Source organism: Thalassospira marina (genome assembly GCF_002844375.1).
Classification (GTDB): domain Bacteria; phylum Pseudomonadota; class Alphaproteobacteria; order Rhodospirillales; family Thalassospiraceae; genus Thalassospira; species Thalassospira marina.
The window spans coordinates 3809736-4271108 of sequence record NZ_CP024199.1; the positions used below are offsets into that span (position 1 = coordinate 3809736).

At 54.4% G+C, this 461373-nt stretch carries 401 protein-coding genes, 5 tRNA genes and 1 riboswitch (2 of these 407 running past the window's edge); of the genes, 174 read left to right on the forward strand and 232 right to left on the reverse strand.

Annotation, left to right across the window (positions count from 1 at the left end; translation table 11 throughout):
- From CSC3H3_RS25040 to CSC3H3_RS17365, 3 genes are all read right to left on the reverse strand, one after another.
- Positions 1-10298, reverse strand: partial view of a hypothetical protein gene (locus tag CSC3H3_RS25040; protein WP_281262535.1) — the beginning only. It extends 16060 nt beyond the left edge of the window; the window shows 10298 of its 26358 coding nt (coding positions 1-10298); its start codon is at positions 10296-10298; the stop codon falls past the left edge of the window.
- A gap of 244 nt (positions 10299-10542) precedes the next feature.
- Positions 10543-11847: an HlyD family type I secretion periplasmic adaptor subunit gene (locus CSC3H3_RS17360; protein WP_101285637.1), complete on the reverse strand. Its 1305-nt coding sequence runs from the start codon at positions 11845-11847 to the stop codon at positions 10543-10545.
- Entirely contained in the window at positions 11844-14180 is a 2337-nt protein-coding gene (locus CSC3H3_RS17365; RefSeq protein ID WP_101285638.1) for a type I secretion system permease/ATPase, read from the reverse strand. Before CSC3H3_RS17365 ends, CSC3H3_RS17360 begins: the two co-directional genes overlap by 4 nt.
- Before the next feature lie 733 nt (positions 14181-14913).
- Here CSC3H3_RS17365 and CSC3H3_RS17375 point away from each other — a divergent pair.
- Together CSC3H3_RS17375 and CSC3H3_RS17380 are read left to right on the forward strand one after the other, a co-directional pair.
- Positions 14914-15786, forward strand: coding sequence for a M48 family metalloprotease (locus CSC3H3_RS17375; RefSeq protein WP_101285640.1), 873 nt, complete (start codon positions 14914-14916; stop codon positions 15784-15786).
- 350 nt (positions 15787-16136) lie between these two features.
- A complete protein-coding gene (locus CSC3H3_RS17380; protein ID WP_245881165.1) occupies positions 16137-16964 on the forward strand; it encodes a MarC family protein in 828 nt (275 codons plus the stop codon).
- 129 nt (positions 16965-17093) lie between these two features.
- On the opposite strand, the gene CSC3H3_RS17385 is transcribed toward CSC3H3_RS17380, so the two are convergent.
- The gene (locus CSC3H3_RS17385; protein WP_101285641.1) at positions 17094-19454 is read right to left on the reverse strand and encodes a hypothetical protein; all 2361 of its coding nucleotides are present in this window, start codon (positions 19452-19454) and stop codon (positions 17094-17096) included.
- A gap of 491 nt (positions 19455-19945) precedes the next feature.
- On the opposite strand from CSC3H3_RS17385, the gene CSC3H3_RS17390 reads away from it, so the two are divergent.
- Both CSC3H3_RS17390 and CSC3H3_RS17395 read left to right on the forward strand, forming a co-directional pair.
- The gene (locus CSC3H3_RS17390; RefSeq protein ID WP_101285642.1) at positions 19946-21001 is read left to right on the forward strand and encodes a hypothetical protein; all 1056 of its coding nucleotides are present in this window, start codon (positions 19946-19948) and stop codon (positions 20999-21001) included.
- Positions 21002-21203: 202 nt separating this feature from the next.
- The gene (locus CSC3H3_RS17395; RefSeq protein ID WP_157831944.1) at positions 21204-22226 is read left to right on the forward strand and encodes a hypothetical protein; all 1023 of its coding nucleotides are present in this window, start codon (positions 21204-21206) and stop codon (positions 22224-22226) included.
- A 29-nt stretch (positions 22227-22255) separates the two neighbouring features.
- Here CSC3H3_RS17395 and CSC3H3_RS17400 read toward each other — a convergent pair whose 3' ends face one another.
- Positions 22256-23488, reverse strand: a complete 1233-nt coding sequence (locus CSC3H3_RS17400) for a methionine gamma-lyase (protein ID WP_101285644.1) — start codon at positions 23486-23488, stop codon at positions 22256-22258.
- Between the two features lie 222 nt (positions 23489-23710).
- Between CSC3H3_RS17400 and CSC3H3_RS17405 the strand changes: the two genes are divergently transcribed.
- The 4 genes from CSC3H3_RS17405 (at position 23711) to CSC3H3_RS17420 (ending at position 27782) form a co-directional block, all read left to right on the forward strand.
- On the forward strand, positions 23711-25384 hold the full coding sequence (locus tag CSC3H3_RS17405) for a sigma-54-dependent transcriptional regulator (RefSeq protein ID WP_101285645.1): 1674 nt from the start codon (positions 23711-23713) through the stop codon (positions 25382-25384).
- Positions 25385-25611: 227 nt separating this feature from the next.
- On the forward strand, positions 25612-26394 hold the full coding sequence (locus CSC3H3_RS17410) for a 3-hydroxybutyrate dehydrogenase (RefSeq protein WP_101270377.1): 783 nt from the start codon (positions 25612-25614) through the stop codon (positions 26392-26394).
- Positions 26395-26655: 261 nt separating this feature from the next.
- On the forward strand, positions 26656-27081 hold the full coding sequence (locus tag CSC3H3_RS17415; protein ID WP_101285646.1) for an MbcA/ParS/Xre antitoxin family protein: 426 nt from the start codon (positions 26656-26658) through the stop codon (positions 27079-27081).
- On the forward strand, positions 27078-27782 hold the full coding sequence (locus tag CSC3H3_RS17420; RefSeq protein ID WP_215907521.1) for an RES family NAD+ phosphorylase: 705 nt from the start codon (positions 27078-27080) through the stop codon (positions 27780-27782). Before CSC3H3_RS17415 ends, CSC3H3_RS17420 begins: the two co-directional genes overlap by 4 nt.
- 10 nt (positions 27783-27792) lie before the next feature.
- On the opposite strand, the gene CSC3H3_RS17425 is transcribed toward CSC3H3_RS17420, so the two are convergent.
- Positions 27793-28668 (reverse strand): LysR family transcriptional regulator, encoded by an 876-nt coding sequence (locus CSC3H3_RS17425; RefSeq protein WP_101285647.1) that lies wholly within the window; start codon positions 28666-28668, stop codon positions 27793-27795.
- 193 nt (positions 28669-28861) lie between these two features.
- Between CSC3H3_RS17425 and CSC3H3_RS17430 the strand changes: the two genes are divergently transcribed.
- Positions 28862-29986, forward strand: a complete 1125-nt coding sequence (locus tag CSC3H3_RS17430; protein WP_172963472.1) for an S-(hydroxymethyl)glutathione dehydrogenase/class III alcohol dehydrogenase — start codon at positions 28862-28864, stop codon at positions 29984-29986.
- A 60-nt stretch (positions 29987-30046) separates the two neighbouring features.
- Complete coding sequence (gene fghA / locus CSC3H3_RS17435) at positions 30047-30904, forward strand: S-formylglutathione hydrolase (RefSeq protein WP_101285649.1); 858 nt, start codon at positions 30047-30049, stop codon at positions 30902-30904.
- A gap of 58 nt (positions 30905-30962) precedes the next feature.
- Here fghA and CSC3H3_RS17440 read toward each other — a convergent pair whose 3' ends face one another.
- From CSC3H3_RS17440 to CSC3H3_RS17530, 18 genes are all read right to left on the reverse strand, one after another.
- The gene (locus CSC3H3_RS17440) at positions 30963-31580 is read right to left on the reverse strand and encodes an energy-coupling factor transporter transmembrane component T family protein (protein ID WP_101285650.1); all 618 of its coding nucleotides are present in this window, start codon (positions 31578-31580) and stop codon (positions 30963-30965) included.
- Positions 31577-32251 (reverse strand): energy-coupling factor ABC transporter ATP-binding protein, encoded by a 675-nt coding sequence (locus CSC3H3_RS17445; protein WP_101285651.1) that lies wholly within the window; start codon positions 32249-32251, stop codon positions 31577-31579. Before CSC3H3_RS17445 ends, CSC3H3_RS17440 begins: the two co-directional genes overlap by 4 nt.
- A gap of 73 nt (positions 32252-32324) precedes the next feature.
- Positions 32325-32870 (reverse strand): biotin transporter BioY, encoded by a 546-nt coding sequence (locus tag CSC3H3_RS17450; protein ID WP_101285652.1) that lies wholly within the window; start codon positions 32868-32870, stop codon positions 32325-32327.
- 422 nt (positions 32871-33292) lie between these two features.
- Positions 33293-33532 carry a hypothetical protein gene (locus CSC3H3_RS17455; protein ID WP_101285653.1) on the reverse strand — a complete coding sequence of 80 codons (240 nt, stop codon included), beginning with the start codon at positions 33530-33532 and terminating at the stop codon, positions 33293-33295.
- The gene (locus CSC3H3_RS17460) at positions 33529-34836 is read right to left on the reverse strand and encodes a hypothetical protein (protein ID WP_101285654.1); all 1308 of its coding nucleotides are present in this window, start codon (positions 34834-34836) and stop codon (positions 33529-33531) included. Before CSC3H3_RS17460 ends, CSC3H3_RS17455 begins: the two co-directional genes overlap by 4 nt.
- A 333-nt stretch (positions 34837-35169) precedes the next feature.
- Positions 35170-35787, reverse strand: coding sequence for an urease accessory protein UreG (gene ureG, locus CSC3H3_RS17465; protein ID WP_101270401.1), 618 nt, complete (start codon positions 35785-35787; stop codon positions 35170-35172).
- Positions 35784-36506, reverse strand: coding sequence for an urease accessory protein UreF (locus CSC3H3_RS17470; RefSeq protein WP_101285655.1), 723 nt, complete (start codon positions 36504-36506; stop codon positions 35784-35786). Before CSC3H3_RS17470 ends, ureG begins: the two co-directional genes overlap by 4 nt.
- Positions 36496-37179, reverse strand: coding sequence for an urease accessory protein UreE (locus tag CSC3H3_RS17475; RefSeq protein WP_101285656.1), 684 nt, complete (start codon positions 37177-37179; stop codon positions 36496-36498). The genes CSC3H3_RS17470 and CSC3H3_RS17475 overlap by 11 nt, the downstream gene beginning before the upstream one ends.
- A gap of 12 nt (positions 37180-37191) precedes the next feature.
- On the reverse strand, positions 37192-38901 hold the full coding sequence (ureC, locus tag CSC3H3_RS17480) for an urease subunit alpha (RefSeq protein WP_101285657.1): 1710 nt from the start codon (positions 38899-38901) through the stop codon (positions 37192-37194).
- A 2-nt stretch (positions 38902-38903) separates the two neighbouring features.
- A complete protein-coding gene (locus CSC3H3_RS17485) occupies positions 38904-39215 on the reverse strand; it encodes an urease subunit beta (protein WP_101285658.1) in 312 nt (103 codons plus the stop codon).
- Between the two features lie 16 nt (positions 39216-39231).
- Entirely contained in the window at positions 39232-39534 is a 303-nt protein-coding gene (locus CSC3H3_RS17490) for an urease subunit gamma (protein WP_101270409.1), read from the reverse strand.
- A gap of 39 nt (positions 39535-39573) precedes the next feature.
- On the reverse strand, positions 39574-40479 hold the full coding sequence (locus CSC3H3_RS17495; RefSeq protein ID WP_245881166.1) for an urease accessory protein UreD: 906 nt from the start codon (positions 40477-40479) through the stop codon (positions 39574-39576).
- Positions 40480-40694: 215 nt separating this feature from the next.
- The gene (gene urtE / locus CSC3H3_RS17500; protein ID WP_101285659.1) at positions 40695-41390 is read right to left on the reverse strand and encodes an urea ABC transporter ATP-binding subunit UrtE; all 696 of its coding nucleotides are present in this window, start codon (positions 41388-41390) and stop codon (positions 40695-40697) included.
- A gap of 2 nt (positions 41391-41392) precedes the next feature.
- Positions 41393-42148, reverse strand: coding sequence for an urea ABC transporter ATP-binding protein UrtD (gene urtD / locus CSC3H3_RS17505; RefSeq protein ID WP_101270561.1), 756 nt, complete (start codon positions 42146-42148; stop codon positions 41393-41395).
- A gap of 35 nt (positions 42149-42183) precedes the next feature.
- The gene (gene urtC, locus CSC3H3_RS17510) at positions 42184-43371 is read right to left on the reverse strand and encodes an urea ABC transporter permease subunit UrtC (protein WP_101270412.1); all 1188 of its coding nucleotides are present in this window, start codon (positions 43369-43371) and stop codon (positions 42184-42186) included.
- Between the two features lie 3 nt (positions 43372-43374).
- Positions 43375-45069, reverse strand: a complete 1695-nt coding sequence (gene urtB / locus CSC3H3_RS17515; RefSeq protein ID WP_215907523.1) for an urea ABC transporter permease subunit UrtB — start codon at positions 45067-45069, stop codon at positions 43375-43377.
- Between the two features lie 150 nt (positions 45070-45219).
- Positions 45220-46497: an urea ABC transporter substrate-binding protein gene (gene urtA, locus CSC3H3_RS17525; RefSeq protein ID WP_101270415.1), complete on the reverse strand. Its 1278-nt coding sequence runs from the start codon at positions 46495-46497 to the stop codon at positions 45220-45222.
- 382 nt (positions 46498-46879) lie between these two features.
- Complete coding sequence (locus tag CSC3H3_RS17530) at positions 46880-47803, reverse strand: LysR family transcriptional regulator (RefSeq protein WP_245881167.1); 924 nt, start codon at positions 47801-47803, stop codon at positions 46880-46882.
- A gap of 115 nt (positions 47804-47918) precedes the next feature.
- Between CSC3H3_RS17530 and CSC3H3_RS17535 the strand changes: the two genes are divergently transcribed.
- Positions 47919-48887: an MBL fold metallo-hydrolase gene (locus tag CSC3H3_RS17535; RefSeq protein WP_157831945.1), complete on the forward strand. Its 969-nt coding sequence runs from the start codon at positions 47919-47921 to the stop codon at positions 48885-48887.
- 105 nt (positions 48888-48992) lie between these two features.
- Here CSC3H3_RS17535 and CSC3H3_RS17540 read toward each other — a convergent pair whose 3' ends face one another.
- Positions 48993-50183 carry a urate hydroxylase PuuD gene (locus tag CSC3H3_RS17540; protein WP_101285662.1) on the reverse strand — a complete coding sequence of 397 codons (1191 nt, stop codon included), beginning with the start codon at positions 50181-50183 and terminating at the stop codon, positions 48993-48995.
- Between the two features lie 317 nt (positions 50184-50500).
- On the opposite strand from CSC3H3_RS17540, the gene CSC3H3_RS17545 reads away from it, so the two are divergent.
- Positions 50501-51421 (forward strand): LysR family transcriptional regulator, encoded by a 921-nt coding sequence (locus tag CSC3H3_RS17545; protein ID WP_101285663.1) that lies wholly within the window; start codon positions 50501-50503, stop codon positions 51419-51421.
- An 11-nt stretch (positions 51422-51432) separates the two neighbouring features.
- Here CSC3H3_RS17545 and CSC3H3_RS17550 read toward each other — a convergent pair whose 3' ends face one another.
- From CSC3H3_RS17550 to CSC3H3_RS17560, 3 genes are all read right to left on the reverse strand, one after another.
- Complete coding sequence (locus CSC3H3_RS17550; protein WP_101285664.1) at positions 51433-52959, reverse strand: hypothetical protein; 1527 nt, start codon at positions 52957-52959, stop codon at positions 51433-51435.
- Positions 52960-53021: 62 nt separating this feature from the next.
- Positions 53022-53723, reverse strand: a complete 702-nt coding sequence (locus CSC3H3_RS17555) for an LrgB family protein (RefSeq protein WP_101285665.1) — start codon at positions 53721-53723, stop codon at positions 53022-53024.
- Complete coding sequence (locus tag CSC3H3_RS17560; protein WP_245881168.1) at positions 53710-54360, reverse strand: CidA/LrgA family protein; 651 nt, start codon at positions 54358-54360, stop codon at positions 53710-53712. The genes CSC3H3_RS17555 and CSC3H3_RS17560 overlap by 14 nt, the downstream gene beginning before the upstream one ends.
- Positions 54361-54450: 90 nt before the next feature.
- On the opposite strand from CSC3H3_RS17560, the gene CSC3H3_RS17565 reads away from it, so the two are divergent.
- Positions 54451-55350, forward strand: a complete 900-nt coding sequence (locus CSC3H3_RS17565) for a LysR family transcriptional regulator (protein WP_101285666.1) — start codon at positions 54451-54453, stop codon at positions 55348-55350.
- 33 nt (positions 55351-55383) lie between these two features.
- Here CSC3H3_RS17565 and CSC3H3_RS17570 read toward each other — a convergent pair whose 3' ends face one another.
- From CSC3H3_RS17570 to CSC3H3_RS17580, 3 genes are all read right to left on the reverse strand, one after another.
- On the reverse strand, positions 55384-56622 hold the full coding sequence (locus CSC3H3_RS17570; protein WP_101285667.1) for a histone deacetylase family protein: 1239 nt from the start codon (positions 56620-56622) through the stop codon (positions 55384-55386).
- Positions 56623-56691: 69 nt separating this feature from the next.
- Positions 56692-57870 carry a methyl-accepting chemotaxis protein gene (locus CSC3H3_RS17575; RefSeq protein WP_101270431.1) on the reverse strand — a complete coding sequence of 393 codons (1179 nt, stop codon included), beginning with the start codon at positions 57868-57870 and terminating at the stop codon, positions 56692-56694.
- Positions 57871-57895: 25 nt separating this feature from the next.
- Positions 57896-58429 carry a PAS domain-containing protein gene (locus CSC3H3_RS17580; RefSeq protein ID WP_101285668.1) on the reverse strand — a complete coding sequence of 178 codons (534 nt, stop codon included), beginning with the start codon at positions 58427-58429 and terminating at the stop codon, positions 57896-57898.
- Positions 58430-58841: 412 nt separating this feature from the next.
- Between CSC3H3_RS17580 and CSC3H3_RS17585 the strand changes: the two genes are divergently transcribed.
- Positions 58842-59294 carry a hypothetical protein gene (locus tag CSC3H3_RS17585; protein ID WP_215907524.1) on the forward strand — a complete coding sequence of 151 codons (453 nt, stop codon included), beginning with the start codon at positions 58842-58844 and terminating at the stop codon, positions 59292-59294.
- 237 nt (positions 59295-59531) lie between these two features.
- On the opposite strand, the gene CSC3H3_RS17590 is transcribed toward CSC3H3_RS17585, so the two are convergent.
- From CSC3H3_RS17590 to uraH, 9 genes are all read right to left on the reverse strand, one after another.
- Positions 59532-60602, reverse strand: coding sequence for a BMP family ABC transporter substrate-binding protein (locus CSC3H3_RS17590; protein WP_101270567.1), 1071 nt, complete (start codon positions 60600-60602; stop codon positions 59532-59534).
- Between the two features lie 122 nt (positions 60603-60724).
- Complete coding sequence (locus CSC3H3_RS17595; RefSeq protein ID WP_101285669.1) at positions 60725-61645, reverse strand: ABC transporter permease; 921 nt, start codon at positions 61643-61645, stop codon at positions 60725-60727.
- Positions 61645-62724: an ABC transporter permease gene (locus tag CSC3H3_RS17600; protein WP_101285670.1), complete on the reverse strand. Its 1080-nt coding sequence runs from the start codon at positions 62722-62724 to the stop codon at positions 61645-61647. Before CSC3H3_RS17600 ends, CSC3H3_RS17595 begins: the two co-directional genes overlap by 1 nt.
- The gene (locus CSC3H3_RS17605; RefSeq protein WP_101285671.1) at positions 62711-64312 is read right to left on the reverse strand and encodes an ABC transporter ATP-binding protein; all 1602 of its coding nucleotides are present in this window, start codon (positions 64310-64312) and stop codon (positions 62711-62713) included. The genes CSC3H3_RS17600 and CSC3H3_RS17605 overlap by 14 nt, the downstream gene beginning before the upstream one ends.
- 115 nt (positions 64313-64427) lie before the next feature.
- Positions 64428-64880 carry a nucleoside deaminase gene (locus CSC3H3_RS17610; protein ID WP_101286304.1) on the reverse strand — a complete coding sequence of 151 codons (453 nt, stop codon included), beginning with the start codon at positions 64878-64880 and terminating at the stop codon, positions 64428-64430.
- 220 nt (positions 64881-65100) lie between these two features.
- Positions 65101-66231: a xanthine dehydrogenase accessory protein XdhC gene (xdhC, locus tag CSC3H3_RS17615; RefSeq protein WP_101285672.1), complete on the reverse strand. Its 1131-nt coding sequence runs from the start codon at positions 66229-66231 to the stop codon at positions 65101-65103.
- Positions 66232-66236: 5 nt separating this feature from the next.
- Entirely contained in the window at positions 66237-68687 is a 2451-nt protein-coding gene (xdhB, locus tag CSC3H3_RS17620) for a xanthine dehydrogenase molybdopterin binding subunit (RefSeq protein WP_101285673.1), read from the reverse strand.
- Positions 68680-70167 carry a xanthine dehydrogenase small subunit gene (gene xdhA, locus CSC3H3_RS17625; RefSeq protein WP_101285674.1) on the reverse strand — a complete coding sequence of 496 codons (1488 nt, stop codon included), beginning with the start codon at positions 70165-70167 and terminating at the stop codon, positions 68680-68682. The genes xdhB and xdhA overlap by 8 nt, the downstream gene beginning before the upstream one ends.
- 6 nt (positions 70168-70173) lie before the next feature.
- Positions 70174-70527 (reverse strand): hydroxyisourate hydrolase, encoded by a 354-nt coding sequence (gene uraH, locus CSC3H3_RS17630; protein WP_101270446.1) that lies wholly within the window; start codon positions 70525-70527, stop codon positions 70174-70176.
- Positions 70528-70922: 395 nt separating this feature from the next.
- Between uraH and puuE the strand changes: the two genes are divergently transcribed.
- From puuE to CSC3H3_RS17650, 4 genes are all read left to right on the forward strand, one after another.
- On the forward strand, positions 70923-71837 hold the full coding sequence (gene puuE / locus CSC3H3_RS17635; RefSeq protein WP_101285675.1) for an allantoinase PuuE: 915 nt from the start codon (positions 70923-70925) through the stop codon (positions 71835-71837).
- Positions 71838-72030: 193 nt separating this feature from the next.
- The gene (gene uraD, locus CSC3H3_RS17640; RefSeq protein ID WP_101285676.1) at positions 72031-72588 is read left to right on the forward strand and encodes a 2-oxo-4-hydroxy-4-carboxy-5-ureidoimidazoline decarboxylase; all 558 of its coding nucleotides are present in this window, start codon (positions 72031-72033) and stop codon (positions 72586-72588) included.
- A 36-nt stretch (positions 72589-72624) separates the two neighbouring features.
- A complete protein-coding gene (alc, locus tag CSC3H3_RS17645; RefSeq protein WP_101285677.1) occupies positions 72625-73644 on the forward strand; it encodes an allantoicase in 1020 nt (339 codons plus the stop codon).
- 30 nt (positions 73645-73674) lie between these two features.
- Entirely contained in the window at positions 73675-74181 is a 507-nt protein-coding gene (locus CSC3H3_RS17650) for an ureidoglycolate lyase (RefSeq protein ID WP_101285678.1), read from the forward strand.
- Between the two features lie 130 nt (positions 74182-74311).
- Here CSC3H3_RS17650 and CSC3H3_RS17655 read toward each other — a convergent pair whose 3' ends face one another.
- From CSC3H3_RS17655 to CSC3H3_RS17665, 3 genes are all read right to left on the reverse strand, one after another.
- The gene (locus CSC3H3_RS17655; protein ID WP_101285679.1) at positions 74312-75076 is read right to left on the reverse strand and encodes a tetratricopeptide repeat protein; all 765 of its coding nucleotides are present in this window, start codon (positions 75074-75076) and stop codon (positions 74312-74314) included.
- Positions 75077-75163: 87 nt separating this feature from the next.
- The gene (locus CSC3H3_RS17660) at positions 75164-76939 is read right to left on the reverse strand and encodes a DUF4153 domain-containing protein (protein ID WP_101285680.1); all 1776 of its coding nucleotides are present in this window, start codon (positions 76937-76939) and stop codon (positions 75164-75166) included.
- A 342-nt stretch (positions 76940-77281) separates the two neighbouring features.
- Positions 77282-77680 (reverse strand): winged helix-turn-helix transcriptional regulator, encoded by a 399-nt coding sequence (locus CSC3H3_RS17665; protein ID WP_101270460.1) that lies wholly within the window; start codon positions 77678-77680, stop codon positions 77282-77284.
- 196 nt (positions 77681-77876) lie between these two features.
- Here CSC3H3_RS17665 and CSC3H3_RS17670 point away from each other — a divergent pair, with 196 nt between their 5' ends.
- The gene (locus CSC3H3_RS17670; RefSeq protein ID WP_101285681.1) at positions 77877-78428 is read left to right on the forward strand and encodes an NADPH-dependent FMN reductase; all 552 of its coding nucleotides are present in this window, start codon (positions 77877-77879) and stop codon (positions 78426-78428) included.
- Between the two features lie 135 nt (positions 78429-78563).
- Here CSC3H3_RS17670 and CSC3H3_RS17675 read toward each other — a convergent pair whose 3' ends face one another.
- From CSC3H3_RS17675 to CSC3H3_RS17700, 6 genes are all read right to left on the reverse strand, one after another.
- Positions 78564-79346, reverse strand: a complete 783-nt coding sequence (locus CSC3H3_RS17675) for a succinate dehydrogenase iron-sulfur subunit (protein ID WP_101270464.1) — start codon at positions 79344-79346, stop codon at positions 78564-78566.
- A gap of 25 nt (positions 79347-79371) precedes the next feature.
- The gene (gene sdhA / locus CSC3H3_RS17680; RefSeq protein ID WP_101270466.1) at positions 79372-81168 is read right to left on the reverse strand and encodes a succinate dehydrogenase flavoprotein subunit; all 1797 of its coding nucleotides are present in this window, start codon (positions 81166-81168) and stop codon (positions 79372-79374) included.
- Between the two features lie 3 nt (positions 81169-81171).
- Positions 81172-81555, reverse strand: a complete 384-nt coding sequence (sdhD, locus tag CSC3H3_RS17685) for a succinate dehydrogenase, hydrophobic membrane anchor protein (RefSeq protein WP_101270468.1) — start codon at positions 81553-81555, stop codon at positions 81172-81174.
- Positions 81556-81581: 26 nt separating this feature from the next.
- Positions 81582-81962, reverse strand: a complete 381-nt coding sequence (gene sdhC / locus CSC3H3_RS17690; protein ID WP_101270470.1) for a succinate dehydrogenase, cytochrome b556 subunit — start codon at positions 81960-81962, stop codon at positions 81582-81584.
- A gap of 244 nt (positions 81963-82206) precedes the next feature.
- The gene (locus CSC3H3_RS17695) at positions 82207-83265 is read right to left on the reverse strand and encodes a MaoC family dehydratase (protein ID WP_101285682.1); all 1059 of its coding nucleotides are present in this window, start codon (positions 83263-83265) and stop codon (positions 82207-82209) included.
- A 146-nt stretch (positions 83266-83411) separates the two neighbouring features.
- Complete coding sequence (locus tag CSC3H3_RS17700) at positions 83412-84290, reverse strand: HpcH/HpaI aldolase/citrate lyase family protein (protein ID WP_101285683.1); 879 nt, start codon at positions 84288-84290, stop codon at positions 83412-83414.
- A 308-nt stretch (positions 84291-84598) separates the two neighbouring features.
- Here CSC3H3_RS17700 and CSC3H3_RS17705 point away from each other — a divergent pair, with 308 nt between their 5' ends.
- Genes CSC3H3_RS17705 through CSC3H3_RS17715 form a run of 3 tightly spaced genes read left to right on the forward strand, consistent with a single transcriptional unit; the run spans position 84599 to position 88708 of the window.
- Positions 84599-86161, forward strand: coding sequence for an OmpA family protein (locus CSC3H3_RS17705; RefSeq protein WP_101285684.1), 1563 nt, complete (start codon positions 84599-84601; stop codon positions 86159-86161).
- Positions 86162-86178: 17 nt separating this feature from the next.
- A complete protein-coding gene (locus CSC3H3_RS17710; protein WP_101285685.1) occupies positions 86179-87825 on the forward strand; it encodes a hypothetical protein in 1647 nt (548 codons plus the stop codon).
- Positions 87826-87847: 22 nt separating this feature from the next.
- Positions 87848-88708, forward strand: coding sequence for a hypothetical protein (locus tag CSC3H3_RS17715; RefSeq protein WP_157831946.1), 861 nt, complete (start codon positions 87848-87850; stop codon positions 88706-88708).
- A 91-nt stretch (positions 88709-88799) separates the two neighbouring features.
- Here CSC3H3_RS17715 and CSC3H3_RS17720 read toward each other — a convergent pair whose 3' ends face one another.
- From CSC3H3_RS17720 to pspA, 12 genes are all read right to left on the reverse strand, one after another.
- A complete protein-coding gene (locus tag CSC3H3_RS17720; protein WP_101285687.1) occupies positions 88800-89699 on the reverse strand; it encodes an efflux RND transporter periplasmic adaptor subunit in 900 nt (299 codons plus the stop codon).
- A gap of 3 nt (positions 89700-89702) precedes the next feature.
- Entirely contained in the window at positions 89703-89909 is a 207-nt protein-coding gene (locus CSC3H3_RS17725; protein ID WP_101270484.1) for a DUF1656 domain-containing protein, read from the reverse strand.
- Positions 89906-92131: an FUSC family protein gene (locus CSC3H3_RS17730; protein ID WP_101285688.1), complete on the reverse strand. Its 2226-nt coding sequence runs from the start codon at positions 92129-92131 to the stop codon at positions 89906-89908. Before CSC3H3_RS17730 ends, CSC3H3_RS17725 begins: the two co-directional genes overlap by 4 nt.
- An 8-nt stretch (positions 92132-92139) precedes the next feature.
- Positions 92140-92616 carry a MarR family winged helix-turn-helix transcriptional regulator gene (locus tag CSC3H3_RS17735; RefSeq protein WP_101270488.1) on the reverse strand — a complete coding sequence of 159 codons (477 nt, stop codon included), beginning with the start codon at positions 92614-92616 and terminating at the stop codon, positions 92140-92142.
- A gap of 240 nt (positions 92617-92856) precedes the next feature.
- Positions 92857-94014 carry a serine hydrolase domain-containing protein gene (locus tag CSC3H3_RS17740; protein ID WP_245881169.1) on the reverse strand — a complete coding sequence of 386 codons (1158 nt, stop codon included), beginning with the start codon at positions 94012-94014 and terminating at the stop codon, positions 92857-92859.
- 121 nt (positions 94015-94135) lie between these two features.
- A complete protein-coding gene (locus CSC3H3_RS17745; RefSeq protein ID WP_101270492.1) occupies positions 94136-94492 on the reverse strand; it encodes a hypothetical protein in 357 nt (118 codons plus the stop codon).
- A gap of 260 nt (positions 94493-94752) precedes the next feature.
- Complete coding sequence (locus tag CSC3H3_RS17750; RefSeq protein ID WP_157831947.1) at positions 94753-95130, reverse strand: hypothetical protein; 378 nt, start codon at positions 95128-95130, stop codon at positions 94753-94755.
- Between the two features lie 11 nt (positions 95131-95141).
- Positions 95142-95795 (reverse strand): EndoU domain-containing protein, encoded by a 654-nt coding sequence (locus tag CSC3H3_RS17755; protein WP_157831948.1) that lies wholly within the window; start codon positions 95793-95795, stop codon positions 95142-95144.
- Positions 95796-95894: 99 nt separating this feature from the next.
- On the reverse strand, positions 95895-97322 hold the full coding sequence (locus CSC3H3_RS17760; protein WP_245881170.1) for an ATP-binding protein: 1428 nt from the start codon (positions 97320-97322) through the stop codon (positions 95895-95897).
- Positions 97323-97898: 576 nt separating this feature from the next.
- Positions 97899-98525: a PspC domain-containing protein gene (locus tag CSC3H3_RS17765; protein ID WP_101285693.1), complete on the reverse strand. Its 627-nt coding sequence runs from the start codon at positions 98523-98525 to the stop codon at positions 97899-97901.
- Positions 98522-98770, reverse strand: a complete 249-nt coding sequence (gene pspB / locus CSC3H3_RS17770; RefSeq protein ID WP_101270506.1) for an envelope stress response membrane protein PspB — start codon at positions 98768-98770, stop codon at positions 98522-98524. The genes CSC3H3_RS17765 and pspB overlap by 4 nt, the downstream gene beginning before the upstream one ends.
- Positions 98771-98858: 88 nt before the next feature.
- Positions 98859-99524, reverse strand: a complete 666-nt coding sequence (gene pspA, locus CSC3H3_RS17775; RefSeq protein WP_101285694.1) for a phage shock protein PspA — start codon at positions 99522-99524, stop codon at positions 98859-98861.
- 164 nt (positions 99525-99688) lie between these two features.
- On the opposite strand from pspA, the gene pspF reads away from it, so the two are divergent.
- Genes pspF through CSC3H3_RS17790 form a run of 3 tightly spaced genes read left to right on the forward strand, consistent with a single transcriptional unit; the run spans position 99689 to position 102385 of the window.
- Positions 99689-100714, forward strand: coding sequence for a phage shock protein operon transcriptional activator (gene pspF / locus CSC3H3_RS17780; RefSeq protein ID WP_101285695.1), 1026 nt, complete (start codon positions 99689-99691; stop codon positions 100712-100714).
- Positions 100715-100720: 6 nt separating this feature from the next.
- Positions 100721-101182, forward strand: coding sequence for a hypothetical protein (locus CSC3H3_RS17785; RefSeq protein ID WP_101285696.1), 462 nt, complete (start codon positions 100721-100723; stop codon positions 101180-101182).
- Between the two features lie 36 nt (positions 101183-101218).
- On the forward strand, positions 101219-102385 hold the full coding sequence (locus CSC3H3_RS17790) for a 2-methylaconitate cis-trans isomerase PrpF family protein (protein WP_101285697.1): 1167 nt from the start codon (positions 101219-101221) through the stop codon (positions 102383-102385).
- A 90-nt stretch (positions 102386-102475) separates the two neighbouring features.
- Here the strand turns inward: CSC3H3_RS17790 and CSC3H3_RS17795 are convergent, their stop codons facing one another.
- The 10 genes from CSC3H3_RS17795 to CSC3H3_RS17840 form a co-directional block, all read right to left on the reverse strand.
- On the reverse strand, positions 102476-103609 hold the full coding sequence (locus tag CSC3H3_RS17795) for an acyl-CoA dehydrogenase (RefSeq protein ID WP_101286306.1): 1134 nt from the start codon (positions 103607-103609) through the stop codon (positions 102476-102478).
- 87 nt (positions 103610-103696) lie between these two features.
- Positions 103697-104317, reverse strand: coding sequence for a carbonic anhydrase (locus CSC3H3_RS17800; protein ID WP_101270516.1), 621 nt, complete (start codon positions 104315-104317; stop codon positions 103697-103699).
- A 106-nt stretch (positions 104318-104423) separates the two neighbouring features.
- Entirely contained in the window at positions 104424-105608 is a 1185-nt protein-coding gene (locus CSC3H3_RS17805) for an acetyl-CoA C-acyltransferase (protein ID WP_101285698.1), read from the reverse strand.
- Positions 105609-105662: 54 nt separating this feature from the next.
- Positions 105663-106835, reverse strand: coding sequence for an isovaleryl-CoA dehydrogenase (locus tag CSC3H3_RS17810; RefSeq protein WP_101285699.1), 1173 nt, complete (start codon positions 106833-106835; stop codon positions 105663-105665).
- Positions 106836-106923: 88 nt separating this feature from the next.
- The gene (locus tag CSC3H3_RS17815) at positions 106924-107388 is read right to left on the reverse strand and encodes a PaaI family thioesterase (protein ID WP_101286307.1); all 465 of its coding nucleotides are present in this window, start codon (positions 107386-107388) and stop codon (positions 106924-106926) included.
- Positions 107389-107715: 327 nt separating this feature from the next.
- Positions 107716-109011, reverse strand: coding sequence for a TRAP transporter large permease (locus tag CSC3H3_RS17820; RefSeq protein WP_101285700.1), 1296 nt, complete (start codon positions 109009-109011; stop codon positions 107716-107718).
- Positions 109008-109613 carry a TRAP transporter small permease gene (locus CSC3H3_RS17825; RefSeq protein WP_245881171.1) on the reverse strand — a complete coding sequence of 202 codons (606 nt, stop codon included), beginning with the start codon at positions 109611-109613 and terminating at the stop codon, positions 109008-109010. The genes CSC3H3_RS17820 and CSC3H3_RS17825 overlap by 4 nt, the downstream gene beginning before the upstream one ends.
- A 128-nt stretch (positions 109614-109741) precedes the next feature.
- Positions 109742-110764: a DctP family TRAP transporter solute-binding subunit gene (locus CSC3H3_RS17830; protein WP_101270523.1), complete on the reverse strand. Its 1023-nt coding sequence runs from the start codon at positions 110762-110764 to the stop codon at positions 109742-109744.
- Between the two features lie 377 nt (positions 110765-111141).
- Entirely contained in the window at positions 111142-111981 is an 840-nt protein-coding gene (locus tag CSC3H3_RS17835; RefSeq protein ID WP_101285701.1) for a substrate-binding periplasmic protein, read from the reverse strand.
- A gap of 588 nt (positions 111982-112569) precedes the next feature.
- The gene (locus tag CSC3H3_RS17840; protein WP_101285702.1) at positions 112570-114390 is read right to left on the reverse strand and encodes a DEAD/DEAH box helicase; all 1821 of its coding nucleotides are present in this window, start codon (positions 114388-114390) and stop codon (positions 112570-112572) included.
- A 376-nt stretch (positions 114391-114766) separates the two neighbouring features.
- On the opposite strand from CSC3H3_RS17840, the gene CSC3H3_RS17845 reads away from it, so the two are divergent.
- Positions 114767-116437: a methyl-accepting chemotaxis protein gene (locus tag CSC3H3_RS17845; protein WP_101270528.1), complete on the forward strand. Its 1671-nt coding sequence runs from the start codon at positions 114767-114769 to the stop codon at positions 116435-116437.
- 180 nt (positions 116438-116617) lie between these two features.
- Here CSC3H3_RS17845 and CSC3H3_RS17850 read toward each other — a convergent pair whose 3' ends face one another.
- Positions 116618-117478 carry a prephenate dehydratase gene (locus CSC3H3_RS17850; RefSeq protein ID WP_101270530.1) on the reverse strand — a complete coding sequence of 287 codons (861 nt, stop codon included), beginning with the start codon at positions 117476-117478 and terminating at the stop codon, positions 116618-116620.
- Positions 117479-117788: 310 nt separating this feature from the next.
- Complete coding sequence (locus CSC3H3_RS17855) at positions 117789-118535, reverse strand: 3-deoxy-manno-octulosonate cytidylyltransferase (RefSeq protein ID WP_101270534.1); 747 nt, start codon at positions 118533-118535, stop codon at positions 117789-117791.
- Between the two features lie 341 nt (positions 118536-118876).
- Here CSC3H3_RS17855 and CSC3H3_RS17860 point away from each other — a divergent pair, with 341 nt between their 5' ends.
- The 3 genes from CSC3H3_RS17860 to CSC3H3_RS17870 all read left to right on the forward strand — a co-directional run bounded on the left by CSC3H3_RS17860 (position 118877) and on the right by CSC3H3_RS17870 (position 121791).
- Positions 118877-119641 (forward strand): c-type cytochrome, encoded by a 765-nt coding sequence (locus CSC3H3_RS17860; protein ID WP_101285703.1) that lies wholly within the window; start codon positions 118877-118879, stop codon positions 119639-119641.
- A gap of 101 nt (positions 119642-119742) precedes the next feature.
- Positions 119743-120525 (forward strand): histidinol-phosphatase, encoded by a 783-nt coding sequence (gene hisN, locus CSC3H3_RS17865; RefSeq protein WP_101286309.1) that lies wholly within the window; start codon positions 119743-119745, stop codon positions 120523-120525.
- Between the two features lie 24 nt (positions 120526-120549).
- On the forward strand, positions 120550-121791 hold the full coding sequence (locus CSC3H3_RS17870; RefSeq protein ID WP_101285704.1) for a cation:proton antiporter: 1242 nt from the start codon (positions 120550-120552) through the stop codon (positions 121789-121791).
- Between the two features lie 157 nt (positions 121792-121948).
- Here the strand turns inward: CSC3H3_RS17870 and CSC3H3_RS17875 are convergent, their stop codons facing one another.
- From CSC3H3_RS17875 to CSC3H3_RS17895, 5 genes are all read right to left on the reverse strand, one after another.
- Positions 121949-122689, reverse strand: a complete 741-nt coding sequence (locus CSC3H3_RS17875; protein WP_245881172.1) for a LysE family translocator — start codon at positions 122687-122689, stop codon at positions 121949-121951.
- Positions 122686-123189, reverse strand: a complete 504-nt coding sequence (locus tag CSC3H3_RS17880; RefSeq protein WP_101285705.1) for a DinB family protein — start codon at positions 123187-123189, stop codon at positions 122686-122688. The genes CSC3H3_RS17875 and CSC3H3_RS17880 overlap by 4 nt, the downstream gene beginning before the upstream one ends.
- 33 nt (positions 123190-123222) lie before the next feature.
- Positions 123223-124206 carry a DMT family transporter gene (locus tag CSC3H3_RS17885; protein ID WP_101285706.1) on the reverse strand — a complete coding sequence of 328 codons (984 nt, stop codon included), beginning with the start codon at positions 124204-124206 and terminating at the stop codon, positions 123223-123225.
- Between the two features lie 316 nt (positions 124207-124522).
- Positions 124523-125263 carry an SDR family oxidoreductase gene (locus CSC3H3_RS17890; protein ID WP_101285707.1) on the reverse strand — a complete coding sequence of 247 codons (741 nt, stop codon included), beginning with the start codon at positions 125261-125263 and terminating at the stop codon, positions 124523-124525.
- Positions 125264-125555: 292 nt separating this feature from the next.
- On the reverse strand, positions 125556-125960 hold the full coding sequence (locus CSC3H3_RS17895) for a (R)-mandelonitrile lyase (protein WP_101285708.1): 405 nt from the start codon (positions 125958-125960) through the stop codon (positions 125556-125558).
- A 278-nt stretch (positions 125961-126238) separates the two neighbouring features.
- On the opposite strand from CSC3H3_RS17895, the gene CSC3H3_RS17900 reads away from it, so the two are divergent.
- Positions 126239-127153 (forward strand): LysR family transcriptional regulator, encoded by a 915-nt coding sequence (locus tag CSC3H3_RS17900; protein ID WP_101285709.1) that lies wholly within the window; start codon positions 126239-126241, stop codon positions 127151-127153.
- A gap of 59 nt (positions 127154-127212) precedes the next feature.
- Here CSC3H3_RS17900 and CSC3H3_RS17905 read toward each other — a convergent pair whose 3' ends face one another.
- Together CSC3H3_RS17905 and CSC3H3_RS17910 are read right to left on the reverse strand one after the other, a co-directional pair.
- Complete coding sequence (locus tag CSC3H3_RS17905; RefSeq protein WP_245881173.1) at positions 127213-129456, reverse strand: potassium/proton antiporter; 2244 nt, start codon at positions 129454-129456, stop codon at positions 127213-127215.
- Positions 129457-129669: 213 nt separating this feature from the next.
- Positions 129670-130134 carry an Lrp/AsnC family transcriptional regulator gene (locus CSC3H3_RS17910; RefSeq protein ID WP_101270550.1) on the reverse strand — a complete coding sequence of 155 codons (465 nt, stop codon included), beginning with the start codon at positions 130132-130134 and terminating at the stop codon, positions 129670-129672.
- Between the two features lie 413 nt (positions 130135-130547).
- Here CSC3H3_RS17910 and CSC3H3_RS17915 point away from each other — a divergent pair, with 413 nt between their 5' ends.
- The 3 genes from CSC3H3_RS17915 (at position 130548) to CSC3H3_RS17925 (ending at position 133463) form a co-directional block, all read left to right on the forward strand.
- Positions 130548-131546, forward strand: coding sequence for a DMT family transporter (locus CSC3H3_RS17915; protein ID WP_101285710.1), 999 nt, complete (start codon positions 130548-130550; stop codon positions 131544-131546).
- Positions 131547-131659: 113 nt separating this feature from the next.
- Positions 131660-132562: a DMT family transporter gene (locus tag CSC3H3_RS17920; RefSeq protein WP_101285711.1), complete on the forward strand. Its 903-nt coding sequence runs from the start codon at positions 131660-131662 to the stop codon at positions 132560-132562.
- A gap of 139 nt (positions 132563-132701) precedes the next feature.
- Positions 132702-133463 (forward strand): SDR family NAD(P)-dependent oxidoreductase, encoded by a 762-nt coding sequence (locus CSC3H3_RS17925; RefSeq protein WP_101285712.1) that lies wholly within the window; start codon positions 132702-132704, stop codon positions 133461-133463.
- Positions 133464-133572: 109 nt separating this feature from the next.
- Here the strand turns inward: CSC3H3_RS17925 and CSC3H3_RS17930 are convergent, their stop codons facing one another.
- The 4 genes from CSC3H3_RS17930 to CSC3H3_RS24795 form a co-directional block, all read right to left on the reverse strand.
- The gene (locus CSC3H3_RS17930; RefSeq protein ID WP_245881174.1) at positions 133573-133857 is read right to left on the reverse strand and encodes a 4a-hydroxytetrahydrobiopterin dehydratase; all 285 of its coding nucleotides are present in this window, start codon (positions 133855-133857) and stop codon (positions 133573-133575) included.
- 109 nt (positions 133858-133966) lie between these two features.
- A complete protein-coding gene (locus CSC3H3_RS17935) occupies positions 133967-134608 on the reverse strand; it encodes a uracil-DNA glycosylase family protein (RefSeq protein WP_101285713.1) in 642 nt (213 codons plus the stop codon).
- A 75-nt stretch (positions 134609-134683) separates the two neighbouring features.
- Complete coding sequence (locus CSC3H3_RS17940) at positions 134684-135352, reverse strand: glutathione S-transferase family protein (RefSeq protein WP_101286311.1); 669 nt, start codon at positions 135350-135352, stop codon at positions 134684-134686.
- Positions 135318-135743, reverse strand: a complete 426-nt coding sequence (locus CSC3H3_RS24795) for a hypothetical protein (protein ID WP_172963446.1) — start codon at positions 135741-135743, stop codon at positions 135318-135320. The genes CSC3H3_RS17940 and CSC3H3_RS24795 overlap by 35 nt, the downstream gene beginning before the upstream one ends.
- 11 nt (positions 135744-135754) lie before the next feature.
- On the opposite strand from CSC3H3_RS24795, the gene CSC3H3_RS17945 reads away from it, so the two are divergent.
- Together CSC3H3_RS17945 and CSC3H3_RS17950 are read left to right on the forward strand one after the other, a co-directional pair.
- Entirely contained in the window at positions 135755-137146 is a 1392-nt protein-coding gene (locus CSC3H3_RS17945) for a leucyl aminopeptidase family protein (protein WP_101285714.1), read from the forward strand.
- Between the two features lie 86 nt (positions 137147-137232).
- Positions 137233-137580, forward strand: coding sequence for a MarR family transcriptional regulator (locus tag CSC3H3_RS17950; protein ID WP_101269093.1), 348 nt, complete (start codon positions 137233-137235; stop codon positions 137578-137580).
- A gap of 960 nt (positions 137581-138540) precedes the next feature.
- Here the strand turns inward: CSC3H3_RS17950 and CSC3H3_RS17955 are convergent.
- The 7 genes from CSC3H3_RS17955 to CSC3H3_RS17985 all read right to left on the reverse strand — a co-directional run bounded on the left by CSC3H3_RS17955 (position 138541) and on the right by CSC3H3_RS17985 (position 146950).
- Positions 138541-139209 carry a LysE family translocator gene (locus tag CSC3H3_RS17955; protein WP_101285715.1) on the reverse strand — a complete coding sequence of 223 codons (669 nt, stop codon included), beginning with the start codon at positions 139207-139209 and terminating at the stop codon, positions 138541-138543.
- A gap of 206 nt (positions 139210-139415) precedes the next feature.
- Positions 139416-140039 carry a hypothetical protein gene (locus CSC3H3_RS17960; RefSeq protein WP_157831949.1) on the reverse strand — a complete coding sequence of 208 codons (624 nt, stop codon included), beginning with the start codon at positions 140037-140039 and terminating at the stop codon, positions 139416-139418.
- Between the two features lie 80 nt (positions 140040-140119).
- Positions 140120-141754, reverse strand: coding sequence for an ABC transporter ATP-binding protein (locus tag CSC3H3_RS17965; RefSeq protein WP_101285717.1), 1635 nt, complete (start codon positions 141752-141754; stop codon positions 140120-140122).
- Between the two features lie 10 nt (positions 141755-141764).
- Positions 141765-142799, reverse strand: coding sequence for an ABC transporter permease (locus CSC3H3_RS17970; protein ID WP_101269086.1), 1035 nt, complete (start codon positions 142797-142799; stop codon positions 141765-141767).
- A gap of 3 nt (positions 142800-142802) precedes the next feature.
- A complete protein-coding gene (locus tag CSC3H3_RS17975) occupies positions 142803-143915 on the reverse strand; it encodes a microcin C ABC transporter permease YejB (RefSeq protein WP_101285718.1) in 1113 nt (370 codons plus the stop codon).
- Positions 143916-143918: 3 nt separating this feature from the next.
- Positions 143919-145847 (reverse strand): extracellular solute-binding protein, encoded by a 1929-nt coding sequence (locus CSC3H3_RS17980; protein WP_245881175.1) that lies wholly within the window; start codon positions 145845-145847, stop codon positions 143919-143921.
- A 185-nt stretch (positions 145848-146032) separates the two neighbouring features.
- Positions 146033-146950, reverse strand: a complete 918-nt coding sequence (locus CSC3H3_RS17985) for a LysR substrate-binding domain-containing protein (RefSeq protein WP_101285719.1) — start codon at positions 146948-146950, stop codon at positions 146033-146035.
- 151 nt (positions 146951-147101) lie between these two features.
- On the opposite strand from CSC3H3_RS17985, the gene CSC3H3_RS17990 reads away from it, so the two are divergent.
- Positions 147102-147317 carry a DUF1127 domain-containing protein gene (locus tag CSC3H3_RS17990; protein WP_101285720.1) on the forward strand — a complete coding sequence of 72 codons (216 nt, stop codon included), beginning with the start codon at positions 147102-147104 and terminating at the stop codon, positions 147315-147317.
- 273 nt (positions 147318-147590) lie between these two features.
- Here the strand turns inward: CSC3H3_RS17990 and CSC3H3_RS17995 are convergent, their stop codons facing one another.
- From CSC3H3_RS17995 to CSC3H3_RS18010, 3 genes are all read right to left on the reverse strand, one after another.
- Positions 147591-148898: a class I SAM-dependent methyltransferase gene (locus tag CSC3H3_RS17995; RefSeq protein WP_101285721.1), complete on the reverse strand. Its 1308-nt coding sequence runs from the start codon at positions 148896-148898 to the stop codon at positions 147591-147593.
- A 230-nt stretch (positions 148899-149128) separates the two neighbouring features.
- Positions 149129-150124, reverse strand: coding sequence for an NADPH:quinone oxidoreductase family protein (locus tag CSC3H3_RS18005; protein WP_101285723.1), 996 nt, complete (start codon positions 150122-150124; stop codon positions 149129-149131).
- Between the two features lie 200 nt (positions 150125-150324).
- Complete coding sequence (locus tag CSC3H3_RS18010; RefSeq protein ID WP_245881176.1) at positions 150325-150615, reverse strand: hypothetical protein; 291 nt, start codon at positions 150613-150615, stop codon at positions 150325-150327.
- Between the two features lie 335 nt (positions 150616-150950).
- Between CSC3H3_RS18010 and CSC3H3_RS18015 the strand changes: the two genes are divergently transcribed.
- Positions 150951-151040, forward strand: a tRNA-Ser gene (locus CSC3H3_RS18015).
- A 69-nt stretch (positions 151041-151109) separates the two neighbouring features.
- Here CSC3H3_RS18015 and CSC3H3_RS18020 read toward each other — a convergent pair.
- Positions 151110-151454 carry a hypothetical protein gene (locus CSC3H3_RS18020; protein WP_215907525.1) on the reverse strand — a complete coding sequence of 115 codons (345 nt, stop codon included), beginning with the start codon at positions 151452-151454 and terminating at the stop codon, positions 151110-151112.
- A gap of 5 nt (positions 151455-151459) precedes the next feature.
- Positions 151460-152278 (reverse strand): DUF899 domain-containing protein, encoded by an 819-nt coding sequence (locus CSC3H3_RS18025; RefSeq protein WP_101285724.1) that lies wholly within the window; start codon positions 152276-152278, stop codon positions 151460-151462.
- A 122-nt stretch (positions 152279-152400) separates the two neighbouring features.
- Between CSC3H3_RS18025 and CSC3H3_RS18030 the strand changes: the two genes are divergently transcribed.
- The 3 genes from CSC3H3_RS18030 to CSC3H3_RS18040 all read left to right on the forward strand — a co-directional run bounded on the left by CSC3H3_RS18030 (position 152401) and on the right by CSC3H3_RS18040 (position 155010).
- The gene (locus tag CSC3H3_RS18030) at positions 152401-153624 is read left to right on the forward strand and encodes a helix-turn-helix domain-containing protein (protein WP_101285725.1); all 1224 of its coding nucleotides are present in this window, start codon (positions 152401-152403) and stop codon (positions 153622-153624) included.
- Positions 153625-153666: 42 nt separating this feature from the next.
- A complete protein-coding gene (locus CSC3H3_RS18035; protein ID WP_101285726.1) occupies positions 153667-154299 on the forward strand; it encodes an NHL repeat-containing protein in 633 nt (210 codons plus the stop codon).
- A gap of 150 nt (positions 154300-154449) precedes the next feature.
- On the forward strand, positions 154450-155010 hold the full coding sequence (locus CSC3H3_RS18040) for a type 1 glutamine amidotransferase domain-containing protein (protein WP_101269070.1): 561 nt from the start codon (positions 154450-154452) through the stop codon (positions 155008-155010).
- A 274-nt stretch (positions 155011-155284) separates the two neighbouring features.
- Here the strand turns inward: CSC3H3_RS18040 and thpR are convergent, their stop codons facing one another.
- The 7 genes from thpR to CSC3H3_RS18080 form a co-directional block, all read right to left on the reverse strand.
- Entirely contained in the window at positions 155285-155920 is a 636-nt protein-coding gene (thpR, locus tag CSC3H3_RS18045; RefSeq protein ID WP_245881177.1) for an RNA 2',3'-cyclic phosphodiesterase, read from the reverse strand.
- A 95-nt stretch (positions 155921-156015) separates the two neighbouring features.
- A complete protein-coding gene (locus CSC3H3_RS18050) occupies positions 156016-156903 on the reverse strand; it encodes a pirin family protein (protein ID WP_101285727.1) in 888 nt (295 codons plus the stop codon).
- 111 nt (positions 156904-157014) lie between these two features.
- The gene (locus CSC3H3_RS18055; RefSeq protein ID WP_101285728.1) at positions 157015-158055 is read right to left on the reverse strand and encodes an NADP(H)-dependent aldo-keto reductase; all 1041 of its coding nucleotides are present in this window, start codon (positions 158053-158055) and stop codon (positions 157015-157017) included.
- A 125-nt stretch (positions 158056-158180) separates the two neighbouring features.
- Positions 158181-159350, reverse strand: a complete 1170-nt coding sequence (locus CSC3H3_RS18060) for an FIST signal transduction protein (RefSeq protein WP_101285729.1) — start codon at positions 159348-159350, stop codon at positions 158181-158183.
- A gap of 330 nt (positions 159351-159680) precedes the next feature.
- Positions 159681-160382: a J domain-containing protein gene (locus CSC3H3_RS18070; protein WP_101269063.1), complete on the reverse strand. Its 702-nt coding sequence runs from the start codon at positions 160380-160382 to the stop codon at positions 159681-159683.
- A 762-nt stretch (positions 160383-161144) separates the two neighbouring features.
- Positions 161145-161318, reverse strand: a complete 174-nt coding sequence (locus tag CSC3H3_RS18075; protein ID WP_157831950.1) for a hypothetical protein — start codon at positions 161316-161318, stop codon at positions 161145-161147.
- 305 nt (positions 161319-161623) lie between these two features.
- The gene (locus tag CSC3H3_RS18080) at positions 161624-162289 is read right to left on the reverse strand and encodes an arylesterase (protein ID WP_101285732.1); all 666 of its coding nucleotides are present in this window, start codon (positions 162287-162289) and stop codon (positions 161624-161626) included.
- Positions 162290-162523: 234 nt separating this feature from the next.
- Here CSC3H3_RS18080 and CSC3H3_RS18085 point away from each other — a divergent pair, with 234 nt between their 5' ends.
- Both CSC3H3_RS18085 and CSC3H3_RS18090 read left to right on the forward strand, forming a co-directional pair.
- Complete coding sequence (locus tag CSC3H3_RS18085; protein WP_101285733.1) at positions 162524-163279, forward strand: ABC transporter ATP-binding protein; 756 nt, start codon at positions 162524-162526, stop codon at positions 163277-163279.
- A gap of 77 nt (positions 163280-163356) precedes the next feature.
- Positions 163357-165864, forward strand: a complete 2508-nt coding sequence (locus CSC3H3_RS18090) for an ABC transporter permease (RefSeq protein WP_157831951.1) — start codon at positions 163357-163359, stop codon at positions 165862-165864.
- Between the two features lie 179 nt (positions 165865-166043).
- On the opposite strand, the gene CSC3H3_RS18095 is transcribed toward CSC3H3_RS18090, so the two are convergent.
- Both CSC3H3_RS18095 and CSC3H3_RS18100 read right to left on the reverse strand, forming a co-directional pair.
- Positions 166044-167669 (reverse strand): acyl-CoA synthetase, encoded by a 1626-nt coding sequence (locus tag CSC3H3_RS18095; RefSeq protein ID WP_101285735.1) that lies wholly within the window; start codon positions 167667-167669, stop codon positions 166044-166046.
- A 134-nt stretch (positions 167670-167803) separates the two neighbouring features.
- Complete coding sequence (locus tag CSC3H3_RS18100; protein ID WP_101285736.1) at positions 167804-169567, reverse strand: hypothetical protein; 1764 nt, start codon at positions 169565-169567, stop codon at positions 167804-167806.
- Positions 169568-169808: 241 nt separating this feature from the next.
- On the opposite strand from CSC3H3_RS18100, the gene CSC3H3_RS18105 reads away from it, so the two are divergent.
- Positions 169809-170531 (forward strand): Bax inhibitor-1/YccA family protein, encoded by a 723-nt coding sequence (locus CSC3H3_RS18105; protein WP_101269048.1) that lies wholly within the window; start codon positions 169809-169811, stop codon positions 170529-170531.
- A gap of 256 nt (positions 170532-170787) precedes the next feature.
- Here CSC3H3_RS18105 and CSC3H3_RS18110 read toward each other — a convergent pair whose 3' ends face one another.
- The 3 genes from CSC3H3_RS18110 to CSC3H3_RS18120 form a co-directional block, all read right to left on the reverse strand.
- On the reverse strand, positions 170788-172287 hold the full coding sequence (locus tag CSC3H3_RS18110; protein WP_101285737.1) for a hypothetical protein: 1500 nt from the start codon (positions 172285-172287) through the stop codon (positions 170788-170790).
- Positions 172288-172432: 145 nt separating this feature from the next.
- Entirely contained in the window at positions 172433-173326 is an 894-nt protein-coding gene (gene htpX, locus CSC3H3_RS18115; protein ID WP_101285738.1) for a zinc metalloprotease HtpX, read from the reverse strand.
- A 215-nt stretch (positions 173327-173541) separates the two neighbouring features.
- Positions 173542-178377 carry an NAD-glutamate dehydrogenase gene (locus tag CSC3H3_RS18120; protein ID WP_101285739.1) on the reverse strand — a complete coding sequence of 1612 codons (4836 nt, stop codon included), beginning with the start codon at positions 178375-178377 and terminating at the stop codon, positions 173542-173544.
- A gap of 376 nt (positions 178378-178753) precedes the next feature.
- Between CSC3H3_RS18120 and fabI the strand changes: the two genes are divergently transcribed.
- On the forward strand, positions 178754-179512 hold the full coding sequence (gene fabI, locus CSC3H3_RS18125) for an enoyl-ACP reductase FabI (protein WP_101269039.1): 759 nt from the start codon (positions 178754-178756) through the stop codon (positions 179510-179512).
- A 381-nt stretch (positions 179513-179893) separates the two neighbouring features.
- The gene (locus tag CSC3H3_RS18135) at positions 179894-180724 is read left to right on the forward strand and encodes an oxidoreductase (protein WP_101285741.1); all 831 of its coding nucleotides are present in this window, start codon (positions 179894-179896) and stop codon (positions 180722-180724) included.
- A gap of 358 nt (positions 180725-181082) precedes the next feature.
- Here CSC3H3_RS18135 and CSC3H3_RS18140 read toward each other — a convergent pair whose 3' ends face one another.
- The 3 genes from CSC3H3_RS18140 to CSC3H3_RS18150 form a co-directional block, all read right to left on the reverse strand.
- Entirely contained in the window at positions 181083-183221 is a 2139-nt protein-coding gene (locus CSC3H3_RS18140) for a putative bifunctional diguanylate cyclase/phosphodiesterase (protein ID WP_245881178.1), read from the reverse strand.
- Between the two features lie 435 nt (positions 183222-183656).
- Positions 183657-183731: transfer RNA gene (locus tag CSC3H3_RS18145), tRNA-Gly, on the reverse strand.
- Positions 183732-183763: 32 nt separating this feature from the next.
- Positions 183764-183838: transfer RNA gene (locus CSC3H3_RS18150), tRNA-Gly, on the reverse strand.
- A gap of 220 nt (positions 183839-184058) precedes the next feature.
- Here CSC3H3_RS18150 and CSC3H3_RS18155 point away from each other — a divergent pair.
- The 5 genes from CSC3H3_RS18155 (at position 184059) to CSC3H3_RS18175 (ending at position 187026) form a co-directional block, all read left to right on the forward strand.
- Positions 184059-184577: a prolyl-tRNA synthetase associated domain-containing protein gene (locus CSC3H3_RS18155; protein ID WP_101285743.1), complete on the forward strand. Its 519-nt coding sequence runs from the start codon at positions 184059-184061 to the stop codon at positions 184575-184577.
- Positions 184578-184729: 152 nt separating this feature from the next.
- Complete coding sequence (trxA, locus tag CSC3H3_RS18160) at positions 184730-185656, forward strand: thioredoxin (protein WP_101285744.1); 927 nt, start codon at positions 184730-184732, stop codon at positions 185654-185656.
- Positions 185653-186351, forward strand: a complete 699-nt coding sequence (locus CSC3H3_RS18165) for an LON peptidase substrate-binding domain-containing protein (RefSeq protein ID WP_101269029.1) — start codon at positions 185653-185655, stop codon at positions 186349-186351. The genes trxA (CSC3H3_RS18160) and CSC3H3_RS18165 overlap by 4 nt, the downstream gene beginning before the upstream one ends.
- Positions 186352-186431: 80 nt before the next feature.
- Complete coding sequence (locus CSC3H3_RS18170; protein WP_101269027.1) at positions 186432-186623, forward strand: Trm112 family protein; 192 nt, start codon at positions 186432-186434, stop codon at positions 186621-186623.
- Positions 186624-186636: 13 nt separating this feature from the next.
- Complete coding sequence (locus CSC3H3_RS18175; RefSeq protein WP_101285745.1) at positions 186637-187026, forward strand: gamma-butyrobetaine hydroxylase family protein; 390 nt, start codon at positions 186637-186639, stop codon at positions 187024-187026.
- Between the two features lie 210 nt (positions 187027-187236).
- Here the strand turns inward: CSC3H3_RS18175 and CSC3H3_RS18180 are convergent, their stop codons facing one another.
- Both CSC3H3_RS18180 and CSC3H3_RS18185 read right to left on the reverse strand, forming a co-directional pair.
- Complete coding sequence (locus CSC3H3_RS18180; RefSeq protein ID WP_101269023.1) at positions 187237-187902, reverse strand: OmpW/AlkL family protein; 666 nt, start codon at positions 187900-187902, stop codon at positions 187237-187239.
- Positions 187903-188458: 556 nt separating this feature from the next.
- Entirely contained in the window at positions 188459-189682 is a 1224-nt protein-coding gene (locus CSC3H3_RS18185; protein WP_101285746.1) for a UbiH/UbiF/VisC/COQ6 family ubiquinone biosynthesis hydroxylase, read from the reverse strand.
- 534 nt (positions 189683-190216) lie between these two features.
- Here CSC3H3_RS18185 and CSC3H3_RS18190 point away from each other — a divergent pair.
- The 7 genes from CSC3H3_RS18190 to CSC3H3_RS18220 all read left to right on the forward strand — a co-directional run bounded on the left by CSC3H3_RS18190 (position 190217) and on the right by CSC3H3_RS18220 (position 200603).
- The gene (locus tag CSC3H3_RS18190; RefSeq protein ID WP_073955310.1) at positions 190217-190555 is read left to right on the forward strand and encodes a P-II family nitrogen regulator; all 339 of its coding nucleotides are present in this window, start codon (positions 190217-190219) and stop codon (positions 190553-190555) included.
- A 23-nt stretch (positions 190556-190578) separates the two neighbouring features.
- On the forward strand, positions 190579-191922 hold the full coding sequence (locus CSC3H3_RS18195) for an ammonium transporter family protein (RefSeq protein WP_101269019.1): 1344 nt from the start codon (positions 190579-190581) through the stop codon (positions 191920-191922).
- A 298-nt stretch (positions 191923-192220) separates the two neighbouring features.
- Positions 192221-193459 (forward strand): ammonium transporter, encoded by a 1239-nt coding sequence (locus CSC3H3_RS18200; protein ID WP_101285747.1) that lies wholly within the window; start codon positions 192221-192223, stop codon positions 193457-193459.
- Positions 193460-193711: 252 nt separating this feature from the next.
- Positions 193712-194902 carry an aminotransferase class I/II-fold pyridoxal phosphate-dependent enzyme gene (locus CSC3H3_RS18205; RefSeq protein WP_101285748.1) on the forward strand — a complete coding sequence of 397 codons (1191 nt, stop codon included), beginning with the start codon at positions 193712-193714 and terminating at the stop codon, positions 194900-194902.
- Between the two features lie 46 nt (positions 194903-194948).
- Positions 194949-197423: a DNA translocase FtsK gene (locus tag CSC3H3_RS18210; protein WP_101269014.1), complete on the forward strand. Its 2475-nt coding sequence runs from the start codon at positions 194949-194951 to the stop codon at positions 197421-197423.
- 186 nt (positions 197424-197609) lie between these two features.
- On the forward strand, positions 197610-199007 hold the full coding sequence (gene dcuC / locus CSC3H3_RS18215) for a C4-dicarboxylate transporter DcuC (protein WP_101285749.1): 1398 nt from the start codon (positions 197610-197612) through the stop codon (positions 199005-199007).
- A 240-nt stretch (positions 199008-199247) separates the two neighbouring features.
- A complete protein-coding gene (locus tag CSC3H3_RS18220; RefSeq protein WP_101285750.1) occupies positions 199248-200603 on the forward strand; it encodes a lyase family protein in 1356 nt (451 codons plus the stop codon).
- Between the two features lie 125 nt (positions 200604-200728).
- Here the strand turns inward: CSC3H3_RS18220 and CSC3H3_RS18225 are convergent, their stop codons facing one another.
- Positions 200729-201670 (reverse strand): LysR family transcriptional regulator, encoded by a 942-nt coding sequence (locus CSC3H3_RS18225; protein WP_157831952.1) that lies wholly within the window; start codon positions 201668-201670, stop codon positions 200729-200731.
- 513 nt (positions 201671-202183) lie between these two features.
- Here CSC3H3_RS18225 and CSC3H3_RS18230 point away from each other — a divergent pair.
- Both CSC3H3_RS18230 and CSC3H3_RS18235 read left to right on the forward strand, forming a co-directional pair.
- The gene (locus CSC3H3_RS18230; RefSeq protein WP_101285752.1) at positions 202184-203881 is read left to right on the forward strand and encodes a methyl-accepting chemotaxis protein; all 1698 of its coding nucleotides are present in this window, start codon (positions 202184-202186) and stop codon (positions 203879-203881) included.
- Between the two features lie 492 nt (positions 203882-204373).
- Positions 204374-206059 (forward strand): methyl-accepting chemotaxis protein, encoded by a 1686-nt coding sequence (locus CSC3H3_RS18235; RefSeq protein WP_101285753.1) that lies wholly within the window; start codon positions 204374-204376, stop codon positions 206057-206059.
- Between the two features lie 133 nt (positions 206060-206192).
- Here the strand turns inward: CSC3H3_RS18235 and CSC3H3_RS18240 are convergent, their stop codons facing one another.
- The 7 genes from CSC3H3_RS18240 to tsaE all read right to left on the reverse strand — a co-directional run bounded on the left by CSC3H3_RS18240 (position 206193) and on the right by tsaE (position 217006).
- Positions 206193-206873, reverse strand: coding sequence for a dienelactone hydrolase family protein (locus tag CSC3H3_RS18240; RefSeq protein WP_245881390.1), 681 nt, complete (start codon positions 206871-206873; stop codon positions 206193-206195).
- 96 nt (positions 206874-206969) lie between these two features.
- Positions 206970-207290 carry a thioredoxin TrxA gene (trxA, locus tag CSC3H3_RS18245; protein ID WP_101269001.1) on the reverse strand — a complete coding sequence of 107 codons (321 nt, stop codon included), beginning with the start codon at positions 207288-207290 and terminating at the stop codon, positions 206970-206972.
- A gap of 93 nt (positions 207291-207383) precedes the next feature.
- A complete protein-coding gene (gene addA, locus CSC3H3_RS18250; RefSeq protein WP_101286315.1) occupies positions 207384-210881 on the reverse strand; it encodes a double-strand break repair helicase AddA in 3498 nt (1165 codons plus the stop codon).
- A gap of 134 nt (positions 210882-211015) precedes the next feature.
- Entirely contained in the window at positions 211016-214465 is a 3450-nt protein-coding gene (addB, locus tag CSC3H3_RS18255) for a double-strand break repair protein AddB (RefSeq protein ID WP_245881179.1), read from the reverse strand.
- A gap of 200 nt (positions 214466-214665) precedes the next feature.
- Entirely contained in the window at positions 214666-215394 is a 729-nt protein-coding gene (locus CSC3H3_RS18265; protein WP_245881180.1) for a nucleotidyltransferase family protein, read from the reverse strand.
- Entirely contained in the window at positions 215391-216533 is a 1143-nt protein-coding gene (locus CSC3H3_RS18270; protein ID WP_101285755.1) for an aminoglycoside phosphotransferase family protein, read from the reverse strand. Before CSC3H3_RS18270 ends, CSC3H3_RS18265 begins: the two co-directional genes overlap by 4 nt.
- Positions 216530-217006: a tRNA (adenosine(37)-N6)-threonylcarbamoyltransferase complex ATPase subunit type 1 TsaE gene (gene tsaE / locus CSC3H3_RS18275; RefSeq protein WP_101285756.1), complete on the reverse strand. Its 477-nt coding sequence runs from the start codon at positions 217004-217006 to the stop codon at positions 216530-216532. The genes CSC3H3_RS18270 and tsaE overlap by 4 nt, the downstream gene beginning before the upstream one ends.
- A gap of 247 nt (positions 217007-217253) precedes the next feature.
- On the opposite strand from tsaE, the gene CSC3H3_RS18280 reads away from it, so the two are divergent.
- Positions 217254-218282, forward strand: a complete 1029-nt coding sequence (locus CSC3H3_RS18280) for an NAD(P)/FAD-dependent oxidoreductase (protein WP_101285757.1) — start codon at positions 217254-217256, stop codon at positions 218280-218282.
- 31 nt (positions 218283-218313) lie between these two features.
- Positions 218314-218712: a GFA family protein gene (locus tag CSC3H3_RS18285; RefSeq protein ID WP_101285758.1), complete on the forward strand. Its 399-nt coding sequence runs from the start codon at positions 218314-218316 to the stop codon at positions 218710-218712.
- A gap of 120 nt (positions 218713-218832) precedes the next feature.
- On the opposite strand, the gene CSC3H3_RS18290 is transcribed toward CSC3H3_RS18285, so the two are convergent.
- Positions 218833-219291 carry a heme-degrading domain-containing protein gene (locus CSC3H3_RS18290; protein WP_101268993.1) on the reverse strand — a complete coding sequence of 153 codons (459 nt, stop codon included), beginning with the start codon at positions 219289-219291 and terminating at the stop codon, positions 218833-218835.
- A gap of 133 nt (positions 219292-219424) precedes the next feature.
- Complete coding sequence (gene lepA / locus CSC3H3_RS18295; RefSeq protein WP_101268991.1) at positions 219425-221230, reverse strand: translation elongation factor 4; 1806 nt, start codon at positions 221228-221230, stop codon at positions 219425-219427.
- A gap of 299 nt (positions 221231-221529) precedes the next feature.
- On the opposite strand from lepA, the gene CSC3H3_RS18300 reads away from it, so the two are divergent.
- Genes CSC3H3_RS18300 through CSC3H3_RS18310 form a run of 3 tightly spaced genes read left to right on the forward strand, consistent with a single transcriptional unit; the run spans position 221530 to position 224523 of the window.
- A complete protein-coding gene (locus CSC3H3_RS18300) occupies positions 221530-223575 on the forward strand; it encodes a sensor histidine kinase (protein ID WP_101285759.1) in 2046 nt (681 codons plus the stop codon).
- Positions 223576-223577: 2 nt separating this feature from the next.
- The gene (locus CSC3H3_RS18305; protein WP_101285760.1) at positions 223578-224048 is read left to right on the forward strand and encodes a hypothetical protein; all 471 of its coding nucleotides are present in this window, start codon (positions 223578-223580) and stop codon (positions 224046-224048) included.
- Between the two features lie 22 nt (positions 224049-224070).
- Positions 224071-224523, forward strand: coding sequence for a hypothetical protein (locus CSC3H3_RS18310; protein ID WP_245881181.1), 453 nt, complete (start codon positions 224071-224073; stop codon positions 224521-224523).
- On the opposite strand, the gene CSC3H3_RS18315 is transcribed toward CSC3H3_RS18310, so the two are convergent.
- Positions 224517-225413 carry a LysR family transcriptional regulator gene (locus CSC3H3_RS18315; protein WP_101286318.1) on the reverse strand — a complete coding sequence of 299 codons (897 nt, stop codon included), beginning with the start codon at positions 225411-225413 and terminating at the stop codon, positions 224517-224519. The two genes, CSC3H3_RS18310 and CSC3H3_RS18315, sit on opposite strands and share 7 nt — an antisense overlap.
- Positions 225414-225514: 101 nt before the next feature.
- Here CSC3H3_RS18315 and CSC3H3_RS18320 point away from each other — a divergent pair, with 101 nt between their 5' ends.
- A complete protein-coding gene (locus CSC3H3_RS18320) occupies positions 225515-226180 on the forward strand; it encodes a peroxiredoxin-like family protein (RefSeq protein ID WP_101285762.1) in 666 nt (221 codons plus the stop codon).
- Positions 226181-226281: 101 nt separating this feature from the next.
- Here the strand turns inward: CSC3H3_RS18320 and pheT are convergent, their stop codons facing one another.
- The 8 genes from pheT to CSC3H3_RS18360 all read right to left on the reverse strand — a co-directional run bounded on the left by pheT (position 226282) and on the right by CSC3H3_RS18360 (position 234210).
- A complete protein-coding gene (pheT, locus tag CSC3H3_RS18325) occupies positions 226282-228690 on the reverse strand; it encodes a phenylalanine--tRNA ligase subunit beta (protein WP_101285763.1) in 2409 nt (802 codons plus the stop codon).
- Positions 228691-228694: 4 nt separating this feature from the next.
- Positions 228695-229765, reverse strand: a complete 1071-nt coding sequence (pheS, locus tag CSC3H3_RS18330) for a phenylalanine--tRNA ligase subunit alpha (RefSeq protein WP_101269123.1) — start codon at positions 229763-229765, stop codon at positions 228695-228697.
- A 127-nt stretch (positions 229766-229892) separates the two neighbouring features.
- Positions 229893-230249 carry a 50S ribosomal protein L20 gene (gene rplT / locus CSC3H3_RS18335; RefSeq protein WP_073955290.1) on the reverse strand — a complete coding sequence of 119 codons (357 nt, stop codon included), beginning with the start codon at positions 230247-230249 and terminating at the stop codon, positions 229893-229895.
- A 19-nt stretch (positions 230250-230268) separates the two neighbouring features.
- Positions 230269-230466 (reverse strand): 50S ribosomal protein L35, encoded by a 198-nt coding sequence (gene rpmI / locus CSC3H3_RS18340; protein ID WP_101268977.1) that lies wholly within the window; start codon positions 230464-230466, stop codon positions 230269-230271.
- Positions 230467-230804: 338 nt separating this feature from the next.
- Positions 230805-231209 (reverse strand): response regulator, encoded by a 405-nt coding sequence (locus CSC3H3_RS18345; RefSeq protein WP_101268975.1) that lies wholly within the window; start codon positions 231207-231209, stop codon positions 230805-230807.
- 36 nt (positions 231210-231245) lie between these two features.
- Positions 231246-231761, reverse strand: coding sequence for a translation initiation factor IF-3 (gene infC / locus CSC3H3_RS18350; RefSeq protein WP_101268973.1), 516 nt, complete (start codon positions 231759-231761; stop codon positions 231246-231248).
- A gap of 206 nt (positions 231762-231967) precedes the next feature.
- Positions 231968-232978 carry a glycosyltransferase family 9 protein gene (locus CSC3H3_RS18355; protein ID WP_101268971.1) on the reverse strand — a complete coding sequence of 337 codons (1011 nt, stop codon included), beginning with the start codon at positions 232976-232978 and terminating at the stop codon, positions 231968-231970.
- Positions 232975-234210 carry a glycosyltransferase family 4 protein gene (locus CSC3H3_RS18360; RefSeq protein ID WP_101268969.1) on the reverse strand — a complete coding sequence of 412 codons (1236 nt, stop codon included), beginning with the start codon at positions 234208-234210 and terminating at the stop codon, positions 232975-232977. The genes CSC3H3_RS18355 and CSC3H3_RS18360 overlap by 4 nt, the downstream gene beginning before the upstream one ends.
- Positions 234211-234249: 39 nt before the next feature.
- On the opposite strand from CSC3H3_RS18360, the gene CSC3H3_RS18365 reads away from it, so the two are divergent.
- On the forward strand, positions 234250-235044 hold the full coding sequence (locus tag CSC3H3_RS18365; protein WP_101285764.1) for an alpha/beta hydrolase: 795 nt from the start codon (positions 234250-234252) through the stop codon (positions 235042-235044).
- 82 nt (positions 235045-235126) lie between these two features.
- On the opposite strand, the gene CSC3H3_RS18370 is transcribed toward CSC3H3_RS18365, so the two are convergent.
- Genes CSC3H3_RS18370 through CSC3H3_RS18380 form a run of 3 tightly spaced genes read right to left on the reverse strand, consistent with a single transcriptional unit; the run spans position 235127 to position 236166 of the window.
- Entirely contained in the window at positions 235127-235474 is a 348-nt protein-coding gene (locus CSC3H3_RS18370; protein ID WP_101268965.1) for a Rieske (2Fe-2S) protein, read from the reverse strand.
- On the reverse strand, positions 235471-235884 hold the full coding sequence (locus CSC3H3_RS18375; RefSeq protein ID WP_101268963.1) for an EVE domain-containing protein: 414 nt from the start codon (positions 235882-235884) through the stop codon (positions 235471-235473). The genes CSC3H3_RS18370 and CSC3H3_RS18375 overlap by 4 nt, the downstream gene beginning before the upstream one ends.
- Positions 235885-235887: 3 nt before the next feature.
- Positions 235888-236166, reverse strand: coding sequence for a YciI family protein (locus tag CSC3H3_RS18380; RefSeq protein ID WP_101268961.1), 279 nt, complete (start codon positions 236164-236166; stop codon positions 235888-235890).
- 167 nt (positions 236167-236333) lie between these two features.
- On the opposite strand from CSC3H3_RS18380, the gene CSC3H3_RS18385 reads away from it, so the two are divergent.
- On the forward strand, positions 236334-236906 hold the full coding sequence (locus tag CSC3H3_RS18385) for a hypothetical protein (RefSeq protein ID WP_101285765.1): 573 nt from the start codon (positions 236334-236336) through the stop codon (positions 236904-236906).
- 85 nt (positions 236907-236991) lie between these two features.
- On the opposite strand, the gene CSC3H3_RS18390 is transcribed toward CSC3H3_RS18385, so the two are convergent.
- Complete coding sequence (locus CSC3H3_RS18390) at positions 236992-237999, reverse strand: NAD(P)H-dependent glycerol-3-phosphate dehydrogenase (RefSeq protein ID WP_101286319.1); 1008 nt, start codon at positions 237997-237999, stop codon at positions 236992-236994.
- Positions 238000-238103: 104 nt separating this feature from the next.
- Positions 238104-239162, reverse strand: a complete 1059-nt coding sequence (tsaD, locus tag CSC3H3_RS18395; protein WP_101268956.1) for a tRNA (adenosine(37)-N6)-threonylcarbamoyltransferase complex transferase subunit TsaD — start codon at positions 239160-239162, stop codon at positions 238104-238106.
- A 250-nt stretch (positions 239163-239412) separates the two neighbouring features.
- On the opposite strand from tsaD, the gene hemC reads away from it, so the two are divergent.
- The 4 genes from hemC to CSC3H3_RS18415 all read left to right on the forward strand — a co-directional run bounded on the left by hemC (position 239413) and on the right by CSC3H3_RS18415 (position 244434).
- Positions 239413-240357, forward strand: a complete 945-nt coding sequence (hemC, locus tag CSC3H3_RS18400) for a hydroxymethylbilane synthase (RefSeq protein ID WP_101285766.1) — start codon at positions 239413-239415, stop codon at positions 240355-240357.
- Between the two features lie 163 nt (positions 240358-240520).
- Positions 240521-241252, forward strand: coding sequence for a uroporphyrinogen-III synthase (locus CSC3H3_RS18405; RefSeq protein ID WP_101285767.1), 732 nt, complete (start codon positions 240521-240523; stop codon positions 241250-241252).
- A 54-nt stretch (positions 241253-241306) separates the two neighbouring features.
- Positions 241307-243013, forward strand: a complete 1707-nt coding sequence (locus CSC3H3_RS18410) for a mitofilin family membrane protein (RefSeq protein ID WP_101286320.1) — start codon at positions 241307-241309, stop codon at positions 243011-243013.
- On the forward strand, positions 243010-244434 hold the full coding sequence (locus CSC3H3_RS18415) for a heme biosynthesis protein HemY (protein WP_101285768.1): 1425 nt from the start codon (positions 243010-243012) through the stop codon (positions 244432-244434). The genes CSC3H3_RS18410 and CSC3H3_RS18415 overlap by 4 nt, the downstream gene beginning before the upstream one ends.
- Before the next feature lie 101 nt (positions 244435-244535).
- Here CSC3H3_RS18415 and purH read toward each other — a convergent pair whose 3' ends face one another.
- The 3 genes from purH to CSC3H3_RS18430 all read right to left on the reverse strand — a co-directional run bounded on the left by purH (position 244536) and on the right by CSC3H3_RS18430 (position 249726).
- Entirely contained in the window at positions 244536-246113 is a 1578-nt protein-coding gene (gene purH, locus CSC3H3_RS18420) for a bifunctional phosphoribosylaminoimidazolecarboxamide formyltransferase/IMP cyclohydrolase (RefSeq protein WP_101269117.1), read from the reverse strand.
- A 489-nt stretch (positions 246114-246602) separates the two neighbouring features.
- Positions 246603-248561, reverse strand: coding sequence for a polysaccharide biosynthesis protein (locus tag CSC3H3_RS18425; protein WP_101285769.1), 1959 nt, complete (start codon positions 248559-248561; stop codon positions 246603-246605).
- A gap of 121 nt (positions 248562-248682) precedes the next feature.
- A complete protein-coding gene (locus CSC3H3_RS18430; protein WP_101285770.1) occupies positions 248683-249726 on the reverse strand; it encodes an MraY family glycosyltransferase in 1044 nt (347 codons plus the stop codon).
- 184 nt (positions 249727-249910) lie between these two features.
- On the opposite strand from CSC3H3_RS18430, the gene CSC3H3_RS18435 reads away from it, so the two are divergent.
- Both CSC3H3_RS18435 and rpe read left to right on the forward strand, forming a co-directional pair.
- Positions 249911-251275: an RsmB/NOP family class I SAM-dependent RNA methyltransferase gene (locus CSC3H3_RS18435; RefSeq protein ID WP_245881182.1), complete on the forward strand. Its 1365-nt coding sequence runs from the start codon at positions 249911-249913 to the stop codon at positions 251273-251275.
- A 123-nt stretch (positions 251276-251398) separates the two neighbouring features.
- Entirely contained in the window at positions 251399-252064 is a 666-nt protein-coding gene (rpe, locus tag CSC3H3_RS18440; RefSeq protein ID WP_101286322.1) for a ribulose-phosphate 3-epimerase, read from the forward strand.
- Between the two features lie 96 nt (positions 252065-252160).
- On the opposite strand, the gene CSC3H3_RS18445 is transcribed toward rpe, so the two are convergent.
- Positions 252161-253186, reverse strand: coding sequence for an SDR family oxidoreductase (locus CSC3H3_RS18445; protein ID WP_101285771.1), 1026 nt, complete (start codon positions 253184-253186; stop codon positions 252161-252163).
- Positions 253187-253329: 143 nt separating this feature from the next.
- Between CSC3H3_RS18445 and CSC3H3_RS18450 the strand changes: the two genes are divergently transcribed.
- Positions 253330-254256 (forward strand): AraC family transcriptional regulator, encoded by a 927-nt coding sequence (locus tag CSC3H3_RS18450; protein ID WP_101286323.1) that lies wholly within the window; start codon positions 253330-253332, stop codon positions 254254-254256.
- A gap of 115 nt (positions 254257-254371) precedes the next feature.
- Here CSC3H3_RS18450 and CSC3H3_RS25175 read toward each other — a convergent pair whose 3' ends face one another.
- Positions 254372-254716 carry a DUF1674 domain-containing protein gene (locus tag CSC3H3_RS25175; protein WP_425444967.1) on the reverse strand — a complete coding sequence of 115 codons (345 nt, stop codon included), beginning with the start codon at positions 254714-254716 and terminating at the stop codon, positions 254372-254374.
- A 182-nt stretch (positions 254717-254898) separates the two neighbouring features.
- On the opposite strand from CSC3H3_RS25175, the gene CSC3H3_RS18460 reads away from it, so the two are divergent.
- The 7 genes from CSC3H3_RS18460 to CSC3H3_RS18490 all read left to right on the forward strand — a co-directional run bounded on the left by CSC3H3_RS18460 (position 254899) and on the right by CSC3H3_RS18490 (position 263123).
- A complete protein-coding gene (locus CSC3H3_RS18460) occupies positions 254899-257271 on the forward strand; it encodes a Tex family protein (protein ID WP_101285772.1) in 2373 nt (790 codons plus the stop codon).
- 189 nt (positions 257272-257460) lie between these two features.
- Positions 257461-257582: riboswitch (TPP riboswitch) on the forward strand.
- Between the two features lie 66 nt (positions 257583-257648).
- The gene (gene thiM, locus CSC3H3_RS18465) at positions 257649-258461 is read left to right on the forward strand and encodes a hydroxyethylthiazole kinase (protein WP_101286324.1); all 813 of its coding nucleotides are present in this window, start codon (positions 257649-257651) and stop codon (positions 258459-258461) included.
- Positions 258461-259126 (forward strand): thiamine phosphate synthase, encoded by a 666-nt coding sequence (gene thiE / locus CSC3H3_RS18470; RefSeq protein ID WP_101285773.1) that lies wholly within the window; start codon positions 258461-258463, stop codon positions 259124-259126. The genes thiM and thiE overlap by 1 nt, the downstream gene beginning before the upstream one ends.
- Positions 259127-259619: 493 nt before the next feature.
- Positions 259620-259925, forward strand: a complete 306-nt coding sequence (locus CSC3H3_RS18475) for a hypothetical protein (RefSeq protein WP_245881183.1) — start codon at positions 259620-259622, stop codon at positions 259923-259925.
- A 408-nt stretch (positions 259926-260333) separates the two neighbouring features.
- Complete coding sequence (locus tag CSC3H3_RS18480; protein ID WP_101268936.1) at positions 260334-260942, forward strand: superoxide dismutase; 609 nt, start codon at positions 260334-260336, stop codon at positions 260940-260942.
- A 224-nt stretch (positions 260943-261166) separates the two neighbouring features.
- Positions 261167-261775, forward strand: coding sequence for an SLATT domain-containing protein (locus tag CSC3H3_RS25180; protein ID WP_101285774.1), 609 nt, complete (start codon positions 261167-261169; stop codon positions 261773-261775).
- 7 nt (positions 261776-261782) lie between these two features.
- A complete protein-coding gene (locus CSC3H3_RS18490) occupies positions 261783-263123 on the forward strand; it encodes a reverse transcriptase domain-containing protein (RefSeq protein ID WP_101285775.1) in 1341 nt (446 codons plus the stop codon).
- Between the two features lie 57 nt (positions 263124-263180).
- Here the strand turns inward: CSC3H3_RS18490 and amaB are convergent, their stop codons facing one another.
- The 3 genes from amaB to CSC3H3_RS18505 form a co-directional block, all read right to left on the reverse strand.
- Positions 263181-264680, reverse strand: a complete 1500-nt coding sequence (gene amaB / locus CSC3H3_RS18495; RefSeq protein ID WP_101268934.1) for an L-piperidine-6-carboxylate dehydrogenase — start codon at positions 264678-264680, stop codon at positions 263181-263183.
- A gap of 72 nt (positions 264681-264752) precedes the next feature.
- Complete coding sequence (locus CSC3H3_RS18500) at positions 264753-266054, reverse strand: aspartate aminotransferase family protein (RefSeq protein ID WP_101285776.1); 1302 nt, start codon at positions 266052-266054, stop codon at positions 264753-264755.
- 121 nt (positions 266055-266175) lie between these two features.
- Positions 266176-267363, reverse strand: coding sequence for an NAD(P)/FAD-dependent oxidoreductase (locus CSC3H3_RS18505; RefSeq protein ID WP_101285777.1), 1188 nt, complete (start codon positions 267361-267363; stop codon positions 266176-266178).
- Between the two features lie 431 nt (positions 267364-267794).
- On the opposite strand from CSC3H3_RS18505, the gene gcvA reads away from it, so the two are divergent.
- Positions 267795-268745 (forward strand): transcriptional regulator GcvA, encoded by a 951-nt coding sequence (gcvA, locus tag CSC3H3_RS18515; protein ID WP_101268928.1) that lies wholly within the window; start codon positions 267795-267797, stop codon positions 268743-268745.
- Positions 268746-268922: 177 nt separating this feature from the next.
- Positions 268923-270638, forward strand: a complete 1716-nt coding sequence (locus CSC3H3_RS18520) for a methyl-accepting chemotaxis protein (RefSeq protein WP_101285779.1) — start codon at positions 268923-268925, stop codon at positions 270636-270638.
- A gap of 87 nt (positions 270639-270725) precedes the next feature.
- On the opposite strand, the gene CSC3H3_RS18525 is transcribed toward CSC3H3_RS18520, so the two are convergent.
- From CSC3H3_RS18525 to CSC3H3_RS18550, 6 genes are all read right to left on the reverse strand, one after another.
- Positions 270726-271631, reverse strand: a complete 906-nt coding sequence (locus tag CSC3H3_RS18525; RefSeq protein WP_101285780.1) for a heme ABC transporter ATP-binding protein — start codon at positions 271629-271631, stop codon at positions 270726-270728.
- On the reverse strand, positions 271628-272755 hold the full coding sequence (locus CSC3H3_RS18530; RefSeq protein ID WP_101285781.1) for a FecCD family ABC transporter permease: 1128 nt from the start codon (positions 272753-272755) through the stop codon (positions 271628-271630). Before CSC3H3_RS18530 ends, CSC3H3_RS18525 begins: the two co-directional genes overlap by 4 nt.
- A complete protein-coding gene (locus CSC3H3_RS18535) occupies positions 272752-273666 on the reverse strand; it encodes a heme/hemin ABC transporter substrate-binding protein (RefSeq protein WP_101285782.1) in 915 nt (304 codons plus the stop codon). Before CSC3H3_RS18535 ends, CSC3H3_RS18530 begins: the two co-directional genes overlap by 4 nt.
- Positions 273667-273669: 3 nt before the next feature.
- Positions 273670-273804: a hypothetical protein gene (locus tag CSC3H3_RS25120; protein ID WP_281262536.1), complete on the reverse strand. Its 135-nt coding sequence runs from the start codon at positions 273802-273804 to the stop codon at positions 273670-273672.
- 342 nt (positions 273805-274146) lie between these two features.
- Positions 274147-275388: a CynX/NimT family MFS transporter gene (locus tag CSC3H3_RS18540; RefSeq protein ID WP_101285783.1), complete on the reverse strand. Its 1242-nt coding sequence runs from the start codon at positions 275386-275388 to the stop codon at positions 274147-274149.
- Between the two features lie 229 nt (positions 275389-275617).
- Positions 275618-276262 (reverse strand): LysE family translocator, encoded by a 645-nt coding sequence (locus tag CSC3H3_RS18550; RefSeq protein ID WP_101268916.1) that lies wholly within the window; start codon positions 276260-276262, stop codon positions 275618-275620.
- Positions 276263-276694: 432 nt separating this feature from the next.
- On the opposite strand from CSC3H3_RS18550, the gene CSC3H3_RS24725 reads away from it, so the two are divergent.
- The 14 genes from CSC3H3_RS24725 (at position 276695) to CSC3H3_RS18620 (ending at position 291459) form a co-directional block, all read left to right on the forward strand.
- Positions 276695-276847: a hypothetical protein gene (locus CSC3H3_RS24725; protein ID WP_157831953.1), complete on the forward strand. Its 153-nt coding sequence runs from the start codon at positions 276695-276697 to the stop codon at positions 276845-276847.
- A 57-nt stretch (positions 276848-276904) separates the two neighbouring features.
- Positions 276905-277792, forward strand: coding sequence for a LysR substrate-binding domain-containing protein (locus CSC3H3_RS18560; protein WP_165791888.1), 888 nt, complete (start codon positions 276905-276907; stop codon positions 277790-277792).
- Between the two features lie 419 nt (positions 277793-278211).
- Positions 278212-278817, forward strand: a complete 606-nt coding sequence (locus CSC3H3_RS18565; RefSeq protein WP_101268910.1) for an RT0821/Lpp0805 family surface protein — start codon at positions 278212-278214, stop codon at positions 278815-278817.
- Between the two features lie 214 nt (positions 278818-279031).
- The gene (locus CSC3H3_RS18570) at positions 279032-279331 is read left to right on the forward strand and encodes an SCP2 sterol-binding domain-containing protein (RefSeq protein ID WP_101268908.1); all 300 of its coding nucleotides are present in this window, start codon (positions 279032-279034) and stop codon (positions 279329-279331) included.
- 36 nt (positions 279332-279367) lie between these two features.
- Entirely contained in the window at positions 279368-280021 is a 654-nt protein-coding gene (locus CSC3H3_RS18575) for a DUF6134 family protein (RefSeq protein ID WP_101285787.1), read from the forward strand.
- 55 nt (positions 280022-280076) lie between these two features.
- Positions 280077-281363: an OmpP1/FadL family transporter gene (locus tag CSC3H3_RS18580; protein WP_101285788.1), complete on the forward strand. Its 1287-nt coding sequence runs from the start codon at positions 280077-280079 to the stop codon at positions 281361-281363.
- A 104-nt stretch (positions 281364-281467) separates the two neighbouring features.
- Positions 281468-283153, forward strand: a complete 1686-nt coding sequence (locus tag CSC3H3_RS18585; RefSeq protein WP_425444968.1) for a long-chain-fatty-acid--CoA ligase — start codon at positions 281468-281470, stop codon at positions 283151-283153.
- A gap of 102 nt (positions 283154-283255) precedes the next feature.
- Entirely contained in the window at positions 283256-283663 is a 408-nt protein-coding gene (locus tag CSC3H3_RS18590) for a MerR family transcriptional regulator (RefSeq protein ID WP_101285790.1), read from the forward strand.
- Between the two features lie 43 nt (positions 283664-283706).
- Complete coding sequence (locus tag CSC3H3_RS18595; protein WP_101285791.1) at positions 283707-284843, forward strand: thiolase family protein; 1137 nt, start codon at positions 283707-283709, stop codon at positions 284841-284843.
- Positions 284843-287167: a 3-hydroxyacyl-CoA dehydrogenase/enoyl-CoA hydratase family protein gene (locus tag CSC3H3_RS18600; RefSeq protein WP_101285792.1), complete on the forward strand. Its 2325-nt coding sequence runs from the start codon at positions 284843-284845 to the stop codon at positions 287165-287167. Before CSC3H3_RS18595 ends, CSC3H3_RS18600 begins: the two co-directional genes overlap by 1 nt.
- An 11-nt stretch (positions 287168-287178) precedes the next feature.
- On the forward strand, positions 287179-288963 hold the full coding sequence (locus tag CSC3H3_RS18605) for an acyl-CoA dehydrogenase C-terminal domain-containing protein (RefSeq protein ID WP_101285793.1): 1785 nt from the start codon (positions 287179-287181) through the stop codon (positions 288961-288963).
- A gap of 60 nt (positions 288964-289023) precedes the next feature.
- Positions 289024-289557, forward strand: a complete 534-nt coding sequence (locus CSC3H3_RS18610) for a thioesterase family protein (RefSeq protein WP_101268893.1) — start codon at positions 289024-289026, stop codon at positions 289555-289557.
- A 99-nt stretch (positions 289558-289656) separates the two neighbouring features.
- On the forward strand, positions 289657-290463 hold the full coding sequence (locus CSC3H3_RS18615) for an enoyl-CoA hydratase/isomerase family protein (RefSeq protein ID WP_101285794.1): 807 nt from the start codon (positions 289657-289659) through the stop codon (positions 290461-290463).
- A gap of 105 nt (positions 290464-290568) precedes the next feature.
- The gene (locus tag CSC3H3_RS18620; protein WP_101285795.1) at positions 290569-291459 is read left to right on the forward strand and encodes an SDR family oxidoreductase; all 891 of its coding nucleotides are present in this window, start codon (positions 290569-290571) and stop codon (positions 291457-291459) included.
- 348 nt (positions 291460-291807) lie between these two features.
- On the opposite strand, the gene CSC3H3_RS18625 is transcribed toward CSC3H3_RS18620, so the two are convergent.
- The 8 genes from CSC3H3_RS18625 to CSC3H3_RS18660 form a co-directional block, all read right to left on the reverse strand.
- The gene (locus tag CSC3H3_RS18625) at positions 291808-292287 is read right to left on the reverse strand and encodes a hypothetical protein (protein ID WP_245881184.1); all 480 of its coding nucleotides are present in this window, start codon (positions 292285-292287) and stop codon (positions 291808-291810) included.
- Positions 292288-292461: 174 nt separating this feature from the next.
- The gene (mdoH, locus tag CSC3H3_RS18630; protein WP_101268888.1) at positions 292462-294555 is read right to left on the reverse strand and encodes a glucans biosynthesis glucosyltransferase MdoH; all 2094 of its coding nucleotides are present in this window, start codon (positions 294553-294555) and stop codon (positions 292462-292464) included.
- An 80-nt stretch (positions 294556-294635) separates the two neighbouring features.
- On the reverse strand, positions 294636-296696 hold the full coding sequence (locus CSC3H3_RS18635) for an OpgD/OpgG family glucan biosynthesis protein (RefSeq protein WP_245881392.1): 2061 nt from the start codon (positions 296694-296696) through the stop codon (positions 294636-294638).
- Positions 296697-297353: 657 nt separating this feature from the next.
- Entirely contained in the window at positions 297354-298097 is a 744-nt protein-coding gene (locus CSC3H3_RS18640; protein WP_101285796.1) for an aspartate/glutamate racemase family protein, read from the reverse strand.
- A gap of 16 nt (positions 298098-298113) precedes the next feature.
- Complete coding sequence (locus CSC3H3_RS18645) at positions 298114-298932, reverse strand: ABC transporter permease (RefSeq protein WP_101268882.1); 819 nt, start codon at positions 298930-298932, stop codon at positions 298114-298116.
- Between the two features lies 1 nt (position 298933).
- Positions 298934-299791: an ABC transporter permease gene (locus tag CSC3H3_RS18650; RefSeq protein WP_101268880.1), complete on the reverse strand. Its 858-nt coding sequence runs from the start codon at positions 299789-299791 to the stop codon at positions 298934-298936.
- Positions 299792-299869: 78 nt separating this feature from the next.
- Positions 299870-301183, reverse strand: coding sequence for an ABC transporter substrate-binding protein (locus CSC3H3_RS18655; protein WP_101269104.1), 1314 nt, complete (start codon positions 301181-301183; stop codon positions 299870-299872).
- A gap of 50 nt (positions 301184-301233) precedes the next feature.
- Entirely contained in the window at positions 301234-302319 is a 1086-nt protein-coding gene (locus CSC3H3_RS18660) for an ABC transporter ATP-binding protein (RefSeq protein WP_101285797.1), read from the reverse strand.
- 314 nt (positions 302320-302633) lie between these two features.
- Between CSC3H3_RS18660 and CSC3H3_RS18665 the strand changes: the two genes are divergently transcribed.
- A complete protein-coding gene (locus CSC3H3_RS18665) occupies positions 302634-303365 on the forward strand; it encodes a GntR family transcriptional regulator (RefSeq protein WP_101285798.1) in 732 nt (243 codons plus the stop codon).
- Positions 303366-303584: 219 nt separating this feature from the next.
- Here CSC3H3_RS18665 and CSC3H3_RS18670 read toward each other — a convergent pair whose 3' ends face one another.
- Genes CSC3H3_RS18670 through CSC3H3_RS18685 form a run of 4 tightly spaced genes read right to left on the reverse strand, consistent with a single transcriptional unit; the run spans position 303585 to position 308254 of the window.
- Positions 303585-305183: a gamma-glutamyltransferase family protein gene (locus CSC3H3_RS18670; RefSeq protein ID WP_101285799.1), complete on the reverse strand. Its 1599-nt coding sequence runs from the start codon at positions 305181-305183 to the stop codon at positions 303585-303587.
- Between the two features lie 21 nt (positions 305184-305204).
- Positions 305205-306719: a tripartite tricarboxylate transporter permease gene (locus CSC3H3_RS18675; protein WP_101268874.1), complete on the reverse strand. Its 1515-nt coding sequence runs from the start codon at positions 306717-306719 to the stop codon at positions 305205-305207.
- Positions 306720-306758: 39 nt separating this feature from the next.
- A complete protein-coding gene (locus CSC3H3_RS18680) occupies positions 306759-307310 on the reverse strand; it encodes a tripartite tricarboxylate transporter TctB family protein (protein WP_101285800.1) in 552 nt (183 codons plus the stop codon).
- The gene (locus CSC3H3_RS18685; RefSeq protein ID WP_101285801.1) at positions 307307-308254 is read right to left on the reverse strand and encodes a Bug family tripartite tricarboxylate transporter substrate binding protein; all 948 of its coding nucleotides are present in this window, start codon (positions 308252-308254) and stop codon (positions 307307-307309) included. The genes CSC3H3_RS18680 and CSC3H3_RS18685 overlap by 4 nt, the downstream gene beginning before the upstream one ends.
- A gap of 236 nt (positions 308255-308490) precedes the next feature.
- Here CSC3H3_RS18685 and CSC3H3_RS18690 point away from each other — a divergent pair, with 236 nt between their 5' ends.
- The 3 genes from CSC3H3_RS18690 to CSC3H3_RS18705 all read left to right on the forward strand — a co-directional run bounded on the left by CSC3H3_RS18690 (position 308491) and on the right by CSC3H3_RS18705 (position 312569).
- A complete protein-coding gene (locus CSC3H3_RS18690; protein ID WP_172963447.1) occupies positions 308491-309324 on the forward strand; it encodes a TSUP family transporter in 834 nt (277 codons plus the stop codon).
- Positions 309325-309372: 48 nt separating this feature from the next.
- Entirely contained in the window at positions 309373-310044 is a 672-nt protein-coding gene (locus CSC3H3_RS18695) for a FadR/GntR family transcriptional regulator (protein WP_101285802.1), read from the forward strand.
- A gap of 947 nt (positions 310045-310991) precedes the next feature.
- Entirely contained in the window at positions 310992-312569 is a 1578-nt protein-coding gene (locus CSC3H3_RS18705; protein ID WP_101268863.1) for an aldehyde dehydrogenase (NADP(+)), read from the forward strand.
- Positions 312570-312710: 141 nt separating this feature from the next.
- On the opposite strand, the gene CSC3H3_RS18710 is transcribed toward CSC3H3_RS18705, so the two are convergent.
- Complete coding sequence (locus CSC3H3_RS18710; protein WP_101285804.1) at positions 312711-313160, reverse strand: PaaI family thioesterase; 450 nt, start codon at positions 313158-313160, stop codon at positions 312711-312713.
- A gap of 217 nt (positions 313161-313377) precedes the next feature.
- Here CSC3H3_RS18710 and CSC3H3_RS18715 point away from each other — a divergent pair, with 217 nt between their 5' ends.
- Together CSC3H3_RS18715 and CSC3H3_RS18720 are read left to right on the forward strand one after the other, a co-directional pair.
- On the forward strand, positions 313378-313638 hold the full coding sequence (locus CSC3H3_RS18715; RefSeq protein ID WP_133125843.1) for a hypothetical protein: 261 nt from the start codon (positions 313378-313380) through the stop codon (positions 313636-313638).
- Between the two features lie 80 nt (positions 313639-313718).
- A complete protein-coding gene (locus tag CSC3H3_RS18720) occupies positions 313719-314642 on the forward strand; it encodes a LysR family transcriptional regulator (protein ID WP_101285805.1) in 924 nt (307 codons plus the stop codon).
- A 93-nt stretch (positions 314643-314735) separates the two neighbouring features.
- Here CSC3H3_RS18720 and CSC3H3_RS18725 read toward each other — a convergent pair whose 3' ends face one another.
- Together CSC3H3_RS18725 and CSC3H3_RS18730 are read right to left on the reverse strand one after the other, a co-directional pair.
- Complete coding sequence (locus CSC3H3_RS18725; protein WP_101268855.1) at positions 314736-315527, reverse strand: sirohydrochlorin chelatase; 792 nt, start codon at positions 315525-315527, stop codon at positions 314736-314738.
- A 10-nt stretch (positions 315528-315537) separates the two neighbouring features.
- Positions 315538-315873, reverse strand: a complete 336-nt coding sequence (locus CSC3H3_RS18730) for a hypothetical protein (RefSeq protein WP_157831954.1) — start codon at positions 315871-315873, stop codon at positions 315538-315540.
- Positions 315874-315877: 4 nt separating this feature from the next.
- Between CSC3H3_RS18730 and CSC3H3_RS18735 the strand changes: the two genes are divergently transcribed.
- From CSC3H3_RS18735 to CSC3H3_RS18765, 7 genes are all read left to right on the forward strand, one after another.
- On the forward strand, positions 315878-316252 hold the full coding sequence (locus CSC3H3_RS18735) for a COG4315 family predicted lipoprotein (RefSeq protein ID WP_101285807.1): 375 nt from the start codon (positions 315878-315880) through the stop codon (positions 316250-316252).
- 54 nt (positions 316253-316306) lie between these two features.
- A complete protein-coding gene (locus CSC3H3_RS18740; protein ID WP_101285808.1) occupies positions 316307-316852 on the forward strand; it encodes an RNA polymerase sigma factor in 546 nt (181 codons plus the stop codon).
- Positions 316849-317994 (forward strand): anti-sigma factor family protein, encoded by a 1146-nt coding sequence (locus CSC3H3_RS18745; RefSeq protein ID WP_101285809.1) that lies wholly within the window; start codon positions 316849-316851, stop codon positions 317992-317994. Before CSC3H3_RS18740 ends, CSC3H3_RS18745 begins: the two co-directional genes overlap by 4 nt.
- 106 nt (positions 317995-318100) lie before the next feature.
- Positions 318101-318796 carry a pirin family protein gene (locus tag CSC3H3_RS18750; protein ID WP_101285810.1) on the forward strand — a complete coding sequence of 232 codons (696 nt, stop codon included), beginning with the start codon at positions 318101-318103 and terminating at the stop codon, positions 318794-318796.
- A gap of 67 nt (positions 318797-318863) precedes the next feature.
- Positions 318864-319337 carry a DoxX family protein gene (locus tag CSC3H3_RS18755; protein WP_101268844.1) on the forward strand — a complete coding sequence of 158 codons (474 nt, stop codon included), beginning with the start codon at positions 318864-318866 and terminating at the stop codon, positions 319335-319337.
- A gap of 172 nt (positions 319338-319509) precedes the next feature.
- Positions 319510-319749 (forward strand): hypothetical protein, encoded by a 240-nt coding sequence (locus tag CSC3H3_RS18760; RefSeq protein WP_101268842.1) that lies wholly within the window; start codon positions 319510-319512, stop codon positions 319747-319749.
- A 117-nt stretch (positions 319750-319866) separates the two neighbouring features.
- A complete protein-coding gene (locus CSC3H3_RS18765; protein ID WP_101285811.1) occupies positions 319867-321087 on the forward strand; it encodes a response regulator in 1221 nt (406 codons plus the stop codon).
- 543 nt (positions 321088-321630) lie between these two features.
- Here the strand turns inward: CSC3H3_RS18765 and CSC3H3_RS18770 are convergent.
- The 3 genes from CSC3H3_RS18770 to CSC3H3_RS18780 form a co-directional block, all read right to left on the reverse strand.
- Entirely contained in the window at positions 321631-323106 is a 1476-nt protein-coding gene (locus CSC3H3_RS18770) for a sensor histidine kinase (RefSeq protein ID WP_101268838.1), read from the reverse strand.
- Positions 323093-323575: a putative pterin-binding protein gene (locus tag CSC3H3_RS18775; protein ID WP_101285812.1), complete on the reverse strand. Its 483-nt coding sequence runs from the start codon at positions 323573-323575 to the stop codon at positions 323093-323095. The genes CSC3H3_RS18770 and CSC3H3_RS18775 overlap by 14 nt, the downstream gene beginning before the upstream one ends.
- A 76-nt stretch (positions 323576-323651) precedes the next feature.
- On the reverse strand, positions 323652-324833 hold the full coding sequence (locus tag CSC3H3_RS18780) for an EAL domain-containing response regulator (RefSeq protein ID WP_172963448.1): 1182 nt from the start codon (positions 324831-324833) through the stop codon (positions 323652-323654).
- A gap of 155 nt (positions 324834-324988) precedes the next feature.
- Here CSC3H3_RS18780 and CSC3H3_RS18785 point away from each other — a divergent pair, with 155 nt between their 5' ends.
- Entirely contained in the window at positions 324989-325960 is a 972-nt protein-coding gene (locus tag CSC3H3_RS18785) for a DNA-binding response regulator (protein WP_101285814.1), read from the forward strand.
- A gap of 45 nt (positions 325961-326005) precedes the next feature.
- Here the strand turns inward: CSC3H3_RS18785 and CSC3H3_RS18790 are convergent, their stop codons facing one another.
- From CSC3H3_RS18790 to CSC3H3_RS18800, 3 genes are read right to left on the reverse strand one after another with little or no spacing between them, the layout of a single operon-like run.
- Positions 326006-327163, reverse strand: coding sequence for an ABC transporter substrate-binding protein (locus CSC3H3_RS18790; RefSeq protein ID WP_101285815.1), 1158 nt, complete (start codon positions 327161-327163; stop codon positions 326006-326008).
- Complete coding sequence (locus CSC3H3_RS18795) at positions 327160-328545, reverse strand: sensor histidine kinase (protein ID WP_101285816.1); 1386 nt, start codon at positions 328543-328545, stop codon at positions 327160-327162. Before CSC3H3_RS18795 ends, CSC3H3_RS18790 begins: the two co-directional genes overlap by 4 nt.
- The gene (locus tag CSC3H3_RS18800) at positions 328545-329228 is read right to left on the reverse strand and encodes a response regulator transcription factor (protein WP_101268824.1); all 684 of its coding nucleotides are present in this window, start codon (positions 329226-329228) and stop codon (positions 328545-328547) included. The genes CSC3H3_RS18795 and CSC3H3_RS18800 overlap by 1 nt, the downstream gene beginning before the upstream one ends.
- 110 nt (positions 329229-329338) lie before the next feature.
- Here CSC3H3_RS18800 and CSC3H3_RS18805 point away from each other — a divergent pair, with 110 nt between their 5' ends.
- The 3 genes from CSC3H3_RS18805 to CSC3H3_RS18815 all read left to right on the forward strand — a co-directional run bounded on the left by CSC3H3_RS18805 (position 329339) and on the right by CSC3H3_RS18815 (position 332342).
- Positions 329339-330325 carry a Bug family tripartite tricarboxylate transporter substrate binding protein gene (locus CSC3H3_RS18805; RefSeq protein WP_101285817.1) on the forward strand — a complete coding sequence of 329 codons (987 nt, stop codon included), beginning with the start codon at positions 329339-329341 and terminating at the stop codon, positions 330323-330325.
- A 66-nt stretch (positions 330326-330391) separates the two neighbouring features.
- Positions 330392-330823, forward strand: coding sequence for a tripartite tricarboxylate transporter TctB family protein (locus tag CSC3H3_RS18810; protein ID WP_101271814.1), 432 nt, complete (start codon positions 330392-330394; stop codon positions 330821-330823).
- A 1-nt stretch (position 330824) separates the two neighbouring features.
- Positions 330825-332342, forward strand: a complete 1518-nt coding sequence (locus tag CSC3H3_RS18815; RefSeq protein WP_101285818.1) for a tripartite tricarboxylate transporter permease — start codon at positions 330825-330827, stop codon at positions 332340-332342.
- Positions 332343-332447: 105 nt separating this feature from the next.
- Here CSC3H3_RS18815 and CSC3H3_RS18820 read toward each other — a convergent pair whose 3' ends face one another.
- Positions 332448-333143 (reverse strand): IclR family transcriptional regulator, encoded by a 696-nt coding sequence (locus CSC3H3_RS18820; protein ID WP_101285819.1) that lies wholly within the window; start codon positions 333141-333143, stop codon positions 332448-332450.
- 272 nt (positions 333144-333415) lie between these two features.
- On the opposite strand from CSC3H3_RS18820, the gene CSC3H3_RS18825 reads away from it, so the two are divergent.
- From CSC3H3_RS18825 to CSC3H3_RS18850, 6 genes are all read left to right on the forward strand, one after another.
- Complete coding sequence (locus tag CSC3H3_RS18825; protein ID WP_215907527.1) at positions 333416-334612, forward strand: CaiB/BaiF CoA transferase family protein; 1197 nt, start codon at positions 333416-333418, stop codon at positions 334610-334612.
- Complete coding sequence (locus tag CSC3H3_RS18830) at positions 334609-335421, forward strand: citryl-CoA lyase (RefSeq protein WP_101285821.1); 813 nt, start codon at positions 334609-334611, stop codon at positions 335419-335421. Before CSC3H3_RS18825 ends, CSC3H3_RS18830 begins: the two co-directional genes overlap by 4 nt.
- Before the next feature lie 29 nt (positions 335422-335450).
- The gene (locus CSC3H3_RS18835) at positions 335451-336437 is read left to right on the forward strand and encodes a Bug family tripartite tricarboxylate transporter substrate binding protein (RefSeq protein ID WP_215907528.1); all 987 of its coding nucleotides are present in this window, start codon (positions 335451-335453) and stop codon (positions 336435-336437) included.
- A 66-nt stretch (positions 336438-336503) separates the two neighbouring features.
- On the forward strand, positions 336504-336935 hold the full coding sequence (locus CSC3H3_RS18840; protein WP_101271814.1) for a tripartite tricarboxylate transporter TctB family protein: 432 nt from the start codon (positions 336504-336506) through the stop codon (positions 336933-336935).
- Between the two features lies 1 nt (position 336936).
- Positions 336937-338454, forward strand: coding sequence for a tripartite tricarboxylate transporter permease (locus tag CSC3H3_RS18845; RefSeq protein ID WP_101285818.1), 1518 nt, complete (start codon positions 336937-336939; stop codon positions 338452-338454).
- Between the two features lie 163 nt (positions 338455-338617).
- On the forward strand, positions 338618-339721 hold the full coding sequence (locus CSC3H3_RS18850; protein ID WP_101285822.1) for an AbrB family transcriptional regulator: 1104 nt from the start codon (positions 338618-338620) through the stop codon (positions 339719-339721).
- Positions 339722-339782: 61 nt separating this feature from the next.
- Here the strand turns inward: CSC3H3_RS18850 and hutI are convergent, their stop codons facing one another.
- From hutI to hutU, 3 genes are all read right to left on the reverse strand, one after another.
- Positions 339783-341054: an imidazolonepropionase gene (gene hutI / locus CSC3H3_RS18855; RefSeq protein ID WP_101285823.1), complete on the reverse strand. Its 1272-nt coding sequence runs from the start codon at positions 341052-341054 to the stop codon at positions 339783-339785.
- A gap of 103 nt (positions 341055-341157) precedes the next feature.
- On the reverse strand, positions 341158-342690 hold the full coding sequence (gene hutH, locus CSC3H3_RS18860; protein WP_215907615.1) for a histidine ammonia-lyase: 1533 nt from the start codon (positions 342688-342690) through the stop codon (positions 341158-341160).
- Entirely contained in the window at positions 342690-344363 is a 1674-nt protein-coding gene (gene hutU / locus CSC3H3_RS18865; protein WP_101285825.1) for a urocanate hydratase, read from the reverse strand. The genes hutH and hutU overlap by 1 nt, the downstream gene beginning before the upstream one ends.
- A 245-nt stretch (positions 344364-344608) precedes the next feature.
- Here hutU and hutC point away from each other — a divergent pair, with 245 nt between their 5' ends.
- From hutC to CSC3H3_RS18930, 13 genes are all read left to right on the forward strand, one after another.
- Positions 344609-345379: a histidine utilization transcriptional repressor HutC gene (gene hutC, locus CSC3H3_RS18870; protein ID WP_157831955.1), complete on the forward strand. Its 771-nt coding sequence runs from the start codon at positions 344609-344611 to the stop codon at positions 345377-345379.
- Between the two features lie 161 nt (positions 345380-345540).
- Positions 345541-345999 (forward strand): VanZ family protein, encoded by a 459-nt coding sequence (locus CSC3H3_RS18875; protein ID WP_101285827.1) that lies wholly within the window; start codon positions 345541-345543, stop codon positions 345997-345999.
- A 458-nt stretch (positions 346000-346457) separates the two neighbouring features.
- Positions 346458-347846 (forward strand): undecaprenyl-phosphate glucose phosphotransferase, encoded by a 1389-nt coding sequence (locus tag CSC3H3_RS18880; protein WP_157831956.1) that lies wholly within the window; start codon positions 346458-346460, stop codon positions 347844-347846.
- Positions 347847-348039: 193 nt separating this feature from the next.
- Positions 348040-349296 carry a WcaI family glycosyltransferase gene (locus CSC3H3_RS18885; protein ID WP_101285829.1) on the forward strand — a complete coding sequence of 419 codons (1257 nt, stop codon included), beginning with the start codon at positions 348040-348042 and terminating at the stop codon, positions 349294-349296.
- A complete protein-coding gene (locus tag CSC3H3_RS18890; RefSeq protein ID WP_101285830.1) occupies positions 349289-350218 on the forward strand; it encodes an FkbM family methyltransferase in 930 nt (309 codons plus the stop codon). The genes CSC3H3_RS18885 and CSC3H3_RS18890 overlap by 8 nt, the downstream gene beginning before the upstream one ends.
- The gene (locus CSC3H3_RS18895; RefSeq protein ID WP_101285831.1) at positions 350215-351558 is read left to right on the forward strand and encodes a lipopolysaccharide biosynthesis protein; all 1344 of its coding nucleotides are present in this window, start codon (positions 350215-350217) and stop codon (positions 351556-351558) included. The genes CSC3H3_RS18890 and CSC3H3_RS18895 overlap by 4 nt, the downstream gene beginning before the upstream one ends.
- Positions 351545-352912: a hypothetical protein gene (locus CSC3H3_RS18900; RefSeq protein WP_101285832.1), complete on the forward strand. Its 1368-nt coding sequence runs from the start codon at positions 351545-351547 to the stop codon at positions 352910-352912. The genes CSC3H3_RS18895 and CSC3H3_RS18900 overlap by 14 nt, the downstream gene beginning before the upstream one ends.
- Positions 352912-353997 carry a glycosyltransferase gene (locus CSC3H3_RS18905; protein WP_101285833.1) on the forward strand — a complete coding sequence of 362 codons (1086 nt, stop codon included), beginning with the start codon at positions 352912-352914 and terminating at the stop codon, positions 353995-353997. Before CSC3H3_RS18900 ends, CSC3H3_RS18905 begins: the two co-directional genes overlap by 1 nt.
- A gap of 95 nt (positions 353998-354092) precedes the next feature.
- Entirely contained in the window at positions 354093-354863 is a 771-nt protein-coding gene (locus CSC3H3_RS18910) for a class I SAM-dependent methyltransferase (protein WP_101285834.1), read from the forward strand.
- A 291-nt stretch (positions 354864-355154) separates the two neighbouring features.
- Positions 355155-355883, forward strand: coding sequence for an FkbM family methyltransferase (locus CSC3H3_RS18915; RefSeq protein WP_101285835.1), 729 nt, complete (start codon positions 355155-355157; stop codon positions 355881-355883).
- Positions 355880-356836, forward strand: coding sequence for a glycosyltransferase family 2 protein (locus CSC3H3_RS18920; RefSeq protein WP_101285836.1), 957 nt, complete (start codon positions 355880-355882; stop codon positions 356834-356836). Before CSC3H3_RS18915 ends, CSC3H3_RS18920 begins: the two co-directional genes overlap by 4 nt.
- A complete protein-coding gene (locus CSC3H3_RS18925) occupies positions 356820-357458 on the forward strand; it encodes a class I SAM-dependent methyltransferase (RefSeq protein WP_101285837.1) in 639 nt (212 codons plus the stop codon). The genes CSC3H3_RS18920 and CSC3H3_RS18925 overlap by 17 nt, the downstream gene beginning before the upstream one ends.
- Positions 357459-357538: 80 nt before the next feature.
- The gene (locus CSC3H3_RS18930; protein WP_101285838.1) at positions 357539-358549 is read left to right on the forward strand and encodes a mannose-1-phosphate guanylyltransferase; all 1011 of its coding nucleotides are present in this window, start codon (positions 357539-357541) and stop codon (positions 358547-358549) included.
- Between the two features lie 5 nt (positions 358550-358554).
- Here the strand turns inward: CSC3H3_RS18930 and CSC3H3_RS18935 are convergent, their stop codons facing one another.
- On the reverse strand, positions 358555-358734 hold the full coding sequence (locus CSC3H3_RS18935) for a sugar nucleotide-binding protein (protein WP_101285839.1): 180 nt from the start codon (positions 358732-358734) through the stop codon (positions 358555-358557).
- Between the two features lie 230 nt (positions 358735-358964).
- Positions 358965-360389: an O-antigen ligase family protein gene (locus tag CSC3H3_RS18940; RefSeq protein WP_101285840.1), complete on the reverse strand. Its 1425-nt coding sequence runs from the start codon at positions 360387-360389 to the stop codon at positions 358965-358967.
- Positions 360390-360572: 183 nt separating this feature from the next.
- Here CSC3H3_RS18940 and CSC3H3_RS18945 point away from each other — a divergent pair, with 183 nt between their 5' ends.
- From CSC3H3_RS18945 to CSC3H3_RS18965, 5 genes are all read left to right on the forward strand, one after another.
- Positions 360573-362870 carry a GumC family protein gene (locus CSC3H3_RS18945; RefSeq protein ID WP_172963449.1) on the forward strand — a complete coding sequence of 766 codons (2298 nt, stop codon included), beginning with the start codon at positions 360573-360575 and terminating at the stop codon, positions 362868-362870.
- Positions 362871-362872: 2 nt separating this feature from the next.
- Entirely contained in the window at positions 362873-363577 is a 705-nt protein-coding gene (locus CSC3H3_RS18950) for a hypothetical protein (RefSeq protein WP_101285842.1), read from the forward strand.
- A 525-nt stretch (positions 363578-364102) separates the two neighbouring features.
- Complete coding sequence (locus CSC3H3_RS18955) at positions 364103-365038, forward strand: hypothetical protein (RefSeq protein WP_157831957.1); 936 nt, start codon at positions 364103-364105, stop codon at positions 365036-365038.
- 55 nt (positions 365039-365093) lie between these two features.
- On the forward strand, positions 365094-366350 hold the full coding sequence (locus CSC3H3_RS18960) for an outer membrane beta-barrel protein (RefSeq protein ID WP_157831958.1): 1257 nt from the start codon (positions 365094-365096) through the stop codon (positions 366348-366350).
- Between the two features lie 88 nt (positions 366351-366438).
- Positions 366439-366972, forward strand: a complete 534-nt coding sequence (locus CSC3H3_RS18965; protein WP_101265095.1) for a polysaccharide biosynthesis/export family protein — start codon at positions 366439-366441, stop codon at positions 366970-366972.
- A 93-nt stretch (positions 366973-367065) separates the two neighbouring features.
- Here the strand turns inward: CSC3H3_RS18965 and CSC3H3_RS18970 are convergent, their stop codons facing one another.
- Both CSC3H3_RS18970 and CSC3H3_RS18975 read right to left on the reverse strand, forming a co-directional pair.
- Positions 367066-367857, reverse strand: coding sequence for a metallophosphoesterase family protein (locus CSC3H3_RS18970; RefSeq protein WP_101285844.1), 792 nt, complete (start codon positions 367855-367857; stop codon positions 367066-367068).
- Between the two features lie 220 nt (positions 367858-368077).
- Entirely contained in the window at positions 368078-368917 is an 840-nt protein-coding gene (locus CSC3H3_RS18975) for a tetratricopeptide repeat protein (RefSeq protein WP_101285845.1), read from the reverse strand.
- Positions 368918-369342: 425 nt separating this feature from the next.
- On the opposite strand from CSC3H3_RS18975, the gene kdgD reads away from it, so the two are divergent.
- The 5 genes from kdgD to CSC3H3_RS19000 all read left to right on the forward strand — a co-directional run bounded on the left by kdgD (position 369343) and on the right by CSC3H3_RS19000 (position 374625).
- On the forward strand, positions 369343-370251 hold the full coding sequence (kdgD, locus tag CSC3H3_RS18980; protein ID WP_101265593.1) for a 5-dehydro-4-deoxyglucarate dehydratase: 909 nt from the start codon (positions 369343-369345) through the stop codon (positions 370249-370251).
- Positions 370252-370449: 198 nt separating this feature from the next.
- Positions 370450-371433, forward strand: a complete 984-nt coding sequence (locus CSC3H3_RS18985; RefSeq protein ID WP_101265102.1) for a Bug family tripartite tricarboxylate transporter substrate binding protein — start codon at positions 370450-370452, stop codon at positions 371431-371433.
- 81 nt (positions 371434-371514) lie between these two features.
- Complete coding sequence (locus tag CSC3H3_RS18990; RefSeq protein WP_157831959.1) at positions 371515-372000, forward strand: tripartite tricarboxylate transporter TctB family protein; 486 nt, start codon at positions 371515-371517, stop codon at positions 371998-372000.
- Positions 372000-373520 (forward strand): tripartite tricarboxylate transporter permease, encoded by a 1521-nt coding sequence (locus tag CSC3H3_RS18995; RefSeq protein WP_101265106.1) that lies wholly within the window; start codon positions 372000-372002, stop codon positions 373518-373520. The genes CSC3H3_RS18990 and CSC3H3_RS18995 overlap by 1 nt, the downstream gene beginning before the upstream one ends.
- A 157-nt stretch (positions 373521-373677) precedes the next feature.
- Positions 373678-374625, forward strand: a complete 948-nt coding sequence (locus CSC3H3_RS19000; protein WP_101285846.1) for an AEC family transporter — start codon at positions 373678-373680, stop codon at positions 374623-374625.
- 103 nt (positions 374626-374728) lie between these two features.
- Here the strand turns inward: CSC3H3_RS19000 and CSC3H3_RS19005 are convergent, their stop codons facing one another.
- Positions 374729-375055: an NIPSNAP family protein gene (locus CSC3H3_RS19005; protein ID WP_101285847.1), complete on the reverse strand. Its 327-nt coding sequence runs from the start codon at positions 375053-375055 to the stop codon at positions 374729-374731.
- A 205-nt stretch (positions 375056-375260) separates the two neighbouring features.
- Between CSC3H3_RS19005 and CSC3H3_RS19010 the strand changes: the two genes are divergently transcribed.
- Together CSC3H3_RS19010 and CSC3H3_RS19015 are read left to right on the forward strand one after the other, a co-directional pair.
- Entirely contained in the window at positions 375261-376022 is a 762-nt protein-coding gene (locus CSC3H3_RS19010; protein WP_101285848.1) for a FadR/GntR family transcriptional regulator, read from the forward strand.
- A gap of 129 nt (positions 376023-376151) precedes the next feature.
- Entirely contained in the window at positions 376152-377819 is a 1668-nt protein-coding gene (locus CSC3H3_RS19015; protein WP_101285849.1) for a thiamine pyrophosphate-binding protein, read from the forward strand.
- Positions 377820-377895: 76 nt separating this feature from the next.
- On the opposite strand, the gene CSC3H3_RS19020 is transcribed toward CSC3H3_RS19015, so the two are convergent.
- The 23 genes from CSC3H3_RS19020 to CSC3H3_RS19130 all read right to left on the reverse strand — a co-directional run bounded on the left by CSC3H3_RS19020 (position 377896) and on the right by CSC3H3_RS19130 (position 401894).
- Positions 377896-378768: a glycosyltransferase family 2 protein gene (locus CSC3H3_RS19020; protein WP_172963450.1), complete on the reverse strand. Its 873-nt coding sequence runs from the start codon at positions 378766-378768 to the stop codon at positions 377896-377898.
- Between the two features lie 86 nt (positions 378769-378854).
- A complete protein-coding gene (locus CSC3H3_RS19025; protein ID WP_157831960.1) occupies positions 378855-379985 on the reverse strand; it encodes a glycosyltransferase family 4 protein in 1131 nt (376 codons plus the stop codon).
- Between the two features lie 38 nt (positions 379986-380023).
- The gene (locus CSC3H3_RS19030; protein WP_101285852.1) at positions 380024-380902 is read right to left on the reverse strand and encodes an alpha-1,2-fucosyltransferase; all 879 of its coding nucleotides are present in this window, start codon (positions 380900-380902) and stop codon (positions 380024-380026) included.
- On the reverse strand, positions 380902-381645 hold the full coding sequence (locus CSC3H3_RS19035) for a glycosyltransferase family 2 protein (RefSeq protein ID WP_101285853.1): 744 nt from the start codon (positions 381643-381645) through the stop codon (positions 380902-380904). The genes CSC3H3_RS19030 and CSC3H3_RS19035 overlap by 1 nt, the downstream gene beginning before the upstream one ends.
- 1 nt (position 381646) lies before the next feature.
- Positions 381647-382621: a GDP-mannose 4,6-dehydratase gene (locus CSC3H3_RS19040; protein ID WP_101285854.1), complete on the reverse strand. Its 975-nt coding sequence runs from the start codon at positions 382619-382621 to the stop codon at positions 381647-381649.
- Positions 382618-383721: a glycosyltransferase family 4 protein gene (locus tag CSC3H3_RS19045; RefSeq protein ID WP_245881394.1), complete on the reverse strand. Its 1104-nt coding sequence runs from the start codon at positions 383719-383721 to the stop codon at positions 382618-382620. Before CSC3H3_RS19045 ends, CSC3H3_RS19040 begins: the two co-directional genes overlap by 4 nt.
- 96 nt (positions 383722-383817) lie before the next feature.
- Positions 383818-384705 carry a glycosyltransferase family 2 protein gene (locus CSC3H3_RS19050; RefSeq protein WP_157831961.1) on the reverse strand — a complete coding sequence of 296 codons (888 nt, stop codon included), beginning with the start codon at positions 384703-384705 and terminating at the stop codon, positions 383818-383820.
- On the reverse strand, positions 384698-385450 hold the full coding sequence (locus tag CSC3H3_RS19055) for a cephalosporin hydroxylase family protein (RefSeq protein ID WP_101285857.1): 753 nt from the start codon (positions 385448-385450) through the stop codon (positions 384698-384700). Before CSC3H3_RS19055 ends, CSC3H3_RS19050 begins: the two co-directional genes overlap by 8 nt.
- Entirely contained in the window at positions 385450-386103 is a 654-nt protein-coding gene (locus CSC3H3_RS19060) for a NeuD/PglB/VioB family sugar acetyltransferase (protein ID WP_101285858.1), read from the reverse strand. The genes CSC3H3_RS19055 and CSC3H3_RS19060 overlap by 1 nt, the downstream gene beginning before the upstream one ends.
- Positions 386087-387205, reverse strand: coding sequence for a DegT/DnrJ/EryC1/StrS family aminotransferase (locus tag CSC3H3_RS19065; RefSeq protein WP_101285859.1), 1119 nt, complete (start codon positions 387203-387205; stop codon positions 386087-386089). The genes CSC3H3_RS19060 and CSC3H3_RS19065 overlap by 17 nt, the downstream gene beginning before the upstream one ends.
- Positions 387202-388425, reverse strand: coding sequence for a class I SAM-dependent methyltransferase (locus tag CSC3H3_RS19070; protein WP_101285860.1), 1224 nt, complete (start codon positions 388423-388425; stop codon positions 387202-387204). The genes CSC3H3_RS19065 and CSC3H3_RS19070 overlap by 4 nt, the downstream gene beginning before the upstream one ends.
- Positions 388425-388985, reverse strand: a complete 561-nt coding sequence (gene rfbC, locus CSC3H3_RS19075; RefSeq protein ID WP_101285861.1) for a dTDP-4-dehydrorhamnose 3,5-epimerase — start codon at positions 388983-388985, stop codon at positions 388425-388427. The genes CSC3H3_RS19070 and rfbC overlap by 1 nt, the downstream gene beginning before the upstream one ends.
- Positions 388982-390055, reverse strand: a complete 1074-nt coding sequence (gene rfbG / locus CSC3H3_RS19080; protein ID WP_245881185.1) for a CDP-glucose 4,6-dehydratase — start codon at positions 390053-390055, stop codon at positions 388982-388984. The genes rfbC and rfbG overlap by 4 nt, the downstream gene beginning before the upstream one ends.
- Entirely contained in the window at positions 390040-390810 is a 771-nt protein-coding gene (rfbF, locus tag CSC3H3_RS19085; RefSeq protein ID WP_101285863.1) for a glucose-1-phosphate cytidylyltransferase, read from the reverse strand. The genes rfbG and rfbF overlap by 16 nt, the downstream gene beginning before the upstream one ends.
- A gap of 88 nt (positions 390811-390898) precedes the next feature.
- Positions 390899-392635 carry an ABC transporter ATP-binding protein gene (locus CSC3H3_RS19090; protein ID WP_101286329.1) on the reverse strand — a complete coding sequence of 579 codons (1737 nt, stop codon included), beginning with the start codon at positions 392633-392635 and terminating at the stop codon, positions 390899-390901.
- Positions 392636-392735: 100 nt separating this feature from the next.
- Positions 392736-393350 carry a 5'-methylthioadenosine/S-adenosylhomocysteine nucleosidase gene (locus CSC3H3_RS19095; RefSeq protein ID WP_245881186.1) on the reverse strand — a complete coding sequence of 205 codons (615 nt, stop codon included), beginning with the start codon at positions 393348-393350 and terminating at the stop codon, positions 392736-392738.
- A gap of 35 nt (positions 393351-393385) precedes the next feature.
- On the reverse strand, positions 393386-394363 hold the full coding sequence (fcl, locus tag CSC3H3_RS19100) for a GDP-L-fucose synthase (RefSeq protein ID WP_101285864.1): 978 nt from the start codon (positions 394361-394363) through the stop codon (positions 393386-393388).
- Positions 394363-395484 carry a GDP-mannose 4,6-dehydratase gene (gene gmd / locus CSC3H3_RS19105; protein WP_101285865.1) on the reverse strand — a complete coding sequence of 374 codons (1122 nt, stop codon included), beginning with the start codon at positions 395482-395484 and terminating at the stop codon, positions 394363-394365. Before gmd ends, fcl begins: the two co-directional genes overlap by 1 nt.
- Positions 395484-396938: a mannose-1-phosphate guanylyltransferase/mannose-6-phosphate isomerase gene (locus tag CSC3H3_RS19110; RefSeq protein ID WP_101285866.1), complete on the reverse strand. Its 1455-nt coding sequence runs from the start codon at positions 396936-396938 to the stop codon at positions 395484-395486. Before CSC3H3_RS19110 ends, gmd begins: the two co-directional genes overlap by 1 nt.
- 242 nt (positions 396939-397180) lie before the next feature.
- Positions 397181-397257, reverse strand: a tRNA-Arg gene (locus CSC3H3_RS19115).
- 455 nt (positions 397258-397712) lie between these two features.
- A complete protein-coding gene (locus tag CSC3H3_RS19120) occupies positions 397713-399449 on the reverse strand; it encodes an adenylate/guanylate cyclase domain-containing protein (RefSeq protein WP_101265157.1) in 1737 nt (578 codons plus the stop codon).
- Between the two features lie 147 nt (positions 399450-399596).
- Positions 399597-400682, reverse strand: coding sequence for an alpha/beta hydrolase (locus CSC3H3_RS19125; RefSeq protein WP_245881187.1), 1086 nt, complete (start codon positions 400680-400682; stop codon positions 399597-399599).
- A gap of 237 nt (positions 400683-400919) precedes the next feature.
- Positions 400920-401894, reverse strand: coding sequence for an ABC transporter ATP-binding protein (locus CSC3H3_RS19130; RefSeq protein ID WP_101285867.1), 975 nt, complete (start codon positions 401892-401894; stop codon positions 400920-400922).
- 135 nt (positions 401895-402029) lie between these two features.
- Between CSC3H3_RS19130 and CSC3H3_RS19135 the strand changes: the two genes are divergently transcribed.
- From CSC3H3_RS19135 to CSC3H3_RS19155, 5 genes are all read left to right on the forward strand, one after another.
- Positions 402030-402206, forward strand: a complete 177-nt coding sequence (locus CSC3H3_RS19135) for a zinc-finger domain-containing protein (RefSeq protein WP_085578687.1) — start codon at positions 402030-402032, stop codon at positions 402204-402206.
- Positions 402207-402329: 123 nt separating this feature from the next.
- Entirely contained in the window at positions 402330-403553 is a 1224-nt protein-coding gene (trpB, locus tag CSC3H3_RS19140) for a tryptophan synthase subunit beta (RefSeq protein WP_101285868.1), read from the forward strand.
- The gene (gene trpA, locus CSC3H3_RS19145) at positions 403550-404398 is read left to right on the forward strand and encodes a tryptophan synthase subunit alpha (RefSeq protein ID WP_101265163.1); all 849 of its coding nucleotides are present in this window, start codon (positions 403550-403552) and stop codon (positions 404396-404398) included. The genes trpB and trpA overlap by 4 nt, the downstream gene beginning before the upstream one ends.
- A gap of 54 nt (positions 404399-404452) precedes the next feature.
- Positions 404453-405385: an acetyl-CoA carboxylase, carboxyltransferase subunit beta gene (gene accD, locus CSC3H3_RS19150; protein WP_101265165.1), complete on the forward strand. Its 933-nt coding sequence runs from the start codon at positions 404453-404455 to the stop codon at positions 405383-405385.
- 2 nt (positions 405386-405387) lie between these two features.
- Positions 405388-406698: a bifunctional folylpolyglutamate synthase/dihydrofolate synthase gene (locus tag CSC3H3_RS19155; protein ID WP_101285869.1), complete on the forward strand. Its 1311-nt coding sequence runs from the start codon at positions 405388-405390 to the stop codon at positions 406696-406698.
- 208 nt (positions 406699-406906) lie between these two features.
- On the opposite strand, the gene CSC3H3_RS19160 is transcribed toward CSC3H3_RS19155, so the two are convergent.
- Complete coding sequence (locus tag CSC3H3_RS19160) at positions 406907-407764, reverse strand: hypothetical protein (protein ID WP_215907531.1); 858 nt, start codon at positions 407762-407764, stop codon at positions 406907-406909.
- Between the two features lie 182 nt (positions 407765-407946).
- Here CSC3H3_RS19160 and polA point away from each other — a divergent pair, with 182 nt between their 5' ends.
- Together polA and CSC3H3_RS19170 are read left to right on the forward strand one after the other, a co-directional pair.
- The gene (gene polA / locus CSC3H3_RS19165; protein ID WP_101285870.1) at positions 407947-410769 is read left to right on the forward strand and encodes a DNA polymerase I; all 2823 of its coding nucleotides are present in this window, start codon (positions 407947-407949) and stop codon (positions 410767-410769) included.
- A gap of 267 nt (positions 410770-411036) precedes the next feature.
- The gene (locus CSC3H3_RS19170) at positions 411037-412101 is read left to right on the forward strand and encodes a substrate-binding periplasmic protein (RefSeq protein ID WP_101285871.1); all 1065 of its coding nucleotides are present in this window, start codon (positions 411037-411039) and stop codon (positions 412099-412101) included.
- A gap of 218 nt (positions 412102-412319) precedes the next feature.
- Here the strand turns inward: CSC3H3_RS19170 and dapB are convergent, their stop codons facing one another.
- Positions 412320-413120 carry a 4-hydroxy-tetrahydrodipicolinate reductase gene (dapB, locus tag CSC3H3_RS19175; protein WP_101285872.1) on the reverse strand — a complete coding sequence of 267 codons (801 nt, stop codon included), beginning with the start codon at positions 413118-413120 and terminating at the stop codon, positions 412320-412322.
- A 228-nt stretch (positions 413121-413348) separates the two neighbouring features.
- Complete coding sequence (locus CSC3H3_RS19180; protein ID WP_101285873.1) at positions 413349-414248, reverse strand: aldo/keto reductase family oxidoreductase; 900 nt, start codon at positions 414246-414248, stop codon at positions 413349-413351.
- A 94-nt stretch (positions 414249-414342) separates the two neighbouring features.
- On the opposite strand from CSC3H3_RS19180, the gene CSC3H3_RS19185 reads away from it, so the two are divergent.
- The gene (locus tag CSC3H3_RS19185; RefSeq protein ID WP_101285874.1) at positions 414343-415251 is read left to right on the forward strand and encodes a LysR family transcriptional regulator; all 909 of its coding nucleotides are present in this window, start codon (positions 414343-414345) and stop codon (positions 415249-415251) included.
- Positions 415252-415327: 76 nt separating this feature from the next.
- On the opposite strand, the gene CSC3H3_RS19190 is transcribed toward CSC3H3_RS19185, so the two are convergent.
- Complete coding sequence (locus CSC3H3_RS19190; RefSeq protein WP_101285875.1) at positions 415328-415843, reverse strand: Rrf2 family transcriptional regulator; 516 nt, start codon at positions 415841-415843, stop codon at positions 415328-415330.
- Between the two features lie 167 nt (positions 415844-416010).
- On the opposite strand from CSC3H3_RS19190, the gene CSC3H3_RS19195 reads away from it, so the two are divergent.
- Positions 416011-416913 carry an NAD(P)/FAD-dependent oxidoreductase gene (locus CSC3H3_RS19195; RefSeq protein ID WP_101285876.1) on the forward strand — a complete coding sequence of 301 codons (903 nt, stop codon included), beginning with the start codon at positions 416011-416013 and terminating at the stop codon, positions 416911-416913.
- 145 nt (positions 416914-417058) lie between these two features.
- On the opposite strand, the gene dnaJ is transcribed toward CSC3H3_RS19195, so the two are convergent.
- The 3 genes from dnaJ to CSC3H3_RS19210 all read right to left on the reverse strand — a co-directional run bounded on the left by dnaJ (position 417059) and on the right by CSC3H3_RS19210 (position 421046).
- Positions 417059-418207 carry a molecular chaperone DnaJ gene (gene dnaJ / locus CSC3H3_RS19200; RefSeq protein WP_101285877.1) on the reverse strand — a complete coding sequence of 383 codons (1149 nt, stop codon included), beginning with the start codon at positions 418205-418207 and terminating at the stop codon, positions 417059-417061.
- 115 nt (positions 418208-418322) lie between these two features.
- A complete protein-coding gene (dnaK, locus tag CSC3H3_RS19205) occupies positions 418323-420239 on the reverse strand; it encodes a molecular chaperone DnaK (protein ID WP_101285878.1) in 1917 nt (638 codons plus the stop codon).
- A 315-nt stretch (positions 420240-420554) separates the two neighbouring features.
- Entirely contained in the window at positions 420555-421046 is a 492-nt protein-coding gene (locus CSC3H3_RS19210) for a DUF2244 domain-containing protein (protein WP_101285879.1), read from the reverse strand.
- A 391-nt stretch (positions 421047-421437) separates the two neighbouring features.
- Here CSC3H3_RS19210 and nth point away from each other — a divergent pair, with 391 nt between their 5' ends.
- Positions 421438-422079: an endonuclease III gene (nth, locus tag CSC3H3_RS19215; protein WP_101265596.1), complete on the forward strand. Its 642-nt coding sequence runs from the start codon at positions 421438-421440 to the stop codon at positions 422077-422079.
- Positions 422080-422174: 95 nt separating this feature from the next.
- Here the strand turns inward: nth and CSC3H3_RS19220 are convergent, their stop codons facing one another.
- Entirely contained in the window at positions 422175-423515 is a 1341-nt protein-coding gene (locus CSC3H3_RS19220) for a penicillin-binding protein activator (protein WP_245881188.1), read from the reverse strand.
- Positions 423516-423517: 2 nt separating this feature from the next.
- Between CSC3H3_RS19220 and rsmI the strand changes: the two genes are divergently transcribed.
- Both rsmI and CSC3H3_RS19230 read left to right on the forward strand, forming a co-directional pair.
- Positions 423518-424540, forward strand: coding sequence for a 16S rRNA (cytidine(1402)-2'-O)-methyltransferase (rsmI, locus tag CSC3H3_RS19225; RefSeq protein WP_101286332.1), 1023 nt, complete (start codon positions 423518-423520; stop codon positions 424538-424540).
- Between the two features lie 5 nt (positions 424541-424545).
- Positions 424546-425034: a YraN family protein gene (locus tag CSC3H3_RS19230; protein ID WP_101285881.1), complete on the forward strand. Its 489-nt coding sequence runs from the start codon at positions 424546-424548 to the stop codon at positions 425032-425034.
- Between the two features lie 140 nt (positions 425035-425174).
- On the opposite strand, the gene CSC3H3_RS19235 is transcribed toward CSC3H3_RS19230, so the two are convergent.
- Complete coding sequence (locus tag CSC3H3_RS19235) at positions 425175-425582, reverse strand: DUF2000 family protein (protein ID WP_101265192.1); 408 nt, start codon at positions 425580-425582, stop codon at positions 425175-425177.
- 39 nt (positions 425583-425621) lie between these two features.
- Here CSC3H3_RS19235 and CSC3H3_RS19240 point away from each other — a divergent pair, with 39 nt between their 5' ends.
- The gene (locus tag CSC3H3_RS19240; RefSeq protein ID WP_101285882.1) at positions 425622-426503 is read left to right on the forward strand and encodes an AraC family transcriptional regulator; all 882 of its coding nucleotides are present in this window, start codon (positions 425622-425624) and stop codon (positions 426501-426503) included.
- 106 nt (positions 426504-426609) lie between these two features.
- On the opposite strand, the gene CSC3H3_RS19245 is transcribed toward CSC3H3_RS19240, so the two are convergent.
- Complete coding sequence (locus tag CSC3H3_RS19245; protein ID WP_101285883.1) at positions 426610-427632, reverse strand: aldo/keto reductase; 1023 nt, start codon at positions 427630-427632, stop codon at positions 426610-426612.
- A gap of 404 nt (positions 427633-428036) precedes the next feature.
- Between CSC3H3_RS19245 and CSC3H3_RS19250 the strand changes: the two genes are divergently transcribed.
- Complete coding sequence (locus tag CSC3H3_RS19250; protein WP_101265197.1) at positions 428037-428699, forward strand: BON domain-containing protein; 663 nt, start codon at positions 428037-428039, stop codon at positions 428697-428699.
- Positions 428700-428863: 164 nt separating this feature from the next.
- Positions 428864-429718, forward strand: coding sequence for a SirB1 family protein (locus tag CSC3H3_RS19255; RefSeq protein WP_245881395.1), 855 nt, complete (start codon positions 428864-428866; stop codon positions 429716-429718).
- 218 nt (positions 429719-429936) lie between these two features.
- Here the strand turns inward: CSC3H3_RS19255 and CSC3H3_RS19260 are convergent, their stop codons facing one another.
- The gene (locus tag CSC3H3_RS19260; protein WP_245881189.1) at positions 429937-431457 is read right to left on the reverse strand and encodes a multidrug effflux MFS transporter; all 1521 of its coding nucleotides are present in this window, start codon (positions 431455-431457) and stop codon (positions 429937-429939) included.
- Between the two features lies 1 nt (position 431458).
- The gene (locus CSC3H3_RS19265) at positions 431459-431902 is read right to left on the reverse strand and encodes a MarR family winged helix-turn-helix transcriptional regulator (protein WP_101265201.1); all 444 of its coding nucleotides are present in this window, start codon (positions 431900-431902) and stop codon (positions 431459-431461) included.
- Between the two features lie 639 nt (positions 431903-432541).
- On the opposite strand from CSC3H3_RS19265, the gene CSC3H3_RS19270 reads away from it, so the two are divergent.
- The 3 genes from CSC3H3_RS19270 (at position 432542) to CSC3H3_RS19280 (ending at position 437414) form a co-directional block, all read left to right on the forward strand.
- The gene (locus CSC3H3_RS19270; protein ID WP_101286334.1) at positions 432542-433537 is read left to right on the forward strand and encodes an adenosine kinase; all 996 of its coding nucleotides are present in this window, start codon (positions 432542-432544) and stop codon (positions 433535-433537) included.
- 309 nt (positions 433538-433846) lie between these two features.
- Positions 433847-435667, forward strand: coding sequence for a translational GTPase TypA (typA, locus tag CSC3H3_RS19275; RefSeq protein ID WP_101265205.1), 1821 nt, complete (start codon positions 433847-433849; stop codon positions 435665-435667).
- A 175-nt stretch (positions 435668-435842) separates the two neighbouring features.
- Positions 435843-437414, forward strand: coding sequence for an AmpG family muropeptide MFS transporter (locus tag CSC3H3_RS19280; protein ID WP_101285885.1), 1572 nt, complete (start codon positions 435843-435845; stop codon positions 437412-437414).
- Positions 437415-437670: 256 nt separating this feature from the next.
- Here the strand turns inward: CSC3H3_RS19280 and ptsN are convergent, their stop codons facing one another.
- The 14 genes from ptsN to rph form a co-directional block, all read right to left on the reverse strand.
- Positions 437671-438135 carry a PTS IIA-like nitrogen regulatory protein PtsN gene (ptsN, locus tag CSC3H3_RS19285; RefSeq protein WP_101285886.1) on the reverse strand — a complete coding sequence of 155 codons (465 nt, stop codon included), beginning with the start codon at positions 438133-438135 and terminating at the stop codon, positions 437671-437673.
- A gap of 38 nt (positions 438136-438173) precedes the next feature.
- Positions 438174-438770, reverse strand: a complete 597-nt coding sequence (gene hpf / locus CSC3H3_RS19290; protein WP_101265211.1) for a ribosome hibernation-promoting factor, HPF/YfiA family — start codon at positions 438768-438770, stop codon at positions 438174-438176.
- 161 nt (positions 438771-438931) lie between these two features.
- Entirely contained in the window at positions 438932-440503 is a 1572-nt protein-coding gene (gene rpoN, locus CSC3H3_RS19295) for an RNA polymerase factor sigma-54 (RefSeq protein ID WP_101285887.1), read from the reverse strand.
- Between the two features lie 219 nt (positions 440504-440722).
- Entirely contained in the window at positions 440723-441490 is a 768-nt protein-coding gene (gene lptB / locus CSC3H3_RS19300; RefSeq protein WP_101265604.1) for an LPS export ABC transporter ATP-binding protein, read from the reverse strand.
- 68 nt (positions 441491-441558) lie between these two features.
- Positions 441559-442428, reverse strand: a complete 870-nt coding sequence (locus CSC3H3_RS19305; RefSeq protein ID WP_101265214.1) for an LptA/OstA family protein — start codon at positions 442426-442428, stop codon at positions 441559-441561.
- Positions 442425-443135 carry an LPS export ABC transporter periplasmic protein LptC gene (lptC, locus tag CSC3H3_RS19310; RefSeq protein ID WP_101265216.1) on the reverse strand — a complete coding sequence of 237 codons (711 nt, stop codon included), beginning with the start codon at positions 443133-443135 and terminating at the stop codon, positions 442425-442427. Before lptC ends, CSC3H3_RS19305 begins: the two co-directional genes overlap by 4 nt.
- 2 nt (positions 443136-443137) lie before the next feature.
- Positions 443138-444130: a KpsF/GutQ family sugar-phosphate isomerase gene (locus tag CSC3H3_RS19315; RefSeq protein ID WP_172963451.1), complete on the reverse strand. Its 993-nt coding sequence runs from the start codon at positions 444128-444130 to the stop codon at positions 443138-443140.
- A 121-nt stretch (positions 444131-444251) separates the two neighbouring features.
- Positions 444252-444863 (reverse strand): ribonuclease D, encoded by a 612-nt coding sequence (locus tag CSC3H3_RS19320; RefSeq protein WP_101285888.1) that lies wholly within the window; start codon positions 444861-444863, stop codon positions 444252-444254.
- Positions 444864-445008: 145 nt separating this feature from the next.
- Positions 445009-446289: an O-antigen ligase family protein gene (locus tag CSC3H3_RS19325; RefSeq protein ID WP_101285889.1), complete on the reverse strand. Its 1281-nt coding sequence runs from the start codon at positions 446287-446289 to the stop codon at positions 445009-445011.
- Positions 446286-447209 (reverse strand): glycosyltransferase family 2 protein, encoded by a 924-nt coding sequence (locus CSC3H3_RS19330; protein WP_157831962.1) that lies wholly within the window; start codon positions 447207-447209, stop codon positions 446286-446288. The genes CSC3H3_RS19325 and CSC3H3_RS19330 overlap by 4 nt, the downstream gene beginning before the upstream one ends.
- 224 nt (positions 447210-447433) lie before the next feature.
- Positions 447434-447520, reverse strand: a tRNA-Leu gene (locus tag CSC3H3_RS19335).
- A gap of 167 nt (positions 447521-447687) precedes the next feature.
- Positions 447688-448872: a radical SAM family heme chaperone HemW gene (gene hemW, locus CSC3H3_RS19340; protein WP_101285891.1), complete on the reverse strand. Its 1185-nt coding sequence runs from the start codon at positions 448870-448872 to the stop codon at positions 447688-447690.
- Between the two features lie 141 nt (positions 448873-449013).
- A complete protein-coding gene (rdgB, locus tag CSC3H3_RS19345; protein WP_101265226.1) occupies positions 449014-449610 on the reverse strand; it encodes an RdgB/HAM1 family non-canonical purine NTP pyrophosphatase in 597 nt (198 codons plus the stop codon).
- Positions 449611-449683: 73 nt separating this feature from the next.
- Complete coding sequence (gene rph / locus CSC3H3_RS19350; RefSeq protein ID WP_101285892.1) at positions 449684-450400, reverse strand: ribonuclease PH; 717 nt, start codon at positions 450398-450400, stop codon at positions 449684-449686.
- Positions 450401-450661: 261 nt separating this feature from the next.
- On the opposite strand from rph, the gene hrcA reads away from it, so the two are divergent.
- The 3 genes from hrcA (at position 450662) to cobB (ending at position 453339) form a co-directional block, all read left to right on the forward strand.
- Positions 450662-451720 (forward strand): heat-inducible transcriptional repressor HrcA, encoded by a 1059-nt coding sequence (hrcA, locus tag CSC3H3_RS19360; protein WP_101265232.1) that lies wholly within the window; start codon positions 450662-450664, stop codon positions 451718-451720.
- A gap of 52 nt (positions 451721-451772) precedes the next feature.
- Positions 451773-452417 carry a nucleotide exchange factor GrpE gene (gene grpE, locus CSC3H3_RS19365; protein ID WP_101285894.1) on the forward strand — a complete coding sequence of 215 codons (645 nt, stop codon included), beginning with the start codon at positions 451773-451775 and terminating at the stop codon, positions 452415-452417.
- A 160-nt stretch (positions 452418-452577) separates the two neighbouring features.
- Positions 452578-453339, forward strand: coding sequence for a Sir2 family NAD+-dependent deacetylase (cobB, locus tag CSC3H3_RS19370; RefSeq protein WP_101285895.1), 762 nt, complete (start codon positions 452578-452580; stop codon positions 453337-453339).
- Here cobB and CSC3H3_RS19375 read toward each other — a convergent pair.
- Positions 453306-454001, reverse strand: coding sequence for an ArsR/SmtB family transcription factor (locus CSC3H3_RS19375; protein WP_101285896.1), 696 nt, complete (start codon positions 453999-454001; stop codon positions 453306-453308). The genes cobB and CSC3H3_RS19375 overlap by 34 nt on opposite strands.
- Positions 454002-454083: 82 nt before the next feature.
- Between CSC3H3_RS19375 and CSC3H3_RS19380 the strand changes: the two genes are divergently transcribed.
- From CSC3H3_RS19380 to CSC3H3_RS19390, 3 genes are read left to right on the forward strand one after another with little or no spacing between them, the layout of a single operon-like run.
- Positions 454084-454986 (forward strand): DMT family transporter, encoded by a 903-nt coding sequence (locus CSC3H3_RS19380; protein WP_101285897.1) that lies wholly within the window; start codon positions 454084-454086, stop codon positions 454984-454986.
- 50 nt (positions 454987-455036) lie between these two features.
- The gene (locus CSC3H3_RS19385; RefSeq protein WP_101285898.1) at positions 455037-455366 is read left to right on the forward strand and encodes an NIPSNAP family protein; all 330 of its coding nucleotides are present in this window, start codon (positions 455037-455039) and stop codon (positions 455364-455366) included.
- A complete protein-coding gene (locus tag CSC3H3_RS19390) occupies positions 455363-455710 on the forward strand; it encodes an antibiotic biosynthesis monooxygenase family protein (RefSeq protein ID WP_101285899.1) in 348 nt (115 codons plus the stop codon). The genes CSC3H3_RS19385 and CSC3H3_RS19390 overlap by 4 nt, the downstream gene beginning before the upstream one ends.
- A gap of 97 nt (positions 455711-455807) precedes the next feature.
- On the opposite strand, the gene CSC3H3_RS19395 is transcribed toward CSC3H3_RS19390, so the two are convergent.
- The gene (locus CSC3H3_RS19395; RefSeq protein ID WP_101265246.1) at positions 455808-456758 is read right to left on the reverse strand and encodes a DMT family transporter; all 951 of its coding nucleotides are present in this window, start codon (positions 456756-456758) and stop codon (positions 455808-455810) included.
- A 247-nt stretch (positions 456759-457005) separates the two neighbouring features.
- Between CSC3H3_RS19395 and CSC3H3_RS19405 the strand changes: the two genes are divergently transcribed.
- From CSC3H3_RS19405 to CSC3H3_RS19425, 5 genes are all read left to right on the forward strand, one after another.
- Positions 457006-457935 carry a LysR family transcriptional regulator gene (locus CSC3H3_RS19405; protein WP_101285901.1) on the forward strand — a complete coding sequence of 310 codons (930 nt, stop codon included), beginning with the start codon at positions 457006-457008 and terminating at the stop codon, positions 457933-457935.
- Positions 457936-458037: 102 nt separating this feature from the next.
- Positions 458038-458886, forward strand: a complete 849-nt coding sequence (locus CSC3H3_RS19410; RefSeq protein ID WP_101285902.1) for a glycosyltransferase — start codon at positions 458038-458040, stop codon at positions 458884-458886.
- A gap of 165 nt (positions 458887-459051) precedes the next feature.
- Positions 459052-459576 carry an inorganic diphosphatase gene (gene ppa, locus CSC3H3_RS19415; protein ID WP_101265608.1) on the forward strand — a complete coding sequence of 175 codons (525 nt, stop codon included), beginning with the start codon at positions 459052-459054 and terminating at the stop codon, positions 459574-459576.
- Between the two features lie 194 nt (positions 459577-459770).
- Entirely contained in the window at positions 459771-460367 is a 597-nt protein-coding gene (locus CSC3H3_RS19420) for a L,D-transpeptidase family protein (RefSeq protein WP_101285903.1), read from the forward strand.
- A 36-nt stretch (positions 460368-460403) separates the two neighbouring features.
- Positions 460404-461373, forward strand: partial view of a DUF2333 family protein gene (locus CSC3H3_RS19425; protein WP_101285904.1) — the 5' portion only. The gene runs 5 nt beyond the window's last position; 970 of the gene's 975 nt are visible here — the first part of the coding sequence; the start codon lies at positions 460404-460406; its stop codon lies beyond the right edge, outside the window.

The window sequence follows — 461373 nt, forward strand, 5'->3', positions numbered from 1 at the left end:
GTATCGGCATTACCGGTGCCTTCAACAATTTCAATATTGCGAAGCTGGTCAAGGCCAGCCGTTGTGCCACTTAAAGTGCCCGATGCCATGTCAACCGTGACCGGGCCATCGATATTGCGATAGGACGCGGTATCAATACCTGCGCCACCATCAATCATATCATTGCCGGCCCCGGCCATGATCACGTTGGCCCCGGCATCGCCGGTAATAATGTCGTTGCCGGCACCTGTGGTGATATTTTCAATATTTGAAATGCTGTCGGTTTCACCATTGATGATGACCGTGCCCGCCGCCAGATCAACGACCTGGTCGCCACCCTGTGCCGATGTATCAAGGGTATCAACGCCCGCACCGCCATCCAGGGTATCAATACCGGCACCGCCCGAAAGCGTGTCATTGCCGGTACCACCCAGCAACACGTCATTGCCCGCACCGCCCGACAATACGTCATTGCCAGCACCGCCGGTTAAAACGTTATTGCCGCTATCGCCGCTCAGCACGTCATCAAAGGCGGAACCATTGATGTTTTCAACATTGATCAGACGGTCGGCATCGCCGCCGCTAACCCGCCCGGTAGACAGATCCGCCGTTACGCCCGCGGTCGCATTGTCATAGCTGACGGTATCAATGCCTTCGCCACCATCAATGGTGTCCGCACCGGCACCACCACGCAGGAAGTCATCCCCCGCATCGCCAAACAGAACGTCATCGCCAGCGCCACCAAAAACGGTGTCATTGCCGGCACCGGCATGCAGGGTGTCGGCATCGGCGCTGCCGGTAAAGGTATCGGCATAATCCGAACCAATAACTTCTTCGATCCCGGTAAAACGGTCCTGGCCGATATCGCCACCGGTGGCCGTTGATGCTGCAAGGTTAATATTCAGCGCGCCATCGGCATCGCTGTAATCCAGCACATCGCGGCCTTCGCCGCCGGAATAGACATCGTCGCCCGCTTCACCCAGGAAGCGGTCATCACCGGCACCGCCATCAAGGATGTCATTGCCGGCTCCACCCGTCAGGGTATCGTCGCCCGCGCCACCTGACAGCACGTTATTGGCGGCATTACCGGCCAATACATCGTCAAATGCCGAACCGGTCACATTTTCAAAACCGGAAAGGGTATCATTGCCATCGGCACCGCTGGCTGTGCCTGCTGCCAGGTCGACATTTACCGCACCATCGGTGGTGCTGTAATCCAGGGTGTCGGTGCCAGCACCACCTTCAAGGGTATCATCGCCGCTGCCCCCCGAAACCGTGTCATTACCTGCCCCGGCATCGATGGTATCATTACCGGCACCACCAAAAACGGTATCATTGCCACCCAGGGCATTGATGGTGTCATTCCCGGCGCCACCACGCATAACGTTGGCAGCACTTGTTCCCGAAAGCTGGTCGTCAAATGCACTGCCGGTAACATTTTCAATGCTATCAAGGGTCTGGTTGCCAAAATCGCCAATGGCTGTGCCATCCGCCAGATTGACATTCACGCCCGAGGCAACATTGCCGTAATCAACCGTGTCATCGCCAAGGCCGCCCTGCAGCACGTCATCGCCTGCACTGCCCAGCAGGGTATCGTTGCCCGCACCACCCACCAGGGTATTGATGGCTGCATTGCCGCCCAGCACGTCATTCCCGGCTGAACCGATCAGGTTTTCGATATTGCTAAGGGTATCTGTGCCGCTTGCGGTAACACCGGTGCCTGTGGCCAGGTTGGCCACCACACCATTGCCCAGTTCGCTGGCATAGCTGACGGTATCAATGCCGTCGCCACCGTCGATCACATCCGACCCGCTGCCACCATCAAGCAGGTCGTTGCCCGCACCACCGAGCAGGGTGTCATCTCCGCCGCCCCCCGAAAGGGTGTCGTTCCCGGCAAGGCCGCTTAGGATATTGTTCTGGCTGTTACCAGTGATGGTATCGCCATATTGTGAACCACTGGCATTTTCGATGCTATCCAGGCGGTCTATACCCATCCCCGTCGCAGAACCCTGCGTCAGATTGATGATCATGGCCCCGCTGGCATTGCCATAGCTGACGGTGTCGATACCCGCACCACCGCGCAGGGTATCATTGCCTTCGCTACCAATGATGGTGTCATCGCCATTATTGGCCGAAATCACGTTATCAACGGTGCTGCCTGCCAGAATATCGGCAAACTGGCTGCCTGAAACATCCTCGATATTCACCAGCGTATCGTTGCCATCAGCACCGGTTGCCGTCATATTTTGCAGATCAACATTCACCGATCCGCCAGCAGCACTGTAATCGGCCATGTCATTGCCGCTGCCGCCAAACAGGGTATCGTCGCCGCCCGCACCGGTCAGCGTGTCGTTCCCGGCACCGCCATCAAGGATATTGCTGCCGCCATCGCCGCGCAAAATATCGTTCCCGGCACCGGCAACCACGTTTTCAATGCGCGACAGGCTATCGTTGCCAGCAGCACCGCTGGCACTGCCCTGCGCCAGATCGACGGTTACATTACCGCTGACATCATCGTAATGGACGGTATCAATACCATCGCCACCATCAATGTAATCGGCACCCGCACCACCGGTCAGTTGGTCATTGCCATCACCGCCCAGCATGTAATCATTGCCATCAAGGCCGATCAGGGTGTCGTTGCCTTCCAGGCCCGACATGGTGTCGTCACCGCTGGTTCCGATCAGAGTGTCGTCGCCAGATGTGCCGGAAATATCGTGAATACCAACAAAATTGGCTGCCGAAATATCATCCAGCCCAACCCCCTGCAGGGTCATGCTGCTGCCATCGCCCAGATCGATTACGAGGTTGCCATCGCCATCGACGGTCATGTTTTCGCGCAGGCGGCCATAGGTATCGATATCAAGTTCACCAACATCGATCCGGTCGCTGGCAACATTGAAATCGGTAACCACATCATGGCCGTCACCGGCTGCAACCTTGTAAAGGTCGGCACCATCCCCGCCCGAAAGGGTATCGTAGCCCGCACCGCCACGCAGGGTATCGTTCCCCGCGCCAGCCGAAATGATGTTGACGCCGTCATCGCCCGTCAGGATGTCACTGCCATCCGAACCGGTAATGTTTTCAATGCCGCTTAAGGTATCATTCCCGGCTGCGCCGGTCGCTGTGCCAGCACCCAGATCAACGCTAACACCTTCCGCGCCAGTATTTTCATAGCTGACGGTATCATTACCCTCGCCACCCGTAATGGTGTCGTCGCCAAGGCCGCCCGAGAGGGTATCGTCCCCACCGCGGCCATCAAGCACGTCATTCCCGGCCCCGCCAGAAATAACATTGTTCTGGTCATTGCCTGAAAGCACATCGTCAAAATCCGAACCGATCAGATTTTCGATATTTGCAAGTGTATCAGTACCATCAATGCCTGTGGCCTGGCCCGTGGTCAGATCGGCCGTCACGCCACCGGTGGCATCATCATAGGTAACGGTATCGTTGCCGTCGCCACCATCGATGCTGTCATTGCCTGCACCACCACGCAGCATATCGTCGCCAGCACCACCCGAAAGGCTGTCATCGCCAGCGCCGCCATCAAGGCTGTCATTACCGGCACCGCCGTCAAGGATGTCGTTGCCCGTACCACCAGCAAGGCGATCAGTACCTGTCCCACCAGAGAGCAAGTCGTTACCGGCACCACCATCGAGGATATCATTGCCACCATTGCCAAGCAGGGTGTTATTGGCATCATTACCAATAATGGTATCGGCAGCAGACGATCCGTTTACATCCTCGATAGAGGTCAGAACATCCGTTTCACCACCCGGCTGGGTTGCCGTGCCATCCGCCAGATTGACAGTAACCCCGCGCGCGGCGGAATAGTCGACCATATCCTGGCCGGCACCACCATCAAGACTGTCATTTCCAGCGCCGCCAGCAAGCGTGTCATTGCCAGCACCAGCAAGAATTACGTCATCGCCGCCGCCGCCCGAAATCACATCATCACCGGCCAGACCATCGATCAATTCGGCAAAATCGGTACCGGTGATGGTATCGGCATTGTCGGTAGCACCAAGCGAGGAAATGTCATTGAAATTCGCTGCACTCAGGGCATCAGGCGAAATACCCGTCAGGGTTAGTTCCTGGCCATTCAGACGAATAACCGCATCGCCGGCATCGTTACTGCCAATCGCCAGGCGCAGGACTTCCCAATTTGGCAGGTTAAAGCCCGACAGATCGATCATGTCTTCAGCGGGGTTGAAGTCGGTAATCGTGTCATTGCCTTCATCGGCACCAAACACAAACTGGTCGGCACCGCTGCCGCCGGTCAGCACGTCATTGCCAGCACCCCCAACAAGCGTGTCGGCACCAGCACCACCAATCAGGGTATCGGTGCCAAGGCCGCCGGACAGCGTATCGTTACCTGCCCCGCCCGACAGGATATTGGCCTGATTATTGCCCGACAAAATGTCATCGCCAGTGCCGGCGGTCACATTCTCAATGCCACTTAATGTGTCATTGCCAGCAGCCCCCGTTGCTGTTCCTGCTGCAAGGTCCACCGTAATATCGCCAGCGGCGTCGCTATAATCAGCGGTATCCGTCCCACCGCCCCCCTGCAACACATCATCGCCGGCGCCACCATGCAAAATATCGTTGCCGGCATTGCCCGACAGGATGTTGTTGCCCGCATCCCCCGACAAAATGTCGTCAAACCCGGAACCTTCCAGGTTTTCAATATTGCTCAGGCTGTCATTGCCAGCGGCACCTGTCGCAGTACCATCTTCAATGCTGACATTCACGCCCCCCGTGGCATTGCGATAGGAGGCCGTATCGATGCCATCCCCGCCATCAATAATGTCGTTACCTTCGCCACCGCTGATCGTGTCGTTACCGTCACCGCCACTCAGGCTGTCATTGCCGGCAAAGCCATTAATGGTATCGTTTGATTCCAGACCATCGATCACATCGCTGCGATCCGTCCCATCCAGAATATCGGCATCCGGGGTCCCTTCGAGCGAGCGTATGCCGGTAAAATTACGGTAGGTCAGATCATCGGGGCTGACATTTTCCAGCGTAATAACGCTATCGCCCACGGTAATAGTGGCAAAGCCGTCGGCATTTTCGCCAATCAGCGGCGCAACATCGGAAAACAGCTCAAGCCCGTCCAGGCCCTGCAGGTCCAGAACATCCTGCGACGGATCAAAATCCGTAATCAGGTCATTGCCGCTTTGCGCAGATACAATAAAGGTATCTGCGCCCGCACCACCCGAAAGCACATCGTCGCCAGCACCACCGTCAATAGTGTCGTTACCGGCACCGGCGCGGATGGTATCTGCACCATCGCTGCCAATCAGGGTATCGGCACCGGCCGATCCTTCAAATTCCTCGAACCCGGAGAAGCTGGTAACGGCATTGCCAACGGTGGCCGTGCCATTCCCGATATCCAGGGTCACGCCGCCGCTCACATCGGCAAAGGACAGGGTGTCGTGACCACTGCCACCTTCAAGGACATCGGCACCGGCACTGCCAAATACCGTGTCATTGCCAGCACCGGCATCAATGTTATTGGCTGCACTACTGCCATGGATGATGTCGTCACCATTACCGGCAACCACATTTTCGATACCAGAGAGGGTGTCGTTACCTTCACCCGTCGCCGTGCCAGCACCCAGATCGATCGAAAGGTTTGCATCACTGGCCGAATAATCGATCGTGTCGGTGCCCGAACCACCCAGCAGTGTATCATCGCCGCCGGACCCTATCAGGGTATCGTTACCGGCACTCCCATTGAGGATATTGTTGCCATCATCACCAGCGATAATGTCATCGCCATTGGAACCCGTGACATTTTCAATATTGGAAAGTGTCTGGCTGCCTGATGCAAGGTCAGCATGGCCCGCAGCCAGATCAACATTGACCGGGCCTTCACCAACATAGCTGACGGTGTCACTGCCTTCGCCGCCATCCAGAATATCATCGCCGCCACCGCCCGACAAAATATCGTCGCCAGCCCCGGTCTGAATCACGTTATTGGCGCTATTACCGGCAACAACATCATTGCCATTGCCGGTAATGATGTTTTCAACACTGCTGACACTATCGACTTCGCCAGTAGCACTATCAGTTACCGTTCCCTGACGCAGATCAACATTCTGTGCCGCTTCACGCGCACTCAGATCAAGGGTATCGGTGCCGCTACCACCAATATAGGTGTCGTTACCTGCCTCACCAAAGAAGGTGTCGTTACCGGCCCCACCGTCGAGCACATCATTGCCGCCAGCCCCGGTGATCACGTCATCACCGGCACCACCCTGCAGTTGGTTAACACCATCATCACCATTGATGGTATCGGCAAAATTCGACCCGATTACATTCTCAATACGGTCCAGAACGTCATTACCAGCAGCACCGGTTGCCGTGCCGGAAGCCAGATCAACATTCACGCTGCCAGGCGCATCGGAATAATCAACCGTATCAACGCCTTCTTCGCCGCGCAGGGTATCGTCGCCCGCACCGCCGCTCAGCGTGTCATCACCATCCCCGCCAGACAGCACGTCATTGCCAGCACCACCATGCAGGGTATCGTCACCTTCAAAACCATAAATGGCGTCATCGCCACCCGTGCCTTCAACGCTGTCATCGGCGTCATCGGCAAAGATACGGCCAAAACCACGGAAATTATCCTGGGTCAGACTTGCTGAATCGACATTTTCAAGGGTAAGCGAACCATCATCGCCAAAATCGATGACGGTATTACCGTTGCCATCATCCTGCATCATGCCCTGCAGGGTGGCAAAGTCCGGCACAACCAGGCGGGACAGATCAATGATATCGGCACCAATTTCAAAATCGGTGACCGTGTCGTTACCAAAACCTTCGGTCAGCTGAATATCATCAACACCGGCTCCGCCTGTAAGGGTGTCATCCCCGGCACCACCTGTCAGGGTATCAATGCCATCGCCCCCCGACAGCACGTTATTGCCGTCGTCACCGGTCAAATGGTCGTCAAAGGCGGAACCCTGAACATTTTCAACCATCTGGACAATGTCATTGCCCGCGCCACCCGTGGCAGTTTCATGGGCAAGATCAACCCGCACGCCAGAAACAGCGTCGCTATAATCAACAGTATCGGTGCCTTCGCCGCCCTGCAGCTGATCATTGCCCAGGCCGCCCTGCAAATAATCGTCGCCGGAGCCACCCTGGATAACATCATCACCAGTGCCACCAATCAGGCTGTCATTGCCCGCGCCACCCTGAACGATGTCATTACCAGCGCCGCCATCAAGCAAGTCGTCGCCATCACCGCCCTGCAGCACATCATTGCCGCTTGCACCGGTCAGGGCGTCATTGCCTGCGCCGCCCTGCAATATGTCGTTGCCTGTGCCGCCATGAAGGACGTCGTCACCATCGCCACCCTGAAGGGTATCATCGCCATCGCCGCCTGCCAGCGTATCTGCCCCGACCGTACCATGCACAATGTCCCGGCCATTGGTCGGCACGTTATCGCTTGGCGTGGTGCCATCGGAACTATCGGAACTATCTGAACCATCCGTGCCGTCGCTGCCAGCACCGGTTTCTCCAGCATCACTGCCCGTATCACCAGCACCGGTTTCGCCGTCACCGTCACCAGTACCCGCGTCAGATGCCCCCTCACCCGTGTCACCGGAACCGGTTTCATCAGAACCGGAATCATTATCGCCCGGCGCACCATCACCCGCGGTGTCATCCCCCGAGGACCCGCTGGTATCGTCGCTGCCGGAACCGCCTGAAACGTCGCCACCGCTGCCAGCATCCGTCGAACCGTCGCCGGTTTCGCCTGATCCCGTTTCACCGGAGGTTTCTTCGCCGGAATTGCCCGACATATCACCGGATGTATCCCCCGATCCATCCGTATTTCCAGTTTCTTCCCCAGACCCATCATTTATGCCGGTTTCACCGCCGCTGGTTTCGTCTTCACCAGTGCCGGTGGAGCCGTTGGTATCATCTGATCCTGAACCAGTCTCACTTCCGGCTTCATCACCGTCCGTGGTGCCATTACCTGTGGTGTCATCCCCGGAGGGCCCACTGGTATCGTCGGCACCGGAACCGCCCGAAACATCGCCATCGCTATCGGTACCTGTCGAACCGTTGCCGGTTTCACCTGATCCCGTTTCACCGGAGGTTTCATCGCCGGAATTGCCCGACGTATCACCGGATGTATCCCCCGATCCATCCGTGTTGCCGGTTTCTTCCCCAGACCCGTCATTTACGCCGGTTTCACCGCCGCTGGTTTCGTCTGCGCCAGTGCCGGTTGAACCATTTGTGTCGTCAGAACCTGAACCTGTTTCGCTACCGGCTTCATCGCCGTCCGCAGCCCCATCACCCGTGGCGTCATCCCCCGAGGACCCACTGGTATCGTCGCTGCCGGAACCGCCTGAAACATCGCCATCACTACCAGTATCTGTTGAACCGTCGCCGGTTTCACCTGATCCCGTTTCACCGGAGGTTTCTTCACCGGAATTGCCCGACGTATCACCAGATGTATCCCCCGATCCATCCGTGTTGCCGGTTTCTTCCCCAGACCCATCATTTACGCCGGTTTCACCCCCGCTGGTTTCGTCTGCACCAGTGCCAGTTGAGCCGTTTCCGTCTTCAGACCCTGAACCGGTCTCGCTACCAGCTTCGTTGTCCGAACCGGCTTCATCGCCGTCCGCAGCACCATCACCCGTGGTGTCATCCCCCGAGGACCCACTGGTATCGTCGCTGCCGGAACCGCCGGAAACGTCGCCATCACTGCCGGTATCCGTTGAACCGTCGCCGGTTTCGCCTGAACCTGTTTCACCAGAAGTTTCTTCGCCGGAATTGCCCGACGTGTCACCGGATGTATCCCCCGATCCATCCGTGTTGCCGGTTTCTTCCCCAGACCCGTCATTTACGCCGGTTTCACCGCCGCTGGTTTCGTCTTCACCAGTGCCGGTTGAGCCGTTGGTGTCGTCAGAACCGGAACCAGTCTCGCTAGCAGCTTCGTCGTCCGAACCAGTTTCTTCACCGTTCGTCGCGCCATTACCAGTGCTGTCATCCCCCGAGGACCCACCGATATTGTCGCTGTCGGAACCGCCCGAAACGTCGCCATCGCTGCCGGTATCTGTTGAACCGTTGCCGGTTTCGCCTGAACCTGTTTCACCGGAGGTTTCATCGCCGGAATTACCCGACGTATCGCCGGATGTATCCCCCGATCCATCCGTGTTGCCGGTTTCACCCTCACTGGCGGCACCGGTGGCATCATCCCCCGATGCGCCGTCAGAGGCCCCATCATTCGCGGCCGTTTCGTCAGATGCAGAGGTTTCGGTATTGTTGGTAATTTCACCCTGGCCAGAGCGCACATCGACAACAACGCCACCAGTCGCATCGCTGTAATCGAGCGTATTGTTGCCATCACCACCAATGATCTGGTCATTGCCGCCGCCGGGCGAGAAGGTATCATCACCGCCCGCGCCATAGAGGATATTGTCGTTGGCATCGCCGCGCAGAATGTCGGAACCGTTGGAACCGGCAACATTGCTGATATTGGAAAACGAAACCGTATCGCGACCGTTGGAGCTGCTGGCCGTGCCAGATGCCATATCGACATTCACACCATCAACCTGCCCCCAATAGGACAGGCTGTCATTGCCTGCGCCACCATCGACCACGTCATTGCCACCGCCACCGCTGATGGCATCATCGCCCGACGTTCCGGCGATCACGTCATCACCAGCGCTGCCTTCGATATAGTTGATCGAAGACAGATCCGGCAGATTGATCGAGCTGCCATCGGCAAGGCCGACAATGCTGCCCGCATCGGTAATCGAAACAGCCTGCAGATCAGCAACGCTGAAGTTCTGCAGCACCAGCACATCGCCATTGCCAAAATCGATCACGACATTGTCGCCATCCTGGCGGGCAAGACTGATCAGATCCAGTGTGGAGGCAACATCGTTACCGGCAAAGGAAAGGGAATCCTGGGTGGGGTCAAAATCGGTAATCGTGGTCTGGCCGAAACCCTGCTGCAGCACGAACAGGTCACGCCCCTGCCCGCCCGTCAGATGGTCACTGCCTTCGCCGGCCACCAGCGTATCGTTGCCAGCACCGCCATTAAGGCTGCCGGTATTGCCATCGGCGATCAGCACATCGTTATAGGCGCTGCCAATGACATTCTGGATATTGGTGAAAACCTGGGTCGCGATGGATTGGGGAACCTGTGCCGGTGTCGCACCGGCATTTTTTGACGCGCCAGAATCAGTTTCACCCGCACCGGAAGAGCTATTTTCCGTACGGGTATCAAGAACATCTTCCAAACCGGGATCAGTGAATCCCGAGCCATCATCCTGATTGGCTGCCGCTGTCAATTTCGTATCTCCCTACATGGGACCAACCGGCACCCCTGCCGGAAAATATTCACAACTTCCCATATACGACAGTATATTTCAGCAGCCCTTGCGCGGCAACAGCTTAAACGCCGGAAAACCGCATGTTTTAGCCTTTTTCACCCCACGTCCCGGTGATCGCGCATTTGCACAAAAGAATTGTCAGATTGTGTCAGAATCCAGCATCCGCGCGGCCCATTTTCAGGCCAAAAATCTGCGACTCGGGCTATTCTTCGCGGAAGGCGCGCTGGAAACTATCCGTGATCGGTTCAAACAGATAAGCCAGAATTGTGCGCGCACCTGTTACTATTTCAAGTTGCGCTGCCATACCAGGCGAAAGGATCATGCCTTCATGTTCCGCCAGGCTTTCGGCATCAATTTCCACCATCGCACGGAAATAGGGGCGACCATCCCCGTCGGTCAGACGGTCTGGTGACACATCCACGACCTCGCCCTTAACCGGTGCAAACCAGCGCTGGCTAAAGGCCGTCACACGGATATTCACCAGCAGCCCCGGCGAGACCACATCGATATCGTTGGGTGAAATGCGCCCCTCAATCACCAGCTGGTCGTCGTGGGGGACAATTTCCAGAATGGGTGCACCGGGCGGAATAACCCCGCCAACGGTTGTAAATTTCAGGTCTGTCACTGTGCCTTCCGACGGCGCAATGATCTTTGATCGCGCCAGCACATCCTCGGCCGAACGCAACCTTTCTGTCAGGTCGGAAAGGTCCGCCTGCACATCGCGCAACTCGGTATTGACGGTTTCAAGGTGATCACGCTTCAACTGCGCCTGACTGGCGCGAACCTGTTGAATTTGCTGTTCAATCCGTGAAATATCCGCCGAATAGCGACCAATATTTCCCAGATTGTCCACCAGACGGCTTTCAAGCTGCAATAAGCGTGTGCGGCGCGCATAGCCCTTTTCCACCATCGGTTTAACCATCGCCAGTTCTTCCTTGACGATGCCAACCTGCTGCTGGGAGGCAATTTTCTGTTCTGTCGTGGCGGAAATCTCGTTGCGCAGCTCCTTTATGCGCTCATCATAAAGCTGCAATTCCCCGCGAAAGGCATTGGTGCGGCTTTCAAACAGGTCCTGTTGGGCCACCACCAGATCCTTGTGTTGAGACGGGTTCAAATCAGCCGGCCACGCCACATGGTCCAGCCCCTGACGTTCTGCATTCAGCCGCGCCTGGGTTGCAAGCGCGTTCAAATGGCGCTTATAAAGCAAATCATAACTGGCGCGCGCACGGGTATCATCAAGCTCGATCAGGGTTTGCCCCGCCACCACCCGGGCACCATTGCGCACCAGTATTTTGCGAATAATGCCACCTTCAAGATGCTGCACCGTTTGCCGACCGGAGAAAGGCGCAACCACCCCACTGGCAATCGCAGCCGAGTTGATGCGTGCCGTTGCCGCCCACAAAAAGACCGATCCAAACCCCAAAATCAGGATCAAAAGCCCGATACGAACCAGCGGCTTTACATCGGTATCCAGGGTTCGTACCGACGGCAGCTCAACACCATTCATCGGGTGCCTCCCTGCCGGCGCCCGGCGGAGCCTTCAACCACACGCAATTGCGGGCGGCCATCAGCACCGGTTTTTACGCGCGGCTGGCGGCTCTGGCTTTGAGATTGGGATTGAGATTGAGCAGCGGGTTGAGAGCGCACTTGCCCCTGTGCCGCCACACCTTGCCCTGCTTCCTGCTGGCGGGCAACTTCACGGGCGGTTTTCTCGCGGCTCAGGCGGGCTTTTTGCTGTTTACGGGCGGCAAGCTTCTGAGCTTCGGCCTGTTTGCGGCGCGCCACATCACGCGGGCCTTCGCCACGATCAAGCCCCGCATCAGCGCGGCTGGGCGGTGCAATGGGCCGCATCACCTTCATCGTGCCACTTGCCGTGCTGCGCATTTCCTGTTTTTGCCCGGCGGCAGCTTGCGCACCTGTCGCTTTGCGACGGGTGCCATCCTGGTTCATACCGGCATCAGGGTTGCGACGGCGCACCAATTCGGGGTTCGGCACCGCCATTTTTTGCGGTGTAATGCGCATTTGCCCATCGGTTGCCATGCCAGCGTCGCCTTCGCGCATGGCGGCAGGTATGGGTGGGGCAGCAGGCGTTGGCAAGGCATCATTGCCACGGGGCCGTGGGGCACCGGGCATGGCGGGCATTGCCGATTGCATGCCTCCCGCATTCACCGGCACCACCCGTATCTGCCCACCCGAAAGCGCAATAATAGCATCCGCGCGCTTTAACACTTCACGTTCATGGCTAACGATAAAGGCCGTAATGCCAGCCCGGCGAACAATATCGATCAGGTTGGTGACATATTCCATCCGCCCTTCATCAAGGGCGGTTGTCGGCTCATCAAGCAGCAACAGGCGCGGCTTGCCATAAAGGGCCGCGGCAAGGGCGATCAACTGGCGCTGCCCGCCCGAAAGGTTGGTCCCCCCCCGATCAAGCTTGGTATCGTAACCATCGGGCAGATCAAGAATGAATTTATGCGCCCCGGCCAGTTCGGCCGCCTGCACAATTTCGCGCGGATCGGCCGATCCCAGCCGGGCAATATTTTCAGCAATGCTACCGGGAAACAGAAACGGGTTTTGCGCCAGATAGCCAATTTGCGGGCCGATCTGGGCACGATCAAGTTTCGAGGCTTCGATATCATCAAGCTTGACCGAACCTGAAGCCGGTGACCAGATGCCCATCAGCAATTTCAAAAGGGCGGTTTTGCCCACGCCGTTAAACCCGGCAACACTGACAACCTGGCCCGCACCCACCTTGAATGAAAAACCCTTGAACAGCACATTGCGGCTGCCGGGCGGGGCAAAGACCAGGCGGTCAACCGAAACAGCCATGCCCTTTGCCCTGGCAGGCGGGGCGGGCAGGCGCGGTTTGCGCTCCAGCAAAATACGATTGAGCCGCTCAAACGAATTGCGGGCAGACGTCCAGGACCGCCAGGCAGCCACTGCCCCATCAAACGGGGCCAGGCCGCGCATACCCAAAATCATCGACGCCACCATGATACCAATCGTGATGCTTTCGCTTAGCACCAGATAGGCACCAGTGCCAATGAAGCACACCTGCATGGAAAGGCGGATGAAATGCGACAGGGTGGTTGATGTGCCAACGCGACGGCTGGTTTGCCCTTCCCAATACAGGGCGTCGGACTGGTCCGCCTGCCAGCGCGCTCGCGCTGCCGGCGTCATGCCCATGGCTTCCATCGCCTCGGCATTGCGGACATAGGTTTCTTCCTGGGCAATGCCCCGGTTTTGCGACTGCTCGGAACGATCCACCGAAATGCGGCCTGCAGCCTCGTTGGCAACGGCGATCAAAATCAGGATCACCGCCCCCCCCAGCGCAACCATGCCCAGGCGGATATCAAAAATGAAAACCACGCCGATATAAACCGGTGCCCACATGAAATCGATCAGGGCAAAGGGGCCAGACCCGGTTAAAAACCCGCGCAGACCATAAAGATCGCGCAAGGGGCGTTGCCGGTTGGGCATGCCGCGTGATGCCTGTTCGACCACATGGGCGAACAAATCCCCGCCAAGCCCCAGATCAAGCCCGGTCCCGACGCGGATCAAAACGCGGGATCGCAATTGCTCCATCGCGGCAATGAATACCAGAACAATGGCAATACCAAGCGTTAGCAAAAACAGCGTATCAAAGCTGCGCGAGGACAGAACGCGGTCAAAGACCTGCATCGAATAGATGGGGATGACCATGTTCAGCAGATTGATCACCATGCTGAAGCCACCCACAATACCGATCGACCGCCAGAACATCCGTTCTAGCGGGGTACGGTCACCTTCGCGGTTACGACCGGTTATTATTCCGGTGCGGGCTTTTTTCGGCAGGGCCATCCTGATCCCGTTTAAACAGGGCCGCGTTCCTGCGGCCGATCCCCAACAGCGCTCATCCCGGCGCAAAAAGCGGCAGGATGCACTATCTAGTTGCATTAGTCATCTACGACCATTCTAGCCAAAACTTATAAGGATGCGTTAACGAAATCATTGCTTTTGCCGCCATGCTTCATCAATTACCTGAATTTTAAGCCCTTCTTTTGTGACCTGGGGCACGCCATTGGAAAAAACCGGCATTAAAAGTCTTGAATCCCCCGTCAAACTGGCCAATTTTCGTTTTTCCAATTTTAAAACCAATCGCGAGTCCCCCAATGGCAGCCCAGCAAAATTCCAGCATGTTCAAAAAAGCCCTTCTCACCATTCTGGCCGTCGCCGCAGTGGGATATATCGGCTACTGGTTCAGCCAGATGGTGTTTTAAACCCGCGCCAAGTAACCCGGCGCATTTTGCGCATTCAGGCCAAATCCGCCCGCACACCAACCGGTTTGCGGGCATTTTTATGGCTGGCCGGCAACGTTTCCGCGCCCGTTTTACCCTGTCAGAATTCCGCATACCGACGACGTACAACAGAAAAACGGCATATAAGACGCAATCTGCCTTTTCGCCGGGATGGAACCCCTTTAAATTTGCCGATACGGGCATATTTTCCGGCTATGATTTGATCCGTGCCAAAGCACATTTTCGCATCAAGGTCCAAGCTGCTGCCTGTCTGCATCATGCAAAGGATATGGCGAATGGCTGAAATACCCCCATCCATCCTGCGGTTCCTGGCCCTTCGGGCTGGCGGGGCAACACATACCAGCGGGCTTCTTGCCTGCATGGCGGGGGTTTTATCAATCTGTGCCTGGCTTCTGGGTGGGCCAGTCATGATGATTTCAGCCTTTTTTGCCATCACGCTGTTGCTGCTGCTCGGGCCGATGGTGTCATCAGACATGATCATGAAGCTGCTGCGCGCAACCGAACTGCCCCGGCAAAATTACCCCGCCCTGTTTGAAATGGCGGCCCTTCTTTCCGAGCGCGCCGGGCTTGATTACACGCCAAGGCTTTATGTTTTGCCCGGCAAAGGCGTGAACGCCATTACCACCGGCAAGGATGAAAATACCATCATCGCCCTGTCACGGGATGCGATTGATGGTCTGTCACCCCGGCAATTGCGCGCGGTTCTGGCCCATGAAATTGCCCATGCCTGGCACAATGACACCCGCATCCTGATGATGACGGATATCCTCTATCGTGCCACCTGGACGATGGCGGTGTTTGGCATGTTCATGTTCTTTTTTGACAGTCACAATCCGCCTGTTTGGCTGGTCATCGCCCTGGGTGCTGCCCCGTCCATCAGCTTCATTTTGCAACGCGCGGTTATTCGCGACCGCGAATTTGCTGCCGATCATGGGGCCAGCGACCTTCTGGGTGGCCCTGAAGACGTGATCGATGCGCTGACCCATATCGAACAGATCAACCGCCGCACCCTTCGGCTGATCCCCTATCGCAGCACCGAACCCCCAGCCCTGCTTGATACCCACCCCACCATCAAGGCCCGGCTGGAAGCATTGCACGCCCTGCCCCCGGTATTCACCGGCGATTTCTTTCGCCAGACCAAACGATAATCTTCACTAGCCGAACCGCCCTATCGCGCATGCTTTATCTTTTGGTGGATTGCACAATCGCAGCAGTCCAACGCAAAATCCCGGCGCACTGCCCCTACGCAGGCCGTGTGGATTTACCGGATTGCCTGAAACAATATTTGCGACAAAGCAGCCCTGTTGCCAAATTCCGCCAAAAGGGGTGAAAAGCGGAACCGGGCATTTACCTTTGACGTTCAAACGCGTAAATCAGGGCTGGTTTTACCCGGCAAGTCGGACAAAGTGCCAAATCTTTGGTAAAACAGCAGCCAAACACAGTGATCAGGCGCCCAATGCGCCCCATCTGATGGATCATCGCGCAAAAGGAATGTTTCATGCCCGATATCAGCATGCTTAGCGAACTGATCGCTGCCTTTGTTACCCTGTTTGTTATTGTTGACCCGGTCGGGCTGGTCCCGGTTTTTCTGGTGCTGACACAGGATACCAATACAGCACACCGTCGCCGCATGGCGATCCGGGCCTGCATCACCTCGTTCCTGATCCTGACCGCCTTTGCCCTGCTGGGTGAAAAGCTTCTGGGTATTTTTGGCATTCACATGCCTGCCTTTCGCATTTCCGGCGGCACTTTGCTGTTTTTGATCGCCCTTGAAATGCTGTTTGAACGGCGCGGGAAAAAGCGCAACGAACGCGCCGAACAGGTCCATCAGGAATTTGAACACGAAGAAGACGCAGCCCTTGGCGAAAGCTCCAATGGCACCACAGCCTCAGCTACGTCACCCGCGTCGGTGGGCCTGAACGCCTCAGAATCCGCCAGCACCATGAATGCCAGCCAGGCCGCAACGGCAAGCGCCGTCCCGCCTGCTAAACCGGCAACAAGCAACACACCCGCAGAAGACGACGAAGAACACGAAGATGTCTCCATCTTTCCGATGTCGATCCCGTTTCTTGCCGGTCCTGGCTCTATTGCCACGGTGATGCTGCTGATGGGCAAATACCAGGACAATATCGTCATGCAAACCGGCGTGATTGGTGTTGTGGGGCTGGTTATGGTCTGTGCCCTGATGATGTTCCTGCTCTCGGGCCTGGTCGCCAAACGCCTCAGCCCGACGGTCGCCACCGTCATCTCCCGCCTGCTCGGCATGATCCTCGCCGCCCTTGCCATCCAATTCATTATTGATGGCATCAAACAGGCGTTTTTCTAAAACCCATTTCCCATACGCTTCGCACAGCCTAAAAGCAGCCTTAAGCGGGTTTCTGGTAGCGCCGATAAGCGCGAACAAAAAAAGGGAGGACCGAAGCCCTCCCTTTCGTCGTCCCGGTTGACCGGGTGATCAATCCCACCGCTTGGCCGCGCGCAGGATGGCTGCGGTGTCGATCTGGTAATGTTTATACAGATCGATGCTATCGCCGCATTGACCAAACGCATTAATTCCCAGCGGGGCCACCGCATGACCGCGGACCGAACCCAGCCATGCCAGGGCCGCCGGATGACCGTCGATCACGGTGACCATGCGGGCGTCAGACGCCAGCGGTTTAAGCAGGTTTTCGATATGGGCCATGTCGTCGCCAGCTTTGCCTTCCAGGCGTGCACGTTCCAGGTCCTGCCATTCATTATAAAGGCGATCGGTCGAGGTAACCGCCAAAAGGCCCATGCCGGGATGGTCATCCTTAAGCTGTTCCCAGGCGGCAATGGCCTCGGGTGCCATGGCGCCACAATAGGCCAGAACCATTTTGCAGTTTTCGCCCGGTTCACGCAGCCAGTAACCGCCACGCACAATCGCCGAACGGGTGGCTTCGTCAAGGTCGCGTTCGGGCTGGTTGACCGGCTTTGTTGACAGGCGCAGATAAACCGACCCGCCATCCTGATCCTGCATATGGTTGAACGACCACCCCATCACGACTGCCAGCTCATCCCCAAAGCTGGGTTCAAAGCTGGTTAAGCCCGGCTGGCCCATACCGATCATGGGGGTGCCGATAGATTGATGCGCCCCGCCTTCCGGTGCCAGGGTAATGCCGCTGGGTGTGGCCACCACCATAAAACGCGCATCCTGATAACAGGCATAGTTCAGGGCATCGAGGCCACGGGCAATGAACGGATCATAAAGCGTGCCTACCGGAAACAGGCGCTGGCCAAACAGGCTGTGGGACAGGCCAAGGGCCGCCAGATTAAGGAACAGGTTGTTTTCGGCAATGCCAAGTTCAACATGCTGGCCCTTGGGCGTTCTGATCCATTTTTGTGCCGAGGGCACCTTGCGATCACGGAATTCATCGGCAAGGTTTTCACGCGCAAACAGGCCACGCTGGTTCACAAAACCACCAAGGTTGGTCGATACCGTGACATCGGGCGAGGTCGTAACAATACGGTCAGAAAAATCGCTGTTTTTTGATTTCGCCAGTTCATTAAGGATTTTGCCAAACACTTCCTGGGTGCTGCTGCTATCTGCGCGCTGATAGGGCATTTCCGGCACGGTGATGATCTCGGCAAATTTCTGGCGCGGCTGGCGGTTGTTAAACGGTGCCCCGTCAATAAAGCTGCGCAATGCATTGGCGTCGCAATCAAGGCCAGCAGCAATTTCCCATTCATCGCCTTCGGCAATGTTGTTGGCTTTGCGGAAACCTTCCATCTGCGCCACATTCATCAGGCCAGCATGGTTATCCTTGTGGCCCTGAAGCGGCAGACCATAACCCTTGACGGTATAGGCGATAAAGACGGTTGGTTTGTCATTGGGGACATTTTCAAAGGCGTTCAAAATCGCCTCCATGCAATGTCCGCCCAGATTGGTCATCAGATCATGCAGGGCATCGTCATCATAATCGGCCAGCAGGCTGGCAAGGGCATTATCGCCCGGCATGTCAGCCAAAATCTGCTTGCGCCAGGCAGCACCGCCCTGGAAAGTCAGCGCCGAATACACATCATTGGGCGATTCATTGAGCCACTTTTTAAGCGATTTTCCGCCGGGGCGGGCAAAAGCCTCATGCAGTTTGCGGCCATATTTGATGGTAATCACATTCCAGCCAACCGCACGGAAGAAACGGCCGATGACGCGAAACAGATGCGCATCAATCATGCCATCCAGGCTTTGGCGGTTATAGTCAATCACCCACCAGACATTGCGAATGTCATGTTTCCAGGTATCGAGGAGGGCTTCGTAAATATTGCCTTCGTCAAGTTCGGCATCACCGACCAAGGCAACCATGCGGCCCGGCTTTTCGCCTTTGGGCAGCATGTTTTTATAGCGCAAATAATCCTGGGTCAGGGCGGCGAAATTGGTAACAGCCGCACCAAGACCAACAGAGCCGGTTGAAAAATCAACGGCGTCGCCATCCTTGGTGCGCGACGGATAGGATTGCGCCCCGCCAAAGGCCCGGAAATTTTCCAGCTTTTCACGCGACTGGCGACCAAACATATAGTTAATGGCATGAAACACTGGCGACGCATGCGGCTTTACTGCCACCCGGTCCTGCGGGCGCAACACATTGAAATAAAGGGCCGTCATAAGCGTGGAAAGCGATGCACAGCTTGCCTGGTGCCCGCCCACCTTGATGCCATCACGCTTGGGGCGGATATGGTTGGCATTATGGATGGTCCAGCTTGACAGCCAGCGCACCTTTTTCTCCACCTCGCCAAGCATTTCAAGCTCTTTGGCAGAAGCCCGGCTGCCTGCCGTGGCTTCAATAATTTCGCCGGTCATTGTGCTATCGCCATGTGCTGCCAATTTCAGTCTCCCGTTTCTTGCCAGCGGGTCGGCACTGTAATTTCGCCCGCTGATATTTTGGTACTTGAATGCGTATTTTTAAAACCCGGCTGTCACAGGCAAGCGATTTTGGCAAAATTCGCAGAACCAGCGACAGTTTCGAAAAATCTTCGGTCATCTCACGTAAGATTTTTCAATTTTCTCGAATGGCAACTGAGCCATTTTTGCCAAAGCCCCCGGCAAACCGGGCGATTCGACCCATATATCCGTAACGTCATCGGCAATTGGCCTGCACGGCGACATTAAGGGCGAAAGCCGTGCTTTCATGTCCTGACTGCCTGCCGTTCCGCGCATCCCCCCAACGACGTCGCCCCCTCGCACACAAACCGCACGCCAGACGTGCGCAACCACTTCACCTTGCAGGTAATTGATTTCACCGGCAAACTATGCAACTGCATAAGGACCCTATCCCGGCCAGAACGATAAAAATGAAACGCCCAGTGATATCGCCCCTGCCATCCATCTGCCTGCGCCCCTGCATGCGCACCTTGCGTATGATCCAGCGTATGATCCCAACTGCGGCCTGCGCGATACCCATTTTGGCGATGGCAATGGTTTCAGGCGCCGCGTTTACTGCTTTATCATCGCCAATGGCCCAAGCCGCGAACAGCCCCACACCAAACCGGGAAAATCTGCCTGTTGCCCGGTTGCCGGTGGATGCAAAAACACCGTTCTGCCAGAGCAAACAAAGCTGGGAAGATTTCCGCGAATATCATGTCGAACTGCTGCGCCTGGCACAGGCCTATAGCGATAATAGCTTTGCCCTTCTGCCCGTCTGCATGGATTACCCGACCGAAAAACGCCGGATTGCCATGCTGAAAACTGGCGAGGAAACCAACATTGTTTATTTTGGCACCTCGCCGGAGCGTGAAAAAAACCTGCTGGCGGTTCATTTCCCCATCTATCTGGGCACAACCGGCCTGCGCCTGTTTCTAACCCGGCCCGATATTTCGGCAAGGCTGGATCAGGTGCAAAATCTGGCCGATTTACGCCAGTTCACCTTCGGGCAGGGGCTTGGCTGGCCCGATAGCACCATCCTGCAGCAAAACGGCCTTGCCGTGATTGAAGGGCGATATCTCACCCTGCATTCAATGCTGGCACTTGACCGGTTTGACCTGTACCCACGGGCCTATTGGCAAATTCAGGGTGAATATGACTGGATGCATCAAAGCGAACCCACGCTTGTCATCAATCACAAGGTTGCCCTTTATTACCCACAGCCGATCTATTTTTTTATCAGCCCCGAATATCCGCAACTGCATGATGCCGTTTTGCGCGGGCTAATCCGCGCCTGGCAGGATGGAGCCGTTTTGGCCCTGCTACGCCAGAATTACGAAACCGCCCCGTCTTTCCGCACGATCGACCCGACCCGCCTGCGCTTGATCCATTTACCCAAAATCGAACATACCGCGCAAACCGATATCGCGATGCAAAAATACGAGCTGGTCGATGGCTCCAATTTCGCTTCACCAGCTTATCGATAGGTACAAATCATACTCTTTTCCGAATACGAAGCAGCCAACACCATCCCTTACTGTAAAATCTTACAAAAATCACATCAGAACAAGCATATTCAGTCAATTAAGAACATGAAAATATTAAAAAATCTCATTACCGACAAATAAAAACTTGCAGACCTTACTCTTCTTGTTTTCTAATCAAGACGAAAAATATGGAGACGCAAGAATGTTGACAGCACGAAGCGAAATGCATGAACTTGCAATACATTTTGACGTCCCTGAACATGGCATATCACTGAAAACATTTTCTCAGGCAATCGCGCACACAGAGACCATAATCTCATCTTTAAACCGAGATATATTTAACGACCATTTACAGTATGAATTATGGGTACTACCTCCAGAAAAAGGCTCATTTAAAGCCAAACTTGGGATCATCGTTCTAGCAGGCACCATAGCTTGGGGTTTTCTTGAAAGTAACATAGGTCAATCGTTTATCCAGGGGCTAACCGGGAAGACACCAGCATACTGGGCTGAAATAGCCGGGAAAAAGATTCGATCTACCATATTAAGTTCGGATACCGAGGAAAATGATAACGACACAGCCTCAAAAAAAGTTATTTGCGTCGCTGAAGCAATTTTAATAGTAGAAGTAACAAAGAAATTTCTTGAACTTAAAGAAGATAAACTCACATCTCTGGGTGTATCCGTAAAGAAATTTCGGTCCGCGTATGAAGCAAAAAACAAATTTTACAAAGTATGCATGGAAAACACTTATATCCAAGGGATTGGATTTGAGGAAGAAGAAAAATTTCCCGTTTCAAGGCAAAACTTTCAAAGCATGCAGGTTTCATTACCAGAAAAAGAGTTAGCGGATAATATTTGGAATACAGAAATAACAGAATTGAAAGTTACATCTCCAAATTGGGAAAGAAATGACAATCACCGGTGGTGGAAAGGGAAGGACACAGACAACAGAACCGTCCACTTTAAAATAGAAGATGATGGCTTCTGGAATCTAGTTGAAAACAAAAGCATCAATCTTCAAATAATAGACTCGATAAGGGTGCAACTGGCCTATGTGGGAGAACAAAGACACAGAAGGAACGCACGTGCATTAAAGATACTATGGTTCAACGAAACTTTTTTATCCCCGCCACTACAAGTTAACCAGGTTTATGACATCTTGAGAATGAACAAGAAAGCATCCCCCCCAAGGCATCAACTGGATTTTTTCTCCTCTGAGTAAATACATAAAGACCTCTACGAAATGTGATACTATTCAGCCGCCATTTTCATCGACCCACCGTCCAGCGCATTTTCCAGATCGGCAAGAATGTCATCAATGCATTCAAGACCGGCCGAAATACGGATCAAGCCATCGGTGATCTGGTATTTGGCGCGTTCTTCGGCGCTATAGGTCGAATGCGTCATCGAGGCCGGATGCTGGATCAGGGTTTCGGCATCGCCCAGGCTGACCGCGCGTGCAATCATCTGCAGGCTATTCATCATTTTGCGGCCGGCATCGATCCCGCCTTTAAGTTCGAACGCGATCATGCCGCCAAAACGCGCCATCTGCTTTTTGGCAAGTTCGTGCTGCTCAAAGCTTTCAAGGCCGGGATAATAAACCTTTTCGACCTGCGGATGCGCTTCAAGAAAAGCGGCGATCTTTTCGGCATTGTCGCAATGGCGTTCCATGCGCAGTTCCAGGGTTTTCAGCCCGCGCAGCACCAGATTTGCATCCTGCGGCGACAGAACCGCCCCGGTCATATCCTTAAGCCCGATCAGACGGATATCTTTCAGGTCTTCGGCCGAACCAATAATGGCGCCTGCCGTCAGATCGCCATGCCCACCCAGATATTTGGTTGCCGAATGCACAACGAAGTCAGCCCCCATTTCCAGCGGGCGCTGCAGATAGGGGGTGCAATAGGTGTTATCAACCACCACCTTTGCACCAACACGATGGGCAATTTCCGAAATTGCGGCGATATCGACCAGGCGCATATTCGGGTTGGCCGGGGTTTCAAAATAAACCACCTTGGTTTTATCCGAAATCGCTTCTTCGAGGTTTTTCGGGTCAGACAGGTCCACATGGGTATGCTTGACACCAAACCGTTCCAGCCCGTGGCGGAAATAGGCGAAAGTGCAGCCATAAAGGGTACGATCGACAATCACCTCGTCACCCGGGGAAATCAGCGTCCAGAAAACCGAGGTAATCGCCCCCATGCCCGATGCCGTGGCAATGGCGGCTTCACCGCCTTCAAGTGTTGCCAGGCGGTCTTCCAGCAGGCTGAGCGTCGGGTTGCCAATGCGCGAATAAATATAGCCGCCTTCATCACCGGCAAAACGGCGACCGCCCTGCTCGGCGGTTTCAAAGGCAAAGGTCGAGCTCATATAAACCGGCTGGTTCAGCGCGCCGTTATGGCTTGCCGGGTCATATCCGTGATGGATGGCACGGGTGGCAAAACCGGCATTGGCGTGATGGGTATTTTTGCTGCTTGAAGAAGACATGAAGGCACTCCCGTTTTTTAAATGTTTCTGCCCCCTTCATCGCAACTGTCGTGCCAGTTTTGCTTTTTGTTTAAATTCAACCACTTAACAATGTGAATTAAAAATGATTTGTAAACTTTATTTTACATCATGTTTTTTACGCAGCCGGGAAAGCCTTGTATTTCGTAAAAACAGCCCCTTATAAGTGTAAAGAAAAAAATCCACTGTAAACTTATATGAACAATGCGATTTGAGATCACGACAGAAAACCGCCTTGGCATTACCCGCGACGTTGTAGATGCATTAACATCGCGCGGGCTGGATATTCGTGCCTTTGAGGTCACACCGCACCATATCTATGCCGATATTCCCGCCATTGGCCCGGCCCGCTTTGCCGAACTGGCACAAAGCCTGTTGCACGTACCAGGCATTCGTGATGCCAAACCGATTGACCATTTGCCAACCGAACGCCGCCGCGCGCAGCTTCACGCAACCCTGGCCGCCCTTGGCGACCCGGTAATTGCGGTAAATGCCAATGGCCTGATCGCCCAGGTCAACCCCGCCGCCCAAACCATCGCGGGTACTGGCCCGCAGTCCCTGCGTGACCAGCCGCTTTCAACCATTTTGAACGACCCCGATATAACCACCCTGCGAAAAGCAGGCTTCGCCCAAAGCGAGCGCGAAGTTACCCTTGGCGGGCAAACATATTTATTGCAGGTCGAACCGATTGGCCGGGTCGATGATGGCAGCCCGGTTCATGATGACGGCACCGGCGAGGATGATGCCCCCTGGGGCGGGGTTTTGATTTTCCATCGTGCCGCCCGTTTGGGGCGGGTTATTACCGCCCTTAATGAACGCGGCCATAGTGGTTTTGACGATATTATTGGCGAAAGCCGCCCGATGACACGGGTCAAAAGCCAGGCCCAGCGTTTGGCTATTGTTGATGCACCGCTGCTTATCCTTGGCGAAACCGGCACCGGCAAGGAACTGTTTGCACGCGCCTGCCACCGGGCGAGCAAACGCAGCGACCAGCCGTTTCTGGCGTTAAACTGTGCTGCCCTGCCCGAAGGTCTGGCCGAAAGCGAACTGTTTGGCTATGCAGCCGGAGCCTTTACCAGCGCACGGCGCGGCGGCAAACCCGGCCTTCTGGAACTGGCCGATGGCGGCAGCCTGTTTTTGGATGAAATCGGCGAATTATCGCCCTATCTGCAGGCCAAATTGCTGCGGGTTTTACAGGATGGCCGCTTTCGCCGCGTGGGCGGGACCGAGGAAATATCGGCCGATGTGCGCATCATCAGTGCAACCAACCGCAACCTTGAAGACATGTCACAAAATGACAGCTTCCGCGAAGACCTGTATTTCCGCCTCAATGTCCTTAGCATCACGCTGCCGCCCCTGCGCGACCGGCGCGAGGATATTGACCCGCTTGCGCATTATTTTGTTACTCGCACAGCCCGCCAGACCGAACGCCCCACCCCGCGTATCGCGCGCGATGCCCTGCAATGGCTTTTAACCCGGGACTGGAAAGGCAATGTGCGCGAACTGGAAAACACCTTGTTTCGTGCCGTTGCCCTACTTGATGGCAACACCCTGACCGCATCCGACCTGCAATCCGTTGCCGGTTCGGCAAGCTATCAGAATAATGACACCACACCTTTCGCCTCCAGTGCCGCCAACATTGCGCCCAGCACAAATGACGAAGCCAATGATCCTTCTGCATCGGCGCCTGCCGGAATTGATATCGTCGATCAGGCCCTTCTTTGCGAAAATCATGGAAATGCGATGGATATGCTGGAAAAAAGCCTACTTGAACGCCTTTATCCCGATTATCCCAGCTCGCGCAAACTAGCCGCACGACTTGGACTTTCGCACACGGCAGTTGCCAATAAACTGCGCAAATTTGGCATTGGCAGTTAGGCCCACCTTTTTTCACCAATGCCATCCCGGCACCCCAGCACCCACAACATTACCGCGCAGCCGAACGCCCGCTTTTGCAGCGCACAGGCAACATTGAATTGAAATATCAATTCACCCCAAGCAACCCCAACGTGATTCCTTGCCTGGGCGATTGCGCTGCGGCATGATCAGCTTACCTCATAAGGGCAGAATATTTATCGCCCCACATCGCACAATGGAGAAACACCATGCTTAAAGGCAAACATGCACTTGTAACCGGCTCGACCAGCGGGATCGGCCTTGCGATGGCAAAGGCACTTGCCGGGCAGGGTGCCAATGTCATGCTTAACGGCTTTGGCGATGCAGGCGAAATCGAACAGATCCGCCTGGGGATTGAAAAGGAATTTGGCGTTAAGGCCCTTTATAGCGGTGCCGATCTGTCCAAACCCGACGAAATCGAAGAAATGATGAAGATGGCCGCCGATGACTTTGGTGGTGTCGACATCCTGATCAACAATGCCGGCATTCAATATACGGCCCTGGTCGAAGATTTCCCGGTTGAAAAATGGGATGCCATCATCGCCATCAACCTGACTTCGGCCTATCATACCACCCGCCTTGCCCTGCCGCATATGAAAAAGCAGAACTGGGGCCGCATCGTGAATACCGCGTCCGCCCACGGGCTGGTGGCATCGCCGCAAAAGGCCGCCTATGTCGCCGCCAAGCACGGCATTATCGGCCTGACCAAGGTTGTCGCCCTGGAAACGGCCGAAACCGGCATTACCGCCAATTCCATCTGCCCGGGCTGGGTCCGCACCGAATTGGTTGAAAAACAGATCAAGGCACGTGCCGAAGAAAACAATATTCCGGTCGAAGAAGCCGCCAAAAACCTGGTTTCAGACAAACACCCATCCAAAACCTTTGTCACCCCCGAACAGATCGGCCAGACCGCGGTTTTCCTCTGCTCCCCCGCCGCCGACCAGATGACCGGCACCAGCATTTCCGTGGATGGCGGCTGGACCGCGCAATAACACACCAATTGACACGGAACGGTGTCAAAACGCTGAAAAAACCTTGAATGACACCGATTGGTTGCATGTCCCTGACTGCGGCATTATGCAACCAATCGATGTCATCTTGGTCATACGAAGGCTGGCCAACACCCTGCTTTTGGGGGCTAGCCACTTAAAGATAATCTCAGCATCAAATCCAAAGCCAGCGCCACATATCCCCAAATTAATTGCATTTTTCTTATCATATGATAAGGTTATTCTTATCCGATGGAGGGAAAAATGCTTTATCCCGCTAACCAAGATATGCCAGCAGGTGAAACCGGCCTTGTCCGCCCGATCACGGAACGCGACAAAATAGCCGTCCTGATCAAGGCTGTGGTACGCACAGCCAATGCCTGGGGTCTGACCAATGCCGAGGCCGCAGCCCTGTTTGACGTTCCCACTGCAACCTGGAGCCGCATGAAAGCCGGCAGCTTTCACGGCAAACTCGACCAGGATAAAGTTACCCGCGCCAGCCTGCTGATCGGTCTGTTTAAAGGTTTACGATTGCTGTTTAACGGCCCGCTAACTTATGGCTGGCCCAAAACGCCCAATAAAGGACCGGGTTTTAATAACAAAACCCCCATTCAGGTCATGCTGGAGGGCGGTATTCCTGCCATGATGCGGGTTCGCCAGCATATTGATGCGCTGCGGGGTGGGGTTTGATCCGTGCCAGCGACCTTGAATGCCGGGATTTTGTCGCCGACAGCACAATTCGCCTGATACCGACCGCCTATATCGATGAACCTGCCTTAGGCCCCCTTGCTGATGACGACGAAGAACTTGACCTTCTTGCCGAAATCGAGGGCCTGACATCGGCAAGGCTGCAACCACCCCTGCCCCTCCCTGGTGGGCTGGACCCAACTGAACTGCTAAGCCCCGCCAATGGTTATGGCTGGAGCTATGTCAACGCAGCCTTTTGTTATACCCGCACAGAGGGAAACCGATTTAACGGCCCAAATCGCGGGGCATGGTATGCTGCCCTTGGTGATAACGCTACCCAAACCGCACAAGCTGAAGTCGCCTGGCATTTAACCCGCGAACTTGAAAATACGGGCGTTTTTAACAACATCACCGCCTATCGCGAATTGATCGCCGGGTTCAACGCACCGTTTCACGACCTCGCAGGGCACCCACAGGCCACCGCACTTGATCCCTCACCCACCATTGCCTATCCCGCCGGGCAGGCACTGGCACACGCCATTCTGGCATCAGGTGGCAACGGCCTGCTTTACCCGTCTGTCCGCCATCAGGGTGGACACTGCATCGCTGCCCTGCGTCCCTCGCTTGTGCAAAATATCCGCCAGGGCGACCAATGGGTTTTCACCTGGTCTGGCAATCCCGACCCCGAAATCACCCGCACCTAAAACACTTTCATCACCCTAAATACCGCCCCAAATGCTCCACCAGCATGCGCACCTTGGATGACAAATGCCGGTTGGCGGGGTAAAGCGCCCAAATGCCTTCGTCAGAAGGCTGATAGCGGGTAAGGATCGGCACCAGTTCACCACTGGCGATATAGGGATCAACGTAAAAGTCGGGTAATTGCACGATGCCAATGCCCTTCCGCGCAGCATCAAGCAGGGCCTGCCCGCTATTGGCGGTAATACTGCCATGAATGCGAATATTACGTTCCCGCCCCTCTTCCTCGAACCGCCAGTAATCCAGCGTGCCAGGCAGGCAGTTATGCCGGGCCAGTTCCGACAGGCTGTGCGGCTCGCCCCGTTTTTGCAAATAGGTTGGCGCCACGCACACATAAAGCCGGCGCGAGGATAGCCGCTGGCTCATGATCGCACTTGGTGTGCCCTCCAGCCGCCCCAGACGGATCGCCAGATCATAGCCCTCCAAGATCAGATCAAGTTTCTGGTTGGTAAAGCGGCATTGCACTTCAAGGTCCGGGTAGCGGGCGACAAAATCATTGATCAATGGCGCAATCACGCTTTCGCCATAGGTGGTCGGCGCGGTCAGTTTCAGCTTACCGCGCGGGGTATCCTGCAGGCTGCTGATTGCACGTTCGGCATCTTCAAGGCCATCACGAAGCTGTCGGCAATGCTGGTAATAAATAAGCCCGGCTTCGGTCAGGGTTACCTTGCGCGTGGTGCGGTAAAAAAGCTTGCTGCCCAGCCGGGTTTCAAGTGCAGTAATCTGGCGGCTGACATGGGCAATGGAAACGCCAAGCTGCGTTGCCGCCCCGGTAAAGCTTTGGCATTCCGCCACGGCGATACATTCGCTGATCCCGTCCCACGCATTCATTATTACCACACTGTAAAAGTAATTTGCATAATTACCGGATTATCAAATTATCAGAAATAAATAAACTTTCCTTCATATCTTTGCATCCCTTCACGCCGGGAAACCTGCCCACAATGTTACGGGTTTTTCGGCCCATCTATGCGCCCCGACTGCGCCCCTTCGTCAAAAAGGATTTGTCATGACTGCACAAACCATCACCTGCAAAGCCGCCATTGCCTGGGAAGCGGGCAAGCCGCTCTCGATCGAGGAAGTCCAGGTTGCGCCGCCCAAGGCCGGTGAAGTGCGCATCAAACTGACTGCCACCGGCGTTTGCCACACCGATGCTTTCACCCTGTCGGGCGACGACCCCGAAGGCATTTTTCCGGCCATTCTCGGCCATGAAGGCGGCGGCGTTGTTGAATCAGTTGGCGAAGGTGTGACCAGTGTTGCCGTGGGCGACCATGTCATTCCGCTTTACACGCCGGAATGCGGCGAATGCAAATTCTGTAAATCGGGCAAAACCAACCTGTGCAGCAAAATTCGCGAAACCCAGGGCAAAGGCCTGATGCCCGATGGCACCACGCGCTTCTCGCAAAATGGCAAGCCGATTTTCCATTATATGGGCTGCTCGACTTTCTCTGAATATACCGTACTGCCGGAAATTTCCGTCGCCAAGGTCAATAAGGCCGCCCCGCTAGAGGAAGTTTGCCTGCTCGGTTGTGGTGTGACCACCGGCATGGGGGCGGCGACCAATGCCGCCAAAGTAAAAAAGGGCGATACCGTTGCCATCTTTGGCCTCGGCGGTATTGGTCTTTCGGCGATTATCGGCTGCCAGATGGCGGGGGCGGAACGCATTCTCGCCATTGATATCAATGAAAAGAAGTTCGATCTGGCAAAGCAGCTTGGTGCGACCGACTGCATCAACCCGAAAAACTTCGACAAGCCGATTCAGCAGGTCATCGTTGAAATGACCGATGGCGGCGTTGATTACAGCTTTGAATGCATTGGCAATGTCAATGTCATGCGTTCCGCCCTGGAATGCTGCCACAAGGGTTGGGGTGAATCCGTGATTATCGGTGTCGCCGGTGCCGGGCAGGAAATTTCCACCCGCCCGTTCCAGCTTGTTACCGGGCGCGTCTGGCGCGGCACCGCGTTTGGCGGCGTCAAGGGCCGCTCAGAACTACCGGATTATGTTGAACGCTACCTGGCCGGCGAATTCAAACTGTCGGACTTCATCACCCACACCATGCCGCTTGAAGAGATCAATCATGCCTTCCACCTGATGCATGAAGGCGAAAGCATTCGCAGCGTCATCCATTATGCACCGGCAGCCAAATAATTTGCCGAAACAGCGGGCCGGAAACATTTTTCCGGCCCGATTGCATATCTGGAGGATGAAATGAGCATCGAAAACATTTCCAGCGCCAAAAGCTTCGGCGGCTGGCACAAACAATACAGCCACAAATCATCAACACTTGGCTGTGACATGCGCTTTGCCATTTACCTGCCGCCCCAGGCAGGTAACGGCACCACGGTGCCGGTGATGTACTGGCTTTCGGGCCTGACCTGCACGGATGAAAATTTCATGCAAAAGGCCGGCGCGCACCGCATTGCCGCCGAACTGGGCATTGCCATTGTCGCCCCGGATACCAGCCCGCGCGGCGACCATGTGCCCGATGATGAAAACGAAGCCTATGATTTTGGCAAGGGGGCCGGTTTTTACGTTAATGCCACGCAGGAACCCTGGCGGCAAAATTACCGCATGTATGATTACATCATCAGCGAGCTTCCGGCCCTGATTGCCGAACATTTCCCGGTTAATGAAAACACTGTCATTTCCGGCCATTCCATGGGCGGTCACGGCGCGCTGATGATGGCGCTGCGCAACCCCGGCAGGTTCCGCTCGGTCACCGCCTTTTCACCCATCAGCAACCCGGTCAATGTGCCCTGGGGGCAGAAGGCGTTTGAAAACTATCTGGGGTCCAAACAGGCCGACTGGGCCGCTTATGATAGCTCCATGCTCATGAGCACCGCCCAGCCCACGGCCTTCACCCCTGCCCTTGTCGACCAGGGCGATGCTGATGGCTTCCTCAAAGACCAGCTCAAACCCGAAACGCTGGAACAGGCGGCCAAAAACAGCGGCTATCCGCTGACGCTGCGCATGCAGGAAGGCTATGATCACAGCTATTATTTCATCGCCAGCTTCATCGAAGACCATATGCGGTTTCATGCCACACATTTGGGGCTAACAGCCTAATCTACCCGCTGGTGAAACATGCTTTCATGCCGGACCTGAGCCAAAACAGGTCCGACATTTATTTGCGCCCGGCGGGGTCATAACTCCGTGCCTCGATCGCATCGGCAACATCATCAGCCATTTTAAGGGTACGGATGATCAGTGGCACTGAAAGCGCCAGCATATTGCGATCCAGCCCCCGCGCCTTTTGCGCCTCGCGCACATCATGGGAAACGCTGGCAATAACGGGAATAAAGCGCAGCACCAGCGAAAAGGCCAGGCCGACCTTTTCCGGGTTAACACCGACAAAGCGTAGCGGCTGCATGGCGCGTTCCAGGGCTTCGAGCATTACCGAAACCCGGGTCGTCAGCGTTACCAAGGCAGCAAACAGCACAACGATGGCAAGGCGCGTGACCACCACAAGGCCCGCCTGCCAGTCATTCAGCCACAGCTGCACGGCGAAGAACACGACAAGCAACCATAATAAGGGCCGGATTTGCGCCCATAAAATTTGCGGCGAAAACCGCGCCACGCCATAAAGGCCAACAACAACCGCCAATATGCCCAGCAGGATTTGCCAGCTTGGAATCACAAACACCGCCGTGCCCAGCGCCACAAGGGCGAGCACCTTAAACCCGGCAGGCAGGTGATGGAGCAGCGAGGCGCGATCCTGATACAGGCCGCTGGCAAGGTTCATGACATCAGATCCACATAAAAAAGCAGCGCCTTTTGCGGGATATCGTCACACACCACCTGTCCCTGATCGATCACCAGAATACGGTCATAGTCGGCCAGAAGGTCCAGATCATGCGATACCGTAATCACCTGCTGGTCCAGTGCGGCAATGGCTTGTGCGACCCGGTTGCGATTGCGCAAATCAAGCAATGTGGTCGGCTCGTCAAACACGATGCAGGCGGGCTCCATGATCAACACGCCACAAATCGCCAAAAGCTGCTTTTGCCCACCACTTAACTGGTGGCTGGGATGGGTGCGATAAGCCCCAAGGTCATAGCGCACCAGCATGGTATCTATCCGGCTACTAACTTCTTCTTTTGACAGTTTCAGGGGCTTAAGCCCAAAGGCCAAATCTTCCTCGACCACGGGAAAGACAATCTGGTTATCGGGGTTTTGAAACACAAATCCCACCCGGGCGCGCACCTTGCGGCCATCATTTGCGGTATCCATGCCATCAACCAGCACTTTGCCTTCTGTCGGCACCAGAAGCCCGTTAAGCAATCGCGCCAGCGTGCTTTTGCCCGATCCATTGGCGCCAACAATGCCAATTCTGCGCTCCCCCAGCGACAGGGAAATGTCCTTTAGCACGCTTTGCGCCCCATATCGCAGGGCGACATTCTGCAATTCGATCATTGGCCTCTCATATTCCGCCCAGCAAAAAGCCGCCTGCAGCGATTGCGCAGGCGGCCCAATTAAAGCACGCAAATCAGGCTGGCGAAACCAGCGGATAGGCCCTGCGCACGGCGAGGGCCGCACCCGTTGCGACAAAAACCTTCAGGGCATCGCCAATCAGAAACGGTGCCGCCCCGACAGTAGCTTTCCAATAGGAAATATCAACCGCCACCGCGACCCAGGCATTGCCCAGCCCGTAAAGCACAACAATACCGCCAAAACCGATAATCGCCGCCGTGTTCACCACATTCAGGCGATCCCAGAATTTTTCAATCAGATAGCCGATAACAAAGGCCGACACGGCCCAGCCCAGCATGAAACCGCCCGTCGGGCCCAGAAACACGCCAAAACCACCACGCCCACCGGCCAAAAGCGGCAGACCAAGCGCGACCAGCACCAGAAACAGCACAACAGAAAGGGCACCACGCCGCGCCCCCAAAATCGCCCCGGCCAGCATCGGCGCAAGCGACTGCGCTGTAATCGGAACGCCCGTGACCGGCAGGGTGAAGGGCGGAAAAAGCCCCAAAACAGCCATCAATGCCGCAAAAAGGGCAATATAAACAATGTCCTTGGTCTTCATCCTGATCCCTCACGTTCGGGCCAGCCCTGCGACAGCCCGTTACACGACCCGCCACAAATGCAAAAACCGGCCCCACATCACGTCAGGGCCACCAATCTCACTGGCAAGGGATAACGACAAACGCGCGGTTTTCCAAGGGAAATGAGATATCTCGGCTACGTCAAAGATCGTGGCTTCGCAAAAGACAACAACGTTTGACCGCTAGCCAACCTAAAAATATCCCACTCGAATTCAGCCGTCACAAATTATCGAGATATTTTTTTGCTTGAAAAACTAAATACCCTATCTGCACCGCTAAATCACACAACGGCCTCATGTAGTACCCGTCTCAACGGTGACTAGAGCTCTATGAAACTTCGTAAAAAAGCATTTCCTACAAATTAATAAAACCAAGACCTTAAGAATTCACCGCAGGAGAAGTCTCAGGAATTTTGAAGATTCTTTGATAACGCAACAAGTTCTTCTACTGAAAATTCGAATTCCTCTCCATCTTCCATAGAGCTAAGTTCCAACAATAATTCCTGCATATCGTCGTCCGCTTCCGAATCTCGTTGATGATCCATAAATATCTCAAAGGCCCAGCGAGACAAGATAACCAAATCATGTGTCTCATTGAGCTTTTTTTCTAACATTTTACCAAACTCTGATTTAGACATTTTCATCGGATACCCAATTCGGTTCCAGTTGGGGGATAATGAAGAGAATCGACATGTTGACCGTTGATCATTTTGGGATGTACTCGGTTGATCTTCCCTGACTGATCATATGCTTCATTCCATGAACGGACCAATCCCGTATTAGAATTATATTCCGTTACATATGACGAACCTCTCGTTGGGCCTGAGCTCTTCGCCGAGCGTTCGGCTGCATAATACCTGATACGCCCATCTGGAAGCTCGCGAATTTTCACTGCCTTGCTTTGAGCACGCTCCAACGCAGATAATTTCCTTTTAAGAGCAATGCCAGAATTAACGTCATTGGCACCCAAATTTGCACTACTTGTCGTATCCCCGGTAGATTCAGATTTCATTTCCTTAAGGCGCAATTTTGGCGCAGTTACTTCATCTTTTTCGATTTTCTCGAAATTTTTATTCGAGACAATCTTCTGTCGCGGCTCAACCACTGGCCTTGAAGTCTTAATTTCCACGGGAGAATTCTTTGGAGATTCTTCGATTATTTGACGAGGGGATCGTCCTCCCGCCCCTGCACGCCCAGCAGTATGAGTAAGCAACGCAATCAATAGCCCCACTGTGATTTCAGCGGCAACTCGTGCAAAAAGTGCGGCCGCGCGATCCAGATCTCTCTCATCCTTGGCATTGGCAACCAACTGCAAGGCCTCCATCAGGTCGCCAACAGCACCGAAAATTGCCCAACCAACCATCGCATAACCGATACCCAGGATAACCGCGAGAATGGTTCCGCCGCTTGCGAATGCCAGTGCTGCAATCGTCGCCGCAGCCGTTGCAAGTGCAACAGGTGAGACAAGTCCGCGCAAGGTCTCCGCAAAACCTTCACCCAAATGGTTTTCTAGTTTCCCAAATGTCAGCTCGAACTTTTCCTCCATCGACATTGTCGCAACATTGCGGCCCTTCAATGTCGAGAGGACGGGCGTTAAACGGCGTTTGATTTTTTCGGGAGCACTAGCGCCAGCCCGGCGCTCATCAGCAATTTCAAGTGCCATCCATGTGCCTTGGGCAACAATGCGGCCAACATCACGTGCCATATCAAGGTCATTGCGCGGTGCCATGGTGCCGCCCGCGGCAGCGGCCCAAAAATGGCGGAGTTTAAGGCTGTTACCCGGGTATGAGGCATAGCGACGGACCCGATCGGCAATGCCTTGCGGGTCTTCGATGCTGCCGCAGGTTTTGGCATCAAAGCGGTTAAGCTGGGCAAAGCAGAGCCGTCGGCCAATCAGCAATATTGACCCATTGCCGCGCAATTCGACAATTTCGCTGTGGGAAAACACATCCTTCTCCTGGCAGGTCCAAATAACCGGCGGGCAAAACCGGATATCCTGAAGCTATCGCCAGGGGATGGGCATTTTCGTGGGGAAAAATGCAGAAATTTGAATTTTATCCAAATCAATTCAATGATTTGAAATTACAGCAAATTTCACGCATAGGTTGCGCGCGCGATACTGGAAATTCTGGCGGGATTTCGCCCGGACGGGCGGGAAACCGCCCCATTTGCGAGATTTTGCCAATGCACGCCGCGCACAAAGCTAAAAAACAAACACCCGGCCGTTTCGGGCCGGGTGTTTGCGAACTCCCATCATCTGCGATTTTCTGCTTGTTCTATGTCACGCAGCAGATTGACGGAGCCCCCCTGTCTCGATGATGAAGTTTTTAACATCCTCAAGCCCCTGCATGGCCTTGAGATTGGTAAAAACAAACGGCCGGTCACCGCGCATTTTGCGCGCATCGCGGTCCATAACCCCCAGATCAGCACCCACCAGCGGTGCCAGATCGGTTTTATTAATGATCAAAAGGTCCGAACGAGTAATGCCCGGTCCACCTTTGCGCGGAATCTTATCCCCTGCGGAGACATCAATCACGTAAATTGTGATGTCGGCAAGCTCTGGCGAGAAAGTAGCAGAAAGATTATCCCCGCCTGATTCAATAAAAATCGCCTCCAGGCCCGGATGTTTGGCCGACATATCCTCGACCGCGGCAAGATTGATCGATGCATCTTCGCGAATGGCGGTATGCGGGCAGCCGCCAGTTTCCACACCGGCAATGCGGTCGGGTGCCAATGCGCCGGACCGCGTCATGAATTCCGCATCTTCGCGGGTGTAAATGTCATTCGTGATGGCCGCAATGTTGAATTCATCACGCATTGCCTTGCACAAACGCTCAAGCAATGCCGTTTTACCGGAACCAACAGGCCCACCAATACCAATACGAAGCGGTGACGTCATGATCGGAACAACCTTGTATATTGGGTTTCGTGTTTCATCGAGGTCCAGTCGACCAATGGCGCACAAGCGCCAATATCTTCCGGATCGGTTTCAATCGCGCGCTCTACCGCCATCTCAACAGCCTTTTCAAGGGCGGCAACGGCGCGTATGCCATCGGTTTGGCCCAGCGGCACGAGCCGCACGGCACTGGAAACCAGATTGGCCGACATGGCATGGAAAAAGGCGGTTAAGGCACTGCGCAAATCCACACCGATACCCGCCGCCGCGATGGCCACCGCCACCGGATAGGATGGCAAACGATCAAGCCCGCGCAACGAAGATGCCCAGCGCGCCAGCAATGGGTCATCCCACACCTGACTGACCGTCGAGACAAAGGCGCGCCCCTGGGCTGTTGCCTCCAGCGCCATTTCGGCGGTCCCCCGGCGGCAATCGGCATCAATACCAATCCCGGTCAGCGCATCCAGATCACCCTGTTTTGCCGCCGCATAGGCCTGGCAAAACAGCACACCGTCAATGCGCCCGGCCCCAAAGGCCAAAACACCCTCGATCCAGGTAATCACGCTATCGCGGGTTTTAACCCGGCCATCCTCAATCGCATATTCCACACCGTGGGAATAGGTATAAGCCCCCACCGGGAAAGACGGCCCCAGCCACGTCATCAGGCGTATCAACCCTGCCGGGTCAAGCTGCCCTGGCGGGGTGATTTCATTAATGCTCATGCTCGCCCCCGGCAGCACTGCCATGTGGGTGGGAATGGGAATGAGGGCGCGCATGATCATGGCTGTGATCATGATGGTGATCGTGATCATGACTATGGCCGTGGCTATGACCATGTGCTGATCCATGCAAAGCCTGCTTCACAGCAACACTGGAAGATGCCCCGTCATCATCGGCATTGGCAAAAAAATCGTGGTCATGGCCGTGATGGTGCCCATGTTCGTGCGCATTGCCGCCAAGCCCGTGATAAGCGCCACGTTCGGGGTCAAAGGGGGCGATTTCGGCATCCACCACACCGCCCAGACCAATGATCATTTCACGCAAAACATGATCATGAACAATGCGCAAGCGGCCATCCTTTAAAACCTGCATCGGCGTATGGCGGTTGCCGATATGCCAGGCCATACGGGCCGATGCCACCGGCCCGGCACAGGTAATGGTCATGACCGGTTCGTCAGCAGCACGCACCACAATTACCCCGCCATCAGCCAGGCGCAAAAAATCACCATCCCCCAGCCGAACAGCATGTGGCAGATCCAGCAAAAAGGGTTCGCCTGCATCGTCCATCAGCCGGAAACGGCGACGGTGCCGGTCGGCAAAGGCCAGCGTTACGGTCCCGCGCAATTCGGCGGCAGATGTTTGCCCAACGGGGATATGTTCAATGGCACGCCACATAAAGGCCAATCCTTAAAACAGGAAATAACGCTGTGCCATCGGCACTTCGGTTGCCGGCTGGCAGGTCAGATGCACGCCATCGGCATGGACCTGATAGGTTTCCGGGTCCACATCAATTTTTGGCAGGGCATCATTCAGCTTCATGTCCTTTTTGCCAATATTGCGGGTGTTGGAAACCGCCAGCAATTGCCGTTGCAGGCCAAATTCGGCCGCAATACCTGCATCAATCCCCACCTGGGAGGCAAAGGTAAAACACGATTGCGTCAACGCCCGGCCAAAGGCCCCAAACATCGGGCGGTAATGCACCGGCTGCGGTGTCGGGATCGATGCATTGGGGTCACCCATGGCAGCCCCCATAATCATGCCACCCTTTAAAATCATGTCGGGTTTAACGCCAAAAAACATCGGCTTCCACACCACCAGATCGGCAATCTTGCCCACCTCGATCGAGCCGACATGGCGCGAAATACCCTGCGCAATTGCCGGGTTGATCGTGTATTTGGCGACATAACGTTTAGCGCGGAAGTTATCATTGCCCGGTCCATCTTCGGGCAGGCTGCCGCGCTGCTTTTTCATTTTATCGGCCGTTTGCCATGTGCGGCAAATCACCTCGCCAACGCGGCCCATGGCCTGGCTGTCCGATGAAATGATCGAAAAAGCGCCAAGGTCGTGCAAAATGTCTTCGGCAGCAATGGTTTCGCGGCGAATACGGCTTTCGGCAAAGGCCACATCTTCGGGAATTTTCGGGTCCAGATGGTGGCATACCATCAGCATATCGAGATGCTCGTCGATGGTATTGACCGTAAAGGGCCGGGTCGGGTTGGTCGAACTGGGCAGCACATTGGCTTCACCGCACAGCTTGATGATGTCAGGCGCATGGCCGCCACCGGCCCCTTCAGTATGGAAGGTATGAATGGTGCGGCCCTTAAATGCCGCCCGGCTATGTTCGACAAAGCCACTTTCATTGAGCGTATCGGTATGGATCATTACCTGCACATCAAGGTCATCGGCAACCGACAGGCAGGTATCAATCGTGGCAGGCGTGGTGCCCCAGTCTTCATGTAGTTTAAGGCCGCATACACCGGCTTTGACCTGTTCGATCAACGATGCCGGCAGCGTGGCATTGCCCTTGCCAAAATAACCGACATTTACCGGCAGGCCATCGGCCGCCTGCAGCATCCGGGCAATATGCCACGGACCGGGCGTACAGGTGGTGGCATTGGTGCCCGCCGCCGGACCGGTGCCACCGCCCAGCATGGTGGTAACACCAGAATAAAGCGCCTCGTCAGCCTGCTGCGGGCAGATCCAGTGAATATGCGCATCAATGCCGCCCGCAGTAACGATATTGCCTTCCCCGGCAATCACCTCGGTTCCCGGTCCGATGATAATGTCGATACCGGGCTGAATATCGGGGTTGCCGGCCTTGCCAATCGCGGCAATCCGGCCATCACGCAGGCCGATATCGGCCTTCACAATACCCCAGTAATCCAGGATCAGGGCATTGGTAATCACGGTATCAACTGCACCATCGGCGCGCGATGCCTGGGATTGCCCCATACCATCGCGAATAACCTTGCCGCCGCCGAATTTTACTTCCTCGCCATAGGTGGTGAAATCTTTTTCCACCTCGATGATCAGGTCGGTATCGGCAAGGCGCACTTTGTCGCCCACGGTCGGGCCAAACATGGCGGCATAGGAAGGACGATCAATTTCATAAGCCATTTTCAGTCCCCCAACGCGCCATTGATTTTGCCGTTAAACCCGTAAACCACGCCCTTGCCCGCATAGCGCACCAGTTGCACCTCGCGGGTTTGGCCCGGCTCAAACCGCACAGCACTGCCCGCTGGCACATCCAGGCGAAAGCCGCGTGCTGCCTCGCGGTCAAAATCTAGGCCGGGATTGGTTTCGTAAAAATGATAATGCGACCCCACCTGCACCGGGCGGTCGCCGGTGTTTGACACTGTCAGGGTTAAGGTTTCACGCCCTTCATTCAGGGTCAGGGTGCCAGAAGCCGTGATGATTTCACCGGGGATCATGATCTTGCCCTTCCAATTAACGAATGGGTTCGTGAACGGTTACCAGCTTGACCCCATCGGGGAAGGTGGCTTCGACCTGGATTTCCGGGATCATTTCGGCAATGCCATCCATCACCTGTTCGCGACTTAAAACCGTTGCCCCGTCGCGCATCAGATCGGCAACAGAAACGCCGTCACGCGCGCCTTCCACGACATAATCGGTAATCAGGGCAATGGCCTCGGGATAATTCAGCTTCACCCCGCGTTCCAGCCTGCGGCGAGCAACCATCGCGGCCATCGCGATCAGCAATTTGTCCTTTTCACGTGGCGTCAGGTTCATGGCTTTTTCCCTCTGATATGCATGTCGTTGCGATGCATCCTAAATTTCCCACATGCGCGGCAAGCGCGCCGGCAGGTTATTAACCCTGTTGCGAAATGCCGCCCACCAGGCGCCATAGGCGCTGCGCAACCGCATGGGTTCGGCCGCCAGCCACCGCACGATAACAATATTTTCCATCGCGGTTGCTGCTGCCAAAACACCATCCCCCTGTTGCACAGCGCCTTCCAGGCTTTCACGAGCAATATCCAGCATGTCCTCGGCCCCCCGACCGGTATAGACCGCCGTGGCACTTGCCCGTGCCCCGTTAAAACTGGCCGGATGATCCAGCACCTGTAAAATATCACCATCAAGATGCAACGCATCCCGCCAGACCGGCCGGCCATCCAGCGTTACATCCCAGGCATCGCGCGCAAGGCCACGGGTAAAAACCTCACCCCGGGCCAGGCGGCCAAAAACCATCATTTCCCCGGCTAAAACCCGGCCAGAACCGGCAACGGAAACCGATGTTGTCCGGCGCAAACGCGCCCCTTCAAACAGGATTGTTTCCTGCGGCAGCCATTCAAGCCAGGAATTATCATCGGCACTTAGAACAACATGCATTTTTCCATCCGGCCCCAGCGACCGATAAACTTTTTCGGCGGCCTGTGCGGTTATCAGCAATTGCGCGTTTTCCCCGGCCCGCCCGGAAAATGAAAGCCGGTCGCCGCCCACCATGCCGCCCGATGTTGTCGCCAGCACTGCCTGGCTGATATCGCCGGGCTGGGGGCGCGGAAACAGCATTTTCATCGGATCGCGGTAATAAAGATGGTCCAGGCGCGATGGCATATGGGAAACGGGTGCGGCCTTGAATGCCACTTCGGCACGGCCATCGGTTATGATCGGGCGCATGGCTGCCGACAATGCAGCATCATCAAGCGTAGAATTTTCAATCTTGCCGAGTTGCACGAACCCACCCAACGCCGTTTTCCACCCTGAAACGTTCAGTCCCGTCTGGCATGCATCCCCACTTTACCACGAGGGGCAGGCCATTCGCCACTGCACGTTCCACTGGCAAAAGCAAAATACGGGCCAAAACGCCGAGGCCCGCCAATCCTGCCGCCCGGCAAAACGGCCCTTGCCCGGCAGTTGCGGCCACTGTGCGAATTTTAGGCAAATGCTGATCAAACAGTCAGATAACTGCGTACATTTTCGCGGTCCAGATCGTCCTTTTTGCCCGCCAGCACCACTTCCCCACGTTCCAGCACCACGATGTCGTCGGCCAGTTCATGGGCAAAATCAAAATACTGTTCAACCAGCAAAATCGCCATATCACCCCGATCCGCCAACTGTTTGATCACACGCTGAATATCCTTGATGATGGAAGGCTGAATGCCTTCTGTCGGTTCATCAAGAACCAGCAGGCGCGGACGGGTGACAAGGGCGCGGCCAATGGCAAGCTGCTGTTGTTGCCCACCTGAAAGGTCGCCACCACGCCGCCCCAGCATATCGCGCAGAACGGGGAACAGGTCGAATATCTCATCAGGGATATGGCGCATGGCACGCGGCAGGGCGGCAAAGCCGGTTTCGAGATTTTCCTTTACGCTCAGAAGCGGGAAAATCTCGCGTCCCTGGGGCACAATGGCAATACCTGCAGCAGACCGTTTCCAGGCCGGGTCACGCGAAATTTTTTTGCCTTCCCAGACAATATCGCCCCCCGATACCGGATGCTGGCCGACAACGGCGCGCATCAGCGATGTTTTGCCCACCCCGTTGCGCCCCAGAACCGCCGTTACCTTGCCGGTTTCTGCACGCAGCGACACCGAACGCAATGCATGGGACGCCCCATAAAAAAGGTCGATATTTTCAACACTTAACATGATCAGCGCCCCAGATAGACTTCAATGACACGCGGGTCTTTTTGCACGCTATCCAACCGGCCTTCCGCCAGGACCGATCCTTCGTGCAGCACCGTCACCTTGCAATCAAGGTCGCGGACAAATTCCATGTCATGTTCCACCACCACAACCGACCGGGTTTTGGCAATATCGCGCAGCAAAATGGCGGTCTGTTCGGTTTCGGAATCTGTCATGCCGGCAACGGGTTCGTCCACCAGCAGCAATTGTGGTTCCTGCATCAGCAACATGCCAATTTCCAGCCACTGCTTTTGCCCGTGCGACAGGTTTGCCGCCATCACATCGCGCAAATCCCCCAGGCGAATGGTGGCCAGGGTTTCTTCAATGCGCTGCTTTTCGCTGTTTGCCAGCCGGTGAAACAGCGCCTGAAACACTCCACGCCCGCCCGAACAGGCCAGAAGCAGGTTATCAAACACCGTATGACTTTCAAAAACGGTGGGTTTCTGAAATTTGCGCCCAATGCCCAGATTGGCGATTTCCGCTTCATCAAGTTTGGTTAAATCAACATCGCTGCGAAACAGAACATCGCCGCTATCAGGCCGGGTTTTACCGGTAATGATATCCATCATCGTGGTTTTCCCCGCCCCATTGGGGCCGATAATGGCGCGAAGTTCGCCCGGCTCGACATAAAAGCTGAGATTGTTAAGCGCACGAAAGCCATCAAACGTTACCGACACCCCATCGACATACAGGATGGTTGCGGCCTTTTCGCTTTGGATCATGCGGCTTTCTTCGGAAAGAAGGTCTTCTGCCGTGTTCATGCCTTGCCCCCCTGATTGGCCCGCCATGCCGCCAGCCTTTCACGCCAGTTGCCTGCTGCCCCTGCGGCCCCCGCCCCGCCAAAGGCAGGAATGGCACCAATAACCCCCTTGGGCAAAAACAGGGTGACGGCAATAAACAGCCCGCCCAGGAAAAACAGCCAGAAATCAGGCATGACGCCCGTAAAAAACGTTTTGGCATAATTGACGATAAATGCACCCAAAACCGCACCATAAAGCGTGCCACGCCCGCCAACTGCCACCCAGATCACCACTTCGATGCTGGCAGCCGGGGCAAATTCACCCGGGTTGATAATGCCGATTTGCGGCACATAAAGCGCCCCGGCAATGCCCGCCATCACGGCAGAAACGGTAAAGACAAACAGTTTGTAATATTCCACCCGATAGCCGGTAAACCGCACCCGGCTTTCGGCATCGCGAATGGCGATCAAAACCTTGCCCAGACGGGATTGGGTAATACCGCGCGACACCACATAACAAATGCCCAGCATGATGGCGGACGCCACCACCAGCACACAGCGCGTTTGATCAGACTGCAAATCAAAACCCAGAATATCCTTGAAATCCGTCAGGCCATTATTGCCGCCAAACCCCATATCATTGCGGAAAAAGGCCAATAACAGGGCATAGGTCATCGCCTGGGTAATGATGGAAAGATACACCCCCGTCACGCGGGACCGAAACGCCAGAAAACCAAAGACAAATGCCAGCACACCGGGCACGAGCATCGCCATGATCACGGCAAAACTGAAATGATCAAACCCGTACCAGTACCAGGGCAGTTCCTTCCAGTTCAGAAACACCATGAAATCGGGCAAGACCGGGTCGCCATAGACCCCGCGATCGCCGATCTGGCGCATCAGATACATGCCCATGGCATAACCGCCCAGGGCAAAAAACGCCCCATGCCCCAGGCTGAGAATGCCGCAAAAACCCCAGATCAGATCAACACTTAACGCCAACAGGGCATAGCACAGATATTTGCCCAAAAGCCCCAGCATCCAGGTCGGCACATGAAAGGCCGATCCTTCGGGCACCAGCAGGTTCCCCGCTGGAATAAGGATGCAGCCCAGCAACAAAATCCCCAGCAGGATCATCCCGCCCCGATCCTGCAGCAACCAGCCCAGAACCGGCGTCATTTTATATTTCTGGCGATAGTCGGTCATGGATCAGGCCTCCACCGCGCGGCCCTTAAGGGCAAACAACCCTTTGGGACGTTTCTGGATAAACAGAATAAGTGCCACCAGCACAAAGATTTTTGCCAGCACCGCGCCTGCAACCGGTTCAAGGAATTTGTTCACAATACCCAGGCTGAAAGCCCCCAGCACCGTGCCCCACAAATTGCCAACGCCGCCAAACACCACGACCATGAAACTGTCGATGATATATCCCTGTCCCAGATTGGGGCTGACATTGTCAATCTGGCTAAGTGCAACACCGGCAATCCCGGCAATGCCTGACCCCAGGCCGAATGTCAGTGCATCGACATAGCCGGTACGAATACCAACCGACCCAGCCATACGGCGATTTTGCGTTACCGCGCGCATTTGCAAACCAAAGGCCGTGTAACGCAGCACAAAGGCAATACCGGCAACAACAATCACGCTAAACAGAATGATCCACAGCCGGTTATAGGTCAGCACCAGCCCGGTTGAAAATTCGATGGCACCGCTCATGAAATCCGGGGCGACGACCTGGCGGTTGCTGGCACCAAAAAGGCTGCGAATGGCCTGCTGTAACGCAAGGCTAAGCCCCCAGGTTGCCAGAAGCGTTTCAAGCGGGCGGCCATATAAAAACCGGATGATGACACGTTCAATCACCACGCCAATCCCACCCGATACCAGAAACGCCATTGGCACCGCCACGGCCAGCGACCAGCCAATACCAGCAGGCCAAAAGGCGGAAAATGCCTGTTGCACGGCATAGGTGGTATAGGCGCCAATCATGATCATTTCGCCATGCGCCATATTGATGACACCCATGACACCAAAGGTAATGGCAAGGCCAACTGCGGCCAGCAGCAAAACCGACCCCAGGCTGATGCCACGGTAAACATCCCCGGCGGTCTGCCACATTTTCAACCGCCCCTCGACCGAGGCGACAGCATCCTTGGCGGCGGCAACCACCTTGGGGTCGTAATTTTCGGTTTCGGCGGCATTTACAAATTGCAGCAGCACGGCACGAATTTGCGGTGTGGTCTGACCAGCAAGTGTATTGATTGCCTCAAGGCGTTCTTCCGACGTTTTCCCGGCAGCAAGGGCCATTGTCGCCTGTGCCAGTTCCATGCGTGCCAGAAGGTCGGGGTTTTCTTCGCGTTCGATGGCACGTTTTAACAACGGGGCCATTTCCGGGTCGCGGGCATCCATGATGGTTTCTACCGCAGCCCGGCGTGTTGCCAGATCAGGACTGAAAAGATTAAGGCTTGCCAGCGCATCGCGAAGCGCACCACGCAGCCGGTTGTTAATGCGAATTTTGCCAAGATCGCGCGAGGCACTTTCACCCGTCACCGCACCACTGACCACATCGATATGCTGCCAGACCTTGCCCTGCTTTTTGCCAATCACAACCCTGTCGTCGGCCTTGCTGACATAAAGGTCACCCTCAAGCAACGCTTCAAGCACCGGGGCGACGCGCGGGTCACCATCGGCAGCCATTTTGGCGATGATATCAAGTTTTTTGGTCGCACTTTGGGTGTTCAGCTTTTCGACAGTCTGGCGCAGTTGTTCATCACTGAAGGCCCAGGCAGGCCGGGCAGATGACGCCATAACCGCCACGACCATAACAGCCATAAGCGACAGCCAGAAACGGCGAAAGATACGGGCAGAAAGCCCGCCGGGCGCAGGCAGGAAATTGTTTTGACGCATGATCAAAGCCTTCGCATCGCGCATTCAAAGATACAGGCAGGCCGGAATTGATCAGGCTGATCAGGCAGAAACGGCCATTGCCTTACCGCAGGACGGCAATAAAACGGGCCGGAATGCGCATATCTGGCGCATCCGGCCCGTCAGGTCCGATCAGTATGTCGGTTTTTCGCAGTTGCCGCAGACCCAAGGATAGGTCCAGTCGGCTGTCAGCTTTGCGCTTTCAGGAATGTAATCCGACCAGGAATCACCCACGACAACGTCATCGGTGCTCCAGACGGTATCAAACTGGCCGTCATCCTGGACTTCACCAATCAGAACCGGTTTGGACAGGTAATGGTTGGTGTTCATCACAGCCACACCGCCCGTCAGGTTCGGTACTTTCTGGCCATACATGGCCTGGCGAACCGCATCGACATCGGTGGTGCCTGCCTGTTCAACGGCATGCGCCCACATGGTAAAGCCGATATAGGTGGCTTCCATCGGGTCATTGGTGACGCGTTTTTCATCGCCAATGTAATCATGCCATTTTTTGATGAAAGCTGCGTTGGCTTCGCTATCAACGCTTTCAAAATAGTTCCATGCGGCCAGATGCCCCACCAGCGGTGCGGTATCAATACCGGCCAGTTCCTCTTCCCCGACCGAGAAAGCAACAACAGGAATATCTTCAGCCTTGATGCCCTGGTTTGCCAGTTCCTTGTAGAACGGTACATTGGCATCACCATTGATGGTCGAAACCACAGCGGTTTTCTTGCCAGCCGAGGCAAAGCCCTTCACATCGGAAACAATCGACTGCCAGTCGGAATGACCGAACGGCGTGTAATTTTCCATGATGTCTTCATCGGCAACACCCTTGCTGTGCAGATAGGCACGCAGGATTTTATTGGTGGTACGCGGATAAACATAGTCGGTCCCCAGCAGGGCAAAACGCTGCGCCCCGCCGCCATCTTCGCTCATCAGGTAATCCACAGCCGGGATCGCCTGCTGGTTCGGCGCGGCACCGGTATAGAATACATTGCGCGAGCTTTCTTCGCCTTCAAACTGGACCGGATAGAACAGCAGACCGTTATCTTCTTCAAACACCGGCAGAACCGATTTGCGCGAGACCGAAGTCCAGCAACCGAAAACCGCCGCGACCTTGTCTTTTTCCAGAAGTTCGCGGGCCTTTTCGGCAAAAAGCGGCCAGTCGGATGCCGGGTCAACAACAACAGCTTCAACCTTCTTGCCCAGAAGGCCGCCTTTTTTATTAAGGTCGTCCACCAGCATCAGGACGGTGTCCTTCAGCGTGGTTTCCGAAATTGCCATCGTTCCCGAAAGAGAGTGCAGAACGCCAATCTTGATCGTGTCATCAGCAGCCTGCGCGGGCGTCATAGCCATTGCAGACCACGCCAGCGCCCCCGCGCCGACGATCGTCTGAAGCATCGTCTTCATTAGTAGCCTCCACTGCGAGTTTTTATTGCACCGCAGCGCTACTAGCCAAAATCGTGCCAGATTTTGAAGTTTTAAGCAAAATCACCAAAACCGCAGAGACTCAACGCAATTTAACGATAGTACAATCCGCTATAGTAGAAAATTATTGCGCACACTTCATTTGAAATGACTAATTTTCGCTCAACTGATTTTTTTTGACTGTTTTTTAATCAACCCAAAGGTGCTTGACCCACCCCGGCAACAGGCGTATCCCACCGCCCGGAGGTTTCGGCCTCCACGCGAGGTTATTGCACCACAATACCTCAGGCACCCTGCCAGTTTGCCCTGGCAGGGTGTTTTACATTTCCGCCGGATGCATGATCTGCACGGGCACCCACCTTACTTACTTCCCCTCGAGGCTGGCGCGAACACAATCGCGCAACCAGGACAGGGCAACATCATGGTCGCCATGCCCCGCCCACACCATATGGGCCGCCGAAAACCCCGATGCGATCGGCACATGCCCAATTGTCAGGCCAAATTTCGGGGCAAAAAGCTGCGCAATCCGTGCAGGGACGGTTGCAATCAAGGGTGCCTGTGCCGCCACCGCCAGCAACGGCACAAAGGCCGGGGCGGCAAAACCAACATCAAGCATATGGCCGGTATTGCGGTAAATTTCGCCAACGCATCCTGATATGTCACTGACCTGCGAAAACACGGCATGGCGGCCTGCAAAATAGGCGGCATCATCAAATGCGCCTGTCAAACCAATCAGATCAGGACGAAAACAGCAACAGGCCTGCGCCTCAAACAGGCGCTCGCCCCTGAATGCCCCTTGCGGGACATAGGGTACGCCAACGGCAACATCAATTTCGCTGCGGCTTAAAAGCTGTTCCAGTGTCGCAAGGCTGATATCCCGCGCCAGCACCCCAATATTGGGGGCTTTTTGCGCCAGATACGCCATCAAAGCGGGCAACAGCACCTGGGCCATTTCGTCAGAAACACCAATGCGAAAAACACGCTTTTCGGTGCGTGGATCAAACTGCAGGCCCACCTTCAGGGCCGCCTGCGCCTGATGCAATGCCTCGCGAATGGGGCCTGCCAGGCTTTGCGCCCGGGCCGTTGGCTGCATTTTCTGACCGATACGCACAAAAAGCTCGTCACCCAATAACAGGCGCAGGGTTGCCAGGCTGTGGCTCATGGCCGGTTGGCCGATCCGCAATTTTTCAGCAGCACGGGTAACACTGCCTTCGCTGATCAGGGCATCAAAGGCCACCAGCAAATTCAGGTCAAAAGACCGTAAATTGAAATGGTCGATATTATGCATTACTGGCATCGATTTGATTGATGATAAGGCCAGATATACCCTGTTTGACGCGACTTCGAAAGCATCAACCGCTCTGCCCGCCCATACGCCCGCAGGGATCAAACAGGAAGCCATCATGGACGTTTCGCCAATGCCACCTGCGCATCCCCGCCAATCCAGCCAGCCCGATCAACCCATCCCGCAAGGCCAGCCACAGCACACCAATGCCGCGCCGGGTTTTTATCCCATCATGCAGGGCGAAACAGCCATCATCGCACTTTGTGATGGCACCCTGCCCTTTCCGCTTGATGCGCTTTACCGCAACACAACACCCGAACATGTGCGCGACCGGTTTCGCCACCACGGCCAGGAACTGCCCGCACCGGGATCATTTAATGCATTTCTGGTCGCGCGCCCTGACCGCCTGATCCTGATTGATACGGGCAGCGGTGATTTGGGCGGCCCGGCATTGGGCCAATTGGCCGGTAATCTTCAGGCGGCGGGTTATCAGCCCGCGCAGGTCGATGATATCATCCTGACCCACCTGCATAACGACCATTTCGGCGGCCTGATCCGCACTGGTGACATGACATTTCCTAATGCCCGCGTGCATATGCCGAAGCGCGATGCGGATTTTTTCCTAAGTCCTGCCGCAATGGCAAAGGCCCCAGCCCCCACGCAACCGCATTTCAAAAATGCCATTGGCTGCATCACCCCCTATGCCAATGCCGGGCGCGTTTCGATTTACGATGATAACGAAGCCCCCATTCCCGGCATTGCGCAGTCCATTCTGCTGCCCGGCCATTCACCGGGGCATAGCGGCATTATTGTTCAAACAGGCGTGGGATTGCAGGATAGCGCAACCGCACTTCTCTGCTGGGGTGATATTTCACATGGTCATATCCTTCAGTTTGAAGACCCCGATATCGCCATTTGTTTTGATGTTGATATCACGGCCGCCATCACCAGCCGCAAACAGGCATTGGAACTGGCCGCACGCGAACAATTCCTTGTTGCGGGATGCCATATTGCCTTTCCGGGGCTGGGCCATGTTTCGCGCCATCAAAATGAAACGGCCTATCGCTGGCACCCGGTAACCAGTTAAAATCAGACATAAAGACCCGAAAACGCAAACAGGGATGCCTCGATGCGCATCCCTGTCTGGTTATCTTTCTCAGCAGGCGCGCCGAGCCTGATATGCAATAATTAGCTATTCCGGCATTTTCGCCCGGATCCACTGACCAAGCTGCGCACGTTCTTCGTCGGTCATTTCGGTTAAATTGCCCAGCGGCATGGATTTGCCGATAACCGCCTGCGCCATAATGCGCTGTGCGTTGCTATGCACCTGATCAAGGCTGTCAAACATTACCCCGGCCGGGGCTTCGTCAAAGCCATCTTCGGTGGGATGGGCGGAATGGCACACGGCACAACGGGTTTGAATAATGCCCATCGCCTGGTTTGACGAAATCACATCACCCGCGCTCGGTGCATTGGGGTCGTAGGATACAAACACCACCAAAATCGCCATGAACACGGCGGCTGCAGGCAATTGCCAGGCAATGGCACCACCGCTGCCACCAGCATTGCGGGTATTGAAGAAATGGCGCACCAGCCCACCCACAATCAGAATCAGACCAATCACGATCCAGGAATGATCATGGGCATAGGTCATGGGATAATGATTGCTGATCATCATCGCCAGTACCGGCAGGGTCAGATAGTTATTATGGGTCGAACGCTGCTTGGCCTGCAGACCCAGTGCCGGGTCAGGTTTTTCACCGGCCATCAGTGATGCGACCACCTTTTTCTGGTTGGGAATGATGATGCGAAACACGTTCGCCGCCATCATTGTGCCAATCAGCGCACCGACATGGATAAACGCCCCGCGCCCGCTAAAAACGTGGGTATAAAGCCAGGCAAAGGCCATGATCTGGATAAACAGGGCGATGGCAAGGGTGCTGGTTTTACGGCCAATCGGGCTTTTGCAGATAAAATCATAAATGAACCAGCCCGCAACCAGGCTGATCAACCCGGTCAGGATCGCATCCCATTTGGTCATGGGCATAACGGATGGATCGATCAGGTAGGATTCAGCACTCCAGTAATACATGGTTACCAGCAGCGTAAAACCCGTAAGCCAGGTGAAATAGGCCTCGTATTTGAACCAGTGCAGGTCATCGGGCATTTTGGCGGGTGCCACCATCCATTTATTGACATGGTAAAAGCCACCGCCATGCACCATCCAGGCTTCACCATATACGCCGTCATCCATGCCCGGCCGCTTGCGCAGCGACAGGTCCAGCCACACAAAATAAAATGACGAGCCAATCCACGCGATGCCGGTAATCACATGCGCCCAGCGCAGGATCAGATTGATCCAGTCCTGAAACAGAATGTCCACCTGTTTGGTCCCTCTCTTTTACCGGGTTGCGCCGCGATTTACGTCTCTGCGCGCCCGGTACCCGCCCCTGATGTTGCCTTGCAGCATATTACGACGCGAATTTTCAGAATTCTTACAATCCCTATTTTCCTAACACAGGGCTGGCGGGGGCTCTATTATTTAGGAAGCGGACATAATCGAAATGACTTTCAAGACATTTTTTAAAATGGCAAAGTCAAAACAGCGATCAAGGCCAAGGCAAAGCGCAAAACAACAGGCCAATCGCCACAGCGCCCGGCATAACGGGCCGCCCCCAAACAAGAGTGAGAGTTAGCCCCATGTCCGATTTCGAGGACATCCAGATTTTTGTCCGTGTTGCCGAACTGGGCAATCTTTCGGCCGCCGGGCGTGAATTACGCCATTCCGCCGCCGTGGTTTCCAACCGGATCGCACGCCTTGAGGAACGGCTGGGCGTGCGCCTGCTTAATCGCACCACACGCCGGGTTGGCCTGACGACGGAAGGCGATATCTATTATCGCCATTGCCAGCGCATTCTGGCCGAAATGGAAGAAGCCGAAAACGCCATTGCCAACCAGAAAAACACCACCCGCGGCCCGGTAACCGTTACCTGCCCGGTAGCATTTGGTAATATGTTCGTTGCCCCGATCATTCCGAAATTCGTCGAAAAAAACCCTGATGTGCAAATCCGCCTGCATCTGTCCGACCGGCTTCTGGACCTGTTGCAGGATAAGGTCGATCTTGCCATTCGCATTGCCGAGCTTAAGGAAAGCTCGCTGATCGTGCGCAAGCTTGCGGCCAACAAACGGGTGCTGGTGGCAAGCCCCGCATACCTCAAACGGCATGGCACGCCGCGCACGCCGTCCGATCTGCTGGATCATAACTGCCTGTTACTGCGCTTTCCCGGTTCGCGCCAATATCAATGGACGTTGCAGCGCGACGGCGACGAAGCCCCCACCACGCTTTCGGTATCCGGTTCGATGGATTCTGATAATGGCGAGGTTTTAACCCGCTGGTGCCTGGACGGGCACGGCATTGCCCTGAAATCGATGTGGGAAGTCGGGCCGCATATTCAGTCCGGCGCCCTGAAAATTGTCCTGCCGGACTGCACACCCCCCGCCCATGCGGTTTACACGCTTTATCCCGAAAACCGCTATCTACCAACGCGGGTTCGCGCCTTTGTCGATTTTCTGGTGGCCGAATTTGGCGGCACGCCACCTTGGGGCAACGACATCAATTGACATTCTCTATTTTAATATCTGAATTTTTCTTCAACCTTTTTGATCATATTGATCAGCCATACTTGATCACCAGCAACGAAAGGAAGAAAGCTTTTTATAAGCGGCAAATTGTCCCTGACAAATAACAAGATATAGTCGATTTTCTGTGTTAATAACTGGCTAACATCCAGCCCAAGACTACTACTTGCTACAGCACCACCTAAGATAGACGCTGCAACAAATTTACCCCCTCCAAAAATACTATTACTAAATAACTTTAAAATATTTGTGATCATAGACCTCGACACGTCATTAGACATCGCTGGGATAGGTCCACTGCCCACTTGCTCATTCACTTCGATTATTTCTTCTATTGCACTCTTTTCAAATAAATCTTCCACACCATAAAATGCCGTTGAGAATCCATCAGAAATAGACTTATAACGCTCCACATTTCCGGCATCGAAAGCATATTCTCTTGCCCTAGACAGCAACTCCCTTCCTTTTTCAAGAGAGGAAATCAGTACCCCGTGAATTTCCAAAACAGAATTTAAAGTCTCCTCCTGATCACTCGAAAAACTAGGCAAATCTCCACTCGAAATACTACGGAGAGTTGATGCACGAATATTTTGCAGCCTCACACCCAAAACATATAAGTTATTTATATCCAATGATTTTTCCGACAACAAATTCGCATAACGCTTAGATATTCTCTCCAATGAAGGAAATGCATTACTCCCAGAAAAACATGCCACCAAATCAGTCGCAACATCGAAACAAGCCAATTTTATTTTTTCTTTATCAGAACTTATTTCTTCCGATACAAATGCTTCATTAACTACTACCCTTCCATCCCCACTAAAAGAAAATTGAATCCCAGCATCTTGATTCAACCAATATCTTTCACCCTCGACATCTGATGTATCATCTTCAACCAAATCCTCATTTTCTTCTATATCTTCCTCAAAAAGAACATCATCGTCTTGAGAAAAATATTCATCCTCGAACTCGGGCTTCAAACTCCAATCAAACAAACCATCTTTTTCAATAATCGCAACTGCCTTCTCAATCACTTTAGGGTCTGCATCTAGAAAACTATCAGAAAGAACCTCTGTTGCATCATACGGCCCACCATATATCCACTGATACCCACCCTCTTTTGTAATATATGGCAAGCTATTAGCAGGATCTTCATATCTAGCCGAGAACCATTCAACAAGCTCCATAGCAGCAGCATCTATATAATCCTGCTCATGCTCAACCTCAAACCGCATTCCAAAATCAAGATTTTCTTCGATTGTGTGCCCGTTTACATTACATTCCTTATAATTTTCGCTACCAACAGGATATTCCGAAACAAACCAAACCAATATTCCTAATTCGGGATGATCTATATCTGCCTCATACAGATACTCCATCCCCATTTCGCGCTCTTCTCCACCGATTTTCTCCCAAACAAGATCCTCACCTTCAACGTGAAACACTTCATCAGTTTGAGAGTGACGTATAACGGCAGTGCCCTCCGCGTACGGGACAAAGCGAACCTCATCTTCTTCCACACAACCTCCTTAATCACGAAATATCTTTTCAAAAAATCCGATAGAATAAAACATATTATATTTCAGCTCATAATATAAACAACAATTGGAGCTAGCAGCACATTCAAAAGACCAACCAGCACCATGATCAAACCGGCGACCGATCCTTCCTCGGTACCAATTTCATGTGCCTTGGCCGTACCTGCACCATGTGCGCCCATGCCAAGTGCCGCCCCCCGCGCCAGACTGGATGTAACCGGCAGGCGGGCCAGCATAATTTCGCCCAGCACAGCGCCAAAGACACCGGTAATCACCACAAAAACAGCGGTTAAGTCCGGAATACCGCCAATATCGCCTGAAACCTCCATCGCAAAGGGCGTGCTGATGGATCGTGGCAGCAGGCTTAGCCGTAACGCCCCATCAAGCCCCAGAAACGTTGCCAGGCACCAGCCGGTTACCATGGCCGTAGCACTGCCAGCCAGCGCACCAGCGGCCAGAACCGGCCAGTGGCGAATAATGAATTTGCGCTGTTCATAAATCGGGATGGCAAAGGCAACCATGGTTGGACCCAACAGTGTTACCAGCCAGCCCGTCCCGCGAATGTAATCGCCATAATTTTCATGCAGCAGCAATGCCAGCGCAATCAGAATAACAGGGGTAATCAAAAGCGGCGTTAACCAGCCACGACGCCAGCGCCGGTGCATTTTGCGCGCCACCAGATAAAACCCGATTGTCGCAACCGACCAGAAAACGCCCTGTGCCACCGGGTTTTCAAACCAGATCATGACGCCCCCGAAACCGCACAAACAGGTCCATGACCAGTGCCGTCACCGCAATGACCGATGCGGTGCTGCCCAAAATCACCACCAGGACCTTGGCGCCCAAAACCCCGAATAATTCGTGATGGTTTAACACCGCCAGCACGGCCGGGATGAAAAACAGCAGCATTTCGGCAAGATACCATTGTGCACCCCGGCGCATGCTGCGCAGGCTGATCCGCCGGCTGGCAAGCAGGGAAAACACAACCACCATGCCAATAATGCCGCCAGGCACAGGAATATCGCAAAAGCGTACAACCGCCTCGCCCAACAGCCAGAAGGCAAAAATTGCGGCAATTTGCAGCAATTGGCTATTACGCAAAACATAACGCCCCCGCACCGTCAGCCCGGATAGGGGCAGCGCCGGACGCAAAACATGATTTGTGTCGATCCCAGTTCCAGCGTCCACGCCAATCACGGTGCCAGTAACCGCATCATGACCAATACGCCCGCCCGACACCCCGGTAATGGCAGGCGCACGCGCCGGTGCAGCACGCATGGCAAATCCATCGGCAACGTCTCGCGCCGTTTGGCCGGTCGCCATGTCGCTGGGTAATGCTGCATTGGATGTGCGGGTGGAAAAAGGCTTCGGGCGCTTGGTCATGGTTGTTCTCCTTGACCAGCAGCATAGAACCATCCATTTTATGATAAAAATGAATTGATTTACTTAATTTTATTCCAAATGGGAATAATCATGGATGTACGCACCCTTCGCGCCTTTGTCGAGGTTGTTCGCCAGGGCGGGTTTTCGCAGGCGGCAAAAACCGTTTTTGTCACCCAATCGGCCATCAGCAAGGCGGTACGCCAGCTTGAAGATGAAGTTGGCATTCCCCTGCTTGAACGCATCGGGCATAGCAGCCGCATGACGGCAGCTGGCGAGGTTGTTTATGCGCGTGCCTTGCGCATTCTGGCCGAGCGCGAAGACCTGCTGGCAGAACTTGATGAAATCCGCGGCCTAAAACGAGGAGCCCTGCATCTGGGCCTGCCACCAATTGGCAGCAACACCCTGTTCGCCCCGGTTTTTGCCATTTATCGCAAACGCTTCCCCGGTATCGATATTCGCCTGGTTGAACAGGGCAGCACCCGGCTGGAAGAAATGCTTGAAAGCGGCGATATCGAACTGGGTGCATCGCTTTTGCCAACCGCACAGGGTTTTGTTGCCCAGCCTGTAAGATGCGAACCGCTGGTCGCCCTGCTGCCTGCCGGGCATGATGCCGCACATAAAAGCCACATCTCGTTTGATGATCTGGCCGATACCCCGTTAATCCTGTTTGAAAAGGGATTTGCCCTGAACCGCGTGCTGATCAATGCAGCACGGCGCAAAAATATCGATCCGGTTATTGCCGCGCGCAGCAGCCAGATTGATTTTATAATGGAACTGGTTGCCGCCAATTTGGGTGTCAGCTTCCTGCCCCGCATGATCGCGCAGCAACGCCCGCATACCGGGCTGAAATATATCGAACTTGACGAACCCGATACCCAATGGGACATGGCCATGATCTGGCGGCAAAACGGGTTTTTATCCCATGCCGCCCGCGCCTGGCTGGAAATTGTCCGGGAAATTTACCCTGTTTCACCCGTACATCCGGCATGATGCCCGCCTAACACCGCAAACACGCCCCGGCACCTACGGCATCATGGCTGCACTGGTATCGCCCAGAAAACCCGCAAGCACCGCCGCCACGTTCTGCCCGATCACATCATGCGCATAACCGCCTTCCATGACAAACAGGGTCCCCAGGCCGATTTGGGCAATTCGTGCGCCGATTTTTTCGTAATCGGATGTCATCAACCCCAAACGGCCAAAGGGTTCAAATTCATGGGCATTAACGCCCAGCGACACAATCAGCATATCGGCGTTAAAGCTGGCGATTTTTGCAGCAGCCTGCTCCATCGCCGCGCCAAAACCGGCAAAGCCACTGCCATCTGCCAGGGGCAGGTTCAAATTGGCACCATATCCGCCACCTTCCCCCTGTTCATGGGCATAGCCGGTAAAATAGGGAAAATGGGTATCGGGGCTGGCATGGATAGAAACAGTTAAAACATCGCCCCGGTGATAGAATATCTGCTGGGTGCCATCGCCGTGATCCTGGTCAATATCAAGAATAGCAATACGCCCGGCCCCCTTTGCCCGCATATGCTGGGCGGCAATGGCGGCGTTATTAAGCAGGCAATATCCACCATATCGCGCTTCATGGGCATGGTGGCCTGCCGGGCGGCTCAGGCAAAAGGCGGCTTCCCCATCATCAAGCAGGGCATTCGCCGCCGAAATGGCGCTTTGCGCGCCCCAATAAGCCGCCTGCCAGCTTCCTTCGCCAATTGGGGTATCAATGGCATAGGCGTAATATCCCAGTCGCTTGACGATATGCGCGTCTTCCGCCGGTGCCATGTTCCGGGCTGGGGCTAGGTCTGACGCCGCATCTGAAGCTGAAGCTGCTTCAGAAAGCTGCTCTTGCGCATGTTTGGGCACACCGCTTTCCTGTGCCTGCCCGCTTGCGGCATCTCCGCCGCGCAAATTGGCGGTGCCATCTAAGTTTGTGAAATTCCTGCGATACAAATTTGTATCACCTGCCTGACGGGGGGAAGCAGGCCAGATGGCCGGGATGGCAGCACCATCATAACCGGCTTTTTGCCAGTCCTGCCAGGCATGGCTTAGAAAATGCAGATAGCGGGCATCATGGACTGCACGAATGGGTGCCATGCCATGATCAACCGGTTCAACAAGGCGGGCGGCAATTTTATGCGCCAGCGCATCGCGGATGATGCCCATGCGCCGTGGGTCATCAAGCGGCGGAATAGTATGGCCGTGATAAAATTCGGATTTCACGTCATGGGCATCATGACGCGCATTAAAAAATACCCGCATTGTCATATCCCTGAACCGGTCCACAAGGACATACCGGTTCAAGGATGCTGCCGGTGGTTTACCTGCGGATCATTTTTTACGCGCAGTAGTATACAGCAATTCGGTAATATTATCGAGAAAACCGCCAAGCTGGGTACGCAGGTTTTCGGCCTGTCGGGCAAGGTCGGTTGCCATTTCGCGTGTTGTGCCAGCGGCCTGCCCGGTTTGCGAGGTCATATCCGAAACCGCCGTGATGTTATCGGTTACTTCGCGCGCCCCGCCCGATGCCTGCTCGACATTATGCGTCATGTCACTTGAAAGCGAAGTCTGGGTTTCAACATTGGTTGAAATCCGGTCCGATCGTGCTGCCAGATCATCAATCACGCCCGCAATTTCCCGGATCGAGCCAACCGAAAGTTCGATCGCGTTCTGGATATCCTGAACTTTTTCCTCGATGCTTTCGGTAGCCTTGCTGGTCTGATTGGCAAGTCCCTTGACCTCGTTGGCGACCACGGCAAAACCCTTGCCCGCTTCGCCCGCGCGGGCGGCCTCGATGGTGGCGTTAAGGGCCAAAAGGTTGGTCTGGGCAGCGATATCGCGAATGAAGCTGACGACTTCGACAATTTCAACCGCAGCCGTTTCAAGCTGACCGATGCGCCCATCGGTTTCGCGCGCCAGCCCATTGGCACGATGCGCAATATCAACCGATTCACGGGCCTGTTCGCTAACATCGCGGATGGAATGGTTCAGTTCCTCGGACGCGGCAGAAACACCCGAAACATTATCAGCCGTCTGGCGGGCAGCAGCAGCAACAGCCGTGGAACGGGTGCTGGTTTCCTGGGCGATGCGGCTGGCATCATCCGATGCACCTTCCAGTGCGACCGATGCCTGGGCGATACGGTCCACCGCATCAAACGAGCCACTGCGGAAATCATCAACGACCTTCTGGAAACCGCCCAGCTTCTTTTCGATCATGCCGGTGGCAGCGTTAATTTCGCGCGCCGATGTCAAATAGGAGCCGACAAGCCCGGTTTCGACGATACGGCGGTAATAACGGTTTTCCGCCACCGCCGCCATTGATGCCGCACTTTCGCGCAGGAAGGCATCATTACGGTCGATCAGCCGGTTGATCGCGTTAAACAGGTCACGCATCTGCGGATGGCTGTCAACATGGGTGATACGGGCTTCGTAGTCGCCATTTGCTGCCGCTTCGACAACTTCCAGCGCCTTTTGAATTCCCGACTTCGTAGACCCGCCAAACAGGGACATCTTCTAACCTCGGCTTTAACGTTACTTACAGGCTTTGGACGAACTGGTCGTATTCAAGGCCCAGATCCTTGACCTTTTGCGCCATCGCGCGGGCTGCCATATGCATGCCTTCCTTGCGGCTGGGCTGGCTTTCCTCGATTTTGCGCAATTCGGCATAAAGCGGCTTGATGGTTTTTTCGACAACGCCCGCTTCGGGAACACGACGGTTGGAATGATAACCGGTGATCTTTCCTTGCGAATCAAAGCTGGGGGTAACATGGGCATAAACCCAGTAATGGTCGCCGTTTTTCGCCAGATTGACGACATAGGCGAAAATTTCGCGCCCGGCCTCGATCTCGGACCACAGCAACTGAAACACGCAGCGCGGCATATCGGGATGGCGGATAATGGAATGGGGTTCGCCTAGCAGTTCATCTTCGCTGTAACCGGCAACATGCAGAAATGTGTCATTGGCATAGGTGATCCGGCCTTTAAGGTCGGTTTTGCTGACAATCAGTTCATCGGCACCAAAATGGCGCTCTTTGCCTGTTGGCTGCACATGTGATCGTGTTTCTGTCACGCCTCATCCCCGGTTTGTATTATCGTTTTTCCGTACCTGTGCGTAATGGCACGGCACCCTGCCTGTCCGGATATCATGTAACCCTAACGTGACGAAGGACCAATGTAAATTTTGCCTTCTATCACCGGGTAAACCACTTTTTAGAAATTAGATTAATTCCACATTTTTCAAGAAACGATCAATCCAAAATAGCCTGTTTTTTTGGCACTATCCCTTCGCACAGGTTAGTGAAAACCAGCATCGGCAATCCCTGTGCCCGCGCAATCCCGCCAGTTTGCCGATCCGGCCGCAAACACCTGTTTTTTGTCGTTGGCATTGGGATGCATCGGGATGCAACACTGCAAATAATCGTCGCAACACCCGGAAATGGTATATAATTATCCCCATTGCCGGGACCGGTTCGGGGATGGATATGACAAAGGATCTAAGCAAGTTTCCATATCGCGTGGTGATCCACGAAAAGCATTCGGCAAAAAATGTGCTGGACTGGCTGGACAAAAATATCCGCCATGACCGCTGGACCATGGGCATTCGCAATATTGAATTGCCCAAATCGGACCAAAGCGCGCCAATCGTTGACATGGTGATCTATTTTGAACGCCAGGACGATATGGAGCTTTTCCGCGAAAAATGGGCCGGGCAAAGCCGCCAGCGCCGCGTGAAGCTGAAATTCCTGCGCGCTGCCCTTTATGCCCTTTTGCACCCGCGTGCCGAAATGGTGTTTTACGAAACCCTGAAAGCCCCCGACGCCAACCGCATCAAACCCAAAACCCACCCCGATGACCAGAAAATCGAACTCGCCCCGCTAAAGGACGATGCCACTGCACATGCCAGTAATGGCAAACCGGCCAAGGGCAGCAAATGAAACCTGCCAGCCCCCTGCGGGCCATCACACGGGCCTGATACCCCTGTTGCAGTGTTCCGGCCTTTTAACCTCAAAAAATCATGCTGGCGACCATTTACGGGGCCGCAAAGCCCTCTACCCAGATCGCGCCAGCAATACGTCATCCCGAAACAAAACAGCCCCGCCAGATGACCCGGCGGGGCTGTTTGTGTATCTCGCAAGGGTGCGGCAAATGCGGCACTCTTGCGTTAAATCACATTATTTCGGCAGTTCGGCATCGATGCCTTTAACGTACCAGTCCATGCCCAGCAGCATTTCGTCAGGGGCAACTTCGCCTTCCTTGACGCGCAGTTCGCCAGCCTGGTCATAGATCGGGCCTTCAAAGATCTTGATGTCGCCCGAAGCGATTTTTTCTTCGGTTTCCTTGGCAAGGGCAGCAACATCGTCCGGCATGTTGGTGAACGGTGCCATATGGACCATGCCTTCTTTCAGGCCATGCCAGGTGTCTTCCGCTTTCCAGGTGCCGTCCATGGCGGCCTGAACGCGGTCGATATAGTATTCGTCCCAATGGTCAACAATCGCGCTAAGCTGGGCTTTGGGCGCAAATTTGATCATGTCGGAAGCCTGACCGAAGCCTTTGATGCCACGGTTTTCAGCAACCTGCAGCGGTGCCGGGCTGTCGGTGTGCTGAACCATGATGTCCGCACCCTGGTCGATCAGGGCCTTGGCTGCATCGCCTTCTTTACCCGGATCATACCAGCTGTTGACCCAAACGATTTTGACTTTCACATCCGGGTTAACCGACCATGCACCACGCATGAACGAGTTGATGCCACGCACAACTTCGGGGATCGGGAACGAACCGACATAACCGATCACGTTGCTTTTGGTCATTTTACCGGCAATCACACCAGCAACATAACGGCCTTCATAAAAACGTGCGGCATAGGTTGCAACGTTATCGGCGCGCTTGTAACCGGTTGCATGTTCGAATTTCACATTCGGGAACTGCTTTGCCACCTTGATGGTCGGGTTCATGAAACCAAACGAGGTGGTGAAAATCAGTTCGTGACCGGTCTGGGCGAGCTGGCGGATAACGCGTTCGGCGTCTGCACCTTCCGGTACATTTTCCACGAACGAGGTTTTCACCTTGTCACCGAATTTTTCCTCAACAGCCTTGCGGCCCTGGTCGTGCTGGTAGGAATACCCAAAATCGCCTACCGGACCAACATAGACAAAACCAACCTTAAGCGGATCGGCTGCCTGTGCTGCCCCCATGCCCAGAGCAAGTGCGCCAACGGCGGCAAGAGCCGCTGCCGTACGCTTCATAAAACGTGCCTTCATAAGAATGTCTCCCTTAAAACCTCTGCACAGGATTTATACCTGTTATCGCGTACAATCAACATTGCGCGTCAGTATTGGGTGTGACGCACCTCCCATGGACGCCGACGTTATTGCGCCGGTCGGAACGCCTTGCCAATACAGGCCGGCGCATTAAGACGGATTTTGGTATAATCGCTGGAAATGATCACCAGCACCACAACCGTTGCAAGATAAGGCAGCATCGACATGAATTGCGAGGGTACATTGATGCCCGCACTTTGCGCATGCAACTGCAGAACCGAAATACAGCCAAACATGTAAGCCCCGGCCAGAAGACGCCCCGGACGCCAGGTGGCAAACACGACGAGCGCCAGCGCGATCCAGCCGCGACCGGCCGTCATGTTTTCGGCCCACATCGGCGTATAGGCCAGCGACAGATACGCCCCGCCCAGCCCCGACATTGCCCCACCAAAAAGCGTTGCCATATAACGGATACGAATCACGTTATAGCCAATCGCATGTGCTGAATCGTGGGAATCGCCAACCGCCTTCAGGATAAGCCCTGCGCGCGTCCGGGTTAAAAACCAGCCCGATGCCAGCACCATGAAGATGGAGAAATAAACAAGAAAATCCTGCCCGAACAGGATCGGCCCGATTACGGGAATGTCGCTGATGACCGGAATATTGAGTGCCGGCAGCGGTTCAATGGCAAAACCAACAAAGCCCGACCCAACAAGGGCGGAAATCCCCACCCCGAAAATTGTCAGCGCAAGGCCGGTTGCCACCTGATTGGCCATCAGGGTAAGCGTTAGAAAGGCAAAAACAAGGGCCGTTACCATGCCAGCAATGGCTGCCGCAAAAATACCCAGCGTTGCCGAGCCGGTCGATGCCGTAATGGCAAAACCGGCAATGGCACCAATCAGCATCATGCCTTCAACACCAAGGTTGAGAACACCCGATTTTTCCGTGATCAATTCGCCCGTGGCCGCCAGCAAAAGCGGGGTCGATGCCGTGATTACGGTCAGGATAAAGGGTACGATCCAATCCATCAGGCGGTCTCCCCGGATTTGCTTACCGTGCCAAAACGAACGCGGTATTTGGTCAAAACATCACAGGCCAAAAGGAAAAACAGCAAAATCCCCTGGAAAAGCCCGGTTACAGCACTGGGCAGGCCCAGGCCAATTTGCGCGAGTTCACCCCCCAGATAGGTCAGCGCCATGACCAGCCCGGCAAACAGAATGCCAATGGGGTGCAAGCGGCCCAAAAAGGCAACAATAATGGCGGTAAAACCATACCCCGGCGAGATGGAAGGCTGAAGCTGCCCGATCGGCCCTGCCACCTCGAACATCCCGGCAAGACCGGAAAGCGCGCCTGATAACAAAAGGGTAAACCACACCATGCGTTTTTGCCGGAAACCGACATGACGCGCGGCCTGCGGTGCCTGGCCCACAACGCGAAGCTGAAAACCAACCACGGACTTGGTCAGCAAAACCCAGCCGCCCGCAACAATCAGCAAGGCGAAAATGGCGCCGAGATGGACACGCGTGCCATCATAAATAATCGGCAGCAGGGCAGCATCGGGAAAGGCGCGGGATTCAGGGAAGCTGAACCCTTCGGGGTTACGCCACGGCCCGTACACCAGATAACTGAGAAACAGGGTGGCGACATAGGTCAGCATCAAGCTGGTGAGGATTTCATTGGCATTAAAGCGCGTCCGCAACCAGGCGGGAATGGCCGCCCAGAAGGTACCACCAATGGCAGCCAGCACAAACATACCCGGCAACAACAACGCGCTTTCGCTGTCATAAAATGCCAGTGCCAGACCACCGCCAAAAATGGCCCCCATGGTAAGCTGGCCTTCGGCACCGATATTCCAGACATTGGCGCGAAAGCCCATCGCCAAACCAACGGCGATAATCACCAGCGGCGTTGCCTTCACAAACAGCTCGCCCACGCCATAGGCGTTATTGATCGGCATGATGAAGAAGGTATAGAGCGCCTCGATCGGGTCCTTGCCCATAAAGGCAAAAATGATGGCACCGGTAATCAGGGTCAGCAAAATGGCCAGCAGCGGTGAAAGATACACCATTTTCTGCGAATGCTGGCGACGTGGTTCAAGCCGGATCATTCTGGCCTCCGTTCTGTTCCGGGGCCAGATCCCCGCCCAAATCATGAAGCCCGCCCATCAGAAGGCCGATTTCATCAATCGTTACATCCGCCATATTGCGCGCAGCAGACATCTTGCCCGCCGCCATGACCACGACCTGATCACAAATGGCATAAATTTCGTCCAGGTCCTGTGAAATCACCAGAACCGCCGTGCCCTTTGCCGCCAGATCCAGCAGGGCCTGATGAATGGCACTGGCTGCACCGGCATCAACACCCCAGGTCGGCTGGGAAATGACGAGAACGCCGGGGTCCTGCATAATTTCGCGCCCGACGATAAATTTTTGCAAATTCCCGCCCGAAAGACTTCCTGCCTCGGCCCCGTGCCCGGTGGTGCGGACATCGAATGTTTTGATAATGCCTTCGGCAAAACTGCGCGTCGGCACCTCGCGGATCAAACCGCGCGCAGACAGGGCCATACGACGAAACGCAGTCAAAAAGCCGTTTTCAGCCAGGCTCATTTCCGGGACGGCACCGTGACCATTGCGTTCTTCGGGCACAAAGGCTGCACCAAGACGACGGCGACGGCGCGGGCCAAAATCGGCCACGGGCTGTTTATCCAGTGAAATGCAATCAGGCGCGCCGTGAATTTCGGTTTCACCGGCAAGCGCCTGGAAAAGTTCGTTCTGGCCGTTCCCGGCAACACCGGCAACGCCAAGAATTTGCCCACCGCGAACCTCGAACGAAATGTCCTTAAGATCGGTGCCAAATTGCTGATCACTGACCAGCGACAGGTTTTTAACCGACAGGCGCACATCCCCCGGGGCCGGGCGAACGCCACGATCCGGTGCAACCAGTTTCTGACCGATCATCATTTCGGCCATGGATTTGGCGGTTTCCGCACGCGGGTCGCAGGTATCAACAACCTTGCCACCACGCAGCACCGTTGCATGTTCGCACAGTGCTTTCACTTCATGCAGCTTGTGACTGATATAAAGAATGGCGCAACCTTCGGCGGACAGGCGACGCAGGGTTTCAAACAGCTTGTCTACTTCCTGCGGGGTTAAAACCGATGTCGGTTCATCAAGGATCAGAAGTTTGGGATTCTGAAGCAGGCAGCGGACAATTTCGATGCGCTGCCGTTCGCCAACCGACAGGGTATAAACATGGCGGTCCGGGTCCAACGGCAGACCATAGGTTTTTTCAACCTCGATCACCTGCTGGCGCAGCACGGCCATATCGCGCACGTCATTCATGGCAAGGGCGATGTTTTCAAGCACGGTCATGGTTTCAAACAGCGAAAAATGCTGAAACACCAGACCAATACCCATTTCGCGCGCATCATGGGGGCTTGCGATGGTAACGGGCTTTCCTTCCCATAACAGTTCCCCGGCATCGGCCTGCATAACGCCATAGATCATTTTGACCAGCGTGCTTTTGCCTGCGCCGTTTTCACCCAGCAGGGCGTGGATTTCGCCCGGCTCGATCCTGAAACTGATATTGTCGTTTGCCAAACAACCGGGGAAAGCCTTGGTCACGCCGCGAATTTCAAGCTGCGCGGGCCCTGATCCCGTTCGTTGTTCGACTGCCCCGGTGGTATTGCCGGTCATCGCGGTCACTGTCTGCCACCCCCTGATTGCGATCCGATTACATACGCCAAAGGCGTTTTACCCCTGCCCGGCGCCGTAATCAAACTGTCTCGGTGCTTTTTTGAATAGGTTTTTTTTAATAGGCGATCTTGTCTTCTTTGGCAGCCCAGCTTGCAAATACGTCGGCGGCCTCTTTCATCTCGATATGTTCGCAGGGCAATTCGCGCTGTGAAATCGGTTTTGCGACCTCGTCATACAGAAACTGGTCGTCAAATCCAATCGCGGCGGCATCTTCGCGCCCATTGGCGTAATAGATACGGTCAATGCGGGCCCAGTATATGGCCGACAGGCACATGGGGCACGGTTCGCAACTGGTGTAAATCTCGCAACCGGCCAGGCTGAAATCCCCCAGGGCCTCGCACGCGGCACGAATGGCGGAAACTTCGGCATGGGCCGTCGGGTCCATGCTGGATGTGACCTTGTTCCAACCTTCGGCAATGACCTTGCCATCGCGCACAATAACTGCGCCGAACGGCCCACCGCAGCCTTCTTCCATTTTCTGGCGCGATAATTTTACTGCGTGGCGCATATGTTTATGCCGGGCATCATCACACACAGCCTTTACTCCTTATTATGGTCCTGTCCCGGGTTTCCGGGTTGTTATTGATCTGGTCCTGCCCCCGCAATATGCCGGAGACATACCCTTCTATGTATTTGCGGACATTGCATTTTTGCCCGGTATCAGGTCATTTAAGTCCGGTTACGGCGTGGCACCTCAAAATTCGCCAGTATCACCAAATTCAACAAATTCAGCCCAAATCGTTTTGTGCCCGCGCCGGTGATGGCAGCGTTTGCGCCAGCCCCTGTTCGCGCAGGCCAACCAGTTGAGCCGCCACCGATGCCGCAATAACCGCCGGGTGCTTGCCGGTAATGCCTTCAACCCCGATCGGGCAGCACAGGCGCGCAAGCGCGCCATCGGCAAGGCCGCGTTCGCGCATACGCGCCATAAATCGCGCACGTTTGGTGGCACTGCCGATCATACCCACAAGGGAAAGATCAGGACGCAGCAGAGCATGACGGCAGATTTCAAAATCCTCGGCATGGGAATGGGTTAAAATCAATGCCATTGCGCCAGCGGGCAGATCGGCGATTTCTTCCCACGGGTTGGGACTATGAACCGGGTGAAGGCGGCTTTTGGCCGCAATATCAATATAATCGGCCCGCGAATCGACCCAGTGGACATCAAATGGAAGGGGTTCAAGCGCACGAACAATTGCCGCCCCCACATGCCCCGCCCCAAACAGCCATAATGGCGTTGCCGCGTCATCCAGGCGCACCATCAATGCTGCGCTGGATGAACTGGAAACCATATTGTCAGCCCAATCACGGCTTTGCGCCGCCGCCGGAAAGCCGGAAAAGCATGCCCTCGCATCTTTCACCAGCCCGCCACGCAGGGTGCCAAAATGTTGCGTCAGGGCATCTGCTGCTGGCCCGGTGAACATGGTAAATGTGCTGCTGGCGGCATCTTCACAGGGCAACATCAGCCAAACACCCGCGCCGCCGCCACTGCCAGCCTGCACCTTAGCAAGGGCAGCCTGAAAAACTGCCTTCCGGGCAGGTTTTAGGGCATGAAAGGCAACATCCACCGCACCACCGCAACATTGGCCCAATGCAGGCCCCAACGGGTAGCGCATGAAATGGGCGTCGGGCGCAATACCATCGGCCAGCATCTTGCGCACATGGCGCACCAGTTGATGTTCAAGATTACCGCCACCAACTGTCCCTGCCGTTTCATGGCAACCAACCAGCATAAAGGCCCCGGCTTCGCGCGGTGTGGAACCGGCAATGGATGCAACACTAACCATGACAACGGGTTGATCCCCCGCAAGCAGGGCCGACCACGATTTTGCATCCAGTGACAGAGGGGAAAGGGCGGACATAAATACTATACCCCGGCCTGCGGGGCACCAACCCCAACCATTCCGGCACCAGAAGCCGCAGGAACCTTATCATTTCCCGCTGTGCCAGTAGCAGATGCACTATTGGCCACTGCCACTGCCGACGTCGCCGCCAATCGCGCCACCGCCTTTAGCACGGCTTCGGGTGTTGCCGGCGTATCCAGTGCGGGTACAATTTTATGACCGGCAACCGATGCCACCGCATGGGCAATGGCGCGATGCACGGAAATTGCCAGCATCAGGGGCGGTTCCCCGACAGCCTTGGAACGGTGAATGGTTTTTTCCACATTGCGACCCGACGACCACAATTCCAGGCGGAAATCATCGGGGCGGTCCGAACAAGCCGGGATTTTATAGGTCGATGGTGCATGGGTGCGAATGCGCCCACTATCATCCCACCATAATTCCTCGGTTGTTAGCCAACCCATACCTTGAATAAAACCGCCTTCGACCTGACCGCGATCAATGGCGGGGTTTAGCGATTGGCCAACATCATGCAGGATATCAACCCGTGTGACCCTGTTTTCGCCCGTCAGCGTATCGATCATGACTTCGCTGCACGCCATGCCATAGGCAAAATAATAAAATGGCCGACCTGATGCGGTTTCACGGTCATAATGGATTTTTGGTGTGGCGTAATAGCCGGTTGCCGAAAGCGACACACGGCCGAGATAGGCCATTTTCACCAGTTCGGCAAAGCTAATATCGGCCTTATCGCCCACCCTGACCCGACCGGGCAAAAAATGTATGGCGGTTGCATCAACCCCATAATGGTTGCTAGCAAAGGCCACCAACCGTTCCTTGATGGTGCGTGCGGCATTGCGCGCGGCCATGCCGTTCATATCCGCGCCCGACGAGGCCGCTGTGGCCGATGTATTGGGCACCTTGCCGGTATTGGTGGCGGTGATTTTGATATTATCCAGATCGATCTGGAATTCTTCGGCAACAACCTGGGCAACCTTGATAAACAGGCCCTGCCCCATTTCGGTGCCACCGTGGTTCAAATGAACCGACCCATCCTGATAGACATGCACCAGCGCACCGGCCTGGTTAAGAAACGTGGTGGTAAAGGAAATACCAAACTTGACCGGAGTAATGGCAATGCCACGTTTGATCACCGGGCTTTGGGCGTTAAAGGCTTCAATTTCGGCACGGCGTGCGCGGTAATCACTGCTTTTCAGCAAATCGCGGGTCAATTCCGGCAGGACGCTGTCTTCTACCGTCATATAATAGGGGGTGATATTGCGCCCTTCCCCGCCATAATAATTGGCAATGCGCACATCAAGCGGATCAAGCCCTAGCGTAAGGGCGATTTCATCAATGATGCGTTCAATCGCCACCATGCCCTGTGGGCCACCAAAACCGCGAAAGGCAGTGTTGGATACCAGATTGGTCTTGCAGCGATAGGACCGGATTTCGACATCACCCAGATAATAGGCATTATCGGTATGGAACATGGCACGATCGGCAATCGCAGATGACAGATCGGCACTGAAACCACAGTTCGCCGCGAATTGAATATCTGCGCCACAAATGCGGCCATCATCATCAAAGCCGATATCGTAATCGATCACGAAGTCATGGCGTTTGCCGGTCATGATCATATCATCATCGCGGTCCAGGCGCATTTTGGCGGGGCGACCGGTTTTAACCGCCACAATCGCGGCCAGTGCCGCCCATTGCATGGATTGGGTTTCCTTGCCACCAAAACCACCGCCCATGCGCCGCACTTCAACCGTTACCGCGTTGGCTGGGCGGCCCAGAACATTGGCGATGTTATGTTGGACCTCGGATGGATGCTGGGTCGAGCAATGAATGAAAACGTCGCCATCTTCCTGCGGGATGGCAAAGGATATATGTCCTTCCAGATAAAAATGGTCCTGCCCGCCGATAACCATGCGGGCGGCATGGCGGTGCGGGGCGCTTGCCAGGGCCGATGCACTATCGCCGCGTTTCATTACATGCGGTTCAGCGACATAGGATTTCTGCGCCATTGCATCGTCAATCGACAGGATGGCGGGCAGTTCTTCATATTCGATTTCGGCAAGTTTGGTTGCCGCACGGGCCTGTTCACGGGTTTCGGCAGCAACGCAAAATACCGGCTGGCCGTAAAACTGCACAATGCCATCGGGCAAAACAGGTTCGTCATGGGTATGGGCGGGCGATACGTCGTTGGCCCCGGGGATATCATCGGCCGTTAAAACGCACACAACACCCGGTGCCGAACGCACCTTTGACAGATCCAGCCGGGTAATGCGGCCATGCGCAATGGTCGCCGCCCCTGGTGCCAGATGCAGGGTGCCGTAAGGCTCGACAATATCATCGATATAAACGGCTTCGCCGGTAACGTGCTTGGGGCCACTATCATGCTTGCTGGCGGATCGCACACCACCGTTAAGCCCCGTGGTCGGGGCCAGAATTTCGCGGGTTTCACCCATGGGACACCGCCTTCCCGACCAGGCGGGTTGCCACGCCGGGCTGTGTGGTTTCGATATAAAGTTTGGTCAAAAGGTTTTGCGCCACCAACATGCGATATTCCCCCGATGCCCGCATATCGGTCATGGGTTTGAAATCGTCAGCCAGGGCAAGGCGGGCGGTGTTCAGGGTTTCGTCAGTCCAGGGCTGGCCGATAATGGCCGCTTCGCATTTTTTGGCCCGCATCGGCGTTCCCGCCATGCCCCCAAAGGCAATGCGGATATCACTGACCGCCCCATTTTCAAGCGTGATGGCAAAGGCCCCCAAAACGGCAGTGATATCCTGATCAAACCGTTTGGAGATTTTCCAGGCACGAAACTGGCTGCTGCCTGCGGGTTTCGGCACAATAATTTTTTCAACAAACTCACCCTTGGCGCGGTCCTGCTTGCCATAGGTGATAAAGAAATCCTCCAGCGGGATTTCACGCCGCACATCGCCCATGCGCAGAACCAGCCGCGCCCCCAGCGCGATCAATGCTGGCGGGGTATCACCAATTGGCGACCCGTTGGCAATGTTACCGCCCAACGTGCCTGCATTGCGAATCTGGCGGGAACCGATACGACGTACCAGTTCGCCCAGATCAGCCGCAATATCGCCCAGCGCGCCATGCGCATCGCTGTATGTAGCACCGGCACCGATATGCACATCGCCATCGCGCACTTCTACCGATTTAAGGTCAGCGACATCGCCGATATAAACAATCGGATCAAGACGTTTAAGGTGCTTGGTCACCCACAGACCCACATCTGTCCCGCCTGCCAGAATGATGGCATCAGGGTGGGTAACCAGAATTTGCGCCAGTTTGTCACTACTACGCGGGGCAAAATAACGGCCACGCGGATGGGTGATTTCAAGCCCGCCCCCCTCGCCAACCAGGCCTTTCAGGCGATCAGCCACATCTTTTCGGCGTGATTGTTCAACAACATCATTTATTCCAGCGCCGCCCGATGCCCGTGCAGCCTCGATGATCGGGCCATAGCCGGTGCAACGGCACAAATTCCCGGCCAGCGCATCATTGATGGCACCACGGTCATCCTCGCCACCATCCAGCCAGATTTTATAAAGACTCATGACGAAGCCAGGTGTGCAAAAGCCACATTGCGAGCCGTGGGTATCGACCATCGCCTGCTGAACCGGATGCAGGCTGCCATCGGCGGATTTAAGATGTTCGACCGTCAACAGCTGTTTGCCATCAAGTGTTGGCACAAACTGGATGCAGGCATTCACCGTGCGATAGCGCATGGCACCCGGCACGGTTTCATCAACTTCGCCCAGAACAACCGTGCAGGCCCCACAATCACCTTCGGCGCACCCTTCCTTGGTGCCGCATTTATGTTCATCAAGGCGCAGGTAATTCAGCACGGTCGTCTGCGGGTCGATATTTTCGATCCGGCGTTCTTCATTGCCCAGCAAAAAGCGGATGTCGCTTCGCATATTCGTCATTGTCTCTTAACTGCCGCGATAGGTGGAATAGCCAAAAGGCGAAAGCAGAAGCGGCACATGATAATGTGCATCAGCATCGGCAATGCCAAAGCGGATCACCACCTGGTCAAGGAATTTGGGGTCGGGCAGGTCATAGCCACTGGCATCGAAATAATCGCCGGCAAAAAACACCAGTTCATATTTTCCCGGACGCAGGGTTTTGCCCTCCAGCAGCGGGGCATCGGTGCGGCCATCGGCATTGGTCATCGCCTGGGCAACACGGTCATCATGGCCGCCGTCAAAACGGTGCAGTTCGATACGGATGCCACCCGCAGGGCAACCTCGTGCCGTATCAAGCACATGGGTAGTCAAACGCCCCATGACGGGCCTCCTTGTGTCACTCGGATCTCGATAAAATATCGACGGTTGCCCGCCTGCCTCTCTGATCCGGCCTGTTACTGATGTGAAGATCGGGCCGGTTTGTTTGTAGCTTTTTAAAAAGGTCGCACTGCAACAGGCATTCAGGAAAGAGGCGATAAAGTGAAACTATATCAATAATTCTTTGAAAAAGGATACGAAGACCATCGCACAGAACAGTTCCAACGCCTGAAATCCCGCGTCTTTGGAGGGTTTGAAAGGCATGATATTTTCAATGGCCCCTTGAAAGTTTCCACAAGCATGATCGCGAGATTTTCTTGCTGCAGTGCAGCCAATGGTTAATGCTACACCAAATAACCCGGCGAACCAAACCGGGATTGATCTGTCTGGAGGCAAAGATGACCAACACACCCTATGCGCGCGACCTGATCGGGTATGGCGCGAACCCGCCGCATGCCAACTGGCCGGGCAAGGCCCGCATCGCGGTTCAGTTTGTGCTGAATTACGAAGAAGGCGGTGAAAACTGCATCCTGCATGGGGACGCGGCATCGGAAGCCTTTTTGTCGGAAATGATCGGCGCCGACATGCGCAAGGGTGTGCGCCATATGAGCATGGAATCGATCTATGAATATGGATCGCGTGTGGGTGTGTGGCGGATATTGAGCCTTTTTCGCGAACGGGAAATTCCCATCACCCTGTTTGCCGTTGCCATGGCCCTTGCCCGTCAGCCCAAGGTGGCCGAAGTCGCCATGAAGGACGGCCACGAAATATGTTCGCACGGCCTGCGCTGGATTGATTACCAGTATATTGACGAAAATATCGAACGCGAGCACCTGTACCAGGCCATCGACATTATCAAAAACATTACCGGCGAACGCCCGCTGGGCTGGTATACGGGCCGCACCAGCCCAAATACCCGCCGCCTTGTCGCCGAAGAAGGCGGTTTTCTGTATGATGCAGATGATTACAGCGATGAACTGCCTTTCTGGAGTATCCAGACCAAAACCCCGCACCTGATTGTGCCCTATACCCTTGATGTCAACGACATGCGCTTTGCCGCCATGCAGGGCTTCAATTCCGGCGAGCAATACTACCAATACCTGAAAGACAGCTTTGACACCCTTTACGAAGAAGGCGCACATACGCCCAAAATGCTGTCAGTTGGTTTGCATTGCCGCCTTGTCGGCCGACCGGGCCGCTTTGCCGCATTGAAACGCTTTGTCGATTATGTGCTGGGCCATGAAAATGTGTGGTTTGCCCGCCGCATCGATATCGCCCGGCACTGGCGCGAACACCACCCCCATGAAGGGTAAGACGGCACCCGGATCAAAACGAGGATAACGCGAAGCCGCCCGGGGCAGAACTGCCTGCAATGTGCGAGGCAGAACGCACCCCGCCCTGCACTGGCCTTATGATGAAACCCGGTTCACCCGTTTGGCCTGCTTTGCCGGTTTTATCCCATTTTGCCCGTTTTGCCCCTGTGCCTGAAAGACAGGAACACTGAAAATGACTGACAATACGATTTTCCCGGCGACGACGCCCGGCGAGAAAAAACCGCTATTTGTGACCAATCCGCCCAGCACGCTGGCAGCGCGATCCTTTGTCAATTTATACGGGGGTGTTTACGAACATTCCCCCTGGATTGCCGAACGCCTGGCCGAAGGCGGCATCAGCCCCGCCCTGGATGACCCGGAAACCCTGGCTGCTGCAATGCAGGTGATTGTCGAGCGCGCAACCCGCGACGAAAAACTGGCATTGCTGCGCGCGCACCCGGACCTTGCCGGGAAACTGGCCCTTGCCGATCTGACGACATCGTCGCGCAATGAACAGCAGGGCGCGGGGCTAGATCAATGCAGTGCTGACGAACTTGTGCGATTTTCCGAACTTAATGATGCCTATAAGGGCAAGTTCGGTTTCCCGTTTATTTTTGCGGTAAAAGGTTACCATCGTACCGACATCCTGGCGGCGTTTGAACGCCGGGTAAAAAACGATATGGACACCGAATTCAACGAAGCTCTGCAACAGGTACACCGCATCGCCCTATTGCGATTGCAGACCCTGTAAGCACGGCACAAAACATTATCAGCAGGACGCAAACCAATGAGCCATTCAAGCAGCGATACCGCCCCGGACTTTACAAGGCGTTTTGTCAATCTGGCCGATGAACGGCTGGGCGCGGTTGCCATTTTTGCCACCGACGATTTCTTTGCCGACAAACAGCGCATGCTGCAATCGGCCCCGGCCATTTTCTACCCCGACAAATACGACGATAACGGCAAATGGATGGATGGCTGGGAAAGCCGCCGCAAACGTGTTGAAGGCCACGATTACGCCATTGTCCGCCTGGCGACATCGGGCCGGATTTACGGGGTTGATATCGATACCAGCCACTTTACCGGCAATTTCCCGCCTGCGGCATCGCTGGAAGGGTGTTTCTGCCCGGCTGGTGACCCCGATGAAAACGCCGACTGGACCGAAATTGTTGCCCCGCAGGGGCTGGGTGCCAGCGCGCATCATTATGCCGAGGTTACCAGCAGCGCCATTTATACCCATGTGCGCCTGCATATTTACCCCGATGGCGGCATTGCCCGCCTGCGCGTTTATGGCCGCCCCAACCGCGACTGGACCGAAATGGCCGCCAAGGGCGAACAGGTCGACCTGGCAGCCATGATCAATGGGGGCATCGCCGTTGCCTGGTCGGATGCGCATTATGGCAACCCCAATGTGGTGCTGGCACCGGGCCGCGGGGTGAATATGGGTGATGGTTGGGAAACCAGCCGCCGGCGCGAACCGGGCAATGAATGGCTGATCATTGAACTGGGCCATCCCGGCGAGATCGAAAAAATCGTGATCGATACCTGCCATTTCAAAGGCAACTTCCCCGACCGCGTTTCGATCCAGGGCACCTATGTAGACGGCGAAAAGGACAAATCCATCATTGCGCGGTCGATGTTCTGGCAAACCATTTTGCCCGAACAGAAAATGCAGGCCGACCGCATCCATGAATTTGGCGGCGCGGCCATTACCGCCCGCGGGCCGGTTTCGCATCTGCGCATCAATTCGATACCCGATGGCGGCATCAGCCGCATTCGCATTCTTGGCAAACCGGCCAAGCCCTGATTTGGGGCTGGCTGGCAAAAGGGGGCTAAAATGAAACTGACTGTCGAACCGCTGACACCCGAAGCCTTCACCGAATTTGGTGATGTCATCAGCACGGAAACGGCACGGGATTCCTTTGGGATCAACCAGGGAACCACGACCCGCTATCACGACATTTCCGGCATTGATACCAGCGAGGAAGGCGGCCGACCGATTATCAGCATTTTTCGCGGTAACCCGCGCCCCCTGCCCATCCGCATTGCCATGATGGAACGCCACCCGCTGGGCTCACAGGCCTTTGTACCCATGCACGGGCAGAAATTTCTGGTCGTGGTTGCCCCGGCCAGTGATTTGCCCAAGGCAGGCGACCTGCGTGCCTTTATCACCAATGGCAAACAGGGTGTGACCTATGACAAGGGGGTGTGGCACCACCCGCTTTTGGTGCTGGAACCCGATAGCGAATTTCTGGTGATCGACCGGGCTGGACCGGGCAACAACCTGAATGAAGTCGATATGGGCGATATTGACGGCGTGCCGATCAGCCTTGACTGGGCATAAATATTCGCCCATCCCTGTCGAATAACACAAACGAAACCCCTTGCAGGATCACCACAAGGGGTTTCGTTTTAAGTGGCGCATACGGCGCTATACCGGATGCCGTGACCCCATCCAATCAGGCCCATGGGCTTTAACCGCCAGCACCGCCCATATCGATGGCAAGAAGCTGCTTTTGAATGCGCTGGGACAGGACAGGGTCCGGGTTGGCATCCAGCGCGCGTTGATAGGCCACACGGGCCATATCGCGTTTGCCCATGGCAAGGGCATTATCGGCAAAATGGGCCAGATGTTCGGCAATCGGGGCGGCTTTGTTAGCCTTGATCAGGGCTTCTTCCGCGCCCGCATAATCCCCCTTTTTATACAGAACCAGACCATATGTATCCTGGATGGAGGGGTTTTCCGGCTGCACCTTTACCGCAAGGCGGATCAGGCGTTCAGCCTCGTCAAGATTTTCGCCCAGTGTTGCATAATGATAGGCCAGCCAATTTGCCGCTTCGATATTACCGGCATTGGCGGCCTGCGCGGCCTCGGCGGTCAGGGTATCGTTATAGGATTTGATGATATCGCTGACACCCTGCTGGTCCAGCCCCTCGATCGAGGTCAGCCCCAGGCGAGAAACGCGACAATTTGCGCCACCGGCATTCTGGCACATGGCAAGCGCCTGCTGCCCGGCACCGATAACGGTGGCATTTGGCCCGGCATAATATGGCTTGCCGCCATCGTCGGTGGCCATCGCCTTGAAATCGACCATGCGGGCATAATTGGCATCCAGATTTGTCTGTTCGGCGGGGCCACCCATCATATCCTGGGGTTCCCATTTGGGCGATGTATCGCCACAGGCCGTCAGCCCCAGCAGTGCGATACTGGCAATCACATGTCGGAAATGGATTGGCATGGTTCGCGTTCTCCTTGTTGTCGTCATTCTGCTGCGGCCCGAAATGCGGGGTGCCTGCCAATCATAGCAAAAACACCCCGCATTGCATTAACGCGATTGCTGCCAGCGCATACCACCCACAGAAAGGTCGGAATAAACCGGTTTTTCCGGGGTAAAAGCGCCCTCTTTCAGGGCGTCAAGCGTGCGTTTGGCTTCTGCAACGGCATCACCTGCTTCGTCGTCATTGGCCGGGACACGGTACATATCGTGCAGTTTTATCCAGTCATGCTGATCGGGGCGAAAACCAAATACCGGTGCATCGCTGCGCAACGTGAAAAACACCGCCTCGCTTTGCCCATCGCCATCAAGGTCGATCAGCAGAAGCGAACATCTGTTACTGTGATCGGGGTCATCCTTGTTGATTTTGTCGGTTTTACAGAACATCCGGTCATAGGACAGGTTTTCATCAAACAGTTTGCGCAAATCAGCCTCGGAATAAGGGTGATCTTGCGGAAAAACCGGAATTTCTTCAAACGCGGATGAATTGTTATCCTGATAGGACGGGTAATAATCGCGCAGGTCCTGCAAATCGGCAACCGCATCAGGGTTGGCTTCGCGCAGGGTCGCAAGGGCATCTTCGCCCGGTTTACCCAGATTGCGCGCCATAAAGGCCAGATCGGACCGTTCCATTTCGCCCCAAAGCCCAAGACGGGTTTGCTGGCTGCTGGCCGAGATACTGACCGGGTCCAGCCAGGGCAGATGCATGACAAAGGCCACCACAATCGCGCCAATGGCAACCTGGCCAAAGGCCTGTTGCAGGCGGGCAATCATGGCTTCACCGCGTTTCATGCCAGCCCGCATGATCCATAATGTCGCGATCAGGATGTAAAGGCTAAGCCAGGTGTCATAAATGCGAAGCGGGGTTAACCAGTAATCATCAACCCGCAACCAGATACAGCCAAGGGCGGCAAATGCACAAACCGGTGCCATCCACAGGCTATAGCGGAAAATAACATCGCCCCAGCGCCCGAAAAGTGTGGTTTTCGCCCCGGATTGCACCGCCCCAAACAGCAGATAACTGATCCACAGTGCGGCTGCCAGCACCACCAGACTGACACTGGTGTCGCGGCCCAAAAGCTGTTCCCAGCCTCCCAATGCCCCCAAAAGCAGGAACAGAAAAACGCCTGTGGCCTGCAAAGGATAAAAGAAGCGATACAATGTCCCCAAAACCTGACGGACGGCCTTTAGAAGCTGGGGTTTTTCGCGGGTCAGCATAATGCCGGTAGCAAAGGCCGCCCCGGTCAGCATCGAACCGCCAAGCGAGGATTCCAGAAAATCCATGAAGGCGGTAAAGCCCACCACGTTAAACAGCGTCCCCAGAACATAGGCCATGATCCAGAACACGCCGATGGACACCACGCCAAAGGAAAGCGACAGTTTGATATCCCAGATCGCCGGGCCAATGGCGCGGTAAGGCACACCAAAAAGGCGGCTGCGCGGTGCATCTGCCGGATCGTCCGCATTACTTTCAACATCGGTCGCAACATATCGTGCCCGCCACAGCGCAACACTTAGCCCCACCCAGACCGCCAGACTGGTGAAAAAACCCAGAATGACCATATCGTCGAGATATGCAAACCCGACAATATACTGGAAAACAGCGACCTGCCCGGCAGCAAGCAGCGACACCAGCAGGGCAAGAACAATGGCGCCAAACAGGCGACCATGGGTCAGCGCAAACCAGCAGCAATAGGCACTGGCGGCTACAAAAACCGCCAGCGGCGCAAATAAAAGACTGTGTTCGTCAAACTGGTCCAGCAGATACCATGCTGCCACCCCATAGAACCCGCCGCTTAGCGGGAACAACCACCACAATTTGCTCATTGTGTATCCATATCCATTTATTTTGTTTTTCTTTGCCCATGGGGCTTCGTGCCTGCACCACCGAAACGTGCTTACAGGCAGCGGCGTGCCGGTTTTTCCCTTTTACACGCCAGACAATCGGCCACGAGATTTTGAAAATTTCAAGGCCAGGACAACAACCATGGGTAATTAAAATACGACCAGAAGCAACCTGATCAAGACAAAATGAATATTCATTTCAGCACGATACGGAAATAGTCACAAAACAGGCGATGCCAAAGACGACACAGCCAGCGCGATTGTGCGGTTTGTCCAGGCACGCCATCGGCATTGGGTCGTTAAAACCCAAGGCGGATGGACGGCCTAGTTATCTTCCTGTGCGCGGTCATAATCGTGGCGGGCGGACTGGATATCGAATTTATGGGCAATCGCCCATTCCGCCAGCGCCATGACGGGCTTGGACAGGGAAACACCCAGCGGTGTTAAGGCATAATCGACGCGCGGCGGGTTAAGCGGGGTGACGGTGCGTTCAACCAGGCCATCGCGTTCGAGGTTGCGCAGGGTCAAGGTCAGCATGCGTTTTGAAATGCCATCAATGGCGCGGTTAAGCTCGCTAAAACGCATGGAACCGCGATCAAGCTGCCGAACGATCAGGACACTCCATTTATCGCCCACGCGGGCCAGAATGTCGCCTGCCCCCTTACAGCTTTCGGGCAAATGGTCATTATGGAAATCGGTTTGGCGGGCCGTTGCGGGTAACATTTTTGTGCCTTCTTGAGCCGTGATATTTTGGCGCTATAGTCATGGTTACAAATAATTACCACCATTCATGCGCAAACAGACAGCAGTTTTACCAGGCGATATTGACCGGGCCATGGCCCGGAAAAAGGCCCACCCGGCATAACCCCGGCATTCTGCCGCCCCTGTTTACGCACCCACGAATTTGGAAGGATTACCGATGGCGAAACTGAAACTTGCCGTTGTGGTTGGCAGCAACCGTACCGGATCGATCAACCTGAAACTGGCAAAGGCACTTGTTGGCCTGGCAGGTGATCGTGTTGATGCCCGCTTCATTCAGATTGATGATCTGCCGCTTTATAACATGGATCTGGAAGGCAGCCGCCCGGAAGCCGTCAATCGCTTTACCAGCGACGTTGCCGCCTGCGACGCAGTGCTGATGGTAACCCCGGAACATAACCGGTCGATCCCGGCTGTGTTGAAAAACGCCATCGACTGGGGGTCAAAGCCGATGGACAAAAACGTATGGCGTGGCAAGGCAACCGCCATCACCGGCACCTCGCCCGGTGCAATCGGCACCGCTGTTGGCCAGCAGCACCTGCGCCAGATTATGGGTATTCTGGGCGGGCTGGTTATGGGTGGTGAAGCCTATATCGCATTCAAACCCGACCTGATCGCCGATGATGGCAGCATTGCCATTGATGACACCAAGGCCTTCCTGCAAACCTATATGGATAATTTCCTTAATGTTGCCGAAAAGCTTTCGGCCTGATTGCTCGGTTAATTGACCGGGTAATCATCCGGCCCCTTGTGCAAAAGTGCCGGGTGACAGATACGAAAAAAGCCGCCGGAATATTTCCGGCGGCTTTTTGCTGCACTGTTATGTGCCAGATTTTCACTTTGCCGATCAGGCGCCGCGTTCCGCAATCATCTTCTTGATTTCGGTAATTGCCAGCGCCGGGTTCAAACCCTTCGGGCAGGTATTGGTGCAGTTCATGATCGTATGGCAGCGATACAGGCGGAACGGATCTTCCAGCGCGTCAAGACGTTCGCCGGTATATTCGTCGCGCGAGTCTGCCAGCCAGCGATAGGCCTGCAGCAGAACAGCCGGGCCGAGGTAACGGTCCGAGTTCCACCAGTAGGACGGGCACGCGGTCGAGCAGGAGAAGCACAGGATGCATTCCCACAGACCATCAAGCTTGGCGCGTTCTTCACGCGACTGCAGACGTTCCCCATCGGGCGGGGTCGGGCTGTCAGCCTTGAGCCACGGCTCGATCGAGGCGAGCTGGGCATAGGGCTGCGACAGGTCCGGCACCAGATCCTTGACCACCGGCATATGCGGCAGCGGATAGATCTTCACATCACCATCGATATCTTCGATCGGCTTGAGGCAAGCCAGGGTGTTGCGGCCATCGATGTTCATTGCGCACGAACCACAAATGCCTTCACGGCAGGAACGGCGGAATGTAAGCGTCGCGTCGATTTCGTTCTTGATCTTGATCAGCGCGTCCAGAACCATCGGGCCGCAGGCATCAAGGTCAAGTTCGTAGGTATCGGTGCGCGGGTTGTCACCGGAATCCGGATCATAACGATAGATCTTGAATTTCCGGGTATTCTTCGCGTTCGCCGGTGCAGAAAACGATTTGCCGTCCTGCACGACCGAATTGGCGGGAAGTTTGAATTCAGCCATCTCTCAAATCCTCTCTCTCCGCGCCTTAATATACGCGTTCCTTCGGCTCGATATATTCAACTTCATCGGTCAGGGTGAAGTTGTTGACCGGACGATAGGTGAGATCAACGCCATAGCTGCTGTCCCATGCAACCTTGGCAATGGTGTGCTTCATCCAGACTTCGTCGTCACGTTTCGGGTAATCTTCGTGGGCATGTGCCCCGCGTGATTCATGACGTGCCTCGGCAGAATTCATGGTAGCAGCTGCACAAACCATCAGGTTTTCCAGCTCCATGGTTTCTACGAGATCGGAGTTCCAGATCAGCGAGCGGTCGGATACGGAAACATCAGGCAGGGTCGCTGCAGTTTTGGCGAGCTTTTCAACGCCTTCACCCAGGATTTCGGCAGTACGGAACACGCCGCAATTTGCCTGCATGACTTTCTGCATTTCAAGGCGAATTTCAGCAGTCGGGCGGGCACCCTTGGCCCAGCGCAGACGGTCGAAACGATCCAGGGCCTTCTGGCCGTCACTGGCCTTAAGCTCCTTGAACGATGCCTTGGAATCAACGACTTCGGCTGCATGCATGCCACATGCACGGCCAAACACGACGAGGTCGAGCAGCGAGTTCGTACCCAGGCGGTTTGCACCATGGACCGACACACAGGCTGCTTCACCAGCCGCCATCAGACCCGGTACGATACGGTTGGGGTCATCAGCGGTCGGGTTAAGGACTTCGCCCTTATAGTTGGTCGGAATGCCACCCATATTGTAGTGAACCGTCGGCAGAACCGGGATCGGTTCTTTCGTCGCATCAACCCCGGCAAAAATCTTGGCGGTTTCGGTAATGCCCGGCAGGCGTTCCCACAGAACTTCCGAACCCAGATGCTCAAGATGCAGGTGGATATATTCGCCATGTTCGCCAACACCGCGACCATCACGAATTTCCTGGGCCATACCACGCGACACAACGTCACGCGATGCCAGGTCTTTCACGGTCGGGGCATAACGTTCCATGAAACGTTCGCCTTCGGAGTTGGTAAGATAACCACCTTCGCCACGTGCGCCTTCGGTGATCAGGCAGCCCGAACCATAAATGCCGGTCGGGTGGAACTGAACGAATTCCATGTCCTGAAGGCCAAGGCCCGCACGGGCCACCATGCCATGACCGTCGCCGGTGCAGGTATGGGCCGAGGTGCAGCTGAAGAAAGCACGGCCATAACCACCAGATGCCAGAATGGTCATCTTGGCGTTGAAGCGGTGCATGATACCGGTATCAAGATCCCAGGCAACCAGACCGCGGCAGGTGCCGTCTTCGTCCATGATCAGGTCGATGGCGATATATTCGACGAAGAATTCAGCCTTGTGCTTCAGGCACTGCTGGTAAAGCGTGTGCAGCATGGCATGACCGGTACGGTCAGCCGCAGCGCAGGCACGTTCAACCGGGGCTTTACCATGATCGCGGGTGTGACCACCGAACGGACGCTGGTAAATTTTGCCTTCGGCAGTACGCGAGAACGGCATACCGTAATGTTCAAGTTCATGAACCGCCGGAACGGCGTTACGGCACATATATTCGATCGCGTCCTGGTCACCCAGCCAGTCGGAACCCTTGACGGTGTCATACATATGCCACTGCCAGTGATCCTCGGACATGTTGCCAAGGGATGCACCAATACCGCCCTGTGCGGCAACGGTGTGTGAACGGGTCGGGAAAACTTTGGTGATACAGGCGGTCTTCAGACCGGCCTCAACCGTGCCAAGCGTTGCGCGCAAACCGGCACCACCCGCACCCATAACGACGACATCGTAGTTATGGTCGATAATTTTATAGGATTCTGTCATTGCTCAGGCTCCGGCAAAAACGATTCGCAGCACCGAAATGATCGCGGCAACGGTCATGAAAACCGTGAGCGCGCGGATCAGCAGCATCGAACCGATTTCGACTTTACGGTTATGCACATAATCTTCGATCACAACTTGCAGACCGAGAACGAAATGCCAGGCAACGGAAATGACCAGCAGGATCATCATGGTTGCGTGGAAATAGCTGCTCAGCCAGGCGTGAACGGCATCAAAGGACGCCGTGTGGCCTGCAAGGATCGAATAAATAAACCACAGTCCCAGCGGCAGGTTCGCCGCAGCGGTGACGCGCTGCGCCCACCAGTGCGAAGAGCCGCTTTTGGCGGAACCAAGGCCGCGAACACGGCCCAGATCGGATTGCATCTTCATAACAACCTTGTCCCCATTTGCCTGGCTTAGGCCAGACCGATAATCCAGGTGATGATGGTCAGCACGACTGCCGCGCCAAGAACGATCGGGTTCGACTTGGCCGAACCTTCTTTCGTCAGGCCGCGACCGGTATCCCAGACGAGGTGCCGGACACCGTTGCAGGCGTGATAGAAAAACGCCACTGTCCAGCCGAACAGCAGCAACAGACCAAACCACGAGGTGAAAAATGCCTGATAGCCTTCGAACGTATTCCGGCCGGCGCCAGCGGCGATAAGCCACGACGTCAGGAATACGAAACCAATGGCAAGGCCAATGCCCATGATGCGGAAAGAAATGGACATTTTGGCCGTCAGCGGGAGCCTGTACACCTGAAGGTGGGGAGACAGCGGCCGATTGGCTTTGCTCATAACGGAATTGCCTCTTCTCAAATAGCTGGCGGGAAAGCAGGGATTATTTACCTACGCCATGGGGGTAAGTCAATCTCAACGCCCTTGAAAACCAAAGAAATCTGCGAATTAACGCCATTTCTGCCGTTGTTTTAGATTTGTTTCATATAGTTGAACACAAGGCAATATCCCCCTTAGTCGGAGATATATGATGCTGTAACGCACCAAAACAGGTGCAGGTGCGTCATTTTCGATATTTTACGGTTCAGGGGCGCTTTGGGATCAAAACGGTGTGGTCAAAATCCAGCAGCACGGCGGAGTCATATTTTCCGGCATCATCGCGCAAGGGGAAATCCGCTGCTGCCCGGTCCCGTACCGCGACCAACCGCACCCGCATGGCACCAACATCGTTACGCCCCGGAATATCAAATTTATCAATCACTTCGGACCAGGCAAAAACGGTATTTCCGGCAAAGGCAGGGTTGGCATGGCTGCCTGCATTAATCGCGAGAATCCTGAACGCATTGCCCAGCCCGTTAAAGGCCAGGGCACGGGCCAGCGACATGACATGCCCCCCATAAATCAACCGTTTGCCAAACCGGCCCTGATTGGCACTGACCTGGTCAAAATGAACCTTCGCGGTGTTCTGATACAGGCGGGTTGCCATTTGATGTTCGGCTTCTTCAAGCGTCATGCCATCAACATGGTCGATCTTTTCGCCAATGGCATAATCATCCCAGAAATGTGCCGAACCGGCGAGGGTGCAGTCATATCCTGATAAATCCAGCCCGACCGGAATTTTAAATGATGCCGGGTCCACCACCGATGGCAGGTCCGGCACAAAGGTTTCAGGTGCCGGAGCATCGGGGTTGTGTTTGTTGACCATCACCCAGCGATTATAATCGACGACCATTTCACCATGCTGGTTCCGGCCAACGGAATTAACGTAAACCACACCGGTTTTACCGTTTGAATTTTCCTTAAGGCCAATCACGCGCGAGACAGTAGAAACTGTATCCCCCGCATAAACCGGCACGCCAAACACACCCCCGGCATATCCCAGGTTCGCGACCGCATTTAACGATACATCAGGTACAGTTTTGCCAAACACCATGTGAAAGACCAAAAGGTCATCAATCGGTGCATCGTGAAAGCCGATATTGCGAGCAAATTCCGCCGATGCCTGCACCGCAAAACGCGGGCCATACAGGGCGGTATAAAGGGCTACATCGCCGCTGGTAATGGTGCGCGGGGTTGCGTGCCGCAGTTCCTGGCCCAGCACAAAATCTTCAAAATAATTACCGGGATTATTCTTTGATTTCATCACCCTGATCACCTACCTGGCTGTTTGGGCCGCAAATTCTGCTATCGGTATTTGCGGCCTGTAATGTCACTTGGACGGAAACGGAAACGGCAACTTCCCCGCCATTCACACAGACCGCGGGGCGACGGGGCGGCAATCCCTGATTTCTAATCCGCCCCCATCGCTTCAATGCTTTCGGCAAGCGCGACCACGCGTTGTGCCGTGACGACATGCAGATTTTCAATCAGCTTGCCATCAACCACCACAACCCCCTGCCCCTTGGTGCTGGCTTCTTCATGGGCGGCAATGATTTTGCGCGCCCAGGCAATTTCACTTTCGGCCGGGGCAAAGGCGCGGTTGGCGGCATCAATGGTTTTGGGATGGATCAGGGTTTTGCCATCAAACCCCATTTCACGGCCCTGCTGGCAGGCATGGGCAAAGCCATCATCATCCGACAGGTCCAGATGCACACCATCAAGAATGGCCAGATCATAGGCGCGCGCCGCCAGCATACACAGGCCAAGGCTGGTGATCATGGGCAGGCGGTCGCGGGTATGGGCGCAATTAAGGTCCTTTGCCAGATCCGACGTGCCCATGACAAACCCGCCCAAAAGCGGATGCGCCCCGGCAATTTCACGGGCATTAAGCATGGCAAGTGGCGTTTCCATCATACACCAGATGCGCATATTTTCATGTGCGCCTTCGGCCTGCAGGATGGCAGCCACATGGCGAATGGTTTCTGCACTTTCGACCTTGGGCAGCAAAATGGCATCGGCCCGGCTTTTGGCCACGGCCACCACATCATAATACCCCCAGGGGGTATTCAGGCCATTTACCCGCACCTGAATTTCGCGCGCGCCATATCCACCCTCATCCAGGGCCGCGACAATCTGTTCACGGGCCAACGTTTTGGAGTCGGGCGCGACAGCATCCTCGATATCGAGAATCAACCCGTCAGCTGGCAGGCTCCGACCTTTTTCCAGCGCCCGGGCATTGGAGCCGGGCATATACAGAACCGAACGGCGAGGACGCGACGAAACCGCCATGACAAGCCTCTTTGAAATTATTGTTTAAAACGATGATATTTTCTTTAACAAAATTACCAAAAAATTCCGCATTGCAGCAAGCCGAAATTTTATGTCCCGTGATGATATCGTGTTTGCCCTATAAAAGACGATAAAACCGTCGGCCCGTTACCGGGTTTTACGGATATACGCAAAACTGTTTCCTATTCAACAAGATGCCTATTCCTTTGAGCAGGACTTGCATATCTTGCGAAGCCACGACAGCCCCCGTAAAAGATTAATCGTCGCTTTGCGCTGCACGCATAACGACGGCATTAAAAGGGGGTCCTATGCGCAAGAACACTGTTCGCAACACAATCGCCGTGTTGTGCACCACCAGCCTGTTGGCAGGTTGTGCCAGCCAGCAAACACCATCATTTCTGGATATCCAACCAGATCAGAATGGTGCCTGCCAGTTTAACGAAGCGGGCTATGTGATTGGCGGGGCACTATTGGGGGCAGGCCTGGGGGCGCTTCTGGGTGGTAAAAACCGTGGTTTGGCAGCCGTTGCAGGTGGTGCGGCTGGCGCATTGGCCGGAAAAGGGTTGCAATCATATCTGCTGAACCGGTGTGAACAGCTCGCCGCCGTTCAGAAAGAATTGCGCGAAACCAAGATGGCAATTGCCAGGGTCAATGTCCCTACAGGTTCAACCTGGGCTGACCCGGACGCAAAAAACAGCAAAACCGAAGAAGGATTGCTGGTCACGGTTGATAACCAGGCCATGTTTGGCAGCGGACAGGACAGCCTGTCGCCAACAGCCGAAAGTGACATGCGCAAAATTGCCGCGACATTCCGTGGCACCAAAGGAAACATACTTATTGTCGGCCATACCGACAGTACCGGCGGACGCGACATGAACCTGGCACTTTCGCAGCGCCGCGCACGAACGGTCGGCGCGCTTTTTGAACAGGAAGGTGTCGATAAAACCCGCATCTTTTATAAAGGTGCGGGCGAGGACCAACCGATTGCCAGCAACGATAGCGTTGCTGGTCGTGCTACCAACCGCCGGGTCCAGATTATCGAACTTGAAAGCCGTGAAGCGATCATGGCATTTGCCAGCCACACGGAAACCGACCCGACCTTGCCCGAACGCGTAAAAGAAAACCGCGCCAAAGGTGATACCGAAGGCACAGTTCCTGCACCCAAAGCACCGGCAAAGGCTGCGAATAAACCCGCCACCAAGTCACCGGATAAGGGCACGGCTTCCAATACGGGTAAAACAGCACCTTACACGGTTGCGCATAGCGGACATGGCATTGATTTTGGGGGCAAGCCCGCCAACGACATGCCCAACACCCTGTCAGGTCGCACCGGCCAGCCCGATGAGGAAGAAAAAGGGGTCCTGGCCTCGCTTTGGCCGCTGGGTGAGGCAAAGGCATCGGAAACGACATTGCCAACCGATGTTGCATGTATTGAGGATTCATATCGCCCGGTTGGCGCGGTCATGGCGCTATCTACTGACCGGCCGGTACATGACACAACAGACTATATGCCTGCCCTGTATTCGACCAGCTGGCATGACACCGTTAACAGCCACCTTGTTGGTCTGACCAAGGTTGCCGTGTTGCAAAATGGTGGTTCAGCCGATGGCGACCCGGGGGTTTTCGTCTTTGAAAATTACAAAAAAGGCGATCAGAAACCAGCAATCCAGACCAATGGACATGCACGTTCTTATGTGGGGACAGATGGCGTGATGTACCGGGTATTTCTGGATGAAGATGCGTGGCCGTTGCGCTGCATGGATGTTCTTTATTCACGTAAAGACCCGTTCGGCAATGCAGAAGGCCGCATTTATTATGATAAGGACGGGCAGGTTTTTGCCCGTGATATCGACCTTAAAAAAGCAAAATGATCGCGGGGGATTGATCAATGCTCGATGAACTTTATGCCTTTGTCCTTGCCTATCGGGAACTGGTCTCGATTTTGGCGGTTACAATCCTTCTTGTCGTTTTGATTTTGAACTGGTGGGACGAAGTAAAACTTTTTGCCAAAAGCACGTTTTACAGCCTGCCCTTTATCGGCAAAACCCGCCGTCTTTCAAAAGACCTGAATGTTCGTCGTGATGGCTGGTTTGCCTCCGAACGCACACTTTGCGAGGATTTCGCTGGCGATATTCGCAAAATCGCTGCCGACCCGGAAATGTATGACAAAGCCAAAAGCTATCTTGGTAAAGTACAGGAACTGGGCCGCAACGAGCTTGGCATTCTGATGCGACTTCTTCTGATTGCCATGGTGTTCATCGAGGCACTTGGTTTTGCCTATGTTCTGTCGGGTTATACCCTGCCTGGTGCCAGTGAGAAACTGCAGGTTCAGGGGGCATTTGGCATCGCGTTCCTGATTTCGTGCGTCCTGGTATTTTTCACCCACCAGGCAGGCCACGAACTGCATAAACGCGGCCTTGTCGGCAAGGTCCGCACCTGGTGGAACCACGATGACAATCCCGACCGCCCCAACCTGATGGGACGGACGAACAAAACCACGCTGGAAAATGACCAGCTTGACGACGAACATCCTGCCTATCTGCAGATTTTGCATCGCCTGGACACCAATGCAACGGTAACCAAAGGCACCCCGATCTGGACGATTGTTGCTGTTATCGCGATTATTGGCGTGGCATGCACGGCAACCTATGTGCGTTATGAAACCTACAAACAGGAAAAGACGGCAGAAACCACCGGCGCTCCGATGACGGACAATACGTTCTCGTTGGGGGATCTGATATCCAACAACGATTCCCTGCCCGATCTTCTGGCCCAGCCGCAACAGGATGCCGACAACAAAGCGTCACAGGAACGCGAAGGCGCACGCGATGCCGCAAACCTTTCGACCTATGCCATTCTTGCCGCCCTGTTCATTCTGATCCAGATTATGGGTATCGGTATCGGTTACAAAACTGGTTTTGCCGGTAAGGAAAGTAAAGAAGCCCGCCGAATCATTGGCAAATTTTCCAGCAGAACGGCATATGAAGCATGGTTTGAACGCAAGCGTGATGCCATTGCCCGAATTGCCCAGAAGCACCTGACCAACCTGCAATCCCGCTTGACCGAACGTGCAGCAGCAACCGGTGTGGACAAAACGCACCGCGATATTCTTCAGCATTCGGCAGATCGCCATTTCATGGAGCATTACTATCAAAGCGAGGATAAAGCCTATCGCGCCCGTCAGGCCAGCGAGGCGGTATCACGCCAGATGAATGCACACACCAGCGAGGCTGCACCAGCCCCACAAATGGCCCCTCAGCAACAAGCGCCAATTACCCCCGCAGAACCAGCCAAGCCCGCACCAATGCCGGTTACACCGCCTGTGGCAGAAGCAGCAGTTACAACCACTGTTACCGAGCCGGTGGTAAAACCAGCCGAAACGCCCGAAGAAATGGAAAAACGCCTGCGCGCCAAAATCCAGCAGGAAATGGCTGAAAAGAAAGCACGTGAAGAAGCAGAAAAGCAGGCAAAGCACGTGGAAACGGAAGAGGAAATGTATGCCCGTCTTCGCCGTGAAGAAGGCATTGAGGATTAAGGGGCGAGCAGAAAAGGAAAGAATGATGGCACAATCGCTTGGCCGCCTGGCCCGCACCGGACTGACCCTGTTTGCTGCTGTGACCTGTTCTGCCATGGCAGGACAGGCGCAGGCAGCTGCGGCAAAGATTGGCAGTTGCTATGACCAGGTCCAGATCAAGGACGTTCAGACACCGGCACTGACGCGTGACCTTTATATCGTTGTCGACCAGACACTGATTTTCGATAAAAACCTGCAGGAAGAAAGCTATCGCAAGCTGCAGGATTTTATTGAACCGGGAACGGCCTACCATCTGGTCACGTTTTCGGCCAATGCAGCAGGGCGGTATGCAAGCGTTCTGATCAATGCCGAAATCGATACCAGACTGGATAATGACACCCGCTATGACATTTCCAAAAAGCTGCTGACCAATCTGGATAACTGCCAGAAAAAGCAGGAAATCCTGGCGAAAAAGGCATTGGGCCAGGGATTGTTGAAAGCATTTAGCGATGCCAGCACAGACCTCCCCCACAGCGAAGTAATGGGGAACCTTGCAACAATTTCACGTAGCCTGACGACCGCCTCCCAGATTGATGACAAATATCTGGTCATCATTTCGGACATGATTGAAAATTCCGATCTGCTGTCGTTTTACAAAGCTGGCAGCCTAGAGAAGGCAAGTGGTGACACCGATATGTCACGCTATGCCGATGCGGGTGTGCTGGGCGACTGGCAAAATGCAAAGGTCTATGTCATTGGCGGCGGATATGCCCCGGACGGCAGTTACTGGTCGTCATCGCAGTTAAAAGCTTTGCGCGATTTCTGGACCCATTATTTTGACAAAGCCAACGCCCAAATGCGGGAGTTCGGCACCCCGTCCCTGCTGGGTGATATCGGCGATTAATGCCCGCGATATCAAAACGACATTAAAAAACGCCCGGCTGATTTCAGCCGGGCGTTTTTGCTCGTCATCCAAATAACCGAAGACCGTATCCCTAAAACAAATTCGCAAACGGGCTGTTTGCGGTTTCGTCCATCAGGCGGACGGTGGCACTGCGGCCAGCGACCAGGCGGACGGATGCCGGGACGTCGTCAAGGGCGACACGAACCGGGACGCGCTGGGCAAGGCGGACCCAGCTGAATGTCGGTTTGACATTGGCAAGGCTGCCGGTTGCGCCGGTGCGTTCGCTATCCTGGATACCGGCCGAAATGCTGGCGACATGGCCGTAAATCGGGTGCTGTTCGCCCATCAGTTTGACTTCAACACGGTCGCCAACAGAAATGCGTGGCAATTTGGTTTCTTCAAAGTAACCGGCAACATAATAGGAACTGGCATCAATCAGCGCGGCAATCGCCGTGCCTGCGCCAACATAATTGCCCGGTCGCAGGGAAAAGTTGGTCAGGGTGCCATCCACCGGGGCGACAACGCGGGTCCGATCCAGATTAAGCTTTGCCAGATCAAGATCTGCCTGCGCCAGCTCGACCGAGGCCTTTGCGGTTGCAAGTGCCGTAACCACCTGTTCCTTTTTCTGGCGGGAAACAGCATCGCTGCTGAGGTTTTTATAACGGCGGACTTCGCGTTCTGCCTGATCGCGGCTGGCAATTGCACTATCAAGCCGCGCCTGGGCCTGCCCCAGCGCTACCTTGAAACGGGCGGTATCAATTTCAAACAGCAGGTCGCCTGCCTTGACATGCTGGTTATCGCCAACATGCACCGTGCTGACCAGCCCGGAAACATCAGGCGCAATGGCAACCACATCAGCACTGATGCGGCCATCGCGCGTCCAGGGATCATTCATGTAATAATCCCAAAGCTGCATACCCGCGATTACTGCGGCAACCACCAGAACACCGGAAACAACAAAACGTCCGGCCAGGGAAAACCATTTTTTCATTACTCACCTACCTACAAATACCGCCGTGATCCCTGCCAGCAGCAAAACAAACAGCGCCAGATCAATCAGGGCAGGATGGAACGTGGCGCGGTAAAAACCCGCGCGAACCAGAACCTTGCGAAGCACAATCAGGCTGCACCAGGCAGCGATGGCGGAAACCAGAAAACCCGGTAGAAAAACGCCATAAATATCGACCATTGCGTTGATCATGCGCGTCCCTCCAGACTTGCCGGTGCCTGGTCATTTGCACAGGCAAATGACAGATGAACCGGACGAAATTTTTTGCCAAAATCGGGTTCGCTATTGCGGGCCAGAACCCGGCGCATGGCAACAAGGGCAACCACCAGCCGCCGTTTCACATGCGGCGCGATACCACGCGATGCGCCGCCCTTATTCACCTGTTCCCCCCCATGCGCGGAAACAGCAGCAAGATGGAACGACCGCCCCGGATTGCATGACAGCTTGTGATCACCTTCATCCCCGGTTGCGAGCATCAGGATGTCATCAAGCAGTTCCAAAAGCTCTGCATCAGGGGCGCGGTCATAATCGCGGGTGCGCAATTCAAAATGATTGCCCATAACCGCCAGGAAACGATCCAGCCGGTCGCGAATATCACCATCAAGGGCGCGACGCACACGGCGCAAATCGAGCAGGTTGGCCGCAATCGAAACTTCAGGCATGGCACGCATCAGGCGCGCACGATGTTCGGGGGCCAATGCCAGCTTGGGCAGGATCAGCCCCTGCCGGTCGAGCAGGCGGCGCAAGACCATCATTCGCGGAATAACCCTGTCCACCCGGGCCAGCCCGGCCAGGTCCCGCCAGTTTGCCTGCAACAGGCGGCGAATACTGTGATCGGGCGACATGGAACGCATGATGGATGTAACCACCGCAGCCACGACAAACCCGGTAACCATGGCAACGGCACCATCAATCGAACTGGCGAAATTGCCGCTATACCGTGTTGAGATATTAAGCAGCATCACCGTATTGACCGCCATGGGCAGGGCAAAGATGAAGGTTTTGGGCGAAGGAATAAGCAACCCGATCAACAGAAGATAGGGCGCAAATACCGCCGCCAGCAGCGGAAAACCATCAATCGCGGGCAAAACCGCATAGCCGTAAAACAACGTCACCACGACGGAAAACAGCGTATAGGTGATAAAACCTTTCTGCGCGGGCACCGGGTCATCAAGAAATGCAAGAATACTGGTGCCAACCGCCGCCATCATCGCCGCCGACGAACCATTGGGCCAGCCGGTTTCAACCCAGATCAGGCAGACAACCAAAGTGGCAATCATGGCCGTTATGGCAGAGCGCAAAGCCAGCCCGTAATCTATATGAAGCGACGGCTTGTCACCGCGATCGCGCCAGCGATCCACCACCAACTGGGGCGGGTGCCCTTCGCGGATACCAGCCCAAAGAAGCTGGCAATCGTCGTAAAAGCCAATCAGACGATGCAACCGCACACACAGATTGATCACCAGCAGATCATGCCAGTTGCGGGTAACCTCGTAACGGCGGGAAATGGCCGTAATTTCGCTATGCAGGGCATCGATACGGGCACGGTCAAACGGATCAAATGCATCATCCTGCATCCAGTCATCGACCTTGCGCAGCAACGCAGCGACGTTATCGGGAATGCCATGGTCGGTTGCGGCAAGGGCATTGATGCGGTCATGCAAGCTATAGAGCGATGGCAGCAGAGCAGCCATGGCATTTTGCAGGGCCTGCAAAGGCCGCGTCATGCCATTCAATGATGAACGTTCATAACCAACATGAACCGCCAGACCGTGAATTTCGCCAATATCGGCAATGATGCGAATGCGTTCGCCATGCAGTTTTTCGTCATCCTGCGCCCCGGAAAAACTGAGCTTTGCAAGATCGCGAACATCCTGCAGGGCACGGTCAATGCGCGCAGCCAGCACCGGCCCCAAATGGCGGGGAAAGAACACATGGCTAACCAGCGTGGCACAAATGATACCAAGCGTGATTTCCTGCACACGGGCCACGGCAACATCAAACACACTGCCCGGGTCAGTAACACAGGGAAAACCGATAATAGCGGCGGTATACCCCGCCAGCATGAAAAGATAGCTGCGCGGGGTACGGTCCAGACGTGACAGATAAAGGCACAGCCCCACCCAGCCTGCCATCATCAGCGAGAGCAAAACCGGCGCATCGACCAGATTGGGAATAAGGGCAACGGCAAAAACCGCACCGATCATGGTGCCAACAACGCGGTAAACCGCCTTTGAGGCCAAAACACCGGTAAGCGGATTGGCAATGATGTAAACCGTTGCCATCGCCCAGACCGGGCGGTCGAGATCAAAGGTCAGCGCGATGAAAAGGGCCAGCATCGCTGCGACAAATGTTTTCGCCGAGAATATCCAGTCATCCAGCCCCGGCCGGGACGCGAGAATATTTTTTAACATCACATCCCCTATCGTTGCGTGGTTCCGGTTTCCTTTTCCTCGCGGCAGGTCAGCCTTGCCAACAGCTGCTTGAGCACCTTTAGCGTCGCTGCCAGGTCATCATCGGCAATATCAGCCGTGACACTGTCACGCACAGTTGCCAGGATTTCCTCGATCTCGATGGCTTTGGCCGCCCCTTGCGGGGTGAGCGTTACCATCTTCGCGCGACGGTCTGCCGGGTCGGCAACACGCTGGACCATTGCATCGGCTTCCAGCGCATCAATCACACGTACCAGTGATGGGCCTTCGACGCCGATTTCTTCGGCGATCGCGCCCTGACGCACGGTGCCACCACGGCGATGAAGCACAATCAGTGGCAAGGCCGTTGTCTGTGACAGACCATGAATCTGCAGAGCGTGATCAATCTCGCGGCGCCATTTGCGCGCCGTATTGATCAGGGCACTGCCAAAGGTCAGGTGTTCGGAAAAGGGGTCAAAATCTTTCATGGCAAAAAGTTAGCATTGAATTAGTTTGAATCCTATCTATTTTAATTCCAATCAGACATGAACAGATTGCATGGCGGAATATCCACCTTTCAAATCAGATGCTTAATGAACGATATTTAACGAAGAATACCCAGATGACCGGCGCAAAACCGTAAATTCCCGCTTTCTGACGGGGTACAACACACCACCTGCGCTGGTTTATCAGCACAGCAAGCAGCCAAAAGCCGCCATCAAAGCGGCTTATTGAAAGGGATTGCCAAAAAGGGCTGGCAGGAGCTGCTGGGTGAAGGGCGGCACATCATTAAGCGGGCGCCCATTGGTTAAAAAAACCACGCCAGTCTTTTGTTCAGGAAACCACGAGATTTCGGAACTATAGCCAAAATAGGTGCCATCATGGCCCCAAACCGGGCCCCAATCGCTTTCACCGACCATCACACCATAACCATAGGCACCATTACCAGCAAAGCGGGTATCGGTTGTCATGCGCTCAATGGCTTTTGGCCCCAAAAGCGCGCCATTCGCAAACAGCCCGCGCAGAAATGCCAGCATGTCACGCGCACTGGAAACCACACCGCCATCGGCAAGGTGATCGCCCACATCAAAGCCGGTAACGTCCTCGAGGTTGCCATCTCCGTCGCCATCGTCATAGCCGCGTGCAATGGCGTCATCGCGCGGGAAGCTGCCAAAACTGGTGGCATCCATTTCAAGTGGCGCAAAAATGCGTTTTTCAAAAACATCCTCGATCGCGGCCTGCTCAACCTGTTCGATGATATAGCCCAACATGATATAATTGCTGTTGGAATTGGCATATTCACTGCCGGGCGAAAAAACCGCATCACGGTCGGCGATCAGAGGCAGAAGCTCTGCATTGCGCCAGCCATGCTGGGGTTCGCGGCCAACCAGCTCAAAGAAGAAATCGCCATCCAGATAATCGGGAATGCCCGAACTGTTATGCAGCAGATCGGTTATGGTGGCGGTTTTGGCATTGGCAATAGACTGGGCATATTCAGGCGAAAGCCAGCGCGCTGGATGGTCCGAAAGCTTAAGGCGCTGCTCGGAAGCCAGTTGCAGGATCACAACCGACGTCATCATTTTGGTGAGCGACCCGATATAAAACCGTTCCGCGCCGCGCATTTTACGATTGGGCTTGGCACTGGAAAGGCCCGCTGCGGCAAACCGGCTACTGCCATCGGCATAAGTGATGCCAACCACCGCACCAGGCAAACCAGCCTGCTGCACATAGGCCTGCAAAAATGTTTGCAGCGGATCACCCGGGGTGGTTTTGGTTTGGGCAAAGGCGGGTACGAAAAATCCGCAAACGAAGAAAAGGAATAAAGGCAACAGCAGGGCAACGCCCCCTGCCCGCATTTTCACCTGTCGGCATGCACGCTCACGCACCGTTTCTGTCCCCCGACTGAATTAACAGCCCTATCACTATGGACAGCATTTGCCTGCAATCAAAGAAAAACACAACGACAATCCGATATTGCCGCTGTGACATACAACCGGTTTGGGAAAATTATTCGTGCCAGACGCGCTTGATATCGGCGATACGCCGCTCCAACGCGGCCAAAAGATCGGTCGTAAGAACACTGACCGGGGCTTCGCCGGTTTCATCAAAGGCGGGTTCGATCACGCAGTTTACCGGACCAACAGACACGCCATAGGCATTCATGATGATCTCATTGTCATCCGAGTCATCATCATCCAGCCCGGCCTGCCCCAGAATGCAGTTTCGCACGGCCTCGGCTTTTTCAAGCGACTGCTGAATATCCAGCACCAGAAATGCCGTAATGCGGGCATGGCCAACATCGCTGGCATCACGCCCCGGCCAGTCCGGCACGGCGGCATAGGGACCACCCAATGACTCCCCCATTATTACCTCCTCCTAAGGCAACCAATGCTTGAGTAGTTTAATGTTGGAATCGTTAAAAAAACAGCACAAACCCTATCCGTAGCGCTAATAAACCGCTGGACAGGGCTATACCTTTATCGGCCACTTCTGGCAGATTCGGCCGACATGAAGGCTTTTTGACACCGGGATTTTAAGGTTGCGTTTTTGCGTTACCCAAAGTTGAATAAACTGAAAGGTTTGAGTGCCAATACCGCTTTTATATATCCACTCAAATGCCTGATCTATAGAGCAGGGTCGTTAAGCCGCTCCGTTACACGTTCAAGCAACTGCCTCTTTTTCGGGCCGGAGCCATAAACCAGACCCAGTTTGTCGGCGAAGGCTTCCACCAAAACGGAGCCCGGTTCTTCCAGTGCAGACGCGCAAGGGGCACAGCCCTGATAGAGGACAACAAAATCATCCTTGCCAAGCGCCCGAGACAAACCGCCTTTGAGCAGCTTTTTTACAAATGCCTGGACCGTAAGCTCGCCATTTTTTCCAATGCGAATGAAATGATAAAAGTTCGGGATACCGTCGTTTGTAACCTGTGCTGCAACAGCCCCCACTCTGTCCTGACATGCTTGGGCATCATTGTTGGTGGCTGGCGAGAGCAATACCGGCAAAAGACCGATTATCATTGCCCGTCATTCAGAGGAAAGGCCGTATTGATGCGGCCATTATGGGTGGCATAGGCAATCGTGAAACGGGCTGAAGGGTCATTGCCAATGCAATATTGGCTATCAGCCGGCGCATCCACATTACCCTTCGCCCCCGGCCGATTTGGCCCGCACTGCGCCCAGCCTGGCGCCCCTACCGGGCAGGCGGGTGCGCGATGATCATTTGCATAAAGGATGGAAGCGATGATCTGGCTTTGGCTGCATGTATCAGGGAACATGGTGGAAAATTTTGACGGGTTCACCGGCTGGTCATCACCATTGCGGTCCATATCCCAATAAACCGTGGCGTCATAAATGCCATTGGCATTTTCCGAGCCCGGCACGATGGCAACATTGGCAATGCTTGCCGGGGTCAAACCATGGGGACGCGCATGAAAGCCTGTAAAACGGTTTTTGCGGTTTAACTCGCCACAAAAAATATGTTCCAGATTAACCGGCACATCCGCGTTGCCATGCCCCTGCCCGGGGCAGGTAATGGCGGCAGGGTTTGCCATTGTCTGTTTGTCCGCAGCAGTGACATCTTCATAACGACCAAACAGCTTGAACGCTACAGACACAACAATAAGCAGCAACAGCAAAAAAGATCGACGCGACGCCATCAACTTTAACATGCCGTGGATCATCCTCTGTCGCGGCCTCAAAGAAGCCCGGCCTTTGCCTCTGCCTTTATCTGTCAGCCTGCCCAACCGACCAATCAGTTTCCCCCGGCCCTATAGCTGGGAAAATTCCAGCCCGATCCGCAGCGCCAATACGCTGGCAGGTTCAAAGCGCATGGGTTCGCCACCCAGCTTGCCGCCATGCCATTGCGCCTTGGTCAGCACAAACGCGCCTAACGGCAGATCATGGCTGGTTTTGAAATTAACCAGGGCGCGGACTTCCTTGGGTTTGCGAATGGCATCATCGCGCCACATGCAATGATAGGCAAATAATGGCGTGCCACTGCGCCGGTCCAGAAACACAAATGGCACTTCGTAATGCCCCCAACGGGCATAAAACAGACTTTCCATCCCGGTGCTGGACGCCAGAAACTGCGTTTGAATGGCGGTTTCTACCAGCCGTGTCACGGTATCTTCGCCTTCGGCGCGCCCGCCAATCAATCCGCTGCGCAGGCCGGGATGGATCAGATGCACCTTGAAGGCCACAGCACGCTGAAACGGCTTGGCATCCTGATCGACACGTTCCAGGCGGCGCACCAGCCAGGCACTTTCCAGATATTCAAGATAGCGGCGCAGGGTATTTTTCGCGAGGTCCAACTCGCGCGCGAGCGTTTCAATCGAAAATTCAGCCCCGGTATTATAAGCCAGCAATACAAACAGGCGATGCAGGTCCGACGGGCTTGAAATGCCATGCAAACCGGGTAGATCTGAATGAAGAGAGCGATGAATGGCACCTGCTTCGCCGTCGCGGTCATGAAAACCGCCTTCATTGATGTAATCTTCAAACAGGGCATTCAGCTCGGTCAGGCCGGGCGGGATATCCGTTGTAAAACGGGTGACATTGGGAGATTCCGGCAAAACATCCGACGGTTTTATGCCGCGCTGCCCCAAATATTCGGCAAAGCTGAAAGGTGGCAGGAAAAGCGTTGTCAGATGGGCGCGGTTTTCAGCTGACGGTGCCAGCGCACTGACAGCAACAACCCGCAACATCGGATCGGATTTAAGCAGCCGGGCAATCTGGCTTTCCCAGTCGCGCTGATAGGAAACTTCATCAATGAACAGCCACAGGGGATGGTCGGCCGAAATACCGCGTGATGCCCGCAACAGCCGGGGCAACCGCGAAATATCCAGTTCCAGAAACAGCGGATGTTCCAGCGACACATAACAGACATGGCGGCGCGGTGTATCACCATCCAGCAATTGCGAAACCGCCTGGCGCAACATCACGGTTTTGCCAACACCACGCGGCCCCGTCAGAAGGACGGCCTTGCTGCCATCACCGCGCTCAATCGCATTCCAGAACCGCTTGAAAAAGGCCCGAACCGGCAGGTTATGCACCACTTCATCGGTGATCCCCTCCCACCAAGGATTATCAAGCATCAAACGACGCAAAAAATCCGGTTCGCCGGGATGTTCAACCAAAGCCGCCATAAACCGCCCCCACAGTTCGTCGATCAATGTGATGCGCTGCCCAAATAACACCAGCAACAACATCCAAATTAGGATCAGTCATAAACCTTATTCGATGATTTTTTAAGAAATACTTGATTAGTGGCGAGTCTTTTATGCGCAACCGGGAACAGTACACAGACCAAAAGCCTGATCTTTACTGGCAAAATCGGTCGTCCTGCCAGCCTGCACATTATTGCTTTGCCCGTATCGCCACGTGCCACCTGCCACGCGCCGTTACCTCGCACCCAAACACAAAAACGGATCGCCTGCCAAATGACAGGCGATCCGCCGGGCCGTTCTGCGTTGCGGGGGTCTTGGGGAAGACACGAGGGAGACTGACCCGATCACGGGTGCGGTTGCAGAACAGCCCTTATCATACTGGCCAGGCGGGCGGGGGAAGCATGCCAGCCAGCATGAATTCGATTATCGGCACAATTAAAGGGAAATTCCTGTGCGGTTTGAGCAAAACCCTGGGGATAGACACCCACAATGACCCGGTTCAGCGCGGCAATGTTACACGATAAGTGCCACCCCATAACAGGGCACTGGAGAACCTACAGGCCGGTTGGGAACTGTCGTGACCAGAGTGATCACGACAGGTTGGCATCAATCCTTTTTGGCAGTCGGTTTTGTGCTGGCGTCATCGCCTGCGTCATTTCCTTCTGCCGTATCTGAGGGTTTGGCACCCTCTTCCCTGCGCATCCGTTCAAGTTCGGATGAAAGGTTGTAATCGCCGGAGGCAACATAGCCTTCCATGTTTCCGGTGCGCCGTTCAAGGTCATCAAAACGTTCGCGCAGTTCTTCCATCCAGGGTTCTTCGTAATCGACACCGAAGGTCGGGTTTTCAACCTGTTCGGATGCGGCCTCACGCGGGGTGGTGCGGCTATCAGTTGCCGAAGACGCATTATGACGACCGCGCCCCATAAACGAGAACCATTCCGGGCGATGGATGAACGACCATGCCACCAGGAAAAGGAAGACACCGACCGGGAAGCTGAAAATCAGCGTTGCGATCCAGGCAATCAGTACACCCTTGCGCGGAATACCGAATTTTTCGGCAACACCGGTAATGGTGCTTTTGATCGGCCCACCCCGATGCGGGCCATTACGGTGCCCGCATCCCCGGTGATGCTGGTTGCGGCCTTCGCCGCGATGAAACCGGCATCCGCGATCACGGGATTGATGATGCCTGTTGTAAAATCGTGCACCGGCAGCAGCTTGCTCGGCAGTCATATCCTGTTCCTCCATTCGGCAACCTCTGCATCCAGAAGACTTTCCAGCGTCGCTATGCGGCCTTCAAGGCGCTCGGCCCTCTGTTTAAGACGGGCCAGAGCCTCTTTGTGTTCCTGGCTTTCCGCGGACGGGATATTCTGCTTTTCGGCTTTCATACGTTTCCAGACGGTAATGTAATGAAAGATTACCCAGAATGGCCCGACAACGGAAATAAACACAATCAGTGGAACGGCAATAACCCACATAAGCGCCCCTTCACCTTTTTCAGGGTTCAGTCATGCCACAAGCGGCCATGACCGGAAGCCGCGGACACGGATGCGCCCGCACACTGAATTAGTTGTCTTTATTGACCCGTTCTTTCAATGCCTTCAGGTCATCTTCGATACCCAGCTCGGCTTCAAGGTCGCCAAACTGTTCGTCCAGCGTCTTGGCCCGGCCCATGTCATAGGATTCCGCACTGGCTTCCAGTTCATCAATGCGACGTTCCATCGCCTCATAGCGCAGCAGGGCATCGTCGATCTGGCTATTATGCAGTTTTTCACGCATCTTGACGCGCTTTTCTGCCGTTTTCATGCGAATTTCCACCGCACGCTGTTTGCCTTTGGCTTCGTTCAGTTTGTTGTGCAGCTTGTTCATGTCTTCATCAAACTTGCCCAGCGTTTCCTCGATCACTTCAAGTTCACGCTCCAGCACAACGGCCTGCTCAGCCAGGCGGCGGCGCGCCATCAGCGCCCCCTTGGCCAGGTCATCACGCCCCTTGGAAACGGCGAATTCCGCCTTTTCTTCCCATTCGATCTGGCCGTCATGCAGCTTTTTCAGCTTGCGTTCGACTTCCTTTTTGTCGGCAATCGCCTTAACAGCGGCAGAACGCACCTCGACCAGGGTATCTTCCATTTCCTGAATCATCAGGCGGACCATTTTTTCCGGATCTTCGGCACGATCCAGAAGCGAGTTGATATTGGCATTAACGATATCGGACAAACGCGAAAACACGCCCATTGCTCGATCTCCTGTTGGGGGATGTAAACACTTCTGCCCTTGTATTGCAGGAGGCGTGCCAGTTTTATGTTTTATTTAAAATCAAACACTTATCAAAAACCATCATCCTGAAATTCTAATTTAACGCGACATTTATTGCGATTTTCGATAACGTTTTTCGCGAAATGGATACATCACAAACCATATTGGGCGAAGACCCCCGATTTTTGGCAGCGCTGGAGCATGTTTCGCGCCTTGCGCCCATAAATCGCCCCTGCCTGGTGATTGGCGAACGTGGATCGGGCAAGGAACTGATCGCGGCACGTTTGCATTACCTTTCCACCCGCTGGGGCGGACCGCTGGTAAAGGTCAATTGCGCCGCCCTTAGCGAAACCCTGCTTGATACCGAGCTTTTCGGGCACGAGGCCGGGGCCTTTACCGGCGCGCAAAAACGCCATGTCGGCCGGTTTGAACGCGCGCATGGCGGCACCATCATTTTGGATGAAATCGCAACGGCCAGCCAGATGGTGCAGGAAAAACTGCTGCGCGTGGTTGAATATGGCGAGATCGAACGGGTGGGCGGCAGCGAGGTTATCGAGGTTGATGTACGCGTCATTGGCGTCACCAACGAAAATCTTAAACAGCTTGCCGCACAGGGAAAATTCCGCGCCGACCTTTTGGACCGTCTGGCCTTTGACGTGATCGCCGTGCCGCCCCTTCGCGAACGCCCGGACGATATATTGCCCCTGGCCGAACAGTTTGCCCTGCAAATGACCAAACGTTTGTCGCGGCAAGTTTTTGCAGGATTTGATAATCACGCCACACAGCAATTGCAAAATCACGACTGGCCGGGCAATGTGCGTGAATTGCGCAATGCGGTTGAACGCAGCCTTTATCTAAGCGAAGACCCCGACGCCCCCGTTTCCCATATCGTACTGGACCCGTTTGCCGGGATATGGAGCGAAACACAAACCAGCGTCGACACAAACTGTAACGCCACCAAAGACACAGCGCCCCCGGAGCCACCGCAACCTGATCAAGGTGGCAGCATCGATTTTCGTAAAGCCACACGGGATTACGAAATAAGGCTGCTGAAACAGGCCTTGCGCGATTGTCATGATAACCAGACGGAAGCCGCCCGGGTGCTTGGCCTGAATTATCATCAGCTTCGCCGGCTTCTTGAAAAATACGACCTGCTGCCAGCGCGTTAGGGAAACATGTATCAGCCCCGCACCCCCGGCTATTCCAAAAAGGACACGGTAAAACGCTGGAACCTGCCTGATCGCGTGTTTTTTGCCTGCGGGGCCTGTCATATTTTGGCGCATGCGTTTTTGGCAAAATTTGATGCCGACGGAACGCGCGGTTTTTACCCATTATGGTTTAAACCCCTGGCCGGATTTACCGGCAACCACATTGTTGTTGCCGGTCCTGGCTGGTTTTTTGACTATCACGGTTATTGCAGGCAGAACGTTTACCTGGATCATGTTACACGCCGCGCCCAGCAACGCTGGCCCGGCTGGCAGGCAACACACATAACCCTGCCCCGCGATGTTTTGACCAGCGAAGAAAAATCGCGCGAGATGGATGGTTTATGGCTTCGCGGCCCGCAACAGTTCCTGCATGATGCCCTGCCACGCGCCAGCGCCTTTTTAACCCGGTTTGATCCGCCACCGGCTTAAACGCAGTAATTGCCGCCCCAAAAGCAGGAGCCACACATGAACAGCCCCGAAAACCAGCCACCACAAACCACCATCCGGGCCGTTTATATGCGGGGCGGCACCAGCCGCGGGCTGTTTTTCCATACCCGCGACCTGCCCCCTGCTGGCGATGCACGCGACCGCATGATTTTGGCCGCCATGGGCAGCCCCGACCCGAACAAACGCCAGCTTGACGGCATGGGCGGCGGTATTTCATCGCTATCAAAAATCGCCATCATTGGCCGGTCCAGCCACCCGGATGCCGATATTGATTACACGTTCGGCCAGGTCGCCGTTGATACCGCGACCATCAGCTATAAGGGCAATTGCGGGAATATTTCATCGGCTGTCGGGCCATTTGCCGTGGATGAAGGGCTGATAAAACCCAAGGATGCCTGCCAGGCGCAAGTCCGTATTCACAACACCAATACCGGCAAAATCATTGTTGCGCGCTTTGGCCTTGTGAATGGCAAGGCCGCAATTGCCGGGGATTTCGCCCTGGACGGAGTTGCCGGTACAAGTGCGCCAATTGCGCTGGATTTTCTAAATCCCGGTGGGTCATCAACCGGCAAAATTCTACCGACCGGCAACAGCCAGGACATGCTGGAAACCGAAGGGTTTGGTAGCCTTGCCGCATCGCTTGTTGATGTCAGCAACCCGATTGCGTGCATTCGTGCTGGCGATATCGGCCTGCGCGGCGATGAAACGCCCGATGCCCTGACCAATAAAGCAGACCTATTGGATCGCATTGAAACCATCCGCATTGCAGCCGCGGTTAAAATGGGGCTTTGCAGCACGAAGGAAGCCAAAACAACATTACGCAACCTGCCGCAAATCGCCATTGTTTCCGCCCCGCACAAGGACGAACACGGGGATGCAAACCAGCCAGCAGCGCATATCACTGTAAGGATGATTTCAGCCGGACAGGCCCATCTGGCAACACCTTTAACAGGGGGCATGTGCCTGGCCGCGACCATGCGCATTGCGGGCAGCATCGCCAACGAAACAGCCATACTGCCCCAGGACCCGCAACAGCCCCTTAATATCGCCCATCCATCGGGCATCTTAACCGTCGATGCCACCCTGATTGACGGATCGGAGCTGCAAATTCCATCCGTGACGGTTTATCGATCGGCCCGGCGTTTGATGCAGGGCGAAGTTTTGGTGCCCAACCACCGCCTTTAAATTGGGCTGCAATTACCACGCAGACGTTAGCAGCCAGAAGTAATCAGCCCGCCCGCAAGGCAAATGCCGGGCGGGCACAAACACCTAATCTTAGTCAGCCAGGGCGCGGGCAATCACCATGCGCTGAATATCCGACGTGCCCTCGTAAATCTGGCAAACACGGACATCGCGGTAAATGCGTTCAACCGGGAAATCCTTCAGATAGCCATAACCGCCATGGATTTGAATGGCCTTGGAGCATACTTCCTCGGCCATTTCGGAGGCAAACAGCTTTGCCATGCAGGCTTCGGTCAGGCACGGCTTACCATCATCACGCAGGGCGGCGGCGCGATGAACCAGCAGGCGCGCGGCATCAATTTTTGTGGCCATGTCCGCCAGGCGAAACGCCACTGCCTGATGATCGATAATCTTTTTGCCAAAGGTTTCGCGTTCATTGGCGTAATCGCGGGCAGCATCAAAGGCGGCACGCGCCATACCCACCGATTGCGCGGCAATGCCGATGCGCCCGCCTTCAAGATTGGCCAGGGCAATTTTATAGCCCTGCCCTTCGGCACCCAGCATGTTTTCCGCCGGAACGCGACAATCAACAAAGGTGATCTGGCAGGTATCCGATGCGTTTTGGCCCAGCTTTTCTTCTGTCCGGGAAACGACATAGCCGGGTGTATCGGTCGGCACGATAAAGGCCGAAATGCCGCGCTTGCCTGCTGATGGATCGGTCAGGGCAAAAACAATGGCAATATCGCCTTCGCGGCCCGATGTGATGAATTGCTTTGCCCCATTCAAAACCCAGTCACTACCATCGCGCACCGCACGGGTTTTAAGCGAACTGGCATCGGACCCGGCCTGTGGTTCGGTCAGGCAGAAGACACCAATTTTTTCCCCCTGCGCCATGGGCAGCAGAAATTCCTGCTTTTGTGCCTCCGTCCCGAATTTCAGGATCGGCATGCAGCCAACAGAATTATGAACCGACATGATGGTGGATGTTGCACCGTCGCCTGCGGCAATTTCCTCTAGCGCCAGGGCATAGGCAACATGGTCCATGCCTGCCCCGCCATATTCTTCGGGCACCAGCATACCCAAAAAGCCAAGCTCGCCCAGCCCGGCAATGGCTTCAGCCGGGAAAGTATGATGGATATCCCATTTGGCAGCGTGGGGTTTGAGCTCATTTTCGGCGAACTCGCGCGCGGTATCGCGCACCATGATCTGATGTTCTTCCAACCGCATGGCGGTCATCCTCCCCATTGGGCGACATTACCAGCCATGCGATTGGAACAGGTTCTTAACCGCTAAGATCAAATGATCAGGCCGGGCTTATTCTTCGCCCTGAACAAATTCGTCCCGCTCGGCATCAAAGCGCCACAGGACACCTTCTTTCATGCCGTACCACCAACCATGCAGGTTCAGGTCACCGGCTTCCACCCGTTCCCGAATGAACGGAAACGACATAAGGTTTTGCAGCGAATTACGGATCGAATGGCGCGATACCTTGTCGACATCCGGCCCGTGTACAAGGCAGCATTTCGCCATGCTGACCCATTCACCGATAAAGTCACGGTCGGGCACCTTGCCGGCTTCGCCATGTTCGACCAGCGCCTGCATACCGCCACATGCCGAATGGCCAAGAATAACGATATCCTTGACCTTGAGATCACGCACGGCGAACTCGATGGCAGAAGACGTACCGTGATAATTTTCGTCAGGCTCGTAAGGTGGCACAAGGTTGGCCACGTTACGGATGACAAACATTTCACCGGGTTCGGCATTGGTCAGAATGGCCGGGTCGACACGGGAATCCGAACACGCAATCAGCAGCACTTCCGGCTTCTGGCCCATATTGACCAGATCTTCAACGCGCTCCGGACGCTGTTCGTAATACATCGCCTTGAAGCTTTTGAAACCCGCCAGCATCCGCTCGACAGTGCTTTTTGCCATCGTGTCAATTCCCTGTGTTGAATTACTCTCTCGGACCACAAAATAGGAGCAATTCACCAGCTTGGGTAGCCCTCAAAAGACAGTTTTTAGAATTGTTCAAATGTAACTAGATCAACTCTACTGCCATTGCGGTTGCTTCGCCCCCGCCAATGCACAACGAGGCAACACCCTTGCGCCCGCCACGTGCCTGCAACGCATGGATCAGCGTCACCAGCAACCGCGCACCGGTGGCACCAATCGGATGGCCCAGTGCACAGGCACCACCATTGACATTGACCTTGGCGTGATCAAGCTCCAGATCGCGCATTGCAGCCATTGCAACAACAGCAAAGGCCTCGTTGATTTCCCACAAGTCCACATCATCAACCGACCAGCCGGTTTTCGCCAGAACCTTGCGGATGGCATCGATCGGCGCAGTCGTGAACCAGCAGGGTTCCTGCGCATGCGTGGCATGGGCCAGCACGCGTGCCAGCGGCTTCAGCCCCCGTTTTTGTGCTTCGCTTTCACGCATCATGACAAGGGCCGCCGCCCCATCCGAGATCGAGGCCGAATGCGCCGCCGTCACCGTGCCATCCTTGCGAAATGCCGGGCGCAGACCCGGGATTTTTTCCGGATTAACCTTGGGGGGCTGTTCATCGGTTTTAATCACCACATCACCCTTGCGGGTTGAAACCGTAACCGGCGTAATTTCGGCATCAAACCGGCCCGATTTAATGGCTTCCTGCGCGCGCGTCAGCGATGCAATGGCATAATCATCCTGCGCTTCGCGGGTGAAACCATATTTATCGGCCGTACTTTCGGCAAAGGTGCCCATGGAACGGCCTTTTTCATAGGCATCTTCCAGGCCATCCAGCGCCATATGGTCATAAACCTGCGAATGGCCGTATTTGTTACCACCGCGCATATTGGGCAGCAGGAAGGGGGCGTTGGTCATGCTTTCCATACCCCCCACAACCATTGCCGTGGCACTACCGGCCAGCAACAGATCATGGGCCAGCATGGCAGCCTTCATGCCCGAACCACACATTTTGTTAATGGTGGTGGCACCTGCCGCACGGGGAATACCGGCCTGCCAGGCTGCCTGGCGCGCCGGGGCCTGCCCCTGGCCAGCGGGCAGCACATTACCCATGATCACTTCGTCAATATCATCGGCCGATACGTTGCCGCGTTCCAGCGCAGCCTTAATGGCAATGCCGCCCAGTTCAGATGCACTAAGGCTGGCAAAATCGCCCAGCAGGCCGCCCATTGGCGTACGGGCACAGGAAACAATCACGATGGAATCAGCAGTCATCACTTAGCCCCTTTATCCGGGAAAATTTTGCAATATACGGATCAAAACTGGCAATTATGCCGTTTCACCAAAAAGTTCACGACCAATCAGCATGCGGCGAATTTCGCTGGTGCCCGCGCCGATTTCATAAAGCTTGGCATCACGCAGCAGGCGGCCGGTGGGATATTCGTTGATATAGCCATTGCCCCCCAGGGTCTGGATAGCTTCCAGTGCCATCCATGTCGCCTTTTCAGCCGCATACAGAATAACGCCAGCCGCATCCTTGCGTGATGTTTCGCCACGGTCACAGGCCTTTGCAACCTCGTACACATAGGCGCGACAGGCATTCATCGTGGTGTACATATCGGCGATTTTGCCCTGCATAAGCTGGAATTCACCAATCGCCTGACCGAATTGTTTGCGTTCATGGATATAGGGCACAACCACATCCATGCAGGCCCGCATGATGCCGGTGGGGCCAGCGGCCAAAACGGCACGTTCGTAATCAAGGCCGCTCATCAACACGCGAACGCCGCCATTAAGGTTACCCAGAATGTTTTCTTCCGGCACTTCGCAATCCTGAAACACCAACTCGCAGGTGTTTGACCCGCGCATCCCCAGCTTGTCGAGCTTTTGCGCGGTTGAAAAACCCTTGAAACCCTTTTCAATGATAAAGGCCGTAATGCCCTTCGGCCCGGCAGAAGCATCGGTTTTGGCATAAACCACCAGGGTATCGGCATCCGGCCCATTGGTGATCCACATTTTATTGCCATTCAGGATGTAACGATCACCCTTCTTTTCCGCGCGCAGTTTCATGGAAACCACATCAGAACCGGCACCAGGCTCGCTCATGGCAAGCGCACCGATATTTTCACCGCTGAGCAATTTGGGCAGATAACGGGCCTTTTGTTCGGCATTGGCATTACGGCGGATCTGGTTGACACACAGGTTGGAATGCGCCCCATAAGACAGCGCGACCGAGGCCGAAGCCCGGCTGATTTCTTCCATCGCCACAACATGTTCGAGGTAACCAAGGCCAGTGCCGCCATCTTCCTCCGGCACAGTTACACCCAACAAACCAAGATCGCCAAATTTACGCCAAAGATCATTGGGGAATTCGTTTTTCGCATCAATCTCGGCAGCGCGCGGCGCAATTTCGGCCTCAGCAAAGGCCGATACGGTTTCGCGAATGGCTTCGGCGGTCTCGCCAAGATCAAATTTCAAACCGGGAAAATCAACAAATGCCATGGGAATATTCCTGCCCTTGATCGACTGTTATCATTGAAAAGCGGGCCATTGCCACGCCCTGTCCGTATCTGGCTGCCTGCCAGTTTATCTATGCTGCACCAGCCAGTAATTCTGGCGGCAAACGCATGACCTTCAGGGTTTGAAGGGCCGTTGTGCACAGCACATCCCTGCCCTCGCCCTGGCCGTAAACATCAATCCTTGTCACGATAATGGATCGCCCGCGCGATACCACTTCGCCAATGGCCCGCAATTGCGCGCCCAGCCCCGGTGCGACGATATTAAGCTTATATTCCACCGTCAGCATGCCCTGATCGGCAGCAATCAGGCTCCAACCGGCAAAGCCACCGGCAATATCGGCCAGACCGGCAATCGCACCCCCATGGAAATAGCCATTATGCTGCACCAGATCATCGCGCGCAGGCATCACTAATTCCACCCGGCCGGGGCTTACCTTATCTACCCGCGCTCCAAGCGACAGATTATAGGGCTGCTGGGCAAAACGGCGACGTACTTCGGCATCATAATCGGGATTAAGCGGTTCAAACGCGGTCATGACGAAGCAGCCTTCCGGGTTTTCCAAAACAGAATCCCAGTTGTAGTTAACGTTTACGTTAACGTCAAATTAAATCCGCACAGGATTACCGAATTAATAACCGGGCGCGCAAAACGCCTTCAACACCCGGTACCACCAAGCGCCCAAAACCCAAACTCACCGCAAAAAGCAGCACGAACCAGAAGGAAACTAGCAGAGAAGACAGCCTGATAATTTCTACTGTTTGCTTTTACCACGCCCCGCCACACAAAAGAAAAGCGGGAAGCAACCAAAAGGTCACTTCCCGCCAAATCCTGGATCTTGCGAAACGCCAAATCCTAAATCGAATTAGGTACGATAGCCCAACAAATCCGGCAGCCAGGTAACAAGGCCGGGGAAAATGATCACCAGGGTCATGGCGATTGCCATTGAAAGGACAAGCCACAGGCTCCAGCTGACCGATTTTTCAAGCGGGATACCGGCAATACGGGTGGTAACCATCAGGTTGACGGCAACGGGCGGGGTGAACTGGCCAATGGCGATATTCATCGCCATGACAACACCAAACCAGACCGTGCTCCAGCCGAATTCCTGCATGATTGGCATCAGGATGGGCAGCATGATCAGATAGATCGACACGCCATCAAGCACCATACCAGCCAGAAGCAGCACCACCATGATCAGGGCCAGAACAACATGTTCGTTGCCCGACAGCCCCAATATGGCCTTTGCCGCCATATCGAACGTGCCCAATGTCATACCCGCCCAGGCAAAGATGCCCGCCAGCGTAATGATCAGCATGATCACGCCCGAGGTCACGGCAGAATCGACAAACAATTGATAAAGGTCGCGCAGATGAATGGTGCGATAGACAAACATGCCAATCAGCAATCCATAGGCGACGGCAACCACGGCGGCCTCGGTCGGGGTGAACAGACCGGAACGCAAACCACCCAGAATAATAACCGGCGCCAGCAGGCCGGGCAGCGCATGTATGAAAGCAGGCAACAGCGCCGACTGGCTGCGGGTTTCCAGTGCGCCAAAATCATGTTTGCGCGAAAGCAACAGCACAGGGATGATAATGGCAAGCCCCGCGAGAATACCGGGGATGATGCCACCAGCAAACAGCGCACGCAGGTCGGTGCCCGGCACGATAATGGAATAAATGATCAGCGCGACGGACGGCGGAATAAGAATGGCGGTCGAGGCCCCGGCAGCAATGACACTGGCGGAAAATTCACGTGGATAACCGGCCCGCATCATCGACGGGATCATGACCATGGCAACGGCAGCAGCATCGGCCGGACCGGAACCGGACATACCGCCCATCATCATGCAAACCAGCACCGCCACAACAGCAAGGCCCCCACGCCGTGGCCCAACCAGGGCACCGGCAAATTCAACCAGCCCCCTGGCAACGCCGGATCGCTCGAAGATCATACCGGTCAGGATAAACAGGGGAATGGCGATCAGCGGGTATTTGGCAATGCCATTATAGGTATTGGTGCCCACCGTTGCCAAAGCATAGACATCAAGCCCGAGATAAATGCCAACCACACCGGCAAAACCAAGGGCCACCGCAATGGGGGCGCCCATAAACAGCAAAACGGCAAATGAAACCAGCAACGCAAGACTTGGTGTCATTTTGCGCCTCCATCCTGGCTGTTATTGCCATGGTCGGAAGCCGTTTCCGCATCGGCAGCGCGACGTGCGCGCGCCAGACGCCAGGCATGTTCGATCACACGAAACAGAATGACGAGCGAAAGCAGCGGCAGCCAGATGGAATAGATCCAGCTGGGATAACCCAGCCCGGCCGAGATTTCGCCATACTGGTATTCATCAAACGTGAAGGTCGCGCCGTAATACATGATCATGGCAAACAGCATGGTGGTGATTGCCAGAATCAACAGCTCAACCACGATGCGCAGCGGACGCGGAAAACGTTCGAGGAAAAAAGTAATCCGGATATGTTCATTGCGCGCAAAGGCAATGGAAGCCCCGACAAGTGTCATCACCACCAGCAGAAACACCGAAAATTCTTCGGTGAAGGCAAATGAAACATCGGTCAGATACCGCACAACCACATTGGCAAGGCTGATCAGGCAGATAAGCCCCATCGCCACGGCGGCAATGGCTTCTTCAATTTTAAGCCAGGGGCCGCGGGCTTTTTCCTTACCCGGTTCGGATGAGGGGGAACCATGCGGTTCGGCATCAAATTCAATAGGGATTCCGTCACGATCCGACACGGTCGGGACCTTTCAAACGTAGCGCAATAAACAGGCGGGGAAATAAGGATGGAAAGAGAAACCGGCCCCCACAATACCAATCAGATACTGTGAGGGCCGAAAAATCGGAGAGCTGAAGCTGCCTGACCTTAACGGTTGGCGATGGACTTTTCAGCCATATCAACCAGATCGGCGCCGATGCGGTCTTTCCACTTGTTGTAAACATCGCGGGTCGCATCAACAAACTTCTGACGCTGTTCTTCGGTCAGGGTGGTGATCTTTGCGCCACGCGCTTCAAGTGCCTTGATCAGCGACTGGTCATTGTCGGTCATGCCTTTGCGGGCCAGATCAATGCCATAGGCACCGGCATCATCCGCGGCCTTTTTGACAATGGCCTTGTCTTCATCGCTAAAGGAATTCCAGACGCGATTATTGACAGCAAAAATCAGCGGGTCGGCAACATAATGCCACAGCGTGATATAGGTCTGACCGGCTGTTTCCATCTGGGCAACATCATAAACGGTCAGCGGGTTTTCCTGGCCATCAACAGCACCGGTGGTCAGTGCCGGTTTGGCGTCAGCCCAGCTCATTTGCGTCGGGTTGGCACCAAGGGCAGTGAAAATGTCGTTATAAAGCGGCGAGCCAACAACGCGCATTTTCAAACCATCCAGGTCGGCTGGCGAGGTAATCGGATGTTTGGAGTTGGTGACTTCGCGGAAACCGTTTTCCGCCCAACCAATCGGCTCGATGCCCTGCTTGCGGATGGCATCAAAAATCTTTTCGCCAACCGGACCCTGGGTCAGCGCATCCATCGAGGCAAAATCAGGCATCAGGAACGGCAGCGAGAACAGGTTGAGTTCTTTAACCTGCGGCGACCAGTTGATGGTCGAGCCAACGGCCATATCGATAATGCCCTGGCGCATGGCGGTGAATTCTTTGGTCTGATCACCGGCAACAAGCTGCGCATTCGGATAGACCTTCAGATTGATGCGGCCATCGGTGCGTTCAGATACCAGGGCCGCCCATTTTTCAGCAGCTTCACCCCAGGGGAACGGTTTGCCCAGAACGGTCGAGACCTTGTATTCGCTTTTGTAATCAGCGGCATGCGCGGTCGCAGTCAGGGCCATTGCCGCGCCAAGAACCAGCGCCGGCAGGCTTTTCAAAAATTTCATAATGTTCGTTCCTCCCAGAACGCGTTTATTTTAGGCAACTTAATTTTGTTAATGGCCGTAGTTAATATGGAATCTGTCGCGAAAACAACTCCAAAGGCATAATTTTGCCCCATTCCTGCAAGGAAAACGGGCTGTGCAACGGGCCAATACGTATTACCCCGCACATAATTCGCGCATAAATCTACCTTGCCCGATCCTGCAAAGCGGGTTGCCCCCCGCATCAAAGAAAGGACCGGCCAAACGTCACGCCAATAGCAGAGCTTTCGCCAGAGGGAATGGCGATAAAACACCCAACAGGCAATGATCCACGCCAAACAAAAAGGGCAGCCTCAAAGACTGCCCAACGGTGTGGTTTGATGATGACAGGCATTGCCGGACTAGTTCACCAACTGGCCCCACTGCTCAAGATTGCTGGCGAGAAGGCGTTTCATCAGGCCGTCATCAACCAGTTTGCGAATGGCCGAAGACAGGCGCACGCGCATATTTTCGGTATTGCAGGGCGAATTACGCGACATGGTCACAAACAGGTCCTCGGCGCTGATATCAACCGGGTTGGCAACAATGTTCGCCAGATTGTTCTTGGCAATGAATGCTGCGGCAGGAAAATCCTCATAGACCAGATAATCCGCACGGCCCAGTTCAACCAGACGCAGGCTTTGCGCCAGGGTCGGGCTTTCGCGCAGGGTCAGGTTTTCGCGTGCGAAATTATCAAATTCCGGGCCGAAACTGTTATTGATAACAGTCACACCTTCCAGACCGATCAGTTCATCCCAACTGGAAATCTGGCGCGGAAAATTATCGAGCGTCCAGATCCGTGTGCGCGTCCCCTGAAAGGCGGGTTTCAGATAATCCATATAAAGGGTGCGCTTGGGCGTGAAAAAAGCACCGGCAATAACGTCGATATTGCCACGGCGCATTTCTTCCTGCACCCGGCCCCACGGCCCGTCATTGACCACGGAAATTTCCACACCGATTTCCTTGCCAACCGCGCGGATAAATTCGGCATTGGCACCAATCAGCTCGGCCGGGTTATCGGGGTTGGGCCACAGATAGGGGGGATAATCCGGGTTGCCGGAAACAAGCAGCCTTTTGCAGGCGTCGTCATCGGCGCGGGCGGGGCTGTATGTCAGGGCGATAGCCAGTAAAAAACATGCCACCCATCCCGCGATCCGGGATGCGCGCTGATTGACGACCATCAAATAAAGGCTAGAGACCATATTCGATCCCCCGCTCCTATAAAATGCCAGGCTGTTTTACAAAAGATACCAATGGACAGAAAAATCATCCTGCCATTGGGATCGCATTTTCCTATCGCCAGCAACAATGCCCAGTCTGACTGTCTCTGACTTTAACACAAATCAAATTCTGCCCAAATACGATATTTGTTGAACATATTTTCCCCGAGAGTCGAGGCAAGGACACCATCAACAAATCCTAATATTCGACAGAATTTATATATAAATCATCGCCCGCAAATAGAACTGCAGGACAGTATTCATGAAGCAGGCGTTTTCGGAACAAAAATTTAAAACAAAATGGAAACCCATTTCATTTAATCAAGAATAACCAACGGGAAATTCAAAAAACAGCATAATGAAATATGCCAATTGCACCGCAACATAACGATACAGAAATTACCAATTATTACGCGAATAGTTGAACAAACAGATAAACATCATAAATCGTTATGAACTGCCGTTTTCAATATTCAATATTGCAATTGGAAATTGAAATGAAACGGGCGGCAAGCCCAAAAGCCTGCCGCCCGTTTTAAAATCCAGATGCGGTCAAACCGCCTGAAACAATTATGCCGAACGGCGTTTCAGGCCCTGCTGACCGGAACGACCACCCTGATTGCGGGAACGCTCGCCAAAATCGCGTTTACCACGGCCTTCGCCGCCTTCGCGGAATTTGAAGCCTTCGGTACGACCGGCATCACGCGGCTTGCCAGCAAAGCGGCGTTCACCACGTTCTTCACGCGGACCACGATCACCACCGCGGTCATTCCGATCATTGCGGTCATTGCGTGAACGGAACTGCGCCGGACGATCACCGCGCTCAGCGCGATCACCACGGTCATTGCGATCGCCACGGTTCGGGCGGTCACCACGCGGTGCCGATGCCCCGTCGCGGTCATCACGGTTAAAACGTTCGCGATTCGGACGGGCCGAAAAACCACCGCGTTCTTCACCGTCAAAGCGCGGCTTGCGGGCTGCAAATTCAGCGCGGTCACCACGATCGCCACGATCCGAACGATCACCACGGTCATTGGCTGCAAAGGCATCATCACGGCGTGCAAAACGACGACCGGCATCACCTTCGTTACGGCCACCAAAGCCGCCACCACTACCGCCACGGCCACCGCCGAAACCACCACGACCGCGACCTTCACCACGGCCACCGGCAAAACCGCCGCGACCACGGCCACCACGACCACCATTACGGTCATCACGGCCACCGGCACCAGCACCACGACGTGCGGCAGGCGGCGAAACGTGGAATTCATGATCTTCGTCAATATCAACATCCTGGCGGATGGTGCGTTCGATATTGCGCAGATGACGGACATCACGCGGTTCGCAGAAGGAAATCGCAATCCCGTCTGCGCCACCACGGCCGGTACGGCCGATACGGTGGACATAGTTTTCCGGGTCGGTCGGCAGGTCGTAGTTCACGACGTGCGAAATGCCCGGAACGTCAATACCACGTGCAGCAACGTCAGTTGCAACCAGAACCGGGAAACGGCCATCGCGGAAATTGCGCAGGATCTTCTGGCGAATGCGCTGCTGTTTGTCACCATGGATGGCATCAGACTGCACACCGGCATCCTGAAGCTGGAAAGCCAGTTCGTCGGCATCCAGTTTGGTTTTGGTGAAAACCAGAACGCGGTCGCTGCCTTCGCGCTGCAGAAGCTGCAACAGAAGGGCAGTTTTGTTCTGACGGGTCACAAACATGCCACGCTGGGTCACACGTTCGGTCACGCTGGCCTGCGGTGCGGTCTGAACCTTTACCGGGTCTTTGAGCAGACGGTCGGTCAAGTGGCGAACAGCATCGGGCATGGTCGCCGAGAACATCACGGTCTGATGTTTGTATGGCAGCAATTCAGCAACCGTCAGTACGTCTTCGGAGAAGCCCATATCGAGCATACGGTCAGCTTCATCAAGGACGAAGACTTCAACATCGTCAAAACGGACGGTGTTACGTGCCATATGGTCAAGCAGACGGCCCGGGGTTGCGACAAGAATATCACAGCCACGGCGCAGTTCCTGGATCTGCGGGCCCATCGGCGCGCCACCAAAAACAACCGAAGAAAACAGGCGGATGCCTTTTTTGAAATCACGCAGGCACTGGCCGATCTGGTTGGCCAGTTCGCGGGTCGGCGCAAGGATAAGAGCGCGCGGCTGACCCGGTGCAGGGCGTTTGGGGTTTTCAGCAAGACGCTGAAGCAACGGCAGGCAGAAAGCAGCCGTTTTGCCACCACCCGTATGGGAAATGCCCATCAGGTCCTTGCCTTCAAGCAGCGCCGGAATAGAGGCAGCCTGAATGTCGGTCGGAGTGGTAAAACCGGAAGCTTCGACGTTGCGCAGCAGAGGCTCGATCAGATTGAGCCCTTCAAAATTCGTCATAAAGGGTAAAGTCCTTCAAATCACCGATGGCGCCATGTTCGCGCCTGAAAATAAAAGCCTGCCCGAACGCAAGCTTTCCGGTGCCCGGCGATATCCCGCGGCCACGGATCCTGCATGAGTAGGCAATGATGAGGCCATGACGTCATCACGTCACGCCCGCCCTCGCCTATTTACACAGTTCCTGACAGCACTATCTGCCCTACAAGCGAAGGAATGCCCGGTTGATACAGACTGCGCGGCACATTGTCAAATTATCTGCACGCCGGGCAGCCATGCGACAAAAGCGCGCGAACAACCATTCGATGAAATATATTGAAAGCTCTTCCCGTTTTGAATCATTCTTGTTTGACCATTTCATTTGCAGGGGGCAAATGCCATGCGTTTTCGTGTCATGACTGGTATCTTCGCGATACCGGCAATATGTCTGATTACACTTATTGCCATTGTTACAACCGTAGCCTTCAGCTACCAGAATTCCATCCGCAGCGAAAAATACAATGAAATCAGTCACCTTACCGAAGGTGCGGTGAAGATCATTGACCAGTATGTCGCCAAAGTAAAAAGCGGCAAAATGGACGAAGCCGCCGCCAAGGCCGAAGTTTTGGCCCTGCTGCGTGAATACCGGTTTGCGTCGGACAATTACGTTTATATCTCGGACTTCAACCATTGCATGGTGCTTGATCCGCTAAGCCCGGAAGACGAAGGCAAATGCAAACCCGACAGTGCCGTTCGTAAAATGATTGTAAGCACCGCCAAATCCGGTGGTGGCGTTATTACCTATGACACCAAAAAGCCCGGCGAAGGCGACCGTCTGATTGAAAAGGCCGCCTATGTCCGCCCGGTGCCACAATGGAACTGGGCATTGGGCACAGGTGTCTATATGGACGATGTTGCACGCGAATTTCAGTCCGTGCTGTGGCAGCTGGGCCTGATTTCAGCCATTGCGATTATCATTGCCGGCACCCTTTCCTGGATCGTCAGCAAGCAGATCGGCCATGGTATTGTGTCGCTGAACCGCAATATTCGCACCATTGCAGCGGGCAACTACGATGCCGAGGTCGAAACCGAGTCGCGGTTTGTTGAAATTGCCGACATGGCCGCTGGCGTGCAATCCCTTCGCGATACATCGGCATCCGCCAAAAAACTGGAAGCAGATGCGCTAAAACAGAAACAGCGCGCCGAAGACGAACGCCGCAGCCATATTCGCGACATCGCCCACAAACTGGAAAAAGAAGTCGGCTCGATTGCCCATGCCGTGGATAATTCGGCGGGCCGTTCGCTTGATCTGTCAGAAAATATGGCGCGCAATGCCAAGGGCATCCTTGATCACAGCCGCGAAGTTGCCAACACCGCCGGTGATGTTTCCTCGAATGTGGATGCCGTTGCTGCCGCCACCGAAGAACTGTCATCCTCGATCCAGGAAATCAGCAGCCAGATCGACCAGATGGCGCAAACCGTGATCCAGGCAACCGATGAAAGCAACAATGCCCGTGACGATGTTGGCGGCCTGTCGCAATCGGTTGATAAGATTCAGGAAATCGTCAACCTGATCAATGATATTGCCGGTCAGACCAACCTTTTGGCACTGAATGCCACCATCGAGGCCGCCCGTGCCGGTGATGCAGGCAAAGGCTTTGCCGTTGTCGCAAGCGAGGTGAAAAACCTTGCCACCCAAACCGCACGCGCCACCGATGAAATTGCCAATCAGATCAATTCGGTGGTTGATGGCACCAATCGCGCGGTCAATGGCATCAGCCGGGTTTCCGACACCATCAGCGTGCTGCGTGAAGTATCAACAACCATTGCCAGCGCCATCGAAGAACAGGGTGCCGCCACCCGCGAGATCGCCGGCAACGCCCATCGCAGCGCCAGTGGCGTTAAGCAGATTTCCGATACATCGGGCAAAACCATGAAGGACGCCCAGGGCACCACGGGGGACGCCGAACAGATCAAGGGTGCAGCCCACGAACTGTCACAGCGTTCTGCCGAACTGACCAAGATCATTGGCCGTTTTGCCCGCGACCTGGGCAACCAGGCCGACGCATAAGGCAACAGGTTACACAACAGCCAACTCGCCAGCCGGGGAAATTTCGGCCCCGGCAGTTGGTTGCGCAGTAAAGGCGAATGCCCCCTTGCGCCTTTATCGCCTTGATCGAACAAATCAAAAAACGGGCCGCCGGAACAATCCTGGCGGCCCGTTTTGCATTTCAGGTCATGCGGCGACGAATTATTCGGCCGGCAGCACGTTTTCACGCCGGAACGGATGGGCCGGATAAACACCCAGGATCAGCACTTCATGCGAGAAGAACTGCAATTCTTCCAGCGCATGGCGCAGGCCAAGCTGGTCCGGGTGGGCTTCGACCTCGGCAAAAAACTGGGTCGCGGTGAAATGGCCTTCGACCATATAGCTTTCAAGCTTGGTCATATTGATGCCGTTGGTGGCAAAACCACCAAGCGCCTTGTAAAGGGCGGCAGCGACGTTACGCACACGAAAAACAAAACTGGTTACAACCGGGCTGCCATCATTGGGCGCGGTTTTGGCTTCGCGGGACAGAATAATAAAACGTGTGGTGTTGTGCGCGGCGTCCTCAACCTCGGTGCGCAAAACGTCCAGCCCGTAAATCTCAGCCGCCAGCACCGGGGCAATGGCGGCAATGCCCTTGTCCCCCAGATCGGCAACTTCCTTGGCACAGCCTGCCGTATCGGACCCGACAATGGCAGGAACCCCCAGTTCCTTGCGAATCTTGCGGCATTGACCCAGGGCATGAACGTGGCTGCGAATTTCGCGAATATCGGAAATCTGCGTGCCCTTAACGCCTAACAGGGCATGATTGATGCGCAGGAAGGTTTCACCAATGATATGAACGCCCGAATCGGGCAACAGATGGTGCACATCGGCCACGCGCCCGGCCAGGGTATTGTCGATGGGAATAACCGCCAGATCGACTTCGCCATCGCGCAGGGCCCCAAATGCGCCTTCAAAGGTCCGGCAGGGTACTGTTACCGCGCCGGGAAAAGCACGCCGCGCCGCCTGATCGGAATAGGCACCGTGCATCCCCTGAAAAGCAATCCGCATTTGGTTGGTCATCAACTTAATCCTGTCAAAACCGGGCCAATGGCCCCTTATCGATCCCGTTATGCCCGTATGGGCGTTCCCCGCCGGATTTGGCGGGATTTCGGTTATAGCGGCAATTTTAACGCAAGCGGAATACCCAATCACCGCGCCCCAGCAAAGTTAAGCCGGATTTTACGCCAAACCGAATGGTTACGATGGCAACAAAGCCCGCCAAAAAGCAAGGCCCGGTCGCAAAACCGGGCCCTGAACAGTCAGACATATATTAATTGGTGCAAAACGCGCTTCCCGCCAGCATGGCAGCAAACCAGCCCGTAATGATTGCTTAGGCCCGTGCCGCAAGGATTTCGCGCGCACGTTCCAAATCTTCGGCGGTATCAACACCTAACGGCACACCATCCACCAGCGCCACGGCAATCACCATGCCGTTTTCAAGGGCGCGCAACTGTTCCAGTTTTTCGCGGGTTTCAAGCTCTGCCGGGGGCAGGCTGACAAAACGGTCAAGCGCGGCCCGGCGATAGGTATAAAGCCCGATATGATGATAAAGCGGGCCATCACCATAAGGTGCTGTTGCGCGGGTGAAATAAAGGGCGCGGGCAACACGCAGACTGCCAAACGCCGCAACCGCCTTGACAACATTGGGGTTATTGCGTTCTTCCTCGCGCCGGATGACGGCTGCAAGGGTTGCAATATCGACGGCCGGGTCAGAAAGCGGATTGAAAACAGCACGGATATCGGCGGCATCAATGGTCGGAAGGTCGCCCTGCACATTAACCACGGCATCGTGTTTTTTATGCGGATCAAAACTTGCCAGCGCCTGATGCACCCGGTCCGAGCCCGAAGGCAGGTCAGGGTCGGTCAGAACGGCAATACCACCGGCCTTTTCCACTGCACTGGCAATTTCCGGTTCCGCACAGGCCACAATAACCGGCCCGATTTCAGCCTCGACCGCGCGCCGCCACACATGCACGATCATGGGTTCGCCATGAATATCGGCAAGCGGTTTATTGGGCAAACGGGTGGATGCCATGCGGGCCGGAATAACAACAACGGGATTGCGAGGCGCGGACATAGATGGGGGATCTCCGATCCGGAAATAAGGGGGCGCCCGGTTTAGAATGATTCAACGCAGACGCGATGCAAACTTGCCGGGAAGAATTTGAAACGACGCGACAATAACCGGTTTCAGGAAAATGGCAAACGCCGGAATCCGATGTTAACCGCCATTTTTCGGCAAGTTTTCGCGTAACGATTAAGAAAGGTTGATGAAAAACTATGAAACGTATAGTTTCCGTTCAAGCAGTCTGGCCTGTTGTCGCATGCGTATTTGTGTGGGGGCGTCAGGGACGCATGGGTCAGCCGCGTCACAAGAATAAAACCTGAGAGTTATATTGGCTGTTACGGGATCCCGTCATGAAAACGATGGAAATCAACAAGATCGTCGCCGGAATAATTGTTGCCGTACTTTTGGTTGTGGTCATTGGCAAAATTGGTAGTGCCCTTGTTCACCCCAAAGAACTGGAAGAACCGGTCTATCCGTTTTCGGATGACCTGATGGCTGCTGCAGATGCACCCGCAGCCGCACCGGAAGAACCTGCCGGGCCCGAGCCGATCCTGGCGATGCTGGCCGATGCGGATATTGCCGCAGGCGAAAAGGTTTTCAAAAAGTGCGGTTCCTGCCACGACAATACCAATGGCGGCCCGAATAAAGTTGGCCCGAACCTTTATGGTATCGTAGGCAATGTTGTCGCCCACAAGGATGACTTCAGCTATTCCGACGCAGTTGCCAACCATGGTGGCAACTGGGGTTACACCGAACTGAACCATTTCCTGTATTCGCCGAAGGATTACATCCCGGGTACGAAAATGTCGTTTGGTGGTCTGAAAAAGGCATCGGACCGCGCCAACGTTATCGCGTTCCTTAACAGCATGTCCGATAACCCGCTTCCGGCACCGACCGCTGATGAAATTGCCGCCGAAGAAGGTGGTGATGCCGCCAGCGCGGAAACCGGCGAAGCCCCGGCTGAAGAAGCAGCCCCGGCAGAAGGTGCCGCTGAAACCAACGACAATGCCGCAGGTGATGCAGCAATGCCGGCCGAAGGTGGCGCACAGGAAGGTGATGCCGCCAACGACAATGAAGCACCTGCCACCGAAGAAGCACCGGCAGCCGCCCAGTAAACAGGCAGCGCCAGTGGTGAAAAAATTTTGCAGGGGACGGTTTTCCGTCCCCTGCTTTTTTGTGGCATAAATCGATTCTTCGCCAAGCATGGGAGCCCGCCGTGGACCAGTATGACGCATTCGTAAAAATCGCCCATCGCCTTGCAGACGCCGCCCGCCCGGTTGTTCGCAAATATTACCGCACGGCAGTTGCTGTTGATGTAAAGGCCGATGCCAGCCCGGTCACCATTGCCGATCGCGAGGTCGAAACCGCCATGCGCGCGATTTTGGCCGAAGAATGCCCCGATCACGGTATTCTGGGCGAAGAACATGGCCGCCATAACCTGGATGCCGAATATGTCTGGGTGCTGGACCCGATTGATGGCACCAAATCCTTTATTGTTGGCAAGCCCAGCTTTGCGACCCTGATTGCGCTTTGCCATAACGGCAAACCGGTGCTGGGCATTATTGACCAGGCCATTACCGATGAACGCTGGGTAGGGGTTAGCGGCCGTAAAACCACCTTTAACGGCAACCCCGTTCAAACCCGGCAATGCCCGGCCTTGAACCAGGCGATTTTCTTTACCACCGCGCCCGAACTGTTTCGAGGCCCGCAAATTCCGGCTTATGAAGCCATTCGTAACCAGTGCCGCCAGCCCATGTATGGCGTTGATGCCTATGCCTATGGCCTGACTGCATTGGGACTGGCCGATATTGTGGTTGAAGCCAACCTGCAGGCCTATGATTTTTGCGCCCTTGCCCCGGTTGTAGAAGGGGCTGGCGGGGCAATGTGCGACTGGCGCGGCAATGCCCTGACCATGGATAGTGATGGTTGCGTTATCGCAGCAGGGGATCGTGCCTGCCTGGAACAGGCATTGGAAATTACACGCACGTCACTGCCATAAATCGTAACAACAAGGGCGGCGGGAATGCTGGAATGGATTGCCATTTTGTTCGTCACATCCGGGCTGGTTTACGGCCTGTGGTCGCGGCGCATGCAAAAATTCAACATTTCCTCACCAATGATGATGGTCATGGCCGGGGCGATTGTCGCCCTGCCCCTGGGCCTGTGGTCGCAGGCCCCGCTGGAACCGCTCAAGAATAATTTCCATTTCGCGCGGGTCTTTTCCGAACTGACCCTGGCCATCATTCTGTTTCTTGATGCGGCCATCCTTGACTATCGCAAGGAACGCCCCGCCGTTCGGGTGGCAACACGCCTTTTGGTTATTGGCCTGCCGCTTACGGTGCTGGCAACATGGGTTGCGGCCTATTACGGCATTGCGCCGGGCATGGGGCTTGTCCCTGCCCTGCTGATTTCGCTGATGGTATCGCCGACCGATGCGGCATTAAGCCGCCCAGTGCTGGAAAACCGGCATATTTCATCGCCAGTGCGCCAGGGCATCAATATTGAAAGCGGGCTGAATGACGGGCTGGTCCTGCCGGTTTTCAGCACTGCCCTTGCAATTGAAGCCGCCCTGAGCGGGCAAAGCACCAATGGCTGGATCACCGAAGCCATCCTTGAAATTCTGATGGGCGCGGGTGTTGGTATTGCCTGCGGGGTGGTGCTGGGGATGCTGGTAAACCATGCGGTTGCCCGCAACCTGATGATTGACCGGTTTGAACGCCTGTTTGGGGTTCTATCGGCCCTGCTGATTTTTCTGCTGGCAGAAAAGGCCGGGGGGAATGGCTTTGTCGCGGCCTTTGCCGGTGGCCTTGCCCTTAATATCGCCAGTTCCAAGGTTGCCGACGTTATCGAAAGCTTTGGCGAGGCCGAAGCCGAACTTCTGACCATGCTGACATTTTTTGTCTTTGGCCTGCTTATTTTGCCATCGGTTTATGAATTGTGGACCGGTGAAATGATGCTGTTTTCAGCACTTAGCCTGCTGGTTTTGCGCCCGGCCTGTGTCTGGCTTTGCATGATTGGGTCCCCCTATAACCTGGCAGAAAAACTGTTTATCGGCTGGTTCGGGCCACGCGGGATTGCATCGATCATTTATCTTTTGATCATGGTAACCCTGCTGGGCATTTCCGGATATGAGGCACTGGTGGCCTGTGTCGCCCTGATCGTCACCATCAGCGTCATTGCCCATGGCATCAGCGCTAGCCCCCTTTCAGAAGCCCTGGCAAAACACACCAAAAAGAAACGCCCGGCCGAAGCCGGGCGCCTTTAACGCCGCTGTTTTGATGCCGGCACGATCTGGCAAAAACAGTTCGCGTTGTGGCGGTACTGCACCTGAAGCAGCCCGCCCTGCCAGCCTGCATCATGGTTCAAACCGGTTTGGGCCATAATGCAGAACCGCAATTTTATCCGGCGCCGCCGGGTCTTTTTCAAAGGCCCCGTTCGCTGAGTGCAAGGCGCAGGCCAAGGGCCAGAAACACAGCCCCAAGGGCGCGTTGCAGCCATTTGCCAAAACCCGCCCCAAAGCCCGATGCAACATGCTGGCGCAAACGGGCAGCCGCCATCGCAACCACCAGAACCACCGCCGTTTCCATCACAAAACCGATCATATTAACAATCGTGCCCAGCACCAGAAACTGAAGCGGTTGATGACCCAGCGCCGGGTTTACGAATTGCGGTAAAAACGCCATGAAAAACAGGGCGACCTTGGGGTTAAATACATCAATCAATACCCCACGCCGCCAGGCCTGAAACGCACTTGGCCGCGCCCGACCACCAACCGGAAACTCGGTGATGGCGACGGCATCGCCCGCAACATCACTTGCACCGGCATCTGCCCTATCCGGCCCGTCTTCTTTACGGAAGGTGCCGTAAATCGCGCCAAAACCCAGCCAAGCCAGATAGGCAACCCCCACCCATTTCACGATGGCAAAGGCCAGGGCCGAGGTCATTAAAATGGCCGAAAGCCCGATTGCGGCAAAAACCACATGCACAAATGCGCCCGAACACACACCCAGACTGGACATAACGCCAATTTTACGCCCATGTGCCGCCGCCTGCGCCGAAACAAAGGCAAGGTCCGGCCCCGGCGCGATATTAAGCACCAGGGCGGCCAGCAAAAACGGGCCATAGGCAACAATCAGATCAACAAGGTGAATAAGGCTGGTCACTGTGAATATCCTTGCAGACGGGCAAAATAGATCATGTCAATTTCAAGTGACGGGCATCCCGCGCCAATCAACTGACTATGCACCTGCCCGCGATGATGGGTTTGATGGTTAAAGACATGGCCCAAAATAACATTTCGCGGCGTGGCGAAGGGCTTCCCGGCAACGTTTTTGTATTGCACCACGTCGGCAATATCGTCATCCCCCAGCCCATCGACATAGGCGATCAAATCCTCGTCAAAGGCGATACGGGCGGCCTTGTAATCATCAAACAGGGGCCAGGGCACCTCGTTTAGGGCCATATGGCGAATTTCGCCACGCAGGCGCGCCAGCCACAGGGTATCCCCTACCAGAAGATGGTTCAGCGTTTTGGTAATGGACGGGAAAAAGGCTTCGCGCGGCGCATCCAGATCAACCTGTTCAAGGGTTTTGCACGCGGCAATAACATGGTTGTTTGCCCACTGGTTATACCGTGCGAACATCTGAAAATACGCTGCATTCATTTCCTTTTTCCTTTCCCGGTCACAAGTATTTCGTCACGACGCATCGCCATTGCACGGGCGCGCACCCAGCATGGCCTTTGCCGGTGCCATCGGCAAATCCATCGCACGATCATTCCCCGAAACTTGCATATCCTGCGTTTTTGCCGCTTTGCGGCGGCGCGTCAGGATAACGACATTGCCCACCAGCGTCAGCCCGACACCCAGAATGATGTTGGCATGCCAGACAAAACCTTCGGCAAAGGTGGAAATGGCAAGGGCAACGACGGGAAACATGACCGAGCTATAGGCCGCGCGATCCGCGCCAATCCGGCCCAGCAGCGTCAGATAAAACCCGAAACCAAGGATGGAGCCAAAAACCGCCAGATAAACCAGCGCAATCAGGAAGGACGGGCTGCTGTCAAAAACAATCGGCTGGCCCGTTGCCAGAATGTAAACCACCAGAAAGACCGAGCCATACATCATGCCATAGGCATTGGCCTGCATGACCGGAATACCACGCGCCTGATTGCGCGCCGAAACCATATTGCCCAGCGAGGCGATATAGGACGCCAGCAATGACAGAACCAGGGCAAAGCTTCCGCCTGCGGCAAGGTCAAACTGCGCCAGATCCGGGGCAAAAATAACGCAAATCCCGCCAAGGCCAATAACCGCGCCAATCACGGTGCGCATTTCCGGCCGACGCTTAAAGAAGATAAAGCCATTAACCATGTTCATGATCACGACGGCAGAAAAGACAACCGCAATCAGGCCGGATGTCAGCTCGGCCTCGGCAATATAAAGAAACACGTAATTCAGCGAAAACAGGCACAACCCCATCAGGGCCATAAAGCCATGATCCCGCCGGGAACAACGCATGGGTAATTTACGGATCGCACAAAAAGCCATCAGCAATAATGCCGCCAGAACAAAGCGATAGGCAACTGCCAGTTCCGGTGTTACCGATAACTGGTATTTGATCGCGATCCAGGTGCTGCCCCAGATCAGAACAACAGCAGCATATAAACCAATCGGCCCCATGATACATACTCCCATGCAGGTGTTATGCCGGGTATTTACGATCATTCCAGCCTGGTTCTCAAACCATGATATTTGATCTATTCATTAGCAATACTAATGATAAAGCCCAATCATCCCGGCAACATGCCGCAAAATGCGGCTTTTGAAATTACCCTGGCTATGCCCGACGCCGGAAATTGCCGGTTTTTTATGTAAAAACGTCCTGGCTTGTTGGCAGTTGGCCCCCAAACGCATCAACCCCGGCAGGCTGACCCACCGGGGTTGGTAATAATCGCGGCCTGAATATTCAGGCCCGCAAAGCGAATCGCATCAGGTTTTAGAATTCCTGGCTTGTCGGGCGGAACAGAATTTCGTTAATATCGACATCTTCGGGCTGGCTGATGGCAAAACTGACGCAGCGGGCGAAGGAATCTGCCGGAATGGCGTATTTATCGTAAAATTCCTGAATGGCCTTTGCGGTATCCGCCTCGGTCACGCTTGCTGGCAATTCAGTATCGACGGCACCGGGGGAAATGATGGTCGAACGGATATTATAGGCCTTCGCTTCCTGGCGCAGCCCCTCGGAAATGGTGCGTACCGCGTATTTGGTGGCGGCATAAACCGTACTGCCGGGCCGTACCCGATGCCCGGCAACCGACGACACATTGATGATATGGCCGCTTTTCTGCTTTTTCATTTGCGGCAGAACAGCAGAAATACCGTACAGCACACCCTTGATATTCACATCGATCATGCGGTCCCATTCATCGATGCGCTGTTTTTCCAGCAGCGATTGCGGCATCAACCCGGCATTATTAACAATCACGTCGATACGCCCATATTTGGCAATCGCATGATCCACCAGGGCCTGTACCTGTTTATGGTCCGTAACATCGGTTTTCACCGCGCAATCGTCATCCAGCCCCAGTTCAGAGGCAAGGGCCTGCATCCGATCAATCCGGCGTGCGCCCAAAACCAGTTTTGCCCCCTTGGCGGCAAGGTCCCGCGCTGTTGCTTCGCCCAGCCCGCTGCTGGCCCCGGTTATAACGACAACCTTGTCTTTAATTGGATCTGTCATGATTTTTTTCCTTTTGAAACCTGGTCGACTTAACGGTTCACGCGCTGCTGCAAATGGGCAGGAAAACGATCACCAACAAAGTTGACTTTCGCCAATGCACCGGCAATCCCGGCCATTTCGCGCCCATCAAGCCATAGACGGGATTACCTATCGTGAAATGGCAATATCAGAGGGCCCGGCCAAAGATCACCAGCCCCCCACAAAGACACGCTTGCGTCGCAAAATGTCACTGCCTGCGCATCCGGGCATGGTGGCGTTACACGGCCCATGCCAGATGCCGTTTCAGATGCGCTCATTTATGGTCCGAAAGGTAATCGGTATCGCTGACCTTTTCGAGCCAGTCGACCGGGGAGCCATTAACCGATTCAGCAATGGCGATGTGGGTCATGGCGGTTTTATCGGTTGCGCCATGCCAGTGCCGTTCACCCGGTTCAAACCAGATGATATCGCCGGGACGAATTTCCTGTTTTGTTTCGCCTTCACGCTGCACCCAGCCCAGACCGCTGGTCACGATCAGGGTCTGCCCCAGCGGGTGGGTGTGCCAGGCGGTACGTGCACCAGGTTCAAAGGTAACCGTGGCACCGCCAACGCGGGCCGGGTCCGTTGCCTGAAAGGGGCTGTCGATACGCACCGTGCCGGTAAAATAATCGGCAGGGCCACGAACAGAATCATTGGCGCCAACGCGTGTGATTTTCATGGGGAAACCTTTCATCTATCAAATGCCGACAGGCCTGCATCTGCCCATTGGCAGTGATCGCGGGTGAATTTTGCAAATAGCGCGGTAATCTGATTTTCGCGAAGTGCCGCACTAAACGCCTAAAATGCAATGCACGCTGCCATCCACAAATGCCGAGCAACCTTGCCAAACCTTTTGGCCCGGTGATGTGCCAGTCATGAATTGATGATGACCTTACCAGCTTGTTTTATTTTGATTAGACGCTAAATACCGAATGAACTCATATTGGAGATTCATAAATGAAGCGCGAGGAACTGGGCGATCTGGCAGCATTTCTCGCCGTGGTCGATGAACGAAGCTTCACCCGCGCTGCGGCGGTATTGGGCACGTCACAATCTTCGCTAAGCCATACGGTAAGGCGGCTGGAAGAACGCTTGGGGCTGCGCCTGCTAAACCGGACCACACGGCGCCTGGAACCAACCGAAGCAGGAGAAAGGCTGGCACAAACCCTGCGCCCGGCATTAGGTTCAATCGATGACCAGATCGCATCGCTAAGCGAATTTCGCGATAAACCGGCCGGAACGGTGCGTATATCCACCAGTGCCTATGTTGCGCGGAGCATTATCTGGCCGGTCGTTGAAAAACTGCTGCCCGATTACCCCGATATCAATGTTGAACTAAATGTTGACCAGCGCTTTACCGATATTGTCGCCGAAAAATTTGATGCGGGCGTGCGCCTTGGCGAAGAAGTCGACAAAGACATGATCGCCACGCGCATCGGCCCGGACGTGCGCATGGCGGTTTATGCCGCACCGGAATATTTCAGGAAACACGGCATCCCGCAAACACCGCATGACCTGCTGGGACATGACTGCATCAATCTGCGCCTGCCAACATTGGGGGGTCTTTATAGCTGGGAGTTTGAAAAAAACGGCCGTCCGCTTAATGTCCGGGTCGAAGGGCGCTTAACCTTCAACGATGTTGGCATCATTGTGCAAGCCGCCATAGAAGGGCATGGCATCGCCTGCACCCCGGAAGACCATGTTATGGAACTTATCGGGCAAAAAAAGCTGCAACGTGTCCTACTGGACTGGTGCCCGCCCTTTCCGGGCTATCACCTGTATTATCCCAGCCGCCGCCAGCATTCCCCAGCCTTCAGGGTGATTATGGAGGCCCTGCGCTATCATCCCGAAACCACGAAATCCCGGCGCTAAGCCTGCACGCACCAAACAGGCACAGCGAAGTTATCCCCGCTCAATATGCCCGTGCGAAATCAGGAATCCTTTTTGCGATCCGTTTCGGAATCAAGATCGGAATCAGGATCAGAATCCGCGTCGCTATCTGCGGATGTGTCTTCCGAAACAACCTGCTCTTTTGCATTCGTAACACCCGCAGGCTTGGCAGCAGCCTTTGCCCCTTCTTCCTCGTCTGCGTCCAAATCTGTTTTTGCTACAACCTGCTTTTTAACAACCCCATTCTGATCCGGGGTTACATCATCACCGCTGCTTTCAGGCTGTTCTGCAACTTCAGAATCTGCTGGCCCTTCGGCATCAATTGTTGCGCTTGCGCGAAGGTCTGCTTCAGTGGCTGGTAGCGGGTCGGCATCAGCCAGTTCGATGGCATCGGTCTGGGCGGCGGCATGTGCGGCAGCCTTCAGGTCGGCGGGTTCAAGGCCTGACATTTTTTTACGGCGGATTGTCAGCCTGGCACGCAATTTACGACGCAGGCGTTTACGCCGGCTGAGCCGCCACAGGGCCAGCAGCTCTGTCCGGGAATGGAAAAGCGGTAAATGGCGACTTTTTTCCGGGTTCAGTTCAACCGACATGCCCACTTCGCGAATACCGTGGGCATCATCAATCCGGCGTACAATCAATTCCACCGGGCCATAAACAATACGGTCGGCCGGCTCGATATCACCCGAAAGTTCGCGCTCCAGCAATTCCGCCAGGGTCAAATCACCATCGCCCGGCGCAACCGGAAAACCATACAGGCGCCCGACATCAAGAATAAGGGTATCGGGCGGGAAGCTGAAATCACCAAAAATATCGCGGTCATTAGCACCTTCGGCCGGACCGGCAAATAACTGGTCAAGCAGTTCGACATATTGGGGCGATGTGAAAATGTAAATCTGGTCTTCGCCCTGCAAGCGCCCGGCATTATGCGGGCGCAGCGATTTCCCATCCCGCAAAATCAGCGACGGACGCGCCCAGCGCGGGATACGGTGGCCCGCGGCAACCGAACTGTCAGGATGAATGCGGTAAACCACCACTTCCTGGTTGGCATTGCCGGGCAGTTCCAGATCGATCCTGTCAACCGGGCCACGGCGCGGCGGCACGATAATGCCCAGCCAGCGCGCAATTGGCTTGATCGTCCAGCCCTGCAACAGAAGCGAGGTGATAACGACGATAAAGGCGGTATTAAACAGAAGCTGCCCCTGTTCCACGCCCTCAACCATCGGCACAATGGCCAGCAAAATGGACACAGCGCCGCGCAAACCGACCCAGGAAATAAAGGCGGTATCGTTGCGCGAAAAATTGAAAAACAGCAAACACAGCCAGATGGCAATTGGCCGTGCGACAAAAACCAGAATAAGTGCCAGCAAAAAGCCGGGGATCAACACACTGCCAAATTCGGACGGGGTCGCAAGCAGCCCCAGCGTGACAAACATGGCAATTTGCGCCAGCCAGGTGGTGACATGCTGAAACCGTCGGACACTGGCACTCATGCGCATTCTGCTGTTGCCAGCATAAAGGCCCGCTACATAGACCGCCAAAAAGCCACTGCCGCCCAAAATGCTGGTGGCACCAAACAGGGTCAGCGCGCAGGCCAGCACAATGATGGGTACAAGCCCCGGTTCCAGCTTGACGCGGTTAATGCCCTGCACAATCAGAACACCACCCAAAAGCCCCAATACCGACCCAAGGCCAATCTGGAAAACAAAGCGTTCGGCAAGTTCGATTGCCAGGCTATCGCCCGATCCCTGAACAATCAGTTCAACCAGGGAAATGGTCAGAAACACGGCCATCGGGTCGTTGCTGCCCGATTCAACTTCCAGCGTTGATCGGGTTCGATCACGTAAATTGATTCCACCCACCCGCAGCAGGAAAAACACCGCCGCCGCGTCCGTTGAACTGACAATTGCCCCAAAAAGAAACCCGACCAGCCACGGCACCCCCAGCAGGATATGGGTCGCCATGCCAACCACTGCCGTTGTCATCAAAACCCCGGCCGTTGCCAGGGTTAATGCCGGGGCCGCGGCAATGCGCAACGCCCTGACCTGGGTTTCAAACCCGCTGTCAAACAGGATCAGGGCAAGGGCAATACTGCCAATGAAATAGGCCAGTGGCGCGTTATCAAACTGGATGCCGCCAATGCCATCCTCGCCGGCAGCAAGGCCGACAAACAGAAACACCAGCAGCAAGGGCGCGCCAACACGAAAGCTGATCAGACTGGTAAAGACGGCCACCACAACCAGAACCGATGCAATCAGGATTACCAGATTCATCGATTCAATCATGGGCAGCCTCCTTTAAACATTCATCAGGTTTCGCAGTTACATCTGCCTGCGGGTTTGTCCGTCAACCGGCCAGCCAGCAGTTGTGTCTTGTAACAGCGGCATTCAAAACGGAAAATTGCGGCAAAATTAACGCCGCACTGCAAAAATAGTCCCGTTTGCGCCGCGCGCCATCCCCAAATGGAATGACGCGTCACCTTATTTATTCGGCAACATTTATTCGGCAACCGGTGTCTGCGCCGGAATAAATGCCGTTTCCTTGGCTGTGGACAGGGCAATTTCCGGCAATACCTCAACAATACCGGGAAGCTCCTTGATCACATCGGTAACAAAGCTTTCAAGATGGGCGGTATCGCGCAGCCGCAATTTCAACAAAAAGTCAAACCGCCCGGTCATGTGATGGCACTCCATCACCTCGTCCGCTTTGATCAGGGATTTTACCATTTTCCGGTTTCCCTTGGCCGGGTCGGTGCGCAACCACACCATCGCCATCAGCGAACGACCAACCGCCAGCGGGTCAATATCAATCCGGTAGGCGCGAATAATGCCCTGATCACGCAATTTGCGCACCCGGTCATTCACCGCCGAAACCGACAACCCCACTTTACCCCCCAACACCGCATAGGACTGAGAGGCATCCTCCTGCAAAATATCCAAAAGCTTCGCGTCAATCGCGTCCATGGTCTTCCCCCGTTTAGCATCTACTGCCAGAACGCAATTATACACAAAAATCAGCAAGTTGCGAGGAAACAGCGCATCCCTAAAAAGCAGGCGCGCATTCCCTTTCCACCGCAAGTGGCGAGACTGGATTTTTTATAAAATACAGTATACTCATATAGATAACTTGCATTTTTTCCCGGGTTATCCCGGATCTGCCCCAGCCCTTCAGGCCAGGCCTGCCAATAATGACAGCGGAATGAAAATAGGCCCTGCGCGGCCGGTTCACAGGAATTTTCCGTTTTCATCATCTGGCGCCGGCGATTTTGGCACGGGCCATATCCGGTAACAAACGACAATCAAATCCCTCATTCGACCGATTGCCGATGCCCGTCCTTTCGGGGAAACTGCACCCACAATGACAGGCAGCCACCACCATGAAACGCTGGTTTCAGCAACTCCCCAATTACGTTCAGGCAGCGATTTTTGCCACCATCGCCGCCGTTACCGCAGCAGGGTTTTCCGTTACGGTGCGCCTGGCAACCGAAGAACTCCCACCGCTTGAAGTTGTGTTTTTTCGCAACCTGTTCGGCTTTTTGCTGATTGTTCCGGTATCGCTGCGCGCGGGGTTTTCGTCGCTTCACACCACGCGCTGGCGCATGTTTTTCCTGCGCGCGATCCTGTCCATGGGTGCCATGAGCTTCTGGTTCTCCGCCCTTGCATATCTGCCACTGGCCGAAGCAACAACGCTGAATTTCACCGTGCCCTTGTTTGGCACTGTCCTTGCCGCCCTGTTTTTAAAAGAACAGATCCGCCATCACCGGATTTTGGCCCTGATCGCCGGGTTTGCCGGTGTTGCCATCATCATCCGGCCCGGCAGCGACACCATGCAGCTTGCCAGCATCCTGCCGGTGGTGGCGGCACTTTGCATGGCCTGTGCGGGCATGACCATCAAATCACTGGCCCGTACTGACAGCAGCCCCAATGTCGTGCTTTATACCATGCTGCTGATGACCCCGATGACCCTGATCCCGGCGCTGTTTGTGTGGGAAACGCCAAGCTGGAATGCGATCATGATCCTTCTGATCGGCACCTTCATGGCCAATATCACCCAGCTTTGCAATACCAGCGCCTTTCGCCTGTATGATTACAGCTTTGTCATTGGTTTCAATTATCTGCGCCTGCCTTTTGTGGTTATTGTCGCGCTGGTCATGTTTGGGGAAATCCCGGAAATCTGGCTTCTGCCCGGTGCCGGGCTGATCATTGGATCGGCGATTTACATTGCCCGGCGCGAGGCCGTTTTGGCCCGCGAAGCCAAACGGTTTGACCGCGAACATTCCTCCCCCGCCACCGACATGGACCCACCCCCACGTCAGCGCCCAGCACCCGATACCCGCCCGGCTGCGGTGAATGCAGTTGACAACAAAGACAAGTGAACTGCCCGTGAAGCCGGCATAACGACAGACACATCAAACCCGACAAAACCGGATAGGACACAATAGGACGACCCCGCATCCGGCACCATTAAAAGCCACACTGTGAGACCCCAGTGAACCCGCTGCCCACCCCGATAAAGGCTGCATGTTTTGCCACCATTGCCGCCCTTCTGGCAGCCGGGTTCAGCCTGATTGTGCGTATCATCACCCGCGATATTCCATCTTTCGAGGCCGTATTTTTACGGTTTGCCTTTGGCCTGGTAATGATAGCACCCTTCGCCCTGCGCGATGGATTTGGCGGGTTAAGAACCGGAAAGCTGCATTTATTTGGCCTGCGCGGGGTCCTTTCAACAGCGGAAATGTGCTTATGGTTTTTTGCCGTGCACTACCTGCCGCTGGCGCGCGCAACGACCCTTAATTTCACCGTTCCCCTATTCGGCACGCTGCTGGCGGCGCTGATATTACGTGAAATGGTTGGTCATCATCGGTGGCTGGCAGTGATATGCGGCTTTGTTGGTGTTGGGCTGATCATTCAGCCCGGCATTGCCAACCATAATGGAGGCGATGGCAGTACCAGCACCATCGCTCTGGCTGACCTGCTGCCCATCGCCGCCGCCCTGTGCATGGCCCGTGCCGGGCTTATCACCAAATTACTGGTCAAAACGGAAAAGCCGACCACCATTCTGTTTTATCTAATGGCAATCACAACGCCCGTGTCGCTGGTTCCGGCCCTGTTTGTCTGGCAATCGCCTGGCTGGCAAAGCCTGGCCCTGATGGCATTAGCCGCTGGGATGATGAATGCCATGCAATATTGCAATGTACGCGCATTGCAGCTTGCCGATTACAGCTTTTTTGTCGGGTTTTCTTATTTACGCCTGCCCTTGATTGCCGTGTTTGCCGCGCTGCTGTTTGGCGAAATTCCCGATTTATGGTTGCTGCCCGGTGCGATCCTGATTATCGGCAGCTCACTTTATGTCATCCTGCGAGAACGCAAACTGGCGCAACGCGCGCACTAAGGCGCCTCCGCCAATTGCAAATATCCCTTGCTGATTGAATGCCCTAACGCCCGGCATTGCGACACTGCCGCTTTCCCTTGCCCCAAAAACAAATAATTTGGTATAGAAATACCAAATTATCACACAGCAGGAGGTCGGGATGCAGGTTTCGGGAAAAGTGGCAGTTGTTACAGGTGCGGCATCCGGCCTTGGGGCGGCAACGGCGCGGGTATTGGCCGCAGCCGGGGCGAAAATTGCCGCCCTTGACCTGAATGGTGACGGGGCCGCGCAAACTGCTGCCGAACTGGGCGGCAAGGGTTATGCCGTTGATGTCACCAATGCCGCCAGTGTCGAGGAAACAATTGCCACCATCACAGCAGAGCTGGGCGCACCGCGCATTCTGGTCAGTTGTGCCGGGATTGTGCATGGTGAACGCATTGTCGGCCGCGAAGGCCCGGCAAGCCTTGATGCCTTTAGCAAGGTGATCAATGTCAACCTGATTGGCACCTTTAACATGATGCGCGTGGTGGCCGATGCCATGAGCAAAACGGACCCGGTTGAAAGTGGCGAGCGCGGCATTATTATCAACACTGCCTCAATCGCGGCCTTTGAGGGGCAGATCGGCCAGGCGGCCTATGCGGCGTCCAAGGGTGCTGTGCATTCCCTGACTTTGCCTGCCGCGCGCGAGCTGGCACGCCACGGCATTCGCGTAATGGCGATTGCGCCGGGCCTCTTTGGCACACCGATGTTATCGGGCCTGCCCTACGAGGTGCAGGACAGCCTTGCCGCCAATACCCCATTCCCGCAGCGCCTTGGCAAGCCAGAGGAATATGGCCGCCTTGCCCAGCATATCTGTGAAAATGAAATGATGAATGGCGAAACCATCCGCCTTGACGGTGCGGTTCGCCTGCAGCCGAAATAAAACAGCGTTCACGTCATTTGACGCTGACTTTTAAATGCGAAACGGGCCAGAGATATTTCCGGCCCGTTTTGTCTGTCTGGCATAAATTTAACATGCGCGCTGGCAATGTTCAGGCTGCTGCGTCGGCAAAGCCAGCCAGCTTGATATCCTTTTGCGATACGCCGCCCACATCATGGGTCGTTAAGGTAATTTCAACGCGGTTATAGACATTGAACCATTCGGGATGATGATCCATCTTTTCGGCCTTCAGGGCCACGCGCGACATGAAACCAAAGGCTTCGTTGAAATCCTTGAATTTGAAGGTTTTTTCAATAGCCAGCCCATCATCGGACATGGTCCAGCCGCTGACTTCCTTTAAGGCGATGTCGATTTCGGCGGGGGAAAGTTTGCTCAATTCTGCCTCCTGTGCCGGGAATACGGGTTGCTGCAGGCACCTTGCCCATATGCATAACGCCATGAAAACATGTCACGAATTTGAAAGCACCCTGTTTTTAACCCAAACCTTAACGCAAAAGCGCATCACGCACGCGCTGGCGCAAAACCGGCAACAATTCACGTTCAAACCATGGATTTTTCCGGATCCACGCCGTATTGCGCCAACTGGGATGGGGCATGGGCAAAAAACCGTCCTGCAAAAAGGTTTCAAACTGGCGAACGGTTTCTGTCATGCTGCGACAGCGCCGCGCGCCCAGATACCGCGCCTGTGCATATTGCCCGATCAGCAAAGTCAGCCGGACATGGGGTAAATGGCGCAACAGGGCGTCATGCCAGGTTGGCGCACATTCCGGCCGGGGCGGCAAATCCCCACCCCGGGCAAAACGGCCAGGGTAACAAAACCCCATCGGCATAATGGCCAGGCGGGCGGGATCGTAAAATTCGGCATCGGTCATTTGCAGCCAGTCGCGCAACCGGTCGCCCGAAGCATCATTCCAGGGCAGGCCGGTTTGATGCACTTTTGTCCCCGGCGCCTGCCCGATTACCAGAACCGGGGCCGAAACCGCCATACGCACGACGGGACGTGGCCCCAATGGCAAATGTTCTTCGCACAGGCGACAGGCGCGCACATCGGCCAATAACCGGTCCAGCGCCGGGTCCTGACCGGGCGGGTCAATTTCGGGAATATAGGTATGCGGTTGATCAGCCATCAAATATTCCGGTGCCATTTTCCAGCAAAACAACGTCAGAATGGCGCATGACCATATATGGATATGGCAACGGGCTTAAGTCGCATCTGGCAGTTCGGCCCCGGCAATTACCCAGTCTTCCGCATTTGCAGCTTCATACCATTCCTTCATTGCCGGCATGGCAAGGATGGTTTCCTTATAGGCTTCGCCAACGGCATCCAGCGTGACGCCATAGGTTTTAAAACGCGTGATCACCGGGGCAAACATGGCATCGGCAATGGAAAATTCGCCAAACAGAAAATCCCTACCCTGTCCGTAACGGCTGCGGCACAGATTGAAAATATCGCCAATGCGGCGGATATCCTGGTCCACCGCCGGCCCACGGCCCCGGCCGGTTAAATCCTTGCGCAAATTCATCGGCATATTGGACCGAAGGGCGGCAAACCCCCCATGCATTTCAAGCGATACCGAACGCGCAATGGCGCGAATTTCCATATCAAGCGGCCATAACAGGGTATCGGGCCGGGTATCGGCCACATATTCCAGAATGGCCAGGGCCTCCCAAATGGTTTTACTGCCGTCAAAATAGGCCGGAACCTTACCTGATGGGGAAATTACCGGGGCCTTGGCAAACCATTCATCGGTGTAAAGCGAAACCAGCTTTTCCTCGAACGCGACACCGGTTGCCCGCAGGCCCAGCCAGGCACGCAGCGACCAGGATGAATAGTTTTTATTGCCAATATAAAGAACCGGAAGATTTTCCATTTGATACAAGTCCGCCTGCTGGGGAGGAAAAAGAAAAGGCAACGTACCGCAATTTACCGGCTTTATCAGGGCAACATAACTGCACATAAAACATGCAGCCAGGTCGCACCTGATATCCGTGCTTGCCAATGTGCCCTGATTTGCACGGCCAGACCAGCCCGCATCGATGCATTTCCACCACATGCAATATTTCCAAACCGGAATTTACCAATCGAAGGGCGGATTGTTTGGCCAATCCCCCTTGTTGTTTTTGCTGTGATCGCCGCATAATGACCACAAGCATGTGGAACGTAAAAGCCGGGCTTTGCCCCACTTGCGCCCGCATCACAGCCTGCCGCCTGCCCGGGCCAAGCCCCGGCAGCAAACAGGCTGCGCCACCCAAAACAAACAAGGACGGATCAATTGTTCGACCATCTTATCCCCGCCAGTTCAGCAGATAGCCCCCTTACCATCCAGACGGTTACCGCCGCCAGATTTGAAAAATGGGTAGAAGGCCTTTCTGATCTGCATAAATCATGGATCAGCGCCAACCGTTTTGAAGGCAAACGCGGCACCAGCCTGTTACTGCCTTCGGCAGATGGCTCTGCCGCGTCAGTTGTGCTTGGCTTTGAAAATGATGCCAAATCGGTCTGGGATTTTGCCAGCCTTGTCGCAACCCTTCCCAAAGGCACCTATCAGCTTGATGACAGCGTGCTTGGCGATGATACCCTGTGTGAACGCGCCGTTCTTGGCCTGTATCTTGGCGGCTACCGCTTTGATCGCTATCGCAAGATTGATGCGCCGCTGGCACGCTTTATCCGCCCCGATAATGCCGCAGCAGACCGTGCCGAAAACAGCGCCCGCGGCATTGCGCTGGCGCGTGACCTGATCAACGTTCCCGCCAATGACATGGGCCCGGCCGAGCTTGCCGATGCGGCCTCCAAACTGGCGGGTGAATTTGATGCCAGCATCAGCACCATCATCGGTGAAGACCTGGAAAGCCAGAATTACCCGTCCATTTACGCGGTTGGCAAAGGCAGCGACCGGGCACCCCGCCTAATCGACCTGCGCTGGGGTGATGAAAATGCACCGCGCGTTACCCTGGTTGGCAAGGGCGTGTGTTTTGATACCGGCGGCTATGATTTGAAACCGGCCAGCAACATGCTGCTGATGAAAAAGGATATGGGTGGTGCCGCACAGGTACTGGGTCTGGCCCGTATGATCATGGCAGCGAAATTGCCGGTTCGGTTGCGTGTGCTGATCCCGGCTGTGGAAAACATGGTATCGGGCAATGCATTTCGCCCCAGCGACATTATCAATACCCGCAAGGGCATTACGGTTGAAGTCGGCAATACCGATGCCGAAGGCCGTCTTGTCCTTTCCGATGCGCTAACAGAAGCCGCCAGCGAAGACCCGGAAATCCTGCTGGATTTTGCCACTCTGACCGGGGCGGCCCGTGTTGCCCTTGGCCTGGGACTGCCGGCGCTGTTTTCCAATAATGACGATCTGGCAAGTGCCCTGCAAAATACCGGCATCGAAATGGGTGACCCGCTTTGGCGCCTGCCGATCTGGGAAGATTACCGCCCCCTTCTTGACAGCAGGATTGCCGATACCAACAACATATCATCAGGTGCGTTTGGCGGTGCCATCATTGCCGCCCTGTTCCTTGACCGCTTTGCCAAAGGCGCAAAGGCATGGGCCCATATCGACCTGATGGCGTGGAACCCGTCTGGTACGCCGGGCAAACCCGAGGGCGGCGAAGCCCAGGGAATCCGCGCTGCCTTCAAGGTGATCAGCGATCGTTACGGTAAGTAAATTAATTAAAATCAACCTTTGACTTACAGTTCGGGGTCAGGTAAACAGATTACGTATTCGTAACAAACAGGCTGTTGGACATAGATATGCCCATCGAGATCAAACCGTCACAAGCGCTTGACCTTTGGCGTATCGCGACTGTCGAAAGTGTGCGTCGGGATTCCCCCGATCTCTCTGCCCGGCAGATGGCCCTTGTCCTTACCGTTTATCTGACCCCGGCACCCCATACCGTTCGTGGCCTTGCCGAAGCACTCAATATCTCCAAACCTGCAATTACCCGCGCCCTTGACCGGCTTAGTTCGCTGGGCATGGTCAAACGTAAAGTCGATGAAGATGACCGCCGTTCTGTACTGATCCAGCGTACGGTTAAAGGATCGGTCTTTTTGCGGGAATTTGGCGACATTGTTGGTAGCGCCGGCAAAAAAACCCAGTAAGCACCAAGCAACGATAACGATCCCACCCTGCGATACGACATCAGCCTTTGGCTTTGCCCCGAACACTGGAGCGCAGCCACCACTAAATACCGGCATGATAAAACCATCCGGTTCAGGCTGACAAAAAGACGATCATTTGCCTTCCATTCGCAATCCAATCGGCGAAATTCCGGAACGGCCCCTTCCACAGATAAATTACCGACCAGCCGGTATGAAACAGCATACCGACCCGCATCAAATACCGACCGTTCGGTATGTTTTGCATACCAAAACGTATCTATCTGTGGGCAGCAGGTGATTGGTCAGGCATTCAGGCGTATAGCGCCCAGCATCAGCAAAACCCATTGGCATGCCCTCCCGGACACAAGCAAAACAGCGATCTTTCACGCGACAGTACTCTGGAAGCGTGACGGGCAGGATCGTACCACAGCGAAGCTACATCCAACTAAAGCACGGAAGTACAGCGTAGGCGCTGCAATCGCACCTCAATGGCGAAACCGCTTTAAGACGCTTTGGCACTTTACGGTCGCAACAAACTCCCCAGACACCGCCCAAGCTGTCCCTCATTGGCCTTCATTCGGGGGGCAGGAACGTCTGTGGATTTTCTTCCAAGTAGAGGCAGGAAACACCAACAGCTCTCCAACAGCAAAATACCGCCCTTTAAGCAGCGGCTTCACCCCATAGAGTTTCCCCGCCATCCTTAATCGCCAAAGCCGGAAACTGTGCAATCAGGTGATGGATTTACGATCTGTCTGCCTGGGAAATGCAACTGTCATTTTGGCCGCACCAAATTCCCGGAAGGATCAAACGGGGCACGTCACCAACAAACGGTGAAGAAGGCGACCATAAATGAGGCAAATGAAGCACATTGCTCCGGGGTAATGAAGCGCCGACTGGCGGAGCCAAATGCGCTTGCCCGCACAGATGCCAGATGCAGAAAAAAGCCATGCATTTACGGCGTTATTTTCCGGCAGAGAAACTGCCCGGTGCATCGATGAGCGAGAGCAGAAGGGCCGCGACCACCAGAACGCTGCCACTGAACCGGCCGATGGCGCGGCTGCCGCCTTTGCGCGTAACCCACGGCGTCAGGCGGGAAGCAGCAGAGGCATAAACCATTACGGCTGTGTAATCAAAAATGACGAAAGTAACACCAAGGATCAGAAGCTGCGGCAATAGTGGCTGGGAAACATCGATAAACTGGGGAAACAGCGCGCCGAAAAAGGCAATTGCCTTGGGGTTACCTGCCGCAACCAGAAAGCCCTGACTGAACATGCGCAAAGGCTTTGCCGGTTCGTAGACCGATGCAGAATTTGTTTCGATATCGTTTTTAGCGCCGGTTTTCGCGGGTTTACGAAAGAAGGCCACCAGCCCCATTACCAGCAGAAAGGCCACACCACCCCATTTGACCGCCTGAAATGCCGTTGCGGAGGTTGCCAGAATGGCACCAAGACCCAGAGCCGCGATCACCATCTGAATCATGTTGGCCGTTACATCGCCAAGGGCCGTCATCAGGGTGGGAACCGGCCCATACCGCATGGAATGGGACATGCCGATCAGGACACTTGGACCGGGTGTTGAAACCATCAACAGCACCAGCGCACAAAAACTGATCCACACATGTAACGACATAAAACGCCCCAAAGCCGGTGAAATGACCCACGCGGTCTATCACAGACAGGGGCTGTCACAAGCACCAATTTGGCAAGGCAACCATGCCAGCCCCTGCCAACAAAAAAGCAGCCCGTGCAAGGCTGCTTTATGCATCACCTGATCTATCTGGCAGGAACGACCCGGCGCGCCCGATGGGCAAAACCGGCTCGCCTAGCTTCGATTATTTAACGTTCGTTCGGCCACTGGTCAAACAGGCCACGGATCTGCACCGATTTCACAATTCCCGGTCCCAAAATCTTGTCGCAGGTGGCCTTCAGGCGGTTCTGCAAACCAATAATGATACGATCCGTTGTGGGTTTGAAAGGCGAAAACAGCGACTTGGCTTCGTCACCCTCGGCCGGTTCTTCCTTAATTTCCTTGCCGTCTTCATCCAGCTTGGGTTTGGGCGGGGTCAAAAGGCTGGGGGCTTCGTAATGATAGCCGCGTTTACCCTTTTCGACCTTCTCGGCGCGATATTTGGTATCACGGTAAAAGTAACGCTGAAAATCGCGCAAAAACGCATTCAGCAATTTGGGCTGAATGCGGGACACCAGGGCGCGATGCTCAACAGCGGTCAATTCCAGCCAGACATCAGCGGCGATCTGCCGGATCATGCGATCCTGCGGCAGCACAATCGAGGTCACAACCTTTTCAAGTTCAAATACATGGGCAGGCAGGGCAACACCGGCGGATTCACCGCCTTCTGCCGCCTTGCCCTCGCCCGATGACGCATGGGCAAGCGGCGCCTGAACCATCAAAAATGTTGCAACCAGTAACAAGCCAAAAACAAAAAAACGTGTCGCTCGCACCGCAGGCGATCCCTGCGGGGTCTTCGGGATTTTACCCATTTTTCCCAACTCTATTATCCTTTTATGCACTTCCTGGTCTGCTATAGGGCACCATTCCGTGCCGTGGTCGCATCCATATCAAGGGCCGCAGCAAGAAGCTGTTTTGTATAGGCATGTTGGGGATGTTCAAAAATGTCATCCGCCGTGCCGCTTTCAACCAACTGGCCCCCCTTCATCACCATAACCCGGTGTGACAGGGCACGAACCACCTTGAGATCGTGACTGATGAACAGATACGCCATGTTGTACCGTTCCTGCAGATCACGCAGCAGTTCTACAATTTGTGCCTGTACCGACATATCGAGTGCCGAGGTCGGTTCGTCAAGGACCATGAAACGCGGTTTTAAGACCAAAGCACGTGCAATTGAAATGCGTTGCCGCTGCCCGCCTGAAAATTCATGCGGGTAACGGTGCATCGCACTTTCGGGCAAATCCACATCGCGCAGGGCCTGGGCAATGCGTTCTTCGCGCTGGGCGCGGCCAAGTTCCGGCTGGTGAATTTCAAGGCCTTCGCCCACGATCTGGGCAATGGACATACGCGGGCTTAGCGACCCGAACGGGTCCTGGAACACCACCTGCATATCGCGGCGCAGGGCGCGCAATTGCGCGCCATCACGGGCACGAACATCCTGCCCGTCAAAGGTGATATCCCCCTGCGAACTTAAAAGACGCAAAATCGCCAAAGCCAGTGTTGTCTTACCCGATCCGCTTTCACCCACAATGCCAAGGGTTTCGCCCTGCCGGACGGAAACAGAAACACCGTCCACCGCATCAAGGTAATATTCCGGCCGGCCCAAAATGCCCTTTTTGCCAATGGGAAAACGCACACGGATATCGCCGGTTTGCAAAATTTGCGCAGCGGTTTCCGGCAAGGGACGCGCCCGGCCCGATGGAACGGCATCCAGCAAACGGCGGGTATAGGGGTGGCGCGGCTGTTCAAACAGGCGGGCATTGTCGCCAAATTCAACGATTTCGCCATCTTTCATAACACAAACCTGATCGGCCATTTTTTTGACGATCTGCAGATCATGGGTAATCAGCAGCAATGCCATACCCAGCCGTTGCTGCAAATCACGCAATAATTGCAGGATTTGCGCCTGGATCGTCACATCAAGGGCCGTTGTCGGTTCATCAGCAATCAGCAATTCCGGATCATTCGCCAACGCCATTGCAATCATGACACGCTGGCGCTGCCCGCCCGAAAGCTCGTGCGGCAGTGACCGCAGACGTGTTTTCGGGTCCGGAATACCCACTAAATCCAAAAGCTCGATAATCCGCTCGCGTGCCTTGGCACCGCGCAAGCCCTTGTGAAGCAACAGAACCTCGCCGATCTGCTTTTCAACATTATGCAGCGGGTTAAGTGAGGTCATCGGTTCCTGAAAAATCATGGAAATGCGATTACCACGAATCTGGCGCAGGGTGCGTTCCTCGGCCCCGACCATTTCCTGCCCGTCAAACAGGATAGACCCTGCCGGATGCAATGCCCGCGGATAAGGCAGCAATTGCAGGATCGACATCGCCGTAACCGATTTTCCCGATCCGCTTTCCCCCACCAGTGCCAGCGTTTCGCCCCGCTGCATCCGAAAGGAAACACCGCGCACCGCATCCGCCCGGCCAAAGCGAACGGCAAGGTTGCTGACATCAAGTAGATATTCGGTTTTGCCCTGTTGTGACATCCGTTTCCTCTTAAAATGTCTTGCGCGGATCAAAGGCATCGCGCACGGCTTCGCCGATAAAAATCAGCAAGCTCAGCATGATGGCGATGGCAAAAAAGGCGGTAATACCCAGCCACGGCGCTTGCAGGTTATTTTTCCCCTGCGAAAGCAATTCACCCAGCGAAGGCGACCCCGGCGGCATACCCAGCCCAAGAAAATCAAGCGAGGTCAGCGCAACAATCGACCCGTTCAGAATGAAGGGCAGAAAGGTAATGGTTGCCACCATCGCATTGGGCAGAACATGGCGCGCCATGATGCGAAAATCACCAACACCCAGCGCCTTTGCTGCCCGGACATATTCAAAATTACGTGCGCGCAGGAATTCCGCACGGACAAGCCCGGTCAAACTCATCCAGCTAAACAGTACCATGATGAACAATAACGTCCAGAAACCTGGTGCAAACAGGCTGGCGAGGATGATCAGAATAAAAAGCTGGGGCAACCCACCCCATATTTCGATCACACGCTGAAATGACAGATCAACCCAGCCCCCGAAATAGCCCTGCACCGCCCCTGCGGCAATGCCGATAACCGAGCTGATCAGCGTAAGCGCGATGCCAAACAGAACGGATATGCGAAAACCATAAATCAGGCGCGCCAACACATCGCGCCCCAGATCATCCGTCCCCAGCCAGTGGCGGGTGGAGGGCGGCGCGGGCAATGGTTCGCGCATATTGAAATCGATGGTGTCATAGGAAAATGGGATCAGCGGCCAGACCGCAAAACCGTTATTCTGGATTTTGCCCAAAAGGTAAGGATCGTAAAAATCGGTTTCGACATCAAAATCCCCACCAAAGGTGGTTTCCGGATAATCCCGAACGATCGGGAAATACCAGCTTCCGTCATATTTAACCACCAGCGGCCGATCATTGGCGATGCCCTCGGCCACCAGGCAAATAACAAACAGAATGGCGAAGATGACCAGGGACCAGTACCCACGCCGGTTGGCACGGAAATTTTCCACGCGGCGCTGATTTAACGGTGAAAGCTGCAATGCTTTGGCCATGTCTCAATCCTTCCGCGCGTCAAAGTCGATGCGCGGATCGACGAAGTGATAGGTCAGATCGCTGACAAGGTTCAAAATCAGCCCGGCCAGCGTAAACATATAAAGGGTGGCAAACATCACCGGGTAATCACGCTTCATGACAGATTCAAACCCCAGAAGCCCGATCCCGTCGAGAGAGAAGATCACCTCGATCAGAACCGATCCGGTAAAAAGCAAACCAATCAGCGCACTGGGAAAACCCGCAATCACCAGCAACATCGCATTGCGAAAGACATGCCCGTAAAGCACACGTTTCTGGCTTAGGCCCTTGGCCTTCGCCGTCACCACATATTGTTTGTTGATTTCATCAAGGAACGAGTTTTTCGTCAGCATCGTCAGGGTGGTAAAGCCCCCGATGGTCAACGCAATGATCGGCAGGGTCAGATGCCAGAAATAATCGCCGATTTTACCCAGAAGCGACATATCGTCCCACCCGGCGGAGGTTAATCCCCGCAACGGGAAAATATCCAGATAGGTCCCCCCGGCAAAAAGCACGATCAGCAACACAGCAAACAAAAAGCCGGGGATGGCATAGCCGATAATAATGGCAACCGATGTCCAGACATCAAAATTGCTGCCATCACGCACCGCCTTGGCCACGCCAAGCGGCACCGAGATCAGATAAATGATCAGCGTTGACCAAAGACCAAGCGAAATCGAAACCGGCAATTTATCCATCACGATATCAACGACATCGCGATCCTGAAAATAGCTCTGGCCAAAATCGAAGGTCAGGTAGTTTTTCATCATCAGCCAGAAACGTTCATAGGCCGGTTTATCAAAGCCGAACTGCTTTTCAAGCTGGACGATCACCTCGGGATCAAGGCCCTGCGCACCACGATAGTTTGAATCGGTGGAAAAACCGCTACCAGCCCGGCCCGAGCCACCACCGCCGCCCGTATCCGCCCCATTGTTGGAAATACGGGCCGTGGTTGAAACGTCCGCCCCCTGTATCTGGGCGATCATTTGTTCAACCGGGCCACCAGGGGCAAACTGCACAATGGCAAAATTCAGCACCATGATGCCAAACAGGGTAACGGGGATCAGCAGGATGCGCCGCAGAATGTAATTCAGCATGGCTTAATATCCCCCCTTGCCCAGATTTTTGGATTTTTCCGGGTCAATCCACCAGGTCATGATCGAATTACCCTTGGTCGGCACAACCGATGGCCGGCCGAAAATATCCCAATACGCCATTCTGTCAGACGCCTGATACCATTGGGGAATGGTGTAATCCCCCCATAACAGCACTCGGTCGAGCGCGCGGGTCCGCTGCACTAGGCTTTCGCGGCTTTCGGCAGAAATCACCAGATCAATGATCTGATCAACCACCGGGTCCTTGATACCGGCAAAATTGCGGTTTCCCGGCTGGTCTGCCGCGGCAGAGGACCAGTAAAAGCGCTGCTCATTGCCCGGCGAAAGGCTTTGCTGCCACCAGAAACTGGTCATGTCAAAGTCATAGGATTGCAAACGGTTAATCCACTGGCCGGTATCGATCAGCCGGAAATCCATTTCAATGCCCAACTGGCGCAGACGCGCCTGCATCATCAGGGCGATTTTATCAAATCCCGGCTGGCGCAACATCAGGCTGAAGCGGAAGGGTTCACCGGTTTTTTTATTTACCAGCTTCTGATCACGCAATTCCCAACCGGCTTCATTCAACAGCGTCATGGATTCACGCAGGGCCATGCGGCGGCCATTTTCCGCGTCATAGTTGGGCAGGCTATAGGGTTTGGTAAACAGATCGGCTGGTAATTGATCGCGGAATTTATTGAGGACTTCCAGCTCTTCACCCTGCGGCAAACCCGACGAGGCCAGTTCCGAATTGACGAAATAGCTATCAGTACGCTGATACGCCCCATAAAACATAGCCCGGTTCAGCCATTGAAAATCCATGGCATATTGCAGGGCACGGCGCACACGATGGTCCGCAAATAACGGGCGACGGGCATTTAATACAAATCCCTGCATACCACGGGGTTGGTGGTTGGGGATCAGTTCCTTTTTGATATTGCCGTTGCGCACAGCGGGTTTGTCATACCCCGTTGCCCATTCGCGCGACGAATGTTCGCTGCGGTAATAATATTCGCCAGCAAAAAAGGCCTGCCGTTCAACATCCAGGTCCCGGTAATAGTCATAACGAATGGTATCAAAATTATACATGCCCTTGGCCGACGGCACGTCTTTGGCCCAGTAATTTTTCACCCGTTCATAGGTAATATGGCGGCCAGGCTCAAAATTTTTGATTTTATAGGGTCCACTTCCCACCGGAATATCAAAGGTGGTTTTGGTAAAATCACGATCTTTCCAGTAATGTTCCGGCAGGATCGGGATATCGCCCAAAATAAGCGGCAGTTCCAGGTTATCACCCGGTTTAAACACAAATTTGACGGTCAGATCATCGAGTTTCTCAAGATGGTCCACCGACGCATAATATTGCCGATAGGTTGGATTTCCCTTTTCAACCAGCGTGTTAAAAGAAAAAATCACATCATCGGCAGTTATTGGCGTGTCATCCTGAAACCGGGCTTTGGGATTAATGAAAAACGTCGCATAGGACCGGTCTTCGGGGACTTCAACCTTTTGCGCCACCAACCCGTATTCGGAAAAGGGTTCATCCAGGCTTTGTACCAGCAGGGTATCATACATCAGCCCCAGACCCGCCGCCGGATCACCCTTTAAAATAAAGGGATTAAGCGTATCAAACGACCCGGTCGAACTATCAAGCAGGGTACCGCCCTTGGGCGCATCGGGATTGACATAATCAAAATGGGTAAAGCCGGGACCGTATTTCAAATCACCATAAAGCGAAATCGCATATTCCGGCCGCGCCAGTGTCGCGAGCGGTTCCTCGCTGACCGAAATGGTTGGCGCAGGCGTGATATTTGGTTTGGCTTCCTCGGCATAGGCCACATGGGCAACGCTTGCGCAGCCAAATGCCAGCAAGGCCGCCAAAATGGCGCTGGCCGTTCCGAAACGCGCCTTCTGGCCGATTGACCCTTTTTGCACCCCGTGTTCCTGATGCGCTATGCGCGACAAACCCTTACCCCGGACCATCCCATCTGTCGTTTTATCCATCAAAATGACCGTCTTTTTCCAATGATCGCGGTTTAAGATGCCTGCCAAGCATATCCTGCTGCCTACCTTGGCATAATGGGGAACAAAATGGTTCGATTTCAAGGCATCATACCGAATTACACCGTATTTTGAACGGTTTTGCGCTTTGTGGTTTCAAGGCTGATTTCGCTCATCAACCAGTCGCGAAAGGCACGCACCTTGCGGCGCTCCAGCCTGCCATCGGGGTAACACAGCGAATAGGCATATGGGCTGTCAACCGGCAGGTCAAACGGCACCATCAAGCGGTTGGTCACCACATATTCACCAATCATGGCCGGGTCGGATATCACCACGCCAAAGCCGCTGGCCGCCGCCTCCATTGCCATATCAAGCGTGGCAAAAACCGGCCCGCGATCGGCATCCACCCCCTTGATCCCGGTTCCGTTCAACCAGATACGCCAATCCTCGCGCTGGGCCGAACAATGCAGCAAGGGCACATTGGCCAGATCTTCGGGCTTTGAAAGCTGCTTGCTTAAACCGGGGTGACAAACCGGCAACAGGCGCTCACCTGTCAAAAATTCATGAACCAGTTGGTCGCCCGGCGTATCGGCAAAACGAATGGCAATGTCGGTTTCGGAAAAATCAACCGGCAGGCTGTCGTCATTAAAGGTGCCCAATTGCACCTGCAAATCGGGGTATTCCGCCTGGAACCGGCCCAGACGCGGCACAATCCAGCGCATGGCAAATGTCAGCGGCGCCAACACACGCAACTGCGTATCATCGGGCCGATCCTCGATTCGGGCGACGGCGGATTCGATTGCATCAAACGCATCCGTCAGCGAAACCAGCAAAATGCGCCCCGGCCGCGTGAGTTTTAATCGCCTATGATGGCGTTCAAAAAGCTTGCGGCCCAAAACATCCTCAAGGTGCTGAACCTGCCGGCTGACAGCCCCTTGGGTAACGTTAAGTTCTTGTGAAGCTTTGGTAAAACTTTCAAGGCGGCCTGCCACCTCGAAAGCCCGCAATGCATTCAACGGCAAGGGACGGCGTTTCATGGCATGTCCTTTTGCATGAGTTTATGTAATGCAATGATGCCAAAATATGGTTTGAGAACAAACAAAAATCGGCGTAACCCTGAGTTTAACGAAACGAAATTCATGGCCGCATCCCTTGAGAGAGCCGCCAGTAAATTGAAGGAATACAATTATGGTAGCGATCACCAAGAACACCGCCGCATTCGCCGCACCGCGCGCACGCAGCAACGACACCGCCGCACGTATCTTTGCCTTGCCGCGCCAGTGGGCTGCCCGCCTTGCCCTGCGCAATCGCCTGGCTGACATGGATGCCCATCTTCTGCGTGATATCGGCTGGGAGCCGACCGCCGCACGCATCGAAGCCAACAAACCTTTCTGGCAGGCCTGATCGGCCTTGCCCCCGTAACGGAGTTTTCCGTTACCGACCGGAGCGGGTCGCAAACCGTTTCAAATCTGACAAACCGGAACTTTACGATGTCTCCCCGATTTTTCCGCCTGCAGGGCCGCCTTTCTTTCCCCCTGCAGGTACTTGATACACTTCTTCGTGTATTCTCCCATTCACAGCCGCGCATTCGGTATTGAACTGCCAACCGCCGCTGTACTCAGCCGGTCATCCCCCGATGGCCGGCTTTTCTTTTGCCTGCCCCATAAAGCCGCCAGTTCAGGCGCTTTGATAGCGCACAAACATCAGATTTGCCGCCGAAAGCACCGAAAACAATGCCACGACCTGGGCATAAAACGGCTGCGCATCGGGCAATGGGCTAAAAGACTGGCGGATATCTTCAAATGATCGCGACCCATCAATTCTCGATATAATTGCCGCACTTGCTGGCGGCAATTTGCTGGTGACCGAAAAGCCGTTGAAGTTGATTTTGATCTGCGCGCTTTTTGCCACTGACGCTGCCAGCTTGGCCCCGTCCACCCGGCCCAGATAGGGGACCATGCCACTGGCACCAACGTTGCCGGGCATATTCATCACCGCCTTTGCGCCCTGCATTTTCATGGCGGGTACAACGGTTTTGCTATCCCCCTTCACGACATAGAAAATATGCTTGGTAATGTTGCCTGCCAGCAATTCGGCCATGGCGTGGCGTGCCTGTGGTGCAAGGTCTGCCATCTGCTGGCGAATGGCGGGGTTGGCGGCATAAATCACCGGGTCATAACGCAAAGGTTCGACAAAGCTTTGCAACCGCAATCCGGCCTGGGTGACAAAGGCGTAAACCTCATCCACGCGATAGGCGCGGTCCTGCTGATGAAGCAACAGGTCATAAAAACCGGCATCGCCGCCCTGAATATGGTCATTGACAAACGGGTTACGTTTCAACCAGTTGGTGGGTGGCAGCCCCTCAAACAGGGCCTTGCCCATATCAAGGCGCGCCCGCCCGCCCGCCTCGGCCGACAGGCGTTCCATCATTTCCTGCATGTGATACACGCCGGTCCGCCCCAAGGTAGCATAAACCATCAGGCCCATGCCGCCGCCGGATTTCAGGCTTTGCGCAAGTGCGCGCAATCCTGCATCCGGGTCTGGCAGGTGGTGCAACACCCCACAACAATCAATGTAATCAAACGGGCCATATTGTGCGGCCAGGTCAACAAAGGACCCGTTCACAAAGGTCACGTTTTTCAGGCCACGGCGTGCGACACGCGATTCGGCAATTTTGCGTGATGCCTCGGACAAATCAATATAGATGATTTCAGCATTCGCGCCGCGATCCCGCGCCTGTTGCGCCAGCATGACCAGGGCATCACCCGTGCCACCCCCGGCGACCAGAATACGGATAGGCTCGCCCGAAGCCCCAGGATCGCGCCCGCCAAAAACATAATGCACGACCTCGCCCCAATCCCCCGGCGATCCGGCAATCAGGCGCTGGTCTTCTTCCTCGGCACGGCGCTCGGGATAGGGAAAAGTTTCATACTGGTCGCGGGTGCGACTGGTATTTTCTGTGCGGGGTTTCCTGGGCCGGCTCATGCATCTGCTTTCGTCTGAAAACGGCCTTTGCGGCCGGGTTTTCCGCGCTGCGGATTCGCTATTGCCCGATAAATTCCATGGTTTTCATGGCCTTGGCAACCCCACAAGCAAAAGCCTGCATGACCAATATGCGCAAGACATGCTGCAACCCGCTCTGCACATCCACCCGCCGTCCCCATCATGATCGGGATAAGGGCACAATTCGCGCCGATATCGACTGGAAAACCGGCTTACGCCGTGACGTCACGGCACATCACAACCATTTTGCTATTTGCGCTGCGATCGCGCAGGGCCGCAAAGGCCTGGGGGACCTCGGCCAGTGAAAACAGCCGGGAAACTGACGGCGTGATATACCCCACCGCCAGATTATGCAGCAATTCAGACATGCCTTCGCGTGCGATTTCGGGGTTCTGGTCCAGATAGGCACCAAAATAAAAGCCCAAAACCGACAGGTTCTTTACCAGCAGAATATTGGCTGGAATTTGCGGGATATCGCCACTGGCAAAGCCAATTACCAGCAACCGGCCACCCGGCGCGGTACAGCGCAGGGACTGGTTAAAAACCTCGCCCCCGACCGGGTCATAAACCACATTCACCCCGGCGGGCCAGCCATGGCGCTGGCAAATATCGCGAACACTGGTGGTGATATCCTCGGATTTGTAATCGATCACAAAATCCGCGCCATGTTGGCGGGCGATTTCGCATTTTTCCGGCCCACCGGCCGTGGCAATAACCCTGGCCCCCAGCACCTTGGCGCATTCAACCGCCGTTACCCCCACACCACCTGCGGCGCCATGCACCAAAACAACATCGCCCGCCTTTACATTGGCGTGATATTTCAAGGCAAACCACGATGTACCATAAGTAATTTGAAAGGCTGCCGCATCAGCAAAGCTTACGCCATCGGGAATGGGCACAATGCGGTCGGCTGGCAGGGCTATCTTTTCGGCAAAGCCGCCATAGGCCGCCATGGCCATTACCCGCACCCCGATCAGCGCACCATCAACACCCTCGCCCACGGCGGAAACAACACCGGCAATTTCAAAACCGGGAATGAACGGAAATTCCGGCTGCTGCTGATATTTACCGGCAATGATCAGGGTATCGGCAAAGTTGACACCACAGGCATCAATATCAATCACGACTTCGCCGGGTGCGGCAACAGGGTCGTCCACCGTGCGCATCACAGGGTCCGTACCGATTTTTTCGCACATCATGGCCCGCATCGAACGTCTCCGCCTGTTGGTCGGTTAGAATTACAATTACACCACATGGGGCAAACCGGTCCCTGTGGGGCGCAATCCGTGCGTTATTTCCGGCAAGGCCACAATCGTTCCAACGCAGCCTGCCCGTCCTGATTTGCAAAACCGGGTACACATGCCCGCAGGGGCGCACGCCGTGCAGCCCCCCGTTTCACACAACAATTTCAGAAAAACCTGGCCCGTCTTTTGCGCCGCGCCAGAAAACTCAGCAGCAAACCGGGAATCATCAGCAATAAAAACGCTGGCAACAGCAATCCGGGGACAAAAATTTTATCCCACAGCCAGCTCGAAACATAACGCTCGACCAGCGCCTGAAGCAGGTTAAGGCTTCCCGGATCCAGCCGATACCAAAGCTCGCCGCCTGCAACGAAGCGCAAATCGCCCGTTTGCAGTGCAGTGACCCCATCTCCGACCAGTACAGCCAGACAGGCAAACAACAGCAGCCAGCCCAACACCCTGAAAAACCACATACCCTTCTCCGCCGTATCGGCTTCAAACTTTTCGGTTTCGATATAATTGGCGCTACCGTAACGGTTTTTGACACCCGCCGTAAAGGGGCACCACATAACCGAACGTCCCAAATGCCATGAAAATACGGCAAACATTTGATTGCGCGCAGGATGGTAGATCAAAGGCTGTATAAAAAGACAGTTTTACACGTCACTACCGCGAAAAACCGGCCAATCGAAAAAAGGTGAAAAAATCGTCACAAAGCCCTGAATTTGGCCTTGTCATTGCGAAGTCTGTCGGCTAATGTCCGCCCGCTTTTGCGATATGGAATATCGCCTGTGGAGAGGTGGCCGAGTGGTTTAAGGCGCACGCCTGGAAAGCGTGTTGGGGTGTAAGCCCCTCAGGGGTTCGAATCCCCTCCTCTCTGCCACTGACTGAAAATTCCCAAAACCAAACCAATACACCGGATGCACCAAACGCCGTCCATGCGTTTGCACCTTCAGCACTTTGTATTGCCGCTGCCCAAAATCAAATGCAGCCAGGGCGGCAGATGAAACAGCGCCATCAGGAAATACATTGCATTCATGCCCGCAAAAAACGGGTTGTTGCCAGATGCGTTACAAATGCTTGCCATTGGCCCGTCATCAAACGCTGCCATGACCCCCAATATTGCAAAAACCGGACTGGCGGCAAGATGCAGCCAGTTGGCTGCACCCCGAATTGCGAAATTTCCATGGATTGCATTTTGCCGAACACCTGCGCGGCCCTGCGCCTTTATCGGTGCTGTATAGCTGTAACCTTGCGGGTTTTGCATATTCGCAGGCTTTTTGCGATCCTTGTCCATCCTGGTCACGCCTGTTTTGCCTCGGCCCGCATGCTACAACAGCCCGAAGGTACTTCATCCTGCATTGCCGGTGCCGTTTCATAACGGTCATGATGGCGCACCCAGTTCATACCGTGCGAAAGCCCTGCTTCATCGCGGCCCTTGGGCACCAGATCAAGCATATTATAAGTGCCCATCATAACCTCGACACCGCGGCCATAGGTCGAATAGGTATGGAAAATCTCGCCGGCGTCGTTTTTGTAAAAAACGCTGATGCCGGGCATATCCGTGCCGTTGGTGTTAAAATCCGCGTAATTATAGGTTACGGCACCGGCTTGGGTTTGTTCGGGTGTGAAGCTGACAGCAAAATCATAATTAAAGCTGTTCTGCGCCGACGAAACCCAGCGAAACCGCCAGCCCATACGCTGTCGAAAACGTTCGATTTCCCCGATTGGGGCACGGGAAACCGCCACCAGGCTGACATCGCGATTAGCCAGGTGCACATTCATGCCATCGCTATGATCGGCCATAAACGAACACCCCGAACAACCCTGTTCCCATCCCGGTGCCAGCATGAAATGCTGAATAATCAGTTGCTGGCGACCATCAAACAGATCGGCCAAAGTGCGTGTCCCCGTGACGGTCTGAAAGACATAATTTTCAGTAATGCGTACCCAGGGCAGGTTACGGCGGCATTGGGCCAATTCATCACCCATGCGGGAAAATTCCTTTTCCTTGCGCAGCAGGTCCTTGCGTGCCACCAGCCATTCAGCGCGCGAAACCACTGCATGCGGATGGGTGTTTTCCAAATCCTGCGGCTGCGGCTTGCTGTTTTCCGTCGTCATTGCGTTGCGTCCTTCCTTGAACTAACAATTTATCTGTCATGTGACCGGAAATTGAAGATCACGGGAAAAACCATACGTGCCGATTTCGCCCAGGCAGGAGTGACAAGTGTGACGCGATTTAAATGGATTCAGTAATCACCGCTGCCGCACGCGCCCTGGCATCGGGGGATCCATTAGGGGCCTTGGGCCGGGTTTCGTTGCGCGATGACCCGCCCGCCCTGGCATTGCGCGGTATCGCCATGGCCCGCCTTGGTGATTTTGAGCGCGCCCGCGCCCTTTTAAAACAGGCCGCCCGTGCCTTTGGCAGCAGCGAACCCGTGGCTGCCGCGCGCTGCGTGGTGGCAGAAGCCGAAATTGCCCTTGTCTCGCGTGATCTGGCGCGCAACGACAACACGTTACAGGCTGCACGCAACACCTTGGAAAACCGGGGTGATTTCGCCAATGCCGCCCATGCCCGCCATATCGAGGCAAACCGCCTTGTCCTTTCGGGCCAGCTGGATATGGCCGAAAAGCTGCTATCGGAAATTGATGCCCAAAACTTCCCCCCCTTGCTGCAAGCCGCACATGAACTGGCGATTGCTGGCATTGCCACCCGCAGGCTTGATACCATAACCGCGCGTGCCACCCTGGCAAAAGCAATGCAGATTGCATCGCATATGAATGTGCCCATGATGATGGCCGAGGTTGAAAAGGCGCAGCGCATCCTGGATACCCCGGCAGCAAGGCTTATTCAAAACGGACAGGAACGGCCCATTTTGCTGGACGAAGTCGCGCAACTGCCAACACCCGAAACCCTGATCATTGATGCCTGCCGGTATATTGTGCGCCAGGACGACACCATTATTGCCCTGGCATCGCGCCCGGTGCTGTTCAGCCTTTTGCGTATGCTGGCCTCTGCCTGGCCGGGCGATGTTTCGCGCGATGATCTGGTCAAAACGGCCTTTCATGCCCGCGAAGCCGATGAATCCCACCGGGCAAGGTTACGGGTTGAAATTGGCCGCATTCGCGCAAAAATCCGCAAATTTGCAACCATCCACGCAACCCGCGATGGTTTTGTGCTGTTACCCCGTAACAAAGCCCACATTATCGCCGTGCTTGCCCCGCCGGTAGAGGGCAATCACGGGCCGCTTCTGGCCCTGCTGGCCGATGGCGAGGCATGGTCCAGTTCAGCCCTGGCACTGACATTGGGATGCAGCCAGCGCACAATCCAACGCGCCCTTGATGATCTGGCCTCACTGGGCAAAGTCCAGTTTTATGGCAAAGGGCGGGCGCGACGCTGGATGACGCCGCCCTTTCCCGGTTTCACGACAAGCTTGTTACTCCCCGGTCCCTTGCCTGGCACCTAAACTGGTACGCAACAGGCACATTTGACAAAGGAATCCCAGATCATGAAACGCATGGCAGCAGAAATTACCGGGGAATTCGGCCCGCTTGAGGGTGTCACCCAGGTTAATGGGGTAACGTATGATGGTGAAAAAATATGGTTTGCCGCAGGCAGTGAAATCATCGCCATCAACCCCGAAGATGGCAGCAAAAAAGCCAGCCTGACCGCCGAAGCGGATGCCGGAACAGCTTTTGACGGCACATATTTTTACCAGATCGCCGATAGCCAGATAAACAAGATCGACCCTGAAAACGGCAAGGTCGTTGCCACCATCCCTGCACCCGGTGGCGGGGCGGCATCGGGCATGGCATGGGCGGAAGGATCACTTTGGGTCGGGCAATATCGGGACCGCAAAATTCACGAGATCGACCCCAATAATGGCGATATTCGCCGCACCATCCTTTCGGACCGCTTTGTAACCGGTGTTACCTGGCTGGGGGGCGAACTTTGGCATGGCACATGGGAAAACGAAGAAAGCAGCCTGCGCCAGATTGATGCCAGTAACGGCACCGTTCTTGCGCAGATCGACATGCCCGAAGGTGTCGGTGTTTCGGGCCTGGAATCAGATGGCAAGGACCGTTTTTTCTGTGGCGGCGGCAATAGCGGCAAGGTCAGAATTGTGCATAAAAACATCTGATTTCGCTGGGAATATTTGAACTAAATAACAATTAATTCAAATATTTAAGAAAAATATATAAAGTATTTTCGCAAGAAAATATGGAACGTTTCACCCGCCCAATCGTTAGACAGGCATAACGCTCGAAGCTCAGATGAAAGGAGAGACGTTATGCCTGCGATTGATACCGCAAAAATCCTGATCCTCGCGACGGATGGTTATGAACGGTCCGAATTACGTGTCCCACGGGACAAGCTTTCGACCCACGGGGCTGATGTTAAAATCGCCTCGCTGAAATCTGGCAGCATCAAAAGCTGGGATGAAAAGGATTGGGGCGACAGTGTTGATGTCGACCTTGAGGTAAAAGACGTCGATATCAAGGATTACGATGCCCTTGTCATTCCCGGCGGTCAGATCAACCCGGACCTGCTGCGCGTAAATGAAGGTGCCGTTTCACTGGTGCGCGACTTTGTGGCATCGGGCAAGCCGGTTGCCGCCATTTGCCATGGCCCCTGGCTTCTGGTCGAGGCGGATGCCCTGCGTAATCGCAAAGCAACATCTTACCCGTCCATCAAAACCGACATGATCAATGCCGGTGCGAAATGGGAAGACAGCAAAGTTGTTTGTGACCAGGCAATTATCACATCGCGCAACCCCAATGACCTTGACGCGTTTGTTGGCAAGATTGTCGAGGAAGTCAGCGAAGGCAAACATGCAAGGCGCGCTGCCTGACACCAAACTGCCGCGATCCAGCCCGATCACGGCAGCCCGAATGCGGCGGCTTATCTTTGCACTTTAACCGCAAACACCGCCGCATAAGCCCGCATATCCCAAACCCTGCTTGGCGATATCGGGTAAGGCCCCTGGCCTGGATGGTCGGCCAACTGGCCCGGCCGATGATCCGAACTTCCGTTTTCCCGGTCCTGGATACCTGCCAGGGCCGGGATTTTTACATCCTGCCAACGTGGCTGCGGCAATTAAACTGCCACAGCACATTGATCATGCCTTAAATTTCCGGTCCCTTGCTGAAATCGATATCGGCAAAGGCGGCTTCAAATCCGGCATTTTCCATTTGTTTGTGCCTGGCCTTTCCTTCGCCTGCCCCATATTCAGCCATGACCTGATAAACCGGGCCATCATTGGTCGAAATAGACTGATAAAGGCAGAATTTATCAACGTGAAAGACCCGGCTGGTAACATCGGCATGGTCAACAACCGCCTGCTCGACCACAGCCCGATGGGCCGAACGATTACGCCCCAGTGTGATATGCGGGGCGAATTTTCGCTGTTCCAACTGCCCTGATATATCTTCACACGCCAAAAGGGCGCTTTCCACCCGCTGCGCTAACTGCCCTAGCAAGGGCTGGTTTTGCACGGCGGCCCATAAAATGCGGGCCTTTTTATCCGTGCCAAACATACCAAGCCCGGCAATTTTCAGGTCAAAACCGTCAAAACCGATCGCCATCAGGGCATCGTCAATGGTGCCCGCCACATGCCTGTCATCGACATTGCCGATGAATTTCAGGGTTAAATGCATGTTTTCAGGCGTTTGGGCCTCAAGCCCGCGAATGGCCCGGGCAATAGGATAAAGGTCTTCGGCAATATCAGCCGGAATGGGGATGCCGACAAAAAGGCGCATCATCACCCTCGTTCATAAAAATTGGCACAACGGACGATCATGTTGCATTCCCGGCCATCGGCAAAATACCGCAATATGGAGGGGAATGTCTGATCCCGTTATGAGGCCGGGGGCGGACTGGCCTTGGCGGCAGTACCGGGCAACGGCACAAAATCATCCTCCCCGGGAACCGGCGTAAACCGCTGATTTTGCCAGTCATCCTTGGCTTTCTGGATGCGATCCTTACTGGTGGAGACAAAATTCCACCAGATATGCCGGTGGCCCAAAGGCACCCCGCCCAACAACATCACACGGCAATGGTTTTCCGCAACGATATCGGGAATTTCATCTGGTGCGATATAAACAAAACTGAAGGCTTCGTGCCGGGTACCATCAATGCGCAAGGCCCCTTCGATCACATAAAGCGCGGCTTCCTGGTTTTCACCGGGCAACAATAACTGCGCACCACCATCCATATGCACATCAAGGTAAAACAGCTTTGATTTTACCGGTACCGGCGCGCTATGCCCAAAGGCCTCGCCCGCGATCAGGCGCATATGCAGGCCTGATTCATGGATCACCGGCAAATCATCCTTGCGGATATGGGTGAAATCGGGCGCGCATTCCTCGTCTGCCTCGGGCAGGGCGCACCATAGCTGCAATCCATGCAGGTTGTGGTCCGAATGGCGCAAATCCGATGTTTCACGTTCGGAATGGACAATGCCGCGGCCCGCCGTCATCCAGTTCAAATCACCCGGCGTAATTTCCAGCTTATTGCCCAGGCTATCATTATGCAGAATGGCACCTTCAAACAGGTAGGTCACTGTTGCCAGGCCGATATGGGGATGGGGTGGCACATCAACGCCATTTCCCGCCTCAAAACTTACCGGGCCCATATGGTCAAAAAACACGAACGGCCCAACCGACCGGCATTCCCTTTGCGGCAAAAGGCGCCGCACGGACATACCCTCCAGGTCGGTTTCCTTCCCTGAAACGACAACTACCATACGACGCCTCCTTTTGTCCGGCGGTATCCATGATGCCCCGTTGTGCCCCGGCGGCATTATCACCACCGGGGCCACAACCAGGCATATTCTCCGATACTGGCGTACCTGCGCTTACGGGCAGGGGTTCGGCCAGCAGGTCTGGATGTTTTCAATTTCGGCCAGCACATCATCCGAAAGCGTGATGTCAGCAGAACCGATATTGATTTTAAGCTGCTCCATCGAGGTAGCCCCGATGATGTTTGATGTCAGGAACTGACGCGAATTGACATAGGCCAGCGCCATCTGGGACGGATCAAGCCCGTTATCCTTTGCCAGTTTGACATAGGCTTCGGTTGCCTTGATGCCATTTTCCTTAAGATAACGGCCAAAATATTGCGGCCAGATGGTGCTGCGTGCGCCTTCCGGTTTGGCACCATCAATGTACTTGCCCGAAAGCGCGCCACCGCCCAGCGGCGAATAGGCCAAAAGGCCGGCATCTTCGCGAATGGAGCATTCAGCCAGACCAACCTCGTAGGTGCGGTTCAGCAGGCTATAGGGGTTCTGAACGGAAACAACACGCGGCCAGCCTTTTTTCTCGGCCAGTTCCAGAAATTTCATCAACCCCCACGGGGTTTCGTTCGACAGGCCGATATGGCGCACCTTGCCAGCCTTGACCAGTTCATCAAGGGCGGAAAGGGTTTCCTCGATCGGGGTGAATTCCTCGTTCTCATCATGGTCGTAGCCCAGCTTGCCAAAGAAGTTGGAATTACGATCCGGCCAGTGCAGCTGATAAAGATCGACATAATCGGTCTTCAGGCGCGACAGCGACCCGTCAATGGCAGTAAAAATCTGGTCACGGGTCAGGCGGGGACCACCACGCACATAGGGAAAACGCTCTGCCGGACCGACAATTTTGGTGGCAATCACCAGATCATCGCGTTTGCCGCGTTTTTCCAGCCAGTTACCGATAATGGTTTCGGTCTTGGTGAAGGTTTCTTCCATCGCCGGGACCGGGTACATTTCGGCAGTATCGATAAAATTGATATCGTTACTGGTGGCGTAATCAAGCTGTTCAAAGGCTTCTTCCTGGGTATTTTGCTGCCCCCAGGTCATGGTTCCAAGGCAGATAACGCTGACATTGATGTCAGTACGGCCCAAACGGCGGTATTCCATACTAAAAGTCCCCTTTTGGCGGCCCTGGTGGCGGGCCACTTCATTTTGGAAATAGTGTGAATATATCCTGCCGTGCCGACAATGAAACCGCTAGCACCGATTTTTCATGAGATTTCATTGCGATATCACATGAACAGCGTCAGAACTCCCGTATAGGCGTAAAAACGGTCGTTACAAATTTCACCATTTCCGTAAAAACCGGTTAATGGCAAATCGCCCAATTCTTCCTGAATGATCATCATTTCGCGATTTTCGGTGCCAAACAGGTGCGGCCCGCGCGCGACACAACTGCAATACACCGCACCACGCGGGCGGCCGGGCAAACGGCGCTGCAAATCCGCCAGCATCCGGCGCAAATCCTGTTCGGCAGTGGCACTATCGCGGCGGACAAACCGCACCGCATCCCCCGGTCGGGCATCATCATTGACCGCCATCAGGTTATTTTGCGGGTCAACCCCCATCAGGTTGCGCACCACAAAATCGCCGGTATCAGTACCCGGCACCATGAACGCAACATGATACCGCCCTGTGCCAATCTGGGCACCTGCCCCACCCTCACCACCGGGTTTACTACCGGGATTAAGGGTAAAGCCGTTTTCATCCGATGCCAGTTCATCGGCAAAAACCTGATAGGCGGGCTTGTCATCAAGCATTGAAATGATGCCACCCCGCCCCTCGGTCACGCGGTGAACCGGGCCAATGGGGGAACAGGCCTGGCTTAACCCCACCTGCACCACGGTATCACCGGCAAACAAAACACCCGAAAGCCCGCCATGCGTGACTTTATTGGCAATCTGCGATGCGCCCTTTTCTCCCCCTGCACCAACGCCTCCAACCAGATAGGTCGATCCGACACGCGCCAGTTCCGGCAGCAGTTTCAGGGCTTCGGGCACGCCGGGATCGGCATGGACCAGGCCAAATAATGGCTCAAGCCGGGCAATGGCATCCTGCAAGGGGGCTTCATCGATATCGGCATCAATACGAATGGGATCAAAAATGTGAAACCGTTCAGGCGCCAGCGGGGCGATCATGACAGAGGCCGCAGGCACCCCGAAATAGGCACGGCCCGGCCCGCAAACACCCACACCCGATGTACCAACCCAAAATTCAACGCCAAGGCGGGATCGCAAAAAGGTCAGGATGCTGCCGATGTCCCCGGCAAGGGGTTCCGATACATATAAAAAGGCCAGGCCATCGGGAATATCTCCCTGACGTTCCAGCTTTTCGGCCAGTTCGGATGAAATTGCCGCCCAGTGTTCTCCGCTGGCATGTGCCGCAATAAATTCAGCGCTCATAACCCTTCCCCGTTCCCTGGTCGCAGTGCATCACTAGAACGCCCACCTATATGCTGCCCGTACACAGGCAATATTCCACCCGCACCGGGCCAGCGAAACATGCCTGTATCAGGCAACGCAATTTCATCACGCCAGCAGGCCTTGGCGCAAGCATTGAACCAGCCCTTTAGCCATCCAGGTGCTTTTGCCCCCGATTATTCCGCTTATCCGCGTAAAATCCCCCGCAACAGGATCAATCACCGCCCCTTATATATTGCCAGCCTCTATTACCCGGCCTGAATGCAAGGGACAATGCAGCAGCTTCAAAAAGTGTGAAAACTGCCGTGCGCCTTAGCTGACATGGCGGCGCAAAAGCTCCATCGCCGCGTTTAGCTGCGTCATGCGCTGGTGTGACCCATAATTACTATCCGGGTGATGGATGGCGGCCAGCACCCGATATTTGCTGCGAATTGCCTTGGCATCCGGCCGCGCCCCTGGGGGAAAGCCCATCACATGCAGGGCATCGTTATAAGTGCTCACCCCGCGATCCAGCGGGTCAAATGCCAGGTTATGCACAATCTGGCGCAGGCGCTCGACCTCCTCGCGGGATTGAAGCAGTTCGGCGGGTGGCTGGGTTACGCGTTTTTTAAGATCGGCTATTTCCTGCAGGGCGCGCTTCTCAGCCGCCAGCACATCTGGCCGGTCCACGCGGATGCGTACATCGCCCCCTTCAAAATCCAGCGCCATTTTCAATGCCTTACGCACTGTTGTAATGGCATATCCCGATGGCAGGCGCAGTTGCAGGCGCGGTTTGCGCCGCCAGGGACGGCCTTCCGCCGGGCCGGATTTCAACACAATGGTTTCACGGTCACCCGGTGGGGGATCACCCGGGTCGTCATAGGCTTCGATCACGTCTTTTGGCACAATCAACATCACGGAACGCGCCAGATCGGCGGCATTTACCTCGCGCCGCGTCGCCAGATCAAGAACCGCATCCCGAAATGCACTGGCACAGGGGATGGTGTAAGACTGCTTAACTGTTTGCGACGCCATGAAGCCCCTTGTCACACAAACCAGTGAAAACGGTTGCAGTATACGCAAAACACTGCGCCCCGGCCCATTTCCTGCTGGACGAAAAGTTTAGGCGACGGTCTTTTACCGCGCAACTACAAAAGTAGACAAACTTGAATCGCTTCCGAGTCAAAATTCGTGCCCGACCGGCCAGATTATGCCTGACCGCGCGCAAATACAGACGTCAAAATCAAAATAAGCATCTGAAAATAAATAATAATTCTACGAATGAAGTAGAACTCAGCGCCATTCTTGAAATGCATAACAAATCATTAACACAAACCCAGCCAGCTATGCACGCACCTAAAAATCGGCGCTTTGCCCAAGCCCAAACTGAAAAATAATCAAGTAAATACAGATAGTTAATAGACACACACAGGCAAAGCCGCAAAACCAGCCCCGGTTAAGCTTTGAAGCCGGATTTTGTTTCGGTTTGCGGTCTAATTTTCGCAAATTCGCTTCCCGATGGAGGAACGCACGCGAGCAAGCGATCAAAAATCTACAAATGCAGTTACGATTTTGGGAATCAAAACACAGCCGAAAGTAAACAAGGTATTAACAAGCACAATTTCAAGGCCAAAACCGGCATTTTTTGCAGATTTTTTTGAAATTTCAGCATTTCTCAGCACCTGCGAAAACGGCATAATACATTGTTAAATAACAAAAATATGCAGATCCACGTCATAACAGCCAGTCAGAAAAGGCGTCGCACCCAAATTGTTACAACATCGATATGAAAACTATCTACTTTTGTAGTTTTTGGCTTTCAACGGGATAAAAATTTACCACTTTAAACACTGTTAAAGATGCTTCTGGATAAATTTTCACCGCCAAGGTCTTATTCCCACGATGTTTTTTGAATTTTCCCGGCATCAAGCCATGCATTTTTGCGCGTATGTCATCACGCTTTTGGGCCAAAAGCCGCATCCTCTACCCGTCAACAGGTGGCAAAAGCATCAACAATCTGAATTTATTCCTTTTATAACAACATCTTGCACACCATCCTATCCATTCCCTGCTACGCACAGCCATGAACATCACGCAGGCATATATGGCGCCAACAGCAAACCTGCAGGACATAACAAAAGCCGGACGCACGATCCTTCGCACATCCGGCCTGTTATAGAAGTCACCCACATGTCGGCTTTGTCAGGGGGCATCCCCGCACCGGGCGAATTCCAGCGCCCGTCTTCAAACCTCAAACCCTTGAAAATCAGGCACGATCAGGGAAGGGCTTTGACGATAGAGGGGGTAATTTTACCAACAATTACATCCACGCCCTTGGCATTGGGGTGCATACCATCCTGCTGGTTCAGGGCGGGGTCGGCAACAACGCCATCAAGGAAAAAGGGGTAAAGCGGCAGGTTATATTTGGCGGCAAGGTCAGGATAAATGGCGTTAAATTCCTGGCCATATTCCTTACCCATATTGGGCGGTGCCATCATGCCAACCAGAAGGACGGCTGTTTGTTGTGCCTGCAGCTTTTCAATGATCTGTTCAAGATTGGTGCGGGTTTGGGTCGGTTCCACACCCCGCAGCGCATCATTAGCACCAAGTTCAAGAACAACCAGGTCGGGTTTGTCCACCATTGCCCAATCAAGGCGCGCCAACCCGGCCGCTGTGGTATCACCGGAAACACCACTATTGATCACGCGTGCATTAACCCCGGCACTTTTAAGGGATTTTGCCAGATTGGGGGCAAAACCATCCTGTTCGGGCAGGCCATAACCGGCAATCAGGCTATCGCCAAACAGAACAATGGTGGATTGCGCCGCACCATTTTTACCCTCGGCCGAAGATTGCGCGGCAGCCGGGCGAAACAATACACAAACCGAAACGAAAGCCAGCAAGGCAAGCCCAACCGTAAATCGCCGCATAAAATCGCCCATAAAATGATCATTCCTGCCAGTAAAAGTGAAACTGTTAACACCAGGGCCTTGCCCCCCTGTGGATATTGACACATTTCTGCGGGTATTCATTGGCTTCCTCTTGTTATGCTGGCGCAATACCGGTGTTTCAGGGGTTTAAAAGGTATTTTGCACAGATTTTGATCAGCGCAACCGCCTTTTCCCCCTGTCAAATGCCTACCAAATCGCATTGGCGCAACCCTGACTGGAATTTTCATGCGTGATTCTGCTTCTGCCCCGTCTCTGTCATCGTCCGCCGATCAACCGGTAAGCACCGCTGGTGAAACCACGCGCCTGCCCATCAATGTCCGGGGCCTGAAACTAAGCCTGAAAGGACCGGCAGGCACGGTTGATATCCTGAAAAATATCGATCTTTCCATTCGTGCTGGCGAACGCGTCAGCCTGATCGGCCCTTCCGGGTCGGGGAAAACATCGCTGTTGATGGTCATTGCCGGGCTGGAACAAGCCCAGGACGGCACCATTGAAATTTGCGGCCATAACCTGCGCAAGCTTGGCGAAGATGGTTTGGCCCTGTTTCGCCGCCACCATGTCGGCATTGTTTTTCAGGATTTCCACCTGGTCCCATCCATGAGCGCGCTTGAAAACGTTGCCCTTCCCATGGAATTTGCGGGTCGCACCGATGCGTTTGAACGCGCCCGCGAGGAATTAACCGCCGTTGGCCTTGGCCACCGCATGGATCATTATCCCGGCCAGCTGAGCGGCGGGGAACAGCAACGCGTGGCCCTTGCCCGTGCGCTGGCGACCGACCCGGAATTATTACTGGCCGACGAACCCACAGGCAACCTGGACGGGAACACAGGCGAAACGATTATCCAGCTGTTGTTTGATCTGGCACGCAAGCGGGGTTCGACCCTGTTATTGATCACCCATGACGAAGGGCTGGCCGCCCGGTGTGACCGCGCCATTACCATGCGCGATGGCGTTATTGTTTCGACCGGGGAATCAGCATAATGGCTTCATCGTCATCGCAAAACCCTCGAACATCTCCATCCTCGACGGCCTCATTTTCACCGCCCAACCAGTGGGCCATGGCGTGGCGCGTGGCCCGGCGCGAATTGCGCGGTGGGTTGCGCGGCTTCTGGATCTTTCTGGCCTGCCTGGCACTTGGCGTTGGCACCATTGCCGCAGTTGGAAACGTTTCACAATCGGTATTGGGCGCGCTGGAACGTGATGGCCGCGCCCTTTTGGGGGGCGATATTGAAATCCAGCAGGTCAATATGCCCGCCAGCCCCGACCAGCAAAGCTGGTTTGCCGATAATGCACAACGGGTTGGGCAAATCGCGACCCTGCGGGCAACCGCCTATGGCAATGACCAGCGCCGCCTGGTAGAACTGAAAGCGGTTGACGACCAATATCCGCTTTTTGGACAGATTCAGTTGCAAAACGATGCCCCGTTTGCCGGCATTCTGGCTAAAAAAGATGGCCTTTGGGGCGGTGTTGCCGAGGCCGGCCTGCTGGAGCGCCTGAACATTAAAGTCGGCGACACCGTAAAACTGGGTGATACGGATATCCAGATCCGTGGCGTAATTACCAAGGAACCGGACAAGGCAATTGGTTTTCTTAATTTCGGCCCGCGCCTGATGGTTGCCCTGCCCGCTCTGGCCGATACCAGACTGGTCGTGCCGGGCAGCCTTGTGCATTATCATTATCTGATCGATCTGAAAAATGGCGACACGATTGATGCCTTTCGCACCCGGCTGGATGACGACTATGCCAGCGAAGGCTGGCGCATCCGCGATACCAACAATGCCAGCCCCGGCCTGAAACGCTTTATCGAACGCCTTACACTGTTTCTTACGCTTGTTGGCCTGTCAGCCCTGCTGGTGGGAGGGATTGGCGTTGCCAATGCCGTGCGCAGCCATGTCGAAAGCAAAACGTCTGTCATTGCCACGCTAAAATCGATTGGTGCAACACATGGGCTGGTTTTGCGCATCTATTTCCTGCAAATCCTTGCCATTGCCATTTTGGGCATTGTCATTGGCCTGTTCATTGGCGCACTTGCCCCCATGCTGGTTGCCCCCATTCTGGCCGATAAGCTGCCCATCGCCGTTACCGCAGCACCGGCCATGCCATCGCTGATCATTGCAACCGCATTTGGTATTCTCACCACACTTGTTTTCACCCTGCCATCGCTTTTGCGTGCCCGTGAAATTCCGGCAGCACGGCTGTTTCGCTCTGGTGCAGGGTTAAATGGCGGCGCGGTCCGCCGTAAAGATTTGCCAGTTCTTGCCGTTCCGCTGGTGCTTTTGCTGATATTAACCGTGGCAAGTGCCACCGATACCGCCATCGCCCTTGGCTTTATTGGCGCATCCATTGCCGCCATCGCCATTTTTGTGCTGGCGGGCCGCGTGGTTATATCGGTTTCAAAACGGTTTACCCATGGGCGCAATGCCTTTACCCGGCTGGCCCTGGCAAACCTGCACCGGCCGGGAACATCCACCGTTGCGGTAACCCTGTCGCTGGGATTGGGGTTAACCCTACTTGTGACAATCGCCAGCATCGAAGGCAATCTGAACCACGAAATCCAGGATCGCCTGCCGGAATCCGCCCCGGCGTTTTTCTTTCTTGATATCCGCCCTGACCAGATCGACCAGTTCCGCAGTGACCTGAAAAGCCAGCCTGACATTGGTGAAATCGAACAAACCCCAATGCTGCGCGGCCGTGTGGTGGCGTTAAACGGGGTGAATGCCAATGATATTCCCCCCGGTGATGATCGCTGGTTTTTGCGTGGGGACCGTGGCCTGACCTTTGCCACCACCCCACCCGAAGGCACCGTCATTACCCAGGGCAACTGGTGGCCTGATGATTACAATGATGCCAGCAAACCGCTGGTGTCACTAACAGCCGATATTGGTGCCAGCTTTAATCTGAAACCGGGCGATACCCTGACAGTCAATGTTCTGGGCCGTGACATTACCGCCGAAATCGCCAATCTGCGCGAGGTGGACTGGCAAAGCCTGCGCATGAATTTTGCCATGGTCTTTTCCCCCGGCCTGATCGACAAGGCCCCCTATAGCCTGATTGCCACCGCCCATATGCCGCCCAATATGGAAGAACCGGTTGATCGCCTGATCGGCAAGGACTTCCCCAATGTGTCCGCCATTCGCGTGCGCGAGGCACTGGAAGCCGCCAATACCATCCTGGCGGGCATTGGCATTGCCCTAAGTGCCACCAGTTCGATTGCCATTATCGCCGGGGTGCTGGTGCTGGCCGGGGCTGTGGCCGCAGGGCGGCGCAAACGCATTTATGATGCGGTTGTTCTTAAAACCCTGGGGGCAACGCGGGCCAACATCCTTTATGCCTATGCGCTGGAATACGGCATTCTGGGGCTTTCGACCGGGCTGATCGCCGCCCTGTTTGGCAGTGCAGCGGCCTGGGCGGTGCTGGTGCTGGTCATGGGGGCAAGCTGGACATTGCTTCCCGCTACCGTGCTGGGGCCAATCCTGATTGGGCTTATTGCAACGCTAAGTGCTGGTTTTATTGGCACCTGGCAGGCATTGCGCAGCCCGGCAGCGCCCATTTTGCGCAACGAATAAATGCTGCTTTAACCAAACCAAAAGGGCAGCATCCGATTGGGGTGCTGCCCTTTTTTGTGTCTGGTTACATCAGCCGCAAATCGCGCATTGCGCTGCAAAATAATTCTTCCGGTTACGATTCATTCCCCGGAATGAATGCGTTTATCCGCCATTACCCATTAAAACCCGACGCAACAGCATCACGCCATGTCACGCAAGGCACGGCGGACGATTTTGCCCGTGGCCGTCATTGGCAATGCCTCGACAAAGGCAAATTCACGGGGATATTCATGCGCGCCCAACCGGGTGCGGACAAAATCGGACAGGTCATCTTTGATGTCGTCCTGATCGTTCTGACCATTCAGCGCATCATCAAGCACGACAAAGGCCTTGATAATCTGCCCGCGTAACGGGTCATCCTTGCCAACCACACCTGCCATGCGCACCGCCGGGTGGGCGATCAGGCAATCTTCAATTTCGCCAGGACCAATACGATATCCAGCCGAACTGATGACATCATCCTCGCGCCCGACAAAACGAATGAAGCCATCCGCCCCCATGGTGCCCAAATCACCGGTCACCATCCAGTCGCCAATGAATTTGGCTTTGGTCGCGGCCTCGTTTCGCCAGTAATGCAAAAACATCACCGGGTCCGGGCTGCGCACCGCGATCATGCCAACGCTGCCCGGTGCCATTTCGGCCCCGGTTTCATCAATAATGCCAATATCATGGCCCGGCACGGCACGGCCCATGCTGCCTGCCTGCGTCACATTCAGGCGATGGGCGGAACTGACAATCATGTTGCATTCCGTCTGGCCGTAAAATTCATTGATCGTCAGGCCAAAGGTATCGCGCCCCCATTGCAGCATTTCCGCCCCCAGGGTTTCACCACCACTGGCGATCGTGCGCAAATCGCAACGATGTGCCGCAAGCTGCTCTGGCGGTGCGGCACGCATCATTTTCAGTGCGGTTGGCGGCAAAAAGGCATTGCGCACGCCATATTCCGCCATCAGGGCAAAGGCACGTTCGGGGCTGAATTTTTCAAACCGGTGTGCCACAACCGCCACCCCGTGGTGCCAGGCTGGCAATAACACATCCAGCAACCCGCCAATCCACGCCCAGTCCGCAGGCGTCCAGATCAAATCGCCCGGCTGGGGGAACAGGTCGTGGGACATTTCAACACCGGGCAAATGCCCCAGCAACACCCGATGGGCATGAAGTGCGCCTTTGGGCTGGCCGGTGGTGCCCGATGTATAAATGATCAGGGCCGGGTCATCGGCACGGGTAACAACCGGTGTGAAGGCATCACTGGCTTCGTAACTTAGCGCCTTGAAATCCAGGCAATCGTCGGGTTTGCCATCAATCACATAGACATGTTCAAGGGCGGGTAGCAAATCGCGGATTTCGGCTATTTTGCGCGCGCCAGCCAAATCGGTGACCAATGCCCGCGCGGCACAGTTACCCAGCCGGTATTCCAGCGCGTCTACCCCAAACAGGGTAAATAGCGGTACGGCAATAGCACCGAGCTTATAGGTCGCGATATGGGAAATGGCGGTTTCCGGGCATTGCGGCAGCAATATTGCCACACGATCGCCACGGGTGATGCCATGGCGGGCCAATACGTTTGCGAAACGATTGGACAGGCGGCGCATCTGGGCAAAGCTGTAATCCCGGCGTGTGCCATCGGCCCGCCGATGAATAAGGGCCAATCGTGCCGGGTCATCTGCCCATTTGTCGCAGGCATCAACGCCGATATTGTAAAATTCCGGCACCTTCCAGGAAAAATCCCGGTTAAGGGCCGCATAATCTGGTGCTGCTGGCAGCATGTTTCCCCCTGCCTGTTCCCGCCTTGCCCTTTTCGGGTCTGTCTGCTGGCGGGTGATTGTTATCGCACGCATCGTAAAATGGAACGCGCGGAAATTGAACTGCCTTATTTATTTTTCTAATATAAAAGCCACGCCTAATTTGTTGGTGCCAGCAGGAAGGTAAAGTTCGAAGGTTGGCCTGCATCGCTGCGTGCCGTGCTGTGGCAGCCAAGGCACGACCCCACCGCCTGATCCTGAATGAAGCTTTCCATTGTCAGGTTGCTTAAAAAACGGGGCACTTCGCCAACGCCAAAGGGCGCACCGCCGATATTGCCAATCCATTGCGTGCCAACCAAAAAATAATTGGCCCAAACCGCCCCCTGCAGTTGCGCATGCCATTTTGCGTTGGTTTCCTGTGTGCCTTCAAATACCTGCCAGCAACGCACCAGTTGCGAGGGCGGCAATGCCTCGCCCAGGGCATTTACCGCATAGGGGGGCTTATCATCCCACAGGGCCTTTATGGTGATGCCCCGGTTAACCGCCCTTGCAGGCAATGCCGCCATTTGCCCGGTTGCAGATTGTTCACTGGCAAAGGGTGAAGCCGCCATGCCAAACAGGTTAAATCGTTTTGGTTTGGCAATATCATCAAGGGGGGCCGATGCAGGTTCTGGCCGTTTAAAACCAAGTTTGCCCTTTTTCACGCCCGGCAGGTAACAGCCGTCGGGAAACAGGTTTTTGGCAATGAAACTGTTGGGTCGGCGGGCATTTCCGGCAAGGGGCGCATTGGCGACATGCTCAAAGGTTGACCATATCCAGCGATCGCCATTGCCGCTCACCACCCGTTGCACCAGATGCATGCCGATCAGGCCCACCGTTTCCTCCCGGCACCGGGCTTTGCCGGAAACGGAACTTTGCGCCGAAACAAATATACGTGCCTTGCGGGTTAGAAATGCGCCATTCGTCCCGCTATCCCTTGACGCGTCCTCCTGCGGCAAAATACGCCATGCCAGCTTGATCAGGGTTGCACCGGGGCCGGGTTGTGCTGTGGTTTGGGCTGCGGATGCAGGTGCGGATTTGGTAAAACCCTTTAAAGCCGGATCATGGCTGACGTGATCAGTGCGTTGCGGAAACGAAATATCCGCCCCGGCATCGGCATAGCGCGCACGCCCGTCAAAGCTGCCCAGGCCATTGGCGCGAATGTAACGGGCGGCAGCCTCGTTCATGCGGGTTTCATACAAAACGTAATTCCCCGCCTGATCGATCAGCACATCGCCGGTTGCCTGATGAAACCCTTCCAGCAACACATAGCCATCAGCAGCGCCAACACCATCCGGTTGCGCGGCGAGCACGCCGCCATCAATATCCGCCTGTGTTACCTTCCCTTGCAATTGCCGGGATGAAACCCCACCCGTTAGCTGATCAAAACCTGCCATATCGCCACTGGCGCAGGCGGCACGGGCGGTTTGTGTCGCCGGATCGGCAAATTCACCATGTATCACATCATCCCGGCGCACCAGGCGCTGCCAGCGCGGCACCAAACCCGGGTCAGGGTGCAATGCAGCCTGATAGGATACAGCTTGCCCTGCCGACGTCATCGGCCAGGTCATCGCGATAAAGGATTGCCAGGAAAACCGGTCAAACGGCGCCTGGGATTCCGGCCCGACAAACCGGTAAATGAAATTGGCATCAAATTCGGAAACATCAGCAGGCAGAGTCGGGCAAGGATGCTGCGCCAGGGCTGCATCGGCGCAAAATTCGCCAGAAGCCTGATCACTTTGTTTTGATGGTGAAACATTAACCGGCTGCGCCGCCTCAACCGGGAAAACCATAAAATTGCCCAAAAGCAGGCTTGCTGCAATGATTCCGGTTTTGGCCGAATATATTGCATTTTTCAAAATATTATTGTTTTTCAATTCCATAGCGAAGCCCCTATTCCCCTGGAATTTGCCTACGCCCGCCAGCCACCCCAACTATAGCGGGAAATTCGAGACAATTTTTATTTTGTCATATTTCCAAATGTGAACAAAATCACAAGGCATTGATGCACCATTGCGTGCAAAAGCCTGCAATCGTTGCTTTTCAGGCAAATCCTGCCATATTTTGACCAGTGACGGATTGTAAAAGCAATCCCGCTCAATCTGGATCATATGAGGGAATTCAATGGCTTTCGAAACGCAACGACGCGGCTATTCTGTCTCGGCTAGCCAGTCAGCGGCCGACATTGATGCCGGTCTTCGGACCTATATGCTGCGCGTCTACAACTATATGGCGTCTGCGCTGGCCCTGACGGGGATCGTCGCAATGGCCGCCTCAAGCAGCCCGGCTTTCATGCAGGCTGTATTCGGTTCGGGTCTGTCCTGGGTCGTAATGCTGGCACCGTTTGCGCTGGTCATGGTTCTTAGCTTTGGCATTCACAAAATGAGCATGCCGGCCGCACAGGCCGTGTTCTGGGCCTATGCCGCACTGATGGGGCTGTCGCTGTCTTCGATCTTCCTGGTTTATACCGGTGAAAGCATCGCGCGCACCTTCTTCATCACGGCGGGTACTTTTGGTGCCATGAGCCTTTATGGCTACACCACCAAAAAGGACCTTGCCGCCTGGGGCAGCTTCCTGTTCATGGGTCTGATCGGCCTGATCATTGCCAGCGTGGTCAATATCTTCCTTGGCAGCACCATGTTGCAGTTTGTCATCTCGGCTGCCGGTGTTCTGATCTTCACCGGTCTGACCGCCTATGACACCCAGCGCATCAAGGAAAGCTACTGGGAAGGTGACGACACCACCACCGCAGGCAAAAAGGCCATTTTCGGCGCCCTGCAGCTCTATCTTGATTTCATCAACCTGTTCATCATGCTGCTGCGTTTCTTTGGTAATTCGCGCAACTAACAGGTCTGATCCGGGATTGGCCAACCACAGGTAACTGTGCCCCACCCCGATGATGAAACACAAACACCCCGCGCCACTGGCTGCGGGGTGTTTTGTTTTCTGACAAACGAACCGCTTTGACGTGATAGGGCCGGTAACGTCTGCGGACTGCGCCCAAAGGCTGGGGATACCTCCATGCCCTCCTCCTGCTCAGGCGAAAGCCCACAAGGCCCTTCTGACGGCCCTGAAAGCCAGTAAGCAGATAAATGCAGGTAAGCTAGCTGGTGGCCTTAGCAGACCGCTGGGCATCGACAGCGCCATCGCTGCCATCTTCACCCGCGCTGATTTCCGTCATTGCCGCTTCAACACGCATTTGCCCGCCAAGGGCCGTGCGCGCGGCAGAGCGGGCACCGGCTTCCTCAAGGTTTTGCTGTGCCTGGATGAAGTTCATTTTTGCTGTACGCAAAATGCTGACATCGCTGTTTTCCCGGCCCTGCATCGCCTGCACTGTCGCCAGGGCAAACATCGCCCTGCCCCACAAATACTGGTTTTCGCGCCGGGAACAGACCTTAAGCGTTGCCTGAAAGAACGGAATGATGCTTTCAAACTGAACGCCGGTTTTTGCCAGTTCGCCATGGGCAATCAGGGAATCGCCCAGGTGATAGGCAATCAGCCCATATAATACCGGGTGGTTTTTGGCATCACTTGCGCCAAGTGCGCGGCGTAAATGGTTTACCGCCTCTGCCGCAAGGTCGGCATTCTGGGATTCGCGGGCATGGGCACAGCAGGCCTCGCCAAGGCGCATCTGGCAGATTGCCTTGGTTACCGCCGCCCCCGCCGCATATTCAAAACGGTGAAACAGGATACGCCAAACCTCGACCGCCATCATGGAAACCCGGCTGGCCGAACTGCCCAATGCCGCCCAGTTCAACAAATGCCCGTAAAGCGCCAACACCGCGACATGTTCGGATCGCAGTTGTTCCACCCCGGACGTACCCGCCAGCGAAATGCGCAATGCCAGGGCATCACGGTCCATATCGGCGTCAAAGCCCAGGCTTTCGGCAACAAGGGGTTCCAGGGCCTCTGCCCCAAGCTGGCACCAGCTACGATCACCATTTTCCGCCAAGGCAAGGCAGGCCGTGGCAAAGGCCAGGCTGGTGCCATCACCGCATTCCTGAACGAAGTCGTAATTACGAACCCGGTCCTGCTGCCCTTCCAGGGATTTGGCCATACGTGCGGAAATTTCATTGCGCGTGGCGGCATCATCGGCCCGGCGCAGGCTTTCGGCCAGCAGCAGCAGTTTCAGGGCTTCGGCAAAATCTTCGGCCAGTGGCAGGGTAAAGCTGTATTTCTGCGCCAAAAACAGTTCATGGGGGGAAAAGCTGTTCTGTTTGCTGGCAAACCAAAGTGACAGATGTTTCTGGTCGCCCGTCACCGCCCCCCAGACAAGCGATGTGCAGTTTTGCCGCAGGGCCGCATTCCAGGCCCAGTTCTGGGCGTCCCTTACGGCGTGGAACGGGTCAACGGTGTCACTGCTGATCGAGATATGCTGGGAAACAGCCACAAAATCATAGCCGGAAAAACCCGACAGGCTGGACTTGATGCTGGCACCAAGGTCGAGTCCTTCCGCGCCGAAATCGGCAAGGCCGCAAATGCCCTGCCCGTTTCCGCCATTTCGTTTCGTATATGCTGCCAGTGGATTAGGTACAGACTCGCCCTGTACCATCCCGAACACCGCCCGGAACACCAAACCCAGTGTCGACCAGAAGCCGGCCATTCTCCCCATTCCCTTTTGGCAAGACATTGACATGCAATGAAAACCGCATCATCCAACGGTATCATCAGATGCAAAAACTCAACCGTCAATTATTGGCAGAGCATAATTGAGCCATACGAAAGAATAGGAATCAACCGTGATACTTTCAACCCCAGGGGCGCTTGCGGCTTCGGGTTGAATTTTTGGTCGCGCCTGCCATTTCCCGCAATTTCGCAATCCGGTTTTCCATGGATGGATGGGTGGCAAAAAGACTGTCCATGCCTTTGCCCGATAACGGGTTGGCAATATACATATGCGCCGTTGCCGGGTTACGTTCGGCATCGGGGTTGGGCACACTGTGCACGCCATGGTCGAGCCGCGCCAGCGCATCGGCCAGCCACAGGGGATGATCGCAAATTTCCGCACCGATTCGGTCGGCTTCATATTCACGGGTACGCGAAATGGCCATTTGCACCAAACCTGCTGCCATCGGCGCAAGCAGGGCGACCAAGATCATGCCAAACCCACCCAGCGGGTTATTGTTGTTTTCACGGTGACCACCAAAAATACCGGCAAACATGGCAAAGTTCGCCAGGGCCGAAATCGCCCCTGCCAGGGTTGCCGTGATCGTCATGGTCAGGGTATCGCGGTTTTTGACATGCGCCAGTTCGTGGGCCATGACCCCGGCAATTTCATTGGCATTTAACAATTGCAGCAGCCCGGTGGTGGCCGCAACGGCGGCATTTTCGGGGTTACGCCCGGTGGCAAAGGCATTGGGCTGGGGATTGTCGATAATATAAACCTTGGGCATTGGCAGATCAGCCCGGTGCGCCAGCTGGCGAACAATCCCCACCAGTTCCGGGGCGGTATTTTCATCCACCTGCCGGGCACGGCGCATCCGCAGCACCATGCTGTCAGAATTCCAATAGGCAAAGATATTCATGCCGCCGGCAAATAGCAGCGCAATGATCATGCCCTGCTGGCCGCCAATCATCATGCCGACCACGCCAAAAAGCGCGGTAATCCCCGCCAGCAGCATTCCGGTCCGCACATAATTCATTCTGGTCTTCCTCCATTCAGGCTTATCGACCAGAAGATAGGTTATTTCAAAATCTGCACAAGCCACCGCAAAACGGAATGTGACTTAGGTCGCAAATCCCCGGCGAAACCCGAAAACCGCCGCTTTTGTGCCCAAAACACTTTTAAAGCGGGCAAAAAAACAGGGGCGGTCGCCCGCCCCCGTCGTACACATCGATAAAATGCCGTGCCTGTGGCTTAGCCGCCTATCAGGCTGCGGATCTGCCGGTTGGCAACCGTGATCATGGCAAGGTCGATCTGGCCAACGGCACGCAGCTCGTCGATCAACTGGTCACAACGCTGTGTGCCCCGCTGATGATTTGCCACCCATTGTTCAACCGCATCGGCACCAATGGCACCTTTGCCGTCTTCGGACAGAACCACACGGGTCAGTTCACGCTGATGGCCAAACAGGTCATCAATCGCGGCATTGCGGGCCAGTTTCTGCCAATGGGTTTCGGCTTCAACCTTGTCGGCAGCCGTGCGCAGAATGCCAAGCTGGAAGCGCGAACCAACGGCAAAATAGGTCGCCCCGACATCGAGAACATCGCGTTCGGATGCTTCGGCAATGCGCACGATGTCACAAACGGCAACCATTTGCGGCATGGCGGCAACGCGTTTTGCCAGATCTTCGGGCACACCCTGCTTTTTCAGGTGATCAACCCGTTGTTTCAGGCTGTTGCGAATGGCGGCATCACCGGGGATGATTTCGTCAAACGCTTCAATCACCCGCATCACCTGCGGACGGAACCGTTCGATCTTGGACCCGACATTCAGTTCCTCGCAATTGCGCAGGAACCAGAGGGTCACATCCTCGACCATACGACCGACATCCTTGAACATTTCGGTCTGCACCTGGGCAGCAACGACATTGTCCAGGGTTTCGATCCCCGCCCAGATTTCACGAAGGCCAAAAACGGCCCGCGAAATCAGATAACCGCGCGATACATCAACCGCCGAGAAACCGGTAGCTTCCATCATGTCATGGACAAAAGTGCCACCAACACGGTTCACCAGGCTGTTAATGCCCACCGTTGCGATGATTTCGCGCCGCAGACGATGGTTCGATACCGCATCGGCATATTTCTTGCGCAAGGCGGTCGGGAAATAGCGCACCAGTTCTTCGACCAGGATCGGGTCATCGGGCAGGTCGGAATTCAGAACCTCGTCATACAGCCACAATTTGGCATATGGCATCAGCACCGAAATTTCCGGCCGGGTCAGACCTTCATGGGCGTTAAAGCGGCGGGTGATTTCCTCTTCATCGGGCAAAAATTCGATTTCCCGATTAAGGCGGCCTTCACGCTCCAGCATACGGATCAGACGAACCTGCGCATCAAGCGCATCACCACCACCGGCAAAGATGTTGGAAATGGCCTGGCTTTGCACATAATTGTCGCGCTGAACCAGTTCGCCGACCTCTTCGGTCATGTCTTCAAGCAGCTTGTTACGCTGCTTTTCCGTCATGTCCCCATTGGCAACGACTTCGCCCAGCAGGATCTTGATATTGACCTCATGGTCAGAGCAGTTCACCCCGCCGGCATTATCGATGGCATCAGTATTCAGACGGCCATCTGAACGGGCATATTCAATACGACCGCGCTGGGTACAGCCAAGGTTTGCGCCTTCGCCAATCACCTTTGCCTGCACATCGCCACCATTGATGCGAATGGCATCATTGGCACGGTCCCCCGCATCGGCATTGGTTTCGCTGCCAGCCTTGATATAGGTGCCAATACCACCAAACCACAGCAGTTCGACCTTGGCTTTCAGGATGGCTTTCATCATGTCTGCCGGGGTGACTTTGTCACTGCCCAGGCCAAGCACCTTGCGGACTTCCGGTGACGGGTCAAGGCTTTTGGCGCGGCGGTCAAAAATGGCGCCGCCCTTTGACAGAAGCTTTTCGTTGTAATCAGCCCAGGTCGAACGCGGCATTTCAAACAGGCGTTTGCGTTCGGCAAAGCTGGTTGCAGGGTCCGGGTCAGGATCGACAAAAATGTGCATATGGTTGAAGGCACCGATCAGACGGATCTGTTCGGACAGCAACATACCATTGCCAAAAACATCACCCGACATGTCGCCAACACCGACAACGCTAAAGGGTTCCTGCTGGATATCCTTGCCGATTTCGCGGAAATGCCGTTTGACCGATTCCCATGCACCGCGTGCGGTAATGCCCATTTTCTTGTGGTCATAGCCCTGCGATCCGCCCGATGCAAACGCATCGTCCAGCCAGAAACCATAATCACGGGCAACACCATTGGCGATATCGGAAAATGTCGCCGTGCCCTTGTCGGCAGCCACCACCAGATAGGGGTCATCGTCATCAAGGCGACGGACCCGTTCCGGGGCAACCACGGCACCGGCAACGATATTGTCGGTAATATCAAGCAGGCCGCGCATCAGGGTTTTGTAGCATTCGATGCCTTCTTCAAGGAACGCTTCGCGCGATGCATCAACCGGCGGCCGTTTAACGACAAAGCCGCCCTTCGAGCCAACCGGCACGATCACCGCGTTCTTGACCATCTGCGCCTTTACCAAGCCAAGGATTTCGGTACGGAAATCTTCCTGGCGGTCGGACCAGCGAATACCACCACGGGCAACAGGGCCACCGCGCAAATGCACGGCTTCAACACGCGGAGAATAGACAAACACCTCGCGCCAGGGGCGCGGCAGGGGCAGGTCTTCGACCTCGGCGGAATTGAACTTGATCGACAGATACGGCTTGGGATTGCCATCTTCGCCAACCTGGAAATAGTTGGTCCGAAGGCTTGATTGCACCAGATTGAGGAAAGCCCGCAAAATGCGGTCTTCATCCGGGTTCATCACATCATCAAGGCGCGCAAGAATGTCGCTTTCGATCGCGGTAATTTCGGCCTCCAGGCCAATGTCGCGGTCCGGGTCAAAGCGGGCAATAAACAGTTCCACCAGCGAAGTCGCCAGTGCAGCGTTATTGGCCAGCGTCTTTGCCAGATAATCCTGCGAGAAGGCCGAACCGGTCTGGCGCATGTAACGGGCATAGGTCCGCAACACAACAACTTCGCGCCAGTCAAGGCCACCAAGCAGCACAAGGCGGTTAAAGGCGTCGTTTTCAACTTCGCCATGCCACATGCGTACAAACAGTTCCTGGAACTTGTTGCGCACTTCATGAAGCACGAATTCGCCGTCAACGGTAACGCCAAAATCATGAATGCGAACACCCACCGTGCCATCCCGCGGGGTTATGGCAAACGGGTTTTCCGTGATCACCTTCAAACCCATATTTTCCAGCATCGGCAACACATCGGACAGTGGAACCGGGGCAGCAGGGTTATAGATTTTAAAGCGCAGTTCGTTTTCGGCCGCTTCAATCGGTCGATACAGGTTGACCCGCAAATCGTTCGATTTCAGCACTTCTTCAAAACGTTCGATATCAAGAACCGCGGTATCAACCGAAAAACGGTCCTGATAGTCGGTAGCAAAGGAATCGCCATACCGGCGATAAAGGCCAAGGCCCTTTTCCTCGCCCATTTCACGCACCAGCACCTGGCGCATGGTGTCGTTCCAGTCGCGGGCGACTTCGACCAGGCGTTTTTCAATGTCCTGAACATCATATTCAGGCAGTTCGCCGGGCGTGGTTTTCACCAGCACATGCAAACGCGCCAGCGGTGAATCGCCGATCTGGGTATAATGGGCGGAAACCTTGCCGTTAAAGGCTTCTTCCACCACGCGCTGGAAATTCATGCGCAATTTGGTGGTGAAACGGTCGCGCGGGCAGAAAATCTGGCAGGATACAAACCGTTCAAACGCATCCCGGCGCACAAACAATGCAATACGCTGGCGTTCCTGCAAATGCAGAATGCCCATGCAGATGTGATAAAGGTCGTCCAGTTCGATCTGGAACAGTTCATCACGCGGGAAGGTTTCCAGGATATTGACCAGCGCCTTGCCGTCATGGCTGTTGGGCGGAAAGCCCGCAAGTTTGACGGTTTCTTCCAGCTTCATGCGCAACAGCGGAATCAGCTTCGGGCTGAGGTTATAGGCAACCGAGGTAAACAGGCCGACAAACAGATGCTGGCCAATCACCTTGCCGGTTTCGTCAAACTGTTTGACGACAACGGTATCAAGGTGAACAGCCCGGTGAACGGTGGACTGTTTGTTGGCTTTGGTCACCATCAGAAGGTTCGGCTTGGTGACGAAATCCTGCACCTCGGGCGAGAGTTTGCCCAACTGGCGCAGTTCATCAAAAATATGCGTACCTTCACGGCGCAAAATACCAAGCTGGCTGTCAGTATTGACTTCAACCTTGGCTTTTTTGCCTTCACCGCTGAATTTGTATTCGCGGTAACCCAGCATGGTGAAGTGGTCGTCATAAAGCCATTCAAGGAAATCACGGGTTTCCTGAACGGCATCTTCGGAAATTCCTTCGGGCGCCTGTTCAATCTGGGTAAGGACATCCTTTACCCGCGACATCATTGGCTGCCAGTCCTGCACCGCAAGGGCAACATCGGTCAGGACATCTTCAAGGCGATCATGGATGGCCTGAAGGGTGTTTTCGTCTGTCTGTTCGTCGATTTCAACATGCATGACCGATTCACGCGGCGCATCCGAATCGTCTACACTGCTGACAGACTGTAATACGTTATTGTCATCTCGCGCGATTCGAATAATCGGATGGATCACCAGATGGACGGTGGCATCGAATTCGTTCAGCGCCGAGGTTACCGAATCCACCAGAAATGGCATGTCGGTATTGATAATCTCGATCACGGTGTGATCGGACTTCCAGCCATGTTCCTCGAGATCGGGGTTATAAACCCGGATCTTGGCTGATTTGTCGCCCGGGCGCTTCTGTGCGAATTTGAAAAGCGTCAGGGCAGCGCCATAAAGCGTATCCACAGAACGGCCCGCCATATCGTCAGGTGGGACATTCTTATAAAAAAGGCGAACGAATGCTTCTGCATCCTTCGCCACATCGCCTGCCAGTCGCAGGTGAATTTGCTCGACAACTTTGTCAATGACTTCCCGTTTCGGGTCGTCGGTTCGGGCTTTCATGTCGTATTTCCCTTTTTGTCAGTCCTGTTTGCCAGAACTGCCTGCACCGGCCTTTGCGACCGGTACCAAACACCTCGGATTATCGCTTTTGCATTGGGACTCCGGCGGCGCCAAAGTGGGAAAGAAAAACACACGAAAACGCCGCCTTCATCCAGACTTACACATAGCTTATCAGGTGCCCAAAAACTACGTCTGGAATGCAAAAAAATTGATTTTTCAATCGGTTCGGGTATGTGCCCAGCGCATAGGTAAAAAATTATTGTCATTTAAATTTGGCGTTTGCTGCAGCGCAAACCGATTTAGACTTTAATCTGGCACAATCTTTTTAGAAACTTTCGCAATTGCAGCGAAAGTAGAAACCGAAAAGGGGTAAAAGATGCTGGCTGGAAAAAAAGGACTGGTGATTGGCATCGCCAATGACAAATCGATCGCCTATGGCTGCGCGAAGGCATTTCAACGCGATGGGGCCGAACTGGCCGTCACCTATCTGAACCAGAAAGCTGAAAAATATGTGCGCCCGCTGGCCGAAGAAGTCGGCGCATCGATCATTGCCCCGCTTGATGTATGTGATGAAAGCCAAGCCGATGCCCTGTTTGACGAAATCGAAAAAAAATGGGGCAAGCTGGATTTTGTTCTGCATTGCATCGCCTTTGCCCCGGCCGATGACCTGCATGGCCGCGTGACGGACTGTTCGCGTGAAGGCTTTCTGACCGCCATGGATATTTCCTGCCATTCCTTCCAGCGCATGGCAAAACGTGCCGAACCCCTGATGCGCGACGGCGGTGCCCTTTTGACCGTCAGCTATATGGGGTCGGAACGCGTGATCGACCATTACGGTATCATGGGGCCGGTCAAGGCAGCCCTGGAATCGGCAACGCGGTATATGGCAGCCGAACTTGGCCCGAAAAACATTCGCGTTCATGCCATTTCACCAGGCCCGCTTCTGACCCGTGCGGCATCGGGCATTGCCGAATTTGACAACCTGATGTCCCAGGCACGCACCCGCTCCCCCGAACATCGCCTGGTCACCATTGATGAAATTGGTGATCTGGCATCGTTCCTGGCCAGCGAACGTTCCAGCGCCATTACCGGCGACGTCATTCATATTGATGGTGGCTATCACATTATGGGCTGATCGCGGTGCCCCGCCTGATGCGAAAATGCAACGCATGCATGCCCGCTAACAGGCGATTTGCCAGATTAACCCAGAAAAAATAATGGTGCCCGATCCGTGGTCACCTGATGAACACGCCAGCAGGCTTATAACCAGCCTGCTGGCATTTTTTATGCCTTGTTTTATGCCCAAGGGTGCATTGCGGGCCAAATGCCAGAAGGGGCATTTGCGCGCGCGATGTCGATTATCATGCAACGCAACAGGCCTTTTAAACGGTCATTGGCCACATAATAGCCCAACTTCTGCAGGATCAGGCAATCCTTTGCGCGGATCGGTATACCGCACCGCACACATGATCGGGTAATTTACAATTATTACAAACGCGACCAGACGGAGCAATCAATGCCCAAAACATGGTTTATTACAGGTGCCGGCCGTGGCCTTGGCGCCGAAATTACCCAGGCTGCACTTGATGCCGGCCACCGCGTTATTGGTACGGCACGTAACCGCGAAAATCTGGCACGCAAATTCATGTCGGCTGGCGACCGTCTTCTGGCCCTGACCCTGGATGTTACCGATGAAAGCCACGCCAAAAGCGCGGTTTATGCGGCATCGGCGAAATTCAGCAAAATTGATGTTCTGGTCAATAATGCCGGTTACGGCCATTTCGGCCTGTTTGAGGATTCGTGCAGCGAAGATGTGCGGTCACAATTCGACACCAATGTATTTGGTGCCATGAATGTCACGCGCGCCATTCTGCCCACCATGCGGCGTCAGCGCTCCGGCCTGATTTTCAATCTGTCATCAGTGGCGGGTCTGCGTGGTGGAGCCGGTGGGTCGCTATATTGCGCCAGCAAACACGCCATTGCCGGCTTTTCGGAATCACTTGCCAAGGAAGTCGCACCTTTCGGGATTCGCGTAACCATTGTCGAACCGGGCTTTTTCCGTACCGATTTTCTTGATCCCTCGTCCGTTCGCTATGTCGAAAGCCGGATCGAGGATTATCAGGATGCCGCCCTGAACCTGCAAACCACCTATGGCGCCTATAACCGCCAGCAGCCCGGTGACCCGCGCAAGCTTGCACAAACCCTGGTGCGGCTATCGAATGACGAAGAACCGCCGCTGCATTTTCCGGTCGGGCCGGATGCGGTTGAAATCATGTCCGCCAAAATCGCCAACCATCAACATGAACTTGACCAATGGCGCGATCTTTCAACATCAACAAATTACTGATTACAGACTAAATCAACCTTGCGACCATTGTCATTACAGCAGCAATCCCCGGCAAATCATCGCTTCACGCGTTAACTAAAGCCCTTTGCCCTTAATCTGGCTCATTTTGCCGCTGCCATTTGTTGCCCGGCAAGGAGAAGTCCGCAGGGCGTAATGGTTTTACGGCCAAGGATTTCGACGTAGCAGGGCGACAAATGACAGCGGCCCGAAGGGTTTCATTTCGGCGGCTTCTGACTGTGTTACATCACTTGCACGATGCACCACATCGCGCTGCGTGATGTGCCTTGCCAGAAGACACGCCGAAATGAAACAAAATGAACCAGATTAAGGGCAAAGGGCTTTAACACATTCAGACAGCTTAACGGCCCAGTATCCGATTGACCGATTCCCTTGCCGCCGGGCTCGGAAGGGCCGGCTTTGCTGCCAGCAATTCGGGTACCTTATCGGCCGGAACAGCAGGCGAGAAATAAAAACCCTGTAGCGCATCACAGCCAATCGCCTGCAGGAATTCCACCTGTGCGACGTTTTCAACCCCTTCTGCCGTGGTGGCAAGGCGGGTGGCACGGGCCAGTTCGACAATGGCCCGAACCATTGCCTTGTCACTGTCAGACTGATCAAAACCATGAATGAAGGTTTTATCGATCTTGATACGGTCCACATCAATCTGGGTCAGGCGGCCCAGCGATGAAAAGCCGGTGCCAAAATCATCCAGCGCAACCTTCACGCCCATTTTCCGAATGGCTTTCAGGTTTTCTTCGCAGGTACCTGCCGTAACAACGGCCGTTTCGGTTACTTCCAGTTCCAGCCGTTCAGGTGCCAACCCGGTTGCCGACAGAACGGCAGCCAGCTTTTTCACATAATCCACATCCTGCAATTCAATGATGGAAACATTGACAGCAATGGATTGTTCCGGCCATTTCAGGGCCGCCTCGCACGCGGTTTGCAGCACATATTGGCCAATATCGCGAATCAGGCCGGATTCCTCGGCCACAGGAATGAAAAATTCGGGCGATACCCAGCCGCGCGCCGGATGCTGCCAGCGCATAAGGGCTTCAAACCCGGTCAGGACACCGTCAACTGCATTATAGACAGGCTGGTAATGCACACGGAACTGATCCAGCGACACCAGGGCTTCGCGCAAATCGGTTTCAACGCGGCGGCGATTACGCAGCAACACGTCCATTTCCACATCAAAACCGGCAAAATCGTTCCGGCCATTCATTTTGGCGTGGTAAAGGGCAACATCGGCCTTGCGCAGCAATTCGTTGCGATCACAGCCATGTTCAGGCGCAAAGGCATAACCGACACTTAAACCAACAAAAAGCTGCTGCCCCTCAATATTAAAGGGCATGCGCGCCAGTTCGATCAGGCGGCGGCAAAAACGCTCTACATCCTCGCGCTGGCGAATACCGGTCAGCATCAGGGTAAATTCATCGCCCCCGACACGGGCAACCGCATCGCGTTCCCGCGAAAGCGACGTCAGGCGACGGCCAAATTCATAAATCAGCTTATCGCCCAGGGTATGACCAAACGAATCGTTGACCTGCTTGAAGCCATTTAAATCAAGAAACAGAAGTGCGATCCCGGATTTCCCTGCCGGATCAAGCTGTTCCAGTTCCTCATCTACCCGCTGGTTAAAATGCACGCGGTTTGGCAGGCCGGTAAGCGAGTCATGCATCACCATATGGCGCATTTTGGCTTCGGTCGCGTACTGGCTGCTCAGGCGGCGATGCATCAGCGTCATGAAGCCAAACACAATCATCACCAAACCAACGCTCAGCACCACCAGCATCGGCGAGATATAGGCCATCACGGTGGAACCGGGCCGATAGGGCTGCCAGACAAAATAGCCAATCGTGCGGCCATCACTTGTGATCATCGGATAGGTGTTTTCTGCCCCAACCGCATCATTGACCGACGAAAACCGCAAATGCTCGAACAGGTATTTACGTTCCAGATCGCTTAGATATTCCGGGGCATCAAGCCGCTGAACCGCGACATGCAAAAACTCGCTGCCCGCTTTTTGCCGGATCTTGCCGGTATCCGATACGATGGGTTTGACGCTGATGATGGATGGGTGACCATCGACCATATCCAGGGCGATTTCGCCCAATGTATTGCTTTTGGGGTCTGCCGGCTCTTCGCCATCGCGCATACGCTGGCGCAGGCGATCGACCATGGGATACAAAATCGCCTCGAATGCCGGGTCAATATGGGCTTCAAGCCCGCTTTGCTCGCGAAAGACAAGGACGGGAATATCACGGGGATCCAGCACGTAAAGATCGGCGAATCCGTAATAATCATGCATCCACGACCCAAGATTATTGTTCAGCCAGGCCGTATCCCAGGCCCGGGCCGCCACAACCGACTCATCCCAGACCGTCGTGCTTTCCTGTTCATAGGGGATCAGGCGGCGTGTTTCGCTTTGCGACTGGTCAAGCAGGTAAAGCTGGCGCGCGGTTGCGACCCGGTCGGCTTCGCTGGTTGCCCAATACACCAGAAAGAATCCGGCAATTCCGATAATCAGAACCAGAAGTACCGCCGGAAGGGTCCGTGTAAGTAAAAAAGTTCGGCTGGAAATGACGGGCTTCCTTGGTTGGCGGGGCAAAATGCGAAATTCGGGCTGGAACATTCAATTGCGAAACAGAAATTACCACAAAACGGTCAAATAAAATATACAATCGGATAGGATTGTGAAAATTACTGATAAAACAGGCACATATCCCCTGCCCTGCACATCCCAATGGATAGGTGCATCGAAATTGCCGCGCCCAACAACATCGAAAGACAGCGTCTTTCCCGTGTGTGCAGCACCCCGAATTGCAGGAAAATTTATATGGTTATGAAAATAACCCGATTAAAGATGCCAAAACGTCAAAAGGCACCAAAACAAAAGGTCGCCCCGAAGGACGACCTTTGTGAACTTTCATTATGGAGCGGGCGATGAGATTCGAACTCACGACCCTAACCTTGGCAAGGTTATGCTCTACCCCTGAGCTACGCCCGCATCATAATGAAAGCGGTATTTAACAGAACCGATGGAGCGGGCGATGAGATTCGAACTCACGACCCTAACCTTGGCAAGGTTATGCTCTACCCCTGAGCTACGCCCGCATTCATCAGTCTTGTGTGTTCCCCTTGGGGAGCGGCGCGGATAATAGCCCAAGAACGAGTGATTGCAACACCTTTTTTGATGAAAATGTAACATCGTGAAAAATGGCGGATTTCCAGCGTTTTTTATCGGTTTTTTGCGTCATCCGGGCTGCCACCCGAAATTTTTATGCTATTGTGCCCGCCAAATAAATTTCAACACCCCAACCATAACGGAAATAATATGGACGATCCATCTACCCCGTTGTTTGATTATCTGGAAAAATTGGGAATCGACGTCAGCACGGTCGAGCATGCACCGCTTTTCACCGTCGAAGAATCGCAGTCACTGCGTGGCGATCTTCCGGGTATGCACAGCAAGAACCTGTTCCTGAAAGATAAAAAAGGCGAACTTTGGCTGGTTGTTGCCGAAGAAGACCGTGCCATCCGTCTTAATCACCTGCACAAGAAGCTGGGCTGTAACCGCCTGTCATTTGGCAATGCCGATTTGCTGCTTAAGGTTCTGGGTGTTGTTCCGGGTTCGGTCACACCCTTTGCGCTGATCAATGATACATCAAAACAGGTGAAGGTTGCCTTTGATGAGGCCTTTTTTGCCAGCGAAGATACGCTGTTGAATTTTCACCCGCTGCGCAATGACCGCACCACCGCAATTTCCCCGGCCGGCCTGCTCAAATTTGTAACCTCGCTGGGCTATGCGCCACAAATGCTCAATCTTGAAGACGAAATTGCGCAAAGCGACTGAAAAACAGTTGCATTCGCGTTCGTTTAACCCAGATTGCAGGGGTTGCACGCGCTACTTCGCCATATTGCAAAGATGTAATCTAAATCGCACCCTCTTGTCCTTACGGATAAGAGGCATCATTTAAAATACGACTAACAGCGAGTAACCTTATCATGTCTCTTATTCTTGATCCCAACTCCTCAGCCCCAGCCGCGCCAGCCGGGGCCGATTCTGACCTGATCAAGGATTCCGGCATCGAAACATTCATGCAGGATGTTATCGAACCCTCGATGGAAGGCCCCGTTGTTGTTGATTTCTGGGCGCCCTGGTGCGGCCCGTGTAAAACGCTGACACCGACAATTGAAAAGATCACCCGCGAAGCTGGCGGGCGGGTCAAACTGGTTAAAATTGACATCGATAAAAACCAGGACCTGGCCATGCAATTGCGCATCCAGTCAGTTCCGACGGTTTATGCCTTCAAGGGCGGCCGGCCTGTGGATGGTTTCCAGGGCGCGCAGCCCGAAAGCGAGGTTCGCGCCTTTTTTGAACGCATCGTTGGCGGCCCGATCGAAAGCCCGATCGAAATTCTGCTGGAAAAGGCCCACGAAGCCCTGGCAGCGGATGACGCCACGACCGCCTATGGCCTTTATGGCAATGTGCTGGAACGCGAACCGGAAAATGATACAGCCCTTGGCGGCGTTTTGCGCTGCATGGTGGCGATGGGCGAAGTTGAACATGCGCGCGGCTTTGTCGATGACATGGATGACCGCACCCGCCTGAAAGGCCCGGTTGCCGCCGCTATCAGCGCCCTTGAACTTGCTGAATCCGGTTTCAGCAGCGCAGACCTGGATGCGGCCCGTGCCGCAGCCGAAGCAAACCCCGACGACCTTCAGGCAAGGTTTGATCTGGGAATGGCCCTGTTTGCGGCCAACAAACGCGATGAAGCCGTGCAGGCCATGATCGCCATCATCCGCAAGGACCGCGGATGGAATGACGACGGGGCACGCGCCCAGCTTATCAAATTTTTCGAGGCTTGGGGCCCGATGGATCCGGCAAGTGTTGCCGGCCGGCGCGCCCTTTCAACGGTACTATTTGCATGAACATTTGCGGCCCATTTGATCCTGATTTTTCTGAACTGCCGGCTACCCTTCCGGTATTTCCGCTGAGCGGCGCCCTGTTGCTGCCCCGCGGTCATTTACCGTTGAATATTTTTGAGCCGCGCTATCTGAATATGATCATTGATGCCCTGGGCCGCGACCGCATGATCGGAATGGTGCAGCCGCGCCATTCCGAAGACCTTGGAAACAGCAATGACAACGAAGCCGATAATTCACCAGCTTTGTTTGATACCGGCTGTATTGGCCGCATTTCGGCATTCAGCGAAACAGACGATGGCCGCTTCCTGATCACACTTACCGGTGTATGCCGGTTTGACATTGCCCGTGAACTCCCGCTGGCCAAAGGCGGCTACCGTGCCGTCGAATGCGATTATTCGCGCTGGCGCGGTGACCTTGATTACGCCATTTCCTCGACCGATCAGCCCTTGAACAGATCACGCCTGCAACGCGCACTTGATGCCTATTTTGCCCATCATTCCCTGCGTTCCTGCTGGGATACGATCAGCGATACCGACGATGAAATGCTGGTAACAGCCATTGCGATGGGCTGCCAGCTTGATCCACTTGAAAAACAGGCTTTGCTGGAATGCCCAAGCCTGTATGATCGCGGCAATATGCTGACGACATTGCTGGAAATGGCATGCCATCCCCAAACCAGTAAGGCCGCCGGTAACTAGGGTGCGACAAGGATGACGGCAGCCGGTTTTATTTCCCCTTTGCGGGAATGCACCGCGCCGCAAGGACAAGGCAAAAATACATGACGACCGCAAACCAAAGCCCGGTTGATCCGAAACTGCTGGAAATGCTGCTATGCCCGGTAACCAAGGATACGCTGGAATATGACCGGGAAAACAGCGAACTGATCAGCCGCAAGGCTGGCCTTGCCTATCCGATCCGTGATGGCATTCCCATCATGCTGCCCGACGAAGCCCGCGTCATCGAAGACTGACAGGCTAGCAATTATGACCGGCAACGCTTTTACGCCCAGCCACCTCCCGGTCGAGATAAATTATCTCAAAGACGACCGGATACTGGAAATTATCTGGGATGATGACCAAACCACCCGCCTGAGCGCGGAGCTTTTGCGCGTCGAAAGCCCATCTGCCGAAGTCCAGGGGCATCACCCGTCTGAAAAGCGGATTATTTCCGGCCGCAAGCATGTCGGGATTATCGATATCGAGCCTGTTGGCCAATATGCGATAAAAATTACGTTCGATGACCTGCATGACAGCGGCATTTACAGCTGGCATTACCTGCGCGAACTGCACGAAAACCAGGACAGGCTCTGGCAGGCTTATGAACAGGCGCTGAAAGAACGCGGCCTGTCTCGCGAGCCCCGCAAACCAGCCTGACCGCTCGCCGGTCCCTTGCGACTGTGACCGCATGAAATGCAGTCACCTGCGCACGCGCACGGTGCTATGAAGGACCTAGGCATCCAATCGCCACATCCCGCTGGAATGTGCATATAATCTGGCGCATTCGCGATGTGAGCGAGCCACAAACAAAAAGACCGCCGCAGAGGACTGCGACGGTCTTTTTTGCATCTGTCCCCGAAAGAACAATTAGAAGCGGTAACCGATACCGATACCGAACAGCCACGGATCAAGATCCGCATCAGCTTTAACAGTGCCTGCACCAGTGTTGACCGAAACGTCGGTGTTCAGGAAGATCTTCTTGACGTCAACGTTCAAAGACCACGGACCAGAGATGGCATAGTCAAAACCGGCCTGGAATGCATAACCAAAGCCATTGTCATATTTGACTTCCTGGAACTGACCCGGCTTGGAGTCATAGAAGAACGTGTAGTTGACACCAGCGCCGATATACGGGCTGAAACGTTCTTTGCTCAGGAAGTGGTACTGCAGGGTCAGGGTCGGCGGCAGCAGACGGACGCTACCCAGATCAAGATCCGAAGCACCAGTGTTCCAGCTTACATCATGTTTGGACGTACCAGCGATCAGCTCGAGTGCGATATTGTCGGTAATGAAATAGGAAAAGTCGAGTTCCGGGATAACGTCGTTATCAACGTTGCCTTCACCGCCAAGCGAATCACTTTTGATGTTTTCATCCGGAACAACGCCGACGATACGTCCACGGACCAGAATGTCGCCAGCGGACTTGCCTTTAAAGCCCATATCGTCAGCCGAAGCCGGAGCGATCGAAGCAGCAGCAGCCGCAACCAGAATAGCAGCTGCACCGGCAGCTTTAAGAGTATTGATCAGTCGCATAATATGGACTCCCCTACGTCAAAGAATTGATCGAGGCGGAGCATCGTGCAATTGGGACGCAAAAAGCTTGACCCACATCAAGAAAACCACATGAAATCATGTGTCTTTTAGAACGATTTTCAACTGTTGTCGTGTAGTTAAGGTTTTCCGCCACTTTTTGCAGTGGCAAATTTGTCACGTTCTCGAAAAAAGACTGTTAAAAAAGTCTCACGGCTAAAATTTCAGGCGATCGAACGTGCAATTTAACCGCGAATCGCATGACCACGGTTCATTTATTTCCCAAGAATCCATTTTCCGAACACACACTCGCAAAACCGCAAACACCGGATTCCATCCCTGCCGGGATCATTCGAGCCATCATAGTTTTGAAAAGTTTTAATTTTTAAGGGTTCGACGAAAACCCAACCATTGGCCAAGCGAACAATCCCACCCCCAACACCACCGACCAATGATCAGTCATCCTGCCCCCCGAGATCTCGCAGGCCACAAAGCAAAAGCCCCGCGTCACACAACGCGGGGCTTTTATCCCAAGTCGGAAAATGGAATTTCAGGTGCCTTAAATCGACTTGCCCTGCATCAACAGCGGCAATGTCCCGGCATATCCCATGGCATGCGACATAAAGGTACGTTTCAGGGACGGTATTTTCTGCACCACAGCCAGGCCAGCATCGCGGGCCAATCGCACTGGCGCAATGTCATTGGAAAACAGGCGGTTTGTGGCATCGGTTACTGCCAGCATCACGGTGTTATCGAACCGGCGCCATTGTTCATATTCCCCCAGAACATCCTGCATGCCGATATCCCGGCCCAACCGCCGCGCATTGACCAGAATTTCAGCCAAAGCCGCCACATCACGAATACCCATATTCAGGCCCTGCCCGGCAATAGGATGCATGCCATGCGCAGCATCGCCAATCAGGGCAATGCGGGCATCACTATATTGATAGGCATGCTGCAAGCCGAGCGGATAACAAAAACGCGGGCCGATCACTTCAAGATCACCCAGATACCCATCAAACCGCTGATGCAGTTCGTCGAGGAAAACCTCGTCGCTTTGCCCGACCATATAATTGGCAAAGGCGGTTTCTTCGGTCCAGACGATGGAAGAACGGTTTTCCGTCATCGGCAGAATGGCAAACGGGCCTGCTGGCAGGAAATGCTCCACCGCAACACCATTATGCGGGCGTTCATGTTTAACGGTGCAAACAATCGCGCTTTGCTTATAGCTCCATTGATAGGTCTTGATCCCCGCCCATTTGCGAAGCGGGGAATTACGCCCTTCCGCCCCAATGGCAAGCGGTGCGCTAACAATCGTGCCATCCGCAAGGGTCAAAACCATTGCGGCACTGTTGCGCGAAATTTCAGCAACCGATGCCGGCGCCATCAACGTAACCAGGTCATTTTCGGCCATGGCACGATAAAGCGCCTGGCGGGTAACCCGGTTTTCAACAATATAGCCCAGCGCCTCGCCACCCACATCACGATGGTCGTAATGCAGGTAAAGCGGGCTTTTGCCATCGGCAATGCGGATATCAATAATCGGCTCTGCCGCATCCTGCATATATTGCCAGACACCGGTAACATCCAGAACAGCACGCGACGCCGCAGCAATTGCACAGGTCCGCCCGTCATGATTGGCCGCCAGCAGAGTTTGCGGATTTTCGCGGTCAATCACCACGCTGCGCATGCCGCCATGTGCCAGGGCCATTGCCATGCTGGCACCTGCCAGGCCACCGCCCAGAATAATCGCATCAAAATGAAGAACGCTGCTATCCGTCATCTGTATTGACCCTGTTCTGATCATCCCTGCCATATAACGCGCAAACCTGAAGGCAATCCCGCCGCCCTGTCGGGCGATATCGGGTGGCATTACCCAACCAGCATTTATGCATCGCACTGCAATGTGCGCCGTGCCGCATACGGGTTGTGCAGTGCAACTGCCTATCGCGCCAGTATGGCCAAAATCAGTCGCACCATAGGGCGGCAAAGCGCCTTTCGCCAGTCTTATCGCCAATTATATGTACGGATAGTATCGCCCTAAGTTCATGCGAATACTGAAAAAATGACTCCTGCCACAAAACTGCCCATATTTGATGCAGTTTTAATCAGGCGGCAGTTTGTTTGCACAAAATATGCGCGCCCACGTTGACGGGCCTTTTCCCGCATTCCCGCCCAAATTTTTCAAAAATCATTCATAATCAATGCCTTATTCGATGAATTTCGAATCTGGCACGATTCTTGGTTTACATTCCGTGACTGCGAAATCGTGATTGCCACTCTGGTGGTCAACGGATGTGCCGGGAGGTCGCATATTATGAAATTGGTTACTGCTGTTATCAAACCGTTCAAGCTCGACGAAGTTCGCGAAGCGTTAAGCGCGCTTGGTGTTCAGGGTCTGACGGTCACCGAAGTCAAAGGTTTTGGCCGCCAGAAAGGTCAAACCGAAATCTATCGTGGCGCCGAATACATGGTCAGCTTCCTGCCGAAGGTAAAGCTGGAAGTCGCGATCACGGATAATCTGGTCGATCAGGTTGTCGAAGCCATCACCAAAACGGCTCAGACCGGAAAAATCGGGGACGGCAAGATTTTCGTTCTCGACGTAAGCCATGCGGTTCGTATCCGCACCGGCGAAACCGGCGACGACGCCCTGTAAGCCCGGAGACAAGGGGAGACATTATGAAAATCTCGATGAAAAATACTGGCCTTGCCGGTCTAATTGGGGCAGCCACTCTGGCGATGATCGAACCGGCCTCTGCACAGGATGCAGCCGCCGCTTCCGGGGTTTCGGCAGAAACCGGCTACATTTTCAATACTTTCAGCTTCCTGATCCACGGCGCACTCGTCATGTGGATGGCAGCAGGCTTTGCCATGCTCGAAGCTGGCCTGGTACGTTCCAAAAACGTTGCCACCATCCTGCTTAAGAACGTCGCGCTGTTTGCCGCAGCAGGCATCATGTATTACCTGGTCGGCTACAACCTGATGTATGCAGGTGTTGATGGCGGCTGGATCGGCAGCTTCGGCATCTGGGGTGCAGACGATTCTGCTGCTCTGGCTGGTGATTTCAGCGCCGGTTACGCGTCCACTTCTGACTGGTTCTTCCAGATGGTCTTCGTTGCAACCGCTGCTTCGGTTGTTTCGGGTACTGTTGCAGAACGCATCAAACTGTGGCCGTTCATGATTTTCACCGTGGTTCTGACCTCGGTTCTCTATCCGATCACCGGTTCCTGGCAGTGGGGCGGCGGCTGGTTGTCCGAACTGGGCTTCTATGACTTCGCCGGTTCGACCCTCGTTCACTCGGTCGGTGGCTGGGCCGCTTTGACTGGTGCGATCATCCTTGGTGCACGTAAAGGCAAGTTCGGCGCAGACGGTTCGGTTCACCCGATGCCGGGTTCCAACCTGACCCTTGCGACCATCGGTACCCTCATCCTGTGGCTCGGCTGGTTCGGCTTTAACGGTGGCTCGCAGCTTGCCATGAGCAGCGCTTCGGACGTCATCGCCATTGCCAACATCTATGCCAACACCTCGATGGCTGCTGCTGGTGGCGTGATCGCCGCAATGATCCTGACCCAGATCCTTTACAAAAAGGTCGACCTGACCATGGCACTGAACGGTGCACTGGCTGGCCTGGTTTCGATCACTGCCGGTCCGGACACCCCGTCCATCGGTGCGGCCATCATCATCGGTGCAATCGGTGGTATCCTGGTCGTCATCGCGGTTCCGCTGGTTGACAAATGCAAGATCGACGACGTTGTCGGCGCTGTCTCTGTCCACCTTGTTTGCGGTATCTGGGGCACCCTGGCTGTTCCGATCACCAATGCCGACGTTACCTTCGGTGCACAGCTGACCGGCGTTGTCGCCATCGGCGCCTTCACCCTGGTTACCTCGGCCATCGTTTGGCTGGTCCTTAAATTTACCATCGGTATCCGCCTGTCGGAAGAAGACGAAGCAATGGGTACCGATACCGCCGAACTGGGCCTCGAAGCCTATCCGGAATTCGGCAAAGGTTCGCAGCGCTTCTAAGATGCTCTGCACAACAATTTCCTGACGGATGCTTACGCATCCTACCTGTCAGACCAACTGACCCGCCCTTGTGGCGGGTCTTTCTTTTTTGTGCTGCCTTTTTAGGCAGCCTTCTGGTCACTCGGCAGGCATATCGCACAATGATGTGTCGATTACCCCAAATGCAAATCCTTCCAGCGTTACAAGGCAACCTTTTGTTTTAAAACAACGTTCTCCCACCGAACGCCCTATTGGCACAGATATTGATGTGGGCGCCGCGCCAAGAGGAAACGTCATAAACAAAAACAGAGGTCGTCTCATGGAGGCTTTTCAAACTGCCTCGGACGTATTTTTTGTGCTGATGGGGGCCATTATGGTCCTTGCCATGCACGCAGGTTTCGCCTTTCTTGAGGTCGGAACCGTTCGGAAAAAGAACCAGGTAAATGCCCTGGTCAAAATCATTGTCGATTTTGCCATATCGACCATTGCCTATTTTTTCATCGGTTATGCCGTTGCGTATGACGTAACTTTTTTCAGCAATGCCAATGTGTTATCGGGCAAAGAACTGGTCGATGGCCAGCTTGCCTTTGCCACCAGCGGCTTTGATCTGGTCAAATTTTTCTTCCTGCTGACATTTGCAGCAGCCATTCCGGCCATCATTTCCGGCGGGATCGCGGAACGCGCCAAATTCTGGCCGCAGCTTATTGCCACCGCCGTTCTGGTCGGGGTATTTTACCCGCTGTTTGAAGGCATTGTCTGGAATGGCAATTTCGGCATTCAGGAAACCATCACCGACATGTTCGGCGTGCCGTTCCATGATTTTGCCGGTTCAATTGTGGTTCATGCCGTTGGCGGCTGGATCGCACTGGGTGCGGTTGTTCATTTAGGGGTTCGCAAGGGCCGCTATAGCAAAACCGGCGGGCTGATTGGTATTCCGCCGTCCAATATCCCCTTTCTGGCGCTGGGATCCTGGATTTTGTGTGTCGGCTGGTTTGGCTTTAACGTGATGTCGGCGCAATCCGTTGGCGGTATTACCGGCCTTGTCGCCGTCAATTCGCTGATGGCCATGGTCGGCGGCATTCTAACAGCCCTGATCGCCGGGCGAAATGACCCGGGCTTTGTCCATAACGGTGCGCTGGCCGGTCTGGTCGCGGTCTGTGCCGGGTCCGATGTCATGCATCCGATTGGCGCGCTCATCACCGGTGGTCTTGCCGGTTTTCTGTTTGTCTGGGGGTTTGAAAAATGCCAGGCAAAATGGAAAATCGACGATGTTCTGGGCGTCTGGCCGCTGCACGGCATGTGCGGGCTTATGGGTGGCATTGCCTGCGGTGTTTTCGGGCTGGAGGCCCTTGGCGGCGCGGGTGGCGTTTCCTTTGCATCACAGCTTGTCGGCTCGCTTGGTGGGGCAATTTACGCCGCAATCGCCGGATTCGTTGTTTATGGCGTGCTGAAAAATACCATCGGCATTCGCCTGGATGACGAGGCCGAATATTACGGCGCGGACCTTTCGATCCATAAAATCACCGCCTATCCCGAGGATGACGTCAAGGCAAGCTAAGCCCGGCCCATCTCATTTAAAAAGCCCGGAAACCGCACATTTCCGGGCTTTTTACGTATTTGGACACCCCGCTTTAAATCTTTCTTTGTACTTTTCCATTAGGGGTAAACTAAGTGTGCTTTCCGGGTGCGTTTCAGGCCATGGCGCAAATGCTGCCGCAAATTTGGCCATGTTTCGGCTCAGTCATGCATACGGTGTTCCGGCCAACCGGAATGCAAATTGGGGTCTTTCACTTACGGAACGTCACACAACATGTTCAACGAACGCCTGGATACCTTGCCCGATTACCCTTTTCCACGGCTTGCCACCCTTTTGGAAGGTATTGCCCCTGGCAAGGACCCGCTCGTCATGTCGATTGGCGAACCGCAGCACGAACCCCCGGCAATGATCACCGAAGCCATGATCGCCAACGCGCATCTTTGGCATAAATACCCGCCGGGACAGGGCACCCCGGAACTGCGCGATGCCATCAAAGGCTGGCTAGATCGCCGCTATGACCTGCCCGAAGATATGATCCATCGTGATCACCACATCATCCCGGTGGCAGGTACGCGCGAGGCCCTTTATCTGATTGCGACCTGCGTGATCCCGCAGGACCAGCCCGGCCCCAAACCCAAGGTCTTGCTGCCCAACCCGTTTTATCAGGTCTATTGCGGGGCAGCCGTGCTCAATGATGCGGAAATGGTGCCGCTGCCTGCCACGCCGGAAACCGGTTTCCTGCCCGATCTTGATCAGATCGATGACGAAACATTTGCCGCCTGCCGCCTGTTTTTCCTGTGTTCGCCTGCCAACCCGCAAGGGGCCGTTGCCTCGCGCGACTATCTGGAACGCATCATTGCACTGGCGCGCAAACACAATTTCGTTCTGGCGATGGATGAATGCTACGCCGACATTTACGATCGCGAAGCCCCGACCGGCGCACTTGAAATTTGTGCCGCCCAGCATGGCAATATGGACAATGTGCTGGTCTTTCACAGCCTGTCCAAACGCTCCAGCGCGCCGGGTCTGCGGTCCGGCTTTGTCGCGGGTGATGGCAAAATCATCAAGCAGTTCAACCGCCTGCGCAGCTATTGTTCGGCAACCATTCCCATGCCGATCATGTCGGCATCGACCCTGCTTTGGAATGACGATGCCCATGCCGAGGCCAACCGCGACCTTTATCGCGCCAAAATCGATATTGCCGCCGAAATCTTTGGCAACCGCTTTGGGTTCCATCGCCCGGCGGGCGGCTTTTTCCTGTGGCTTGATGTCGGCGACGACGAAGCCGCAACCAAAAAAATCTGGGCGGAAGAAGGGGTTAAAGTCATTCCGGGTCGTTATCTTTCGATCAGCGACCGCGAAGGCAACAATCCCGGCGCCCGTTTCATTCGCATTGCCCTGGTGCATGATCTTGCCACCACCCGCGAGGGTCTAAGCCGGATCAACGCCGCCCTGTCACGCTAACCTGGCCTCGTCTAACTTACTTAACAGGACAAAAACGGATATCGGCATGAGCAGTCAGACAAACCTTCTCGAACGCGGCACCGCTTTTCTACCCAGCTCGCTTGTCTCTTTCCTGAAACGGGGCGGCATACAGCTGTGTGGACTGGCGCTGACAGCGGCGGGAATTGCCCTGTTTATCATGCTGATCGGGTTTCATCCCGGTGATCCATCCTTCAACCATGCCAGCGAAAATGCCTATATCTATAATCCGCTGGGCATTTTCGGTGCCTATATCGCCGACATGATGTTGCGCACGCTGGGCCTTGGCTCAGCCCTGCTGACCGCGCTGATCGTGGGTTGGGGCCTGCGTTTGATTGCCATGCGGCCGTTCAGCTGGATGTGGCTACGGTTTTTGCTATTGCCGCTGGCACTGCTGTTAATGGCAACGGCAGCATCGGCCGTACCGCGTGGCATGACCTGGCCGCTGACAGTGGGTTATGGCGGCTTTGCCGGTGACCTGCTGCTGGGCCGCCTTGGCATGCTGTTAACCCTGGCAGGTGTACCGGCAGGCCCGTTTATTATTGGCCTGTTCAGCATGACAATCGGTATGATCCTGACACTGTTTTGCATGGCCTATCAACTGTCGGAATGGCGGGCCGTTGGCAATGTGCTTTCACGTATTGGCGGCACAGTAATTTACGGGGTTGGCCGCGCCATTCCTGGCAACAGCACCGAAGAAACCGCCAGCATCACCCCGGGTGAACGCAAGGGCGACCGTAACGCCCGCCCGCGCCAGGAACCGTCGATGGAGCGTTCGGAAAAACGTGTTGCCGCCGCCGTCGAACGCAACACCCTTTCGGCCAGCGACGATGTCGAGGAATACGAAACCCCCGAAAACCAGCCACCGATCCATATTGTCGCCCCCCCTGCTGCCAAGGCCCAACCGGGTGCCAAGGCATCGGCACAGCGTCAAAGCTCGTTTGATCTGGGTGTCGGGTCGGATGAATACAGCTTCCCGCCGCTGGGCCTGCTGCATGAACCCCACGAGGATGACTACGCCCTGGTCGACCAGGAAGCACTGGCGCAAAATGCCCGCCTGCTTGAAACCGTTCTGCAGGATTTTGGCGTTAAAGGTGAAATTGTGCAGGTTCGCCCCGGCCCGGTCGTAACCCTGTATGAACTTGAACCTGCCGCCGGGGTTAAATCATCACGCGTGATTGGCCTGGCAGACGATATTGCCCGTTCCATGAGCGCGATTGCCGCCCGTGTTGCCGTGGTGCCGGGGCGCAATGTGATTGGTATTGAACTGCCAAATTCCAAGCGCGAAACCGTCCATTTGCACGAAATTCTGGCATCCAACGATTTCGAAAAAAACAGCGGCAAGCTTAACCTCAGCCTCGGTAAAGACATTGGCGGATCACCCGTTATTGCCGATCTGGCAAAGATGCCCCACCTGCTGATCGCAGGTACCACCGGTTCAGGTAAATCGGTCGGGGTGAATGCCATGATCCTGAGCCTGCTTTACAAGCACCGGCCCGAAGAATGCCGCTTTATCATGATCGACCCGAAAATGCTGGAACTGTCGATTTACGATGGCATCCCGCATCTGTTAACCCCGGTCGTGACCGACCCGCACAAGGCCGTTGTATCTCTGAAATGGGCCGTGCGCGAAATGGAAGACCGTTATCGCGCCATGAGCCAGGTCGGCGTGCGTAACATTGCCGGTTATAACAAACGCATCAAGGAAGCCGCCGCCAAGGGCGAGGAACTGATGCGCCGCGTTCAAACCGGGTTTGACCCCGAAACCGGCAAACCGATTTTTGAAGACCAGCAGCTGCCGATGGAGCCCCTGCCCTTCATCGTCGTCATCGTCGATGAAATGGCCGATCTGATGCTGGTGGCAGGCAAGGATGTTGAAGCATCGATCCAGCGTCTGGCACAGATGGCACGTGCGGCAGGTATTCACCTGATCATGGCGACCCAGCGCCCGTCGGTTGACGTGATCACCGGTACCATCAAGGCCAACTTCCCGACCCGTATTTCCTATTCCGTGACCTCGAAAATCGATTCGCGCACCATTCTGGGTGAAATGGGCGCCGAACAGCTTCTGGGTCAGGGGGACATGCTTTATATGGGCCAGGGTGGCCGTCTGCAGCGTGTTCACGGGCCGTTTGTTTCCGATGAGGAAGTCGAAAGCATCGTCAAACATCTGCGTGATCAGGGCGACCCGGCCTATCTTGACGAAGTTACCGAAGAACCCGAAGAAGACCCCGTTGCCGCCTATATGGCAGGCGGGCCGGGCAATGCGGGCGCACCGGGTGGTGGCGGTGATGACGACCTTTACAATCAGGCCGTTGGCATCGTCCTGCGCGAGAAAAAGGCATCCACCAGCTTTGTCCAGCGCAAATTGTCCATCGGTTATAACCGGGCTGCACGCATTATCGAACAAATGGAAGAAAATGGCGTGGTTTCGGCTGCCAACCATGTTGGCAAGCGCGAAGTGCTGATCGGCAATATGGATGGCACGCCATTTGACGAATAAGCAGTGTCAGACCAGATCGTTACCGCATTGCAAAAGGGTTGCCCGCCGGGCAGCCCTTTTGTGTTTTAATGATGCATAAAACAGCATGACCATGCAAAAATGCGATAAAGTGATCGCGACAAAGCAATATACAGCTTTTATGTCCTCCCCATATCGTTGCCGACCGCACGACTGGGAGGAAATAAAATGATAGAATTAATCATCGCGATTGTGGTCAGTGTGGTTGCCGCCACATTGATCGTGAAAAAATATCAACCGCATACCGTATTGCTTTTGGCTGGTTTGACGCTGTTTGCCGTCACCGCCATTTTTTATCCGACACATGATATCGTTTTCAAAAAAGACGACCCCACCGGCTGGGCCGGGTTCGATATTTTTGAACATATCCACGCCATCATGTCCTATCGCCTGGCAGGACTTGGCCTGATCATCATGGCCGCGGGGGGCTTTGCCAAATATATGGACCATATCGGCGCGACCCAGGCGATGGTGAATATCACCACCCGCCCGCTTGCCCGTATTGGCGCACCCTATGTTGTTCTGGCAATTGGCTATGCCGTTGGTCAGATCCTCAATATCTTTATTCCCAGTGCGGCAGGTCTGGCGATGCTGTTGCTCGTGACACTTTATCCCACACTGGTCAAACTGGGTGTCAGCCGCGCAGCTGCTGCCGCCATGATCGGCACCACATCGGTTCTGGACCTTGGCCCGGCATCGGGCACGGCCAATCTCGCGGCCCATACCGCCAATATCGATGTTGCCATTTTCTTTGCCCAGTATCAGATCCCGCTTGCCGCCTGCATTGTGCCGGTGATCTGCATTCTGACCTATTTCAGCGCCAAATATTTTGACCACAAAGACAATCACGAAGCCATCGTGCCCCATCATGGTGATGTCATGGATGGCATGAATGCCAGCAGCGATGATGAACCGCACGCACCTGCTTTTTATGCGCTGCTGCCTATTCTGCCGCTGACCCTTATTCTGATTTTCAGCAAATTGCTGATCCATCAGATCGAACTGGGTGTTGTCACCGCCATGATCATTGGTGCGCTGATCGGCTTTTTCTGCGAGATGTTTCGTAACCGTCACAAAATGGATGCCGTATTCAAGGGCTTCATGGTGTTTTTCCGGGGCATGGGCAACATGTTCTCGACCATCATTTCCCTGATAATCTGCGCCGAATTTTTTGCTGCCGGCCTGAAAGCCATTGGCGCCATCGATTTCATGATCGCCAGCGCCCAGAATGCAGGCTTCGGCATCATGGGGATGATGCTGGTGGCCTGTGGCCTGGTTGCGGTCACCGCGATCATGACGGGTTCTGGCAATGCGGCCTTCTTTTCGTTTGCCAGCCTGGCACCGAACATCACCGCTGGCACCGCCACCGGTGCGGTCAGCATGCTGTTGCCTTTGCAATTTACCGCCGGTATCGCCCGTTCGCTCTCGCCGGTTTCTGGCGTGATCATCGCCGTTGCCGAGGTCGCCGAATGCTCCCCCATCGATATCGTCAAACGAACGGCCATACCGCTTGTCGGCGGGTTGATCACGCTGTTTGCCTATAACGCCATCTTTGTTGCCGGCTGACCGATTTTAAAGGCCATCACCAACGCCACCCAAAAATGTGGCACGGGCAAATCACAAAACCTGCATTGATCAAACCCGGTCAATGCAGGTTACCGCCCGCGGGCAGGGTTTCCTGAAAGGCAATTCCCGTCCGCGCCCAACAAATTAACCCGGTTCTTCCCGCGCACCCTTTGGAAAGAACCGGTATAAAACACCCAAAAGCGCCCCAAGCGCCCCAACGCCAGAATATGGGACACCACAATGACGAGCCGTAACCTGCCTGTCTCGACCGACGATCTGTTTACTTCGCACGCCACCTGGCAAAGCTGGCTGGATGTTGAGGGTGCATTGGCAACGGCCCAGGCCGAACTGGGTATCATCCCGCATGCGGCGCGTGATGAAATTGTAAAACATACCGACCTTGCCCAGTTTGACCTGACCGCCCTTAAAGACGATATCGCAGCCAGCATGTCGCCGATCATGTCCACCGTGCGCGCCCTTGCGGCAAAATGCGCAGGCGATGCGGGCGGATATGTCCATTGGGGGGCGACCACACAAAACATCATCATTGCGGGCAAAACCCTGCAATTGCATAAATCGCACCGCCTGCTTCTGGCACGCCTTGCCAATGTGCTGGGCAAAATGGCTGATATGGCCGATGAAAGTGCAGACTGGCTGACCGTGGCCCGCACCAACCGCCGCCAGGCCCTGCCGATTACATTTGGCTATAAAATGGCTGGCTGGATTGACGAATTCCAGCGGTGTGCCGACCGCCTGACCAGTTGTGAATCGCGCAGCTTCGTGCTGATTTTTGGCGGGGCGGCGGGTGCCATGCACACTTACGGCGAAAACGGCCAGAAACTGGCTGAAACCATGGCCGGCCATTTGGGCCTGACGGCATCAAATGTGCATTCCCGCGCCACCAATGATGGCTTTGCCGAATATGTCGCCATGCTGGGCCTGTTTGCCGTGGCCTGTGAACGCATGGGCACCGAACTTTATACCCTGATGTCGAACGAATATGACGAAGTCAGCGAAATTCAGGCCGCCAATGTGGTGGGCAGTTCGACCATGCCCCACAAATTCAATCCCAAATATGTTGTCAGCCTGCTCACCGCAGCAAGCCGGCTGCGCAACCTTGTCGGCCCGACAATGGAAGCCTGCCGCCCCAGCCATGAAGGCGACGCAGCCTTCAATTTCCGTCTTTACGAACTGATCGACGAAGCAGGCATGCTTTCCTATCGGGTTGCAACCCAGCTTGAAACACTGTTTGACCATTTGCAGATCAAACAGGACCGCATGCTGGAAAACCTGATGCGCGACCCGGCACCGCTGGTTTCGGAAAAGATCATGATGTTGCTGGCAAACAGCATTGGCCGCCAGACAGCCCATGATCTTGTCCATCATGCCATCGTCGCCAGCATGGAAAAGGGCGTATCCTTTGCCGATGCCCTTTACGAACATCAGGAAGTTCAAGGCTGCTTTGCCTCGCGCGATGCCCTGGACCAGGCACTCGACCCCAAACATTATACCGGGCGCAGTGCCGAAATAGCGCGCGAAACCGCCGCCAGCGCCCGCCATCATGCCGTCCGCCTGCGCCAGCATATTGCCCGCTAATCCTGTTCTTTACGCCCTTTTGGGCACATACCGCTAGCACGCGGGCGCGTCATAACCCAAATAAAACGGCCCGGCCATTCATGGTCCGGGCCGTTATTTTATCACGGGTACAAGGTTATCAGCAGTTAGTCCGACGGTTCCAGCAAACGAACATTTTCACCATAAAAGGCATCTTCCGCACATCGGCGCGCGATCTGCTGGCGCAATAATTCGGCAAAGCGCAGGGCAACCTGGTTTTGCCCGGCTGGCGGAAACACGCAGGCATATGGCAGCCAGAATTCCGGCCCGACCGGGCGCAATGTGGTTTTTGTCGGATCAATAAACACGCTGCTGATCGGGTCCATCAGGCCCAGGCCATAACCACTTTCAACAAATTTCGGCACCAGCAGGCTGGACCCGATTTCAAGGCTGATGCGCGGCAGCTTGCCAATGGTTTCAAACAAACGGTCCAGGCGCTGCCGCCATATCTGGTTGGATCGCAAGGAAACAAAAGGCTGATCAACCAGCGCATCGACCGGCACGCAATCAAGGGCCGCCAGCGGATGATCAACCGGCAGCAAAACCTGGGTTCTTGCCTCCAGCACCGGTTCAATTGCCAGTTCAACAACGCTGGTTTTAATCGGCAGCGACAGCATGCCCAGATTATAGCGCCGCGATCCCACCTGGTTTTCCACATCGGAACGCGTGCCAATATCGATTTTGCATTTCAGATTGGCGTGTTCGGCGTTCAAAAGGTCAATCACCGGCGGCAATAGTGATGCCCCGATCGGTCCCACCGTAATGATGCGCAATGTATCAACCGCACGTTCACGAATTTCGCGCGCAATAGCGGGAATTTCCTCCACACCGTTAAGGATATGTTCCGCCTCGTGAAAAAACCGTTCCCCTTCACGGGTCAGAACCAGGCGCTGATTGACCCGTTCAAACAATGTCAGTTTCAGCTCGCTTTCCAGCCCGGCCAGCATCCGGCTGGCCGCAGACTGGCTTAAATGCGCGCTTGCCGCCGCCCCCGAAAGGGTCCCGTGCAGAACAGTCAGGCGAAAAAGGCGCAGCGCCTTGAGATTCATAACATCCCCGAATTTTTGCGGCAGAATTGCCAGAACCGGTTTTGTTTCATTTTTGCCCCAAGGTGAAACATTCACAAGTAAAAATACTTAGAATATTTCAAGTCGCACAATGAAACAAAACCCGCACCGGCAAATATTCACTACCCTGAAAAGAATATTTTCAAACACTGCACAACCTGAATTCCGAAAATCCACCTTCAAAGATTAGAATACCTTGAACCACAAATATCAGTGGAACTATTTAATTCCTAAAATTCAACTATAGATTAAAATTCGTAATCGACCTGATTATTTTTTTGTTGCGGGTCATTGTTATTTGCTGACCGTGATAATAATTCATGCTTCTCTGACAAGAAGAATGGGATGTGCTGAAACAAAGTTGCGCAGACGAAAAAATATCGACTGAACAAACGGTCAATAACCGACGCTCAACTTAAAAGAGAATGACAGAAATCGGTCACAATGCACTTCCCTGCATTGGGTGCTGCGATAACAAAAACACTTGGGGCTAAGATGACCAACCTATCCAACTGTACAATATCGACAAAGTTGCGACTTTTACTGGGGATCGTCGCAATTGCGTTTCTGGCTTTGACTGCCTACGACCTTTTTACTCTGCGTGGAACCCTGGTTGACGGCCGCAAACAGAATGTTCGCCAGGTTGTTGAACTGGCAACCACCACCATCGACCATTATGCAAAACTGGCGCAGGACGGCACCCTTTCCAAGGAAGATGCCCAGAAACAGGCGCTGGCAACCGTGCAGGACCAGCGGTTTGATGGCGACAATTACATTTTCATCATCGACCGCAGCTCGCATATTCTGATGCATCCGGTCAAACCGGCCCTGAACGGGACCGATGGCTCCAACGTCGCCGATGCGGACGGCGTCAAGATTTTCGCCGATCTGGTCAAGGCTGCCAATACCGGCAAGGGTGGTTTCCTGTCCTATAAATGGCCAAAGCCGGGCGAAAAAGAAGCCCTGCAAAAGGTATCCTATGGTGCGGCCTTTAAACCCTGGGGCTGGGTCATTGGTGCTGGCACCTATATCGATGATCTTGACGATGCCTTCTGGAACCGTGCGATCAGCGATATCGTCGTTGCCGCCGTTGTTGTTGTGCTGGTTGGCCTGCTGGGGGCAGCCATCAGCCGGTCAACCGGCAAACCGCTAGGCGATATTACCCGCGCCATTAACGGGCTGGCACAGGGCAATAACAATATTGTCGTGGATATCCCCGATGCCGAAGACCGCCGCGATGAAATTGGCGAACTGGCCCGTGCGCTTGAGGTTTTCCGGTCAAACCGGAAACGTAACGAAGCCGCCCGCGCCGAACATGAACGCGAACAGCAGGCCCAGATTGCCCGTGCAAACCGGGTAGAAAGCCTGATCCACGAATTTGAAGGCGATATTTCGCGCAATCTGGATGGCGTGAATGATGCGGTGCGTGTCCTGCATTCCACCGCCGATGAAATGACGCGCCAGTCGTCCCACACCACCGATCAGGCCACCGCCGTTGCCGCTGCCACCGACCAGGCGGCACGCAATGTCGATACGGTCGCTGCGGCCGCCGAACAGCTTGCTTCCTCGATTGATGAAATCACCCAGCAGGTCAATCGCAGTTCCGATATTGCCCGTACCGGGTCCCAGGAAGCCGATGAAGCCACCAGCATCTTTGCCGAACTGGGCAGTGCATCGGAAAAAATTGGCGAAGTTGTCCAATTGATTCAGTCCATTGCCGAACAAACCAACCTTCTTGCCCTGAATGCCACCATCGAGGCGGCACGCGCGGGCGAAGCCGGCAAAGGGTTTGCCGTGGTGGCCGCCGAGGTCAAAAACCTCGCAAACCAGACCACGCGCGCAACCGAAGACATTGCCCTTCAGATCAACGGTATTCAGGGGTCCACCCAGAATGCGCTGGGTGCGATTACGCATCTGTCCCAGCGGATGAAGGAACTGAACGAAGTTGCCGCCGGTATTGCCGCGGCCGTTGCCGAACAGGATGCCGCCACCGGCGAAATTGCACGCAATGTGGGCGAAGCCGCCCAAGGCACCAAGGAAGTTTCGGCCAATGTCGCAGGCCTGCGTCAATCAGCCGAAAGCGAACGCGTTGCTTCGAACGATGTTTTGCATTCCGCACAGGGGCTTGATGAAAAATCACGCTCGCTGATGTCGCAGTTCCAGCACTTCCTGACCGATATCCGCAACGCATAAGCAATTGCGAACCAACATATTTTGCAAAAGGCAGGGGCATTCCCTGCCTTTTTCATGCCCGATCACCGGTTTATCGCATCAACCCATAATTGGGTGCGCCCCGGCAATATAAACGGGCGATTCGCAAATTGCAGATGCGATTTTCACCAAAACAGGCCATCCGCCCTGCCCGCAATGCCTGTTTCACACAACCCAGAAGTTAAAAAGATAATTTTTTCCACATTTCTGGAATGACTTTAAAAACCCGGCGAGCACGATAGTCACACTTTAAAACAATATTTTTCTTATATAAAAACCCTGCCCAACTGCCTTTCACAGATCAAAAATTTTAATCAAACCAATTGCCACTTGGTATCAGATCAATTTTCGGCACGCTAAATCGCTGTATGTTTTTGCCACCATAAGGTGAAATCGATTCATATTACGGTTTCACACGAGGGGGCCGTTTTCCGTTTTTTGTTGAAAAAACATCTGCCATTCAGGGTTTCGAACATGACGCTTTCCAATTTTTCAATTGCAGCAAAGCTGCGCCTGCTTTTGGTTCTGGTTGCAATAGCACTCTGCATACCAACAATTTTTGATCTTTTTACACTGCGCACAACCCTGCTTGACGACCGCAAAGAAAACATCCGCCAGATCGTTGATATGGCCGAAACCAGCATGGCTCGCCTGGCCGATATGGCAAAAACCGGCGATATCAGCGAGGAAGATGCCAAAAAACAGGCCCTCGAAACCGTTGCGGCCCTGCGTTATGACGGCGACAATTATGTTTTCGTCATGGATGCCAAAGGCACCATCATCATGCATCCGATCACCGCATCGCTGGTCGGCAAAAGCACCGATGACATTCGCGATGTGAATGGCAAAGCCTTTTTGACCAACCTGGTATCCGTGGCCAAAACCGGTGATGGCGGCTATGTCGATTATGTCTGGGCCAAACCCGACAAAACCGGTAACGCCCCCAAACTTTCCTATGCCCGCAGCTTTGCCCCGTGGGGATGGGTTTTAACCACCGGTATTTACATTGATGATGTCGACAGCATTTTCTGGAAACGGGCCACGGTTGATATTGCCTTTGCCGTTATCCTGCTGGTGATCCTAAGCCTGATTGGCCTTTCCATTGGCCGTTCCATCACCAAACCGCTGGGCGATATCACCAATGCGCTAAATGCCCTGATTGGCGGCAATACTGACCTGGAACTGCACCATACCGACCGCGAAGACGAAATTGGCGAATTATCGCGGGCCTTTGATGTTTTCCGCGAAAACCGCAAGGAAACCGACCGCCTTCAGGCCGAACAGGCCCGCACCCAGCAGGAACATATCGAACGTGCCGAACGGATCGAACAACTCATCCACAGTTTTGAAGGCGAAGTCGAAGAAAACCTGACCGTCGTCAATGCCGCCGTAACCCAGTTGCGCAGCACCGCAGGCGATATGAGCGACCAGTCATCGCACACCACCGAACAGGCCACTGCCGTTGCCGCTGCCACCGAACAGGCCGCCAATAACGTGGATACGGTTGCCTCGGCAGCCGAACAGCTTGCTGCCTCGATTGATGAAATCACCCTGCAGGTCAGCCGCAGTTCGGAAATTGCCAAATCCGGCTCACAGGAAGCCGACGATGCAACCGGACTGTTTAGCGCGCTGGGTTCTGCCTCGGATAAAATCGGCGAGGTTGTTGAACTGATCCAGTCAATTGCCGAACAGACCAACCTTTTGGCACTCAACGCCACCATCGAAGCCGCACGCGCGGGCGATGCCGGCAAGGGTTTTGCCGTGGTGGCCGCCGAGGTCAAAAACCTTGCCAACCAGACCACCCGGGCGACCGAAGATATCGCCGGTCAGATTGGCGATATTCAGGGTTCCACCCAAAATGCCCTTGGCGCCATCCAGCACCTTGCCGCCCGCATGAAGGAACTCAACGAAGTTGCCTCGGGCATTGCCGCAGCAGTGCAGGAACAGGATGCCGCCACTGGCGAAATCGCCCGCAATGTTGCCGAGGCCGCACAGGGCACCAAGGAAGTATCGGTCAATGTCGATGGCCTTCGCGCCTCGGCCGAGGATGAACGCCAGGCTTCTGACGAAGTCCTGCGTGCCGCCAAGGACCTGTCGGATAAATCCCACACCCTGCTTTCGCAAATTCACGGCTTCCTGCGCGATATTCGCGCGGCCTGATTGCGAAATTATCCCTGAATGGCAAAGGCAGGCTGCACCACAGCCTGCCTTTTTCCTTGATCAGCATCCACAATGCCGTTGCCCAATTCCTTTGCCAAAGGCCCCAAACGGCAAAACAGCATGGATGGCGTATTTATGGCGTAATCACCGCCCCACAGGCATCAAACAGGGCGGCCGCGCGTACCCGCGCAAGGCGGGCATCTTGGGCATCGGAATCAGGCCGGCCATCATTGTTAAAACCGCGGCCGGAATTTTCGTAAATATAAACCGGCACTTCCGGGTGGGCGGCCTTGATTGTTGCCTTCACATCATCCGCAGGGATATGCGCATCCTTGCGCCCGAAATTGCAAATTACCGGGCATTTCAGGGTCATGTCGGCAATACCGGCAACACCACCGCCATAATAACTGACCACGGCGGCCAGTTCATCAATCCGGGCTGCGGCCCGCCAGGCGACCGTGCCGCCATAACAATAGCCGATCAAAAATACCGGCCCGTCCTGTTTTAGGGCATCAACGCAGGCTTTTACGTCGGCAACCGGGTTTTCCGGGCCATTATCACCGGCATATTTGCGGCCAATGGCAAGGCCATCGGCATCATGTTTGGCAACAAAGCCACGTTCCTGGCGGTCAAACATGGATGGCACGATGACTTCATATCCCAACGCCACCCAGCGCCGGGCATCTTCCAGGATATAATCATCCAGGCCGAAAATTTCCTGAATCAGGATCAATCCGCCTTTGCGCGCGCCATCAGGTTTTCCATGCCACGCATCAAATTCAAACCCGTCAATTGCCGATGTCAGCCGGATCATTTCTGGCAATTTTTCCTCCTTGCGGCATCAAACAAAAAGAAAAGGCGGGGCCATACAGCACCCGCCTTTTTCGATTTTCCGTTCGGTCATGACCGATCAGATCGACTGATTGATCCAGTCAACCAGTGCGCTTTTCGGCATGGCGCCAACTTTGATGGCCGACACTTCACCGCCCTTGAAGATCATCAGGGTCGGAATGCCGCGCACACCGTATTTGGCGGGGGTATTCGGGTTTTCGTCGATATTGACCTTGGCAATGGTCAGCTTTTCGCCAAGTTCACCAGCGATTTCGTCGAGATACGGGGCAATCTGTTTGCACGGACCGCACCATTCCGCCCAGAAATCGACCAGAACCGGCGCGTCTGCGCCAATAACGTCAGAGTCAAATGACGTATCGGATACTTTAATCGTTGTCATTCTGTCAGATCCTAGTTGTTACGAGGCCATACACCCAAGCGGGCAACCTCGATCCGCTTATGGATGCAAAGGTAGGCAGGCAGAGGCCAAAGGTCAAGCGCGTTGCATTCGCATCAGGCTTTCAGGCAGTTCCACCATCCAGGGGCCGTTGGTCCAAAGAATATGACAGCGAATGGTTTTATCAGGATACATCTGGGTCAATGCATCGCGATAAATTGCCATTTGCCGCCGGTAAGCCATTGGTGTCTGCTCTACTTCGCGGGGCGGCGGGCGATTGGTTTTATAATCCACAATCATCACCTCATCGCCTGCAATCACCAGCCGGTCGATCTGGGCAGACACAACATCACCGCCCACAATACCGACCAATGGCACCTCGGCCCGTGATGACGGGCCAAAGATTGGCGCAAAATCGGGGTTATCGAATATCGCCAGTGTTTCATTGGCGATTTCAAACTGCTGATCGGGCGTCAATCCATGCACCGGCTGCCCCAAAAACCGTTCGGCGGCATCAAAGCGGCGGTCTGGCGACAGGTCAGGCAACAGTTCCAACAATTTGTGGATCAAAATACCACGTTTAAAACTTTGCCCCTGATCGCCCCCCAGCGGTGATTGCACGGATGGTTCTTCTTCAAGCGGGCGACTGGGTGCCAGTGGCTTGGGCGGAAAGGATTCTTGCGGTGCCACCGTGCGGATCAGCTTTTCCATACCGCACATAACCTGCCCGTCGGGTGCATCTGTTTCACCTTCGGGCAGGGCAAGTGCTTCGCTTGCGGCCTTATCGGGTTTGGGTTTTGCAATCTGTTGCGTTTCCCAAACAAAGCCCGCTCCCTGCCAGCCTGATGGCGAAACACTGGCAAAATCCATCGTGGTTTCGCTGGCAAAGTCACGCAATGCCAGTTCACATAAACTATACCAACAATGGTCTGGCGGGTTTTTTGCACCTTTCCAGCCACAAATATAAAGCCGGTCTTCGGCACGGGTTAATGCCACATACAGCAGGCGGTTATATTCCTGATCACGTTTTAACGCGATTTCATCGCGCAGCAATTTCACCCGGTCATTTTCCAGTGCCACACGCGGCAGCCAGAACATCAACTGGTCCCGGTCCTGCCAAAACAGGTTGGGCGACTGGGTTGGCACCTGCATGGTATCAGGCAAAAACACAATCGGTGCCTGCAGGCCCTTGGCCCCATGCACCGTCATGATGCGCACTTCATCACGCCCGCTTTGTTCAAGGTCACGTTTAATCTCGGCCTCGCCCGCCATCAGCCAGTGCAAAAAGCCCTGCAGGGTTGGCGCATGTTCGGCCTCGTAATTCATGGCAAGGTTCAGGAATTCATCAATCGGGTCATTCGCCTCGATCCCCAAACGCCCCACAAGGCGCGCGCGCACCCCGCGGGCATCCTCACCGCGCCCGCCCAGCAATTCACCATACAGCTCAAACGGCCGTTCATAATCCACCCGGCCCAGCCAGCGTGCCAAAAAGCCATAGGCGCGGCCAAAATCCGGGTTTTCATCGGCCCGTTCGCGCAGGGCATGCCAAAGGGTCCGGCGGCGATTATAGGCCAGGCTGAAAAGCTGTTCTTCACTAAAACCAATGATCGGGCTTTTAAGCAGCGTTGCCAGGTTCAAATCATCGTCGGTCATTAACAGAAACCGGCCAAAGGCGATCAGGTCCATCACCGCAAGCTGTTCGGTGATTTCCATACGGTCCACACCGGCCACCGGCACATTGCGTTCTTTTAACGCCTTTACGACCTCGTCCACAAAGGCAGTTCGACGGCGCACCAGAATCATGAAATCCCCGGCGCGTACCGGTCGCCCGCGTGATGGCAAAATTTCGCGCGCATCCACCGCCTTGCGAATATGCCCGGCAATCACGCGCGCCAGCCTGATTTCGGGGTCATCAAGGCGCACGATACGGGTTGGCGGTGTCCAGGGTTCCTGTTCCTCGCGCGGTAACGGTTCGCATGGCGGCCACAATTCAATGCGCCCGGCATGCCCCTGACGAAAGGCATGGTGGGCAACATTCTGCCCTTCATCGCCCACACCCTGCTTTGCAATCGGCCCGGCAAAAACCCGGTCCACCGTGCCCAGCACGGCAGATGTGGACCGAAAGGAAATATTCATGGGTACTTCGCGCCATTCCGCCTCGATCTCGGCGGCGCGACGGGCAAAATGGCGGCGCATTTCGGCAAATTTTTCGGGGTCTGCCCGCTGAAAACTGTAAATAGATTGTTTCGCATCCCCAACGGCAAAGATGGTGCGCGGCTTATCTTCGTGCTGGCTGGCATCATTGAAAAATTCTTCGGCCAGAATTTGCACGACTTTCCATTGTTCGGGGTTGGTATCCTGTGCTTCGTCAATCAGGATATGATCCAGCCCTTCATCCAGTTTAAACAGCACCCAGCCCGCAATCCCCGCCTGCTGTTCAAGCAGATTGACGCTGTTTAAAATCAGGTCGTCATAATCAAGCCAGGCATGCAGCGCCTTTTTCCGGGCATAGCGCGCCAGCATCGCCTCGCCCATGCAAATCAGCGCCGCTGTACATTGCGCCAGCATCGCGGCCTTACGGTTTTTCTCAAGCATGATCAGGCGCGCGCATTCCTGTTCCAGGGCATCGGCACCCGCCGGGTGGTTTTCACCGGCCTTTTTGGTAATCAGCTTTGCCCTTGGTTCGCCTGCGGCAGTGAAAAACACACTGCGATAATCATTAAAAACCGCAATCCGGTCCTCGATAGCAGTTTTTTCCAAAAACTGGGCCAGGGCAGGCACCCGGTCCTTATCGGTTTTGGTGCCTGCTTCCAGTGCGGCCAGCGCCATCATCAAACCCTGGCGGTCAAAGGCACCATCTGCAAATGCATCATGCAGCATCTTTTCCGCTGTTTGCCCCGGCGCAACACCCAGCGATTTGTAAACCGCCTCGCACATGCGATCCCGCCCGTGATGGGCATCAAGCATCCGTTTTAACCGGCCCCGTTCACGGGCCAGATCGCGCATCACCTCGCCAAAGGCACCTTCGCGCACCTGCCCTGTTACAACCGCCAGCGCATCGGCCAAAACCGGGTCATGGCCGCTGCGCGCATAGGCCAGCACTTCTTCCTGGGTATCAGCCATTGTTTCGGATGCGGTACGGTCATCCATGATTTCAAAATGCGGGGCCAGCCCCGCTTCCAGCGGAAACCGCCGCAACAGCGACTGGCAAAATGCATGGATCGTCTGAATTTTCATGCCGCCCGGCGCATCCAGCACACTGGCAAATAACCGCCGTGCCCGCCGGGTTTCATCCGCAGCCGGTGCCTCGCCAGACAAATCTGCCAAATCACGCTGCAAATCGGCATCATCCATGGTGGCCCAGCGGCCCAACCGTTCATTCACGCGGTTGGCCATTTCTGCGGCTGCCGCCTTGGTAAAGGTCAGGCATAAAATGCGGTGCGGTTCCGTGCCCGATAACATCAGGCGCAAAACACGGTCCGACAAAACCTTGGTTTTCCCGGCCCCGGCCGATGCCGACACCCAAACCGATGCCATCGGGTCTGACGCCCGGCGTTGCAAAATATTGGGGTCGTCACCGGGCGTCTCAGGCATATCGGGCGTATCAGCAGGCATGGACGGCGTCGCGGTCGAAACCGGGGTTTGCACACTGTTCTGCCCGTTCTGCCCGTTCTGCCCTGCGCTGCCGGTTGCGGTTGCGCCATTTTCATCATGGTCAAATGGCTGCGTCATGATGCATCCCCTTTGTCGCTGGTCTTTGCATCGGCACTGCCATCTGCCGCACCTTTCGCCCCCGTATGGGGGCCATCATCAATTTCTTCACTGCCCATCCATTCGCGCGCGCGCGACAAATGCACATAATCCGAATATTTCGGTGCGTTATCGGGGTGTGGAACGCTTAGATACGGGGTTTCGGGGTTGGCAAAGGCCGTGGCAAGGGCCGCCACACCGGCAACCGCATCGCGCGCCAGATCATGCGGCGTGGTTTTAAGGCGCGCGGTATCCAGCTCGCGAATTTCCCCCGCCGGGTCCCCGCCCGACAGCTTCCAGAAGGCATAGGATGCCGCTGGTCCCTTTTCCACTGCGGCAAAGCCACCCTGTTCGGCAATCGCCCCTTCCAGCGGCAATTGCGGGGCAAAACCGTTCAAAATATCGCGCGGCCCCGGCGGCACACCGGTTTTATAATCGATAATGGCAATGCCCCCATCGCGCAGCACATCAACACGGTCGGCACGGGCATAAACCTCAAACCCGGAACCCAGAACAAGACTTCCCGTCCGTTCGGTATGGGATGCGCGCAATTCGGCACGCCGCCCGGCTTCGGTCTGCACAAACCATTTGGCAATACGCTGAAAACGCGGCCACCAGAATGCCCATAATCCCGGCCGGGCTTTTAAGGGGGCAAAAACATCCTCGCCAATCGCGATCAACCGTTCCTCGGCATCGGCGGGCAGGTAATCGTGATACTGGCTGATAAAACGATCCAGTGATTCGTGAATGTAATTGCCATAATCGGCCGCGCCGGGGTCCAGGTCGATATCATCCAGGCTTTGCAGTTTCAAAATATGGCGCGCATAAATCGCATAAGGATCGCGCATCCAGGTTTCAATTTGCGTAACCGACAGGCGATTGGGCCGGGCATCAACCGGCGGGGTTGGTGCGGGGCGGCCAATGCGCACCCGCATTTCCGCACTGGGTTCGTCGAGCTGGTCGGCCAGGTGTCGCCACTGCGCGGCATCGGCCCGTTCCATCACGATGCCGGATTTCCGCAATATGTTTTCAATCCGTAACAACCACCGCGATGGCACGGTTGGCGTGCCGCCTACACGCAAGGCGCGGGTCATCACCACCTTTGGTGCGCAAAATAACTGCTGAAAATCATGCGCGGATTGTCCGATCCTGTGTTCGGGGGCCGGCAGGCCAAATTTGCGCCGCATCGGGCGGCTCATCCACGGGTCGGACCCGGCTTCGGGCGGCCACACCCCTTCGTTCAACCCGCCCAGAATGGTCAGGTCCGCCTGCTGCATCTGGGCTTCGACCGTTCCCCAAATAAACAGGCGCGGATGTTTGCCAAAACGCGGGCGCACGGCACGGTCTGCCATCAGAGCATCAATAAATGCGCCATAGCGCGCGCCCTGCAACACCTCAAATCCCGGCAGAGCCTGAAGCAGTTCATAAACAAAATCGGCCAGTGCCTCGCCCGCATCGCCGCGCCACAGGCGGTCCGCCCCTTCCTGCTGGTCGGTTGTGGCAAGGGTTTCGCAGCAACGCACATGGGTTCGCAGCGCTTCGACCGGCAAAATGGTTTTATCCCCCATCAAATCGCGCAGGGGCGACAGGGCTGCTTCCAATGCAGCAACCAGGTCGCACAGGCGTTGATGGTCATCGCGAATACGTTCTATCCGCGGGGCAATGTTGGCACCGGGCGCACCATTGCTGGCACTGGCCTTGGTAAGGCGATCAATGGTTTCATCGCGCCAGCCATCAATCGCGCTGATCAACCCCTCAAGCCCCGGCCCCGGCCTTGGCCCACGCAAAATCTGCAATTCCAGCAGGCGGGTGTGCGTCCGGAATGTTTCGGGGGCCATGCCCGCCGCACATAGCGGGTGTTTTAACAGTTCCAGCAACGGCACAGGGGCAAATTGCTCCTGCACGGTGCGAACAACCAAACGCAGGAAAATCGCAGGCGCGGTATCGTGTAACGGCACACCGGCGGAATCATCCACATCCACTTCCCAGCGGCGCAGTTCGGTTGCCACACGCCGGGCAAGGCCACGGTCCGGCGTTACCAGCGCACAGGTTTTACCGGGTTCTTCCAATGCCTCGCGCATCATCAATGCGATGGTGGCGGCCTCTTCGCGTGCGCCCGAACAATCCACGCGCAAAACCCCATCCAGAACATCCGGGGCAAAATTGCTGATATAGCGCCATTGATCAGTGGTTAGCGCCGGGCGCAATGCCTCGCGCACCAGACGGCGGCGCTCCCCCTGCGCGGAGGGTCCAATACCACCATCCACCGGGGTCATCGGGCTGGTTTGCAGCAGGGCATCATCCATTGCCGGTGAAATCGGGCTTTGCGGGGCGACAAAATCATCAAACAGATCGCGCATTGCCCCTTTAGCTGGCGCAACCTTCGATGCGGGTTCAACCTCCGCCGCCGGGTCAGGGGCATAATCCGGATAAGGCTCTGCATATGATTGCGAATAGGCATCATCAAGCAGGGCATCATCGGGTATATCGTCAAAATATGCCGGGATATCATCACCATCCCGCTGATCCTGGCCATCGCGCATGGCGTCCGCTGCCACAGCCGCATCATCCACCCCGCCCCACGGGCGTACATCCTGTGCGGCACGGTCGATATGGGTTAACAGCCGCGATAATAAATGCTGGGGATGGGCGGCATCATCGGCAATCGCCAGCCAGTCCCCTGCTGAAAGGCCGGTCATCAAACCGGGCAAAACCACCCGCCCCTGCGGCAGGGCCAACACCGCCCCAACCAAGTCGCGCAAGGCCGGGAATGGGGCCGTGGAACCGGCTACAATCACCGGATATTGCGGCGGGTTGTGGTCCCAAAGGTCGATCTGGGCGGCAATCATGGCGTTCCGGCGGGCGGCACGGTCGCTTACCCCCTGATCCGCCAGAATATTGGGCCAGAATTTGGTCAGGATTTGCAAAAATTCCAGCGTCAATTGCCAGTGCTGGGCAAATTCGGCCGGAACCAGCCCTTCAAGTTCATCAAACTTGCAATTTTCCGTTTGCACCTGGTCCAAAAACCGCGCCAGTTCGCCTGCCAGTCGTGCGGCCTGGTCAGCCGTGGGTTTTACGCCCTTGTAATCGGCGCGCGACATGATCAAACGGGTTAACAGCAACTTTCGTTGCAAATCCGGAATGGCTGGCGGCAGGTCCAACAATGCATCCTGATCGGCAACGCCAAACATTGCCAGTTCATCTTCATCGGCCTCGCCCAGCGGGCGAATGGTCGGCAACAGGGTGACCTTGCCCTGCGTCTGGCGCAAAAACGCATCGCGCATCACTTTGCAAGACCGCCGATTGGGCACCAGAAGCAACGTATCGGACAAAATAACCGGCTGGCTGGCAGCTTCACGCAACAATTGCTGTGCAAGCATGTCGGCAAAGGGTGCACCAGGCGGAATATAAAACAGATTGTCCGTCATATTTGTCCCCATTTGCCGTGCCCGACGGGTTCTATCGGGCAGGCAGCCTTCATTTTTTAATCGTGGTTTACCGATACCAGCCTAACGCGAAATCATGGGTTTTTGCACCCGCCTTTGCCACGAAGAATGATCAATTCATCATCCTGCTGACAAAGGCCGGGATAACAGCCTGCAATTGATTGCGCGCGTTTCAGGCCGGGTTATTCCGCCAGGGCGTTTTCCGCATCCTGCAGGGCCTCGGGCGTGCCAATATGGAACCAGCGGCCATCATGCACCAGCCCGTAACAGCGGCCATTTTCCAATGCCCGGTCATAGACCACATTTAACGAAAAATTGCCCGGCAGCAGGCCTTCAAACAGGCGCGGATTCAATATCTGCACACCGGTAAAAAAATAGGGGGCAGCTACCGCACTTCCCCGGCGTTTTAACCGCCCATCCACCTGCCAGAAAAAATCGCCCGCCCCGTCATAACCAAACGCACCATCAACCGGCGCAATCGCCAACAGGGCATCCATATGTTCGGCGTCAAAGGCTTCGATCATGCGTTCAAATAAGGGGTCTTTGCCTTCGGTCCAGTACATGTCGGCATTGGCCACCAGAATGGCACTATCATCCAGCAGCGGCAGGGCATTTTGCACCCCGCCCCCGGTTTCGAGCAATTCCACCTCGGGCGAGTTGACAACCACGGGAAAGTCCCGGTTTGCCACATGGTCAGAAATCATTTCGCCAAGATAATGATTATTGACAACCACACGGTCAAACCCGGCATCGCCCAGGCGGTCCAGCACATGGTCCAGCATCGGCTTGCCTGCCACGGGCACCAGCGGCTTGGGCATTTTATCGGTTATCGGGCGCATACGCTTGCCAAGGCCGGCGGCCAAAACCATTGCCTGCGCCGGTTTTAAAACAGGGTGCATGTTACTGGTCATTTTCCGGTCCATGGTTGGGAATGATCGTTGGGAATAACAGGGGCCAACCGGGCGCTGGCGGGAATGTGGTTTTCAACCCAGTCTGCCAGTTCCGGCAGGTTTTGCTGCGCCCCGCGCAAAATCAGTTCCCAGCAGCGCGGGACAAATTCCAGATAGCGCATCTTGCCACTTTCGCGTGCCAGCCAGCCAAACCGGCCCAAAATGCGAAAATTCCGCACCATGCCCGTGGCAATGTAGGCGCGGTTAAACGCGGTTTCGTCAATTTCGGGAAAGGCCGCCAGATACCGCGCCATCATGGTGCGTTCGATATCGATGCCCACATCATGGCGCACATCGCGCAACAGCGACACCAGATCATAGGGGCGCGGGCCAATGGCGGCGTCCTGAAAATCGATAATGCCACAATCAGCATCGCCATCATCGGTATCCACCAGCATCAGATTATCAACATGGTAATCCCGGTGGATAATGGTTTGCCCCGCGTCAAAACATTGCGGCAATACATGATCCAGAAGATCGTCAAATTCCTGCATGGCGTGGCCCCGCCGGGCATCATCGGCAATCACCAGCGGCAAATAATCCCGGCCAAAGCTGGCAAGCTGACGGCGCAAATTTGCGGGCTGATAGGTTACCAGCCCTGCCATCGCCTGCGATAATTCACCATTCGCGCCATTCGCCGCATTCACCCCTGCCGCCCCTGCCGCCATCGCATCACACCCGCGATGCAGGGTAATCAGCGCATCGGTTGCGCGGATATAAAGGCTGGCTGGCACAATGCTGCCCATTGCCAGGGCACGGGTAAAGGTCAGGTCGCCAAAATCCTCGATCAGGGCCAAACCATTTGCCACATCATGGGCCAAAACCTCCGGCACACGCCAGCCCAGGTCGGTAAACAGGGTTGTGGTTTGCAACACCGGCGCGATGGATGCTAGGCGTTCGGGAATGTCACTAACCCCATGCGGGTCAATCGACACGGCATTGGGTGGGAAATCCATCAAAAGGGCGGTTTCAAACCCGCGACCAAGGCGGAAATATTTCCGCGCCGAGGCATCATCAACCAGCTTTTCTCGCCCGGCACTGCCCCAGCCATGCTGGTCCAAAAAACCATCAATAACAGAACCTCTATCCTGCTGGCTCATGCCACATTCCCGTTAAGCCCGGCGATACGCTGCTGCCAGCTTTCGCCCGATGCCACCAGCCGTATCTGGCGGGCATCGGCGTTTGATCCGGGTTCGATATAAATATCAAGATGCGCCTCAGGCGTTAAATAGTCCAGCCGGTCGGGCCATTCGATCAGGCTGACAGCTTCGCTAAAGGCATCTTCGATATCCAGTTCATGAACTTCTTCCGGGTCCGACAAACGATAAAGGTCAAAATGCCAGACGGGCACCGGCACCAGATCATAAATCTGCACCAGGGTAAAGGTCGGACTGGGGACTTCTTCATGCGGGTTTTGGGCAAGGGCACGGATATAGGCCCGGCAAAAGGCGCTTTTGCCCATGCCCAGGGTACCATGCATCAGGATCACATCGCCCACCTGCGCCACCGCAGCAAGGCGGGCTGCAAGTTCTTCGGTTCCGGCCTGGTCCTTGATATCGACGGTCTTTTCCATTTGCCTTTGCACCCGCTTTCACACCGATATTGCGAAAATTGTCGCCCTTTCCCCTGTTCTACGGGCAGAAAGGGCGATTTCGCAATGATTTTGACAGGCATTTTATTGTAACCTGCCCCGGTTAAAAGCCTGTCAACATGGCAGCCCCACTGATCGCGCAAGGGCGGATAACGTTGCGATTGCGGGGACAAAATGCTATTTCGCCCCTGACAGGTTAACACCCTTTGTTTTTTGGAATGGAATCAAGATGTCGGAAGCGTCGCACAGCACGGATATTGCCATCATTGGTGCAGGCCCGGTCGGGCTTTTCGCCGTATTCGAAGCCGGTATGCTGGGCCTGAAAACCCACGTTATCGATGCGCTGGACATGGTTGGCGGCCAATGCAGTGCGCTTTACCCGGAAAAACCGATTTTTGACATTCCCGCCCATCCGCAAATCACCGGGCAGGACCTGATCGACCAGCTTGCCAAGCAGGCCGCCCCGTTCGAGCCGACCTACCATCTGGGTCAGCAGGTCATCAAACTGGAAAAGCGCGATGATGGCCGCTTTACCCTGGAAACATCGGTCGGCACCACAATTGATGCCGGTGCCGTTGTTATTGCAGCAGGCTGCGGTGCCTTTGGCCCCAACAAACCGCCGATGGAAGGCCTGGAAGATTTTGAAGGGTCTGGTGGCGTTCAATATTACGTCAAACGACGTGCCGATTTTGCCGGCAAAAAGGTTGTCATTGCCGGTGGTGGCGATTCTGCCGTCGACTGGGCACTGTCCCTGCATGATATTGCCGACAAGGTATATGTCGTGCACCGCCGTCCCAAATTCCGCGCCGCACCCGATAGCAGCGCCAAGCTTGCCGCCCTTGCCGAAGCCGGCAAAATCGAAATGGTCATCCCCTATCAGCTCAAGGGTCTTAAAGGCGACACCACATCAGGCAAGCTCAGCCACGTAACGGTTGCCACCCTGAAAGGCGAGGAACTGGACCTTGAAGCCGATCACCTGCTGCCCTTCTTTGGTCTGGCAATGGAACTGGGACCGATCGCCGATTGGGGCCTGAACCTGGATCGCAACCATATTGGCGTAACCCAGGCGACGATGGAAACATCCATTCCCGGCATTTTCGCCATCGGCGACATTGCCAATTACGAACACAAACTGAAACTGATCCTGTCAGGCTTTGCCGAAGGTGCCAGCGCCATTCATGCGGCACGCGGCTATCTGTTCCCTGATAAAGAATTTCATTTCGAATATTCAACAACCACTGGCGTTCCTAACGAATAATCGAAATACAGCCATTTCGAAAAGGCGCACCATGACCACAAAACCATCATTCCATACAGGTGGATGTCTTTGTGGCGCGGTGCGCTTTTCAGTTTCTGGCGCACCACTTGGCAGCAATCACTGCCATTGCAACATGTGCCGAAAGGATAGCGGTGCCGGTATTTCAACCTTTGTCAGCTTTCCCGCCAGCGCCGTTATCTGGAATGGCAAACCGACAGATTATGAAAGTTCGCCGGGCAAGTATCGTGGTTTCTGCCCTAAATGCGGATCAAGCATAACCTGGCGCAAGGCATCGGATGACAGCTTTATCGATTTCCGGCTGGGCACATTTGATGATCCCAGCGCCTTTCGCGCGCAAAAACACCTTTGGATGCGCAACGCCCTTAAAAACTTTGCCGATATTGACCCCGGCGCCGATCATTTCGACTGATCGCCGTTAAAACGCGCGCACCAATCCCCGCGATACGGCAATATCACACACGGTTTCCGGCAGCGTTGCCCGCAAACCTCAAAGCCTGAAACGCTCAAACTCTCTCAAAATCTGTGCAGATTACAGCCTGACCCCAAGCAGTTCGACCAGCACACCGACAATCATGTCGTGATCTTCGTGCGATGCCAGCCCTGAAACCGTAATGGCACCGATCACCCCCACATTTTTAACCCGCAACGGAAAGCTGCCGCCGTGATCGGCGTAATCGGCAAAATCAATGCCGTGATCAGCCAGGGTTTTGTTTTTGGTTTGCAGCGCCATGCCAAACCGGCGGGATGACTGATGTTCACGCAAAACCAGGTTGCTTTTGCGACGTGCCCATTCATCATTGGCCGGTACGGCACCAGGCAGGGCCGCATGAAAAAGTGTGCGGTTCGGGGTGCGGATATTCACCACCACCGGGGCATTTCGCGCCCGCGCCACTTCCACAAGAATGGCCCCTACCTTCCAGGCGGTGTTTTCATCAAAACTGTCAAAGACCAGGGCTTCTTCCTGCCGGGCCAGTAAATCCAGATCCATAAGAAACCTCCTGTTGGGCGGGGAAAACAGCCATCTGCAACCAGCTAAACGTATGCAGGAGCCATATTACAACAAAAAAGGCCACAGCCGGTTAACGGCTGCAGCCTTTTTAAGGGTCAAACAACGACAGAAATTATTTGTCGTCGCCCATTTTAAGCGCGTTGATAAAGGCCGATTGCGGAATTTCGACCTTGCCAAACTGGCGCATTTTCTTCTTACCGGCCTTCTGTTTTTCCAGAAGTTTGCGTTTACGGGTGATGTCACCGCCGTAACATTTCGCCGTCACGTCCTTACGCAGGGCCGAAACGGTTTCACGCGCAATCACCTTGCCGCCAATGGCTGCCTGAATGGCAACCCGGAACATCTGCCGGGGGATCAGCTCTTTCAAACGGCCACAAATGGCGCGGCCACGGGTTTCAGCCTGGCTTCTGTGAACCATCAATGCCAGGGCATCAACCGGTTCTTCATTGACCAGAATCGATACCTTCACCAGGTCGCTTTCGTCATAACCCGCCAGCTCATAGTCAAAGCTGGCATAGCCGCGCGAAATGGATTTAAGGCGGTCATAGAAGTCAAAAACAACTTCGTTAAGCGGCAGTTTGTAAACCGCCATCGCCCGGTTGCCGACATAGGTCAGGTCAAGCTGAACGCCACGGCGTTCGGTACACAGCGTCAGGATACCGCCCAGATATTCATCCGGCACCATGATCGATGCTTTAATCCACGGCTCCTCGATCGCTTTGATCTTGGTGACTTCAGGGAAGTCCGCCGGGTTATGAAGCATGATATCATCGCCATTCGTCAGCGTGATCTTGTAAGACACGGACGGGGCAGTGGTGATAAGGTCCAGCTCGTATTCGCGTTCCAGACGTTCCTGAATAATTTCCAGGTGCAGCAGACCAAGGAAGCCACAGCGGAAACCAAGACCAAGGGCGGTCGAGTTTTCAGGCTCGAACTGGAAGGATGCATCGTTCAGGTGCAGCTTTTCCAGCGCATCGCGCAGCGTGTCATATTCGCTGGTATCAACCGGGAAAATACCGCAGAAGACCACCGGGATGGAGGGTTTGAAACCCGCCAGCGGCTTGTCGCACGGGCGTTTTTCTTCGGTAATGGTGTCACCGACTTCGCATTCGGCAACGGTTTTCATCCCGCAATTGATGAAACCGATTTCACCCGGCCCCATCGAATCGAGCGCAAGCGGCTTTGGCGTAAACACACCAACACGGTCAATCGTGTGCGTGACCTTGGCATTCATGAAACGAACCTTCTGGCCCCGTTTCAGCGTACCTTCCTTCACACGCACCAGAATCATCACACCCAGATAGGCGTCATACCAGCTATCGATCAGCAAAACCTGAAGCGGCGCATTGGCATCCCCCGTAGGGGCCGGCAGGCGCTTGACCAGCGCTTCCAGAACATCGGGCACACCAAGGCCGGTTTTGGCCGAGATCATGACCGCATCAGAAGCATCGATACCGATAACTTCCTCGATCTGTTCTTTTACCTGTTCGGGTTCGGCAGCTGGCAGGTCCACCTTGTTCAGGACCGGGATAATCTCGTTATCATTATCCATTGCCTGATAAACGTTGGCCAGCGTCTGGGCTTCCACACCCTGGGCGGCATCCACCACCAGAAGCGAGCCTTCACACGCCGCCAGCGAACGCGAGACTTCATAGGCGAAGTCAACGTGGCCGGGCGTGTCCATCAGGTTAAGGGTGTATTCCTCGCCATCTTTTGCGACATATTTCAGTCGAACGGCCTGTGACTTGATGGTGATGCCACGTTCACGTTCGATATCCATCGAATCGAGAACCTGATCGGCCATCTCACGATCGGTCAAACCGCCGGTAAGCTGAATCAGACGATCGGCCAGGGTGGATTTACCATGGTCGATATGGGCGATAATCGAAAAATTTCGTATATGTTTAAGATCGGTCATGGGATGCTTTTCTAGCAATCAGCAATCGATATATCCAGTGTCACGTCTGCGTATCGAAAAAGGGGCCGTTTCAGTTACCGCGTCAGCATGCCGGAATTTCGACAGCGACAGCGCGCAACCCCAGACAGCCCGAATTCAGCAAAAGCTGCCTGCGATGAAAACACCATTCCCGATCACAAGCGGATCGTTTAACAGCAACCACCGGGTCATAGCAATCTCGCTTTACGCTTCGTGCCGGTTTATTTAGGCTTTTGTCCTTCATCCGTATAGAGGGAATCGACAGGGATGCGCCCAGTACAATGTTTCTGACCGCCACAGAACCGTCTCTGTCGCAGCGCAGCCTGCGAACATTGCGTCATCGCCTGCTGCTTCTCTCGCTTAGCGGAACATTCATTGTCCTGCTGTCCTTCGCCATTATCCAGAAAACGCTTTATGACAGCGCCCTTGAACAGGGACGTGCCGAACTGGTGCGCCTGGTATCAACGATCAGCATTTCCGTGGCACAGGCCAGCAAAAACAGCCTGTTATCCATCCCCACCCACCAGGACAACATTTCGCTGGTGGTGCTTGATAACAATCTGGAAGTTCTGCACGGCAAGTTTCCCGAACATCTGGCAGAAGAACTTCGCGAAACCCTGGATAAAAACCGCCGAAATATTGACGGCAGCCTGACCTGCGAACACGGCAAAAAATCCATCATGCTGGCCTATCATGCCATGCCGCGCCTAAACCGCATGGCCGTGGTGATGGTGCCCAAAATGTCGCTGCTGCATGAATGGTTTCGCGGTCTTGCCCTGCACACCGTGCTGTTTGCCATGATTCTGTCCGTCATGACCTGGCTTTCGGTGTGGTTATGGATCCGTCTGAAACGCCAGCATATCCGTTCGCGTGATCTGGCGGGGCATTTCAACGATGTAGAAAACAGCCTGTCAAATTTTGGCTGCGCCTTGATCGGCTGGCGTCTTTCAACGCCCCATGCCGCCCTTAACCTGCGCCTGAACTGGCCCGAAGTTTTGGGAACCGCCGGCAGCCCCGATATGATCACCGCAACCGATTTCATGGACCTGCTTGGCCCGGCATCCTATGCGCAATTGCGTGGCGCCCTGCTCGAAGACCGCTGGCCCCAGGACCGGATCGCCGCCATGGTCACCCTCCAAACCGATGACAGCCACAGCCAGCGCTTTTATCTGACCGCCACCCGCCATGTGGACCATGGCGACAGCTTTGCCACCATTCTGCTGCTTGAAACCACCGGCAGCCAGGAAATCTGCAATCCGTTTGAAGCCTATCTTCAACATTCCCCCGAACCGGCAATTGCCGTGGATTTGCAGGGTATTTTGCGTGGCTTTAGCGCGGCCTTTGAAAATGTGCTGGGCGACAAGGTGCATTTTGCCATTGGCACCCCGTTCTTTGACCTGTTCACCGATGACCAGCGCGAAGAAGCCACCAAAGCCTTTGCCGAATGCATCAGCGGCCAAAAACCGACAGCCGAACTGGTTTTCCGGATGGAGGACAAGGACGGTAATCTGCGCTGGCTGGCCTGGCACTGTATCGGCCCGCTCGATGGCGTGATGCTGGGCAGTGCGCGCGATGTGACCGAATTTGTCGATAACGCCGAAAAACTGCGCGAAACCCTGAACCAGCTTAAACGCAGCAACGAAGACCTTGAACAGTTTGCCTATGTTGCCTCGCATGATTTGCAGGAACCATTGCGCATGGTCACAAGCTATACCCAGCTTCTTAAACGGCGTTATGGCGGGTCGCTTGGCCCGGATGCCGATGAATATATCAATTATGCGGTTGATGGCGCCAAACGGATGCACAAGCTGATCACGCATCTGCTGGAATATGCCAAAACCGGCAGCAATGGCGGCCTGACCTATGTGGATTGCAACGAAGTCTTAAACGAGGCCCAGGCAGACCTGAAAGCCGCCATTTCCGAAACCCAGGCCATTATCACGCACGATGCCCTGCCCCAGCTTTATGGCGACCGAATCGCCCTTTCGCGCCTGTTCCAGAACCTGATTTCCAATGCCATCAAATATTCCCGCCCCGGTGTGCCGCCGTTAATTACGGTCAGCGCGGCGCGCGACCCGGACAAACCCGATTTCTGGCGCTTTACCCTGCATGACAACGGCATTGGCATTCATCCCGAACATGCCCAGCGCATTTTCCGCCTGTTCCAGCGCCTGCATAAGGATGAATTCAGCGGCACCGGCCTTGGCCTGTCGCTTTGCCGTAAAATCGTTGAACAGCATGGTGGTGAAATCTGGCTCGATACCACCCGCCCGATCAGCGACCCCGGTGCCACCTTCATCTTTACCCTGCGCGGATACGAGGAATAGGGATGCGCTTATTGCCCGCCCTTGGCCTGTTGTTAAGCACAGTTCTTGCTGCCTGTGCTGCGCGGACACCTGTGGCCGTTGATCCTCTATCCGATAGCGAAATGGCCGAAATACGCGGCCTGATCGGCCGCTTTCACGACAGTAAAACACCCCCACCTGGCTGGCAGGAACTTGGCGGTGATGAAATCCGCAAAAGGATGGTGGGGCACAGCTACTTTGGCTATCAGACGACCAGTCAGCCACGCCGCTTTGTTTATGAAATCATGCCAGATGGTAAAATGTGGCGCGGGCTTGGTGATCTTTCCCGTTCGGCCTGCGACTGGAAAATCACACAACACACGCTGAATTTCGATTGCAGCAACATTTATCATGAATGGTATGTATTAACCGATGGCCCGCACATGGTAATGGTTCGATACTATCAGGGGCGGCGGTATTTCAATATTCTCGAAGAAATCACCTTTTCGGATTAAGTCGCGCCACAGGGAGATGAAAATGACCAAATTCAGCATCGCACCCATCATGTTTGGTGGATTGGTTCTGCTTTCAGCCTGCAGCAGCGACCCGCGTATCATGCCCAATGACCATATGCAGGAACTTGCCACATCCTTTTCCCAGCGCGACATCCACGGGCCACTTCCCAGCGGCTGGCGCCAGCTTGATGGTACGGAAATCAACTATCGTTTTGCCAACGAAACATATGGTGTCTATTCCGTCACCACCGACCAGCAATTGCTTGTCATGCATCTGGAAGACAATTCAACCGGCAGCCTGGTGGGTATGGATAAACCCCGCCAGTGCCAATGGACCAGCATCGCCGACCGCCTGACGCTGGATTGCGAAAAATTTGAAAAATCCTGGCGCATCTATACCAACGGGCCGGACCTTGTTGCGGCCGACCTGGAAGAAGAAACCTACGCCATCATGAAAAAGCGTAACACTTACTGATCGCTATAAAGGCTGGCCAATTGCCGGGCCATAAAATCGGCAAAGGCGCGTGCTGCCGGGATGGCCGCGCGCCCCGCCGGGAAAATGGCATGTAATTCAACCTGCCCAAAATCCCAGTCCGGCAAAACCTGCACAAGCTGCCCGGCCTGTAATTCGGCCGCACATCCCGCCGCGCTCATCGAGGCCAGGCCCAAACCGGCCACGGCAGCTGCGGTTGCAACCTCGTTAACCGTGGTTGCCAATTGCCCTGTCACACGCACCGATGCCACCTCGCCATTACGGCGAAATACCCACGCCTGCCCGCTGTGACTGGGTCCCAAAATAACGCTATGCCGTGCCAGATCGGCGGGCACAGACAAACGCGGTGCCGTCGCCAGATAGGCCGGTGCACCAACCACCACCCGTTTCCATTGGCCGATCTTGCGCGCAACGGCGGCAGAATCGGATAACACCCCAAACCGGAAACCCAGATCAACCCCATCGGCAATGAAGTTCTGCCGGGTATCATCCATAATCAGTTCCACCCGCAGGGATGGATGTTGCGCCAGAAAGTCGCCAAGGCACGGCACGATAACCCGCTGGGCAAAGCTGGATGACACACCAACATGCAAAACCCCGCGCAATTCTCCGGTGCCGCGCACCGCATGTTCGGCCTCATCAAGATCAGCCAAAATCTGCTCAACCCGCGCCAGATAATCCTGCCCGGCCTCGGTCAGGGTTACGGCACGGGTGGTCCGCGTCAGCAATAGCGCCCCGACCCGTTCCTCCAACTGGGAAATAACCCGCGAAACGGTTGGTTGCGGCACATTCATGTCCCGCCCCGCCGCCGAAAAGCTGCCCTTGCGGGCGACGCGCACAAACAGGCGCAGGGCAAATAAATGATCACTCATAACAAAAATGAATAACTTAAAGTCATATTCACTGGCTACTGAATAAATAAACCACGCGGCATGGTGTGGCCATACACCAATCGGATTTACGGAGTCCCCCAATGTCCCTGCAAGAAAAACTGACTGCCCTCAAAGCCCATGCCGAAGGCACCCTGTTGCCGCCCGACGTGGTTGAAATCCTGCATCGCGCAACCGACGAGCTGATTGCAAGCGGTGCACAGGACCGCGCCCTTAAGGCCGGTGACAAGGCCCCTGTTTTCACCCTGCCCGATGCCGATGGCAACCAGGTTTCATCAACAGAACTTCTGAAACAAGGCCCGCTGGTAGTGACCTTCTATCGCGGGGTCTGGTGCCCCTATTGCAACCTCGACCTTGAAGCCCAGGAAGAAGCACGTGCCGAGTTGGAGGCACGCGGCGCAAGCCTTGTTGCCATTTCGCAACAAAATGCGGTCAATAGCCGCAAATCACACCGGCAGAACAATCTGGGCTTCCCCATCCTGGTTGACCAGGGCGGTGAAACCGGCGCGGCCTTTGGTGTGCGCTGGAACCTGCCGGATTATTTGCAGGCCGTGCATAAAAAACTGGGTGCTGACCTGACCGCCTTTAATGGCGAGGATAGCTGGACCCTGCCAATGCCTGCCCGCTATGTGATCGACCAGAACGGCATTATCGCCTATGCCGAAGTCAATGCCGACTACACCAAACGCCCCGAACCTTCGGACCTGTTTGCGGTGCTGGACCAGTTGAAAACACAGGGTGCGGCCTGAAAAATCAGGCCAGCCGCCCGCATGAACCGGGCCAAAACCCAATAAAAAAGCGGGCTGCATCATCGCAGCCCGCTTTTATTCGATATCGAAACAGTTGCCGGTTAACCGCGCAATGCGCCACCGGTGGCCTTTTCAACCGCTGCAATCACCTTCTTGCAAACACCGTCGATTTCTTCATCGGTCAATGTCTGTTTGGTCGGTTGCAGGGTAATCGAAAATGCCAGTGACTTTTTGCCATCTTCAATGCCTTTACCGGCATAAAGGTCAAAAATCGTCACATCGGTAATCAGGCCCTTATCGGCACTGCGTGCGGCCTTGGCCACCTGTTCGGCACTGACCGACGCATCAAGCAGGAAGGCAAAGTCGCGTTCGACCGACTGGAATGCCGAAGCATTCAGCGGCGGACGATTGGTGCCTTTCTTTTTGGGCATCGGCAGGTTTTCGACAAACAGTTCAAACGCCACCACACGGCCTTTGACATCCAGCGCCTTAAGGATACGCGGATGCAATTCACCGAAATAGCCAAGAACGTTTTTCGGGCCCAACTGCAGCGCAGCCGAACGGCCCGGGTGATACCATGACGGCGCACCGTCGGCATTCACCTGAATATTACCCGCCGGAACACCCAGCGCATCAATCAGGGCTTCGGCGTCAGCCTTGACGTCAAACACGTCAATCTCGCGGCGCGAACCGGTCCAGCTGCGATCGGTGGTGGCACCTGCGCGCAAACCGGCAGCAACAAGGCGCTGATCACCCGGCTGGTCACCGAAAAATTCCGGACCAACTTCAAACAGGGCCAGATCGGGGAAACCACGATTCTGGTTACGACCAGCCGCCGAAATCAGGTTGATCAGCACATTGGGGCGCATCACATCAAGATCGGAACTGATCGGATTTGCCAAAAACAGGCCCGGCTTCAGATCGGTAAAGGCACCTGCCAGACGCGAATCCGCAAACGCCCAGGTCACAGTTTCATACATCCCGCGTGACGCCAGAACGCGGCGCGACAGGCCAACACGTTTCTGCATCGGGCTTAGGGCCGGTACCGGCAGGCTGGTTTCACGTTCCAGTTCCACAGTCGGGATCTGATCGTAACCGATGATACGCAGCACTTCTTCAACCAGGTCGGCTTCGCCAACAATGTCGGGACGCCAGGTCGGGGCAATGGCGGTTAAAACGCCTTCTTTTGCCGAAACCTCAAAACCAAGCGAGGTCAGGATTTCGCTGGCGCGATCCTGCGTAACGCTTACACCGCCAAGCTCGGCAATGCGCCCAATCCGCAGATCAAAGCTGTTTTTCGGTGCCGGAACTTCCCCGGCCTTTACCACATGCGAAACGTCACCGCCGCAAAGCTCGGTAATCAAACGGGTTGCAACCTCAATCCCCCAGATAACGGATTGCGGGTCAACACCACGCTCGAACCGGTAACGGGCGTCAGAATTGATCTGCAACTTACGGCCGGTTTTTGCCGTTACGATCGGGTCAAACAGCGCGCATTCGACAAAAACGTTAACCGTATCATTCTGGCAACCCGTAAGCTCGCCCCCCATGATACCGCCAATGCTTTGCGCAGCAGCCTGATCGGCGATCACGACCATGTCGCTGGTCAGCGTATATTCCTTGTCATTCAGCGCCTGCAGCGTTTCACCGTCGCGGGCATAACGAACATCAAGATTGCCGTTCAGCTTGTCCGCGTCAAAAACATGCAGCGGGCGGCCAAGGTCAAAGGTCGCAAGGTTGGTGATATCCACCAGAATCGAAATCGGGCGCAGGCCAATGGCTTCCAGGCGGGCTTTCAGCCAGTCCGGGCTTTCGCCATTTTTAACGCCACGAATATAACGGCCATAAAATGCCGGTGCAGCACCATTTGCCAGCACGTCATCAGCAATCGTGACCGAAACCGGGCTGTCAAAGCCGCCTTCAACGGCAACCTGATAGGGATCATCCTTCAGCGTGCCCATGCCAGCAGCCGCCAGGTCCCGTGCAATACCGCGAACAGCGGTGCAATCCGGGCGGTTCGGCGTCAGGTTAATCTCAATGATCGGGTCATCAGCCCCCAGAACACCGGCAACCGGTGCGCCAATTTCGGCATCGGCAGGCAATTCAATAATACCGTCATGGTCTTCGCCCAGGCACAGCTCGCGCGTGGAGCACATCATGCCCTGGCTTTCGATACCGCGAATCTTGCCGGGTTTCAGCTTGGAACCATCAATCGGAATGATCGCGCCGGGCTGGGCCAGTGCCACCTTGATGCCGGTACGGGCATTGGGCGCACCACAAACCACCTGAATGATCTTTTCGCCGGTATTGACCTTGCACAGTTTCAGGCGATCAGCATCAGGGTGCTGGCCGGCTTCTTCGATATAGGCAACACGGATATCGGCAAGGGCTGCCGAACGGTCCTCGAAGCTTTCAATCTCAAGGCCGATTGCAGTCAGCTTTTCGGTGATCTGGTCAACCGACGCATCGGTATCAAGATGCTGTTTCAGCCAGTCGAATGTGAATTTCATAATCTTAGCCCCTAACCATGTTCGGCACATCCAGCGGCACGAAACCATAATGTTTCAGCCAACGCAGATCGGTATCGAAAAAGGTTCTAAGGTCGGGAATGCCGTATTTCAGCATGGCGATACGTTCAATCCCCATGCCAAAGGCAAAGCCCTGATATTCTTCGGGGTCAAGGCCACATGCCGCCAGAACGCGCGGATGCACCATGCCGCAACCCAGAATTTCCAACCAGTCATCACCGGCACCGATTTTAAGCTCGCCGCCCTTGCGCGAACAGCCAATGTCCATTTCGGCACTGGGTTCGGTAAACGGGAAAAAGCTCGGGCGGTAACGCACCGGCACTTCATCAAGCTCGAAATAGGTCTTCACAAATTCCAGCAGACACCCCTTGAGGTGGCCCATATGGGTTTTCTTGTCGATGACAAGGCCTTCAACCTGATGGAACATCGGCGTATGGGTCATATCGCTATCGGAACGATAGGTCCGGCCCGGCGCAATAATGCGGATCGGCGGGGTTTTGGACTGCATCGTTCTGATCTGCACCGGCGAGGTATGGGTACGCAGCACCAGGCGCGATCCGTCTTCGGCTTCGGGCAGATAGAAAGTGTCCTGCATTTCACGCGCCGGATGTTCGGGCGGAATGTTCAGCGCCGTAAAGTTATGGAAATCGTCTTCGATATCCGGGCCTTCGGCCAGCGCAAAACCCATTTCGCCAAAAATCGAAACGATTTCGTCAATCGTCTGGCTGATCGGGTGAATGCGGCCTGCCGTTTCGCTCGGGCGCGAAGGCAGCGTGACGTCAATGCGTTCGCCGGTCAGACGGGCCTCAAGGGCGGCGTTTTCCAGATCGCCCTTGCGCATGTCAATTGCGCTGGCAACCTGGTCTTTGACCGCATTCAAGGCCTGACCAAATTCGCGACGCTGGTCCGGGTCCATCTTGCCAAGGTTTTTCATAAGGCCGGTAATGCGGCCCTTTTTGCCAAGGGCGCTGATACGGATGTCTTCCAGGCCGGCCAGATCAGCCGCCTTTTCAACTTCTGCCAGAACCTCTTCGCGCAACGCTTCGATGTTTTCCATAACTTCCGACGCTTTGGCTGGTGTGAACAGGATAAAGAAACTTAAAAACAAAAACGGGGACGGCCAAAAATGGCCGCCCCCGAATAAATCAGGCAATGCCGTAAAAAACCTTTTTAAAAAAGGTTTATCAGGCGAGCGCAGCCTGGGCCTGGGTCACCAAAGCCTTGAAGGCTTCCGGTTCGCGCACGGCGATGTCAGCCAGAACCTTACGGTCCAGTTCGACACCAGCTTTTTTCAGGCCGTTCATGAACTGCGAATAGGTCAGACCGTTTTCACGGGCACCGGCATTGATACGCTGAATCCACAGGCTGCGGAACTGGCGTTTCTTGGCGCGGCGGTCGCGGTATGCATACTGCAAACCTTTCTCGACAGCCTGAACCGCGGTGCGGTAAGCGTTTTTACGACGACCGCGGTAACCCTTGGCAGCCTTAATTACCTTGCGGTGACGAGCGTGCGAAGACACGCCCCCTTTTACACGAGCCATTTCTTAACTCTCCTTAGCCTTAGCCGTACGGCAGGAATTTTTTGACGATACGTGCATCAGCATCACACAGAATTTCCGTGCCGCGTGCCTGACGCTTCATTTTCGTCGGTTTTGCCGTCAGAAGGTGGCGCTTGTTAGCGACATTACGACGGACCTTGCCGGAGGCGGTAAGGCTAAAGCGTTTTTTAACGCTCGATTTTGTCTTCATCTTGGGCATTTTTCTATCCTTGCAAAAAGCAATTTGACGAAAATCCCCTTCGGCGGCTGGGCATGCCCCGAGACGATAAAATCATCTCCAGCCTCACCACCTGTTTCGGGGACGGGTGGTTATAGACTCCACCCCATGCTTTTTCAAGGAACTTTTCGGTCACAGCCGCCATTCGCCCGGCCTGGCAGGGCCATACCCCAACAACCGGCAATATCAGCAGTTTTCAGCCGGTTTCACCCGCAAAAACCGCCATCACGGCCCCGATTCCCCGATACGGGATAGCTGCCATGTTATGACGCAATCATCCGGCAGGCCGAAATGCAGGCCAGCAGACAAAGAAAAACCGCCTAAACGGCGGTTTTAACCAGATGTGCCTTACCCAGCCATTTTTCGATTCGGCTCAGCAATTTTTCCCGGTTAACCGGTTTTAGCACAAAATCATTTCCCCCTGCCGCAATGCCACCGCGCAGGTCTTCCTCGCTTTGCCGGGCCGTCACATAAATAACGGCACAGGGCAATTGCGGAAAACCGGTACGAACCCGAAGGCTGGCTTCAAAACCGTTCATTTGCGGCAACATCACATCCATCAGGATGACACGCGGCCGTTCGGTTTTCAGCAGAGTTAAAAGTTCATGCCCGGAAGACACACCGATGAAACGGTAACCGCCGCTTTCGACGATCCGCTTAAGCAGAACAAGGCTTTTGGCGTCGTCGTCAACACCGACAACGAGAGGGCCCTGACCTGTTCCCATCGGCGTCTCCTTCCGGTTTGGCTGTATCGCCGCGTCTTAACGCGGCGCCAGCACCATAATCATAATCCGGCCTTCCATCTTTGGCATCATTTCCGGTTTGGCCAGATCTTCCAGATCACCGGAAAAACGTTGCAACATGCCAAGACCAAGATCCTGGTGCGCCATTTCACGGCCGCGGAAACGCAGCGTGACTTTTACCTTGTCGCCACCACCAAGAAACTTCTGAGCCGCACGCAGTTTGACGTTGTAGTCATGGATATCGATATTCGGTCGCAGTTTGATTTCCTTGACCTCGATAACCTTCTGCTTCTTTTTGGCTTCGTTCTGTTTCTTGCTCTGTTCGTATTTGAATTTGCCAAAGTCGATCAGCTTGCAAACCGGCGGCTCGGCATTCGGGGCGACTTCGACGAGGTCGAGTCCAGCCTCCATCGCCATGTCAATGCCTTCACGAACACTAATCGGCTGTGACAAATTGCCTTCTGCGTCAACAACACAGATGGAACGGGCTTTGATATCCTGATTGACGCGCGGACCCTCTTTGGTCGGCTGCATCGGTTTGCGTGGTCGTGCTATGGAGAATCTCCTCTGACAGTCAAAAATATTAAGGCAAGCAACAATTGCCCGATGCCCGCAAAAGCATCAGTAGCAAACTGATTTAGCATATCGCCTGCATATCAGAAAGCAATGATTTCGCAATATAAGACAGTTCCGCTTCAATTCGCTGGCCTGTCTTTTGCATCGCTTCGATATGCTTGCCCCTAGTCTTCCAGGTTCAACCGCTGGCGGATAACCTCGAAAACCCGGGTAATGGGCAAATTGCGCAGATCAGGTTGCTGGATAATGCTGACCGCATCCTTGCCATGCCCGCGCGGGGCACACATGGCCGGGTTTGATGCCTCTGAAAACAGAACAATGGTCGGCGCACCGGCCGCCGCGGCCAAATGCATCGGCCCCGTATCATTGCCAATCGCCAGAACCGCCCCCTGTGCCAGGCTGGCAATTTCAAGGAAATCGGTTTTACCCATCAGGTTACGTGCGCGCGGGCACATATTGCTGATGCGATCAAGCACATCGGCTTCCTTGTCCGTGCCAATCAGAACCGGCGTCAGGCGATAGTCAGCCAGCATCTTGGCAAGCAGGCCAAAACGTTCCGCCGGCCAGCGCTTTTCCGGGCGATGGGGCGAACCGCCCGGGCAAATCAGGACATAGGGTGTCTTGATGCCAAACCGGTCCGGGTCCACCTTGGGCGCATGAAGATGCGGCAGGGGAATATCGGTAATGCCCATGCCCGCCAACTGGTCGATATGACGTTCAATGGTATGCATCTTGTGGCGTTCGGGGTGTTTATGCGGATGCGAACATCCCCAGGCAATCCCGGACCATTCCGGTGCCTTGCCCGGCCAGAACAGCCGATAGTAAAATGTGCTGCGATCCGATGTTTGCAAGTCATAAACGCGATCAAATTCGCCACTGCGCAAAAACCGGCGCAGCGCCATCAGGTCGCCAAACTGCGTCAGCTTGGGCCGGCGATCCACGGCAATGGCATCAAAACAGCCAGTCGATTTTGCCAGATCAACATATAACTTGGTCGTCAGCAGGGTGATATGCGCATCGGGATGGGCACGGCGAATGGCCGCAAACGGGCCGGTTGCCATAACGACATCGCCCAGCGCACTTAATTTGATCACCAAAATCCGTTGCCGTTTAACCGGTTCATCACCACCAACGGCCATTTCCGCACCAATCGGTGCCATCTTGTCGTTTGTCATGCCGCATTATTCCTGGCGATACGCAATAGGGCCTTTTCGTACACTGCCAGGGTCTGTTCCGCCATCTGGGTCAGGGAAAATTTTTCAATTACATGTTGCCGGCCCTTAAGGGCAATGGCTTCGCGCCGTTCCGGGCTCAGCTTCAAAACCTGGGCCAGCGCATGTGAAAGCTGCGGCACCTCGTTGGGGGCAACCAGCCACCCGGTTTCACCGGGCAATACCGTTTCCGTCGCACCACCATGGGCTGTTGCCACAATCGGCCGTCCCATGGCCTGCCCTTCGGTCGGTACACGGCCAAAGGCTTCAGGGTCAAGTGACGGGCACACAACAACATTTGCCAGCATATAGGCCGCTGGCATGTCGTTGCAATGATCGACGATATGAACAATATCCTGCAGGCCAAGGCTGCGGCTCAGCTCGATCAGTTCTTCGCGATATGCCGAACGCCCCTGGTCCGATCCCACCAGCAGACAGCGCACATTGCGATGGCCAATTTCCTCAAGCATGGCGGGTATCGCCTTGATCAGGAAGGCCTGGCCTTTCCAGCGCGTCAACCGGCCTGGCAGCATGATGACATATTCCCCGCCATTCAGCCGCCACTGGGTCGAAAGCGCAATCAGGCGCTCCGGGCTGACATTTTCGGGGTTGAACAGGTCCACATTGGTACCGCGCGGCACCACATTGAGGCGTTCCTCATCAATGCGGTAATATTTGCGAATGTGATTGGCGATAAATTCTGACACCGCAATCACCTGGTCGCCCATGGTCATGACGGAATTGTAATATCGCTTGAACGGGTTGGTATAACCCGAATAGGTGCCATGAAACGTGGTAACGAATGGCACCTGCATATGGCGCGCAGCCCAGCGCGCGCTCCAGGCCGGGGCACGTGAACGGGCATGAACAATGTCCACCCCTTCCGACCCGATCAGATCCGCCAGCAGGCGCCCGTTCTGGCGCATGGTCAAAAGATTTTTGGATTTGAGCGGCAGGTTGATATGGCGCGCGCCAACACGTTCAAGTTCACGCTCAAGCCGCCCGCCCTGGGACGCCACAAGTGCCACGCCACCGCCATCAACAATGGCTTTGGCAATATCTACCGTTCCACGTTCCACGCCGCCTGTTTCCAGTTCGGGCAGAACCTGCAGGATTACCGCCGGACGAAAGTCCGAACCTTGCGTCTGTCGCCGGGGGCGATAGACTGGCTTTGTCTCGTTTTGTGACGCGCTCATCCAACCTTAACCATTCAGCATCCAGGATTCCGTGCCCAGATGACTTATGACATGCCGACACTTATGTTTCTCGACCAGCCTGACGGATCAAAAATCGCATACCACGCGATCCCCCGCAAGCAGGCAGCGACACCAAATGATGAAAAGCCCGGCATCCTGTTTCTTGGCGGTTTCATGTCCGACATGACAGGGACCAAAGCAACACATCTGGAGCAACATTGTGTCCGTCGCGGCCTGGCTTATACCCGCTTTGACTATTCCGGTCACGGACAATCATCGGGCAGATTCGCCGACGGCACCATCGGCCAGTGGGCCCGTAATGCCATCGCGATTCTCGACGAGGTTGCACGCGGCCCGCAAATTCTGGTGGGGTCCTCGATGGGGGGCTGGATCAGCCTGCTGACCGCCCTTGCCCGGCCTGATCGCGTAACGGGCCTGATCGGCATCGCCGCCGCCCCGGATTTCACCGAAGACCTGATGTGGGCCCAGTTCAGCGAGGATCAAAAACACACCATCCTGGAAAAAGGCGCGCTGGTCGAACCCACCGAATATGGCGATGATCCCTATACCATCACCCGCGCCCTGATCGAGGATGGCCGCAACCATCTATTGTTGCGCGACACCATCAATCTCGACATTCCGGTACGTCTGGTACAGGGCATGGAAGACCCCGATGTACCATGGCAAACCGCCCTGAAACTGGCTGAAAAACTGTCGAGCAATGATGTCGAGGTTCAACTGGTCAAATCGGGCGATCATCGCCTGTCCAAACCGGCCGAACTTGATGCCATCACCCATCATATCGATGTTCTGACCGGCTTTGCCGCAGGCTGAACACACTGCCATTCACACAAAACGGGGCGGCACCATGTGGAACCGCCCCGTTTTTGGTTGTTCATTTGCAGTCTTTCCGGCGTTACGCCATCACCACATTTTCCCCATCGACCTTAACGGCAACCGGTTCCAGGGCATCGCCACTACACGGCCCGGAAACACAATAGCCATCTTCAATGCGAAAACGCGCGCCGTGGGTGGAACATAAAATTTCGCCACCAAATTCGCTGATGAATTCGTCAGGTTCAAATTCCAGCGGCACGCCAATATGCGGGCAGCTATTGACGTAACCAAAAACGCCATCGCCTTCACGCACGACAAAAATATTCTGCCGCGACTCCCCCTCGCCAACAAAAAGGCCCTTGGCCCCTGTCGCCTCAAGGTCGCTTAGCGCGCATAAAACGGTCCCTTCCGGGGCAAGCCTGCTCATGGTTTGACGCCACCCATATCGCAAATGGCCTTCCAGGACGCATCATCAATTGGCAGAACCGACAATCGGGACTGTTTTAACAATGCCAGTTCCGAAAATTGCGGGTCTGCCTTGATGGCATCAAGCGTTACCGGCCGAACAAGCGGTTTGACGGTTTTAACATCAACCTGCACAAACTTGCCCTTGGCATCGCTTGGGTCCGGGTAGGCTTCGCGTACGATCTCGACAATGCCGACAATGCTTTTTTCTTTCACCGAATGATAGAAAAACGCCTGGTCACCAATTTTCATGGCGCGCAGATTATTGGCCGCCTGATAGTTGCGAACACCGTCCCAGCCTTCAATATCCTTTGCCACCTGGTCATCCCATGACCAGCTAGAGGGTTCGGTCTTGATCAGCCAGTACGCCATGGATCAGAAAACCTTTTTAAACGGCCGGATCACAACAGATTCAAACAGGCCAGCCTTGGCATAGGGGTCATTCGCCGTCATGGTTTCGGCCGCTGCCATGTCTTCAAGCTCGATAATAAAAACCGACCCGTTCATACCTTCCAGATCAGGATCAAGCGTGGGGCCTGCAGCAACGATTTTGTCAGCATACCCATCCTTCACATAGGCCAGATGGGCATCGCGGTTTGCCTTGCGCACATGAAGGTGGCCGGGTTTATCAACACAACGGATGTAAAACAGCATGGATTTTCCTGCATTTGATAGGATTGGAAAACAAGATACCGCCAAAGTGACAGAATGATCACGACAGCTCAAGATTGACCTAAGCTATGCGGTGATTTTGCGTCCACTGATAACCTGATTGTGTATTGTGCACGCAGGCGAAGCATAGGAACGACACCGAAAAACCAATGAAACTCTCGGATTTCAAAAATCACCCACTCTTCCCCTTTTCCGATTTCAGGGAAAATGATGCTTCATTTCAGTTGCTGATAGATTTCTGGAAGCAGCTTGTGAAAGAGTCTTTGGGTGATGAGCTATTTCCCGAATGCGAAACTTTGCAGGATTACGAACGGGATAACGGGCCTGAACCATTCCATAATCCGGTTATGTTCGATTTCTGGGTGCCCTCGCTCAATAGAGGTGCCCGTATCACCCTCACTGAAAATTTCGATAACTCCCCTTTGTTGGTCGACGCAAAAGAGGATGAACGATTTTCGGCCTATGATCCTTTTATCTTTTACATGAGTTTCAGACGCCTTCCTGACGATAGCAAAGATATCGAACAAATTGTTCTATGCTCGGATATGTCCGATTCTTCCCTCGAAGCTACACAAGAAAAATTGCGCGACTTCCTTATTGATCAGGTATCTGCCGACGAAATTGAACAAATGATAGAGAACGGAATAAAGAACATGCCGAATTACCCAACAAAAGAAGAATGGGATGAATATTGGGACCGGATGTCAGAGGATGGGAACTGAGATCACAGACACCGCATGTCTATCACCAAAAAGAGCATTTCCCGTTAAACGAAGTTAAGGCAACAGACCACACGCAGAATCAGGTTTAAAGCCGCGCTTCAAGCTCATCCCGGAAGGGTCGATTCAAAAGGGCGTCAATGGTTTCGCGCAGGGGTGCATGGTGGTTGGCGACCTGGTTCACCGCGTTGCAAATTGGCATTTCCACGCCGTATTTTTCGGCAACAGCCGTAACCGATGCTGCCGTATGCACCCCTTCGGTCACACTGCGCCGGGAGGATAAAATATCGGCTGCACTTTGCCCCTGTCCCAGTGCCACGCCAAAGGTGTAATTGCGCGAAAGCGTACCTGTGCAGGTCAGCATCAAATCGCCCAATCCGGCAAGGCCCATCAGGGTTTCGGCCCGCCCGCCCGTGGCAATGGCAAGGCGTGACATTTCGGCAAGGCCGCGTGTCACAAGGGCTGCGCGCGCATTATCGCCCAGCTGCATGCCCGCCACCACGCCACTGGCAATCGCCAGCACGTTTTTGATGGCCCCGGCCACTTCAACACCGGTCACATCCGAACTGTAATAGGGCCTGAAAGACGATGTGCCGATCTGTTCAACCAGTTTTTTGCCCAATTCCCGGTCACGGCAGGCCAGTGTCAGCGCGGCAGGCAGGCCATTGGCCACTTCCTGGGCAAAGGTCGGGCCGGACAAAACGGCAACCGGCACATCACCCAGTTCTTCGCGCACAACCGTTTCCATTAACGCGCCGGTCTTTTTTTCAATCCCCTTGGCGCAAATAACGGCGGGTATGCCGGGCTGCCAGTGCGGAGCAAGGGTCTTCAAACTGTCGCGCAAAAACTGTGCCGGCGTCACCAGCAGGACAAAATCGGCTGCCAGCACATCTGGCGCGTTCAAGCTGGCCGAAAGACCGGCAGGCAGGGCAATGCCGGGCAAATAAAGGTCGTTTTCGCGCGTTTCATTCATCCGCGCGGCAAGGTCACCATCGCGCAGCAGCATACGGGCATCCGCCCCGGCCCGGACGGCCTGAATGGCAAGTGCCGTTCCCCAGGCACCACCCCCGACAATTCCTATGCGCTTTTCCGACATGCCAGCAAATTCCAGTTTAAATACGCCATCGTCTTTATGTTCGTGCCGCCCCAAGCCACCCATCCGCATCGGGTTCGCATCGGGGTTGCCGTTTACGGCCGTTATCAGGCCTTAACACCGGCACCAGGGCGCTTGGGGGCTTCCGGGTCCAGCGGCCAGCGCGGACGCGGTTTGAAATCCAGCGGGTCTTCCTGCCCAAGGCGGAACCGTTCAAGCCCGGCCCAGGCGATCATGGCGGCATTATCGGTACAAAGCGGCAAAGGCGGTGCAACCAGTTGCATCCCGGCCTTATCGGTCAGTTCGGTCAAACGGGTACGCAGATATTTATTGGCCGCAACCCCGCCAGCCAGAACCAGCGTTTTACCTTCAGGATATTCGCGCATGAACTGGTAGATCGCGTTTTTGGTGCGATCAATCAGGGTTTCCCCCACCGCGCGCTGGAAGGATGCCGCAAGGTCAGCCTTTACCTCGTCAGTGCGCTGAGGCACGGGGAAACCATCCAGATGTACGCGAACTGCGGTCTTCAAACCCGAAAATGAAAAATCGCATCCTTCACGCCCGCGCAAGGGGCGGGGCAAACGAAACCGCAGCGGGTCGCCATGTGCGGCCAGTTTTTCCAATGCCGGCCCACCAGGGTAGCCAAGGCCCAGCATCTTTGCGGTTTTATCAAAGGCTTCGCCAACGGCATCGTCAATGGTGGTGCCAATACGGCGGTATTTGCCAACACCCTCAACAATCAGAACCTGGCAATGCCCGCCCGAAACCAGCAGCAATAAATAGGGAAAAGCAACATCGTCGGTCAGGCGCACGGTCAAGGCGTGGCCTTCAAGGTGGTTAACCGCCAGAAAGGGTTTATTGGCTGCAAAGGCAATGGATTTGGCCGTCATGGTGCCAACCATCACCCCACCAATCAGGCCCGGCCCGCCGGTACAGGCAATGGCGTCAAGGTCATCAAATTCCATGCCGGCATCATCCATCGCCTCGGCAACAAGGCGGTCGATATGTTCAAGATGCGCGCGCGCGGCAATTTCGGGTACGACCCCGCCATAGGGGCGATGATCTTCCAGTTGGGTCAAAACGCGGTTGGACAAAATTTCGCGTTTGTCATTTACAACGGCAGCAGCCGTTTCATCACAACTGGTTTCAATACCAAGAACATTCATGGAATTTGATATCCGGCTATCACTGGTTTGCGCCCGATCAAAGCAGGCCTGTGGGCGATGATGTAGCCCAAAGTAACACGCCTTGCCACCCTTTGCAGGATATCGAAATGACATGACAGCCATTTTCATCCCCAGGGAACGATATTGGTCCTATGCAGGGCTGCGTTCTGCAGTCTAAATAACGACATGATCGTCAACGATACCGTGCAAAACTTGTTTAAACACTGAATTCGGATTAAAAACCGGCACCATGACAGATACAGCAAAACTTCGCATCGGCACCCGTGGTTCCCCCCTTGCACTGGCACAGGCGCATGAAGTTCGCGACCTCGTGGCAAAGGCAAATCCCGAACTTTCGGGCGAAAACGATATCGAAATCGTTGTCATTTCCACCACCGCCGACCGGGTAACCGACCGCGCGCTTTCGGAAATTGGTGGCAAGGGCCTGTTTACCAAGGAAATCGACGAAGCCCAGCTTAAGGGTGAAATCGACGTTGCCGTTCACTGCATCAAGGATGTTCCGACCATCCTGCCCGAAGGCATTGCCATGCCGGTTATCATGCCGCGCGAAGATGTGCGTGATGCCTTTATTTCCACCAAATATAAAAGCTTTGCCGACATGCCCGCAGGGTCGGTTGTGGGCACCGCATCTTTGCGCCGCCAGGCAATGGTTTTGAACAAATACCCGCATCTGAAGGTCGAAACCTTTCGCGGCAATGTGCAAACCCGCCTGCGCAAGCTTGAAGAAGGCCAGGCCGATGCCACCCTGCTGGCAATGGCCGGGTTAAACCGCCTCGGCCATCCCGAAATTGCCACCCATGTCATTTCCGAAGACGACATGCTGCCCGCCGTTGGCCAGGGTGCGCTGGGGCTTGCCATTCGGGCAGGCGATGAAAAGGTCGCCAACTGGCTGTCATCGCTGCATTGCCATGAAACCGATTTGCGCATCACCGCCGAACGTGCCGCCCTGCGCGCACTGGACGGTTCGTGCAAAACACCAATCGCGGCCCTGGCCGAGATTGATGAAAACGGCACCATGCGCCTGCGTGTGACCATTGTCCGCCCCGATGGCAGCGAATGGCTTGATGCGGAACGCACCCTTGAAAACCCCGATATCGCCGGGGCAGACCGCATTGGCACCGATGCCGGAAACGAGCTTAAACAGCGCGGCGGGCCTGACTTTATTCTCGCCTGACAAACAGGCAGATAAATCATTGCGAGGCATCGCGCATCATTTGGCGGGATGCCTCGCAAAAATGCTTCCTGTCAGGGCTTTTGGGGCAATTGCCACAGCCCTTTGACCGAAAAGCATTTAGAACATCTGATAGGCCCAATTCCTGAGCAGGATGGATGTCACCATGGGGAAAACGGTCCTGAATACACGGCCAGAAACCGATTCCGGTGATCTGGCAATTGCCTTGCAGCAGCGCGGCTATGATGTCTGCTGTGCTCCCATGCTGACGATTGACTTTCCCGCCCTGCCCGATGACCAGCCCGGCCTGAACCTTGATGGTGTGCAGGCTGTTGTTTTCACATCGGCCAATGGTGTGCGCGCCTTTATCCGTCATTGCCCGCGGCGGGACCTGCCGGTTATGGCCGTGGGCGATGCCACCGCCACCACCGCCCGCGAGGCCGGTTTTGCCACGGTTTTTAGTGCCGGGGGCGACATTGACGACCTTGCCGCCCTGATTGCGCAACGCCTGCCTGCCAATGGCGGGCCAATCTACCATCCGGCAGCGCGCAAAACGGCAGGTGATCTGGGAACATTATTGGCTTCAAAGGGTTACGTCATAGATCGCCAAACACTTTACGAGGCCCATGCCGCAACCAGCCTGCCACCTGCAATTATTGATGGCTTGGCTCATGCGGCAATTGATGCGGTGTTATTTTTCTCTCCCCGCACGGCTGAATCCTTTGTTAAGCTGGTGGAACATCATAACATACAAGGGGCGATGACCACCGTAAGCGCAATCTGTCTAAGCCCCGCCGTCAAAGACCGCCTTGCCAGCCTGAAATGGCGCAGGATCGCGGTCGCGGCACAACCGACACAAGAAAGCCTGTTATCGGAACTTGATAACGCTATCGTCTGAATGTCCTGCGCCAGTGGGCGTATCGGAACAACCGCAAACTGCAATGGTCCGACCGTGAAAAAACCAGAAACGCCAAAAACCGACACTTCCGCGACGCCGGCCAAGGGCCAGGATACGATCTCGATCGACAGCAAAGGCAATGCAAGTGCTGCCAAGCCTGCAACGCCCTCAGGCGATGCCAGCGCAAAGCCCGCCTCAGGCACAAACACATCTGCCCCCACTGGCAGCGCCAGCACGTCATCAGCCAAACCGGCCGGTGGTGCAACCGCATCAACCAGCAGCGCTTCTGGTAGCAATTCAGCCAGCACCAAACCCGGCACATCGACGACCGGCAGTGCCACATCCGGCACGGCAAAACCCGGCGACAAAAATGCCGCAGCAGGCAAAGCCACAGCACAGGGCCAAAAGGCCAACAAACCCGCCATCATGGTGGTGATCTGGGCCGTCATTATTGTCGGTATCGTTTTGGCCCTTGGCTGGGCCAGCCGGGCCATGTGGTGGAAACAGGCCGAACCGACCCTGGCCAATATGCTGCCGCAAAGCACGGTTGATGCCCTAGCCCCTGAAGAGGCGCAAAACACCGCCGATATGCAGCAACCGGCAAATGGCGCGGCATCGGGCAATGGCAATATGGCTGCCAACAGTCTGGCTGATCAACCTGCCGAAAGCACATCCCCTGACAGCGGCACAAACGCCAGCGAGAATGGCAGCGCCGATGTGATGGCAACCGACAATGCCAGCAAGGGTGATGGCGTTGGCAATATGGGCATGGATACCCAGCAGGCCGCCCCGAACGCCGATGCCCCGAATAACACCGGTGACGAACCTGCCACCGCCGCCGGTGCAATGAGTGGATCTGATAATACAGAAGCAACCGATCCTGCCGATACCCAGGCAAAAAATGTTGTGGTCGCAACAGACCTGACATCGCGCCTATCGCATCTGGAAGGCACAATCAACGCCCTGCGGGAACGCCTCGATAGCGAACGTGGTGGCGAGATTAACGATTCGGTCGCGCGCCGCCTTGGCGAACTTGAAACCCGCACCGCACCGATTGACGAAGTCGCCCGTGTTCAGTCCGAACTTTCCGGCGTGGCAAAGGAAATGCGGGATCTGACGGCCCGTATGGCCACCGTCGAGGATGAACTCAAAGCAACCGAAGGCCTGCGCATTGCCGGGCGCGGCCAGGCCATTGGTATTGGCATTGCCATCCTGCGTGATGCCGCACAACGCGGCGGCCCGTTTGAAGTCGCCCTTAACCAGCTTAACCGCAGCGGGTCGGACGACACCATTGTTCAAAAACAGATCGAGGCCTTAAAACCGCTTGCCGCAAATGGCGCACCGCGTATTGAACAATTGCGGCAATCCTTCCCCCTTGCCGCAGACGAAGCGATCAAAGCAGCCAGCGATGATCATTCCGGCGGGGTTTGGGATTCGACCGTTGCCAATCTGAAAAAGCTGTTCCCCATCCGCCGGGTGGATGCCGTTGGCCAGGAAACCCTTGATGGCCGCCTTGTCAGCGCCGAACAGGCCCTGGCACAGGATAATCTGGCAGATGCCATTTCCGCCCTTGAAGGGGTTGAAGGTGAAAGCGCCAAGGCCGCACTGGAACCGTGGCTGGCAAAGGCCCGCGCCCGCCAGACCATCAATGTCGCCATTGAAACCCTAAGCAGCCATGCCATTGGTCTTTTGACCGGGCAGGAAGATAAAACCGGTAACACACCGATCAACAATTCCGCCGGATCGGAGGCTGCCCAATGATCCGCCTGGTTATCTTTGTTCTGATTACGGCGGCACTTGTGACCGGTGCTGTCTGGTTTGCCAATAACCCCGGCACCATGACCATTATCTGGCTGGGCTATCGTTTTGATGGTTCGATCGGCATGGTTGTTCTGGCAATTCTGGCGCTGGTTTTTGCGCTGGTGGTGCTGTGGCGCATCTGGTTTGTCATTTCGCGTTCGCCGGGCTGGGTCGGGCGTATGCTGGGCAGCCGTCGCCGTAAAAAGGGCCAGCAGGCCCTGACCATGGGCTTGCTTGAACTGGCATCGGGCGATGTCCGCCAGGCCCTTAAACATACCCGTGCGGTCGATAAATACCTGGAAGACGACACACTAACGCGCCTGTTAACCGCGCAGGCAGCCGAACTTGAAGGCAACAATGCCGCTGCCCACCGCCAGTTCGAAGAAATGCTGAAATCACCGGATTCGGCCTTTTTCGGTTTGCGGGGCTTGCTGCAGCTTTCGCTTAAGGCAGATGACCGCAAAGCAGCGCTGGATTATGCCGAACGTGCCCACCGTTTGCGCCCGCGCAATCCGTCGGTTCTGGTCACCTATTTTGACCTGCTTTTGGGTGCCAAACGCTGGGACCGGGCATTGACCCTGCTGGTTGATGCGCAAAAAGCCGATATCTTCAAGGAAGATGAACTTTCGCGCCGCCGTGCATTGTTGATCACCGCCAAGGCCGAAGACGCCATTCGCGATGGTGAAAACAGCGAAGCTGTCAAACTGCTGCGCAAGGCCCTGACCGCCCATCCCGATTTCAGCGGTGCCGCTATCCTGTTGACCGAACTTTACATCAAGGTTGGTCAGCCGGGCAAAGCGCGTGATGTCGTCAGCCAAAGCTGGCAGATCAGCCCGAACGGTGCGCTGGGCCAGCTTTACCTGCAAAGCCTGGATGGTGATGCCCTGGCAAAGGTTAAGGCGGTTGAAAAGCTGATTGCAGGGAAAACCGATCACCCTGAAAGCCAGCTTTTGCTGGCCGAGGCCGCATTGAACGCCCAATTGTGGGGTATGGCACGCAGCAATGTGGAAAAGGCGATTGCACAAAATGCGCAGGCCCGCCATTACCGCCTGCTGGCCGATCTGGAATTTGCCGAAAAACAGGACCCGGCCAAGGCCCGCGAATTGCTGGTCAAAGCCAGCCACGCCAACCCGGACCCGGACTGGCGCTGTGGTGCCTGCGGGGCCGAAACCGGCAAATGGTCGGTTATCTGCCCGTCCTGCCATTCGTTTGGAGCAATTGACTGGCGCGCGCCGCTTCGCCTGCATGCCCATGCACACAACAACCACGAACATGCTGGCACCAAAGCCAAACCCGACGCCCCATTGGCCGTTTCTGTTGCCGGAACCACCATTGACGGGGATGAAGCCATAACGTCAGGCAAAAGCCAGGACCGCGTATAGCGCATTGCCGATGCTGGCACATTATCAGCAAATCCAAATAAAAACGGCGGCCTGTCATGCAGGCCGCCGTTTATCATTCAGGCCCTTGGCAGGGCTGAAAATCAATGCCGGAAATGACGCATTCCGGTAAAGACCATGGCGATGTTGTTTTCATCGGCCGCATCGATCACTTCCTGATCGCGCATCGAGCCACCCGGCTGGATCACAGCCGTTGCACCGGCCTTGACAGCGGCGAGCAGGCCATCGGCAAACGGGAAGAAGGCGTCGCTTGAAACAACAGAACCCGCAGTACGCAGGGCATCTTCACCGGCGTTTTTACCGGCTTCTTCCGCTTTCCACGCCGCAATGCGCGAGCTGTCAACACGGCTCATCTGACCGGCGCCAATACCAACGGTTTTGCCTTCCTTGACATAAACAATGGCATTTGACTTCACATGTTTACCAACACGGAAGGCAAATAACAGGTCATCAAGTTCCTGTTCGGACGGCGCACGTTTGGTCACGACCTTCAGCTCTTCGCGTTTCACGCGGCCAGCATCGCGGTTCTGCAACAGGTAACCACCTGCCAGCGACCGCAGGGTCATGTCTTCGGCTTCCGGGTCGGCCATGCCACCGGTGATCAGAACACGCAGGTTCTTTTTCGATGCCAGAACGGCCTTGGCGGCATCGTCTGCATCCGGTGCGATCACGACTTCGGCAAACAGTTTGGCAATTTCTTCGGCCGTTGCTGCATCAAGCGTACGGTTAACGGCAATGATGCCACCAAATGCCGAAACCGGGTCACAGGACAGGGCCTTGTGATAGGCATCAATCAGGGTCTCGCCTTCGGCGACACCACAGGGGTTGGCATGTTTGATAATCGCAACAGCCGGCTTTTCGGCAAATTCCGAAACCAGTTCAAAGGCAGCATCGGTGTCGTTCAGGTTGTTAAACGACAGTTCCTTGCCCTGAAGCTGGGTTGCAGTTGCCACACCCGGGCGGTTTTTACCGTTGGTGTAAAATGCAGCCTGCTGGTGCGGGTTTTCGCCATAACGCAGGGTCTGTTTCAGCTCGCCCGAAACATTCAAACGCTGCGGGAAGGTTTCACCAAGCTGGCCTGCAAACCAGGTTGAAATCGCCGCATCATAGGCACCGGTACGGGCATAGGCCTTGGCAGCCAGGGCACGGCGGGTTTCATAGGTGGTCGCACCATCATTATCGCCCATTTCGGCAATCACGCGGTCATAATCGGCCGGATCGACGATAACGGTAACCGATTCATGGTTTTTCGCGGCCGAACGGATCATGCCGGGGCCACCAATATCGATATTTTCGATGCAGGTGTCGTAATCGGCGCCTTTGGCAACGGTTTCTTCGAACGGATACAGGTTCACAGCCACCAGGTCGATCGGGGTGATGTCGTTATCCGTCATCGCCTGCATGTGGCTTTCGACAGAACGACGGCCCAGAAGACCCCCATGAATTTTCGGATGCAGCGTTTTGACACGGCCATCCATAATTTCGGGAAAACCGGTGTGAGAGGCAACTTCCTTGACCGGAATACCGGCAGCTTCAATTGCCTTGGCAGAACCACCGGTCGAAAGAATTTCGACACCCTTTTCATGGAGGGATTTGGCAAATTCAACCAGGCCGGATTTATCGGAAACGGAAATCAGCGCGCGCGCAATACGGGCAGTCATCTTGGCTTCGCTTTCATGCAGGAACGGATACAGCAACATGGCCCGGGCGCATTAATCATGGTTTCACGAAGACAATTTCCGGAAATATCCATCATTAATGGGCCCGGCCCGATTTCGGGCGGAGCAATAACACGCAACGGGTCAAATGTGGACCCCGAATTGTTGCAAGGCGGCTATCTCGTCATCACAAATGCAGGCTGCCCGTTTTTCGAGCACGTCGTGCTTAATCGGTATCATTTTCTATGTTTTTGGCGAACCGTTTGGCAAGGCACAGCGTTTGAGCAATGCGGCGCACCGGTCAAACGCTGTAACGCCGCGAAATGTCGCCAAAATCAACCCTTCGGGCCAAGACAGTCTTCCGCCCCACTCCATCAGGGTCCGTGGTCGTGGCCCCGCTACACTCTGCGGATCTTTACCTTGTGCGACAGAAGACTGTCTCTGGCAAAATGGTGCAGATTAAATGCGACGTGCTCTTTGGCAGCAACGCCATCAGGCATCAATCGCACGATTGGCAATTTCGGCCTGCTGCTGGGCAAGGATCGAACTGACCCCAATTTCAGGCGGTTGGAATTCGGGCACCAGTTGCGATACCAGTTCCAGCGTCCGTTCTGAATTGCGTGCCGTGGCACTTTCGGCCAGTTCTTCCAGCACCGATTTGATCACGGCGTAATCCAGCACGCGGGGGGCTGCCAGCAACACACCTTCGGTCGCGGTGGGCTGGGGGGGTTCAGAATCATGGAACAGTTCTTCATAAAGTTTTTCACCGGGGCGCAAGCCGGTGACCTTTATTTCCACATCCTTGCCCGGGCGCAAACCGGCCAGCAAAATCATCTGCCGGGCCAGATCAACAATTTTGACCGGGCGCCCCATATCAAGAACAAAAATCTTGCCGCCCGCCGTCACACCCTGCCGGCCCAGTTCTGCGGCCTGCAACACCAGTTCAACAGCCTCGGCAATCGTCATGAAATAACGGGTAATGCCTTCATGGGTCACGGTAAGTGGCCCACCAGCTTCAAGCTGGCGGCGAAACAGCGGCACGACCGACCCGGTTGATCCCAGCACATTCCCAAATCGAACCGTGACGAACCGGGTTTTGCCCCGTTCTTCATCGCTAAGGGTTTCCAGCGCCTGGCAATAACATTCCGCCAGGCGTTTCGAGGCCCCCATAACATTGGCCGGGTTTACGGCCTTGTCGGTCGAAATCAGAACCATGGTTTCAACATCGGCCGCACGGCAGGCCTCGGCCACATTGCGGGTGCCAATGGTGTTGGTCAAAATCCCTTCATTGGGGTTATGTTCAACCAGCGGCACATGCTTGTAGGCTGCGGCATGAAAGACGATATCGGGTTTTTCAATGGCAAAAACCTGATCCAGGCGCACCCGGTCGCGCACATCGCCCAATACGCTATAACGCGGAAGGGCGGGATGTTTCTCCGACATCTCCATATCAATGGCGTAAAGGTTATATTCACCCGCATCAAACAGGCAAATATGGGCCGGGCCATAACTTGCGATCTGACGCACCAGTTCCGAACCGATGGACCCGCCAGCACCGGTTACCAGCACCCGGCGACCGGTGATCATTTGACGTACTTTGTCGCGGTCGAGGCGCGCTTCGGGGCGGCCCAGCAAATCTTCAATCGCAACAGGGCGAATTTGCAGCGGGTCCGATATACCATCGCGCAGATCACCCAGTTTGGGCAGGCGCGACAAAACCACGCCACGGCGATCCGCTATTTCCACCCATTTGCCAATATCGGGATGGCGAAGGGCATTGCCGGTTAAAACCAGCTTGCGCGGCCGGTGCGCAATACGTGATTTTTCAAGTTTTTCCAGTGTGGCTTCAAGGTTATCAACCGTATCAAACACCTGAACGCCATGCATTTTGCGGCCAACACGGCCATCGGTCAGGCCGACAATGCCCACCACATCAAAGGGTGCCAGCGCAGAACGGCGGGTTTCACGAATGAATGCTTCGGATTCGTCGCCCGCCCCGATCAGCAAAATGGGAATGCGGCTTTCGCCCTGGCGTTCCAGCGCACGGGAAACCGACCGGTCCTTGACCACGCGATAGGCAAGGCGCGGCCCACCCAGAAGCGCCATTAACAAAAACCACTGAATGATCGGTGCCGAACGCGGCAACCAGTCCAGACGGGTGGTTAAAAACAGCACCGCAAACAAAACGGCAATTGCCAGCGTCACCGCCTTGGCAATGCGCGACAGGTCATTAAGCGATGCATAACGCCAAATGCCGCGATAAAGGCCAAACAGCCAGAAAATACAGCCCGAAAGCACGGCAAAGCCAAGGGTGGCCAGCGCCATGTTTTGCGGCACGAAATATGGCAGGGCATCGCCAACACGCAGATACAGGGCCAGCGGAAAAGATATCGCCGCCATGATCACGTCATGGGCAAATGCCACCTGGCTACGCTGTATCAATCGCCACATAAATTTCCCGAACCGCTTTTGTGCGCGCCATCAAATGACGGACTGCATTTTAATTTTCTGATCTATCGATCTTTTCGCGTCCTGCCCACGCCAAGTCAAGCAAAGGTCGCCAGACCACGGCTTATTTGCGTGCAGCATCCAGCCTCGCTGCAACCGGCCAAAAGCGCAAAACACCCACCAGCAACAAAACAATCACCGTGGCAATCACCAACCGCGCAACCGCACCCGAAATCACCAGCGGCAAGGGCGCAAAAACCGCGGCAATCAGGGCAATATTTGCCAGCAAAATCAAAAGGGAAACCTGTGCGTGACTCATGCCGCGGCCCGTTGCCACCTGATAGGCATGCTGTCGATGCGCCTGCCATATTTTTTCCCCGCGAAGGGCGCGGCGCAACAGCGTAAAGGTGGCATCAAACAAATAATAGGCCGGGAAAATAAGGGCCGGTAACCAGGCCCCGCGCGATGCCAGTTCCAGCAACAGCCAACCCAGCACATATCCCAGCGGGATTGATCCGACATCACCCAAAAACAGTTTGGCCGGGTGCCAATTCCAAATCAGAAAGCCCAGCATAATGGCTGCAATACCAAGGCCGATCACACCCAGATCAACAAAGGCCGGTGTTACCGCCAAAAGCGAGACAATAAACACACCCGCGCCGATGGATCCGGCCTCGACCCCTGAAATTCCATCAATACCATCCATGAAATTAAACAGGTTCACAAACCAGACCCAGGCAAAAACCACCAGCACATGGTCAAGCCACAGGGGAACAAGCCCCTGCAAAACCGGGCCGTTCAGCGCGGTTACCCCGCAAATGACAGCAACAAACTGAAAGCCGAACCGCAAACGTGCCGAAAGATCATGCCGGTCATCCATCCAGCAAATCGCGGCAAGGCCAATGGCGGCCGCCAGCATCAGCCAGCGCGACCAGACCACCCCGCCCGGCGCGGCACCAAACCACAATGTTACCCCCGCAAGCATCAACAGCAACAAGGGCGTAACCGCCAGCCCGCCACCACGCGGTGTTGGCACCGCATGGCTGGACCGGTGATTGGGCATATCGAGAATGGCCTTATGGCGCAGATAGCGCAGCACCACCCCGGTCAGCAGCAGCGAGGCAACCAGCAAACCACCGGAAAAACCGGCAAGGGCGGCAAAGGACATTGGATAAACCCGTCTTAAATGGCATAGAGTTTCTGGATTACCGATGCTGACCTGCAACCGCAAGGTTTTTCAGATGAAACCTTCACCGCGTCTCGCGGCAGGGCTGAATTGCAGGCAAGACGCTTTACACTCTTTATCATCGCGCTTACTTACACGGTTACATTATTCAAGGAGAACCCCTTCCGTGCGTGAAAGCCGTTCAAACCGCCAGGGCCACCGTAACAGTGATGCCCGCAACAACAAGGCCCCCGCCCCCGTGCTTCAGGATCCGCGCATGCTTGCGCTCAAGACCCTGCAGGAATTGCGTGGTGGCGAGGTAACCCTTGATGAACTGCTGACCAAACACGGATATGGCCTGCCTTCAAGGGATCGTAATTTCCTGCGTCAGCTTCTGGGCAGCACACTGCGCCATCTGGGTGAAATTGATGCCATCCTTGCCCCACGCTATCACCCGCCGCAGGACCGTACCGCCAACCGCCTGACCAACATCATGCGCCTGGGCGTGACCCAGCTGTTTTTCATGGATGTTTCCGAACATGGCGCCGTGGACAGTACGGTAAATCTCGCGCGGGATGCCGGGCTGCACAAATATATAAAGCTGGTCAACGCCGTATTGCGCGGCCTGCAGCGCGACAGGCTGGAACTGCCCGACGGGGTCGAAGACTGGCAGCTTAACATTCCGGCATGGCTGCGTGGTGTTTGGAAAAAGGCCTATGGTGCCGATGAAATGCGCGATATCGCGCGTGCCAGCCTGGGCCATGCCAAACTCGACATTTCCGTGCGCGATGCCGAAGAACGCGCCGAATGGGCCGAAAAACTGGGGGGCACCCTGCTTCCGACCGGTACCATCCGCCTTGAAAGCGGCCAGCGCATTCGCGATCTGCCGGGTTATAAAGACGGCAAATGGTGGGTGCAGGATGCCGCCGCAGCCCTGCCCGCCACCCTGTTTTCCCATTACGAAGGCAAAACGATCTATGATCTGTGCGCCGCACCGGGTGGAAAAACCATGCAGCTTGCCGCACGCGGGGCCAACACCATTGCGGTTGATAAATCCGAAGGGCGCCTGCGCCGGGTTTTTGAAAACCTGGAACGTGTTGGCCTGGGCGCGGCCATTGTAACCGGTGATGCCACCGCACTTGCCGCTGATGCCCCGGTTGCAGATGCCGTTTTGCTTGATGCGCCCTGCTCGGCCACTGGCACCATTCGCCGCCATCCCGATATTTTGCTGCGTCAAAACGATGCCCTGATGAAGGCCCTGCTGCCCATTCAGCAAAAACTGCTGTTGCAGGCCGATAAAATCCTGAATGTCGGTGGCGAGTTGATTTATTGCACCTGTTCGCTGCAACCCGATGAAGGCGAGTTCCAGGTTAAATCCTTCCTGGCCGACCACCCGAATTATCAACGCAAGCCCATTACCGCCGATGAACTGGGTGGCTGGGACGAAGCGATTACCGATGCTGGTGAATTGCGGATTTTGCCAATTCACATGGCGGAAATGGGCGGCATGGACGGGTTTTATTGCGCCCGGCTGGTTAAAACGCGCGCCTAAGGCTGCCAAACCATCATCCGCACGCCTTTGCAGGCCGGTTCGGGTGACAAACAGGGGAAATTGCGCTATCACATCGGCCGATTTCCCGTTTTTCCACCGTGTTACGATCAGGACCGTGCGCGCATGACAACGCAAAACATCAAGATTGCCCCGTCAATCCTTTCCGCAGATTTCGCCAAACTGGGCGAAGAAGTCGCCGCGATTGACGCTGCAGGCGCCGATTACATCCATATCGATGTGATGGATGGCCATTACGTGCCCAACATTACCATTGGCCCGGATGTGGTTAAGGCCCTGCGCCCGCATACCGACAAGGTCTTTGACGTCCATCTGATGATTGCCCCGGTTGATCCCTATATCCAGGCCTTCGCCGATGCCGGATCGGACATTATCACCATCCATGCCGAAGCAGGCCCACACCTGCATCGCAGCCTGCAACTGATCAAGTCCCTTGGCAAAAAGGCTGGTGTCTCGCTGAACCCGTCGACCCCGGAAAATGTCATTAAATATGTCATGGATCTGGTCGATCTGGTGCTGGTCATGACCGTCAATCCCGGCTTTGGCGGCCAGAAATTCATTCCCAGCCAGCTTGAAAAGATCAAACGCATCCGCAAAATGATCGAGGCGACCGGCCGGCATATCGACCTTGAAGTCGATGGCGGGGTAAACCCGGAAATCGCCCGCGATGTGATTGCCGCTGGTGCCGACGTTCTTGTCGCCGGTTCCGCCACCTTCAAAGGCGGCCCCAGCCAGTATGCCCCAAACATCAAAGCCATTCGCGGCGAATAACGGCCCAAACCCACCGGGCACGCCAACAAATTCACAAAGGCCGGTGCAGTTTCGCCCGGCCTTTGTCATGTCAACATGCGCGTAGGTTATTGCAGATTAATTCACCAGTCCAAGCCGGATCAGGCTTTCTGCCGTGGCGATAATGGCGTTTTCGGCGGGGCGGGGGGACCAACCCAGAAGCTGTTTTGCCTTGTCGCTGCTGGCATTCATGTTTTTGCCCAGCAAAGTAGCAATGCCCTTCAGGCCGGGTTTACGCAATGCCGCCAGGCGGATAACCCAGTTTGGCACTTCACGCCGGGGGACACAATGTGCGGCCTGCCCCAGATGCTGTCTTAATATGCGGGCAACGTCGATCATCCACAGGCTTTCACCCGAAATTGCCAAAAAACGTTCCCCTGCCGCGGCGGGATTGGTCATGGCGCGCAGATGCAAATCGGCAACGTCGCGGACATCAACAAAACCGGAATTGATTTTCGGGCAGCCACCCTGCCCTTCCAGCAGGTTTTTGATCAAGCGGATGGAATGGGAAAAATCCGGGCCAAGTGCCGGGCCCAGAACGGCAACCGGGTTGATTGCGGAAAGTTCGAGCCCGATTCCATCGCGTGCGATATAATCCCACGCGACCCTTTCCGACAGGGTTTTGGATTTCTGATAGGGCCAGATCCTGCCTGAAAGATTGGTCCAGTCCGTTTCATTAAACGGGCGGCCAATATTGCCATGCCCGACCCCAACCGCACCAAAGGCGGATGTCAGTACCACACGGCGCACGCCCGCAGCCTTTGCCGCGCGCAAAACCCGCAAATTGCCCTCGACGGCGGGGTTGATCCAGTCTTCCTCGCGGGTCTGATCGCCCGAGGGTGTTGGCGATGCGCCATGCATGACAAAGGCGCATCCCGAACAGGCATCCGCCCAACCGGCATCACGGGTCAAATCCGCCTGGACAAAGGACAGGTTCGGGCCAGCATCCACCCCGCCTGTTTTCAGATAAGCGCGGACCTCGCCCTCGCGCGAAAGCGAACGCACCGTTGTGCGCACGTGATAACCCGCCTCAAGCAGGGCAATCATACAATATTGGGCGATAAAGCCGGTCCCGCCGGTCACCAGCACCGTTTCTTTTTGCATCGAATTTTCCTGGCAAACAAACCCCTGGCAGCAGGACCCGTTCCCGCCACCCGGTTTTGTGAAACAACCGGATTTGACGCTATGCCGATGCACCGGGATTTTGAATACTTGAAAATTCGCTTTAATTGCGCAAAAGTCCCGAAATGAGCAGCGATCCCTTTTCCGACATTTTAAAACTGACCAATGCCGAAGCCGTCACCACCGGCGGCTTTACCGCGGGCGGGAAATGGTCCATCCGCTTTCCCGGGCGCGACAAAATCAAATTCTTTGCCATCGCCAAAGGCGAATGCATGGTGCGGCTTGAAGAGGCGGCAAAGGCCGTCAAATTCGAAACCGGCGATGTTGCCCTGCTGGCGCGGCGCCAGTCCTTTACCCTGTTTAACGATGCCGATATTGAACCGCTTGAGGCCGTAAGCCTTTTTTCAGCGCGCGGACGCACAACCGCGCAACTGGGCGACGGGCAGGATTTTACCCATATTGGCGGCCATATCCTGCTGGACCCGCAACGCGGGCATTTACTGGCCGATATCCTGCCATCCTGGATTCACATCCGCGCGGCATCACCCTATGCCAAAACATTTCGCCTGCTGCTTGATCAATTGATCGAAGAACGGGCCGCCGCCCTGCCCGGCACCCAACTGGCATCATCCCAACTGACGCAATTATTGTTTATTCAGGTCATTCGCGCCCATCTTGCCAATAGCGACCTGCTGCCGGCAGGCTGGCTGCGCGCGATTAGCGATTTGCGCATCGCCCCGGCCATTCGTGCCATGCATGAAACCCCCGATCACCCCTGGCACCTGCGCGAACTGGCCCAGGCCTGTGCCATGTCACGCACGGCCTTTGCCCTTTATTTCAAGAATATCGCAGGCATATCGCCGCTAAGCTATTTGACGGCCTGGCGCATGCACCTGGCCGAACGCCAGCTGCGCGAAGAAACCACATCCATCACCGTTATTGCCCAATCCCTTGGTTACGGGTCTGAAAGCGCCTTTAGCAACGCGTTCAAACGGGTGATTGGCATTTCGCCCAATACCTACCGCAAACAAAGCGCGCCACACCTGCCATAAGACAAAACCACCGGCACAAGCATTGCCCCGATCACAAACAAAAAGACCGGCCCCCTTGCGGAAACCGGTCTTTTGATGCTTGCACGCCCTTGCGTGTTTCAAGGGCGAGGCAAACTTAAAAATCAATACAGCGGCCTTTATGTTCCCAATCGCCAAAGCGGGTGGGTTCGGGGCCTTTGGGGCCGCCAATTTCACGCTGGGCTGCCTCGCGAAAGGCCTTGGCTTCGGCCAGTGCGTTAATCGCATCCTGCGAGAGTTTCGGCGCTGGAGTTTCGTCACTTGCCTGTTGGGGCGCGTTTACATCCGGCACCTGGCTGGCACCGGCAATTTCCGGGCTGCCAGCAGCGGCGGCAGCCGCCGTTTCATCCGGGGTGGCAGCGGGCGCGCCTGCAGGGTTTGGCGTTTTACCAACCGACTGGCTGGAACGCTGGACCACGGTTTCACGAAATTTTCCGGCCATGGGAATCTCCGGTCTGGGCCGCTTGCACGGCATTTTCAAAGCTTTGTCCAACAGATAGCCCCGTAAGCCGCAATCGACAAGTCCCGGCAGCCGATGGCTGCCTTGTGATTGCCGCAAACTGACTCTTTCCAGCGCGAAGGAAAGCCGCTATTTCAAGCGGACGAGCAAAACAAGGAGAAACCATGCGTTCAATTCCCCAGCGTATCGCCGAAGAACTTTCTGTTCGCCCCGAACAGGTCCTTGCCACCATCGAATTGTTAAATGAAGGCTCGACCGTGCCCTTCATTGCCCGTTACCGCAAGGAAAAGACCGGCGGTCTGGACGATACCCAGTTGCGTAATCTGGATGAACGCCTGCGTTACCTGACCGAACTTGAAGAACGCCGCGCTTCCGTCATCGAAAGCATCCGCGAACAGGAAAAACTGACGCCGGAGCTGGAAAAGGCGATTAACGAGGCTGACACCAAAACCCGCCTTGAAGATTTGTATCTGCCCTTCAAGAAAAAGCGCCGCACCAAAGCCCAGATTGCCCGTGAAGCCGGGCTGGAACCGCTGGCCGATGCCCTGCTGGCAAACCCGCAACTCGACCCGGAAGCCGAAGCGGCCAAATTCATTGATGCGGAAAAGGCCATTGAAGATACCAAGGCCGCGCTGGATGGTGCCCGCCAGATTTTGATGGAACGTTTTGCCGAAGATGCCGACCTGGTTGCCCGTCTGCGCCAGCTTTTGTGGGATGACGGTGAAATTACCGCCAGCGTCATTGATGGCAAGGAAGCCGAAGGGGCAAAGTTTTCGGATTATTTCAGCCATTCGGAAAAGATCAAAACCTGCCCGTCGCACCGTGCGCTGGCATTGTTCCGTGGCCGCAATGAAGGCATTTTGCAGATCAAACTGACGCTGGGTGCCGAAGATGAAGACCGCCCGCGCGGCGAACCGGGCCGTGCTGAAACCGTGATTGCCGCCCATTTTGGTATTCGCAACCAGGGCCGCCCTGCCGATAAATGGCTGGCCGATACCGTGCGCTTTACCTGGCGCGTCAAACTGTCGCTGTCGATCGAGCTTGATTTGTTTGGCAATTTGCGTGACAGCGCCGAAGAAGATGCGATCAAGGTTTTTGCCGATAACCTGAAAGACCTGCTGTTGGCGGCTCCGGCGGGGCAAAAGGCCACCATGGGCCTGGACCCGGGGGTACGTACCGGCGTGAAGGTTGCCGTGGTCGATGCCACCGGCAAGCTGGTGGATACGGCAACGGTTTATCCGTTCCAGCCCCGTAACGATGTTCAGGGTTCGATTAACACCCTGGCCGCCCTGGCGGCAAAACACAAGATCGAGCTGATCGCGATTGGCAACGGCACCTTCTCGCGCGAGACGGACCAGCTTGCGGGTATGCTGCTTAATGCCTTTCCGCAAATCAAGGCGACCAAGGTTATCGTTAACGAAGCCGGGGCATCGGTTTATTCGGCGTCGCAATTTGCCGCCGAGGAATTCCCCGATCTGGACGTATCATTGCGTGGTGCGGCATCCATTGCGCGCCGCCTGCAGGACCCGCTGGCAGAACTGGTTAAGATCGACCCCAAATCCATCGGTGTTGGCCAGTATCAGCATGACGTTTCGGAAACCAAGCTGGCACGGTCGCTTGATGCCGTGGTCGAAGATTGCGTGAACGGCGTGGGCGTGGACCTTAATACCGCATCAATCCCGCTTCTGACCCGCGTTGCCGGGCTTAGCGAAGGGCTGGCGCGGAACATTGTTGGTTATCGTGACGTCAATGGAGCGTTCCGTTCGCGCGCAGATTTGCGCAAGGTCGAACGCCTGGGGCCGAAAGCCTTTGAACAATGTGCGGGCTTTTTGCGCATTCGCGGCGGGGAAAACCCGCTTGATGCGTCGGCAGTGCACCCGGAAGCCTACCCGGTGATTGAAAAAATCAGCCGTGAAAGCAGCCGTGATCTGGCCAGCATCATTGGGGATTCGCCGTTTCTGAAAACCCTGCGGCCGGAAAAATTCGCCGATGATGTTTTTGGTGTGCCCACCATCCGCGACATTCTGGCCGAGCTGGATAAACCCGGCCGTGACCCGCGCCCGGAATTCAAAACCGCGAAATTCATTGATGGCGTCAATGAAATCAAGGATTTGAAAGTCGGCATGAAGCTGGAAGGCACCGTGACCAACGTTACCAATTTTGGGGCGTTTGTTGATATTGGCGTGCATCAGGACGGCCTGGTTCACATTTCGCAACTGGCGGACAAATTTGTCGCTGACCCGCGCGAAGTGGTCAAAGCAGGGCAGATCGTTTCTGTCACCGTGATGGAAGTGGACGCACCGCGTAAACGCATCGGCCTGTCGATGAAATCCGCCCCGGATTATGAAGGGGCACAGGACCGCCGCGAACAGCGCAGCCAGCCCGCAGGCGCGCGCCATAACAACCATGACCGCAACCAGCCCCGCCGCCAAAACGGCAATAATGGCCGTGGCAATGCATCGGCCGGGTCCGCCGGGGATGCTGGTGGTGGTGCAATGGCCGCAGCCCTGAAAGCCGCGATGGAACGCCGTAAATAAGCATTTTGCGAGTGGCGGGCGCACAACAGCCGCAATTCGCAGAAAACCAGATCAGAAATCCGGTACGATAACCGGTGTGAAAGGCAGGTGGCATATGGCTTCCTGCCTTTCTTTTTGCGCAAATAGCCCAGCGTTATTTCCTGGCAGAAAACAGCGGATTGACAGCCGCGCGAACAAAACCCATCTTGCGGGTTCACCAAGGGGAGCCCCGACAGGGGGCTGAGAAACTGCCACGCCTGATCCAGACAGCGCAGTGACCCGTTGAACCTGATCCAGTTCATACTGGCGTAGGGAGGGTGCAAACGCCTGATCATGCGTTTAACCATCATTCCGGCTTCGAACTGGGTTTCCAACCGCACCTGCATGGGAGCCTTAATATGACTGACGACGCCAAAAACCTTTCACCGGCACAGCTTCTGACCGATATGCGCAAAGCCGCCCCGCTGGTTCATTGCATCACCAATTATGTGGCCATGAATATTGCCGCCAATACGCTGCTGGCGGCTGGTGCATCCCCGGCCATGGTCCATGCCCCCGAAGAAAGCGGTGAATTTGCCGCCATTGCCGGTGCATTAACCGTTAATATCGGCACCCTTTCGACCGAATGGGTTGAGGGGATGAAAGAAGCAGCCAAAGGCGCAAACAGTGCCGGAAAACCCTGGATCCTTGACCCGGTGGCACATTTTGCCACCCAATTTCGCCGGAACACCGTGGCCGAACTTTTGACACTGCACCCCACCATCATTCGCGGCAATGCATCAGAAATAATCGCCCTTGCCGGTGGGCAAAGTGCCGGTCAGGGCGTTGATAGCGGCGACCCTGTTGAACAGGCCGAAGAAGCCGCCAAAAACCTGGCCCAAAGCCAGAAATGCGTGGTTGCTGTTACCGGCACAGCCGATTTCATCACCGATGGCATCCAGTCTGTTCGGGTGCATGGCGGGTCTGATCTGATGCCGAAAATCACGGCGATGGGATGTTCGCTGACCGCCCTTGTTGGTGCCTTTGCCGCCATTTGTCCGCGCGCACCGTTTAACGCCACCATTGCCGCCCTGGCCTGCTTTGCCGCCGCAGGCAAAATGGCACAACAATCGGCATCCGGCCCGGCCAGCTTTGCCACGGCCTTTCTTGATGCACTTTATAATCTGGATGCTGCGGCCCTTGAAACCAACGCCCGGATCGAGGTTCTCTGATGGCATGTGATGCTTTTGATCTGTCGCTATATCTGATCCTTGATCCCGACCTGTGTCGGGATCATTCCATGCTGGAAACTACAATGGCCGCCATTCGCGGCGGGGCGACGCTGGTGCAGTTACGTCATAAAACGGCCAGCACCGACGAATTCATCGCCCTGGGCCGCGAATTGATGCAGGCCATGGCGGGAACCGGCGTGCCCTTGATCATTAACGACAATATCGATGCCGCGATTGCCCTTGATGCCCACGGGCTTCATATCGGGCAGGATGATATCCCGGCGGCCAAAGCCCGCGAAAAGCTGGGTGCAGGCAAAATCCTTGGCCTTTCGATCGAGTCCGAGGCCGCAGCAGGCAACCTTGACCCGGAAATTGTCGATTATGTTGGCATTGGCCCGGTATTTGCGACCAGCACCAAGCCCGACCATAAACCCGCCATTGGTTTTGACGGCCTCGCCCGCCTTTCCGCCCTGTGCCCGATGCCCGGTGTTGCCATTGGCGGCATCAAAGGCCCCCATGCCATGGATGTTTTTAAAAGCGGTGCCCAGGGGCTTGCCGTTGTTTCGGCCATCTGTGGCCAGCCGGACCCGGAACTGGCAACCTGCGAACTGGCAAAAACCATCAGCCATGCCCAACAGCAAATTTCTGCGGGCAAACTGGCCTGACGCACGATTTGAACATGCCCGCCTGATAGCTGAAAACAGGGCGGGCAAACCGGCGACTCTGCCCCCAATTGGTTAATTTTAACCCCATGCGCAGGGCAGGATGCACGGCAACGTTGAAGATATACACCCCAAGCCGTCGCCTTGCGTTATATGCAGGGCAGAAACCCGGTTTTAGCTGCCAAAATTGTGGCAAAATGGCCAAAAATTGAAATAACCACCAAAAAAGCCCCGCAAACAACGCCTTGCGGGGCTTTAAACTGCCGCAAATGGCAATTTCACATGCAAATATGGCATGGAATTGCCTCATTCGCGCCCCGAATAGCCCCAGATTGCCTGTCATATTCCTGATCAACGACGATAAATAAGGGTCGTTACCGGCCCAATGGCACCACAAGGAACCCAACATCTGCCCCGGCACCTTTATACCGGAAAGTGACAGTCTGTTGATCTCGCTGCCGTTTTATCGCACCTGTAATTATGCGAGGAGACGTCCATGCCGAAGTCTTTCCGCAGCAAACCGGTGGTTCTCGCCCTGATCGGTCTTTTGTCAGTGACGACAGCTGCCCTGGCTGCGATCAAGGTTGCCCCGAAAGCCGTTACCGATACGGTCACCATTCAGTCCGATGCGCCGCATGGCGAGGTCGTTTTGACCTACCCTGACGGCAGCATGGCCCTGCGTAAAAGCTGCAACAGCTTTCCCTGCCAGCTTAATATCAGCGGCCTTCAGAAGGGCGAATATGGTGTTCTGATCCGTCAGGGGACGGATATTCAGAACATGGTCAGCCTTTACAAGGAATAAGCCTGCAAGAAAAACCGCCAATGCCAGGCGGTTTTTTGTTGCCTGCTGTGCCGCAAACAGGCCATCGCCTCAAGGCATCCCATAACCGCCTGCTGCCCCGCGCACCCGCGCAGATGCCAGGAAATTTCACGAAATGGCAATTTTTCAGGAACGTTTGGCAATCCCTGTTGTTTTAGGCCACAGATACCATTCACAAACGGGGTTCCCCATTGCGAACGCCGATCAAAGTCCTAGATAGACTGGACAGACAGGTTTCACCCTCCATTTGGGTGCAGGGAAGTAAAATTGCAGCGTAGCAACAGGTTGCACGGCAATTTAACTTTCACACAACAACCAAATGGGGATATGTTGCGGGAGCTTTGTGCGACCCGCACTGATTAACGATAACGAAATTCGAGGTATTGTATCATGGCTCTTGAACTTCCGGCACTCCCCTACGCCTATGACGCGCTTGCACCGTATATGTCGGCTGAAACGCTCGAATTCCACCATGACAAGCACCACAATGCCTATGTCGAAACCGGCAACAAGCTTCTTGAAGGTTCCAACCTCGCTTCGGGCAAGACCCTGGCTGAACTGGTTGTTGCAACCTATGAAGACAAAACCAACCCGAAGCTTTTCAACCAGGTTGGCCAGCACTTCAACCATGTTGAATTCTGGCAGATGATGAAGCCGAATGGCGGTGGCAACATCCCCGGCGAACTCGAAAAGAAAATCATCGAAGACTTCGGTTCGGTTGACAAATTCAAGGAAGACTTCACCGCTGCCGGTGTTGGCCAGTTCGGTTCGGGCTGGGCATGGCTGTCGCTCAACAGCGCAGGCAAACTGGTGATTGGTGGTTATGCAAACGCCGAAAACCCGCTGGTCAAGGGCGAAACCCCGCTGCTCGGTTGCGACGTTTGGGAACATTCCTACTATATCGATTACCGCAACCGTCGCCCGGATTACGTCAAGGCGTTCCTGAACGACCTGGTAAACTGGGAATATGTTGCTGAACTGTATTCCAAAGCTGGCTAATCGCTGACGCTTTGAAGCAGATCACAAAGCGGCTCCTTCGGGGGCCGCTTTTTTATTTCAAAAATGCATCAAAAAAACATATAAACCTGTAAAAACAATAAATGTATGCTACTCTAAATAGTCGTAAGGCGCTTCTCTTTGTAAAGAGAAAACTTCATGAAATGAAGTTGTCCTAATGATTGGCCACTCTCTGGCTTCAAATTGAACCTATCTTAAGGATGAAGATGCCTTCAAATATTGCGCCTTACGACACAAAACACAATGACGTAGAAAGAATAAAAACCAACATTTGGATTACATACAAGTGTCGAATTTTAGCCTATGAAAGAATTTCAAAATACAACCTACACTCACAAGTACTACTAGCCGTCTACACTCTCCCAATTATCTTCATTTCAATAATCGACTTAAAATTTCAAGGCAACGACAAACAGTCTCTGATAACAATTTTCTTCAGTATATCTGTCTTAGTTGCAAGCATATTTATATACTCACAAAACTTTTCAGGAAGAATGGAGAAATCAAAAGAAAACTACATCAAACTTCAATATATACATGAACATATCAACGAACAGACATACCCCGATTACCTGAAAGAATATCACAATATAATAAGCTCATACGATAACCATAAAGAAATTGACTACCTGCACTTCCTAAAACAACAGCTTGAAAAAGGCGAGATAGAGAAGAAACATGAAAATTTTCTATCAAAAAACAGAAATCAAATATCAGCATATCAATTGTTATACAGATCAACAATATTCACCCTGTATCTTTTACCTACTTCAGCAATAGCTTACATATTCTATACAATCATATCACACAAATAGATTTTCCATGAAATGTCCTCCCGAAATATCCCCAATTCATCTCCTTATATTATACGAAGAGAAAATATCTGGGACGACAATATCGGGGACAGATGGAATAAAAGGTAAGCACTTTGAAGACCAACTTGCAATAAATTGCTCTAAAATATCGTCAGACGTTGATGAGGGAAAATATAAATTTCGACCATACAAGGAAAAACTAATAAGCAAAGGTAGAAACAAACCTCCAAGAATAATTTCCATCCCAACCGTACGCGACAGACTAACCCTACGCGCCATTTTTGAAATACTTAGAAAAGAATTCAAAACAGAAACAAAACTAATAAGGCCTCAAAAAATCATCTCCCAAATCAAGGCAGTTGATGAAAAAGACTTCAAAACTGTAACACGAATAGACATAGAAAATTTTTACGGCACTATAAACCACGCTATTCTTCAGAAAAAACTAGAAAAAAAGATAAAAAACAACAAAATAATAAAAATAATAATGGACGCGATATCAACACCAACTATTTCTCTAGGCGAAAGCGGCAAAAAATCCGATACTCCCAAAATAGGCGTTCCGCAGGGACTATCAATATCCAACTGCTTAGCGGCAATCTATTTATACGAATTTGATAAGTTTTTTAAGGAAACAGAAAGCTATCGGTTCTTTCGATATGTTGATGATATATTAATATTTTGCAACAAAGAAAACAAAAAAGATACCTTTGAAAAGTGCAAAAAACTTCTTAAAAGAGTTAAACTCACAGCACATCAACCAACTGAAAATGGCGCAAAAACAAAGATATCAGAATCCACAGACAGCTTTGAATATCTCGGCTACCAAATCACAAAACCCGCAATAATAGTAAAAAAATCTTCATATGTGAAAATGTATGAATCCATTCAGAAGATAATAACCCAGCACAAGCATCACCACCGACCAGATAAAGACATCTTAATATGGCGGATAAATTTACGAATTACTGGATGCATTTTCGAGGAGAAACGCAGGGGCTGGATGTTCTATTTTTCACAAATAACGGAAGATAATAGGCAGCAATTATTTTCTATAGATAAAAAATTAAGAACGTTCTTATCAAATCACCTAGACGAAGAACAAATTAAATCAATAAAAAGAATTTCCAGATCATACTACGAGATAAATAAAAGATTCAGAACAACCAAATATATTCCAAATTTTGACAATTATTCCTCAATAGAAATGAGATCTATTCTAGAGAAAGTGTATAAATTACCTAACATACACAAAAAAACGGATACACAAATACAAAAATTATTTAAAGCAAAAATTGGAGTCACAATACGTGAACTAGAAAAAGATTCGGAACCTATGTTTTATTAAAAAAAGTCACCATCAGTTTCCCGATGGTGACTAAATTTCACATAACTTGATATACAATCAAATATCGAACTTGATACCCTGTGCCAGCGGCAATTCGCGGGAATAGTTGATGGTGTTGGTTGCACGGCGCATATAGCCTTTCCAGGCGTCCGAGCCGGATTCACGGCCACCGCCGGTTTCCTTTTCACCACCAAAGGCCCCGCCAATTTCAGCACCCGACGGGCCGATATTGACGTTGGCAATACCGCAATCCGAGCCGACAGCCGACAGGAACAGTTCGGTTTCGCGAAGATCGGTCGAGAAGATGCACGATGACAGGCCCTGCGGCACACCGTTCTGAAGTGCAATCGCTTCTTCCAGGGTTTCATAGGTCATGACATAGAGGATCGGCGCGAAGGTTTCGTTGCGCACGGTTTCCGTCTGACCGGGCATTTCAACGACCGCCGGGGTCACGTAATAGGCATCGGGATATTCCGCTGCAAGCGTACGATCGCCCCCATGCACCGTGCCGCCGTCCTTTTTGGCATTGGCAAGGGCGGTTTGCATATTGTTGAAGCTGTCTTCATCGATCAGCGGACCAACCAGGGTGCCATCGGCCAGCGGATCGCCGATTTTGACCGATTTGTAGGCGGCAATGATTTTCGGCAGCAGCTGGTCCTTGACGTCTTTGTGAACGATCAGGCGGCGCAGCGAGGTGCAACGCTGGCCACAGGTGCCAACAGCCGAAAACACAACCGCACGCACCGACATGTCAATGTCAGCCGACGGGGTGACGATCATGGCATTGTTGCCGCCCAGTTCGAGAATGGTGCGGCCGAAACGCTGTGCGACGCGCGGGGCAACTTCGCGGCCCATGCGGGTCGAACCGGTTGCCGAAACCAGCGCCACATCGTGGCTGTCGGTCAGGGCTTCGCCAATTTCGCGCGCACCAATAACAACCTGATGCAGGCCTTCGGGCGCATCGCCAAAACGGTCCAGTGCGCGTTTGAAAATGTTCTGGCAGGCAAGGGCCGTTAGCGGGGTTTTTTCCGACGGTTTCCAGATCACGGCATTGCCGCAAACCAGTGCCAGTGCGGTGTTCCACGACCAGACGGCAACCGGGAAGTTAAAGGCGGAAATAACGCCAACAACACCCAGCGGATGCCAGTTTTCCATCATTTTATGGCCGGGGCGTTCGGATGCGATGGTCAGACCATAAAGCTGGCGCGACAGACCGACGGCGAAATCGCAAATGTCGATCATTTCCTGAACTTCACCCAGGCCTTCCTGATAGATCTTGCCGCATTCCAGCGAAACAAGACGACCCAGCGGTTCTTTGGCGGCGCGCAGTTCTTCGCCCAGCAAACGGGCCAGTTCACCACGGCGGGGGCCGGGCACCTGACGCCACTGGTTAAAGGCACGTTTCGCATTGGCAATGATATCGTTCATTGCGGCCGGGTCGGTTTCGGTAACGCTTGCGATCTCGGACCCGTCTACCGGGGTCTGGACCTTCAGGGTTCCGCCCGAAATCACATCATCGGACAGGCCGAGTTCGGCTAAAATCTTTGCATGGCTCACGATAAGCTCCCTTTCCTTTTGGGTCTGGCTGGGTGATTGACCAATTTGCCAGCCCGTTTTTGTCTGGCGCCCTTATTGCACATCGGCAAGGGCAGGTAAAAGACGTCCGATCAACGAAAACGCCTCGTCAACCTGGTCAAACGGGATGGTCAGTGGGGCGAGCAGGCGCACCACATTGGCATATTCACCACTTGGCATTAACAATAGCCCGTTCTGACGGGCCAGTTGCAATAAAGTTTGCAGTCGTTTTGGCGACGGGGCGCCATCCCCATCCACCAGTTCAAAGGCGCGCATGGCCCCAATGCCACGCATCCGCCCGATCACGTCCCCACCCGGCAGGGTGCGGAGTTTTTCGATATGATCGCAATATCGCTGGCCCAGCACATTGGCGCGCGCCAGAATATTATCATCGGCAAAGGCCCTGAAAACGCCGCGCGCGGCCGCACAGGCCACCGGATTGCCCGAATAGGTGCCGCCAAGGCCGCCCGGTGCCATCGCACTCATGACGTCATCCGCCCCGGTCAGGGCCGCAAGGGGAAAGCCCCCGCCAATGCCCTTGCCCATCACGACAATATCCGGGCAGACGCCAGCATGTTCGATGGCAAACATTTTGCCCGTACGGCCAAAGCCGGACTGGATTTCATCGGCAATCAAAATCATGCCGTGCCGGTCGCAAAGCTGGCGCAGCGCATTCATGAAGGCGGGTGAACAGGATCGAAAACCACCCTCGCCCTGCACGGGTTCGATCACCACGGCGGCAAATGATTGCGGTTCGGCAACAATTTTGAAAAGCCGGTCAATCGCAGCCAGGGCATCAGCATCGGACACACCCGATTCCGGGCAAGGATACGGAATATGATGCACACTACCGGGCAGCGTACCCAGCCCGGCCTTATAGGGGGCGACCTTGCCGGTTAGCGAAAGCGTTGCCATTGTGCGGCCATGAAACCCGCCATCAAAGGCGATAACCGCACTGCGCCCGGTAAAGGCGCGCGCCAGTTTCAGGGCGTTTTCCATGGCTTCGGCACCCGAATTGGTCAGCATCGATTTTGCCGGACCCTCGATCGGGCAATGTTGCGCCAGCCAGTCCGTCACCGCGATATAGGGTTCATGCGGCAGGGCGTTAAAACAGCTATGGGTAAACCGGCCAAGCTGGGCGGTCACTTCTTCCATTACCGTTGGGTGACGGTGCCCCAGTGTCAGCACGCCAATGCCCCCGACAAAATCCAGGTAACGTTTGCCGTCACAATCCCAGACCTCGGCATTTTCACCACGATCGAGATAAACCGGATGCACCGTGCGGATCCCCGATGAAACGGACTGTTTCTGGCGGGTGATCAGGCTGCTGGTGGCTGAAATATCGTCACGGGGCATGGGGCGTACTCCGGTTCAAAAGGGCAAAGCCGGGCCTGCCTTGCAGATGTGGGGCGAAGGGCTGCAGGGCAGGAAATGGCTGTTTTACAGGATTTTCAATTATTGTTTTAATATCGAAACATTAAATGACATTCAGCTCACGCACCGGGGCATTATCGCGAACGCGTTCATAGCCAAACACCGACAGATCAAGCGTTTGATAGCGCCCGGTTGCCACCAGTTCCGAAAGGGCACGGCCCACGGCCGGGCTTTGTTGCAGGCCATGCCCGGAAAAACCATTGGCAAACAGGAAATTTCCCAGTTCGGGATGCGGGCCGACAATGGCGTTCTGATCAAGCAGGTTATAGGCATAATGCCCTGCCCAGGCATTGACGACCTTGACGGCCTCGAACCGTTCACAGCGCTGATACAGGCCCGGCCAGATGATTTCGTCAAACAGGCTGTGATCCACTTCAAAATCCCAGCATTCGCCATCGCGTTCGGCGGGCGGCTGGATACCGGTGATGAAATATTCACCCTCGGGCCGGAAATACAGGCCGCTTGGATCAATCAGCATCGGGCAGGAAGCCAGAATATCGCTCGCATCGCGGCAATCGAAAACAAAAATGCAGCGTTTGCGCGGCTCAACCGGGATATCAAGCCCGGCCATGCGGGCGACTTTGGTTGCGCCCGTTCCTGCCGCGTTAATCACGGTATCGCAGGTAAACTGGCGGCCATCGGCCAGGGTTACGCCCGTTACCCGGTCGCCATCACGCGTTATGGCAGTGACTTCGCCATCAATCACATGTGCGCCGCGATTTTTGGACTGGCGGCGGAAAATCTGTAGCAGGGAATAGGCATCAAACCAGCCTTCGCCGGTGCGGCCCCAGCACCCTGCTGCCAGATCATCCACATTCATCCAGGGATATTTCGCCTTCAGCTGGTCAGGTTCCATCCAGGCGATATCGGCATGATGGGCAAGCTGGGTCTGGTGGTTGCTATGCAGGATATCGCGGCCTTCCGGCGTTGCCAGAACCAGATAGCCCTTTTCATGAAAGGAAATATCGGCGTCCGGGTCGACGTCGCGCTTCAGATTGCGCAGAAATTCAATGCCATAGCCCGACATTTCAATATTGATCGGGGTGGAAAACTGCTGGCGGATCGAGGCTGCTGAAAGTGCTGTCGAACAGAATTCATAGCTTGAATCCTTTTCGATGACCAAAACCCGGCCCTGAAAATCACTGCGCCCCAGAAGATGCCACGCCGCCGAGCACCCGACAACGCCGCCGCCAACGATGATGACATCGTAAAAATCGCCTGACACACCCATAAAAGCCAACTTCCCGATATTAAAACGAACCCGAAATGAACAAGAATTCCTGCGGGCTGGATTGATTTTATTGTTATTTCCCTGCCGGGGCGGGGATGCAGCCAAAGGCTGCTGAAATTTTCGACCCGAAAAGCGGACTTGCTTCGCAAAAAGCCTGGCATGCCATGATGTTTTGTGGGGCAAAACCGCAGTTCCCGCAAAGGATACTGCCCTTTCATGACAGACGCGACACCCACCGGAAAAAAGTGACAGACCGTGTGCCACATCCTTCCTTTTTGTCGCAGTTCGTGCCGTTTGTTTTTTGCGCGGGTGGCGCGAGGGCGCTTTCCGGGCCGCTCACACGCTAGGACTTGGCGGGGGTTATCGCAAACGATATATTGGCACGATATCATTCCATTTCGGAATGAACTTCTCCAAAAGGACGTGCCCGGATGCGCCGCGTTTTACCCTCGCTTACCGCCCTTCAGTTTTTCGAGGCATCCGCCCGGCACCTCAGCTTTACCAAGGCTGCGCAAGAGCTTAACGTTACCCAGAGTGCGATCAGCCGCCAGGTCCGCGCGCTGGAGGAATATCTGGGGCGTGACCTGTTTCGACGTATTCGCCAGCGTCTTAAACTTACCCCGGCGGGGGATGCCTATGCCGCCCAGGTGCGCGACCTTCTGGACCGCGCCGAAGCCGCCACCCTGCAAGTGATGGCCTATAGCGGTGAAGGCGGAATGCTTAATGTTGGCACCCTGCCCACCTTTGGCGCGCGCTGGCTGGTGCCACGGCTGGGAAATTTCCGTGCCACCTGGCCTGATATCCAGCTAAACCTGATCACGCAAATCCGCCCGTTTGACTTTGCCGAAGAGGCCATTGATATCGCCATTCATTTTGGCGAGGCCAACTGGCCGGGCTGTGTGTTTCACCGCCTGATGGGGGAAACATTAATTCCCGTCTGCGCGCCCAAACTTTTGCGCGAAAATGATGATTTGCCCATTGCGCGCGAACGCATCCGCAACTGCACCCTGTTGCAACATGCCACCCGCCCCACCGCCTGGCAGGACTGGCTAACGGCGGCCGGTGTGCCCGCGGTTGATGACCTTGCCGGCCCCCGGTTTGAACATTTCCATATGGTAATCCAGGCCGCCGTTGCCGGGCTTGGCCTGGCGTTAATGCCGGAATTTCTGGTGCGCGAAGAACTTGATAATGGCCGCCTGCTTGCCCCGTTTGATTTAAGCATCCCCAGCCAGCATGCCTATTACGTGGTTTACCCCGAAGAAAAGGAAAACACCTTTGCCGTTCGCGCCTTTCGCGACTGGCTGCTGGTGGCCAGTGGCAACCCGCCCGTTGGCAAGGTCGAAACTGACAGCAGCGAAAAGGCCCGCGCCAGCGCACCTTAGTTAGATGCAGGCAAGATAGGGCAAGACAGGCCAATATGGGCAGCATTGGGCAGATATCCCCGGAAATCCGTTTTTCATTGCGCCACCCGGTTCGCCCCCCTAATGTTTTTTAAGCCCACACGCCATATATAACAAAGATGGGCAGATAATTGATCAATCGGGGTAGTACAAAGGGGAATGACTTTGTCGGTCGTGGAGAATCGCCTTTCACAGTTTCAAATCGAAACAGAAGACTTCGTCAAATTTCAGCGCGTTTCAGATGTGGTTTTTGCCCCGATGGGACAGCGGGCAAAACAGTTTTACCAAATCATTGAAAACCTGCCCGGCACCAAGGCTGGCAGTGATGAAATTGCAAAGCTGATCCCGCTGCTTGAAGCACACTGGACACGCCTTTTTAACGGCAAGGCCGACCGCAAATTAAGTGACCAGGCCGCAGAACTGGCCGCCCTTCACGCCCGCGCCCAAATTGCGCCAGCCAGCATCATTACCGCCCTTGCCGGTGTACAGCAAAGCCTGACCACGGCAATTTTCGGTCGGTTTCGCTGGAATGTCGGGCAGGCAGGCGAACTGGTGGCACTGGCAAACAGCGCTCTGATGTTTGATTTGAACCTGCTGCTTGAACGCCCGGGCAGCCAGCCGCAAAGCAATGCACAATCCACTGACGGCAGCAATGCGATGTCAGAAACCGAATTTGCCGACCGCCTGATGGACCGCACCATGGATATGTCGGTTGCGATCAATGCCGGGGTTATTTCCAACGCCAAAATGATGCGCGGCCTGCAACAGGTTGATGACCGGGCACGTTCCATTTCCAGCGCGGTCGACGAGATGGTTGCGGGCATTAACAGCATCAATGAAAACAGCACCGTTGCCGCCGCCAATGCCGCAGAGGCGATTGAGGCAACCCGCAACGGCCAGCAAACGGTTTCCAATGCGGTTGCCGGAATGAATGACATTGCCGATGCCGTTTCCGATGCATCGAACCGTGTGGGGATTCTGGCTGAGGCATCCGAACGGATTGGCGAAATTGTTCAATCCATCGAAGATATCGCCAGCCAGACCAACCTTCTGGCCCTTAATGCCACCATCGAGGCGGCACGGGCCGGTGAAGCAGGCAAAGGTTTTGCCGTGGTGGCGGGCGAGGTCAAATCGCTTAGCCAGCAAACAGCCCGCGCGACCGAGGAAATCCGCCAGCGCATTGGCAATTTGCAGGAAGAAATGCGCAATATTGTTGATGCAATGGCACGCGGCACCGATGCCGTCACCAATGGCCAGCAGGTGATTGGCGAGGTTTCAACCCGGATCGAGGATATCGGTTTTAAAATGGCGGATTCCACCCGCCGGATCGAGGATATATCCCATATTTTGGCCGAACAGACGCGCGCTGCCGATGCGGTCCAGACCGGGATTTCCGATATTGCCGATCAAACCGGCGAACAGGTTGGTGCCATTCGCGACATTATTGATGTGATTGGCGATGTGGAAAAACTGATCGACGTTCAGATCAGCGAACTGGTGCAATATGAGATCCCCAATCGCACCATCCGCAGTGCCAAGGCCGACCATTCGGTTTATTGCAAGCAGATTGCCGAAATTCTGGCCGGTCTGGCCAGCGAACATGACGAGAGCATGGGCAAATCAACCACCTGCCGGTTTGGTAAATGGTATGATAGCCCGGCATCGGAACCCTTCCGTCATTTGCCTGCATTCAAGGCCATTCTGGCCCCGCACCGCACCCAGCATGAAGAAGGTGCCGCCGCCCTTGCTGCCTATCGCAAAAAGGATATGGCCGGTGCGCAAGCCCATTTCACCCGCATGGAAAAGGCAACGCGCGAAACACTTGATACACTGGGTGCGCTTGCAACCGAAGCCCGCAGCATTACCCAGCAATAAAGCACACTGCCCATAACCACGCGCCAATGCCGCGCAGGCCGATTTGCTGGCAAAACAATGCAGAAAACATGGTGTGCGGCACACTAATTACCCATGCCGCACACCATAATCGGCCATCATGCGCCCTGCACCACCGCCGACTAGAAGGGGTGTTGCCCCATCCGGGTCGGGCACGGCGCGCACCGGGCTTTCAAAAAGGTCGCTTAACAAAGCCGGGTGCATCACATCACCCACCGCCCCTGTCGCAAATACCGCCCCGCGTTTTAACAAGACCACCCGGTCGGCATAGGCCGTGACCTGGTTAAAATCATGCAGGATCACCAGCACACCAACGCCGTTCTGTTGTGCCTCAGCCCGGGCGACATTGAGCAATGCCTGCTGATGGGCGATATCAAGGCCTGCTGTTGGTTCATCGAGCAACAAAAACCGGCTGTTTGATCGGGTAATTTGTGCGGGCTGATTGGTCTGTTCGGTCTGTTCTGACTGTTCCTGCCCGTCACCGTCACCCTCACTCTCACCCGTCATGCCCCAAAGCTGCACAAGGGCGCGGGCGAGGTGCACACGCTGTTTTTCTCCGCCCGAAAGCGATGGATAGGCATGTGCGGCAAGGTGGGTGATATCGGCCAGTTCAAGCGCCTTTCCGGTTAAGCTGGCATCATATCGCGCGCTGGAGATTTTGCGAAACGGGGCGCGACCCAGCATCACCACATCGCGCACGGCAAAGGGAAAAGCCATGGATGCCGCCTGTGGCATTACCGCCCGTTCCTGTGCCAGCTTTATGGCGGGTATATCGGCAATGTTTCGGCCATTTTGCAGCACGTCGCCACGCGATGGCGTTACCTCGCCCGATAGAACCTTTAACAGGGTGGATTTCCCCGCCCCGTTTGGCCCCATTACGGCCAAAACCTCGCCGGGGTGGACCACCAATGACACATCATGAAGCAGGGTTCGCCCGCGCACGGCAAAGCATGTATTTTTGGCTTTCAGGGTCATATGCGCCGCCTTTTCTTTTCACGCAGCAACAAAAACAGGAAAAACGGCCCGCCGGAAATGCCGGTAACCAGACCAATGGGCAATTCGGCAGGCAAGACAACAACACGTGCCACCGCATCCGCCACCACCAGCAAAATCGCGCCACACAGGGCTGATGCCGGTAAAACCGTGCGGTTATCAGGCCCGCATAAAAGCCGCACCAGATGCGGAGCCAGCAGGCCGACAAAGGCAATGATCCCGGAAACGGCCACCGCCGCACCAACCACCAGTGCCGTGATAATCGTTGCCCGCCGTTTCAGGGATTCGACCTCAACGCCAAGGTGGCGTGCTTCGGCCTCGCCCAGCAAAAACAGGTTTAAAGGTGTGCCCAGACCCAGCAGATAAACCGCCCCAGCCAGCATCACCAGCAAAGCGGGCATATCGGCCCCGCCATTGCCCGACACCGCCCCCATTTGCCAGAAAGTCAGGCTGCGAAGCTGCATGTCATTGGCAAGATAGGTAAAAATCCCCACCCCGGCGATGGCAATGGCGTTTATCGCCACCCCAATCAGCAACATGATGGCGGCATCGGTATAACCATCCTGGCGTGATAGTACCCGGATCACCATTGTTGCCAATATGGCCCCAGCAAAGGCCGCCAATGGCACCCCATAAGGACCGACCTGAGCATAATATTGGCCCAGCAGGGTTTGCCCGCACACAATCATGGCAACGGCCCCGCAGGCCGCACTGGCCGACACACCGATAATGCCGGGATCGGCAATGGGGTTACGAAACAGGCTTTGCATTACCGCACCGGCCACCCCCAAAACCGCACCAATCACTACCGCGCGGACAATGCGCGGCAGGCGCAAATGATCAAGGATACGGGCGGTAAAATCATCTATGCCCTGGTCTATCAGGCCGGTTTTATGGGCGAGATGCGTGATGATCTTGAGGCTTGCAATCGGTGCGCCACCTACGCCAAGCGATAATACAATCACCAGCGCCAAAATCCCGACCAGCAGCAGGATCGGGCCGGGTGCAATGCCGGTTTGATGCCGCAGGCTGGTAAACGCGCACCCCTGCAAGGCAGTTGGCAAAACCTGCCGCCAATTGGCAAAGCGATTTGGAATATCCGTCATTTGCCGGTTTCAAATTCGTGCAGCTGGGTGGCGATGTGGCGAATTTCCCCGGCTGATCGCGGACCAAAACCCAGAATCGTCGATGCCGAAACGCTTAACACATGGCCCTCGGCCACGGCATGGTGCAGGCCAAATAACGGGTTTGCCTGCAAGCCGGCCACGCCGCCCAACTGGTCCAGGGTGCTGGATGTGACCAGCACATAATCGGCATTATTGGCGGCAACAATTTCGGGTGATACGGGTTTGAAACCTTCATAATCGCCCATCGGGTTTTGTGCGCCCACCAGTTCGATAATTTCGTTTGCCGTGGTGTCCCGCCCGGCTGACATTGGCTGCCCATGACCAACCGACATTAGAAACACAATGTTTTCCCGGTCCGGTTTTGCAGCCCCATCGGCGGCAAGCTTGTGGATCGCGGCAATATCATTTTCCACCCTGGTACGAAGGATATTGCCATCTTCCGAACGGCCCAGCGCGTTTGATGCCACATCAATCGCCTTGGGCAGGTTTTCAATCCGGTTAAGGGATGGCAGCAAAACCACGGGAATGCCAAGGTCGCGCAGCCGGGCCAAAACCTCGGCCGGGCCGCTTTCGGCAATGCCAATGATCATGTCGGGTTGCAGGCTGATAATCCCCTCGGCCGCAAGGGTGCGCATATAACCAACCTTGGGCAGGTCGGCCACTTCCTGGGGCCAGGTGCTGGTAATATCGACCGCTACCACATGGTTTCCCGCGCCCAGGGCATAGACAATTTCCGTTGCCGGTGCACCAATGGTTACAATGCGCTGTGGCTGCCCGGCTTGCGCGGCTTGCGCACTGGCATTTTCCCCGCTGCGTTCCTGGGCAAAAGCCGGAAAACACAGGCCGATCAGGCCAATAACCGCCGCAATGACAAGAACATATAACCGCATGCCTTACACCCCCGCCCGGTTAAAGCCGGTCCAAAGGTGCAAATCGCTGGCTGGTTTAAGCCCGGCAACAGTTTGGCTGGCAAAGATGCGGTAATTTCCGGCGGGCTTTAAACGCCGGACTGTTGCAGTGGTCATCATGTCGTCACTTCCTGGCAGTCATCAAAATAGCGGGACCATCCCCGCATTCATTCAGACGAACCAGCACCGACAATTTCCGAAATTATTTTAATTAATTATCATTATCATCAATAAGGTCGCGAAACTGACCGTTCAATCATGAAGCGCGCCACGCATTTTTTCGCAGAATAACCGCGATAAACTGCCTATATGCAGGCCCGCCCAGACATGCCGAAGCCCACAAAACCGGCATTAATTCGATATTGAAACGAATTTTACCAACGCTGCGCATATTGGACCAGCCGAAACAAAAACACCCCCATTCATAACGGCGGGGGTGTTTGTCGTCACAGCGATCAATGATCAGCCCGTTATTTTATCCTGCGATCCGGCGCGCAGACCGGCAACGAACTGCACTGCCACCACAACGAACAAAATAAGCAGCGGGATATGCCAGCTTTGTAACATGTCATGCAGGGCGCCAAACAAAACCGGGCCGGTTGCGGCCAGCAAATAGCCCAGCGACTGGCACATACCCGAAAGTTTGGCCGATGTTTGCGGGTCAGCCCCGCGCATACCAACCAGTGTCAGGGCGATGCTGATCATGCTGCCCTGCCCCAGACCAAGGCATACGGCCCACAAATAGGGCAAATCGGTTGTGGCAAAGACAAACCCGGGAATACCGATAAAAAGCGGAATGTGCAAAACCGTCATTGCCAGCTTTTTGTTGGGAATGGCCGAATAAATCAGCGGGGCAAGAAAAGCCGCCGGAATACCAAAGATGTTAAAAATCGTCAGCAGGGTTGCGGCCTCGCTTTCGGACATGCCGGAATCAAGGAAGATCTTCGCCACCCAGGCGACGCCTGTGTAAAACATCATCGACTGGCAGCCAAAAAACAGGCTTAACCACCAGGCTTCGCGATTGCGCCACAGCGAAATACGCGATGCCGCCCCCTGCGCATGGTGATGATAACGCAACATCGGCAGCCAGCATAAAAACCCGAAAACAGCCACAACGGCCCACAGACCCAGCGCATAGCGCCAGTCGCCTTCCATGCTGTTGCGGATGGGGACCGCGCTGAAGGCGGCAATCGAGGCACCACAGGACATCACAAAGGTATAAAGTGCCGTTACCATCGCCACACGGGTCGGAAAACTGCGGCGCACCAGTGACGGTGTCAGCACATTCATCACCGCAATGGCCGCACCCAGAATAATGGTGCCAACAACCATGATGCCATATTGCCCGCTGGCGCGCAGCCCCTGGCCCAGCGCAACCAGTGCCAGCATCGCGACCAGGGTGGCTTCCAGGCCAAAGCGCTGACCAAGACGGGGGGCAAAAATGGATAACACACCGAAACAAAGCACGGGAATGGTGGTTAGCAGCCCCAATTGCACACCGGAAAGCTGAAGGTCGATACCAACCCGTTCGGCAAGCGGCCCCATCACCACGATGCTGCCGCGCATGTTAAAGGCCAGCAGCAATAACGCGGCCAGAAAGCCCAGGTGTGGTGCAAGACGGCGAAAACCACGTTCCGCAGGATCGCCGGTATTGGGGCCGATTGCACCTGCTGGGGATGGGGCAGAATTTTGGGGATCAGACATATATTTAAGTCCGTTTAGCCGGGGCAGCATGATCAATGATCAGGTGGCAGCGCCCCGAAACATGAAAAAAGGGTGCAAGCACCCAAAATGACAAATCAGGAAGACCCCGCCCGGCAACGGCCAATAACAGGACCATGCCGGTATAACCGGGATAAGGCCGGATCGCTAAATAGCCGGGGGAAAACCGCCAGACCCGCAACAGGCTGGGCCTGGCAGCATTTAAAACAGATCAGGCCAGCAAACCCGGCAGGATCGACCAAAGGACCCGTGCGGCGATTGCCAGAAACAGAACGGCAATCAACCGTTCAATGATGCCGGAATTCCGCCGCAACCAGGGCAGGACCGCCCCGTGCGAAAACCCGATGGCAACCAGGCAATACCATGCGCAATCAATGCCTGCTGCGGTCAGGGCCAGCCAGATTTTGGCGGTCCAATCGGCATCGGCAGATACGAACTGGCTGAACAGGGCGAGGAAAAACAGCGCGATTTTGGGATTCAAAAACGCAATCATGAAGCCATCGCGCGCGGCATGGCCCATATTGTCGCTGGTGGCAGTACCGGTGTTATCGCCTTCAAACCGGGCAGAGCTGCCCGCACCGCGCCATGCCTTGATCGCCAGCCACGCCAGATAAAGCGCGCCCAGGATGCTGACGGCTTCGCGAAAGACCGGCATGGTCTGAAAAAGCACGCCCAGCCCGGCCATGGTGATAACAGCGTAAAAACCAACCCCGGCCCCATGCGCCAGCGCACAGGCAAAACCCGCCTGGCGCGATTGCCCGACAGAATGGCGCAAAACCACGGCAAGGCTTGGCCCTGGCGTCATGGCCCCCAAAATACAAATGGTGGCAACCGACAGCCACGCAGCGAAAGTCATAACGTTTCCCCGGCATTTTTAATGATCCAACAGATAAGCCAGAAAGCTATCTGCCCCGGCAACCGGTTTCAACGCAAATGACAACTATCAGAGGTATAGGGCGCCCCTGCCCTGCCGGGAAAAACAGCGCATCTTATGCCATTGGATCGTGCGAAAACCCGGCAGGTAAACGAAATGGTCCGCTGCCTTTAAATTGATGTTCGCAATGCCGCCTCCCGCACGGCGGCAATGATCGTGCGGGTTACATCCTGTCTCGTGCCAGCAGACAGGCCAGTCCTGCTATCGCAGGTCTTCGCGATTGGCCTCACACCTTGCTGCCGTCGATCGCGTTTTCCTGTATCCGGCAAATACCCCGCAGGGGCGCAACGGCAGATCATCAAGCATATGCGGACTGAACCGGGCAAGGGGATCGCCGGTTAACGGATCATCGTGATGATCATGATCATCATGATCATCACTAGCCACAGGCTTCGGGGTGGTCTTGGTGGCAAACAGATTCCAGAACATTTTGACCTCGCCTTTAGCATTGCTAAAACAGAATTTTCAGCAGTGCGTTTTTTCTTTACAGAATGGCGATTATTCTGAACCCTAATGACAATCATTCAATTCAGACATTCTCGGCAGGCTTTAGAAAACCTAAACATGGCACATTCCCCGCTTCCCCCGCTCAACAGCCTGCGCGCCGCCGAGGCCATTGGCCGCCTGGGCACCCTGCAAAAGGCCGCAGCAGAACTGAATGTTACGGCAGGTGCTATCAGCCAGCAGATAAAGACGCTGGAACAGTTTTTGGGAATCGGCCTGTTTGATCGCACGGAAAAGGGCATGGTCCCGACGGCAGCGGGGGCGCGATTACTGCCGGGTTTAAGCACCGGGTTTGCCCATATCCGGGGTGGGGTAGATGCCGCACTGGAACGTGATGACAATGTTTTAACTGTTACAAGCGGGGTGGTTTTTGCCGGTAAATGGCTGGTCCCGCGCCTTGGCCGGTTTCGTGAGCGCCATCCCGGAATTGATATTCGCCTTTCAACCGATAACCACCTGACCGCCTTTGACCATGATGATGTTGATCTGGGCATTCGGTTTGGCCGGGGGGATTGGCCCGGTGTCCGCGCCATCAAATTGCTTGATCAGCAAATCCTGCCGGTTTGTGCACCCTCGCTGGCCGAGCGGTTCAAAAAACCCGGTGACATTGCCCGCGGCCCGCGCATTGTGGATGCGCAAAGCATGTTTGTCTGGCAGGACTGGCTGGATATTGCCGGGGTCAACCACCCGATTGAAGGCACGGAAATTCGTTATTCTGATGCCTATCTGGCGCTGGAGGGGGCAATGGCCGGGCATGGTGCCATGCTGGGATGGCCCGTTGTCGTGCAGGATGCCCTTAAAAACGGTGATCTGATCGAACCCTTTAACATCTGCGCACCAACACCGTTCGCCTATTGGCTGGTATCGTCGGAACGCCGCTGGAACCGGCCCCTGGTACGCCAGTTTCGCGACTGGATCATGGAAGAAATGCTTCTTTTCCAGAAATGATCCCTTGCTTGACGGCGCAGCAAAAACCAACCTGCAACCCGCAAAACACAGCCGGCAATGAAACTTCGGGTTTTAATTGCAATTGAAGTCAATCGCCGCAACCAAACCGGGAAAATCCTTAAAAAACCGGGATTTTGCGCCACATTTCGCCCTAACTGCGCCCTATCAACCGCACAAATCCAGTTCAAATTTCCATACAGACAGAACTGCAGGGCGAATTCCCGCGTATCTTACAGGACCGAAAACACGCCAGGCATGCACAGGTATGCCGTTTCATCAGGTCCAATGGTGCATCCTCTGCGGTTTTAATAAACACGGCCGAGCCTTTGGTACGGCCAAAACAAATCTGGTTTGGACAGCAAACACGCGGGGGATCCACGGGAAAATGGACCCATCCGCCAAGAAGGAAAGCCGAAAAAATGGCGAAAAACCATATTCGTTTCGCAATCGGAATACTTGCGCTTGGATTTAGCGGCGTTGTCGCCGCCCCGGCCAAAGCCGACCCGCCATCCTGGGCCCCGGCGCATGGTGCGCGTGCCAAACATGGCAATGGCGGCCATCATAACAAGGGGCACGATTTTGGCTCTGGCGGGTATGGCGACCTGTTTCTGCCCAATGGCAACTTTCTGCAATGCAACCGCGATGTGATCGGTTCCATTCTGGGCGGTGTTGCCGGTGGTGCGGCCGGTTCGACCATTGGTAAAGGCGATGGCAAATTGCTGGCCACCATTGGCGGGGCCATTTTCGGGGTGCTGGCGGGCAATGCCATTGGTTCGAGCATGGATGCCACCGATTCGGCCTGCGGTGGCTATGCGCTTGACCGCCTGCCCGACGGGCGCACCGCAATCTGGACCAATCCCGATTCGAACCAGCAATACGGCATTACACCGGTCAAAACCTTTCAGAATGCGGATGACCAGTACTGCCGTGAATATAGCGCATCGGTCAAAATCAACGGCGCGCTTCAGAAAACCTATGGAACAGCCTGCCTGCAGCCCGATGGCTCCTGGCGCATCCTTTCCTGAGGTTTTTACCAGAATATCTGAATCAAACCGGCCACAAACAACGTGTAGACCGGTTTGATTCACCCTTTTAGGTTGAAATTTTCCCCGGACAATCAATGCCATAGCTGCAATTGAGTGACTTTGAAGTAAAACAATTTACCTTTACGTCACTTTGCGCTACATTACGGCAATAAGAACACAAAAACAAAATCAACAAACGTCCAGGGAGGATTTCGTGGATAACAGCATCCTCGAAGCCGTAGAAGCCAGACTGCCCCAGTTGCGCGGTCTGAATGCCGTTGTCGCCTTTGATTGCGGCAATGATGGCAGCATAGTTGTCGATGCTACCGGGCCGGAACCGGAAATTAGCGATGACGATCCATCGGATGCGGACTGCATTCTCAAAATCTCCCAGGCTAATCTGCAAAAACTGATCACTGGCAAACTTGATCCCATGCTCGCTTTCACGCTGGGCAAGCTCAAGGTTAAGGGATCAATGGGTATCGCGGCCAAGCTTTCTTCGATGCTTGACTGATACCGCACGTTCATTTTTCGGGATCGGGGGATTTGAATGCCACAAGCAACACTGCGCCGGATTTCACTTGCGATATCAACCTTGGGTTTATTTTCCTTTTGCGCATCGCAAGCACTGGCCGACCAGACACTGAATTACAAGGTTTTCAAGGATGGCGAGCCGATTGGCTCCGAACAGGTGATCCTTAGTGACACCAGCGACGGGCAAACCGCCCGCGTTGTTACCGAAACATCGGTAAAGGTCCTGTTTCTCAAATTCCATTATCATCATGACCGGACAGAAACCTGGAAGGGCGACGCCCTGGTTTCCGTAAAGGCCGAAACCGATGATGATGGCACCCCCTATCAATGGCTGGCGGAATATGAAGGCAACTGCTTTGAAGTTGCCGGCAAAGGCGTGCCGCGCCGCGAACAGTGCGACGATGCCTGGCCACTGACCCTTTGGCGCGAAGACGTCACCAGCAAAACCAGCCTCTATAGCGTAATTGACGCCGCACCTTACAAGGTGTCGGTCGCCAAGGCTGTCGATAACACACTTGAAATCGACGGCCAGACCGTCCCCGCGACGCATTATGTCATGACCGGGGATGTCACCCGTGACCTTTGGTACGACAAAGACGGCAAGCTGCTCAAAACCAGCTTCAAGAAAAAGGGCTACGACATCGATTTTATCAGGGTCGATGCACAATAAGGCCAAAAGACAGGGCAAAAGCCCGCATTAACAATTCGTTTCTAGGGAGAAACAAATGAAAAAGACGTTGAACAGGGCCGGCCTTGGCGCGGCAATTTCTGCTGGTGCGTTCATGGCTGCCCTGACGATGGGCGGGCAGGCACAGGCCTCTGGCTATCAGCTTCGCGAAGTCAGCGGCACTTTGCAGGGATCATCCTTTGCCGGAATGTCGACTTCCTCACTGGATGCCTCGACCATTTTCTATAACCCGGCAAATATCGGCCAGTTTGATCACAGCACCTACAGTGTTGGCGGAACGCTGGTCATGCCGAAATCAACCCTGAAAAATGCCACCGCAACCGCACCATTTGGCCAGAACGTCTCGCGGACCGACTATGGGGACATGGCGCAAGATGCATTTATCCCCAATGCCCATGCGGTATGGAAACTGAACGACAACCTTAATATGGGTATATCCATAACCGCCCCTTGGGGCCTTGTCACAGATTATGACAATGACTTTGCCGGGCGCTTCTTTGGCACGACATCCGATATTAAAACCACCAACGTCAAACCGGCCTTTGCCTATCGTTTTGACAACGGCCTTTCGCTGGGTGCTGGCCTGCAAATTCAATATATGGATGCGCGCCTGTCAAAGGCTGTCGTCACAGGTGCCGGCACCGAAGCCGCCTCGGATGTGCAGGGTGATGACCTGGCACTGGGCTGGTCTGCCGGGATGAACTGGGAAGTTGTCCCCGGGACCCGTATCGGGGCCAGTTACACATCCGAAGTCACCCAGCATTTGGAAGGTGATATCAAATTCGGATCGACGGCTGCCTATAACGACCAATCTGCCAAAGCCGAAGTCACTACCCCTGAATTCGTTACATTTGGCATTGCTCAGGATATTGGCGAAAAATGGACCGTGATGGCGGATGCCCAGTGGACAAACTGGACGGCGCTTAAAAACCTGACATTCAATTACGGTGGCAATATCTCCAACCTTGGTGGCGCAGTCACCTCGACGTCTGAATATTATAACTGGAGCAGTGCATGGTTCGGCAGCCTTGGTGCACGGTATCAGTATGACGAAAACTGGGCCTTCACCGGCGGCCTTGCATATGATCAGACACCGGTTAAGACCGAACATCGCACTGTGCGTTTGCCGGACTCAGACCGGTATTGGGTGTCTCTTGGCACGTCTTACAAGGTCAATAGCTGGGCTGACGTAAGCCTGGGCTATACGCATATTTTCGGCAAAGAAGCCCATGTCAATCTGCGTGATAGTTCTGGCAACACATTCTCCGGCGATTACGAATCCTCGGTCGATATCATCGCCCTGCAGGCGAAGTTCCAGTTCTGATTTGCCTCCCTCCGGCACGGGCGTTGTCGCAAGACACGTCACGTGCCGGGTTTTTTTGCCTTCTGAGTGACGTTAACGTAATGGAGTTAACGCGGATGATCCAAATGAGTCTTCAACAAACATCCACCGTTGCCCCCGGTGTTGATCTGGAATCGCCAATAAAACCGCGGCTGGTGCATGACATTTTTGATGATGCCGCCCGCCTGTTTGCCAAACGGCCCTGTGTTGATTTTCTGGGCCGGGTTTACGATTACAGCGAAATCGCCGATCAGATCGACAAAGTCGCCGAAGGGTTCCGGCAATTGGGCGTCCGCAAGGGGGATAAGGTTGGCCTGTGCCTGCCCAATACGCCGTATTACATCGTTTGTTACTATGCCGTATTGAAATGCGGCGGCGTGGTTGTCAATTTCAACCCGCTTTATGCCAAACGCGAAATCGCCTATCAGATCAATGATTCCGGCATCCGGATCATGGTGACGCTTAATCTGAAACAGATTTACCCCAAGGTCGCTGCCTGCCTGGATGAAACCAGCCTGCGCCGGATTGTCATTTGCGAAATGAGCGACATCCTGCCTGCCGTAAAAAGCGTGCTGTTTTCGCTGTTCAAACGCAGCGAACTGGCCGATGTGCCCCATGATTTGCGCAACATCCCCTATTCCCGGCTGGCCAACTGCCCGCCCCTGCAAAAACCTGCCAGCACAACCCCCGATGACCTTGCCGTATTGCAATATACCGGTGGCACCACGGGCCGGCCCAAAGGGGCCATGCTGACCCACGCCAATCTGAGCGCCAATGTCGAACAATTGACGCGCTGGATGCCCAATGCCCGACCGGGCCAGGAAGTTACCTTATGTGTTTTGCCGTTTTTCCACGTCTTTGCGATGACGGTGGCGCTCAACACATCTATCAATCTTGGGGCAGAACTGGTGTTGCAGCCGCGTTTTGAACTTGAAGCGCTGTTAAAGGCACTGGAAAAGAAGAAAATCACCATCTTCCCCGGTGTGCCGACCATCTATACCGCCATCAATAATTCGCACGAAACGATGAAATACGACCTTTCATCCATTCGCTGCTGTATTTCGGGCGGGGCCCCCCTGCCTGTTGAAGTCAAACACCAGTTTGAAGACCTGTCAGGCGCCAAGCTGGTTGAGGGGTACGGCCTGTCCGAAGCAAGCCCGGTTTGCACCTGTAATCCGCTGCATGGCGAAAACCGCGAAGGGTCCATCGGCATCCCCATGCCGGGATGCGAAGTCGATATCCGCTCGCTTGAAGATCGCAACCGCCCCCTGCCCGATGGTGAGAAAGGCGAACTTTTTGTTCGTGGCCCGCAGGTTATGACCGGCTACTGGCAAAACGCCGATGAAACAGCAGCCTGCATGAAAGATGGCTGGCTGGCCACTGGCGATGTCGGCTATCGCGACCGCGACGGGTATCTGTTCCTGGTGGACCGTTTGAAGGACGTGATTATGTGTGGCGGTTACAATGTGTATCCCCGCGCCATCGAAGAAGCCCTTTATCTGCACCCGGAAATTGCCGAAGTCACGGTGATTGGCGTGCCGGATTCCTATCGCGGGCAGGCCCCCAAGGCCTTTGTCCGCCTGAAAGACGATGCCAACCGCGAAACTGTAACCCCCGAAGCCTTGCGCGCCTTTCTGGAAGACAAGATTTCACGCATCGAAATGCCCCGCGAAATCGAACTGCGCGATGAACTGCCCAAAACCATGGTCGGCAAGCTTTCGAAAAAAGAGCTGATCGATGAAGAACGCCTGAAAACCACCGGGCACCTGTAAGGGCCCGGAAAAGCGGCTGTGTGACGGAAAAGAAAAATCAAAATGACGTTAACGTAAACTTGTTGACGTATAGATAAAATAATGTACCAATAGGGTCAGAAAATGACTAACCTCGACAACCGAATCTACACCGTCCCAGAACTGGCAAAGGATTTGGGTGTCACCCCGCGAACCATCCGGTTCTATGAGCAAAAAGGGCTGGTATCCCCGCAGCGTGCCGGCAGCACCCGGGTTTACACCCGGTCCGATCGGGCAAGGATGCTGATCATTTTGCGGGGCAAGCGATTGGGGTTCAGCCTGCGCGAGATCGCCGATTACCTGGATCTTTACGCAGCAGACCCCACCCAGAGCGAACAGATCAGGATGCTTCTGGGCCGGGTTCGCCAACGGATGAAGGATTTGACCGAACAGCGCCAGGCGCTGGATGTCACACTCGAAGAATTACGCGATATCGAACAACAATCGATTGATGCACTTAAAGAAAAAGGACTCGATCCGGAAGCGGAATGAAACCGCGCCCGATCGCAGAAAAGCTCAGGAAGGAAGATCCGCTATGACCAACGCTGTAATCGCCGGATATGCCCGGTCCCCCTTCACCCCGGCGCGCAAGGGTGCGCTGGCAAAGGTTCGCCCCGATGATCTGGCAGCACAAGTCGTCAAAGGGCTGGTGGCGCGTTCGGGCATTGACCCCAATGCCATCGAAGACCTGATTTTGGGCTGTGCCTTTCCCGAGGGCGAACAGGGCCTTAACGTTGCCCGCCTGATCACGTTTCTGGCCGGGCTGCCGCGTTCGGTTGGCGGGGTAACGGTTAACCGTTTCTGCGGTTCTTCCATGCAATCGATTCACCAGGCTGCCGGGGCAATTGCCATTGGTGCGGGTGATGCCTTTATCTGTGCAGGCATCGAAAGCATGACCCGCGTTCCCATGATGGGCTTTAACCCGCTGCCGAACCCGGCCCTGTATAAAGAAATGCCCGAAGCCTATATCGGCATGGGTGATACCGCCGAAAACGTTGCCAAGAAATGGAACCTGTCGCGCGCCGATCAGGAAGCCTTTGCGGTAGAAAGCCACAAACGCGCTGCCAGCGCCCAGAAAGCCGGTAAATTCAGCGACGAAATCATTCCCATCACCACCCCTGATGGCACGGTTGACCAGGATGGCTGCATCCGTGCAGACACAACGGCAGAAGGCCTTGCCGATCTGAAGCCCGCCTTCCGTGCCGATGGCGTGGTTACGGCCGGTACGTCCTCGCCATTGACCGATGGGGCATCCGCGGTTCTGGTCTGTTCCGAAGAATTTGCCAAGGCCAATGGCCTGACCCCGCTTGCGCGGATCAAATCTGTCGCCATTGACGGCTGCCTGCCTGAAATCATGGGTATCGGCCCGGTTGGTGCCAGCAAAAAGGCCCTGAAACGCGCTGGCATTACCGCAGCCGACCTTGGTGTTGTTGAACTTAACGAAGCCTTTTCATCCCAGGCGATGGCATCAATTTCCGAACTGGGCCTTGATCCCAAAACCGTCAATATCGACGGTGGCGCGATTGCCATTGGTCACCCGCTGGGCGCGACTGGCGCACGCATTGTTGGCAAGGCCGCAGCCCTGATGAAACGCGAAGGTGCGAAATATGCGCTTGCATCGCAATGCATTGGTGGCGGCCAGGGGATCGCGACGGTTCTGGAGGCAATGTAATGGCTGAAATCAAACAGGTCGCCGTTATTGGCGCCGGTGTTATGGGGGCATCCATTGCCGCCCATATCGCCAATTCGGGAACGCCGGTTCTGCTGCTTGATATCGTGCCGGAAGGGGCCAAAAACCGCAATGCGGTGGCCGAGGGTGCGGTCGCAAAAATGCTGAAAACCGACCCGGCCCCCTTTATGAACAAGCGGGCGGCAAAGCTGATCACATGCGGCAACATCGACGATGATATGGGCAAACTCGCCGATTGCGACTGGATCGTCGAAGCCGTCATCGAACGCCTTGATATCAAGCAGAATCTGTATCGCAAGATTGATGCAGTCCGCAAAGCAGGCTCGGTCGTGTCCTCGAACACATCGACCATTCCGCTGGCAACCCTGATTGAGGGGATGCCCGCCAGCTTTGCCAGTGATTTCATCATCACCCATTTCTTTAACCCGCCGCGTTATATGCGCCTTCTGGAACTGGTTTCCAGCGGTGAAACCAGCGATGGCGTGGTTGATATGGTTGCGGCCTTTGCCGATGAAAAACTGGGTAAAACCTGCGTTGTCTGCCATGACAAACCCGGTTTCATTGCCAACCGCCTGGGCGTTTACTGGATTCAGGCCGCCATGGTCGAAGCCATGGATGCCAAATTGACCGTTGAAGAGGCTGACAGCGTTATTGGCCGCCCGTTTGGCATTCCCAAAACCGGGGTATTTGGCCTGATGGACCTGGTCGGGTTGGATTTGATGCCCCATGTGCAGTCCAGCATGGCGGGTGCCCTACCAAAATCGGACCCGTTCCACGCCATTTACCGGGAATCCGAACTGGTTTCAAAACTGATTGCCGATGGCTATACCGGCCGCAAGGGCAAGGGTGGTTTTTACCGTATCAACCGTGCTGATGGTGGCAAGGTCAAGGAATCGGTCAATCTCGAAACGGGTGAATTTGCCAAATCCGAAAAGGCCCGCCTTGAAAGCGTAAAGGCCGCAGGTAAAAACCCGCGCAGCCTGATGCAAAGTGCGGATAAGGGCGGCAAATATGGCCGCGCCGTTATGGCAAAAACCCTGGCCTATGCGGCCTTCATTGCCGAAGAAGCCGCACAGAATATCGTCGATGTCGATGATGCCATGAAGCTTGGCTATAACTGGAAAACCGGCCCGTTCGAGTTGATTGACACCATTGGGGTTGATGCCCTGATCGCCATGCTGAAAGAAGACGGTATCGATGTGCCGCCGCTTCTGGAACGTGCTACTGGCAAAACATTCTACAAGGTCGAAAACGGCACCCTGCATTATCTGGGCTTTGATGGCAGCTATCAGGCTGTTACCCGCCCCGAAGGCGTGTTGCTGCTTGAAGATATCAAACGCAAATCCGAACGTATTCTGGGTAATGGCTCTGCATCGCTTTGGGATATTGGCGATGGCGCGGTTTGCCTTGAATTCCATACCAAGATGAATGCGCTGGATGGCGAGGTCATGGCGATTATCAAATCGTCCATTCGCACCATCAAGAAACAGTACAAGGCGCTGGTCATTTACAATGAAGGCAGCAATTTCTCGGCCGGGGCCAATCTGGGCCTGGCGCTGTTTGCGGCCAATATTGCCGTCTGGCCGGAAATTGAAAATCTGGTTGAAACCGGGCAGATGACGTACAAGGCGCTGAAATACGCCCCCTTCCCGGTTGTGGCAGCACCCAGCGGGCTGGCACTGGGCGGTGGGTGTGAAATTGTGCTGCATGCCGATGCCGTACAGGCGCACGGGGAAACCTATATCGGGCTGGTGGAACCCGGTGTTGGCCTGGTCCCGGCCTGGGGCGGTTGCAAGGAAATGATCCGCCGCTGGCACGAAAACCCCAAATTCCCCAAAGGCCCGATGAGCGCAAGTGCCAAGGCATTTGAAATCATCAGTGTTGCGACCGTGGCGAAATCCGCCCACGAGGCCAAGGAAAACCTGTTCCTGCGCCCCGATGACGGCATCACCATGAACCGCAACCGCCTGCTGTTTGATGCCAAAAAACGTGCACTGGCAATGGTTGAAGGGTACGAGCCACCAGAAGAAATGGTCTATCGCCTGCCTGGCGAAAGCGCACGGGTTGCCTTTGAAATGGCGGTCGACGGTTTTTACCGCCTGGGCAAAGCAACCGATTATGACCGCGTGGTTGCCGGTGAACTGGCAACTGTTCTGGCCGGGGGTGATACCGATGTCACCGTCGAACTTTCCGAAGACGACATGCTTGAACTTGAACGTGAAAGCTTCATGCGTCTGGCCCGCAACCCCGGCACGCTGGCGCGCATCGAAACGATGCTGCTGACCGGCAAACCGCTGCGGAATTAAAGGACAGAAAAATGGCTGAATTTAAAGCACCCCTGCGCGATATGCGTTTCGTCCTGACCGAACTGTTTGATTACAACGACATCAACCAGCTTCCCGGTTGCGAGGATTTCACCCCTGACGTGGTTGACGCCGTTCTGGAAGAAGCCGCCAAGGTCTGCGAGGAAGTTCTTTATCCCATCAATCGCAGTGGCGACGAGGAAGGCTGCCATTGGGATGACGGTGTTGTTACGGCCCCGAAAGGATTTAAGGAAGCCTATAAAACCTTTGCCGAAGGTGGCTGGACGGGCATTGCCTGTGACCCCGCCTATGGCGGCCAGGGCGCGCCCAAGACCCTGAATGCGCTGGTCGAAGAAATGATCTGTTCGACCAACCTTTCCTTTGGGATGTATCCGGGCCTGTCATTTGGTGCCTATGCCGCATTGCATAGCCATGCATCGGACGAGCTGAAGGACAAATACCTGCCCAAGATCGTTGAAGGTACATGGTCGGGCACCATGTGCCTGACGGAACCCCATTGCGGCACCGACCTTGGCATTATCCGCACCAAGGCCGAACCGCGCGATGATGGCAGCTATGCCATTACCGGCACCAAAATTTTCATTTCTGCGGGTGAACATGACCTGACGGAAAACATCATTCATCTGGTGCTGGCAAAGCTGCCTGATGCGCCAAAGGGCACCAAGGGCATCAGCCTGTTTGTTGTTCCTAAATTCATGGTCAATGACGATGGCAGCCTGGGCGATCGCAACAGCCTGAAATGCGGTTCGATCGAACATAAAATGGGCATCAAGGCATCATCAACCTGTGTGATGAACTTTGATGGTGCCATTGGCTGGCTGGTGGGCGAACCGCACCAGGGCATGCCCGCCATGTTCACCATGATGAACCAGGAACGCCTTTCGGTGGGTATTCAGGGCCTTGGCCTTGGCGAAGCGGCCTATCAGGGGGCTGCGGCCTATGCCCGTGACCGCCTGCAGGGCCGTTCCCTGACCGGGCCGAAAAGCCCGAACAAGGAAGCCGACAGCCTGCTGGTCCACCCCGATGTGCGGCGCATGCTGTTAACCCAGCGCGCCTGTAACGAAGGGTCCCGCGCCATGGGTATTTGGGTGGCACGCGCACTTGATACCATGAAATATCATGACGATGCCCAAACCCGCGAAGAAGCCGACGAATTTGTGCAATTGATGACCCCCATCGTCAAAGCCCTGTTTACCGATTGGGGGTTTGATACCGCCAATATCGGCATGCAGGTTTTTGGCGGGCATGGCTATATCCGCGAATGGGGCATGGAACAATATGTCCGTGATGCCCGCATCGCCCAGATTTACGAAGGCACAAACGGCATTCAGGCCCTGGACCTTGTTGGTCGTAAAATGGGGGCAAAGGCCGGGCGTTACCTGCGCCGTTTCTTCCACCCGGTGCAGGATTACATTGAAAACCATGTCAGCGACGATGGTTTGGGCGATTTTGTCCAGCCGCTGGCAAAGGCATTTATGCGCCTGCAACAGGCAACCGCCGAAATCGCCCAGCGCGGTTTGAAAAATCCCGACGAAGCCGGGGCTGCGGCAACCGAATATCTGCGCCTGTTTGGCCTGGTGGCAGTTGGTTTCATGTGGGTGCGCATGGCGGAAATCGCCCTTAAAAAACAGGATGATGACGCCGAAGGTTTCTATCGCGCCAAGCTGGTAACGGCACGGTTCTATATGGAACGCATCCTGCCGCAAACGGGTGCGCTGTTTTCATCGATCATGGCGGGTTCCAAAACCATGATGGCCATGGATGAAGACGCCTTCTAATTTATTCCGGGTTCGCAACTGCCCCTTAACCTGCTGATTTCTTTGTAAACGGAGCATTCGATGAATTTGATCTTTCGCTTGATCCGGATTTTGGTTCTGGGATGGTTGCGGCCTTCGATGCATCCAATGGACCCGTCGGTTGTGGCGTTTCGCGCCTGGCCGACGGACCTGGATATCAATATGCATATGACCAATTCACGCTATTACGCGCTGATGGATCTGGGCCGTACCGAGCTGATCCTGCGGACTGGCATTATCGGGCTGGTCATGAAACATAAATGGAAGCCGGTGGTTTCGGTTTCGACGATGCGTTTTAAACGCGCCATCAAACCGTTTCAGCGGTTCCACCTCGAAACCCAGGCGCTTTATTGGGACGAACAGGGTTTTTACCTTGAACAACGCTTTGTCGCCGATGGCAAAACACTGGCCCTGGCCGTGGTGAAGGCGGTTTTTGTTGGCCGTGGCGGCGTTATTCGCCCCGGCCATATTTGCGATGAACTGGGGTTAAATGACCCATCCCCCGATGTCCCGGCATGGCTTAGCGGCTGGCCCGATATCGAAAGTGCCATTGAACAGCGGCTGGGCGCCATTTAGGCCCCCGTCCCCAACAAAACACGATCCCATATCAAAGAAGGCCCGCCACATACGGCATCACATACGGCCCAAAATCCGCACAGGCGGGGAGGAAAAGACATGTCATCACAAGATGCCGTTATCCTGAAAATCGAAAACGACATTGCCACCATCACCCTGAACCGTCCTGACCGGATGAACGCGCTTGACGGTGCGATGATTACCGGTTTGTTGCATGCCCTGGACCAGATCGAAACCGAAATAAAAAATATCGGGGCTGTCATCGTCACGGGCAGTGGGGGCACCTTTATGGCGGGCGGTGATGTTAAATTCTTCCATCAGCTAAGCGATATTCCGGCAGAGGAAGCCCACCCGCAAATCAGCGCCATGATCGACAAGGTGCACCATATTGTCACACGGCTGGTTAATTTGCCCTGCCCTGTTATTGCCAGTGCGTGCGGGGCCGTAGCCGGTTTTGGGGTCAGCCTTTTAAATGCGTGCGACATGGCAATTGCGGCAAGTGAAACCGTTTTCACTTTGGCCTATTGCCATATTGGCACCTCGCCCGATGGGGGTTCCACCCATTCGCTGGTACGGCTGGTCGGCATGAAAAAGGCCAAGGAAATTGCCCTGCTGGGGGATCGTTTTGATGCGGCCGAGGCCCTGCGCTTAGGGCTTGTCAACCAGGTGGTTGATGCTGGCGACCTTGAAAAAGCAACCGCCAAACTGGCCGCCCGGCTGGCAGCAGGCCCGCGTGGTGCCTTGGCGCGTACCAAGGCCCTTTTGAACAATTCACCGGAAATGGACCTGCAAAGCCAGCTTGCCGCCGAGGCCAAAGCCTTTGCCGAATGCGCGATCAGCGCAGATTTCCGCGAAGGCGTTGCTGCCTTTGTCGAAAAGCGCAAACCGGTTTTTAACGGCAAATAACAGGCACGGCGTTTTCGGTCGGTCCATGGCCCCGCCGGTTAAAAGGCGACAATGCGACCAGGCCGAAAATTGCCCGCCAAAACACTAGACATTCAGGGAAGAAACATGGCAAACCTTAACGGCAAAACCCTTTTCATCACCGGGGCATCGCGCGGCATTGGCAAGGAAATTGCCCTGCGCGCGGCACGGGATGGGGCCAATGTGGCGATCATCGCCAAAACCGACACCCCACACCCGAAACTGCCCGGCACCATTTACACCGCTGCCGAAGAAATCGAACAGGCGGGCGGCAAGGCCCTTGCCCTGAAAACCGACATTCGCGATGAAGACCAGATCGCCGATGCCGTTGCCAAAACCGTCGAGGCATTTGGGGGTATTGATATTCTTATCAATAATGCCAGCGCCATTAACCTGACGCCGACCCTGCATACCCCCATGAAGCGTTATGATTTGATGTCGCAGGTCAATACCCGGGCGACATTTGCCTGTGCGCAGGCCTGCCTGCCGCATCTGTTGAAATCGGATAACCCGCATATTCTGACCATGTCACCGCCCCCCAATATGAGCCCGCAATGGTTTACCAACCATCCGGCCTATACCATGTCCAAATACGGCATGAGCCTGGCGACCTTTGGCCTGGCCGCAGAATTTGCCGATGAAGGTGTGGCCGTTAATTCACTATGGCCTGTCACGGTGATTGAAACCGCCGCCCTTAACGTGATCCCCGGTCTTGAAGCCGGGCGCGCACGCAAACCGGAAATCCTGGCCGATGCCGCCCATGCCATTTTAACCAGCCCGGCAAAGCAGGTAACAGGCGGGTTCTTTACCGATGAATGTATCCTTGCAGCCATCGGCATCACCGATTTTGAACCCTATAACCTGACACCGGGCAAAGACCCCTATCCGGATTTCTTTTATGAACCCGATAAAAACGGCGCCAATGACCCGCATGTCGCATCTTTGTTGAAAATTATCGCAAGCCAGCATGCAGGCTAGCGCCCGCATGGCCGGTCGCGCAGTTCGCGCCGGTCACGCTGGTCACGCCGACCAGCCTGGTTAATGCCGCCCGGCCAATTTCAGTTTGTTCGTTTTGCGAACGCATTTTTTTCGTCGGCATCGGTACCCATGTGCTGATGCCACTTACCGGGGCCAAGCCACTGATGGTGCGGCCTCAATCGCCCGCGACCTCAACCCGCCCCAACCTACCGGGCGGGTTCTTTTTTTTACCGCGATGCTGTTTTGGCCATTCCCGGCCTGTTTGCCTTTATCCCAAAACAAAAAGAGCCGCCCGGCATATGCGCAAGGCGGCGTCTTTTTGGGGATCGGCGATGAATCAGTTAATGATCACGAAGCGCGCGTTGCCAGGGTCTGGCGCGGCATAACACGTTCATGACGAGCCGGAGTCGGCAGCATCATCTGAGTCTGCAGGGCCATATTCAGGTCCCGGCAGTTCTGATGACGGTCAAGGAAACGGTCGCACCAGCCTTTGGACTGGTTGGCCGAAAGGAACGCACAACGCAGCATCGCAAACTTGTTTGCGTTGTGGGTTTCGTCTTCGCCCGTGACATGTGACAGCCAGGTCGCAATGGCAGAATGGGCAGCTTCATCAAGCATGTCCTGCAAATTGCCTTTGGCAACGGCGCCAACCATGTCATCGCGCAATGCTGCGCGCAGTTCGCTGACCAGGCGGTCTTCAGCGATTTCGCTTTTCACGCCAAACGAACGGGTCCAGGCGCGTGCGGTTTCATTTAGCAACCGGGACATTGCCGCCGGTTCGCTTGACTGGCCAGACTTTGAAATTTCCACGTTACTCATTTCAACCATGATGCATTCCCTGTTCGGGTTATGTGAAGGTTAACAAAACGTTTCTTGTTTTCGTTAGTCTTCACAATGACCGGAATATAGTCTGAATCTTTGCCGAAACTTAGACGTTTTTGTGGCACGGGCCATGCAGAACCCACATGGGGCCATACCAATTACGCGCAGATTTTTTACTGGCTAAGCAGAAGTTTTTTCAGGGCTTTCCACCCCGATCAGATGCTGTCCCGCCATGATCTGGTCCAGCGGTTTGACCGGCCATGACAGGATTTTCAGCTTCTCTTCTTTCGTTAAGGCTTCAACACCCAAACGCGCCAGTTTTTCGTAAATGATGCCCACTTCTATCTGGGTACGGCGGTCCGGTTTGCGGGCCGGTAACAAGGCACTATGCAGCGCATTGGCATAAGGATCTTCGATCAGTTGCAGCAAACCATCACGCACGTCTTCGTCAGTATGCTGGGCCGTAATGCGATAAAGCGATGCCAGTTCTTCGGGGGTTGCCGTTTCTTCCGGGGTCAAAAACAGCTTCATCTTGCGGGCTTTCTGCCCCAGCCACAAAAGACTCGACCAGTGCGTTAACCAGGGTGACAGCACAAGACCCGCCAGAATCGGCGTCAGCCACCAGAAAAACGCCTGATCCACATAAAGCGCAATGCCACCCCAAGCCAGACCGGCCAGGATAATTCCAATATGGGTTTTGACCGCCGCCATGAAAGGCACGCCGGTATCATCACGTTCCTGGGCATCCCAGCCCACCTGATTCCCGGTCAGGACCGAAAACACGAACCGCGAATGCAGGGTCATCATGATCGGGGCCTGAAGGGCGGAATAGATCATTTCCAGAAGGCCGCTCAGCAATACGGCGACACCGCCATATTTGCGCCGGTCACGTCCCAGAAACACCATGAAGACCGAAATCACCTTGGGCAAAACCAGCATGCCGATGGTGAAAACCAGCAACACCACCATTTCCATCGACCGGTCCACCGGCCATTGCGGGAACATGGTGAACTGACCGGGGAAGAAGCTGTAGGTCAGACGCGAATTTTGCAGCGTCGCAATGGTCGAGCTTAACAGCAGCAAAAACCACAGCGGCGATGACAGGAAGCTCATTACGCCCATAAAGAAGTGCAGACGTGACAGCGGCAAAAAGCCCGGTGCAAAAATCAGGCGGGCATGCTGCATGTTACCCTGGCACCAGCGGCGGTCACGCACGGCAAAATCGATAAGGTTGGGCGGCAATTCTTCCCAGCTGCCTTCAAGCTGCGGGATCAGCCAAACCCGCCAGCCTGCCTTGCGCATGAAGGCGGCTTCGACGAAATCGTGGCTAAGGATATGCCCGCCCATTGGCGGTTTACCCGACAGAACCGGCAAACCACAGCAATCGATAAAGGCCTGCACACGGATAATCGCGTTATGGCCCCAATAATTGGAACTGCCCATGCACCAGAATGCCAGACCGGCCGACATGGTCGGGCCATGCACGCGCGAAATGAACTGCAGGATACGGGCAAACAGGGTGGAACGGCCGGTTGGCTGCGGCGGGCTTTGGATAATCCCGGAATCCGGGTTGTTTTCCATCAGATAGGCCATATTCACCATGGCCTCGCCCGACATGACACTATCGGCGTCAAACACGATCATATGATCATAGTTCGACGCATAGGTTTCGCAGAATTCCTTCAGGTTGCCCGATTTGCGTTCGGTGTTTTCCGGCCGGCGACGGAAAAAGATTTTACCGCGCGCATTAAGTTCCGAACAGGTGCGTGCCCAGGCCATTTCCTCGGCAATCCAGATATCGGGATCGCGGGTGTCAGACAGCACGAAGAAATCAAAGGCATCGATTTCGCCCGTGGCGGCAAGGCTTTCGTAGCTCGCGCGCAAACCGGCAAAAACGCGATCGGGGTTTTCGTTGTAAACCGGGATCACGATGACGTTTTTCGATTTCAGTTTGCCTTTGCGTTCAATCGGCTTCATCCGGCGCAGCGTGATGGCATCAATGCTAAAGGCGCGCAGGAAAATGCCGACAACACCGGTATAAAATGACAGGGCAATCCAGGCAAAATTGATGGTGAAAAAGGTAATCACCACCATTTCCATGCCGGTCAGTTGGTCAGCGCCCAGAACATCGGACATCAGCCAGGCGGCATAAAAGGTTGTTACCAGCGACGCGCCAAACAAAAACAGGCGCCGCACCGACGATGAAGGCCCCGCCAGCTTTACAGCCGGGTCAAGTTCTTCGGGGGTGCGGGGCATAGCCGGGCTGTCGGTCATCAATTTTGTTCCTGGGCAGAAAGACAGTTTTAAAGTTACGACGGTGATTTACGAACTGGACAGGCAGGATGATCTGACAATCAGAACGCCCAGGGCATGGTCCAGGTTTCGCTGATCACGCGGTCTTTATAATGCAAAAAGGCGCGCAGGTTCGAGGTCGGGGCTTCGCCCGTGCCTGCCAGATCAAACAGCACGCGCACGCCGCCATTTTCCTCGTCCTGAACAACGCGCACATTGCTGACATTGGCATTCGATGCACTGACATCCGCCTGCAGATTGGCAATATCATCCAGATAATAATCCAGATCACCGCCCCGGAAATTCAGCATGAAGCGGTGAATACCACCATTATCCTCGTCCCCGCCCGGTACCGGTGCAATCCGGGTATCAAGCGCGCGCGACATGCCATGCAATTCGCGACCGTCGCTCATGGCGGTCAGATCATAGGAAATTTCCATCGAATCACCGGCCTTGGGTTTGTTATCGGGCACCCAGAAGGCAACAATGTTTTCGTTAGTTTCATCAGGCGAGGGAATTTCGACCAGTTCGACATGGCCCTTGCCCCAATCACCCTTCGGCGTGATCCAGTAGCCCGGACGTTTTTCAAAATGCGCGCTGGCATCCTGATAATGGTCAAAATCGCGATCCCGCTGCATCAGGCCAAAACCACGCGGGTTCTGATCCAGGAACGAGCTGATCTGCAGGTTTTTCGGGTTATCAAGCGGGCGCCACAGCCATTCGCCCTGACCATTATGGATCAGAAGGCCATCGCTGTTATGCACTTCGTTGCGGTAATCGTCGAAATGGCGGCGTTTCTGTTCGCCAAACAGGAACATGCTGCTTAGCGGGGCGATACCCAGTTTCTGAACCTGATCGCGGAAGAACAGGTTCGCCTTGATCGAGGATACCGTGCGTTCACCCGGGAAAATATCAAACTGATAGGCACCCGTTACGCGCGCACTATCAAGCAGGGCATAAACCGTAACCTTGCCCCACGGATCGGTCGGCTGTTCGACCCAGAATTCGCGGAAAACCGGAAATTCCTCGCCATTCGGTGCAGCCAGATCAATCGCCAGCGCACGGGCAAGCTGCCCACGCACCTGGTTGCGGCCCATCACCCGGAAATAGCTGGCCCCCAGAAAGGAGACCAGTTCTTCATTGCTGGTGACCGAGTCGAGCGGATATTTCAGACGGAAACCGGCATAGCCCTGCGCGCCAACATTGTTGTCCGAAAGGCCGGTATCGGCAAAATCAAACAGGCTGGACGAATAAGGCACCGGCTGGATTTTACCATCCCGCACGATATTGATGCCCACCGGCACATCATACATGTAGCCGGGGTGATAAAGCTCCATCGAGAACCCGGTCGCGCCATCTTTCAAAAAGGCCTGATCGGATTTGAATTTGATTTTGGCATATTGCGCAGCGTCAAGATCGGCCAGCGCACCGGGCAGTTCGCGATGCGGGTTTTCAAACGGCTTTTGCGCCAGTTCGCGCGCCCGGTTAATCACGATATCCGGGGTAAATGACGGGGCCTGATCGGCCTGTTCTGCCTGCGCATTGGCATTTGCGCCGTCGCCTGCCTGTGCATTTTCTGCGGGCTGCGCCTGGGCATCGCCTTCGCCCTGTGCCGGGGCGGCACCATCGCCTGCCTGCCCGTTGGCAGCGGCATCACTGCCATTTGCGGCATCACCAGCGGCCGCATTACCCGCGCCATTGTCCGCCGTTTCGCCATTGGCCGGTGCATTTTCAGCATTGGCCGCAGGGGCATTATCGCCTGCCGGGGCGGCACCATCGCTGGCGGGTGCGGCATCATTGTTGTTGGATTGCGCCTGTTCGGCGACCGGGGCATCCTGCCCATCGGGTGCGGTATTGGCCGGTGCGGTGTTTTCCGGGGTCGTGTTGCCCGATGCTGCAGGCGCGTCTGCATTGCCCTGCGCATCATTGGCCGTGGTTTCAGCGGCTGTTGCGGTGACTGCCGGTTGTTTGCCGCCTGCATGGGCTTTGGTGCCAGCGGCCAGTGCCGGCTGGCCTGCAAGGCAAAGGGTGGTCAGCACACATGCCGATACCATCCCCAGCCGGGACAGGGAAAAGCCTTTCTGCGGGACACATTGCGAGTCAACCTGCTGGCAAATTTGCATTTTTTTCACGCCGAAACCTTTGTTGATATGCCTTGCGGGCTTTTGCACGATGAACGGGGCAGCAATGTGACAGTATTGCGCAATCAGGGATTTATCCCCTAATTGGCGGATATTGACCATACGGATTTAGGCCCAGTTTAAGGTCTTGAAAAGCCGGTTTTTCGCATGTTCAACGCTACAGGAATGTGAATGTTTCCACCGTGCCTGTCAAAAGCATGGAAAAGCTGCGTTTTTCGCGATTTTGCGCTGCAATAAAACTTTTATCCGCCCCGCAATTTCCGGTCGGCACTGGTGTTATCCAGGACAATTAAAAGCCTGATTTTCCGTTTGAAAACAAAAACAAACCCGCCAGACTCTGCGATGCGAACAGGTAGCAACCATTCTACCGGAAAACCACGGCATTTCGGCCCCCACATTTTTTGCAGGGCAGCAAAAACCCGTGATTGCATGATGGATTCGTTTCACAATCCCGCCAGTACCGGAAAATCTATTCTTGGGTATGAGATGCCCAAGGGGCCTGCTGGCCATAATGCCCCATCGCCTTGACAGCATTCATTAATGCCCCTGGCCGCCCGCCACGACTTGCACATTCATACCACGCAAGGTCGCCCTGATCTATTTGATCACGCAAGGGGAAACAAAGTAGCGGACACCAGCCTAAAGCGCGGCAGGTGCAAAACCGTCAAACATGCCGTGATAGGATTTGGCAGGTGGTGTGCCATAGGTACTGTGTTTGCTGGTTGCCAGTTTCAGTTCTGCCAGACCTTCAACCATTTTGATGGCGGCCTGCACCCCGTCAATCACCGGCACACCAAGGTCGGATTTCAACCGATCTGCAATGTCGGTCATGCCCGCACAGCCAAGGACGATGGCTTCTGCACCGTCATCGTGCAGGCTTTTTTGTGCCCGCTGGTACAGGGCATCATAGGCCATGGCAGCGTTTTCGCCTTCAAAATCCAGTGTTCTGACGCCAGCGGCACGCACCACACAATCGCGATCCGCGCCATATTTGCGCACCAGATGTTCCAATGGTCGCACAGAAACATGCATTGGCGTGACAATGGCATAGCGCCCGGCAAGGGCCTGGGCAAAACGAATGGCCCCTTCGCACAGGCCCATCACCGGTGCGTGGGTCAGGCAACGGGCGGCATCCACGCCGGTATCATCAAAACAGGCCACCACATACCCATCAATGCCAGTGGGGTCGAGCGTGCGGATAACCGAAAGCAAACCGACACTGGCAAAGGCCTCGTCGTAATATCCTTCGATGCTGTCGGGGCCAAAATCGGGATTAAGGGCAATCACCTGATTATGGGGATAAATGGTGCGCTGCGCCTGGTCCCGGATTTTATCGGTAAAACCGACCGACATATTCGGGTTGATCACCGCAAGTCTGGACATTCTATCGCCCCCTGGATCACGCCTTGCGACGGCGTAACAACACCACCGCCCCAAAGGCCAACCCGATAACAACAAAGGAAAAAACCGTCGTCAGCGTGCCCAGCGCATACAGCACCGGTGTCGTGACATTGGTTGTCATGCCGTAAATTTCCAAAGGCAGGGTGTTTAACGATCCTGCCGTCATCAATGTCCGGGCAAATTCATCGTAAGACAGCGTAAAGGAAAACATCGCAACGCCAATCAGGCTGGGTGCCACCATTGGCAACACTACATGGCGCACCGTCTGCCAGTTTGACGCGCCCAGATCACGGGCTGCTTCCTCGAACGAGGGATCAAAACGGTTAAACACCGCAAACATGATCAAAAGGCCAAACGGGAAGGTCCAGGTCAGATGCGCCCCCAGGGCCGAGCTGTACCATTGCGGCTGCAACTGAAAGATATTGAACAGCAAGCCGATGCCCAGCGAAATCAGGATGGAAGGTACAATCAGGCTGGCAATCGCCAGGTAAAACACCACCGTATCGCCGCGAAACCGCCGCCGGAAGGCCAGGCCCGCCATGAAAGACACCACAACCGTCACCACCATGACAATCAGGCCCAGCTTGAGCGAACGCAGAAACGACCCACCAAAATCCCCCACCGCCTGCTGTTCAAACAGGTTTACAAACCAGTGGAAGGAAAATCCATTCATCGGGAAAGTCAGCCCGCCATTTGGCCCCTGAAAGGACAGGATAAAAATGGTCAGCATCGGCCCGTATAAAAACAGGACAAACAGGGCAAAGAAGGCAGCAAGGAAATAAAAGGCCGTTGGTCGTTTTTCACGCGTTACTGCCATTTTAAAGCTCCTTGCGAATATCAACGAGGCGCAAAAGGGCGGTTACGATCAACAGCACCGTAATCAGCAGCACAACCGCACTGGCCGCTGCCGCCGGATATTGCAAAAGCCCGATTTCATTGGAGATCTGCAACCCGACCGAGGCACTTTGACCGCCGCTCATCAAACGCACGGTGATGAAATCGCCCATCACCACCGTAATCACAAAGATCGAGCCAATGGCGATACCGGGTTTGGACAGCGGCAAAATCACATGGCGCAATGTTGCCCAGGCGCTGGCACCGTTATCGCGTGCCGCCTCAATCAGGGAGCGGTCAATGCGCATCATCGAATTGAAAATCGGCACCACCATGAACAGGGTGTATAAATGCACATCCGCCAGAACCACGGCAAAGTCGGAAAACAGCAAAAATTCAAGGGGTTCATGAATGACACCAGCCCCCATCAGGGCCTGGTTCAAAAGGCCGTTGCGCCCCAAAAACGGAATCCACGAAATCATACGAATGATATTCGATGTCCAGAAAGGGATGGTGCACACCATGAACAGCACGATCTGCCAGGTAAGGCTTCGGACATGAAAAGCCAGGAAATAGGCCACGGTAAAGCCGATCCCCAGCGTAAAGGCCCAGGTCAGCGCCGCATATTTGAAGGTATTAAGGTAAATTTTCCAGGTAACGGATGTCCCCAGAAGGTAGCTGTAATTTTCTAAAATAAAGTCGGGCAGGATACGGTATTCGTCATAATCCCAGAAACTGACCACCACAATTGTCAGCAGCGGTATCACCAGAAAAATGGCAAATACCAGCGCCATGGGCGTGATCAGAAAATAGGAACCGCGTTTGGAATTGGATGCTGACATACCGTTCCGCCAAATTCAGAAATTTCCCAAAGGATCACCGGGCCGCCGCATGGGCGGCCCGGTCGCCTTACCCCCGCATCAGGCGGCGATAAATTCGTTCCACTTGCGAACCATGTGTTTGTTTTCATCCATCACAGAGTTCCAGCAGGCAACATGGCCCATGCGTTCTTCGTAAGAACCGCCATCACGTACGGCACCGGCCTTTTCCATGACCTTGCCTTCCGGACTGACGATATCGCCCTGGGCTTCCTTGCCTTCCATCCAGTAACCCCATTCATCTTCGGTCATAAATTTCTTGGCAGTTTCCGGTGCGGCACTGTAATAGCCCTGACGGTTCAGATAGGCGCCAACCCAACCCGACAGATACCAGTTGATATATTCATAGGCGGCTTCCAGCTCGAGGCCGGAAAGATGCTTGGCCAGGCCAATACCACCACCCCATGCACGGTAACCTTCCTTGAGCGGCTGGTATTTGCATTCGATGCCCTTGGAACGAACAGCAGCCACGGCCGGCGACCACATCGACTGGATCACGACTTCGCCCGACGACATCAGGTTCACCGATTCATCAAAGCTTTTCCAGAAGGCGCGGAACTGGCCATCCTGTTTCGCCTTGATCATCAGCGCGATGGTCTGGTCGATTTCGTCTTTGGTCATGTTGCCCTTATCGCCATAGGTGATTTCACCCATGGCCTCGGACACCATCGCCGCATCCATGATGCCAATCGACGGAATGTTCAGGATCGATGCCTTGCCTTTGAATTCAGGATTGAGAAGTTCTGCCCAGCTGGTGATCGGACGGCCGATCAGATCGGGGCGGATACCCAGGGTATCGGCATTGTAAATGGTCGGGATCAGCGTCATCCACTGGGTGGGGGCGCTGGCAAAATCGGTGCTGTCCGGGCCTTCGACAAAGCCGACCTTGTGCGGGGCGGTACCCTGGGCAATTTTGGAATCCGGGGTCAGCTTGCCGGAAATGAATAGCGGCGAGATTTTATCGTAATTCTTGATCTTGTTGGTATCCATCGGCTGCAGGGTGCCCGCCGGGAAAACCTTTTTACAAATCCAGTATTCGATATCGGCAATATCAAACGAATTGGGCTGGGTTACCGCACGCTGTGCCACGGCATCGGAATCAAGTGCCGTCATTTGCAGGGTAAAGCCCAGATCTTCCTTAACCTTGTCGGCAACGGCATTGATGTTGGAAACACCAGTACCAAACTGGCGCAGCGTCACATTTTTAATGTTCTGCGCCCAGATGGTCGGGAAACCGGTAATCGCACCCGAACCAATGGCAACACCGGCCGTGGCAGCAGCCCCTTTAAGGAAACCGCGACGGGTAACATCCTTGCCCGGAAGGATGGACTTCGATTTAATCTTGTCGGTCGTCATGTGAAGCTCCTGATAAAACGATGTTTTTTTTAAGGGTCTGCACCCTGATTTCAGGCCAGAACATGTGCGTGTTCGGGTTCCCAGTAGGCGATAAACTTTTCCTTCCTGCGCACGGGCGCACGCCGAAATTCGCTTTCGGTCTTCATAAGGGTGATGTCCTTGCCATCTATCGTGGTGGCAACGATCCGCACCCAAAGCCCCAGATATTCGACTGTCGTGATTTCAACCGGGATCTGGCATTGCTCGGCCCCGGCGGGAATTTCCTGCGCCAGGCCGATCAGATCGGTCCGAATGGTAAATTCAAGGTCTTCGCCGGTTTTCGCATCGCCATGCACCGGCAACACAAACTGGTCCGGGCCGCGTTCAATGATGGTGGCGGTTGCATCAGCACGGGTAACCCGGCCTTTGAAAATGTTTTGCCCACCCATAAAATTGGCAATAAAGCGCGAGCGCGGACGATTGAAAATTTCTTCGGGTGATCCCTGCTGGCGAATAACGCCATCTTCCATCACCACCACCATATCCGAGAGGGCCAGTGCCTCGTCCTGGGCGTGAGTAACATGGACAAAGGTAATGCCCAGATCCTGTTGCAGGCGGCGCAATTCATCGCGCATCCGCGCACGCAAAAAGGGATCAAGCGCTGAAAGCGGTTCGTCAAGCAGGAGGACTTCGGGCTGCGTAATCAGCGCGCGCGCCAGGGCAATACGTTGCTGCTGCCCCCCTGAAAGCTGGTCCGGCTTGCGATCTGCAAATTTTTCCATATGCACGCGGGCCAGCATTTCGGTGGCGCGTTCGGCCCGTTCCGCCGGAGAGACACCCTGCATACGCAGGCCGAACGCCACATTTTCCGCACAGGTCATGTGGGGAAACAGCGCGTAATTCTGAAACATCATTGCCGTGCCACGCTTTACCGGTGGCAATTCCGTTACATTACGCTGCCCGATCAACAGATCCCCTTCGCTGATCACCTCGTGACCGGCGATCATGCGAAGCGTTGTTGTCTTGCCACAGCCCGAAGGACCGATCAGACAGCAATAGGCGCCAGCCGGTATTTTGAGATCGATCGATTTGACTGCGATTGTACTGCCGTAATATTTACTGACAGCGATCAGCTCAATGGCACCATTACCCGTCATCCGCCCACCCGATACTGCATGCAAAATTGTCAACAATCCGTGTTTTGGATTGTTAGCAAGTGCCATGCCATATCGATAATGCCGTGCAAATCCTCGCTTTTTAGCCCCATAGGTTGATCAGCTCGCGGCATATGTGCCATTTTTATGCGCAGATCATGTTTATTTTTTAATCATTGATACGTGCCCGCACATTTTTTGATCTATTCTGATTTGCGCGAAACTGTTTCTTCGGTTTTTTGTTGTGCAGATCGTCAACAATTTTGTAAAACATATATATGAGTCCTTCGACCTCCCACCAGGAAAGACGCGCCGCTATGGCCCACCCCGCCGAGCCCCAACGCTTTACCGGCAGCGGAAAATTACGGCCGGAAGAACAGATTTATCAGGAAATGCTGGGCGCGATCCTTGATCGGCGCCTGGAACCGGGCATGAAGCTGGTCGAAGAAGACCTGGCAAAAACCTTTGGCGTCAGCCGTGCGCGCATCCGCGCTGCCTTTTTGCAACTGGCCCATGACAAGCTGATCAATCTGGTTCCCAATCGCGGTGCCTTTGTTGCCGAACCCACCATTGACGAAGCCATCGAGGTTTTTTCTGCCCGCCGCATGATCGAAGATGGCGTGGTGCGCAAAGTCACCGCGCAAATGAATACCGATCGCGCCGAACAGATCCGCGCCCATCTGGCAGCCGAACACAAAGCCCACCATGACGGCGATCATCGCGCCGCGATTATTCTGTCGGGTGAATTTCACCTGCTGCTGGCGCGCCTTGCCAATAATCTGGTGATCGAGGAATTTTTGGAACGGCTGATTTTGCGAAGCTCGCTGATCATTGCGATGTATGAAAGCCCGCAACCTGCCGATTGTTCGCATGATGACCATGACGAATTGCTGCGCGCCCTGACCGGTGGCGACCCGGATGCCGCCGCAAGCTGCATGGCCCGCCACCTTGATAACATCCGCGACCGCCTGCAGCTTCACCGCGAAAAACCTGGCAAAACCGATTTCGCCAGCATATTCGGCCGCCAGCCAACCAGCAAAGCGGGCTGACCGCCAAAACATCCAAGCACAAGTCTAACAGGCGCCCTTCCGGCGTGCGGCAGCAAACGCCCGGCGGGGCCTGCACAAACAAACTGCAGCCCTGTTATCACCGACATTTACCGCCCCTCCAGCGGCAGGCAACCAACAAAAAAGCCGGCTGCAAAAGCAACCGGCCCCTTGTGCCCCGCAGGCCGGGAGGGTCTGCGGGACGGTAAAATTCAATCGCGCCTAGAAGCCAACTGCACAGCCATCCTTGCGCGGATCGGACCCGGCAACATAGCCTGCATCGGTTTTGGCAATAAGCTGCGCACCCCCAAAACCAAAATTGGTCTGATCCGGGGTTTCAACCAGAATATGGTGCCCCTTGGCCCGCAATGCGGCGATGGTTTCTTCGCCCAGCACATGCTCCACCGCAACCTCAAGCCCGGAAATCGCCTGCCAGCGCGGGGCATCGGCGGCGGTTTGCGGGTCCTGACCCCAAAGCTGGGTGCGCAGGGTCATTTGCACATGGCCCTGGGCCTGCATCGGACCACCCATGACACCAAAGCTCATGACCGGGTTGCCATCACTGCCCATTAAAAAGGCAGGAATAATGGTTTGGAACGGGCGCTTGCCACCGGCCACCTCGTTGGGATGGCCGGGTGTCAGCGAAAAGCCAAAACCACGGTTTTGCAGGCTGATCGATGTACCAGGCACCACAACCCCAGAACCAAAACCCAGATAGTTGGACTGAATGAAGGACACCATCATGCCGTCTTCATCTGCCGCAGTGACATAAACCGTGCCCCCATGTTTGGGCGCACCAGCCTTGAAATCCTGCGCGCGAGCGGGATCAATCAACGCCGCCCGCGATTTCAGATAATCATCAGACAGCAGATGATCGACCGTTACATCGCGCATATGATCAAGATCGGCGACATAGGTATGCAAATCAGCAAAGGCCAGCTTCATAGCCTCGATCTCAAGATGCAGGGCTTCGGGGTCATCCGGGCCAAACTGCTCAAGCTGGCAATGACGCAAAATTCCCAACGCCATCAGCGCCGAAATGCCCTGACCGTTTGGCGGAATTTCGTGCAGCACAACATCGCCATAGCTTTGCGAAATGGTGCCACACCAATCCACCGTGTGATTTGCAAGATCTTCTGCGCTTAGTGCGGCGCCATGTTCGCGGGCATGGGCAACAATTTTTTCTGCCAGACGCCCTTTGTAAAAACTGTCACCGCCGGTTTGGGCAATATCGCGCAGGCTTTCGGCCATTGCTGCATTTACAAAAAGTTCGCCTGCCTTTGGTGCCCGCCCGCCGGGCATAAAGGCCTCGGCAAAGCCGGGTTTGTCATGCAGGATTTTCGCGCCATTTTCCCAAAGCTGGGCAATGATCGGCGAAACGGCAAAGCCCTTGCTGGCATATTCAATGGCGGGCTCGAACAGCTTTTCAAAGGACAGTTTGCCGAATTTATCGGAAATCGCCCGCCAGGCCGAAACTGCACCGGGCACGGTGACAGATTCCCACCCGCGCTGCGGCATTTTATCCTGCCCGGCAAACCGTTCGGGCGACCAGGCCGCCGGTGCACGGCCCGATGCATTAAGGCCATGCAATTCCTTGCCATCCCAAATGATGGCAAAGGCATCAGACCCCAGACCATTCCCGGTTGGTTCCACCACTGGCAGGGTAATGGCCGCCGCCAGCGCGGCATCGGCAGCATTGCCGCCTGCTGCCAGCATACGCAAACCCGCCTGTGCGGCCAACGGCTGGGATGTGGAAACGATATTGCGCGCCATCACCGGTGAACGGCGCGAGGCATAAAGCCCGTCGGCAGTGTATTTCATGGTTTATCCTCCTCGCAGCGCTCAGGCAGGGGCGCTATTTTTTCCGTTTTCGTTTTTGCGGCTTTTCCAGATGGACCGGATGCTAAACACAACCGACAGAACCGCCGCCGCCAGTAACAAAGCCGAAATGGGCCGGGTCAGAAATACCGTCCAGTCACCATCGCTCATCAATGCGCGGCGCAAATTGGTTTCGGCAATCGGGCCAAGGATAACCCCCAAAACCAGCGGTGCCAGCGGATAATCCAGACATTTCAAAATGTAACCGACCAGCCCGATCGCGCCGAGCAAATAAAGGTCGCTTACCCGGTTATTCAGCGCAAAGGCCCCGATCACACAGCAGATCATGACCGTTGGCACAATGAACTGTTTGGGAATGTCGGTAACACGCAAAAACAGGCGCATTGATGCCACGCACACCACCAGCATCATGAAGCTGGCAACGGTTAGCGCGATAAACATGCCATAAACCAGATCGGCATGATCAAGAATCAGGCGCGGACCAACACTCACCCCATGCACCATCAGCGATGCCATCAAAATCGCATCAACGGCCGAACCGGGAATACCCAGCGAAATCAGCGGAATAAGCCCGCCGCCCGCCGTTGCGGAATTCCCCGCTTCCGAGGCCACAACCCCGTCCGCCGTGCCTTGGCCAAAGGCCTCGGGTGTTTTGGAACTGCGTTTGGCCTGATCATAGGCCAGCAGATTGGCAATTGAGCCACCTGCGCCAGGCAGCGCCCCGATCACTACACCCACCATCGATGAGCGCAGCAGGTTTACCGGGCGCATCAGCACTTCACGCATGACTTCCCAGGTTTTGAAATCAATGCTTTTGGGGATCAGCGCGTGATTGACCTTTTTGCCATGAATCTCGACCTCGCCCAGAAGCTGGCTGATGGCGAAAATACCAATCAGCACAACAAGAAACGGCAAACCCGGTGCCAACAGGTCCATATCGAATGTCAGGCGCGGACGGCCCATCATCGGGTCCGGGCCAATGGTGGCAATGCCCAGGCCGATCACACCGGCAATCAAACCGCGGATCAGCGAATTACCCACCAGACTGGCAACAATGGTCAGGGCAAAAACGATCAGCGAAAAATATTCCCACGGGCCAAGGCGCACGGCCACAACCGCCAAAGGCGGGGCAGCAACAATCAGAACAACTGTCGAAATCAGCGTTCCGAAAAACGACGCCCACACACCAAGCGACAGGGCACGCCCCGGTTCGCCCTTGCGGGCCATGGGGAAGGCATCAAAGGTGGTGGCAACCGAACTTGGCGTGCCGGGAATCCCAAGCAGCGCCGCACTGATCAGCCCGCCGGTATAACCACCGACATAAACCGACAGCATCACCGAAATGCCCTGCAATGGCTCCATGGCAAAGGTCAGCGGCAATGTCAGGATAATTGCCATCGTAACGGTAAAACCGGGGATCGCGGCTGCAACAATGCCAGCCACCGAACCGATCAACATGTAAATCAGGGTATCAAAGGCAAAAACCTGATGGGCACCCTGCAAAAAAGCATCCAGCATATGTTTGAACTTTCAGCGGAATTATCCGTATGGGGCTGCCTAAAAGGCAATCAGGACGCCACGGGGCAAAAACACGTTGAAAACATCGGCAAACAGCGCATTTAACCCAAAGGAAAACACCAGTGCCGCGATGATCGACTGGATCACCGTTTTGCGTGTCACACCGGCAATGAGCAATTGCGTGACCAGCAAAAAGCCGAATGTCGCCAGCGAAAAGCCCAGAACCGGCAACACCGCCAGATACACCACCAGCAAACCATAAATGGCAAAGGATACGCGACGGATGCGCAACCAGCGACCAAAGGCATAAACAGCTTCGGGCATGCCGCCATTACGTTGGATTTCCACAAGCGACCGCAGAACGGCAAACAGGCACAAAACCGCCAGAACGATAAAGACCAGCTTGGGAAAAGACCCAGCCCCCAATGGCTCCCAGCGTGATGCCGGCAGGGAGGATGCCCGCCAGGCACAAAAAACCGCAATGCCCCCAAAAACAAGATAGGAAACCAGCCGGGCCAGCTCATTTCTGGCCCGCGTGGCAGCGGATGCCTGCGCATCCACTACCGCCGGGTTCTCGGTTTCGGCACTCATCCCTGAAGCTTGCCGACCAGCTTGGTTACGTCGGCATCAAGTTTTTCAAGATAGGCTTTATAGTCTTCCTCGCCGACAAAGACATTTGCCGAACCGGCATTTTTCATCTTGGTCTTGATGTCATCAAGGGACATGGCCTTTTTCAGATCATCAGCCAGCTTGTCAACGATCGGCTGGGGCGTGCCTTTGGGCAGGACAACCCCACGGGTCACGGCCATTTCAAGGTCATAACCCTGTTCTTTCATGGTCGGAACATCGGGTTCTTCGGCGGTGCGTTCCTGGGTGCCGACACCAGCAAAAACCAGATCGCCGTTTTTAACAAATTCACCCGCAGATGCCACATCGCCAATGGCGATATCAATATTACCGCCCACCAGCGCGCGAATACGCTGCCCGGTATCACGGAAACCGACATAGCTGAACTGAACGCCAAGGGCATCTTCGATCATGGCCATGTGCAAATGCGGCACACCGCCCAGTGTCACACCCGCGCGCACCTTGCCCGGATGGGCCTTGGCATAGGCCTTCAGTTCTTCAAGATTTTTGAAATTGTCGTTTTTCGACAGGGTCAGATATTGCGGTGACGATGCCACCAGCGCGACAGGAATGAAGCTGTCCCAGTCCAGATCGGTAATGCCGGTTTTATTGGCTGTCAGCAAACCTTCATGGATTTGCGAAATCGTATAGCCATCCGCCGGGCGCTTGGCGAATTCCTTCAGGCCGACCGTACCGCCCACACCGGGCATATTGATAATCGGCACCGGCTGACCGGTAACTTCCGACAGGCCCTGACCCACAATACGCATCAGGGTATCACTGCCGCCACCCGGGCCCCAGGGAACGATGAATTCGATTGGTTTGCTTGGGTAATCCTGTGCCATGACGGGTGAAAGCGCTGCTGCAGCCACCATAATCCCCGCCGCCATCGCCAATTTGCGAAGCATTTCTCCAGCCTCCTGATAAGTGGTTTTTCATTTCCTCAAACCATTTTAATCATGGTTCGTTATTTTTATGCGATTATTGTTTGCACCTTCATTGCTGCGACGCAAGCATTAAAAACACAAATTCGCCACAAAAGGCCAAAAATCCCTTCGCAACTGCGAAATATCTATACAATTTTAGGATTTTATGATTAGAACCATTAACAGATTAAATCAAAATTGGTTTGGATTGGTTCATTATGATCGACATGGGAAGTGGCGCGCATCTTTATCTGGTCTGGGGTGGCGCCATGCTGTTTGCCGGTGTTGTCGGCGGCATTATGGCCGGCCTTTTGGGCGTTGGCGGCGGCATTGTTATTGTGCCGGTGCTGTATCACTTCCTGTCGGTCATGGGGGTGGATGAAAGCATGCGCATGCAGATTGCGGTTGCCACATCCCTGACCACGATTATCGCCACTGCCCTGTCATCCACCCGCAGCCATTACAAAAAGGGTGCGGTGGATATCGGCCTGTTAAAAAGCTGGGGACCGGCCATTATTGTTGGCGTCATTATCGGCACCGCCATTGGCGGGCATGTTGATGGCCGCGTGCTGACCGGCGTTTTTGCCGTGGTCGCGTTGCTGGTGGCGGCAAACATGATGCTAGCCCGTGACAGGTCGGGTGAATCGCAAAAGAACCCGCCCCGGTCGGTCTGGGCAACCCTGGGCGTTCTGGCAGGCGGGCTTTCTGCCATGATGGGCATTGGCGGGGGCACCATTTGCGTCCCGCTGCTTAATTTTATGGGCTATGACATCCGCAAGGCCGTTGGCACGGCATCGGCCATCGGCCTGATCATCGCCCTGCCCGGCACCATTGGTTATGCCATGTCCGGTATTGGCATTGACGGGCGCCCGCCCTTTTCCGTTGGCTATGTCAATGTGCTTGCCGCTGCCCTGCTTATTCCCATGACAGTTCTATGCGCCCCGGTCGGCGCACGCATTGCACATTCCATTCCCCAGCGTGCATTGCGCATCTGTTTTGGGCTTTTCCTGCTGATTACATCAATTCGCATGTTCCACGACCTGTTTTTTTGATAGGTCATTGCACCTGTAACGTGACACCCAACAAGAAAAACAACCGCCATGAACAATATCTCAACCCAGGGACTGGCCGAAACGCTGCGCACTGCGTTTGACCAGGGCCAATATGTCGAAAATGGCCGCGTCATTGCCGAACGCACCCTGGCCGAAAAGCTTGATGTTGGCCGCCGCGCACTACGCAAGGCGCTTGACCAACTGGAAACCGATGGCCTGATCTGGCGCCGCCAGGGTCAGGGCACCTTTGTTGGCACACCACCAACCCCGCGCCTGCGCCGCCTCGAAGGCCTGGCAACCAAAACCAGCCCCTTTGAAATTATGGAAGTAAGGCTGGAAATCGAACCTTCGATGGCCCGCTTTGCCGCCCTGCGTGCCTCGCAAGCCGATATTGATGCCATGCGCACCATGGTCGAAAACGCCGCCAATGCCAAAAACCAGGCCGACTACGAAAAATGGGATTCCGCCTTTCACCAGAAACTGGCCGAAAGTGTGCGCAACACCCTGTTTCTGGCCGTGTTTGAAGCCGTAAATGCCGTGCGCCGTGATGCCGCCTGGTCACGTATGCGCGAAAGTTCGCATTCCGACCGGCTGATCAGCACCCTGTCCGACCAGCACCGCAATATTGTCGATGCCATCGAACAGCGCGATCCCGGCCGCGCCGAAGAAGCCATGCGCATCCACCTTTCCCAGGTTGAACGCGCCCTGCATCAAAACTGATCATCACCCCCGCAAGCTATCAAACCGGCGCAAACCCCGCCTTAATGACAGCGCTACTTTCCCAAGCCCCCACTTTCCTGACCCGGCCCGCCTCCCCACCTCTCGCGCCCCTTATCCCTCACCAATTTTCCCGGCCGTGCTGCCCCTCCGTCGCGGCGCATATCACCTAACGCAGAAATGTCCCAAGCTGCCCCTGCTATTTTGCCTGTTGCGTCCACTCTCAAAATCGATGGCTCCCTGACAGCCCCTATGCACCCGACGATCACTTCGTGATTTTTTGTTTCGGCCATATAAATCACTGCCCGCACTATCTTTCAGCGCCCCCAACCCAGCGTCAAAACCGTTCACAAACCTGCTTTTAGCGGGCTGCTTACGCGTGTTTACAGGTCTTACGCCCTTCTGCCATCCTGGCAGTTGGCAACCGGTTGTTCTGCGCACGCCGCGATCCGGCAAAAGATATGCCTTCGCGCAAACGGCATCGCAGCAGAAATGCCGCACGGCCCTGTGGATCGGGCTGTATTTTTCACAGTGCCAGATCCGCCAAATTCCTCATCTTTTTTGAAGTGATAAAATTGCATATAATATTCGTACGTAATTTCCCTGTCCGGGATGCTTCATATGCAATTGTTATCATGGCAAATTTGAATATCAGGCCGATTTCCGGCATCGCGAATTGATGTCAACCGCATTACTTTTCATATGATGACTTTACAAGCCACGGTCTGCCTCATACATTCCCGTCAGCAAACACCCGTCCGGATCAGGCGCGCCGGATGACTGGGTTTATCTGTAAGGCCACGATAGCCCCGCAGATAGAACAGACGGGCTGGGCACCATATGGTTACAGGCACGGTCAACTGGCCATTGCCCACCAGGAGGCAGCCCTTTGGTCCTTGTGCGCGCCCCCTGGATAACGGATGCACAGATCCAACCCACAGGAGAACCCGATGCTGAGCGGAAAAAACTATATTGCTGGCGAATGGCAGGACGGCCCGGATGTCTTTCAGGCAGATAATCCTGCCACTGGTGAAAAACTGCCGACCAAGTTTCAGCAGGGTACTGAAGAACATGTAGACCAGGCTGCCCGTGCGGCAGATGCCTGTGCTGAAGAATTTGCCTCGATGGCACCGGCAAAACGTGCGGCCTTCCTGCGTGCCTGCGCTGAAGAAATTGACGCCCGCGGCGATGAACTGACCGAAATGGGCAACCTTGAAACCGCCCTTCCGGCAGCACGCCTGCAGGGTGAACGCGGCCGTACCGTTGGCCAGTTGCGCTTCTTTGCCGACTGGATCGAAGAAGGTTCGTGGTTTGAAGCCCGCATCGAAACTGCCCAGCCCGATCGCGCCCCGCTGCCGCGCCCGGACATCCGTTCGATGTTCAAGGCCCTTGGCCCGGTTGGCGTTTTTGGCGCATCCAACTTCCCGCTGGCATTTTCTGTTGCCGGTGGTGATACCGCATCGGCCCTGGCTGCTGGCTGCCCGGTCGTATTCAAGGCCCATGCTGCCCATCCTGGTACTTCGGAAATTGTCGCCCAGGCGATTGATGCCGCCATCAAAAAAACCGGCATGCCCAAAGGTGTTTTCAGCATGGTTCACGGTGGCGGTCGCGTTGTTGGCCAGTCACTGGTTGCCCATCCCATGATCAAGGCTGTCGGCTTTACCGGTTCGACCGGTGGTGGCCGCGCCCTGTTTGACATTGCCGTTAGCCGCCCGGAACCGATTCCGTTCTATGGCGAACTGGGCAGCAACAACCCGGTTTACCTGATGCCCAACGCCATGCAGAAAAACGCTGCCGGTATTGCCAAGGCATGGGTTGGTTCGCTGACCATGGGTGTTGGCCAGTTCTGTACCAATCCTGGCCTTCTGCTGGCGGTTAAGGGTGCCGAGCTTGATACCTTTGTCACCACTGCTGTTGCAGAACTGGGTGGCGTTGCCAGCCAGGCCATGCTGACGGACCGTGTTTCAAGCGCCTATCACGACGTCAATGACGCGATGGCAAAACACCCGAAGGTCACCTGTGCCCTGAAACGCCGTGAAAATGACGGCCCGTTTGAAGGCAGCCCCGCCGTTTACCGTGTTTCGGCCGCCGATTGGGCCGCAAACCCGGAACTGGCCGAAGAAATGTTTGGACCGGCCGGTATCATCATTGAATGCGACAATACCGACCAGATCCTTGAAATCTCGGCCAAGCTGCATGGCCAGCTGACCGCGACCATCCAGATGGACGATACCGATGCCGAATTTGCCGGCAAGCTGCGCCCGATTCTGGAAAAGATCGCAGGCCGTATTCTGGTTAATGGCTGGCCGACTGGCGTTGAAGTCTGCCATTCCATGGTTCATGGCGGGCCGTACCCGGCAAGCACCGATTCGCGCGCAACCTCTGTTGGGTCGCTGGCAATCAAACGCTTTGTCCGCCCGGTCGCCTATCAGGCCTTCGCCGATGCCCTGCTTCCTGACGCGCTGAAAGACAGCAACCCGCTGAACATCCCGCGTCTGGTCGATGGCAAATGGCAGATGCCGAAATAATCGGTATCGACCCGATCATAAATACGAAAGGCGCTGCATCCCCTGCGGCGCCTTTTCTTTTGATGGACTCGTGGCGTTATCGGCCCGTCGGCCCACCCTACCCACCGTTTACCAAAGCCCCGCAGCTATACAGATATAACCTTAATCACGGGGCACTCCCGCAGCATCTTCACTGCCACGGTGATAACGGAATGTTCCGGTGGCAGATGCGATGATTTCGCCTTTGCCATTATAGGCCGTGGCGGTTGTGAAAATGATTTTGCGGCCACCGCCCTGGCGGTGCGCTTCGACTCTGACGATATCGCCATTTCCCGCCTGCCCCATAAACTGCGTGGTCAGGGAAAGGGTCAGGCAACGGCGGATATTTCCCGGCACCGGACAATAGCAGCAGGCATAACCAGAAGCTGTATCAAGCAGCGTTGCAAGGACGCCGCCATGCAGGATTCCGGCGCGATTACAATGCTGCGATGCAACATCAATTTCGACAACAGCACGTTCGTTTTGCCAATCGACCAGGCGGTAACCCAGCATTTCCTGCAGGCCGCTGCCATGTTGCTGCTCGTATAAAAGATTGTCAGCGTCGTTATTCATAGGCGTCCTTCTTTTCCAATATGTGCCGTTTTCTCACATAATTGATGAATAAATTGCACATAATAAACAAATTAATCCCGCGTCCTTTGAACCAAAAACATAAATAATACGTTTTTCTTGTGCGTTGCGAAAAACGCATATTTAGCAATTTCAATGACTTGGCTGTTATCGTTCTCCAAACAAGAACGGGGACGCCGCAAACCAGTGATAGTGGACAATGCTGGCCTTTGCTAGCTTTCAACTCAAGGAAAACGACCCAAGCTTCTGCTCAAAAGGAGATTTGAAAATGGCTACTCTCGCATTTGACAGCGCCCCTGTTGCTCGCACGGAACCGGCTGCCGCAAAACCGAAATTTGGCTGGTTTGTAAACTTTCTTGAAGCTGTTCGCGTTGCCCAGATCATGCAGAACAGCCCCGCCCGTGATCACACTGCCCTGATCAACGAATGGCGTGCAAACATGCTTGGCGAGAAGAACTGATTGTTCTTCTCTGCCCTGCCTGATCCTGATCGGTAATAATCGCGCTTGACCGTTTCACGCCGGGCGACCTAAACGATTATATGCAAAAGTTTGACATCGTCACGATCAGGCTGTTCGTCGCCATTGTAAAGGCCGGCAGCATCAATGAAGCAGCCCGGCGCGAACATATCGCGACTTCCGCCGTAAGCCGCCGTATTGGCGAGCTGGAAGCCCTGCTGGGCGTGCGTTTGTTGCGCCGTCTGCCGCGTGGTGTTGAACCCACCCCCGAAGGCACCATTTTCGCCCGGTATGGCGAAAAGCTGCTGGGTGATTTGCGCCACCTGTCAAACGAGCTGAGCGATTTCAGCGCCGGTGAAAAAGGCGAGATCTTTCTTGCCACGGTAACGTCGGGCATCCTGACGGGTCTGCCGTCCTATCTGGCTGATTTTGGCCGGGATTTTCCCGGTATTACGGTTGATGTCAGCGAACTGACCAGCCGTGAATCAATTGATGCCGTGCGCGAAGGCCGTGCTGATCTTGCTGTTGTGGCCGATAATATTGGCCGCTATGACCTTGATTATCATGTTTTTTGCGATGACCCGATCTGGCTTGTCACGCCAAAGGGCCACCCGCTTATTCCCGATCCTGAAAATCCGCAGCCGGTGCATTTCGCCGATGCCATCAAGTACCAGATCATATCCCTGCATGAAGGCGGGGTGATTGATGATCTGATCAGCGAGGCTGCAAGCAAGCTGAACCATGAAATGCACCCGCATATCAAGGTGATGCGTTTCGGATCGTTGCGCCGGGTGATTGCAGCAGGACTGGGCATAGGCTTTTTGCGCCGTTCCAGCGTCGAAGAACATTTGCCCCATATGAATATTTCCGGCACGCCAATTGCCGATGACTGGGCAAAACGCCAATTGCTGATCGTGCATGAGGCCGAAAAGAACCTGTCCACCGCCACGCGCACCCTGCGCGATTATCTGCTGAAAAAATCCCACGCTGCTGTATCGCCGGAATAATCCGGCGCAAATTCCGGGCGGCATCCGATATGAAAATGCCGGTTCCGCCACATGGCGTTACCGGCACAATGCATTGCGCGTCATTCCCGCCATTTACGGCGAAAAGGCCTTTGGCCCCCGGCCATCGGGCGGCATCATATAATTTGCCAGCACCACGGCACGGCGGGTTTTTTGTTCGGCCTGTTCCAAAATCAGCGGTGGCAAAGCCTGCCAGACACCGACAGGGTCCAGCAGCACACCATTATCCCCTGGCATCAGCGACAGCATGGCAGGGACATCTTCGCGTGCATGAATGCCACCGCCCGCCAGCACCGGCAAGAACAGCCGGTTTGGCCGGTCCGCCCGATCGCGCCAGTCATTAAGCGACGGCGCACCTTCGATATTGGTAATGCGTACCGCAAGCTCCGGCACAACATTGGCGATACGCTGCGCTAACCAGATTTGTTCGTCGGTTGGTTCTTTCAGGGTTTTAAGACCATGGGCGATCAAAAACAGGGTTGTATCATGGGCAAACCAGCCCTGACCCAGCAATGCCTGTTCCAAATGGCGCGCCACCATTGGCACAAACCCGCCAAGCCCGGTAACGGGCGGCAAAACCATGGCATGGTGCAGACCCGCACGGGACAGGATTTCCGGCAGTTCCTCTGTCACCAGATAACCGGCACTGAAAAACAGCGGCATGACCAGCAGGCGGTCGGTTTTGCCCTGTGCCGTCAGGTCGGCCAGCACATCGACCAATGCCGGGTCCGACCGCATATAGGCCGGGACAACATCGCCAAACCATTTGGGGGCCAGACGATGGGCCAGCACGCCTGCCGGGTCACCATCCTCGACAGAGGTGCCGTGGGCGACAATCAATAAGGTTGTTTTACCGCGATAGGGCATGGGTCACTGATCACCTTGCAGCCTGCCAAAATTCCAGAACGTTTCCAGACTGATTTCGGGTACGGCAAAAATCCACAATCCGATCAAATTTTTTCAGCGCTTTGGGGCTGTTTTTTGACCATGCCAAACCTGCCAGCCCGACAAAATGCAAAATTTTCAAATCATCGGGAATAAACCCGCCTTCTGTGGTGTCAGGCAGGGTGAGACGTTTTTCCAAACCCCGTAAAGACCCGAACAAACCGAGCAAACCGATCCATCCAGCCCGAAATGGCAAGGAAACCTTTCCAAACCGCTTTGCACCCCTTCTTGCCGGGCTTTCAACGCTTTTTGTTTTAACAAAGGACACCACAATGCTGAAAACAACCCTGATTGCCGCGACCCTGTGCCTTGCAGGCGCCACCAGCGCCTTTGCCGCCCCGGTCAAAACCGCCGACAGCACCCTTGGCCCGGTTCTGACCGGCGAAAACGGCATGACGCTTTATACCTTCCAGAAAGACGGCAAGAACCAATCCAACTGCTATGACAAATGTGCTGCCAACTGGCCGCCCTTGATGGCAACCGATGGCGACATGGCCGATGGCAAATATTCCATCATCACCCGCAAGGATGGTGGCAAGCAGTGGGCCGCCGATGGCAAGCCGCTTTATTTCTGGATCAAGGACAGCAAACCGGGTGATACCACCGGTAACGGTGTTTTGAACCTGTGGGACGTTGCACGCCCCTAAGGATACGTGCCCAATAGGGCATGATCGCCCACGGGCGAACAGAAAGGCACCCTGATGACAGAACCAGGCATTCTTGAACTGATCCCGAATTTGCGGCGTTATGCGCGTGCCCTTGTGCGCGACCGCCACGATGCCGAGGATCTGTTGCAGGATTGCCTAGTTTCTGCCTATGACAATGCCGAAAGCTGGCGCGGGATCAATCGCAAGGCATGGCTGATGAAAATCATGACCAACCTGAATTATAACCGCCTGCGCAAGCAACGAAACAGCCGCGCCATTTTCAGGGAAGACAGCGACGACATGATGGAAAGCATCGCCAGCCCCGCTGCCGGTGATTTCGCCGCACAGGACAGCCTGCGCCGCGCGGTTGAGGCCCTGGACAGCGATCAGCGCGCCGTTCTAATGCTGGTGGCAATCGAGGGCTACAGCTATGGTGAATGCGCCGATATCCTGCAAATTCCACAGGGAACGGTTATGTCGCGCCTGTCACGGGCGCGCAGGGCGCTGGCCCAGACACTGGCCGGGGAAAAAGGCGAGTCGCCCGCCACTGACAATGCGACCAATACTGCCAATGTGATTGCGTTACGGAGACCGAAATGACCCCGCATAACCATGATGATATTGGCGAAGACGACCTGCATGGTTATGTCGACGGGCAGCTTTCAGCCGAACGCCACCGCCAGGTCGAAGAATGGCTGAAAGATAACCCCGAAGCCGCCCGAGACGTTGCCAGTTGGCAGGCCCAGAACATGGCCCTGCAGGACCTGTTTCAACCCGTTGCCAGCGCAGATGATGCCGCGCTTGATGCCAAGGCCCAACGCACCCGCAGCACCCGCCACACCCGCCAAGCAAACACCGCAAGCAAACCGCATGATCAAAACGGCGAAGACGGCAGAGGAGAATTTGCGCAAGCCGACGACAAACCCGACTTTGCACGGGATTTTGGTGCGCAGCATTCATTTGGCGATAGTGCTGATCACGATGATCTCGACGATCAGGTCGATTTGGGCAACAATGCCCGGGCAGACCACGAAACCGGTTATCCTGCCGGGCCAAACAGAATACACGGTGAACGGCATCGCCCAACCCACCGCGAGGATTTAACCCGCAACCTGCGCAGTTCGGCCCATCTGGGCCGCCGGATGCCATCGGCCCCATCATTTTTGGGCGACAGCACCGAAACCGGCAAACGCCAGGGCCGTTATCCGCTGCGCCAGATCGCGGCGATATTCATGGTTTTCCTTGCTGGCGGTATTGGCGGAGCTGCGATTATGGAAGCCACCCTGTCCGGCCAGCCGGGCAACCCCGACTTTGTCACAGCCCTGCCCGCCGTTTCCAGCGCGGGTTATGGCATTTATGCGAGCGAAATCCGCCATCCGGTGGAAGTTTATGCCGATCAGAAAGACCATCTGGTGGGCTGGCTGGGCAAACGGCTGGGTGTTGATTTTTCCGCACCCGACCTGTCATCGGAGGGTTTTCAACTGGTGGGGGGGCGCCTTGTTCCGTTCGAGGATAAACCCGGCGCATTGTTGATGTATGAGGACAATAGCGGCCAGCGCCTGACCCTGATGGTTGGCCATAATCCTGATAATACATCAACCGGTTTTCGCTATCAAAATGCCGGAAAAATCGAGACTTTTTACTGGATAGACGGGCCAGTCGGCTATGCCGTCAGTGGCGAGATTTCCAAAGATCATCTTGAGGATGTCGCCCTGGCTGTTTACCGCCAGACCGGAGGCTGATTTGCCGCATTTTGGAAACAGTTTGTCTATCCATTGGTTGATTGTGCATAACTGAAAACAACGTAATCTGGCTTCAACAGATGTCACCCTGACACAGGAGCCGACAGTGATTACAGTACGCAAATCAGATGAAAGAGGCCGGGCCAATTTTGGCTGGCTGGATTCAAACCACAGCTTTTCGTTCGGCCATTATTATGACCGCAACCATATGGGCTGGGGACCGTTACGGGTTATTAACGAAGACCGGGTCATTGCCGGTGCCGGTTTTGACCCCCACCCCCACCGTGACATGGAAATCATTTCCTATGTCATTGACGGGGCCCTTGAACATAAAGACAGCATTGGCAACGGGTCGGTCATTCGCCCCGGTCGCCTGCAACGCATGAGTGCTGGAACCGGCATTCGTCACAGCGAATACAATTCCTCGAAAACCGATCCCGTGCATTTCCTGCAAATCTGGATTGTTCCTGAAGAACAGGGCATTGCGCCGGGTTACGAGGAAAAGGACATCGCCGCCGCATCAAACGACCTGCAGCTTATTGGCAGCCGTTCGGGCCGCGACGGGTCCATCACCATTCATCAGGATGTCGACCTTTATGCCGCCCATCTCAGTGCGGGCAGTTCTGTTGACCATACCCTGGAAAACGGCCGTATCGCCTGGCTGCAAATGATCAGCGGCACGCTGGCCCTTGGCGATACCACCCTTAATGCTGGCGATGGTGCCGCCATTGCCCAGGAAGACATCCTGAAATTACAGGCCCGGACCGATATCGAAGCGCTGCTTTTTGACATGGCAGCCTGAACGTCCCCCAAGGCCTGAACCAGTTTGCATCGCGTAATGATGCCCCAAACCATACGGAGATTTTAAAATGAGCAATTCCCTGAGCCAGTCTGGCGCCCGTCCGATCATTCCTGCCCTTGGTAACCTTTGGGCCGTCCTTGAACCCCTGTCATGGCTGATTCTGCGGGTTACCACCGGTATCCTGATGATGCCGCATGGCGCTGGCAAACTGTTTGGCATGTTCGGCGGCTATGGACTTGAAGGAACGGGCGGCTATTTCGACAGCATCGGCATTCACCCTGGCTATCTGTTTGCCCTGCTTGTTGGCCTGCTGGAATTTTTTGGCGGTGCAATGCTGGTTCTTGGTCTTCTGACCCGCCCGGTTGCCGCTGCCGTTGTGGTCTTTATGACCGTCGCCTTTTTCATCCACCTGCCCAATGGTTATGCCTGGATCAATGCCGGCGTTGAAATGCCGATCATGTGGGGCATGCTGGCCCTTTCCGTCCTGATCCGTGGCGGCGGGCGCTTCTCGCTGGACCGCAAGCTGGGCGTCGAATTCTAATCATTCCGGTTTTTAACACCACAACCGGCTATATCGGCAGGGCACCCTTTTGGGTGCCCTGTTTTTTGTTGTTTTTCAATGCGTTATGACACTCCCCAAATGGGGATATAGAAAAGTGCGAAAACTTCCTAGGGTTGCAGACAGAAAGACACCCCAAAGAGAAGTCAAAGCCATGAACCGCGATCACAACCGTCCGACTGCCGCAGCATCCGAAACCATCACTGCCGGTTATCCTGCAAAGATGGCGGTATCGAACATCATCGTTAGCGGCGCAGACCGGGACATGCCGGCAAACGTGAAATCAACTTCACAGACAAACCAGGACGATCTGTTGCAGTCCTTTATTGTCTGGAACATTGAAACACGTCGCACATCACGGCATACGGTGTTTTCACACTGGCTTTGCAACTGACCTGTTGCGCACTTTTGAACGCGATTTACCTTAAACGCGAAAATCGCATCGAAATTTCAACTTTCTCCGTCGTATGGTGGCGCATCGTAAAACTTGCGCCGTATAAGGGATACCTTCATGGCTGACGCACCGTCGATCATATTCGTCGATGACGATCCTAATGTCCTTAGCGGGTTACGCCGTCGTGTCCGGGCGAAACGTCCGAACTGGCGCCTGCAATTCTGCGACAACGGGGAAGAAGTTCTCAATCTGCTGCAATCGCGCCACAGCGTGGATGTGATTGTCTCGGACATGCGCATGCCTGTCATGGACGGGGCGGAACTGTTTCGCAAGGTTTCCCGGCTTTACCCGGAAATCGGCCGTATTCTGCTGTCAGGTTATGCCGACGAGCATGCAAACCTGCTAGGCACGTCGGCTACCCATCATTTCCTGATGAAGCCCTGCGATGACCAGTCGATCATCAATGCGATTGAACGCGCCCTTATTTTGCGGTCCTACCTGCGTGATCCCTATTTGCTGGGTGTGATGTCGTGCCTGCCGGGCCATTACCTGTGGCCGACAGCCTTTCGCAATCTGCAAACCACGCTGTATCACGAAGGCCCGATTTCGGAAGAAAACCTGTCGCATTATGCGATGGACCACCGCGAATGCATCACCTTCATTCAGCGTTATGCCCGCCGCGAAGGCCTGATTGGCGAAAACAGCACCGCGACCCTGCATCACCTTTTCGAGGTTTTGGGTGTTGAAAGTGTCAAGGCACTGGCCCTGCTGTTTGAAATTTACGGCAATGGCGACATTACTGTTGCCGAAAATGACCCGGAACTGATCCGTGCCCTGATCATGGCGGAAATTGCCGCCCGGATCGGCCGCCACGAAAACAGCGAGTTTGAAAACATTGATGCCAGCCGTGCGGCTTCGCTACTGGCCCATATTGGCAGCAAGCTGATTGAAACCGTCCTGCCCAATCAAAGCATGACGGCCCGGCACATTGCCGACAAAAACCAGTGCGACATCATTTCTGCCGAAATTGATGTCATGGGCATCAGCCATGCCGGTCTGTCGGCCTGTATGGCCGCGCTCTGGAGCTTCAAACACGAAATTATCGAAGATATCGCCTTCCATCACCGGCCGGAATCGGCCCCGACGGGACGTTCTTCAACCCTGGCAACGGTTTACGCCGCCCAGCATTTCGCCCGCGAATATGGCCGTTCGGGCCGGCTGGTAAAGGAAAAATACCCCCTGTCCGAGCGCTACCTTGCCACTGTTGGCATTGGCGAAAAATGGACAGCATGGTCAAACATCGCCCGCGAAACCGTGCGCCTGCACGAAATGCGTTAGGCTTTGACCTGTCAAGTTTCATCATGTGAGTTCCCTGGCACATGATCGAAAACCCCGGTTTCCACCTGCATTCCCTGACAGGTATGGAAGCCGGGGTTTTTCACTTTTAAACCGCCTTGTTTTCACCCTGCGCCCTTCTGCCAAAGGTCACCGTCACCTTCGTTCCGCCGAGGACAGGCCAGACAGACTTGGTAAGGCCGGTTTCATGCGGCTTGACGCTGACAGGCAACAGGTTATCCCGGCCATAAGGTTGGACATAGGCGAAGCATTTCACCGCTTGACCGAGGTGCCACGTGGCTCTGCACGCTATAAACCGTCAAACCCTCAGCCAAATGGGTGCTCTCTATCTGGCGTTTAGCCAGTCCGTCTGCTCAGGTGAAGTATTGGCCGTCCCCTATTACTCAGTTCCTGCCACCAAGGGCGAACAGCAACACTTAACCCGTGGCAATCAGGCGCCTGAGATACCGGCATCACTACTCTATCCCCCACACAAAAAAGCCGGCCTCACGAAGAAGACCGGCTTTTTGCATTTCGTCAGGCGTGTTAGCCCTGATGTTCGAGATGTTCTGCCGCTACCGGCAGCTTGATAACAAATTCGGCTTCGCCCACCAGACCGTCGGTCAGGATCAAATCACCGCCAAAATCGTCCTGGATCAGCTTGCGGCAAATCGGTAGCCCCTGACCCGTGCCAACACCATGTTCCTTGGTGGTAAAGAAATAATCGAAAATCCGGTTTCGCAATTCTTCGGGCACACCACCGCCATTATCGCGCACCCGAATTTCAATCATTTCATCAAGCTGGGTCACGGTAACGGCGATTTTGCCGTTTTTAATGCCATTGCCCTTAATCGCCTGGCCTGCATTGACAATCAGATTGATCAACGCCTGGGACAGATGGTTCCGCCGGCCAATAACTTCGGTCACGTCAGCATGATAGCTGTAATCAAGCTGGGCGGTATGTTTGATCTGGTTGCGCGTCAGGGTAATGGCGGTTTCAATTTCATCGGGGACAGAAACCGATTCGATTGAATCATTGGTCGGATGGGCAAATTTGCGAATGCCGCGCACAATCCCGGCAATACGTTCCAGCCCCTCCAGGCTTTCACGCAGGGCAAGGGGCACTTCTTCGGCCATGAATTCCACCCGGTCACGTTCGATATCAAGCTGCGCGGCACCATTTTCCTCGTAACGGATGGCACCGGTCAGTTCGTTAAAACTGTCAGAGAGGAATTCCAGATTGTTGTGGATATATTGAGCTGGCGTATTGATTTCGTGGGCAACACCGCCTGCCAGCGTGCCAAGGGCATGCATTTTGGCATATTCGGCGGCTTCTTCGACTACATGTTGCTGCTGGCGGGCGACCTGGGCATCCATATCGGCGCGAAGGGCACGTTGCCGGTTATGCAGCAAAATCGCCAAAAGCCCGATCATGACGACCAGGCCAAACATGAACAGATAGGACAGTTCCTCGATGTCGTTTTTCACACCGGCAATATTGGTGGAATTATAAACCGACACATAATTTGTCGTCAGAACTGCAACATCCTGGATCTGTTCAGCCATATCGCCCAGTTTCTGGTCGATCAGGGCGACCACTTTGGCGGCGGGTTCGCCAGAACTGATTTTCTGGTCCAGTTCAGCGATAATGGCAGTCAGGTCATTTAAAAGTTTGGTTGCCTCGGGAATTTCCTGAAGCGTGGAAAAACCGCTGCCGTCCCGGACAATGGAAACGCGGCTGACAAAAAGGTCATAATCAAAAAGGATATCGTCGTAAGTCAGGGCACCGTCTTTGTGTTCTTCGGAAAACTGAAGAATGTCACGGTCAAGCACCAGATACTGTTTCTGAATCTGGAACATCGCCCAGGCGAAATTTTCACGATAGGCAAAACGTTCGTCTTCAAGTTTACGAACGATGGCCATGGAATAGAAATAATAAACGGCCACAAACAGGGTCAGCACCAGAATGGCGACCCCGTTTGTGACCAGCGAAACTTTTTGATTGCGCTTACGGTTGGGCATTAACGCTTTTCACCTGCCAGACAGCATAAGACCAGTATTGATCTGTCTGGAAAGACGGATCGCTGTCAAACGGGAAAATCACCCAATAAGGCCCTTTGTCACGTACTGACATTGCTTTACCATCAAACTGATAGGCAAGAATGGCGCCGGTTTCCACCAGCCTGTCCACCGGAACCGTCACACTGTAATCATTCAGTGCCGAAACACGGACAGTGCCGCTGGAAATGCCGGTCGATTTGAACAGATCGGCAAAGGACACGCCGGTAAAGACATGTTTGCCTTCGGTCCAGGGGGTTGTCGTTTTGACATCGGTGACCGGCATTTTCGCCAGTTCATCATAGGAAAATACCGATTGTGCCCCGTCTGGTGCGGTCACGGTCAATTCGTTTCGGGCCTGTGCCGGGCCCGCCGGGATCAGCCAGGCAGCAAAGGCCAGGGCAAATGCCATTCTGGTAACGGTTTTCAGCATATGTCTTTCCCCTTCACGGAAACAGATCCGGTCCCCCAAAGACCTTGGTTAAATCTGGGGGTTCCAAACTGATAGATCAAGAAGTTGTCACACCAACGATGTCATTCATCGCCAGATCGCACGGTGCCGTCGGACGGCAGAAGTAATATCCCTGCATTTCATCGACGCCGTATTTCTGCAGGCGTTTGGCAACTTTCAGATTTTCAACGCCTTCGGCAATCACGCTCAGGCCCAGCTTATGCGCGATCTGGATGGTCCATTCGACAAAGGAATCGTCGATGGTTTCGGTCATCATCCGTGACACCAGCCCGCGATCAAGTTTGATGCCGGTATAAAAATTATAGCGCAGCAACTGGATAGAATTGTTGCCCGTACCAAAATCATCAATGAGAAGCTGCACGCCCTGTTCTTTCAAAAAGCGGGCATTGCGGATGAATGGCTCGGAAAGGACCTTGGCGTTATGTTCGGTAATTTCAAATTCCAGTTCGATATTCACCCGGCGCAGGTCAATCACGCGCTGCATGAGGAACTGGACAAAATCCATATTCGCCAGCGAATAGGGCGAACAGTTTACCGAAATGCGCGCCGGCATGCCCAGCTTGGGCTGCACTTCATGGGCCGCCTTTTCCAGAAGGCGCAACACATTCGAGGTCAACTGGTTGATCACCGGGTGGTCTTCGCTGGCACTGATGATTTCATCAAGCGTGAAACGATGCTGCAAATCGTCAAACCGGCTGAGCACTTCGCCGCCAACAATGCTGAAATCCTTGGCCGAAACACGCGGCTGCACCACAATCTGATGGCCATCTTTTTCGACCGCTTCGGCCACCTGCAGCGACGATACCCGGCGCTGCGGCCCGCATGGCAGGGGGGATGAAATGCTTTCATTAAGGGCTTCGCGCAGAACCGCCGGAGAAACCGGCTTTGCCAGCACACGGCTGACCATGCCACGGTTAATGGCATCGCGCAGCGAAACCGACGACACATTGCCCGACAGCAGCATGCGCGGCACAGAAGGTGCAACCGAGAACGCCTGCTGGAGGAATTCGATACCATCCATTTCAGGCATCATCAGGTCGGCAATAACCGCATCGACCATGCCCTGGTTTTTTGAAAGCCAAGCCAAAGCCGCCACAGCCGAGCTGTTGGTGACGATATTGAAGTTCCCGCCCAGGGTACGACGGACCGAAGACAACAGCATCTCGTCATCATCCACCATCAGAATGGTGGGTCGGAAATTATGGGCTGCGAGTTCCATCTGGCGATTCATCCCGTTGCGGAAACTGAACAATATCGGCCATCCATTTCAACACGACGTTGTTGCAAGTCGGATCAATTAACGGATAGGCTTTGTTGACCGGAAGATACGGCAGACGACCCGTCCGCCATATCCCCAAACGAGGAGGGGTTTTAATGAAATTACCCAGTTCAGGCGTAAAAGTTGCGTTTGTCGATGATGACGACAACCTTTTGGCGGCACACCGGCGCAGCCTGCGCAGCATGGCACTGGATTGGGAGGCCCTGTTTTTTAACAATCCCCAGGAAGCACTCGATACCATTTCCGCTGATTCCAGCGTGGAAGCTGCGATTCTGGATATTCACATGCCCATCATGACCGGGCTGGAGCTGGCGGCCAAACTGCGCGAATCGCGCCCGGACCTGATTGTCATCATGCTGACCGGCTATGCCGATCTTGAATCCGCGCTGGAAGCTGTGAATGAACATGGTGTTTACCGGTTTTATCCCAAGCCAACCCCGTTGCGCACGCTGCTGGAAGGCGTTTCGAGCGCGATTGAAAAAAGCCGTGGCAGCCAAAGCCATATATCCCCGGCCTTTCTTGATATTTTCAATCTTGGCCTGATTGCCACCGACCATAACCTGTCGGTCAATCACATGAATGCACAGGCCGCCGAACTGGTGCGGCGCTGCCCGCTTTTACATGTGCAGTCCGATAACCGCCTGGCACTGGACCGCGCCCCCGAAGACCTGGACAGGTTTTTAAACCCGCCTGCGGGCCGTTCGATCCCGCAGCAGAAGGGGTTTTCGCTGGAATCCGATGAAATGTCGGTATCGATCTTTCTGCGCCGTATCCCTGCCCCAAATGGCGAAAAATCGGGTTTCATCTTTATTCTGGTCGAACCCGAAAGTGTCGGCCCGCCATCGGTTGATAATCTGATGGATGTTTTCGGACTAACCCGGTCCGAAGCCCGCCTGACCCAGAAACTGGCCGAAGGTGTCGCGCTGGATGAAGCATCCGAAGCCGTTGGCATTTCGGTGCAATCGGCCCGCACCTATTTAAAGGCGATTTTCGTCAAAACCGGGGTGAACCGGCAGCCGCAACTTTTGAAAACCGTGTTTTCCAGCATCCCGTCCCTGCGCAACTGACCGCGTGATCCGGCGATATCGCAATCAGACAAGGGGACACTGCCCCTAGGGATGTTTGGATAATTGGCGAGGTGGCAAAGCGGCCCGCCATTGTTGCAGGAAGATATTGCGCTTTGCCTGATCAAGCCCGACCAGCAAAGCCGGTGTCAGGGCGATCGGGCGTAATTCCTGCGGGTCGGCATCGCGGGGCACCCCCACCAGCCTTGCCAGGCGTGCAGGCCCGTCAATAGGGGAAAGCAAACCGGCATCGCGCGATAATATCGCCCGCCCCGGTGCCGATAACATGAAATCGATAAAGGCACGCGCCAGCCCCGGCTGTTCGGCATCGCGCGAAATAAACGCCGCGCGCGACATGATCAGGGTATAGTCACTGGGCAAAACCATCCCCACCCGATCATCGCGGCCAATGCGCGACAGGGCATAGGACCCCAGCACATTATAGCCCAGCAACAGGCGGCCATCAGCCACCCGGTCAAGAATTTCACCCGTACAGCAAAAAAGCTGGGCTTCGTTACGGCCAAGGCTTTCCACCAGACGCCCCCATGTGCTGGCCTGTATAGCATCCTGGAACGCAAACAAATAACCAACGCCAGATGTTTCGATATCGTAACTTCCAACTTTGGCGCGGAACGTATCGCTTTCACGCAACAAATCAATCAGGTCAAACCGGTTTTCAGGCGGTTCGCGATCAGCAAAAAAGGCCTTGTTGTAGACCGTTACCGCCGGTTCATAGGTCAGGCCAAAAAGTTCGTCGCGCCATTTCGCCCAATCGGGCAGGTTTTCCCCCACGCGTGGGCCGGGCGATTGGGCGCAACCGTCATTAACAAGTTTCAATTGCTGGTCAATCGACGATGAAATGATCAAATCGCCCATAAACCGGTTCTGGTCACAGGCATGTTCAACAGCGGCATTCAGCTCGTTTGTTGTCAGCTCGTTATAGGTGATCAAAATATCGGGCCAGCGTTCCTGGAAGGCTTCGATCACCGGGGAAAAGATCATGTAATCGGTCGTGCTTTGAATAACCAGGCGCCCGGAATAATCCGTCGCCACGGGAAATTCGCGGTCGCCCGCCGTTGCAACATTTTCAATGGTGGCAACAATGCCCGTGCCCGCCGCAACAAAGGCCGCCACACCCCATACCAGTGTACGCACCCGCCGGTGGCGCAAAACCCGGCGTCCATATGTGCCAATCGCCCGGATCATGATGCGCTCACCACAAATTCAAGACCAATTTCAAACCCGTCCCCTGTGCTGTGCCGAACCAGAACCGCCCCATGCGACGATGCCACCGACGACACAATCGACAGCCCCAAACCGGCACTATCCGGGCCAATCCCGTTGGAGGCGAAACGTTCGCCTATGCGGGCCGATATTTCCGGTGCGATGCCCTGCCCGCAATCACGCACCAACAGGCAGGCATGACGATCACTTACCGGTGTCACCACCAGAATTACCGGCGGTTTACCGTGTTTCAGGGCGTTGTTCAGCAAATTCTTGATCGCTTCACGCAGGCTGATCGGGTCCCCCTTGATCATCACGGGTTCGTCCGGCAACTCGACCTGAATATATTCATCCGACATGGCGCGTATTTCGCGCTCGGCCTCCAGGGCGATGCGGCGTAAATCCAGTTCCTGGGATACGGCCATATCGGCACGGTGCGCAATCAGGGCATGGCTTAGCAATTGATCTGCCAGGCGGCCCAGCCCCACGGTCCTTTCATGCAAGCGTTGATGCAGGCGTGCCAGAACTTCGGGGTCGTCTTCTTCCAGTGCCAGTTGCGATTGCGCGCGCAGGGCCGTAATCGGCGTTCTGATCTGGTGGGCGGCATCGGCGACAAAATTCTGCATTGCTTCAATCCGCCGGTCCAGGCGCCGCATGAAACGGTTGATCGCCTCTAACAGCACGGCCACCTCGGCCGGGGCGGCAATATCGATGGGTGAAAGGTCATTCACATCGCGTTCAAGAATGGTGCGTTCCACCCGCGCCAGGGGGCGCAGCGCAATGCGCATCACCACCACCACCAGCAACAAAAGCACTATGCCCGCCGCGGCAATGGTCAGTACCGCCTGTGCGGTAATGCTGCGCGCCAGGGCAACACGTTCCGTTGTGGTTTGCGCGACAATCACCTTCACATCACCACTTACAAACCGTTCCGCCAATTGCCGGCGCAACAGATAGGCGCGCACATCGGCCCCCTTGTAACGGGTATTATAGGTCTGGTCGGCATGGCCCTTGTCATCCTTGGGCATGGGCAAATCGCCATAACCGGTCAGGGTTTTGCCATCCGGGCCGATGATGCGGTAAAAAACGCGATCCGCCCGTGCCAGCGACAAAAGCTCGAAGGCGGAAACCGGCAAATCAACATTGGCATGCCCATCGGTAACCAGAATACGTTCTGCGATCTGCAGAGCGGCCCCGCGCAACAGCCGGTCAAAGGTTTCGTCGGCTGCATCCTGCCCGTATTTATTGGCCGCAAAAATCGTTCCCAACAGGACAACGGCTAAAATCACCGCCATTGCCATGCCCAAGCGCACAGCCACCGACTGGCGTGGATTGGTGGTGGGAAGGGCGGGATAGGGTCTCATCACGCTTTATCTGCCCGGCCACCCGGCACCGCCTGATATCCCAACCCGCGCAGGGTGCGTATTTCAAGGGTGGCATCCGAAAGCTTGCGCCTCAGGCGCGCGACATAAACCTCAACCGCATTCAGGCCTGCTTCGCCGGTCAGGCCATAAAGGCGGGAATAAAGCTCTTCTTTCTGTAAAACCCGGTTCAGATTCGACATGAAGGCTTCCAGCAAAATAAATTCACGCCGGGTCAGTTCGATTTCGGCATCATCGACACGCACCGAATGGTCGGCAAAATTGCAATGCAGGTTGCCCACCGAAACGCCAGCTTCATTCGCCCCGTGTTTCCGCCGGGTTACGGCGCGTGCCCTGGCTTCAAGTTCGCGCAAGTCAAACGGTTTGACCAGATAATCATCTGCGCCGAAATCCAGCGCATCAATTTTATCATCAACCTGCAAACGCGCTGTCAGCACCAGGACCGGCACCCCGTTTTTCGATGCCCGCAGCTTTTTCAGGAAATCCAGCCCCGATCCATCGGGCAGGTTGATATCAAGAATGATCAGGTCATAGGGCTCCAAACGCAGGAAATGCGCGGCATCTTCAAGGGTCGCCGCCGCCTCGCAGACATGGCCCTGACGCGAGAAATGCGAAAGGATGGCATCGGCCACATCTTCGGTATCCTCGACGACCAGTATTCTCAATGTGCTGCTCCTGTAATTTTTCTGATGACAGGTTGGTGAAAGGTTGGACCGCTAATCTCATATATACCGTCGTACCAGAAAGGTGCGAATAGAAACTGGGAGGAATAACCATGAGAAAGATTGCCGCACTTGGTGCAGCAACTGTATTTGCTGCCCTGTCCTTTGCTTCTTCTGCCTTCGCATTCGAACCTGAACAGCCTGAATGCATTGCCCCGGCAAATGCTGGTGGTGGCTGGGACTTCACCTGCCGCCAGATCGGCAAGACCCTTTATGACCTTAAAACCATCGGCAGCCCGATGCAGGTTGTCAACCTGGCTGGCGGCGGCGGCGGTGTTGCCTATGCCGAAGTCGTTTCCAAGCGCAATGACGATAACGACCTGATCGTTGCAGCTTCGTCGGCGACCACCACCCGTCTGGCCCAGGGCGCATTCCCGGGTTCGACCATGGACCAGGTTCGCTGGGTTGGCACCATCGGTGCGGATTACGGCGTGATCGCGGTTTCCAAGGATTCGCCGATCAACACCCTGCCGGAACTGTTTGAAAAAGTTAAAGCAGACCCGCGCGGCGTTGCATTCGCCGGTGGTTCGGCTGTGGGTGGCTGGGACCACCTCAAGGTTCTGATCGCGGCCAAGGCTGCAGGCATTTCCGATGCCCGCGCTGTGAAATACATTGCGTTTGAAGGCGGCGGGGAAGCCGTAACCCAGCTTCTGGGTGGTCACGTGCAGGCATTCACCGGTGACATCTCCGAAGCCAAGGGCTTTGTTGATTCCGGCGACCTGAAGATCCTTGCCGTTCTTTCCGAAGATCGCCTGCCGGGCGAGGAATTCAACAAATTCCCGACCGCAAAAGAACAGGGCATTGATGCCATTGGTGCCAACTGGCGTGGGTTCTATGCCCCCAAAGGCATGAGCGACGAAGCCTATGACTACTGGGTCAAGGCCATTAAAGACACCTATGCCAGCGACGAATGGAAAAGCGTTATGGCCAATAATGGCCTGATGCCGCTCGAAAAATTCGGCCCCGACTTCGAAAAATTCGTGGCCGACCAGATCTCCTCTACCCAGGATCTCAGCCGCGAAATCGGTCTGATCAAGTAATTTCCGCCCTTTCAGGGCGCCGCATCCCTCAGGGGTGCGGCGCTCTCGTCATTTTGGAGATGTGCCATGAGTGACAGAGCCCTGGGCGTCGCATGCCTGTTGCTATCTGCATTCTATATTTTCATGGCGACCCAGATTCAGACCAGCTTCATTACCGATTATCTGGGGCCTAAATTCTTCCCCATCCTGATTGGTAGCCTGCTGGCAATCGCCGCCATCTTCCCGATCATCAAGCCCGATCCCGACCCGGACTGGCCCGGTATCGGACGTCTGGTGGAAATCGTCTTCGCCGTTGCCGTCATGGTGGCCTACACCTATGCCCTGCCGATTGCCGGTTTCGTGCTTTCGACCGCCATCACATCGGGCATTCTAAGCTGGCGTCTGGGCGCAAAGCCCCTGTCGGCCGCCATTGCAGGTGTGTCCATTTCCGTGGGCATTTACGTGGTGTTCCACCTTGTTCTTCAACTCTCGCTGGCCCGCGGGCCCTGGGGGTTCTGACATGGATGTATTCTCTCAACTCGCCGATGGGTTTGCCGTCGCCCTGACATTCCAGAATCTGGCACTCGCCCTGGTCGGCTGTTTCCTTGGCACCATCATTGGCGCCCTGCCCGGTCTGGGCCCGTCCAACGGTGTCGCCATTCTGATCCCGGTTGCCTTTACACTGGGCCTGCCTGCGACACCCGCCCTGATCCTGCTGACCTCGGTTTATTACGGGGCCATGTATGGCGGGCGTATTTCTTCGATCCTGCTGAATATTCCCGGTGACGAACCGGCCCTGATGACCACCCTTGATGGTTATCCCATGGCCAAGAAGGGGCAGGCGGGCGAAGCCCTTGCCCTGTCGGGCATTGCCTCCTTCGTGGGTGCGTTTTTTGCCACCTGGGGTCTGGTGTTCCTAGCACCCCAGCTTGTGAAGGTCGCCCTGCTGTTTGGCCCGGCTGAATATTTTGCCCTGTTCTCGCTGGCTTTTGCCACCCTGGGCGGGATTGCCTCGCAAAACCAGGCCAAGGCGGTGATTGCCGCCATGATCGGTCTGGGTATTGCCATGGTCGGTGTTGACCACCAGACCGGTGTGCCGCGCATGACCTTTAACAATATCCACCTTTATGAAGGCATCGACTTCCTGGTGGCGATTGTTGGTCTGTTTGCGATTTCCGAAGTTCTGCTGTTCCTTGAACACAAGGCCGGTGCCGCACCCAGCGAAGCCAACCAGAAGCTTGCCCGTGTCACGGCACCGTTCTCGATGCTTAAAGACACAGCGGGCACCATGGGCCGCAGCACCATTATCGGCTTTCTCGCCGGTGTTCTGCCTGGTGCGGGTGCATCGCTTGGTTCTTTTGTGTCCTACACGGTGGAAAAAAAGATCAGCGATAAAAAAGGCACCTTTGGTACCGGGGACCCGCGCGGGGTTGCCGCACCGGAAGCGGGCAACAATGCCGCGGCCGGTGGTGCACTGGTGCCGATGCTGGCCCTGGGTGTTCCCGGTTCGGGGACCACGGCGGTTCTGCTTGCCATGCTGATGGCCCTGAACATCACGCCCGGTCCGCTTCTGTTTACCCAGCGTCCCGATGTGGTCTGGGGCCTGATTGCCGCCTTGTTTATCGGCAATATCATGTTGCTGTGCCTGAACATTCCGCTGGTCGGTCTGTTTGTGCGTGTGCTGCGGGTTCCGAGCAAATATCTGATGCCTGCCGTCACCATGATTTCGTTTGTCGGTATTTACGGCATTTCGGGATCGACCTTTGATCTTCTGATGATGATCATTTTCGGGGTGATCGGTTATGTGCTGCGCAAGCTCAATATCCCGACAGTGCCAATCATTCTGGGCATTCTGCTGGGCAATGAGATGGAAAAGAACCTGCGCCGTGCGCTGGAGATTTCCAATGGGGATGTCAATATCCTGTGGGGATCGTGGCTGACGATTGCCATCTGGGTTCTCGCCATTGCCGGCTTTATTGCGCCATTCGTGGTTGGTCGTTTCCTGCGCCCCAAAAAAGACCCGACTGTTGCGCCGTAAGCCATAGCAGGCCAAACCATATAAAAGCGGGCGCAGGGTTCATTCCTGCGCCCGTTTTGGTTTCATGACCCGGCCCAACAAACCCGGCGTCGCGACATAAAAGTATTAACGCACCAGCGCCCCGCCGCGATCCAGCCGCTGAACCGATTCCTTCAGGGCCGTCGCGCATTTGGCAATCAGGGCATCGTCAAACCGGGTGATCAGGCCCGAAACCGAAACCGCCCCGGCAATTGCGCCATCATTCCAGAAAACCGGCACGGCAACCGCCGCCACCTCGGAATCACGTTCGCCCTTTGAAACGGCATAGCCAGCCTCGCGAATGGCAGCTTCGTTTCCGCTTTCAGGGCTGTCCTTTGACCAGGCCATCAAAACCCGGGCGCTGGCCCCTGCTGTTAGGGGAAATTGCGCCCCTTCATTTACATTATGGCGAATGGCGCGCATCGGTTCACTGCGAAACAGGCACACGCGGCTTTCACCCTCGCGGACGTAAAACGAGGCCGTTTCGCCAATTTCATCAGCCAGAATTTTAAGTTCCGGGCGGATGATATCGCCCAGATTAAACCCGCGCCGATACAGGGAACCCAGCCGCCAGACAGTAGCCCCAAGCCGGAACTGGCCATCGGCCTGCCGGCGGATATAGCCGAATTTTTCCAGCGATACCGCCAGCCGCAGGATCGTGCTTTTGTAAAAGCCCGTGCGCTTGGAAAGCTCGGCCAATCCCAGGGTTTCAGAATGTCCGTCAAAGCAGTCAAGCAGGCTTAAGGCCCGTTCTACTGCATCGACCCCCTTTTCGTCAGACATAACACCGTTCCACTAAATAGAATTTCGTTCTGGACCACAGAATACCATTCTGCTAAATAGAATCAAATTCCAACAAACAGAACAATAGACCAGTTGGGAGGAATCAATGGGCAAGCCTGTCTGCCCTGTCAAGATGCCGGATGCCACCGTCCCTCGCAAAGCGGGCGATGCGGGCACGCATATTCCGGTGGTCTGGCGCGGCTTCCTCCCCAGTCAGAACGCGTGACGATTTTTCCCATTGCACCCGCGTTTCGACATACTGCCGGAGGAAAATGATGCAACGACCGCTACAGGGCATTCGTGTCCTTGACCTGACCAATGTTCTGGCCGGACCATTTTGCTGCCATCAGCTTGCCCATATGGGGGCCGAGGTCATCAAGGTTGAAGCACCAGGCCGGGGCGATCTTGCCCGGCAATTGGGGGCTGACCCCGAATTAAGCAAAAAGAACATGGGCATTTCCTTTCTGGCACAAAATGCCGGCAAGAAATCCGTGACGCTGAATCTTAAACACCCGGAAGGCAAAAAGCTTTTAAAGCGGCTGGTTGAAACCGCCGATGTGCTGGTTGAAAATTTCCGCCCCGGTGTTATGGACCGCCTGGAACTGGGTTATGAAACCCTGCGCGACGTGAACCCCAGGCTGATTTATTGTGCCATTTCCGGCTTTGGCCAGGCGGGACCGTGGCTGCATCGCCCCGCCTATGACCAGATCATCCAGGGCGCATCGGGTGTCATGTCCATTACCGGCGATGACCAAAGTGCGCCTTTGCGCGCCGGTTACCCGATTGCCGATACCATTGGCGGGCTGACGGCCGCCCTTGCCATTGCCGGGGCGCTGAATGCCCCGGAACGCGGAACATTCATTGATGTTTCCATGCTTGAGGCCACCATTGCCACCATGGGGTGGGCGGTATCGAATTATCTGATCGGTGGGATCGAACCCACGGCCAATGGCAATGAAAACCTGACTTCCGCACCGTCCGGCACCTTTGAAACCGCAGATAACCCCTTGAATATTGCGGCCAACAAGGACGAACAATGGGAAGCCCTTGCCCGCCATCTTGGCCGCGAGGAACTGTTAACCCAGCCACAATATGCCACCCGCGAAGACCGCAAGGCAAACCGCGCGGCATTGAAGCTTGATCTGGAAAAATCGCTGCGCACCCGCCCCGCCCGGGACTGGGCGCGCGAGCTTAATGAAATTGGCGTGCCTGCCGGGGCGGTCTTTAGCGTGCCGGAAATTTTGGCCCATCCGCAAATTGCCGATCGCGGCATGCTGGCAACCTTTAGCGACACACCCGGTGTGGATCGCGACATCACCATCGTTCGGACCGGTTTTAAAATCGACGGTGAAGCCCCCGATGTGGCAACCCCGCCCCCCGGTCTGGGCCAGCATAATGATGAAATTTACCACTCGCTGGGCATCGATGATGAAGCCCTTGCGAAATTGAAAAAGGAAGGAACGTTATGAGCGACGTTTCCGATTGGTGGCGCACATCCATCATTGAAATGGAACCCGGCAAAATCAGTTTCCGGGGATATCCGGTTGAAGAACTGATTGGCAATGTCAGTTTCCCGCAAATGATCTGGCTGATGACACGCGGCGACCTGCCCGATGAAAACCAGGCAGCCCTGTTTCAGGCTGCCCTTGTTGCCGCAGTTGACCATGGCCCGCAGGCCCCGTCCATTGCGGCGGCCCGCATGGCGGTAACCTGTGGTCTGCCCCTTAATGGTGCCATGGCATCGGCTGTCAATTTTCTGGATGATGTTCATGGCGGTGCCGGTGAACAGGCCGTCGAACTTTATCACATGATCGATGCTGCCGGCGGACCAGAACATACCGCCGAGATCCTCGCCCGGTGGCAGGAAAAACGGACAAAATTCATTCCCGGTTTTGGGCACCGTTTTCACAAACCGGTCGATCCGCGTTCACCGCGCCTGTTGGGCCTGGTTGATGAAGCCGCCGCAAAAGGTGTTGTTTCAGGCCGCTTTGCCGCCATTGGCCGCGCCATTGAACGTACCCTTGCCGAAACCAAAGGCAAAGCCGTGCCCATGAATATCGATGGTGCCACGGCCGTTATCTATGCCGAGCTTGGCTTTCCCGCCCCGCTTGCGCGTGGTCTTTTCTGTTTGTCTCGCAGTGTGGGTGTCATTTCGCACGCCTGGGAGCAAATGGGCCAGGGAGGACGGAACAAAGGTCCGACTCCCCCATCCTACCGGTGGACCTATGACGGCCCGCCGCGTGTACCGGGGCGCATTGCCCCAAAAGACAATCAATAGTCAAGTCACACCAATAATGGGAGGTATCAGTGACGCGTTCCTTGATTAAAGCTTTTGCGATTGCCGCATCAATGGTCATCGTTTCTTCGGCTGCACAGGCATTCGAACCCGAACAGCCTGAATGCATTGCCCCGGCAAATGCCGGTGGTGGCTGGGACTTCACCTGCCGCCAGATCGGTAAAACCCTTTATGACCTTAAAACCATCGGCAGCCCGATGCAGGTTGTCAACATGGCTGGCGGTTCAGGCGGTGTTGCCTATGCCGAAGTCGTTTCCAAGCGCAACGAAGACAACGACCTGATCGTTGCTGCTTCGTCGGCGACCACCACCCGTCTGGCCCAGGGTGCATTCCCGGGTTCGACCATGGACCAGGTTCGCTGGGTTGGCACCATCGGTGCAGACTACGGTGTGATTGCGGTTAAAAAAGATTCCGACATCAACACCCTGCCCGAGCTGTTTTCCAAGGTCAAAGCTGACCCGTCTTCGCTGGCATTTGCCGGTGGGTCCGCTGTTGGCGGCTGGGACCATCTGAAAGTTCTGCTGGCTGCCAAAGCCGCCGGGATCGAAGATATCCGTAAAATCAAATACATCGCCTTTGAAGGCGGCGGGGAAGCCGTAACCCAGCTTCTGGGTGGTCACGTTCAGGTTTTCACCGGCGACATCTCCGAAGCCAAGGGCTTTGTTGATTCCGGCGACCTGAAAATCCTTGCCGTTCTTTCCGAAGACCGCCTGCCGGGCGAGGAATTCAACAAATTCCCGACCGCAAAAGAACAGGGCATTGATGCCATTGGTGCCAACTGGCGTGGGTTCTATGCCCCCAAAGGCATGAGCGACGAAGCCTATGACTACTGGGTCAAGGCCATTAAAGACACCTATGCCAGCGACGAATGGAAAAGCGTTATGGCCAATAATGGCCTGATGCCGCTCGAAAAATTCGGCCCCGACTTCGAAAAATTCGTGGCCGACCAGATCTCCTCTACCCAGGATCTCAGCCGCGAAATCGGTCTGATCAAGTAATTTCCGCCCTTCCAGGGCGCCGCATCCCTCAGGGGTGCGGCGCTCTCGTCATTTTGGAGATGTGCCATGAGTGACAGAGCCCTGGGCGTCGCATGCCTGTTGCTATCTGCATTCTATATTTTCATGGCGACCCAGATTCAGACCAGCTTCATTACCGATTATCTGGGGCCTAAATTCTTCCCCATCCTGATTGGTAGTCTGCTGGCAATCGCCGCCATCTTCCCGATCATCAAGCCCGATCCCGACCCGGACTGGCCCGGTATCGGACGTCTGGTGGAAATCGTCTTCGCCGTTGCCGTCATGGTGGCCTACACCTATGCCCTGCCGATTGCCGGTTTCGTGCTTTCGACCGCCATCACATCGGGCATTCTAAGCTGGCGTCTGGGCGCAAAGCCCCTGTCGGCCGCCATTGCAGGTGTGTCGATTTCCGTGGGCATTTACGTGGTGTTCCACCTTGTTCTTCAACTCTCGCTGGCCCGCGGGCCCTGGGGGTTCTGACATGGATGTATTCTCTCAACTCGCCGATGGTTTTGCCGTCGCCCTGACATTCCAGAATCTGGCACTCGCCCTGGTCGGCTGTTTCCTTGGCACCATCATTGGCGCCCTGCCCGGTCTGGGCCCGTCCAACGGTGTCGCCATTCTGATCCCGGTTGCCTTTACGCTGGGCCTGCCTGCGACACCCGCCCTGATCCTGCTGACCTCGGTTTATTACGGGGCCATGTATGGCGGGCGTATTTCTTCGATCCTGCTGAATATTCCCGGTGACGAACCGGCCCTGATGACCACCCTTGATGGTTATCCCATGGCCAAGAAGGGGCAGGCGGGCGAAGCCCTTGCCCTGTCGGGCATTGCCTCCTTCGTGGGTGCGTTTTTTGCCACCTGGGGTCTGGTGTTCCTTGCACCCCAGCTTGTGAAGGTCGCCCTGCTGTTTGGTCCGGCTGAATATTTTGCCCTGTTCTCGCTGGCTTTTGCCACCCTGGGCGGGATTGCCTCGCAAAACCAGGCCAAGGCGGTGATTGCCGCCATGATCGGTCTGGGTATTGCCATGGTCGGTGTTGACCACCAGACCGGTGTGCCGCGCATGACCTTTAACAATATCCACCTTTATGAAGGCATCGACTTCCTGGTGGCGATTGTTGGTCTGTTTGCGATTTCCGAAGTTCTGCTGTTCCTTGAACACAAGGCCGGTGCCGCACCCAGCGAAGCCAACCAGAAGCTTGCCCGTGTCACGGCACCGTTCTCGATGCTTAAAGACACAGCGGGCACCATGGGCCGCAGCACCATTATCGGCTTTCTCGCCGGTGTTCTGCCTGGTGCGGGTGCATCGCTTGGTTCTTTTGTGTCCTACACGGTGGAAAAAAAGATCAGCGATAAAAAAGGCACCTTTGGTACCGGGGACCCGCGCGGAGTTGCCGCACCGGAAGCGGGCAACAATGCCGCAGCCGGTGGTGCACTGGTGCCGATGCTGGCCCTGGGTGTTCCCGGTTCGGGGACCACGGCGGTTCTGCTGGCCATGCTGATGGCCCTGAACATCACGCCCGGTCCGCTTCTGTTTACCCAGCGTCCCGATGTGGTCTGGGGCCTGATTGCCGCCTTGTTTATCGGCAATATCATGCTGCTGTGCCTGAACATTCCGCTGGTCGGCCTGTTTGTGCGCGTGCTGCGGGTTCCGAGCAAATATCTGATGCCTGCCGTCACCATGATTTCGTTTGTCGGCATTTACGGCATTTCGGGATCGACCTTTGATCTTCTGATGATGATCATTTTCGGGGTGATCGGTTATGTGCTGCGCAAGCTCAACATCCCGACAGTGCCGATCATTCTGGGCATTCTGCTGGGCAATGAGATGGAAAAGAACCTGCGCCGTGCGCTGGAGATTTCCAATGGAGATGTCAATATCCTGTGGGGATCGTGGCTGACGATTGCCATCTGGGTTCTCGCCATTGCCGGCTTTATTGCACCTTTCGTGGTTGGTCGTTTCCTGCGGCCCAAAAAAGACCCGACTGTTGCGCCGTAAGCATTTCAAAAGGCCAGGATCAGGGCGGTGATCCTGGCCTTTTTCAGGATTGCGTCAAATTTGCAATTGCCAGAATCATATGCCACCGCCCATAAACCATATGATTGATCCGCACCACAACCACACCGCCCCATTCATGGCCCGATACAGCACAAGGTAAACCATGCCCGCAAATTCCCGGTTTGATGACTTTCTGGCTGGTCTGACACCCCGATTTTTCCGGCTTTTGTTTACGGCCCTGTTTATTGGCCTGCTGGGCGGGCTGGCCGCCGATTACATCGCCATGCCGCTGGCCTGGATGATGGGGCCAATGCTGGCAACCTTTATTGTCGCCCTGATGCGCCTGCCCATGGCGATCCCGATGAAATTTCGCGCCGTTATTCTGGGGGTGATTGGTGTGTTTCTGGGTGGGTCCTTTACCCCCGACACCTTTGACCATGCGGCACGCTGGCCTGCCAGCATGATTGCCGTTCTACTTTATGTGCCGGTCATTACCGCGATTGTAACGTGGTTTTATGCCAAAATCGCCCGTCTGGACCCGGCCACCGCCCTTTTTTCCGCAACACCGGGCGGGTTGACCCCGATGGTGGTTTTAGGCGCGGCATCAGGCGGGAATGAACAGGAAATCGCCCTGACGCAGGGGTTGCGGGTTTTGCTGCTGGTTATGTCCGCGCCCATGATTGTCTTGATGATTACCGGCGTGGTTGCCAACAGCCACGGCGATGGCGATGCCGTGATCATGACATTGAATGAAGGCCTGCTGACCGCCGCCTGCGCCCTGGTGACCATTCTGGTTTTTCGCCGTTTGCGTGTTCCTGCCGCCGAAATGACGGGCGCAATGCTTGCCAGTGCGACATTGCATATCAGTGGCGTGGTCGAAGGCAATTTGCCCGAATGGCTGATGGATGGCAGCCTGCTTATTCTTGGTTCTGCCATTGGCAGCCGCTTTGCCGGTGTTAAGCTGTCATTCCTGATCCGGCTTTCGGGCTATGCCATTTTGGCAACCATCGTCATTTTGGGGTTTACCGGCCTGGTATCCTATGGCGTATCGGTCTGGCTGGATCTGAATTTTATGGCGGTGCTGCTGGCCTTTGCACCGGGCGGGGTGGCGGAAATGTCGCTTATTGCGCTGGCCCTGAATATCGAACCCAGCTTTGTCGCCTTTCACCATATCGTTCGAATTTTTGAAATCGTGCTGTTCGCGCCCATGCTGGCGAAATGGTTGCAAAACCGGCATTTGCGCAAAACCCTGCAAAACAGCGATTAAAACAAACCGGCGCGAAACTCCATCGCGCCGGTTTTTATCTGTTCACTGAAATGGCCGTTTATCAGGCTGCCAATGCGCGTTCGCGGCCCCGTCGCACCACCAACTGGCACGGGTTACCGCCAATGGCATAGGACAGTTCCGCCGGGCTATCGATATCCCACACGACAAAATCGGCAACCTTGCCAGCTTCCAGGGTTCCGTGGCTGTCACCGCGGCCAAGGGCACGTGCACCATTGCGGGTAATGCCAGCAAGGGCTTCTTCCGGGGTCATGCGAAACAGGGTACAGGCCATATTTGCCATCAAAAGCAGCGATAAGGCTGGTGATGTACCGGGGTTGCTATCGGTCGCAATGGCGATGGTCACGCCATGCTGACGCAAAAGGTCAATCGGCGGCAATTTGGTTTCGCGCAGGCAGTAAAACGCACCGGGCAGCAATACCGCCGTCACGCCGGCCTTTGCCATCGCAACCACGCCATCTTCGCCCAGATATTCCAGATGATCGGTTGAAAGGGCGCTGTAATCAGCCGCAAGGATGCTGCCTTTCTGGTCGCTTAACTGTTCGGCATGCAGTTTTACCGGCAGGTTCAGCTTGCGCGCGGCATCAAACACACGGCGGGTTTGCGCGGTGTTAAACGCGATATTTTCACAAAAAGCATCCACCGCATCGGCCAGCCCTTCGGCCGCAATGGCTGGCAGCATATCGTTGCAAACAAGATCGATATAGCCATCGGCATCATTGGCAAATTCGGGCGGCAGGGCATGGGCACCCAAAAATGTCGTCACCACATCAAGATCATTTTCCCGGCCAAGGCGACGCGCAGCGCGTAACATTTTGGCTTCGTCTTCGGTGCGCAGGCCATAACCCGATTTGATTTCAATCGTGGTGACACCTTCACGCAGCAAATTGCCCAGCCGCTTTTGTGCCTTTGTTACCAGTTCGTCTTCACTTGCCGCACGGGTCGCCGTTACCGAGGACCGGATACCACCGCCCGCGCGGGCGATTTCTTCGTAACTGACGCCATTCAGACGTTTTTCAAATTCATCGGCACGGTTGCCGCCATAAACAAGGTGGGTGTGGCAATCAACCAGTCCCGGTGTCACCCAGGCACCGGCAAGGTCGCTTACTTTGTCTGCAAGTGTTGCCGGTTCACCTGCCAGATCAACCATCGCACCAATCCAGGCGATCTTGCCATCCTTGATCGCAATCGCACCATTTTTGATGGTGCCATAGGGCTGGTCGATGGCCGGGTTCATGGTCGCAAACTGACCGTTGATCCAGATATGATCCCACATGGCTTTATCCCTGTTCTGGCAATTTATATGTATATACATAAACATGCGCCATTCACGCGGCAACGTCAATGGCGCAGTCAGTCATGCGTTGGGCACTTTCCCGGCCCGCCAGACCGTTTGGCAGACCGGGAAAGTTTTATGTTCAGGCAAAGCTGGGCAGAAGATCATCGACATAACCATGAATGGCCGATGATTTCATAAGGGCTTTGACCGCGGCGATATCGGGCGCGAAATAGCGGTCCTTGTCATAGAAGGGGGCCACTTCGCGTACCGAGGCAATGACCTTTTCCAGCGCATCGCTGGACGTCATCGGACGGCGAAATTCAATGGCCTGGCAGGCGGCCAGCATTTCGATTGCCAGAATACCATTTACGTTATCGGCAATATCGGCCAGGCGACGCCCGGCAAAGGTTGCCATGGATACATGGTCTTCCTGGTTGGCTGATGTTGGCAGGCTGTCGATGGAGGCCGGGTGGGCCAGCGTTTTGTTTTCCGATGCCAAAGCAGCCGCCGTGACCTGTGCAATCATGAAGCCGGAATTAAGCCCGCCATTTTCCACCAGAAATGCTGGCAGATCAACCATCGCCGGGTCAATCAGCAGGGCAATACGCCGTTCGGAAATGGCGCCGATTTCCGATGCCGCAATCGCCAGAATATCGGCCGCAAAAGCCACCGGTTCGGCATGGAAGTTACCGCCTGACAGAATATCGCCCTGATCGGGGAAAATAAGCGGGTTATCGGTTACGGCATTGGCTTCGCGTTCCAGAATGGCAGCGGCGTGATTGATCTGATCAAGGCACGCCCCCATCACCTGGGGCTGGCAGCGCAATGAATACGGGTCCTGCACACGGTCGCAATCGGCGTGGGAACGGCGAATTTCGGAATCTGCCAGCAATTCGCGGTATTTTGCGGCAACGGCAATCTGGCCCGGCTGACGGCGCAGCTTGTGAATGCGGTCATCAAACGGGGTATCGCTGCCCTTGGCGGCATCCACCGAAACCGAACCGGCCAGAACGGCCGATGCAAAGTTATCCTCGATGGCAAACAGGCCGGAAATGGCAAGGGCGGTTGAAACCTGTGTGCCGTTCAAAAGGGCAAGGCCTTCTTTCGGGGCAAGGGTTACGGCATCCACCCCGGCCTTTGCCAGACCAGCCGTTGCCGAAATAGCAGTGCCCTCATGGCGAACATCACCTTCACCAATCAGCGACAGGCTCATATGTGCCAGCGGTGCCAGATCGCCCGATGCCCCGACAGACCCTTTGGCCGGGATCAGCGGATAAATACCGTGGTTAAACAGGGCGATCAGGGTATCAATCACCAACGGGCGCACGCCAGAATGGCCTGCGGCAAGGCTTGTGACCTTAAGCGCCAAAATCAGACGTACAACTGCATCAGGCAGCGGATCGCCGGTGCCGGTGCAATGCGACAGCACCAGATTACGCTGCAGATCACGCAGGCTGTCTTCATCGATGCGGGTTTTCGCCATCAGGCCAAAGCCGGTATTGATGCCATAAACGCTTTTACCGCGTTTCAGCACTTCTTCCACCGTGCCAGCTGCAATGGCAACCCGTTCACGACAGGTATCGTCAATATCGATGTGCACATTGCCAGCGGCAATTTTGCGCAATTGGGCCAGAGTCAATTCGCCCGGTACAAGCTTGATCGTTTCCATGATTATTTCACCATCGGCAGGTTGAGGCCCTGTTCACGGGCACAGTCGATTGCAATGTCATAGCCGGCATCGGCATGGCGCATGACGCCGGTTGCCGGGTCGTTCCACAAAACGCGGCCAAGGCGGGCGGCGGCTTCATCGGTACCATCAGCAACAATGACGACGCCGGAATGCTGCGAAAAGCCCATGCCAACACCACCACCATGATGCAGGCTGACCCAGGTTGCCCCGCCCGCAGTATTAAGCAGCGCGTTCAAAAGCGGCCAATCCGACACCGCATCGGACCCGTCTTTCATGGCTTCGGTTTCGCGGTTGGGGGATGCGACGGAACCGCTATCAAGGTGGTCACGGCCGATCACGACGGGGGCCTTCAATTCACCATTACGCACCATTTCGTTAAAGGCCAGCCCCAGCTTGTGGCGCAGCCCCAGGCCGACCCAGCAGATACGTGCCGGCAGCCCCTGGAACTGGATACGTTCGCGGGCCATGTCCAGCCAGTTATGGAGGTGCGGGTCATCGGCGATGATTTCCTTCACCTTGGCATCGGTTTTATAGATATCCTCGGGATCACCTGACAAAGCCGCCCAGCGGAACGGCCCCACACCCCGGCAGAAAAGCGGGCGGATATAGGCCGGTACAAAACCGGGGAAATCAAATGCGTTATCAACGCCAACTTCCTTGGCCATCTGGCGGATATTATTGCCGTAATCAAAGGTGGGGATGCCCATTTCGGCAAAGGCCAGCATCGCCTTGACCTGTTCGGCCATGGATTCTTTCGCAACCCTGACAACGGCCTGCGGATCAGTTTCCCGTTTGGCGTCCCATTCATCCAGGCTCCAGCCTGCTGGCAGATAACCATTAAGCGGGTCATGCGCGCTGGTCTGGTCGGTTACGGCATCGGGGCGAATGCCCCGGCGCACCATTTCCGGGTAAATTTCGGCAGCATTGCCCAAAAGCCCAACCGAAACCGCGCGCCCTTCGGCATGGGCTTTTTCGACAATTGCCAGGGCTTCGTCGATGCTATCGGCTTTGGTATCGACATAACCGGTGCGCAGGCGGAAATCGATGCGTGACGGGCGGCATTCCACTGCAATCATCGAGGCGCCCGCCATGGTTGATGCCAGGGGCTGTGCGCCCCCCATGCCGCCAAGGCCGCCGGTCAAAATCCATTTGCCCTTCAAATCCCCGCCATAGGACTGACGGCCCATTTCGACAAAGGTTTCATAGGTGCCCTGAACAATGCCCTGGCTGCCAATATAGATCCAGGAGCCGGCCGTCATCTGGCCGTACATCATCAGGCCTTTACGGTCCAGTTCGTTGAAATGTTCCCAGTTGGCCCAGTGCGGCACCAAGTTTGAATTGGCGATCAGTACACGCGGGGCATTTTCATGGGTCTGAAAAACACCGACCGGTTTGCCGGACTGTACCAGCAGGGTCTGATCTGCTTCCAGGTCCTTCAGGCTGCGTTCAATCGCATCAAAACAGTCCCAATTGCGGGCCGCACGGCCAATACCGCCATAAACCACCAGTTCCTCGGGCTTTTCGGCCACGTCCGGGTCCAGGTTATTGCGCAACATACGAAGCGCTGCTTCTGACAGCCAGTTCTTGCAGGTCAGTTCGCTGCCATGGGGTGCGCGAATGACGCGGTCATTGGCAATTCGATTTTGCTGGGACATGAACCCTCTCCTGATGCGATATGTATATACAAATTTATAGATCGCATTTTGCAAGCTTGGCAAGAAAAACATTCATCCTTAAAAAATGGCTGATTTTCGGTATATTCTTGCCCGATGCATTGAAAGACCGGCACAAATCTGCTCAAAAATATCTATACATTTAGCGGAATCGTGCTTTGCTGCTTGATCCGCCCGCAAGTTTCGCGATGATGCAAACATTAAACCCGACGAAAAAGGCCTGCTCCTTGACCCAAGATTTGCCCGCGACACTTCCGGATGCCAACCTTGCCCTTGATGGCAACGGCCCGCTTTATGACCAGATCAAGCGTGTGCTGGCGCGCAATGTTATTTCCGGGCACTGGATTGCAGGGCAGCAGATCCCGACTGAAATGGAACTGGTCGAGGTTTTTCAGGCATCGCGCATGACGGTGAACCGCGCGCTTCGCGAACTGGTCGCCGAAGGGGTTTTAACCCGCACCCGTGGTGCAGGCACCTATGTTGCCGATCGCAAGGCCCAATCTCCCATTCTGGAAATTCGGGCGATTGACCGCGATATTCGCGCCAGGGGCCATCGCCATGACAGCGAAATCATCACCTTTGACACGATTGAGGCCGATACCACGCTGGCGACCCAGTTCGGTATGACGCCAGGTGCGAAGCTCAGCCATTTTATCTGCCTGCATCGGGAAGAAGGCCAGCCTGTCCAGATCGAGGATCGCTGGGTCAACCTTGCTGCCGCCCCGGCCTTTGCCCGGCAGGAGTTTCGCGATATTACCGCAGCCGCCTGGCTTTTGGAAAATGCGCCCTATTCCGATGCCCAGCATTTGATCGAGGCGATTGCCGCCGACAATGCCACGGCAAAGCGCCTTGATATTGCGCATGGCGCGCCCTGCCTTGTTTTGCACCGGCGCACCTGGTTTCATGGCACACCCATTACCGTGGCAAAGTTCATTCATCCTGGCGAAAGCTATCAGCTTGGCGGGCATTTCGCCCCCCAACATCCCAGCGACGGCTAAGCTATCCTTATCCGCGCCCGTCGGGGGGTGCACTGCACACATATGGTTGTCGGTTTGCAAAACCTGCGATATTGCTTGTGGCTATCGCGGCATCATCATGGATATGCCTGCAAACGCACTTCACACGGTGCCATCGTTCTGCCCCCATAAATGGAAGCCTTATGTCTGATAATTCCGCACATTCTTCTGACCAGATCCTGCGGGAAACAGACCTGACGGCTGATAACACCAATGCCCCGAAATCCGGCTTTATGGCCGGGTTAAAGGGCCTGTTATTTCGTTTTCGTATATTGTTGCTGCTGTTGTGGGTTTTGGGGCTGGTTGCGATTGGCTATGCCGGGATTGAACGGCGCTTTGCCGTACCTGACAAAAACAATCTCGACAAATTTGTCCATGTTGGCGTTTTTGCCGCCATGGCCTTCTGGCCGATCATGGTGTGTGGCCGACGCAAGATCAGCATGTTTCTGGTTTTCATCGTTGTGCTGGGCGCGCCGGGGCTGGAGCTTATGCAGGCCCATTTTGGCAATGGCCGCATTGCCTCTCTCGCTGATATGACGGCCAGCCTGTGTGGCGTTGCGCTGGGGGCTGTTATTGCGTGGTTTGCGCGCCGGATCGGCTAGGGATTAACGCATCGTGCGGAATCGCAAGTGACCGTTGGTCGCCTGCAGCCCGCCTTTCCTGTCCCGATGGTCAGAATTCAATTTGCAGTGCAGCAGGAAATATTAAAATTTTCTGATGCAGTTATTTGCTACGAAATTTGTACAATTCAAAATTAAACACCGTTTTTCAACAACTTCAGCGATACCGCCGGGCGTTGTTAAGCCGCTTCACGTGCGAAGATAATCACATTCTATCCCTGGCTATTCCTTTGGACAGTTCCATTTGGCTTGCCAGCTTGTTAGGCAAGGCGTTAAGAGGGATTATACGTTCGACCAGTATTGGGACGCTGGAGTAATAGAACGATCGGTTGCTTTGGTAGAAGGCAACCCGGTGCAAATTGCATCAAGGGATGATAAAGCGGCGATTAGACCGGGTATTACACCCGGTGAATTGCGGCATAGGGACAGGGGGTTGCTGGGTGTTAACACACAGCAGAAATCAGGCGATTTTACGCGACCTTTTTGCGCTGGGCGATGTTGTCGTTCTGCTGCTGGGCGCGATTGTGGCCTCTCTCCTGCGGTTTGATACCTTTTTCCCGCCCGACGGATTTCTGGTTCCCACCTTTATGGCGCCACTTGTCTATCTGATGGTGATGGTCATGGTGCGGGGCTATCAAACCCTTAACCCCGAAACCATGCAGATCGGCCTTTTCCGGCTTTTGACGGCCCAGCTTGGGACCTATGCCTTGCTGCTGGTATTTGCCTATTTCGCCAAAGTTTCCGAAGATTTCTCCCGCCTCTGGACCGGTTATTCACTTCTGACCGGCACGGCGCTTTTGATCGCCTTACGGATAGGTGTGTTTGTCTGGCTGCGGCGCAAAGGCATTGCTGGCCATTTCCGGCCGCGTGTGGCGCTCATTTCCAGCGCACCTGAACCGTTGATCATTTCGCAATTGCGAGCCCGCGCCGAGAGCCACAGTTTTACTATTGTCCATAATCACCGGATTGTGCAGGACGAACAGGCTGGCGGCAGCCTGCGCGACGCCCTTTTGGAAATGCGCTCAGCAAAGCCCGACATTGTGGTGATGGCGGTTAATTCCAACGACAAAATCCGCTATGCTGATATCCTTGATGATATTGGCGCGATCTCATCGGATCTGGTCGAGATTTCGGACCTTAATGAAGGCCAGACGGGCGATGTTGCCAGCGAATGGGTTATTTTGGCCGGGCTTCCCTTTTTGCGCCGGGCCATGCGACCCTTTGGCGAACGGGGATGGTGGGTAAAGCGCCTGGAGGACATTCTTCTTGGTGCTGTTGCCCTGTTGCTCCTGTCGCCCATTATGCTGGCAATTGCACTTGCCGTTAAACTCACCAGCCGCGGACCTATACTGTTTGCCCAGTTGCGTCATGGCTTTAATGGCGAGACAATCCGGGTGATGAAGTTTCGCTCCATGTATGTGGATAAAATGACCGACACCCCGGAAAAAGTACAACAGGCGCGCCGGAACGACCCGCGCATCACGGCGCTGGGCGCATTCCTGCGTAAAACCAGCCTGGACGAGCTGCCGCAGCTGTTTAACGTGCTGCGCGGCGATATGTCACTGGTCGGCCCGCGCCCCCATGCTACGGCGCATAACGAGCTTTACCGCACCCGCATCGACGGCTATTTCGCCCGCCACCGGGTAAAACCCGGCATCACTGGCTGGGCCCAGGTCAATGGCTGGCGCGGCGAAACCGACACCGACGAAAAAATGCGGCAACGGGTGCTACACGATATGTTCTACATCCAGAACTGGTCCCCATGGCTGGATATCCGGATTATGTTTATGACCTTGGTGAACGGGTTTGTTCATCGGAATGCTTATTGACAATAAAGACTGTTGTAAAAAATTTTATGCACGTACTGAATAAAAATACACATTTTGAGGTCAGTAAGTATACGTGCATGCGATGGTTAATTTTGCTTCAATATCTTCCAAATGCAAAATAAAACGTTGACTTGATACAGAAAATAGCTGCGGTCTACGCTTGCATACTTGCGTATGACAAAGAGGAACATGCATGAAGATCATGATTCTTGGTCTTAATTATGCACCTGAAAAGGTTGGTATAGCGGTCTACACCAGCGGCATGGCCGCTCATCTTGTTGAAATGGGCCATGAGGTACATGTAGTGACAGGGCAGCCTTATTATCCAGGATGGCATATTATGAATGACCACCGAGCCATTCTATGGAAAAAACGAACTGAAGAAGGTGTCCACGTTACCCACTGCCCTCATTACATACCGGCACGGCCTAGTGGAAGGTTACGTATTCTACATCATGCAAGTTTTGCCATCTCCTGCCTTGTACCTACGCTATATAAGACAATACATCTTCGGCCACACTGGGTCATCACCATTGCTCCGTCACTCCTCTCGGCTCCCGTGGCACTCCTTGCTGCATGGATCAGTGGTAGTAAAAGCTGGTTACACATCCAAGACTTCGAGATTGAGGCAGCATTTGCGACTGAGCTGTTAGCCAAACATGGTCTTGCAGCGCGCTCTGCGCGCTGGTTCGAACAGAGAATGCTTAAAGCTTTCCGACGGGTAAGTACTATATCACCGCAAATGTGCCTTAAACTGGCAGAAAAGGGCGTTAAGCCTGAGCGTATCCGAGAGTTTCGTAACTGGGCGGACATCACTGCAGTGTACCCTCTCGAAACTCCATCGCCTTATCTCGCCGAATGGGGGATCAAAACACCTCATGTCGCACTCTATTCCGGAAATATTGGCAACAAACAAGGCATAGAGATAATCATCGAAGCTGCTCGTATGTTGGTAGCACGCCAAGACCTCACCTTTGTCATTTGTGGGGAGGGACCAAATCGCGCAGCTCTTGAGTCACTGGCATTAAACCTTCCTAATATACACTTTTTTGATCTTCAGCCGAAAGAACGCCTAGGTGAACTGCTCAACCTAGCCACCATCCACTTAATGCCCCAAATAAAAGATGCAGCTGATTTGGTATTACCCTCCAAACTAACCAATATGTTGTCTTCGGGTAGGCCGGTAGTAGCAAGCACACCTGCTGACAGCGGCCTTGCATTAGAAGTGGCAGATTGTGGGATTGTAACCGAGCCAGACAATCCCACAGCATTCGCTGAGGCCATTGCAAAACTGGCAGACTGCCCCTCGCTCCACGCGTCTTACGCAAAAAACGCCCGAACCCGTGCTGAAGTACGCTGGAACGGACTAGGAATATTAGCAGAATGGGAGAAAGAGTTGCATTGTAAGAACTCTGAAAGCCCGAAAACGAGAGATTTTATGGATGTCTAGCGCGAAAAGACTGATACAACAGGGAAGGTTTATTTTTTGGCTATGGAACCACCCTCTAACTCAGCATGGTCGGGCGAAAACAATCATCCGATTTATAAAGTGGCAAATAGGGTCTCGAATACTCAAAAGAGAAGTTGTACTTCCGTTTGTAGATAACAAAGTTCTTCTGGTATCCAATGGCATGACTGGAGCAACAGGAAATTATTATTGTGGTTTGCACGAACATAAAGAAATGGCATTTGTACTACATTCTCTACGCATAGGAGACCTTTTCGTAGATGTTGGTGCAAACGTCGGCTCTTATACAATTCTGGCCAGTCACACTGGAGCGAATGTTATCTCAATTGAACCTATACCATTCACATTTAACCAACTAAGAAAGACGATTGCTGTCAATCTTCTCACAAATACACATGTTGTAGCACATTGTATCGGATTGGCAGATCAGGAAGGAGAACTTGTTTTTACTGCAGATTTAGACACAACGAATCACGTTGTACCAAAAGATCTCTCAGAAAAAGATAAAGATATACCAACTCAAACGATTACGGTACCAGTTATTACTCTGGATACATTGTTAAAAGACCAAGCCGCCACAATGATCAAAATCGATGTTGAAGGATTTGAAGGCCTTGTGCTCAAAGGTGCTGAATCTGCCTTAAAATCAGATAAGCTTATTGCCGTCATCCTTGAAATGAACGGTAACAACAATAGATACGGACTAGAAGATCAAGACATTTTAGATCTAATGGCAAAAAACGGTTTTTTTCCTTTCTCATATGACCCCTTCACGAGAGATTTCCAAAATGCCCATATAGGGGAAGGTAATACGATTTTCTGTAAATTAACACATAAACAAGCGATCCTGGAGCGTGTTGCAGCCGCACCGAAGTTTTGTCTGGCCAATGGAACATCTATATGATTGGAAAGACCTTCCAATATCCTCTTATTCTGCGTTTGCGACGAGGTGTCGTGACAAAACGATTAGTAAAAGGGGTAGCAGCCAACTTACTGGGAAAAATCTGGGTGTTGTTAGCGCAACTCTTGGCAATTCCAGTTTTGACCGCTTATTGGGGGGCGGATGGATATGGCGTTTGGCTAATGTTAATTACCATCCCGACTTATCTGAATTTAAGTGATGTTGGCTTGGGGACAACCGCAAGCGTCGAAATGACCAGACGGATTGCAAACGACGATCCGCAAGGCGCACATGCCACTTATCATAGCGCGTGGGTGTTCATGACCGGACTAACCGGGACGTGTGCGATGCTGGCGATAGGATATGCCACTCATATTGCAATCAATGCGACACCGAATGCGAACCGTTTCGAAGGTGTATCGCTCGCATTCGCAATAGTTTCAATGACACTTTATGCCATCGTTTCTGTGCAAATGCGTCTGCTGCAAGGATTATATCAGGCGACCCACAAATATGCTCTAGGTACATTTCTCAATGGCTTAGTCGTTCCCGTCGAGGGAATCGCGATGGTCATCGTGGCCATAAGCAATGGTGCTATTTTGGAGCTTTCTCTGGCTATGCTCGGTATACGGTTAGTAGCATGGTTGATTTTCTATCGCATCCTCCGGCGTCATGAGCCATGGTTTGCTCTTGGCTGGCGTGCTGCTACTTGGGACCAATTTAAAACTCTCTTCAGGCCTTCCCTTGCCGCCTTCTGCCTCGTCGTCGCCGACGCTCTCATGCTGCAAAGTATAATTGTAATTCTGGGCTGGGTGGCAGGCACCAGCACAGTGGCGATCTTTGGTGCTGCTCGCTTCTTGAGCCGCGCGCCCCTCCAACTCTCCAGTCTTCTGTCGCGCGCCAGCCTGCCGGAATTGACACGCGCCCTCACCGCAAAAAATTTTCTGCTGTCCAACCGTCTCGCCGGTCTAAATGTCCTGACAGCGCTGTCTATTACACTGCCTTTCGCCCTATTTCTTTGCCTATTTGGTACCGATTTGCTGCGGCTTATCTCTCATAACCAGCTGAACGCTGGACGGATGCTCTTTATCGGGCTTGCTCTTGCAGCCACGTTAAACGCTGTTTGGGGAGCCCTGGCAACACCTCTCCTCTCTTTGAATCAGCAGGGCCTCTTCTCATACCACTACCTTATCGCAGCGACCTTACTTATCTCTGTTCTCGTTGTCTCGCCTTGGGATAAAGGTCTCACTTCTGCTTGGGGTATGGCATTAGTTGAGGCAGGAATGGTGGGAACCGTGGCTTCTCGGTCAAAACTAATAGGTTCAATTCATGTCAGCCATTAACCTCATTATCCTAATTTTTCTTACGTTTTTTTATGTCTGGTTATTTTTCAGTAGAATCCGCAAATATGGCCCAACATTTTCTTTGGGCATAACACTTGGCGTGTTGTTTTTTTTATTATTTCCTCTATGGATCGCAGCTTTAAATGGGGAATTAACTCTTGATTTACAAGCAACGATGTTGACCAGCATCCCAATTCTTGAATGGAACAAAGGTGCAGAAACTATTTTTTGGATGCTACTCCCTATCATTTCCGTCACCCCCTATGTATTTCGCGCCTCGAAAAAAAAACATTTTCAAGAATCAGAAAATGAAAAAAATACGTTATCACTACGCTCTTGGGTGTTCATATACATTTTAAGTGAATTATTATTCTTTGCTGCATCCGGTTTGATAGGTGGAGGAGAACACTGGTACCGATCCAGGAATGAATTTTACAGTCAATACGGACAAAGCGCCGTTCTTTTTTCTTTTACAGTGTCTGCCTTAAGAATTATAACAATTGCACGAATTATGTCAGAACACCTATCGGGAGCACTATCGACAAAATCCACGCTAGGCCTTTGCATATTCATTTCATTAACCACATTATACACCACGGGAAATAGAATATTTCTTCTATTTATAGCCGCAGAAATCCTTATCGTTCTTATCATAAGAAGAAGATATTTTTTAATTCTTATTGGAGTAATTGCCGCAATTCCCTTTGGGTTTGCAATGAGCATTTTCAAATGGATTCGTGTATATATGCACACTTACTCTGATTTTTCCGTCTCAGGAATATTATCCGGCATCAACTCTGGAATAAACTTCTCCCTGCAGCAGATGACATTAGAGGGATTTAAACAAAGAGATTTCTTTCAAGGAATTGTGGAATCCGCGAACGTGAATGTTTATTACGGAATAGTAAAAAACTTTGGAACAACAACCCCATTACTATGGGGTGAAACTATTGGAAAAATTTTCGTATTTTGGGTCCCTCGCTCTTTTTGGGAAAACAAGCCAGAAACCATCACCGTCATCATGGCACAATTTATGGCTCCAAATATATCTACATTAAGTCTAGTAACAACAATTTTTGGAGAGTTCTATGCAAACTTTGGCGTAATATCCTTGATTGCACTCCCTATTACACTGTTTTTCGTCGACAAGTTATTTTCGCCTCTTTACCATAACTCCTTAAGCTATCAATTTACAATGTTTTTGTTTGGAATTGCAATTATTCGATTCCCCATGTCAGATTTCATAATTTACATGTTGATTTTAGTTGCCATTATGTGGATAGATAGAAAATTACTTGCATCAATTTATTCAAAAAAAAACAACAGATCGCACGATAAAGGACAGTTTCTATAATGAAAAAATTTATCTACATACAATCATTTATTACGCTGTATCGCGAACCTGTTATTCTTGCTCTAGCCAAAAAATTTCGTCTTACAATCATGGCCGACTTGAACCCTGAAGATAGCCTAGGATACAATACCAGAGGTGAACTACCAGCACACAAATATATTAATTCAAAACGCCTATCAATATGCAACCATCGGTTATTATTTCAACCGCACGTCGACTTAATGTCACTCCGTGAAATAGATGGAATTTTAATTGATGCAAATATTCGTTTAGTCTCCCTTTGGTTGCTACTCTTCCGCTGCCGCCTATCAGGCGTAAAGTTATATTTACACGGGCAAGGAGCTTATCGTGTCCTCTACCCACGCTTAATCCATCGAATACTTTTTAAAACATTAGTAAATTTATCTACTACATATATATGCTATAATGACGCAGCTCGGAAAACTCTCATCGACATAGGATGTTCAAAACAAAAACTAGCCGTTGCCAATAACTCTCTAAACTTAAAATCCATCGTAGTCCCTAAAGAAAAAACAGGAACGGAAACAGGAATACTTTTTATCGGACGACTGCGTGAAAGATGCCGCTTGGAAATCTTATTAAATGCCATTTCAGATCTTCGTTCAAATGGACAAGAGATAACAGCTCACGTCATTGGAACAGGTGAACTGGAAAGCTTTTATCGCAAAAAATATTCTAATAAAAATTGGATAATTTGGCATGGAAATATTTTTGAAGATTCAAAAATAGCAGAAATTAGTCGTCAGTGTAGAGTTGGTTGTTATCCTGGAGACGCGGGGCTCTCCATTGTGCACTATTTTGGGTTATCTCTTCCTCCAATTGTCCACGACCAAATGCATCGACATATGGGTCCAGAGCCTCATTATATTCAAGAAGGAATAAATGGATTTTTATTTTCCCCTGGAAATTTATCCGAAAAGCTGAAGGAAATATGGCTCATGCCAACGCATAAAATTCATGAAATTTCTACATCGGCTCAAAAATCATATTGGAACCTTAACACCCCTCCCCTCGGCGAGAAAATTCTAGAAATAATTAATCGCTCAGAAGACTCAATAGAATGAAATTTTTTCTCTTGCGAAAACTTATCTCTTTCAATTTTAATATAGTTTCCGCAAAAATATCCTGATCATATAGCCAAATAATGGAATAAATAGAAATGAAAAAATTTGACATCCATAAATGGCGGCCAGAGTTGGGCGCAGGAGGATACGCAAATGATGACTCCAATATGGCTTTTTATCTACGCATCCATGCTATTCTACCTAAAAATGCTGTTATACTTGATTTAGGTGCAGGACGCGGCCCAAATTTAGAAATGGCTTCCAAGAGCCAGTTTCGCTGGAAGTTCATGAATCTATACGAACATTGCCAGCATCTGATCGCTGCAGACATTGACCCAATCGTCACAGAAAATATGTTTGCGCACGAAACGATCGTTCTCAAGCCTAATGCCCCCTATCCTTTTAAAGATAACCAATTCGACATCATAATTTCGGACTGGGTATTAGAGCACATTGACGACATATCATCTTTTAGCTCTGAACTGTATCGAATATTAAAGCCGGGAGGGTGGTTCTGTGCACGAACTCCGAATAAATTCGGTCTTATAGGCCTTGGCGTCAATTTTTTGGGTGCTTTCGAGCATATAATTCTTCCCTGGCTTCAACCAGAAAGACAGACAATTGATGTCTTCCCGAAACACCACAAATTGAACACTCTTTCCGCCTTATCCACCGCATTCAAGAAAGATCATTGGCATAATTGTACATACAGAGTTTCTACACAACCTGCTTACCATGCGAACAAAAACTGGCTATTCTGGGCAACAGAAAAATGGCAAAAATTTTCTCCAGAGTGCATGAAAACAATTATTTTAGTTTTCATGCAGAAAAAACCATCAGATAATCAACAAAAAATAAAAAATTGACTTCATTCTCTCCACAGCAAAGAATGATTTTTCAATACAACAGAGATTATCATTACACGCCCCCTAAAACCCGCATTAGAAAAGGGAAACGCATGAAGCCAATTAAAACACAAAAAATTCACACAAAAGATAAAAGTAGGCTCAATGCAAAATGATTAGTTTTGTGAAGATAAACGTCATTCGCGCCGAGACATGCAAAAAGTAAAAATATCATTTACTTATGGGGATTACTAAGAACCGACGTCACGGTATTATCAAAATGATGAAACATAAGCAACTGAGCATAGCTAGATGAAAACCATTTTTCGACGTTTTCTCAAAGCAATACACTTAGCCTCCAACCCGATTTATCGGCACGGATTGCGGCATGGTGTTGCGGCGACAATCGAGCACCGTGTTGCGTTAGAGACACTTAACTTAAAAACCATTATCGATGTTGGTGCTAACAAGGGACAGTTTTCGTTATTCGCGCACGCTCTGTTTCCTCACGCAATCATTCACGCTTTCGAACCTTTAAAGGGACCGGCACAATGTTTTACACGCATGTTCCAGGATAAATCCAACATAATATTGCACCACTGCGCGCTCGGTAATGACGGGAGCATAAATGTCATTCATATTTCAGGCCGCGAGGATAGCTCATCCTTATTACCTATTTTACCACGCCAAAGTCATCTATTTCCGGGAACCAATGAGGTTGGCACACAAAACATTAAGGTTACCCGTGGCGATGACGCTCTATTCGGGATCAACCTTCCCAAGCCTTTACTCATCAAGCTAGATGTACAAGGCTACGAGAAATCGGTACTAGAGGGAATGCCCACGTTACTTGCACAAGCCGACCACGTTTATGCCGAGATTTCGTTTCAAGAACTTTATTCTAACCAAGTACTCGCGGGAGAATTAATTGCCTACTTGCAACAACAAGGTTTTATTCTCAAAGCAATTTACCATCTAAGCACCGACAAACAGGGTCAACCTGTTTATGCGGACGCGTTGTTTGAGCGACAAGTCACATGATCCCATCTATTGCAGTAATCATCCTCACCTATAACGAAGAAATCCATCTGGCACGCGCACTGGACAGCGTGGCATCCGTTGCCCACTCGATACATGTAATTGATTCTGGTTCCACGGATTCCACATGTGCCATTTCCCAGAAATTCGGGGCAGAAATACTTACTCATCCATTTAAAAATTATGCAGACCAATTCCAGTGGGCATTAGAGCATATTTCCACCAATGCATCCTGGATTTTACGACTCGATGCAGATGAGATTATCGAACCAGATCTAGCTGCTCGTATCCGAACAGAACTACCCCATGTTACAGCGGATATTTCCGGCATTAGTTTTGATAGAAAACACATTTTTTTAGGCCGTTTTATTCGTCATGGCGGACGTTATCCGCTGCGGCTTTTACGCCTTTTTCGGCGAGGAAAAGGCCGGATCGAACAGAGGTGGATGGATGAGCATATTGTCGTTGAAGAAGGAAGGACAGTGCATTTCTCGGGCGGCTTTGCAGATCATAATCTCAATGACCTCACCTATTTTACAGACAAGCATAACAAATACGCTACCCGCGAGGCAGTAGACGTCTTAATCCGCCGCCATAGTCTCACCACACCAGACGAAGCCCTCACCGCAAAGACATCTGCTCAGCAAGCGGCATGGAAACGTCAAATCAAAGAGAAAATCTATAATCGTCTTCCCTTGTGGATAGGACCAATCGCCTATTTCATCTATCGTTACATTTGGCAATTAGGCTTCCTTGACGGAAAAGAAGGTCTAATTTACCACGGTCTACAAGGACTGTGGTATCGCTTTCTTGTTGGTGCCAAGGTAGAAGAGTTGGATCTAGCCTTACGTTCATGCAAAGATAAAGATAAAAAAAAGGAAATACTAAAAATAAGAACAGGATTGAAAATTTTTGAAACCAACATGGATAATATTAAAAATGGCAACAAATATTGAGTCTATCGATGGATATACATGGGAAAACTCATCCCATGAAAACTCTCACAGTTATATCTTACCTGCTATTAATAAAATTATTTCCGAACACGCATCAAAGAAAAAAAATAAATTAAAAATTTTTGACCTTGGATGTGGCAATGGTTCATTAACACACCAGCTTTCTCAACTTGGATATGACGTTTGCGGGGTAGACCCCTCCCAAGAAGGAATTTCGATCGCAAACCAAGAATTCCCACACCTAAAATTGACGCAAGGCTCCGCTTATGATGATCTAGCAAAACAATATGGAACTTTTGATATTGTCGTCAGCATCGAAGTTGTAGAGCATGTCTATGCACCGCGCATCTATGCTAAGACTTTACACAATTTGGTTAGTGAAAAAGGTTGCGCAATTATCAGCACCCCATACCACGGTTATTGGAAAAATCTCGCTATAGCCTTACTGGGAAGATTTGATAAACACTTCACTGCCTTATGGGATCATGGTCACATCAAGTTCTGGTCCATAAATACACTTGACCAATTGCTGAAAGAGGCCGGATTTTCTGATATTAAATATCACCGAGTCGGGAGGATACCTGCATTGGCCAAAAGCATGATAGCGGTTTGCTATAAATAAAAAACACACAAAGAATCAAAATTAATATCTTACACAAAAAATTCTCTATTTTTTCAAGAATATGAGAATTTTAGGCGAATGTGGTCATTTTAAATAATGATATTTCCCCAATCGTCTTATGTGGTGGTTCTGGGACACGTTTATGGCCGTTATCACGCCGGGATTACTCAAAGCAGTTTGTGTCCCTGATTGGTGGCAGGTCCCTGTTGGAGATGACTTTTTCCCGGTTAAAGCCTTTCGGGTCAATTGTCGCTATCGGTTCGGAAGCACAGCGTTTTCTGGTTGATGAAGCCGCTGGTCTTGCTGGTTGCGATGTCACGCAGGTGCTTGAACCGTTTGCTCGTGATACAGCCCCTGCGATGGCACTTGGTGCATTGGCGGTTGGCAAAGCAAATGACCTCCTGTTGTTTTGTCCAGCGGACCATTTTATTCCCGATGACGAGGCTTTTGTGGAAATGGTGCAAGGTGCGGCACCAGCGGCGGCCGAAGGCAAAATCGTAACGTTCGGTGTTGTGCCGCATGCGCCAAGTACGGCTTATGGCTATATTGAAATGGGTGAAAAGCTAGAGAATGGCTGTTTTCAGTCACGTGGCTTTTTGGAAAAACCCGGTATTGAACGGGCAACGCAATTTCTGGCATCGGGAAAGCATGTCTGGAATGCCGGGATTTTTCTGGTGCGCCGGGATGTTTTGACGGACGCCCTTGCGACATTTGCACCAACAACTCTGAAAGCCTGCGAAGAGGCGATCAGCCATCATTCAAAAGACGGACGGTTTATTCGTCCTGACGCCGCAGCCTTTGCCAATGCCGAAGCGAAAAGCATCGATTATGCAGTGATGGAAAAGGCCGAGAATGTCGTCGTCTGTCCCTTTTCCGGAAGCTGGAGCGATGTGGGCAGCTGGAATGCCCTGGCTGATCTTAATCCGGCGGATGAAGCTGGCAATAGCGCGGGTGGCGCGACTGGCAACGTAAAAGCCATTGCGACAGAAAATACATTTGTACATGCGGACCCGAACCGCCTTGTTGTCACCGTTGGTGTCAAAGACCTGATTGTTGTTGATACGCCAGACGCTGTCATGATCACCACATGAGGTTTCTACTGCATCAACCAGTTTTTAACTACAGCCTGATCCATAAGATCCAACTCACCCCGATTACATGCAACAATTGCACAGTCTTCCTGTTCCAACCGGCGCACCAATGCGGATCCAACCATGCCGATATGCCCTGCAATGTAAATCCGTTTTCGGATGAAATTATATTTCGACCTGGCCATCGTCAATGCTCCATAGTTGTAAACAGAACGCACGAAATCGTTGGATACATCTGAGTGTATCCAACGGACGTCTCTTATTCTGTTATTTTCCGGAAATAGAAAACTAAACAGAATGTGCGGCAGGCGCACTTCATGTATGGACACAAATCCTATATCAAATAAAAACAAACGGAAAAAATTTATCCAAAAGATAACCGGTCAAACCATAACGCATACCTATGTTTTTCAACTTACCTCCGACCATGTTCTGCCATAGTCATTCGTGAAAATGCTGCTGCAGATACAAAAATAAACGTAATACCCATTCCAGGAATTTGCAGGCTAAAATCAGTCAAGGCATGTGCCCCTACAATACACATCACTGATGTACCAACAATCAAATACACACTATCTTTACGAGCTACAAATATAGCTTTGGTAACCTGATAAAAAACAACAAGAAAAATAACGAACAGAATCACAAACCCATAAAAACCCGTACCAAAATAAAACTCCAGGTAACTATCGTGAGCAAGGCTCCATGTCAGCGGGCTCAATTTCACATCCTTAAAGGGTCGAAATCCGGGCTCAAAAGTTCCGTAACCATAGCCCGTAGACAATGCCTGTGTCCCTGCTGCCGCTACGGCGTCATAAAGATGTAAACGGAGCTGCTGATCTCCTTCAAGATACTCAAATCGCTTCTCTAGCCCGGCCCCGCTAATCGCAAACCCTCCCACCGCCAACAAAACCGCGCCGGCGATCATCACATTGCCAAAGCGGGGCGATACCATTTTACTAAATCGAAAGCATAAAAGAGCGACAAACACGCCGATCATACCGCTGACAAAACCCGCGCGGGAATGGGTGAGCATGAGCGCCGTGCCGGTGGTCAGCACGCCGACCAACGGCAACCAGGCACTGACCAGCGTGCCATCAAGCATTTTGCGGGTAATCTGGCGGGCGGTGCCGCCATCGCGGAAATCGCGAGCGAGGATTTTAACGAGGTAAACCAGCGAGGCGACGAGGCCGATTGCCGCATAGGTGGCATAGCTGTTGCGGTTAATAAAAGTGCTGGTCAAATCGCCGCGATAGGCGGTTTTGTCGTACCAAAACACCGTTTCCCAGCCACCGAAATAAACAATGAGGCCATAGACAGCGTAAACGGTTGAGACCAGCACAAAGAATTTCAGCATCGTCGATGCATTTTCGCGTTTGCGACCATAGCGCGCTGACAACCAGAAGACACCAGCATAGGCCAGCAGCACCATCAGGGCGTCCCATGTCAGGTCCGGGGCGATGGTGACGCGTGGCGCAAGCTCGATACCCAGTTGGGCACTGGCTTCCGCCCAGATTGGATGGGCAATGGCGGGAACAATCCCCGGCGTCGCCTGCACAATGATCCAAGCCACAACGATGAAAAACAGGATCATTGGAATTTTTATGCGGGTATAAAAGCGGCGTTCGCCCTCCGGTGGCGACATCAGGCACGCGATCGCATCCAAAACAACAAGAATACCAACCCACAAGGACAATAAAGACCAGGCCCAGGGAAGGTTGCTGCCAAAGGGAAGAGGTGCCAGCGCAACCAGTGCGAGCAATCCCCAAAACACGATGCGGCGTAAAAGACGTGCCACTTTCTTCCCTCCATTTCCCGCAGCAAAGGCGCGATCTGCCATCGCTTTTGCAAGCTGTCCCTTCTGCCTAATTACCGTTGATCCGGGATCACGTCAGCAATAAACATAATTTTATTGATACTTCATCGCCTACTGGTTGCTGCGCGCCTGAAAATTCCGTATAGCTAATCGACAAAACCGGGTTTGGGACAACCCGGGACCAAGGGATACATACCGGGGGCCAGTTTGAGCAACTCCACCACCTCATCGACCGTAACTGCGAATGCGCAGGCGGAAGAAAAACGGTCGCGACTGAAATCGCTGGCCAACAGCTTTACACCCAATAACGATAACGACGAAATCGACCTGCAGGAACTTCTGCGCACGCTTTGGCGTCGCAAAAGCGTTATTTTCTCGATCGTCGTTTTGCTGACGGTTCTGGTCACGCTCGTCGTTTTCCAGATCGCGCCAAAATATACCGCTGCAACCAATGTCATTATCGATGGCCGAAAAAACCAGGTTGTCGATATTGAAAGCGTGATGAGCGGCGTATCATCCGAAATGGGTGCATTGCTGAGCGAAGTGGAAGTGATCAAATCCAGCTCGCTGATCCGCCGGGTGGTCACTGACCTTAACCTTGAAAAAGACCCGGAATTCAATGCCGAGCTTCGCGAAGTTCCCTGGTATAAAACCCTTCTCAAGCCGGAAACCTATGTCGGTGATGATTTTCTGGTTTCCATAGGTTTGAAAAAACCCGAAGTCCTGCTTAGCGAGACCGAACAGGCCGAAGAACGCACCAACCGTGTGATCAACAATGTCAAAGAGCATATGGATGTCAGCATTGTTGGCCGTTCCCAGGTCATTGCCATCAGCTTCACCTCGACCAATGCCCGCAAGGCATCGCTGATCGCCAATACCATTGCCGATCAATATATCGTCGATCAGCTGGAAGCAAAATTCGAGGCCACCCGCCGCGCCACCTCGTGGCTGAATGACCGTCTCGCCTCGCTTCGCGATAAAGTCCAGGTATCGGAAGGTGCTGTTCAGGCGTATCGGGAATCAATTTCAAGTCAGGTTGGCCAGGGCTCCAAGCTCACCGAACAGCAGATTTCCGAGCTCAACTCCCAGCTTATTCTGGCCCAGGCCAACCGGGCCGAAGCCCAGGCGCGCTTAAACCAGGTGCAGCGCCTGCTGGGTAACACAGCGGACCTTTCATCCGCCGCCGAAGTTCTGAACTCCCCCCTGATCCAGCGGTTGCGCGACCAGGAAGCGGAACTTTTGCGCAAAGTATCAGAACTTGAATCCCGTTACGGCAGCCGTCACCCGGCCATGATCAAGGCCCGGGCCGAGTTGACCGACCTACGTGGCTCGATCGAGCGTGAAGTTCGCAAGATCGCCCAGAGCCTGAAAAACGAGGTTGGTGTTGCCCAGGCACGTGTCAGCACGCTGCAGCAAAGCCTCAATAGCCTTGAGAGCAAAAACAACACCCAGAACCAGGCTGAAATCCGCCTGCGTGAACTGGAACGCGAAGCAAATGCCAACCGGCTGCTTTACGAAAACTTCCTCAACCGGTTCAAAGAAACCAACAGCCAGGAAGACCTGCAGCAGGCCGATGCCCGCATCATTTCACGCGCCGAAGTCCCGGTTGATCCTTCTGCGCCGAAAAAGCAGCTGATCATTGCTGTTGCGTTTGTTGGTTCCATCTTCCTCGGTGTGGTTCTGGTGTTCGTGCTGGAGCAGCTTGATAACAGCTTCCGCAGTACCGAGCAGCTTGAACAGATTGCCGGTGTACCGGGGATCGGCATGATCCCGCTTCTGACCGGCAACCTGCTGGGCAAAACCGATGTCGGACGGTTTCCAACGCACAAGCCCGGTTCGGCAACAACAGAATCGGTCCGCAGCCTGCGCACCTCGCTGATGCTCTCAAACGTGGATAACCCGCCGCGCATCGTTGGCATTACCTCAACTGTACCTTCCGAAGGTAAATCCACTCTGGCCGCCTGGCTGGCACAGGTTACGTCCAATTCCGGTCAGCGCACGCTTCTGGTGGATTGCGACCTTCGTCGTCCCACGGTGCATAAAACCTTTGGTGCGGATAACAAACACAGCCTTGTTGAACTGCTTGCCGATGAATGCACCATCGACCAGGCGATCAAGAAAGACGAGGAAACCGGTCTTTACCTGCTGCCGGCCAAGGTCACACAGGCCAATGCGCTTGATCTTCTGTCCTCAAGCCATATGCAGACAACCCTGATGGCACTTCGCGAGCATTTCGATTTCATCGTGCTTGATGCGCCGCCAATCCTTGCGGTTTCAGACTCCAAGGTCATCGGCCTGATGGCAGATAAAATGCTTTATGTCGTTAAATGGGACAGCACGCCGCGCGGTCTTGTCAAGGCTGGGCTTAAAGAAACCACCGAAGCCGGGATCGACCTTGCCGGTGCGGTGCTGACCCAGGTCAATGTCAAGAAGCACGCCAAATATGGCTATGGTGATTACGGCTATTATTACGGCCGTTACAAAGACTATTACGCCAAGGGATAAAGATGCGCTTTATTTCAAAGCGCAGGCTTCCTGCGATTATCGGCCTTCTGGCGGGAACGGGGTTACTCGTTCTCGCCGTGCCCCATACCATTGCAGCCATGCTGCTGGCACTTTCAACCCAGCGCTACGATTATATCAGCAATCCCAATACCAGCGACACCACGCTGGGCGAGCTTTATGACACGACGATGGATGCCATCGACTGGGTTCCAACCTCGAAGGCATGGACCCGGATCGGTTATATCGAAATGGAGCGCGCCAAGCGGGCAGATACAACAGAAGATCAAACCGACCACTACCTGAAGGCCGACAGCGCCTTTACCTCTGCCCTGACCATTTCGCCAATGGATACCTATACCTGGACACGCCTGACCTTTACCCGCCTGAAAACCGGTGGCGCAACGGATGGCACCGCAGTTGAGTCGCTGCGCATGTCCCTGCTGACCGGCCCTTATGAGCGTAATATCGCCGTTAACCAGATCAGTTATGCCGTCAGCCTGTGGTCACAATTAACCCCGGCTGAACAACATGACATCCAGGAAAAAATCCGCTGGATCGACACGCTGGAACACCGGGATCTGGTGGCACTTGCCAAACGCAATTCATCAGCTCTCGAAATCACGGTCGGTGCAATGTCCACCGCCCCGACAAATTTATTCCAGCGTTTTATCCGTGATATCAACAAACCCGGTTCAAATACGAAATAACCGGCCAAGCTGAAGTAGCGCAGCGTAAAACCATTGATACCCCTAGCAGCGGCCGAACTGATACGACAGCGCCACATCTGTCACCAAAGCATCACACCACACTTTTTAAGTGCATAATTGACAATTGAAACGCTTGTGACAGCCGGGAATTTGCGAAATCTCAACGCAATCCGCCTAATTTCAGCCCTATTACCAAGAATCCGAAACGGCTAATTTGCAGCCAAAAACAGATACTTCCGAATCAGATGACCTCGGGTCATAACCCTACCTGTGCTTTAAGAGGGGGCTTTCCTATCTGAATATCTGGTATAGAGCTAATGGCCGTTCGAATTATGTTGTAAATTAGCAACAGTGTTGACCCGTTCTCGTGATAAATCACGTCAAACGTGCAATATTGTTTGCTTACGCGAAATCGCTCCCATAGATTTATTCTCACGGATAAGGGTCAAAAGGCAGGATATGTACGCCTTGTTGCCCACTGGGGACAGAACAAAGCGCACGTAAGGGAGTCGCTGGAACATGAAGATGATGAGCAAACTTGCAGCAGTCACTGCATTGGCCGGTGGCATGCTTTTAGGGGCCTATGCCCCTGCTATGGCACAATCCGCCTCTATTACACCAACCATCATTGCATCGCTACAGTCTGCAAACACGTCACCCGATGCGCTTGCCACAGCTGTACGGGCACTGGTTGCGGGAAATCCTGGCGCCGCAGCCACCATTGCCGCTGCTGCTGCCAAATTTAACCCGGCTGCGGCTGGCCTGGTAGCAGGCGCTGCTGCTGCCGCTGCACCCAGTACTTCCGCCGGTGCGATTGCGGCTTCTGTTGTTGCGGCAGTTCCGACCTCGGCGACAGACGTAACCACTCAGGTCGTCTCGGCAGTTCCTGCCGCCGCTGCACAGGTTGCCGTTTCGGTTACCAAAGCGGGCGGTGCAAACGCCAATCCGGCAGCCGTTGCTGCCGCTGCGACGCGTGCAGCACCCAGCAGCGCACTGGCAGTTGCAGCTTCTGTATCAAAAGCCAACCCGACCGCTGCTAACCAGATCGCAAGCCAGGTTGCAGTGGCTGCAGCCCAAAGCGGCTCTACGACAAATTCCGGTGCAATTGCAGCAACCGTTGCAGCCAGTGCCAATGTAAATAAGGACAGTGTGGTCAGTTCTGTCGCCGCTGCGACCGGCCAGACAGAAACCGAAGTAACCAATCAAGCTGATGACTCGGCAGTTGAAGCATCAACCGCTGCGGCAAATGCAGACGCGACAGTAAACGCCGCGAATAGTGACGTAGCTACGGCTGAAACGGCAAATGACCAGGCTGATACCAGTACCCAAACAGCCGAAGCAAACAATGATACAGGCGGTGAAGCCGGTGATGCTGGTGAAGTGGCAAATGAAAACGAAACACCCAGCGCTGCTCAGGACGATAATCAGAGTAGCCCAACTCAGCCCCAGAACCAAGGCTGATCGGGACACCCTGCCAACATATTAAATGCTTGAAGATTTAGTAAGGGGATACAAAGTGAAATTTCTTAAAGGGGGACTGCTCGCATCCGTAGCAGTTGGCGCATTGGCGGTTGTTCTTCCGGCAGCGGCGCAGGAAACAGTTAATCCTGATCAGGCAGTGACCCAGCGCGCGCCTGAAGGATATGAGCCGAACGGCATTACCGTTGGTTCTTTCCGCCTTTATCCGAAGGTTGAAGCCGCGGAAGAATATAACGACAATATCTACAAGTCGAACACCAACGAAACCGACGATTACATCACCAAGATTTCGCCGGGCCTGCAGTTGCGTTCGAACTGGAACCGTCACTTCCTGCAGTTTGAAGCATCTTCAGAATTCGGCATTTATGCCGATACCAACGACAACGATTATGCTGACTACAATCTTCGTGCAACGGGCCGTGCAGATGCAACCGAAGCCCTTAAATTCAACGGTGATGCACGCATGCAGCACCTGCATGAAGACCGTGGTGGCGACGATGTTGCAACCGATGCCAAAGAACCGGTTGAATATGACAAACTGACCGGCGTTATTGGCGGCACCTACAAGCCCAACCGCTTTAGCGTTGGCCTGACCGGTACGGTTGACGATTACGATTACGACGACAACTCCACCATTGGTGGCGGCACCGACAACAACGATGACCGTGACCGCACCGAAACCAAAGGTGAAGTTCGCTTCGGTTACGAAATCCAGACCGGTTACGAAGCCTTCATCAAAAGCTCGGTCAACGAACGTGATTACGATTCGAACGTTGATGATGGTGGTGTGAACCGTGATTCCAGCGGTTACAAAGTCCAGGCCGGTATCGCCATTGACCTTGACCGCCTGATCCGTGCCGACCTTGGCGTTGGCTGGATGGAACAGGATTACGATGACCAGTCCCTGAAGGATGTTGATGGTTATTCGGCAGATGCCCGCATTCGCTGGAACATCACCGAGCTGACCACGCTGCGCGCAACCGCATCGCGTACCATCAACGAAACCACCACAACCGGTGCATCGTCGACAATCGGTACTGCAGTTGGTCTTGGTGTGGATCACGAACTGCTTCGCAACCTGATCCTGAATGCCGATGCGAAATATTACAACTCTGACTACCAGGGTATTTCGCGCGAAGACGACAAATACACCTATTCCATTGGCGCGGATTACAAACTCAATCGCAACCTCTTTGGCGGCATCAAGCTGACCCATGAAACCCGCGATTCGACCAACACCGTCAATGAATATGATCAGAATGTGATTATGGTAAAGGTCGGCGGCCAGTTCTAATCTGCCGAGTTACCGTTCCGCATTCTTGTTATAGATGCTATGATCCCTTCGGGTTCGCCCGAAGGGATTTCTTTTAGACAGGTTGGTTATGCGTAAATTTTGTGGATTCGTCTTCGCCCTGTTCATGTCGCTTATGGCCATCAATGCTGCCTATGCGGCACAGCCGGTTTATACACTTGGCTCGGGCGACAAGATAAGAATTACGGTATTTGGCGAACCCGACTTATCGGGCGAATTTGAAGTTTCCGGCGAAGGGCAGCTGTCTTTGCCGCTGATCGGCATTGTCAGCGCCGATGGCAAAACCCTGCATCAGCTCAGCAGCGATATCGAAACCAAATTGAAAGATGGCTACCTCGTTGACCCCAAAGTCAGCGCCGAAGTCCTCAATTATCGCCCGTTTTATATTCTGGGCGAAGTCAAGGAACCGGGAAGCTATCCTTTCGTCAATGGCATGAGCGTGCTTAATGCGGTCGCACTGGGCGGCGGCTTTACCTATCGCGCTGATAAGGATGACATTCTGATCATCCGTGGCGGCGATGAAAGCCGCAAACCGGAAAAGGCAACGCCTGAAACAATCGTGCTGCCGGGCGACATTGTCCGTGTCGAAGAACGTTTCTTCTAAGCCACGTCAGGTTCCGAAATTGAAAAAGACCGGTCCCGTGCCGGTCTTTTTTTGCGTAAAAGCCATTAAATGCCAAACAAGCTAGGTTGGCTATCAAACAAACCTGTAATCACGGCCCTCAAGGCGTAAACAGGTCAGTTTATTGGAATAATAGGCCCCGGTATCAAGGCCGATGCGATGATTACGCACGGTTGGCTCTTCGGTCACAGTGTGACCGTGCACCACAACCTTTGGCAAAGCCCCGGAAAAGCTTAAAAACGGTTCGCGGATCCAGCGCAAAATCTCTGGCCCCTGGCCTGCAATCGGCCGTTCGGGATCAATCCCGGCATGAACAAACAGATAGTCTCCAAGCTCGAAACTATCGCGAAAACGCGTAAAGAAGCGGTCATGCCCGGCGGCCTGCATCGCCGCATTCAAATCTTCCGATACCTTGATTGCCTTTTCGGCATTAAATGCACCCGCCGCAACCGACACATTGTAGCTTAGCAATGTTTCAGCGCCACCATAGGTCAGCCATTCCAGGCTATTGGGTGCATCATCAAGAAACCTGACCATGAATTCTTCATGGTTGCCCATCAGCCACACCTGATCGATGTCCTGATCCTCATGACTTAAAATAAGATCAATCACCTGCCGGCTTTTAAGCCCGCGATCCACCAGATCGCCCAGATAAATGATCGTCTTTTTCTGTCCCTCTTTCACCGGGTCTGCCAGAATTTTAGTAAGCTTTTGTTCAAGCAGGTCGGCACGGCCATGGATATCGCCAATGGCATAAGCCACAATTGCCTCCGGCACGGATGCATCATCCAGCCCAACCCTGCGATTACCAGCAGGCTTTGCAGCCGATTGCGTCGGCTTGTTCTTTTTGCCGAACCACCCAAACATGAAACATCCTCATTCTTTTTCCCGTATCAGGACGATCGGGAACGTCTTGAAAGTCATCGCCAGCACAGACAGATAAACGGGTTGTCGGCCCTATAACCTGGCCGGTGAACAGGCTGATCACTGTGACGGCAACGATAACGTTGCATGACAGCAAATAATGCCCGTTCAACCATCGCCGCAGCGCCTGAATTTCGGCACCATAACCGAAACCAAACCGGGCTTAGTCCTTGGCCACCAGGTTCATATAAATCCAGACCCGATATGTCTTTCCATCCGGCCCGCTATAGGCGAAATGGCCCCAGTCGTTTTTCTGTTCAAGCAACTGCATCGGTGTGCTTTGCGGCATGGCAAAGGCAATTTCAAAATCGGTTCCCGGCCCCATCCGGGCATTCACATTATCCGACGTGGTGCGCCAAACATCACCGCTGGTAGCCGAAGTCACACCATTATCGGCTACAGCAGCCGGTTCCGACGAAGCATCCGCCCCATCCGCCTCATTCGCCCCACCATCAGGCTTCACCACATCACTGGTATCACTTTGCCCGGCAGATGCCTGCCGATCATTGCTGTCGCCAGCGGCTGCATTGTTATCAAGGGCATTATTCATACCCAATGCCTGTGATTCCCGGTTTTCAAGCGCTGTGGTTTCGTCGGCCATCGCGGCAGAATCACCTTCAACTGCACCCACAAGTTTAAGCGGCCGGCCGTCGACCACAAGCTGGCTGAGCTTCCAGCAGGCGCCATCATCACCGCCATTCGGGCCGCAGCTATAATCGACCTGGCCATAATAAGCCGGCGAAAGGTTACCACTGCGCGCCGTGCCACGGAAAACCCAGCTATCGCCTTCAATACGATCCCCAGGCACCAGCATAGCAATCTTATAACCATGAAGATCAAAAACCGGTGTGACCTGATCGGCAATTCCCGAATAAAGCTGTGCCGGAGACGGCATGAAGCGGTCGGCCATCCTTTGCTGTTTTGCCTGCTGCTGGTTCCAGTAGAACCACCCACCGGCGGCGACAAGCCCAAGAACGACGACTCCAATTAACAGCTTTTTCATTCAAACCCGCTTTTGCACGATTACCTGGCACACCCGAAAGTCGAATACGGCAATCCCCACCCCTTCGGGACCGCGTACTACCCTGTCAGCATCCTATGAATCTGATCCCGTTGAATCCAGTCACAAATTTAAATTTCATCCAATCATCTGACTTGAATAACGGAAAAGCACATAGCCGAGCGCACCTGATTCGACCCCCGCCAGCAATCAAGTCATCATATCAGTGATAAAAACAACGCAAAAACGGGCATTTTTTACGCAGTTTAACGTAGTTTTCAGGCCCTGTTATCCCACAGAAACACCATCCCACCCCAATTCCACCAAGATTCATATTATGTTATTGACGACACATATCACCTATTTTACGGTGCGCGCAGGCTTGGCGACGCGATCAGGCAAGAGTACACCTTCAAAGAGAAATGATGATGACCCCTAATGATCTGAAAAAGGCACTGGCTTCGGGCCTGTTATCCTTCCCCGCCACCGTATTTAACGACGATTACAGCTTCAATGAAGGCCGCTACCGTGAACAGGTCGCCTGGCAGTCGGGTTTCGGCGCATCGGCCCTTTTTGCGGCTGGTGGCACGGGTGAATTTTTCTCGCTCGCCCCGGATGAAGTTGTCGATGTTGTCCGTGCAGCCAAAGCCGAAGCTGGCAATACGCCGATCCTTTCAGGTTGCGGTTATGGTGCCGGCATTGCCCCCAAGCTTGCCCGCGCTGCCCAGGATGCCGGGGCTGATGGCATTTTGCTGCTGCCGCATTACCTTGTTGGCGCAGATCAGGAAGGCCTGTTTAACCATATTCGCGCCGTCTGCGATGCCGTTGAAATCGGCGTAATTGTCTATAACCGCGATAACAGCATTCTGCTACCCGACACGCTGGCAAAACTTTGCGATGTCTGCCCGAACCTGATTGGTTTCAAGGATGGCGCCGGTGATATCGACCTGGTCGCACGCGTTTGCAACAAAATGGGCGATCGCCTGACCTATATTGGCGGCATGCCCACCGCCGAAGTTTACGCCCAGGCTTACAAAGCCATTGGCATGACCACTTATTCATCGGCCGTTTTCAACTTCATGCCGGAGCTGGCGCAGAAATTCTATGCTGCCATCACCAGCGATGATGCCACCACGGTCAAAGCCCTGCTGGAAGATTTCTTCTATCCCTATGTCGCCATTCGCGACCTTGGGGCAAAACGCGGCTATGCCGTTTCCATCGTCAAGGCTGGCCTGAAGGCCATTGGCCGTGACCCGGGCCCCGTACGTGCACCTTTGTGCGACCTGCGCCCGGATGAATATAAAATGCTTCAGGACCTGATCGCCAAAAATAGCTGATTTGCCGTTTTGGCCTGCAAACATGATATTGAGCTTGCGAAATATTATGTTGTCTGACAAGCATAGATAAGATGAGTTGGGGCAGAAATGAATTCCGCCTTTTTCTGCCCCCAAAAATCCGGCCACATGGCTTGCCATGAACGACAAAAGCAACATCCCGGCTCTACGTCTGTATTGAGACCCATCAAGGAGGGAACGATGATCAATCGTTTGTTAAAAATCGCCGCAATCGGCGTTCTGACCGCTACCGCATTCTCCACCGCTTCTTTTGCTGCTGATTATCCCAGCAAAGATATTCGTATGATTATTCCCTGGGGTGCTGGTGGGGGCACGGATGGTATCGTCCGCAAACTCAGCACAATCGCGGAAAAAGAACTCGGCACCTCGATCTATGCCGAAAACATCGAAGGCGGCGTCAGCGCCACTGGCGTTCTTGAAGTCATGAAAGCACGCCCGGATGGATACACCATCGGCTCGCTGACTTACGATTCTGTTGTCACCGTTCCCTGGCAGGGCCTGCTGCCGACCTACAAGCTCGACAAGCTGAAGCTGATCGCACGTGTCACCAGCGAACCCGATGCCATCATTGTTGCCTCTGACTCCCCTTATAAATCCGTTGCCGACCTGGTGAAGGCCGCCAAGGAGAACCCGGGCAAAATCAAGGTTGCCATCCAGAATACCGGTTCGCGCCTGCACCTTGCCATGCTGCAATTCGAAAAACTGACCGGCACCGATTTCAAACTGGTCGCCTATCCGGGTGGTGCTGCCCCGCAGAAAGAAGCCATCCTGTCAAAAGAAGTCCAGGTTGCTGCAACCAGCCTTGGTGATTTCTCGTCGCTGATCGAATCTGGTGATGTCAAAGGCCTGGTTGAGTTTTCCGACAGCCGCAACCCGACCTACAAAGACGTCCCGACTGCCAAGGAAGAAGGCATTGACCTTCAGATCGGCAGCTTCATCGTCCTTGCTGCCCCGGCCAACACCCCCGATGATGCCGTTGCCAAAATCGAAGGCGCCTATAAAGCCGCCCTTGAAAGCGACGAATTCCAGCAGTGGGTTTCCAAAGTTGGCGTTTCGCCGAACTGGCTGGGTACCGCCGAGGTAACCGACTGGGCCAATGAAACCAAGGAAACCCTGTTCAAGCAGATGCAGGACCTTGTTGACCAGGGCGTGATCAAGAAATAATCACCTCCCATGCAGGAACGGCGGCCGACCCTGGCCGCCGTTCCCCATTTTGACGACCCTTGTCGAAACGGAGACGACCAAATGAAGTCCGGTTCATCGGGCGGCTGGGACAGACGCCTTATTCTGCCATTCGTGCTGTTTGTCATTACCAGCATCTATCTTGCCACGGCCCTGCAAATTACCGCACAATTTGACGAAGGGCTGGTTGGGCCATCCTTCGTGCCTGTTGTTGCCTCGATCCTGATGTATGTTGCGCTGGCATTTGTCGTTTATGGCATGCGCAAAGACCGCGACACGACAGAAAGCGAAAAAATCAGCCTTGTCGCCCCCATCAAGGTTGTTGCCGTAACGGCCCTTTATATTCTGGCTTTCAAGCCACTGGGATATCCGGTTTCGACATTTCTGTATGTCTATGCACTGCTTTTCATTTTCGGCCTCGAAGATACCGGCCATGTCAAACGCCTGATATATACCATCGCGATCACCGGCGTTTTTTATGTCCTGTTTGCCGTCATTTTCCAGGTGCGCCTGCCTTTGTTTGATACCGAATTCTGGGGGATGTTCTGATGGACTTTACCCTTCACATTCTGGGCGGCTTTGCAGCCCTGGCCGACCCGACGGTTCTGGCCTACATGATTATCGGCTTTCTGATCGGCACCTTCTTTGGTGCTGTCCCGGGTCTGACCTCGGTTCTGGCCATCGCCCTCCTGCTTCCCATTACCTACAGCCTTGATGTCGTCCCGGCCCTTGTGATGTGCGCCTCGATCTTCATGTCGGGCATGTATGCGGGGTCCATCACGGCAACCACCATCAATATTCCCGGCGCCCCGTCATCCATGATGACCTCGATCGAGGGTTACGCCCTGATGAAAAAGGGCCAGGGCGCAAATGCCCTTGGCCATGCGGCACTGGGTTCCATGATCGGTGGCGTGATTGGTGCGTTGCTGTTGATCTGCCTCACACCGGTTGCGGCCAAACTGGCATTGCTGATCCAGACACCCGGCAAGTTTTCGCTGATCCTGTTTGCCCTGATCGTCATTGTCATTTCCCAGCGCAACGCCATTGCCAAGGGCTTTGTCGCCACCCTTCTGGGCATCATGATCGCCACCATCGGCGTTGATGTAATGCAGCCCATCGCCCGCTTTAATTTCGGTACCGAAGTTCTGGTGGAAGGCATCGACATGATGCCGCTGATCATTGGCACCTTTGCCATCAGCGAAATCCTGTTTCAGGCCTGTGAAAACCGCGATTCCCTGACGGTCGATACAAAAACCACCGAAATCCCCGCCATCCGCCGGCAGGATTTCTTTCCGAAAATGTCGGAAATCCGCGAGATCGGCATCTGGACCTATCTCAAAAGTGCGATTATCGGCTATTTCATCGGCGTTTTGCCCGGTGCGGGTGGTTCGATGGCGGCATTCGTTTCCTATGCCGAAGCCATGCGCAAATCCAAAAACCCGGACCTGTATGGCAAAGGTTCGCGCGAAGGTATTGCCGCGGCTGAAACCGCCAACAATTCCATGTGTGGGGGGGCCTTTGTCCCCATGCTGATGTTTGGCATCCCCGGCGACCCAACCACGGCCATTGTTCTTGGGGTTCTGATCATTAACGGCCTTCAGCCCGGTCCGCGCCTGCTGGATACCCAGATCGACCTGATCGCGCCGATGTTTGCGTCGCTTCTGATCAGCGCGCTGGTGCTTATTCCGCTTACACTTTATCTGCTCGGGCCGTATTTCGTTAAAATCGTCTCGATCCGCAAGGCCGTGCTGTATTCCTGCATTGCCGTTGTTGCCCTGGTCGGCAGCTACGTTGCCACCTATTCCCCGTTCCAGATGATGCTGGCCCTGGTGTTTGGTGTACTGGCCTTTTTCCTGCGCCAGCAAAAATACCCAACCGTCACCCTGCTTTTGGGCTTCATTCTGGGGCCGGACCTTGAACAATATCTGCGCCGTGCCCTGTCGCTTAATGATGGTAACCCGCTTACCTTCATTACCAGCCCGGACAGCCTGTTCTTCCTGGCCCTGACGGCGGTGTTCTTCTATTTCATGGTCGTGCGTACACCGGCAAATGCCCAAAAAGCCGGTTAATTAACGCTGCAAGGCAATGACCATCAGATCTTGATTGTGCCACTGGCGTTTTTATGCGTCAGTGGCCCGTCTGTTTCGGGGTTACCCCGCACGCGTCCATCACACTACCGGTAATCCTGCTGCCACAGCCTTGCCGGGCAAAGACAGGTCCACCGGTATGATTTCAGCATTGATTGATCAGTTAGGCCCCATCTTCCTGCTGGTTGGTGCGGGTTTTGCCCTGGCTTGGCAGGGGCTAATTGGCGGGGCGGCCATTCAGGGCCTCACAAAAATGACCTTCTGGGCCCTGATCCCGGCAACCCTGTTTCAAACGATTTCATCCAACCGGGTATCGGAACTGTTCAATCCCGTTATCTGGCTTTGTTATTACGGTGCCGTCGTTCTGACCGCCCTGATCGTTTATGTCACGCTGACACGCTGGCAAAAAAACAACCGGTCAGAAGGCATCGTCCTGGCTTTTGGTGCCATCTTTTCCAATATCGGCATGCTGGGCATTCCGATCATTGATATCCTGTTTGGCAGTGACGGGCTTCTGGTGCTCGCGACCATTCTGTGCATTCATGCGCTCAGCCTTCTGACACCGACCATCCTGCTGATGGAATGGAGCCGCAATAACAGCGGCAATCCCGGTGCCGTTCTTGCCAATACCCTACGCGCCCAGATCTGCAATCCAATCATCATCGCCATTGTCTGCGCCATCATTGCCGCATCGCTTGACCTGAAAATGCCGGTGATGATCGATACCTTCTTCTCGATGCTGAAACGCGCCATGCCGCCCATTGCCCTGATGCTAATCGGGGCGGGCATTTATGGCCAGAAGCTGCGCGGCAACATGACAACCAGTATGATCGGTGCCTTCGCCAAGGTTTGCCTGTTACCTGCCATTGTTTTTATTTTCGGGCTTGTTCTGGGGCTTCCCATCACCATCATTGGTCCGGCCATTATGATTGCGGCCCTGCCGCCGGGTGTGAACACGGTTTTGATGGCATCTTCCTATGAAACCGCACGCGAACGCACGGCAACAACCATGCTGGTTGCCACCATCATGTCGATCATTGTTATCCCGCTTCTGGCCGTGCTGGTCACCTTCCTACGCCACAGCTGACGCCAAAGGCATAGGCCGTGCGCGCGAAAGCTTCATAGCGCCCAAACAAAACACCCCCGCACATCGTTGCAGGGGTGTTTGATGGTGTATTTAGCGATCAGCCTTAACGTGCTGGCGGCGTCCAGAAGGGGGCCGGAACCATCAGTTTATTTTCCTGGTTCACCAAATGCCCGGCTTCGGCACTTTTCTTCAGATAAGCCTGCCATTCCGGGTCTGCCTGCAGGGATTTGCGCTTTGCCTCACGGTCCGCTGCATCTTCATAGGCCCAGATATGAACGTACGAATTAACCGGCCCGGTTTCGGTAACCATATAGGCATGTGGCTCCCCCAGATGGCGGCTTTGCACCGGAAAACCAAACTCCCCATACAGGGCAAGCTGCTTTTTCAAAGTACCAGGATAGCAGGTATATGTGCGAACGTCATAAAGCATGGATTATATGTTCCGTCTGATCGTGATGTACGAGAGATACCGCCAAATCGTGGCAAATCATCCTCCCTTGATCTTCTGGTTTTACGTTACGTATGATTGTCAGACAACATTATTCCATGATGACACATGGCACCCCATATGCAACAAAACCATATGGTGAATAACGCGGCAGTTGAACCTGCCCAACAAGGATGCCGGGGAAAACATGCAAAAAACAGATCCGAACCATTACGAAAAAATCATCCGTCCCCGACGCCTGCCCGACGAAATTGCCGCCAATCTGACCGGCCAGATCAGCAATGGCATTTTGCGCCCCGGCGACAAGCTGCCGACCGAACAGGAACTGGCCAGCAATTATGGTGTTGCCCGCACCGTTGTCCGCGAAGCCGTCTCCCAGCTTAAAAGCGATGGCATGATCCAGTCCAAACAGGGCGTGGGCGCCTTTGTTTCCGAGCCAGGGTCCCGCAATGTCTTTCGTATCAGCCCCGACTGCTTTGCCAAGCGCAAGGAACTGGTACAGATCCTCCAGCTTCGTACCAGTAATGAAGCCGGGGCCGCGGCCCTTGCCGCCGACGCCCGCAGCGAGGAAGACCTGGTTCGTATTCACGATGAACTGCAATCCATGCAGGGGGCAACCGGCCAAAGCAGCTTTGAAATGGCCGAACATCGCTATGATGCCGAACGGCGCTTTTACCGCGCCATCGCCCGGGCCAGTGGCAATGGCTATTTCTACGATTTTCTCACCATGCTGGATGGCCGGATAGATGCCAACCTGCGCAATGTGGCGATCAAAAATGTCATGACCGCCGAATGGGGCGAGGCCGTATTTGCCGAACATAAAATGGTCTATGAGGCCATCCGCACGCAAAACCGCACGGCGGCCGAAATGGCCGTGCGCCAGCATTTTGAAAATGCCGCCGGTCGGCTGATGGAACGGGCCGATATTGCCGATATTGCCGAAATCTAGCACCGGCAGCCCCTACCGAATATCCGCCCTTTACCTTGCCGTGCCCGCATGCTGATATCCTGGGCACCAGGACAAAGGCAAAAGTCCTGGCGTTAACGCCACCACCACCTGCCACCAATGAGGAATAACATGTCCACACAACCCGGTTTGCGTCATGGCGGGCGCATTCTTGTCGATCAACTGCAAATTCACGGCTGCGAACGCGCCTTTCTGGTGCCGGGCGAAAGCTTCCTTGCCGTGCTTGACGGTATGGTCGATCACCCCGAAATAACCCCTGTCATCTGCCGCCAAGAAGGCGGTGCCGCCATCATGGCCGAGGCCTATGGCAAGCTGACAGGCAAACCCGGCATTTGCATGGTAACGCGCGGCCCCGGCGCGACCAATGCTTCTGCCGGTGTCCATGTTGCCCACCAGGATTCCACCCCGATGATCCTGCTGGTTGGCCAGATTGGCCGGGACATGGTGGACCGCGAAGCGTTCCAGGAAGTCGATTATCGCAAGATGTTCGAACCGCTGTGCAAATGGGTCGCCCAGATCGACAGCATCGAACGCATTCCCGAATATATCAGCCACGCCTATCACATTGCGACATCCGGCCGCCCCGGGCCGGTCGTTCTTGCCCTGCCTGAAGATATGCTCTCTTCCAGTGCCGTGGTTGCCGATGGCAAGCCCTATGTCGAAATTGAAGCGCGCACCGCACCCGAAGACGTGGCCCTTTTCCGCGCCGAACTGGAAAAAGCCCGCCAGCCGGTCGTGATTGTCGGTGGCGGCGGCTGGACCGCCGAAACCAGCAAAAACCTGATCGCCTTTGCCGAAGCCAATAATGTGGCCATTGCCACATCGTTCCGCTGCCAGGATTACATGCCCAACACCCATCCCAACTTTATCGGGGATGTGGGTATTGGCATCAATCCCAAGCTGGCCGCGTTTATTCGCGATTCCGATCTGGTTGTTCTTATTGGCTCACGCATGGGCGAAATGACCAGCAGTGGCTACAGCCTGCTTGAAATTCCCTGCCCCAGGCAGCGCCTGATCCATGTTTATCCGGGCCCTGATGAACTTGGCCGGGTTTATCGCCCCGATATCGCGATCAATGCCTCCCAGCGCTCCTTCATTCGCGCGCTGGCCAATATGGCACCTGTCGATGGTGCTGCGCGCGCTGACCAGATCAAACAGGCCCGCGATGCCTATCTGGCCTTCTCAACACCGCTAGATACGCCCGGTGATGTGAAAATGGCCCATGTCATTGGCCATTTGCGCGAAACCCTGCCCGATAATGCCATTCTGACCAATGGTGCGGGCAATTACGCGGCCTTTCTGCACCGTTTCTATCGCTACCGCGATTATCGCACCGAACTGGCACCGACCTCGGGTTCCATGGGCTATGGCCTGCCGGCATCAGTTTCGGCAAAGCTCCACCACCCGGACCGCCCGGTGGTCTGCCTTGCCGGTGATGGCTGCTTTTTGATGCACGGGCAGGAATTTGCAACTGCGGTGCAATATGGGGCGAACATCATTGTCGTGGTGGTCAATAACGGCATGTTTGGCACCATTCGCATGCACCAGGAACGCAACTATCCGGCTCGCGTCTCTGGCACCGAATTGCACAATCCCGATTTTGCTGGCTATGCCCGCGTCTTTGGCGGTCACGGCGAAACCGTCACCAAAACCGAGGATTTCGCCCCGGCCCTTGAACGCGCCATGGCGGCTAACAAACCCGCCATCATCGAAGTTCAGGTCGACCCGCAGGCCCTTACGCCGGCAAAGACGCTGGATGAGATTCGCAGCGGAAATTAATTTCCCCTCAATAACGCAAGAAAGAGCCGTCAATCCTCAAAAGGATTGACGGCATATATATTTTCACTTTGCCTGACTATTTTTTATCGGGGCGACTGCCTGAAATCGCGCAAATTCTGCTTTCCCAATACGCTCGCAGTTCGGGTTCAATTGTTCCATATCGAGAAACTGGCACGCCCATGAAATACTTGATTAGTCGAAACACGTCCCCACAAATTCGGGCTATCGTAGCCAAAACAGCAAAGACAACATAAACATAAGACTTCCTTTTGCGCAGAAGAAAAACCTGCTCTCTACACCACGCCCATCGATTGCTCCAGAGGCGCTTCATAGGTGTCCGGCTACGAATACGGTAGGCCAGAAGATATTCAGGCAATATATGAAAACAACTGTCGACATAGGCCCGAAGCAATAACTCCTGATCCTCGCAACAGTAAGGAGATGGATTTTGCTTATAATTATTTTTCTTGAACCATTCTAATTTTCCACACCAGGTTGGATGCGGCATATAAAATCCAAGCCAAGGTTTTGCACAAATTTCTTTATGTGAACTTCCAGATAACGGCAGGCATCCAATTATCTCATTTTGTTCATTAATGGTCACACAGTAAGCCGCAAGAAGATCAAGCTCTTCATGAGCTTCCAAATACGCGACCTGCTCAGCAAAACGATCAGGATGACAAATATCGTCATGGTCCATACGGGCAAAATATCTACCGTGCGCCTGTTGAACTCCTTCATTCAAGCGTACAGACAAGCCTTTGTTTTTTCCATCATTCAAAACACGTATTCTGGCATCCGCAAGCTGAGGCAATGCTTCCACCGCACCGTCCGTAGAACCGTCATCAATTACAAGCAGTTCCCAGTCGACAAAAGTTTGGTCAACAATAGATTGAACCGCATTTTCCAAAAAACTCCCACCATTAAAAACTGGCAAAACAATGGTCAACAATGGATTTCGTTGCGACATAATGACGGTACTTATTCCTTAAGGTAAACGTTCACTCGATGTCTTTTATAAAAATGTATGAAAAATCAAGGTGATCCGATAGCATCGATCAGTAGACGTGTTGTATTATGAGGATGATATTGATTATTAGCAGCGAGACGCCCGGCGTCACTCAACTCTAACCACTTCGTTGATGACATCAAGTCATTCATACGAATGGCGGCCTCTTCAGGAGAACGAACAACATAACCACCGGGCATACTTGAGAGACAGCCGGTTTTCCGGGCAACAAAAGGCGTACCGGTCACATTCGCATCCAATATTACAAGTGGTTGACATTCAGTATGTGAACCACACAAAAAAAAGCGTGCTTTAAGATACTCATTGATGAGATCTTCACCCGACACACCTTCATGAAAGCTTAAATAATCCTCCAGAATATCAAGCTTACCTGCTAGATTTTTTAGATATTCTATATAACCAGTTCTTTCCTGACCAAAAAGCCTTAAAGGAAAAACATTCTTATAAGAAGACGCCGCATATGATCTCAAAACAAAGTCGAACCCTTTCTGCCAGGTAAATGAACCTACGGAAATAATCTGGTTTCGCTCATCATATTTCGGAACCGGATTCAATATAAATTTTTTACTGTATTCCGATATGCTATTTGGGATAATATAAAAATTTCGATCAATCTTCTTTGCCACCTTCAAATCATCAAAGCGCGTACCATCCCCTTCAGCCGCCAGAAAGATGACTCCATCTAATTTCTTTAGATAAAAAGGTAACTTCCACCAATATGGTCGCCAGGCAAGGTACCGAATCAGGGAACGAACAGGCTGAGGTTTAAGGAAAAGGTTTGTAGAGATACCATGACTAAAAAGAAACTTCTGACCTGAAATGCGATTAATGTTTTTTAAAATCACATCACTCGACCAGGTTTGCCACGCATTCATCAGAATGACATCAAAGCTCCGGGATTGCAAAAAATCCAGATAGCCTTGAATATCTCCCTTTATTGGATCCAAAAAACTATCGGCGCCGGAAATTGGAAACATTTCTACAGGAACGCCGATGAGCGTATCAAACCGTTGCGCTCTTTTCTCCCCTCCTGTGGCGACTGTTACATCCATCCCTTCTGAAACCAGAGCACGTGCCTGTTGCTGTACAGCGTTTCCCAAACCACTATTGAAAGGAGGATAGGTAGGAGTCGTCATAAGTATTTTTCTGGCAACTGGCTTTGGAGATACTGACACTACAAACGTTCCCACGTTGCCGGAATAAGGTCCTTTGTATCTTTATCATCTTTAAACCATATCATAGGCGCGATGACACGCTTATCCCTGGCGTTCCCCAACCATGCTCCCCACCAGCTTAAAGATGAGTTGGCAATCACAAAATGTTTGCACGCCGCCATCAAAGCAAGATCCCAGTGGACATTATTGCTATCGTTGAAGTCAACGACCGTAGTGCAGCAAGGTAATACAATATTCTCATGGACCCACTTCGGATCATCCGAAAAGACGAAACATTGGGGGTTCTCCAAACCATAGCAAAGCGTCGAAACAGCTCGACGGTAATAGTCAAGACTACAAACGCCATGTGTTCTTGCCGCCTCTGGATTATTCACGTAATCGCCACGACGTACATGAACGCAAATCGCATTACTCGATCGGACGTCATTCATGACATTTTGGCACGCCTCTGGAATAGGTTTTCTCAGGCGCAGGTCTGCATGAATAGTTTCAGCATATTTTCTAAAATATCTTTCACTTTGCCAGTAACCTTCGAGAAAAACTGGATTTTCAATTGTCTCAAAATTGGGATCAAAATGAAAATGCGGCTCCCGATATATTGGAACCCCCATTCTGCGACGAGCATATCGACGTGACATGCGGGTTTCAAAATTCTGAAGAAAATCTGGTAAAGAGCTTTTATGCTCTCGCAGCGTCGCCGATACATTGAACATATCAAGGGCGTAATTGCGATCCAGGCACCCCTTAAACCATGAAATATCGAGCTCCAGCGGCACATTCAATTTTAATGCCAGCGATCGACCGGCGGCATATTGGAACATCTGATTGCCGAGCCCACCCGACAATCCTACAACAACCGGGGTCTTAAGCTGTGCCATTATGTCGCTTGTCCCATCAAACGCCTGAATACGCGATAGATATTTCCGCAAGCCTCTATCAACGGAAACGTCCCGCCCAACCTTTTGCGCCGAATATCTTGGATCTCGGCAAAAGACAGCTCCCGGTTGCCAGACATCCCCCCTCGATAATGAAGAGCTGTTACCACAGGTAAGATTTCAAACTTCTTGCGAGCGAGAAATGCCTGAAGAAAAAAATCATAATCTGACGCGATACGGAGGTCCTCTCGAAAAGGCTTAGATATCATCAACTCGGTCCGAACAAATGAAGACGGATGAGGAATGGTGTTAAAAAATAGCAAACGAAAGGGTTGAGCGATCAAAACCTCTGACGGACCATCAATTTTGCCAACAACAGTTTTTGCACATATAATGTCAGCTTTACCAATTTCCATTGCTTTAATCGCGGATGCGAAACCATCAGCAACAAGTTCGTCATCACCATTTATAAACAGGATGTACCGTCCTCTGGCCAATGCTACACCTTTATTCATGGCGCAATAAATACCATCGTCAGGTTCCGACACTACACGATCCACCACATGTCGGTAACGCTCGATCAATTCCAGAGTTCCATCTGTTGAAACACCATCAATGATCAAATATTCCAACTTGTCATTTTTAACTGCGGCAACAGACTTCAACGTCTTCTCAAGTGTCGCTGCGCAATTCCAGGTTACAGTGACGACAGAAAGTAAAGGAGTATCATTTTCAGTAGCAAGCATACTACCGCCCTTGGGACATCGTTAATTTTTCTGCATCGACCAAATTTTCAATCATTTGCTCAAAACTGACTGATGCCTTCCACTGAAGAATCTGGTTTGCCTTTTCCGGATTTGCCGCACTATATAAAATTTCGGTTGGGCGATAAAACTCGGCATTAGAGTCAACGTGATCACGATGATCCAGTCCCAGACAACGAAAAACGTTAGCAACGAACTCTTCCAGTGAATGCGTTGAGCCCGTTGCAATAATATAGTCATCCGGTTCGTCTTGCGTGAGCATTCGCCACATTGCATCGACAAACTCTGGGGCCCATCCCCAATCACGTGAAATATCCAATCGACCGAGAATAAGCCGCTCTGGAGAGCCTAATGCAATTCTGCAAGCTGCAGAGACAATTTTACGTGTCACAAAGCGGGTCGGTCGCAATGGAGATTCATGATTAAAGAGAATACCATTACAGCAAAAAAGCCCATAAGCTTCACGATAGTTTGCAACAAGCCAGTGAGCCGAAGCCTTGGCAACACCATAGGGACTTCTTGGGCGAAAGGGAGTGAGTTCAGTTGCCCCAACACCCTGCTTTATATCGCCGAACGATTCACTTGAACTCGCGTGATAAACACGGATTTTTTTATTTAGAAAACGGACGGCTTCCAAAAGATTGAGAGTACCAACAGTAATACTTTCAATACTCTCTGCAGGCTGATCAAATGAAAGTCCGACTGAAGTTTGTCCGGAAAGAAAATAAATCTCGTCGGGCTCTGATCGCGTTAACGTATCCAGAACGCTTCTAAAATCACTTTGAGCCATAGACAAAACATGGACGTCCTGCCGAATACCCAATCTTTCAAGATTAGCAAAACTCGAAACTTGGGCGTCGCGCGATGTTCCCCATACCTGATAACCCTTGGATAACAACAATTGGGCAAGATAAGCCCCATCCTGACCAGAAACACCACAAATTAGGGCCCGCTTCATAACAAGCTCCTGTAGATGGCTAAAGTTTCGTCAGCACATTTCGCCCAGCTAAACTTCGCTTCCTGGCTGTATCCTCTCTGTACGAGATCAAGACAACGTTCATTAGAATAAAGAACGTTTTCCATTGCTACACGTATCGCCTCATCTTCGGTAGGATCAAAATATTCACCAGCACCACCAACAACTTCCGGAAGCGAGCTTGTATCACTTGATACAACAGGACACCCGGCAGCCATAGCCTCAAGAGGTGGAATTCCAAACCCCTCATACAAGGAAGGATAAATTAACGCTGAGGCGTGATAATAAAGCTTCGCGAGAATATCATCTGATCCACCATAGTGCCTAATTTGATCAACACGTAAACCAACGTTCTCCGACATATTCCTTTCGGCTACAGTTAAAGCGCCCCCACCAAAGCAAACGATATCGAAATCTTTTACCAAACGATCTGAACTTGCAAAGGCACGCACAAAACCGTCAAAGTTCTTATAACCACTCCGGCTGCCGACAAATAACACAAACGGAGGCTGGTCCCCCAGACTTGAGGCCGGGATTATATTCTGACGACGAAAGCACACGTCTGCTCCCAGATATGTCACAGAAATACGTTCTTCAGGTACACTGCAGTATTCAATCAAGTCACGTCGAGTACTTTCTGAAATACAAATTACGTGATCGGCACGCAAAGCAGCCACCTTTTTAGGATCCGATGTTTTGTGCGCCTGATCGAACATTTCCGAATACCGCTCATGAATAAAATCATAAACAGTCAAAACTATTTTGCTTTTTCGTGCTTTAAAATCACTCAAAGAGAAGTAAGTCTCGTGGATGATGTCAGGAGAGAATTTTTTCATCAGAAAACGAGCATAAACGATAGAAATTTCTGTCGCCAAACGCCGCATCTTGGGCGGCAAGTCTGGTAAAACATAACCTGACTTACAAAAATCGCCCAAAGCTGCTAGATTTTCATTAAAATGAATCGGGGCGAAGATGCGTGTATCTAAGTGTGTTTTTAAAAAAAATTCTTTCTGTAAATTGCAAAAATACCGTGAAATTCCACCATACTTCTGCAACAAGAAAACTTGTTGATCAAACGCCACCTTCAAACGAAAATCTCTCCTTGCCCTACACTAACAATAACGTATACATCATAGCATCTATTTACCATCACAAAGCTTTATATCAAAAAATAAATTTCATTTAGAAAATATTTCGCTCCGAACACCGCAGTAAAACCGATATAAGTCAGAATAAATCTGATTAAAAAACGCTTGAATATTCAGTTTTAGCAATTTCGACATCAACAAAATCCTCGCTCGAGCCGGAAACTTTTTTGACCATACGAACACATACACGCTCAATTGATAGAATGGAAACAAAATCTCTATTTTTCGGTTTCTGAACCGTCGATAGGCATTTGGTTGATTGCTTACACCATCCACACCTAGAACAGTCAGACCTCGATCAACTCGATTAAATTTTCCATGCGTAAGTATAAAAAGGTTAAATGCCCAATCGGCGGCTATAAAAGAATCCCCAACAAACCAACATTTCTTTGCTATTTCAGTTCGAATCAAAGAATAAAAAACACCGTTAGATTTCCAGCAGTATTCAAAAAACTCAAGAAATCGATCAGAAGGAGTATCTCCTTTAATTAAAAAAGACACCCACTGTTCTTTATTAAGCTCGCAACCTTCAAAGCAGTTCGGACCTGCAGAAGCCACATAATCCGAATTATCATTCAAGAACAAGACATTATTTTCTATAAAGTCAGGTGACCGCAAATCGTCTGCGGCCGCCCACATAAAATATTGTCCCCGAGCCCGATCTAAAACAAACCTAAAATTATTTGTCGCTCCAATGTTCTGATCTTGCCTGACATAAAAAATATTATCATATCGTTCTTCATATTCCCGACAAATTTCCTGTGTCCGGTCATCCGAAGCGTTATCGGATATAATAATTTCAAAATCAGAAGAACTTTGACTCACCAACGATTCAAGAGCTGCAGCAAGCGTTGCTTCGCCATTGTAAACTGGAACGCCAATTGAAACTAATGGAACTGCCGAGCAAGCATCAGACACGTTTAAGGTATCCATCGGGTGCTACAGTGATCATTAATTTATGTTCAATACTCTTATCTATTTCAAATTCGGGATGCGATTTCAGATATTCCCAAACCGCTGTTTTAGGGTTGTTTCCAGGCCCCCAGGGGCGGTCTGGGAACATATCTTTTGGCATATCTTCGACTACGGTATCAAATACAACACAATAGCTGCCAATGCTGGTAAGCGGCGCATAGGCCTCAAGTTCGGCTAGAACATGATCGTGAGTGTGATTACTATCAAGGCAGACCAAGACCCGCGAATACTGCTGCGCGATTTGTTTTACCTGTTCGATGACATCTGTTGAGATGCTTGAGCCCTGAATCATTTCAATCCGGGAAGCCATCGGATGAGCCTGTATTGCCTCCTTATTGTGGGCTCTAATGTCGATGTCAATTCCAAGTACTTTCCGGCTCGAAGTACTTGGATCCATCAACTGCTTCTGTTCCATAGCATCACACATATCCAGCATGGCCAACATCGATGCGCTGAAAATTAATGACCCTCCATGAGCGATACCTGTTTCAATGATCAGATCGGGCTTTATTGACCAAATGAGTTCCTGCATCGCGACGATGTCTTGTGGAAACTGAATGATTGGTCTTTCCATCCAATCAAAGTGATACGAGTACTTATATTGGCATAATTTATTGAAATAATCCTTTGTCTCTGCCAGGAGGGATGCATCTTGGCTCATCTTTAAGATATTCTCTGATTCAATCATTATTTCCTCGTAATAATTTTTGCAGGATTGCCTGCGACAACTGTGTGGCTTGGAACGTCTTTTGTTACAACTGATCCTGCTCCAACAATGGCACCTTCACCGATTTTTATACGCGGAAGTATCACAGAACCAGCACCAATCATGGTATAGTCTCCGACCATCACACAACCGCAAAGTACGGCTCCGGGCGCAACGTGTACACCCTTTCCCAAAGTACATTCGTGATCTACGGATCCGCAATTGTTAATAATTGTAAATTCCCCGATAATGACATCACTTGAAATCATCGTTTGAGCAAGAATGTGACAGCCTTGCTCAATACACGCAGATTGCGCGATAGTGGCGGTATGGTGGATTATTTTCGGGGTAGAAATACCCAAAGCAAGAAAATTTTTACCGATTTCGAGGCGCGCGCGGCCTGAATTTCCACCAATTGCGATTGCGGCAGAAATGTCTGTTATGGGATGTTCTTTCCGCCATTTATGAAAACCGACCCAACCGTGATATAGCGGAACATCTTCTAAAGCCGACTTTATGCTATCATCATTATCAAATAGCGCAATTATATTGGACTTTCTGACCTGCAAGATGTCGTTTAAGACCTTTGCATGACCAGCGCTCCCCCAAATAATATATTTATTTGGTTGATTCATTGGCTATCCGAATAATTGTGCCTACAATCCTGTCTTGATCTCTATTTTTCATGTCGTGATAGCTTGGTAAATTCATTGAACGGTTTGGAATGCTCCAAGCAATTGAATTTTCAGGTCTTGGCTCAAACATAGGCATCCCGGAAAGAGGAGAAAAAAATACGCGCGCATCGATGTTTTGGGCGTTAAAGGCATGTTGCAAATCTTCACTGGACACATTTGCGGAGGCATTAAATACAATAGTTGGCATCCAGGCTCCAATCACGGTGTCAAGATTCTCAGGATTTAATGAAATTTCCGTAATGTCTTTTAGCTGTTCACGGTAATAAGATAAAATTTCGCGCTTGCGATGTATTAGTTCGTTGATACGTTCAATTTGGCCGCAACCAATAGCAGCCTGTATGTTCGATATCTTATATTTAAAGCCAATTTCATCGGGCCAAAATTGTTTAGTTTGACCCCTCGCACGACCGTGATTGCTTAATGTCAATACACGCTCATACAATTCTGCATCGTTGGTGACGAATATGCCACCTTCGCCAGTTGTAATTGTTTTGGTGCCGTGGAAGGAGAATGTGCTGAATTTTCCCATACTGCCGGCACGCTTGCCTTTATAAATCGAGCCAATCGCTTCAGCGGCATCTTCGATCACCGGAATTCCATGCCGTTGGCCGATTGCTAGGAGGCGGCCCATATCGCAAAGATTGCCATAAAGATGGACAGCGATAATTGCTTTTGTGCGCGGTGTGATTGCTGCTTCAACCCGTTCTGGATCAAGGCACCAGGTGTCGGCCAAGATGTCTACAAAAACTGGCGTTGCGCCTAAATGAACAATGGGTGCTGCTGTGGCGATCCAATTTGTATCGGCTAAAATCACCTCATCGCCTGGACCAATACCGAGGGCTGCCATCCCCATATGCAGCGCGCCAGTACAGCTCGAAGTTGCAATTGCGTAATCTACGTTAAGGTGCGCTTTAAAGGCGTCTTCAAAACGATAAATGTAATCGTAACAATTACTGCCCCACCCGTTCGCAGCTGCGTCGGTTGCGTATCGAACTTCAAGTTCTGTTATCGAGGGTTTGGTGTAGTGGATACGATTATTCATCGTATGGTCAGCTCCGGAACGGCAGTTACAAATTTGGTGCCAAGGTCAGCGAGATTGCTGTATTGGTGCCGGATTTCTGGATAAATATTCCATGGGAGGATGATGAGGTAATCTGGATTTTTTTCGTCAAGCTGGCGAGGGGGCATGATCGAGATGTGACTGCCCGGCATGTATTTGCCTTGTTTGGCTGGCGCGGCATCACAGACGAACGGCAACAGGTCGGGTTTTATTCCGGCATAATTTAGCAAGGTATTTCCTTTGGCGGCGGCACCATAGGCGGCAACTGTTTTGCCGTCATTTTTCGCCTGTAGCAAAAAAGTAAGCAGATTATTCTTGACGCTGTCGGCCCGATCCTGAAAATCGCGATAAATTACGATGTCCTGTAATCCGCACTTTTCTTCTTCATTAAGAATATCTGTTACGGCACTAGAAGCTGGGCGCGGATCGTCATCGTGGCAGCCAAATACCCGCAGGCTTCCGCCGTGAGTGGACAATTCTTCGACATCGGCCACTCTCAGACCCGCTGCTTTAAATATCCGCTGCACAGTGTAGAGCGACAGATAGGAAAAATGTTCGTGATACACTGTATCGAATTGAGTGAATTCTATCAGTCGCATAACGTGCGGGAATTCGAGCGTGATGGTGCCGCCAGATTTTAACAGAGTTTTCAGTCCACGTGTGAAATCATTAATGTCGGGCACATGGGCATAGACATTGTTGCCAGCAATCAGGTCAGCTTGTTGACCATCGGCGACCAATTTTTGGGCAAGGGCTTGACCAAAAAATTCTCGAAGTACCGGTATACCTTGTTGCTCGGCAACAACGGCCGTACTGGCGGTTGGCTCGATCCCGAGGCAGGGAATATTCTTTGCGACGAAGTTCCGCAGCAGGTAGCCATCGTTTGAGGCAATTTCGACAACCAGACTCTCCGTGCCAAGCGAACATTTCTCAATCATAGCAGTCGCGTAACGTTCAGCATGAGCAAGCCAGCTTTTGGATGTGCTGGAAAAATAAGCATATTCAGAACTGAACAGCTCCTCTGCCTCGGCGTAATCTTCTGTCTGCACCAGCCAGCATTGATCACAAACCATAATTCTCAAGGGAAAATAGACTTCTGGTTTACAAAGATCTTCTTCTTTTAGATAGGCGTTAGAGGGGGGCGCATAACCAAGATCAAGAAAAGTGTGGCGCAGTTCAGTTGTGCAATGACGACATTTCATCAGATCACAAGCCCCTCAAATCTATCTTCCAACATCGGCAAATTTTGATCTCGAGGAGATAGCTCAGTTACTTCCAATGGCCAAGAAATTTCCAGTTTTTTATCATGAAAATTCACCCCACCTTCGAAAGACGCGCGGTAAGCCTCCGTGTGGCAATAGAGCATTTCAACGTTATCAGAAAGGGTTTGAAAGCCGTGCGCAAAACCGCGAGGTATTAACATTGCCCTGTTATTTTCTTCCGAGAGAATTTCAGCGTGCCACTGCAAGAACGTCGGTGACCCTTTACGCAGGTCAACAGCAACATCCCAGACTTCACCCCGAAGACAACTTACCAACTTCATCTCGCCATGAGGGGGATGCTGAAAATGCAGTCCGCGCAGTGTGCCCCTTTTTATGGTAAGGGTGTGATTTAATTGCGCAATAGAGTTAATCCATCCAACCGTCCGAAGTTCCTCTACACAAAAAAGGCGGGTAAGGAATCCTCGCGAATCTCCCAGTTTCTGACGCTGGATTAAATACAATCCGGCTAATGACAAAGATGTCGCTGTAAAACGATTCATGGAGCTGCCTCAAACGCCAAAATATCGTGCTCACACAGTAAAACAGGATTTTGCCCCTCGTTTTGAGCGCGATACCAATGCATCGTCCGCTGCAACGCTTCCTTCAGTGGCCATTTCGGGCTCATACCCAATTCAGTACGCGATTTTGAGATTTCCAGCGCCAGCCAACCAGCTTCATGAACGCCTTTCACGGTGTCGCAATACCGAACCTCACCTCGTCCATATGCGTATTTAGCCAACTCAATGACGTCTTTAACGCTTGCGGCCTCACTCGTCTCAGGACCAAAGTTATAAGCACCTGGCATCGCAGAATTTAGCCACAGTTTTTCGGCAAGATTTAAATACCCAGAAAGAGGCTCAAGAACATGTTGCCATGGACGAACCGAATCCGGTCGTCGAACCTCAAGAACATCACCTGCTTGCCACGCCCGAACAGCATCTGGGAGCAGTCGATCCTCTGACCAGTCTCCGCCGCCAATGACATTTCCTGCACGCGCAGTTGCAACCCGTACCCCCTGCTCTCTCAGAAAAGCATCCCGGTAACTGGCAACAACTAACTCACTGGCGGCTTTGCTAGCGCTATAGGGATCATATCCACCTAATTTGTCCTCTTCCCGGTATGGCCAGGACCATTCATTATTGTGATATACTTTATCCGTTGTAATTATGATCGCAACTTTAGCATCTTTGCAGTCACGCAAACCATCCAGCACATGAGCAGTTCCCATGATATTGACATCAAAAGTTTCAACCGGATTTGTATAACTTTCCCGTACTAGTGGCTGTGCTGCAAGATGAAACACTATTTCTGGCTTAGCTTTACGAATTATACGTTTAATTTCATCTCTATTCCGGATGTCACAAAAATAACTGCCCATCCCTTCAGAAATATTGGCCAGCGTAAACAAGTTAGGAGAACTCTCCGGAGGTAAAGCGACACCTGTCAGCTCGGCCCCCAACCGCTTCAGCCACAGCGCAAGCCAACCACCTTTAAATCCGGTATGCCCGGTTAAAAGAACCCGTTTACCGTGCCAAAATCCCAAACTATTCTCCATCACCAGTGGCGCCACGGAGCTTTCCCGCTTGCCCAAAGACTCTCAAGATGATTCTTATCACGCAACGTATCCATTGGCTGCCAAAAACCATCGTGCTGCCATGCCATCAGTTGCCCGTCACGCGCGAGTGTTTGAAGAGGCCCCGCTTCCCAAGACGTGTTATCGCCTTCAATCAGCGAGAATACTTCCGCTGACAGAACAAAGAATCCTCCATTGATAAGACCACCATCACCCCTGGGTTTTTCAGTAAAACCGGAGACACTTTTTCCTTCAAGATCAAGCGCACCATATCGCCCTGGCGGCTGCACTGCAGCAACAGTTGCCCACTTCCCATGCGCCTTGTGAAACTCGATCTGTTTACTAATATCGATGTCGGCAACACCATCGCCATATGTAAAGCAGAAATCTTTTTCATTTTTAAGATAGTCGGAAACGCGCCTGAGCCGCCCACCCGTCATGGAATCTTCTCCGGTATCCACCAGAGTTACCCGCCAAGGTTCAGCCTTTTGATGATGCACCTCCATCTTATTGGAATACATATCAAATGTTACATCAGACATATGCAGAAAATAGTTAGCAAAATACTCTTTAATTATATACCCTTTATAACCGCAACAAATAATGAAATCATTAACTCCATGGGCTGAATACAATTTCATAATGTGCCAAAGAATTGGCTTTCCGCCTATTTCAATCATGGGCTTTGGTTTAAGATGCGTCTCTTCGGCAATACGCGTACCTAAACCGCCAGCCAGTATTACAGCAAACATACCAATCACTCCGATAAACAAAATCCAAAAACTAGACACCAAATATTCGCATTAATAAAAAATACTAAACCCAAAAATATTAATTATTTCATGATAACTTCACGTTTCTTTTAATAAAATTTTGGTAGTCGCCAAATAATTCTATACTCCCATTAGCAATATGAACAATTTCGTCACAAGCACGAAGAGTTGAGTGCCTATGAGCAATCATAAGGACTGTTAAATCTCTGCTCAAACCGTCGATTGCCTCCATAATTGCTTCTTCTGTTTCACTATCGAGAGCACTGGTTGCCTCATCAAAAATGATTACGTCAGCTTGTCGATAAAGTGCACGTGCAATTCCTATGCGCTGACGTTGACCACCACTTAACTTGACTCCTCGTTCTCCAACAACAGTGTGAAAACCATCACGCCAACTTTCAATTGTCCTTAATATATTTGCATGAAACGCTACGTCTTTTACCCTAGCTAAGTCGACCTGGTCCCGAGGAACGCCAAAAGCAATATTTTCCGCAATTGTAGTATCAGCCAAAAAAATATCCTGCGGGACATGCGCAATATGTTTCTGCCAAGCTGGAACAATTTCCTCTGAAACCGCGACGCCATCAACTTTCACAGTTCCTTCTGTCGGCACCAATAAACCCATTACAATATCTATTAATGTCGTTTTACCACTACCCGTAACTCCAACAAAACCTACACGGCTTCCTTTTTTAATTTTGAAATCAATATCTCGGAGTATCCAATCTTGATTTTTATCGTAACAAAACGATACATGATCCAAGTAAATCTCATTTTCAAAAAAAATTGGTTTCACACCACCAGAAATGACGTAGTCAGGCAGCTTCTGATCAAGCAAATCTAAGGTATCTTCAAACGAAATTTGCGACCCACGAAGCGAAGACCACGCCTGATACTGTTGCTGTAAAACCGGAAGCAACCTTTGCGCACCAAGTGCAATTGCACCCAAGACCGGAATGGCGCCTATTATTCCATCGCTTTGGCTAGCAAGGAAAAATGCAAGAACAGACATCAATAATATGCCTAACGCCTCCATTAAAAATCGAGGACTTTGCCCAATAATATATGTATTACCCAAAGCTCTTTTTAATCCAAAATCCGCGCTTTGATAATAGTTGCAGTAAGTATTCTGACTCCCATGTATCAGAACATCTCGAATTCCACCCAAACCTTCTTGCAACACCTTGATAGCTTCAGTAGAGCTATCTGCAACTTTTTGGCTGTCTGAAACAAGCTGATTTCGAGTCGAAACAATTATAATAAAATAGATGAACCCAAATCCCATAAACGAAGAAATCGATGCCATCGGATTAATAAAAATCAAAGACGCCATCACTGATAACATCATCACAACGCCATGCATAAGTGTTAGAAATGGCAATATAACACCTGATGTCACCGTTGACGACTTTGTATATATGCTATTTATTACATCGCTGCTATTTCGTGAGGCGTGAATATAATATGGCTGGAAAAGAATTTTTTGATATATATTGACACTAATTTCATGACCAACAGAAAAAGAAAGTCGGGTCTGAACAATCACAAGCGCCAACCGCAAAGCCCCCGAAAATATGGCGGTTCCCGCAAAAATAGCAGTAAGCGGCACCAAAAGTTGATTAGGTTTTGTAAATCCGAAAAATTCCACAATTGGTTTAGCTATCTCATATTCAAAAACCTTATCGGGCGCAGAAATAATACCAAGAAACGGAACAACCGCGCCAATGCTAATCATTTCAGCAAGCGCCGAAAAAAATATCAACCCGAAAAGAAGCATAAATTGAAAACGTCTACGCCGGGTCATGTGTGCATAAAATCTCTTTATCAAAACAAACACTCTTTTCCCTTTTCGGATTAATCAAAATTAAAAACCATTACCAAAAATGCATCATTATGGCGGACCACTAAAATCGACACCCAAGCGCCATAAAACATTCAAGATGATCAACAGCCAAACTCATTTTCTCATCAATAATATGCAAATATTCGGTCCAGTCGGAAATATGGGTCAGGTCCTTTTTGCCATCGGAAATGCCCCGCAGGCCGATCAACGGCAGACCAAATTTCTGACATACCCGCCAGACGGCATAGGTCTCCATATCCACCATATCGGCCGCAATCCCGTCATAGGCTGCACCTGAAACGATATTTCCGCCCGTCGATAACGTTGCCTCGGCAATACCGGGAATACGAAGGGGCAGCGAAACAATGGCCGGAAACTCGACAAAAGGCGTGCAGCCTTTTTCAAACCCCAAGGGCGATGCGTCCATATCACGATAGGAAACGGCAGTGACCTGATAAATCTCTGCCTGCACCAGATCACGTGATCCGGCAGAGCCCAACGACACAACCACATCAGGAAGCTGCCCCAGCACCTCGCGCCGCGCCATAACCGCCGTCAAATTAACCGCCGCCTCAACCGGCCCCACCCCAATCATTTCAGGCGTAATCCGCGCCTGAAGATGCGGCCCATATTCAGCCGGGGCTGCCATGCAGTAAAGAATATCTGGTTTATCCACGCAGATTTGGCTCCGTTTCCGGCTTGCTCCCGGTATCACCCCTTTGCGACACCCTGATCATATTCAGCACGGAATATTTCATAAGTGGAGGCCAGGCCAGCTTCGAGATCAATTTCCGGTTTCCAGCCAAAAGACCTTAGACGTGTTGAATCCATCAGTTTTCGCGGCGTGCCATCCGGCTTGGTCGGATCAAAGGTGACATCACCCTGATAGCCGGTAACCTTGGCAATCAGTCTTGCAAGATCGCCAATCGCAATGTCACTGCCATAGCCCACATTGATATGACTGCACATTTCGGATGTATGGGTCTGGTATATTTCAGGCGACAAATTCATCACGTAAATGGACGCACGCGCCATATCGCTGACGTGAAGGAATTCTCGGCAGGGTGTGCCTGTCCCCCAAATCTGCACAAATGGCGCATCCGTTAATTTTGCTTCATGAAACCGGCGTAGCAAAGCAGGGATAACATGGCTGTTTTCCGGATGATAGTTATCCCCCGGGCCATACAGGTTTGTCGGCATGACGCTGCGATAGTCACGGCCATATTGCCGGGCATAGGACTCGCACATTTTGATGCCGGCAATTTTAGCAATCGCATAAGGCTCGTTGGTCGCTTCCAGATACCCGCTTAACAGGGCATCTTCCGCCATCGGCTGCTGTGCATCACGCGGATAGATGCAGCTGGATCCCAAAAACAGCAAACGCTGCACATCTGTGAGATGGGCAGCGTGAATGACATTCGCTTCGATCATCAGGTTCTGGTAAATGAACTCTGCCGGATAGGTATTATTGGCGTGGATACCACCAACCTTTGCCGCCGCCAGATAGACCTGATCGATTTTTTCTTCTGCAAAGAAATCCTGCACGGCTGACTGCGACGTCAGATCAAGCTCCGCATGGGTGCGGGTGACCAGGTCAACGTCATGATCTGCGGTAAGCTGGCGCAATATTTCTCCGCCAACCATGCCGCGATGTCCTGCAACAAAAATTCTTTGCTTGCCTGTTGTCATCAGCTTTCCACCTGCAGGGCAACGTCAAAGCCATGTTCTTTGAGCAATGCATGACGGCGGGCCTGATCAAGGTCATGCGCCATCATTTCATCAATCATTTCTTCCAGGGTTATTTCCGGAAGCCAGCCAAGATCCTGATGCGCCTTTGACGGATCCCCCAGCAGGGTTTCCACTTCCGCCGGACGGAAGTAACGCGGATCTACCCGGACAATAACATCTCCCGCCTTCAGCGCCGGGGCAAGGTCGCCCTCAACGTGCTCGACAATGGCCTGTTCATCCACACCATTGCCCTCAAATCGCAATGTTATGCCCAGATAGGCGGCCGATTTTTCAATAAACTGGCGCACGCTATACTGTTTACCGGTTGCAATCACGTAATCCTGGGGATTGTCCTGCTGCAACATCATCCATTGCATACGGACATAATCCTTGGCATGGCCCCAGTCCCGCAGGCTGTCCATGTTACCCATATAAAGGCATTGTTCCAAACCCTGTGCGATATTTGACAGGCCACGGGTGATTTTACGGGTCACAAACGTTTCGCCGCGGCGCGGGCTTTCATGATTGAACAAAATACCGTTACAGGCATACATGCCATAGGCTTCGCGGTAATTAACCGCGATCCAATAGGCATAAAGCTTGGCAACCGCATAGGGGCTGCGCGGATGAAAGGGTGTGGTTTCCTTTTGGGGAATTTCCTGCACCAGACCATAAAGTTCGCTGGTTGAGGCCTGATAAAAGCGGGTTGTTTTTTCCAGACCTAAAAACCGGATCGCTTCAAGCAAGCGCAGGGTGCCAATGGCATCAACGTCAGCTGTATATTCAGGTGCTTCGAAGCTGACAGCCACATGGCTCTGCGCACCGAGATTATAAACCTCGTCCGGACGAACGTCATTTATGATGCGCGTCAGATTGCTGGTATCCGACAGATCACCATAATGCAGAAACAGGTTGCGATTAGACGCATGCGGGTCCTGATAGAGATGGTCGATACGGCTGGTATTAAGCGAACTGCTGCGTCGTTTGATCCCGTGGACTTCATAGCCCTTATTCAGAAGGAACTCCGCCAGATAGCTGCCATCCTGGCCGGTGATTCCTGTAATCAGTGCTTTTTTGGTCATTATTCCGCAGGGCTCTCTAAATCGCTAAAATTACGTCCATAATCATCATCCAGGCGAACAATGTCGTCTTCACCCAGATAGGTGCCGGATTGAACTTCAATCATTTCCAGCGGGATTTTCCCGGGATTTTCCATCCGGTGGACGGCGCCCAACGGGATATAGGTTGATTCATTCTCGCGCAACAGGAACTTCCGCTCATCGCAGGTTACCAGTGCTGTACCTTTCACAACGATCCAGTGCTCGGCCCGATGATGGTGGCGCTGCAGGGAAAGCTTGGCCCCCGGCTTCACCGTGATACGTTTCACCTGATGGCGTTCACCAATTTCAATACTGTCATAAGCGCCCCAGGGGCGAGCGACCTTGCGATGTGCGACGGCCTGTGAACGATCTTCCTCTGCAAGCTCGGAAACCACCTGCTTGATGCTTTCAACGGCATCACGACTGCTGATCATGACAGCGTCTGGCGTATCAACAACAATCAGGTCTTTGACACCAACGGTGACAACAAGGCGGTTCGGGTCCGCATGTACAAATGTATTTTCTGTCGCAATGGCTTTTACGTTGCCAGTCGCGCCACCCGCGCTATTGCCAGCTTCATCCGCCGGATTAAGATCAGCCAGGGCATTCCAGCTGCCCACATCGCTCCAGCTTCCGGAAAAGGGACAGACGACGACATTCTCGGCCTTTTCCATCACTGCATAATCGATGCTTTTCGCTTCGGCATTGGCAAAGGCTGCGGCGTCAGGACGAATAAACCGTCCGTCTTTTGAATGATGGCTGATCGCCTCTTCGCAGGCTTTCAGAGTTGTTGGTGCAAATGTCGCAAGGGCGTCCGTCAAAACATCCCGGCGCACCAGAAAAATCCCGGCATTCCAGACATGCTTTCCCGATGCCAGAAATTGCGTTGCCCGTTCAATACCGGGTTTTTCCAAAAAGCCACGTGACTGAAAACAGCCATTCTCTAGCTTTTCACCCATTTCAATATAGCCATAAGCCGTACTTGGCGCATGCGGCACAACACCGAACGTTACGATTTTGCCTTCGGCCGCCGCTGGTGCCGCACCTTGCACCATTTCCACAAAAGCCTCGTCATCGGGAATAAAATGGTCCGCTGGACAAAACAACAGGAGGTCATTTGCTTTGCCAACCGCCAATGCACCAAGTGCCATCGCAGGGGCTGTATCACGAGCAAACGGTTCAAGCACCTGCGTGACATCGCAACCAGCAAGACCAGCGGCTTCATCAACCAGAAAACGCTGTGCTTCCGAACCGATAGCGACAATTGACCCGAAAGGCTTTAACCGGGAAAACGTCATCTCCAACAGGGACCTGCCACCAATCAGGGGCACAAACTGCTTTGAGTAATCCCGGCGTGATAACGGCCATAAACGGGTACCAGAACCGCCACATAAGACGATTGGACACACAATATGATTACTTACGACACTATTCATTCAAAACATGCCTCTCTGCAGCGTCCCGGAACGTCTCATTTAAGTAAACTGACGCGCCCCAAATGCTTTTAAAATTTCCGTGCTAAATGCCTTTAATTCTCTCAGGCCGCGCGATCAAATTTAACACCAGCCTTTTCTAAGTTTTTATGAAAGTCGCGATACGATTGCAAACGAACAATGCCGCCCTGATACATCAAAACAGCTAACGGTCACTCGCGACTGAAATTTTTTTAAAGGAAAAATGGCGCACCCGACAGGATTCGAACCTGTGGCCTTTGCCTTCGGAGGGCAACGCTCTATCCAGCTGAGCTACGGGTGCGCAGGGCGTTGGTGCAATCTCACCAAGCGGTTTGGGTGATACAGGTTTTGCGACGCGCGAGCAAGGGTTTTTGACACTGGAGTACCAATAATACCTTCCCTTTCCTCCAATAACCGTGACCTGCAATAGAAAGCAAATGCTGTGACAAACGGCCTGGATCACCAGGGGGTCAGTGAGGCTCAAATCCAGCACTTTGCCGCTATAGACAAATTTAGCTGTTGACCCTCAAAAACGTCGCCATCATCCTTTGAAGATTATGATCACTGACCCTAACTTGGGACGAAGGCCGTTGATTAAAGGCAAGGCATCACTGCCTTCAAGCATGAACAGACCATTCTAGTGATCAGGGCTGTATACTCGAGCTTTGCCGACCGGACTTTACGGGTAGATCGAGGCCTCCGGAAAAAGAGAACTGAGGCGGGACCGGTCGCTCACGCATCTCAACAGCCTGCTTATCAACTCTCAACATCCCGCCGTTCATAGGGGTCGCGCACGACCCAGGTGCCGTTCCATTCGCGGTCCTGTTCGCGGCGGCTGAGGCGTTCCATGCGGTTGATCATGAGCTGGGCGGCGAAGTCGCTGTCGTTAAATTCCAGCACTTTTTCAAATAACGGGGTCGCTTCGTCAAATGTGCCATCGCGGTAAAAGCCCATGGCCGTTTCGTAATCCCGGCGCCATTCGCGGCGATCATCGCTAAGCTGGCCGCTTTCCGAAAGCACCTCGTAGAGATAAACTACCTTTTCCGTGCCCAGCAGCACCACATGGTCCAGGTCGCGCATTTCCACATCTGATGATGCCAGCCCTGCCGTTTCGTTAGAGGCAAGAATGCGTGTACCATAAATGCGGTTGGCCTTTTCAAGGCGGTGCGCATAGTTCACGCAATCGCCCACCACCGTATAGGCCCGGGATTTATCGGTGCCGATCGAACCAACCACAACCTCACCCGTCGCAATCCCGATGCGGATATCCAGACCGTGATCGCCGATCAAATCGGCATATTTGGTCTTAAGGGCGTTAAAGCGGGCCACCTGCTCCAATGCGGCCTTGCAGGCATGCATGGCATGGCTTTTTTCATTGCAAAAGGGCGGGCCCCAAAAGCCCATCACTCGGTCGCCAATGAAATTATCAATAATACCGCTATGGCCGGAAATCGGCTCTGTCATTGCGGTCAGATAGTCATTGAGGAAATCAACCAGCTTTTCCGGTGCTGTATGTTCCGCCAGCCAGTCAAATCCAGTCAAATTAACCACGCTTACCGTCATCACCCGCTTTTGCGAGGTTTCAAGCGCCGTTTCCTGCGACAGCAGATTATTCAGAACCTTTGGATCAACATATTTGCCAAAGCGTTCACGCATGCGAAAACGCACACGCAATTCACGCGTCATCCGGTTAAAGGCATTGGCCAGCGCAGAAAAGTCACCCTGCCCCTTGAAATCCAGACTGGTATCAAGCTGGCCGGACTGCACGCTGTTAATCGCCTTGGTCGTATCATTAACCGTCCGTGCAACGCCGATCCCGAGATAATAGGCAATGCCAAGCCCTGCCACCGCCGCAAGCAGCATCATGATAAATTCGGCCTGGATCAGGAAATCCTCGCGGGCTGAAACCGCCTCGACCGTTTCGGCAACATAGCGTTCAAGGCGCAAAATCTCGCTGCGCAGGTTAAGCACGATATTGCGGTGAATACCGCGCACGATGTTTTCCTGGCGCTGCGCGGTTAAAATATCGCCATCCCGCACCGAATCGAGGAGCTTTTCAACACCCAGGTTAAATTGCGAGGAAATATCTGCAAATTCGCGCATCCGCACATCAAGGTTCAGCAAAACGCCCTGGTCAAAATGCGTGCTGGCCTGTGCCCGGCCCAATGCGGCCGATGTAAATGCCTTGCGAAAAGCCTGTTCGATCTGGGTCTGTTTGGCGCTGATCTCGATCTCGATCCCGCTGAGAAGCGAGGCATCGGCCCCGTCGCTATCAAGCACACGCATATAACGATCAAGAAGGGATATCTGTTCAAGCTGGCGGGCGCGCACATCGGAAAGTGCATCCTTGACCGGCGTCACATAGCGCGACACGGCCTCAAGGTCACCATTGATGCCAAGCGACTGGATTACGGAGAAACCGGTTCCAATGGTCAGGCAAACGACAAAAAACGCCGCGACCCCCAGGAACTTTGCTCGAACGGTCCGCAGCATACCGGCCCTGATCCTTCCGCAATGGACTGATCCGTTACCATCCCAAACGCCACCTCACAGGATGACGATCAATGGCCTGTCAGCCCTTATTTTTCAAATGCTTCAAAATGTTACCCGATCATGGCCGCGCGGTCAAAAAGCAATCGGTTAACGGCATTGCGCCGAACCCGAATGTGGCCTGCCCTTTATCCACGCTGCCATATCAGCAATCACATGTGGCCCGTTCAAATCGCGCAACAGCATGTGATAGCCCTTCTCATACACACAAATTGTTGCCGATCCATTATCAAGCCCGCCTTTACCGCCATTTTCCGGCAAGTCACGTGCAAAATCCGCCATCACCGCCGGGGGAATAACCTGGTCACGCCGCCCCGTCATCAACAAAACCGGCAAATGCAAATCGCCTGCGCGCATCCGCGCCCTATCCATTAGATCGGCAAGGCCCGCCACCATATCAACCCGCACCGACGATAACATATTGTGGTCGCGCGACAGGCGGCGCAGCATTTCGATATTGTCAGATGGCCAAATTTCAAGCCCGCGTCCCGAAACCGGCAGCCACGGCAAACTGTGGGACAAAACTGACAATGGCAGCGTCTGATACCAGGGCATGTCACCCCGGTCCCACACGGCGGGCGACACCAGAATAACCCCATCCATCAATTGCGGTCGTGTTGCTGCAGTTAAGGTCGCTACCGCTGCCCCCATCGATACACCAGCCAGATAAACCGGCACATCGGGATAGCGATGATGCAAAACCATCAAAGCGTCGCTGGCATCCTGCACCAGGGTTGTCATACCCGGCCAAAATCCCCGCGTGGGCGAGCGCCCAAATCCGCGCTGGTCATAGGCATAAACGGCAATGTCTTGCCCGCGCAGCGCCTGCCCGGCTTCGGCAAGGCCATTGGCATAATCGCCAAAACCATGCAGCGCCAAAACAACCGCAGTTGGTGGCGTTGCCGCGCCCTTATTGTCGCTGACTGCGGCTTTACCGGCACCTCCTGCAACTTCCACACCCGCCCCAGCGGCCCCTTCCAAATCCCCCGGCAGCCAGCTTTGCAAAGCCAGTTGGGTGCCATCAGCCGTTTGGAAATAACCTGAAACCCCGGCAGGGTCAGCGCGATCAGATTTGGCAGAAGCGGCAATGAATGCCACCGGCGACACAGGATCACCCGCCGGGCGGATGGTGGGCGCACAGGCGACAAGAAATGCCAGAACCGGCAGCAGGACCAATCCCGCCCAAATCCTCGATATCGGCAAAAATTTCAAACCCGTCACGCGCTGGCGCCTGGCCCTTTGTTGCGCAGATACATCATGCATCAAATGCCAGGTCTCCGGTTATGGGCAGAAATCAGCGGGGCTGGGATAACCCTCAAAACCAGCATCCGTTACAAACAACAATCCCGGCAAGGAAATTGTTCCTGCCGGGATCATCAGGGGCGTCATGCCCAAATCATTCACTGGCTGTTATCAGGCCGCGCGACCAGATTTGCCTTCTGCCAGCGACTTGTCATTCTCGCGGGTCAGCATCAGGAAGATATCTTCCAGATCGCCCTCATCGGTTGACAGGTCATTAATCTCAAGGCCACTGGCCTGGATCGCATGAAGAATGTCAGCCATGCTGTTTTCGCTCGGGCGATAGTGAAGCGCGATCTGGCTTTCACCTTTCTGCTCTGCCCCCCACGGGGTCAGGGCATCGGGCACACCATTAAGCGTCCCCTTCACCGTCAGGATCAGCGCTTTGTGATCAATACGCCGCAGAAGGGTCTTCTTGTCTTCATGGGCAATAACCTTGCCTTTGTTGATAATGGCGATTTGATCACAAAGCTCTTCGGCTTCTTCAAGGTAATGCGTGGTCAGAACAATGGTCACGCCGGCCTTGTTCAGTTCCTTCACATAGGCCCACAATTGCTGGCGCAGTTCGATATCAACACCGGCAGTCGGTTCATCAAGCACCAGAACAGGCGGGTTATGCACCATTGCCTTGCCCACCAGAAGACGACGACGCATCCCGCCCGAAAGAGAACGCGCATACGAATCCGCCTTATCAAGCAAACCAATAGCCTGCAAAATTTCGTCGGTCCTTCGTTCGGATTTGGGCACGCCATACAGGCCAGCCTGCAATTCCATCGCCTGACGCGGGCTGAAAAATGCATCCAGATTCAATTCCTGGGGCACGATACCAATCGAACAGCGCGCCAGGCGCATTTCATCGACAATGTCGTGGCCCCAGATTTTTGCGCTGCCGCCCGTCTTGGTTACCAGACCTGCCAAAATATTGATAAAAGTCGATTTTCCGGCGCCATTCGGCCCCAGAAGAGCAAAAAACGACCCGCGGGGAATTTTCAGGGAAACGTCATCAAGCGCGAGCTTTTCACCCTGCGCGCTTTTATAGACCTTGGTCAGTCCTTCGACCTCGATCGCATAATCGGGCATTGCATTCATAAATGCATGATCTCCGCTCTTTTCCACATGGCGCAATTGCGCTAAACCGATGCGGAAGTGTTGATTGAATATGCGTTATGGGTATCATCCCCGTCGAACCGGGGTCAATATCGCCGCAAACTGGGAACTGGATATATGAAGATCACCGAAGAAATCAAAGTCGGCAGCCTGAATATCGCCTGCGACGGTGGCAAAGGCCATCTTGGTCACCCGACCGTTTATCTCAATCTTGAAGAAAAGGGCGAGGTGGTCTGCCCCTATTGCTCCAAGAAATACATCCTGGACAAAACCCTGGCGCATGCCGACCACTAAGGTCGCCCTGCCTGCAAAACCCGGTCTAAACACATCACCGGGTCTGCCGGGCTTTCACCTGTCCTGACCTGCCCGCCTCACCCGTCGCGGCAATCATGCTGCGGCCCAAAACGGGGACTATCCATGACGTCTGCTCCGACTTCCTTAAACAGCTTCCGCTCCATGCCTGATCCTGACGGGCATTTTGGCCAGTTTGGTGGCCGCTTTGTCGCCGAAACCCTGATGCCGCTGATCCTGGAACTGGAGCAGGCCTACAAGGATGCCAAGGAAGATCCCGAATTCCGCCGGGAAATGGATTACTTCCTGAAATATTACGTGGGTCGTCCCAATCCGCTTTATTTCGCCGAAGGCCTGACCAACCATCTGGGCGGGGCAAAAATCTATTTCAAGCGCGAAGACCTGAACCATACCGGCGCGCACAAGATCAATAACTGCATCGGCCAGATCCTGCTGGCAAAACGCATGGGCAAAACCCGCATCATCGCGGAAACCGGCGCTGGCCAGCATGGTGTGGCAACCGCCACCGTCTGTGCGCGCTTTGGTCTGCCCTGCACGATCTATATGGGTGCGAAAGACATCGAACGTCAGTCGCCCAACGTATTTCGCATGCGTTTGCTGGGTGCCGAGGTCAAACCGGTAACGTCAGGTTCGCGTTCGCTGAAAGATGCGATGAACGAAGCCCTGCGTGACTGGGTCACCAATGTTGCCGATACTTTCTATATCATTGGCACGGTTGCAGGCCCGCACCCCTACCCGGAGCTGGTCCGTGATTTCCAGTGCGTGATCGGCAACGAAGCCCGCGCCCAGATTTTGGAAGCCGAAGGCCGCCTGCCCGATGAAGTCATCGCTGCGGTTGGGGGCGGTTCAAACGCCATGGGCCTGTTCCACCCGTTCCTGGATGACAAGGACGTCGCCATTACCGGTGTCGAGGCCGCAGGCCATGGTGTGCATACCGGCCATCATGCCGCCAGCCTGACCGCAGGCCGCCCGGGCGTTTTGCATGGCAACCGCACCTATCTTCTGATGGATGATGACGGCCAGATCAAAGAAGCCGACTCGATTTCGGCAGGCCTGGATTACCCCGGCATTGGTCCGGAACATTCCTGGCTGAAAGATAACGGTCGTGCGACCTATGTTTCGATCACGGACAAGGAAGCACTCGATGCTTTCACCCTGTGTTCGGAAAAAGAAGGCATCATTCCTGCCCTGGAATGCAGCCATGCCCTGGCGCAGATCGTAAAGACCGCGCCGAAAATGGGCAAAGACCAGATCATTCTGATGTGCCTGAGCGGACGCGGCGACAAGGACATCTTTACCGTGGCTGAAGCACTGGGAGTCAAACTGTGAGTGACGCAATCATCGGCGGCCAGGACCGCATCGCCAAACGGTTCGACAAGCTGCGCGCGGAAAATCGCGCTGGTCTGGTAACCTTCATCACCGCTGGCGACCCGGACCCGGAAACCTCGTTTGAAATCCTGAAATCCCTGCCCGAAGCCGGTGCGGACATCATCGAACTGGGCATGCCCTTTACCGATCCGATGGCCGATGGCCCGGCGATCCAGGAAGCATCGAACCGCGCGCTTGCCGCCGGCATGCATATGCGCAAAACGCTGTCGCTGGTTCGTGGTTTCCGCGATCAGGATCATGAAACACCGATCATTCTGATGGGCTATTACAACCCCATCTATATTTACGGTGTTGATGAGTTTCTGGAAGATGCCCGCAATGCAGGCGTTGATGGCCTGATCGTTGTTGACCTGCCGCCCGAAGAAGACAACGAGCTTTGCATTCCGACGGTCAATAAGGGGCTTAGCTTTATCCGCCTGACCACCCCGACCTCTGATGACAAACGCCTGCCCAAACTGGTACAGAACACCAGCGGCTTTGTTTATTATGTGTCGGTTGCCGGTGTGACAGGGGCTGGTTCGGCCACCAATGACCAGATTGTCGAGGCCATGGCCCGCCTGCGTCGCCATACCGAATTGCCCATCGCTGTCGGGTTTGGCATTAAAACGCCAGCCCAGGCTGCCGAAGTTGCCCGTGAGGCCGATGCCGCCGTTGTTGGCTCGGCGATTGTATCAAAAATCGCAGAAAGCCTTGACGAAAACGGCAAGGCCACCGATAACACCGCCCTTGTAGTCACTGGCCTGGTACGTGAACTGGCCGATGGCGTGCGCAACGCCCGCAAATAACGTTGCGCCCACCAGCAAGACCGATATAGGCAAAACCGAGGATCAATATCCGATATGTCGTGGCTGACTGAATTCGTTCGTCCCAAAATTCAGAAACTGGTTCGCCGCAGCGATGTGCCCGAAAATCTCTGGCACAAATGCCCGTCCTGCGAACAGATGATTTTTCATCGCGATCTCGCGAAGAATGACCATGTCTGCCAGCATTGCGGTCATCACATGCGGATTTCCGCCCGCAACCGTCTGGAACTGATGTTTGACAGCGGCAAATACCAGACCATCGAATTGCCTTCGGTCCCGGTTGATCCGCTGCGTTTCCGCGATCAGAAAAAATACACTGATCGCCTGAAAGTCGCACAGGCCAAAGCCGAATTCAAAGATGCCCTGGCTGTTGCCCATGGCACCGTTGGCGGCCATGCCACCGTTATCGCTGTGTTCGACTTTTCCTTCATGGGTGGGTCAATGGGTACTGCTGTTGGCGAAGGCATTGTTGCCGCCGCTGAACTGGCCGTTGTCCAGGATGCAGCGCTGATCATCGTTCCCGCATCGGGCGGCGCACGTATGCAGGAAGGCATTCTTTCCTTGATGCAGATGGCGCGTACCACCGCTGCAATCGAAAAGGTCAAGGAAAAGGGCCTGCCCTATTTCGTGCTGCTGACCGACCCGACCACCGGTGGCGTTTCGGCATCCTTTGCCATGCTGGGTGATATCCAGATCGCTGAACCTGGCGCACAGATCGGCTTTGCCGGTCGCCGCGTGATCGAAAACACCATTCGCGAAAAACTGCCGGAAAACTTCCAGACAGCCGAATATCTGCTGGAACATGGCATGGTCGATATGGTGGTGCCGCGCAGCGAACTGAACGAAACCTTTGGCCGCCTGATCGACATGATCCGCCGCCCCAAACCGGGTGCGTCGGTTGTGCCGCTCAAGGGCGCTAAAAAGGGCGATGCCAAATCCAAAAATACAACTGCGGAAAAAGCTGACTGAACATGCAGGTGCCTCCATCGCGAAGCAGCGCCATTCTTGGCCGACTCGGCCTGCTTCACCCAAAGATAATTGATTTATCACTGGGCCGAATTGCAACCTTGTTGCAGAAACTGGGCGATCCGCACCTCAAACTTCCGCCAGTCATCCATATCGCCGGCACAAATGGCAAGGGTTCGACCCTTGCCTATTTGCGCGCGATCTACGAGGCAGCGGGCCTGCGGGTCCATACCTCGACCTCGCCGCATCTTGTTACCTTCCATGAACGGATCGTTCTGGCGGGCAAACAGATCAGCGAAGACGAACTGTGCGACCTGCTTGAAGAAGTCGAACGCATCAATGGCGGCGCGCAGATCACCTATTTTGAAATCACACAGGCAGCAGCTTTCCTGGCCTATTCACGGGTCGAGGCCGATGTGCTGTTGCTCGAAACCGGGCTTGGCGGGCGCTATGACGCAACCAACGTGCTGCCCCATCCGGCCCTGTGTGTGATTACCCCAGTATCAATCGACCATCAGGCATTTCTGGGCGACACGGTTGAAAAAATCGCCTTCCAGAAAGCCGGTATCATGAAAACCGGCACGCCCTGTGTCATTGCGCCGCAAATGCTGCCCGCCTTTGATGTGCTGGTGCGCCATGCTGGCAAGGTCAATACGCCGCTTGTCACCAATTTCGCCATCACCGCCGAAGATGACGATGGTTTTGACATCCATATCAATGGCGATGCCGTGCGCCTGCCTGCCCCGGCCCTGCCCGGGCGCCATCAATATGTGAATGCGATGGTGGCAACGGTTGCCGCCCGCACAGCCGGAATCACCCCTGCCGGGCAGGATAATATCGATTTCGAAACAATCGGCCGTGGCCTTCGCAATGCAAGCTGGCCTGCCCGCCTGCAACGCCTGACCAAAGGGCCAATGCTTAAATCCCTGCCAGACGGTGCCGAACTGGTTGTGGATGGCGGGCATAATATCGCGGCGGCCGCCGTCATTGCCGACTGGCTTAAACGCAATCCGGTTGACGGGGAAACAGTGGTCATTACCGGCATGCTGTCCAACCGTGATGCTGGGGCCTTCCTCGGCTATATCGCGTCCCTGGTCGATGGTCTGGCCGGTGTTGTCATCCCCGGCGATGAACACCAGTCCCATTCAGCAGCCCATATCGCCGAAACCGGCACCAGTCTCAATATTCCCTCCAAACCGGCGGACGGGGTTGAGGAGGCTTTGTTGTCATTGCGAAATGATTTTTGCAATATCAAGCGCGTGTTGATCCTAGGATCGCTCTACCTTGCCGGGCATGTGCTGGCCGATCATTCCTGATCAGCCCGAATTTCCCGCCAAAGCATCAAAAGGCAGCCCCAAAAGCTGCCTTTGCAGTTTTCTTTACATATCAATGCATTAAAACATACCAACTGGTATGGATGTAGCGTTTTCTGAGGATTTGAAGGGCTTGAAAGGCCGTTCGGGATGGTCCGATAGTTGGATTTTTGCGCCAATCCATCGCCATGATCACCGCCCTGTCCGCGTCCTAGCGCCGCACGGTAGCAAGGGTTTTTCCACCGCCCGCAGCACGCCCAGGCCGGTTGCCGGTTACAGGCCCCACACCCAAACCGTTATGGCGGTTTTGCATATTTGCCCGCGTCGAACCAGTACGGCCGGTGCCTGCACCACCTGCATTACCTGCATTACCTGCATCACCTGCCCTGCCGCCACGACCTTCGCGGTAATTTGTCTGGCTGGCACCTGCGTTAGGGTCATTGCCATCATCGAAAGGCGGGCTTTCGCGGCGGCGCACCGATTTACCCGAAAACCACGTATAGGCGACCACATACAAAATAAAGCCACCCACACCGATGGTCAGTGTCAGAAACTGCAATATCGGGATGAAGCTGCCAAACATGCCAGCACCGCCGTAAATCATGAAAATGCACACGGCCGCCACAGGCGCCAGCGCCATAAAAAACAGCCCCCGCACCTTGGACCGGATCGGCCGGTAATGCATCAGCATCAAATAAAACAGATGCATCAGCGTGACAAAAACCAGAAGCTTGATCAGCAGCACAAACTGGTCACCGTTTGACAGGCTTTGGTTCCGTTCATAAATGCCAAAGGCGCGAAACAGCCCGTGTAACGCCCCGCCAAACAGAATGAGCGTTAGAAGGACGCGTAAAATCGGCCCACGCGACAGCCAGCTTTCCTGGTCGGTCTTGCGTCGGCCACGATTTTTGCCCTTCGCCCCTTTTTTGCGGGTTTTGCGACGGTGGGAAAGTTTCATGTCATCGGTGATTTCGCGCGAAAGCCCTGCCGCCTCGACCCCTTTGCCGAACGGTTGATAAACGGGTTTTTCACCGCGTTTATTCACAGATTTTTCGTCGCGCCGTTTCACGTATGCCTTTTCCCCCACAAAGCATATAACCCATCCATTCCCGAACCATAACAAGGCTGACCCGTTATTGTCAGCACAAAGCACGGTTGCCGACAATTCGGCCTCGCACTACTCGACTTCTCGCACCGTATGCGGCATTCTGCGGGCCACCCAATTCATCGAGAAAAACGAGCATCCATCGTATGACCGATACTGCCCAGCCTCCCCGCCGCGTCGTCCTGGTTGACGGGTCCGGCTTTATTTTCCGCGCGTTTCACGCATTGCCGCCCATGAACAGCCCCGACGGAACCCCCGTCAATGCCGTTTATGGCTTTTGCACCATGCTGATGAAGCTGCGCGAAGATACCCGCCCCGATCATATGGCGGTAATTTTCGATACCAAGGGCAAATCGTTCCGCAACGATTTTTATCCGGATTACAAGGCACACCGTCCGCCCCCCCCGGAAGAGCTGATCCCCCAGTTTGGCCTGATCCGCGATGCCGTGCGGGCCTTTAACCTGCCCTCGATCGAACTTGAAGGCTATGAAGCCGACGACCTGATCGCAACCTATGCCCGCCAGGCCGCCGAACAGGGTGCCGATGTGATCATCGTGTCCTCGGATAAGGACCTGATGCAGCTTGTGACTGACCGTGTCGAAATGTTTGATGCGATGAAAAACCGCACCATTCGCGCAGACGAGGTGATGGAAAAATTTGGCGTCGCACCTGACAAGGTCATTGATGTGCAGGCCCTGGCTGGCGACCCGGTCGATAACGTGCCCGGTGTGCCCGGAATTGGCGTTAAAACCGCCGCCCAGCTGATTACCGAATATGGCGATCTGGATACGCTTCTGGAACGCGCCGGTGAAATTAAGCAGCCGAAACGCCGTGAAAAGCTGCTGGAAAATGCCGATATGGCCCGCGTTTCGCGCGATCTGGTCCGTCTGAAAACCGATGTGCCCGTCACCCTCCCGGTCGATGATTTTGACCTGCGCGAACCCGATGCCGATGTACTGCTATCCTTTATCGCGACCCATGGCTTCAAATCGCTGACATCAAAGGTAAAGGCCAAATTTGGCGGTACCGTTGATGAAAATGGTATCACCGAAGCCGGTACCGGCGTGAATGACGTCAGTGTCACCAAGGCCGAATATGAACTGGTCCAGGATGAAGAAAGCCTGAAAAAATGGATCGCCAAGGCCGATTATGAAGGCGTTCTGGCGGTTGATACCGAAACCACGTCGCTTAATGCCCATCAGGCGCGACTGGTTGGTATTTCCATCGCCGTGAAACCCGGCGAGGCTTGCTACATCCCGCTGACGCATGGCATGGGCGACGAAGAAACCGAACCCAAAGCCGCCCAGGGCGGGTTTGATTTTGGCAGCGACCCTGCCGGTGACAAAGAAACTGCCGACATCCCCAAACAGATCCCGGTCAAACGCACAATCGAGCTTTTAAAACCCCTGCTTGAAGATCGCGGGGTTCTGAAGATCGGGCAGAATATCAAATATGATAAAATCATCTTTGCCCGTCACGGCATCGATGTTGCCCCGATTGATGACACCATGGTTCTGTCCTATGTGCTTGATGGCACCAGCCACGGGCATGGCATGGATGAACTGGCGGATCTGCATCTAGGCTATAAAACCATCAAATTTACCGATGTCGCAGGTACGGGCAAAAACCAGCTTACCTTTGACCAGGTCCCGCTGGACAAGGCGCTCGATTACGCCGCCGAGGATGCCGATATCACCCTGCGTCTGCATCGGCTGTTAAAGCCGCGCATCGCCCAGGAACATATGGCCAGCGTTTATGAAACGCTGGACCGTCCGCTGGTGCCGGTTCTGGCAAAGATGGAAGCGTTGGGCGTTAAGGTCGATGCCGACAAGCTGCGCGACCTGTCATCGGACTTTGCCACCCGTATGGCTGCGCTTGAAACAACCATTCATGAAATGGCGGGCGAAACCTTTAACCTTGGCAGCCCCAAGCAGCTAGGCGAAATCCTGTTTGAGAAAATGAGCCTGCCGGGCGGCAAAAAAACCAAAACCGGCGCCTGGCAAACCGGTGCCGATGTGCTTGAAGCCCTGGCCGCACAGGGCCACGACCTGCCTGAACGGCTTTTGGAATGGCGCCAGCTGTCCAAGCTCAAAAGCACCTATACCGACGCGCTGGCAAACCACATCAACCCGCAAACCGGGCGTGTGCACACCAGCTATGGGCAGACCAACGTCAATACCGGCCGCCTGTCTTCCAATGATCCGAACCTGCAGAACATTCCGATCCGCAGCGAAGAAGGCCGCAAAATCCGTACAGCCTTTATCGCCGATAAAGGCTGCAAGCTGATTTCGGCTGACTATTCGCAAATCGAACTGCGCCTTCTGGCCCATGTTGCCGAAATCGATGCCCTGCGCAATGCCTTTAAAAATGGCGAGGATATTCACGCCTCGACCGCCTCAAAGGTGTTTGGTGTACCCATCGAAGGCATGGACCCGATGGTGCGCCGCAAGGCCAAGGCAATCAACTTTGGCATCATTTACGGTATTTCGGCCTTTGGCCTCGCCAACCAGCTTGGCATTCCGCAAAAAGAAGCCAAGGAATTCATCGAAGCCTATTTTGAAATCTATCCCGGCATCCGCGATTACATGGACCGCGCCAAAGAATTTGCCAAAACCCATGGCATGGTGCGTACCCTGTTTGGCCGTAAGATTTTCATCAATGGCATCAATGATAAAAACGGCATGCGCCGCAGCTTTGGCGAACGTGCGGCCATCAACGCCCCGATCCAGGGCGGTGCAGCCGATATCATCAAACGCGCCATGATCGCGGTTCCCGGCGCCCTGCAAGATGCTGGCCTTAAAACCCGCATGCTGTTGCAGGTCCACGACGAACTGATCTTTGAAGCCCCGGAAGCGGAAACCGAACAGGCGGTAAAAGTCATTCGCGATGTGATGGAAAATGCCGCCAGCCTTTCCGTGCCGCTTATTGCCGATGCCGGCATTGGCGATAGCTGGGCTGATGCACATTAATTGCTACTATTGCGATAGATAACGGCAAATACTTAAGTCGTTCTAATTTAGCAAAAACATATAAATCCCCCGTGATCTTGTAAATCACGGGGGATTTTTTGTAATAAAACATCTTCTTCCCTGTGAAGTTTTAAAATACTTCCCATCTTCAACAATATCGCTACCATTACGTTGCTGTTTCACGCGAATGGGGATGGGATATTCGTGAGACTGTTTGCCCGATTGGACTTTCTGAACCTCAGACAACGACCATCGGATTTCGGCGGCTTGCATGCAAATGACTGCACCCCGAATAAAGGCGCATATTGCCCGGACACCATCCTGCCCCGCCCCAAACGCCACCACGTTTCTTTCACCCTGGCGGTGCTTTTCGCCCTGACCTTCCTGTTTCCGGCATCCGGTCCGGTGCTTGCCGCCCCTGTTGAACTGGCCGATGCCGTTGTGACGGAAGGCGATAACAATAGCGCGCCCAATACAGGCGCCCCAGATACCACATCATCAGATGAGCACACCTCGGCAGCCCAGAGCGCAAAATCGCAATCGGGTACCCCTAAGCCATCCGATACGGCCCCAACCAATCCGGCCCCGATGCAGGATTCGCAAAATGGCAGTGCGGATGGCACCAAAGCCGACCCCGCCGCCAGCCCGAACAAGCCCCGCAAAATCGAACTGGTCACCACCGAATGGCCGCCCTATTCCGGCGAAGATCTGACCGATTTCGGACTGAGCAGCAGCACGATAAGCGCCACCTTTGCCGCCGCTGATATCGAGACCCACATCACCGTTTTGCCCTGGCGGCGGGCCCTGCAGGCCTTTCACACCGATCCCGATATTGATGGCGTTTTCCCGGTTTATAAGGACCGCGAAAATATCGACGATGTCCTGCTTTCCGCCCCGATCAGTTTCAGCCCGGTGGGTTTTGTCGTTTATCACAACCAGTTATTTGACTGGAAAACCCTGAACGATTTACAGGACATGTCTATTGGCGTGGTTGCCGGATATGCCAACACCTCCGCCTTTGATTTCATGGTCGCCACGGGCAAATTGCGCACTGTCGAAGCCAATGATGATTTAACCCTGCTGCGCCTGTTGCGCACCGGCCGGGTGGATGTTGCCGTCATGGACAAGCTGGTGATGGAATATCTGCTCGACAGTTACCGGGAATTCCACCAGGTCATTCCATCCTACCGGTTTCACGAAACGGCGCTGGCCAATAAGGGGTTATATATCGCGTTCAAAAACACCGCCGAAGGGGCCAATCTGCGCCAGATTTTCAATTACGAACTGGGCCTTGCCAGTTGCGATAACGGCCATGAATGCGTCAGCCGATAGGGTTTATCCTGTTAATTATCTGCCTTCCTGCTTGCAACATATTTACATATAGATGTATCTATTTATCTCTATATTGAATTAATTGCAGTTTCCGACGTGAACAAAAAACGGGGCCGCCTTCCGGCACCCCCGTTTCCTAAAATCATCTATTCCGGTATGACGCGGCTTTAGGCATCAGGCAAACTTGCCCTCATGCCATGCCCGCGTGCCCTGCAGTTTTACAGGCCAAGAATATCCTGCATGGAATACAGGCCTGCTTCCTTGCCATAGGCCCATTTCGCCGCACGAACCGCACCCTTGGCAAATACCTCGCGCGAGGATGCCTTGTGCGTGATTTCGATGCGTTCGCCATCGCAGGCAAAAATAACGGTGTGATCGCCAACCACATCGCCGCCGCGCAGGGTGGCAAAGCCGATTGCCCCGTCTTCGCGTGCGCCGGTATGGCCATCGCGGGATCGTACGGCAACATCCTCAAGCGCAACACCACGCCCGCGTGCCGCCGCCTCGCCCAGGCCCAAAGCGGTGCCGGACGGTGCATCAACCTTGTGCTTGTGATGCATTTCCACAATTTCGATATCGGCCGTGTCCTTATCAAGGATCGCAGCAACCTTCTCGACCAGCGCAAAGGCGAGATTGACGCCGACACTCATATTCGGGGCAAAAACGATTGCGGTTTTTTCGGCAGCCTTTTTCAACCCTTCTTTCTGGTCGGCAGACAGGCCCGTGGTGCCGATCACCAGCACCGTTCCAGTTTCGGCGGCCAGTTCGGCATGCTTCATGGTTGCAGCCGGGGCGGTAAAGTCGATGACCGCATCAACTTCATTAAACAGGGCCTTGGGGTCATCACCGATGGCAATGCCGGCTTCTTCCAGCCCGGCGATCAGCGCGACATCTTTGCCAACAAAGGCCCCACCGGGAAGGTCGGTACCCCCGCCAATTTCGCAGCCACTGGTTTTGGACGTTTCCACCACCAGCATCCGTCCCATACGTCCGGCACAGCCGACGATTCCGATTTTCATTTTTGGCCTCCTGCAGGCAAATCCGTTCATATGCCATTTGCTTTAGCACATCGTGCCAGCCGATGAAACGACGGGAACCGCGCAGAAACATGAAGAAACATGTGGAAAACCGCAAATATCACCCTGAAAAAAAGGGGCGATGCCCGCGCATCCCCCCTTACATTCCAATTGGGCGGATATACCGGTTCACTAACCGATATGCCCCGCCATCATATCAGTCACACCTGATCAATGATGGTCCGCCGCCGGGGCGGCTTTGGCTGCTTCCCAGACGCCATCAAGTTCGGCAACAGTTTGCGCCGAAAGCTCGACACCCGATGCCGCAATGTTTTCCTGCAAATGGGCAACCGATGACGTGCCGGGAATCAGCAGGATATTGGGCGAACGTTGCAGCAGCCAGGCCAGTGCAACCTGCATCGGCGTCAGTTCAAGGCGCGCGGCAATATCTGACAGAATCTGTGATTGCAGCGGTGAAAAACCACCCAGCGGGAAGAACGGCACATAGGCGATGTTCTGTTTTGCCAGATCATCGATCATCGCATCATCATGGCGATGCGCCAGATTATACTGGTTCTGCACGCATACAATGTCGGTGATGCCCATGCCTTCGCGAATTTGTGTCGGGGTAACATTGCTAAGCCCCAAATGGCGAATCAGGCCCTGCTTTTTAAGGTCTGCCAAAACCGAAAGCGGTTCGGCGATTGATCCTTCTGCCGGACCATGAATGCCATGCATGCTACGGAAATTGACAACCTCCAGGCAATCCAGGCCCAGATTGCGCAAATTGTCATGCACTGCCTGGGTCAGTTCGGCTGGCGACATGGCAGGCAACCACGCACCGGTTTCATCGCGCCGCGCCGAAATTTTGGTCACGATCAGCAAATCATCCTGATAGGGGTGCAAGGCCTTGCGAATGATCTGGTTGGTAACGTGCGGGCCATAAAAATCGCTGGTGTCGATATGGTTGATGCCCGCTTCCATGGCGGCATGCAAAACCTGTTCTGCCGCCTTGGGGTCACGCGGCGGGCCAAACACACCGGGCCCGGCAAGCTGCATGGCACCATAACCCATGCGCTTTACCGTATGGCCGGCAAATTCAAACGTTCCTGATTTATCGATGATGGACATTGGAAATCTCCTTTCTGGCTGACCCAAAGCTAATGCTTGCAACACTGATCGACAATTGGGCACAATCTGAACAGCTTGTACGGGATTACGCACAATGGATATTGATCTTGGTGATCTGAATGCCTTTCTGACGGTTGCACGCGCGGGTGGTTTTCGCGAGGGGGCACGCCTGAGTGGCGGCAGCGCATCTGCGCTTAGCGATGCGATTCGCCGCCTTGAAACACGCCTTGGGGTGCGCCTGTTTAACCGCACCACACGCAGCGTCGCCCTGACCGCGGCGGGCAATGGCCTGTTAGCCCGGCTGGAACCGGCATTGGGCGAAGTTGCCAATGCCCTGGATGTGGTAAATGGCTATCGCGACCGCCCGGCAGGCACCTTGCGGCTGAATATTCCCGTCAGTGCGGCGCGCCTGGCCCTGCCCGAAATCATCCCGGCCTTTCTGGCGAAATATCCCGAAATCCTGCTGGAAATCATTACCGAAGAAAGCTTTGTCGATTTAATGGCGGAAGGCTGCGATGCCGGGATCCGCTATGACGAACGCCTGGAACAGGACATGATCGCCATTCCCATCGGCCCACGAAAACAGCGATTCGCAGCAGCTGCCTCGCCCGATTATCTTGCACGTAATGGAACGCCCCAACACCCGCAGGATTTGCTTGATCACCCCTGCATTCGCGGGCGTTTTGCCAGCGGTGCCATGTTCCCGTGGGAATTTGAAAAAGATGACCAAACCCTGGAAGTTGCCGTTAAAGGCCCGTTTATCATGCGTCCGGGTGGCGGCACCGACCTTGCCGTGGATGTCGCCAAAGGCGGCATTGGCATCATCTATCTGTTTGAAGACTGGCTGACGCCCTTTTTCAAAGATGGCTCGCTGGTGCCAATTCTTGAAGAATGGTGGCCATCTTTTCCCGGTCCCAAGCTTTATTATCCGGGACGCAGGCTGGTCCCCTCGCCCTTACGGGCATTTATCGATTTCGTCCGTGCCTGGCCGCTACAAAAATAGCATTCCGACCATTGCCTGCCTGGCTGTTTGCGCACACGTCCCGGCCCGCACCAACACCAGGCTTTCGCAACGGTGCCTAGGCAGTTTTGCTGCCTTCATGGCTAACATTTTCTGCTGCTGCTTCACCATCATCGCGGATATGCCCAAACCGACGGGCTTCTTCCGGGTAGTCCTGCAGGCGATGGTCAAAATCAGCCGCAATATCGGCCAGTGTAATGGCGGCAAAGCGATCCAGCATCATGGTTCGCGCCAGATCAAGCGTGTCATCTATCGCGTCATTCACCGCCTGTTCAACCAGGCAGCTTGGCTGTTCATCGGCATTGCCAATGGCAAACAGGGGCGGTTCACCCAGCGCGTTATAAATATCGCGCAAGGTAATATCGGCTAGGTCGCGCGCCAGTTGCCAACCACCGCCATGGCCCTTTTCCGATGACACCAGACCGGACTTTTTAAGCCCGCCCAATGTCCGGCGCACCACAACCGGGTTGGTGCGCAACATCATGGCGATCTCATCGGATGTGGCGTGGCGGCGGTGCCGGTCCAAATGAATCATCACATGTAACACCCGTGACAGCCGGTGATCCTGTCTCATTGCATTCTCCTGTTCGCGTGATGCAGCTATAGCAAATTCACCACCACGTAACAAATAAAGTTACAAATTTCTTGACCCTCTATCACCTTCCGTGTTTATGAAACTTCATAAGTTACGTAAACACGGATCGAAAATGGTGGTCCTACCACCGGATGGAAGGAAATCCCATGCAACACGATTTTGATACGATCATCATTGGCGGCAGCTTTGCGGGAATGTCCGCTGCCCTGCAACTGGCGCGTGCCCGCCAGAAAGTCCTGGTGCTGGATGGCAATGTGCGCCGTAACCGTTTTGCCCGCCATTCCCACGGCTTTCTGGGGCATGATGGCTCCAGCCCCGATGACATCATCGCCATTTCGCGCGCCCAGCTTTTGAAATATCCAACGCTAAGCTGGGAAAATACCCTGGCCCAATCGGCCGAACGGATGGGCCGGCTGTTTAAGATCACCACCGAAGCCGGGCAAAGCCATGTTTCACGCACCCTCATTCTCGCAACCGGCGTGACCGATACCCTGCCAGACCTTCCCGGCCTGGCCGAACGCTGGGGCGACAGCGTTTTTCACTGCCCCTATTGCCATGGCTATGAAATGGATCAGCAACCGGTTGGTGTTCTGGCCAGTTCCGAACTCGCCATGCATCAGGCCCTGATGCTGCCTGACTGGGGGCCCACCACCTTTTTCCTCAATAACGCCTTTGACCCGACCGACATCCAGTTATCCCAGCTTGCCCGTCGCAAGGTGACACTGGAACGCACCCCCGTTGCCGAAATCACCGGGGACCGGACAAATGTGCGTCTGGTCGATGGTCGCGACATTCCCCTGGCCGGTTTGCTGATCCAAACCAGAACTGCCATCACATCAGCCATCCCCACCCAGCTTGGCTGTGCCTTTGCCGATGGTCCGCTTGGCCCCTTTGTGCAAACCGATGCGATGATGGAAACCACCATTCCCGGCGTTTTTGCCTGTGGCGATGCCATGATTGCGGCGGGTTCGGTCGGGCTGGCGGTTGGCAATGGCGTTCGGGCCGGGACAGCCACCCATCACTGCCTGATCTTCTGGGATGACGCCTGATTCCGGCGGTATTGCTCATAGGCATCCCGGCAGCCTGCATCACGACGGACAAAGCATCAAACCGCCACGCCCAAACCCGCAAAAGAAAACCCCCTGCAACATCGCTGCAGGGGGTTGAACCTTTTCAGGCGGCAAAGCCGGTTCCTTAATCCGTCAGGTCTTTCCAGATTTCTTTCATCTTGGAAAAGAAACCTTCGGATTCGGGGTGGCTGCCTTCTTCGCGCGAAATATCGTCAAATTCGCGCAACAGTTCCTTCTGCCGCTCGGACAGATGCACCGGCGTTTCCACGCTGACTTCGACAAACATGTCGCCGCGCGCCTGGGACCGCAGAACAGTCATGCCCTTGCCCCGCAGGCGCAATTGCTGGCCCGACTGTGTCCCGGCCGGGATATTGATGCGCGTCCGCGTCCCTTCGATGGTCGGCACCTCGATGGTGCCGCCAAGGGCTGCCTTGGTCATCGGAATCGGAATGCGGCAATGCAGGTTCGCCCCGTCACGCTGGAAGAAACGATGCGGCTGAATATCGAGGAAGATATACAGATCACCCGACGGTGCATTATGGGCACCGGCTTCGCCCTCGCCTGCAAGGCGGATGCGCGTGCCGTCTTCAACACCGGCAGGAATGGTAACCTGCAGGTTTTTCTGTTTTTCAACACGACCGGCACCGTGGCAAACCTTGCACGGGTTTTTAACGATCTTGCCCTGCCCATGACAGGACGGACAGGTACGTTCGATGGTGAAGAAACCCTGCTGGGCGCGCACCTTACCATGACCATTACAGGTCGGGCAGGTTACCGGCTGGGAGCCAGCCTCGGCACCGCTGCCATCACAGGCATCACACTGTACCGAACCGGGAATCGTGATTTCCGACTTTTTACCCTGGAAGGCATCTTCCAGCGAAATCGCCATGTTATAGCGCAGGTCGGCACCGCGATTGGGCGAACTGCCACGACGGCCGCCACCACCCATGGCACCAAAGATTTCGTCGAAAACGTCGGCAAAGCCGCCGCCGCCGAAACCACCAAAGCCACCGCCACCAAACGGACCGCCGCCACCTGCACCACCCTGTTCAAAGGCGGCATGACCAAACCGGTCATAGGCAGCGCGTTTATCCGCGTCCTTTAAGACGTCATAGGCTTCGCTGACTTCTTTGAATTTTGCTTCGGCAGCCGTATCGCCCGGGTTTTTATCGGGGTGATACTTCACTGCCATTTTACGATAGGCGCTCTTGAGCTCGGCTGCGCTGGCATCCTTGCTCACGCCCAAAAGCTCGTAATAATCCTGTTTCGCCATCCGTTACTCCGGAAATACGGGCGGGCCGTCCGCACTTTTCATAACATAAGATATGAGTGCTGAACGGCCCGTCACGAGTTACAGGGCGGCGTGCATGACGACCGCACCGGTCGTCTTACTTGTCTTTCTTGCTGTCGTCGACTTCTTCAAAGTCGGCATCGACAACACCATCGTCGGCCTTGCCTTCAGTAGAAGCACCCGCATCGCCAGCATCGCCTTCTTCGGCCTGCTGCGCCTGATACATGGCTTCGCCAAGCTTCATCGAAGCCTGCTGCAATTCATTGACCTTGGCGTTGATGGCATCTGCATCTTCACCGTCCTTGGCTTCCTTCAGGGCTGCCAGGGCATCTTCGATCATGGACTTGGTGTTGGCATCAACCTTGTCACCATGTTCGGCGATGTTCTTTTCGGTCGAATGAATGATGGCTTCGGCCTGGTTGCGGGCTTCGACCAGTGCCTTGCGCTTTTTATCGCCTTCGGCATTGGATTCCGCATCCTTGACCATCTTTTCGATTTCGTCATCCGACAGACCACCAGATGCCTGGATACGGATCTGCTGTTCCTTGTTGGTTGCCTTGTCCTTGGCCGAAACATTGACGATACCGTTGGCGTCGATGTCAAAGGTGACTTCGATCTGCGGTACGCCGCGCGGCGCGGTCGGCAGGCCAACCAGGTCAAACTGACCCAGCATCTTGTTGTCTGCAGCCATTTCGCGTTCACCCTGGAACACGCGGATGGTTACAGCGGTCTGGTTGTCTTCCGCGGTCGAGAAAGTCTGCGACTTGCGGGTCGGGATGGTGGTGTTACGGTCGATCAGACGGGTGAACACACCGCCAAGGGTTTCAATACCCAGCGACAGCGGGGTCACGTCGAGCAGCAGAACGTCTTTGACGTCACCCTGCAAGACACCACCCTGAATCGCGGCACCAAGGGCCACAACTTCGTCCGGGTTCACACCCTTATGCGGTTCACGACCAAAGAATTCCTTAACGCGTTCCTGGACCTTCGGCATACGGGTCATGCCGCCAACCAGGATAACGTCGTCAATTTCGCCAGCAGAAATACCGGCATCCTTCAGCGCTGCCTTACAGGGCGTAATGGTGCGTTCGATCAGATCGCCCACCAGTGCTTCAAGCTTCGCACGGCTGAGTTTGACATTCAGGTGCTTCGGACCGGACTGGTCAGCAGTGATGAACGGCAGGTTCACTTCGGTCTGCATCGAAGACGACAGTTCGATCTTGGCTTTTTCAGCAGCCTCTTTCAGGCGCTGCAGGGCCAGACGGTCCTTGCGAAGGTCGATCTGCTGTTCTTTTTTGAACTCGTCAGCAAGGTAATCAATGATCTGTTTGTCAAAGTCTTCACCACCAAGGAAGGTATCGCCATTGGTCGATTTGACTTCAAAAACGCCGTCGCCGATTTCAAGAACCGACACGTCAAAGGTACCACCGCCAAGGTCATAAACAACAACGGTGCCGCCGTCTTTTTTGTCCAGGCCATAAGCCAGGGCAGCAGCGGTCGGTTCGTTGATGATACGTTTGACTTCAAGACCGGCAATTTTACCGGCATCCTTGGTTGCCTGACGCTGCGAATCGTTGAAATAGGCCGGAACGGTAATAACCGCTTCGGTTACCGGCTCACCCAGATGGGCTTCGGCAGTTTCTTTCATCTTCTGCAGGATCATTGCGGAAATCTGGCTCGGGGCCATTTTCTCGCCATTGACTTCAACCCATGCGTCGCCGTTTTCACCGCCAACGATTTTGTACGGGACGAGGTCTTTATCTTTTTCGACTTCCGGGTCACCCATGCGGCGGCCGATCAGGCGCTTGATCGCAAACAGGGTGTTTTCCGGGTTGGTCACGGCCTGGCGTTTCGCCGGCTGACCGACAAGGCGTTCGCCGTCATTGGTAAAGGCCACCATCGACGGGGTGGTGCGTGCACCTTCACTGTTTTCGATAACCCGGCCTTCCTTACCATCCATCACTGCAACGCAGGAGTTGGTGGTGCCAAGGTCAATACCGATAATCTTGCCCATAATTCGTTCCTCTTTTAGCGGCCGGCCCGTCCCGCAGCCTTCGCCTTGAAGCGCCGCGCAGGACCTCCTGGGACCAATTGGTTGTAATAACGTGTAATCACGGGGCAATCACCCCGCGCACCTATATATGAAAGTCAAAACAAAGTCGCAAGCCGTCAAAATGGGGATTTTTGACGGTTTTTTCATCACAAACTGCCCCGGGACGGCCACAACTTGTCACAAAGTCGCATTCCGCCGGGGCATTTTCCGCCATCAGGGGCAGAAAAACACCTTTTTTCCATGCTGCACGGCCAAAAGCCGTTTGCCTGCCAAATCCTATGCCGGCAGGCCATTCCGGCAGATCAGGAGCTTCTCCCGCAGGGTTTGTGCCAGTTCCTGTTTCGCCTCCTCGCCCAGAAAAGGTGCAATCTCAACCTCGCGCCCATGGCTTCGCAAAACCAGCATATGGCGGGTTTCATCAAGCGGCTTTAACACCACCTGCAGCCAGTAGGTCTGAAAGTCGAACTCCTCGCGCTTGCCGCGCGCCGAAATCCGTGTCAGCCGCAAAACGCTGCGCCGCAATTCAATAATTTCACCGCAGCGCGCCGCTTCGAAGTTCAAATGGAACGCAAAAGACAAAAGCGCAACATCCACCCCCATAAAACCGGCAATCGGCCAGGCCCCCATCGACCAGAACAAAAACCCCAGCGATGTCGTCACCCCGCCCACACATAAGACAAGCCTGCGCGCGCCACGCCGTGTCAGCGAGCGCTGCGGATGCAGGTCTGTTTTAAAAACCGGTTTTTCGGTTCGTGGCAATCTTGGCATTGCATCATTTCCTGCGCCCGCATATCCGCTTCCCTGCCAATCTTGCCGTCAGCTTCTCGACCAGCCATCAAACCATCACCTCACGGTATGAAATGATGCGATATAGTACGACGCGGGGTTTATCGCGGTTACGGGGCGCAATTTTCATCCTGCCCAAATGGGCAAATCTGCATTGGCTTGCGCTTCACGCTGGCATGGACCATTGCAAAGGCACTGGCCCGTTCCAAAACCCATGATGCAGTGAATTCTGGAATCACTCCAGTCTGATCGCAAACAAAAATCGACCTTGCCCTTTGTCGGGCCTATAAATGATCGATAAAACAAAAGGCCGCCCGCACACGGCCAATCGCGCGCCCCAAAACAAAAAGCAGAGATCCCGATGTCCCGCCCGATGAGCAAAGCCGCCATAGAAGAATTCTTCCAGCGCCTGTCAGATGCCGACCCGGAACCGAAAGGCGAGCTGGATTACACCAATGTTTACACATTGCTGGTTGCCGTGGCCCTGTCCGCACAGGCGACCGATGTCGGGGTCAACAAGGCAACCAAAAAGCTGTTTGAAATTGTCGCCACCCCGCAGGATATGCTTGATCTTGGCGAAGAAGCCCTGATCAGCCATGTCCGCACCATCGGCCTTTATCGCGGCAAGGCCAAAAACATCATGGCGGCGGCGCAAATACTGGTCGATAAACATAATGGCGTCGTACCCAACGACCAGGAAGCACTGGAAGAATTGCCCGGCGTTGGCCGCAAAACCGCAAATGTGGTGCGCAATATTGCCTTTGGCGAACCCACCATCGCGGTCGATACCCATATCTTCCGGCTTGGCAACCGTACGGGCATGGCCAAGGGCACAACCCCGCTTGCCGTTGAAAAGGCCCTGCAAAAGAAAATACCGACAAAATTTATCCAGCATTCCCATCACTGGATGATCCTGCATGGCCGTTATATCTGCAAGGCGCGCACCCCACGCTGCCCGGACTGCATTGTCGCCGATCTGTGCAATTTCAAAGACAAAACACCCGCCGCGGAATAACCGGGCGGGTGCCTTGCAAACCATCGGGGACAAACCCCAAAGGACATATCGGATCGTTTAGTATCCGGGGCCATCAGGCAGCCCCGAAACCCGCATTAAAAAACCGCGTCAAACGATGCCGGTGCCGGGCTGATCATTTTTGCCCCGCTGCGCGAAATCTGCATCACGGCATAGCCACGCTGGGTGCGGCCATCGGCATTCAGGCGGAAAACACCATCAATGCCCGAAAAACCGGTCACATTCGTTAAGCCATCCATCGTAATGCCCTGATCTGACCCGGCCAACACGGCCGCCAGTGCCGCACTGTCATAGGCCAGGCTGGCAATACGCGGCGGTTCCGAGCCAAATGTACGTTTATAGCGCGACGAAAACGCCTGCCAGTTGCCCGGTTCCGGGGCAGCAAAAATACCACCATTCAGGGCTGGTTCGGCAAACAGGCTCGAATCATTCCAGCCAAACGTCCCGATATATTGCACATTGTTCGGATCAACATCGAAATAGGCCAGCAGGGCCGAAACCTGGCGCAGGTCCCCGCCCGTGGTCGGCAGAATCAGGGCGTTGAAATCCGGGTCGCCCAGGGTATCAAGCCCGGCCAGACGTTGCAGGGCACGCTGGGACGCGCTGGAACCATCGGCTTCTAGCTGGGCCTTGCGCGCAACCAGGGCCGCATGGCGCTGGTTATATTCGGCAAAATCCTTCACCGTCTGTTCCATGGCATCGCTGCCGGGCTGGTAAAACGATACCTGGCCCAAACGCCCGCCCGCCTCGGTCACGATACGGTCCAGCGACGATGAAATCTGCCGGCCATATTCGTTTTGCGGCAGCAGGGCGGCAAAGCTGTATTTGCCCTGGCTGACGGCATAGGTTGCCGCGCGTTTGATCTGATCTTCCGGCGACAGGCCATTCACCCAAACGCCGGGTTCGGCCGCGCGGATATTGTTGGAAAAGGATAAGACCGGCACATGGGCCTGTTTGGCAACTTCGCCAGCCCCATTGACCGAGTCAGAAAATAACGGCCCCAAAATCAGCTTGGCACCGGCATTGATCGCCTTTTGCGCCGCCAGTCGCCCGCCTTCATAGCTGGCTTCGGTATCAATCGGCATCAGGACGAAATCATCTGCCGCAGCGTCAAACAGGGCCAGTTCGGCGGCATGGCGCATCGCCCGGCCCAAATCCCCATGCGGGCCCGACAATGGCAGCAGCAATGCCACACGTTTATCCGTGGTGGCGGCTTCATCATTATAAATGCCTGACAGCACCTGCCCGTCGCCGGGCATGCCATCAAACGGGCTGGGTTCACCAATCAGGCCCTGGTTGGGCGCACGCGTGGCCGCATCCGGGCCATTATTGGTGACAACCGGCGCTAGCTCACGATCTGATTCCGTGTTAGTCAGGTCCGTACTGCACGCGCCCAGCCCCAGCGAAAGGACCAACACAGATGCCGTCCGGCACGCAAACCGGCGCCACGCCGAATTCCCGTTCCTCGTCGCAGACGGATGAAGTTTCGGAAAACCCACTCTCTTCACCTCCCAATGGCGTTATTTCTTCGCAGGGTAATGCGGGCGATCCGGCAAGTAAACCGGATCAAACAGGGAATGACAAAACCCTGCCATTATCGGCCGGGCTCTACTTGGTTGCTACTCCAATTGGAAATTTGGGCGATATTACGTTTCGTGCGGTCGATATCCTTAAACGGGCCGAAATTATTTTGTGCGAGGACACCCGCACATCGGGCAAGCTTTTGTCACGTTTCGGCATAAAGACCAAACGTATTGCCTATCACGAACATAACGCCGAAAAAATGCGCCCGGAAATCATGGACCGGCTGGGCAAAGGGCAGGCTATTGCCCTGATTTCCGATGCCGGAACCCCGCTGATCAATGATCCCGGATACAAACTGGTGCGTGACTGTCAGACGACAGGCTTTACCGTAACGACGGCCCCCGGTGCTTGTTCCCCGATTGTCGCGCTGATTTTGTCGGGTCTGCCCAGCGACCATTTCTTCTATGCCGGTTTTCTGCCACCCAAATCGATGGCCCGGCAAAAGGAACTGACCCGCTTTGCCCCGATCCCCGGTTCGCTGATCTTTCTTGAAAGCCCCAAACGGCTTGCCGCGTCGCTGCGCGACATGGCCGATTGCCTGGGGGCAAGCCGCCCTGCTGCCGTCGCCCGCGAACTGACCAAACTGTTCGAAGAAATCCGCCCCGGCACCCTTGGCGATCTCGCCAGCCACTATGACGAGGCCGGCGCACCCAAAGGCGAGGTCGTCATTGTGGTTGGCCCGGCCCCCGCGGGTTCGGACGAACCCTCGGCCGAGGATATCGATACCCGCCTGCGCGAGCTTTTGCAAAACCACCGCACCAAGGAAGCTGCCGATATTCTGGCGCGCGAAACCGGCCTTAAAAAACGCGACCTTTACAACCGTGCCCTGGAACTGGGCCAACAGGACCAGGATAAATAACCATCATGGGGAAGCCACCCAAAGGCCCCACCCCACAATCCCGGCCCGGTGAACCCGACGATGATTTTCGGCAAAACCGGGCCAATGCGCATTCCGTATTGCCCGGTTCACCCAACCATCCGCACAAGCCCACACACCAACCAAGCCAGCCCCGCATCCGCGCGGAAAAATCCGGCCGCCATGCCGAAAGCCTGTGTTGCCTGTGGTTGGGGATAAAAGGATACCGCATTCTTGCCCGGCGTTATCGCGGGCCGGGCGGCGAAATTGATATCATTGCGCGCAAAGGCAATGTCCTTGTCGCAATCGAGGTCAAATATCGCAAAAACAGCGCCGATGCCCTGTTTGCCATTACACCCCGCCAGCAGGCCCGCATCGCCCAAAGCCTGCAGGCCTTTGCCGCGCGGAACAGCCATGATGGCGACTTGCGTATGGATGTCATGACGGTGGGCAACTGGTGGCGCCTCCACCATCACATCAATGTGTGGATGGGATAGGTCGCCTGACCTTGTCACCACAATGTCACCACGGTTCCGCTTCGGCAATTACCCCCAAAAAAACAAAGGCCGGACGCACATCGCCCGGCCCGTTTGAATTTGCCCAAACCGGCATTTGCCTGCCCGCCAATTCCCGCCAATTACGGATGCATCTTTGCCCCTTTGGTGATTTTATCGGCCACACGCTTTTCCGCCCGCAGGGCAATGCCTACCACTTTGGCGTCATCGGGCGCAAACTGGCCAAAAACCTCGCGATTGGCGGCATCATGGCCGGTGGCAAACATTTCCTCGATATAAAGGGATGCGGGCACACCGCGCTCGATAATGCGATTATGGATTTTGCCCATCGTCGCCTGGTCGGCTGCCAGCACGATGGCGGGCTGTACTGACATGGGATTGTATTTATTGCCATTGCGGTCCACATAATCATCACCGATGATTTCGGGGAACTTCGCGATAATGCCGCTCATCAAAAAGGCGGTCACATTCAGGGATTGCCAGCTTTCCAGGTCATTTCGCAATATGATGGCAACTTTGGTATCAAACATGAACGTCGTATTCCGCATGAAAGGTGAAAGGGGAAAAGGATGACCACGCTTTTAACCTCCCCCGATACCGGCGGTATTGAACGTTTGTGCAACCAGACCGTCCGAGAACGGTTTTTGACCGCACCGGCCCTGCCCGGCATTGAACGGATCGAAGCCCAGTTTTACGGCGACATGTTCGCCCCCCACCGCCACGATACCTATGCGCTGGGTGTAACCCTGCATGGGGTGCAAACATTTTCGTATCGGGGTGCCAGGCAATTCAGCCAGCCGGGCAATATCATCGTCCTGCATCCCGATGAAACCCATGATGGCGGTGCCGGGACCGAGGCCGGTTTGCGCTATCGTATGCTCTATCTCGACCCGGCCCTGTTATGGCGCGGTCTGGGCGAAAATGCCCCCAGCCTGCCCTTTGTCGCCCAGCCGGTTTTTTCTGACGCCGCCCTGTCTGCCACCCTTCTGGAAATGCTGGCCCATCTTGACAGCAATTTTGATGAATTGCTGATCGACCAGTTTGTCTGCTCGGTCGCAGAAGGGCTGTCACGCCACGCCAAACAGCCGATTCGCCGCAGCAAAAAGCTCGCTTTTCCCCGACTGGAACGCGCCCGCGAATTTCTGGAAGCAAACACCGCCGAAACCATCAATTCCACCGATCTGGAAGATGTCACCGGGTTGGACCGCTATACATTGATCCGGCAATTCAAGGCCTGTTACGCCACCACACCGCACCGCTTTTTGGTGATGCGCCGCCTGCAGCAGGCCAAAACCCTGATTGCGCAGGGCGAACCCCTTGCCGGGATTGCCGCCGATACCGGCTTTGCCGATCAAAGCCACCTTAACCGCCATTTCAAACAGGCCTTTGGCATTACGCCGGGCCGCTGGGCCGAAATGATCCGCCCGCACCAGCTTTTCCCCGCGCAATAACAGCCTTCAAACCGGAACTGCACACACCCGGTGCCAATAAAAAACCGGCAGATCGATCCACAATCTGCCGGTTTTCAAAATCAATAAAGGTCCTGGTTGCTATGTATCAACCCTGGCGATACCCGCCCTGGCGTTCAAACATCCAGCCGGGATATTCCGCTGGCAGGGCGCTCACGGCATTAAGGGCCTCAAGGTCCGCACCGGTCAGTTTGATGCCGGTTGCCTTGATATTATCTTCAAGCTGTTCGGTGCGTTTGGCACCCACAATCACGCTGGTTACCGCCTGCTGATGCAAAAGCCAGGCAAGCGCGATCTGGGCGACACTGCATTCATGGGCCTTTGCCACCACGCGCATCGCATCGATGCAGTCATAGGCGCGATCACGGTTTACCGGCGGGAAGTCAAAGCTGGCCCGGCGGCCATCGCCATCGGTTTCGTTATTGCGGTCATATTTGCCACTTAACAGGCCACCTGCCAGCGGGCTCCAAACCATCAGACCAACATTTTCCGATTTCAGCATCGGCACGATTTCGCGTTCAAGGTCGCGCCCGGCCAGCGTGTAATAGGCCTGAAGCGAAGCAAACCGCGCCAGATTTTTACGTTCGGAAATTCCCAGCCCCTTGACGATCTGCCAGGCTGCCCAGTTGGAAACACCGATATAGCGGACATGTCCCTGCTTCACCAGGGTATCAAGCGCCTCGATGGTTTCCTCGATCGGGGTTTCGTTATCAAACCCGTGAATCTGGTAAAGGTCGATATGGTCAAGCTGCAGGCGCTTCAGGCTGCCTTTGACCTGATCCATAATGTGATAACGCGACGCCCCGGTGGAATTGACATTGCTGCCCATGCGGCCAAAAACCTTGGTCGCGATAGCAACTTCGTCGCGCGCAATGCCCAGATTTTTCAACGCCTGCCCGGTAATTTGTTCAGACAGCCCCTCGGAATAGATATTGGCGGTGTCGATGAAATTGATACCGGCATCAACGGCTGTTTTGACCAGATCATCGGCATCTTTTTGTGAAACCGAGCCGATTTTCTGCCACATCCCACCCTGACCACCAAATGTCATGGTGCCCAGGCACAGTTCCGAGACGAAAAGCCCTGTTTGACCAAGTTTGTTATATTTCAACGGTTCAGTCCTTTCTTGACGGGAAAGAAACAGGCACCGGCCCTGTATAAATTCTGTCACCGCACCCCAAAGGCAAAGGCCCTTTGGGAAACGTACGGGACAAGGCCGCCACAAAACAGCGACAAGCCGGTACTCACAACAAAATAACAGGCCAAAACATAACCCCATCCCCGGGGCTGGCAATGGGGCCAGGAGGATCAGGCAAGGATCGGATCGGATTATTTCATCGCCGCATTTCGCAGCATTTAACACCATGCTGCGTTCTGTGCCCGGTCACAGGCCGCAAAACCCGGCAAAACAGGCCGACACAATCACCGGCTATCCGTCAATGATCGCGCTTTTTTAAAACTCTTTAACATACCTGGCGCATAGTGGCTTTTGTAATGGGGCGGACAGGTAGTTCAATGACGTCTATTTCCAAACCGGGCAATCATCACGACCCGGGAAAAACGCATATCAGGCACAAAAGGGCGTTGCGGGTTTGCAGCGGCCTGTTTCTTGCGACCATCCTTCTGGCGACAGGGGGATGCACATCCCTTGTGGTGGGGGCCGGGGCCACGGCCGGGGTGGCAGCAATGCAGGAACGCGGGTTTAAAAACTCGGTCAGTGACAATGCGATTAATGCCAACCTTTGGCGCAAGTACCTAGAGGTCGACAAAAACATGTTTGTCGATATCGAAATCGAGGTTGTCGAAGGCGAAGTCCTGCTGGCAGGGCGGGTTCCCAGTGATGCGGTCGAAATGAAGGCCGTTGAAATCGCCTGGCAGACCGACGGGGTCAAACGTGTGATCAACCAATTGCAGGTCGGCAAGGAAATTGGCCTGGTTGATACGGCAAACGACCTTCTGATCAGCACCCGCATAAAAACCGCGCTGATGTTTGACAGCCGGGTTTATGCCATTAACTACAATATAGAAACCGTTGACGGCACCGTTTACCTGATGGGCATTGCCCAGAACAGGGACGAACTTGATCGGGTTATTTCGCATGTGCGCGCAACGAGTTATGTTAAAAGAGTCGTTAATTTCGTCCGCCTGAAGGACGATCCCACACGCAAGAGGACCTAGATATCGCAGGCGTCATCACCGATACGGACCGCCACAAAACGGCCCTGGAATGGCTGGCATCCTATGTTGCGGGTGAATACCCCGATGCAACCGCCGCCGAAGCCGCCCTGTATCTGGCCAGCCTTGACCGGCCCGAACGCGACATCGCACCCTATTTCGCCCGTCTGGATGATATCTGCGCCGATCTTGAACGCTCGATTGCCGATGCCACAGCATCAAATGGCACTCCGCCACGCGTGATGGACCTTGCAATAGCTCTGCAAAATGTCATTCCTGGCCATCATGGTTTTCAGGGGGACGAAGAAAATTACGACGATACCGAAAACGCCAATCTAATGTGCGTGATCGACCGCAAGCGCGGCCTGCCTGTTGCGCTGGCGTTGCTCTATCTGCATGCTGCGGCGCGCTGCGGGCTGGATATGACAGGCATCGATTTCCCCGGCCATTTCCTGTTGCGCCTTGAAGCCAGTGGCGAACGTGTCCTGATTGACCCTTTTCATAACGGCATTGTGCTGGGTGCGGCTGAACTGCGTGAATTACTGAAGGCGTTTCAGGGCCTGGATGCCGAATTACAGCCCGAACATTACCGCGAAGCAACCGACCAGACGATTTTGTTGCGCCTGCAAAACAATATCAAGGTTCGCGCACTGCGCAGTGGCGACCTTGCCTATGCCACCACCATTCTTGAACGCTGCCTGATCATCGCGCCCGACGAACCGGGCCTGTGGCACCAGGCTGGCACGCTGCATGCGCGCCTGAATAACGATGAAAAGGCCCTTGCCGCGTTTGAACAGTTCCTGAGACTAAATCACGACCCCCGCCACCAACAACGCATCAAAACCCTCGCCGCCGAATTGCGCGACAGGATTGCCGGTATTGAACCAGACGCAGCAAAACAGGGCGATGCCAAGGACACAGATGACACCGTCATCCCCTTTCACCCGCCCAAATCCTGCGGTTCGGATAATGCCAATGGCAGCAAACAACCTGCCCCGTCAGATGATCCATCGCCCGTCTGATAACACCGGCTTAGGGCGGATTGCACCAACCTATGGTTATTCGGCGTGATGACGCGCAAAGTGAAACGTGAATGCTTCACCTATTATCCAAAATGTATCACTGACTTTTCATGGCGCGTTTGAGCCTTAAATGCCTTTCTGCTTACGTGATGTACGCCAGCAGAAAGCAGAAACTTACCCCTTCAAAAATCAGCATGGCCTGAACCTGTTCGCCGCAATCAGGTTTCAGCGGCGCGGGCGGGGGCAAAACGCAGAGCAATCCAGAAGGAAAGTTGCGAAATGATGCCAGCAGCAGCCAGAACACTGGCAGCAGCAAGGGCAGGATTATCGCCCAACCCGGCCAATGCGGTGCATATGGCACCAATCGCCATTTGCGCACTGCCATAAAGCCCCGATGCCGAACCGATCACCTGTGGGTTAACGCTGATTGCCTCGGTGAGAGCAGCGGGTGATGCCGTACCAGCGCCCAGCGTGAAAAGAAACATCAGCCCGACCGCGGCAAACACCGATAAATGACCGCTTAGCACGACAGCCAGCAGACCAAACGCCGATGCCGCACTAACCAGATTGGCCACGACCAGCAAACGGCGCAAAGGGACATGACGGATCAATCGGCCCGCAAGAAGGCTGCCAAACCAGACACCAAGAATCAGCACCGCCAGATAAGGGCCAACTTCTTCGGTCGGACGGTTTAGCTGATGAACAAAAATAAAGGGGGCCGCCCCGATAAAGGCATACATCGCCGTCGTTGCGCAGCCACCCCCAATGGCATAACCCAGAAAAGAGGGCGAACGCAGCAGGCTGAAATAATTGCGCACAACAGCCAGCCCCGAACTGGCAACAGCATTGCCGCCAGTTTCAGGCAATAACCGCCAGGTCAGCACGATATTGACCACGCCCAGTACACACAGAAACACCAGCACGGAGCGCCAGCCAAGCTCGCCTGCCATCAACCCACCCAATAGCGGCGCAAAACCGGGACCAAGGGTAACCATTAAATTCATCAGGGCCAGTCGCCGGGTCGCCTCGGTCGGGACGCAGGTATCACGCACAATCGCACGGCCCAATACCAGCCCGGCACAGCCACCCAGCGCCTGAAACAGGCGGGCGGCAATCAGCCAGTTTACCTCGGGGGCCAATACGGCGCCGACACCGGCAATTGTATATAGCGACAGGCCAAACATTAATGTTGGCCGCCGTCCGAAACGATCGGATATCGGCCCGTATAACAACTGCCCGACAGCAAGCCCCAATATATAGATGCTGATGGTTAACTGCATGGCACCAGGTGCCGCATTCAACCCGGTTGCCGCCAAGGGCAATGCCGGCACAAAGATATGCATAGCCAGCGTGCCACTAAAGGTGACCAGCGCCAGCAACCATAACGGGGCAGCAATTTTGCCAACCGGGCCAGACGTTGCCGGGGACGCAGAAGCCATATTCGCCTGGCGGTTTAAGCCCCGACCAACCACGCCCGACGATGAACCGGATTTCGCGGGTTCGGCATTTTCAGATTGCTGGGCTGACACCTTGCCAGCGTTATGTTCCGCGGATACCTCGACGTTCGGCGCTACGAAATCGGGCAGACCATTTGCGTTATTGGCAATATCGGCCTGCCCCGCGCTACTGGCAGGACCATCAACCGGGTCAGCAAACGTTTCGCCGCCAGAATTGTCGCTGTTTTCGCGGTCAGGGGCACCCGTGCCGGTGGATAAAGGCGCAGATGATAATGGGGACATATCAGGATAATCCGTTTCGGGTCCGCTCGCTGACGACAGAGAGAACCCGCATAGTGGTTGCCATATCATCCAGGCTGATGCCCGCAAGAGCATGATCGCGCACATCTGCTGCGGCCTGTTCCACCCGCGCAACCATTTCCCGGCCAGCATCGGTCAGAACAATGGCCTTGGCGCGACGGTCCTGTTCTTCTTCCCGCCGCTCAATCAGGCCGTCCTTTTGCAAACAGTCCAAAAGCCGAACCACGGCAGATCCATCAAGCATCAGCGCTTCGGCAAGCTGTTTTTGCCGCAAGGGTTCGGGCGCACGGGATAAATGCACGAGAGGCAGCCAGGTCGCCTCGGTCAGGCCAAAGGGTTGCAGGCCCTGATCAACCGACCGGCGCCATTGCCGGGCGGCCTGCGCCAGCATCGGACCAAAGGCAGATTTGGGTGGATTTTGGGACATCGGTATCAACGATCACTTATTTAGATGATATATCATTTATTTTGATCAAAAGTAATGATATGTCAATGAAAGGCATATGTCTTGCGATTTATCGGTATATAATGACTTTTGAATGAACTTATTGTTGAAAAATTTAAGATTTTTTAAAAATATCTATTCACAAACAAACCGGTTTGCGTGGAATGAAAATGCACCGAATTCGGCGAAAACAGGGCGATTTTTTCGCATCAGAAACTCCCTAAACTGCTTATCCGGTATAAAAACGGCCAAAATTTGAACCGCGATTAGCAGGTGCCAGCGTGGCAGGCAGTGGACAACGAATGCGGACAAGGCCGGGCAACACCAGCGTTTCTGCGCCCTTTAAAACCGGCGAAATGGGCACCGTGGCCGAATTGCCACAGTGAAATCCCCACAGCGTCGGGCAGTAGATTAGTTTTGCTTGGGAAATTGTCCGAACGCATCGGCATCGTCTTTGCGCCTGAAAAACTGCATATGCAGTTCAAAATTCATTTTAAATTCGAGAAAACAACCGTCTGTGTAACGGTCGCAAAACTTGCGTGGCAGGAACGAACGATTATACTGCCGCCCAAATTGCCCGGCGATATTGCCGGCCCGTTACCCAACCAGCAGGAATCCCAAATGAGCGAACCCACCGTAGATGTCGTTGGAATCGGCAATGCCATTGTTGATGTTTTGACCCATTGCACCGAAGACGACCTTTCCCGTCTTGAACTGGTCAAAAACGCAATGACCCTGATTGATTCCGACCGTGCCGACGCCCTTTACGGTGAAATGGGCCCGGGCATTGAAATGTCGGGCGGTTCGGCAGGCAACACCATGGCCGGGATCGCCGCCCTTGGTGGCAAGGGGTCCTATATTGGCAAGGTCCGTGATGACCAGCTCGGCACCGTTTTTCGCCATGACATCCGCGCCATTGGCGTCAGCTTTGATACCGCTGCTGCAAGCGAAGGGTCATCGACCGCGCGCTGCCTGATTTTCGTCACACCGGACGGGCACCGCACCATGAATACCTTCCTTGGCGCCTGCACCGAACTGGGCCCGAATGATATTGATGCCGAGCTGATCAAATCAGCCAAGGTGACATATATGGAAGGCTATCTGTGGGACCGGGACGAAGCCAAGGAAGCCTTTGTCCTGGCAGCAAAGATCGCCCATGAAGCCGGTCGACAGGTATCGATCACGCTTTCTGATTCCTTCTGCGTTGATCGTCATCGTGAATCCTTCCGCGATCTGGTGCATAATCACGTCGACATTCTTTTTGCCAATGAAGACGAAATCAAATCGCTTTATGAAGTCGAAACCTTTGACGAGGCCCTGGCTGAAGTGCGCCGCCACTGCAAGGTCGCCGCACTGACCCGCAGCGAAAAGGGTTCGGTGATTGTTTCGGGCGATACGGTTATCGAAGTTGCTGCCGAACCGGTCAGCAAGGTTGTTGATACCACCGGTGCTGGCGACCTGTTTGCATCCGGATTCCTGTTTGGTTACACCCAGGGTTATGATCTGGCGACCTGCGGACGGCTGGGATCGATCTGTGCGGCTGAAATCATTTCCCATATGGGCGCACGCCCGGATGCCGACCTGAAAGTGCTGTGCAAGGACGCCATTCCGGCCTAAGCAATTGCGAATACAAAATTTCACGGGACAGCAACAATGGTGCTGTCCCGCAGAAACACGCCGTTAATAGACGCATGGCTGCCATTTCGCAGTTGCAAAGCATTGACAATCTGCGGCCAATAGCGCATGTACCCGGCGTCTGTGTTGTATTTTTAAAAAATCAAGCACTCTGGCATTTGCAAGGCAGGTGATGCGCCGCACGACCCGCGAGCAGCACTCCGCCTTCACCATATATATATCGTCCAATCTTGTTTCTGACCGATGCGGCGGCACGACCGGCGCGCGGCATGTTATACGGAGTCCGCGCCCATGAACTTGCGCAATATCGCCATTATCGCCCACGTTGACCACGGCAAGACGACCCTGGTTGACTCCATGTTCCGCCAATCCGGCGTTTACCGTGACAACCAGCGCGTTGATGAGCGCGCCATGGACAGCAACGACCTCGAACGTGAACGCGGCATTACCATTATGGCAAAGCCGACCGCCATCCAGTGGGGCGACACCCGCATCAACATCGTTGATACCCCGGGCCACGCCGACTTTGGTGGTGAAGTTGAACGTATTCTGTCCATGGTTGACGGCGTTGTTCTACTGGTTGACTCAGCCGAAGGCCCGATGCCGCAGACCAAATTCGTTCTGGGTAAAGCCCTGAAGCTGGGTCTGAAGCCGATCGTGATCATCAACAAGATCGACCGTCCGGACCAGCGCGCTGAAGAAGTACTCGATGAAATTTTCGACCTGTTCGTATCGCTTGAAGCCAACGAAGAACAGCTTGATTTCCCGGTTCTTTATGCATCGGGTCGTGATGGCTGGGCGGCTGAAAACCCCGAAGGTCCGAAAGAAAACCTGACCCCGCTGATGGATCTGGTTCTCGATTATGTTCCGGCCCCGAAAGCCGAAGTTGACGCACCGTTTGCCATGATCGCAACCATGCTGCATGCCGACAACTTCCTGGGTCGTATTCTGACCGGCCGTATCGCACAGGGCCGCGCCAAACTGAACATGCCTGTTAAGGTTCTGCGTGGTGATGGCACCGTTGAAACCGGCCGTCTGTCCAAACTGATGGGTTTCCGTGGTCTGGAACGTGTCCCGCAGGAAGAAGCCGAAGCGGGCGATATCATCGCGATTGCCGGCCTGACGGACGCCACCGTGGCAGACACCATTTGCGCATCCGAAGTCAAACTCGCGATTGCAAGCCAGCCGATTGATCCGCCCACGCTGGCAATGACCTTCTCGGTCAACAACTCGCCGCTGGCTGGCCAGGAAGGTGACAAGGTTACCTCGCGTATGATCCGTGCGCGTCTGGAACGCGAAGCCGAAGGCAACATCGCCATTAAAATTGCCGAAACCGAAGACAAGGATGCCTTCGAAGTTGCTGGCCGTGGTGAATTGCAGCTTGGCGTTCTGGTCGAAACCATGCGTCGTGAAGGCTTCGAGCTGTCGATCTCGCGTCCGCGCGTTCTGTTCAAGGAAGTTGACGGCGTTCTGTCCGAACCGTTTGAAGAAGTCCAGGTTGACGTGGACGAAGAATTTGCCGGTTCCGTCGTTGAGAAAATGAGCCTGCGCAAAGCCGAAATGACCGACATGCGGTCATCTGGTGGCGGCAAGACCCGTATTCTGTTTGTTGCCCCGTCGCGTGGCCTGATTGGCTATCACGGTGAATTCCTGACCGATACCCGCGGTACCGGCGTTATGAACCGCGTGTTCCATTCCTATGGTCCTGTTAAGGGCAGCATTGCTGGCCGCCGTAACGGTGCGCTGATCTCGAATGACCAGGGCGATGCTGTTGCCTATGCCATCTGGGGTCTGGAAGATCGCGGTATCATGTTTATCGAGCCGGGCGAACGTGTTTACCAGGGCATGGTCATTGGCGAACATAACCGTGACAACGACCTCGAAGTAAACATCCTCAAGGGCAAGAAGCTGACCAACGTTCGTGCATCGGGCAAGGATGATGCCATCCTGCTGACCCCGCCGCGCCGCATGAGCCTGGAAGAAGCCCTGTCTTACATCCAGGACGACGAACTGGTCGAAGTGACCCCGAAAAACATCCGCATTCGCAAGCTGCACCTTGATCCGAACGTGCGCAAACGCGAAAGCCGCAAGAAAGAATCTGAAAACGCATAATCCATTCGCGTTTTTAAATTCCGAGATAATCGAAAGGGCCGGTCACATGACTGGCCCTTTTGCTTTGCCAGAACGGTTTTTTGGCTGAAATGCCTGTCCCCTTTGGGCATTCTTTAACCGATAACACCATAAGGTCGGCAATCGCGCGCAACCAGGCGGATTATCAGGGGGAAGAATGAATAACCATACCAAACGCAGTTGGGGCGAGGCCTTTATGGCCCTGACCAATGGGCGGGTTATTACCATGCTGTTTTTGGGATTTTCCGCCGGGATTCCCATTTTGCTGATTTTTTCGACCCTGTCGATCTGGCTGCGTGAAGCCGGGGTCGAACGTGCCACTGTTACCTATTTCAGTTGGGCTGCCCTTGGTTATTCCTTCAAATTTGTCTGGGCGCCACTGATTGACCGCCTGCCCCTGCCCGGCCTGCATGCCACGCTGGGACGGCGGCGAAGCTGGCTGATTGTTGCACAGACGGCGATCATTGTTTCCATCCTGTGGATGGGCCTGACCGACCCGGCCCAACACCTGACCATGATGGCCTTTGCCGCCGTGGCCCTTGGTTTTTCCTCGGCCACCCAGGATATCGTCATTGATGCCTATCGTATCGAAGCGGTCGATACCGATTTACAGGCGATGATGAGCTCGGCCTATATTGCGGGCTACCGCATTGGCATGATTGTCGCGGGTGCGGGCGCACTGACCATTGCCGCCCTGGTCGAGGGAGATGGCACCTATATGCCGCTTGCCTGGCGGGTTGCCTATGGCTGTATGGCGCTGGCAATGTGTGTGGGGGTTTTAACCACCCTTCTGATCAGCGAACCCGAAGTCACCCGCAAAGACAGCAAATATTTTCACCAGACCAGCGATTATATCCGCTTTCTGGCAATGTTTGCGCTGACCATCATTGCCTTTATCGCCGCCAATATCTGGGCAGGCAATGTGGTTGCGCCGCTGAAAGATACCTTCATTGCCGATGGCATGACCAAGGAACTGGCAGGCTTTTTGACCGGCAGCCTGCAGCTTGCCATTGCAGTGCTGTTTGCCGTTGGTGTGGCCTGGCTGACCACCCTGATGGGCATTACCCCGCGTGAAATGGTGCGCGAAACCTATATCGCACCGGTAAAGGATTTTGTGGATCGATATGGCAAGGTTGCCATCGTCGTACTGGCCCTGATTGGCTTTTATCGTATTGCCGATATCGTCATGGGTGTAATGGCAAATGTGTTTTATACCGATATCGGATTTTCCAAGGAAGAAATCGCCGCCGTTTCCAAAACCTTTGGCCTGTTCATGACCATTGCCGGCAGTTTTCTGGGTGGGGTGCTGTCAGTTCGCTATGGTGTAATCCGGGTGCTGTTTTTGGGCGCGCTGCTTTCCGCCATCACCAATATCCTGTTTGCCATCATGGCGCAGCTTCCCGCCAATACAGTGATGTTTGCCGTTGTCATCATGGCCGATAACCTTTCGGGCGGCCTCGCAACGGCGGCCTTTATCGCCTATCTTTCGGGGCTGACGAATATTTCCTTCACGGCCATGCAATATGCCATTTTCAGTTCGATCATGACCCTGTTTCCCAAGGTCATTGCCGGTTTTTCCGGCACGGTGGTCGACGCGGTTGGCTATCAGGCCTTTTTCATCGGCACGGCAATTATGGGATTGCCGGTATTGCTGCTTGTGGTGCTGGCTGGCCGCCTGACCGATGTTGAACACCCCAAACCCGCACCAGCCCGCACCAAAGGCGGCTGAGCGCCTGTTGTTACTGTGATGTTCACATTACCAGCCCCAGCGCGATCCGCATGGGCAACACCGCCATCTCACAACGGCGCAACTATCAGGGTTTGAGCTCAACGACAGGCCAGAAGGGGCTTTTGCTGAACCCATCGTCAAAGACCAAAACAACGGTCGACCCAGGCCATCAACGTTATCCAGCCTCCAACCAACAAAAAACCCCGCCGGATGCGGCGGGGTTTTGTCATCCGGGTGAACCAGTATGTTAAATCTTTCAGGCAGCCTGTTCGGCTTCATCCTGGGTCAACAACGCATAGATTGCATCGGCAGATGCAGCCCCGCGCAGCTTCTCGCACATACCCTGATTGCGCAGCAACCGCGAGATACGCGCCAAAGCCTTCAAATGGTCGGCACCGGCTTCTTCGGGTGCGACGAGCATGCAAAACAGATCGACCGGCTGTTCATCAACAGCATCAAATTCGATCGGGTTCTGTGCCCGGGCAAAAACCATATAGAGCCGGTCCAGATCGCCCAATTTGCCGTGCGGAATTGCTACACCACCACCGACACCGGTGCTGCCCAGCTTTTCACGATCAAGCAAAACAGAGAAAATCTGCCCTGCGTCACGTCCCGTAACCTCGGCGGCTTTCTCTGCGAGTTCTTCGAGAACAGCCTTCTTGGCGCCGGAACGCAATGCCGGAATAACCCCTGCCGGGGAGAGAATTGTTGAAATGTCCATCTTTCGCGTTGCGTTGTTTGGACCAGAGGTCGCGTCCGTCAGGCTGCGCCAGCTTTTTCATCAGCCGGGTCAAGCCAGCCAATGTTACCATCGGCCCGACGATACACGACGTTCAATCCGCCATGTTTGCCATTCCGGAACATAAGCGCCGGAATATCCCCCAAATCGAGACGCATGACCGCCTCACCTACAGAGAGCGTGTCGATGCGATCAGGTGTTTCTGCAACGATCAGCGGGTCATACCCCTTTGCATGATCGTCATCAGAATGATCTTCATCTTCCTGCTGGATCACGTAATGACGTGCATCCATCAAGGCATCTTCATACTGATCACGGTTCGTATGATGGTCGCGCAAACGCCGTTTATACCGACGCAAACGTTTTGCCACCTTGTCGCAAGCTGCATCAAAGGCCGGATAAACCTCGTCAGCCGATGCTTTTGCCTGAACCAGCATGCCTTTGCCGACATGGACCGATATCTGTGTGTGATAAAGATGCGCCTGTTTGGTAATCGTTACCGTGGCCTCGATCGCATGATCGAAATATTTCTCTACCGCAAGGTCCAAGGTCTCGACGACGTGTTCACGCAAAGCGCTGCCTACGTCAAGTTGCTTGCCAATAACTGTAATCTGCATGGATCGCCTATCCCCAGTTGAGTGACTTCCAGTACATCTGCGAACGACGGTGCCCCTCAATCAGGTGGCGGCACCATATTCCGTCGCCAATGCCAAGTCAACATTTGGGTATTCACCAATATGTTTCAATACTTTAGGCATTGTTTATCGGCATCAGACACCTATCGGGCCTGTGCTTTTTTCTCGCGCCGCCTTTGGACTGACGACGGAATCCGCATTGCCTCACGGTATTTTGCCACTGTTCGCCGGGCAATGTCGATCCCTTCCTTTTGCAGAAGCTCGACAAGTTTATCATCCGAGAGGATTTTTTTCGGATTTTCCCCGTCTATCAATGACTTGATCCGGTGACGAACCGATTCCGACGAATAGGAATCACCGCCATCCGCCGATGAAATTGCCGTGGTGAAGAAGTATTTCAGCTCGAATATACCGCGCGGGGTGGCCATGAATTTGCCGTTTGTCACCCGCGATACCGTGCTTTCATGCATGCTGATCGCTTCGGCAATGTCGCGCAGAATCAGGGGGCGCAGGTGTGAAACCCCATAATTGAAGAACCCGTCCTGCTGGCGAATAATCTCGGAGGCCACCTTGAGAATCGTGGTCGCGCGCTGATGCAGCGCCTTGACCAACCAGTTGGCGTTCTGCAACCGCTCGTTCACAAAAGTTTTTTCCTCGCGCCCGCGAATCCCGGTGCTGATTTCGGCAGCATATTCCTCGTTCACCAGAACACGCGGCAGGGCATCACTATTTAACTCGATTATCCAGTTGCCTGATGATCCGGCGCGCACCAGTACATCGGGAATAACCGGCGAGGCCGGTTCACCGTCACTGGTGCGGCCCGGACGCGGGTCCAGGGTGCGAATCTCGGCGATCATGTCGGCCAGGTCATCGGCATCGACACCGCAAATCCGGCGCAGGCGGTCAAATTCGCGCCGCGCCAGCAATTCCAGATTATTAAGAAGGGCCGCCATCGCCGGGTCAAACCGGTTACGGTCGCGCAATTGCAGTTCCAGGCATTCCGCCAGATTACGGGCAAAAATGCCGACCGGCTCAAATCCCTGCATCCGGCGTAAAACCGCATCGACCTCGGCCGGAGTACAGCCAAGTGCTTCGGATACTTCGCCAAGATCGCCACTGACATAACCGTTGTCATCAAGCATATCGATCAGATAGCTGCCGATCATGCGCATCACCGGTGATGCAAAGGCAAGGTTGAGCTGGTCATCAAGGCTTTGGCGCAGGGTGACGGTATCGGCCAGGGTCTGTTCCAGCCCCGGCAGGTCATCGCCATCGCCACCGCCCATGCCGCCCCCGCCACCATAAGGCAGCGAATAATCATGGTTGGCCCCGACTGGGGCACCATCAGGCGTGATTTCGCCTTCGCCATCGTAAAGGGCATCACTGGCACAATCGAGCGGACCACTGGTTTCCGCCCCCATACTATCGCTGCTGGCCAGGCGGTCAGTACCGCGGAAATCTTCGCGGTCACGGAAATCGTCAATCGCGCGGGCATCCAGGCCCTGTTCACCATTACCAACGGCATCATCACCGCTTTCGGCAAAGGTTTGGCCCGGTTCCGCCCGTTCAAGAAGGGGGTTTTCCAGAAGTTCGCTGTCGATGAAGTTGGAAAGCTCGATATTGTTAAATTGCAACAGTTTGATCGCCTGCTGCAATTGCGGCGTCATGACAAGAGACTGAGACTGACGAAGATCAAGCCTTGCCTTCAGGGCCATATCAGAACCTACCCCGTATCAATCCGCTTTCCCCCATTTCCTTGCCTCGCCTTTCTATTTGGTCCGCATTTCTTTTACGATGCGGTATCCGTTCTGCAAACCCCAGTGACGAAACAACCTGTCCGTGAAGCATCCTTCCAGATACACGGGTATTCATCCAAACAATTGTTATCAGTCCGAAAAAGACAGGAACAGCCAAATAATCAAATGATTTGAAGTTTAAAGGCTGAATCTGTCACCCAGATAGACGCGGCGGACATCGACATTGCGAACGATCTCGTCCGGACCGCCTTCCATCAATACCCGACCATCATGCAGAATATAGGCCCGATCAATAATGTCGAGGGTCTCGCGCACATTGTGATCGGTAATCAGTACGCCAATGCCACGATCCTTGAGGTGACGCACCAGATCGCGAATATCGCCAACGGCAATCGGGTCAATACCGGCCAGCGGTTCGTCAAGCAGGACAAAATTGGGATGTGCCGCCAGTGCACGGGCGATTTCGCAACGGCGCCGTTCCCCACCCGACAGGGCCAGGGCCGGCGTGCGGCGCAAATGCTCGATGGCAAATTCAGCCAGCAGGTCTTCCAGGTTCTGTTCGCGCTTGATGCGGTCGCCTTCAATCACCTCAAGCACGGCCATGATATTCTGCTCCACCGTCATACCCCGAAAAATCGAGGCTTCCTGCGGCAGATAGCCAATCCCCATGCGCGCACGCTGATACATCGGCATCATGGTGATGTCGTTGCCATCAAGCGAGATTGTGCCGCGATCAGGGGAAATCAGCCCGGTGATGATATAAAAGCTGGTGGTTTTACCGGCCCCGTTCGGCCCCAGAAGACCAACAGCCTCACCGCGCTGGACCGAGATCGAAACATCCTTCAGAACCGGGCGCTTTTTAAAGCTTTTGCCCAGATTATGTGCCACCAGTCCCTTATTCGCACTTACCAGTCGCGGACCGCCCGTTACATCGGCATCCGGCATGACAATGGGTGCATTCACACCGCTATTTTTTGTGCTTTTCCGAGACCAGAACACGATCCGACCCTTCGTCAGTTTGTTTTACCAGCAGCTTTGCCACCGGTTTTCGATTTATTTTCGCTTTCAGGTACCAGCAAACCCCGCACCCGTGATTTGCCATCGCCCTTGCCATCCGCCATCAGGCGGCTGATACCGGTTTTCAGGTCAACCACGGCACGATCACCATTAAGCTGGTTTTTGCCGCGCGTGATCTTAACCGATCCGGTCAGGGTGGCGATACCCGTTTTCGCGTCATAAACACCTTGATCCCCAACCACATAATCGGTCGGGGTTTCAATGGTGACATGACCATAACCATCGATGCGTTCAAGCTGGTTGTCACCCTTGGCCGACTGGGTAAAACGCGCGCTCAAAACATCCGCCTTCAGCTTGCGCCCTTCCGAGGTCGCAACAGCATCTCCACGGGCCACCGCCATGCGTTTGGCTTCCCAATATTCCAGGCTGTCCTTGGCGGTCAGGCTTTCCGTCGGGGTGGTATATTTCAAATTCTTGCCGGTCAGCACCACAACGGACTGGTCGATATCGTAAATCGCCAGATCGCCAGTGGCGGCATCGGTGTTGGTCGAAAGCTTCACATGACCATGGGCTTCCAGGCGGTAAATTTCGGTCTGGCCATTGGTTTCGCGATAAAAGGCACGCAATTCATCGGCGCGTACTTCGGATTCACCACGCCGGGCAAAGGCATTGCCGCGCGCAATCAACACATTGTCGTTGCGGCGCCATTCAATACCATTATCCGATTCCACATCCAGCCCGCCTGCCCCCTGCTGGGTCAGGCCCAGCGAGGCCGCCGATGCCGGGCGCAGCCCCGAAACACAGGCCAGCCCAATCACAAGCGTCGCCGCAAATAAAAATCCACCCCCGCGCGGCGTTCTGATCATGATTTCCCTTTCAATGCCTTATCAAAAACTTTGAGTTTGGATTTGCCCAGAAAATGAATAACCGACCCCTTATTTTCCAGCTCAAACCCTGAATCCGATTTAATCGTGCCAAACGGCCCCTGCCCGTCTACCGGGTCGTTTCCGCTGGCATTGCCGTCGCCCAGCTTGATTTCGGCGCTTTCAGTATGAATCTCGAACCCCTTGTCGTGATACATGTTAACGGCGCCGTTCAGATCAAGCCTGCTTTTGCTTTCCGTATAAAGTCCCTTATCGGCCGTTAACGCCACCCAGCTACCATCCGTCAGCGTCATATCCGCCTGCGGACGATCAAGCAACACATGCTCCATCGCACTTTCGCCGTCCTTACGCTGCTCGACCGCTTCGGTTGCCGTCACGGTAAAGGGCTGGCGCTTGGCATCCACGCCAAAAAAGCGCGGATTGCTCATGGCGACATTTTCCATCAGATCATCGGGCGAGCTGGAAAAGCCAAGGTGAAACCCGCTTTCCTGCACCTGTTCGATCTGCGGCCACAAAACCACCAGTGCCAGCAACGCTGCCGCAACCATCGGCAGGATCAGTTTTAACATCAAAACGACGCTACGGCGAACCGGATTGATCTTCACATCGCGCCGCATTTCGGACAAACGGTCCCGCGAGCGCGGCTTGGGCGCTTCAGGGGACGGCGTATCTGAGGTGTCGGCGCTCATGCTCAGGCAACCCCCAGACGCAAAAGATCATGAATATGCACAAGGCCACAGGGCTGCCCCTGATCATCGACTACAAACAGCGATGTAATGCTGCGATCATTCATGATCGCCAGCGCCTCGACAGCCAAAAGATCAGCAGTAATTGCCTTGGGATTGCGGGTCATGACATTGGCCACCGGGCGCGATACCAGATCATCGCCCATATGACGGCGAAGGTCACCGTCCGTCACGATACCAACCAGTTTGGCGGCTTCATCCGTGACACCTACACAGCCAAAGGATTTGCCTGTCATTTCCATCAACGCATCGGACATCAGGGCAGACGCCGGAATAAGCGGCAGCTGGTCTGCACCATGCATGACTTCGCGCACCCGTAACAACCGCTGCCCCAGCTTGCCGCCGGGGTGGAAAGTGCGGAAATCATCGGCGCTAAAGCCACGACGTTCCATCAGGGCAATTGCCAGTGCATCCCCCAGGGCCAGCATGGCCGTGGTCGATGTTGTTGGCGCCTGGCGGTTCGGGCAGGCTTCGGGGCTGTTGGGCAGAACCAGCGGATAATCGCATTGCGACCCAAGCGAGCTTTCAGCCCGGCGTGTCATACCGATCAGCGGAATATGGAAACGGCGCGTATAGGCGATAATGTCCGAAAGTTCCGGCGTTTCACCTGAATTGGACAGCGCCAGCACCGCATCATCCTGACCGATCATGCCCAGATCGCCGTGGCTGGCCTCGGCCGGATGAACAAAAAACGACGGCGTGCCGGTCGAGGCAAAGGTTGCTGCCACCTTTTTGGCAATATGCCCGCTTTTGCCCATGCCTGTCACAACAAGCCGGCCCTTCAGCCCCTCGATCAGGGTGATGGCACGGCAGAAATCGCCATTCAGCGATTGTGCAAGTTCTTCAAGGGCGGCGGCTTCGATGCCAAGCACCTTTTGGGCAACAGCAATGTCTTTTTGTTCGGCTTCGGTAACTGTCATGGCGTTCTTTATGGTCATCAGTCCGGATGCAAACCGGTTCGTTTGTGGGTTCAACCGGCTTCACTGGCGCAAAAATGTGTCAATAACCGGGTCATCGCGCCAACTGCGCTATCGGCGTTGCGGGTTACCCCGCACAGCCTTAATGGGCAAAGATGTCTGATTCTGGCCATCCCGCAAGGTCCAGGCTGGCGCGGGTCGGCAGGAAATCAAAACAGGCCTGGGCCGTTTCCATGCGGCCTTCACGCACCAGACGGCGATCAAGCTCTTCTTTCATCTTGTGCAGATAAAGAACATCGCTGGCAGCATAGGCAATCTGTTCAGGCGACAGGTCTGCAGCCCCCCAATCCGAGCTTTGCTGCTGTTTGGAAATTTCAACACCAACCAGTTCGCGCACCAAGTCCTTCAGACCGTGGCGATCGGTATAAGTCCGCACCAGCTTTGATGCGATTTTGGTGCAATATACCGGTGCGCAACGCACACCAAGATAGGCATCCATCACCGCAATATCAAACCGGCCGAAATGAAACAGCTTCAAGACTTCGGGGTCTGCCAGCATTTTTTTGAGGTTGGGCGCGCTGTAATCCGAACCATCAAATTTCACCAGATGGGCATCGCCATCCCCGGCAGAAAGCTGCACGACACACAGGCGATCACGATGCGGGTTCAGGCCCATCGTTTCGCTGTCAATTGCAACAATTTTGCCTAGATCAAGCCCGTCGGGCAAATCTCCATGATGGAGGTAGTTTGTCATCGCGCGTCTCCGGTCAGAAAGTTTGGCCCTGTCTTAACACAGCAAGGCCGCGCCCGCGATGCAAAAGACACCTTCTGACACCGGATAATACCATTAAAACCGCGATTTTCCCCTATCCCGGCATCACGACCAGCACCTGCCTATCCTAACGGGCAAGGGGTTCAGAATCCTTAAAAACCCGAAGTGCCGCAACCGCACAGGCAATGGACATCCACGCCAGAATGGCCGGCCAGTTGGAAAAGGCGCTTTGGGTGGCCGCAAAGGGAAACAGGGTGGCATTTAACGTTGCCAGATAAAGGGCAACCAGCACGGTTTGCTGTTTGCCAACCCGGATCATCCGAAGCCCCGCCCAAACGACCAGAGCAACAAAAACCAGCCAGGGCAATGTACCGGCCAGACCACTGCTGGAAAGCCATTCCATATAAATGTTGTGCGGATGCGGATAACAGCCAAACTCCAACGATTCTGGTGGCAATTCGGCCTTACAGACCCGCTCGAAGCTACCCATGCCAATGCCAGTCAGAGGATGCTCGGTAAAAAAGCGCCAGCCCATCAGAGCCAGTTGCCCGTAAATCGAGGCGGCGTAATCAGAAATGATGGTGCCAAGATCGGTCACACGGCTGGCGATACGGCTGCTTAACGACAATAACAGGCCGATCCCGGCAATACCGGCAACACCAATAACAATCGATAAAAGCCGCGACCGCCCGCCAACAAGAAACAAACCGATCACCACCGCCGCAATACCGGCAAGGCTTAAAACGCTGGCAGTGCGTTCACCGCTTAGAAAAATAACCGCCAGAACCGGCAGCATCACCAATGCAGCAAGGGTAAAAGCCCTTTTATCGCCGAACGCCTGACGCGCCACAAAGGCCAGCGCCATGACGCCAAAAGCCAGTTTCGAAAGATAACTGCCAATATTCGGCCGGTCGAGCGGGCCGGTCAAACGTCCAGATTCGGTTATCAATTGCCCGGTCAGCAATGACGCGCCGCTCAGGAACTGATACAGGGCATCAAACGCGGCCAGTACCAATGTTGCGGTAACGGCATAACAAACAGTGCGAACCGCAGACCGATCAGTAATCACCCAGCGTGTTGCCGCGGCATAAAACACCACAAACCGCACCCAGATCAGCCCGCGGGTAAAGCTTTTGCTTGGAAATTCAGCCAGTGGGGCGACCACCACAACCAGCATCAACAATGCCACCAACAGGGCGAAAATATCTGCTTCGCGTATCCAGGCCCAATCCCGGCGCAACGTACTGCGCACCAAAAACAATATTGCCACCAGCACCAGTGCCACATCGGCAGCACCGCGCGCAAACAGCAAAAACACCGGAATCAGGCACAAAAACACAAGGGCGCTGCCCCGCAGGCGATTTTCAATTTTTTCACCATAGGGCAAAGCGGCAGATAATTTCGTCACTGTGAAATGGGCCTCCGAACCGCGGGAATGGAATTAAAGGCAGCATAAAAATCATCAAGCATCGCGCCATCCGCCTTTATCAGCCCTGCCTTGGCGCCAAAATAGGCAATCTGAATTTTCAGACCCGGCATTGCATAACCATCACGCAGGGCCTTGCGGGCTGCCGAAATGCATTTCTGCCCCAGTTTCTGGCGGCTGACGCGATCAAGCTGCGGATGCTGGCGCAGAAAATGATAAAAAGTCATGAAGCGATCATGATGCTGCTGAATTTTATTATCCGACAAATGGCTGCCTTCATCTGGCACCCAGGTAACCACCGCATCGGTATCGACAAGGCAGCGCGCCTGTGAAGCCAGCCTTAATGGCAGGGATTCGTCCTGAATGAAAACCTGTTCGTCACAGCCCCCGGCATTGGCAAACAAACTGCGTTCCACCAGCCATGTCATGCGTATAAGCCCCCTGCCAAGGGCACGTTTGAACGGATTGGTATGAATATGTGCCGCTGGTTCAGCAGGAATTTCGCGGGGGCGAATATCGGCAATCGCATCGGCGGTTTTGTGCCATTTGCCATGCACCATGTCGGCACCATGACGGCGCGCCAGCCCCAGCAATGTTGCAACCGCATTGGGCGCAATCACTTCATCGCAATCAAACAATACCAGAAAATCGCCAGTCGCGGCCTTCGCCCCCTGATTGAGGCGAATAGCGGGGCCTTTATTTTCGGTATTTTCAAGGATTTTTACATGGGCAAGCCCGGCAGTTTCCGCACGCAGAACAGAAAGCGAGGCATCGGACGATGCATCATCGACAAAAATATATTCCGCGGAAAAATCGCCACTCTGTTCGCGCAGGGACCGGATGAAAAACGGCAAAACAGCCGCCTTGTTATAAACCGGCAGAACATAACTGATATCTGGCACCCATGCCCCCATTTGCCAAATTCGCGCTGTGCAGTTCTACCGGTATCACCGGGCCACTGCAAAGACAAAAGGCATATCAAAATGCCCACGCATCGGAGAGTACGAACAGGTCGTAATACTGGCAGGGATTGGCAGGCTCATCCAACAACAGGGAAGGCCAGGCACACCCAAAAAACAGGCCAGAAAATACAATACCCCAGTACATCAAAAGATGTACTGGGGTATGGTGCCCAGGAGAAGACTCGAACTTCCACGACCTTGCGGCCACTGGCACCTGAAGCCAGCGCGTCTACCAATTCCGCCACCTGGGCTTAGGGGCTAGTTGGTTGTTCCAGATTTGTCGTCCGGAACGGGGCGGAATATACGCGCTGACAAACAAGTGTCAACAAACTTTTTCAAAGTTTTTGCGCTTCTTTTTGCAGTTTTTTGACGGCCCCGAAAAAATGACGCAAATCCGCCATTTCCCGATATCGCCCCCTTAAACCGCAGGATCAAAAAGGTAGCCCAGAACAGCATTCAGACGATTGCGGCCCTGTCGGGTGGCCTGCAAACCGCGTTCATCACAGATCAAATCACCCGACACGATCAGGGTTTCAAGCCGTTCGGAATCGAGAAGATCGCGTGGTCCGGCCCCGCCGATCCGGTCAAACCGGGCCAGGGGAATCGGCTCATTCAGGCGCAGGCCCATCATCACCATTTCGATCAGGCGTTCACCATTATCAAGAACGACTTCTTCCTGTGTGCCATTGCCCAACTTTTCGACCCGGTCCAACCAGATATCAGGCGCACGGTGACGGCGTACCGCCATGGGCGTTATATGGCCATCATTGCCCACCACGGCCTCGCGGCCATGTGCGCCCGGACCAATGCCCAGATAATCGCCATAGCGCCAATAAACCAGGTTATGGCGGCTTTCCTGCCCCGGGCGGGCATGGTTGGAAACCTCGTAACAGCGATAACCTGCCAGTTCGGTTTCTTCCTGAGTGATATCATAAAGCTCGGCGGCCAGATCCTCGCCGGGCACCTTCAATTCGCCGCGCTGATGAAGGGTATAAAACCGCGTGCCCGGTTCGATGGTCAGCTGATAAAGCGAGATATGCCCCCTGGTGATATCCAGCCCTTCACGCAATTCACGCCGCCAGGCCTGCGGATCATGTTCGGGGCGAGCATAAATCAGATCAAAGGAAAAACGGTCAAACACGGTAGCGGCAACATCAAGCGCGCGGCGGGCTTCGCTGGCATTGTGAACACGGCCCAAAAATTCCAGATCACGATCATTTAACGCCTGAATGCCCAGCGACACGCGATTGATGCCATTGGCCGCAAAGGCAGAAAACCGGTCAATCTCGACCGTGCCGGGATTGGCCTCCAGCGTAATTTCAACATCATCGGTCATCGGCCAATAGGTGCGGATATCGGCAATCAGGGCACCGGCCGTTTCCGGGTCCATCAATGAAGGTGTGCCACCGCCAAAAAAGACCGACCCCACCACCCGGTCCGGGTGGCGTGCGGCCCCGGCAGCCAGTTCGGCGCGCAACGCCGCCCGCCAGCGTTTATGATCAACATTGCTGGCAACGTGGCTGTTGAAATCGCAATAAGGACATTTCGACAGGCAAAACGGCCAGTGAATATAAATGCCAAAGGGGACGGTTTCAGACGTCATTTAAGGTGCGTTCTTTCAAATTTGCGCAAGGCACGGCACAGTCGAGCCGTCAAAGTATGCCTTATAAAATTCAGGCACCGACGATATCAACCGACGGTGCCCAAACCGGCCAGCAGGGTGCGGAGAAACCCCGACCTGCCCCTATGCGAAACAGGCTTTCACAAGCTGGTCAAAAGCACGGGCACGGTGGCTCATTTCATGTTTTTTGGCAGCGGGCATTTCACCAAAGGTCTGGTCATAACCACGCGGCTGGAACATTGGGTCATAACCAAAACCGTTTTTACCGCGTTTTGGCCACACCAGATCGCCTTCAATGCGGCCCTCGAAATTCTCAACATGGTCATCAGGCCAAGCCAGCGAAAGGGCACATACGAAATCGGCCCGACGGTCAGGGTGGTTGCCCACCGCCGTATTGACCTTTTCCATCGCCATATCAAAATCACGATCCGGCCCGGCCCAGCGGGCGGAATAGATCCCCGGTGCACCATCAAGCGCCCACACAGCCATGCCCGAATCATCGGCAAGGGCGGGAAGCTTTGCCGCACGGGCCGCTGCCAGTGCCTTTAACTGGGCATTGCCGATAAAGGAATTTTCAGTTTCCTCAGGCTCTGGCAGGCCAAGATCGCCTGCCGACACCACATCGATCCCGAAAGGGGCAAGCAGTTCGGCAATTTCAACGATCTTGCCTTTGTTATGGCTGGCAATCACCAGCTTCTTTTCCGTAAATCGACGTACCATTTTCCCGCCTGTGGGTTTGTCGTGCAGGGATAATCCGGGTCGTTAACCGGCATCGCAATGCCGATTGCGGGTTTTACAAACCCAGGGCTTCGCGCTGTTTGGCAAACAGTTCGTCACAGCCCTTGCGCGCCAGATCAAGCATCTGGTCAAACGCACCGCGGTCAAACGGCACATCTTCGGCAGTAGCCTGAATTTCAACAAGGCCGCCATTGCCTGCCAGAACAAAGTTGGCATCGGCACCGGCATTGCTGTCTTCGGCGTAATCAAGGTCAAGAACCGGGGTATCATTGTAAATACCACACGAAATGGCCGCCACCGCCTGAGTCAGCGGAATTTCCTTGATCAGGCCAAGGCGGCGAACGCCCTGAAACGCCAGATGGGCCGCAACATAGGCCCCGGTGATTGACGCCGTACGCGTGCCGCCATCAGCCTGGATAACATCACAATCCAGGCGCATCTGCATTTCGCCCATCGCCTTAAGGTCGGTGACGGCACGAATGGAACGCCCGATCAGACGCTGGATTTCCTGGGTACGGCCGGACTGGCCGCCGCGAGTAGCTTCACGCTGCATGCGCGAATCGGTGGCACGCGGCAGCATGCCATATTCCGCCGTGATCCAGCCCTTGCCCGAATTGCGCATCCAGCCAGGAACCTTGTCTTCGACCGTGGCAGTACACAGAACATGCGTATCACCAAATTTAATCAGGCAGGAGCCTTCGGCATATTTGCTGACACCGGTTTCAATGGTGACGTCGCGAAGCTGATCAAGGGAACGACCGGAAGGACGCATAAAGGGAACCTCGTAAGAAAATGATTAAACCAGCCGGCAGGATGGCAGGCCAGATCCTGAATGCGGCCAAGCTAATGGCCCCACCTGCAAAGGTCCAGCATTTTCCCCGGTTTCTTGCCGGTTTGATCACCCCGACAGGCCCATATGCCTGCAAAGATGCAAATATGTGGCCCCTGCCCCCATCCAGCCTGCAATTGACGCCGCGAAAGGGGCTGTCTAAATTCGAAGGATTGCACAAAACCGTATTTGACAGGGTCTTGAATGGCACTTTTGGACAACACAATGCTGGGTGATCTGAATGAACGATCCCGCGAGGTGTTCCGTCAGATCGTTGATGCCTATGTCGAAACCGGCGAACCGATCGGATCGCGCACCATTGCCCGGCGCCTTTCCGAAAAGCTTTCGGCGGCAACCGTGCGCAATGTCATGGCCGATCTTGAAGATCAGGGGCTTCTGGTTGCACCGCATATTTCGGCTGGCCGCCTGCCCAGCGAGAAGGGATTACGCCTTTTTGTCAATGCGCTGATGGAGGTGGGCGACCTGCCCAATGCCGAGCGCGACCAATTGACGAAAAACTGCGAACGCGCGGGTTATTCGCTTGATGAAATGCTGGGCGAAGCCACCAGCATGCTTTCGGGTCTGTCACGCTGTGCCGGTCTGGTTGTTGCACCAAAAACCGACGGGCTTCGCCTTAAACAGATCGAATTCGTGCCACTTTCGCCGGGCAAGGTACTGGCTGTACTGGTTTCGCAGAATGGCAGTGTGGAAAACCGCATTGTCGATGTGCCAACCAATATGCCGACCTCGGCATTGACAGAAGCGGCGAATTATCTAAATACGCAGCTAGCTGGAAAAACACTTGATGATGCACGCCTTCTGGTCGCACGCGAACGCGAACGCATCCAGACGGAGCTTGACGTTCTTTCCGCCAGCCTGATTGATGCAGGCATTGCAACCTGGGCAGGCGGGGTTAAGGATTCGTCGCTAATCATTAAGGGGCAATCACAGCTATTGGAGAATATTGCCACGATCGAGCAGCTTGAAACCGTCCGTCGACTGTTTAACGTTCTGGAAGCCCGCGATCAGATGATCGAACTTCTGGACGTCACATCGGAAGCGGAAGGGGTTCAGATTTTTATCGGGACCGAAAACAAGCTGTTTGGTGGATCGGGTTTGTCGATGGTGATATCGCCCTATCAGAACGCCGAAGGAAGCATTGTCGGCGCAATCGGGGTTGTCGGACCGACGCGGATCAATTATGCCCGCATAATTCCGCTGGTCGACTATACCGCCAAACTGGTCGGGCGACTGATTGGTTAATTTTATGTGGCGCTGCGTGTCAGGCCACACAACAAATGAAGGTAGTCCAACAATGACGGAAACCGCAAAAAACACCACCGAAGAAGAAATGCAGAACGCATCGCCGGCCGAACAGGTCGCCGCCGAGGAAGCCGCACAGGAAGACGTGGCACAGGACCAAGCTGATGCTGCTGGCAGCGCTGACGACGTGATTGCCGCCCTGCAGGCCGAAAATGCCGAGCTGAAAGACCGCCTGCTGCGCACCGCGGCCGAAGCCGAAAATATCCGCCGTCGCGCCAAGAAGGACGTCGAGGATTCGGCTAACTACGCCATTACCAAATTCGCACGCGACCTGCTTGATGTTGGCGATAACCTGCGCCGCGCCCTTGAGGCTGCTGGCGATGGTTCGCAGCAGAATGAAGCGATGAAAACGCTGATCGAAGGCGTTGAAATGACCGAGCGTACCCTTTTGAAATCGTTCGAGCAGAACGGCATCGAAAAGATGGAGCCGCTGGGCGAAAAGCTTGACCCGAACAAACACCAGGCTGTTTTTGAAATGCCAAGTGCTGAACATCCTGAAGGCCATGTCGCCCAGGTGATGCAGGCAGGTTATGTGCTGAAAGGTCGCCTTCTGCGCCCGGCCATGGTTGGCGTTGCCAAGGGTGCCGCCCCCGATACCAGCGCCGAGCCGGGCAGCAATGTTGATACTTCGGCCTGATCAAACGGCCCGATGTTAATTTTCAAAATGGCCCCGCGCACTTTGCCGGGGCCATTTTTTTTGCCTGCTTTTATGACGGCCTTTCTACCGGCACATCAGATTGGAGGGGGCATTTCAATGTTGTAAGCTACGCCCGGATTTTTGAAAGACCGGAGCAGCCATGAGCATTTCCAGCACCCTGATCGAGATATTGCGCAACGAGGCCGCACCGATTGTCATTCTGACGGGGGCCGGCATTTCGCGCGAAAGCGGTTTGCACACCTTTCGCGACCCGGATGGCATTTGGGCCAGATACGATATTTCCGAGGTTGCGACCCCCGAAGCCTTCATCGCCAATCCGGAACTGGTGCAGTCCTTTTACAATGACCGGCGCCAAATCCTGCATGATGCCAGCGTCATCCCCAATGCAGCGCATCAGGCCCTTGTCCGGCTGGAACAGGAATGGCCCGGTGAAGTGTTGCTGGTAACACAAAATATCGATGACCTGCATGGTCGCGCAGGCAGCAAAAACCTGATCCACATGCATGGTGAATTATTAAAAGTGCGCTGCAATCACTGCGATGCCATTTCACCCTGGCAGGATGATTTGGGTGCGGGCGATACATGCCCGGCCTGTGGCAAAACAGGCGGCCTTCGCCCGCATGTGGTGTGGTTTGGGGAAATGCCGCTGGAGATGGAGCGGATCTATCAGGCGCTTGAAAATTGCGGCCTTTTCATATCGATCGGCACATCGGGCAATGTTTATCCTGCGGCGGGGTTTGTTGAAGTTGCCCATCATCAGGCGCAGGCCGAGACTCTTGAAATCAACCTTGAGCCCAGCGACGGGGCCAGCCTGTTTGACCATGCCCTATATGGTCCGGCCACCAAATGCGTGCCTGAATTTGTCGATCAGTTACTGGGAAGGGCCAAAAACAGGTCGTAAAAGGCCTTTTCCCCTGCCGGGGTAAAATCGATCACGCGCGAATCGTTTAATCGCCTGGCCCAGCCAAGATCAAGCATACGTTGCAACAGCCCGGCACCCAAAGCCCCCGCCAGATGTGAACGCCGCATGCTCCAATCCAGGCATTCGCGGCATAACGGGCGGCGTAGCTGGCGCATTTCCGCCAGATCAAGGCCAAAACCTTCGATAAAGGTGGCACCCTGCCTGGTCAGGCGGATATCGCCAACATCATCAAATTCAACCACTTGATGTTGTTGCAGTTTCTCAAACAGGGTCACACCCATTTCACCCGCCAGATGGTCATAACAAATGCGGGCCTTGCGCAATGCAGGGTCACGCGGGCCTGTTCGCACCCGGTTATGGCCTGTACGCTGGGCAATCCCCATCAGAGTTTCCAGCAAATCGACAATATCGGGGTTACCAATGGTGAAATAGCGGTGCCGCCCCTGTTTGCGCGCAGCTAAAATGCCGCCTTCATGCAATTTCGCCAGATGTGAACTGGCCGTCTGGGCGGTAACACCAGCTTCAAGTGCCAGCTCGGTTGCCGTCAAGGCACGACCGGACATCAGCGCGGTCAGCATATTTGCCCGCGCCGGATCACCAATAAGTGCTGCCACACGGGCAATGTCCGGTCCTTCTTTCATAGTTCGATCCTAATCGAAACATTCCTGTCAAACAATCGCGATAATGGCGCCAACACCACAAGTTTTGGTCGCTGGAAAAACCATGAACCTGTCGCGAACCGCCTTTATCGGCGAACTGCTGTTATTGGGAATGTTGGCCCTGTTATGGGGCTCGTCCTATATTTTTATCAAAATTGCCGTGGCGGAAATTCCGCCCCTTACACTGATTGCTTTGCGCGTCAGCATTGCCGCGGTCTTTTTGACTGCCATTGTTTTCGGACAAAAACAGCATTTTCCGCGTGATGCGAAAATCTGGGCACACCTGCTGGTGCAGGCATTTTTCAATTCCATTGGCGCCTGGACAATCCTTGCCTGGGGCCAGCAATATGTCGATAGCGGCCTTGCCAGCGTCCTGAATTCGACATCGCCGGTTTTTCTGTTTTTCATCTCGCTGTTTCTCATCCACCGCGATCAGATAAACGGGTTAAAGCTTCTCGGGGCCCTAACGGGTCTGGGGGGCGTCATCCTTATTGTCGGCCCGGCTGCACTAAATGGTTTAGGGCAGCATCTTATGGGGCAACTGGCCGTTTTGACCGGTGCCTTTCTTTATGCCTGCAGTGCCCTTTATGGCAAAAAATTCACTGCCTTTGCCCCTTCCGTTACCGCAGCTGGCACCATGATCTGGGCGGCAATCTGGCTGATCCCGCTTTGCCTGGTTAACGATCACCCCTGGGCGTTGCGGCCATCCTTATCAGCCATTTCTGCTGTCATCATCCTGTCGGTCTTTTGTACCGGCGTGGCGTTGATGCTGTATTTCCGGCTGGTCAAAACACTGGGCCCCATGGGGGTTGTCAGCCAAAGCTATCTACGGGCCGGAATCGGCGTTTTTCTTGGCATTTTCATTCTGCACGAAACCCCGGGTCCACGAACACTGGCGGGCATTGCCATTGCGCTGGCCGGGGTTGTCATCCTGAACTGGCCAGAAAAGGCCAAACCGACACACTGACCCAACCCATTATCCTCCTCCCCCCTCCTGACATAGAAAAGAGATTCAAGATGCTGACCTGTTTTATCCGCTATGAAATTGACCCTTATAAAAAAGACGCCTTTGAAGAATATGCACGCAACTGGGGCCAGGCGATTCCGCGCTGCGGGGCAGATCTGATCGGTTATTTTGCACCCCATGAGGGCACAACCACCACCGCCTATGGCGTTTATACCCTGCCAAACCTTGCAGCTTACGAAGCCTATCGCACCCGCCTGATGGCCGACCCGCTAGGCCAAGAAAATTACCGATTCGCCAAAAAGGAACAATTCATTCGCCGCGAAGAACGACAGTTTTACAAACTGGCTTCCGGCCCGCATGCCACAAGGATCGAACCATGATTGCCGTGATTTTCGAAGTCATCCCCAAAGCCGAATATAAGTCCGACTATTTCGACATTGCCGGCGATCTTCGACCGCTTCTTGACGGGATTGATGGTTTTATCTCGATCGAACGGTTTGAAAGCATCACCACACCAGGAAAAATCCTGTCGCTTTCTTTCTGGCGGGATGAAGAGGCGGTCAAAGCCTGGCGCAATCTTGAAGAACATCGCGCGGCACAATCGCAAGGCCGCACCCGCATTTTTCAGGATTACCGCCTGCGTGTTGCCCATGTGATGCGCGATTACGGCACGACCGAACGCGGCGATGTGCCACCTGATTCCAAAAACCATCACAACGCTTAAAAATAATCCGCCCGAACCATTTTTCAGGTTCGGGCGGATCAATTCTTTGGTGAAGGCGGAGGCTACCCTGCGCGCAGGCACTGTTTAAATGCCGGGCTTAAACCCTGGCATCAGCCTGCTGTTTTGTCGAGACTGACGGGGCAATATCTTCGTCCTCATCCGCCGATGGGGCGGGTTTGGCTGATCCCTTGAAATCAAGCAGCATAACGGCCAGAACCACCAGTCCGGCGCCGACAAAAATGATCGGCATCGGGAACATGTCAAAAAAGATCAGGTCCATTGCCAGCGAAAATGGCAGGGCGGTATAGGCCGCAGGCGAAATAACACTGGCGTCGGCAACACGCACAGCGCGCAGCACCATGTAATTGGTCAGCATCGCGAAAAACCCGGCACCGCCCGCAAAGGCCCAGTCAGAAAGGGCCGCTGGCTGCCACAATATAACGCCAACTGGCACCCAGATGACCACGGCTACAATTTGTGGCCAGAACAGCATGGAAAAATTGGTTTCTGTCCGGGTCAGAACCTTGGCAAACAGGGTTTGCGCCGAAAAACAGAACGCCCCGGCCAGTGCACCAGCAACACCCAGCGGCACACCAAAACCATTCATTTTCGGGGCACACATAATCCAGACACCGACCAGCCCCAAAAGGGTTGCGGCCAACTTACGGGCTGTCAGCTTTTCGCCAAGAAACACCACAGCAAGCATCACGGTCAGCAATGCCTCGATAAACAGATAGGCGTTTACTTCGCTGATGCTCATTTGTCGCAGGGCATAGAACACGCAAAACAGCGACCCGTACCACAGCACCCCGCGCAACATATGGGCATAGGGGCGGCGTGTGCGCACCTGGCGGGTGCCCACAAACATCAAAATCACCAGGAAGGCCGCCACCGTTAGAATGGCCCGCATGGCCAGAATCTGGGCTGTCGGGATATCGGCCGAAACCAGCTTGGCACAGACATCGACAAAAACGCCCGATGCCATCGCGCCGGTCATCCATAAAACGCCGCGCAAATTTCCGCTCAGGCGCGCCAGCGTCCTGGTCATGGCCAACTTCCTGTTGTTCGATATGAAAAGGATAAAGAGGGAGTTTCCAAAGCCGGGATCAGTCGGATACTGCGGGTGGCGCAAGGAGACAAAAGGTCTGGAAACCCTCTCGCAAGTATCTTGCCCGGAACCATTCAAAAAAACGAATGAAGAGTTTTCAGCGACCGATGAGAAAATTTTGTGCAAAACAGAAGGCCGGTCCTGATAAACAGGATCGTCCCATATTGCCTGTTAGCGGAACACCAGAATGCGTCGCAAATTACCGCCCTTACGCGCCCTTGTCGCCTTCGAAGCCACGGCCCGCCATCAAAGCGTGAAAGATGCCGCCGAAGAACTGAATGTGACGCAAAGCGCAATCAGCCATCAGCTGCGCCAGCTTGAGGAAAGCGTGGGCGTGGTTCTGTTTGTGCGCAAGGGGCGCGGCCTGTCGCTGACCAAATCGGCACGCCAGCTTTTGCCACGCCTGACCGCCGCCCTTGACGATATTTCCGGCATCACCAGCGAAATTGGCCCGGATAAAGGCCGTGCCATCCGGATCGGGGCACTGGCGACCCCGGCGCTAAGCATCCTGATCGAGGAACTCGACAGTCTGCGTGCTGCCATTCCTGGCGATATCCCTGTCCAGTTTCGCAAAATCGAATTTGATGACGACCTGGACCCGCTGGAAATTGATCTGGCACTTCAGATCGCGCCCAAAGACCTGCCCGGCCCGGAAGGCTGGACCATGGAGCTTCTGACACCGGAAATCTATCATGCGCTGGTATCGCCGCACTGGCTGGAACGGCGCGGTTTTAAAGGCACCAGTGTCGATGTTTCGCAGCTTGAACCACGCGATATTCTGTTGATCGACAGTGATAGCGAACAGTTTTCACAAATCAATTCCTGGTTTGAGGAAACCCGTTTTTCGCTGTCTGACTGCTGGACCTTCAGCCATCATATCTGGGCGCTTGAGGCGGCGCGCGAAGGCCATGGCATTGTGGCAAGCACCGATGTTGTCGCCCGCAAATATGTTGATCGTCGCGAACTTGTCGCGCTGGATTTTCCCGATTTCATGTCAAGCTGGTGGTACCGGCTTCTGATTCGCCCTTCGCGTGAACGCGACCCCGCTGTCATGGCCGCAGCAGACTGGATTCGCAATCAGATCCGCCTTCCTATAAACGAAAACATGCATTTGTAACCTTCGGGCTATTGCACAGCCTTCCCCACCTATGTACAACTTTCAATCACGTTATTGTTGAGGGGCAATAACGCCTGACTAGAGATTTCGTCCGGGGGGAAGATGTCAAAGGTAGATCTCGTATCGGTAATCGTGACCACCTATAACTGGTCAAGTGCACTGGCGATGGTTTTGCAATCACTGCAGGACCAGAATGATCGCAATTTCGAAATCGTCATTGCCGATGATGGATCAGATGATGAAACCCGCGACCTGATCGCCGGTTTTGCAAAAGAATGCCCCATCCCCGTCAAACATTTCTGGCAGGAAGACAACGGTTTTCGGGTTGCACGCGCACGCAACGGCGCATTGTCGCTTTGCAGTGGCGATCTGGTGATCTTTATCGACGGCGATTGCTGTGTGATGCCTGATTTTGTTACCCGTCATCGCAAGGCCGTAACAGAAGGCTGTTTTGTCACTGGCAAACGGGTTTTCCTGAAGCGCAACTTCACCCAGATGTTGATGCGCAAACAGCCCAATTTCCATAAATGGCCGCGATTCGCCCTGTTTACCCTTGGCCTTACCGGGCAGTGCAACCGCCCGTTCCAGTTCATGCCCCTGCCCCAAAGCGGCAAAAGCCTGTGGAAGCATGAAAACTGCTGGAAAAAAGCACAAACCTGCAATCTTGCTGTGCTGCGCACGGATATCGACCGGGTTGCCGGTTTTGATGAATCCTATGAAGGCCACGGCCTTGAAGATTCCGATTTTGTCCTGCGGCTTTTGCGCTCCGGCCTGAAACGCAAAAATCTGGAATACTCCTCGCCAGTTTTGCACCTGTTTCATGACCGCAAAATTGCCCAGCGCCATGCCGGTGCTGATGATAACCGCATTCATTTCAGCAATCTTGAAAATGATACGGTACGGTTTTTACCGGGCCGCAGCATGTTCCTGGCCCCCGAAGCAGCAGAATAACGCCATCCCCGACCAAGGATGAAGAAGCGGGTTCTTGGAACATTGCGCATTTCGCGATAAAAGGGCCGCATCATTTTTGCGCATGCCTTCGGGATGCGCAAATGGATCCCATATCCAAGCCCGGCAACGGGTGATCTGAAGCAAATGCGAAAGGGTGTTACCCCGATGGACCTCAGCAAGATTGCGGTTGGTAAAGACGTTCCCTGGGACGTTAATGTTGTCATTGAAATCCCGCAGGGCGGGCCGATCAAATACGAAGTCGACAAGGATTCTGGCGCGGTATTTGTTGACCGTTTCCTTCATACCTCGATGTATTATCCGGTCAATTACGGCTTCATTCCCAACACCCTGGGCGAAGATGGCGACCCCGTTGACGCCATGGTCATGTTCCGCGAGCCAGTCGTTGCCGGTTCCGTCATTCGTGCCCGCCCGATTGGCGTGCTGATGATGGAAGACGAAGCAGGCATGGACGAAAAGCTGATCTGCGTGCCGCATGAAAAGGTCGATCCTTACTATAAGGACATCAAATCGCACGAAGACCTGCCGGAAATCCTGCGCGACCAGATCCAGCACTTCTTCGAGCGTTACAAAGACCTCGAAAAAGGCAAATGGGTCAAAGTTACCGGCTGGAAAGGTGCAGAAACCGCTGCCGAACTGATCAATATTGCCATTGAACGTTTCGCGAAATAAGCAAGCTTGAGCGGTTTTCCATCATTCCTGTGATGGCGCACCGACATTGCAATGCGATACAACGCCCCGCCCTATCGCGGGGCGTTGTTATTTTTAACCCCCGTCATCGCCATGACAAATTCCCGGCATTTCATGGCGTGTACTGATCGAGCATTTTCCCAACACCAGCACACTACAGGGGCATAATCACCATCATGGCCGATCGCAAAAGCCCGAACCCTGAAAACCCCGATAACACTACAGCCGCAATTACAGTTGATGAAACCGGCACACTGCATTTTCAGGACAAAAACTATCGCGCGGCAATTGGTAAAACCGGTATGAGCTTAGACAAACGGGAAGGCGACGGTGCCAGCCCGATTGGCAACTGGACCCTGCGTTATGTGATGTATCGAGCTGACCGCGTCCCTGCGCCCAAAACCGGCCTTCCTGTTCATATTCTTGCACCCGATGATGGCTGGTGTGATGCGCCGTCAAGCAGCCATTATAACCGTCCGGTGCGCCTGCCCCTGGATGCCAGCCATGAAAAGCTGTGGCGCGAAGATGCCGTTTACGACGTGATTGTCGCCCTTGACCATAACGACAGCCCCGCCGTTCCTGGCAACGGCTCGGCTATTTTCATGCATATCGCCCGCCCTGCCTATAACGGAACCGAAGGCTGCATTGCCCTATCACGCGCGGATTTATATGAAATTCTGGCAGGCTGTGGCGTTTCGACCCGTCTTTGCATTCGCAGCACACAACCAGGCGGCGACGAACAGACCCTTGCGGCAAATCGACCAACGCCCTAGTTTGATCATCGTACATTTATCAGACCGGGACAGGACATGATCGAAGACGATTATCTTTACAACAAGAGCGGCATCAAAGGTTTTGGTGCAAAACTGCGCGGCTTTTTCGGAAGCGGCCGTTTCTGGCTTCGGGCCCTTGCCGTGATTGTTGTTCTGGCCCTGATCTATTATCCGGTCGGCATGATCATTGTGCAGAAGATCGACGACAATACCGATTTCACCGGCAATTATCAGGGTGGCAGCCATGCCGTTGCCACCGCGATTGATCTGATCGACCGCGAAGTGAATGACCATCAATGGACGGCGAACGACCCGTTCTTCATGCCCGGTGCCGCCCTGGACAATATGCCGAACTATCAGACCGGCATCATTTACGCCCTGTCGCGATTCGCCATTGAACTGTCCGATCAGATCGGCCGTGCACGCGGATCAAGCCAGGTGGATGGTGATCTTGATAACGCTGCCGGTGTATTGAAATTCCGGGGTGACAAATGGGTGTTTGACCCCAGCATTTCGCTGCTGCCTGGCGTTTCCTCCGAACAGCAATACCGCCAGGCGATTTCATCGCTGCGCCGCTATAACGAACGCCTTGCTGCTGGCAATGCCGCTTTTGAACGCCGTGCAGACAATTTGCAGGAAACCCTTGCCCGTTTTGCCAATGATCTGGGGTCGGCATCGGCACTGATTGACAACAAGGTTGCCCATCCGTCGATTTTCGATACCACGGCAGACGATGTTTTCTATGCCACCAAAGGCCGCCTTTATGCCTATAGCCTGATCCTGCGTGACCTTGGCACTGATTTTGAAAACATCCTCAATGAACGCCAGGTCAGCCAGGTCTGGGCTGAAATGGTGGCATCGCTTCAGTCGGCGGCCAAACTTGACCCGGTTGTTGTCATTAACGGGTCGGCTGACGGGATTATTCTGCCCAACCATCTTGCCGGTCTTGGTTTTTACCTGCTGCGTGCACGCACCCAGATGAATGAAATCATCAGTATCCTGCAAC

Coding starts and splice junctions, on each gene's coding strand:
- CSC3H3_RS17360 (WP_101285637.1), bottom strand. CDS start 11,847: ATGAATGGTGTTGAGCTGCCGTCGGTACGAACCCTGGATACCGATGTA.
- CSC3H3_RS17365 (WP_101285638.1), bottom strand. CDS start 14,180: ATGGCCCTGCCGAAAAAAGCCCGCACCGGAATAATAACCGGTCGTAAC.
- CSC3H3_RS17375 (WP_101285640.1), top strand. CDS start 14,914: ATGGCTGAAATACCCCCATCCATCCTGCGGTTCCTGGCCCTTCGGGCT.
- CSC3H3_RS17380 (WP_245881165.1), top strand. CDS start 16,137: ATGCCCGATATCAGCATGCTTAGCGAACTGATCGCTGCCTTTGTTACC.
- CSC3H3_RS17385 (WP_101285641.1), bottom strand. CDS start 19,454: ATGACCGGCGAAATTATTGAAGCCACGGCAGGCAGCCGGGCTTCTGCC.
- CSC3H3_RS17390 (WP_101285642.1), top strand. CDS start 19,946: ATGAAACGCCCAGTGATATCGCCCCTGCCATCCATCTGCCTGCGCCCC.
- CSC3H3_RS17395 (WP_157831944.1), top strand. CDS start 21,204: ATGTTGACAGCACGAAGCGAAATGCATGAACTTGCAATACATTTTGAC.
- CSC3H3_RS17400 (WP_101285644.1), bottom strand. CDS start 23,488: ATGTCTTCTTCAAGCAGCAAAAATACCCATCACGCCAATGCCGGTTTT.
- CSC3H3_RS17405 (WP_101285645.1), top strand. CDS start 23,711: ATGCGATTTGAGATCACGACAGAAAACCGCCTTGGCATTACCCGCGAC.
- CSC3H3_RS17410 (WP_101270377.1), top strand. CDS start 25,612: ATGCTTAAAGGCAAACATGCACTTGTAACCGGCTCGACCAGCGGGATC.
- CSC3H3_RS17415 (WP_101285646.1), top strand. CDS start 26,656: ATGCTTTATCCCGCTAACCAAGATATGCCAGCAGGTGAAACCGGCCTT.
- CSC3H3_RS17425 (WP_101285647.1), bottom strand. CDS start 28,668: ATGAATGCGTGGGACGGGATCAGCGAATGTATCGCCGTGGCGGAATGC.
- fghA (WP_101285649.1), top strand. CDS start 30,047: ATGAGCATCGAAAACATTTCCAGCGCCAAAAGCTTCGGCGGCTGGCAC.
- CSC3H3_RS17440 (WP_101285650.1), bottom strand. CDS start 31,580: ATGAACCTTGCCAGCGGCCTGTATCAGGATCGCGCCTCGCTGCTCCAT.
- CSC3H3_RS17445 (WP_101285651.1), bottom strand. CDS start 32,251: ATGATCGAATTGCAGAATGTCGCCCTGCGATATGGGGCGCAAAGCGTG.
- CSC3H3_RS17450 (WP_101285652.1), bottom strand. CDS start 32,870: ATGAAGACCAAGGACATTGTTTATATTGCCCTTTTTGCGGCATTGATG.
- CSC3H3_RS17455 (WP_101285653.1), bottom strand. CDS start 33,532: ATGAAAATGTCTAAATCAGAGTTTGGTAAAATGTTAGAAAAAAAGCTC.
- ureG (WP_101270401.1), bottom strand. CDS start 35,787: ATGACGTCACCGCTTCGTATTGGTATTGGTGGGCCTGTTGGTTCCGGT.
- CSC3H3_RS17470 (WP_101285655.1), bottom strand. CDS start 36,506: ATGAGCATTAATGAAATCACCCCGCCAGGGCAGCTTGACCCGGCAGGG.
- CSC3H3_RS17475 (WP_101285656.1), bottom strand. CDS start 37,179: ATGTGGCGTGCCATTGAACATATCCCCGTTGGGCAAACATCTGCCGCC.
- ureC (WP_101285657.1), bottom strand. CDS start 38,901: ATGGCTTATGAAATTGATCGTCCTTCCTATGCCGCCATGTTTGGCCCG.
- CSC3H3_RS17485 (WP_101285658.1), bottom strand. CDS start 39,215: ATGATCCCCGGTGAAATCATCACGGCTTCTGGCACCCTGACCCTGAAT.
- CSC3H3_RS17490 (WP_101270409.1), bottom strand. CDS start 39,534: ATGAACCTGACGCCACGTGAAAAGGACAAATTGCTGATCGCGATGGCC.
- urtE (WP_101285659.1), bottom strand. CDS start 41,390: ATGTTAAGTGTTGAAAATATCGACCTTTTTTATGGGGCGTCCCATGCA.
- urtD (WP_101270561.1), bottom strand. CDS start 42,148: ATGATCCAAAGCGAAAAGGCCGCAACCATCCTGTATGTCGATGGGGTG.
- urtC (WP_101270412.1), bottom strand. CDS start 43,371: ATGACCGACTATCGCCAGAAATATAAAATGACGCCGGTTCTGGGCTGG.
- urtB (WP_215907523.1), bottom strand. CDS start 45,069: ATGCGTCAAAACAATTTCCTGCCTGCGCCCGGCGGGCTTTCTGCCCGT.
- urtA (WP_101270415.1), bottom strand. CDS start 46,497: ATGAAGACGATGCTTCAGACGATCGTCGGCGCGGGGGCGCTGGCGTGG.
- CSC3H3_RS17530 (WP_245881167.1), bottom strand. CDS start 47,803: ATGCATAATATCGACCATTTCAATTTACGGTCTTTTGACCTGAATTTG.
- CSC3H3_RS17535 (WP_157831945.1), top strand. CDS start 47,919: ATGGACGTTTCGCCAATGCCACCTGCGCATCCCCGCCAATCCAGCCAG.
- CSC3H3_RS17545 (WP_101285663.1), top strand. CDS start 50,501: ATGTCCGATTTCGAGGACATCCAGATTTTTGTCCGTGTTGCCGAACTG.
- CSC3H3_RS17555 (WP_101285665.1), bottom strand. CDS start 53,723: ATGATCTGGTTTGAAAACCCGGTGGCACAGGGCGTTTTCTGGTCGGTT.
- CSC3H3_RS17560 (WP_245881168.1), bottom strand. CDS start 54,360: ATGACCAAGCGCCCGAAGCCTTTTTCCACCCGCACATCCAATGCAGCA.
- CSC3H3_RS17565 (WP_101285666.1), top strand. CDS start 54,451: ATGGATGTACGCACCCTTCGCGCCTTTGTCGAGGTTGTTCGCCAGGGC.
- CSC3H3_RS17570 (WP_101285667.1), bottom strand. CDS start 56,622: ATGCGGGTATTTTTTAATGCGCGTCATGATGCCCATGACGTGAAATCC.
- CSC3H3_RS17575 (WP_101270431.1), bottom strand. CDS start 57,870: ATGTCCCTGTTTGGCGGGTCTACGAAGTCGGGAATTCAAAAGGCGCTG.
- CSC3H3_RS17585 (WP_215907524.1), top strand. CDS start 58,842: ATGACAAAGGATCTAAGCAAGTTTCCATATCGCGTGGTGATCCACGAA.
- CSC3H3_RS17590 (WP_101270567.1), bottom strand. CDS start 60,602: ATGAAGCGTACGGCAGCGGCTCTTGCCGCCGTTGGCGCACTTGCTCTG.
- CSC3H3_RS17595 (WP_101285669.1), bottom strand. CDS start 61,645: ATGGATTGGATCGTACCCTTTATCCTGACCGTAATCACGGCATCGACC.
- CSC3H3_RS17600 (WP_101285670.1), bottom strand. CDS start 62,724: ATGATCCGGCTTGAACCACGTCGCCAGCATTCGCAGAAAATGGTGTAT.
- CSC3H3_RS17605 (WP_101285671.1), bottom strand. CDS start 64,312: ATGACCGGCAATACCACCGGGGCAGTCGAACAACGAACGGGATCAGGG.
- CSC3H3_RS17610 (WP_101286304.1), bottom strand. CDS start 64,880: ATGCGCCACGCAGTAAAATTATCGCGCCAGAAAATGGAAGAAGGCTGC.
- xdhC (WP_101285672.1), bottom strand. CDS start 66,231: ATGTCCGCCCTTTCCCCTCTGTCACTGGATGCAAAATCGTGGTCGGCC.
- xdhB (WP_101285673.1), bottom strand. CDS start 68,687: ATGGGTGAAACCCGCGAAATTCTGGCCCCGACCACGGGGCTTAACGGT.
- xdhA (WP_101285674.1), bottom strand. CDS start 70,167: ATGACGAATATGCGAAGCGACATCCGCTTTTTGCTGGGCAATGAAGAA.
- uraH (WP_101270446.1), bottom strand. CDS start 70,527: ATGGGGCGTTTGACTACCCATGTGCTTGATACGGCACGAGGTTGCCCT.
- puuE (WP_101285675.1), top strand. CDS start 70,923: ATGACCAACACACCCTATGCGCGCGACCTGATCGGGTATGGCGCGAAC.
- uraD (WP_101285676.1), top strand. CDS start 72,031: ATGACTGACAATACGATTTTCCCGGCGACGACGCCCGGCGAGAAAAAA.
- alc (WP_101285677.1), top strand. CDS start 72,625: ATGAGCCATTCAAGCAGCGATACCGCCCCGGACTTTACAAGGCGTTTT.
- CSC3H3_RS17650 (WP_101285678.1), top strand. CDS start 73,675: ATGAAACTGACTGTCGAACCGCTGACACCCGAAGCCTTCACCGAATTT.
- CSC3H3_RS17655 (WP_101285679.1), bottom strand. CDS start 75,076: ATGCCAATCCATTTCCGACATGTGATTGCCAGTATCGCACTGCTGGGG.
- CSC3H3_RS17660 (WP_101285680.1), bottom strand. CDS start 76,939: ATGAGCAAATTGTGGTGGTTGTTCCCGCTAAGCGGCGGGTTCTATGGG.
- CSC3H3_RS17665 (WP_101270460.1), bottom strand. CDS start 77,680: ATGTTACCCGCAACGGCCCGCCAAACCGATTTCCATAATGACCATTTG.
- CSC3H3_RS17670 (WP_101285681.1), top strand. CDS start 77,877: ATGGCGAAACTGAAACTTGCCGTTGTGGTTGGCAGCAACCGTACCGGA.
- CSC3H3_RS17675 (WP_101270464.1), bottom strand. CDS start 79,346: ATGGCTGAATTCAAACTTCCCGCCAATTCGGTCGTGCAGGACGGCAAA.
- sdhA (WP_101270466.1), bottom strand. CDS start 81,168: ATGACAGAATCCTATAAAATTATCGACCATAACTACGATGTCGTCGTT.
- sdhD (WP_101270468.1), bottom strand. CDS start 81,555: ATGAAGATGCAATCCGATCTGGGCCGTGTTCGCGGCCTTGGTTCCGCC.
- sdhC (WP_101270470.1), bottom strand. CDS start 81,962: ATGAGCAAAGCCAATCGGCCGCTGTCTCCCCACCTTCAGGTGTACAGG.
- CSC3H3_RS17695 (WP_101285682.1), bottom strand. CDS start 83,265: ATGAAATCAAAGAATAATCCCGGTAATTATTTTGAAGATTTTGTGCTG.
- CSC3H3_RS17700 (WP_101285683.1), bottom strand. CDS start 84,290: ATGGCGGTTTCGTCGCGTCCTCGCCGTTCGGTTCTGTATATGCCCGGC.
- CSC3H3_RS17705 (WP_101285684.1), top strand. CDS start 84,599: ATGCGCAAGAACACTGTTCGCAACACAATCGCCGTGTTGTGCACCACC.
- CSC3H3_RS17710 (WP_101285685.1), top strand. CDS start 86,179: ATGCTCGATGAACTTTATGCCTTTGTCCTTGCCTATCGGGAACTGGTC.
- CSC3H3_RS17715 (WP_157831946.1), top strand. CDS start 87,848: ATGATGGCACAATCGCTTGGCCGCCTGGCCCGCACCGGACTGACCCTG.
- CSC3H3_RS17720 (WP_101285687.1), bottom strand. CDS start 89,699: ATGAAAAAATGGTTTTCCCTGGCCGGACGTTTTGTTGTTTCCGGTGTT.
- CSC3H3_RS17725 (WP_101270484.1), bottom strand. CDS start 89,909: ATGATCAACGCAATGGTCGATATTTATGGCGTTTTTCTACCGGGTTTT.
- CSC3H3_RS17730 (WP_101285688.1), bottom strand. CDS start 92,131: ATGTTAAAAAATATTCTCGCGTCCCGGCCGGGGCTGGATGACTGGATA.
- CSC3H3_RS17735 (WP_101270488.1), bottom strand. CDS start 92,616: ATGAAAGATTTTGACCCCTTTTCCGAACACCTGACCTTTGGCAGTGCC.
- CSC3H3_RS17745 (WP_101270492.1), bottom strand. CDS start 94,492: ATGGGGGAGTCATTGGGTGGTCCCTATGCCGCCGTGCCGGACTGGCCG.
- CSC3H3_RS17755 (WP_157831948.1), bottom strand. CDS start 95,795: ATGTTAAAGTTGATGGCGTCGCGTCGATCTTTTTTGCTGTTGCTGCTT.
- CSC3H3_RS17765 (WP_101285693.1), bottom strand. CDS start 98,525: ATGACTGCCGAGCAAGCTGCTGCCGGTGCACGATTTTACAACAGGCAT.
- pspB (WP_101270506.1), bottom strand. CDS start 98,770: ATGTGGGTTATTGCCGTTCCACTGATTGTGTTTATTTCCGTTGTCGGG.
- pspA (WP_101285694.1), bottom strand. CDS start 99,524: ATGGGCGTGTTTTCGCGTTTGTCCGATATCGTTAATGCCAATATCAAC.
- pspF (WP_101285695.1), top strand. CDS start 99,689: ATGGATACATCACAAACCATATTGGGCGAAGACCCCCGATTTTTGGCA.
- CSC3H3_RS17785 (WP_101285696.1), top strand. CDS start 100,721: ATGTATCAGCCCCGCACCCCCGGCTATTCCAAAAAGGACACGGTAAAA.
- CSC3H3_RS17790 (WP_101285697.1), top strand. CDS start 101,219: ATGAACAGCCCCGAAAACCAGCCACCACAAACCACCATCCGGGCCGTT.
- CSC3H3_RS17795 (WP_101286306.1), bottom strand. CDS start 103,609: ATGCGGTTGGAAGAACATCAGATCATGGTGCGCGATACCGCGCGCGAG.
- CSC3H3_RS17800 (WP_101270516.1), bottom strand. CDS start 104,317: ATGGCAAAAAGCACTGTCGAGCGGATGCTGGCGGGTTTCAAAAGCTTC.
- CSC3H3_RS17805 (WP_101285698.1), bottom strand. CDS start 105,608: ATGACTGCTGATTCCATCGTGATTGTTTCCTGTGCCCGTACGCCAATG.
- CSC3H3_RS17810 (WP_101285699.1), bottom strand. CDS start 106,835: ATGGCATTTGTTGATTTTCCCGGTTTGAAATTTGATCTTGGCGAGACC.
- CSC3H3_RS17815 (WP_101286307.1), bottom strand. CDS start 107,388: ATGACCGCGTTTGAACCGCTTAATCCCGATTATGATGCCGAAGTACGT.
- CSC3H3_RS17820 (WP_101285700.1), bottom strand. CDS start 109,011: ATGACACCAAGTCTTGCGTTGCTGGTTTCATTTGCCGTTTTGCTGTTT.
- CSC3H3_RS17830 (WP_101270523.1), bottom strand. CDS start 110,764: ATGAAATTTTTGAAAAGCCTGCCGGCGCTGGTTCTTGGCGCGGCAATG.
- CSC3H3_RS17835 (WP_101285701.1), bottom strand. CDS start 111,981: ATGGTCTCTAGCCTTTATTTGATGGTCGTCAATCAGCGCGCATCCCGG.
- CSC3H3_RS17840 (WP_101285702.1), bottom strand. CDS start 114,390: ATGACGAATTTTGAAGGGCTCAATCTGATCGAGCCTCTGCTGCGCAAC.
- CSC3H3_RS17845 (WP_101270528.1), top strand. CDS start 114,767: ATGCGTTTTCGTGTCATGACTGGTATCTTCGCGATACCGGCAATATGT.
- CSC3H3_RS17850 (WP_101270530.1), bottom strand. CDS start 117,478: ATGACCAACCAAATGCGGATTGCTTTTCAGGGGATGCACGGTGCCTAT.
- CSC3H3_RS17855 (WP_101270534.1), bottom strand. CDS start 118,535: ATGTCCGCGCCTCGCAATCCCGTTGTTGTTATTCCGGCCCGCATGGCA.
- CSC3H3_RS17860 (WP_101285703.1), top strand. CDS start 118,877: ATGAAAACGATGGAAATCAACAAGATCGTCGCCGGAATAATTGTTGCC.
- CSC3H3_RS17870 (WP_101285704.1), top strand. CDS start 120,550: ATGCTGGAATGGATTGCCATTTTGTTCGTCACATCCGGGCTGGTTTAC.
- CSC3H3_RS17880 (WP_101285705.1), bottom strand. CDS start 123,189: ATGAATGCAGCGTATTTTCAGATGTTCGCACGGTATAACCAGTGGGCA.
- CSC3H3_RS17885 (WP_101285706.1), bottom strand. CDS start 124,206: ATGGGGCCGATTGGTTTATATGCTGCTGTTGTTCTGATCTGGGGCAGC.
- CSC3H3_RS17890 (WP_101285707.1), bottom strand. CDS start 125,263: ATGACAGATCCAATTAAAGACAAGGTTGTCGTTATAACCGGGGCCAGC.
- CSC3H3_RS17895 (WP_101285708.1), bottom strand. CDS start 125,960: ATGAAAATCACACGCGTTGGCGCCAATGATTCTGTTCGTGGCCCTGCC.
- CSC3H3_RS17900 (WP_101285709.1), top strand. CDS start 126,239: ATGAAGCGCGAGGAACTGGGCGATCTGGCAGCATTTCTCGCCGTGGTC.
- CSC3H3_RS17905 (WP_245881173.1), bottom strand. CDS start 129,456: ATGATTGAATCGATGAATCTGGTAATCCTGATTGCATCGGTTCTGGTT.
- CSC3H3_RS17910 (WP_101270550.1), bottom strand. CDS start 130,134: ATGGACGCGATTGACGCGAAGCTTTTGGATATTTTGCAGGAGGATGCC.
- CSC3H3_RS17915 (WP_101285710.1), top strand. CDS start 130,548: ATGAAACGCTGGTTTCAGCAACTCCCCAATTACGTTCAGGCAGCGATT.
- CSC3H3_RS17925 (WP_101285712.1), top strand. CDS start 132,702: ATGCAGGTTTCGGGAAAAGTGGCAGTTGTTACAGGTGCGGCATCCGGC.
- CSC3H3_RS17935 (WP_101285713.1), bottom strand. CDS start 134,608: ATGGCTGATCAACCGCATACCTATATTCCCGAAATTGACCCGCCCGGT.
- CSC3H3_RS17940 (WP_101286311.1), bottom strand. CDS start 135,352: ATGGAAAATCTTCCGGTTCTTTATATTGGCAATAAAAACTATTCATCC.
- CSC3H3_RS17950 (WP_101269093.1), top strand. CDS start 137,233: ATGCCCATCGAGATCAAACCGTCACAAGCGCTTGACCTTTGGCGTATC.
- CSC3H3_RS17955 (WP_101285715.1), bottom strand. CDS start 139,209: ATGTCGTTACATGTGTGGATCAGTTTTTGTGCGCTGGTGCTGTTGATG.
- CSC3H3_RS17965 (WP_101285717.1), bottom strand. CDS start 141,754: ATGTCACAACAGGGCAAAACCGAATATCTACTTGATGTCAGCAACCTT.
- CSC3H3_RS17970 (WP_101269086.1), bottom strand. CDS start 142,799: ATGGCCAAAGCATTGCAGCTTTCACCGTTAAATCAGCGCCGCGTGGAA.
- CSC3H3_RS17975 (WP_101285718.1), bottom strand. CDS start 143,915: ATGCTGAATTACATTCTGCGGCGCATCCTGCTGATCCCCGTTACCCTG.
- CSC3H3_RS17985 (WP_101285719.1), bottom strand. CDS start 146,950: ATGAAACGCCGTCCCTTGCCGTTGAATGCATTGCGGGCTTTCGAGGTG.
- CSC3H3_RS17990 (WP_101285720.1), top strand. CDS start 147,102: ATGGTAGCGATCACCAAGAACACCGCCGCATTCGCCGCACCGCGCGCA.
- CSC3H3_RS17995 (WP_101285721.1), bottom strand. CDS start 148,898: ATGAGCCGGCCCAGGAAACCCCGCACAGAAAATACCAGTCGCACCCGC.
- CSC3H3_RS18005 (WP_101285723.1), bottom strand. CDS start 150,124: ATGCGGGCCATGATGTGCGAAAAAATCGGTACGGACCCTGTGATGCGC.
- CSC3H3_RS18020 (WP_215907525.1), bottom strand. CDS start 151,454: ATGGACAAGGATCGCAAAAAGCCTGCGAATATGCAAAACCCGCAAGGT.
- CSC3H3_RS18025 (WP_101285724.1), bottom strand. CDS start 152,278: ATGACGACGGAAAACAGCAAGCCGCAGCCGCAGGATTTGGAAAACACC.
- CSC3H3_RS18030 (WP_101285725.1), top strand. CDS start 152,401: ATGGATTCAGTAATCACCGCTGCCGCACGCGCCCTGGCATCGGGGGAT.
- CSC3H3_RS18035 (WP_101285726.1), top strand. CDS start 153,667: ATGAAACGCATGGCAGCAGAAATTACCGGGGAATTCGGCCCGCTTGAG.
- CSC3H3_RS18040 (WP_101269070.1), top strand. CDS start 154,450: ATGCCTGCGATTGATACCGCAAAAATCCTGATCCTCGCGACGGATGGT.
- thpR (WP_245881177.1), bottom strand. CDS start 155,920: ATGATGCGCCTTTTTGTCGGCATCCCCATTCCGGCTGATATTGCCGAA.
- CSC3H3_RS18050 (WP_101285727.1), bottom strand. CDS start 156,903: ATGGTAGTTGTCGTTTCAGGGAAGGAAACCGACCTGGAGGGTATGTCC.
- CSC3H3_RS18055 (WP_101285728.1), bottom strand. CDS start 158,055: ATGGAATACCGCCGTTTGGGCCGTACTGACATCAATGTCAGCGTTATC.
- CSC3H3_RS18060 (WP_101285729.1), bottom strand. CDS start 159,350: ATGAGCGCTGAATTTATTGCGGCACATGCCAGCGGAGAACACTGGGCG.
- CSC3H3_RS18070 (WP_101269063.1), bottom strand. CDS start 160,382: ATGGCGTCGCAAACAGTTAAGCAGTCTTACACCATCCCCTGTGCCAGT.
- CSC3H3_RS18080 (WP_101285732.1), bottom strand. CDS start 162,289: ATGGGCGATTTTATGCGGCGATTTACGGTTGGGCTTGCCTTGCTGGCT.
- CSC3H3_RS18085 (WP_101285733.1), top strand. CDS start 162,524: ATGCGTGATTCTGCTTCTGCCCCGTCTCTGTCATCGTCCGCCGATCAA.
- CSC3H3_RS18090 (WP_157831951.1), top strand. CDS start 163,357: ATGGCGTGGCGCGTGGCCCGGCGCGAATTGCGCGGTGGGTTGCGCGGC.
- CSC3H3_RS18095 (WP_101285735.1), bottom strand. CDS start 167,669: ATGCTGCCAGCAGCACCAGATTATGCGGCCCTTAACCGGGATTTTTCC.
- CSC3H3_RS18100 (WP_101285736.1), bottom strand. CDS start 169,567: ATGGAATTGAAAAACAATAATATTTTGAAAAATGCAATATATTCGGCC.
- CSC3H3_RS18105 (WP_101269048.1), top strand. CDS start 169,809: ATGGCTTTCGAAACGCAACGACGCGGCTATTCTGTCTCGGCTAGCCAG.
- CSC3H3_RS18110 (WP_101285737.1), bottom strand. CDS start 172,287: ATGGCCGGCTTCTGGTCGACACTGGGTTTGGTGTTCCGGGCGGTGTTC.
- htpX (WP_101285738.1), bottom strand. CDS start 173,326: ATGAATTATGTGCGGACCGGAATGCTGCTGGCGGGGATTACCGCGCTT.
- CSC3H3_RS18120 (WP_101285739.1), bottom strand. CDS start 178,377: ATGAAAGCCCGAACCGACGACCCGAAACGGGAAGTCATTGACAAAGTT.
- fabI (WP_101269039.1), top strand. CDS start 178,754: ATGCTGGCTGGAAAAAAAGGACTGGTGATTGGCATCGCCAATGACAAA.
- CSC3H3_RS18135 (WP_101285741.1), top strand. CDS start 179,894: ATGCCCAAAACATGGTTTATTACAGGTGCCGGCCGTGGCCTTGGCGCC.
- CSC3H3_RS18155 (WP_101285743.1), top strand. CDS start 184,059: ATGGACGATCCATCTACCCCGTTGTTTGATTATCTGGAAAAATTGGGA.
- trxA (WP_101285744.1), top strand. CDS start 184,730: ATGTCTCTTATTCTTGATCCCAACTCCTCAGCCCCAGCCGCGCCAGCC.
- CSC3H3_RS18165 (WP_101269029.1), top strand. CDS start 185,653: ATGAACATTTGCGGCCCATTTGATCCTGATTTTTCTGAACTGCCGGCT.
- CSC3H3_RS18170 (WP_101269027.1), top strand. CDS start 186,432: ATGACGACCGCAAACCAAAGCCCGGTTGATCCGAAACTGCTGGAAATG.
- CSC3H3_RS18175 (WP_101285745.1), top strand. CDS start 186,637: ATGACCGGCAACGCTTTTACGCCCAGCCACCTCCCGGTCGAGATAAAT.
- CSC3H3_RS18180 (WP_101269023.1), bottom strand. CDS start 187,902: ATGCGACTGATCAATACTCTTAAAGCTGCCGGTGCAGCTGCTATTCTG.
- CSC3H3_RS18185 (WP_101285746.1), bottom strand. CDS start 189,682: ATGACGGATAGCAGCGTTCTTCATTTTGATGCGATTATTCTGGGCGGT.
- CSC3H3_RS18190 (WP_073955310.1), top strand. CDS start 190,217: ATGAAATTGGTTACTGCTGTTATCAAACCGTTCAAGCTCGACGAAGTT.
- CSC3H3_RS18195 (WP_101269019.1), top strand. CDS start 190,579: ATGAAAATCTCGATGAAAAATACTGGCCTTGCCGGTCTAATTGGGGCA.
- CSC3H3_RS18200 (WP_101285747.1), top strand. CDS start 192,221: ATGGAGGCTTTTCAAACTGCCTCGGACGTATTTTTTGTGCTGATGGGG.
- CSC3H3_RS18205 (WP_101285748.1), top strand. CDS start 193,712: ATGTTCAACGAACGCCTGGATACCTTGCCCGATTACCCTTTTCCACGG.
- CSC3H3_RS18210 (WP_101269014.1), top strand. CDS start 194,949: ATGAGCAGTCAGACAAACCTTCTCGAACGCGGCACCGCTTTTCTACCC.
- dcuC (WP_101285749.1), top strand. CDS start 197,610: ATGATAGAATTAATCATCGCGATTGTGGTCAGTGTGGTTGCCGCCACA.
- CSC3H3_RS18220 (WP_101285750.1), top strand. CDS start 199,248: ATGACGAGCCGTAACCTGCCTGTCTCGACCGACGATCTGTTTACTTCG.
- CSC3H3_RS18225 (WP_157831952.1), bottom strand. CDS start 201,670: ATGAATCTCAAGGCGCTGCGCCTTTTTCGCCTGACTGTTCTGCACGGG.
- CSC3H3_RS18230 (WP_101285752.1), top strand. CDS start 202,184: ATGACCAACCTATCCAACTGTACAATATCGACAAAGTTGCGACTTTTA.
- CSC3H3_RS18235 (WP_101285753.1), top strand. CDS start 204,374: ATGACGCTTTCCAATTTTTCAATTGCAGCAAAGCTGCGCCTGCTTTTG.
- CSC3H3_RS18240 (WP_245881390.1), bottom strand. CDS start 206,873: ATGATCCGGCTGACATCGGCAATTGACGGGTTTGAATTTGATGCGTGG.
- trxA (WP_101269001.1), bottom strand. CDS start 207,290: ATGACAACGATTAAAGTATCCGATACGTCATTTGACTCTGACGTTATT.
- addA (WP_101286315.1), bottom strand. CDS start 210,881: ATGCCTGAGACGCCCGGTGACGACCCCAATATTTTGCAACGCCGGGCG.
- addB (WP_245881179.1), bottom strand. CDS start 214,465: ATGACGGACAATCTGTTTTATATTCCGCCTGGTGCACCCTTTGCCGAC.
- CSC3H3_RS18265 (WP_245881180.1), bottom strand. CDS start 215,394: ATGACCAGTAACATGCACCCTGTTTTAAAACCGGCGCAGGCAATGGTT.
- CSC3H3_RS18270 (WP_101285755.1), bottom strand. CDS start 216,533: ATGAGCCAGCAGGATAGAGGTTCTGTTATTGATGGTTTTTTGGACCAG.
- tsaE (WP_101285756.1), bottom strand. CDS start 217,006: ATGGAAAAGACCGTCGATATCAAGGACCAGGCCGGAACCGAAGAACTT.
- CSC3H3_RS18280 (WP_101285757.1), top strand. CDS start 217,254: ATGTCGGAAGCGTCGCACAGCACGGATATTGCCATCATTGGTGCAGGC.
- CSC3H3_RS18285 (WP_101285758.1), top strand. CDS start 218,314: ATGACCACAAAACCATCATTCCATACAGGTGGATGTCTTTGTGGCGCG.
- CSC3H3_RS18290 (WP_101268993.1), bottom strand. CDS start 219,291: ATGGATCTGGATTTACTGGCCCGGCAGGAAGAAGCCCTGGTCTTTGAC.
- lepA (WP_101268991.1), bottom strand. CDS start 221,230: ATGACCGATCTTAAACATATACGAAATTTTTCGATTATCGCCCATATC.
- CSC3H3_RS18300 (WP_101285759.1), top strand. CDS start 221,530: ATGTTTCTGACCGCCACAGAACCGTCTCTGTCGCAGCGCAGCCTGCGA.
- CSC3H3_RS18305 (WP_101285760.1), top strand. CDS start 223,578: ATGCGCTTATTGCCCGCCCTTGGCCTGTTGTTAAGCACAGTTCTTGCT.
- CSC3H3_RS18310 (WP_245881181.1), top strand. CDS start 224,071: ATGACCAAATTCAGCATCGCACCCATCATGTTTGGTGGATTGGTTCTG.
- CSC3H3_RS18315 (WP_101286318.1), bottom strand. CDS start 225,413: ATGAGTGATCATTTATTTGCCCTGCGCCTGTTTGTGCGCGTCGCCCGC.
- CSC3H3_RS18320 (WP_101285762.1), top strand. CDS start 225,515: ATGTCCCTGCAAGAAAAACTGACTGCCCTCAAAGCCCATGCCGAAGGC.
- pheT (WP_101285763.1), bottom strand. CDS start 228,690: ATGAAATTCACATTCGACTGGCTGAAACAGCATCTTGATACCGATGCG.
- pheS (WP_101269123.1), bottom strand. CDS start 229,765: ATGGAAAACATCGAAGCGTTGCGCGAAGAGGTTCTGGCAGAAGTTGAA.
- rplT (WP_073955290.1), bottom strand. CDS start 230,249: ATGGCTCGTGTAAAAGGGGGCGTGTCTTCGCACGCTCGTCACCGCAAG.
- rpmI (WP_101268977.1), bottom strand. CDS start 230,466: ATGCCCAAGATGAAGACAAAATCGAGCGTTAAAAAACGCTTTAGCCTT.
- CSC3H3_RS18345 (WP_101268975.1), bottom strand. CDS start 231,209: ATGGGAACAGGTCAGGGCCCTCTCGTTGTCGGTGTTGACGACGACGCC.
- infC (WP_101268973.1), bottom strand. CDS start 231,761: ATGCAGCCGACCAAAGAGGGTCCGCGCGTCAATCAGGATATCAAAGCC.
- CSC3H3_RS18355 (WP_101268971.1), bottom strand. CDS start 232,978: ATGACAAACGACAAGATGGCACCGATTGGTGCGGAAATGGCCGTTGGT.
- CSC3H3_RS18360 (WP_101268969.1), bottom strand. CDS start 234,210: ATGAGCGCGTCACAAAACGAGACAAAGCCAGTCTATCGCCCCCGGCGA.
- CSC3H3_RS18365 (WP_101285764.1), top strand. CDS start 234,250: ATGACTTATGACATGCCGACACTTATGTTTCTCGACCAGCCTGACGGA.
- CSC3H3_RS18370 (WP_101268965.1), bottom strand. CDS start 235,474: ATGAGCAGGCTTGCCCCGGAAGGGACCGTTTTATGCGCGCTAAGCGAC.
- CSC3H3_RS18375 (WP_101268963.1), bottom strand. CDS start 235,884: ATGGCGTACTGGCTGATCAAGACCGAACCCTCTAGCTGGTCATGGGAT.
- CSC3H3_RS18380 (WP_101268961.1), bottom strand. CDS start 236,166: ATGCTGTTTTACATCCGTTGTGTTGATAAACCCGGCCACCTTCATGTG.
- CSC3H3_RS18385 (WP_101285765.1), top strand. CDS start 236,334: ATGAAACTCTCGGATTTCAAAAATCACCCACTCTTCCCCTTTTCCGAT.
- CSC3H3_RS18390 (WP_101286319.1), bottom strand. CDS start 237,999: ATGTCGGAAAAGCGCATAGGAATTGTCGGGGGTGGTGCCTGGGGAACG.
- tsaD (WP_101268956.1), bottom strand. CDS start 239,162: ATGAATGTTCTTGGTATTGAAACCAGTTGTGATGAAACGGCTGCTGCC.
- hemC (WP_101285766.1), top strand. CDS start 239,413: ATGACAGATACAGCAAAACTTCGCATCGGCACCCGTGGTTCCCCCCTT.
- CSC3H3_RS18405 (WP_101285767.1), top strand. CDS start 240,521: ATGGGGAAAACGGTCCTGAATACACGGCCAGAAACCGATTCCGGTGAT.
- CSC3H3_RS18415 (WP_101285768.1), top strand. CDS start 243,010: ATGATCCGCCTGGTTATCTTTGTTCTGATTACGGCGGCACTTGTGACC.
- purH (WP_101269117.1), bottom strand. CDS start 246,113: ATGACTGCCCGTATTGCGCGCGCGCTGATTTCCGTTTCCGATAAATCC.
- CSC3H3_RS18425 (WP_101285769.1), bottom strand. CDS start 248,561: ATGTGGCGATTGATACAGCGTAGCCAGGTGGCATTTGCCCATGACGTG.
- CSC3H3_RS18430 (WP_101285770.1), bottom strand. CDS start 249,726: ATGTCCTTTGCCGCCCTTGCCGGTTTTTCCGGTGGTTTGCTGGTTGCC.
- rpe (WP_101286322.1), top strand. CDS start 251,399: ATGACAACGCAAAACATCAAGATTGCCCCGTCAATCCTTTCCGCAGAT.
- CSC3H3_RS18445 (WP_101285771.1), bottom strand. CDS start 253,186: ATGCAAAAAGAAACGGTGCTGGTGACCGGCGGGACCGGCTTTATCGCC.
- CSC3H3_RS18450 (WP_101286323.1), top strand. CDS start 253,330: ATGAGCAGCGATCCCTTTTCCGACATTTTAAAACTGACCAATGCCGAA.
- CSC3H3_RS25175 (WP_425444967.1), bottom strand. CDS start 254,716: ATGGCCGGAAAATTTCGTGAAACCGTGGTCCAGCGTTCCAGCCAGTCG.
- CSC3H3_RS18460 (WP_101285772.1), top strand. CDS start 254,899: ATGCGTTCAATTCCCCAGCGTATCGCCGAAGAACTTTCTGTTCGCCCC.
- thiM (WP_101286324.1), top strand. CDS start 257,649: ATGACTGACGACGCCAAAAACCTTTCACCGGCACAGCTTCTGACCGAT.
- thiE (WP_101285773.1), top strand. CDS start 258,461: ATGGCATGTGATGCTTTTGATCTGTCGCTATATCTGATCCTTGATCCC.
- CSC3H3_RS18475 (WP_245881183.1), top strand. CDS start 259,620: ATGCCGAAGTCTTTCCGCAGCAAACCGGTGGTTCTCGCCCTGATCGGT.
- CSC3H3_RS18480 (WP_101268936.1), top strand. CDS start 260,334: ATGGCTCTTGAACTTCCGGCACTCCCCTACGCCTATGACGCGCTTGCA.
- CSC3H3_RS25180 (WP_101285774.1), top strand. CDS start 261,167: ATGCCTTCAAATATTGCGCCTTACGACACAAAACACAATGACGTAGAA.
- CSC3H3_RS18490 (WP_101285775.1), top strand. CDS start 261,783: ATGAAATGTCCTCCCGAAATATCCCCAATTCATCTCCTTATATTATAC.
- CSC3H3_RS18500 (WP_101285776.1), bottom strand. CDS start 266,054: ATGCCCCGTGACGATATTTCAGCCACCAGCAGCCTGATCACCCGCCAG.
- CSC3H3_RS18505 (WP_101285777.1), bottom strand. CDS start 267,363: ATGGGTGTGTCAGGCGATTTTTACGATGTCATCATCGTTGGCGGCGGC.
- gcvA (WP_101268928.1), top strand. CDS start 267,795: ATGCGCCGCGTTTTACCCTCGCTTACCGCCCTTCAGTTTTTCGAGGCA.
- CSC3H3_RS18520 (WP_101285779.1), top strand. CDS start 268,923: ATGACTTTGTCGGTCGTGGAGAATCGCCTTTCACAGTTTCAAATCGAA.
- CSC3H3_RS18525 (WP_101285780.1), bottom strand. CDS start 271,631: ATGACCCTGAAAGCCAAAAATACATGCTTTGCCGTGCGCGGGCGAACC.
- CSC3H3_RS18530 (WP_101285781.1), bottom strand. CDS start 272,755: ATGACGGATATTCCAAATCGCTTTGCCAATTGGCGGCAGGTTTTGCCA.
- CSC3H3_RS18535 (WP_101285782.1), bottom strand. CDS start 273,666: ATGCGGTTATATGTTCTTGTCATTGCGGCGGTTATTGGCCTGATCGGC.
- CSC3H3_RS25120 (WP_281262536.1), bottom strand. CDS start 273,804: ATGATGACCACTGCAACAGTCCGGCGTTTAAAGCCCGCCGGAAATTAC.
- CSC3H3_RS18540 (WP_101285783.1), bottom strand. CDS start 275,388: ATGTCTGATCCCCAAAATTCTGCCCCATCCCCAGCAGGTGCAATCGGC.
- CSC3H3_RS18550 (WP_101268916.1), bottom strand. CDS start 276,262: ATGACTTTCGCTGCGTGGCTGTCGGTTGCCACCATTTGTATTTTGGGG.
- CSC3H3_RS24725 (WP_157831953.1), top strand. CDS start 276,695: ATGATCATGATCATCATGATCATCACTAGCCACAGGCTTCGGGGTGGT.
- CSC3H3_RS18560 (WP_165791888.1), top strand. CDS start 276,905: ATGGCACATTCCCCGCTTCCCCCGCTCAACAGCCTGCGCGCCGCCGAG.
- CSC3H3_RS18565 (WP_101268910.1), top strand. CDS start 278,212: ATGGCGAAAAACCATATTCGTTTCGCAATCGGAATACTTGCGCTTGGA.
- CSC3H3_RS18575 (WP_101285787.1), top strand. CDS start 279,368: ATGCCACAAGCAACACTGCGCCGGATTTCACTTGCGATATCAACCTTG.
- CSC3H3_RS18580 (WP_101285788.1), top strand. CDS start 280,077: ATGAAAAAGACGTTGAACAGGGCCGGCCTTGGCGCGGCAATTTCTGCT.
- CSC3H3_RS18585 (WP_425444968.1), top strand. CDS start 281,468: ATGAGTCTTCAACAAACATCCACCGTTGCCCCCGGTGTTGATCTGGAA.
- CSC3H3_RS18590 (WP_101285790.1), top strand. CDS start 283,256: ATGACTAACCTCGACAACCGAATCTACACCGTCCCAGAACTGGCAAAG.
- CSC3H3_RS18595 (WP_101285791.1), top strand. CDS start 283,707: ATGACCAACGCTGTAATCGCCGGATATGCCCGGTCCCCCTTCACCCCG.
- CSC3H3_RS18600 (WP_101285792.1), top strand. CDS start 284,843: ATGGCTGAAATCAAACAGGTCGCCGTTATTGGCGCCGGTGTTATGGGG.
- CSC3H3_RS18605 (WP_101285793.1), top strand. CDS start 287,179: ATGGCTGAATTTAAAGCACCCCTGCGCGATATGCGTTTCGTCCTGACC.
- CSC3H3_RS18610 (WP_101268893.1), top strand. CDS start 289,024: ATGAATTTGATCTTTCGCTTGATCCGGATTTTGGTTCTGGGATGGTTG.
- CSC3H3_RS18615 (WP_101285794.1), top strand. CDS start 289,657: ATGTCATCACAAGATGCCGTTATCCTGAAAATCGAAAACGACATTGCC.
- CSC3H3_RS18620 (WP_101285795.1), top strand. CDS start 290,569: ATGGCAAACCTTAACGGCAAAACCCTTTTCATCACCGGGGCATCGCGC.
- CSC3H3_RS18625 (WP_245881184.1), bottom strand. CDS start 292,287: ATGGTTGAAATGAGTAACGTGGAAATTTCAAAGTCTGGCCAGTCAAGC.
- mdoH (WP_101268888.1), bottom strand. CDS start 294,555: ATGACCGACAGCCCGGCTATGCCCCGCACCCCCGAAGAACTTGACCCG.
- CSC3H3_RS18635 (WP_245881392.1), bottom strand. CDS start 296,696: ATGCAAATTTGCCAGCAGGTTGACTCGCAATGTGTCCCGCAGAAAGGC.
- CSC3H3_RS18640 (WP_101285796.1), bottom strand. CDS start 298,097: ATGTCCAGACTTGCGGTGATCAACCCGAATATGTCGGTCGGTTTTACC.
- CSC3H3_RS18645 (WP_101268882.1), bottom strand. CDS start 298,932: ATGGCAGTAACGCGTGAAAAACGACCAACGGCCTTTTATTTCCTTGCT.
- CSC3H3_RS18650 (WP_101268880.1), bottom strand. CDS start 299,791: ATGTCAGCATCCAATTCCAAACGCGGTTCCTATTTTCTGATCACGCCC.
- CSC3H3_RS18655 (WP_101269104.1), bottom strand. CDS start 301,183: ATGACGACCGACAAGATTAAATCGAAGTCCATCCTTCCGGGCAAGGAT.
- CSC3H3_RS18660 (WP_101285797.1), bottom strand. CDS start 302,319: ATGACGGGTAATGGTGCCATTGAGCTGATCGCTGTCAGTAAATATTAC.
- CSC3H3_RS18665 (WP_101285798.1), top strand. CDS start 302,634: ATGGCCCACCCCGCCGAGCCCCAACGCTTTACCGGCAGCGGAAAATTA.
- CSC3H3_RS18670 (WP_101285799.1), bottom strand. CDS start 305,183: ATGAAATACACTGCCGACGGGCTTTATGCCTCGCGCCGTTCACCGGTG.
- CSC3H3_RS18675 (WP_101268874.1), bottom strand. CDS start 306,719: ATGCTGGATGCTTTTTTGCAGGGTGCCCATCAGGTTTTTGCCTTTGAT.
- CSC3H3_RS18680 (WP_101285800.1), bottom strand. CDS start 307,310: ATGAGTGCCGAAACCGAGAACCCGGCGGTAGTGGATGCGCAGGCATCC.
- CSC3H3_RS18685 (WP_101285801.1), bottom strand. CDS start 308,254: ATGCTTCGCAAATTGGCGATGGCGGCGGGGATTATGGTGGCTGCAGCA.
- CSC3H3_RS18690 (WP_172963447.1), top strand. CDS start 308,491: ATGATCGACATGGGAAGTGGCGCGCATCTTTATCTGGTCTGGGGTGGC.
- CSC3H3_RS18695 (WP_101285802.1), top strand. CDS start 309,373: ATGAACAATATCTCAACCCAGGGACTGGCCGAAACGCTGCGCACTGCG.
- CSC3H3_RS18705 (WP_101268863.1), top strand. CDS start 310,992: ATGCTGAGCGGAAAAAACTATATTGCTGGCGAATGGCAGGACGGCCCG.
- CSC3H3_RS18710 (WP_101285804.1), bottom strand. CDS start 313,160: ATGAATAACGACGCTGACAATCTTTTATACGAGCAGCAACATGGCAGC.
- CSC3H3_RS18715 (WP_133125843.1), top strand. CDS start 313,378: ATGCTGGCCTTTGCTAGCTTTCAACTCAAGGAAAACGACCCAAGCTTC.
- CSC3H3_RS18720 (WP_101285805.1), top strand. CDS start 313,719: ATGCAAAAGTTTGACATCGTCACGATCAGGCTGTTCGTCGCCATTGTA.
- CSC3H3_RS18725 (WP_101268855.1), bottom strand. CDS start 315,527: ATGCCCTATCGCGGTAAAACAACCTTATTGATTGTCGCCCACGGCACC.
- CSC3H3_RS18735 (WP_101285807.1), top strand. CDS start 315,878: ATGCTGAAAACAACCCTGATTGCCGCGACCCTGTGCCTTGCAGGCGCC.
- CSC3H3_RS18740 (WP_101285808.1), top strand. CDS start 316,307: ATGACAGAACCAGGCATTCTTGAACTGATCCCGAATTTGCGGCGTTAT.
- CSC3H3_RS18745 (WP_101285809.1), top strand. CDS start 316,849: ATGACCCCGCATAACCATGATGATATTGGCGAAGACGACCTGCATGGT.
- CSC3H3_RS18755 (WP_101268844.1), top strand. CDS start 318,864: ATGAGCAATTCCCTGAGCCAGTCTGGCGCCCGTCCGATCATTCCTGCC.
- CSC3H3_RS18760 (WP_101268842.1), top strand. CDS start 319,510: ATGAACCGCGATCACAACCGTCCGACTGCCGCAGCATCCGAAACCATC.
- CSC3H3_RS18765 (WP_101285811.1), top strand. CDS start 319,867: ATGGCTGACGCACCGTCGATCATATTCGTCGATGACGATCCTAATGTC.
- CSC3H3_RS18770 (WP_101268838.1), bottom strand. CDS start 323,106: ATGCCCAACCGTAAGCGCAATCAAAAAGTTTCGCTGGTCACAAACGGG.
- CSC3H3_RS18775 (WP_101285812.1), bottom strand. CDS start 323,575: ATGCTGAAAACCGTTACCAGAATGGCATTTGCCCTGGCCTTTGCTGCC.
- CSC3H3_RS18780 (WP_172963448.1), bottom strand. CDS start 324,833: ATGGAACTCGCAGCCCATAATTTCCGACCCACCATTCTGATGGTGGAT.
- CSC3H3_RS18785 (WP_101285814.1), top strand. CDS start 324,989: ATGAAATTACCCAGTTCAGGCGTAAAAGTTGCGTTTGTCGATGATGAC.
- CSC3H3_RS18790 (WP_101285815.1), bottom strand. CDS start 327,163: ATGATCCGGGCGATTGGCACATATGGACGCCGGGTTTTGCGCCACCGG.
- CSC3H3_RS18795 (WP_101285816.1), bottom strand. CDS start 328,545: ATGAGACCCTATCCCGCCCTTCCCACCACCAATCCACGCCAGTCGGTG.
- CSC3H3_RS18805 (WP_101285817.1), top strand. CDS start 329,339: ATGAGAAAGATTGCCGCACTTGGTGCAGCAACTGTATTTGCTGCCCTG.
- CSC3H3_RS18810 (WP_101271814.1), top strand. CDS start 330,392: ATGAGTGACAGAGCCCTGGGCGTCGCATGCCTGTTGCTATCTGCATTC.
- CSC3H3_RS18815 (WP_101285818.1), top strand. CDS start 330,825: ATGGATGTATTCTCTCAACTCGCCGATGGGTTTGCCGTCGCCCTGACA.
- CSC3H3_RS18820 (WP_101285819.1), bottom strand. CDS start 333,143: ATGTCTGACGAAAAGGGGGTCGATGCAGTAGAACGGGCCTTAAGCCTG.
- CSC3H3_RS18825 (WP_215907527.1), top strand. CDS start 333,416: ATGATGCAACGACCGCTACAGGGCATTCGTGTCCTTGACCTGACCAAT.
- CSC3H3_RS18830 (WP_101285821.1), top strand. CDS start 334,609: ATGAGCGACGTTTCCGATTGGTGGCGCACATCCATCATTGAAATGGAA.
- CSC3H3_RS18840 (WP_101271814.1), top strand. CDS start 336,504: ATGAGTGACAGAGCCCTGGGCGTCGCATGCCTGTTGCTATCTGCATTC.
- CSC3H3_RS18845 (WP_101285818.1), top strand. CDS start 336,937: ATGGATGTATTCTCTCAACTCGCCGATGGTTTTGCCGTCGCCCTGACA.
- CSC3H3_RS18850 (WP_101285822.1), top strand. CDS start 338,618: ATGCCCGCAAATTCCCGGTTTGATGACTTTCTGGCTGGTCTGACACCC.
- hutI (WP_101285823.1), bottom strand. CDS start 341,054: ATGTATATACATATAAATTGCCAGAACAGGGATAAAGCCATGTGGGAT.
- hutU (WP_101285825.1), bottom strand. CDS start 344,363: ATGTCCCAGCAAAATCGAATTGCCAATGACCGCGTCATTCGCGCACCC.
- CSC3H3_RS18875 (WP_101285827.1), top strand. CDS start 345,541: ATGTCTGATAATTCCGCACATTCTTCTGACCAGATCCTGCGGGAAACA.
- CSC3H3_RS18885 (WP_101285829.1), top strand. CDS start 348,040: ATGAAGATCATGATTCTTGGTCTTAATTATGCACCTGAAAAGGTTGGT.
- CSC3H3_RS18890 (WP_101285830.1), top strand. CDS start 349,289: ATGTCTAGCGCGAAAAGACTGATACAACAGGGAAGGTTTATTTTTTGG.
- CSC3H3_RS18895 (WP_101285831.1), top strand. CDS start 350,215: ATGATTGGAAAGACCTTCCAATATCCTCTTATTCTGCGTTTGCGACGA.
- CSC3H3_RS18900 (WP_101285832.1), top strand. CDS start 351,545: ATGTCAGCCATTAACCTCATTATCCTAATTTTTCTTACGTTTTTTTAT.
- CSC3H3_RS18905 (WP_101285833.1), top strand. CDS start 352,912: ATGAAAAAATTTATCTACATACAATCATTTATTACGCTGTATCGCGAA.
- CSC3H3_RS18910 (WP_101285834.1), top strand. CDS start 354,093: ATGAAAAAATTTGACATCCATAAATGGCGGCCAGAGTTGGGCGCAGGA.
- CSC3H3_RS18915 (WP_101285835.1), top strand. CDS start 355,155: ATGAAAACCATTTTTCGACGTTTTCTCAAAGCAATACACTTAGCCTCC.
- CSC3H3_RS18920 (WP_101285836.1), top strand. CDS start 355,880: ATGATCCCATCTATTGCAGTAATCATCCTCACCTATAACGAAGAAATC.
- CSC3H3_RS18925 (WP_101285837.1), top strand. CDS start 356,820: ATGGCAACAAATATTGAGTCTATCGATGGATATACATGGGAAAACTCA.
- CSC3H3_RS18935 (WP_101285839.1), bottom strand. CDS start 358,734: ATGGCCAGGTCGAAATATAATTTCATCCGAAAACGGATTTACATTGCA.
- CSC3H3_RS18940 (WP_101285840.1), bottom strand. CDS start 360,389: ATGGCAGATCGCGCCTTTGCTGCGGGAAATGGAGGGAAGAAAGTGGCA.
- CSC3H3_RS18950 (WP_101285842.1), top strand. CDS start 362,873: ATGCGCTTTATTTCAAAGCGCAGGCTTCCTGCGATTATCGGCCTTCTG.
- CSC3H3_RS18955 (WP_157831957.1), top strand. CDS start 364,103: ATGATGAGCAAACTTGCAGCAGTCACTGCATTGGCCGGTGGCATGCTT.
- CSC3H3_RS18965 (WP_101265095.1), top strand. CDS start 366,439: ATGCGTAAATTTTGTGGATTCGTCTTCGCCCTGTTCATGTCGCTTATG.
- CSC3H3_RS18970 (WP_101285844.1), bottom strand. CDS start 367,857: ATGTTTGGGTGGTTCGGCAAAAAGAACAAGCCGACGCAATCGGCTGCA.
- CSC3H3_RS18975 (WP_101285845.1), bottom strand. CDS start 368,917: ATGAAAAAGCTGTTAATTGGAGTCGTCGTTCTTGGGCTTGTCGCCGCC.
- kdgD (WP_101265593.1), top strand. CDS start 369,343: ATGACCCCTAATGATCTGAAAAAGGCACTGGCTTCGGGCCTGTTATCC.
- CSC3H3_RS18985 (WP_101265102.1), top strand. CDS start 370,450: ATGATCAATCGTTTGTTAAAAATCGCCGCAATCGGCGTTCTGACCGCT.
- CSC3H3_RS18990 (WP_157831959.1), top strand. CDS start 371,515: ATGAAGTCCGGTTCATCGGGCGGCTGGGACAGACGCCTTATTCTGCCA.
- CSC3H3_RS18995 (WP_101265106.1), top strand. CDS start 372,000: ATGGACTTTACCCTTCACATTCTGGGCGGCTTTGCAGCCCTGGCCGAC.
- CSC3H3_RS19000 (WP_101285846.1), top strand. CDS start 373,678: ATGATTTCAGCATTGATTGATCAGTTAGGCCCCATCTTCCTGCTGGTT.
- CSC3H3_RS19005 (WP_101285847.1), bottom strand. CDS start 375,055: ATGCTTTATGACGTTCGCACATATACCTGCTATCCTGGTACTTTGAAA.
- CSC3H3_RS19010 (WP_101285848.1), top strand. CDS start 375,261: ATGCAAAAAACAGATCCGAACCATTACGAAAAAATCATCCGTCCCCGA.
- CSC3H3_RS19015 (WP_101285849.1), top strand. CDS start 376,152: ATGTCCACACAACCCGGTTTGCGTCATGGCGGGCGCATTCTTGTCGAT.
- CSC3H3_RS19025 (WP_157831960.1), bottom strand. CDS start 379,985: ATGACGACTCCTACCTATCCTCCTTTCAATAGTGGTTTGGGAAACGCT.
- CSC3H3_RS19030 (WP_101285852.1), bottom strand. CDS start 380,902: ATGGCACAGCTTAAGACCCCGGTTGTTGTAGGATTGTCGGGTGGGCTC.
- CSC3H3_RS19035 (WP_101285853.1), bottom strand. CDS start 381,645: ATGCTTGCTACTGAAAATGATACTCCTTTACTTTCTGTCGTCACTGTA.
- CSC3H3_RS19040 (WP_101285854.1), bottom strand. CDS start 382,621: ATGAAGCGGGCCCTAATTTGTGGTGTTTCTGGTCAGGATGGGGCTTAT.
- CSC3H3_RS19055 (WP_101285857.1), bottom strand. CDS start 385,450: ATGATTGAATCAGAGAATATCTTAAAGATGAGCCAAGATGCATCCCTC.
- CSC3H3_RS19060 (WP_101285858.1), bottom strand. CDS start 386,103: ATGAATCAACCAAATAAATATATTATTTGGGGGAGCGCTGGTCATGCA.
- CSC3H3_RS19065 (WP_101285859.1), bottom strand. CDS start 387,205: ATGAATAATCGTATCCACTACACCAAACCCTCGATAACAGAACTTGAA.
- CSC3H3_RS19070 (WP_101285860.1), bottom strand. CDS start 388,425: ATGAAATGTCGTCATTGCACAACTGAACTGCGCCACACTTTTCTTGAT.
- rfbC (WP_101285861.1), bottom strand. CDS start 388,985: ATGAATCGTTTTACAGCGACATCTTTGTCATTAGCCGGATTGTATTTA.
- rfbF (WP_101285863.1), bottom strand. CDS start 390,810: ATGTTTGCTGTAATACTGGCTGGCGGTTTAGGTACGCGTATTGCCGAA.
- CSC3H3_RS19090 (WP_101286329.1), bottom strand. CDS start 392,635: ATGACCCGGCGTAGACGTTTTCAATTTATGCTTCTTTTCGGGTTGATA.
- fcl (WP_101285864.1), bottom strand. CDS start 394,363: ATGACAACAGGCAAGCAAAGAATTTTTGTTGCAGGACATCGCGGCATG.
- gmd (WP_101285865.1), bottom strand. CDS start 395,484: ATGACCAAAAAAGCACTGATTACAGGAATCACCGGCCAGGATGGCAGC.
- CSC3H3_RS19110 (WP_101285866.1), bottom strand. CDS start 396,938: ATGAATAGTGTCGTAAGTAATCATATTGTGTGTCCAATCGTCTTATGT.
- CSC3H3_RS19120 (WP_101265157.1), bottom strand. CDS start 399,449: ATGCTGCGGACCGTTCGAGCAAAGTTCCTGGGGGTCGCGGCGTTTTTT.
- CSC3H3_RS19130 (WP_101285867.1), bottom strand. CDS start 401,894: ATGAATGCAATGCCCGATTATGCGATCGAGGTCGAAGGACTGACCAAG.
- CSC3H3_RS19135 (WP_085578687.1), top strand. CDS start 402,030: ATGAAGATCACCGAAGAAATCAAAGTCGGCAGCCTGAATATCGCCTGC.
- trpB (WP_101285868.1), top strand. CDS start 402,330: ATGACGTCTGCTCCGACTTCCTTAAACAGCTTCCGCTCCATGCCTGAT.
- accD (WP_101265165.1), top strand. CDS start 404,453: ATGTCGTGGCTGACTGAATTCGTTCGTCCCAAAATTCAGAAACTGGTT.
- CSC3H3_RS19155 (WP_101285869.1), top strand. CDS start 405,388: ATGCAGGTGCCTCCATCGCGAAGCAGCGCCATTCTTGGCCGACTCGGC.
- polA (WP_101285870.1), top strand. CDS start 407,947: ATGACCGATACTGCCCAGCCTCCCCGCCGCGTCGTCCTGGTTGACGGG.
- dapB (WP_101285872.1), bottom strand. CDS start 413,120: ATGAAAATCGGAATCGTCGGCTGTGCCGGACGTATGGGACGGATGCTG.
- CSC3H3_RS19180 (WP_101285873.1), bottom strand. CDS start 414,248: ATGTCCATCATCGATAAATCAGGAACGTTTGAATTTGCCGGCCATACG.
- CSC3H3_RS19185 (WP_101285874.1), top strand. CDS start 414,343: ATGGATATTGATCTTGGTGATCTGAATGCCTTTCTGACGGTTGCACGC.
- CSC3H3_RS19190 (WP_101285875.1), bottom strand. CDS start 415,843: ATGAGACAGGATCACCGGCTGTCACGGGTGTTACATGTGATGATTCAT.
- CSC3H3_RS19195 (WP_101285876.1), top strand. CDS start 416,011: ATGCAACACGATTTTGATACGATCATCATTGGCGGCAGCTTTGCGGGA.
- dnaJ (WP_101285877.1), bottom strand. CDS start 418,207: ATGGCGAAACAGGATTATTACGAGCTTTTGGGCGTGAGCAAGGATGCC.
- dnaK (WP_101285878.1), bottom strand. CDS start 420,239: ATGGGCAAGATTATCGGTATTGACCTTGGCACCACCAACTCCTGCGTT.
- CSC3H3_RS19210 (WP_101285879.1), bottom strand. CDS start 421,046: ATGCCAAGATTGCCACGAACCGAAAAACCGGTTTTTAAAACAGACCTG.
- nth (WP_101265596.1), top strand. CDS start 421,438: ATGAGCAAAGCCGCCATAGAAGAATTCTTCCAGCGCCTGTCAGATGCC.
- rsmI (WP_101286332.1), top strand. CDS start 423,518: ATGCCGTCCGGCACGCAAACCGGCGCCACGCCGAATTCCCGTTCCTCG.
- CSC3H3_RS19230 (WP_101285881.1), top strand. CDS start 424,546: ATGGGGAAGCCACCCAAAGGCCCCACCCCACAATCCCGGCCCGGTGAA.
- CSC3H3_RS19235 (WP_101265192.1), bottom strand. CDS start 425,582: ATGTTTGATACCAAAGTTGCCATCATATTGCGAAATGACCTGGAAAGC.
- CSC3H3_RS19240 (WP_101285882.1), top strand. CDS start 425,622: ATGACCACGCTTTTAACCTCCCCCGATACCGGCGGTATTGAACGTTTG.
- CSC3H3_RS19250 (WP_101265197.1), top strand. CDS start 428,037: ATGACGTCTATTTCCAAACCGGGCAATCATCACGACCCGGGAAAAACG.
- CSC3H3_RS19260 (WP_245881189.1), bottom strand. CDS start 431,457: ATGTCCCCATTATCATCTGCGCCTTTATCCACCGGCACGGGTGCCCCT.
- CSC3H3_RS19265 (WP_101265201.1), bottom strand. CDS start 431,902: ATGTCCCAAAATCCACCCAAATCTGCCTTTGGTCCGATGCTGGCGCAG.
- CSC3H3_RS19270 (WP_101286334.1), top strand. CDS start 432,542: ATGAGCGAACCCACCGTAGATGTCGTTGGAATCGGCAATGCCATTGTT.
- typA (WP_101265205.1), top strand. CDS start 433,847: ATGAACTTGCGCAATATCGCCATTATCGCCCACGTTGACCACGGCAAG.
- CSC3H3_RS19280 (WP_101285885.1), top strand. CDS start 435,843: ATGAATAACCATACCAAACGCAGTTGGGGCGAGGCCTTTATGGCCCTG.
- ptsN (WP_101285886.1), bottom strand. CDS start 438,135: ATGGACATTTCAACAATTCTCTCCCCGGCAGGGGTTATTCCGGCATTG.
- hpf (WP_101265211.1), bottom strand. CDS start 438,770: ATGCAGATTACAGTTATTGGCAAGCAACTTGACGTAGGCAGCGCTTTG.
- rpoN (WP_101285887.1), bottom strand. CDS start 440,503: ATGGCCCTGAAGGCAAGGCTTGATCTTCGTCAGTCTCAGTCTCTTGTC.
- lptB (WP_101265604.1), bottom strand. CDS start 441,490: ATGCCGGATGCCGATGTAACGGGCGGTCCGCGACTGGTAAGTGCGAAT.
- CSC3H3_RS19305 (WP_101265214.1), bottom strand. CDS start 442,428: ATGATCAGAACGCCGCGCGGGGGTGGATTTTTATTTGCGGCGACGCTT.
- lptC (WP_101265216.1), bottom strand. CDS start 443,135: ATGAGCGCCGACACCTCAGATACGCCGTCCCCTGAAGCGCCCAAGCCG.
- CSC3H3_RS19315 (WP_172963451.1), bottom strand. CDS start 444,130: ATGACCATAAAGAACGCCATGACAGTTACCGAAGCCGAACAAAAAGAC.
- CSC3H3_RS19320 (WP_101285888.1), bottom strand. CDS start 444,863: ATGACAAACTACCTCCATCATGGAGATTTGCCCGACGGGCTTGATCTA.
- hemW (WP_101285891.1), bottom strand. CDS start 448,872: ATGACGTCTGAAACCGTCCCCTTTGGCATTTATATTCACTGGCCGTTT.
- rdgB (WP_101265226.1), bottom strand. CDS start 449,610: ATGGTACGTCGATTTACGGAAAAGAAGCTGGTGATTGCCAGCCATAAC.
- rph (WP_101285892.1), bottom strand. CDS start 450,400: ATGCGTCCTTCCGGTCGTTCCCTTGATCAGCTTCGCGACGTCACCATT.
- hrcA (WP_101265232.1), top strand. CDS start 450,662: ATGGCACTTTTGGACAACACAATGCTGGGTGATCTGAATGAACGATCC.
- grpE (WP_101285894.1), top strand. CDS start 451,773: ATGACGGAAACCGCAAAAAACACCACCGAAGAAGAAATGCAGAACGCA.
- cobB (WP_101285895.1), top strand. CDS start 452,578: ATGAGCATTTCCAGCACCCTGATCGAGATATTGCGCAACGAGGCCGCA.
- CSC3H3_RS19375 (WP_101285896.1), bottom strand. CDS start 454,001: ATGAAAGAAGGACCGGACATTGCCCGTGTGGCAGCACTTATTGGTGAT.
- CSC3H3_RS19380 (WP_101285897.1), top strand. CDS start 454,084: ATGAACCTGTCGCGAACCGCCTTTATCGGCGAACTGCTGTTATTGGGA.
- CSC3H3_RS19385 (WP_101285898.1), top strand. CDS start 455,037: ATGCTGACCTGTTTTATCCGCTATGAAATTGACCCTTATAAAAAAGAC.
- CSC3H3_RS19390 (WP_101285899.1), top strand. CDS start 455,363: ATGATTGCCGTGATTTTCGAAGTCATCCCCAAAGCCGAATATAAGTCC.
- CSC3H3_RS19395 (WP_101265246.1), bottom strand. CDS start 456,758: ATGACCAGGACGCTGGCGCGCCTGAGCGGAAATTTGCGCGGCGTTTTA.
- CSC3H3_RS19405 (WP_101285901.1), top strand. CDS start 457,006: ATGCGTCGCAAATTACCGCCCTTACGCGCCCTTGTCGCCTTCGAAGCC.
- CSC3H3_RS19410 (WP_101285902.1), top strand. CDS start 458,038: ATGTCAAAGGTAGATCTCGTATCGGTAATCGTGACCACCTATAACTGG.
- ppa (WP_101265608.1), top strand. CDS start 459,052: ATGGACCTCAGCAAGATTGCGGTTGGTAAAGACGTTCCCTGGGACGTT.
- CSC3H3_RS19420 (WP_101285903.1), top strand. CDS start 459,771: ATGGCCGATCGCAAAAGCCCGAACCCTGAAAACCCCGATAACACTACA.